Below are 440700 nucleotides of genomic sequence, written 5' to 3'. Positions count from 1 at the left end.
AGCCCGCCGCGCCGGCCGCTGCCCCTGCGACTGCGGCGGCTCCGGCCGCCCCGAAGGTCGAGGCCCCGCGCCCCGTCACCGGCCCTGTCTCCCGCCCGGGTGGTGCCGAGCCCGCCCACGCTCCGCTGCCTGCCGCGGCGAAGATGATGGCCGACAATGGCGTCTCGGCCGGGCAGATCGGCCAGGGCAGCGCCAAGGACGGCCGCATCGCCAAGGGCGACGTGCTCGACTTCCTCTCCCGCCCGGCCCCGGCCACCCCGGCACCCGCGGCCAAGGCGCCGCGCGCTCCGGGTGAGGGCGAGGAGCGGGTGAAGATGACCCGGCTCCGCATCACCATCGCGCGCCGGCTGAAGGAGGCGCAGAACACCGCCGCCATGCTGACCACCTTCAACGAGGTGGACATGACGGCGGCGATGGCGATGCGCGCCGAGTACAAGGATGCCTTCGAGAAGAAGCACGGCGTGAAGCTCGGCTTCATGTCCTTCTTCGTGAAGGCCTGCGTGGCGGCCCTACAGGAGTTCCCGGCGGTGAACGCCGAGATCGACGGCGACGAGGTCGTCTACAAGAATTTTGTGAACATGGGCATCGCGGTTGGCGGTCCCTCGGGCCTCGTCGTGCCGGTGCTGCGCAACGTGCAGGATCTGTCTTTCGCGGGCATCGAGAAGTCGATCGGTGACTTCGGCAAGCGCGTCCGTGACGGCCAGCTCAAGCTGGAGGAGATGGCGGGCGGCAGCTTCACCATCACCAATGGCGGCATCTACGGCTCGCTGATGTCCACCCCCATCCTCAACCCGCCCCAGTCCGGCATTCTCGGGATGCATGCGATCAAGGAGCGGGCGATGGTCGTCGGCGGCAAGATCGAGATCCGCCCGATGATGTACCTGGCACTCTCCTACGACCACCGCATCGTGGACGGGAAGGAGGCGGTGTCCTTCCTCGTTCGCGTGAAGGAAGGCGTCGAGGACGCGCGGCGGCTGCTGCTCGGCCTCTGATCCCCTCGCGGGATCGGGTTTCGCGGGCCGGAAGGGGAGACCCTTCCGGCCCGTTGCCGTTTCGGGCCCTGTGCTAGCTTTGGCCCACCAGAAGGGGAGGGCGGCGATGCTGACGGGCCGGTGCCATTGCGGTGCGATCCGCTACGAGATGCCCGACGAGGTTCTGCACCACGCCCTGTGCCACTGCGCGGATTGCCGCCGGCACGCCGGCGCTCCGATGGTCGGCTGGGCCATGGTGCCGGCCGGCAAGCTGAAGGTGACGGGCGAGCCGGTGACCTACGCCTCGTCCGAGCATGGCCGCCGCCAGTTCTGTGGCCGCTGCGGCACCGGCCTGTTCTACGTGAATGAGCAGATGCTGCCGGGGATGATCGACATCCAGGCCTGCACACTGGACGACCCCGACGCCCTGCCGCCCACCGCCCAGATCCAGGTGGCCGAGCGGCTACGCTGGATGGCAAAGGCCCATGAACTACCGGCGTTCGAGCGCTACCCCGGATAACCGGTAAGGGGGCAGCAAGCCCTTCCAACCCGTCGCCCTGCGGGTCGGGCAACCCTGCCAGCCCCGATTGCGCGCGCCCGCACCCTTCAATCGCGGCCCCGGGCCTGCTACCTGCCACAAAGATTCATCGCAGGACCCCTACGCCATGGCCGACTCCTTCGACCTCATCGTCATCGGCTCCGGCCCCGGCGGCTATGTCTGCGCCATCCGGGCCGCCCAGCTCGGCATGAAGGTGGCCTGCGTCGAGAAGCGGGACACGCTCGGCGGCACCTGCCTGAACATCGGCTGCATCCCGTCCAAGGCGCTGTTGCACTCCTCCGAGAACTTCGAGGAGATCGCCCATAAGTTCGCCGATCACGGTATCACGGTGGAAGGGATCAAGCTCGATCTCGCCCGGATGCAGGCCCGCAAGGGCGAGGTGGTCACCGCCAACACCAAGGGCGTCGAGTTCCTGTTCCGCAAGAACAAGGTTACCTGGCTGAAGGGCGCGGGGAAGATCACGGCCCCCGGCAAGGTCGATGTGGCCGGTACCGTCTATGAGACGAAGAACATCGTCATCGCCTCGGGCAGCGAGAGCGTGCCGCTCCGCGGCGTCGAGGTGGACGAAAAGCAGATCGTCACCTCCACCGGCGCGCTGGAGCTGTCGGCGGTGCCGAAGCACCTTGTGGTCATCGGCGGCGGCGTGATCGGGCTCGAGCTCGGCAGCGTGTGGCGCCGCCTGGGCGCCGAGGTGACGGTGATCGAGTTCCTCGACCGCATCCTGCCTGGCATGGACAACGAGGTCGCCAAGCAGTTCGAGCGCGTGCTGACCAAGCAGGGCTTCAAGTTCAAGCTCGGCCACAAGGTGACCGGCGCCGCCAAGTCCGGCACGGGCGTATCCCTGACCGTCGAGCCCGCTAAGGGTGGCGACGCCCAGACGATCGAGGCCGATGCCGTGCTCGTGGCGATCGGCCGCCGCCCCTATGTCGAGGGCCTTGGCCTGGATGCCGTCGGCGTCGCGCTGGACGAGCGCGGCCGCATCAAGACCGACCAGCACTTCGCCACCAGCGTGCCCGGCATCTACGCCATCGGTGACGTGATCGCCGGCGCCATGCTCGCCCACAAGGCCGAGGATGAGGGCGTGGCGGTGGCCGAGATCCTGGCCGGGCAGCATGGCCATGTGAACTACGGCGCCATCCCCGGCATCGTCTACACCTGGCCCGAGGTTGCCGCGGTCGGCGCTACCGAGGAGGAGTTGAAGGCCGCGGGCACCGCCTACAAGGTCGGCAAGTTCCCCTTCACCGCCAACGGCCGCGCCCGCGCGATGGGCGACATCGATGGCTTCGTGAAGATCCTGGCCGACAAGGCGACCGACCGCGTGCTGGGCGCCCATATCCTGGGCCCCGATGCCGGCCACCTGATTGCCGAGATGGTCACCGCCATCGAGTTCGGCGCCAGCGCCGAGGATGTGGCCCGCATCTGCCACGCCCACCCGACGCTGAGCGAGGCGGTGAAGGAAGCGGCGCTCGCCGTGGACGCGCGCCCGATCCACATCTGACAACACCGCGCGCCGCGCTTGTCTGGCGCGGCGCGCGGGCCATTTTGCGGGCGATGGACGCACCACGCCCCGCCCCACGCCCTGGTTATGTCTCGCTTAACCCGCGCCCCGGCCGAAAGGCGCTGGGCTGGGCCTTCATCGTCCTCGGAATTCTGGGCTGCATCCTGCCCTTCCTCCAGGGCTTCCTCTTCCTTGCGCTCGGCGTCTTCGTGCTGCGGGACCAGTATGTCTGGGCCGCGAACCGCTGGGCCTGGGTGCAGGGCCGCTGGCCGGGTGCGGTGACCAAGATCGAGTCGCTCGAAGCCTCCATGACCACGCGCTTCGAGGGGTGGGGCCGCAGCCTTCGCCGCGCCATCGGCCGGGGCTGACCGTCTGGCTTGCATTCTGCAACCGAATCGGCTTGCATTCTGCAAGCTAATGAGGCCGCAGAATGCCGCGCACTGACTTCTCCCGGATGGGCTGCCCCATCGCCCGCTCCATGGCCGTGCTCGGCGAACGCTGGGCCATCCTCGTCATGCGGGAGGCCTTCTACGGCACCACCCGCTTCGATGACTTCGCCCGGCATCTCGGCATCGCCTCCAACATCCTCAGCGCCCGCCTCGCGGAGCTGGTGGAGCACGGGATGCTCGAGCGCGTGCCCGAGGGCGCCCGCCACGCCTACCGGCTGACCGCGAAGGGCCGCGACTTCTTCCCCGCTTTCGTCGCGCTGAAAGCCTGGAGCGACCGCTGGATGGCGCCCGAGGGCCAAGTGGTCCGCCTGGTGGACCGGATCACCGGCGAGGAGGTCGGCGCACCAACCCCGCTCGCCGGCGACGGCGCCCCACTCACCCCCGAATCCGTCCGCCTCCTGCCCGGCCCGGGCGCGAGCGAGGCCATGCGCCGCCGCCTCGCCTTGGCGGAGATGGCCGATGGCTGACACGATTGCGCTCGCTCCGCCCCGCCCCGGCGTGTCCCGCCAGATCCTCGCCCTGGCCGGCCCCACCGCGGTCAGCGCCCTTCTCCAGGCCGTCGCCCAGATCGCCGAGACCTGGCTCGCCGCCCGCCAGGGCACGGCGGCGCTGGCGGGATGGTCCGTGGTGCTGCCGTTCTCTTTGCTGATGCAGCAGATGTCGGCGGGCGCCATGGGCGGCGGCGTGGCCTCGGCTATCGCCCGCGCCCTCGGTGCCGGGCGGCGGGAGGAGGCCTCGGCCCTCGTTCTGCACGCCATGCTGATCGCCATCCTGGCGGGGGGCGCCTTCGTCCTCCTCCTCGCGGTCTTCCCGCGTCCGGTGCTCACCCTCATCGGCGGCGCCACCGCGGCCGAGGCCGCCGTGCCCTATGCCGTCCTGCTTTTCGGGCTGGGCGCCGTGCCCGTCTGGCTCGCCAACACCCTTGCCTCCGTGCTGCGCGGCGGCGGGCGGCACGCGCTGGCGGCGCGGGTGCTGCTGATCACCTGGATCGCCTATCCGATCCTCGCCTGGGCCCTCGCCGAGCCCGCCGGGATGGGCCTGCCCGGGATCGGCGCCGGGCTGGGCCTCGCCTTTCTCGGCTCCACCATCGCCATGGGCTGGGTGGTACTGCGCGGCGGGGCGGGCTTCATGCCGGAGCTGCGGGCGCGGATCTCGGGCGCGATGTTCTGGCGCATCCTCTCCGTCGGGCTGGTCGCCTCGCTGCTGGCGGGTGTGGCGAACCTGACCACCATCCTAGTGACCGCCCGCATCGCCTCGCACGGGGCGGTGGCGGTGGCGGCTTATGGCATCTCGGCGCGGCTGGAATTCCTGATGATCCCGCTGGCCTTCGGCGTCGGTTCGGCGCTCACCGCGCTGGTCGGGCGCACCGTCGGGGCGGGGGATTGGCCGGCGGCCCGGCGCATCGCCTGGACGGGCGGCGCCATGTCGCTCGCGGTCACCGGCGCGGTCGGGCTGGCCGTGGCGCTCGCGCCCGCCTCCTTCGCCGGCTTCTTCAGCACTGATGCGGCGGTGGTGGCGCTCGCCGCCCGCGCGCTGTCCTATACCGGCCTCGCTTTTGGCGGCTTCGGCCTGGGAATGGCGCTGTATTTCGCCTCCCAGGGGGCAGGGCGGATGGGCTGGCCCGTGGCGGCGGGTGTTGCGCGGATCGCGGTAGCGGTCGGTGGCGGCTGGCTGCTGGGGGATGTGCTGGGGATGGGGCTGGACGGCCAGTTCCTCGCCGTCGCGCTCGGCATCACCGCCTACGGCCTGCTGACCGCAGTGGGCGTACGGCCGGGGGTGTGGTCGCGACGCTGAGGGGCGCCGTCAGCCCTCTTCGGCCGGGTCGAAGCGCAGCACTCCTGCCAACCGCGACAGGCCGGTATCCGAGGGATGGTTCACCCCATCGGCCACCGGCACCTCGGGGAAGTCGAAGGGGCTCATCCCCTCCAGGCAGGCGACGTTCACGCCGAACTGCCGCGGGTCCGACCGGCGCTGGTGGTGCGTGTAGATGCCGCAGACCGTGCAGAAATGGTGCTTCGCGGTGCGCGTGTTGAACTCGTAGGTGGCCAGCTTGTCGGCCCCGGCGGTGACGCGCACCCCGCCCAGCGCCGCCGAGACCACCACCGCCCCGCGCATCCGGCACATGGAGCAATTGCAGCGGCGCGCCGTGCGGACACCGTCCGCCAGCGTCGCCTCGAACCGCACCGCCCCGCAGTGGCAGGATCCCTTGATCGGCCCGCTGCCCGGCTGCATCGCTCATCCCTCTCGAAATCCGGCCGGGACCATGCCCGGCCGGACCGCATCCTGGCTAGGGCACCGGGGCTAGGGCGCCGGGGCTAGGGCGCCGGATGCGTGTCGTTGGACGCCTGCGGCGGCAGCTTGATCGCCAGCGCGCGGAAACGGCCGGTGGAGGCGCGCGATCCCGCATGCGGCGTGCCGCGCGGGATGACGATGAAGTCGCCCGGCTTCACCTGCACCTCGCGCTCGCCAAGCCAGAAGGACCCGGTGCCGTCGAGGATGAGCTGGATCTCGTCCGTATTGGCGTGGAAGTGCTTGAACACGTTGCCGCTCTGCACCGCGACCGTGCCGTGCTCGCTGGCCACAAGCCCGCGTGAGCGAAGATCGGTGTTGTTCACCAGGGGGCCGATCTCCTCGTCCGTCATGGTGAACAGGTTGACGATGCGCGGCGTCATCGCGGTGGGCGAGGCCGTCTGCGCCTCGGCATGCGGCAGGATGCGCGCGGCGAAAAGGCCGGCGGCGAAGGCGAGGGCGAGGCCGCCGCAGAGGACAGGAAGGCGCATGGAGGTTTCCCCGGGATCGTTTCGTGGCCGGGGATCATGGGCCCGGCCCGCGCGCTGCGTCCATGCCGGTGCGGCCCTCAATCCGCCCCCCTAGTCTGCCCGGGGATGCGCCTTCTGCCAGGTCTCCAGAAGCCCCGCCTGGTCCACCGCCGTGTAGCGCTGGGTGGTGGAAAGGCTGGCATGGCCCAGCAGCTCCTGAATGGCACGCAGATCGGCGCCGCCGCCCAGGAGATGGGTGGCGAAGGAGTGGCGCAGCGCGTGCGGCGTGGCATGCTCGGGCAGGCCGGTGGCACGGCGCAGGTCGCGCAGTGCGCGCTGAGCAACGCCGGCATCCAGTCGCCCGCCCTTGGCACCGGTGAAGAGCGGCGCATCCGGCGTGCCGGGGCCGCGATGGCGCAGCCATTCGGCGATGGCGGCTTCCACCGCCGGCAGCACGGGCACCAGCCGTTCCTTGCGGCCCTTGCCCATCACGCGCAGCCCGATGCCGGCGCGCGGGGCGTCGCGCAGGTCAAGCGACAGCGCCTCGGAAATCCGCAGCCCGCAGCCATAGAGCAGGGTGAATAGCGCCTGGTTCCGGGCGGCGAGGGCCGGGCTGCTCTCGAAGCTGTCTGACGTCGCGGTGAGGGCCTGGGATTCGGTGAGGGCGCGGGGCACGGGCGGCTTCCGGCGCGGGCCGGTCAGCCCGCCGAGTGGCAGCGGTTCCAGCCCGTGTCGGCGCACCAGAAATCGCAGGAAGGTCTTGATGGCGGAGAGTTGCCGCGCGCGGGAACTCGTGCTGATCCCGGCCGTGGCCCGATGCGCCAGGAAGGCGCGCAGGTCCGCCAGCCGCAGCGCCTGCAGGTCCGGCTCCCCACCCTGGTGCAGCGTGAGGAAGCCGAGCAGATCCGCGATGTCCCGGCCATAGGCTTCCACCGTCTCGGGGCTGGACTGGCGCTCCCCAGCCAGCCATTCGAGGAAGGCCTGGCGCGCGGCATTGGGTGCGATCACGCGCCACCATCCATTCCAGGGGCCAGCGCGCGGGCCAGGGCATGGGCCAGCAGCCGCAGCGGCGCGGTGGCCCCGCGAAGGGGCAGCCGCCCTGCATCCCGCGCGCCGAGAACCAGCATCCGCGGCCGCGTGCCCGGCAGCAGCGCCAGTGCGTCGCGCGCGATGAGCGGATGGGCTTCCCCGTGCAGCTGTTCGGCACCTTCCGGCGCATCGCGCAGCCGCACCTCGCGCCCGCCCATCAGCTGGACGATCACGCCGGCGGGCAGGTCGCGCAGGCCGGGGGAGGGGGGGCCTTCCTCGGCCAGGGCGGCGTTCTCCAGCCCCAGCAGGTCAGGCCATTCGGCCGACACCACGGCCAACGGGTCCGGCGCCCCGATCAGGGCGGTGGCGGCCATGGCCGCGCGCAGCGTCAGGTCCTGCGCGCCGCGGGCCGCATCGGCCACCGCCCCCGTTTCGGCGCGGGCGGCGAGGAGGAGCGCGGCCATATGGTCGGCCAGCGTCTCCCCGTGCACGCGGCGGGGCGGGTGCAGGGCGCGGTACAGGCCGGGCCGTTCGGCGAGAAAGCCAGGATGGGCGGCGAGATAGGCGGCCACGCGCGCCGCCTCTGCCTCGGCGTCCCGTTCCGGCTGGGCTTGGGGGCGGGTCATCGGGCGCAGTTTGCCAGCGGGGCGGGGGAGATGGCGAATCGGGCCGCACGGGCCCGGCTTTTCGTGCGGCCGGTTCGGGTCTTGTATGGCGCCTGAATCGCGAGGGCATGGTGCCGTGACCGTCGGGCTGGATTGCTTGTGCATGGTGCCGGCTATGGCGCGGCCGGCGGGTTGCACCATGCGCGAGCGAATGGACGGGGCGGCGCTGGCATGAATGGAACTTCCGGCATGGGTGCCGCACAGGACACCGCGTCGGACCGGGCCCTGGCAGAGTGGCTCTTCGCCCGGCTGGCCGAGGCCACGGGGGACGGTGTCGGCATCAACCGCGAGAGCTACAGGGCGAGTGAATCGCGGGCCTTGGACATCGTGGAGGCCGAGGCGCGCGCGCAGGGGTTGCAGACCGCGCGGGATGCAGGGGCGAACCTCGTGGTCACCATCCCGGGGCGCGATCCGTCGCTGCCGGTGATCGCCTGCGGATCGCATCTGGATTCCGTGCCGCAGGGCGGGAACTTCGACGGCGCGGCGGGGGTGGTGGCGGGCCTCATGGCCTTGGCGCGCCTGCAGGCCGAGGGCTTCCGGCCCGCGCGTGGCATCGCTCTCTATGGCCTGCGCGGAGAGGAGAGCGTCTGGTTCGGGCGGGCCTATATGGGCTCCTCCGCGCTGTTCGGGCGGCTTTCGGCGGAGGATCTGGCGACCCCGCACGTCGCCACCCGCCGCCCGCTGATCGACCACATGCGCGAAACCGGCGTGGATGTGGAGCGGGTGGCGCGCGGCGAGCGGCTGCTCGACCCCGCCAGCGTCGCGGCCTGGCTGGAGGTCCATATCGAGCAGGGACCGGTGCTGGTGGCGCGCAACCTGCCGGTCGCCATCGTCACGGGCATCCGCGGCAATGTCCGGCACCGGGTTGTCGAGTGCGTCGGCGAGGCCGGGCATTCGGGCGCCGTCCCGCGCTGGTTGCGGCGCGATGCGGTGTTTGCCACCGCCGAACTGATCACCCGTCTGGACCGCCACTGGCGCACACTGCTGGAGCGCGGGCGGGACCTCGTGGTGACCACGGGCGTGATCGGCACCGATCCGGCGGAACACGCGCTGGCCCGCATCCCCGGCCGGCTCAGCTTCTCGATCGAGGCGCGCAGCCAGAGCACCGAGGTGCTGGAGGCCTTCTACGACCTCTTCCTCTCGGAATGCGCGGGCATCTCGGAGGAGCGCGGCGTCGAGTTCCGCCTGGATCGCCGGCTGGACACGGCGCCGGCGCGCATGGATGAGGGATGGATCGAGCGACTACGCGCCGGACTGCGCGCCATGGGCCAGCCCGACGAGCCCATCCCGAGCGGCGCGGGGCATGACGCCGCGGTCTTCGCGCAGGCGGGCGTGCCGAGTGCCATGATCTTCATCCGCAACCAGAACGGCTCCCACAATCCGCACGAGGCGATGGAGATGGACGACTTCCTGATCGGCGCCGAGCTGCTGCGCCGCACCCTGCAGGATGCGGCCGCGTGAGCGCCGGGGAGGCGATGGCGCGGCTGCTGCTGGAAAGCGGTGCCGTGCAGGTGAGCGACGGGCAGCCCTTCATCCTGGCTTCCGGCTGGGCGAGCCCCGCCTATGTCGATTGCCGTCTTCTGATCGGCGATCCCGGCCTGCGCCGCGCCGCCGTGGCGCTGGCGGCGGGCGCCATCCGGGATGCCCTGCCGCAGCCCCCCGAGGCCATCGCGGGTGCGGAGACGGCAGGGATCCCCTGGGCCGCCTGGCTGGCCGAGGCGATGGACCTGCCGCTGCGCTACGTCCGCAAGCGCCCGCTCGGCATCGGCCGCAACGCCCAGGTGGAGGGCGGGTCGGTCGAAGGAAAGCGCACCCTTCTGGTGGACGACCTGATGACCGATGGCGGCAGCAAGGTCGCCTTCACCCGCGGCCTGCGCTCGGCCGGAGCGGTGGTGGGGCACGCGCTCGTGCTGTTCCAGCACGGCACCTTCCCCGGCGGGGCGGAGCGGATGGAGAAGCTCGGGCTGGAGCTGCTCGCCCTGGCGAGCTGGCGGGACCTGCTGGCCGTGAACGGGCCCGCGGCCTTGTCACCCGCCGATCGCGCGATGCTGGAGCGCTTCCTGGCGGACCCGATTGCCTGGTCAGCCGCACATGGTGGGCGGGCGACCCTGGCGAAGCCCGCCCTGTAACGGGGCCTGTCCCTCTTTTAACCCCGAGGCATGTGGCCCCAGCCGGAACGCGCGCGTTTTACAGCCGCACCCGTGACATCTCAGGCGACGCTGCATGACCTTCGCCAAGCCCCTCTCGCTCACCCTTCTGGCGCCGCTGGTCCTGGCGGCCTGCGCGGTCGTGCCACCTCCGCCGGTGCCTTACACCGCCTATCCGGGGCCAGGCCGCACGCCCGAGGCTTTCCGCCAGGACGACACCGCCTGCCGGCAGCAATCCGGGATGGCCGCACCCCAAGCTGCGGCCCAGCCAGGCAGCACCGCGCCACAGGGCGAAGCCGCGACGGCCATTGGCCCAGGGCAGGTCGTGGTCGGCGAGCCGCAGGAGGCGGCGCAGGCCGAGGCGTATCTTCAGTGCATGGCAACGCGCGGCAACACGGTGGCGCCGGTCGCCGGCGCGGCCGGGCCGCTGCCGATCCCCTATGCCGCGTACCCCTACCCCTATCCGGGGATCTGGGCCGATCCATTTCCGTACAGCTACTACGGCAGTCCCTGGGGCTGGTCCTTCGGCCCTCGCCTCGGATGGTATGGCGGGCTGGGGTGGTATGGCGGGCATGGGTGGTACGGTGGCCGCCGCTGGTATGGTGGATATCGCGGCGGATACCGGGGCGGCTGGCACGGCGGTTACCGCGGCGGCGGAGGCCGTGGCCGCCGCTGATCCAGGGTGGGAACCGGCCGCTGAGGCCGGCCCCCGATGCCCGGCTACAGGATGGACTGGCCGGTCTTCTTCCAGTCCGCCAGGAAGCTCTCCAGGCCCCGGTCAGTCAGCGGGTGCTTGTAGAGGGACTTGATGACCGACGGCGGCAGGGTGGCGACATGGGCGCCCATCTTCGCCGCCTGGATCAGGTGGATCGGGTGGCGGATGGAGGCCACCAGCACCTCGGTGCGGATCGCGTCGTAGTTGTTGTAGATCTGAACGGTGTCGGCGATCAGCTGCATGCCGTCCTGGCCGATATCATCCAGCCGCCCGACAAAGGGCGAGATGTAGGTGGCACCCGCCTTGGCCGCGAGCAGCGCCTGGGCCGCGGAGAAGCACAGGGTCACGTTGACCATGACCCCGTTGTTCACCATATGTTTGCACGCGCGCAGCCCCGCCTCGGTCAGCGGCAGCTTAATGACGACGTTGGGCGCGATGCGGCCGAGATGCTCGCCCTCGCGCATCATGCCGTCATACTCGGTGGCGGTGACCTCGGCGGAAACGGGGCCGGGGGTGATGTCGCAGATCTCCTTGATCACCTCGGCCATCGGGCGGCCGGACTTGGCGATCAGGGAGGGATTGGTGGTGACGCCGTCGAGCAGCCCGCTCTCGGCAAGCGCGCGGATCTCGGAGACCTCGGCGGTGTCCACGAAGAATTTCATGATCGGGGTCCTGGAAGGCACCATCTCGGCGGTGCGGGATCGGTCGGGGGCGGATCAATAGCGATGGCAGGGGCCGAGTCCAGCGCGAAGGCGGCATCCCGGGATGCCGTGCCTGCATCCGATGGGTCGATGGGCGTATCAGCGGCACCAGACGAGGCATTCCCGGCTGCGGATACGGCATCCCGGGATGCGCAGGCGTCCCTGGATGGCGGGTTGTTCGGGGATGGGCTCGTCTCGGCCCCGGCCTCGACCGCCAAGGGCAGACGCCGTGCGCCCGCTTCCAAGGGGCCGCCGGCCCGGCGGGTTCGTGTGCTGCTGCCCCTTCCGCTCGATACTCCTGGGGGCGGGGCTTACGATTATCGGGTGCCGGATGGCACGCCGCTTCCCGAACCCGGCAGCTTCGTCGCTGTGCCGCTGGGTGGGCGGGAGATGCTGGGCGTGGTCTGGGATGGCGAGCCTGATGCCGGGCTTGCCGAGGGCCGGCTACGCGACATCCTGGGGATCCTTCCTGCGCCTGCGATGAAGGACGCGCTGCGGCGCTTCGTGGAATGGGTGGCTGCCTACACGCTGTCCCCGCCCGGTGCGGTGCTGCGCATGGCAATGTCCGTGCCCTCCGCGCTGGAACCGGCCGGTCAGCAGGCCGGATGGAGGCTTTCCGCCGCTGGCGAGGCCGCGCAGGCAGGCCCGCCCGGCTATCGCATGACGCCCCAGCGCCGCCGCGTGCTGGACGTGATGGAGCCGGACGAGCCGCGCGCCGGGGCAGATATTGCTGATGAGGCGGAGGTCTCGACCGGCGTGCTGCGCGGCATGGCCGACCAGGGGCTGATCGAGCCCGCGCTGTTGCCCCGCCCGCGGACCTTCACGCGCCCTGATCCCGAGCATCCCGGCCCCTCCCTCGGACAGGATCAGGAAGACGCGGCGGCGGTCCTGCGCGAATCCGTGGCGAAGCGGGCCTTCGGGGTGACGTTGCTGGCCGGTGTGACAGGATCGGGCAAGACCGAGGTCTATCTGGACGCGGTGGCCGAGTGCCTGCGCCAGGGCCGGCAGGCGCTCGTGCTGCTGCCGGAGATCGCGCTCTCCTCCCAGTGGCTGGACCGGTTCAAGGAGCGCTTCGGCTGCGCCCCCGCGATCTGGCACTCGGAACTCTCCGGCCGGCTGCGCCGCGCCACCTGGCGCGCGGTGGCGGATGGCGAGGCGGCGGTGCTGGTGGGCGCCCGATCGGCCCTGTTCCTGCCCTTCCCCGATCTCGGCCTGATCATCGTGGACGAGGAGCACGAGACCGCCTTCAAGCAGGAGGACGGCGTGATCTACCACGCGCGCGACATGGCCGTGGTGCGCGCCCGCATGGCCGAGGCCACCTGCGTCCTCGTTTCCGCCACCCCCAGCCTCGAGACGCTGACCAATGCCGAGCAGGGCCGCTACTCCGCGGTGAACCTGCCCCGGCGCCACGGCAGCGCGGGCCTGCCGGAGGTGGAGGTGATGGACCTCCGCAAGGTGCCGCCCGAGCGGGGCCGCTTCATCTCCCCACCGCTGATCGAGGCCATCAACGCCACCCTGGCCCGCGGCGAGCAGGCCATGCTGTTCCTCAACCGACGCGGCTACGCGCCAATGACGCTGTGCCGGACCTGCGGGCACCGCATCCGCTGCCCGAACTGCACGGCCTGGCTTGTGGAGCATCGCGCCCAGCGCCGTCTGCAGTGCCACCACTGCGGTCATGCCGAACCCATCCCCCAGCACTGCCCAGAATGCGGCGCCGAGGGCAGCCTGACCGCGATCGGCCCGGGGGTGGAGCGGGTGCAGGAGGAGGCGGCGATCCTGTTTCCGGATGCGCGGCGGCTGGTGATGGCGAGTGACACCATCCCCGGCCCTGCGGCAGCGGCGGAGGCCGCGCGGCAGATCGCGGACCGGGAGGTGGACCTGCTGATCGGCACCCAGATCGTCGCCAAGGGCTGGCACTTCGCGCATCTCACCCTTGTCGGGGTGGTGGATGCCGATCTGGGGCTCGCGGGTGGAGACCTGCGCGCCGCCGAGCGGACGGTGCAGCTGCTGCACCAGGTTTCCGGACGCGCCGGGCGCGCGGAAAGCCCGGGCAAGGTGATGCTGCAGTCCTGGAACCCTGAGCACCCCGTGATGCAGGCCCTTCTCTCCAACGACCTGCCGGCCTTCATGGAGGCCGAGGCCGACGCGCGCCGCCCCGGCAACTGGCCGCCCTTCGGACGGCTTGCGGCGCTAATCGTGTCGTCTGAGGACGAGCGGGCGGCGGACCGGGTCGCGCGGGATCTGGGACTGGCTGCGCCGGGAGGGACGGGTGTGCAGGTGCTCGGCCCGGCGCCGGCGCCGCTGGCCATGCTGCGCGGCCGGCACCGGCGGCGGCTGCTGCTGAAGGCCAGGCGGGACGTAGCGGTGCAGCCGCTGCTACGTGAATGGCTCTCCCGCGTGGAGGTGCCTAATGCCGTGCGGGTGCAGGTGGATGTGGACCCGGTGAGCTTCCTGTAGCGCATGAAAAAGCCGCCCCGGGCTTCCCCTGGGGCGGCTTCATGGCTGGTACCGCTCTAGATCTGCCGGGGCAGGTCCTCGCGGGCATCCCGGGCCTCGGAAACGCCCGGGCCCTCGATAACTGTCTCCACCGGATCCGGCTCGGCGACGAAGGCGGGTACGGCCGAGCGCAAGGCCGGATCGTCGGAGGACGTTCCGTCCTTCAGCGCTTCGTCCAGCTCCGCGCCGCGGCCGGTCCCGGGCTGCAAGCCGGGGCGCCAGCCGCCCGTCTCGCGAAGCCGCTTTTCCTCAGCCTCGCCCTCGTAGGGCGTCGTCCCCTCGGGGGGCGTCTCGCGGGGGCGATCGCCGCTCATGGGATCAGGGCTTCCCGCCAGATACCGTACCGGCCTCGCCTTCGCCCTCGTCGCCATCCTTGCCATGGGCCTCACCATGGTCCTGGCCGTCGGGCGCGATGAAGCCGGTGGTGCCGGCGCTCGCATTGGCGGGGTCGGAGGCAGGGAAGGTGTCCTCGGCCGCCTTGTCCGCCTTCGTGTCGGTGCTCGCCCCGGGCTTGAGGTCGGAGATCCAGTCGCCGGTCTCGGGATCCTGCTTCTCGGTGAGCTTGTCGCTGGCCATCTCGGGCATCCTTCGGATCGATGGTCTGGGTCGGGCGCGGCGGCCCGCCAGTCCTCCCTAGAGCGCCGAAGATGGGGCAAGGGTTCCACGCCGTCCCGCTCCCGCTGTTCCGCCGGTTCAAAAGCTCGGGAATTCCGATCGGACCGGTTTGGAAACGGCTAGGCTCCTCTCGCTTCAGGAACGATTGTTGGGAGGGCACGCAGGATGAGTGGGACGACCGAGACCGGCGGCGCGGACTTCACGCCGCCCGGCCCACAGAACGGGATCACGGACCTCATCAACACGAGTTCCAACCTGGGGAAGGAGGTCTCCCAGACCATCGCGTCCGAGACGCTGAACCGGGGGATCGAGGCCGCTGCGGCAAATGCGGGCAAGGCGGGGCTGGGGAAGATCCTCGGCGGTGGCGCGAGCGCGCTCGTCCAACCTGCTGTTTGGATTCTCAGCGGCAAGGCGCCGCAGCCGGGCGACGTCGAGCTCTGGGGCCTGGGCACCGTGGCCGGCCTTGCGGGCGGGGCCATCGGCTCCGCGGCCGGGATCGTCACGGGTTTGGTCAAGGCGGCTGTGGAGGACCACGAGGACGGCATCATCGCCCATGCGGTGGCGCGGGAACCGGCCAAGTACCAGCGCTTCATCGTCTCGGTCCGGAACTACGGCCGTTCCGGGCGGGGCATCGTGGCCATGACCGTCGCCAACCACGGCGGCGTCGCCTGGCGCGTGGGGCCCGCCACCTGGGTCTATATCACCGACGCGCTCGGGCGGCTGGTCTGCGACTACCAGCCGGCCTACGCGATGGAGATCTACGCGCCGGTCCTGCCGCTCCGCATTGTCGGGCGGGACGGGGACGGCATGAAGTACAAGTGGGGTGCCCGGAACGGCAACATCCACGGCTGAACCAGCCCATGGGGCTGCCGCCGGCGGCGCGTCCCGCGAACCGCGCGGGCCGGCGCAGGGCGGTTGCCGCCCCGCATTGCATCATGTTAAGGGGCGCGCGCCGGTGCCTGGGGAGTTTCCCCGGGAACTCTCGCGCAGGTCCGCCGAACACTCCCTGTCACGGTGTGGAAGGCCGGGCCGACGGGTCCTCACCAACCCCTTGAACGGGATCGCAAGTGGCCTCCGAATCCGCCGCCAACGACAAGACCTCCGCCCCCCGCACGGGTGGCGTCGCGCAGCGCTATGCCCTGGCCCTGCTGGAGTTGGCAAAGGACCGGAAGTCGGTGGACGCCATCGCCGCCGATGTGGACCGCCTCGCCGCCCTGGTTCGGGACGATGCGGGCTTCCGCTCCTTCATCGAGGACCCCCGCCTGGGCGCCAAGGCCCAGACGGACGGCGCCTTCGCCGTGATGGACCGCGCCGGAATCGGCGGGGACGTGAAGAAGCTTGTCGGTGTACTCGTCAACAACCGCCGCCTGGTCGAGCTTCCCGCCGTGCTCGCCACCTTCGGTACGCTGCTCGCCGAGCAGCGCGGCCAGCAGACCGCCGAAGTCGTTACCGCGCACCCGCTCACCGCGGTGCAGCGCACCCAGATCGCCGCCCGTCTCACCGAGGCCGGCTATTCCAACGTCCGGCTCGCCGAGACGCTGGACCCGTCCATCCTGGGCGGCCTGATCATCAAGATCGGGTCCCGCCTTTACGACACATCCATCAAGTCCAGGCTGCAGCGCCTGAGCTACGCCATGAAGGGGGCCGCCTGAGCATGGACATCCGTCCCGCCGAAATTTCGGACATCCTGAAGCAGCAGATCGCTGGTTTCGACACCGAGGCCGATGTGGCCGAGGTCGGCACCGTTCTGACGGTCGGTGACGGCATTGCCCGTTGCTACGGCCTGCAGAACGTCATGGCCGGCGAGATGGTGGAGTTCCCCTCCGCCGGCGTGCGCGGCATGGCGCTGAACCTCGAGACCGACAATGTCGGCGTCGTGGTGTTCGGTGATGACAGCCGCATCCGCGAGGGCGACACCGTCTCCCGCACCGGCACCATCGTGGACGTGCCCGTGGGCCGTGGCCTGCTCGGCCGCGTGGTCGACGGCCTCGGCAACCCGATCGACGGCAAGGGCCCGCTGGTCGACGTGACGCGCTCGCGCGTCGAGGTGAAAGCGCCGGGCATCATTCCGCGCAAGTCCGTGCATGAGCCCATGCAGACCGGCATCAAGGCGATCGACAGCCTGATCCCGATCGGCCGCGGCCAGCGCGAGCTCGTCATCGGCGACCGTCAGACCGGCAAGACCGCTGTCATCATCGACACGATCCTGAACCAGAAGACGATCAACGCCGGCACCGACGAGAGCAAGAAGCTCTACTGCATCTACGTCGCCGTGGGTCAGAAGCGCTCCACCGTCGCCCAGCTCGTCCGCACCCTCGAGGAGCGCGGCGCGATGGAGTACTCCATCGTCGTGGCCGCGACCGCCTCCGACCCGGCGCCGATGCAGTTCCTTGCCCCGTACACCGGCTGCACGATGGGCGAGTTCTTCCGCGACAACGGCATGCACGCCGTCATCTTCTACGACGACCTCTCCAAGCAGGCCGTCGCCTACCGCCAGATGTCGCTGCTGCTGCGCCGTCCGCCGGGCCGCGAGGCCTATCCGGGCGACGTGTTCTACCTGCACTCCCGCCTGCTCGAGCGCGCGGCGAAGATGGGCGAGGGCGCTGGCCTTGGCTCGCTGACCGCGCTGCCGGTGATCGAGACGCAGGCGGGCGACGTCTCCGCCTACATCCCGACCAACGTGATCTCCATCACGGACGGCCAGATCTTCCTTGAGACCGAGCTGTTCTTCCGCGGCATCCGCCCGGCCGTGAATGTCGGCCTCTCGGTCTCGCGCGTCGGTTCCGCCGCGCAGATCAAGGCGATGAAGCAGGTCGCGGGCAAGATCAAGCTGGACCTCGCACAGTACCGCGAGATGGCGGCCTTCGCGCAGTTCTCCTCGGACCTCGACGCCTCCACCCAGGCCCTGCTGGCCCGTGGCGCGCGCCTGACCGAGCTGCTGAAGCAGCCCCAGTACGCTCCGGTCCCGGTCGAGGAGCAGGTGGTGGCCATCTTCGCCGGCACGCGCGGCTACCTGGACAAGGTGCCCGTGAACCAGGTCGGCGAGTTCGAGCGCCGCATGCTCGGCGAGCTGAAGGCGGCCAAGCCGGAGATTCTGGAATCGATCCGCAGCAGCGGGCAGATCACCGGCGACAACGACAAGGCGCTGGCGGGCTTCCTCGACGGCTTCGCCAAGTCCTTCGGCTGATCAGGGGGCATCGGAGAAGCCCTCATGGCCAGCCTCAAGGACCTGCGCGGTCGCATCAACAGCGTGAAGTCGACCCGCAAGATCACGCAGGCGATGAAGATGGTCGCCGCCGCCAAGCTCCGCCGCGCCCAGGCGCAGGCGGAGGCGGCGCGTCCCTATGCCCAGCGGATGGAGCGCATGCTCGCCTCCCTCGGCGCGGCGGTGGCGGACAGCCCCGATGCGCCGAAGATGCTGATCGGCACGGGGCGCGACCAGGTTCATCTACTGGTCGTCGTGACCGCCGAGCGCGGCCTCTCCGGTGCCTTCAACACGAATGCCGCCCGCTTCGCCCGCGCGCGCATCCGTGCGCTGGAGGCCGAGGGCAAGACGGTGAAGGTCCTCACCGTCGGCCGGAAGGGCACGACCTATCTGAAGCGCGAGTTCTCCAGCCGCTTCGTGGGCGACATCAGCTACCACAACATCAAGCGCATCGGCTTCGAGCAGGCCGATGAGCTGGCCACCCGCATCACCGCGATGCTGGAGGCCGGCGAGTTCGACGTGTGCACGCTGATCTACAACCGCTTCCAGAGCGTCATCAGCCAGGTTGCCAGTGAGCAGCGCCTGATCCCGGCGCCGCTTCCCGCCAATGACGCGGTGGCACCGGCGGCCGCGGACGAGCTGCCCGCGCTCTACGAGTACGAGCCGGGCGAGGAGGAGCTTCTGGCGGCGCTGCTGCCGAAGAACCTCGCCATCCAGATCTACCGCGCGCTGCTGGAGAACATGGCCGGCTTCTACGGAAGCCAGATGACCGCCATGGACAACGCCACGCGCAACGCGGGCGACATGATCAACAGGCTGACGCTCAACTACAACCGCACGCGACAGGCCAACATCACCAAGGAGCTGATCGAGATCATCTCCGGTGCTGAAGCGGTCTGACAGGAGCCATCCGATGAAGAACAATGTTGGCAAGGTCACTCAGATTCTCGGCCCGGTGGTGGACGTGCAGTTCCCCTCCGAGCTGCCGAACATCCTCAACGCGCTGATGACCCAGGTCGGCGACCGCACCCTCGTGCTCGAGGTCGCCTCGCATCTTGGCGAGCGCACCGTCCGCACCATCGCCATGGACACGACCGACGGCCTGGTCCGCGGCACCGAGGTGGTGGACACGGGCAAGGGCATCGCCGTGCCGGTGGGTGAGGGCACGCTGGGCCGCATCGTGAACGTCATCGGCGAGCCGATTGATGAGCGCGGCCCCGTCCCGCACGACAAGACCTACACCATTCACCGCGCCGCCCCGGCCTTCGAGGACCAGGCGACGAGCACCGAGATCCTGGTGACGGGCATCAAGGTGGTGGACCTGCTGGCCCCCTATTCCAAGGGCGGCAAGATCGGCCTGTTCGGCGGCGCCGGCGTCGGCAAGACCGTGACGATCCAGGAGCTGATCAACAACATCGCCAAGGGCCATGGCGGCGTGTCCGTCTTCGCCGGCGTCGGCGAGCGCACCCGCGAGGGCAACGACCTCTATCACGAGATGATCGACGCCGGCGTCATCAAGCTCGGCGAGAATGGCGGCACCGAGGGTTCCAAGGTGGCGCTCGTGTACGGCCAGATGAACGAGCCGCCGGGCGCCCGCGCGCGCGTCGCCCTCTCCGGCCTGTCCATGGCGGAATACTTCCGCGATGAGCAGGGCCAGGACGTGCTCTTCTTCATCGACAACATCTTCCGCTTCACCCAGGCGGGCGCCGAGGTTTCGGCGCTGCTGGGCCGCATCCCCTCCGCGGTGGGCTACCAGCCGACGCTGGCCACCGACATGGGCGCGCTGCAGGAGCGGATCACGTCCACGAAGAAGGGTTCGATCACCTCGGTGCAGGCCATCTACGTGCCCGCCGACGACCTGACCGACCCGGCGCCCGCCACCTCCTTCGCGCACTTGGACGCGACGACGGTGCTGAACCGCTCGATCGCCGAGCTGGGCATCTTCCCGGCCGTGGACCCGCTGGACTCCACCTCCCGCGCCCTAGACCCCCGCGTGGTGGGCGAGGAGCACTACCGCGTGGCCCGCGAGGTGCAGCGCGTTCTGCAGACCTACAAGTCGCTGCAGGACATCATTGCCATTCTGGGCATGGATGAGCTGTCCGAGGAGGACAAGCTGGTCGTGGCGCGCGCGCGCAAGATCCAGCGCTTCCTCTCCCAGCCCTTCCATGTGGCCGAGGTGTTCACCGGCTCCCCGGGCGTCTTCGTGAAGCTCGAGGACACGATCCGCTCCTTCGCGGGCATCGTGGCCGGCGAGTACGACCACCTGCCCGAGGCCGCCTTCTACATGGTCGGCACCATCGAGGACGCGGTGAAGAAGGCCGAGACGCTGAAGGTCTCCGCCTGATCATGGCGAGCTTCGACCTCGAGCTGGTCAGCCCGGAGCGCCTGCTTCTCTCGCGCCCCGTCGAGATGGCCGTCATCCCGGCGGTCGAGGGCGAGATGGGCGTGCTGCCCAATCACTCGCCGATGATCGTCGCCCTCAAGGGCGGCGTCATCCGGGTGACCGAGGGCGGGCGTGAGACCGAGCGGCTGTTCATTATGGGCGGCTTCGCGGAGATCACCCCCACCCGCATGACCATCCTGGCGGACGAGGCAACTCCGGTCGCCACCCTGTCCCGTGCCGAGGCGACCCGGCGCGTGACGGAAGCCGAGGCGGCCCTGGCTGCCGCCACCAACGACCTTCCCGAGATCCGGGAAAAGGCGATGGACCGCGTCATGGCGGCCCGTGCTATGCAGGACGCTGCCCAGGCGGCCTGAACCCGTCGGGCGGGTCTTGATCTCGCCCGCTCTGTCGCAGATGTGTCGTGCATCTGTCATCGCCAGCGGGGCGGCCTGACATCGGGCCGCCCCGTTGCGCTATGATAGGGACTTCTGGCTCACCAGGGATTACCGGCAGTCGCATGAAGCATTGGACACTCGATCAGATCGCCTGGGACCGCTTCGACGCGTCCAAGGTCGACCCCGAGATCGTGCCGCTGGTGAAGGCCGCCGCCCTCGTCGAAAAGAACGGGGTGGACTACGCGGTCTATCTCAACAACGTCTTCGTGGGCGATCCCGACTTTCGCCAGGCCGCCGACAACTGGGCGGTCGAGGAAGTCCAGCACGGCGACGCGCTCGGCCGCTGGGGCGAGCTGGCCGATCCCGGCTGGAACTTTGACGACGCCTTCGCCCGCTACCGCGCTGGCTACAAGATCGACGTGAAGGCCGATGCCTCCATCCGCGGGTCCCGCACGGGCGAGCTGATCGCCCGCTGCATGGTCGAGACCGGGACCTCCTCCTACTACACCGCGCTCGGCGACAGCACGGAGGAGCCGGTGCTGAAGCAGGTCTGCAAGCTGATCGCGGCCGACGAGTACCGCCACTTCAAGCTCTTCTACGACCACATGAAGCGCTATCTGGCGCGCGAGAAGCTGTCCTTCCCGAAGCGCCTGCGAGTTGCCGCCGGTCGTATCGGCGAATCGGAGGACGACGAGCTCGCTTTCGCCTATCATTGCGGGAACGAGTCTGAGGCGACTCCCTACAGCCACGATCGCTGCATCACCGGCTATATGGGTCGCGCCATGGGCTTCTATCAGTTCCGGCATATCGAGCGCAGCATGGGCATGATCTTCAAGTCGGTTGGGCTGGAGCCGCGCGGGCGGCTCTCCGACCTCGCGGCCAAGGGTGCCTGGAAGCTGCTGCAGTGGCGGCGGGAGAAGTACCGCCAGGCCCTATCGCGCGCAGCCAATGAGAACGCCACCCCGAGCCGGGCGGCCGCCTGACATGCTTGTTCCCCCGTCCGCATTGGCGGGGGGCCAATCCCGCCGCGCGGTGCTCGGCGCGGCACTGGCCGTCTCCGGCGTCGGCTGCGCCCGGGCACAGCCTGGCGACTCCGCGCTGAACCCACCTCCGGGCCTGTGGCAGATCGCACGCGATCGCGGCTTCAGCTTCGGCGCCGCAGTCCAGGCCGGCCTTCTCGTCTCCGATCCGCTGTATGCCGCGGCCTATGAGCGCGAGGCCGGCGTGCTGGTGCCGGAATTCGAGGCCAAGTGGTCCAGCCTCCAGCCGAAGGAGGGGGAGTTCGACTTCACTGCGCTGGACGCCATCATCGCCTGGGGGCAGGCGCGGGGCCGCCTTACCCGCGGCCACGCGCTGGTGTGGCACGAGGCCTTCCCGGACTGGGCTCTGGCGGCCCTCACCGAGACCCCGGCTCGGGCCCGGGGCGTGATGGCCGCGCATATCGCGCGCGTCCTCTCCACCACCCGGCTCCGCATCCGCGACTGGGACGTGGTGAACGAGCCGATCGCCGACCCGCCCGGTAGCGACACCCCTCAGGCGAGCGGCGAACTGCGCGATTCGCCCTTCTTCCGCGCCCTCGGCCCTTCCTACATTGAGAATGCTTTCCGCTTGGCGCGGGAACAGGACCCCACCCTCCGCCTCGTACTGAACGAGTACGGGGTGGAGGAGGACACGCCTTGGGCCCAAGAGAAGCGGCGCCGGCTGCTGTCCCTGGTGCGGGACCTGCTGCGTCGGCGCGTCCCGATCGACGCGGTGGGCATTCAGGCGCATCTGCAGATGCGGCACCCTTTCAGCCCGAGCGTCTTCGGTGACTTCATTCGCGCCCTGCGCGCTGAGGGGATCTCGGTCCTGGTGACCGAGTTGGACATCCGCGAGAACGACGGCGTGCCCGATGACTATCCCGGCCGCGATGGCCTGGTGGCCGCCCGTGCTGCCGCCTTTGTCTCCGCAGCCGCGGAGGCCGGCGTGCGGAGCATCATGACCTGGGGGCTGGTGGACCGTTATTCCTGGCTGGTGACCGAGGCCGGGGTGGCGCGGCGCGACGGCAAGCTGCACCGCGGCCTGCCGTTGGACTGGGAGTACAACCGCAAGGAGATGTGGCGGGCAATGGCGCGGGTCTTCGCGGGCTGAAGGGAGGCGGGTCGTCTACCCGCCCCAAACTTGCCTCACCCCGGCACGGCGTAGCGCGCGAACTCCTGCGCCAGCCGCTCATAGATCGGCCGCCGGAACGCCACGGCGATGTCGGGCAACTCCGCGAGCGTCGCCCAGCGCCAGGCATCGAACTCCTGGTGCTTGTCAGCATCTAACCGGATCTCGGAATCGTCACCCAGGAAGCGCAGCGCGAACCAGAGCTGCGTCTGTCCCCGGTACATCCCGCCCAGGGCCTTGCCGACCAGATGCGACGGCAAGTCGTAATCCAGCCATTCCGGCATCTGGCCCATCACGGCAGCACTGCGCGTGCCGATTTCCTCGGACAGTTCGCGCAGCACGGCGCGCTCCGGGTCCTCGCCTGCGTCTAGCCCGCCCTGGGGAAGCTGCCAGGCGCCGGAGCTGGCTTCCCCGACGGGCTGATCCGCGCGGCGTGCGATGAGGACGAGGCCGTCGCGGTTGAATAGGCAGGCGCCAACATTGGGGCGCAAAGGCAGTTGGGTCACGGCATCTGGTTCCGGGGAATGTCCTCTGGGCGGCGGATCAGGGCAGTGACGGGCGCCATCACCAGCCCGCGTTCCTCCAGCCCCGCCGCCCAGGCAGCGACGCGATCGACAAGCACGGGCGAGACATCCGCAGCAAGCCCAAGGGCGGTGCCACGCTCCCGCGCAATGCGCTCCAGCTCGGCCAGGCGGCGATCGATCTCGCCGCGTGTCGCCGGCTCGTCCACCACCAGGTCCACGCTTCGGCCCCAGGCCCGGGCGGGTGAGGCGGCGCCGGGGCGTGGGTCGATGTAGAGCAGCCCGCGTTCCCGCAGCACGTCCTGCAGCCCGTTCAGGGACTCTGGAAGCGCCGCGAAACGCTCGCCGCGCATGGGCCCCAACGCACCGATCGCGCCCACCTGCCCTCCGATGCGCGTGAGGACCCAGAGCAGCCGGTCTGCATTCTCAGCCACCGGCAGGGTCGTCAGCAGGGCGCGGTCGCCGGGATCATTGGTGGGGTAATTGGCCGGCTCCAGCGGTAGGGCGCTCAGCGCCTCCATCCCGCGGGCGCGGGCGCGGTCCAGCAGCGGCGCGGGGCGCTGGGCATAGGGGGAGAAGGCCAGGGCCGTCTCGGGCGGCAGCCGGCGGATCGCCTCCTCGGAGAGCGAGGCAGAGAGACCGAGATTGCCGACCACCAGCGCAATCCGCGGCCGCGTCTCCGACCGGTCAAAGGGCCGGCCGTAGAAGCGGATGGGGGTGCGCCCTTCCTGACCCAGGCGCGGTAGCGGGCCGTAGCGGGAGGGTTCTTGGAAAGCCGGGTCGGGCGCCGGGATGGGGCGATCAGTCGGTGCTTCCCGTCGCGTGGCCAGGGCGGGCAGCGGAGGCGGTTCCGGTGCGCTGGGCGGCGCCTCCGGAGCGGTTGGCGCGCTGGGCATGGCGGCACGGCGAGGTTCACCGGCGGGGGCGCTCGGTGCTGGAAGGGCCACGGGCGGCTCCGGCGGGCGCAGGTCCCGGGCAACGGCAGGCGGTGCCGGTGGCCGCGCGGGCGCCTCGGCGGGCAAGGGCGGCGGGGTGATGTCGTTTGCGGCAGTGGGCGGGCGTGGTGGCTCAGGCGCCACTGCCGGGCTGGGTGGCGGCGGAACTTCGACCGGGGCCGCGGGAGTTCCCGCATTGTCGTTGGCGGGCACCCTCACGCGCGCAGCCGGTTCGGCCGCGCGCCGAAGAGAGGGAGGGATGCCCTCAGCGGGCGGCCCCGCCTGGTTCAGGGCGAAGACCCCGGCGCCGAGCGCGGCCAGCACCACCAGCCAGAAGACGCCGAGGGCCCTCATCCGCGGCTTCGGCGCGCCCTGGCGATCAGCGGCTCGCGCGGCGCTGCGGCGGAACCGCGGCCATGCTCCGCAGCAGCCCGACGGCCTGCTGCAGCTGGTGGTCGGTCTCCGGCTTAGTCGGATCGAAGGCGGCAGAGCCCTCGGCCGGGAGGCGCTGCACGCGCTCCAGCGCACCGGCCGGTAGGTTCAGCGGCGGCAGCGGCGCGGGCGGGCGGGCGGCCGCCGCACCCTGGGCAGTCGAGCCACCGCTGCTGTCGTTGCGCAGCGCGCGGCGCAGGTCGGCCTCGCGGTCGCGGTCCCGGTTCTGCGCAGCGTCCTCGCGCTGGGCCAGCACCTCGATGTCCGGCTCGATGCCGGTGGCCTGGATGGAGCGGCCGGAGGGGGTGTAGTAGCGCGCCGTCGTCAGGCGGATTGCGCCGTTGCCCGGCAGCGGCATCACGGTCTGCACCGAGCCCTTGCCGAAGCTCTTCACGCCCATGACGATCGCCCGGCGATGGTCCTGCAGAGCGCCGGCGACGATCTCGCTGGCCGAGGCCGAGCCGGCATTCACCAGCACCACCACGGGCACGCCCTGGGCCAGGTCACCCGAGCGGGCATTCCAGCGCTGCGCGTCCTCGGGACGGCGGGCGCGGGTGGAGACGATCTCGCCCTGGTCCAGGAAGTCGTCCGAGACCTGGATGGCCTGGTCGAGCAGCCCGCCCGGGTTGTTCCGAAGGTCCAGCACCACGCCCTTCAGCGTGCCGCCGGCCTGGGAACGGAGGGTGGTGAGGGCGCGGCGCAGGCCGGCCTCGGTCTGCTCGTTGAAGGAGGTCAGGCGGATATAGGCGATGTCGTTCCCCTCAAGCCGGGAGCGCACCACCTGCGGGCGGATCGTCTCGCGGGTGAGGGAGAGCTCGATCGGGGTGGCCGTGCCCTCGCGCCGGATGGTCAGGCGGATCGTGCTGCCGCGCTCGCCGCGCATCTGGTCCACCGCCTCCTGCAGGGTCAGGCCCTGGGTGGTGGTGGCGTTGATATGGGTGATCAGGTCGCCGGGCTTCACCCCGGCGCGGGCGGCGGGCGTCTCGTCGATCGGCGAGATCACTTTCACATAGCCGGCCTCCTGCGACACCTCGATGCCCAGCCCGCCGAACTCGCCGCGGGTCTGCACCTGCATGTCGCGGAAGTTGCGGAGATTCATGTAGGAGGAGTGCGGGTCCAGCCCCGTCAGCATCCCGTTGATCGCGTTCTCGATCACGTCGCGGTCGTTCACGGGCTCCACGTATTCGGCGCGCACGCGCTCGAACACGTCGCCGAACAGGTTCAGCAGCCGGTAGGTCTCGGCGCGCGACCCATCCTGCGCCCAGGCGGAGACCACCGGCCCGGCGATGGCGCCGGCGGTGAAGGCGGCAGCCACGGTGGCCAGCGCCCGCAGGCGGAAGCGCGGCTTGGAAAAGACCTCACCAGGAACACGCATCCGAAACACACCCCTCTCGCCATGGCGGGCCATGGCGCTTCCATCATATTGCCGCAGGGCGTGCTGCCCGGCGGTTAACCGCGTTGGGGCCGATGGCCCCGCCCAAAATCTTTTGGGGCCGATGGCCCCGCCAAAATCCTTCGGGGCTTCAGCCCCGCGCCGTCCAGCCTGCCGGATCCACGGCTCGGCCACTTCGCCGCAGTTCAAGGTAGAGCGACGCGCGGCCCCCGCCAGACCCCTCAGCGTTACCAACTGTTCCCACGGCTTCCCCGGCCAGCACGCGCTGCCCGGGCTCCGCGTCCAGCCGGTCGAGGCCGGCAAGGACAAAATGGTATCCGCCGCCGCAGTCCACAATCAACATCCGCCCGTAACTGCGGAACGGACCGGAGAAAACCACCCGTCCGCCGCAGGGGCTGACCACCCGCGCCCCGGATGGCGCGGACCAGGTCTGGCCGGTGGCGCCGCCATCGCCGAAGGCGCGGCGGACGGCCCCGGCCACCGGCGCGCCGCGGGCCGGGGAGGGGCCGGAGGGCTGGCTTGCCGAAGCCTCCCGCCCGCGCGCGCGCGCCGCCTCCGCGCTTTCCCGCGCAACCTCCGCCTCGCGCTCGGCCTCCCGCGCGTCGCGGGCCGCCTGTTCGCGCGCGGTGCGATCGCGGGCGGCGCCCTCTCGCAGGGTTCCCTCTCGCATGGGGGTGTTGCGGGCCAGGGATTCGCGGGCGGCCTCGCGCGCCTCCGCCTCGCGGGCGCGGTTCTCGGCCTCACGCCGACGAAGCTCGGCGGCGCGCTCCCGCGCCTCGGCTTCCCGCTCGCGGGCGGCGGCCTCGGCGCGCTCGCGGGCCTCGCGCGCCTGCGCCTCGCGTTCCAGGCGCTCGACCGCGCTGCGCAGGTCCCGCGCGCCCGCGGCGGCGGCGGCGGCGCGGCGGGTGGCCGCGGTCTCGGCGTCGCGCGCATCCTCGCGGCGCTCGCGGGCCTCGGCCAGGGCGGCTTCCACGGCCGTCGCCGCCTCGCGCGCGGCGACGCGGGCGGCCACCAGCCGGGTGCGCTCGGCTTCCAGCGCGGCGGCGGCGCGGGTGGAACCCTCGCGCGCCTCCCGGTACTCTGCGGCCTCCCGCGACAGGCGGCGCGCAAGTCCGCGCAGGATCAGCGCCCCGCGCAGCGCCTCCTCCGGCGGGGCGGGAACGACAAGCAGGGTTTCGGCGGGCCACAGGCCAAGGCGGCGCATGGCGGGAATGAGGGGCGCCATCGCCTCGGCGCGGCGGGTCAGATCGGCCTCGGCGGCGTCGCGCGCGGCCTCGGCCTCCTCCAGCCGGGCCTCGGCCGCGGCCAGGGCCTCCTCGGCGGTGACGGCGCGGCGGCCGGCCTCGGCGCGCCGTTCGGCCAGGCTGCGCTCGGCGGCCTCGGCAGCGCGGGCGTCGCGGGCGATGGCGGCGGCTTCCCCGCGGGCGCTGCGGGCCTCGCGCTCGGCCTCGCCCAGGGCGCGCCGATCGGGCTGCGCGGGCGCCGGCTGGGCAAGGGCCGGCAGCAGGGCGAGCACCAGCAAACCCGCGGGCAAGGCCCGGACGAGCCATCCACTGCGCGCAACACGGGCGGCCGGAACGACCCGCGCCGGTTCGCCGGACGGGAGAGGTGGCGCGGCGCGAGCGCCGCCCCGGATCACCGCGGGGTCACCCCTTCGGCACTTCCATCAGGTTCCGCCCGGTCATGGCCGCGGGCTGGGCTAGGCCGAGCAGGGCCAGCATCGTGGGGGCGAGGTCGGCGAGGCGGCCGTCATGCAGCCGCGTCCCCGCCGGGGCACCCAGCAGCAGCACCGGCACAGGGTTCAGCGTATGGGCGGTGTGCGGACCGTGGGTGACGGGATCCCGCATCATCTCGGCATTGCCGTGATCGGCGGTGACGAGCAGGGCGCCGCCGGTGTCGCGGATGGCCGAGACGATGCGGCCGAGGCCGGCATCCACCGCTTCCACCGCCCGGGTTGCGGCCGCAAGGCTGCCGGTGTGGCCGACCATGTCCGCATTGGCGAAGTTCAGGATGATCATGTCGTAGGCGCCGGAGCGGATGGCGGCCTCCGCCTTCGCCGCCAGCTCGGGCGCGGACATCTCCGGCTGCAGGTCGTAGGTGGCGACCTTGGGGGAGGGAACCATGACCCGGTCCTCGCCGGGGAAGGGGGTCTCCTCGCCGCCGTTCAGGAAGTAGGTGACGTGAGGGTACTTCTCCGTCTCCGCCATGCGGAGCTGCGTCATGCCCGCGGCCGAGACGGTAGGGCCGAGGAGGTCCGCCATCGATTGCGGTGGGAAGACTGTGGCGAGCAGGGGATTCAGCGCCTCGGAATACTCGGTCAGCCCGGCAGCGGCGCAGAGGGCGGGGACGCGCGGCCGTTCGAAGCCCTGGAAAGCGGGATCAACCAGCGCCGCCATGATCTCCCGCACGCGGTCTGCGCGGAAGTTGAAGCAGAGCACCGCGTCTCCGTCCCTCATGCCGGCATAGCCGGGCAGGATGGTGGCGGGGATGAACTCGTCGGTCTGGCCGGCGGCATGGGCAGCGCGCACAGCCTCCGTTGCCGACGCCACGTGCCCCCCTTCGGCCAGCACCATCGCGCGCCAGGCCTGGGAGACGCGCTCCCAGCGGTTGTCGCGGTCCATGGCGAAGTAGCGGCCGGTGATGGTGCCGATGCGGGCGCCGGCAGGGAGCGCGGCCTCGAAGGCGGGCAGGGTCTCGGCGGCGGCTTCCGGCGGGGTGTCGCGCCCATCGGTCCAGGCATGGATGACGACAGGAATGCCCTTGATGGCGAAGATTCCGGCCAGCGCCACCGCATGGTCCTGATGCGCGTGGACGCCGCCGGGGGAGACCAGGCCGCACAGATGCAGAGTGCCGCCTGACGCGTGCAGCTTCTCGCCGAGTTCGACGATCTGCGGATAGCCGGCAAGGCTGCCATTTGCGATCGCGGCGCCGATGCGGGGCAGGTCCTGCATCACGATGCGTCCGGCACCGATGTTCAGGTGGCCGACCTCGGAATTGCCCATCTGCCCCATGGGCAGGCCGACATCCGGGCCGCAGGTGCGCAGGAACGCGTGCGGGGAGCCCGCCCAGAGGGTGTCGAAGACCGGAGAGTCCGCCTGGGCGACCGCGTTGTCGGCCTGATCCTCCCGCCAGCCCCAGCCATCGAGGATGGCAAGCATGACGGGTTTCGGATGGGGCATGCGAACGGGCCTCTGCGTCTTGGGCGCTGCCTGCCATAGCGCCGGCCCGGTGGATTGGCCAGACGGAGGGCGGCCAGGGGGTTAGCGAATGCCCTGACGAAAGTCGCTGGATCAAACGGTCCTGGCACCGGAAGGGTCGGGATGCCCGCGTCGATGCCGCAACTCGTCTCGGTCCAGTATCTCCGCGCCGTAGCGACGTTGATTGTGGTGGTTTGCCACGCCCGCCTGCATCTGGACCGGCTTGGTCTGCCCGCGGCAGGGACGGATTGGCTGGCCTCGGGGGTGGATGTCTTCTTTGTCATCAGCCGGCTGATCATCTGGGTTTTCACCGCTGTGCTGCCGGCAGGTACCCTGGCGTTCTGACGGCGGCGGGTGGTGCGGATGGTGCCGCTCCCCTGGCTTCTCACCAGCGTGCTGGTGGCGGTGTTCCTTCTGGCACCCAGCCTTCTCCGTATGGCGCACTTCGACATCGCGCATACGGCCGCGTCTCTCCTTTTCCTGCCCTGGACGCGTCCGGTTATGGGCGAGCCGATCCCGGTCCTCGTGCCGGGCAGCGCGTCCCTGTGCTGGAGCGCTGGCGACCTGGCACAGACGGTGCTGTTCGCCCTCGCCGGCGTGGCGGTCGCAACGGCCGTCTCGATCCTGCTGTACCGCTACGTGGAGACGCCGCTACGAGAGGTGATGCGGGCCCGCCGGGTCCCAGTGCCGCAGGCCTTCTAGGCGCGGGCAGTATAGGCCCGGAAAACCTCCAGCTCCGTCGTGCAGGCGGCCTCGGCGAAACCGGCGGTTTTCAGCGCATCGAGGATGGTCTCGGCCGGCACGCAGGCCTCGATCGTCTCCCAGTAGTAGCGCATCAGCTCGCCAGAGCGGTGCCGGGGGGCGGCGATCCAGCACAGGGCCGGGATGGCGGCGCCCATGTAGAACCGCTCGATGAGATGAGCGAGGCGGCTCGTCGGGCGACCGATCTCCAGCAGCAGCACGGTGCCGCCGGGGCGCAGCACGCGCCGGTACTCGGCGAAGGAGGCGCCGAGATCGGCGACATGACGCAGCGCATAGCCCATGGAGAGGAAGTCCACGCTGCCGTCGGGCAGCGGGATGCGCTCGGCGCGGCCCTGGATGAGAGTGACGCCCGGCAGGGTCTTCCGCGCTTCGGCCAGCATGCCCTCGCTCGGGTCCAGGCCGGTGACAAGGGCGGGGTCGCCGGTGATGGCCACCGCCTGCCGCGCGACGAGGCCGGTGCCCACCGCCACGTCCAGCACGCGCATTCCCGGACGCAGCCCGGCCTCTCGCAGGGCACGGCGGCGATAGCCCGGGCCGGTGCCGAGGGAGAAGATGCGGTCGATCCGGTCGTAATGCGGCGCCGTCGCGTCGAACAAGGCGCGGACGAAGCCCTCCCGCTCCTCGGCCTTGCTGTAGCGGTGGGCGAGGACGGGATGCGGGGCGGTTGCCGGGGCGTCGTTTGCGCTCTGAGCCATGCGGACCCCTTCCGGGCAGTGCTGGCGCCAAGGGATGGCAAGGCCGGGGCCCGCGCGCAAGGGTGACGCGCAAGGGTCAGTGGGGGAGTGGCGACACGCCAAAGATCACGGGATGCAGGTGAAGCATCGCGGCCCAGGCTAGAAGGCCTACCAGCGCCGGCCAGGCCAGTTCCCCCCAGGCCAGGCAATTGCGTCCGGCCGCCACGGCGCCGAAGGGCAGGATCGACGTCCGCGCCGCGAAGCCGGCCCAGGCCGCGGGGTCGCGCGCTGCCACCTTGGCGTCAAGGGAGGGCATGCCGAGCAGGGCGGTGACCAGGAAGGCGCCGAAGAACACCACCGAGGCGCTGTCGCCATCGCCGACAACATGCACCCCGCCCCAGATCGCAAAGGACAGCAGCATGGGATGACGGGTGATCCGCAACACGCCGCTTGGCTCGGCCGAGAGGGCAGCGTTCTGGCCCACCGAGGTGGCGTTCCGCGCCATCAGGCTGCCCGCGAAGAGGATGAAGGCCGGCAGCATGAGTGCGACCAGCACCCAGCCCAGCGCGGCCGGCACGGCCCAGAGCGGCTCGGTGGGCGCGCCGCGCCAGGCGAGCACGAGCAAGGTGATGGCGATTGCGGAGCCGAGGGAGAAGGTGGCGCTGAAGCCACCCTCGCCCAGCCGCGCCGCGAGGGCCGCGCGGGCGCGGCTGCCGGCGATCCCGACATGCAACCCGACCCAGAGGAGCGCCGCAAGGATGAGCGCGATCATCGTGCCACCCTGCTCTTATCGAGGCGATTCTGCAACAATTTGGGGGCTCAGCCCGGCCGCCAGGCGCGGTGATAGGGGTGGTTGGTGCGGATGCACTGGGCGCGGAACAGCGCCTCCGCCAGCAGCCCGCGCACCAGCATGTGCGGCCAGGTGAGCCGCCCGAGGGAGAGGCGGTGGTCGGCGCGGGCCAGCACCCCTTCGTCCAGCCCTTCGGCACCACCGATGACGAAGGCGATCGGGCGGGCGGCCTCGGCCCATTTGGCGGTGAGCGCCGCCAGCCGCTCGCTGTCGGGCATCTCGCCGCCGAGGTCGAGGGCAACGGCCAGCGCGCCGTCAGGAAGGGCGGCGAGAATGGCAGCACCCTCCCGCCGCCGGATCTCGGCGGAGGAGCCGCGGGCCTCCGCCAGTTCCCGCACCGCCAGGGGCGGGCGCAGGCGAGCGTTGTGATGCTCGAAGAGCGCCGCCTCCGGCCCGCCCCGGGCGCGGCCCACGGCGAGCAGGAGGGGCGGGGGCATTAGTCCTCTTCGTCCTCGTCCTCTTCGGCGTCCGCATCCGGATCGTCGGGCGGGCCGTCGATGTCGTCGGACATGGCGTCGCGCGGCAGCACCTCCTGCGCATCCGGGTCCAGGTCCACGACATCGTCCTCGTCGCCATCCTCGTTCCCGGCATCGCCGGCGGCCCGCGCGGGGTCCTCGGCGGCCGGGCTGTCGGGGCCCCACATCCGCTCGAGCGCGTAGTTGGCGCGCGCCTCGGGCTTGAAGAGATGGATGATCATGTCCCCAGCATCGAGCAGCACCCAGTCGGGCGATGCCTCGATGCGGATGCGGCGGATGCCGTGCTCGGCCAGCGCCTCCTCCAGGTGGCGCGCCATCGCCTCGATCTGCCGCTCGGCCAAGCCGGTGGCGACGATCATGCGGTCGGCGAAGGCGGAGCGGGTGGCGACGTCGAGCACCACCACGTTCTCAGCCCCGTCCTCCTCAAGGCTGGCGACGGCGGACTGCACCAGCGCCTCCATCCGGTCGGGGCTGGGCGCCGCACGGGTGGGGGTGCCGCCCTTGGCCCGAAGCTTCCGGGGGCCGGCCGCGGCGTCGCGCTTGCGCGGGGTGGGGGCGGAATCGGCCTCCAGCTCAGCGATGCGGGCGGCGTTCGGGTCCACCGGCGCTGCGCCACGACGGGCGGGGCGTGGGGCGGCCTCGGCCGGGCGGACGGGCGCGCGGCGCGGCGCAGCCCCACGGGAGACGGCCGCCGCGCGGTCAGTGGTGGAAACGGTCGGCGCGACGCGGCCGGTCGCGGGCGTCGCGGCACGGGACGTCCGCGCAGCGGGGGCCGCGCGCGTGGCCGCCGGCTTCGTGCGGGACGGAGCCTCGGCGCGCGCGGCGGGCGCCTTTGCGCGGGAGGCGGGGGCGCGGGGCGCCGTGTCGCGGGCGGCGGGTGCCTTGGCGCGCGAGGCCGGGGCCTTCGCGGGGGCCGTCGTCCGGGTGGTGGCGCGTGCGGCCGGAGCCTTGGCGCGGGACGCCGTGGCGGGGGCGCGGCCAGCCGAGGCAGCGGCGCGCGCGGGTGCGGCCGTGCGGGAAGCCGGGCTACGCGCCGGGGCGTCGGCCGCTGCCGTCCGGGTACCGGTGCGTGCGCCAGCCCTGGCGGCTGGCTTCGTGGTGGAACGCGACGGGGCCTTTGCAGCGCTCCGCGGCGGCGCCTTCGCGGCGCTCCGCGCGGGGGCCTTCGTGACGCTCCGCGCCGGGGCCTTCGTGGCGCCGCGGGCCGGGGCCTTCGCGGCCGGGGTCTTGCGCTCGGGCGCCTTGCGCGCAGGGGTGGCCGGCTTCCGGGCGGGCGCGGGGGCCTTCGCCCGGCTCGCGGCGGGCTTGGCCGCGGCAGCGCGGGAGGCGGGAGCGGCGGCGCGGGTGGTGCGGGCGGGCGCCGACTTCGCCGTGCTGCGGGCAGGGGCCTTCGCGGGAGGCTTGGCCGGCGCTCGGCCGGTCGGCTTGCTGGTGGTGGTGCCGCGCGCGGGGCGGGGCGGGTCTTTCGGGGTGCGGGCCATGGCTCGCTCCTGTGCTGCGTGGCGCCGGGGGGCGCGAGGGGTTCAGTGCGTCTCGGCCGGGACGCCGCGTGCGGGCGCCGCCAGGTCGGGGGAAGGAGGATCCCCGACCGCTTGGGTCTGGGGTGAATGGTCGGAAGCCTGCGCGGTTGCGCGCGCCCGTTGCGCTCGCTGTGCGCGGATGGCCGTGGCGCTGGCGGGATGCTCGCGAGCGGGCACCATGCACCAGGGGGCGTGGCGTCCGGCCTCGTTCGGCCCGGCCAGCAGCGCGCCGCAATGGCGCCTGTGCTGGCGCAGTGCCGTCGCCGCCGGGCCGTCCACCGCGCGCCGGGTGTAGCCCGGCCGCGGCAGCACCGCCATGGGGGTGCCGCGAGCCAGCCGGCGCCAGCGACGCCAGCGTGGAAGCTGCACCATGTTGTCCGCCCCCATGATCCAGACGAAGCGGGCGCGGGGGAACAACTGGCGCAGGCGGGCGAGGCTGCGCTCGGTCTGCCGCAGGCCCAGCCGGGCCTCGACATCCACCGCGATCACGCGGCGCCCGTCGGCGATGCGGCGGGCGGAATCCAGCCGCTCGGCGAAGGGGGCCATCCCGGCATTGGGCTTCAGCGGATTGCCGGGCGAGACCAGCAGCCAGACCTCGTCCAGCCGCAGCACGTGCCGCGCCATGTCGGCCACATGCCAGTGGCCGGAATGGGCGGGGTTGAAGGACCCGCCGAGCAGGCCGATCCGCACGCGGCGGCGGTCGCCCCACTTCCCGGGCTCGCGATGGGCGGCCGCGGGGCGGAGAGGCAGGGGCTTCTCGCGGCCCGCGGGGGGAACAGGGGGTGGCACGGGGGCTCAGCGTCCCCGCGCGGAGATGGATGCGTGGATCAGGGGGTGCGCACCGAGACGGTCAGGGGCCGGTCGGCCAGCCCTTCATAGGTGACGGTGAAGGTGCGGCCGGCCTCGGTGGGAAGGGCCGGGGAGAAGCCGCCGAGCGAGATGATATCGCCAGCGCGCAGGCGGCGGCCGTCGCGCTTCAGGTCTTCCACCAGCCAGGGAATGACGTTCAGGGGATGGCCGAGAAGGGCCGTGCCCGGCGCGCGGGACAGCTCCTTCTGATCGCTGGCGAGAGTGACGGTCATGCTGGCCAGGCGGGCGGCAAAATCGGGCGTGGCCTCGGCCGAGATGGCCTCCCCCAGCACGCCCAGCCGCGCACCGACATTGATGGCGACAAGGTTGGGGCCGTTCATCTGGCCGGGGGCGAGCACGAGGTCCGGCATCTCGATGAAGGGGATAACCTGGTCGAGATGGCGGAGAAGGGCGACGTGATCGGTCCCCGCCTCGTTGATGCCCTCGTCGCGCACGCGGACGAGCAGATCGCTCTCGACATTCGGGACCGCGGCGAAGCCGGCGGGGACCTCTGCCGGGCGGCCGGCAACACCCTGCGCGCGGATCGTCGCCTGGTAGATGGTGCCGCGCACGGGGTTAGGCACGCCGAAGCGTTGCTGCGCGGCGGCGTTGGTCAGGCCGACCTTGTAGCCGGCGGGCTCGCCGAACTGCCGGGCGAGCAGGGGCACGAGCTTTTCCCGCGCGCAGGCCGCATCTTCCATGGCCAGGCCCTGATAGCCCTGGGCGGGGCGGCCGGCGAGGATGTCGGCCGCCATGCGCGCGACATCGGCGTCCGCCGGGCAGGCTGCCTGCGCGGTGCCGATGCCAAAGGCCAGGGCCGTTGCGGCCAGAAGCGTGATGCAGCGCATGGTCGTGATCACTCCCCGATGCCCGGGATTCCCCGTGGCGCCCCGGATCAAGCCCGGGATTATGGACGAATCTGTCCGGTTCCGATCACATGGTAGCGCCAGGTGCAGAGCTGCTCCAACCCGACCGGCCCGCGCGCGTGCAGCCTTCCGGTGGCGATACCGATCTCGGCGCCGAAGCCAAACTCGCCTCCGTCGCAGAACTGGGTGGAGGCGTTCCAGATCCCTACCGCGGAACCGAGCCCGTCCAGGAACTGGCGGGCTGCGGCCTCGTCCCCGGTGATGATGGCGTCCGTGTGTTCGCTGCCGTGCTGGCGGATATGGTCGAGCGCACTCTCAACGCCGTCCACAACGGCGATGTTGAGGATTGCGTCCAGCCACTCGGTGGAGAAGTCGTCGGCGCCGGCGGCCGGCAGCTCCGGCAGGATGGCGCGGGAGGCGGCATCGGCGCGGAAGCTGCAGCCGAGGGCGCGCAGGTCCTCCACCAGCAGAGGCAGCAGCGCGGGGGCGATCGCGCGGTCGATCAGCAGCGTCTCGGTCGCGCCGCAGACGCCGGTGCGGCGCATCTTGGCGTTGGCGAGAATGCTGCGCGCCATCGCTGGGTCCGCGGCGGCGTGGATGTAGCTGTGGTTCAGTCCCTCGGCATGGGCGAGGACGGGGACGCGAGCATCCTGCATCACGCGGTTCACCAGCCCCTTGCCGCCGCGGGGGATGATGAGGTCGATCATCCCGGCGGCCGCCAGCATGGCGCCGACGAAGGCGCGGTCGGTGTTGGGGGCCACCTGCACGCAGGCCGCGGGCAGGCCGGCGTCGCGCAGGCCGTCCAGGATGCAGGCATGGATGGCGGCGGCGCTGCGCAGGCTTTCCCGCCCGCCGCGGAGGATCACGGGGCTGCCGGCCTTCAGGCAGAGGGCGGCGGCATCGGCGCCCACATTCGGCCGGCTCTCATAGATCATGCCCACCACGCCGATCGGCTGTGAGACCCGGCGGATCGTCAGGCCGTTGGGGCGGGTCCATTCGGCAAGGGTTCGGCCGACGGGGTCCGGCAGGGCGGCTACCTCTTCGAGCCCCACAGCCATCGCTTCCACGCGGGCGGGGTTGAGGGTGAGGCGGTCCCGATAGGCGTCGGTGAGGTCGGGCGCGGCCGCGAGGTCGGCGGCGTTGGCGGCCAGGATCTCGGTTTGACGCGCGCGCAGTGCTGCGGCGGCGGCCAGCAGCGCGCGGTCCTTCTGCGGTCGCGGGGCGCGCGCGAGCACGGTTGCGGCAGCGCGGGCGGCCGTCGCGGCCTCCACCAGCGCGGCACGGGCGATTTCGGCGGAATCCGTCGCGGGATCGGCGATCGCGTTCATGGACGTATCGGTAGCGCCGCCGGGCGGGCAGGGGAAGCGCAGGGGGGCGCAGGGCTGGGCCGCCCCGCGTGCTTGCCAGCGGCGCCGTGGCCGGGAAGGCTGCGGGCGTGACGAGACGATCCCTGCTGCCCGCACTCGGATTCCTGCTGGCCTGCGGCACCGCCGAGGCCCGCCAGCCGTTGATCCCCCCCTCCGAGCTGCCGGGGATCGGCGCCGAGGACCCGAGGCGCATGGTGGACGGCGCTGCAGCGCCCTGGCGCTCGCTCGGGCGGGTGCAGACGGAAGTGGGCGGGCGCTGCACGGGCACGCTGGTCGGGCCGCGGCGGGTGCTGACGGCGGCGCACTGTCTGGTTTCGACGCGATCGAGGCGGTTGGTGCAGCCGGGTTCCGTGCATTTCCTGCTGGGCTACCAGCGGGGGAAGTGGGCGGCGCAGGCGCGGGTGGCGGGTTTCACGGTCGGACCCGGATTCGACCCCGGGGAGAGCGGGCCGGCGGAGGCGGACTGGGCGGTGCTGGAACTGGAGCCGCCGCTGCGCGGGGCGGTGCCGCTGGCCGTGCTGCCGTCTGTGCAGGCCGGGGCGGCGATGCTCGGCGGCTACCAGCAGGACCGGCCGGAGGTGCTGATGGCCGATGCCGAATGCCGGGTACTGGGCGAGGCGCTCAGGGGCGGGCGGCCGCTGCTGACACATGATTGCGCGGGCACGCGCGGGGCCAGCGGTGCGCCGCTGTTGGCGCGCGATGCCGCGGGCGGCTGGGCGGTGGCCGGGATCGCCGTCGCGGCAGCGCGGGGCGGGGCGCTTGGGGTCGCGGTGCCGGCGTGGGTGGCGGTCTCTCCCTGACACCGCGCCGCCTCAGCGGCGGCGGGACATCCCGCCCATATTGGCGAAGACTTGGGCGTCCTTGTTCTGCTGCATGAGCATGGTGAAGCTCGGCACCTTCTCGAAGCCGAGGCCCTGGGGGATGCCCGTGTCCGGATCGGGCTGGACCTTGGCGTAGGCCTCGCCCGCGATCTTCTCCCACTTCCCCGCCGGCTTCTTCACCTCAAGGTTCACCACCGTCTCCTTGAAGACCATCCGCACGATGGCCTCCTTCGGAGCGGAAGGCTTGGTGAGACTCGGCACCCCGGCCATCACCTGCCAACCATTCTTCACGGCCCATGCGGTCAGCTCGTCCTTGTCCATGCGGCAGGGCTTTCGTTTGTTCGGGGGCTGCTATGGGCCGGCCGGCGGGATCACACCAGCACCATGTCGTCCCGGTGAATGATCACGTCCCGCCCGCGCCAGCCGAGAATCGCCTCGATCTCGGCGCTGCGGCGGCCGGCGATGCGGCGGGCGCTGTCGGAATCATAGGCCGTGAGGCCGCGGGCGAGTTCGCGACCGTCGGGGGCGCGGATGCTGACGGAATCGCCGCGGTCGAACTGCCCCTCCACCTCCCGCACGCCGGCGGGGAGGAGGGATCGGCCCTCGGCCAGGGCGCGGGCGGCGCCGTCATCCACCACAAGCCGCCCCATCGGAGCGAGGGAGCCGGCGATCCAGCTTTTCCGGGCGGAGCGGCCTTCGGGCGCGGGCAGAAACCAGGTGGCGCGGGCGCCTTCCAGCATGGCGGAGAGTGGGTTGGCCTCCTTGCCCAGCGCAATGGCCATGGCGCAGCCGGCGCCAGTGGCGATGCGCGCCGCGATGAGCTTCGTGCGCATGCCGCCGGAGGAGTAGCCGGGCGGCGGCTCGCCACCCATCGCCATGATCTCGTCCGTGATGCGCTCCACCACCGGCAGGTGGCGGGCCTCGGGGTCACGGCGGGGGTCGGCGGTGTAGAGACCGTCGATGTCGGACAGCAGGACCAGCGCATCAGCCTCGATCATCTCGGCGACGCGGGCGGCAAGGCGGTCGTTGTCGCCGAAGCGGATTTCCGCGGTGGCGACGGTGTCGTTCTCGTTGATCACGGGAACGCAGCCGAGGGCGAGCAGGGTTTTCAGCGTCTCGCGGGCGTTAAGGTAGCGACGGCGGTCCTCGCTGTCCTCGAGGGTGAGCAGGATCTGCGCGGCGGTCATGCCCTGGGTGGCAAGGGCGTGCTGCCAGGCACCGGCAAGGCGGATCTGTCCCACGGCGGCGGCAGCCTGCTTCTCTTCCAGCCGAAGGGCGCGGCGGGTAAGGCCGAGTGCGTGGCGGGCAAGGGCGACGGCGCCGGAGGAGACCAGTACCACCTCCGCCCCGCTCGCCCGGAGCCGCGCGGCGTCGGCGGCGACGGAGGCGAGCCATTCCGCGCGCGGTGCCGCCGTCTCCGGGTCCACCACAAGGGCGGAGCCGATCTTGACGACGATGCGACGCGCGGTGGCGAGGGAAGAGGTGGCCATGGGGCCGCCGTTACCACGGGCCGGGCAGGGGGGCGACCCGGCCCGTGATGGCAGCCCCAGTTCGCCCGGCGCTAGCGGTTCGGCGTCACCCGCCAGAGCGTGTTCGACAGGTCGTCTGCGACGATCAGCGCGCCACGCGGGTCCACCGAGACTCCGACCGGCCGGCCGCGAGCATTGCCCTCGCTGTTCAGGAAGCCCGACACGAAGTCGATCGGGTCTCCGGCGGGCCGGCCGTCACGGAAGGGTACGAACACCACCCGGTAGCCCACGGGGTTGCTGCGGTTCCAACTGCCGTGCTGGCCGACGAACACGCCGTCCGCAAAGGCAGGGCCCATGGTGGCAGTTGAGAAGCTGACGCCGAGCGCCGCGACATGCGCGCCGAGGGCGTAGTCGGGGCGAATGGCGGCTGCGACGCGTTCCGGGTTCTGCGGCTGCGCGCGGGTGTCCACATTCTGGCCCCAGTAACTGAAGGGCCAACCGTAGAAGCCTCCCTCGCGCACCGAGCTCAGATAGTCCGGCACGAGGTTGGGGCCGATCTCGTCGCGCTCATTCACCACCGCCCAGAGCTGGCCGGTTCCCGGTTGGATCGTCAGCGCCGTGGGATTGCGGAGGCCGGTCGCGTAGGGCCGGTGCGCGCCCGTCCGCGGGTCGATCTCCCACACCATCGCCCGATCGAGCTCGACGTCCATGCCGCGCTCGGTGATGTTGCTGTTCGATCCGATGCCGACGTACAGGAAGCGGCCGTCCGGGCTGGCCGTCATCGCCTTCGTCCAGTGATGATTGATCCTCGACGGCAGGTTCGTCACCAGCGTCGGCGGCCCGCTCGCTTCGGTCTGCCCCTCGCGGTAATCGAAGCGCACCAGCGCATCCTGGTTCGCGACGTAGAGCGCGCCATCCACCAGGGCGAGGCCGTAAGGGCCGTTCAGGTTCTCCGCGAAGACCCGGCGGACCTCATAGGTGCCGTCGCCATCGGCGTCACGCAGGAGGGTCAGCCGGTTACCGCCCGGTACCGAGGTCTTGCCCCAGCTCTTGATGATGTTTGCGATGAAAGCCTTGGGGTTGAGCCGGGGCGCGCCCTGGCCGCCCGTTCCCTCCGTCACCAGGATGTCGCCATTGGGCAGGACGAGGGATTGGCGGGGGATCCGGAGATCAGTCGCAATCGCCTGGATCGTGTAGCCCTGCGGCACCGTCGGGCGATCACTGCCCCAGGCGGCCGGGCGCGGAATCGTCATGTCCGGCAGCAGTCCGCGATGGGGCGCCGGAAGATTCGGGTTCGCACCGTGCTGCTCTGCGGCGGGTTCGCTGTCACAGGCGGACAAGGCGAGCAGGGCGGTGCCAATCAGCAAGAGCGCGCGCATCACACCATCTCCCTGGAACGGAAACCGGAGTAGCCTATCCACGTCGCAACGAGCGCGAGGAGCGTGGCGACCACCGAGAGGATCAGCGCCTCCGGCATGATCGCGAAGGCATCCTTCGAGTGGACGAGGGCGTTGATGAAGCCGACCACCCAGGCCGCGAGCAGCACCACGAAATAGAGCACTGCGCGGCCTCTTCCTGCCGGGCCGCTCCGGAAAAGATTGATCAGCGCCCAGAGCAGGGCGAAGCCGCCGACGAACAGCCCGCCGGCGAGAAGCCAGGACGAGAAGTTGGCCCACTGCATCTGGAAGCTCTCCCGATACGCGTAGTCACTGAGCAGAGCTCCGAGGAACAATGGAAATGGGAAGGCCAGCAGAATTGCATTCAGCGGGTGGAGTGGCCTCAGCAGTCTCGGCTCGGAAATGGCAGCCACAGCGTGTCCTCTCGTTCTGGGTGGGGCCGGGGGACACCCTCGGCAACTCACCCGCATCCATGGGTAACGTGTCGGAGCAACGGGAGGACCATCGGCGGGTTTCGGTTGCGCGTTCTACATGGTCGAATGTTCGCGCGGCCGCATCAGGATGGTCCGGAGACGAGTGGCCCGTCTGCTGATAGCGGGGCCAAAGACCAAAAAGTCTACTCGGCAGTCAGGCCCCGCGCGGTCCGGCGGGACCTGGGCCGGGTGCGGGCTCGGGCACGGCTTCGTCCTCGGCGGTTTCCATCTTGTCCTCGGCCTCGCCGGTGGTCTTGCGCACCTCCTCCTCGGGGGAAACGCGCTGGCGCTCGAAGCGCAGCCGCCGCTCCTCCTCGGTTTCCTCGTGCTCGCTCATCGGGATCGTCCTCTGGTGTGACGGGGCGAGAACGTGCGGGCCGGCCCGCGGTTCAGGCCGGGCGCTCCTGCGGGCGGTCGCCGCGCAGCACCTGCTCGGGCAGGCCGATGACGAGGAGAAAGGCCGCCGTCATCACCACGGCGCTGAGGGTGAAGCACCCGGTCAGGGCGTGGCGGTAGACGGTGGCGAGCGCCTGGTGCTGCTCGGGCGAGAGGGCCGCAATGGCCTCCGCGCCGCCGCGGGTCAGCCCTTCCACATCCACCGGCCCAGCCAGCCGCGCGGCGAGGATGGCACCAGAGGCGGCGACGCCCACCGCGCTGCCCAGGGAGCGCACGAAGGTCATCGCCCCCGTAGCCGCGCCGAGCTCGGCCTGGGCAACGGCGTTCTGCACGGCGGTGGTGAGGTTTGGCATGCCCATCCCCATGCCGAGGCCGAGCGCGGCGAGGGCGAAGAGGAACATCCAGGGCGGCGCGGCACTCCAGGCCAGCAGGGCAAGGCCGCAGAGGGCGACGGCTTCCAGCAGCAGGCCGGCCATCAGGAAGCCCTTGTTCTTGCCCAGCCGCGCGGCGGCGCGTCCGCCGAAGACGGAGCTGAGCACCATGCAGCCCACCTGCGGCAGCATCATCAGCCCGGCATGGGCCGGATCCATCCCGAGGACGAGTTGGAAGAACAGCGGCAGGAAGACGGTGGAGCCGAGCATCGCGAAGGTCATCATCCCGCCCACCGTTACGCCGCGGGCGAAGACGGGGTTCCGGAACAGGCCAAGGCGGATGAGCGGTGCCTCGGCGCGCGCTTCCCGCCAGAGAAAGGCGGCGATGAGAAGGACGACAAGCGCAGCCATCCCGGCGCTCGCCACCGAAGCCCAGGGGAACTCCACCCCTCCCCAGGCGAGGAGAAGGAGAAGCGCGGTGGTCCCGGCAGCCATCAGCGCGGTGCCCGCGAGGTCCAGCGGGCGGGGCTTGGCCGTGCGCGGGGTGCGAAGGCCGAAGCCGATCAGGAGGAGCGCGACCGCCCCGAGCGGCAGGTTCACGTAGAAGACCCAGCGCCAGCCCAGGGTGGAGGTGATGATGCCCCCCAGCAGCGGCCCGGCCACGCTGGCCAGGGCGAAGGTCCCGGTGAACAGCCCCTGGTAGCGCGGGCGCTCCCGCGGGGAGACGACATCGCCCACCGATGCCTGGGCCAGCACCAGCAGTCCTCCCGCACCCAGCCCTTGCAGCGCCCGGAACAGAATGAGCTGGGTCATGGTGTCGGAGGTGCCGCAGAGCAGTGAGCCGGCCAGGAAGAGCACGATGGAGACGAGGAAAAGGCGCCGCCGTCCATAGGTATCCGACAGCGTGCCGTAGACCGGGGTTGTGACGGTGGAGGACAGCATGAAGGCCGTCACCACCCAGGACAGATGGGCCATGCCGCCGAGGTCGGAGACCATGCGGGGCAGGGCGGTGTTGACGATGTTCTGGTCCAGCGCCGCCAACAGCATGCAGAGCAGGGCCCCGGCGAAGACGGTGCGGCGAGAAGCGGGCTTCTGCGCCGCCGGGTCGGCTGCCCCGCCCATGGCGGGGCCAGTGGCGATGTCCGGCGCGGTATCGGCCAGGGGCTGGTTCGCTCGGAAATGCGTATCGGGCATGCGCCTGGTCCGGGAAGCGGCGCGTCGCGCCGGGGAGGGGCCTCGGTTCCGCGCGGCCGGGCGCCTTGCGCCCGCGGCCACGGGAGGGATGATAGCCCCCGCCCCTCAACGCGGCCCGCCCTGGATCGTTCAGACCTCCGATGAGCTTCCACGCCCTCTACCGCCACGGCTTCGCCCGGCTGGCCGCCTGCACCACCCGCATCGTGCTGGCCGATCCATCGGCCAATGCCGAGGCCATCCTGGCCGCCGCGCGGGACTGCCACGCGCGGGGGGTAGCGGTGGCGGTATTCCCGGAACTCGGCCTGTCCGGCTACGCGATCGACGACCTGCTGCTGCAGGACGTGCTGCTGGATGCGGTGGAGGATGGCGTCGCACAGCTGGTGGCGGCATCGGCGGAACTGATGCCGCTGCTGCTGGTGGGCGCCCCCCTGCGCCACCAGGGGCGCATCTACAACTGCGCGCTGGCCATCCATCGCGGGCAGCTGCTCGGCGTGGTGCCGAAGATGCACCTTCCAAACTACCGCGAGTTCTACGAGCGGCGCTGGTTCGCCTCCGGCACGGGGACCGAGGGCGGGACGATCCAGGTCGGACGGATCGAGGCGCCCTTCGGGCCGGACCTGCTCTTCGAGGCCGAGGATGTCCGGGGCCTGACGGTTCATGTGGAGGTTTGCGAGGATCTGTGGGTGCCCAGCCCGCCGAGCGGCGATGGCGCGCTGGCAGGGGCGCTGGTGCTGGCCAATCTCTCGGCGAGCAACATCACCATCGGCAAGGCGGACACGCGCCGGCTGCTCTGCGCCTCGCAATCCGCGCGCTGCATCGGCGCCTACATCTATGCGGCGGCGGGCGCAGGGGAATCGACGACGGACATGGCCTGGGACGGGCAGGTCTCGATCTTCGAGAACGGCGCGACCCTGGCCGAGAGTGAACGGTTTCCCGACGGGCAGCAGATCGTCTTCGCCGACACTGATCTCGATCTGCTACGGCAGGAGCGCGCACGGCAGGGCACCTTCGACGACAACCGGCGCCTTCATGCCCGCCCGTTCCGGCGCGTGGCCTTCCGGCTCGACCCGCCGATGGAGGATCTCGGCCTCGAGCGGCGCGTGGAGCGCTTCCCCTTTGTGCCCGCGGACCCGAAGCGGTTGGACCAGGATTGCTACGAGGCCTATGCGATCCAGGTCTCCGGGCTGATGCAGCGGCTGGCCTCGATCGGGCAGCCGAAGATCGTGATCGGTGTCTCGGGCGGGCTGGATTCGACCCAGGCGCTGATCGTCGCCGCGCGCGCGATGGACCGGATGAACAGGCCGCGCACGGACATCATAGGCTACACCATGCCCGGCTTCGGCACGAGCACGGGGACGAAGAGCAGCGCGCATCGGCTGATGGCGTCCCTCGGCATCACCGCGCGAGAGCTGGATATCCGCCCGGCGGCAAAGCAGATGCTTGGCGATCTCGGACATGGCTTCGCCGAGGGCGAGGCGCTGTACGACGTGACCTTCGAGAACGTGCAGGCCGGGCTGCGAACCGACTACCTGTTCCGCGCCGCGAACAACGAGAACGGCATCGTGCTCGGCACCGGCGACCTGTCGGAACTCGCGCTGGGCTGGTGCACCTACGGCGTGGGCGACCAGATGTCGCACTACAACGTCAACGGGGGTGTGCCGAAGACGCTCATCCAGCACCTCATCCGCTGGGTGGCGCAGGAGGGGATCTTCGCGGCGGATGTGTCCGACGTGCTGGTGGACATCCTGGCGACCGAGATCTCGCCCGAGCTGGTGCCGGCTGATGCGAGCGGGGCGATCCAGAGCACCGAATCGAAGATCGGCCCCTACGGGCTACAGGACTTCAGCCTGTTCTACGTGCTGCGCTACGGCCTCCGCCCCTCCAAGATCGCCTTCCTGGCGCACCGGGCTTGGTCGGACGTCTCACGCGGGTCTTGGCCGCCGCACTTCCCCGAGGCGCGCCGTGCGGAATACGATCTGGCGGTTATCCGGCACTGGATGGAGGTGTTCCTCGGCCGGTTCTTCGGATTCGCTCAGTTCAAGCGCTCCGCCATGCCGAACGGGCCGAAGGTCTCGGGGGGCGGGTCCCTGTCGCCGCGCGGGGACTGGCGGGCGCCTTCGGACGGCACGGCGACCGCCTGGCTGGCCGAATTGCGGCGCAATGTGCCCGAGTCGTAGAAGGGCAACTGTGGCGAAGATGCCAGTTTTGCCCGGCCCCATTGAGGAGTCGTGCCCTCCCTATTGTTGACTGGCGCGCTTCGTGGTGATTTCGAGCACCAACGCGCAACAGACAGGCGGTTCACATGGCGAAGGCAGCGGCAGCACCCAAGAAGCCCGCGGCAAAGGCTCCGGCGGCGAAGGCCCCCGCGAAGGGCGCGGCGAAGGCCGCTGCCCCGGCGGTGGTGAGCCTGAAGCAGATCGCGGCTTCGATGGCCGAGAGCAACGAGATGCCGAAGCGTCAGGCTGAGGCGTTCGTGAACGAGTTCGTCCAGTCCCTGGCCGATCACCTCAAGGAAGGCGCCAAGATCCGTATCAACGGTCTCGGCATCCTCGAGGTGAAGTCGCGTCCGGCCCGCATGGGCCGCAACCCGGCCACCGGCGAGCAGATCCAGATTGCCGCCTCCAAGAAGATCGCCTTCCGCCCCGCCAAGGAGCTGAAGGAAGCCGTCTGACGGTATCGGGGGCGTCCAGCGGGACGCCTCACCGTTGATCGATGCCCGGCCCGGCCTCCCCTGGAGGCCGGGCCGTCGCATGTCCGGGCCCGGGTTTCGCTTCAGCGGTAACTTTTCCCGCCGGCTTTCCCTGCCAATCGGGGGTCCTTCCGCGTACCGGACGGCCGGCGGGCTTGCCGCGGCTGGAAGCGGCTATTATCTGCCTGACGATCAGGTCGCCCGTTTTCCGGCATTCTGCAAGCGACCCCGTCCTCATCCCAGTCGAGTTCTGACCCCTGCCGTCCATGACGACCCGTACCGATCCAGCCGTCGCGGCGGAATCCGATCGCGCGTCCGCGCCCGACTCCGTCCTGTGGCAGCACGCTGCCTTCTGCCGTCTCGGCTTGCCGCTCGCGCCCGTCACGGCCGAGAGCACCGAGGCCTGGCGGCGGGAAGGCGTGGATGCTGCCATCCGAATCACTCCTTCCGCGGCGGGCGATGTCCTGCCTGATGGACCGGGCTTGCGCCTGGTCCTCGGCTATCTCTGTGACTCCGCGCTTCGGGCCGGCAGCCCGACGGTCGCGATGGGCAGCGATCCGGCGGCGCTCGCGGCCCGGATGGGGCTGGGCGAGGGCGCTGCCCAGCCGCTCGCCGAGCAGGTGGAGCGAATGTTGGCCTGCCGGATCACCGTCTCGGTCGATGACGGGCCGGAGCTTTCGGTGCTGGATGCCCGGAGCCGTCCCCGTGGCGGTGCCTGGCCGGCCCAGGTGAAGCTGAATGCCCGCTTCCTGGCGAGCCTGGATGGCGCCGCCGTGGCGCTGGACCGCGCCATCCTGCGCGCGCTTTCCGGCTCGGCCGAGGCAATGGATGCCCATGCCTGGACACGCGAGGCTCTGGCGCGTGCCGTTGCCCGCGGCGGCGAGGAAGCCACCGTCACCACCTCCTGGCCCGAACTGCTGACGCGCTTCGGCGTGCCGGGCGCCGATGCCGCCACCTTCCGCGAGGCCTTCGAATCGGCGCTGCGGGCGGTGTTCGAGGCCGATCTGTCGATCGAGTTGGCCGTGGACGATGATGGTGTGAGCGTGCGCCACGCCCAAGCGCCGGAGCAGCCGGCGCCGGAGCCGGCTAACGTCCCGCCGTCCGTCGCTCCCCCGCCGCCCGCGCCCGAGCAGGTTGCCGAACCGGCGACACCCGCGCCGCAGCCGGCCGAGGAACCTCGCGCGCGGAACGGGCGGGAACGGGACGATCGGGTCCGCGAGGACCGGCCGCGCGATGCCCGCTCCCGAGACGAGGGGCCCCGCGACGAGCGGCCGCGCGAGGACAGGCCTCGCGAAGAGAGGCCGCGTGAGGACCGCATCCGTGAGGATCGGCCCCGTGACGACCGTCCGCGCGAGGATCGGCCCCGTGACGACCGGCCCCGTGACGACCGGCCACGCGAGGATCGCGCCCGGGACGAACGTGGCCGCGAGGACCGCAACCGCGACGATCGGCGCGGCCGCCGCGACGAGCCGGGCGAGGGTAGTCCGGTGGACCAGATCATGGACGACATGGTCCGCATCCGCTCGCATCTCACTGGTCTGCCCCAGGTGGTGTGGCTGCGGCGCGGCCATGGCGAGGAGAACATCCTCGTCGGCGTCACCCCCGGCACCCGGCTGGACACCGAGCGCCTGACCATCCTGATGGTGGAGCCCATCGTGATGCAGGTGAGCGGCGGCCTGGGCGGGAGCGACTTCGAGCGCGTCTCCGCCTGGGTGATGGCGAACCGGGACCTGATCGACGAATTTTGGGAAGGCGGGATTTCCTCGGCCGAGGAGGTCACGCGCCGCGTCCGCAAGGCCCCCGGGCCGACCTGGCGCTGAGCCGCGCGGCCGGGCCTTCGGGGGAACTCACGGTCCGGATCGCGCGCCTGACGGGGACGTGTCCGGCCCGGCCCGGGGCCTGCCCTGGCAAAACCGGTGCGCATCCCGACCTGTTCAGGCAATGAACCCCGTCTTCCTGAACCGGATTGGCACGGCCACCCCCGTGCATGAGGTGCACGGCACCTTCCGCGCCTTCGCCGAGGGGTTGATCCCGGACCTGCGGGCGCGGCGTGTCTTCGCCCGCATGGCGGACCGCGCCGGCATCGCCCGCCGCTGGAGCGTGCTGCGCCCGGATGGCCGCCCGGGGCTGGTGGATGCCGAGGGCTTCTACGAGCCCGGCCATTTCCCCTCCACCCGCGCCCGCATGCAGCGCTGGGAGGCGGAAGCACCCGCGCTGGCCTTTCGTGCCCTCGAATCCGCCGGGCCGCTGGAGGGGATCACCCATCTCGTCACGGCATCCTGCACCGGTTTCGTCGCCCCGGGGTTGGACCACGCGATCGCCGCGTATCTCGGGCTGGACGAGACAGTGGCGCGCACGAATATCGGCTTCATGGGCTGCCAGGCCGCGATCGTCGCGCTGCGCGTCGCCAATGACGCCGTCCGGGCCGATCCCGCCGCCCGCGTGCTCGTGGTGAATCTGGAGCTGTGCACGCTGCACCTCCAGGAGCGGCCGGATGTCGAGCAGCTGCTGTGCTTTCTGCTGTTCGGCGATGGCTGTTCCGCGGCGCTGGTGAGCGCAGCGCCCGAGGGGCTGCGGCTGGACGGATTTCGCAGCGCGCTGATGCCCGAGGCGAGCGAGCAGATCTCCTGGCGCGTCGGCGACAACGGCTTCGACATGGTGCTGTCGGGCGAGGTGCCGAAGAGCCTGAACCGCGCCCTGCCGCAGCGCCTGCCCGCGCTGCTGGACGGCGCGGAGGCTTCCGCCTTCGATCTGTGGGCCATCCATCCCGGCGGCCGTTCGGTGCTGGACGCGGTGGAGGAGTCCTGTCGCCCGCCACAGGGCGCGCTGGCCGATTCGCGCGCGGTGCTGGAGGCGCATGGTAATATGTCCTCGCCCACTATCATGTTCGTGCTGCGCCGGATGCTCGACGCGGCGGAGGCCGGGCAGCGCGGGGTCGCCATGGCCTTCGGGCCTGGGCTGTCGGCCGAGACCATGCGCTTCGCGACGGTGTAGCGGTGCTGCACGCGCGCTCCTCTGCGCCCGAGATCATGGACGACGCCGCGCAGGATTTCTCCGCCTTCTCTTCCGCCCTGCGTGACCTCGAACGCATCAACCGCGTGAGCCTGGCCTACCGCCCGACGCTTCGCTGGCTTGATGCGCTGGCGCGGCGCACGGGCGCGCGGCGGCTGAGCGTGCTGGATGTGGGAGCGGGTGGCGGCGACATGCTCGCGCGCGTCGCGGATTGGGGCCTGCGCCGTGGGGTTGCTGTGGAGTTGGCGGCGCTGGACCGCTCGCCCCATGCGGCGGCGCATGCGCGGGCGCGGCATCCTGGGCTGCCGGTGCGCTGGATCACCGCCGACCTCTTCGACCTCGATCCCGCCGAGCGCTACGACGCGGTGATCTGCGCGCTGTTCACGCATCACCTGGATGACGACTTGCTGTTGCGCTTCCTGCGCTGGATGGAGGCGCGCGCGCGGCTGGGCTGGCTGGTCAGCGACCTGCACCGCCATCCCATTCCCTGGGCCACGGTCTGGGCCGGTGTGCGGCTGCTGCGAATGGACCCGATGGTGGTGCATGACAGCACGGTCTCCATCGCCCGCGGCTTCTCGCGCGCTGATTGGGAGCAATTGATCTCGCAAGCTGGCGTGCGGGCGGAGCTGCGCTGGGCCTTCCCTTTCCGCTGGACCGTCGCGGGCGGCCCTGGGTGACGGACACCCTGGTAATCGGCGGCGGGCCGGCGGGGGCGGCGGCGGCCATCCTTCTGGCCCGCGGCGGGGTGCGGGTTGTTCTGGTGGAGCGCGAGGCGGCGGCGCGCGAGAAGGTGTGTGGCGAGTTCCTCGGCCCCGATGCCGATGCGCTGCTGCACGGGCTGGGGCTATCCCTGCGGGGGCTGGGCGCTGTGCCGGTCACCGGCGCAAGGCTGGCGTCTGGGGCGCGCGAGGCAGGCTGGGCGCTGCCCTTTGCCGCCTGGAGCCTGCCGAGGGCGGTGCTGGACAAGGCGCTTCTGGAGGCAGCCGCCGAGGCCGGCGCGCGCGTGCTGCGTGGGCGGGCGGTTGCGGGTGCGCTGCCCGAGGACGGGGCATGGTGCGCCCGGCTCTCGGACGGCACCGTGCTGCACGCGGCGGCGCTGGTGCTGGCGACCGGCAAGCACGAATTGCGCGGCCATGCGCGAGCCACACGCGGCGGTGCGCTCGGGTTGAAGCTGCCCCTGCAACTTGCCGCGTCACTGGATGAGGTGGTGCTTCTGCCCTTCGCGGGCGGATATGCCGGGCTGCAGCCGCGGGCAGGAGGCGGCGCGAATCTCTGCGCGGCATTGGATAGCGCCGGGACGGAGGCGCGGGATCCGGCGGCATTGCTGGCGCGGATTTCGGCCGGATCGGCTCGGGCGGCGGCACTGCTGCAGGGCGCCGTGGCGCTGGCGCCGCGCCCGATGGCCATCGCCGGCGTGCCCTATGGCTATCGTTACCGGGGCGCGGGAGAGCCCGGGCTGTACCGCGTGGGTGACCAGTTCGCGGTGGTGCCTTCGCTTGCTGGGGAGGGAGTTGCGATGGCCCTGGCCGGCGGCACGGACGCGGCGCAGGCCATCCTGGCGGGCCGCCCCACCGACGTATTCCACGATGCGCTGAACCGTCGGCTGGACCGGCCCATGCGCTGGGCGGGTGCCATCGCGCGGTTGCTGGACACCGCGCCGGGTGCGCTGGCCCTGGCGGCCCACCTGTCGCCGGCCGCTGCGCGCCTAGCGGCAGCGCGCACGAGGCTGCCCGACGCAGCCTGAAGCCGCCCGGCTTCACCCGCGCTTAACCGCACCACGTCATCCTGCAAACGCACCAATGCGGGGGCGCCAGGATGGCCGCCAATGTCATCGCCTTCGTGGGCGAGAACGAGAACGGCATCCTTGCCGATTTCAGTCGCGCCGTCATGGAGCCGCTGGCACCAATGGGGTTGCGCGGCCACGTCATCGACTTGCATGCACCGGGATGGTCGGATGCGTTGCAGCCGCTAGCTCGGGAGGGGATTGCCTTCGCATGGGGCGCGGCCGGCATTGGCGCGAGGCTGGACATCGGCGGGGACAACCTGTGGGAAATGCTGCAGGTCCCCTTTATCTCGGCCATGGCTGATACGCCGTGCCAGCTTCCGGTGAACCACCGCGTGGCCTCGTCCTGGGTGGCGAATGGCTACATGTTCCGGGACTGGCTTGAGGTGCAGCGGCGCCTGATCCGCTCTCCGCAGATTTCCGCCCTGCTGCCGCATGGCGTGTTGCCGAATCCCCATCGCGGTCTCCTGCCCTGGTCGCGGCGACCGCACCGCATGGTCTTCGTGAAGACCGGCGAGGACCCCGCCCGACGCCGCGCCGCTTGGGAGGGTTGGCCCCGTGCGCTGCGTGCCGTGCTGCTCGATGCGGCAGAGGTCGCGGCGCGGCGCCCGACCGGCGACATCACCGGGCTGGTATTGGATGCCGCGCTCGCCCGTGGCCTGCACCTGGAGGAGCGGCTGGAGATCCTGTTCGCGCTCACCCTCGAGGTGGATCTGCACACGCGGGCGCTGCGCGCGACCGCCTTTGCCCGCGCATTACTGCCGCTCGGCGCTACCATCATCGGCCGGGGCTGGGACCATCTGGACAGGACGGGCGCGCGCGCCACGCTGCGGGCGGGCGTGCCGGCAGCGGAGTTGTCGCGCATCTACGCGGAAACGCAGTTCTTGGTCAGCACTAACCCCAATTTCAGCCACGGCGTACATGAGCGCGTGCCGAACGGCTTTGCCGCGCGGGCCTGTGTGGTGTCGGACGACAACGATTTCACACGCGATCGCTTCGTTGGGCTGCCAAGTTTCTTCGGCCTGGACTGGACGTCGCCCGACCTGGGCGAACGCATCGCCGCGCTGTTCCACGATCTCACTGACTACGCCCCGCTGACCGACTCCGCGCTGGAGGTCGCTGAACGCGATTTCGGGGTGGACGGATTTCTCGGCGGCATGATCGACCTGGCCGATCTCGTGCGCGCTGGAAACCGTCTGGAAAGATTTCCCGCCTAGCCTGCTTCGTGGGTCTTCGGCCCCACGAAGCCCGAGTTGAGTGGTCAGGAGCGCGAGATGCCACTGGACGCGACCCGCCCCCACGGCCCTGCCCGCCCGGAGAGGGCGCCGGCCGTGGCCGGCGGCCCGATCATGGCGCGTGGCTTTGCGGCGCCCGTTATTCCTGTCGCGCGCCCGCGGCTGCCGGAGGCGCGAGCGATCCTGCCCTATCTGCAGGAGATCGACGCGAACCACTGGTACGCAAATCACGGGCTCCTCTGGCTGCGGCTGCAGTCACGCCTGGCCGCGCATTTCGACGTGGCGCCGGAGGGCGTGGCGCTGACCGCCAATGCGACACTGGCGCTGGCGCTAGCGCTGCGCGCGAGCGAGGTGGCGCTGGGGATGAAGTGCCTGATGCCGGCCTGGACCTTCGTCGCCACCGCCGGCGCCGTGCGTGATGCGGGGCTCGTGCCGCACTTCGCCGATGTGGATCCCGCCACCTGGGCGCTGGACCCCGATGCGGTTGAGAGGCGCGCCGACCTGCAGGAAATTGGTGCGATCATCGTTGTCGCGCCCTTCGGTCGTCCGCTGGACACAGCGCGCTGGGACGCGCTCTCCGCCCGCACAGGCATCCCCGTCATCATCGACGCGGCGGCCGCCTTTGACGCGTTGCGGGCCGGGGGGGCAATGGCAGTGGGCGCCTGCCCCGTGATCGTCAGCCTGCACGCGACCAAGGCCCTTGGTATCGGGGAGGGCGGGGTGGTGCTCTCGGGCGACGCGGAGTGGATCGAGCGTCTGCGTCGGCTCTCGAATTTCGGTTTCCTGGGCACGCGTGATGCGGTGCTGGCCGGCACGAATGCAAAGATGTCGGAATACGCGGCGGCGATCGGCCTCGCGGCGCTGGATGCCTGGCCGGAGACGCGGGCGAGCTGGCTGGCTGTCACGGGACACTACGCGGCGGCACTGGCGGGCGATGGGCCGATCGCGCCCTCTCCGGGCTTCGGCGAAGGTTGGGTGAGCGCGACGCTCTCCGTCCTCTGGCCGGGGGACCGGCTGGACGCGGTGGCTGAGCTTGGGCGGGAGGGGATCGGGACGCTGCGCTGGTGGGGGGAGGGCTGCCATCGCCAACCCGCCTATGCCAGTTGTCCGCGCGATCCGCTGCCCGTCACCGAATCCATCGCCCGTCGCGCGATCGGCTTGCCTTTCTGGCGCGACATGACCGTGACGCAGGTGGAGTATATCTGCAGCGTTGCCCGGCGGGCCGCGGCGCCGGCCCCGGGGCGCGTCCGGCGACGCTCCGCGGCTCGCATCCCGGCCTGAACTGATGACCCACCCCTATGCCGGGCTGCGCTATGCCGAGACGATGGCGCATGTGGGGCGCCCGCTCTGGGTCGAGCCCTGGGGCACCGCCATGATGCTGCGCGACGCGCCCAATGGGATGGTGGACGCGGCCGGTCCCTATCCGCTCTGCGTATTGGGGGAGGGGGCCGACCTGCCGGCAGGGATGGAGGTGCTGTGCGCGGCCGGTGCGGTCAGTGCGGTCGTTGTGGCCGATCCCTTCGCCGCTCCCGGGCCGGACCGCCTGCGCGATGCTTTCGGCACGATCAGACCGTTCAAAACACATTGGACGGTGGAACGCGCCGCCGGGCCATTCAGCCCCACGCCGCATCACCGCCAGGAAATCCGCATCGCGGGCCGCCGCTGTCGCGTGCGCAAAGCGCGGCTGCAGGATTGCCTTGAAGACTGGTGCCGCCTCTATGGCGATCTCTCCAGGCGGCACGCAATCAGCGGGCTGCATGCCTTTCCGCGCGCCTCCTTCGCCGCACTCGCGCCGACGGAGGGGCTGCACACCTTCGTCGCAGAGTCGGAGGGCGTGGTCGCCATGCACCTCTGGATTGATGACGGGCGCGTCGCCTACAGCCATCTCGCTGCCACCAGCGCCGAGGGCTACCGCGCAAGGGCGCCCTACGCGCTTCATGCAGCGGCGATCGAGTATTTCTCGAGGCGTGAGGCGGTCGACCTTGGTGGCGGGTTCGGCCTGGTGGATGCTGCCGGGGACGGGCTGACGCAGTTCAAGCGCGGCTTCGCCAACGCAAGTCGCACCGTGCATCTCTGCGGGCAGGTGCTGGACGAGGTGGCCTATGCTCGACTTTCCGCTGGGCGGCTGGCTGGCGGCTATTTCCCGGCCTATCGCGCCCCGGCCTGACCAGGGCGGCCCGCTTCATTGCCTGAAGGCTGTGCATGCCTTCGACGACTTGGGCGCCTGACGAAGAAGCCCGTCGCACCGCAGGCGGCTCTGTGACCCGTCTGTGCCCAGAAGGAGGATCTGAGGGTGAAAGGTGGGTGATGGGTTGGCTGGCAGCCGGCGTGTTTTGAAGGTTCGTAATTAGCGACTGCACGCTGAAGAACTATGCCGAGCGTAAGGGGATTGAACAGGTGAGCGCCATTGCGACGCTGCAAGACGCGTTGGCCCGGCTCACACATCTCTGCGTGGCAGGAGGTGTAACGCCACTCCTGGACTCGAAGGCTAACTAATCAGGAAGGAGGGTCCGGCGATTGGCATTTGGTGGGACGGAGAAGTCCAACCAGCGGCCGGTTAGCGAGAGTGAACAGGTGTAGATGATGATGCCTAGGCTGTCTCGAACGTCAACGATGAAGTCACGACGGTGACCATCAGGGAGATGGTGTTCAGCGATGTTGGGGAGTAGTTCCTGGGCATGGACCCGCGCCGCCTCGCGGTGAGGGAGGTCTTCCCCTTTCTCATCTCGGCACCGCTCAAGTCCATCGAACGTATCGAAATAGTACGTTGCCATACCGAGATGGCACAGCTTCCGGGCCGGGAAGTCAAGCTACGCATGCCGCTCTGCTTGGAGCAGCAATGCAAGGCGAGTGAAAATTGGTAAGCGAGTGCATGGCTGCGCCCCGATGGTCCTCGACCTTCGGGGTTTCATGTTTCTGGGCCTGTCCGAATCGGGGCTGACGCACAAAAACCCTGTACACTGAAGCAGGGAGTTCGAGCGCTCCGCCTCGCGCCGAAGATGCAAAGGTCCTCGCGATGGTGGTCAAGGATGCTCAGGCAGTGGGTTGCAGCAACAAAGCGCCTCTCTCGTTCTTCTTGGTGATCGGGTGAGCAACGGCACTGCCACTCACGGCATTTACAAAGTCAGAACTCTGGCGACTGACGAGCGAAGTTGAGTTCGAGGTCGGCAGTACAACTCTGTCTGGCAAAAAGCGCGCATGACTTTGGGCTATCGTGCCCAAGCAAATCGGTGCATCGCCAGCGGCACCGTCACACCCTGCGTCGAAATGTCAGTGGGCTGCGCGATGCGCAGCGAACCCGACTGACACGAAGCGGTGATAAACGCGCGAGCGACGGTGCTCAGAGCCAAACTTGTCGCGCCTGGACTTGAGCTTGCCTGCACTTTCGTAAACTACGAGGTCCTCGCCGCTATCGGCCGCCCGGCCTGATCGGACAGAACACACAAATGAACACGCCCTCCCGCCGCGACGTGCTGCTCGCCACCTTCGCCAGCCTCCGCGCATTTGGCGAGAGCGTCGAGGCGCTGGCCGCGGCCGAGACCGTTCCCGCTGCCGCGCCCCTGCCGAATCCCGCCCGGGCGTCTGTTCCACCCACGTCGCCGGAGAGGCGCGTTGTCGCCACCCTGCGGCTGGTCGGCACCGGGGCACCTGCCGGCACCGTACGGGAGACCACGATCTTCCTGGCGCAGGGCGACCTTCCTAACGGCGAGACCCTGACGGCCGCTACGCCCGGCTCCGTGCAGGCCGACATCTCAACCCGTTGGCCGGACGGCAGCGCCGCCCTCGTGCTGCTGGCGCTGCGCGATCCCGGCCTCGGCCGCGGCGCAACCGGCGATCTGCCGCTTGTCGCCGTGCCGCAGCGCTCCGCCGGTGGTTTCGACCTCCGCCCCTTCAACGGCGCGATGGTCTCAGTCGCGGTGGGTGAGGAAGGCAACCTCTCGCCCCACAATCTGCCACTGACTCCCGGCCAGGACCGCTGGCGCGACGGCCCGCTGGCGCTCTCCTGGCGCGTCGATTTGCCGATCCGGCCCGAGATGGTCGGGGCAAATACCATGCACCTCGCCGTCGACGTGACTCTCTTCGCGGACGGCTCGGTGCGGGTGGTGGCGAATTTCCGGAACGACATCGCCCTGCGGCCGCCCCTCCGCATGGTGGAGGGCGGCAAAGTTTCCGGCACAAACCGCAGGGATGTGGCGGTGGCTGCTCGCTACAGCGTCTCGGTGCTGGTGAACAACACGCGGGTCGCCTCTGTGGGCCCCGTGGTTCACCCGCTCGGGGCCTGGCTGCCGGTCGAGGCGCGGGCGCGGCCGGATGGGAGGGCGGCGCCGGTGCCTTGCTGGGCATTCCCGAACACTGCTCGCCTGCACCGGGCGGGGCTGGTCGGTCCCTACACGACCGGCGGCTATCTGCCGGCGGCGCGGGACGCCTATGTGGCCCAGATGACAACGCCGGGCTGGGCCGAGCCGTTTGCCCTGCGCGGGTTGATCCCGAACATGGGCAGGACCGGCGGCCGGCCCGATATCGGCATGGTCCCGGAGCCCTCCGCGATCGTCCTCATGGGCACAGACTCCGGCATGGCTGAGTACGTCCTCGGCCGCTCCGTCGCCCTCATGGGGGTACAGTGGCACTGGTGGCTGACCGAAGAACAAGCATTCCTCACGCCACTGGATCGTCCGAAGCTTTGGTTGGACGTGCGAGATCCGACCTGGTTGCCCGGTGGGCAGGAGGCAGCAAAGTTCGGCCCGGATGTGGCGCACCAGCCCAACGATCACTTGGTTGCCTATCTGCTGACGGGTGACCGGCACCGGATAGAGGCGATGGTCGCGCAGGCATGCTGGAGCATGATGGTGCAGTCGCAGGGCGCGGTGTCCGGGCGCGGGACGCCCAGGAACCTGGCGCTCACCCCCGAGGGCCGGGCCGCGCGCCTCACACAGCTCCGGGACGGCGATGGCGAGGGTTTCCTCATGACGCGCGCCGACCAGGTGCGTGCGAAGTCCTGGGGCCGGCGCGGCTTCGTGCAATGCGTCATGCTCGCGCCCGACGCGATGCAGCCGGCGCCCGGCTATTTTCGCGCCGTGCTGGCGGCGAACCTGCGCTGGCTGGCGATGAAGCGGCCCGGCTGGACGGAGGAGTGCGGTGAGGTCCACGGCCATGCTGCGCCGATCAAGGGCGATGACGCCACGACCTTTGCCCCCTGGCAGCAGGACTTCGGCGTGCCGGCGGAGGTGCAATCCGTCCTGCTGGGCCTGCCGGGCGCCATGGATCACCTGCGTTGGGAGGCCAACTGGCTCGTCGGCTCCCTGCAGCACGATCCGGCCTTCTGCAACGCGGACGGAGTCAACTACGGCATCCTCTGTGGGCGCCCGATCAAGGCGGACGGCAAGCCCAGACTGACGCAGGCTGAGCTCGACACATGGGACCAGGTGGTAGGCCGTGACGTGCCCATGGCCCGGACGTGGCAGCAGCTCGGTGACATGGCGAGGGCGTGGACCCGCTACCGCTCCTATGGCACCGACTTCGAGGCGGTGAGGGTGGACATCGGCGGGGATTACGGCCTGCAGCGGGTCATTGCCCTGGTCTGGATGCTGCACCCCGGCCTTCCCTGGGCAGCGGAGGAACGGCGCCGAATTCGCGCTGCGCTCTCGTGGCTGACCACCGTGGCGCCGGCGAAGATTTTCGCCCAGCCCCGCGCGCTGGTAAGGGTTCCGCACAAGAACCTTGCTTTGCCGCAAGGGTGAGCCGGTGCCGGAGGGCAGGAGCGCCGACCTGCTAGTGGCAGCAAGCCCGCGGCTGGAGGATCATCCGGTGACGACAGGCGGTCCAAGACAGAGGTGCGCCGGACATGAGTGTCCGAGTCGGGTTTAGGCGCCGCTGCTCCGCCCGGGGCGGTCATCGACGCACCAATCTCGTCAACGCCAATGCTGGCGGAACGTTTGTGTCCGCCACCATCGGGACCATGCTCCCTTACTTTATTCTTCCATTGAGCTTCGTCGCAGTCAGACCGCCTCCAGCAGCTTTTGCAATCTGTCTGGTGCTGGCCTTCGCGCGGGCGCCGACGTTTCACTCTCTCAGCCACGTTTGGCACTGGTTCGCATCTGACCTGGGATGGACGGTCTGGGCGTAGGTGACGTCTTTCTGTTGGTACTTCGGGACACCTCAAGCCGCCATTGCTGGCTTGGTTGCCGCTCGCTCTTGCCGTCGCTCAGGACAGATACAAGCAACCGGAGTACTCCTAACGGCTCTTGCGTCGTTCGTTGTTTTGCTTGCAGCCCGTGCAGAAGCGGCCCGAAGACCCTTATTCATCTTTGCAAGCTTCGCGGCCCACGTTGCTGCCGCGGCGACTGCCTTTGCTGTATCTAGGATCGGGGAAACAGTTGCCCGGTGATAACGTGGGACCCGGACATCTCACGTCAGACCTTTGATGCAGGCGCACAGCGTACCAGGGCGGTCGGGCATGAACGAGACAGCGGCGCGCCTCGGTTTCGCTATCGCTATTGTGCAGTCCGTCTTCGCTGGTCGGTGAAGTTCGCCAGAACAAGAACTGCCCTGCAACGGATGCTGGCGGAGCGTTCAGGTCGCACCAAGGGCGGGGATTGCTTGGTGAGGCTGCGGAGCAGCCCCAGTCGAGGCTTACTTCGGGCCGATGTTATACCTGCCGCATCGAGCAGTACGTGTGTTGCGGGTCGGGCAGCCTCGACCGCGCAGACGGTACGGGGCCTAGGCAGGAGGGTAATAGCCGACCCGCGACGCCGTACCGTCGGACGGAGTCCCGGCAGCTTTCTGAAGGCCGCCGGGGGCGGGCAAGGCCTTTACTCAGGCCGACTTGCGCCGGGTTAGCCCAAGCCCAAGGAGCCCCACGCCCAGAATGGCGAGGGAGGCGGGTTCCGGAACAGGGCTGGGGTCGATCGGCACGTTGTTGATGGACACGCCCGCAATTGCAAAGGCCGTGTCGTACGACTTGTCGAGCGCGTTCGTCACGCCAAAGCCAAGTGAGTACATGCCCGCAGTAGTGAAAGTGTATTGCATCTGGATCCAGCCAGTATAACCGCAACCCGCGCCGAAGCAGCTGCCCGAACTGTCGCCAAGCGGCGAGAAGACTGGTCCGCCCTGAATGATAGCTGTGGAGGACGGCGTCAGGACGACGCCGGCGCCCAAGCCCGGCAGGCCGTTGCCAGGGACTGTGTTGCCGGAGGGGGTGGTGCGTGCCGTGAACAGGTAGCTGTCGAAACTGCTCGTGCCCATGTACAGGCCCGCCCAAGCGTACTCCGTGTATTGCGCACCGTCGCTCGTAATGTAGTTGAAATAGAAGTTCAGCGCATCACCGGCAGCTACGGTGAAGGTTGGCGTCTGGGCGTAGGAGCCGTCCGTCTCCTGGCCGGTGGGCCCGACTGGAAGCCTTCCCGCGCCATCGACACCCTGGTCGGTGGAGATCCACTGATAGCTGGAGAAGCCGGGCGCCAGCGGTACCACTCCATCAGCCACCGTGTTCGTGCCGGCGTTGCCGATCGAAGTCCAGCCAGCGGGAAGAGGCGCCGCCTCGACGGACGTAGCGGCGAAGCCCAGGCTTGTCGCGGTTCCGGCGAGCAAGATGAGCTTCAGGAAAGTGACCTTCATGTCATGATCCTTGGTCTTAGCTACCAGGATGTTCCTGGCAAACTCGCAAGGAGAGCACGCCACGTGCCACTCCGCTTTCCTTCGTTATTTCAACGACATGAAATCGACTATTCGGAACCAGTAACGAATGTGTAAACGGGACCGACGTCTGCGGTCGGTAATGGGGTCCTCCGCGGCATCGGCGTGTAGAAAGGGGCCGTTAACAGCGCAGGAGTTAGGGCCGGGCGCCTAGAGCCTCTTAGTGCCTCGCGAGTCCGTGGGTACGGCCACATAGTGTCAGCTGCGAGGCTGAATGACCGAGAGGCGGCCAGCACCGCCCCTGCTTCCCATTGCTCGGTCCGGCTTGGCCGTTGCCTGGTCGAGTGCCCGGTCCATTCTCGCGGTGGGGTAGGAAGGGACGAGAAGATCGCGGCCCGTAATGCCCGCAGAACGCGCTCGGAACGCCTGAATCACAGGGCTTCGTGGGAACGCTTGGGGATGTAGCGGGAACAGGGAATGGCGGAGAGGGTGGGATTCGAACCCACGGTAGGGTTGCCCCTACTCCGGTTTTCGAGACCGGCCCAATCGGCCACTCTGGCACCTCTCCGGCGCGTGGACGGCCCTATAATCCGACACGCGGCCGCGCGCAACGCATCCAGAAGCGGCTGGTGTTGCCAAGGTTGACTCTCGCGCCCGGACCCCGCTACAAGCCGCCCCTCTCCCGGCGAGGCCCCCCATAAGTAACCACTTGGGGCGTGGGCTCCGCCGGCTCTTGCACGACCGACGAGCCGAGACCCAGGCCGAGACGAGGCGGACCCGCATTCCTATGACCTACGCAGTGATCCGCACCGGCGGGAAGCAGTACCGCGTGACCCCGAACGCCGTGCTGACGGTGGAGAAGCTGGACGCCGAGGCCGGCGCCACGGTCACCTTCCACGACGTGCTCGCGCTCGGCAGCGACAACGGCCTGCAGATCGGCGCCCCGACTGTTCCCGGTGCTTCCATCACCGCCACGGTCGTCGAGCAGAACCGCGGCAGCAAGATCATCATCTTCAAGAAGCGCCGCCGGCAGAACAGCCGCCGCAAGAACGGCCACCGCCAGCACCAGACGGTGCTGCGGATCGGCGAGTTCTGATCCCCGGCATAGACCAGGAGACCTGACAGATGGCTCATAAGAAGGCAGGCGGCTCCTCCCGCAACGGGCGTGACTCCGCTGGCAAGCGCCTCGGCGTCAAGCTGTTCGGCGGCCAGGCCGTGCGCGCCGGCAACATCATTGTGACCCAGCGTGGCACGAAGATGATGGCAGGTCGCAACGTGCTGGTTGGCCGCACCCACTCCCTCCACGCCCTCGTGGATGGCCGCGTGAAGTTCGAGCGCAAGGCCGATGACCGCGTGGCGGTCTCGGTGGAGCCGCTGGCGGCCGCTGCCGAGTAAGCCTTCAGCCCAAGTGCTGAGGATCACGGGGGCCCTTCGTGGCCCCCGTTTTCGTTTGGAAGTCCAACCATGAAGTTCCTCGACGAAGCGAAGGTCTATCTAAAGGCCGGTGACGGCGGGAACGGCGTGGTCGCGTTCCGGCGCGAGAAGTACATCGAGTTCGGCGGCCCGGATGGCGGCAATGGTGGCCGTGGCGGCAATGTGGTTGTCGAGGCCGTCGAGGGGCTGAACACCCTCATCGATTACCGTTACGCCCAGCACTTCAAGGCGCGGAAGGGCGGCAATGGCGCGGGCTCCGATCGCACGGGCGCCGCCTCCGACGATGTGGTCCTCAAGGTGCCGGTCGGCACCGTCATCCTGGGCGATGACAAGGAGACCGTGCTCGCCGACCTGACCGAGCCCGGCCAGACCGCCATCCTCTGCCGCGGCGGCGATGGCGGCCACGGCAACGCCCATTACAAGACCAGCACCAACCGCGCCCCCCGCCGCGCCGATCCCGGCTATTCCGGGGAGGAGCGCTGGGTCTGGCTGCGGTTGAAGCTGATTGCCGATGCCGGGCTGGTCGGGCTGCCCAATGCCGGCAAGTCCACCTTCCTCGCGGCTTCCTCCGCCGCGCGGCCGAAGATCGCGGACTATCCCTTCACCACCCTGCACCCGCAGCTCGGCGTCGTGCGCCTGAACGCGACGGAGGAGTTCGTGCTGGCGGACATCCCCGGGCTGATCGAGGGCGCCCATGAGGGGGCGGGGCTGGGTGACCGCTTCCTCGGCCATATCGAGCGTTGCGCCGTGCTGCTACACCTGATCGACGGCACCCAGGCCGATCCGGCCGAGGCCTATCGCACCGTCCGCGCGGAGCTGGAGGGCTATGGCGGTGGGCTGGTCGATAAGCCGGAGATCGTTGCGCTGAACAAGATGGACGCCATGACGCCCCAGGCCCGGACATCGCGCATGAAGGCGCTCGCCCGCGTGCTGGGCAAGGAGCCCCTGCTCATTTCTGGCGTCACCGGCGCGGGCGTTCCCGAGGTGCTGCGGCTGCTGGCCGATACGATCTATCGCGAGCGCGAGACGACTTAGCGCCGCGCCTCCGCCACGCCCTGGATGATCATATCGGTCAGGGACTCGGCGAGGCAGCGATTAAGCTTGTCCACCTCTACCACCTTCAGGTCGCGCGGGGCGCGCTCGACATCCACCGTACCGGCCTCTGCCCAGGCGCCCATCAGCGCGTAGCGGCTGAAGTAGCCGGCGCCGGTCGCGGCAGCGGCGGCACGCAGGGCATCGCGGTAGGATTCCACATCGGCATTGGCGCGCAGGAAGCGCGACCATTGCGGATCGACCAGGATCAGGTCGCCTCCCGTCTCCCGCACCCGTTCGGCGCCTTCCTGCAACGCGTCGGTCATCTCCGTCACATCGGCGGCGCGCACCGCCTCGACCGTGCCGGCCTGCCACAACACCAGCGCCCGGGGGCGCTGGCCGAGCGCGGCGCGAATTAGCGCCAGGTGATCCGCCGCGACCATGCCCCGCCCACCCTGCGCCACCACCTCCACGCGTACGCCCGGCAGGCTGCGGGCCAGCATTGTCTCGAGCTGGGCGGGATAGGCGCTGTCCGCCCCGCTGCCGCCCGGACCGGCCACGCTGGCCGACCCGACAACCAGCACGGTCAACCGGCCGGCGGTAACGGCGGCGGCTACGGCGGGGAGGGAGGAGGGCTCGAGGAGGTCATCCGGTGCGCCACACGGTGCGGCTCGGGCCGGCCCGAGCAGAAAGGTGGCCAGAATACCGGCCAGAAGGGCAGGGCGGACGAATCGGGGGGCGCTTAGCCGCATAGCGTTCAAGCCGTATCGGTCGCAGGACGAACGGGCAAGGCGGGTCGCGGCGGCCGGGTGTCGGACCACGCAACGGCCGCGGCAAGCGCCACCATGGCCCCCAGTCCAACGGCGTTGACCGCGAACTGCATCGCCCATCCCTCGCGCCACTCCACGGCCAGCCGCCCGAGGAAGGAGAGAAAGATCCCTGCGCAGAACACTGGTAACCCTTGCTGCCCGATCAGCGTGAAGGGGCGCGCGAGGGCACCATTCAGCCAAGCCGCTCCCCGCGGCACCGCATGGGCGACGAGATAGGCCAGCGCCAGGATGGAGAGCAGCCGAAAGGGATGCAGAGCCGACTTGTCCACCGCATCCACCACGCTTGCCACCGGCAGTGGCAGCAGGCCGATCAGGTCCCGCCGGAGATAGATGACCAGCGTGACGGCAAAGGAGAGCAGCAGCACGAGAGCGGCCGCCACCCCGTAGGTCCGCCGCCAGGGCACCCCGCCGGACGTCCCACCATGGCCCAGCACCGCGCCAAGGGCGAAAAGCAACTGCCAGGCGAAGGGGTTGAAAAACCAGCCGCCCCCCGTCCAGGAGGGGAGATTGAGCGGAACCACCCGGGCGGCGAGGTAGAGCAGCAGCGAGGATGCGATCAGCCAGGCCGGCCGCCGCAGCAGTGGTAGCGCGAGGGCGAACAGGCCGAGCACCACGATGTAGAGCGGCAGGATGTTGAGAAAGGCCGGCTGGTAGGTGAGCAGCAGGGCCTTCAGCAGGGCGAGATAGGGCGCCTCCGAGAAGGGATCGAGATGCATCTCGTCGAGATAGGCGCTGGCGTCGAGCGTCGCGGCCGAGTACCCGACCTGCGCCGTGAAGACCACGAAGAGGAAGATGTGGGCGACGTAGAGGTTGAAGCAGCGCCCAGCGACCCGGGCGCCGGCGCGCAGCCAGCCCTCGCGCTCCATCTGACGGCCATAGGCGATGCCCGCCGCATAGCCCGCGAGGAGGACGAAGACCTCCGTCGCGTCGCAGAGCAGCAGGTTGCGGATCGTCAGGCGTCCCAGCACATTGCCGGGGACGTGGTCCACGAAGATGAACCACAACGCGATCCCGCGCGCGAAATCCACGCGCAGGTCCCGCCCCCCACGAATCAGGGGTATGCGGATCAATCCCTCCATGCCGGCCCTTCCGGAGCACCCGATGCAGCAGCCTAGCACGCCCGCCGATAGCCGTCAGAGGGCCGCGGCCCTGGTGCGGGAGGGCGCGGCCCGCCAGGCGGTCGGCGATGACCAGGGCGCCATTGCCCTGTACCGCCGCGCCTTCGAGATCGAGCCGGACGAGCCGAACGCGATGCATCTGATGGGCATCATCGCCCGCCAGCGGGGCGACCTGGAGGCGGCGCTGACCCTTTCCGCCCGCGCCCTGGCCTCCAACCCCGAAAGCCCGATCTACCTCGCCGCCCGCGGGGCGACGCTGGCCGAGGCGGGGCGGCTGGGCGAGGCGGTCGAGATGCTGGGCAAGGCCGTCGAGTTGCGCCCCGCGGACGCCATAGCCCGCCGCAACCTCGGCCAGGCGCTGTCGGCTCTTGGCAAGGTAGGCGAGGCGGTGCCGCATCTGCGCGAGGCCGTGTCCCTGTCGCCGGATGATCCGGAGGCCATGCTGGCCCTGGCCCATGGCCTGCGCGAGGGCGGGGCGCCCGGCGCAGCCGCGGAGGCGGCCCGGCGCGTGCTGCCGGCAGGCGGCGAGGTGGCGGCCCAGGCACGTTTCCTTCTCGCCTCGCTCGGCGAGGGCGTGGCGCCGCCCCGGCCGCCCGAGGAGTATGTGCGCACCCTGTTCGACACCTACGCGCCGCGCTTCGAGGCGGAGCTGACGGGCACGCTCGGCTACCGCACGCCCGAGGCGCTGGCTGCTCTGCTGAGCGGGGCGGGGGTGGCGCCCCAGGCCGCGCTGGACGTGTTGGATGCCGGTTGCGGCACCGGGCTTTCGGGCCAGGCGCTGCGGCCCTGGGCGCGGCACATGACGGGTGTGGACCTCTCGCCGCGGATGATCGACGTGGCGCGGCAGCGCGGGATCTACGAGTTGCTGGAAGAGGGGGAGCTGGTGGCCTACCTGGCCGCGCATCGCGGCGCCTATGACCTCGTCGCGGCCTCCGACGTGCTTAACTATCTCGGCGACCTCGCGCCGGCGCTGCGCGGGATGGGTACGGCGTTGCGCCCCGGCGGACACGCCGCATTCAGCCTGGAGACGGGGCAGGGCGCGCCCTATGCGCTGGGCGAGGGCATGCGCTACCGCCACGACCCCGCACATGTGTTGTCCCTGGCCGAGGCCGCTGGCCTGCGTCCGGTCGCACGGGAGGAGGTTGTCCTGCGCGAGGAGCGAGGGGCGCCGGTGGCCGGCACGCTGCTGGTGCTCCGCCGCGACTGAGCCAGAGCGGCGGCTCCGCGCCTGCGCGGCCTCACGCCGCCGCGCGGGCCGCCAGCAGGCCGCCCGCCAGTGCCTCGATGTCCTGCGCCGCGTTGCAGCCGGGGTGGCGCGTGAGCAGCGGCGTTTGGTGGCGGATGGCGTCGCGCATCTTCGCGTCCCGCCTGATTACCCCGGCCAGCGCCGCGCCACGGCCGAGAAAGCCGCGGCAGGCGCGGTCCAACGCCGCATGGGTGCGGGCGCCCTGGGCGGCGTCAGTTGCCATGTTCACCACCACCCGCGCATCCGCCCCTGGCGCATCGCGTGCCAGCAGTTTCAGCACGGCATAGGCGTCGGTCAGGCTGGTCGGCTCATCGGTGGCGACGACCAGCAGGGTGTCGCAGCCGGCTGAAAGCCGGCGTGGCACGGGATCCAGCCCGGCGCCGATGTCCAGCACCACGTCGTCGAAGATGGCGCCTCGGAGCAGGCCGAGGAAGCGGTCGATCCAGCCGGGATCGAGCGCGGCCAGCGCGCCGGAGCCAGAGCGGCCGGGAAGCACATGGAAGCCCGCTTCCTGCGCCAACGCGGCCTTGCCCAGGGTCACCTCCCCACCGAGGACGGCCATCAGGTCGTGCCGGGCCTGCAGCCCGAGCTGCACGTCCACATTGGCAAGGCCGAGATCGCCATCGGCGAGCAGCACGCGCCGCCCGGCGCGTGCCAGGGCCTGGGAGAGCCCGATGGCGAGCGCTGTCTTGCCCACGCCCCCCTTGCCGGAGGCGATGCCGATCAGGCGCGTCATGCGGCCTCCTTCGCGGGGCGGGCGGGGCCGGACAGCCGCGCCGACAGCCAGGCGGGGGTGATGGGGGTGAGACCGTCCGCAACGCTAGGGCCGATGCCGGCCTCGGCCAGGGTGAGCGGGCCGGCACTGGCCGCGGCCAGCACGCCGCCGAGGCGCCGTGCTCCGTCCAGTCGCGTAGGCAGGAGATGGCGGGCGCCGAGGGCGGCAAAGGCACGGGCGGTCTCGCCGGCCTCCTCCGGGTCCAGCCCGGCGGGAAGCACGAGGAGGGGCACCGCGTCCGTTACGCGCAGCAGGGCTAGGAGCTGTTCGGCCTGAGCGGGATCGAAGGGGTCACAGCCGGCGGTGTCGAGCAGCATGGACTGGCCGGCGGCCCGGCGCGCCATGGCGGCGGCCAGCTGCGCGCCCGTGCCCGCCATCGCCATGGGAATGCCGAGCACCCGAGTAAAGGCCGCGATCTGTTCGGCGGCGCCCGCACGCTGCGAATCCGCGGTGACGACGAGCGGGGTCGCGCCGCCCAGCACCAGCCGCGTGGCGAGCTTGGCACAGGTGAGGGTCTTACCCGCCCCGGGCGGCCCGACAAAGGCTAGGGGACGTTGCGCGGCATTCGGCAGGGCGCCGAAGCGGAGAGCCAGAGCCAGGGTGGCGCTGCTGCCCGCGCCGATCCGGTTGCGGAGCGGGGCCGGGATGTTGTGGCGCGCGAGTGGATCCGGCGCGGCGGGGAGGGGAGGCAGCGGCGGAACCGGTTCATCCGCCGGTTCCAGCGCCGCCGTGACCTCGACCCCGGCGGCGGTGCGCCGGGTGGAGAGGATGAGCGCGTCGGGACCCAGCGCCTGGCGGCATTCCGCCATGGCGTCGGCCATCCTGGCTGCGCGGAAGACTCGAAGCCGCATTGGTTGATGCTGCCCGACCGGGGTTACGAAGCGGTGAAGGTCAGATCGCACCCACCGTGCGGATGCGCGCGCGCGGATGGATTTCCGTCTGCGACATCACGGCGGTTGTCGGGCGAAAGCGCTCGACAATGGCGCGCACATGCGAGCGCACCATCGGGCTGCATACCAAGACAGGAGACTCGCCCTGGGCGGTGGCGCGGTCGAAGGCGTCGCGCACGCGGTTCATGAAGTCGTGCAGGCGTGAGGGTGCCATGGCCAGCTGGCGCTCCTCGCCCGGGCCGACGAGCGCTTCAGCGAAGGCCTGTTCCCATTCAGCCGACAGCGCGATGAGCGGCACGTAGCCGGCCGGTCCACGGGCAGCATCGGAGATCTGCCGGGCAAGGCGCGTGCGCACGACCTGAACGAGCGACGGCATGCCGCGGACGCCAGCCGCCATGGCTTCCTGGATTCCCTCCAGGATGGTGGGAAGGTCGCGGATGGAGACGCGCTCGGCCAGCAGGGCCTGCAGCACGCGCTGCACGCCGCCCGTCGTGATCTGGTTCGGGATAAGGTCCGAGAGCAGCTTCGCGTTCTCGGGCGGCAGGTCGTCCAGCAGCTTCTGCGCTTCGGCATGGCTGAGCAGCTCAGGCATGTTCTCGCGCACGATCTCGGTGAGATGTGTCGCCAGCACGCCGGCGCCGTCCACCACCGTGCAGCCACGGGCGAGCGCCTCGCACTTGCGGTGCTCCTCGATCCAGAGAGCGGGCAGGCCGAAGGTGGGCTCCTCGCAGGGCTCCCCGGGCATGTCAGGGCGCATGCCCGAGGGATCGATCGCGAGCTGCATGGGGATGCGCAGCTCGCCGCGCCCGGCCTCAATCTCCTTCACCCGTACCACGTATTCATGAGGCCTGAGATGCAGGTTGTCTTGCAGGCGCACGCTCGGCAGGACGAAGCCCATCTCCTGCGCCACGGTCTTGCGCAGATTGCGGATCTGCTCGGTCAGGCGCGGGCCCTCGCCGGCGGCGAGCGACAGCAGGCCGTAGCCCAGTTCCACCCGGAGCAGGTCGATCCGCAGCGTCTCGGCGATCGGCGCTTCGGGCGCGATGGCTGCAGGTGCAGAGGCGGCGGCCTCGGCGGCGATCTCCGTCCCGCCCTTGCTCCAGGCGCCGCCTGCGAAGCCTCCGGCGAGTAGCAGGAAGGGGATGAGCGGCATGCCCGGCAGGAGGCCCATCAGCACTGCGGCCACAGCGGCGATCCACAGCGGCTTCGCCAAGCCGAGTTGCTTCACCATGGCCTTGTCGGCCGTGCCCTCGGTGTTGCCCTTCGTCACCACGATGCCGGCGGCAACCGAGGTGAGCAGCGCCGGGATTTGCGAGACCAGCCCGTCGCCCACCGTCAGCGAGGAAAAGGTGGTGATGGCGTCCATGAAGGGCAGACCGTGCCGCCCTGCGCCGATGGCGATGCCGCCCAGCAGGTTGATGCCGGTGATGATAAGGCCGGCGATGGCATCGCCGCGCACGAATTTCGCGGCACCATCCATGGAGCCGTAGAAGCCGCTCTCGGCCTCCAGGTCATCGCGCCGGTGGCGGGCCACCTTATCGTCAATCAGGCCGGAGGAGAGGTCGGCGTCGATCGCCATCTGCTTGCCGGGCATGGCATCGAGGCTGAAGCGCGCGGCGACCTCCGCGATGCGGCCCGAGCCCTTTGTTACCACCATGAAATTCACGACGAGCAGAATGGCGAAGACGATCATGCCCACCAGCACGTCACCGCCCATCAGGAAACCGCCGAAAGCCGAGACCACATGGCCGGCGGCGGACGGGCCCTCATGGCCGTGCGTCAGGATGGTGCGCGTGGTAGCGACGTTCAGCGCCAGGCGCAGCAGCGTGGTCAGGAGAAGAATGGTGGGGAAGGAGGTGAAATCGAGTGGCCGCTGAAGGAACAGCGCGGTCATCAGCACGAGGACCGACAGCGTGACCGAGAGGGCAAGCCCCGCATCCAGCAGCACCACCGGCAGGGGGACCACCAGCACGACGATGAGCATGGCGACGCCGATCGCCAATGCCACGTCGGTGGAACCGCCGAGCCTCTGGAGCCAGGGAGGCAGGGTCATGGATCAGCCCAGCTGTGCGTAGGGGAAGGGGGCCACCGGCATCTGCCCGGGCGCGACCGGAACGGGGGCGCCGGCGGCGCGATACTCGTGCAACTTGTTCCGCAGGGTGCGGATGGAGACGCCGAGGATCTCGGCCGCGCGCGTGCGATTGCCGAGGCAGTGGGTCAGCGTCTCCAGGATCAGATCGCGCTCGACTTCTTCCATTTTCCGGCCGACCAGGGCGGCCACGCCGCTCGGGCGGCCCGGCTGGGCCAGCGGCGGCTCGGGCACGGGCGCGCCAGCAGTGACCAGGCGCGGCGCCGGCACGTGCAACTCCACCGCCTCGGCGCCGATCTCGTCGCCCTCGGCCAGCAGCACGGCGCGGTGCACCGTGTTCTCCAGCTCGCGGACATTTCCGGGCCAGGCGTGCGAGAGCAGTGCGCCACGGGCGGCGGCGGCGAGTCGGCGGTTCGGCAGGCCGTTCGCCTCCGCGTAACGGCGGGCGAAGTGCTCGGCGATGGGCAGGATGTCGTCCGGGCGGTCGCGCAACGCGGGGATGCGGAGCGCCACCACATTGAGGCGAAAGAACAGGTCTTCACGAAAGCGGTTGGCGGCGACCTCGGCCGAAAGGTCGCGGTTGGTGGCGGCGAGAATGCGGACATCCACCTTCACCGGGCCCGCGCCGCCGAGGCGGTCGATCTCGCGCTCCTGCAGGGCGCGGAGGATCTTGGCCTGCAGGCGCGGGTCCATCTCGCCGATCTCGTCCAGCAGCAGCGTGCCCCCATCGGCCTGCTCGAACTTGCCGCGGCGGGAAGCGACAGCGCCGGAGAAGGCGCCCTTTTCATGGCCGAACAGCTCGCTTTCCAGCAGCGCCTCCGGCAGGGCGGCGCAGTTCAGCGCAACGAACGGGCCATGCGCGCGGCGCGAATGAGTGTGGATGTAGCGCGCGAGCACTTCCTTGCCCGTGCCACTCTCGCCGGTGATGAGCACGCTTGCCTCGGCCCGAGCCACGCCCTCGGCGCGCTTGAGCACGGCCGCCATGGCGGGGTCGCGATGGATGGGTCCCTGCACCTCGCCCACCGCGGCCTGCAGCATGGCGGCGATCAGCTCAGCATCGGGGGGAAGGGGTAGGAACTCCTTCGCGCCGGCCTGGATCGCGCGCACGGCGGCAGCCGCATCGGCATTGCGCCCGCAGGCCACGACAGGGCAGGCGATGCGCTCCGCTTCCAGGGAAGAGACAAGCCAGGAGACGTCGTGCAGCACGTCGCAGAGAATGAGGTCAAAGCCTTCGCTCCGTGCCATCCCGATCCCGGCCGTCACGCCATCGGCCTGGCGAAGTCTCGCCCCGCGCGAAGAGGCGATGCGCGCCGCGTGGCCAAGCTCCGCCTCCAGGCTGCCAATGATCAACAGGCGGGTCATCCGGCGCGATCCGCCTTCACGATCTCCGTCATCGTCACGCCGAGACGGTTGTCCTCCACCATCACCACCTCGCCGCGGGCGACGAGGCGGTTGTTGACGTAGATGTCGACCGCCTCGCCCAGCTTGCGATCCAGTTCCACCACCGCGCCGCGGCCGAGCTTCAGCAGCTGGCTGACCTGCAGCGTCGCGCGGCCGAGCACGGCGCTGACCTGCACGGGGATGTCGTAGACCGCGTCCAGTCCCTGGCTGGCGGCGGGCGGGCGGGGCTCGCCGGTTTCGTTCGCGCCAACAGGCTCAAAACTGTTGCTCATGCGTCATCCTCAGGGATGGGGGAAACAGGGAGTCGAAGGGAAAGCAGCGCTTCACGGATGGCGGCGCGGCGGCGGGAGAGATCAAGGTCGATGGCGCCGTGTCGCCAGGCGATGCGGGCGTCACCTTCGGGCAGGGTGGCGTCGGCCTCGATAGGCAGCCCGGTCGCGCCGAAGCGGCTCCGCGCGTGGTCGAGCAGCGCGGGCGGCACGCGCAGCACGGCGCCGGTCGGCGCGTCCTCCAGGGGACCAAGGGCCCGCATCAGTGGCTCAAGCAGGGGCGCGGCCTCGCGCGCGGCGGCACCGGGCAGGGCGTTATCCACCATCCAAATTAGCATGCCGGCCAGCGCCTCGGCATTGCGGTCCGCGGCCTCGCGTGCCGCGGCGCGGGCGCCATCGAGTTGGCTGAGCGCGATGCGCACTGCCTCCTCGGCCATGGCGTCGCGCGAGGCCCCCTCGGCGGCGCGGCCGCGGGCCTCGCCCTCCCGCAGCCCGGCGGCATGGCCCTCGCGCCGCGCCGCTTCGAGCAGCTCCTCGATGGTAGGGGGCGGGGGAAGCTCAGGAGGCGGCAGGTCGGGCGCATCGAGATCGGGAAGGGAGAGGCCGCGCAGGCCGCGCAGGCCGCGAAGAGAGGTGACCATGTCAGGAGATCATCGCCTCCTGTCCGTCCTCAAGCTGGATCTGGCCGGAAGCGGCCAGGTCCTTCGCCGTGCCCACCACCATCGCCTGCGCCTCGTCCACGTCGCGCAGGCGCACGGCGCCGAGGGCGGCGATGTCGTCCTTCAGCATCTTTGCCGCGCGATCGGACAGGTTGCTGAAGAACAGGTCCTTCAACGTGTCGCTCGCGCCCTTCAAGGCAAGGGCCAGCTTGTCCTTGTCCACGCTGCGCAGAAGCAGCTGCACGCCGGGGCTGTCCATTCGGCTCAGGTCGTCGAAGGTGAACATCAGGGCGCGGATACGCTCGGCGCTCTCGTGATTGCGCTCCTCCAGCGCTGACATGATGCGCCCTTCGGCGGCGCGGTCGAGGTTGTTGAAGATCTCCGCCATCATCTCGTGGCTGTCCTGGCGGTTGGAGCGGGCCAGGTTGCTCATGAACTCCATCTTGAGGGTGCGCTCCACGCCCTCCAGCGCCTCCTTCTGCACCGTCTCCATGCGCAGCATCCGCATCACCACTTCCATGGCGAAGCCCTCGGGCAGCAGGGCCAGCACGCGGGCGGCGTGGTCGGATTTCACCTTGGACAGCACCACGGCAACAGTCTGCGGATACTCGTTCTTCAGGTAATTCGCGAGGACGGCTTCCGAGACGTTGCCGAGCTTGTCCCACATGGTGCGTCCGGCCGGGCCGCGGATCTCTTCCATGATCTGCGCGACGCGGTCGACCGGCAGGGTCTTCAGCAGCATCCGCTCCGTCGTCTCATAGGAGCCGATGAGCTTGCCGGTGGCGCCCAGGCTGTCGGAGAACTCCCGGCAGAGTTCTTCCACCACCGCAGCGTCGACCGCGCCCAGCGTCGCCATGGCGGCCGAGACGTCTTTGATCTCGTCCTCATGCAGCCGGGAGAAGAGGCGTTGCGCGTGCACCTCGCCCAGGGTGAGCAGGAGGACCGCTGCCTTCTGCGGGCCGCTCAGCTTCATCATCGATCGTCCTCCGGGGCCAGCCAGCGCCGGACGACCGCGAGGCCCTCATCCGGATGGGCATCCAGCAGCGCGTTCACACGGGCAACCGATGAGGCGCGCAGCTGCCCCTGCACGTTGTCCAGGCTCACCATTTCATCGCCATCTGGGCCGGCGATCGCACTCACCATTCCGGCGGGCCCTGCGATCGCGCCCATCCCGCCCGGGCCGGAAAGAGCCGCAGCGCCGGCTGGGCCGCCAAGTCCGGCAACGCCGCCGGGCCCGGCCAGGGCCGCGTCCTCCGGCCCAATGCCGGCGAGCGCTGCCTGCGGTACGAGGGTTGCGCTCAGCCGCCGCGCCATGGGCCGCGCCACCAGCAGGATCGCCACCAGCGCGACCAGCGCGTAGATCGCCGACTCCGCTAGGCGCGCGACGGTAGCGGGGCCAAGCCCGAGGCCCAGCAGCCCGCCATCCAGCGGGTTGTCGCCGCTCTCGGGCAGGGCGAAGCGCATGGAGACGACCTCGACCCGGTCGCCGCGCCGCTCGTCGAAGCCGATCGCGCTGCGGACGAGGGTGGAGATGCGGGACAGTTCCTCGGCGCTACGCTCGCGGAAGGCGGGCGGCGTGCCTTCCCACACCCCATCGACCAGCACGGCGACCGAGAGTCGACGCAGGACAGGATGCTCGCGCACAGTGTTCCGGACCACCTTGCCGATCTCGTAGTTCGTCGTCTCCTCAGACTTGTTCTCGCTGCTGCCGCCGCCCCCTCCGGCCGGCTCTGCGCCCGGAAGCTGGTTGGCTACCGAGACATTGCCGCCTTCCGCACCACGGGACTGCTCCTGGCTGGTCTGGACGCTGCGGGGCACCTGGTTGTCGGGGTCGTAGCGCTCCTCGGTGGTCTGCACGCGGTCGAAATCCATCTCGGCCGTCGCCTCGGCGCGCACGCGGCCCCCGCCGAGGCTGCGCTCCAGCATCTCCTCCACCGAGCGCGCGATGCGCAGCCCCTCGGCGCGGCGCATCTCCTCCTGGGTCGCGGCGGCAGCTGGGCCAGACAGAGCCTGGCCGCCGCGGGCCAGCAGCTCACCGCGGCTGTCCACGATGGAGATGTTGCGCGCCTGCAGCCCCGGCACGGCGGTGGCCACGAGGTGCAGCACCGCCTGCACGCCCTCGCGGTCCAGGCGCTGCACGCCCTGCATGGTCAGCACCACGCTCGCCTGCGCATCGGCGGTCTGGCGGGAGAAGGCCTCGCGGCGCGGCAGCACGAGATGCACCCGCGCGCCGCGCACCCCGGCGAGGCCGCGGATGGTGCGCGACAGCTCGCCCTCCATCGCGCGCAGCCGGTTCACGTCCTGCTGGAAGGGGGTGGTGGTCAGGCTCTCGCCGCGGTCGAAGATCTCCCAGCCGACATTGCCGCCAGCGGGTAGCCCGTCGCGCGCAAGGGAGAGGCGAAGGCGTGGCACCATCTCCTCGGGCACGAGGATGGTCGTGCCGTTGGTGCCCAGGCGATAGGGTACTTTTTGGCGATCGAGCGAGGCGACCACCGCGCCCGCATCGCGCGGGTCCAGCTCGGAGTAGAGAAGCGCCATGCCGGGCTGGCCCGCGCGCATGCCGAACCAGGCGAGCAGCCCGAGCACCGCCAGAGCCATGACGCCCATCGCAGCCAGCCGGGCCATGCCGAGAGCGCGGAACTGGGCGAGGACAGCGGCCATTCAGCGCGGCCCCTCGACCTGCATGCCCCGAGGGGCGGCGGCGATCCCGTGATCCGTCTGTCGCTGGCGCATGGCCATCCCCTCGCGCCGGCCTTCTGCCGGCCCGGCAATGTTTGCCGGTCGAGGTTAATGGGCGGTTACGCCGGGCCATTCAGGCCGCCCAACCCGCGCGATCAGCTCTTGCCGGTGATCGAGCGGACCTTGTCGAAGGTGTAGATTGCCGCCCCTATGCGCAGGCGCAGCGCGCCATCCGTCCGCTCCGCGGCGGTGGCGGTGCCGATCACGCTGAAGCCGGCGGTGGCTGGCCCGCCGGCCGTGTCTGCACCCGTCACCGCGACCTTGTAGGCGCCGTCGGGAAGCGTCTTGCCAGCGGCGTCGCGCCCGTCCCAGGTCCAGTCCTGGCTCGAGGTGCCGAGGGTCACCTGGGCCTCGCGCAGGACGCGGCCGCCGTTGTCCAGCACGGCCACTCGCGCGCTGCGGGCCGCGCCGGCCGCCGGCAGCCGCACCGTCGCGCTGCCGCCCTGCAGCGGCAACTGGTCCCCCTCGACCTCCACGCGCTGGCCCAGCATCGGCGACGCGGCCGTGAGCTGGGCGGCCTGCTGAAGCGCGACCATCTGCTCCAGGTTCTTGTTCATGCCGATCTGCTGTTCGACGGAGGCGAACTGCACGAGCTGGGCAGTCATCTGGTTGGTATCGAGCGGATCGGTGGGGGACTGATTCTTCAGCTGCGTCGTCAGCAGCGACAGGAAGTTGTCGAAGCTGCCCGCGAGCTGTGTGCGGGACGCGGTGGCGGCTGAGGCCGCGTTGCCCGTGGTGTTGGTCGTGCCAGTGGTGCCGGAGACGGCCATCGGGGCCTCCTTCGAAGGGGTTTCTGGTTCAGATCGCGATGTCGAGGAGGCCGAGCAGGGCTTGGCGGCGTGGGTCAGGTTCCATCAGGGCCGACGCGGGCGTGCCGCGCCCGCGACCGCCGGACTGCCGGTTGCCATCCTGCGCGCCGCCGCCCATGGCAGCATTTCCGCCGCCGGCATCGCCGCCGAGCAGCGAGAAGCTGAGGCTGCGTCCCCCCTCCGCGCCGATCCCGGCGCCACCCAGCGCACGGTCCAGCGAGGCGCTATCCCGCGCGAGCAGGGCCAGGGTCTCTGGGCGTTCCGCGGCGACTTGCACATGCGTGGATTCGCCGACGCGCTCGAGCACCACTTCCACCCGCCCGAGCTCCACAGGATCGAGGCTCAGCGCAATCCGCCCATCCGGGCCGCCGCCGATTGCCAGCGCGATGGCTGCAGGTGCCACCTGCTGCGCGGGAGCGATGCGCGGGACAAAGCGTGCGGGAGAGTCGGCGGGCTGGACAGGCATCGGCACCACGGCGGGCGCCACGGGCGGCGCGCCAGAGTGCATCGCGCCTGGGTTGGTTGAAGGAGCAGGCGAGGAAGCAGGTAAGGGCGTGGCCCAGGAGGGTACCTGTTCCGTGAGAGAGGTTGGACGCGATGCGAGCTCCCCCCCGCTTACCTCGGGAGAAGCGGCCAATTCGGTCAGGATGGTCGCACCGGCTTCGGTCGGCGCGGCGGGCGACAACGCAGAGATCTTCTCGTCCGCGGCTGACGGGGCCAGGGCGGAAGCGGTACCCGGCTGGCGAGGTGAGGCCGCATGTCTCGGCATTGCCGGGACAGAGGAGGGCGTGGCAGCGGCCGCAGTCGCGGGTCCGTCCTCCGCAGGGAGCGTCTCTGGCGCAGGCGGCGCGGCAGCAGGCCCGTTGCCTGGCGGCCGGGTGCCGGGCTGGAGCGCCGCCTGCATCACGGCAGCATCGGTGGCCGAAGCTGAGCGCGCAGGACCCCCTGAGGGTGGCTGGGCAGCCGCCTGAACCGCGGCGTCACGTATATTCATGAGCAAGGAAATCGCGTCGGCCGAAAGGGAGACGGAGAGCGATTGCTCGGTAAGGGTGAGCGCGTCCTCCCCTTCCGTCTCGGTCCCGTCCTCAACGGGCCCGATGCTGGCAGGATCGGCGGGCGGCAGGGAGGCAGGTGGCGCGACGGGAAGGGGGGCCAGCAGCGCCTCGGCTTCGACGGGCTGACGGGCGGCTGGCATTGCCAGCATCGGGTCGGCCATGGGCGACGTCTGGATGGTGGCAGGGGAGGCTTGCGCGCCGACGGACGCTGTTGCCCCCGCCGCGGCTGCCTGGGCTGCCAGAAGCCCGTCCAGCGCCACTGTGAAACCGCCACTCATGGACGGTGCCGGCACACCCCCGCGTATCGGGGCGGAACTCGGTGAAATCTCCAGCGCGTCCATCGTCGGCTCCGCCTCCAGGGTCCAGCCTCGAAGGGGGACCGGGCGTGTCTTCCGCAAACCCCCTGCCAGCCCAGGGCCGGGCGGAGGCGGCAGGCGCGGCCGGATGGGCGGCAAGGACTGCCGCATCCCGGCAGTCCGCGGGCGGAAATCGGGCCGTCGCCCTGGCATGGCCGTTGCGCCAGGGCTGTCACGCCAGGGCTGCGGGGACGCGCCCCGCCATCCTGCTTTCAGCCCACAGCCACGGAGCCCGACATGTCGCTCTACGCCTCGATGAACACGGCCATCAGCGGCTTGGCTGCTCAGGCCCGCGCCCTGGGCAACGTTGCTGACAACGTCGCGAACAGCCAGACGGTCGGCTTCAAGCGCACCGACACCAACTTCGTGTCTTACGTCACCCGCTCCACCCTGCAGGTGAACCAGCCGGGTTCAGTCACCGCGCGGCCGGACTACACCAACACGGTGCAGGGCACGGTGCAGCAGTCCGACAACCCGCTGGCGATGGCAGTGGCCGGGCAGGGCATGTTCGCGGTGTCGATGCCGCGTGGCACCGAGGACGGGCTGCCTGTTTTCGACGCGCGCACCTATTACACCCGCGCCGGCAACTTCGAGATGGACCGGGACGGCTACCTGGTGAATGGCCAGGGCTACTACCTGCAGGGCTGGCAGGCGAACAATGCGGGCAATCCGGACCGCTCCACCATCCAGCCGCTGCGGGTGGACCAGTCCGTCTACAACCCGGTGGCGACGGAGAATGTGAACCTCTCGGCAAACCTTCCGGCGGATTCCACCACGGTGCCCGTCGCCGCGCAGATCCAGATCTATGACAGCCTCGGCCGGCTCCACTCCGTGGACATGACCTGGACGAATGTCGGCACCAACCAGTGGCAGTTGAACATGGCCATCCCGGACGACGGCACCGTGCCGGCGATCCCCACGCGCTCGGTGGTGGTGAACTTCGGCACTGGCGGCGGCGGGACCGCGCCGGCCGGTACGATCGGCTCCTTCGGTGCGACGGTGGGCGCGGGGGTCAGTGGCACAGCCGCCGTCCCAGGCCAGCCGGCCGCGGTGACCTTCACGGCCGATTTCGGCCAGGGGCCACAGACCATCGACCTCAATCTCGGCAACTTCAACGAGGCGTCCGGCGTGACCCAGTATGCCGGCCAGGAATACACGCTGCGCGACCTCTCGCAGGATGGCGTGCCGCTGGGCAGCTTCTCCGCAGTCTCGCTCAGCGACAATGGCGACCTTACGGTGAACTACGACAACGGCCAGTCCCGCACCATCGGCCGCGTGCCGCTCGTCACCTTCTCGGATGCCGACAAGCTGCAGAAGACCGACGGGCAGGCCTATCTGCGCACCAATGAGAGCGGCGAGGCGCGGGTGAACGACGCCTCGTCCAACGGCTCGGGCAAGATCGTCACCTCCTCGCTGGAGAGCTCGAACGTGGATATCGCCTCGGAGTTCTCGAAGCTGATCCTCGCGCAGCGCGCCTACACCGCAAACACAAAGATCGTGACCGCCGCGGACGAGCTGCTGCAGGACGCATTGAACATGCGGCGCTGAGCGTGGCGGCCTGTACGGCCCAGGACACGCCGGCTCGCTAACGCGGCATTAACCATGACGGCACAACCCTCCCCGGGAGGGCGGTGCCAGGGAAGCGGAGCGGATGAGCCTCGACCTTGCCCTGTCGATTGCGCGAAGCGGGCTGTCGCATGTCAACCGCCAGCTCGCGCAATCGGCCTCCAACATCGCCAATGCGGCAACGCCGGGATACACGCGCAAGGAGGTGCAGGGCTCCTCCTCGATCGCCGGCTCGCTCGCCTCAGGCGTGCGAACCGAGGAGGCGACGCGCGCGGTCGACACGGCGCTCACCAACCAGCTGAACGCCGCCCGTGCCGCCACCGCAGCGGCAACCGCCCGCGCTCACGTCCTGGAGGGAGTGGAGGTGGCGCATGGCTCAACGGGGGAATCGATCGGCGATCTGACATCGGCGCTGGGGGACGCCTTCGTCGCGCTGCGCGGCGACCCCTCGGATACCCTTGTTCAAAGCCGGGTCACGACCGCGGCCCAGGGACTGACCGAGCGCTACCACGTCGTCTCGGCCGCAATCCTGGATGCCCGACAGGGCGCGCAGGACAACATGGTGCAGGAGGTGGAGAGGCTGAACGGCGCGCTCCGCCAGGTCTCGCAACTCACCGAGAAGATCCTGCCGCTCCGGGCCCAGGGCATCAGCACGGCGGAGCTGGAGGACAAGCGCGATCTCGCCATCGCCTCGATCTCCTCGATCATGCAGGTCCGCTCGGTGGAGCAGGAGAATGGCGGTGTCCTGCTGATCACCTCCGGCGGTCTCAACCTTCCTCTCTATGCGGATAAAGGCCCATTCTCAATCCAGCCGATGACGGTTGGCGCGCAGTCCTTCCACGGCTCCGGCGGCACGCTGCCCGGCGTGATGCTGGGCGGCACGGATGTGACCAACCGGCTGGGCGAGGGTACCCTGGCGGCCCATGCTGCGCTGCGCGATGAGGAGCTGCCGCTGGCGCAGGCGGAGCTGGACATCTCGGCCGCCAGCCTGACCGCCCGCTTCGACGCCCAGGGCCTTCGACTGTTCACCGGCGACGCCGGCTCGGTGCCTGACCCCGCGGCAGCCTATTCGAGCGGTGGATGGATCGGCTTCGCCGGCGCGGTCCGGGTGAATACGGCCGTCCTCTCCGACCCCGCCGTTGCGCGGAACGGCACGCATACCGTCGTGGGCAGCATGACAGGGGCGACGGCCTTTACCCCGAACAGCCCCACCGGACCCGCGGATTTCACCACGCTGATCGATCGCGTGCTGAATCGCTCCTTCGGGACCGAGGTCTCGGCCGGCAATCCGCATCCGCCCTTCGCCACCACCGGTCTCGGGCCGAACGGGACGCTGCAATCCTCGCTACGCTCGGCGCGCAGCATCGACGACTACGCCACCCAGCTCGTTGCCACTCAATCCGCCGCCCGCGCCATGGCGGAGGAGGGTGGCAGGGCGTCGGGCGACCTCCTCGCCTCGCTCGAGAGCCGGTTCTCGGAGCGTGCGGGCGTGGACATAGATAAGGAGTTGTCCGCGATGGTGACGCTGCAGACGGCCTATGCGGCCAATGCCCGCCTCGTCTCGGTGGTGCAGGGCATGTACGACACCCTCTTCCAGGCGGTGCGCTGATGGCCATCGCAGGTATCGGGTCGGGCTCGCTCGCCCGGCTGGTCGGGCAATCCTCCCAGCTCAAGTCGCAGATCGAGACCCTTTCCGCGCAGGTGGCAAGCGGACGACGCGGCACCTATTACGGCGAGATCGCGCCGGACGCGCGGCGTGCCATCAGCCTGCGCACCGAGATCGCGCGCCGGGACTCCCATGTTACCTCGATCGACCGTGCCCTCGGCACGACGGGCGCGGCGCAGGAGGCGCTGCAGCGCTTGTCCGACATCGCGCGGCAGTTCATGACGGATGCGGGCAAGGTCAACAACTCGGACAATGTGCGGATGAGCGCGCTCGCCAGCAGTGCGCGGCAGGCGGTGGAGGAAGTAGCAGGTCTGCTGAACGAGCGGCATGCGGGCGCCTATCTCTTCGGCGGCGCCGATTCGGCGAACCCGCCCGTGCCCGACCCGGCCGGGATCATGGGCACGCAGATGGCGACCGACATCGCGACCGCTGTCGGCACGCTGGCACCGGGAAACAGCGGGGCGGTGCTGGCCGCGACCCTCGCGGCCGCCAAGAATGTGACGCCCGGCCAGACCCCATTCTCCGCTTACGCGCTCGATCCAACTCGGGGCCTGAACGAGCCGCGTCGGACGGTGCTGACCGGCGACGGGCAGGAGGTGGAGACGGGTCTCTTCGCCAGCCGCAACGCCGCGGTCGGTACCGCGGGCAGCGAGACCGAGAGCTGGTCGCGCGACTTGTTGCGCGGGTTAATGACCCTCGCCAGCCTGACGCCCGGGCAGACTGCGGCGGGGGCGGATTTCAACGCGGTGGTGCAGAGCGCAACGGCGAGCCTGAAATCAGCGATGGGCGGCCTGGGCGAGGAGGCGGGCGCGCTGGGCCTTGCGGAGGCGCAGCTGGAATCGGCACGGGACCGGCACACGAATCTGAACACCACACTCGGCTCGCAACTCGCCGACGTGGAGGAGGTGGATTTGGCCACCACACTGACCGCGCTGCAGGACACGCAGACCCGTCTTCAGGCATCCTGGCAGGCGCTCTCGATGCTCTCCGGCCTGTCGCTCACGGACTTCTTGCGCTGAACCCGGCGTTCAGCCGCCATTAACCCAGCCGCAGGCAAGATGGGGACATACCGCAAAAGGCGGAACGCAACGGGTGGTGGCCAGTCCTCGGCCTCCATCGGATATGAAAGGGGCAAGATATGGCCCTGAACTCCGTCAACACGAACATGGGCGCCGCCGTCGCCCTGCAGTCGCTCAACCGCACGAACGACGCGCTGACTGCCACGCAGAAGCGCATCTCCACGGGCTACCGCGTGGCGGACGCCAAGGATGACGGTGCGGCCTTCGCCGTCGCCCAGGCGGTTCGTTCGGACATTGCCGGCCTGACCTCCGCCAACGAGCAGATCGGTGGCGTCAAGGGCGTGCTGGACACGACGCTCTCGGGCCTCACCAAGGTCTCCGAGACGATGAGCGAGATCAAGGGCGTATTGGTGAAGCTCGCCGACGGCACGCTGTCCGACTCGCAGCGCACCCAGTACCAGGCGCAGTACAGCTCACTGCAGACGCAGGTGGAGAACTACATCTCCGACGCGACCTATAACGGCCGCACCCTGCTGAGCACGTCGACGGGCGCGGGCGGCGGCAATATCGCCACGGTCCGCAACGAGTCCGGCACCACCTACACCCTTGCGGCGGTGGATGGTGCGTCCCTGACCGTGGCCGATGCCCCGACCGATGCCGCCTCGGCAGCCTCGGCCCTGGCGTCGACCGGCGACTTCACCTCGAAGATGGCGACGATCAACACCGCGCTGAACACCTTCGGCAGCAACAACAAGTACCTGGAAGGGCAGGTCTCCTACAACAAGGAGAAGATGGACTCCCTGGAGACCGGCCTAGGTGCGCTGGTCGACGCGGACCTGGCCAAGGAGAGTGCGAAACTCCAGGCGTTGCAGATCAAGCAGCAGCTGGGCACGCAGTCCCTCGGCATTGCCAATCAGGCGCCGCAGAGCCTGCTCAGCCTCTTCCGCTGAATGGCGTGGCGCCGCGAAGGACCCGCGGCGCCACGTCCCTTTCCCTCTCATCGCGCCGGGCGGCGAGATGCCCCCGGCTGCGGTGTGCCGCCCGCACAAGGCACAGGGCGCGCGCCGCAAGCCACGAAGGAACGCGAATACCGTGTCCACGCTGGTTCTCGAACTTCGCCAGGGCGACCTCATGGTCGTGAATGGCGCGCCCATCCGGTTCCGAAATCGCACCCGGATCGAGCTGACCGCCAAGGCCCGCTTCCTATTCGGCAAGCAGATCCTTCCTCCCGAGGCAGCCGATACGCCCGCGAGGCGCATCTATTTCGCTCTCCAGACGGCCTATATCGGCAACGAGGACGAGCGCGAGCGCGGGCTCGAAGCCGCGCGCGAGCTCATCGCCGAGTTCCAGGCGGCAACCACCTCCAACCTCGCTTCGGCGATGCTCGAGCGGGCGCTGTCGGCGGCCGAGGAGGACGACTGCTACACCGCGCTGAAACTCGCGCGCCGCGTGATGCGGCACGAGGAGGCGGTGCTCGGCATCGCGCCGCCCCCCAACACCCGTCCCGTGCCGGAGGAGGTGCCCGCATGATGCTGCATGCCAACCCTGCAAACGCCTATCGCGCAACCAACGCCGCCCTGCCCATTCGCATGCAGGAGGCGGATGTGTTTCGTCGCGTCACTGGCGGCCTGCGCGCCGTACAGGCTCTGAACGGCGGCAAGGGCGCCGAAGCCGGGCTTCGCGCGATCCGTGCGTTGGCCGACAACCGCCGGCTCTGGCTTGCCGTGGAGGGCGTTCTGCTGGACCCTACCAACGCGCTTCCGCCGCCTCTCCGCGCTTCCATCATCTCCGTCGGTCGGACGGTGCTGCGGGAGATGGACCGGGACGAACCCGATATCGGCTTCCTCATCGAAGTGAACGAGAACGTGGCGGCCGGCCTGGCGATGACAGGCTGAGATGTCCGGCTCGCTCGCCCTCTCGATCCTTGGCGGCGGCATCGGCGGTGCCGGCGCGGCTGATGGGGCCGCGGCGCTGATGGCGTTTCGCCGCGCCTCCGCCAAGGGCGCCGAGGATAAAGGCGTCGCGCAGCTCTCCAAGGATGCGTCGGTGAAGCAGGCCCTCAGCCGCTTTACCGAAGGCATATCGCGCGCCAAGACGGTGGAGGCGGCGCTGCGCGATCCGCGCGTCACCGCCGTGCTCATGCCGGCGCTCGGCCTGCCGGACGGGGTGGACGTACCCGGCATGGCCGTGCGCGCGCTCATGTCGGACACGACGGATTCCAAATCCGTCGCCTCCAGGCTCGCGGCCACCGATGGTCGGTGGAAGAACGCCGCCGCCACACTCAACCTTGCCAAACGCGGGCTAGAAGGGCTGCGCGACCCGGCCGTGCAGAAGCGGCTCACCGAGGGTTACACCTCCTATCAGTGGCGCATTTCCCGGGACAGCGAGGCGAGCGGCATTTCGGACGCGCTTTATTTCGAGCAGCGTATGGCGACGGGGAAGGCGCTCACACCCTATGAGGTACTCGGAGATGCCGTGCTGCGGCGCGTGGTGACCGGCGCGCTCGGCCTGCCTCAGACCATCGCCATTCAGGAGGTGGAGACACAGGCCCGCGCCATCACCTCACGCGTAGACCTGTCGAAGCTGACCGATGCGCGGCAGGCAACCAAGTTCGCCGAGCGCTACGTCATGTCCGCGGCTGGAACGGGCGGCGGCTCCGCAACCTCCAGCCTTCTCGGCCTGTTCGCCTGACGTCTCAGGTCGCGCGCCAGCCGAGGCGCCGTTCCAGCCAGCTGCGATAAGCGAGTGTGGCGTCGGGCGGTGGCGCCAGCAGGGCGTAGGCCGTGGCCGCGGGAGCGCCGATCAGCGCCAGCCCCTCGGATGGCTGAGCCCGCTCCTCCTCCTGCCAGCGGATCGCGGCGCGGCGCCAGGCTGCCACCGTATCCGCCGGGGTGAGAGGTGGCATCACGAGCGCGGCCCGCATCTGCATTCCGGCCGCCGCGGCGATCACGCCGCGCGCTGCGGCCGAGGCCGGGAGAGGCGGGATCTCCCCGCTCTCCGTCTCGCCGGGCAGAGCGATATGGTTCCAGGGCACGGCGCCCAGCGCGGCGGCGCGCGCGACCGGATCCGGCCCAGTCACGATCAGCGCATCTGCCTCGCCAGCGGCGAAGGCGGCTTCGGGCTGGCCGGCAACGGCGCGTGCCGGCAGGCCGAGCAGGTCCAGCGCAGCGAGGGCAGCCGCCTCGGGCGCGTCGGGGGAGGGGATGGCGACCCGAAGTGGCGCTGCGTTGCGCGGCGGGACCGGCCCGCGCCCGGCCAGAACAGCGCCATGCCAGGTGACGAGCAACGGAAGCCATGTCGCGGGCTCGAAGCGGGCGCGGGTAGCGCCGGTCAGGCGCGCGTGGCAGGTCCAGCCGGGCAGGACAAGGAAGCGCGGACCGTCGGCGCCGTCGAGGGTGGCGAAGCGGTTGGCCGCGGTCACCCCATCCGGCCCGCCGACAAAGTTGAGGCGCAGGGCACCTTGCCGGTGCAGGCCGCGGGCCAGAGCCCCCGCGGCGCGGGCGGCCCAACGGGCGCAGCCGCCATCCTCGGGGCCGGGTACGAGGACAGTCCCGCCATCGGCCTGGGCTCGCGCGGCTCGCGGCTTGAGCAGTGCGGGCGCGGTCAGCGACAGCAATGCCAGCCCCGCGCCGCGTCGCCCCAGGGCGGCGGCTTGGTCCGGGCATGGCGGCAGGGCAGGGGTCATGATGGCGGAGGCTGGCCGGCCGCTGGGGCGGGAATGTGGCAATCCCGCGCCCCCTCAGTCGTCATAGGCAATCAGAGACTCGAAGCGCGTGTCGCCCAGCCGGGAGCGGCCGTTCAGGAAGGTCAACTCGATCAGGGCGGCGGCGGCGGGCACCTCGGCCCCGGCCTGGCGCAGCAGGGCGATGCAGGCGGCCAGCGTCCCTCCGGTGGCGAGCAGGTCGTCCAGGATCACGACTCGGTCGCCGGGGCGCACGGCATCGGCCTGCATCTCGATCCGGTCCGTGCCGTATTCCAGCGCGTAGTTCAGCCCGATGATGGCGCCAGGCAGCTTGCCGCGCTTGCGCAGCATCACGAAGCCAAGACCGAGCTCGAGGGCCAGGGGCGCCGCGACGAGGAAGCCGCGGCTCTCGATGCCGGCCAGGATGGTCGGGCGGTGCGGCCGGACGATCTCGGCGAGGCGGCGCATCGCCTCCTTCCAGGCCGGGCCGTGCCGCAGCAGGGTGGAGATGTCGTAGAAGAGGATGCCGGGCTTCGGGAAATCCGGAATGCCGCGGATGTGCTCCTTGAGGTCGAGGGCGGGGCCGGAGACGTCGGCGGGGCTGTCGTTCATCGCGGGGCTCCGTCTGGGCTCGGATAAGGGCTCAGGAATCGTGGGCGCTTCCATAGGACGGGGCGGGGCCGCCGGGCAAACCGGGGCCGCGGCAGGGAAGGGGGCTTGCGCGCGGCGGGGAATCCGGCAACAGCCCGCGCATGTCGCGCGTCCCTTTGGCCGTCATCGCCGGAATCCTGGGCTTCCTGCTCTATATCGGGGCGGCGGTGGCTTTGGCCGATGTCGTGCCATGGCACTGGGCCGCGCAGCTTCTTTACTTCACCGTGGCCGGCGTGGCCTGGGTCTGGCCGGCGAGCCGGCTGATGTACTGGGCGGCGCGGAAATAGGCGCACGCCGCCCGGGTTTTCAGCGCAGGATCAGAAGGTGCGGCTGAGATAGACCATGGCGCGGGCCTCGCAGATCTTCTGGCCGGCGAAGCACTCACGGCGGTTCAGGTCGGTGTCGAAGTAGCCGGCGGTCAGCACGAAGTCCGAGAACTTGTAGGACAGCGTCACGTTCCAGTTGGCGAAGTCGGGCGAGCCCCAGCGCGGGTTGTTCTGGATCCACTGGTAGCCGAGGCGGCCGGCGAGGGTGAAGTCATAGGGCAGGGTGAACTCCACGCCGCCTTCGATATAGAGGCCGGTGCCCGACTCAAGCTGGTAGTTGGGCGAGTAGTTGAAGGCCGCAAGCAGCTTCGCCGGGCCGGCCTGATAGGAGGCCTTCGCCGCCAGCTCGAAGTACTGCAGGTCGTAGAGACCCGAGCCCGGCGCGTTGTCGTAGCCCGGATAGGTGTAGGCGATCCCGCCCAGGTCGAGGCTGACGTCACCGATCGAGAAGCGATAGCCGGCGATCGCATCGACTTCCTGGCGCGCATTGGTGCCCAGGAAGGATACGTTCGAGATGAAGGCGCCGACATACACGCCGCTGGTGTGCTGGATGTCGATCGTGCCCTGCGCGGCCGGCCGGTTCTGCGTCTGGCTCACGCCGCGGAACAGGTAGTCCGAGCTGATGGTCGGCGTGACGCCGATGGTCAGGCCGGCGCTCTCCAGCTCAAAAGCGCCGGCGGTGCCGGCCGCGAGCGAGAGGCCGAGCGTGAATGCGGTGGCGGTGACCAGGTTGGTCTTCATAGGTTCATCCCCCTCACGCGACGGGCGTGGTGCCGCGGCGTATTGCGAGGGGCGTGCCAACGGATATGTGAGATGCCGTAAAAACGCCCGGAGGCAGCAGGGCTGTTGCCATTACGCCACGATCGCGTGAAGTCAGCGGGCAGGGCAGAAAAGAGAAGCCCCGCACGGCAAGGCCATGCGGGGCTTCTGAACGCCGTCTTGGTCGGAGCGAGAGGATTCGAACCTCCGGCCCCTGCGTCCCGAACACAGTGCTCTACCAGGCTGAGCTACGCTCCGTCAGACAACGTCCGGGCGGCGGCGTATAGCGCCGGGGCGGCAGCGCGGCAAGGGCACCCTGCGCGAGATGTGGGGGCACACGGTCGAGCCCTGCGAATCCAAGATGCGAAACCTTTGCCTGCATCGTTAGTCTGGCTGGCACGACAACCCAGGAAGGCCCGAATGCATCGCTCCCCCCTCATCGTCGCTGCCGTCGCGGCGTTGCTCTCGGCCGGTGCCGCTCTGGCCCAGCCCGACCCGGTTTCCACCCGCAAGGAGGGACTGCGGCGGATGCAAACCAACCTGGAGGCAATCGGGGCCGTGGCGAAGGCGGGCGGTGACACGCGGGATGCCGCGCCGCGCGCGGACGAGATGGTGGCCTTCTTCCAGACCCTGCCCACGCTCTTCCCGCCGGGCTCGGACGGCAACGGCTCCCGCGCGCTTCCGACCGTTTGGTCGGACCGGGCGGGCTTCGAGCGCGCCTCGGCCAATGCGGTATCGGCCGCCCAGGCGCTGCGCGCGGCGGCCGGGACCGGGGATGCCGCCGCCACCACCGCGTCCGTCCAGGCTATGGGCGCGGCCTGCGGCGCCTGCCACCGGAATTTCCGCGGCCGCTGACGCCGGGCGAGGCGGCCGTCAGCCCTGCCGGGCGATGGCCGCCACCACACCCGCTGCGACGGCTAGCAGAAGCAGCGCAAGCCAGGGGCTCCCCAGCCGCGGCGCCCGCGCCGCCAAGGCCGCGGGCAGGCGCTTGAAGCCCGTGACCATCGGCCGCACCAGGTCCTGCCGCTTCAGCGCCGCATAGGCGAGTACGGCCAGGAGGTGCAGCCCGACCGCGACCAGGATCAGGTCGAAGGTGAGGATATGCGTGCTGCGGGCCGCATCCGCAACATCCGGCGGCACGGCGCGCGCCAGCGGGCCGCGGGTGAGGATGCCGTCATCGGTGAACAGGCCGGATCCCGCCTGGGCCAGCAGCAGGGCGAGCAGTGCCAGCACCATCCAGCCGCCGGCCGCGTTGTGGCCCATCTCCGTGTCCGGCTCCCGCCGGTGCAAATGGCGAAGATGCCGCAGACCCTCGAGCGGCGAGCGGAGGAAGCGCGAGAAGCGGGCTGTGTCCGAGCCGACGATCCCCCAGCCTAGGCGGAACAGCAGCAACGCAAGGATAATCTCGCCGGAGAGCATGTGCAGCTCCATCCGACCGGTCTCGGCGCTCCACCAGGACAAGCCGAGCAGGGCCACCAGCCCCCAATGGACCAGCCGGATCCAGCCGTCCCACACCTTGACCCGGGCGAGGGACGCCTGATCCTGCTCCGAAGCCGGCATGCTCATCCTTTCTCTCCTTCTGGTCCGCCCTGAGCGCAGGATAGGGAGCTTGGGCCCGGGGCGCCCAGGGTGGCTGTGCCGATCGGACGGAATCGCATCGATCGGCCAATGCGCGCCCTTGTGATCAGCCGCGGTGCCGCCGTAGTTACGTGATCATGACAGACGCATCGCGGCTGCGAGTCGTCGGCGGCGTGGCGATGATGGCCGGCGTCGTGGCGCTCGCGGCATTCCTCGGCAATCGGGAATGGGTGGCAACGCCCGTGGTCGCCCCCGTGCCGCCGCATGCCGCAAGCGTGCCCCGCGGCGTGGATGGCTCGGTGGACCGCCCTGCGGCGCAGTCGCCCGACCGTATCGTGGCCCGGCCGGATCAGTCATCCGGCATCTCTGCCCAGCCTGATACCAGGCCGGCCCGTACCTCCCCGGCGGTCCGACCGGAACTTCCGCGCTTTGACGTGGTGCGGATGGGCGCGCGAGGAATGGTGGTGGTCGCCGGCCGCGCCGCGCCGGGCGCCGAGGTCGTGCTCGTCGAGGGCGGGCGGGAGATCGGGCGCGCCCGCGCCGATTCCCGCGGTGAGTGGGTGATCCTGCCGTCCGATCCGATGGGTGCCGGCGCGCGGGAGCTCTCCCTCCGCGCCCGCCTGCCGGGGGGCGACGAGATGGCTGGGCCGGATACGGTGCTGGTCGTTGGCCCTGCACCGGCCGAGCCGCAGGTCGCGGAGGCGCCGGCGCGTGAGGCGTCGCGCCGCGAGGCCTCGGCCGCGGTCACGGCACGTGAGACCGCGCCGGCCCTTGCCGATGCCGCAGTACGGGCTGCCGGGCCGCGCACCGAGGGCCCCGTTGAGGCCGGAAGCAGCATGACGGGACGCCAGCCGGCCGGGACCCAGCGCGCCGGCGGCCGCACGGCCGAAGCGCCTGTCTCCGACGCCAGCGCCATCGAGACTTCGGGCAGCGAGGCCAAGGCCGATGAAACCCGCGTGTCCGACAGCGGCGCGGCCGAGGCGGCACGGCCGGAGCAGTCCCTTGTCCTACTGCTGCCGCCCACCTCCGCCGCGGCGCCGCGCACCCTGTCCGCTCCGCCGTCCACGGCGCCTGCCCGGCTCGGGCTCGACCTGGTGGATTACGACGACAGCAACACGATGCGCTTCGCCGGGACCGCCCCGCCCGGCGCGCAGCTCCGCATCTATTCAGACGACCGCCATCTGGGAGACACCCAGGCCGACGCCGCCGGCCGCTGGTCGCTCACTCCGGCTGAGGCGCCGCCGGTAGGCCGGCATATGCTACGGGTGGACCAGCTTGGCAGCGCCTCGGGTGCCGCGCCCTCGGTCACGGGCCGCGTGGAGGTGGCCTTCCAGCGCGAATCCCTGCCCCCCGGAGCGATCCGGGACGGTCAGGTGGTCGTTCAGCCCGGTAACAACCTGTGGCGCATCGCGCGGGACGCCTATGGCCGCGGCATTCGCTACACCGTGATCTATCGCGCCAATCAGGCGCAGATCCGGAACCCCTCCCGGATCTATCCCGGGCAGGTTTTCGCGGTTCCCGAGGTTCGCTGAAGATTCACACAGGGTTGTCCAGGGGGCCTGGAGCAACCATAACCGGGCCTCCCATTCTTTCTGGATTGCCATGTCCCTCGCGCACAGCCTGCGCCTCGTCATCGCGCCCCCGCATCCGGCGGGACGTCCCTTCCTGATCGGCGGCCTCGTGGTCGCCGTGGTGGGCGGCCTGGCCTTTGGCAGCTGGGTGTTCTGGATCGGCGTCGCCTTCACCGCCTTCTGCCTCTACTTCTTCCGCGACCCCGAGCGCTACACGCCGGCCAAGCCCGGCCTGTTCATCGCACCGGCTGACGGGCACATCACCTCGGTCGAGTCCGCCGTTCCGCCGGCGGAGCTGGGGCTGGGCGACACGCCGCGCTGGCGGGTGGCGATCTTCCTCTCGGTGATGGATGTGCATGTGAACCGCATCCCGATCGACGGGACGGTGACGCGCATCGCCTATCGCCACGGCGCCTTCGTCAACGCCGCGCTGGATAAGGCGAGCGAGGACAACGAGCGCAACGCCCTGGCCATCAAGCTGGAGGACGGGCGCGAGATCGCGGTGGTGCAGATCGCGGGCCTCATCGCCCGCCGCATTCTCTGCCATGTGCGGGAAGGCCAGCGCGTGCGCGCCGGCGAGCGCTTCGGCATCATCCGCTTCGGCAGCCGCACGGACCTGTACCTGCCGGAGGGCGTGCGCCCGATCGTGCAGACCGGCCAGACCATGATCGGCGGCGAGACGGTGATCGCGGATCTGTCCCATCCGCACGCCAGCCAGCCCGCCGGAGCCTGAGGCCGATCATGGGACAGGCGCCCCGCCGCTTCCGCCTTACCCCGCGCAAGCCCGGGCCGCGGGCGCGGCTGGGCGGCCTGTCCTTCAACCGGCTGCTGCCGAACATCCTGACCATGATCGGCCTCTGCGCCGGCATGACGGCGATCCGCTTCGCCATGGATGACCGCTGGGAACAGGCGGTGACGCTGATCGTTGTTGCCACCTTCATCGACGGGCTGGATGGGCGGCTGGCGCGGCTGCTTCAGGCCACCTCCCGCTTTGGGGCGGAGTTCGACAGTCTGTCGGACTTCCTCTGCTTCGGCGTGGCGCCGGCCTTCATCCTGTATCTCTGGACGCTGCACGACGCGCGCGGCTTCGGCTTCATTCCCTGCCTGCTCTTCGCCGCCTGCATGGCGCTGCGTCTGGCGCGCTTCAACGCTGCCATTGATGCCCCGGTGGCGCCGGAGGACGTGCCCCGCCCGGCCGGCTTCTTCACCGGCGTGCCCGCGCCCGCAGGAGCCGGTCTGGCGCTATTTCCGATCTTTGCGACGCTCACCTTCCAGGGTTGGGGGTTCGATCGGTTGGCCCTCGCCTTCCGCCATCCCATTGTGTCGGCGGTTCTCTTGGTCGCCATCGCGGCGCTGCTGGTCAGCACCCTGCCGACCTGGTCCTTCAAGAAGGTGAAGATCCCCCGTCAGGTTGTGCTGCCGCTGATGCTCGGGGCCGCGGCCTATGCGGCACTGCTGGTCGCGGAACCCTGGGCCGCGCTGGCGGCTGCGGGCCTCCTCTATGCCGGGATGATCCCCTTCTCCCTCCGCTCCTACCGGCAGAAGGTCGAGGCGGCGCGGCAGGCCGCAGCGCTGGAAGCCGCCACGACCTGAAGCGGGAAGGCGCCCGGTACGGCGCCTGCCCATTTCGGCTCTCAGGCGGTCCGGATATCCGCCAGGAAGCGGCCGACGCGGCTGTTGAGGACCTCGGCCTGGCGGGAAAGCTCGCCTGACGACACCCGAAGCTGCTCGGCCGCCATCCCCGTCTTCTCGGCCCCCTCCGTCACCCCTGCGGTATGCCGGGAAACGTCCTGCGTGCCGGACGCCGCCTCGGCCACCGCCCGCCCGATCTCGCGCGTGGCCGCCGTCTGTTCCTCGGCGGCCGCCGCGACCTGCGTGGTGATCCCGCTCAGCTCCTCGATGGTGCGGACGATGTCACCGATCGCCGAGACGGCCTGACCGGTCGCGGACTGGATGGCTGTGATCTGGCTGCCGATCTCTTCCGTTGCCCTGGCAGTCTAGGCAGCCAGCGTCTTCACTTCGCTTGCCACCACGGCAAAGCCCCGGCCCGCCTCGCCGGCCCGGGCCGCTTCGATGGTGGCGTTGAGCGCCAGCAGGTTGGTCTGCCCGGCGATGTCGCTGATCAGGCGCACCACGTCGCCGATCCGGGCCGCTCCTTCCGCCAGGCTGTGCACTGCGCCATCGGTCGCGCGAGCGTCTGCCGCTGCGCGCTTGGCGACCGCCGCGCCGTTCGACACCTGGCGCGAGACCTCGGCGATGGAAGCGGCCAGCTCCTCGGCCGAGGCCGCGACGGTTTGCACATTGGCGCTGGCCTGCTCGGAAGCGGCGGCGACAGAGGTGGCTCGCGAGACCCCATCCTGCGCCGTGTCGGCCATCTCGCCGGCCGTCGCGTCCAGCCTCGTCGAGGCAGCGGCGACGCCCCGCAGCACCTCCGACGCCTCCGCCTCGAAGCCCTTCACCAGCCCATCCACCCGCGCCGCGCGCTCGGCCTTGGCCGCGTCCTCCGCCGCCTTGGACGCGGTCAGCGCATCCGCCTCGCGCAGGCCATCCCGGCAGGTGCCGACCGCGCGCGCCATCTCGCCGATCTCATCCGTGCGGGAGGCATCCGGCAACGCGAAGCCGTAATCGCGGCGAGCAAGGCGCAGCATCGAGGTGGAAAGGGTGCTTATGCCCCCGCCCACATTCCGTGCGAGCCAGAGGACGCTGGCGATGGAGAGGAGGGCCGCGAGAGCCAACGCCGCGCCCATGGTCCAGAGGGCGTTGTGGAAGGTCGCGGTGGCCCGCTCGCCGGCCTGCGCTCCGCCGGTGCTGTTGATGCTGGTCAGTGCATCCAGGCTGTCGAGCATGGCGCGGAAGCGGCGGACGGACTCGCCGTTGAAGCCCGACAGCGCCGCCGGATCGCCGCCCGCCCGGGCGACCAGCGCGTCGAGATGCTCGCTGTAGGTTCGATACAAGCCCTGGAAGTGCTCGAAGGTCGCCCGCTCCTCGGTGGAGGAGATCAGGCGTTCATAGGCCTTCGCATTTGCCTCGATGGCCGAGCCCATTTGCCGGAGATCCGCCGCAGCAGCCTCGTGCTCCGCCGGGTTCACCGTGGCGATCACCCGCGCGGCGCGGGTGCGCGCGCGGCTGATCGCGATCTTCAGGTCGCTGAGGGCGGTGACCGAGGGCATCCAGTTGTCCCGCAGATCGCTGGCGGCACCGTAGATGCCGCGCATCTGCAGGACGGAAGCGCCAGTGAGGGCAATGAACAGCAGGAACATGAGGCCGAAGCCGGCCAGCAGCTTTCCCCGGATGGAGAGGGCAGGAAGGGACATGGGAGGGCAACCTTCGAAATTGAGGCCGCCATTCTCCCGATCACAAATTAAGGAACTGCTGCCCCTCCGGAATGATGCCGGTCAGCCCCGTTGCCGTTCCACCAGGATGCCCTGCGCCTTGAGTGCCGCGATCTCCTCGGCCGAGTAGCCGGCCCCGGACAGCACCTCGTCCCCGTGCTCGTTGAACCGCGGCGGGGCCGTGCGCGCGCCGCCGGGGGTGCGGGAGAGCTTGATGGGGGTGTTCAGCGCGCGGAACTCGCCGATCTCGGCCACCATGTTGCGCGTTTCCGTGTGGGGCGCGGCCATGGCCTCGTCCACATAGAGCACGGGGCCGGCGGGAAGGCCGGCCTTCAGCATGCGGTCGCACAGGGCATGGCCGTCCTCGGTGAGGAGCCGGGCCTCGAGGATGGTGTTCAGATCGCCGCGGTTCACCACGCGGTCGCCATTGGTGGCGAAGCGAGGGTCGTCCACCAGCGAATCCAGGCCGAGGAAGGCGCAGAACTTGCGCCAGGCGGGCTCGTTCCCGCAGGCCACGAAGATCTCGCAGGTGGCGGTGCGGAACTTCGAGTAGGGGCTGATATTCGGGTGCGGGTTGCCGGTCGCGGCCGGGCGCTTGCCGTTCAGGAAGTGGTTCGCAGCCTGCGGGTGCAGCAGCGCCATGCCGCAGTCATGCAGCGTCATGTCGACATACTGGCCCTGGCCGGAGCGCTCGCGCTCCTGCAACGCCATCAGGATGGCGATGGTAGAATACAGGCCGGTGGCAAGGTCCACGACGGGCGTGCCCATGCGCAGCGGGCCGCTGCCGGGCTCGCCGTTGATGGACATGAGGCCGACCATGGCCTGCACGATGGCGTCGTAGCCCGGAAGACCGCCGAGCGGCCCCGTGGCGCCGAAGCCGGACACACGGCAATGCACTAGCCGCGGGAAGCGCTGGAAGAGGGTGTCGTAGCCGATGCCCCATTTCTCCATGCTGCCGGGTTTGTAGTTTTCCACCAGCACGTCGGCGCCATCGAGCAGGCGCAACAGCACCTCGCGGCCCTCGGGCTTGGAGAGGTCAAGCGCGATGCTACGCTTGTTGCGGTTTACGCCGAGGAAGTAGCTGGCCGTGCCGTCCAGGAAGGGCGGGCCCCAGGCGCGAACCTCGTCACCCTGGGGCGGCTCGATCTTGATCACATCCGCCCCGTGGTCCGAGAGGATCATGGTGCAGTAGGGGCCGCCGAGGACGCGGGTAAGGTCGATGACCCGGATGCCCGAAAGGGCGCCGGCGCTGACGGCGCCCGGGGCGGGGCTGGCCCCGGCCTGAGGGGCAGGGGGCGGCGCATCGGTCATCGGGTGTTCCTCCATGCCGCCGTTCTGCCCCTGCCGCGCCTCGGGCTCAAGGTCGGTCACGCCCGTTGCAGGGGTGGGAGGGGCGCTGCAGGATGGGGTCGCGATGGATCCCAAGCCCCTGAGGACCTCCCATGCGTTCTGGTTGAGCAGCATGGCTGGAGCCTATGCCGGGATCACCGTGCAAAGCCTGTTCAAGATGGGCGGTGTGCCCTTCGCCGAGTTGTGGATCATCCCGGCCCTCATCCTGGGCTATGGGACGCTCTCGATCCCCTTCGTCGCGCTCGGCCTCCTCGTCTTCGGCCTGCCCCTGACGCCGCTGCTGCGCCGGTACGCCGATCGGTGGTGGGTGGGCGTCCTCGCCCTGCTCTGGGGGGCGCTGGCGGGGCGGATCGTGTTCTACGCCATCGATCACGGGCTCTTTTCCGGACACTACCGGCTTGGCAGCCTCCGGGTCTTCGACATGGGCATCATCTACGGTGTGCCTACCGCGCTGGCTTGGTGGCTCCTCCAGTGCAGGCGTCTCCTGCGCTCGGCGTGACACGGCCGCGATGCTGCGGCCGTGTCATCGGCCATCCCGATCAGGATGCGAGGTCGCGCATCACCTTGATGAGGTCGGATTTGCCCTCGAACCCGATGCCTGGAAGGTCGGGCATGGTGATGTGCCCATCCTCCACCCGCACCCCGTCGGGGAAACCGCCATAGGGCTGGAAGAGGTCCGGATAGCTCTCATTCCCACCCAGGCCGAGGCCGGCAGCGATATTCAGTGACATCTGGTGGCCGCCATGCGGGATGCATCGGCTGGGCGACCAGCCCGCGGTCTTCAGCACCTCCAGCGTGCGCTGGTACTCGCAGAGGCCGTAGGAGAGGGCGCAGTCGAACTGCAGCCAGTCGCGGTCCGGCCGCATGCCGCCGTAGCGGATGAGGTTGCGGGCATCCTGGTGAGAGAAGAGGTTCTCTCCGGTGGCCATCGGGCCCGGGTAGAACTCGGCGAGCTGGGCCTGGAGGTTGTAGTCTAGCGGATCGCCGGCCTCCTCGTACCAGAACAGCGGGTAGTCGCGGAGCATCTTGGCGTAGGCGATGGCGTCCTCGAGGCCCAGGCGACCATTCGCATCGACCGCGAGCCGGGCCTTGCCGTCCAGCTCCTTCAACACGCCCTCGATGCGCGGGCGGTCCTCGGCGATGCCGTTGCCGATTTTCATCTTCACGACGGAGTAGCCGCGGTCGAGATAGGACCGCATCTCGGCGCGCAGCTGCTCGATGCCCTTGCCGGGGTAGTAGTAGCCGCCCGCGGCATAGACGAAGACGCGCGGATTCGCCTCCAGCCCGTGGCGCTCGGCCAGCAGCCGGAAGAGCGGCTTGCCCGCGATCTTCGCCACCGCATCCCACACCGCCATGTCGATGGTGCCGACAGCGACCGAGCGCTCGCCATGGCCGCCGGGCTTCTCGTTCCTCATCAGCGTGGCCCAGATCCGGTCGGGATCCAGATTGTCGCCCGCGTCGTTCAGCAGGCTCTCCGGCGCGGCATCCAGCAGGCGGGGGACGAAGCGCTCGCGGATCAGCCCGCCCTGGCCGTAGCGGCCGTTCGAGTTGAAGCCGTAGCCGACCACAGGCCGTCCGTCGCGGATCACGTCGGTGACGACGGCGACGAGGGACAGGGTCATCTTGCTGAAGTCGATATAGGCATTGGCGATGGAGGAGGCGATCGGCGCCGTCACCTCCCTGATGTCCACGATCCGCATGGTGTTTCCTCTCTGGCGTGCGGACCATCGCCCGGACGCGCCGGCAGGGCCAATGCCGATCCGGCCTCGCGTGATAAGGGATCGGCATGACGCTGGATCTGACGCAGATCGAGGATTTCCAGGCGCTGGTCGAAACGGGCAACTTCTCCCGCGCGGCCGCGCTGCGCCACGTCACCCAGCCGGCTTTCAGCCGCCGCATCCGTGCGCTGGAGGATTGGGCAGGCACGCCGCTCTTCGACCGGGAGGCGCATCCCATCGTCCTGACTCCGGCGGGCGAGGCGCTGCGTCCGTTGCTCACGGAAGCGCTGCGCTGTCTGGCGGAGGGGCGGGACGCGGCACGCGCGGCAGCCGGGCGCACGCGCGCCGCGCTGCGCTTCGCGGCCACCCATATTCTGTCCTTCACCTTCTTCCCGGCCTGGCTGCGTAACCTGGAGAGCGAGGGGCCGCCCGGCACAGTCGCCCTGGTGTCCGACAGCCTGCAGGCCTGCGAGGGGCTGATGCTGAACGGGCAGGCGCAGTTCCTGCTCTGCCACCACCACGATGCCGCCCCCTCGCGCCTGGACCCCTCGCGCTTCCTGTCCCATCGCGTCGGGGCGGATCGCCTCGTGCCGGTGGCTGCGCCCGACGGCGTGTCACTCGGAGAGGATGGGCGCGCGCTGCCGTTCCTGGCCTACAACCCGGAATCGGGTCTCTGCCGCATCCTGGCGGCAGCCTTGCCCGAGGCACTCGCGGCACGGCTGGACACGGTGTTCACCGCCCACCATGCTGCGACGCTGCGGACCATGGCGCGCACCGGCCGGGGCCTGGCCTGGTTGCCGGAGAGTCTGGTGGCCGATGACCTTGCCGAAGGCTCCCTCCGCCGTGCGGGGCCGGAGGAACTGGAAGTGGCGCTCGACATCCGCCTGATCCGGCCGCTGGTCCTGGGCCAGGCCGCGTCGGCCTTCTGGGCGCGTGCGACAAAGCCGGCGGTGCCGTCCTCGTAATGACTGCCGCCCTGGCATAGCCGTTGCTACCGTCGCCGGCTCCGGGCGCCGGCGCTTCCGCCCGCCGAGAGACTGCCGAAGGAACCGCTCATGCGACGCCGCTCCCTCCTCGCCATGCCCGCCCTTCTCTCCGCTCCCGCGCTGGCGCAGGACTGGCGCCCTGCCGCTCCCGTCCGCTTCGTCATTCCCTTCCCGCCGGGTTCCAGCATCGACCTCGTTGGCCGGATGGTGGCGGAGGGGGCGCAGCTCGGGCAGAACGTGGTGGTGGAGAACCGGCCCGGGGCCGGTACGCTGGTGGCCGTGCAGGCCGTGAAGGTGATGCCGCCGGACGGGCAGGCGGTGGTGATGGTGGCCAACAGCTTCACGGTGAACCCCACCCTGCACAAGCCGAAGCCTTACGACCCACTGGCCGATTTTACGCCGCTCGCGCTGCTGGTGGAGATGCCGCATGTGATGGTCTGCCATCCCGGCGTGGCCGCCAACTTCGCGGAGTTCGTCGCCAAGGCGCGGCAGCCCGGGACGGGACTTTCCTTCGGCAGCAACGGCCAGGGCACCAGCCAGCATATAGGCATGGAGCACCTGAAGCTGATGGCGGGGCTGAACGCCCAGCACATTCCCTATCGCGGCACACCGCAGATGATGACGGACCTGCTGACGGGCCGCATCGATTACACCTTCGCCAACCTGCCCGACGTTCTCTCGCCCATCCGCGAGCGCCAGGTCGTGCCGCTCGGCATCGTGGCGAAGGAGCGGCACCGGTTGTTACCAGACGTGCCGACCTTCATCGAGCTCGGCTATCCACAGGCGGTGTCGGATTCCTGGTACGGGGTGGTGATGCCCGCGGGCGCGCGGCCCGAAGTGGCGGCGGCGCTCGGCAAGGCCTGGCTCGATTCCCTTAACCGCCCCGCCACTCGCGCGCGGATGGAGGAGGTCGGGCTCGACATTCTGGCGGGCGGGCCCGACGCTCTCACCACGCGCATCCGGCGCGATACGGCGATCTATGCCGAGGTCGTGCGCGCGGCCAACCTCCAGCCAGGCTGAACCGCATGACCCCGCTCGAACACATCCAGCCCGCCGACCAGTTCAAGGTCGCCGCCCCGCTCTCGCCGGCGGTGAAATGCGGCAACCTGCTCTACATCTCCGGCATCCCCGCCTATGACGAGAACGGTAAGATCGCTGTCGGCGACTTTCCCGCGCAGATGACGCAGGTGATGAAGAGCATCACCGGCATCCTGAAGGAGGCCGGCGGCGACTGGAGCCGGGTGGTGAAGGTGAATGTACTGCTGACGCGGCGCGAGGATTTCGAGGAGATGAACCGCATCTACGCGGCGCATTTCCCGGACGGGAAGTATCCGGCGCGCACGACGGCGATCGTGTACTCGCTGCCGCGGGTGAACTTCCTGCTGGAGATCGAGTGCGTGGCGGTGCTTGGGTAGAAAAGGACGGGGGAGGTGAACTCCCCCAGGCCCCCTCCTTATTCTTCAGGTTGGTCGTCGCGCCGGTGTTGTTGGCACGCCGGCTTGGCTTACGCGGCGGCGGCGCGGCCCCACACGCGCGCGCAGAACTCGGGATAGGTCTCCACCATCTCGTCGCAGACCGGCCCGCGCAGCAGCACCAGCTCCTCCACAGTCGGATCAGGAGTGACTGGCACATTGTCCGGCGCATCGAACTCGAATCCGGTTTCCGCGCGGATGCTCTCTACGCTCTCACCGGGATGCACGCTCTCCAGCACGAAGCGCGCGCGCGGCGCGTCGAAGCGAAAGACGCAGCGTCCGGTGACAAGGGCCTGCGCGGTGCCGCGACGGAAGACCTCGGGCGGGGAAACGCCGGGAGCGGAGATGTGGTCCACGCGCGGGACCAGCACGCGCGGGGAGTGCTCCTCACGGAACAGGATAGTGCGGGGCGTCATGAAGTACATGAAGGCGCTGCCGAAGCTGCCGGGGAAGCGCACTCCGGCGCCGGGCCATTCGCCCGTGCCGATCAGGTTGATATTGGCCTGCCCGTCGATCTGCCCACCGCCGAGGAAGAAGAGGTCGATCCGCCCCTGGCCGGTCAGGTCGAACAACTCGCGCGAGCCCTCGGTGAAGGGGTTCCCCGATCGCTTGTGCAGCAGGGAGAGCCGCACGGGATGGCCGGCCTTCGCCACCAGCCAGCAGGCGGCTGCAGGGATGGGGGAGGCGGCGCCGACGGCGATGTGGCGCGCGGGCGGCGCGGCGGGATCGCGGATGAGGCGGGCCAGCGCCGCGGCCAGGCGCTCCTCGGGCTGAACATCTCTCATTCGGCGGCCACCTGCGCGGCGCGGCCGAAGACATGCTCCTCCGCCCAGGCGCGGAAGCCCTCCTCGGTTCGGGCGGCGCGGGCATAGGTGGCGACATAGGCAGCATCGACACCGTACTCGTCGAGCAGCGCGACGGGATGCGCGCCGCGCTCCGCGACCGCGAAGGCCTCGACATAGGTGGCGGAAATGGTGCCGGGGGCGAGGCGCTCATCCTCCAGCAGGTTGCCGGGCACCACGCGCTCGACCGTCACCAGCAGCTTGCGCGAGGCATGGGCGAGGGTGGCGCATTCGCGGCGCCGGCCGACCCAGACATTGCCTTCCGCATCGGCCATCACGGTGTGGACCGCGGCCACATCCGGGTGCAGCGCGGGCAGGATCAGGATGGGATCGGTGCGGTCGGAGAGGGGGTTCTGCACCACGCGCCAGTCCGGGCGATGCGCCAGGATGTCGCTGCCGATCACGCCGCGCAGCGGCATGAAGGGCACGCCTTTCTCCGCGGCCTGCAGCATGGTGTGGATGGCCGGGCAGGTAGCATCGCGCACCTTGATGGTGCCGGCACGTACAGCTGCGGAGAAGCGGGGCGCGAAGCCGGCCTCACCGAGGGAGACGGCGCTGGTCTCCACCTCGGCCACGCAGCCCGCGCCGATCAGCAGGTCCGTCGCGAAGCCCGAGACGGGCACGCCGAGCAGCCGCAGCCCCTTCGCCCCCCGCCGGATCAGCGCCTTGGCCAGCGCGACCGAAGGAAGGGAATTGTCGGGTGGCAGGGCCAGCAGCGCACCATCCGGCACGCTGGCGGCCAAGGCCTCCAGGCTCACTTGGGTCATGGTGTTTCCTCCAAGGTCAGGCTAGCTCCGGGCGCAGCGCGGTTCCAGGGCTGGGGGCTCTCAGGTGGTGAAGGAAGGGCTGGTGCTGCGGGACTGGCAGGAAGCTGACCGTGCCGCTTTCGCCGCACTGAACGGGGATCCAGTGGTGATGCGGCATTTCCCGGCGCCTCTCTCCCGCGCCGACGCCGACGCCTTCCTGGATCGGATCCGCGCGTACCGCGAGATGCGTGGCTTCGGCATCCGCGCGGTAGAGGTGGACGGCGCGCTGGCAGGTATGTGCGGCCTGGCACAGGTGACATTCGAGGCGGATTTCACGCCAGCGGTCGAGATCGCCTGGCGGTTCCTGCCGGCCTATCACGGCCGCGGACTGGCGACGGCGGCGGCGCGGCTCTGCCTTGCGCAGGGCTTCGGTGATTTGGGGCTGGAGCGCATCGTCGCTTTCACCAGCCCGGAGAACGAGCGGTCCTGGCGCTTGATGGAGCGGCTCGCCATGCGAAGGGCCGGGTTCTTCGGTCATCCACGCCTGACGCCGGAGCATCGGCTGCACCGACATGTTCTCTATCTGCTGGACCGTGCGGATTGGGAACGCACTGCTTAAGGCACCGCCACACACGGCAAGGGGAGGGTACAGGCGCTCAGTCGAAAGGGCTGGCATCCAGCGCGGCGAGAACGGCCCAGGCATTCGCCGCCAGATGGCCCCGCGCCGGATAAAGGAAATCCGCCATCCCTGGTCGCAGGCCGGTACCCAGGCCGGTGGTCAGCCAAGGAATGCTGGAGGCCGCGATCCAACCGTCGGGGCGGCGGTGCCGGGCGAGGGTGGCTCCGAAACGCGCGGCCAATGCATTCCGTCCCAGGCGGCGCAGCAGCAGCGTGGCCTGGGCTGTGCCCTCCAGCCAGATGCCGTCGCGGTCGTCGTTGAAGTCCAGCCCGTCCATTTCGTCCGCGGGAGCGCCGGCGGGCAGGCCGTGGCGGGCGAGCACCCAATCCAGCGCTGGCCCGTATTCGGCACGGGGCCAGGCGAGAGCGGGCCACAGATTCGCATCCAGCGCGCTACCGCCGTTCACCGCGCCCTCGGGCGTCAGTCCCATGGCGAAGCGGCGCTCGGGTGCCAGCCACATCGACCGCACGAAGCCCGCCGCATGGGCGGCCGCATCCGCTCGCCCGAGGCGTGCAAAGGCGATGGCGAGGTCCAGGTTCTGCTCGGTACTTACCCAGGGCAGGGCGTCCGGCGCCGGCTCATGGCCGATGGTGCCGCCGCGGAAGCCGGCCGGGGCGCGCAGGGTTGCCAGCCATTCCGCCGCATGGTCCGCGGCGCGCCGGAATGGCGGCTCACCCAGGGCGGTCCAGAGCAGCACTGCGAAGGCCGCAGGCCCGGCGGCGCTGCCGGCCTGGTAGCCATCCTCCATCCAGCGTCCGCGCGCGGCATCCCACCAGCCCGGCGGGCGGGCGCTGCGCGGGGCTTCGGGAAAGACGCGGCCGGCAGGGTAGGCATTCCGCAGGCGGCCATCCTGCCAATGGCGATCCTGCTCCTGCGCCAGGCGCAGCGCCTCGGCGATGCGGGCTGCCAGAGCGCGTTCCCCGGCGGCCAGCAGGGCCAGGCCAGCCAGGGCGTTGTCGTAGGTAAAGGCCACTTCGGCATGGATGCGGTCGAAATCCTCGCGTTCCCCGGTGGTGAAGGACTTCAGCAGCGCGGGGCCGTCCACCGCGGCAGTTGCGGCGCGGATCGGCGCCAGCGCATCGCTGGCGAGGGCCGGAAAGCCCTGGAACGCGCCCCGAAACACGCCCTGGGCCGATGCCGGCCGGGCGAGGAGAAGCGGCGCGGCCAAGGCGGCGCGGCGGGGCAGGGCAGGGGAACCGGGGCTTGCGGGCGCGCTCATGCCACCCATTCTGGGGGCAGGCCGCCCCGGGCGCATCCTGGCCGCCGGCAAATCTGCCTCCCTATGAAAACCGGGCGATCGGCGCGATACCGGGTGCTACCCCGCAGGAGTGATCTCGCCCGATGGAGCCGAGCCGCCAGGAGTTCCGCGATGCGATGGCCCGCCTCGGCGCGGCCGTGACCATCGTCACCACCGATGGCCCGGCCGGGCGCGTGGGCATCACTGCCAGTGCCGTGTGTAGTGTCACCGACACGCCGCCCACGCTTCTCGTCTGCATGAACCGCACGAGCAGCCTCAACCCCGTGGTGCAGGCGAACCGCGTGCTCTGCGTCAATGTGCTGCCGGGTGATGCGCAGGACCTCGCCAGCCTTTTCGCCGGCCTTACCGGGGCGGACCAGATGGTGCGCTTCAACGAGGGAAGTTGGACCACGCTCGCCACGGGCGCGCCCGTGCTGGAGCAGGCAGTGGCGGCGCTGGACTGCGTGGTGGAAGAGGTGGTGGAGAAGGGCACGCACAGCGTGGTTTTCGCCCGCGTCCAGGCCATCCGCCTCGGGACTGAACGGCCCGCGCTGATCTGGTTTTCGCGCAACTACCATCCGGTCGGGATGCCCGGATAAGGAAACGGCGCGCGGCTGGATGCCGCGCGCCGTCCAGTTCTGCAGGAGAGGCCCACCGGGCCCCTCCCATACGGTCTCAGACGGCGCTGCGGCGCGCGTTCAGATGGACCAGGTCCCGCGTGCCGGTGCGCGCGCCGATGATGGCGGCGAGGGCCCCGAGGACGAGGGCGGCGAACACCCAGAAGGCAGCGATGGAGGCCGCCTTGGCCGCGGCATCGGCTGCCTCGCGCGCACGGCGCTCGGCCTCCTCCGCCACGCGGCGGGCATCGGCCTCATAGGCCTGCACGCGCGCGCCGGCTTCCTGCTCGGTGATGCCGGCCTCGGCTGCTACCAGGCGGTTCAGGCGCGTGCGGTCGTCGCCCGAAAGGTCGCCGTTCGCGGCGCGCTTGGCCACCAGCGAGCCGATCTCGGCGCTGCGCTGCTCGGTCGTCATCCGCGCGGGGTCGGAGGGGCCGGACAGGGCGATGCGGGCACGATCGGCCAGCTCTTCCGGGTTCACCGACGGGGCAACGGCCTGGGCCGCGCCGCTGACTGCCTGGCCGGCACCCTGGGCGATGCCGCCGATGGCGCTGGACAGGGCGGTGGTCGCGGTGCTGGCGGCGCCGGAGGCAAGGCTGCCGAGCAGGACGGCGGAGACGAGATAGGCGGTGGCCCAGACCGCGCCACCATGCAGCGTGGCATCAGACGTGTCCGAGGTGCCGGAGAGGCGGGCGGCCGTGTAACCACCGATGGCGAGGCCGAGCAGGTTGGAGACCAGCAGCCAGATGCTGCCCGCGATGCCGAAGCTGCCGGCGGACGGGGTGTCGCGCCCCTGGGCGTCCACCATCGTCACCCCGATGGCGAAGCCGAGGACGTTGAGCGCGGTGCCGATCGCGATCGCGATGACAGCACCGGCGATGATGGCGCTCCAGGACATGCGATGGCGCAGCACCGGGGCTCCCTCGGGGGTGGCGAGAGAGGTGGTCTGGTTTTGTGATTGGGCGTAGCCGGACATGACCGTGCGTTCCTTGTTTCGGGCCTTCGTAGGCCCTGCCCGGGGAACGGAGGCATGCGCGGCAGGTTGCCGGAGCCGTGGCCAAGGGCCCTCAGCGTGGCGAAGAAGGCACGCCCCAGGTTAGCAGGCCAGTGCGCGCAGGGCTGGAAACGAAGAAGGCCCCGGCGGTTTCCCGCCAGGGCCTTCCCATCGCGTGGCCGGTTCGCGGCCCGCAATCACTTGGTGACCCGTGAGGGTTTAGGACCCCACGGTGATCCGAGCGGCGGGCGCGAAGCCCTGGTTAATGCGATGAGACACCGGATCACCTCCTTTCAGTTGTTGACGGAGAGGGAGATAGGTTCCCGTCCTGTTCGCTTCAAGACATCTCGGAATAGGTGCCGTTCTTCCAGACATAGAAGACATAGTCCGGCACGGTGACGTCGCCCTTGCGGTCGAAGCCGATGGGGCCGAGCACCGTCTGCCAGGGGCCATTCGCCTTAATCGCGTCCGCGACGCGGCGGGGCTCGACGGAGTTGATGCGCTTTGCCGCCTCGGCCCAGATCTGGGTCGCGGCATAGGAGTAGAGCACGAAGCCCTCGGGCTCGACGTTGCGGGCCTTGAAGCGGGCCACCACCTCGGCCGCGGTCGGGCGCTTGCGGGGGTCGGAGGAGAAGGTCATCAGCGTGCCCTCGCCGGCGGCGCCGCTGATCTGCCAGAACTCGTTCGTCATCAGCGCGTCACCGCCGATGAGCGTGACGTTCATGCCTTGCTCCTTGGCTTGGCGCACCATCAGCCCGGCCTCGGTGTGGTAGCCGCCGACATACATCACCTCGATGTTGCCGGCCTTGAGGCGGGAGATGACGGCGTTGTAGTCGCGCTCGCCCGGGGTGTAGGCGGCATAGATCGCCTCGGTCAGCCCGGCGGCGTTCATCGCCTTCTTCGTCTCGTCGGCCAGGCCTTTGCCGTAGGCGGAGTTGTCGTGAAGGATGGCGACGCGCTTACCCCGGTAGGTCTCGGCGATGTACTTGCCGGCCACCGCGCCCTGCTGGTCGTCGCGCCCACAGGTGCGGAAGGTGTTCCAGGCGCCCTCGTCGGTGTAGCGCGGGTTGGTGGAGGCGGGGCTGATCTGCAGCACGCCCTCCTCGGTGTAGACCTTGCTCGCGGGGATCGAGGAGCCGGAGCAGTAGTGTCCGACCACCACGCGCACCTGGCGGCCCGAGAGCTGGTTGGCGACCGAGACGGCCTGGCGGGGGTCGCAGGCATCGTCGCCGACCTCGAGCGCGAGCTGCTGGCCGAGCACGCCGCCAGCGGCGTTGATGTCGGTCATCGCCTGGGTGACGCCCTCGCGCATCTGAGCGCCGAAGCTGGCGTTGGCGCCGGTCATCGGCCCCGCCACGGCAATGCGGGTGACGCGGGCCTGCGCCATGGCACCGCCTGCGGAGAGGATGGCGGGGGAGGCGATCGTGGCACCCAGTAAGGTGCGGCGCTGGATGGTCATGTCGGAAATCTCCGCTCGAACGTTTCGGTGGCAGCCTAGGGCCGTGACGGTCTTGGCTTCAATGGTCGCTTCAGTGGGTTCCGAGATAGGCGTCGCGGACCTCGGGCCGGGCCAGCAATTCCGCCCCGGTGCCTTCGAGAGTGATGCGGCCGGTCACGAGGACATAGCCGCGATGGGCCAGGCGTAACGCCTGGTTGGCGTTCTGCTCGACCAGCAGCACGGTCAGCCCCGTCTCGGCATTCAGCGTGCGGATCGCCGAGAAGATCTGGCGCACAACGAGGGGCGCAAGGCCGAGCGAGGGTTCATCCAGCAGCAGGAGACGGGGCCTGGACATCAGCGCGCGGGCAATGGCGAGCATCTGCTGCTCGCCGCCCGACAGCGTGCCGCCGCGCTGCGCCTCGCGCTCCTTCAGCCTGGGGAAAAGGGTGAAGGCCTGTTCCAGCCCGGGGGCGGGATCCACGCCGAAGGCCTGGGCGCCCATTAGCAGGTTCTCGCGCACGCTCATCCGCGGGAAGATGCGGCGGCCTTCCGGCGATTGCGCGATGCCGGCCCGCGCGATCTCGTGCATCGGCAGGCCCGTGATGTCGCGCCCCTCGAAGGTGATGCGGCCCTGGCGTGCCCTGGGGGCGCCGAAGATGGTCATCAGCAGGGTGGACTTGCCCGCGCCATTGGCGCCGATCAGCGTCACGATTTCCCCGGGATCGACATGGACAGAGACGCCGCGAAGCGCCTCCACCGCGCCATAGGCCGCGGTCACGCTGTCCAGGCGCAGCATCGCGCCGTCCGTGCGTGCGGCGGGTGCGAGAGCGGAGGCTGCGGTGGCCTGGATCATGCTGCGCCCTCCGCAGGGGCGGGGACTTCGTCCTCGTCACCCTCGCCGAGATAGGCGGCGATCACCTTCTCATCCGCGCGGATATGGGCGGGGTTGCCGTCGGCGATTTTCTTGCCGTGGTCGAGCACGACGATGTGGTCGGAAATGCGCATCACCACGCCCATGTCGTGCTCGATCAGCAGGACGGAGCAGCCCCCGTCGCGAATGAGGCGGATCAGTTCCGCCAGTTCCTCGGATTCTCTGGGGTTGAGGCCGGCGGCGGGTTCGTCGAGGCAGAGCAGCACGGGATCGGTGCACATGGCGCGTGCGATCTCCAGGCGGCGTTGCGCGCCATAAGGCAGGCTGCCGGCTGCGTCGTCGGCGCGATCCATCAGCCGCGTCGCCTTCAGCCAGTGCTTCGCGCGCTCGATCGCCTCGCGCTCCGCGGCGCGGTAGCGGCCGAGGCCGAGCACGGCGGCGATGCCGTACCCCGTCGCGGCCTGGAGGCGATTGTGCTGCGCGACCAGCAGATTCTCCAAAACCGTCATTCCCGGGAAAAGCCGGATGTTCTGGAAGGTGCGCGCGACACCGGCCTGGGCAATGCGGTGGCCGGGTGTGCTGTGCAGCGCGCGCTGGCCGTCGCGGCCATGCAGGATGATCTCGCCCGCACTGGGCGTGTAGAAGCCTGTGATGAGGTTGAAGACGGTGGTCTTGCCGGCCCCGTTCGGCCCGATCACCGCGGTGATGTTGCCTGCCATGGCATCAAAGGAGACGTGGTTGACGGCGGTCAGCCCGCCGAAGCGCATCACGAGTTCCCGGACCTGGAGAATGGGCGCGTTCGGCGCGGGAAGGATTGGCGCGCTCATCCCTGGCCCTCCCCCACGAGGTCGCCGGATATGGTCTTCCGCTTGCCCAGCGCGATGGAGGGCGTGCGGGTGGAGACGAGGCCGCGTGGGCGCCACACCATGATCACAACCATCGCGCCGCCGAAGACGAGCATCCGCCACTCCTCGAGATCGCGGAACGCCTCGAACCCGCCGATCATCGCCGCCGCTGCCAGCGCGACGCCAAGCTGGCTGCCCAGGCCGCCAAGCACGACGATGGCGAGGATGATCGCGCTCTCGATGAAGGTGAAGCTTTCCGGGCTGACAAAGGCCTGGCGGGTGGCGAAGAAGGCCCCCGCGAAGCCGGCGAACATGGCGCCGATCGCGAAGGCGGTGAGCTTGGTCGTCGTCACGTTGATGCCCAGCGCGCGGCAGGCGATCTCATCCTCCCGCAGGGCTTCCCATGCCCTGCCCAGAGGCTGGCGACGCAGGCGGATGGTCACCCAGTTCGTCAGTAGGGCAAGAGCGAGGATGAGGTAGTACAGGAACACCACGCGATGGGTCGGTGAGGGTTCCAGCCCGAAGAAGTCGGAAAAGGAACCGGGCCCGCCGCCCGCGCTGAAGGACAGTCCGAAGAAGGACGGACGCGGGATGCCGGAGATGCCGTTCGGGCCACCTGTCAGTGATACCCAGTTGATCAGCAGCACCCGGATGATCTCGCCGAAGGCAAGCGTCACGATCGCCAGGTAGTCGCCCCGCAACCGTAGCACGGGGAAGCCCAGCAGCACGCCCCAGAAGGCGGCGAGGAGCCCCGCCAGCGGCAGGCAAACCCAGAAGGAGAGGCCGGCGGTGGTGGAGAGCAGGGCGTAGGTGTAGGCGCCGACCGCGTAGAACGCGACATAGCCCAGATCCAGCAGCCCGGCGAGGCCGACCACGATGTTCAGCCCCCAGCCCAGCATCACATAGGTCAGCACGAGGATGCCGAGATCGAGCCCGTAGCGCGTGGTGCCCGGCAGGAAGGGCAGGGCGATGGCAAAGATCAGCACCACCGGCGCAATGAAGGTGCCGGCCCGCGCCAGCTGTGCCGTGCGGCGCGCGGTTCGCGGTGCACGGGCAGGGCGTAGGCTTCCCCAGAGATTCAGCAGCAGCCGCCCCCCGAAGACGAGGGCGACGAGGATGGCCACGTCCGCCCAGCGCGTGCGGAGGGTAAGGCCGCCGCCCACCGGGCCCACATCCGTGCGGAGCCCGACCAGCGGGACGAACAGGCCGAGCGCGACAAGGGCCGCGATCCCGGCATCGCGCAGCGCATCGGCGAGCGGCGGGCGCGGAACCTCCGGGGCTGCGCCCCGCGGGATGCCGCCCATTTCGCCCGGATCGGGCACGCCATCGCTGTTATGAGGCGCGCCGCCCTCATGCGGGGTTGCGGCGGCGCTCATACCTTCTCCACCTCCGCGCGGCCGAGCAGGCCGGTTGGCATGAAGATCAGCGTCACCACGAGGATCGCGAAGGTTGCCACATCCTTGTATTGCACGGAGAAATAGGCGCTCCAGAAGGTCTCGATCAGGCCGATCAGCAGCCCGCCCAGCACCGCCCCGGGCAGGGAGCCGATGCCGCCCAGGACGGCCGCGGTGAAGGCTTTCACCCCCGCCAGGAAGCCGATGTAGAAGTCGATCACCCCGTAGCGCAGCAGGTACATGGTGCCAGCGACGGAGGCGAGCGCCGCGCCGATGACGAAGGTGATGCTGATGGTGCGGTCGGTGTCGATGCCGAGCAGCCCGGCCATCTTGCGGTCCTGCTCGGTGGCGCGCATGGCGCGGCCGAGCGATGTGCGTGTGACCAGCCAGGTGAAGATCGCAAGGATCACCAGCGTTACGACCACGATCATCGCCTGCATGGTGGAGACCGACACGGCGAAGCCGTTGCCGTGCCAGAGCTCGATGCCGCCGGTCACGATGGACTCAATCGGCTTTACGCGAGCTCCCTGGGCCACTTGCACATAGTTCTGCAGCACGATCGACATGCCAATGGCGGAGATGAGTGGCGCCAGGCGGAAGGAACCGCGGAGCGGGCGATAGGCCACGCGCTCCACCGACCAGCCATAGAGCGCGGTGACGGCCATGGAGACCACCAGCACGAGCAGGATCGCCCCCGGCCCCGCAGCCCAGCCACCCGTGCTGATCAGCACGAACGAGATGAGCGAGATGAAGGCGCCCACCATGAAGATGTCGCCATGGGCAAAGTTGATCATGCCGATGATGCCGTAGACCATGGTGTAACCCACGGCGATCAGCCCATAGATCATGCCCAGCGCGACACCGTTGATCAGCTGCTGCAGGGCATAGGCCAAGCGCGGTCTCCGTTAGTTCAGCGGACCGGTTTGCCCGATTCCGTCAGATGGCCGTGAAGCGTCCCACGTGCAGGCTAGGCCGGGAGAGCGCGCCCCGCCAAGGGGGCGTGCTCCGGCCGGCCTACCCAGGGCCTCACTGCTTGATGCGCAGCGCCCATTCCCGCAGCGCCACCACCTGCTGGGCGATGAAGCCGCGCGTGGCCTCGTCAGTCAGCCGGCCGCTGGCGTCGATCTTGGCGCCGGACTGGGCAATGAACACCTCCGGCTTGTTCAGCGGGTAGGCGTTCAAGAAGACACACATCTTGCGCAGGTCATACTGCGCGCGCGACGTGCCCAGTAGACCCTGGGAGGCACCAAGGATGGCCAGTGGCTTGTTGTCGAAGGGCTGCTCGGGCGGGCGGGAGGCCCAGTCGATCGCGTTCTTTAGCACGCCGGGGATGGAGTAGTTGTATTCCGGCGTCGCGATCATCAGAGCATCCGCCTCGCGCACCGCTTGGCGGAAGGCGTCCACGGCGGCGGGGTAGCCCGTGCCAGTGCGGAGGTCGTCGTCATAGGGCGGGATGTCGCCCAGCCCTTCGTAGATCGTGACGGTGATGCCCTCGGGCGCCAACTCCGCCGCGGCGCGCAGGGCGGCGGTGTTGTGGGACCCGCGCCGCAGGCTGCCGGAAATGCCGAGGATTTTGAAGTCGCTCATCGTCGCTGATGTCTCCTGGAAGGGTTAGGCGGAGGTCGGCGGGTCGCCCGCCAGCGCGCGGGCGAGCAGGGCGGCAACCCCCGCCTCCGTCACCGGTCGCGGATTGGCATAGGGGCTGGCGATGGCAAGCGCGACGGCCCGCGGCAGGTCGCTCGGTTGCATCCCGAGCGCGGCCAGGGAGCGCGGCGCGCCGAGCCGCCCCGCCAGCTCCCACAGCCCGGACGCCGCCTCCGCTGCCCCGAGCGCGCGGGCGATGCGGGCCATGGCGGCCGGCGCGGCAGGTGCGTTGAACGCGGTGGCGTGGGGCAGGATCACGGAATGCGTTTCGGCATGGGGCAGGTCGAAGCCGCCGCCGATCGCGTGGCAGAGCTTGTGGTGCAGCCCCATGGTCGCCTGGCCCAGCACCGTGCCGCAGAGCCAGGCTCCGTACAGCGCTTCGGCCCGCGCCTCGGCGTCATGGGGCGCGGCGAGGAGCCGGGGCAGGGCGGCGGCCAGGGCTCGGATGCCCTCCTCGGACATCAGCGCGGTCACGGGCGTGCCATCGGGCGCGTAGAGCACCTCGACGGCATGGGCGATGGCGTTCAGGCCGGAGACGACGGAGATTTCTGCAGGCAGGTCCAGGGTTATCGTGGGGTCGTAGACCACCAGCGCCGGCAGGGCCTGCGGATCACGCCCCGTGGTCTTCGCGCCGCCCTGGGTCAGGCCCCAGATCGAGGTGCATTCGGAGCCGGAATAGGTGGTGGGCAGCGCGATGATCGGCAGGCCGGTGGTCAGCGCCACCGCCTTGGCGAGCCCGATCGTGCTGCCGCCACCCGCCGCCAGCACCGCATCCGCCCCGAGATCGGTTGCGCGGGCGGAGGCGGCCTCGGCGATGGCCACGGGCACATGCATCCGTGCTTCCGCATGCAGCGCCACGCCGCGCGGCCCGATAGCGGCCAGGGCCCGTTCCCCCAGCGCGCGCTGGCCAGGGGTGGAGAGGACCAGCACGCGACGCGCGCCCATCCCATCCAGCTCCGGCGCCAGCCGATTCAGGCTGCCGGCGCCGAACACCACGCGCTGCGCGGTGGGGGCGTGGATGAAGTGCAGGGGAGGGGTCACCCCTCCTCCCAGTCCAGGCGCTGGCCGCGCAGCCAGGCGGCGCCGGCGGCGTAGAGCGCTTCCACCTTCGGCCCCTTCAGCCCGGGCATGTCGGTCTTCACCTCGTAGCCGATGCCGGTCTGCAGATAGGCGAGGTGGCGGTAGCCTTCGGGGAAGCGCGCGAGCAGGGCGGGGTCGAGCTCCAGCCTTGCGGAAGGGTCGATCGGGTCCATCCGGTCCTTCTCGTAGATCGGCTGGCGGAGGACGATCTTCCAACCGTCTTCCCGCTCCTCGATGAAATCGTAGAATCGGCCGGTGCAGACCACGTCCACCGTCACCCCATGCACGGGCGCGCGCTGGGAGATGGTCATCTTCGTTTGCGCGATGGCGCGGTTGCCGGCGAGATCCACCGAGCAGCCGCCGAGGAAGTGCAGGATGGAGACCCCCTTGGCCCATCCCTCCTGGCTCGCCTTGATGAATCCTTCGGCCGGGGCCTGGCACCAGGTCGCCATCATCCGTCCCTCGGGCGCCCAGACCGTGCGGAAGCGCTCCCAGTCGCCGGCGTCGCGCCAGACGGCCCAGTTCTGCACCAGCTCCATCACCTGAAGGCGGCGCAGCAGCGCGTCGTCCCGCATCCCCGTTTCCCCTTTGGTATCCCTTGCGGCCACAGGATAGGCGCAAGCCCCGGTGGTGGCGATATGCTGCGCTTGACGCACCCGTCCGGCCCCGATCCCATCCACCCCCATGCCGCGCCCCCGCCGCTTGCGGAGAGGCCGGCGAGGAGGATGTCCATGCCCCGTTCCAAGCCCGTGGCGCGCCGCGCCGCGCTCGGCCTGCTCGCCGCGTCCCTGTTTCCTGGGCTGCGCCCGGCACTGGCGCAGCGCGCCTGGCCGGAGCGGCCGCTGCGCTTCCTCCAGGGCTTCGGGGCGGGGGGCACCACCGACATCGTGGCGCGACTGATCGCGCCGTCCCTCGCGGCCACGCTGGGCCAGGCGGTGGTGGTGGAGAACCGGCCCGGCGCGGGCGGCACCCTCGCCGCCGAGACGCTGGCCCGCGCGCGGGACGGGCACACCATCATGCTCATCAACAACGGCTATGCGGTCTCCGCCGCGCTGTACCGGCGCCTGCCCTACGATCCCTTGGCGGATGTCGAGCCCGTGGCGATGGTCGCCTCCGTCGGCCTCGTGCTGCTCGCGGGACCCGGCCCGGAGACCCCGCGCGACATGGCCGAGCTCACGCGCCGCGCCAAGGCCGCTCCGGACCGGCTGAACGTCGCCACCGTCGGCGTGGGGAGCACACAGCATTTCGTCGCCGAGGCCATCCAGTCCGCTGCCGGATTCAACCTCACCCATGTGCCCTATCGCGGCACCCCCGCCGCACTGGTGGCGCTGCGAAACGGGGAGGTGGACCTGGTGGTGGAGCCCGCCTCCTCCGTCATCGGCCAGATCAGGGGCGGCGAGGCGCGCGCACTGGCCATCACCTCGCGCGAGCGCTCCCCCTTGCTGCCAGAGGTCCCGACGGTGGCGGAGCTGCTTGGGGCGCCGGATTTCGACATCCAGACCTGGTATGCGATCGCGGTGCCGTCAGGCACGCCACCCGAGACGATGGCCCGCCTCACCGAGGCGGCGGGCACTGCGCTGGCCGATCCCGCGCTGCGGGGGCGGCTGGGTGAGTTGGGTCTCGCCCCGCGCCCAGCCGCGCCGCCGGCCGAGGTAAAGGCCGCCGTGCACGCGGAGATCGGGCGCTGGGCAGGGGTGATCCAGCGCACGGGAATGGAGCGCCAATAAAAAAGGGCGGGCCCCTTCCGGGAGCCCGCCCTTCTCAGGACCAGTGGCGGCTCAGCGGGTGGGCTGCCAGGCGCCCGGCACGATGTCGCGCGTGATGAAGGCGGTCGGCGTCGCGCCCGGCAGCATCCAGATGCTGTAGCGGCCGCCAGCCTCGACGCCGGAGAGCGGGAAGGCCGCGCTGCGCTTCTCGCCGCAAGCGGCGACGAGGTTGGCGGCCGAGGGATTCACGCTGCGCGTCTTGGAGGCAGAGGGGCCGACATCGGCGAAGATGTTGGCGCCGCCCTCGAGCGACAGGCTGGCCGCAGGGCAATCCGCCGCGGCGTTGTAGAAGGCGAGACGCGCGCGGGACTGGTTGCCGTCCCCGCCATCCGTCAGCGCGCGGGCGGTGACGGTGTTGCCCGGGCCGGGCGCGACGAGGATCGTGACAAAGTTGCCGGCATTGGCGCTCAACGTCGCGCGCGCGGTCGCCGCGCCGGCGCGCACCTCAACCGCGAGCGGGCGGCCTGCCACGCGCTCGACCACCTTGTAGGCGGTGACGCGCTGCATCGGCTGGGTGCCCAGCGTCTCGGCCGGCAGGAAGTCCGGGCGGACGGAGAGCTCACCGCCCGTGGCATTCACGAAGCGGATGAAGGCAGAGCCCGGCGGCGGCTGCGGGCCGTATAGCTCGGGCGCCTGGGCGCGGGCGGGTGAAACCCCGGCCAGCGGCGCGACCAGCAGGGCAAGCGCCGCGAGGGCGGGGCGGAGGGCGCGAAAGTTCATCTGGGTTCAGACTCCGACGAGACGGCGGACTTCGGTGAGGAAAGTGGCGGCGGGCATGGCGTTGGCGCGCCAGACATCGTTGCGGTCTGGCATGATCTCCATGTCCATCTCGGTGAAGTCCCAGACAAGCAGGGCAGGCTTGCTCCCCTTGAAGCTTTCGCCACCGAGATAGTTCAGCATGGTCCGGTACGGGCCGTTCACATGGATCTGCCAGTGCAGCGCGACCGGGCGCTCCAGCGAGAAGGACAGCGCGCGGGAGAAGCCGTAGCGCGGGTGCATGTAGCTGTTCCCGACCGCGGCCGTATCCGTCGTGTCATCGTCCAGCAACGAGCCGGTCGGCGCCTCGGGGCGCACGGGGAATTCCTGCGCGCCGTATTTCTCGCGCTCGCCGGGCGGAAGCTGATTGGCGAGGTCGGTAACATGCAGGTCCCGCGCGGGCGGGACGAGCTGCGCGCCGGGACGGCCGGAAGCCGGCAGGCGGAAGCGACCGCGGATCGCCCTCGCCATCTCCCCGGCCGCGAGTTCCGCGCCGTAGGACATCCAGTGCGTGTCCGCCTTGAAGTAGAGCGGCGTGCCGGGCTGCGCCGCGCGGGCGCGGGTGAACGGGGTGTAGAGGTCCGGCACCAGCATGTTCAGCGTGGCGAAGTCCTGCCGCGCCTGCTCCAGCCGCGCATCGGTCGAGGCCGCGATCCGCATGCCGTCCGGCAGCATGTCCCGGTAGACCCGCGCGCGAGACGGGGTGAGGGCAAGGACGGTCTCGATCTTGGCGCCGCGCAGGATGCTGACGGTCTCCTTGATCAGCGCGGTGACGCGGCGCACGCGCTGCGGGTCCACCAGCCCCATCGCGTCGCCCTGGGCGAACAGCCAGCCATCCTTGCCGATGACCACGCCGTTGACAGCGGATCCCTGGGCGGCGGCCTGGCGGGCGGGGAGGAAGGCGGCACCGGCGCCAGCGAGCAGTAGGCGGCGGGACAGGGCGGGCAAGCTGGGCGTCATCAGCGTCCTTGCATCCCCTCGGGGAGGGCCTCGGCGGAGCACTTGCAAGAGCACCGCCCAACTCCCCTCATAGTTGAATCGCGCGCGGGCAGGCAAGCGGAAGGCGATGGTTCATCCCGGCCCGATGGGCTCCAGCCCCGCCGCAACGAGCGCGGGCGCGGCTTCCCCGGAAGAGAGGAATCGCAGAAGCCGGACGGCTGCCTCCGCCTGTGCTGCCTGGCGGAACAGGCCGGCGGAGAAGACGGCCACCGTCTCCACCTCCCGCGGCAGGCGGCCGATTACCTCGATTCCCGGCACGGCCAGCAGCTCGCTCACCTGCTGCACGGCCAGCGTCACCTCGCCGCGCACGGCAAGCTCGGCAGTGAAGCCGGCGGGGATGACCTGCGCCTTCGGGTTCACCTGGTCGGCGATACCCAGGCGATCCAAAAGCGCCGCGAAGGCGATTCCGCTGGCCCCGGTGCGTGAATAGGCGATGGAGGGCGCGGCCAGCAGCGCGCCGCGAAGCGCGTCCACCGTGCCGATATCCGGATGCGGCGTCCCGGCCCGGACAGCCAGCCCGATATGGGAACGCACGAGGTCCACCCGGCTCGCCGGATCGAGCACGCCCTCCTCCGAGAGCGCCGCGATGCCCTCCTCCGTCAGCACCGCAAGATCCGCACGCTCCCCGCCACGAATCCGCGCGAGCAGCCCGAGGGTGGGGGAGAGGTGGGTCTCGACCGGCATTCCCGCCGCCTCGTCCAACCGCGGTCCCAGGGTACGCAGCGCACCCGCTACGGCAAGGGTAGAGAGGAGGCGGAGGCTCACCCCTCCAGCCCCGACAGCTCTGCCACAAGAAGCCCGAGGGCGGCCGAGTCCATTCCCCCGCGCCCGCTGTTCACCAGCGCCTCCATCATCTGCGCGGCCATGGCCGTGGCCGGGGCAAACACGCCGTGGTCGCGCATGGCGGCGAGCGAGAGGCGCGTGTCCTTGCGCATCAGCTCGGCGCGGAAACCGGGTTGCAGCGTGCCCTCAATGATGCGCTTCGCGTGGTTCTCCATCACGAAGGATCTCGCGGAGCCGCCAAGCAGCGCCTGGCGCATCGCCGCTGGGTCGAGCCCGGCTTTGCGGCCGAGCGCCAGGGCTTCCGCCACCGCCTGCATCGTGGCCGCGACCATCAGCTGATTCGCCGACTTGCAGATCTGCCCGGCGCCGGGCGGGCCAAGATGGGTGAGGGTTTTGCCCATTGCGTCGAGAAAGGGGCGCGCGGCCTCGAAGGCCTCGGGGTTGCCGCCGATCATGCAGGTGAGGGTGCCCGCCTGTGCGCCGGCCGGACCGCCGCTCACAGGGCTGTCCAGCAGATGTGCGCCGCGCTCTTCCAACAGGCGCTGCGCGAAGCCGGCAGTGGGGGCGGCAGCGATGGTGCTGAAGTCGATCACCACCGTGCCCGGCGCCACGCCCTCGGCCACGCCATCCGGCCCGAACAGCACCGCCTCCACGTCCGGCGTGTCGGGTAGGCAGAGCCCGACGCAGGCGGCGCCGCGCGCAGCCTCCGCCGGGGTCGCGGCCCAGCTCGCGCCCGCCGCCTCCAGCGCCTCCGCCTTGCCGCGGCTGCGGTTGTGAACGGCGAGGGAGAAGCCCGCCTTGACGATGTTGGCCGCCATGGCGGCCCCCATCACCCCAAGGCCGAGAAAGGCGACGTGCGCGGGTGGCGAGATGGTGTCCAAGACAGTCAGGTCCTCTTGATGGCGGCGCGGATGGAATCGAGCAGGCGGTCCATGGATTGCTGGAAGGCCGGACCGTCGGCATAGCCGTCCGCCTCGCCCAGCCGCTCCATGAAGCGCGCCCAGGTCGGGGTCTGCATGCCCTGGCGGAAGCGATCGTGCAGGTAGGTGACCATCTCGTCGGTCATGCCGGCAGGGCCGACCCAGCCCTTCATGTTGTCCGCCACGATGTCATGGCCCAGCTCGCGCAGCGTCGGCACGTCTGGATAGACGGGGGCGCGCGCCTCGCTGGCGATGGCGAGCGCCTTCAGCGCGCCGGACTTCACCTGGTCGCCCAACTCGTCGGTCGCGTTGATGTTCAGCTGCGTCAGCCCCTGCAGCATGGCCTGCAGGGCGGGGCCGCCGCCGGTATAGGGAACGTGCAGGAACTCCACCCCGGCCGAGCGCTCGATCAGTGTGAAGATCGAGTGCGACAGCGTGCCGACGCCGGCCGAGCCATGCGCCACCCCGCCCGGATCGGCCTTGGCCGCCGCGATCGCCGCGGCGAAGTCGCGATAGGTCGGGCTCGCGCCGCCCTTGCAGGAGAGGACGTGGCCGTTCCGCGTGAGGCGGATGACGGCGCGGAAGGAGGTCTTGGAGTCGTAGGGCAGGTCGCGGAAAGCGGGGAGGGAGGTGCTCTCGCTGCCGCCATGGATGACCAGCGTGTGGCCGTCCGGCGCCGAACGCGCGACGAAATCGGCTCCCAGGGCACCACCGGCGCCGGGGCGATTCACCACCACCATCGGCACGGGAATGAGAGGGGCGCAGGCCTCGGCGATGGTGCGGGCGATGATGTCGCTGCCGCCCCCGGGCGCGTAGCCGACGATGAGCTGGATGGGCCGTGTCGGCTGCCATGCGCCGATCTGCTGCGCGAAGGCGGGGCAGGCGAGCGCGGCGCCCGCGGTCCCGAGAAGTGCCCGGCGGTTGATCCGCTCCATGTCGTTCCTCCCCTGGTTTTTCTTGGTGTCAGCCGTCACTCAGCACATAGGCCGCGCCCGACCGCGCGCAGATGTCGCGGACATGCCGTTCCAGCGTCTCCGGCACAGGAATACCCGCCGCCAGGCGACGCTCGCGCTCCATCGCCTCCGGATCGCCGCCGACGAGAACCGGCTTCGCGGGATCGGCGGGCGGGTTGGCGTGCATCTCGTCGATCATCGCGTCCATCTCGTCCTCAAATCCGCCCTCGGGCCGGAAGGCGCGCGGGTCGATGGCGAGGAAGAAGTGGCCGACATCGTCGGGGTCGCCCGGCGCGCGCGTGCGGTTGCGGATGGCGCCGAAAGCCGCGCCGGTCAGAGTGGTGGACAGAACCTGCACCATCACGCCCAGCCCGTAGCCCTTGTGCCCGCCGGTCACCTCCGCACCCCCCAGCGGCGTCACGCCGCCGGCCGGCTGCTTGAAGATGATGTCCATGGCTTCGGCAGAATCCGTGATGGCGCGCCCATCTGCATCCACCACCCAGCCCTCGGGGATCGGCTTCCCGTTCAGGTCGTAGACCTTCACCTTGTTCGCCGCGACCGTGGTGGTGGAGATGTCCAGCACGAAGGGCCGGTTGCGCAGCGCGGGCGCGGCGAAGGCGATGGGGTTGGCGCCCAGCAGCGGCAGCGTGCCGCGCGTCGGCACCATCAGCACCGTGCGCGCGGAGGAGGTGATGAAGCCGATCACCCCCGCCGCGGTCGCGATGCGCGCGTAATGCCCGGCCGCGCCGAAATGGTGCGAGTTCCGCACGCCCACCGCGCCGATGCCGGCGGACTTCGCCTTCTCCACCGCCAGCCGCATGGCGAAATCGGCATTGGGATGGCCGAGATTGGCGCCGCCATCCACCAGCGCCGTCGCCGCCGCATCCAGCACCACCTGGGGGCGCGCGGAGAGGTCGAGCTGGCCGTTGTTGCGGAAGGTCTCGTACATCATCAGCATCGAGAGCCCGTGGCTGTCGATGCCCATCAGATCCGTCTCCACCATCGCTTCCGCGGTGGTGGCGGCCAGGTCCTCCGCCATGCCCCAGGCATGGAGCACATTGAGGATCTGGCGCCGGACGCGCTCGGCCTGAACCGGCCTGATTGCAGGGCTCATCGGGTAACGAGCACGCCCTTGGCGGACAGCGTCTCTTCGACCCAGCCGCGCGGCCAGCCGGCGCCCTTGATGGCGGCCGTCACCTCGCCTTCCTTGGCGGCGTGCTTCTCGGCCGCCGCGATTACCTCCTCCGCCTCGGCGCGCGGGATCACGACCACGCCGTCCTCATCGGCCGCGATCAGGTCGCCCGGCATCACCACCTGGCCGCCGCAGGCGATGGGGTAGCCGATCTCGCCCGGGCCGTCCTTGTATGGGCCGGCCGGCGTCGCGCCGCGTGCCCAGATGCCGATATCCATGCGGCGGATGCCCTCGATGTCGCGCACAGCGCCATCGATCACCATGGCGCCGACGCCGCGCGCCTCGGCATGGCCGATCATCAGGTCACCCGACAGCGCGATGCTCAGATCGCCGCCGCCATCGCAGACGATCACCTCGCCCGGACGCGCGAGGTCGATGGCGCGGTGCATGAAAAGGTTATCGCCCGGCCGTGCTTTCACGGTGAGCGCGGCGCCCACGAAGGCCCGGCGGCCGCCATAAGCTAGAAAGCCGCCGCGCATTGCCTGCAGCCGGTTCATCACATCCCCGATATTGGCGACGGGCAGCTTCGCGGCACGGGCGATCAGCGCGGCGTCCGCGTCGGGCCGACGCTCCGAGATCCGAAGGCCGATGGTCATGCAGGTGGTCTCCTGGGCGGTCCGCCGAATGCGGCGGGTTCAACGCGGAAAGGCACAGCAGCGGAGCAGGGCGCCCCGCGCGTTTTCTCGATCCTCTCCGGGCCGTCTCGGCGGCGTGGCGGAGGATCGGCCCGAAGGGGCCGGGTTGGCAACCCGTGAGGCCCGGCCCTTGAGGCCCGGCGCGGTTCGCCCGCGCCGCAACTGCCGCTAGAAGGGGGCATGACCGCCAGCCCCGCCGACCCGCGCCCGACCCTCGCCGCCCCGGATGACGATCCCTGGATCTGGCTGGAGGAGGTGGAGGGCGAGCGGGCCGTGGCCTGGGTGGCCGAGCAGAACGCCGCGACCCTTGCCCGCTTGGCCGATGCGCGCTTCGAGGCGGACCGGGACGCGGTGCGCACGGCGCTGGACCGACCCGACAAGCTGCCCATGGTCAGCCGCCGCGGGAACTTCCTGTACAATTTCTGGCAGGACGCCGCGCATCCACGCGGGCTGTGGCGGCGCACCACTCTTGAGAGCTACCGCCAGCCCCAGCCGGAATGGGACGTCCTGCTCGACCTCGACGCGCTGGTGCAGGTTGAGGGCGCGGACTGGGTCTGGCAGGGCTCCGACATGCTGCCCGGCACGCATGACCTGGCGATGCTCCGCCTGTCCCGCGGCGGCGGCGATGCCGTGGTGATGCGTGAGTTCGACCTGGAGAAGCGGCGCTTCGTCGAGAACGGCTTTGTCACGCCCGAGGCCAAGGGCGGCACCGACTGGCTGGACCGGGACACGCTGCTGCTGTCCTCCGCGCTGGGGGAGGGGATGGCCACGCATTCGGGCTATGCGCGCACCATCCGGCTCTGGTCCCGCGGCACCGATCCCGCGACCGCACCCGTGCTCTTCAGCTGTGACGCGGCCCATATGGGAACCTGGGGCGGTGTGGACCGCGAGGGCGGGGGAAGGCTGGTCTTCATCGACCAGGTCGGCTTCTACGAAACCGCCATCCATCTCGGCGACCGCACCGGGCCGCGCATCCGCATCGACCTGCCCGGTGATGCCGAGTTCCGCTGGCAGCGGGGCTGGATGGTCGTGCGCCTCCGCAGCCCCTGGACGACGGGCGAAACGACGCACGCGGCCGACACGCTGCTCGGCATCGGGCTGGATGCTTTCCTGGCCGGCGACCGCGACTTCCAGGTCCTTGTCACCCCCGGGGAGCGGCGTGCTCTGCAGGGCATCTTCTGGTGTGACGGGCGGCTTGTCGTCTCCGCACTGGATGAGCTGCGGCCCGATTTCAACGTCTTCACCCCCGGCGCGGAGGGCTGGTCCAGCGCCCGCCTCTCGGGCCTGCCCGAAGCGGGCGTCGCTCATGTCTGGCCGCTGGACAGCATGGCCGAGGAATCCGATGGCAGCCTCCTCGCCCAGGTGGAGGACCCGATCACCCCGGCGAGCCTGCTGCTGACGGATGTCGGGCTCTCGGCACCCCTCCTCCTCCGCCGCTCCTCGCCCATCTTTGACGCTAACGGGCTCGTGGTGACGCGCCACGAGGCGGTCTCGGTTGATGGCGAGCGCATCCCCTATGTGCAGACCGGCCCGGCGGGGGAGACCGGGGATGCGCCCGTGCATCTCTCCGGCTACGGCGGCTTCCGTATCTCCCGCCTGCCCACCTACCAGGGAATGTCGGGCAAGCTGTGGCTGGAGAAGGGCGGCACGACCGTCATTGCCAACATTCGGGGCGGCGGCGAATTCGGTACGCGCTGGCACGAGGCCGGGCGGCGCGAGGGCAAGCGCCTGTCGCATGACGACTTCGCGGCGGTCGCGGCCGATCTCGTGCGGCGCGGCGTCACGCGCGCGGGGCGCATCGCGGCCGAGGGCGGATCGAATGGCGGGCTGCTGATCGCCAACATGCTCACCCGCTATCCCGAGCGCTTCGGCGCGCTGTTCTGCACCATCCCGCTGATCGACATGCGCCGCTACTCCAAGCTGCTTGCCGGCGCGAGCTGGATCGCGGAATACGGCGATCCCGACAAGCCCGAGGACTGGGCCTTCCTGCAGCACATGTCCGCCTATCACGTCGCCGAACCCGGCCGTCCCTACCCGCCCATCCTGCTGGCCACCACGCGGCGCGACGACCGCGTGCATCCCGGCCATGCCCGCAAGATGGCGGCGAAGTTGCAGGCGCTGGGGTACCCCGCCCTGTTCCATGAGCCCGCGGCGGGCGGGCACGGCTATGGCAAGGACAATGCGGAGGTGGCGAACTTCGCGGCGCTGGGCGCGGCCTTCCTGCGCCGCGCGATCGGCTGGGAGGCGGAGGGCGCCTGAGGCGCCCCCGCCGCCATCATCAGGCCTCCAGCCCAAGCTCCTCCTGCACCAGGCTCACCCAATAGGCGGAGCCGAGCGCCAGCGCGTCGTCGTTGAAGTCGTAGAGCGGCGTGTGGACGTTGTGGAAGCTGCCATCGGGGTTGCTGCCATTGCCGATACGCATGAACACGCCCGGCTTCTCCTGCAGCATGAAGGCGAAGTCCTCGCCACCCGTGCTCAGCGGGATGTCGCCGACCTTCGCTGCCCCGACCAGCGCCGCGGCGGCGGCGGTTGCGACCGGCACCTTCTCCGCCGTGTTCACCGTGGGCGGGCAGAGCGGCTCGTAGAGGCATTCCGCCGTGCAGCCATGGGCGGTGGCCAAGCTCTCCGCCAGCTCCGCCAGGCGGCGGCGGATCACCGCCTGTGCCTCGGGGCGGAAGTAGCGGGCGGTGCCGCGCACGACCATCTCGGACGGCATGACATTGGGCGAGTTGAAAGCGCCACCGGAGACGTGGCCGACGCTGACGGCGGCGCTTTCGGTCGGGTGCAGGTTGCGCGGCAGGATGGTGTGCACGGCGAGCAGGAAATGGCCGAGCACCACCGTCACATCGGTCGCCAGATGCGGCGCCGCGCCGCCATGCCCGCCCGTACCGCGGAAGGTCACGCTCCAGAAATCCGCCCCCGCCAGGATCGGCCCCGGCCGCGTGGCGAACTGGCCCACGGGGATGCCGGGCGAGTTGTGCATGCCGTAGACGGCGTCCACCGGAAAGCGCTCGAATAGCCCGTCCTTGATCATTGCCGCGGCGCCGGTCGCGGCCTCCTCGGCGGGCTGGAAGATGAACTGCACGGCGCCGCCGAAGTCGCGATGCTCAGCCAGGTAGCGCGCCGCGCCCAGCAGCATCGCCGTGTGCCCGTCATGCCCGCAGGCATGCATCTTCCCCGGCACGGTGGAGCGGTGCGCGAAGCCGTTCTTCTCCTCGATGAACAGCGCATCCATGTCGGCGCGCAGCCCGATGGCGCGCTGGCCGGGGCGGCTGCCCTGCAGGGTGCCGACCACGCCCGTCACGCCCACCTTCTCCGTGACCTCGATGCCCCATTCGCGCAGTTTCTCGGCGACGATGCCGGCGGTGCGGACCTCCTCCATGCGCGTCTCGGGATGCATGTGGATGTCGCGGCGGATCGCGATCAGCTCCTCCGCATAGGTGTTGATTTCGTCCAGGATGGCTTGGCGCGACATGTCTGCCCTTCTCGTGGATGAAGCCGGTCCCGAACTGGCTCCCGGCGCTCCGCCCGGCCGGGGGCGGATCGCCATTACTGCGAGCAATGGCGCCCGGAATCCAGGGGGGCGGGCACGCGAACGCACGGAAACATTGACCTTTCCCGGCCGCCATGCCGCAATCCGCCCGAGCGTCGCCGGAACAAGGGGACCTCCGGGGCAGAGCGCAGTCATCGAACCGTGATGGAGACGTTCATGGTCCGCATGAATGCCGTGATGCCCCGACGCGGCCTTTTCGCCCTGCCTGCCGCCGCGCTTCTCACCGGCGGCCCTGCCCGGGCCCAGGCCTCGGGAATGCTGAACCTGGCCGTCGCGGCACCGCCGACGACGCTCGATCCGCACTACCACACGCTCTCGCCCAACAACATGATGGCCGAACACTTCTTCGACCAGCTCGTCGGGCGCGATGCAAAGGCGCAGCTCCGCCCCGGCCTCGCGGAATCATGGCGGCTGGTGGACGACACGACCTGGGAGTTCAGGCTCCGCCGCGGCGTGAAGTTCAGCAACGGCCAGGACTTCACGGCCGAGGACGTGCTGTTCACCCTCAAGCGCATCCCAAACGTGGTGAACAGCCCGGGGTCCTTCTCCATCTACACCAAGGCGATCATCGCCTCCGAGGTGGTGGACCCGCACACGATCCACTTCAAAACCGCGGGCGTGTACCCCCTGCTGCCGCAGGATCTCAGCATGGTCTACATCATCTGCAAGTCCGTGGGTGACAGCGTCTCGACCGGTGACTTCAACAACGGTCGCGCCGTCATCGGTACCGGCCCCTTCCGCCTCGCCAGCTTCATCCCGGACGATCGCGTGGTGATGGCACGGAACGACGCCTATTGGGGCGAGAAGCCGGAATGGGCGCAGGTGACCTACCGCTTCGCCGCCAATGACGGCGTGCGCGTGGCCGCCCTGCTGTCCGGCGACGTGCAAATGATCGATGTCGTGCCGCCCAACGACATGCCGCGCCTGCGCAGCACCCCCGGCATCACCTTCTCCGAAATGCCGAGCCTGCGCTGCATCTACCTGAAGCTGGATACCGCGAACGAGGTCTCGCCCTACATCACCGGGCCGGACGGGCAGAAGCTGGACCGCAACCCGCTGCGCGACCTGCGCGTGCGGCAGGCACTGTCCATCGCCATCAACCGCCAGGCCATCGTGGACCGCGTGATGCAAGGCGCCGCCACTCCCACGGGCCAGATGATGCCACCGGGCTCCAACGGCTTCGTCGCCGACCTGCCTGCCCCCGCCTTCAACGCGGACCGCGCGAAGGCGCTGCTGACTGAGGCGGGTTACCCCAACGGGTTCCAGATCACCCTGATCGGCCCCAACAACCGCTATGTGAACGACGCGCAGATCATCCAGGCGATCGGGCAGATGTGGCAGCGCATCGGCGTGCGGACGCGGGTTGAGGCTGTGCCCTTCGCCGTGCTCGCGCAGCGGCAGGCGCGCAACGACATGTCGGCCATGCTGATCGGTTGGGCGACGAGCGGCGATCCCTCCTCCGCCCTGCGCGGCAACCTGACGACGCGCATCCCCGACAAGGGCTTCGGCACGGTCAACTTCAGCGGCTATTCCAACGCGGCCGTGGATGCCCTGGTGGAGGAGGGGCTCCGCACCGCTGATGACGAGAAGCGGGAGGACATCTTCAAGCAGGCCATGCGGATGGCGATGGAGGATGTGGCGCTGGTGACGCTGCACATGCAGAAGAACATCTGGGCGTTGCGCAACGGCATGACCTACGAGGCGCGCGCCGACGAGTACACGGTGGCGATGGGCGTGAAGCGGGGCTGAGCGGGCGGGAGACCCGCCGGACCAGGTCCCGCCCCGCCGCGCCCCACCGGAGCGCGGCGGCCCAGGCTAGCGGCCCGCGACCACCCGCAGCAGCGGAGCGGGAGAGGCCGCGCGTGCACCTTCAGCCGGCCGCTCCGTCCAGCGCGACACCACGCCACCCTCGCACTCCTGCACCACGGGGAAGGCGATCACGGTGCCTGCCTCGGCCGGGGTGCGGATGAGCAGGACGAATTCGTCGAACATCGCGTCGTCCAGCCGCCCGCCAGTCCAGGCGATCTCGCCGGGTGCGGCCGCTGGCGCTGCGGGCGCGCCATGCGCCGCGTGCCCGCCATGCCCGCTATGGGCGTCTGCCGCGGCGCCGGGCAGGCTCAGCGTCCAGCCGGGATGCGGCATGGGCCGCGCGCCGCGCAGCTCGGGCGGCACGGTCAGGCGGATAGCCGTGGTTGCCGCCCCGCCCGCGCAGCCATGGCCAACACGGAGGGCGACGCGAACATAGGCGTTCGCAGGCGCCTCGGTCTGATCCAGCACGACATGTGCGCCGGCCGGGGCAGCGGCCAGCACGGCCAGAATGCCGAGCGCCGCAGGGATGCGGAAGGTCATGGTCCCGCCCCCTTCAGTGGTGGTGCGCGGCGCCGGGCGCAGCGGCGCCGGCGGCCTGCACGGCGACCTGCACCTCGACCGTGCCAGCCCGCTCGAAGGTGAGCGTCAAGGGCAGGGTGGTCCCCGGCCGCAGTGCCTGGGCGAGGCCGATCAGCATCACATGCGCACCGCCCGGCCGCAGCGCGACGCTGCCGCCCGCCGGGACATCCAGGGCCGCCACGGGGCGCATCCGCATCACATCCCCCTCGCGCACGGTCTCATGCACCTCGGTCGTGCGTGCGGCGGGGCTGCTGGCGGAGAGCAGGCGGTCGGGCTGCGTGCCGGCGTTGCGGATGGTGAGGAAGGCGCCGCCGGTGCCGCCCTGGATCGCCGCGCGGGCCCAGGGCTGCTCGATGGTGATGCCGGTGGTGGCGCTCTGCTGCGCGGCGAGCGGGGAGACGAGCGCGAAGGCGCCCAGCGCGGCCAGGGCGGCCACGGTACGACGATGAATGGTCATGGTCTGATCCTTGATGGTCCGGGGGCGCGTCTCGGCGCGCCCGAATACGGCGGAGGTCGGCGGATCAGGCCTGGGGTGGGGCGCGCGGAAGCTGCGGCGGTGCGCGTGGCGGCAGCGGGGGCAGGCCGGCTCGGGCCAGCGGCGCCGTCGCCAGCACGAAGCCCACTGGCACCGGCGGCACGGCGGAGACGGGCGGCGGTACGGAAGCGGGCCCGAGGCACAGGGCGCAGCAATCCGGCGCCGCCTGCTCTTGGATCGGCTGGCCATCGCCATCGACCAGCAGGCTGCGCGCCCCGTGCGGGCTGCACAGCTCCACCAGCATGGCGTCACTGATGGCCACCAAAGCGCGCGCATGCGGCACCGTCGCCGCGCCCCATTGGAGCAGCAGCAGCAGTCCGAGAAGGCGCATGAGGCCGGGCCGGAAGCGGCGCATGGCGGCGGTGTTACGCCCGCCGCCCGCCGAAGTCACCTTGCCCGGTCAGTCCACATCCGGTCAGTCCAACCACTCCCCGCCGCGCATCACGGGGGTGCGGCCCCCGGCGGCATCCAGCCCGTCCACCTCCACTTCCGGCGAGCCGATCATCCAGTCCACATGGATCAGGCTGCGGTTGGCGCCACGCCGGACCAGCTCCTCCTCGGAGAACTCCGCGACGAAGCACTTCGAATAGGCCTGGCCGAGGGCAATGTGGCTGGCCGCGTTCTCGTCGAACAGGGTGTTCAGGAACAGGATGCCGGAGCGCGAGATCGGGTTGGAGGAGGGGACGAGCGCCACCTCGCCGAGCTGGCGCGCGCCCTCGTCGGTGGAGATCATCTGCTCCAGCACCGCCTGGCCCTTGCTGGCCTGCGCCTCCACGATCGCGCCCGCCTCGAAGCGCACGCGGATGCCGTCGATGAGCGTGCCCTGGTGGGAGAGCGGCTTGGTGGCGGACACCACGCCCTGCGTCATCGCGCGATGCGGGGTGGTGAACACCTCCTCCGTCGGGATGTTCGGGTTGCCGTAGATGCCGTTCTTGGCCTTACTCGCCCCGCCCATCCAAGCATGGCCCTCGGCCAGGCCGACGATCAGGTCCGTGCCCGGGCCGCGGAAATGCAGGGCGTGGAAGTTCTGCGCGTTCAGCCGGTCCTGCCGCGCCTTCAGCTTCGCGTTGTGCTCGGCCCAGGCGGCGATCGGGTCGGGCATGTCCACGCGCGTGGTCGAGTAGATGGCATCCCACAGCCGCCGCACCGCGTCCTTCTGCGTCGCGCCGGGGAAGACGGCCTGCGCCCAAGCGGGATGGGCGAAGGGAACCAGCGTCCAGTTGATGTGGCTGTCCACGATGAGGTCCAGCGCGGGGCGATAGGCCTTGCTCTGCGCCCGGTTGGCGCGGGCGACCTTCGCCGGGTCCTGCGCCGAGAGTAGCGAGGGGTCCGAGCCCACGATGGCCAGCCGCGCGGCATTGCCGCGGAAGGCCGCCGCCATGCCCTCGAACAGCCAAGGGGTGGAGGTGTCGAAGCTGGCATCCGGGGCGTGCTGGTAGCGCAGCAGGGCCGACTGCTCGTCCGAGAACAGCGTGGTCACCAGCGAGGCACCGGCCTTGTAGGCATGGGCGGTGATCAGCCGGGCCAGAGGCAGCGCCTCGATCGGCGCCGTCATCACCAGCTCCTGCCCCGGCACGAGGCCGAGGCCCACCTTCACGGCCAGCTCGGCAAGGCGGTCGAGGCGAGGGTCGGCGGTGCCCGTGGCGGGCGAAAGGGCGGTGGGGGTGGCGAGATCCATGGTCGGTACTCCTGTCCCGGCCAAGATCAGAGCCGGGACAGGGATGGGCAAGGGGGTGGCCTACGCCTCCCGCCTCACGTTCAGCGGCAAGGTCATTCCCCGCCGCTCCACCTTCAGCCCGCGCCGGTACGCGCTGTCGAGGAAGTACTGCCCGAGCGGCACGAAGGGCACGTCCTCGAAGAACTGCGCCTGCACGGCGCGCCCGACGCGCTTCTGCGCCTCGGCATCTGGCGCCTCCAGCCACTCGTCGCGCAGCGCCTCCAGCTTCGGGCTGTTGGGCCAGCCGAACCAGGCATCGGCGCCGTTGCCGCGCAGCAGCGGATGGCCGCCGGGATTTGTCAGGTCCTCGCCCCCGAAGGCGACATAGACGGCGTTCCACCCGCCCTGGGACGGCGGCTCCTTTTTCGCGCGGCGCGCCAGCATCGTGCCCCAGTCCGAGGTCGCCAGATCCACCTCGAAGCCCATCCGCCGCATCGCATCGGCGCAGACCAGGGTGGCGTTGCTGTTGTTCACCTGGTCTGCGGGGTTGAGGAACACGACCTTCGCGCCCGCCTTGCCCGTGGCGGCCAGCGCGGCGCGGGCAGCGGCTATGTCGCGCGGGCCCGTCACGGCCGCGAGCCCCGCATCCGAGGCCAGGAAGGCATCCGGCGGGAAGCAGCCCATCCCGTCGCGCCAGCGGCTGCGGTCGTCGCCCATGATGGCGGCCATCACATCGGCCTGGCTGATGCCGGCCAGCAGGGTGCGGCGCACGGCCGGGTCGTCAAAGGGCGCGTGCAGATGGTTGGGGCGCAGCATGGCCACCGTGCCCTGGGTCTCGATCCGGTCCACCACCACGTCCCGCCGGCGGGCGAGCAGCGGGCGCAGGTCGGGCGCGATGCGCTCCCACCAGTCGATCTCACCCGCCTGCAGCGCGGCGCCGGTCGTGGAGGGATCGGGCAGGTGGTGCCATTCCAGCCGCTCGAAATGCGCGAGCTTGGGGCCGGAGGTGACCGCCACTTCGCCGCCCGGCGCGGGCGAATACCGGCCGTAGCGGCGGTACACGGCCAGCGAGCCTGCCCGCCGCTCCTCCGCCACGAAGCGGTACGGGCCGGAGCCGACGATCTCCGTCACCGGCGCCGTTGTCGGCAGGGTGGCGAACCGCTCAGGCATGATGAAGCAGGGGTAGGAGGAGGACTTGCCCAGCGCGTCCAGCATCACGCCGAAGGGACGGCGCAGACGGATCTGGAAGCGCCGGTCGTCCAACGCACGGATTTCCTCCACCCGCGGCGCTAGCGTCTGCCCGTGCGTGTCGCGCCCCATCCAGCGGCGGATCGAGGCAACGGCATCGGCGGCGCGGATCTTCTCGCCATCGTGGAAGGTTGGGCCGTCGCGCAGGGTGAAGGTCCAGCGCAGGCCGCCATCCTCCACCACATGCCCTTCGGCGAGCTGCGGCTGCGGGCGGAAGGCCGAATCCAGCCCGTAGAGCGTGTCCCAGCACAGATGCGCGTGATTGCGGACGGCGTAGGAGGTGGTCGAGAGCGGATCGAGGGAGGTCACATCCGCCTGCGGCACGAAGCGAAGCACCTGCGCGGCCTCGCCCTGGGCGAGTGCGGGGGCGGAGACCAGGGCGGCGGCGGTGCCCAGGAAGGCGCGGCGTGTCGTCATGGTGCATCCCCTTGCAGAGGTGGGAGCAGGGGGCAGCCCGCGCCGCCCTGTCAAGCAAGGCGGCGCGGGCACGCGGGGCCTCAGGCCTCCAGCGTCGCCTCCATCGTGATCTCGGCGCGCAGCACCTTGGAAACGGGGCAGCCGGCCTTCGCCTTGGCTGCCAGCTCCTGGAACCCGGCATCATCCGTGCCCGGCACCTTGGCGCGCAGCGTCAGGTGGATCTTCGTGATCTCGAAGCCTTCTCCCACCTTGTCGAGGGTGACGTCGGCCTTGGTCTCCATCCGCTCGGCCGTCAGCCCGGCCCCGCCAAGGATGGCGGACAGCGCCATGGTGAAGCAGCCGGCATGGGCGGCGCCGATCAGCTCCTCGGGGTTGGTCCCCTTCACGCCCTCGAAGCGCATCGCATAGCCGTAGGGATGGGACTCCATGGCGCCGCTCTCGGTCGAGATCGTGCCGCGCCCGTCCTTGAAGCCACCCTGCCAGGTGGCGGAACCGCTCTTCTTCATCGCTATCTCTCCATTGTCGGGTACCGGGCCCGCGCCGAAACCGTGCGGGATGCCCGTCTCTCTGTCACGGCGGGTCGCCCGCCCTCATATCGGGGCGGATGGTCCGGACGCCATGCCAACGCGGCCAGGTCGATGGCGATGCGGCCGGCGGATGGGCGCTGCACGGAACGGAGGGCGGTATGGCGACCGGAACCCGATACGGCGTGGACCTGCGGTCCGCGCTGCCCGCTGATGCGGCCGATCTCGCGGCCCTTCTGGGCGGCACTTCGCGCAGCATGGCGCAACGGATGGAGGCGGTGCTGCGCGACCCGGCCTCGGCCGTGCTCGTCGCCACCGGCTGGAACGGCGCGGTGATCGGCGCGATCGCCCTGCACTGGCACCCCGCCCTCGACTCGGACCGCCCCGTTGCCCGGATCGGCGCGCTCGCCGTGGCGGAGGAGGAGCGACGCAACGGCATCGGTCGCCTGCTCATCAAGGCCGGGTCCCAAGCGGCCCGCACGGCCGGTTGCGACCGCCTGGATGCTGCCGTGCCGGAAGGGGAGGAGGGCGGCGCCGCCTTCCTCGGGGCGCTCGGCTTCGTGCCGACCGGGCCCGATTTCTCCCGCCCGTTGCGCAAACGTGCCCAGGAAATGCCCTGATTTCCGCGAAGCGCGGCGGCCGGTCCGGCGTTGTCCCCCCACCACAGCGGGAGAGGTCCCCCATGCGAACCGCCATGCTCCCCGTCGCCGCCCTGCTCCTGGGCCTCGCCGGCCCCGCCCTGGCCGCCCCCGGCTTCGCCACCGGCAACGTGAATCTGCGTGCCGGCCCGGGGACGAGCTATCCCCAGGTCACCGTCGTTCCCTCCGGCGCCGGTGTGGAGATCTTCGGCTGCCTCCAGGGCTACAGCTGGTGCGATGTGGGCTTCGGCCAGGTGCGCGGCTGGGTCTCCTCCAACTACCTGCAGTACCTGTACGAGGATCGGCGCGTGCCGCTGGTGCAGGACACGCCGCGGGCCGGCGTTCCGGTCGTGACCTTCAGCTTTGGCGACTACTGGGGCAGCCACTATCGCGGCCGATCCTGGTACTCCGACCGTGACCGCTGGGGTGGCGGGCCGCCGCCCCGCGCGGCCTTCCGCGAGCCGCCGCCTCCGGGCTGGCGCGACGGACCGGGCCGTGGGCCGGACCGCGGCCCGGATTGGCGGGACGGCCCGCGCGACCGCCGGGCGGATTGGCGTGAGGAGCGGCGCGAGGAACGCCGTGACGAGTGGCGCGAGCGCCGTGGGGATCGCCCGAACTGGCGTGACGATCGCGGCGGACCGGATGGGCGCGGGCCCGGCGACCGCGGCCCCGGCTTCCGTGGTGACCGGGATCCGGGCGATCGGGGTGACCGCGGCGACGATCGTGGGCGCGGCCGGCCGGAGTGATGCGAAGGTCTGGCGGTGCACTGCCGCCAGACCGCCCGGGCCGTTTTGCCGGATGGTGTTGAGCGGGACCGCTCAGCGCAGCAGTGGCCCCACCACGATCAGCACCGCGAAGCCGCCGACCGCCGCCGCCCCGACCCGCGGCACGAGCCCGGCCCGCCCGATGGCCCCGGCAGCGCGCCCGAGCGCCGCACCGATAGCAATCCAGCACAGCGCCACGCTGACCAGCAGCCCGACAAAGCCTAACAGATAGGGCCACCACACCGCCGTTCCAAAAGGAATGACACCGAGGGCAAAGACCAGCGCCTTGGGGTTGAGCAGGGTCGTCACGAAGATCTGGCGGGGCGTGACCGGCACCGCCGACAGATCCACCGCCCCCTGGCGCCACAGCTTCACCGCCAGCCAGACAAGATAGGCACCCACCGCCAGCCGCAGCCCGATGGCGACTGCCGGAGCGGAGGCGATTACCGGCCCGATCGCCAGCCCGATGGTGAGGATCGAGATGAGGTACCCCGCGGTTTCCGCCGGAACCAGCGGCAGGGAGCGGCGGAACCCGGCTGTACCACCCGAGGTGGCCAGCAGCGTGTTGGTCGGCCCCGGCGTGCCGAGGATCAGCAGTACGGTAAGGACGAAGAGCGTCGGATCCTGCATGGGCCTTCCTTGGGCGGGCATTCCCCGCCCGCACGCCGCCTTCTATCGCCCGGCCCGGGCAGGCCGCCAAGCCGGTGGGACTTTTCGCGCGGCGCCGGGCTGCCCATCTACTGAGCGTGTCCCGACGCCATGAAAAGCGCGCCGCCCGGCGGGGAGGGGAGCTTCCCGAGCCGGCCGAGGAAGCGCCTTGCCCACTTTGCCTCCGCCCAATCCCGCCGGGCGCCCGCGCCAGCCGTCACCACCTCGTGCCCCGGCTGAAGGGCGGCACCCATCGCGGAACGGTCCGGATGCATCATATCTGCCATCAGGCCATCCATGCGCGCTTCACCGAGGCCGAATTGGCCCGGGACCTGGCGGACCCGGAGGCACTGCGTGCGGAACCCCGACTCGCCGAGTTCCTCGCCTGGGTAGCCGGCAAGCCGCCCGACTTCCACGCACCCACCCGCATATCGCGGGACCGCACGCCGAAATGGCGCTGATGCCCTGAGCACGGGCCCTGCCCGATGGCGGGGCCGATCCCCCTAACCCTTGCCTTGGCGTGCAGGGGTGCCGCCGTTAGAAGGCGGCGCTGAAGCACGCCTCCGGAGCCCCGACCATGGCCGCCTACCAGTACATCTACGTCATGAAGGATCTCACCAAGTCCTATCCGGGCGGCCGTGAGGTCTTCAAGGGCATCACCCTCTCCTTCCTTCCCACCGTGAAGATCGGCGTGCTCGGCCCCAACGGCGCCGGCAAGTCCACGCTGATGCGGATCATGGCGGGGCAGGACAAGGAGTTCGGCGGCGAGGCCTGGGCCGCCGAGGGCGTGCGCGTCGGCTATCTGTCGCAGGAGCCGCATCTCGATCCCGCGAAGAATGTCGGCGAGAATGTTCGGGCTGCCTTTGCCGGGCTGAACGCCGATCTCGAGCGCTTCAACGAGATCAGCATGAAGTTCGCCGAGGAGATGTCCGAGGACGAGATGAACACCCTCCTCGCCGAGCAGGCCGAGCTGCAGGAGCGGATCGACGCCGCCGATGGCTGGGACATCGACCGCCGCGTGGACATCGCGCTCGACGCCCTGCGCTGCCCGCCCGCCGAGAGCGCGGTGACGCATCTCTCGGGCGGCGAGCGCCGGCGCGTGGCGCTGTGCAAGCTGCTGCTCGAAAAGCCCGAGCTGCTGCTACTCGACGAGCCGACGAACCATCTGGACGCCGAGAGCGTCTCCTGGCTCGAGAAGACGCTGCGCGACTACGAGGGCGCGGTGCTCATCGTCACGCACGACCGCTACTTCCTCGACAACGTGACCAATTGGATCCTCGAGGTCGATCGCGGCAGGGGCATCCCCTACGAGGGCAACTACTCCGCCTACCTCACCGCCAAGCGTAAGCGCCTGGCCCAGGAGGAGAAGGAGGAGAGCACCCGCCAGCGCCAGCTGGCCGAGGAGCAGGAGTGGATCGGCCGCAGCCCGGCCGCTCGCCAGTCCAAGAGCAAGGCGCGTATCCAGGCCTATGAGGAGCTGCTGCAGAAGAGCCTCGACAAGGCGCCGGACCCCACCGAGATCCAGATCCCGCCCGCGCCCCGCCTGGGCAACATCGTCATCACTGCGGAGAACATCCGCAAGGCCTTCGGCAACCGCCTGCTGATCGACGACCTGTCCTTCAAGTTGCCGCCCGGCGGCATCGTCGGCGTCATCGGCCCGAACGGCGCCGGCAAGACCACGCTGTTCAAGATGATCACCAAGCGCGAGGAGCCGGACTCCGGCACCATGGTGATCGGCGACAGCGTCCAGCTGGGCTATGTGGACCAGAGCCGCGACACGCTGGATGACAAGAAGACCGTCTGGCAGGAGATCTCCGACGGGCAGGAGCTCATCACTATGGGCAAGCGGCAGGTGCCCTCGCGCGCCTACGCCGCCGCCTTCAACTTCAAGGGTGGCGACCAGCAGAAGCCGGTGGGCGTGCTCTCCGGCGGCGAGCGCAATCGCGTGCACCTCGCGAAGATGCTGCGCAACCCGCACAACGTGCTGCTGCTCGACGAGCCGACCAACGACCTTGACGTGGACACGCTGCGCGCGCTCGAGGAGGCGCTGACCGATTTCGCGGGCTGCGCGGTCATCATCTCGCATGACCGCTGGTTCCTGGACCGGCTGGCCACCCACATCCTCGCCTTCGAGGGCGACAGCCATGTCGAGTGGTTCGAGGGCAACTACCAGGCCTATGAGGCCGACAAGAAGCGCCGCATGGGCGCAGCGGCGGACGAGCCGCACCGGATCAAGTACCGGCCGCTGACCCGGTGAGGGCAGGGATCACCGGGTAGGGCCGGCGGCGTGCAAACCGCCACCCGGCTCCTCGTCTCGCGCGTGGTCCGCACGCCGCGGCTGACGCTGCTCCCGGTCGGGAAGGAGAACCTTCCCGACTTGGTGCGGCTGAAATCCGCGCCGGAGGTCTTCGGCTACATGCTCCACGGCGTCCGCACTCCTGAGCGGACGGAGGAGGAGCTGGCCGACGACATGGATTTCTGGGAGGTGCGCGGCTACGGCACCTGGGCCGTCCATCGCACGGAAGATGGTGCCTTTCTTGGCATCACCGGACTGATGGAGCGGCCGGACGGGCGCGGCGTCGCGCTGCGCTATGCGCTCTGGCCGGAATGCCGGGGCAAGGGCTATGCGCGGGAAGCGGCCAGGGCGGCGCTGCAATTCGGCCACGCCGCCGGGCTGCGCCGTATCATCGCCATTGCGCGGGAGAGCAACGCCTCTTCCCGCTCCGTGATGGCCGATATCGGGATGGCGCCGGCCGGCGAGTTCACCAATGCCGGCCACCGCATGATCGTCTACGAGAGCCGCAGCCAGCCTTAACGGCGCCGAACCCAAAGGGTGATCATCATCACGGCCACCATGATGATCACCCCTGTCCGGTGCTCGGCAATCCAGGCGAGCGCCGGCTCGATCAGCATCGCGGTCGGCTAGCGCTCGCGGGCGGCGAGCTGGGCCACCTGGTTCCGCATGGCATCCAGCAGCGCAGAGACGCGCCCGCCATTGCGGCTGATCACGGCCGAGTACTCGCTGCGCGTCGTCAGGCGCAGCGAGGTGCCCTCGGCAATCACGTCCACGATCTTCGGCTGGCCGCCAACCTCGCCCACGCGCCAGTCCAGCGAGAAGGCGGGGGAGCTCGGGCGCTCGATCACCGTGTTGACGAGCGTATCGTCCTCGGTGCGCTGCTGGCTGCGGCCTAGGGAGAAGCGCACGCCCTGGTATTCGCCGAAGCGGGCCGAGAGGTTACGGATCAGCGTCTCCTCGAACAGCTGCATGTACTGCGTCTGCTCGTCCGGCGTCGCCTGGCGGTAGTAGCGGCCGAGAATGAACCGGCCCACGCCGTCCACATCCACCGCACGGCGCAGGATGCCGGCCACGCGCTGGCGGCGCTGCTCGACCGACCCACCGCCATTGATCGCGGCCACCAGTTCCTGCCCCGTGCTCTGGACGAAGGACGTGGCCCGGGCCGTGTCCACCGCCTGGGCGCGGGCCGAAGAGGCGCCGCCGAAGGTGGCGCCACCGAGGGCGACCCCGAGGGCGGTGAGGAGAGGGCGTCGGCCGATCATCGGGTGAAGCATCGATTGGGGCATCGGATGGGTCGTCTCGTTCTGTTTCTGAGGCGCCGCGGCGCGTGGGGCGTCCGGCCCCAGGTGGTGCGCCGGCATCGCCGCCTCAACGCCCCCGGGGCGGTTCCGTTCCCCCCAGGGGATGCTTTCACCGGTCTCCCGCCCCGCCAGGACGCCCTGAGGCGCCCCGACTGCCTGAGCGGGCCCGCCCTCTCAGGGCTGGCGCGCGCCGGGCGGGGTGCTGCCCAGCCCTGTGCCCAGTCCCTGGGGAGCCGCCGGGGTGGCGGCGGGGGTGTTGGCGATCTCCCGCGCCCGCTGCTGGCGATAAGCGCTGCGGAGCGTCGCATAGGGGTCGAGGCTGGTGCGCTGCACTTCGTCCAGCGGGTCGAGCAGCGATTCCCGCGTGCTGACCACCGTGACGCCGGTACGGACATAGTTGGCGATGTCCATCGCGTCCCGGTTGCCGAAGCTCACCCAGGTGAAGGGGTCGGCGGCGATACCGAGGCCGAAGCCCAGGAGGTCGCGCGGGTTGCTCGGGCCCAGGATGGGGAGGAACAGGAACGGACCTTCCTCCACCCCGGCGACCGCGAAGGTCTGGCCGAAATCCTCGGTATGCGGCGGCAGGCCGAAATCCTTGGCCACGTCCAGGATGCCGCCCACGCCCAGGGTGCTGTTCAGCAGGAAGCGGCCGAGAGTGGTGCCGAAGCGCTGCGTCTCGCCCTGCAGCGCGTCGTTCATCAGGATCACGGGGCTGCGCAGGTTGCTCAGGAAGTTCGAGACGCCCGTGCGGACCGGCGGCGGCACCACGGCGCGGTAGCCGACGGCCACCGGGCGCAGCACGGCCGTGTCGATGGCCTGATGCACGTCGTACATGGCCCGGTTGAAGGGCTCGATCGGGTCGTTGTTGGCGCGGAACTCCTCCTGCGCCTCACGGTCATCGGCGGGCGGCCGCGTGGCGCAGCCGGTCAGCGCCCCGCCGATCATTGCGGCGAGGAGGCCGGCCGTAAGCAGCCGACGGAGAGGGGAGGGGCCAGAAAGCGGGCGGATATCGCGCATCGGGGGGGATTCCAGGGTCTCTTCGCTGTTAGCACCTGCGGAAGGACGGGGAAACCGCGACCGTTCTCGCTCCCGCCGCTGGGCCTGCAACCCTCTGTGAGCGGGGCCGGGACCACTTCCCGGTTTCGGACCGGCCCCGTCATGCTCTATCACCCCGGCATGAACGAGATGTCGCCCTCCGCCCAGACCCCGGGCAAGACGCTGCAGAGCTGGCTCACCGGCCCCCGAGTGGGTGCGCTGCCCTCGCTGACGGCCATGCCGGCCCCGCTGCTCTCCTTCGAGTTTTTCCCGCCCCGCACCGAGGCGCTGGAGGCCCAGCTCTGGTCCTGCGTGAAACGGCTGGAGCCGCTGCGGCCGCGATTCGTCTCTGTCACCTATGGCGCCGGCGGCACCACCCAGGCGCGCACCCATGCCACCGTCACGCGCATCCTGCGTGAATCGAGCCTGACGCCGGCCGCCCATCTCACCTGCGTCGGCGCGACGCGGGAGGAGGTGGATGCGGTGGCCCGGGACTACTGGGAGGCCGGTGTCCGCCACATCGTCGCCCTCCGCGGCGACCAGCCCGCGGGACAGGCGACCTACGAGCCCCATCCGGGTGGCTATGCCTATGCCGCCGACCTCGTGGCCGGGCTGAAGCGGATCGGCGACTTCGAGATCTCGGTCGCGGCCTATCCGGAGGTGCACCCGACCGCCTCCTCCCCGGATGACGATCTGGACAACCTCAAGCGCAAGATCGATGCAGGCGCGACGCGGGCCATCACCCAGTACTTCTTCGACGCCCCCACCTTCCTGCGCTTCATCGACCGCGCGCACGCTGCCGGGATTACCGTGCCGATCGTGCCGGGCATCCTGCCTGTGACGAACTTCGCCCAGGTGGCCAAGTTCTCCGCCATGTGCGGCGCCAAGGTGCCGGACTGGATGGGCACCCTGTTCGACGGGCTGGACGAGGACGCCGAGACCCGCCGCATGGTTGCCGCCGTGGTGGCCGCCGAGCAGGTGAGGCTGCTTCAGGCCAACGGGGTGGACGAGTTCCACTTCTACACGCTGAACCGGCCGGACCTGACCTACGCCATCGCTCATATCCTGGGGGCGCGCCCGCAGGGTTGAGGCCCGCGCGGATGCCGGCCCGGCGGGTGCCGCCTGTCATCCAGCTCGCCGTAACGCCTGCGGCCGGCTGACGGCGGCGGGCCACCCCGCCGCTCGCCGGTTCAGCCTCCCGCGCCACCCACCCGCATCCGGCGATAGACTGGCCGCAGCAGGAAGGGGCTGAGGAAGAGCGGGAACTGGCACAGCGCGAAGAACAGCAGGATCCGCGGATCCGTCGCCGCCGGCAGCACTGCGAAATACAGCGCCATGTTTCGATTCCCCGATAGCAGCCCCGCCGACAGCGCCAGCCGCCGCCCGGCCGGCAGGAAGGCCAGGGCCGTGGTCGCGTTGAGCGCGAAGGAGCCGCCGAAGGCGAGCGCGATGCCGCCCAGCACGAAGCCCGGCGCCGCCAGCAGGCGCGCCAGCACCCCGTCCATAATTCCGAAGCCATAGAGCACCACCAGCAGCACCACCGTCCCGTCCACGGCCCGCCCCCAGCGCTCCAGCACCTCGCGCGCGACCAGCCGCCGGATGAGGAGGGACAGCGCCAACGGCAGCCCCACCACCAGCACCAGCCGCCCCATCAGGGCGGGCAAGGAGATGGAAAGGTCGATTCCCAGCAGCCCCAGCGCCAGGGGCGGCGCGGTAAAAGGCACCAGCAGCGTGGAGAGCACCGCCACGACAAGCGAGACCTCCCCATCCAGCCCCACCAGCCGGGCGAAGGCGGGGGAGGAGGTGGCGGCACAGCCCGTGGCCATGATGACCATCGCGGCCCCCAGCGGACCTTCCAACCCCCCGATCCGCACGGCCGCATAAGCCAGCATCGGGCAGATCAGCAGGAGCCAGGCCAGCAGCCCCGCAACGAGGAGCGGCCGGCGCAGATAGGAAACGACCTGCGCCGGATCGACCCGCAGCAGCACCAGCGTCATCAGGCTGGCCACCACGGGGGTGACCACGTCGCGCAGTGCGGCGGAGATGGGTGGGGAGAGCAGCCCCGCGAAGATCCCGATGGCGAGGAGCGTGCCCCCGTTCCGGGCCGACCATTCCAGAAACAGGCGCAGTCGCAAGCGGCGGGGACCCTCTTCGGGCCGCCCGGCCGGTGGCGGGTCGGCTGAATGGTTGGCGCGGGTTCGCGTCCCGTTCTATAGCCGCCCCCGTGTTCCCACCAGCCCAGACCCCCCATCCGAACCCCGGCGACCTCGCCGTTCCCGCCACGGACTACCTCGCCAAGCTCAACCCGGAGCAGCGCGAGGCAGTGGAGACGGTGGACGGCCCGCTGCTCGTCCTCGCCGGCGCCGGCACTGGCAAGACGCGGGTGCTGACCACCCGCTTTGCCCATATCCTGATGACGCGGCGCGCCTTCCCCAATCAGGTGCTGGCCGTCACCTTCACCAACAAGGCCGCGAAGGAGATGCGGGAACGCGTCTCCCACATCCTCGGGCGCCCGGCCGAGGGGCTCTGGCTCGGCACCTTCCACGCCCTCTGCGCGCGGATGCTCCGGCGCCACGCCGAATATGTCGGCCTGACCTCCTCCTTCACCATCCTCGACACGGACGACCAGATGCGCCTGCTGAAGCAGGTGATGGATGCGGCCGTGGTGGACATCAAGCGCTGGCCCGCCCAGGGCATGATGGCGGTGATCCAGCGCTGGAAGGACCGCGGCCTGACGCCGGCGCGCGTGACGCCCGCCGAGGACAGCGACTACGCCAACAACAAGGCCCGCCAGATCTACGAGGCCTACCAGTCCCGCCTCAAGGCGCTGAACACCGCCGATTTCGGCGACCTGATGCTGCACATGACGGAGATCCTGCGCAGCCAGCCCGACGTGCTGGCGCAGTATCACCGCGCCTTCCGCTACATCCTGGTGGACGAGTACCAGGACACCAACACGGTGCAGTATCTGTGGCTCCGCCTGCTGGCGCAGAGTCACCACAATATCTGCTGCGTGGGCGACGACGACCAGTCCATCTATTCCTGGCGCGGCGCGGAGGTGGAGAACATCCTGCGCTTCGAGAAGGACTTCCCGGGCGCCAGGATCGTGCGCCTGGAATCCAACTACCGCTCTACCAAGCCCATCCTCGCCGCCGCCGCACATCTGATCGCCAAGAACGAGGGGCGGCTCGGCAAGACGCTGCGGTCCGGCCGCAACGATGCGGAAGGCGAGAAGGTCCGTGTTGTCTCCTTGTGGGACTCCGAGGAGGAGGCCCGCATGGTCGGCGAACGAATCGAGCAGGCGCAACGCAAGGGCGTGTCGCTTGGCGAGATGGCCATCCTTGTCCGCGCCGGCTTCCAGACCCGCGCCTTTGAAGAACGGCTGATCACGCTGGGTGTCCCCTACCGCGTCGTCGGCGGTCTGAAGTTCTACGAGCGCGCCGAGGTGCGCGACGCCATGGCCTATATGCGCGTCCTCCATCAGCCGAGCGACGACCTCGCCTTCGAGCGCATCGTGAACACGCCCAAGCGAGGCATCGGCGACGGCGCGCTGCAGCAGATGCATGTCGGCGCGCGCGAGCAGAACATTCCGCTCGCCATTGCCGCCGAGCGCCTGGCCCGCACGGAGGTGTTGCGCGCCAAGCCCCGCGCCGCGATGCGCGAACTGTTCGACGGCTTCTCACGCTGGCGCGCGATCCTGCAGAAGGAGGGGCATGTGGTGGCCGTGGCCACCATGCTCGACGAATCCGGCTACACGGAGATGTGGAAGCAGGACAAGACGGCCGAGGCCCCGGGCCGGCTGGAGAACCTGAAGGAGCTGGTGCGCGCGATCGGCGAGTTCGCAACGTTGGAGGGCTTCCTCGAGCACGTCGCACTGGTGATGGAGAACGACGAGAACGCCGAGCAGGTCCGGGTCTCGCTGATGACGCTGCATGCCGCGAAAGGGCTGGAGTTCGACCTCGTCTTTCTGCCGGGCTGGGAGGAGGGGCTGTTCCCCCACCAGCGCGCCCTCGATGAGGGCGGCACCAAGTCGCTCGAGGAGGAGCGGCGCCTGGCCTATGTCGGCATCACCCGCGCGCGGAAGATGGCCGTGATCTCCCATGCCGCGAACCGGCGCGTGTACGGCAACTGGTCCGTCGCCATTCCTTCCCGCTTCCTGGAGGACCTGCCGCCCGACCAGATCGAGCGCGAGGGCAGCGGTGCCGCCCAGCGCGCGCGCATGCTGGACGCGCCCTCCGTCTTCGCGGGCGGCGGTATCTCCTCCCAGCGCCCGCGCGTGATCGAGGCGGGCGCCTGGGAGGTGAAGGAGCGCCCTGCCCGCGCCGACGCGATGCGCGTCGGCCAGCGGGTGTTCCACCAGAAGTTCGGCTATGGCCGCGTCACCGCGGTCGAGGACGACCGGTTAGAAGTCGATTTCGAGAAGGCGGGCCAGAAGCGCGTCCTCGACCGTTTCGTGGAAAAGGCCTGACGATGTCGCGACGCCACGCGCAGAACCTGGAAACCGTGTGGATCGAGGGACTGCCGGAGGAGGCTGTACCCTCGGTGGAGGCCGCCTTCGAGCGGGTCTGCCGCAGCGTCGCCCTCTTCCTTGATGAGGAGACCGACACCTGGCGCGTGGAAGGCGTGCGCGAGGAAGGGGCGAAGGAGGATGATCTCACCGCTGCCCTCGCCCTTGCCGGGTTGATGACCGGGTTGGACCTGCAGGCCCAGCGCGCCCCCGTGGAATCCGAGGGCTGGCTCGCCCGCACCGCCCAGGCCTTCCCGGAGCAGGAGATCGGCGGTCGCGTCCTCATCCGCCCGACCCATATGCCGGATCGCAAGGTGCATGGCCGCATCGTCCTGAAGCTGGATGCGGGCCTCGCCTTCGGGTCCGGCGAGCACGCCTCCACCCGCGGCTGCCTCATCGCCTTCGAGGGCGTGTCGCGCCGGATGCGGCCGCTGCCGAAGGACCGGCTCCGCATCCTCGATCTCGGAGCCGGCTCGGGCATCCTCGCCATGGCCGTCGCCAGCGCGCTGCATCGCCGGGCGCTGGCCACCGATATCGAGCCCTGGTCCGTGCGCGTGGCTGAGCAGAACGCCGCGATGAACGGCCTCAAGCCGCTGGTGCGCGCCGTGCTGGCCGATGGCTGGAAGGCGCCTCGGGTCTCGAAGGGCAGCTACGACCTGGTTTTTGCCAACATTCTCGCCCGCCCGCTCTGCGCCATGGCGCGGGACATGGCCCGCCACCTGCGCCCGGGCGGCACCGCCATCCTGGCCGGGTTGCTCGGCACCCAGGCGCGGGGCGTGATGGCCGCGCATCGCCGGGGTGGGCTGCGCCTGGAGCGGCGACTGAATCTCGGGCCCTGGACGACGCTGGTGCTCCGCAAGGCGGGCTGACCCGCCCGCTTCAGCCTGGCGCGAGCTCGATGGTCGTGTCCGGGCCACAGCGCGCGACCAGAGCCAGCAGCTCGGGCAGCGCGATCGAGACGCAGCCCAGGGTCGGGCTGAGGTCCGGCGCGGCGACATGCAGGAAGATGGCGCTGCCCCGGCCTGGCACCGGTGGCGCGTCGTTGTATCCGATGACGACGACGAGGTCGTAGAGGTGGTCGTCCCGCCACATCTCCTCGTGGCTTGCCGCGAAGGGCAGCGTCACCAGCCGGTTGTAGAGGGGATGGGACGGCTCGTCGCACCAGCCGTCATCCGGCCGCATCGCGCGGCAGGGCAGGGCGGTTCTCACTTCGGGAACCCGGTCGGGCCGGTAGAACACCTCGCGCAGCGGGAAGATCCCCGCCGGCGAGGCCTTGTCACCCTCCCGCTTCTCGACCCGCGCCCCAGCGGCACCGATGGCGCAGGGGATCTCGCGCCCATCCACGATCACCCGGCGGCTGTCGGGCACCAGGATGCGCCCGATTGTCTCCTGGGCCCGGGCGACTGCGGGGCCCAGGGCAAGGGCCGCGCCGAGCAGCGCCCTACGTCCCGCCGCGCCACGCGCGATCCAGTGCTGTTCTGATCGCATCGCCAATCCCCGCATCCTGTCGGACTAATCCACGGCGACAGTCTGCGCGCCTTCCCCGGCCCCGGCCAGGATCTCCGCATAACCAACATGTGCCAAAAACAGCACCGGCCCGCGTCGGCGCCCAGGGGGGTGGGGCGCTTCGCGGGCCGGGCATCAGGGCAGCGAGAGGATTGGGGGAATCTCGCTGCCCCGGTAGTCGTCGGGAGTGGCCGTCAGGCGGCCGCGCGGTCCCGGAACGTGTCGTTCGCGGCGGCGCGGGCAGGCACCGTCGCAGCACGCGGGGCGGGTGCCTCGGCCTGCGAGATGCCGCCACGCAGGGCGAAGGATATCTCACCACGGGTCAGGCCAATGTCGGCCAGCTCGCGGTCGGTAAGGGAGTGCAATTCGGCTTCGGCGCGGCGACGCTGCATCCAACCGGCAAAGCCGGAGACCAGGCGCTGCAGGCCGGAAATGGCGGCGGCGTTGCGGGCCTCGTTCGCCTGGCGCAGAAGCTCGATCTGGCTCATCCGCGGCATGTTCGCGGGGAAGGGCATCATCGGCGCGGGATTGTGCGCCTGGGAGATGCGGGGGTTCATCGTGTGCTGTCCGTCTCGGGGTAGCCTGTCGCGCGTGGACCCATATCCCCGCTGCCCGGCAACCTTCCGTGACCGCAATATGGGGCTAGGCGTGTCAGAAATGGCACGTTGTTCATGTGGCTGAGCCATGCGTGTGGCGCATAGAAATCTGGGGAAACATGTCGTGGTTGACGATCTGGTGACAATTCCTCCGCAAGACCGAATTCCGGCGCTGCGCGAAACCCTGGCTCGCGCCGGGGTGGAGGGCTTTATTATCCCGCGCGCGGATGAGTTCCTCGGCGAATACGTTCCCCCTTCCGGCGAGCGTCTGGCTTGGCTCACCGGCTTTACCGGTTCCGCAGGCCTGGCGATCGTGTTGGCGGACCGGGCCGCGGTCTTCACCGATGGCCGCTACACCACCCAGGTTGCACAGCAGACCGACCCTGCGCTGTGGGAGCGTCGCCACCTCGTCGAGGAGCCCCCGGCCGCCTGGCTGAAGGAGCACGCGGCGGGTCGGCGCATCGGCTACGATCCCTGGCTGCACCCCCAAGCCCTGCTGGATCGTCTGGCCGCCTCCGGCGCCGTCCTTGTGCCGCTGCCCGAGAACCCGCTCGACGCCATCTGGGCCAACCGCCCCGCCGCGCCCACCGCCCCCGCCGAGCCCTGGCCCGAGGAATTTGCCGGCCGCTCCAGTGCCGAGAAGCGCGAGGCGATCGCGAGCGAACTGCGCGGCGCGGGCCAGCACGCCGTCATCCTCGCCGACGCCCATTCGGCGGCCTGGCTGCTGAACATGCGCGGCGGCGACCTCGATCACACGCCTCTCGCCCTCGCCTTCGCCATCCTGCGGGACGACGCCTCTGTCACCCTCTTCATGGACCCCGCCAAGGCCGGGCCGAGCCTGCGCGAAGCGCTGGGCAATGCGGTGGCGATCGAGCCGCGGAACGCCCTACCCGCCGCCCTTTCTGCGCTGAAAGGCCGGACCGTGCGGCTGGACCCGGAGGCCACCCCGGCCTGGTTCGCCGCCACCTTGCGAGAAGCCGGCGCCGAGATCGCGCCCGCCCCCGACCCGGTGCGCCTGCCCCGCGCCTGCAAGACCGAGGCGGAACGCAACGGCGCCCGCGCCGCCCATCGCCGCGATGCCCGCGCCATGGCCCGTTTCCTGTGCTGGTTCGCCGCCGAGGCACCGCGGGGCGAACTGACGGAAATGGAAGCGGCCGCGCGGCTTCTCCAATTTCGCCGCGCCGAGGACCGGTTCCGCGCGGAATCCTTCCCCGCCATCGCCGGCGCCGGGGAGCATGGCGCCATCATCCACTACCGCGCCACCGAGGAGAGCAACCGCGCCGTCCACCCCAACGAGTCCTTCTTGCTCGATAGCGGCGCCCAGTATCTGGACGGCACCACCGACATCACCCGCACACTCTGGACCGGTCCCGACGCGCCGCCCGCCGAACTGCGCACCCGCTACACCCTCGTGCTGCGCGGCATGGTTGCCCTGGCGTCCACCCACTTCCCCGAAGGCGTCGCCGGCCCGCATCTGGACGCCATCGCCCGCCGCCCACTCTGGGAGGCCGGGCTGGATTACGATCACGGCACCGGCCACGGCGTCGGCGCCTTCCTCTCGGTGCATGAGGGGCCGGTTGCCTTCTCGCGCAATGCGGCCAGCGTGCCCCTGCGGGAGGGGATGATCCTGTCGGACGAACCCGGCTTCTACCTGCCGGGCGCCTACGGCATCCGGATCGAGAACCTCCTCCTCGTCCGTGCCGATGCAGTGGCCGGACCGAAGCGCTGGTTCCGCTTCGACACCCTTACCCTCGTCCCCTTCGAGCGAGCGCTGATCGATGCCGGGGCGCTGAGCCCGGCCGAGCGCGCCTGGATCGACGCCTATCACGGGCGCGTCCTGGTCGAGATCGCCCCCGGGCTGGACGGACCGACGGTGAACTGGCTGCGCGCGGCCTGCGCGCCGCTCTGAGAGCTGGCCGGGCGGCTGCTGCCAGACCCGTCTGTGCAGCGGCCGCAATGCGCTCTTATTCTGCCTCCGTACGGAGAGAGGGGGAACGGATGAGGCTGACGGTGGGCTATCTCGAGACCTTGCCCGACTTCCTGCTCTGGTTCCTCACCGCGGCCGCCATGGCCTGCGCCTTCATGCTGCTCTACGCGATCGTGACGCCGTGGCGGGAGTTCCGCCTTATCCGCCAGGGCAACGCAGCCGCTGCACTCAGCTTCGCCGGCACCCTCACCGGCTACGCGCTCGTCCTCTCCAGCATCATCCGCAACGCGGTCTCGCGCGGGGACATGCTGACCTGGGCCATCGTGGGGCTCGTCGTGCAGCTCCTCGCCTTCCTGGTCGCACGGCTGATCGTCGGGCCGGGCCTGCGCGCACGGGTGGAGGCGGGCGAGATCGGAGCGGGGATCGTCCTGGCCGGGCTGAGCATCGCCTTCGGGCTTCTGAACGCGGCGACCATGACGCCGGACGGGGGGCAGTGACCATGCGCCGTTCCCGCGCCATCACCCTCACCCTTGTTGCTGGCGCCAGCCTCGCGATGGCGGGCTGCGATTCCGAACCGGACACCGAGGGCGTGCTGGAAAGCCAGTCCGCCTGCATCGAGCGCCTGGGCGACGCGGCCGCGCAGGAATGCGACGGTGTCTTCCGCTCCTCCCGTGTTACCCACGCGGCCACCGCGCCGCGCTATCCCTCCCGCGAGGCCTGCCAGGCGGCGACCGGCAGCGAGTGCGCGGATCTCGCCAGCGAGCCGCGCGGCAGCGGGAACACGCCCTGGGCCAGTACCGCGGCTTCCATCTTCATCCCCGCCATGGCCGGGGTGATGATCGGGCGTGCCCTGTCGGACGGCACGCGAGGCGCCGTGCCGGTTTATGCCGGCGCTCCCCCTCCGAACACGGCCTGCCCGCCGGAAATGCAAGGCCAGCAGGGCTGCCCGCCCCGCTCCTCCTCATCCTCCTCCGGCTCAGCTTCCAGTTCGGGCGGCGGTGGCCGTCGGTACTGGTACTCGGGCACCAGCTATGCCGGCTTCTCGGAGGATGGCGGGCGGCGCGGCTTCCGCCCGGCCTCCACCTCCACCAGCGGCAGCGGGCTGCTGGCGCGGAACTCGCAGGCCGTCTCCATGGGCTCCCGGTCGGGCATCTCCGGCAGCCGAGCCGGCGGCCTGGGCTTCTCCGCCGCCGCGCATTCCGGCGGCGGGTCGTGATCCGCCGGCCCGGCCAGCCCCGGCCGGACTGGCAGGAGCGGCTGGCCGAGATTGGGCTGGACTACCACTCCGGCGGGCTGGAGCCGGAGCCGGGCGGCGAGGGCGGCCTCTGGTGGCATGAGGCCGATTACTGGGAGCTCTCCTCCGCCGAGGTGGACGAGCTGGACGACGCCACCACGGCCCTGCACGCGCTCTGCCTCGAGGCGCTGGACCACCTGGTACGGCGAGAGCCGCATCTCCTGACGACCGAGTTCGGAATGGCGGATTGGATGGCCGACCTTGTCTGCCGCAGCTGGCAGCGGGGCGATCCCGCGCTGATGGGACGGATGGACCTGGCCTGGGATGCCGCGAGCGCCGCGCCGAAGCTGCTGGAATACAACGCCGACACCCCGACCCTCGCCATCGAGACCGCCCTGGCGCAGTGGTTCTGGCTGGAGACGCTGCATCCCGGCGCAGACCAGTTCAACTCGCTCCACGAGGCGCTGCTGGAGGGCTTCCGCGCCCTGGTCCCGCGCATGGCCGGCCGGGGCATGCATTTCGCCGCATTCCGCGATGCGCCGGAGGAGTGGGCGCACTCCACCTATTTCCGGGACCTCGCCGAGCAGGCCGGCATCCCCACCCGTCCCATCGGCATCCCCGAGATCCGCTGGAACGACGCCGCAGACGAGTTCCGGGACGAGGAGGAGAACCGCATCCACTTCCTCCACAAGCTTTACCCCTGGGAATGGGCCGCCGCGGATGAGTTCGGCCCCTTCTTCGCGCGGGACACGCTTGGGGCCATCGAGCCGCCCTGGAAGGCGGTGCTCAGCCACAAGGCGATCCTGCCGCTCCTCTGGCGGCTGAACCCCGGCCATCCCAACCTGCTGGAAGCCCATCACGGTCCTGCCCCCGCCAATGGCGACTGGGTGGAGAAGCCGGCGCTCGGCCGCGAGGGCGCCAACATCCGCATGCTGCGCGATGGCGGAGTGACGGCGCAGACCGGAGGCAGCTACGGCGACGCCGCCGTGATCAGCCAACGTCGCGCGGCTCTGCCAATGCAGGACGGGTGGACCACCGTCATCGGGTCATGGGTGGCGAACGGGAGTGCCTGCGGCATCATCTTCCGCGAGGCGCGAGACGTGGTCGTGCGCGAGAACAGCCGCGTGCTGCCGCACCTGTTTCGTTAACCGCGGCTGGCGATCAGTCGCGCCCCGAGCCCAAGGAAGATCGCCCCCGCCACCCCGTTCAGCCAGCGCGTTGCCCGGCCCGATCGCGCCAGCCGCGACACTGCGCGCGCGGCGCCCGAGATCAGCACCGCGAAGACCGGTACCGAGACGACGGGCAGCACCAGCCCGAGGAGCAGCATCTGCGCCCAGGCCGGCGCGCGCCCGGGATCGGTGGAGACGAATTGCGGAAGGAAGGCGAGGAAGAACAGCGCCACCTTCGGGTTGGTCAGGTTCGTCAGCGCGCCCTGCAACAGAACCCGTCGTGCCGCGACCGCTGACGGTGCGCCGGCCGTGGAACCTGCCCAGGCCGCGCGCAGCGACTGCACTCCGAGCCAGACGAGATAGGTGCCGCCCGCGAGCCGCAGCGCCGTGAACAGCGCCGGCTCCGCCGCCAGCAGCGCGGCCACGCCAAGTGCCGCCAGCAGCACGTGCACCGCAGCCCCGCAATAAATGCCCATCGCCGCCGCCCATCCCCGGCGCGTTCCGCCCGCCAGCGTCTGGCCGAGCACGAACATCATGTCCGGCCCCGGCGTGACCGCGACCGCGAGGCTGGCCAGGATGCAGGTGAGGAGGAGGGCGGGATCGACGGGCATGGCGACCAGCTTGGCTCGCCCCGGGGCCGCCCGTCGAACGCCTTCTCCTGATGCCCGGCATCAGCCGGGATGATGCCGGTGCCCGCCCCCAGGGCATGGCTCGCCTGCCCGATGCGTGATGGTGGGCGGGGTGCTGCGACGCAATATTGCGCAGCACCCCGCCCCGACGAAAGCTTCCGCCGGGCCAGACTTCCGGACTGAAATCGATGGATCACACCCGCCCCGACGCGCCCGCGCTCACCCGCCAGGATGCCCGCACGCTCTTCCTGGCCTCTCTCGGCGGCGCACTTGAATTCTACGACTTCATCATCTTCGTCTTCTTCGCCAACGCGATCGGCCAGCTTTTCTTTCCGGCCGACATGCCGGAATGGCTGCGCCAGCTGCAGACCTTTGCGCTTTTCGCTGCCGGCTATCTGGCCCGCCCCCTCGGCGGCGTGGTGATGGCGCATTTCGGCGACCTGTTCGGCCGCAAGAAGGTCTTCACCTTCTCGGTCTTCCTCATGGCCGTCCCGACCCTGATCATGGGCCTGCTGCCCACCTACGCTTCCATCGGCGTGGCGGCCCCGATCCTGCTGCTGGTCATGCGCATGCTCCAGGGCGCGGCCATCGGCGGCGAGGCCCCGGGCGCATGGGTGTTCGTGGCCGAGCACGTGCCCGCGCGTCGCGTCGGCCTGGCCTGCGGCATGCTCACCGGCGGGCTGACGGGGGGCATCCTGCTGGGATCGCTGATGGCGACCGCCATCAACACCGCCTACACTCCCACCGAGGTCACCGACTTCGCCTGGCGCATCCCGTTCATCACCGGCGGCGTCTTCGGCCTGCTGGCCATGTATCTGCGCCGCTGGCTGCACGAGACCCCGGTCTTCGAAGCCATGCGCCAGCGAGCCGGCACCGCCCGCGAGATGCCGATCAAGGCCGTGCTGCGCGGTCAGGGCGGTTCCGTCCTCGTCTCCATGCTTGTGACTTGGATGCTGACGGCCGCGATCGTGGTGGTGATCCTGATGACCCCCGCCCTGTTCCAGCGCCTGCACGGGCTGACGCCCGCCGTGACGCTGCAGGCCAATGTCGCCGCGACGGCAGCGCTGACGGTGATGGCCGTGGTCTATGGCGCCCTGCTGGACCGCTACGGCGCCCTGCGAGTAGGAGTGCTGGGCAGCCTGCTGCTCATCGCCGCGACCTACGCCCTGTATCTTGGCGTGGAGGCCAACGCCGCGAACCTGCTACCGCTCTACGCCATCGCCGGCGCGGCGGTGGGGGTGATCACCGCGGTGCCCTTCGTGATGGTGAACGCCTTCCCGGCCGCCACGCGCTTCACCGGCGTCTCCTTCTCCTACAACCTGGCCTACGCGATCTTCGGCGGCATCACTCCGCTCGTGGTCTCGCTACTGATGGCCGGAAACCGGCACGCGGCGGCGCATTACGTGGCGGCGGTAGTGGTGATCGGGATGGGCGCGCTGGTGTGGAACGCCAGCCGCGCTGCTCGCTCGGCGGTTGATCTCCTGCCGTCCTCCGCCCAGCCGACCGGGCGCTGATCCGGGGCGGCAAGCGAACCAAGCGCCCTGGCGGGCGTTCTAAATCCAGAACCCGCCAGGACCGCACCGATGCCGACCTCCGATGGAAAAAGCGCCCACATTATGCCCGAGGAGAACGCTGTCTCCAGCGCCACGGGCTTCAGCGGCCCGGAGCCGCGCCCGCGCGACAAGTCGCCCGAGCACCAGTACAAGCCGACCCCCGGCGACAACAACAACTTCACTGGTCCTGATGCCCCCGGTGGCCCGGTGAACATCAAGGTGAAGGGTGCCGAGGGCGATGCTCCTGGGCAGCCTGATGAACTGGCCGACCCGGATAACGGCGTCTCTGAGGAGACCAAGCGCAAGACCACCGCGCAGGGCAAGCACGGGGTCTGACGCCTCGGCTGGGGTCGCTACATCCCGGCCATTTCCCGCCACTGCGCCTCGGTCAGCGTGGTCAGTTCCAGTTCGGCTGCCTTTTTGGCCTTGGATCCGGCATCCGTGCCGACAACGACGAAGTCGGTCTTCTTCGAGACCGACTTCACCACCTTCGCCCCCATGGCTTCGGCCTTCGCCTCCGCCTCCTGCCGCGTCATCGTCTCCAGGCTGCCGGTGAAGACGATGGACTTGCCGGACAGCGCGCCCTCAGCCACTGCTTCCGCCGCCTCGGGCGTGACCTCGCCCAGCAGGTCGTCCAGCGCTTCCACGTTCCGCGTCTCGGCGAAGAAGGTCACCAGCTCCTGCGCGATGGAGGGACCGATGCCCTGGATGCCGCCAAGGTCCTCCCGCGCCTCGCTGCCGATGATCCGCGCATCCAGCATCGCCTGCCGCCAGGCCTGCGCCGTGTGGTAGTGGCGCGCCAGCAGCCGCGCGTTCTGCTCGCCGATGCGTCGGATGCCCAGGGCGAAGATGAAGCGCTCCAGGCTCACGCTCCGCCGCGCCTCAATGGCGGCGAGAAGGTTGGAGACCTTCTTGGATTCCCCCTTGGCGGAACCACCCCAGCCCTTCCAGCCGCGCAGTGTGGCGGTCTGCCCCTTGAGCCGGAAGATGTCGGCGGGCGTCTTCACCAGTCCGGCCTCGTGCAGCAGCACGATGTTCTCGATCCCCAATCCCTCGATGTCCATCGCATTGCGGGACGCGAAGTGGATCAGCCGCTCCACTTGCTGGGCCGGGCAGATCAGCCCGCCAGTGCAGCGGCGCACCACCTCGCCTTCCGGCCGGATCGCCGGGCTGCCGCATTCCGGGCAGTGGGTGGGCGGCAACCAGGGCTCGCCGCGGCCGGGGCGGTCGGGATCGACCACGCGGATGATCTGCGGGATCACGTCGCCGGCGCGCTGCAGTTCCACCGTGTCGCCAACCCGCGTGTCGCGGCGGGCCACCTCGTCCTCGTTGTGGAGGGTCGCGTGCTGCACCATCACGCCGCCGACGTTCACCGGCTGCATGATGGCGCGCGGGGTGAGGGCGCCGGTGCGGCCGACCTGGATCTGGATGTCCAGCAGGAGGGTCACCGCGCGCTCGGCCGGGAACTTCCAGGCGATGGCCCAGCGCGGCGCGCGGCCGACGAAGCCCAGCCGCCCCTGCCAGTCCAGCCGGTCCAGCTTGTAGACGACGCCGTCGATATCGTAGTCGAGCCCGGCCCGACGCTCGCCCATGGCGGCCTGGAAATCCGCCGCTGCGTGCTCGTCCCGCAGCGTTTCCGACAATGGGTTCACCTGGAATCCCCAGCGCCGCAGTGTCTCCAGGTAATCCCAATGCGTCTCCGACACCGGGGCGGATGAGGCGCCCTGGGCATAGGCAAAGAGCCGCAGCGGCCGCTTCGCCGTCACCCTGGGGTCGAGTTGGCGGAGCGAGCCCGCGGCCGCGTTGCGCGGGTTCACGGGGATGCGGATGGCCTCGCCCACCTTGCCGCCCGTCTCGCGCCGGTGCTCGCGCTCCTCGAACAGCCGGGTCTGCTCGGCATGAAAGGCGAGGAAGTCGGCCTTCGTCATGAAGACCTCGCCGCGGATCTCGACGCGGTCGGGGAAGGGGGCCTTCAGCGCGCGCGGAAGCTCGTCCAGCGTCTTCAGGTTCTCGGTAATGTCCTCGCCCACGGTGCCGTCGCCGCGCGTTGCGCCGCGGACGAAGCTCCCGTTCTCGTAGGTGAGGTTGACGGAAAGCCCGTCGATCTTCGGCTCCGCCACGAAGCGCAGCACCTCCTCGGCTGATAGGCCCAGGAAGCGCCGGATGCGCGCCGCGAATTCGGTGAAGTCCTCCGGCGCGAAGGCGTTGTCGAGCGACAGCATGGGTGTGCCGTGGCGCGACTTGGCAAAGCCCGCCGCCGGCGCGTCGCCCACGCGGCGGGAAGGGCTGTCCTCCCGAACCAGTTCGGGGAAGCGCGCCTCGAGTGCCTGGTTCCGGCGGAACAGCGCGTCATACTCGGCATCCGGCATGATCGGCGCGTCATGCACATGATAGGCGGCATTCGCCTCTGAGAGCCGGGCGGCCAGCGCTTCGAGTTCCCGCGCGGCCTCCTCCTCGCTCAGCTCCTCGGGTGGCAGGGCGGGGGAGGGGGTGTTCACGGCCATAAACCGGAGATAGCAGGGCCCCGCACGACACGGAACGCGCCACCCGGCCTCGCACCGGGCGTTGTGCGGGAATGATGCCCTCTGAACCCCCCGGGGACTGGATCCGCCCCGCCGACCTGGCCGTTGCCCGCACGGCCCAGCACGAGATCGCCACCCGCGTGGAGGCGTCTGACCGGCTGGATGAACCCCGATGGGTTGCCGGGGTGGACTGCGCCGGCGCCGCCCGTGGCGCCCCGGATCGGGTGCGCGCCATGGCCGTTCTGCTGGCCGCCGAAGCCCGCTCCCGCCCCCTGGCCACCGCCCTGGCCGAGGGTGTGCCCGCCTTCCCCTACGTCCCGGGCTTCCTCGGCTTCCGGGAGATCCCCTACGTGCTGGATGCATTGGCGCAGCTGCCGCAACGCCCGGACCTCATCCTCGTGGACGGCCATGGCGTCAGCCATCCGCGCGGCTGTGGCATCGCCTCCCATCTCGGCGTGGTGCTGGACCTGCCGACGATTGGCGTCGCCAAATCCATCCTCGTCGGGCGGATGGAGCGCGAGCTGGGGACGGAGGCGGGCAGTACCGCGCCGCTGGTGTGGCGCGGCCGACAGATTGCGACGGTTCTGCGCAGCAAGCGCGGCGTGCAGCCGCTCCTGATCTACACGGGCCATCGCGTCTCGCAAGAGACCGCGGTGCGCTTGGTGATGGAATGGCTGGCCGGCTACCGCCTGCCCGAACCGACACGCCTGGCCGACCGGCTGGCGGGAGAGGCCCGCCGCGCCGCGACCGACGGGCCGACGCTCATTTAGACGGCGCCCGTCAGCAGTTCGTCCGCCGCCGCCCGCGCCGCCTCGGTCACCTTCTCGCCGGCGAGCATGCGCGCGATCTCCTCGCGCCGCGCGCCCGGCTCCAGCGGCGTCACCCGCGTCTCCGCCCGGTCGCCGCGCACGCCCTTGGCCACCTGGAAATGGCGGTTCCCCCGCGCCGCGACCTGGGGAGAGTGGGTCACTACCAGCACCTGCAGTCGCTCCGCCACGCGCGCCAGCCGCTCGCCCACGGCCGCAGCCGTCGCGCCGCCGATGCCACTATCCACCTCGTCAAAGACGAGCGTCGGGACCGGCGAACCGCGGGCCAGAACCACCTTCAGCGCCAGCATCAGGCGGGACAGCTCGCCGCCTGAGGCGATCTTCGCCAGCTGCCCAGGCTTTTGCCCGGGGTTCGTTGTGACGAGGAAGGTCACCCGGTCCTGCCCGTCCGGCCCCCAGGCACCCTCCTCGCGCGGCGCGATCTCGATGTGCAGCCGGGCGCGGTCCAACTTCAGCGGCGCCAGCTCGCGTACCACCGCCTTTTCCAGCTTGTCCGCGTGCTCGCGCCGTACCGCTGTCAGCGCTCCGGCAGCAGCCACATAGTCCGCGCGGGCCTCCTTCGCGGCGGCGTCCAGCGCAGCCACGCGACCTGTCCCGGCATCGAGATTTGCCATCCGCTCCCGCAATCCCGTCAGCGTCGCGGGAAGGTCCACCACGGCCACCGCGTATTTGCGCGCGGCGGCGCGGAGGGCGAAGAGGCGCTCTTCCACATGCTCCAGCCGGCGGGGATCGGGCTGGGCGTCGCTTGCCAGCCGTTCCAGCACGTTCTCGGCCTCGGCAAGCGCGTCCTGCGCGGCGGCGAGGGCGTTGAGTGCGGCCGTCACCTCTTCCGAGGCTGGCGTCAGCCGCTCCAGCGCCCGCGCGGCGTTGCGCAGGGCCGCGGCCGGGGCGCCACCACCGCGACGATCGCGCGGCTGCAGCTCGGAGAGGGAGGAGGCGATGGCCTCGGCACGCCGCTCGTTGCCCTGCAGCCCCTGGCGCTCGGCGGCGAGCGCGTCCTCCTCGCCCTCCACCGGAGCAAGTTCGGCGAGCTCCTCAACGGCATGGCGCAGCCATTCCTCGTCGCGCTGTGCAGCGGCGATAGCCTCCTGCGCATCACGCAACGCCCGCTCCGCCCCACGCCAGGCGCGATAGGCCTCCGCCACCTTGCCGCGGCGGGCTTCCAGGCCGCCAAAGGCGTCCAGCAAGCCGGAATGGGTGGCGGGATCGGCCAGCCCGACCTGATCGTGCTGCCCCTGGACCTCCACGAGAAGCGCGCCAAGGCGGCGCAGAAGCGCCACGCCCACGGGCTCATCATTAACGAAGGCGCGGGACCGGCCATCGACCGTGACGATGCGGCGGACCACGATCTGGTCCTCGCCCTCGATCCCCTGCTCCGCCAGCAGGGCGTGGGCGGGATGGTTAGCAGGCGGCTGGAAGACGGCGACCACCCCGGCCTGGGCCTGGCCGGAGCGCACCATCCCCGCTTCGGCGCGTTGGCCCAGAGCGAGTCCAAGGCTGTCCAGTAGAATGGACTTCCCCGCGCCGGTCTCGCCGGTCAGCACCGAGAGACCCGGACCGAAGTTGAGGTCCAGGCGCTCGATCAGCACCACGTCGCGAATGGAGAGGGAGGCGAGCACGCCTGTCCTTAGAAAACGGCATCCACGGCACGGCGGAGCAGGCCGGGTCGCGGTGCGCCCTCGGACGGCTGGGCCCCAGCCACCAGCAGTGCGTAGCTGTCCTGGTACCAGGGATTGCCGGGGTAGTTATGGCCGAGCACCGAAGCGGTCTTCCGCGCCTCCTCGGTCAGCCCGAGGGTGAGATAGATCTCGGTCAGCCGGTGCAGCGCCTCGGGCGTGTGGTTGGTGGTCTGATAGCTTTCCACCACGGTGCGGAAGCGGCCGATGGCGGCGGCGTAGAGCTTCCGCTGCTGGTAGAAGCGGCCGATGTTCATTTCCTTGCCGGCGAGGTGGTCGCGGGCGAGGTCGATCTTCAGCCGGGCGTCGCGGGCATAGGTGGAGTTCGGAAACCGGTTCACCACGTCCTGCAGTGCGGCCATCGCCGTCTCCGTGCCGGCCTGGTCACGCTCGGCATCCGCGATCTGCTCGTAGTAGCAGAGGGCGCGCAGGTAATAGGCATAGGCGATGTCGCGATGCGCCGGGTGCAGCTGGATGAAGCGATCGAGCTGACCCAGCGCCTCGGTGTAGCGGTTGCGGGAATATTCCGCGTAGCCGCTCATCAGCCGGGCATTGGTGGCCCAGGTGGAGTAGGGGTGGTCCCGCTCCACCGCGTCGAACAGCTCGATCGCCTGGGCGTACCGCTCCGCGCGCAGCGCCTCGAGCCCGGCCGCGTAGAGGGCCTCCGGCGACATGTCGGCATAGCTCGCGCCCCGCGGGCGAAGGCTGGATTCCTTGCTGTCCCAGAAGTTCAGGCTCTCGCACCCGCCCAGGGCGAGCGGAGCGAGAAGGAGGGGAAGGATCGCGAGGCGGCGGATCGTCATGGCGACGGCTCTATAGCACGCGCTCCCCAGGGTGCGACATAGCGGGGCGACAAGGCGGGCGGGAGTTACGTTCGGTTCCGGGCTGTAGGCGCCGCCTCGGGGCCGCCGACCGGATCAGGCCGGGGCGGCCGCCATCGGCAGGCGGGCAGTGGCACCGGCCATGGCCGGCATCGCCTCGGCCTCGTCCACCCGGCGCCAGGCGCGCGGATCGGCCATCAGGGCGCGGAGAAGGCGGTTGTTCAAAGCGTGGCCGGAGCGATGGCCGCGGAAGCGGGCGCGCAGCGGCGCACCGGCCAGGGCCAGATCGCCCACCGCGTCCAGCAGCTTGTGCCGCACGAACTCGTCGGCATGGCGCAGCCCGCCGGGGTTCACCACCAGCGGCCCATCCACCACCACCGCATTGGCCAGCGATCCGCCGCGGGCGAGACCGGCGGCGCGGAGCCGGGCGATGTCCTCGGCCATTGTGAAGGTGCGGGCGTCGGCCAGGACGGCGCGGAAGCTGTCCTCGGTGATGTTGAGGGAAAGGGACTGGCGGCCGATCGCTGTAGCGCCGAAATCGATGCTCAGCTCGGCTTCCAAGCCCGGGCGGCTGGTGGGGGAGAGTTCGGCCCAGGCCGCATCCGGGCCCTCGCCATCGGTCACGCGGACAGTGCGCAGTACCTCGATGGCAACGACCGGCTCCTCCAGCTCCACAACGCCGGCGCAGTCGATCAGGAAGACGAAGGGAGCGGCGGAGCCGTCCAGGATGGGGATCTCGGGACCGTCCACCTCGACCAGCACGTCAGTGATGCCCAGGCCGGCGAAGGCGGACATGACATGCTCGATCGTGCCGATGCGCACGGCGTCCTCACCGCGGCCGGTGCTGATGACGGTGCAGAGGCGGGTGTCGGTGACCTGGTCGTGCAGAGCGGGGATATCGACGCCGAGATCGGTGCGGCGGAAGACGATGCCGTGACCCGCCTCAGCCGGGTTGAGGGTCAGGGTCGTGCGGGCGCCCGAGTGCAGGCCCACGCCAACGCAGCCGATCGCGGACTTGAGGGTCCGAGCGCGTGCCGTGCCGATCGGGAAGAAGCCGTCCATCGAGAACCCCGAAGTCTGTTCCGTGCCGGTATCAACGTGCCGGCGCCATGCAACGTCGCACCGCAACACGGCCCTTGCCAGTCAAGCGTTGTTTCTCCGTGTTTCGATGTAAACCACTGATTTCAAATGGAATTCCAAAACGACGAAGGGCCTCGCCGAGGATTCGGCGAGGCCCTTCGCAACCGTTGCGGTCCCGAAGGACCGCCGGCTCAGTTACCCTGCCGGCGCAGGAAGGTGGGGATATCAAGTCCCATCCCGTCCTCCTGAGCCTGCGGCGCGCGGGGCGCCGGGGCAGGGGCCTGCTGAGCCTCTGCCTGCTCAGGCAGGGCGCGACGCATGCCGCCGATACCGGTGGCGCGGCGGAAGATCCCGCCCAGGCCGCCGGTCGGGGCCGGAGACTGCGGAGCCGGAGCGACGCGCGGGGCGGGGGCGGCGTTCAGCGGCGGGGCAGCCACGGGGGCCATCCCGACCGGGGTCATCGCCGGCATCTCCTCCGCGCCATCGGCCGGACCGTGGCCCATCTCGAGGGTCGCCGCCCGACGCACGCCCGTGGGCAGGCGCGGGCCAGCAGTCGGAGCCGGGGCAGGGACCGGCGCCATCGGCGCGGCCTGGGCCGGGGCGACGGGCGCCAACCCGACCGGGCGCGGCGCGCCGACGATCGGGGCCGGGCGGCCGGCGCCGGGCTGCACGACGGAGGGGCGCATGGTCGGCGCCTGGGGCGCGCCGGGCACGAAGCCGGCCATCGATCCATGGGGAGCGGAAACCGCCGCGCCGCCGCCGATCGCCACCACGCGGGGGGCCTCGGCCTGCACCGCCTCGGCCTGCTGCTCCTGCGCCGCGTCGATGCCGGTGGCGACGACGGAGAGCCGCAGGCGGCCGTTCAGCGTCTCGTCCACGGAGGTGCCGAAGATGATGTTCGCATCCTCGTCCACCTCGCGGCGGATGCGGTTCGCGGCCTCATCGACCTCGAACAGCGTCATGTCGTAGCCGCCGGTGATGTTGATCAGCACGCCGCGGGCGCCGCGCATGGAGGTGTCCTCCAGCAGCGGGTTGCTGATCGCGGCCTCGGCGGCCTTCACGGCGCGATCCTCGCCCTCGGCCTCGCCCGTGCCCATCATCGCCTTGCCCATCTCGGCCATGACGGTGCGGATATCGGCGAAGTCCAGGTTCACGAGGCCCGGATTCGTCATCAGGTCGGAGACGCCGCGGACGCCCATGTAGAGGACGTCGTCGGCCATCTTGAAGGCCTCGGCGAAGGTGGTCCGCTCGTTCGCCTTGCGGAAGAGATTCTGGTTGGGGACGATGATCAGCGTATCGACATACTGCTGCAGTTCCTCGAGCCCCTGCTCGGCGGAGCGGCGGCGCTTGGGGCCCTCGAAGTCGAAGGGCTTGGTCACCACACCCACGGTCAGCACGCCGCGCTCGCGCGCCATGCGGGCAATCACCGGCGCCGCCCCCGTGCCGGTGCCGCCGCCCATGCCGGCGGTGATGAAGATCATGTGCACGCCCTCGAGGTGGCGGGCGAGGTCCTCGGTGGCCTCTTCCGCCGCCGCGCGGCCGATTTCAGGCTTGGCGCCGGCGCCAAGACCCTGCGTCAGATGCGGGCCGAGCTGAACGCGGCGCTCGGCGCGGCTGTTCACCAGCTGCTGCGCATCCGTGTTCGCCACCAGGAACTCGACGCCGTCGAGCCCCATGCCGATCATGTTGTTGACCGCGTTGCAGCCGGCGCCGCCCACGCCGATCACCGTGATCCTCGGTGTGAAATCCGTATGTTGCTGCCGCGGAATAGTCAGGTTCAGCGTCATCGTTCTAGCCCCCCTCGAAGACGCGATGAATAAGAATCGCCCCCAGGACCTTATGCATCACACACGGTCCCGGAGCCAATTGACGAAACGCGCGAAAACGCCCCGCGACGCCTGCGGGCCGTGATCGAAATCGAGCACCGGGCGCCCCTCGCCGCCGCCCCAGGCCACAAGGCCCAGCGTGGTGGCGAAACCCGGTGCATGGAACGCTTCCGGAAGGCCGCGAAGCGGCGCCGGGCGGCCGAGCCGCACCTGCCGCCCGAGGATCCGCGCCGCCGCCTCGCGCGCACCGACGAGCTGGCTCGCGCCGCCCGTCAGCACCACGCGCTGGCCGGTTTCGGGCCCGAGATTTGCGGCCAGGAGCCGGTCCCGGATCAGTTCCAGCGTCTCCTCGACGCGGGGGCGGATGATCGAGAGCATCTGGGCGCGCGGCACGCGCGACAGCATCTCGCCATCCTCCCCAAGCTGGGAAAGGGAGAGCATCTCGCGCTCGTCCTCGATCGTGCCGAAGAGGCTCCCATACATGGTCTTCAGCCGCTCGGCCTGGTCGAGCGGGGTGGAAAGGCCGCGAGCGAGGTCGTTCGTCACCTGCCAGCCACCGACCGGCACCTGCGCCGTATGGATCAGATGACCTTCATGCAATACGGCCAGCGAGGTGGTGCCGCCGCCCATGTCGATCACCGTCGCGCCAAGCTCCCGCTCATCGTCCGAGAGTGCGGAAAGCGCCGCGGCGAAGGGGGCGGAGACGGGCTCTTCCACCTCAAGGTCGCAGCGGAACAGGCTGGTGCCGAGGTTCTTCAGCGAGGCGGAGGCGGCATCCACCATGTGCAAGCGCACGCCCAGGCTCTCGCCCAGCATGCCACGGGGGTCGGCGATGCCGGGAGTGGCATCCAGGGTGAAGCCAAGCGGCAGGGCGTGGATCGCTTCGCGCCCCTCCTCCGCCATGCGCTTGCGGCCCTCGGCGACCATGGCGCGCAGGTCCGCATCCGTGACCGCGCGCCCGCCGATCGTCCATTGCACATGTTGCTGCCGGCTCTCCGGCTGGCCGCAGGAGAGGTTGACGATGACGCCGGACAGCTTTGTGTCCGCCATCTCCTCAGCATGGGCGACGGCGGCGCGCACCGAGCGCTCGGCGGCGCCGAGATCGACGATGTTGCCGCCCTTCACACCATGGGCGCGCTGCCAGCCATAGCCCAGGGCGCGCGGCATCCCGTCCGGCTCGATCCGCGCAATGATGCAGACGACCTTCGTGCTGCCGATATCCAGCACGCCGAAGGTGCCGGCGCGCGCACGCGGATGGCGCGGGCGGGGCGGGGCGGCGCCAGGACCAGCGCCGGAGCCGGTGCCGTCCGCCGTGCGGGACATGGCGTTCAACCGTTCCTCCCGGCACGCGCCCGTGTCGCGGCGGGGGCGGCGGCCGGCTCGGCCGGGGCGGCAACGGGGCGCAGCACCAGCCGGTCCGGCAGGCGCAGGTCCACGGTCTGCATCGGGCGGTCCAGCAGCTGGTTCTGGCGCTGCAGCTCGGCAAGGCGCTGGATAGCGGCTTCCTCATGCCCCTCGGGCAGCAGAACGTCGGTGCCGCTGTGCAGGCGCAGATTCCAGCGGCGCTCGCCGATCCGCACCAGCGCCTGGGTCCGGGCCATCACGTCTGGTGCCTCGCGCAACCGGTCGTGCAGCGTGGCCGCGGCCTTCTCAGCGCCGGCACCGACGATGAGCGGCAGCGGGCCGAAGGCATCCAGACGATCCGTGGCCACCGTCCGCCCCTCGCGGTCCACCACGGCGAAGCGCCCGCCATTCTGCCAGATCGCGAAGGGCGCGCGCTCCTTCACCCGCACGAGCACGAGGCCGGAGAGGTGGCGCTGAACCTCGGCCTCCTCGATCCAGGCAATCGCCTCCAGCCGCTCGCGCGCCGTATTCGGGGCGAAGCCCAGCACGGAGTCGCCCGCGCGCACGCCGAGTGCCTGGCGGATCAGCGCCTGGGGCGTGTTCCGTACGCCCTCGACCCGCACCTCGCTCACCACAAGTCCACCGACCCGCGCACCGAGGGTGCTCATGGCGCCGTCCATGGCGGAGGAGATCTTGCTGGCGGGATCCAGGCTCGCCACGCCGGCAGCGGCGACGCCGAACAGCGCGAGCAGCGCGGCGATCTTCCCGGCCGGCTTCAGCATCGGCTTGCGCCGGCGCAACCACAGCCGCAATGCGCTAGGGCGGACCGGCTCGGGCAGCGCGGGGCGGGCGCGGACGCCGGCGGCGAGCTTACGCGGCATCGCGCATCCCCTTGGTGTCGCGCGCCATCCCGTCATGCCGCGCCTGGCGAACCATCCAGGCGCAGAGCTCGGGGAAGGCGATGCCGCAATAGGCCGCCTGTTCGGGCACGAGCGAGGTGGGCGTCATGCCGGGTTGGGTGTTCACCTCCAGCAGGATCAGGCCATCCGCGCCGGGAAGGGAATCATCCCAGCGGAAGTCGGAGCGGCTGACCCCGCGGCAGCCGAGCGCTGCATGGGCGCGCACCGCAACATCCATCGCGCGGTCTCGCACGGCATCCGGCACGGCGGCGGGAATGACGTGGCGGGAGCCGCCATCGGCGTATTTTGCGTCGTAGTCGTAGAATTCATGGCCGGTGGCGATCTCGGTCACTGCCAGCGCCCGGTCCTCCATTACCGCGACCGTCAGCTCGCGCCCGGGAATGAAAGGCTCGGCGATGATCTCGCCCCAGCGCCAGCCCGTTGCGATTTCCGCGCGGCGGTTGTCGCCCGTGCGCAGGATGAACACGCCGACGGAGGAGCCCTCGCGCACCGGCTTGACCACATAGGGCAGGGGGAAGGGATCGGCCGCCGCCAGCGCCTCCGCCTCCAGCAGCCGGTGGGGCGCGACGGGCAGTCCGGCCGCGGCGAAGGCCGCCTTGGCCGCCGCCTTGTCCATCGCCACCGCCGAGGCCCGCAGGCCGGAATGCGTGTAGGGGATGCCCATCCAGTCCAGCACGCCCTGGATGCAGCCATCCTCGCCGAAGCGGCCGTGCAGCGCGTTGAACACGGCATCTGGCCGTGAGGCGGTGATGGCCGAGACGAGCGCGCCGAGATCCGGGCCGGGATCGAGGGTCGTCACCTCGAAGCCGCCCTCACGGAGGGCTGCGGCGATCTCGCGGCCGGAGGAAAGCGAGACCTCCCGCTCGTTCGAGAGGCCGCCGAGAAGGACCGTGACGCGGGTCATGCGGGCTCTCCGATGCGCCTGATCTCCCATTCCAGCGTGACGCCGGAATGGGACAGCACGGCGGCGCGCACCGCCTCGCCGAGCCCCTCCAGATCCGCCGCGGTGGCGTCGCCGGTGTTCAGGAGGAAATTGCAGTGCTTCTCGCTCACCTGCGCACCGCCCAGGGTCCGGCCCCGGCAGCCCGCGGCGTCGATCAGGGCCCAGGCCTTGTGGCCCGGCGGATTGGCGAAGGTGGAGCCGCCGGTCCGCGCCCTCACGGGCTGCGTCGCCTCCCGGCTCTCACGGATTTCCGCCATGCGGGCTGCGATCACCGGAGCATCGCCCGGCACGGCCCGGAAGCGTGCCCTCACCACCACGCCGCCGGGCGGCAGCTGCGACCGGCGATAGCTGAGACGCAGATCGGCCTCGCGCACGCGCAGCAGGCCATCCGTCGTGGCGATCTCGGCCCAGTCCAGCCGGTCCGCCACCTCGGCGCCATAGGCCCCGGCATTCATGGCGACCGCACCGCCGATGCTGCCCGGAATGCCCGAAAGGAACTCCAGCCCGGAGAGCCCGGCGGCCGCAGCGTGCTCGGCCACCGTCGCATCCAGCGCCGCGGCACCCGCCACCACGCCCTCGCCATCCACCACCACGTCGCCGAAGCCGCGCGCGAGGCGCAGCACGATGCCGCGCACCCCGCCGTCGCGCACAATGAGGTTGGAGGCCGCGCCCATCACCGTGATCGGCGCCTCGGCCCGGCGTAGAAGCCGCAGCAGGTCATCCACATCCGCAGGCCGCACGAGCCAGTCGGCGGCGCCGCCCACACGGAACCAGGTCGCCGCCCCCAGCGGTGCATCGGCCTGCACGCGGCCGCGCAGGCCGGGGAGCGGGGCCTCCGTCATGTCGACGGAGGCGCTCACGCCGCGCCCTTGATCCGGCGCGGGCCGGACTTGGCCTGCAACTCGGTCAGTTGCGCCGGCAGCGCATGCGCCCAGGTCGTGATGTTGCCGGCGCCGAGGCAGACCACGTAGTCGCCCGGCCGCGCGATGGCGTGCACCATCTCCGCCAGGTGGTCGGGGCTGGGCAGCGGCACGACGCTGCGATGGCCGTGGGAGCGCAGCCCCTCGACCAGCGCGTCCTGATCGCGCCCCTCGATCGGCTGCTCCCCGGCCGCATAGACATCGGCTACGATCACCGTGCCCGCATCGTTCATGCAGGTGCAGAACTCGTCAAACAGCGCGTCCAGGCGGGAGTAGCGGTGAGGCTGCACCACGGCGACCACGTCCCTCGCGCCCGCCTGCCGCGCCGCCTTCAGCACGGCCGCGATCTCCACGGGGTGGTGGCCGTAATCGTCGATCACGGTGATGCCGCCCGCCTGGCCCGCCAGGGTGAAACGGCGCTTCACGCCCTTGAAGCCGGCCAGCGCCATGCGGATCGTCTCCTCCGGCACCTCCATCTCCACGCCGATCGCGATCGCCGCCAGCGCGTTGAGGACGTTGTGCTGGCCGAGCATCGGCAGGCGGAAGGGCTTGAAGGCGCGCGAGCGCTTCGTCACACGGTCCTGCACCACCACATCGAAGGTGGCGCCCATGCGGTCCGTGATCACGCGTTCGGCGCGCACATCGGCCTGGGGCGAGAAACCGTAGGTGATCAGGCGGCGGTCCGAGAGGCGCGGGATCATCGCCTGCACCTCGGGGTGGTCGGCGCAGAGAACCGCGAAGCCGTAGAAGGGGATGTTGCCGACGAACTGGGCGTAGCCCTCCTTCATCGCATCCGCCGTGCCCCAGTGGTCCAGATGCTCGGCATCCATGTTCGTGACCACGGCCACCACCGCTGGCAGCTTCAGGAAGGAGCCGTCGCTCTCATCCGCCTCGACCACCATCCACTCGCCGGCGCCCAGCCGGGTGTTGGTGCCGTAGGCGTTGATGATGCCGCCGTTGATAACGGTCGGGTCGATCTTCGCGGCTTCCAGCACGCAGGCGACAAGGCTGGTGGTCGTGGTCTTGCCATGGGTGCCGCCGATGGCGATGGACCATTTCAGCCGCATCAGCTCGGCCAGCATCTCCGCGCGGCGCACCACCGGCAGGAAGCGCGTGCGCGCCGCCTGGACCTCCGGATTGTCCTTCTTCACCGCCGAGGAGATGACGACGACCTGCGCCTCGCCGATATTGGCGGCGTCATGCCCGATGGCGACGGGGATGCCGGCTTCGCGCAGCCGGGTGACGTTGTAGCCCTCCGCGATGTCGCTGCCCTGCACCTGGTAGCCGAGATTGTGCAGCACCTCCGCGATGCCGGACATGCCGATGCCGCCGATGCCGACGAAGTGGATGGGACCGATATTCAGTGGCAGGGCGCGCATGGGCTAGGCTGCTTTCCCCAAAGGGTTGTGCTGCGGCATGTCCGCCACCAGAGAGAGAACCCGATCCGCAAGCCTCGCGGCCGCATCAGGTTCTCCCAGGGATGCCGCAGCACGGGCCATGTCGTCCAGGGTTTCCGGTGCCTCCAGATACTTTTTCAGCGATGTGGCAAGGCTATCGGCCGTAAACCTCGCCTGGAACATCAATTCCGCCGCTGAGAGGGCGGAGAGCGACCGCGCATTCGCGCTCTGATGGTCGTCGATCGCGTGTGGAAGGGGCACGAGGATGGAGGGCCGGCCGGCGCAGGCGATCTCCGCCACGGTCGAGGCCCCAGCGCGCGCGATCACCAGATGGGCCGCCCGGTACCGTGCCTCCACATCACGGAAGAAGGGCGCGAGCTCTGCCCTGACGCCCGCGGCGGCATAGGCCGTGCGAGTGCGGTCCATGTCCTCCTGCCGGCACTGCTGCACCACCTCGATCCGGCGCCGCGCTTCGGCCGGCAGCGCGGCAATGGCGGCGGGGACCACATCTGCGAAGATCCGCGCACCCAGCGAGCCGCCGATGACAAAGATTCGGAAGACGTCGAGCGGGCGCGTGTAACCCTGCCCGTGCAGCGCGGCGATGGCGGGCCGCACCGGGTTGCCCAGCACCTCCGCCCGCACGCTCGGTGGCACGCGCGTCGTGCCAGGAAAGCACAGCGCCAGCAGATCCGCCCCGCGCGCCAGCGCCCGGTTGGCGCGGCCAAGCACCGCGTTCTGCTCATGCAGCACCACCGCCGGTCGCCGCGAGGCGGGCAGAAGCCGCGCCGCGACCAGCGGCGGCACCGAGGGATAGCCGCCGAAGCCCACAACGGCCGAGGGGTTGAGGTCGACCAGGAGGCGGCGTGCCGCGATGGTGCCGCGCGCCAGGGCCAGCGCGCCCTTGGCCGCGCCCAGCACGCCATGCCCCGCAAGCCCCGAACCGGGCAGCACGAAACGCTCGGCATGCGCGAAAACAGGGCTGGCCAGTGCGGAGGAGCGGGCATCGGTCATCAGCGCCACGCGCTCGCCACGCCCGATCAGGGCTGCGGCCAGCGCCTCGGCCGGGAAGAAGTGCCCCCCCGTGCCACCGGCGGCGATGATGATGGGCCGCGCCCCCGGGCCCCTCACCGGATACCGCCCTGGGACAAGCCCTCCTCGGCCCGGTTCAGCCGCTTCCGCGTGAGCGCGAGGAGGAATCCCATGCCGAGCGCGATGGCGATGACCGAGGAGCCACCATAGGAGACGAAGGGCAGGGTCATGCCCTTGGTGGGAATGAGGTGCAGCGAAGAGGCCATGTTGATGAAGGCCTGCAGCCCGAACTGCGTCAGCAGCCCGGAGGCTGCGAGGATGACGTAGAGATCCGTCTCCGCCAGCAGCCGCATCATCCCGCGCACCACCACGAAGGTGAACAGGCCGAGGATGAACAGGCAGACCAGCAGCCCGAACTCCTCCCCCACCACCGCGAAGACGAAGTCGGCATGGGCGTCCGGCAGCACGGTCTTCATCCGGCCCTCGCCGGGGCCGACGCCCATCATCCCGCCGGCACCGAAGGCCTCAAGCGCCACATCCACCTGGTAGCTCGCGCCCCCCTCGCCATAGAGAAACTGGTTCACGCGCTTCTGGACGTGGGAGAACAGGAAATACGCGCCGACCAGGCCGGAGACGCCGAGCCCACCCAGCGCCGCCACGATGGCCAGGTTGATCCCGGCGACGAAGACTTGGGTGAAGAACACCGCGGAGATGACGAGCAGCATCCCGATATCCGGCTGGCGCTGGAGCAGCACCGCCACCAATCCGTAGAGCCCGAGCACCATGCACCAGGCCACCCAGCCGCGCCGCCCGGCCGCCTTGGCCTCCGCCATCAGCCAGGCCGCGACGATGGCGAAGCAGGGCTTGAGGAACTCGGAGGGCTGCAGCGACCCGAGAAGCGGCAGATTCAGCCAGCGCCGCGCGCCCTTCACCTCGGCGCCGATCACCAGGGTCGCCAGCGTCAGCACCAGCGCGCCCACGAAGCCGAGGATCGCGAGCCGCTTCACGCCCTTGGGGCTGAGCAGCGAGACACCTGCCATCAACGCGGAGGCGAGAAGGAGGAAGAAGACCTGCTTGGCAAAGAAGAGGTCGCGCGTGGAGGCATTGATGCGCTCGGCCACCGCCGGCGCCGCGGCCAGCACCATGACGTAGCCGAAGCCCACCAAAGTCAGCAGGGCCGCCAGGGTCAGGCGGTCCACGCTCCACCACCAGCGCCCGAGAGTGGATGTATCGGCGCGGGAGAGTGCCATCAGGCGGGCTCCGCTTCACGGTTGATGAGATCGGCCACAAGGGTGCGGAAGGCATCGCCCCGCGCCTCGAAGCTGCGGAACTGGTCGAAGGAGGCGCAGGCTGGGGAGAGCAGCACCGCCCCGCTTCCCGTGCGCCGCGCGGCCTCGAGCGCGGCCGGCACCGCGGCCTCCAGCGTGGATACGATGCGATGCGGCACGCGGTGGGCTGCTAGAGTCGCCGCGAAATCCTCCGCCGACTGGCCGATCAGCAGCGCTTCGGCTACGTGCGGGAACAGCGGCGCCAGCGGCTCGATCCCGCCCGCCTTGGGCACCCCGCCCGCGATCCACACCACCTTCTCATGGCAGGCGAGGGCATAGGCGGTGCTGTCCGCGTTCGTCGCCTTGCTGTCGTTCAGGAAGGCGATGCCGCCAAGCTCGCCCACACGTTCCTGCCGATGGGGAAGGCCGGGATAGGTGAGGAGGGCGGAGGCGACCACCTCCCTAGAGATACCGAGGCCGAAGGCCAACGCTGCGGCAGCGGCGGCATTCTGCGCGTTATGTGTCCCCGGCAGTGCGGCGGCGTGCGAGAGATCCGCGATCACCCCGGCATCGTCGCGCAGCAGCGTGCCCTCCGCCCAGATGCCGCCGGGCTGCGGCGCGTTGCCGGAAACAGGAATCACCCGCCCTTGATGCGCGGCGGCCAGGGCGCGGGTGTCGGCATCGTCCATGCCAAAAACGGCGGTGCCGTTGCCCTGCATCACCCGCGCCTTGGCGGCAGCGTAGCCGGTCATGTCGCCATGCCGGTCCAGATGATCGGGCGAAAGGTTCAGCAGCGCGCCGAGATCGAAGCGAGCCCTGTCCAGCCGCTCCGCCGAATAGGAGGACACCTCGAGGATATAGACGCCGTCATCGCCGAGGATCGGCATGTCGAGCGCAGGCGGACCGAGATTGCCGCCCGTTGCCACCACCATTCCCGCTGCGCGCGCCAGGTGATCCAGCAGCGCGGTGGTGGTGGATTTGCCGTTGGTGCCGGTGATGCCGACGAAGGTCGCCCGGCTGCCCGCCGCCCGCACGGCGCGGAACAGGAATTCGATATCGGCCAGGACCGGTGTGCCGATCTCCGCGGCCCGCAGCGCCAGCGGATGGGCCCGCGGCCCGCGATGCGGGATGCCCGGCGAGATCGCCAGGACATCGAACTGCTCGGGCTGCGCGACCCGGATGCCGACGGCGGCAGCCCCTTCCCGGGCAGTCTCGCCGTCGTCCCAGCCCGTGACGGAGGCACCCCATTCCCGCAGGCGCTGGGCCGCGGGCAGCCCGGCCCGCCCGAGGCCGAGCACCGCGATTTCCATGCCCGAGAACGGCCCCGCCGCGGGCATCGGCATCACCGGATCTTCAGCGTGGAGAGGCCGACAAGGGCCAGCACCATGGAGATGATCCAGAAGCGGATCACGATGGTCGGCTCTGCCCAGCCCTTCTTCTCGAAGTGATGGTGCAGCGGCGCCATCAGGAACACGCGGCGCCCCGTGCGCTTGAACCAGAACACCTGGATGACGACCGAGAGGGTCTCGACCACGAACACACCGCCGACGATGGCCAGCACCACCTCGTGCTTGGTCGCCACCGCCACCGCTCCGAGAGCGCCGCCCAGCGCCAGGCTGCCTGTGTCGCCCATGAACACCGCGGCCGGCGGCGCGTTGAACCACAGGAAGCCCAGCCCGGCCCCGATCAGCGCCGAGCAGAACACCGCCAGCTCGCCGGTGCCCGGCACGAAATGCAGCTGCAGGTAATCTGCGAAGACGCGGTTGCCGACGAGATAGGCGATCAGCGCGAAGACGCCCGCCGCGATCATCACGGGGACGATGGCCAGCCCATCAAGCCCATCCGTCAGGTTCACCGCATTGGAGGCGCCGACCATCACCAGCATGCCAACCAGGGGGAAGAAGATGCCGAAGGGAATCAGCAGCTCCTTGAACACCGGAAGGGTGAGGCTCTCATTCAGCCCGGGCGGCAGGAAGTAGAGAATGGCGAAGGCGACGAGCAGCCCCAGCCCGAACTGCACCACCAGCTTGCCGCGGGCAGAAACGCCTTTGGTGTTCCGCTTCGTCACCTTCAGCCAGTCGTCGGAGAAGCCCAGCAGACCGAAGCCGAGGGTGACGAGCAGCACCGCCCAGACCATGCCGTTCCGCAGATCCGCCCACAGCAGCGTGGAGACGGTGAGCGCGAGCAGGATAAGCACGCCGCCCATGGTGGGCGTGCCCTTCTTTTCCACCAGGTGCCGTGCCGGCCCGTCCTCGCGGATCGGCTGGCCACCGCGCTGGAATCCGCGCAGCCAACGGATCACCATGGGGCCGAACAGCATCGAGACGATCAGCGCGGTGATGCAGGCCGCACCGGCGCGAAAGGTGAGGTAGCGCAGCAGGTTGAAGACGATCAGGTCGCCCGGCCCGGCGAGAAGGGCGGGGATCATGCCGCCGCTCCCTCAATGCCCGCGCTGCGGATCGCCCGCACCACCACCGCCATCCGGCTACCGAGCGAGCCCTTCACCAGCACCGCATCGCCCGCGCGCAGCGCGCCGGCGATCACGGGTGCCAGCGCCGCGCTGTCCACCGCATGCTCGCCACGCTTCTCCGCCGTCAGCGCGGCATGCAGCGCCGCCATCTGCGGCCCGCAGGTGAAGACGATGTCGGCGCAATCGGCCGCATCCCCCGCCAGCGCGGCGTGCATCGCCACGCCCTCCTCGCCCAACTCCAGCATATCGCCCATCACAGCCACGCGGCGCATTCCCTTCTGAGCCGCCAGGACGGCGAGGGCCGCACGCATGGAGGTCGTATTCGCATTGTAGGATTCATCGAGCAGCAGCACCGTGCCGCCTTCGACGGGGATGGCCACGCGCGCCCCCCGGCCGGCCATCGCGGAAAACCCCGCCAGCCCTGCGGCGAAGCGCACCGGATCCGCCCCGAGGGCCTTCACCGCCGCAACCGCCGCAACCGCATTCATCGCCATGTGCCGCCCGGGCACGCCGAGCGAGACGGCGAACTTCTCCCCTCCCAGCGCCACGTGGAAGGATTGGCTATCCGCGCCACCTTCCCAGCCCAGCAGCCTGGCGTCGCCGCCCTCGCCGAAGGTGACGACCTGTACCCCGGCCTCCTCGGCCCGGCGCCGCAGCAGACCGGCGTGTGGACCTTCGGCGGGCAGCACCACCACGCCGCCCGGCTCCAGCCCGGCCACGATATCCGCCTTTTCCTCAGCGATGATCTCCAGCGAGCCCAGCCGCCCGAGATGCGCCGGCGCGATGGTGGTGATGATTGCCACATGCGGCCGCGCCAGCCGCGACAGCGGCGCGATCTCGCCCCGCGTGTTCATCCCAATCTCGATCACGCCGTACCTGGCCGAAACAGGCATCCGCGCAAGGGTGAGCGGCACGCCCCAATGGTTGTTGTAGCTCGCCGCCGCTGCATGAACTGTGCCGCAGGCGGAAAGCCCGGCCGCCAGCATCTCCTTGGTGCTGGTCTTGCCCACGCTGCCCGTCACCGCGACGATGCGGGCCGTGGACCGCGCGCGCCCGGCCGCACCCAGCGCCGTTAGCCCAGCAAACGTATCGCCCACCCGCAGCAGCAGCGACGCACTGGGTATGTCGCGGTCCACCATTGCGCAGGCTGCACCCCGGCCCAGCGCATCCGCCACGAAATCATGCCCATCGCGCGTATCGCGCAGGGCCACGAACAACTCGCCCTGCGCCACGCCGCGGCTGTCGATCGACACGCCGGAAACCGACACGCCATCCGGCACTGCGCCGCCGGTCGCGTCCCGCAGCGACGCCGAATCCCATAGCGGCGTGCTCACTGCGCGATTCCCGCCAGCCGCCGGACCACGGCTACGTCGTCGAAAGGATGCGTCACGCCGCCGATGGTCTGGCCGCTCTCATGCCCCTTGCCGGCCACCGCCAGCACGTCGCCCGGGCCGAGCGCCGCCATCGCCTCCGCGATCGCCGCCTCGCGTCCGCCGATCTCGACGCCGCCGGGAAGGGCGGCCAGAACTGCGGTGCGGATCGTGGCCGGGTCCTCGCTGCGAGGATTGTCGTCCGTCACCACCGCGCGGTCGGCACTCGCCGCCGCCGCACCCATCAGCGGCCGCTTGCCAGGATCACGGTCGCCGCCCGCGCCGAACACAACATGCAGCCGCGCCGCATGGGGGCGCAGCGCCGAGAGCAGCCGCTCCAGCGCATCCGGCGTGTGCGCGTAATCCACATAGACCGCCGCCCCGTTCGGCAGGCGCGCGGCCAGCTCCATCCGCCCGCGCACGCCGGCCAGCCGGGGCAGGGCGCGCAGCACGCGGTCGGCGGGAAGGCCGGTCGCCACGGCCAGCGCAGCCGCCACCATCACGTTGTCCGCCTGGTAGCGCCCGACGAGCGGCAGATGCACCGTCTCGCGCCGGCCGAAAAGGCTGATTTCCAGCTCCTGCCCATCGGCAAGCGGCGCGTGGCGCAGCAGCCGCAGATCAGCCCCGGCCTCACCAACCGTCAGCAGCCGCAGCCGGCGTGCGACGGCGATGCTGCGCAGCGCGGCCAGGGTCGCGCCGTCCATATCCGCATTGGCCACCGCCGGGCGGCCGACGTCCAGCAGCGTGTCGAACAGCCGAAGCTTGGCCGCGCGATAGGCCTCGATGCTGCCGTGATAGTCTAGATGGTCGCGCGTCAGGTTTGAGAAGCCAGCACCGGCCAGCGTCACCCCGTCCAGCCGTCGCTGCTCCAGCCCGTGGGAGGAGGCCTCCATCGCCGCATGCGTCACGCCCGCGCGCGCAACCGCGGCGAGGGTGGCGTGCAGGGAGACCGGGTCCGGCGTGGTGAGCGACGGCCCCTGCGGAAAGCCTTCTGCCACGAGCCCGAGCGTGCCCATGGAGGCTGCGCGCGCGCCGCCATCGGCCCAGATCTGGCGCAGGAAATCCGCCGTGCTCGTCTTTCCGTTGGTGCCTGTCACGGCCACCACCGTGCCGGGCTGCGTGCCGTGGAAGCGGGCGGCCATCAGGGCCAGCGCGCGGCGCGGATCGGCGGAGGTCACCAGGGGCCGGGGCGGCACGCCGGGCGGCCATTCCGTGCCCTCGGGCGCCAGGATGGCCGCGGCGCCGCGGCGCACGGCCTCCTCGATATGCGCGCGCCCATCCGTGCGCGCGCCGGGCAGCGCCGCGAAGAGCGCGCCCGGCACCACCTGCCGGCTGTCCGCCGTCAGCGCCGTCACGTCCGGCCGACCCGAGGAGCCGCCGTCGAAACGCAGCGCGATCGGGTCCAGCCGGGCCATCAGCTCATCGAGCCTCATGGCTCGTCGGCTGGAAGCCAGCCCCGTCGGGCCGCGGCAGGGTGGCGGCCTGGGCGGCCATGGAGAAACGGATCCGGCTCACCGCCTGATCCCGCATGACGTCCGCCTCCGTCACTCGCAGCGGCACGGGCGGCGCGAGGGTCGGGGTGGAGGGCACGGGCTGCGGCGTGGCCTGCCGCGGCGAGATGGCCGGCGTCGTGACCGGGCGGCCGGGCACGGCGGGCGGGGCAGCCGCCGGCGTATTGGCAGGCGCACCCGCGCGCAGGGCGGGTGTGCCGGCTGCCGGCGCGCCGGGGCGCGGCCCGGGCCGGCCGGGCTGCAGCGGAATGCTGACTGCCTGCAGGATGCCGGGCTCCTGCGGGTTCTCCGGCACCAGCCCCAGCACCGGCGCGATGCGCGCGATGACCGAGCCCGCCGCCGGCGCCGCCACCCAGCCTGCCGTCGCATAACCATGCGACCGGGCATTCGGGTTCGGCTCGTCCACCATCACATAGACCGCGTAGCGCGGCGCGTTCATCGGGAAGGCGCCCACGAAAGCGGCGATGCGCTTGTTCGGCAGGTAGCCGCCGCGCGGCCCGGTCTTCTGCGCCGTGCCTGTCTTGCCACCGACGAAGTAACCCGGGACATCGGCGCCCTTGGCCGAGCCGTCCGTCACCACCAGCCGCATCAGGCGGCGCATCGTCTCCGAGGTGCGCTCGCTGATCACGCGCGTGCCCTCGCGCACCGTGCCGGGCGCCTGCGCGAGCAGCGTCGGCTGGCGCAGGATGCCACCATTGGCGATGGCCGAAACACCGGTCACCACATGAAGGGGAGTGACGGAGATGCCGTGGCCGAAGGAGATCGTGAGCATGTTGATATCGCGCCAGCCATTGGCTGGCGGCACCAGGGGCAGGGCCGTCTCTGTGATCTCGATGCTCTGCCGGGACAGCATGCCCATGCGCTGCATGAACTCGCGCTGCCGCACCGGCCCGAAGCCCTGCGCCATATGCGCGGCGCCGAGGTTCGAGGAGTAGGCCAGCACCTCCGGGAAGGTCAGCCAGCGACCCTTGCCCTTGTAGTCGCTGATGGTGAAGCGCCCGTAGCGGATCGGCTGGGAGGCGTTGAAGCTGCTTGTGTTGGCGTTGGCGGTGCCGAATTCCAGCGCGGCCGCGGCGGTCAGCAACTTGAAGGTCGAGCCCGGCTCATAGGTACCGACGGTGACGCGGTTGAAACGCTGCTCCGGCGTCGCCGCCCCGATATCGCCCGCGTCGTAATCCGGCAGGGACACCATCGCCATCACCTCGCCGGTGTGGATGTCCAGCACCACGCCCGCGCCGCCAATGCCGGTATAGTCCTCGATCGCCTTGGCCACCGCGTCGCGCAGCGCAAGCTGCACGCGGATGTCGACGGAGGTGCGCAGCGGCTCGTTCGGCAGGGCGCGCAGGCGCTCGTCATGGTAGCGCTCCATGCCCGACAGGCCGGCGCCATCCACGTCCACATTGCCCAGCACATGCACCGCCGCCCGGCCCTGCGGGTAGTAGCGGCGCTGGGAGGTCTCGAAATGCAGCCCGGCGATGCCGAGGTTGTTCACGGCCTGCTGCTCGCGCGGGGTCAGCGCTCGCGCGAGGTAGGAGAACTGCCGCTCCCCGCTCAGGCGCCCCACGAGGCGGGAGGCGTCGAGCTGCGGCAGCACGCGCGACAGGCGTTGCGCCACCTCGGTCGGATTCTCGATCTGACGCGGATTCGCGTAGAGCGCGGTGACGGGAAGCGAGACCGCCAGGATCTCGCCGTTGCGGTCCGTGATGGAGGCACGGCGGCTGCCCGGCTCGGCGGAGGGCGCGGGCATCACCTCGCGCGCGGCCATGCGGCGCGGCTCTCGCGGGTTGATCACGGTGGCGACCGTCGCCTTCAGCGCCACCGCACCGAAGAGCAGGCCAAAGCCCGCGGCCGCCAGCACGAGTCGCCCGCGGCTCCGCTCGAGCACCGCGCGGCGGGCGAGGTCCGGCTGGCCGCTGCGGGCCGCGCGCGGATCGCCGACGCGGGAGGCGCGCACCGGCTCTCGCAGGTGATAGGCGATGGTGGCGTTCGGATCGGGGGCGGTGGGGTCGCTCACCGCAGGCTGCCCAGCGTCGCGGCGTTGGCGCTGGCCATCGGCACGGGCGGGGCGAGCATCGGCCGCGCCGCGGCGCCGAGCATCGAGCCCGTGCCGGCCGGCATGTCAGGCGCGCGCGGCGCCGGGGCGGCGACGGCGGGGGCGGTGGGCCGCATGTGCAGCGCGGTCCGCAGCAGCGCCGCCGGCAGCGGCGGGGCGGAGAGGTTCATGCCGCGATCGACCTCGCGCTCGGCCGAACGGTCCGGCAGGCGCTCGACGAGCCGCGTCTCCGCCGGGCGCGCGGTGCTCGAGCTGCCGGCAGGGACCGGGGCGGGGAAGCGGGGCAGGGCAGGGCGGGTCGCCTCGGCCAGGCGCGACGCCGGCTCGGCCGCCCGCGGCTCGGGGATGCGGGCGCCGGCCAGCTGGGGCAGATGCGGCGGCGCCACGCGCAGGGGTGCCGGGCGTTCGGTGGTGATACGCTCGGGGGCCACGCGTTCGGCGACAACCCGCTCGGGCGTCGGGCGCTCGGCCACCGGTGCGGGGCGGGCCGGCACGACGGCGGCGAGCTGCGCGGGAGCCACCGCGCGCGGCGCGGCCGGCGGCAGCGGCACGACAGAGACCGAAGCGGTGGGCGCGGGCGACGCCGGCACTGCCTGGGCGAGGCGGGCGGCAGCCGAGGCAGGCGCCGGTGCGGATGCGGCGGCGGTGACCAGGTTGTTCGCCGACGGGCTGTTGGCGGCCGGTGCGGTGGCGGACACCGCCGGCATGGCCGCGGCCACCGCCGTCCCGACGCCCGTGCCCAGCCGATCGGCCGGCGTCGGCGCAAAGAGGCTCGGAGCGCCGGCGAAGGCGACCGCAGCGGGCAGGCGGCGCTCCAGCTCGGCGGGGCGGACGAACTGCGCCGTCTGCATCACGTCGAGCGGCAGGTTGCGCGCGGCGGCAGCGCGCAGCCGTTCCGGCTCGTTCAGCAGCGCCCATTCTGCCCGCAGCACCGAGGTGCGCTCGCGCGCCGCATCTGTCTGCTTCACCGTGTCGCGCAGGGTCCGCTCGAGCTGCGAGACCTCGTGCTTCACCCCGTAGAGATGCAGTCCCGCGCCGGCCGCGGCGACGAGCGAGAGGAAGGTGAGGGGTCGGATCATGCGGCCAGCCTCTCGATAGCGCGGAGCCTTGCGGACCGCGATCGTGGATTCGTGGTGGACTCTGCCATGGAAGGCCGCAGAGCGGTGGTGGTGAGCAGGCGGAATTCCGCCTGTTTCGTGGCATTTTGCAGCGATGCCGGATCGAAGCGGGACGCGCCCGGCGACCGGCCCGAAGCATCGCGCATGAAGCGCTTCACGATCCGGTCCTCGAGCGAGTGGAAGGACACGACGACGAGGCGTCCGCCGGGCGCGAGAAGCCGCGCCGCCGCCTCGAGTCCGCGCTCCACCTCGCCCAATTCGTCGTTCACGCGCAGGCGCAGCGCCTGGAAGCTGCGCGTTGCGCTGTCCATGCCCGAGGGGTCGCGCGGCATGACCATGTGGATGGCTTCCGCGAGCTGCAGCGTCGTCTCGAAGGGCGCGTCGCCGCGGGCAGCGATGATCTTGCGCGCGATTCGGCGCGAATGCCGCTCCTCACCCAGCTGCCACAACAGGTCGGCCAGCTCGCGCTCGGGCAGGGTGTTCACGAGGTCGGCCGCGGTCGGGCCGGTCTTCCCCATGCGCATGTCGAGCGGCCCGTCGGTGCGAAGGGAGAAGCCGCGCTCCGCCTGGTCGATCTGGTAGGAGGAGACGCCGAGATCGAGCACCACGCCATCGAGCGCCGCGATCCCGCGATCGGCCATCAGGGAGAGCATGTCGCCGAAGCGCCCCTCCACGAGATGCAGCCGCCCGGGGAACCGCGCCACGAGCGACGCACCGCGGGCGATCGCATCGGGGTCGCGGTCCACGGCGTAGAGGGTGCAGTCGGCGGCGGAGAGGATGGCGCTTGCATAGCCGCCACCGCCGAAGGTGCCATCGAGAAGGGTGGCACCTTCACGCGGCGCGAGATTGGCGAGCACCTCGGCCAGCATGACGGGCACATGGCCGCCCCCGGTCGGGTCGGGCATGACGAGGGAGAGGTCGGCCTCGCTCATGCGCGGCCGCTCTGGCCGGGAACGGTGGAGGGGATGGTCAGCCCGCGCTCGCGGATTCGCTGCTGGGCATCCGCCTTGCGCCGGGCCAGCGCCTCGGGCTCCCAGATCTGGAAGGAGCGGCCGAGTCCCGCAAAGCTCACCGCTTCGACCAGACCAGCATGGGCGATGAGGTCGTCGGGCAGCACCAGTCGCCCGTCGCCGTCGGGGCGAGTCTCGAAGACGCTGGAATACATGCCGAAGGACAAGTCCTCGAGCGGGTCGGAAAACTGGTCCATCCGCTCCAGGCCACTGGTCATTTCAAGGTAGAAGGGCGCCGGCCAAACCTCGACGCTCGGGTCGCGGTGAGACGGGCGGAGAACGATATCCAGCGAGCCCAGGCCCTCGAGCTTGGCGCGGAAATGGGATGGGACGGAGACCCGCCCCTTCCTGTCCAGCTTGCCCGTAAAGGTGCCCAAGAACTGGGTCATCCGCTGGAACGTCCGCCCCCTCTCGGTCGCACCGGGGGAGCAGGATTTCCGGGTCAAGCGGCCGGCGAGGCCCCCCGACCCCGCCGGCTCACCCGACCATCCCGCCAGCCCCTCGCCCCCCTCAGGTCCGGGCCCTTGCGGGATGCCCTGGGATAACATGGGACGGAGCGGGCCAACAAGCACGATTGCGGAGAGATGGCGAAGTGTTGCTGACGGGCAACGTCCGTTAATTCCGAGGAAATCAATTGGTTATCAGCGTAGGTTCGCACGGGCGTTCGGGAAAGGACCAGACGGCCTGTAAGCCGGGTTCTGTCGGCCCTTGCGGACCGGGCGACCATTCCTCTGGAGCCACCGTCGCCGATGGCTTCTCGCGGCCAACCCGGATGGCGGGGCGGGAAAGCCCCCGACGACAGGCCCTTTCGGACCCTCGCCGGCCATCCCTATTCGGCCTTGCTCCCGGTGGGGTTTGCCGTGCCGCCCCCGTTGCCGGGGGCGCGGTGGGCTCTTACCCCACCGTTTCACCCTTACCCGCGGACCCTGGGGCGAACCCCATGGCCAAGTGGGCGGTCTGTTCTCTGTGGCACTGTCCCTGGGGTCGCCCCCGCCGGCCGTTAGCCGGCACCGTTTTCCCGTGGAGCCCGGACTTTCCTCCACCGCCTCCGAAGTTCAACCCCCGGAGACTGGCAGCGGTCGCCCGGCCGTCTGGTAGGGCAGCGTATGCGACTCGGCGCAAACAGGGTCAAGCGCGGGCCCGGTGCGGATGGTGCGGCTCTGTCAGCCCGCCTCGGCCAGCGCCGCCACAGCTTCCAGCCGTGCCAGCGTGCCGGCATCAGGCCGCCCGCCCCACTCCTCCTGCCGCCAGTGCCGCTGGAAGGCCACAAGCGCCACGTCGGGGCGCGCCGGGTCCACCTTGTACCCGATGCGGCGCATCAGCGCCGTCGCCCGGGCCATGCCGCCCTGCACCACCGAGAGGTCGCCCGGATCAATCCCGCCCGGGACGTCCTCCGGCCACAGCCCCACACCTAGCGAGGCCAAGCCCTTCCAGTCGAATAGCTCCCCCGGGTCGCGCTTGCGGTCCGGCGAGACGTCGCTATGCGCCACCACGTTGCGGGCCGGAACCGGATGGCGCGACATGATCCCCAGGCAAAGATCCGCCACCGCCGCCATCTGCAGGGCAGGGAAGGGGCGGTAGCCGCAGGAATGGCCGGGATTCACCACCTCGATCCCGATGCTGCGCCCGTTAAGCTGTTCGTTTCCCCGCCAGGAGGAGAGGCCGGCATGGAAGGCGCGCCGCTCCTCCGGCACCAGCCGGAATACCTGCCCATCCTCCTCCACCACGTAGTGGGAGGAGACCCGCGCCTCCGGGTCCCGCAGCCGGGCTATGGCCGCGGCGCCGGTCTCCATGTCCGTGTAGTGCAGGATCAGGGTGTCGACCGGGATGCCCAGCGGCCTCTCGTCCTGGTTGGGACTCGGCAGCTCGGTGATGTGGAGGCCGACCTCCTGCGGGACCAGGGCCAACCCGTCACTCGCGGGCACGCGCGCGGCCGGGCGCGCGGGCAGGCGGCCGCGCCGGGCGTTCACCGGGTGCGCTCCAGCCCAGGGCTGGCATGCAACACCCGTCGGTTCATATCCCGCGCTCCCGCTTGATCCGGTCCCAGGCGGCGTTGATGTCGGCCACCTTGCCGGTCGCCCGCCGCACCAGGTCTGCCGACAGGCCACGCGCGGTCATGCTGTCCGGGTGGTGCTCGCGCATCAGCCGCTTCCAGGTCTCGCGCACCTGCTGGTCGGTCGCATCCCGCGGCAGGCCCATCACGGCATAGGGGTCCGGCCCCTCGGGGGCGAGGGTGGCGCCGGCGGAGGCGGGGTTGGGCAGGCCCAGCCGCGCACGCTCCCAGGCCGCGGCGTCCAGCCCCAGCCGGGCATGGACGCCGCCGAGAAAGGCCAGCTCCGCCCGGTTCGGCGGTCCGTCCACCTCGGCGATGCGGAACAGCGCGCCCAGCACGTCCTCCAGCACCGGCTTTTCCTCGGCGAAGGCAGTGCCCAGGCGCTCGGCATAGGGCTCGGCTCCCTCGGCGCTGTCGCGCGCGCGGTCGAACAGCTTGGCGACCTCGCCCATGTTTTCGGGCGGGATGCGGAACATGCGCTTGAAGGCGTCGATCTCCGCCCGTTTGACCGGCCCGTCGCATTTGGCGAGCTTGGCCGAGAGAACGACGACCGCGATGGCGAACAGGCTCTCGCGCGAGCCCATCATCGCCGCGATGCGCGCGCCATCCAGCCCCGGCACGCCGAGATTGGGCAGGCCGTTCAGCGTGCCCTCATCGGCCGCATGGCCCAGCGCGCTGCCCAGCACGGCGCCCACCGGGCCGCCCATGGCGAAGCCGACCGCGCCGCCGATGATCTTGCCCCAGAAACCCAAGACCGCTCCATCCGCCGAGATTCACCAGCCTATGCCCCGAATCCCGGCGGATCGGAAGCGCGCCGCTTTCTTGCCGCCCGGGCCTGCCTCAAGCATGGTCGCGCCGAGGGAATCGCGGGATTCCAGGCGGCGCGGAGGTGACTTGTCCAGAACGGGGTCAGGAGCCGGCGCCAGCGCCGCGCGGCCGCATGGCCGGGCCGGGCCGGCCGACGCCCGGATTCTTGCCGCCCGGTACCCCGCCTGACATGCGCCGTCCTCTTCTCGCCGGCGTTGCCGTCTTCCTGATCCTGGGCGCGATCCTCGCCACCCTCTGGGCCGCTCCCCTCTTCACCGATTGGACCGCGCGTCGCGACCAACTGGCCGAGCTGGCCTCCGCCCGTATCGGCCGCCCCGTCACCCTGCATGGCCCGGTCCGCCTGCGCCTGCTGCCCTATCCCGTGGTGGAGGCCCAGGGCGTCACCTTCGGCGAGCCCGGGGACGGCCTGGCCTTTGCCGCCAGTTCGCTGCGCCTCCGCGTGGATGGCGCCGCCCTTCTTCTCGGCCGCATCGTCCCGCGGGAGGTGGCGATCGTCGGCGCCGAGTTGCGCCTGTCCTGGCCGCCGACCGATGCCGCCAACCTTCCTTCCAGCCTCTCCGCCCTCTCCGCCCGGCTGGTGGACAGCCGGCTGATCATCGGCGGCGTGCGGCTGGAGGGCGTTCAGGCCCAGCTCACCGCGGGCGACGCCAGCCAGGGCCTCCGCGCGGAGGGGCGCTTCGCCTGGATCGGGCTGGAATGGCGGTTCGAGGCGCATCTTGGCCGTCCCGGGTATGACGGCATCACCCCTGCCGACCTCTCGCTGGCCATGGGCAATGCCACGGTTGCCGCCCGCGGCGTGCTGACGCCGGACGGCACGGTGGAAGGAAGCGTCGAGGCTTCGGGCCCCGACCTGAACCTTCTCGTTCCCGGCCCGCCCGGCGCCTTCCGCGCCCGGGGCCGTCTAACCGTGGCGGCGGACCTGCTGGCAGCGGATGAGCTGGCCCTCGATATCGGAGGCAGCCCCGCCCGCGGCGCCCTAACGCTCCGCCTCAACCCCACGCCCCGGCTGGACGCTGCGCTGGTGGCCAGCAGGCTCGACCTCGATCCCTGGCTCGCGGCGCTGCGCGCCCGCCCCACCGCCCTGCCGCTCGGCCTCGATCTCTCGGCCGAGGCCGCGACCTTCCGCGGCGTGCCCCTCCGCCGCCTCCGCGCCGCCGCCTTCCGCGAGGGCGGGCCGGAGAACACCCGCCTCACCCTCTCCGATGTCTCGGCGATCCTGCCCGGGGGCACGACCGTGGAGCTGAACGGCGCCACGGCCGGTGACCGTCTGGAGGCCGCGCTGCGCTTCTCCGGCACCGACCTGCGCGGCACCGTCGATGCGCTGGGCCCAGTCATCGGCCCCACGACCGGACTCCGGGCCGACTGGCTCGCCCCTGGCCGGCTGCGGCAGGGCGAGGGGAGGGCCAGGCTAGTACTGGAACCCGGCTCCATCGCCATCCCAGAGCTCTCCGCCACCCTCGACGGCACCCGTGTCTCCGGCGCCGGCGTGCTGCGCTTCGGCGCCCGCCCCGCCCTCGGCCTCGGCCTCACCCTCGACACGCTGGATCTGGAGGGGTGGCTTCGCCCAGGCCTCGACTGGCCGGCCACCAGCCGCCTTTTTGGCGCCTTCGACGCCAACCTCCGCTTGGCCGCCGAGCGTGCCCGCTGGGGCGGCACGACGCTGGAACGCGCCTCGCTGGACGCGGCGCTGGAAAATGGCCGCCTCACACTCCGCCGCCTGGCCGGGCAGGTGGCGGGGGGCGACCTCTCCGCCTCGGGCATTGCGCTTCTCGGACTTACGCCCCGCATCTCCGACGGGGTGGTGGAGTTCTCTGCCCCCAACGCCCGCGCCCTGGCCTCCCTCCTCCCAGGCGGCTGGCCCGACAACACGCGGCTGGCTGGCGAACCTGTCATCCTTCGCGCCACCGGCGGCGGCACGCCTGAGGCCCTCGCGCTGCAGGCCGGCGCCGAGCTGGGCGAGGCAAGGGTAGAGGCCGCAGGCACGCTCGACCTTTCCGGACGGCGCGGCAGCGGCACTCTCACCCTTCGCCATCCTGGTGCGCCCCGGCTGATCACAGATGCTCTCGGCCAGCCGCCGGGCGAATGGATCGGCCAGGGCTCCCTCTCCCTCGTCACGGCGCTCGCCGCCGGGCCCCAGGGCGTGACGGCGGACCGATTCGACCTCGTGGCCGGTGCCCTGCGCGCCAATGGCCAGCTGGCCCTCGCACTGGATCCCCGCTTGCGCCTGACCGGACGCATCGCCGCCGAGACCGTCACCCTGTCTCCCATCCCCTGGCGTGGCCGGGACCCGCTGCCCCTCGCGGCCCTTCGCGTGGCGGATGCCGAGATCGCTCTCTCGATCGCCCGGTTGCAGCCCGCCGAGCTGCCGGCGCTGCGCGACCTCCGCGCCCGGCTGCGTCTCGCCGCCGGCAACCTGGCCCTTGAGGAGATCGAGGCCGGTCTTGAGGGCGGCACGCTGCGCGGCAACGCCTCGCTCGATACCGCCAGCGACACCCCGCGCCTGTCCCTCGCCAGCGCGCTGCGCGGCGCCCTGATCTCGGGCCCCCTGCTTGGCCTGCCTTTGGAGGTGGCGGCCGGAGACGCCGATGCAGACCTCCGGCTGGCTGCCACGGGCAGCAGCCCCGCCGCGCTTCTCGGCACCCTCTCCGGCGAGGCCGCACTTGCTGTACGCCGCGGGCGCCTTACCGGGATCGATGCCGCTGCGGCAGGCCGCGCCGCCACGGCCGGCGACGAGCCTGCCCTGCGCCGCGCCCTGCAGGACGGAACCACCGAGTTCGAAACCCTTGCTCTCCGAGCTGCCCTTGCCGGCGGACGCGCAACACTGTCCGAAGGCAGCGCCGCAGGAGAGGGCATCGCGCTCACCCTGCGCGGCGAGCTGGATCTTCCGCGCGCGGCGCTGGACCTGACGGCGCTGCAGAAGCCCGCCGATCCTGTGCCGGAGGTGGGGGTTCGCCTGACCGGGCCCATCGGCATCCCGCGGCGGGTGCCGGAGCTTTCGGCTTGGCTGCGGTGGCGGGCGGAGCGGTGAAAGGCCGGGGAGACGGCGTCCTCCCCGGCCCGTCTCCTATTTGTGCAGCTTGGCGAAGTTCGCGGCGATGCGCTGCTGCAGGAAGTCGCTGGCCGTGATCGGCGCGTCCTTGCCGGAGGGCGGCCGAATCAGCGCGTCCCGGTTGGCCTGGCAGAAGAAAGGCAGGGAGAAGCGCGGGCCGAGATACTCGCCCGCCCGCGGCATCCGCACCCGGTGCAGGGTGGACTGCAGCTGGTCGTCGCTCCAGCGCATCAGCATGTCGCCGATATTGCAGGTGATCACGCCGGGCAGCGGCTCCACATCCGTCCAGGCCAGCTCGCCACCCTCTTCCACGTCCTTGCCCGGGCAGAGCTGCAGCCCACCCTGGCCGGTGCGCTGGTGCAGCAGCGTCAGGCAGTCGTAATCCGTGTGCGCACCCGCACGCCAACCGGTGAAGTCCTCGGCCTTCGCGTTCTCCATGGCCATGTAGTGGATGAGGCGCAGCGTGGACTGGTACTCGGGCGAGGTCGGGTCATGCGCCTCGGTAAAGAAGTCAGGCGGAAAGCCGAGCTTCATCGCGAAGCAGGACAGCACCTTCATCCCGAGCGCCCAGTTCGCCCGCTCGAAGGCGAGCATGACGGCCTTGAAGCCCGGCAGCTCCTCGCCCGTCGGCCACAGCCCCTTCATGCGCGGCACGGTGACCTGAAAGGACTCCTTGTTGTCCACCGTGCCCGTGGAAGGACGCACCTGCTCCTTGTACTCCCAGCCCCAGTTGGTCCCCTTCACCATCGGGTACTTGGCCTTGGTTTCCCCGGGCAGGTCGAAGAAGCGGGCGGTCATGTCGAACGCCTCGTCGATCTGCTCCTGCGGGATGCCGTGATTCACCAGCTGGAAAAAGCCGGTGTCGGTCGAGGCGGCCCAGAGCTGCTCCGCGATCTCGGCCTTGCGCGCCTGGAAGTCGGACATATCGATGCGCGGCACGTTGCGGGCCTTGGTGGTGCCCATGCCACCGAAGCCCCGCTCCTTGTTCAGTTCCCTCAGCGCGTAATCCTGGCTGGCCGACATGTTCATCTCTCTCCGTGCTGGAAGGAGCAATGTCAGAGGGCCGCAGGGGCCGCTCACCGCTTCTACTCCTGGGAAGCCCGCCCGCCGGACCATCCAGGGGAGGGCAGATCGCTGGGGGTGCCCCGGCTCAGCCCTCCACCGCATCGTGCGCATGGCAAACCACGGGCAGCGGAGGGGATCCGGCCCGTTCGGCACGCGCATGACAGAAGGAGAGTGAGAGCAGGGGACACCTCGACCAGTTCGATCGTGGAGCAATGCCCTGGGACCCTCTTGGGGAACCCTGGCCGCTTCTACCCGCGCATCCCGATTAGGACGGCCGGGCATCCCGTCGCAAGAAAAAACGCGCCGGGGTCAGCGCCGTGCCAGCCCTAGCGCCAGCACGCGCAGGGCCGAGGCCAGCGGCAGTTCCGGATCGTCGCGTGAAGCGTCCGCCGCCGCCACAAGGCGCAGGAGCGGTTCCCCCCGCTGCGCCGCCGCCGCCTCCAGCACCGCCCAGAACTCAGGCTCCAGCGCAACCGAGGTGCGGTGCCCCGCCAGGGTGAAGGATCGCTTGATAAGATGCCCCGCCATCGCTCCTGGCCATCAGCCCCCGGTGAGCGTGGCGCCGGGCCGCGTCATCTCCCCCGGCCGAACCCAGCGGTCGAAATCCTCCGGGGTGACATAGCCCAGCCTCTCGGCGGCATCTCGCAGCGTCAGGTTCTCCGCCAGCGCCACCTTCCCGATTTGCACGGCCTTGTCGTAGCCGATGCGCGGGTTCAGCACGGTCACCAGCATCAGCGACTTCGCCAGGTTCTCCGCGATGCGCTCCCGGTTCGGCTCCAGCTTGTCCACCATGTTCACCGCGAAGCTTTCCGCGCAGTCGCCCAGCAGCGTGGCCGATTGCAGCACGGCCTGGATGATCACGGGCTTGAAGACGTTCAGCTCCAGATGGCCTTGCGCACCCGCGACGGTAACGGTGGTGGTGTTCCCCATGATCTGCGCGCAGACCATCGTCAGCGCCTCGGACTGCGTCGGGTTCGTCTTGCCCGGCATGATGGAGGAGGACAGCCCGTCCGCCGGGAAGATCAGCTCCCCGAAGCCGGCACGCGGTCCGGAGCCCAGCAGCCGCACGTCATTGGCGATCTTGTTCAGCGAGACGGCGACCGTGTTCATTGCGCCCTGAAGGGCGACGAAGGCGTCATGCGCCATCATGCCCTCGAAGGGGTTCACGCTGGCGGTGAACGCCAGCCCGGTCAGCTCCGCCACCCGCCCGGCAAAAACCCGGGCGAAATCGGGATGCGTGTTCAGCCCCGTGCCCGCCGCCGTTCCGCCCTGGGGAAGCCGCAGCAGGTCCGGCAGCGCTGCCTTCACCCTGGCGATGCCAAGTTCCACCTGCATCGCCCAGGCCGCGAATTCCTGGCCGAGCGTGACGGGCACCGCATCCATCAAATGCGTGCGCCCAAGTTTCACGATGGAGGACCACTCCTCCGCGCGCCGCGCGAGGCTGGCCTGCAGCAGTTCCAGCCCCGGGATCAGCCGCGCCGTCACCACCTCGGCCGCGGCCACATGCATCACCGCCGGGAAGCTGTCATTCGACGACTGGCCGCGATTCACATGGTCGTTCGGGTGAACCGGCGCCCGCGATCCCAGCGCCTGCCCGAGCATCCCGTTCGCGAGGTTCGCGATCACCTCGTTCGCGTTCATGTTGGTCTGCGTGCCCGAGCCGGTCTGCCAGACCGGCAGCGGAAAATCGGCATCGCGCTCATTGGCCGCGATCTCGCGCGCCGCGGTGATGATCGGCTCTGCGATCTCCGCCGGCAGCTCGCCTAGTGCGAGGTTCGCCTCGGCGGCCGCGACCTTCTGCAGCCCCATTGCGCGGATCAGGGCCGGGGGGAAGACCTCCGTCCCGATGCGGAACAGCCGCCGGGCCCGCTCCGTCTGCGGCCCCCAGAGGCGGTCGGCCGCGATCTCGATCGTGCCGAGGCTGTCGGTTTCGGTGCGGGTGGGCTGGTCGTGCGGCATGGGCGCAGTGTGCCAGCCCGCCCGCGCAGGGCTACCCCCCAGATTGCCAAACTCCTCAGTGCCACCCGTCCACGCGCGCCCAGCGCGCGACAGTGTTCCCGCCGGAATCCAGCACGTCATAAGCGCCGTAGCCGCCCGCGGCCGTCAGGCAGGCATGGTTGGGATAGACGCGGACGAGGCTGCCGATCGGGAACCGCTCGAACCAGCCCTCATCCGGCACGGGCACCATCCCGTGCTCCTGATAGGCATGGGTGACATGAAGAGGCAGCGCCGCGCCCGTCTCGGCCTCGCCCAGCGTGCCGTAGGCGGTGTCGGGCGCGAAGGCATTGGCCGTGACGTCCTTGGACAGTGCCAGCGCCCCCGCATCCAGCACCAGCGAGCGCGAGGCCCGGTTGTGCCCGATCACGGTGGAGAGCACCGACAGCGCCAGATCGTCCCAGCCGCACATACCGCGCGACATCTGCGCCAAGTCCCAGAACAGCGACACCCCCGCGCGCACCTCCGTCACCCCCGTCAGGTCGCGGGCGTGCAGCAGGGTGGGGGAGGAGCCGACGGAGACGATGGGGGCGGGCATCCCCGCGGCGCGGATCGCCTCGGCGGCGGAGACCGTCGCCACGCGCTCGGCCTCGGCCACATCCGCGATCGCCGCCGGGTCGGCCGAGCCGTAGGAGTGGCCGCCATGGGTCATCACCCCCGCCAGCCGGAGGTTCTTCGAGCCGTGAACGGCCCGCGCCACGGCCAGTGCCCGCTCGGGCGGCACGCCGGCCCGGTGCTCGCCGGAATCCACCTCGACCAGCACCTCATGCGGCGCCTCGGCGGCCGTATCGAGCATCCCGGCCATCTCCGGGCTGTCCAGCACCAGGATCAGCCGCACGTCGTGCCGGCGCCGGATCGCCTCGGCCCGCGGCAGCCGCGCCGGGATGGCGGTGGCGGCCAGGAGGATGTCCTTCGAGGCGCCCGATTCCGCCAGCGCCTCCGCCTCCTTCATGGTGGAGACGGTAGCAGGGCCCGGCACGCCGCCATGGGCCAGAAGCGCGACCTCGACCGACTTGGCGGTCTTGAAATGCGGGCGGAAGGTGACGTCCAGCGCAGCCGCGCGGTCCCGCAACCGGCGCGCATTCGCCTCAAGCCGCGCTTGGTCCAGCAGCAGCCGCGGCGTGTCGAGGATCGTGCTCACCGCTTGTCCCCGTAGGACGAGATCTCGATGAGGTTCCCATCGGGATCGCGGCAATAGACCGAGACGATGGCGCCCAGCGCGCCCGCCTTCTCGATCGGCCCGGCCTCGACCGTCACGCCGCAGTCGCGCAAATGCGCGACCACGTCATCGGCCATCACGGTGACGATGAAGCACAGGTCGTTGCCGCCGGGCGCCGCGCCGCGGCCGGTGAACCACTCCTCCTGCGTCGCCTCCTTCGGGCGAAGATTGATCTTCTGCCCGCCGAAGCGGATCGAGGTGCGGTGCTTCTCCCCGAAGCTCTCGCGCTCCATCCCCAGCACGCGCTGGTACCAGCTCGCCATGGTCTCCACGTCGTTGCAGGTGATGACCAGATGGTCCAGGCGGTCCACGGCGAAGCGCATCAGTGTCGTCCTCAGGCGGCTTGGATCGGAATGGGCGATCAGGGAGAAGGGGCGCGGAAACGTGGGCGGAGCCGGGCGGTGGCCTCGATCTCGATCTTCATCGCATCCGTCTGCAGCCCGGCATGGATGAGGGTGGAGGCGGGGCGGCTCTCGCCGAAATACAGGCGCAGCACGGGCCAGCATGGCTCCCAGTCCGCGCGGTTGGGCACGATGAACAGCAGGCGGACCACGTCCTCCAGCGTCGCCCCAGCCTCGGCGAGGGCGGAGGCGATGTTCTTCAGTGTCCGCTCGCACTGGACCTGCACGTCGTCCGAGATGGTCATGGTGGCGTAGTCGTAGCCCGTCGTGCCGGAGACGAAGATCATGTCCCCATCCACCACGGCCCGCGAATAGCCGATCTCGCGCTCGAAGCGGGAGCCGGAGGAGATGAGGCGGCGCATCAGGCGGCTCCGGCGCAAGCGGGAAGGGCGGAGCGACGGCGCGCCGTGCCGGCCGGCCGCGTGGCCAGCTTCCCCGCGGGCCGGATGGGGCGGGCCAGCAACTCGCCCCCGCAATTCGGGCAGACGCCGCCGGGCAGCCGGTTGGCCGCGCAATCCCGGCACCAGGTGCACTCGAAGGAGCAGATCAGCGCCTCGCGCGAATCCGGCGGCAGGTCGCGGTCGCAGCACTCGCAGTTCGGGCGGAGTTCGAGCATGGACAGCTCCCGGCGGTTCGGTGCCGCGGCCCCGGTCCATTGGGGCCGCGTGCCCGGTCGGCGTTATTCCAGCCCGTCGTAGAAGTCGTGGCCCTTGTCGTCCACCACGATGAAGGCCGGGAAGTCCTCCACCTCGATGCGCCACACGGCCTCCATGCCGAGCTCCGGATACTCCAGCACCTCGACCTTGCGGATGCAGTCCTGCGCTAGCCGTGCCGCCGGGCCGCCGACGGATCCGAGATAGAAACCGCCATTGGCCTGGCAGCTCTGCGTCACAGCCTTGGAGCGGTTGCCCTTGGCTAGCATGACAAGCGAACCCCCGGCCGCCTGGAACTCGCCGACATAGCTATCCATCCGCCCCGCCGTCGTCGGCCCGAAGGAACCCGTCGGCATGCCCTCCGGCGTCTTCGCAGGGCCCGCGTAATAGACGGGGTGGTTCTTGATGTAGTCCGGCAGGCCCTGCCCGGAATCCAGCCGCTCCTTCAGCTTCGCATGCGCGATGTCGCGCGCGACGACGATGGTGCCGTTCAGCGACACGCGGGTGGAGACGGGGTGGCGGGACAGCTCGGCGCGGATCGCACCCATCGGCTGGTTCAGGTCGATCCGCACGACCTCGCTGCTCTCGGGCACGCCATCGGTCTGGTCCGGCAGGAAGCGGGCGGGATCGTGCTCCAGCTGCTCCAGGAACACGCCCTCTGGCGTGATCTTCGCCTTGATTTGCCGGTCGGCCGAGCAGGAGACGCCGATGCCGATCGGAAGGCTCGCGCCGTGCCGCGGCAGGCGGATGACGCGGACGTCGTGGCAGAAATACTTGCCGCCGAACTGCGCGCCGATGCCGAGGTTCTGCGTGAGCTTGTGCACTTCTGCCTCCAGCTCCCGGTCGCGGAAGGCGTGCCCGGACTTGCTGCCCTTCTCCGGCAGGGTGTCCAGATAGCGGGTGGACGCCATCTTTACCGTCTTCAGCGTCGTCTCGGCCGAGGTACCGCCGATGACGATCGCTAGGTGGTAGGGCGGGCAGGCGCTGGTCCCGAGGGTGCGGATCTTCTCGTCGAGGAAGGCGAGGAGCTTGGCCTTGTTCAGCACCGCGCGGGTCTGCTGGAACAGGAAGGTCTTGTTCGCGCTGCCGCCGCCCTTGAGGACGAACATCAGGTTGAATTCGTCCGCATGGTAGTCGCCGGGGGAGGCGTAGATGTCGAACTGCACGGGAAGGTTGTTCCCGGTGTTCGCCTCCTCATACATGGTCAGCGGCGCCATCTGGGAATAGCGCAGGTTCGTCTCGGTGTAGGTGCGGTGGACGCCGTAGGAGAGCGCCTCCTCCTCGTCGCCCTCCACCCAGACGCGCTGGCCCTTCTTGCCATGCACGATCGCGGTGCCCGTGTCCTGGCACATCGGCAGCTTGCCGCCGGCCGCGATATTCGCGTTCTTCAGCAGGTCCAGCGCGACGAAGCGGTCGTTCGCGCTCGCCTCCGGGTCCTTCAGGATGTTCGAGAGCTGCTGCAGATGCCCGGGGCGCAGCAGGTGCGACACATCCTTGCAGGCCTGGAAGGCGAGCTGCTCCAGCACCTCCGGCTTGATCTTCAGCACGGTCCTGCCCTCCACCTCGATGGTGGAGACGCCGGGGATGTCGAGCTTGCGGTAGGGCGTGGTGTCCTCGGCCAGCGGGAACATCGGGCTGAACAGGAAGCCCGCGGTCCGCTGGGACACGGGCATGCCCGCATCGGCCTCGGCCCCGTCATGGGTGGCGACGGGGGTCGCGCCCACCGGAATTGGCGGCTGGATGGAATCGAGTGTCTGCTCGCCCAGAGGGCTTTCGACGGGAGAGGTCACGGACGGTGCTCCGGCTCTTGGCCCTGGCGCGCAGGGCGGCCCGGCACGGCCGCACAGAACGGCGCCAGGCCAGGCAACGAGGACTGTATCATCTGTTAGCGCGGCCCCGCCCGGCGCGCCACAGGCGGAACACGGGTGGAAACGAAACCCTGCCCTGCGCTTCCGGCCAGGAGTTCACGCAGGCGGATGCGTTGCGTCTACTCGCGGGTCGGGCGGCGGCGGAAGGCGTCCAGGCTCACCACCTGGGCCGGGGCCTCGGGCTTCTCCGACGGCGGGGACTCGTCCGGCGCACGGGGGGTGTCGTCCGAGGGCTCCGGCACCGCCTCGGCCTCGCCCTCGGGGATGCCCATGTCGCCGAAGCGCAGCCCCACCCGCACATGCGGGTCCCAGAAGGCGACGAGTGCCGCGAAGGGGATCACCAGCGTCGCCGCGGCGCCGCCGAAGGAGAGACCCACCGACACCTTCTGCTCCGCCCGGTCCACCGTCAGGTCCCAGAACTGGTGCTGCAGGACGATGGTCATCTCCTGCGGGTAGCGGGCCTTGAGGTGGCCCGGCACCTTCGTCTCAGGATGATCCGTGCGGAAGGTCAGGTAGAAATGGTGCTCCCCCGGCAACCCGTTCCTGGCCGCGAACTCGAGGGCACGCAGCGCCACGTTGCGCATCGCCTCCTCGGTCCAGCGGTCATAGGGAAGAAGGCTCTCGGGGGGCGGCGCTTGCTCGCTCATGCGCGTGTCGTATCCAAGGCTGGTCCGGTCACAGGGGGGCGTATCTGGCCGCAACATAAGCCATCCGCCCAGCGCGGCATAGAACTGCGCCCAGGACCACTCTCCAGCTGGAAAAGGTGGGGGGATTCTGTTGCCCCGTTCCCCCCGGACGGCGCTTACCTATCTCTAGGCAGCGAGCGCCATGGTCTCGCGACCATTATCGTTGGCACTTGTGAAATAGCCCGATAACGGCGGTACAATGCCGGGCAAAAGATACGTCTTTACCGCGCGCGTCGAGCCTGTTTCGCCCCCAGACGTCCCTGCAACCCCCGTTGATAAGGCGGGGAGGGATGGTGGAGGCGCCGGGTACTGCCCCCGGGTCCACAACGCTTATTCCACGTACCGTTTATCACCATAGTCACCCGAGGGTGACCCGGCTGATATAGGGCAGCCCGCCGGGGAATGCCAGGGGCGGGGAGGGCAGGTTTGCGGCTGGCGACTCCCCGCCCGCCCCGCTAAAGGCTGCTGCCGACGAGGGGGCCGCCATGGAACTGACCGAGACGCAGCGACAGGAGCTGGCCGAGGCCGAAGCCCAGCGCCACGAGACCCGCCGTCCGGTCTCCCCGGGGTTGGAGGCCATGCTGTTCCGCCCCATCCCCGTGCTCGACCACGGCTTCGTCCGCGTCGTGGACTACATGGGCGACGATTCCGCCGTGGTGCAGGCCGCCCGCGTCTCCTATGGCCGTGGCACCAAGGCGGCCAACGAGGATCGTGGCCTCATCCGCTACCTCATGCGCCACCGCCACTCGACGCCCTTCGAGATGTGCGAGATCAAGTACCATGTGAAGCTGCCGATCTTCGTCGCGCGCCAGTGGATCCGCCACCGCATGGCCAACGTGAACGAGTACTCGGCCCGCTACTCCATCCTCGACCGCGAGTTCTACCTGCCCGCGCAGGAGCAGCTTGCCGCCCAGTCCGCCGTGAACCGCCAGGGCCGCGGCAGCGTGCTGGAGGGCGAGGAGGCCGCGCGCGTGCTCGACCTGTTGCGCGACGACGCCAGCCGCAACTACGACCACTATCTGGAAATGCTGAACGAGGACGCTGAGGGCCGCGTCATCGACGAATCCCGCCACGGCCTGGCGCGCGAGCTGGCGCGGATGAACCTCACGCTCAATGCCTATACCCAGTGGTACTGGAAGGCGGATCTGCACAACCTCCTCAACTTTCTCACCCTGCGCGCCGACGCCCACGCGCAGTACGAGATCCGCGTCTATGCTGATGCCATGCTGGACACGGTGAAGGCCTGGGTCCCCCTGGTGCACGAGGCCTTCTGCGACTACCGTCAGGGCGCCGCCACTTTGTCCGCGCAGATGCTCTCGGTCGTGCGCGGCATGGTGGCCGGGGAGAACCCGCAGCAGGTGGGCAGCGGCCTGTCCAAGCGCGAGTGGCGCGAGCTGATGGGCATGCTCGGCCGCGAAGGCTGACGCCACCCCGCCCCCTGAAAGACGATGGCCAAGGCCCCCTCCGGTAAGGCCTCCCCGGGCAGGACGGGGGCCACCACCAGGAAGCCCGCTGCGGCAGGCAAGACTGCGGCAGCCCGTAAGCCATCCGCGCCGCGCACCCGATCCGCAGCACCACCCCCGCCCGCAGGCGGCTGGCTGTCGCGCTTCCGCGGGCGCGGGCCGTCCTGGCTCGCCGTCGCCGTCATCGTGCTGGCAGTGCTGGTCATCCTGCCCGTCGCGGCCGCCGTCATCGGCGATATCTGGGCGGTGATCCTGGCCGTGCTGGTCGGCGGCTTCGCACTGGGTCGCGCCACAAGCCGATAGATTGCGGCAGGCGCATCGCTTCTGCCACGCTCCCCCCTGTGCAGAGGCGCCGCAAAGGTGCCCGCCAGGGAGGATTGCCATGACACAGCACCCACGGGGCCTGCCCCGCCGCGCCCTCGTCACGCTCGGAAGCGGGGCGCTCGGCGCCGCGGCGCTCGCCAGCCCCGCCATCGCCCAGCCCGGCTTCCCGAACCGGCCCATCCGCCTCCTCGTGCCCTGGCCCCCCGGCGGCTCGGCCGATGCGCAGCTCCGCTCCCTTGCCGATGGCGCGTCCCGCCGCCTGGGCCAGACCGTGCTGGTGGAGAACCGCTCCGGCGCGCGCGGCCTGCTCGCCGCCCAGGCGCTGCTGCAGGCGGCGCCGGACGGATACACCCTCGCCCAACACCACCTCTCCGTCCTCCGCCACCCCTACATGACCCGCGCCCGCAGCTGGGACCCCGTCGCGGACTTCACCCCGGTCATCGGCCTCACCGGCTGGCTCTTCGGCGTCGTGGTGCGGACGGACAGCCCGATCCGCGATTGGGCCGGCTACGTCGCCGCTGCCCGCGCCCGGCCGGGCGAGTTGACCTATTCCACCAGCGGCATCGGCACGAGCAACCACATCGCCATGGAGGATCTCTGCGCCCGGCTGGGCATCCGCATGGTCCATGTCCCCTTCCGCGGCACGACCGAGGGTGTGACCGCGCTGCTGGGTGGGCAGATCGACAGCATCGCCGATAGCTCCGCCTGGGTGCCGCAGGTGGAGGCCGGGCAGTTCCGTCTCCTCTCCGTCTGGTCGCCTGAGCGTGCGGCACGCTTCCCCAACGTGCCCACCCTGCGCGAGCTGGGCATCGATCTCGCCGTCACGTCGCCCTACGGCATCGCGGGGCCCAAGGGGATGGACCCCGGCGTGGTGCGCGTGCTGCACGACGCCTTCCACGCTGCCCTGATGGCGCCGGAGAACACGGCCGTGCGGGACCGCTGGGACATGCCGCTCTCCTATCTCGACAGCGCCGCCTATGCCGATTTCCTCGTCCGGCGCGCCGCCTATGAGAAGGAAATGGTGGCGAAGCTGAACCTGAGCGTGGACGGCTGAATCCATCTCCGGTGAAGGACCACGCACCCGCCATGCCCTAGCCCGAGCATCGAGGACACCTGCCGCATCCCCCGGCGTTGTGCCCTCGATCAGAAGGAGGCCGGCATGGCAGGATTTGAGGGCAAGGTCGCGATCGTCACCGGCGCGGGCTCCGGCATGGGCGAGGCCACCGCGCGCCGCTTCGCGCGGGACGCCTTCGCCGTGGTCCTGGCCGGTCGCACGCGGGAGAAGCTGGACCGTGTGGCCGCCGACCTGCCCGCAGGCCGCGGCCTCGTCGTCGAGGCCGATGTCTCGGACGAGGAGGCCTGCATCTCCCTCGTCAACCGGACCATCGAGGCCTTCGGGCGCCTGGACGTGCTGGTGAACAACGCCGGCACCCACGCCACCGGTCCGCTGGCCGAGGCAAGGACCGCCGACTGGCGCCGGGTGATGGGCACCGATCTCGACGGCATCTTCTTCCTCACCCGCGCCGCCATCCCGCATCTGGTCACGACGCAGGGCAGCATCGTGAATGTCTCCTCCGTCTCCGGCCTCGGCGGTGACTGGGACATGAGCATCTACAATGCAGCCAAGGGCGCGGTGACCAACTTCACCCGCGCCCTGGCGCTCGACCTCGGCCCCAAGGGCGTGCGCGTGAACGCCGTCTGCCCCAGCCTCACGATCACCGACATGACGAAGGACATGCTGGGCGACGAGAAGCTGATGGCGAAGTTCGCTGAGCGCATTCCCCTCGGCCGCGCCGCCGAGGCCGATGAGGTGGCGGATGTCATTGCCTTCCTCGCCAGCCACGACGCGCGCTTTGTGAACGGCGTCAACCTGCCCGTCGATGGCGGCCTCTCCGCCTCCAACGGCCAGCCGCCCCAGGCGTGATGAAGGCGCGCGGCTTGCCAGGCGGGCGCGGCCTCGCCTTCATGCCGCGCGCATGCCCCTCCTCAGCAACGTCATCATCTTCGGCTCCGTGAACGCGGACCTGACCTTCCCCGTTCCCGCGCTTCCGGCCCCTGGCCATACCGTGCTGGGCGGGGCGTGGCGCGCCGCCCCTGGCGGCAAGGGCGCCAACCAGGCCGTGGCCGCGGCCCGCGACGGTGCCCCGGTGCGCTTCGTGGGCGCGGTTGGCCGAGACCCGATGGCGGCCGTCGCGCTCTCCGCCCTGCGCGGCGCCGGGGTGGATCTCTCCGCCGTCAACGAGACCGATTCCGCCACCGGCGCCGCCTGCATCTGCGTGGACAGCCAGGGCCGAAACCAGATCGCCGTCTCGCCCGGCGCCAACGCCCTGGCGCGCGCATCCCAGGTCCCGGCGCTCAGGCCCGGCGACATCCTGTTGATGCAGATGGAGGTCCCGCCCGAGGAAAACGCCGCCCTCATCCACCGGGCCCGTGCCCAGGACGCGCTCCCCATCCTCAATCTCGCCCCTGCCAGTCCCATCTCGCCCGAGGCCCTGCGCGCCCTGCACCTCCTCGTCGTGAACGAGCACGAGGCCGCCTGGCTCGCCTCTCATCTCGGCTGCGTCACCAGCGCCCGCTCCCTGCATGTCGCACTGGGCGTGGACGTCGCCGTGACGCTTGGCGAACGCGGTGCCGAGGCCGCGACAACCAGTGGAGCCTGGCGCACGGAAGTCCTGCCGCCCCGGCTGGTGCTGGACACGACCGGTGCCGGGGATTGCTGGTGCGGCGTGCTGGCCGCGGCCCTCTCGCGCGGAGCGCCGCTGGAGGCTGCGATGCAGCGGGCTGCCGCAGCGGCCTCCATCGCCGTGTCGCGGCCGGGGGCGGCGGATGCGATGCCGGCCGGCGCGGAGACGGACGCGCTGCTCGGGTGAAGAAAGGCCGGAAGAGAAGGAACTCTCTCCCGGTCCCCCTCATCTTATTCTGAAAGGCTGCCGCGGCACGCTTCGCCCCTGCGCCAACGCTGAACCCCAGAGATGGAAGGCGGTCCGGGGGGATGTCTCCCCCCGGCTTCTCTCACTCCACCACGATCCGCGGCCCCGCCGCCCGCGCCCCGCCCGCCTTGGCCCAGACGCGGTCCGCGATCGCCCGGTAGGCCTGCGCCTCGTGCGAGTCCGGCGCGGCGAGCACCACCGGCCGCCCGGCATCCGAGTGCTCGCGGATGGAGAGCGTCAGCGGCAGTTCACCCAGGAACTCCACTCCCAGCCTCTCGGCCTCCATGCGCGCGCCGCCATGGCCGAAGATCTCGCTGCGGTGGTTGCAGTTAGGGCAACAGAAATAGCTCATGTTCTCGACGAGCCCGAGCACGGGCACGTTCACCTTCTCGAACATGCGGATCCCACGCCGCGCATCCAGCAGCGCCACGTCCTGCGGCGTGGAGACCACCACCGCCCCGCGCAATGCCACACGCTGCGACATGGTGAGCTGCGTGTCGCCCGTACCGGGCGGCATATCCACCACCATCACGTCCAGCGCGCCCCATTCCACCTGGGACATCATCTGCTCCAGCGCGCCCATCACCATCGGGCCACGCCAGATCATTGGCGTTTCCTGGTCCACCAGGAAGCCGATCGACATCGCCTTCAATCCCCAGGCCTCGATGGGGATGATGCGGTTGCCATCCGTGCGAGGCCGCTCGCGCGCACCCAGCATCTGCGGCAGGGAGGGGCCGTAGATGTCGGCGTCCAACAGCCCCACCCGCAGGCCCTTCTGCGCCAACGCCACCGCCAGGTTCACGGCAGTCGTGGACTTCCCGACGCCGCCCTTGCCCGAGGCAACAGCGATCACCGCCCCCGCATCCTGCAGCAGCATCGGGCCGGGCGCCCGCCCGCCATGGCCCTGCGGCCCCGGACCCGCGCCGGGCGCGGGACCCTGGGCCGGGCCGGGGGAGGGGCCTTCTCGGTGCGCGGTCAGCACCGCGCTGGCCGAGATCACCCCGGGCACGCCCCGTGCCGCGGCCTCGGCAGCCGCCCGCAGCGGCTCCATTTCCCGCGCCCGTTCCCGTGGCACGGCGAGCTCCACCTGGACCATGCCGTCGCGCACCGAAACGCCCCCGAGCATGCCCGCCGAGACGATGTCCCGCCCCGAGGCCGGGTCGCGCAACCGGCCCAGTGCCGACCGCACCGCCGCCTCCAACCCGCTCACCATCGCTTGAAAACCCCCGCCACCCGGCCAACATGGCCACCTGCCCGGCCCCTCCTCTGATCAAGAGGATGAGGGCTGCGAACGCCATATGGGTGGCCCCCACCCCGCGCAAGCGGGCGGGGCCACCACGTTATCGAGGGAGAGTGACCGGCCCATGCCGTGGAACAATAGCGGCGGACCGAGCCCGTGGGGATCGCCCGGCGGCAGCAACCGTCCGCAAGGCCCCTGGGGCACGCCGCCGCCCGGTGGTGGTGGTGGTGGTAGCGGGCGCGGCCCGGATCTGGACGATGCCATTCGGCAGGCACAGGAGGCGGTGCGCCGCTGGTTGCCGCGGGGCATGTCGGGCGGCACGGGGGGCAAGGGCCTGGCCGTGCTGGCTCTGCTGGCCGTCGCCGCCTGGGGCGCCTCGGGCTTCTACCGCGTCCAGCCGGACGAGCAGGGCGTGGTCATGCGTTTTGGCGCCTTCTCGCGCACCACTCCGCCGGGCCTGAACTACCGCATTCCCTGGCCCGTCGAGAGCGTCACCACGCCGCGCGTCACCCGCATCAACCGCGTCGATGTCGGCTATCTCAGCGCCAACGATTCCAACACGCAGCGCCCGACCGCAAGCCGCGACGTGCTGGCCGAGAGCATGATGCTGACCGGCGACGAGAACATCATCGACATCGACTTCGCCGTGTTCTGGCGCATCCGCGATGCCGGCGAGTACCTGTTCAACACGCGCAACCCCGACATCACCGTGAAGTCGGCCGCCGAAAGCATGATGCGCGAAGTGATCGGCCGCACGCCGATCCAGCCCGCGCTGACCGAGGCGCGCGCCCAGATCGAGCAGCAGGTCCGCCAGGGCACCCAGGCCATCCTCGACCAGTACCGGGCGGGTGTGGAGATCACCCAGGTGCAGCTGCAGAAGGTGGACCCGCCCGGCGCCGTGATCGAGGCGTTCCGCGACGTGCAGCGCGCCAACGCGGACCGCGAGCGCGCCCGCAACGAGGCCGAGAGCTACCGCAACGACATCATCCCCCGCGCACGCGGTGAGGCGGAGCGGATGGTCCAGGAAGCCCAGGGCCAGAAGGACAGCCAGGTGGCCCGCGCCCGCGGTGAGGCGGCACGCTTCGTCTCGGTCCTTTCCGCCTACCAGACCGCGCAGGACGTCACGATGCGGCGCATCTATCTGGAGACGATGGAGGAGATCCTCCGCAAGACTCCGAAGATCATTGTGGACGACCGGCTGCAGGGCCTGGTGCCGTTGCTGAACCTCGACTCCAACCGGCAGGCGCCGGCGCAGTCGCGCGCCGTTCCGCCTGCGGCGGCTGCCGCAGCCACCCCGCCGCCGCCGCCCCGCGCACCCCAGGGGAACGCCCGATGAACCGCCTCACCATCGCAGCCGTGCTGGTAGTGGCCGTGATCGTCACGGCCGCCTCCTCGCTCTTCACGGTGCATCAGACGCAGCAGGTGCTGATCACGCAGTTTGGCGAGCCCCGCCGCGTGATCCAGGAGCCGGGCCTGCATGCGAAGATCCCTTTCATCCAGAGCGTCATCGCGCTGGATCGCCGCCTGCTGGACTATGAGGCATCGGGCGAGGAGCTGATCCTGGGCGACCAGCGCCGGCTGATCGTGGACAGCTTCACCCGCTTCCGCATCATCGACCCGCTGCTGTTCTTCCAGACCGCTGGCGTCGCCGAGAACGGCATCCGTGGCCGCCTCGCCTCCATCGTATCCTCGGCGCTTCGCCGCGTCCTTGGTAACGAAGCGCTTCTGAACGTGCTCTCCGCCGACCGGCTTCGGATCATGAACGAGATCCGCAACCAGGTGAACGTGGAAGCCAAGCGCTTCGGCATCGAGGTGGCGGATGTCCGCATCCGCCGCGCCGACCTGCCGGAGGAGAACACCCAGGCCGTGCTGTCGCGCATGCAGTCCGAGCGCGAGCGCGTTGCCCGCGAGGCCCGGGCCGAGGGCGCCGAGCAGGGCGCCCGCATCCGCGCGGCGGCCGACCGCGACCGCACCGTGCTGCTCGCGGAAGCGACCGCCAGCGCCGATATCCTGCGCGGCCAGGGCGAGCAGGAAGCCATCCGCCTCTCGGCCGATGCCTTCCAGCGCGACCCGGAGTTCTTCCAGTTCTGGCGCAGCATGCAGGCCTATCGCGAGGCCTTCGCGGACAGTGGCGACAGCCGCCTCCTGCTGTCTCCCGACAGCGACTTCTTCCGCTACTTCCGCGAGATCCCGGGCAGCACGCGCTAGGCCCGGCGAAACCTGCGGCGATCTAACGGCCCGCTCCCGATTGGGGGCGGGCCGTTGTTACATCCGCACCCACCCGTGATCGCCCCGGTGGTTCTTTGTAACAGCCAGGGCCTTACGCCCGGGCACGAATGGTCCAATCTGCGAGCGAGACGTCCCGCCTCCGTCCCCACATGGCCGGCGGGTCTCGCCCGATGAACGAAGGGAAACTGCCCGTGCGCTTCCGCACCCCGATCGCCACCACCCTCGCCCTGATCGGGGCGATGGCGGCGGCCCCGATGACACCCGTGCTTGCGCAGACCCCGATGCGGGACGCGCCGACCTCCTTCCGCCCCCTCGCGCAGCAGCTCCTGCCCGCCGTGGTCAGCGTGCAGGTCAGCACCGCCCCCACCGCCCGCAACGCCCAGCGCCCCGACGCGCCGGATGCTCCCCAGGCCCCGCCCGGCAGCCCGTTCGAGGAGTTCTTCCGCGACTTCCTCGAGCGCAATCGCCCGCCTGGCGGCCAGGGTGGCCCCGGCCAGGGGCGCCCCGGCCAGCCGCAGCAGCGCCGCGGCCAGTCGCTCGGCTCCGGCTTCATTATCGACTCCGCCGAGAAGCTCGTGGTCACCAACAACCACGTCGTCGATGGCGGCACCGAAATCAACGTCGTCCTGAACGACAACACCACCATCCCCGCGGAGCTGGTGGGCACCGACCCGCGCACCGACATCGCGCTGCTGCGCCTGAAGACCGATCGCCAGCTCACCGCTGTCGATTTCGGCAATTCCGACGACGCGCAGGTCGGCGACTGGGTGCTGGCTATCGGCAACCCCTTCGGCCTCGCCTCCTCGGTGTCGGCCGGCATCATCTCGGCCCGCTCGCGCGACATTCGGCAGGGCCTGTATGACGACTTCATCCAGACCGACGCCGCCATCAACCGCGGCAACTCGGGCGGCCCGCTCTTCGACATGTCCGGCAAGGTGGTGGGCATCAACACCGCCATCTACTCGCCCTCCGGCGGCTCGATCGGCATCGGCTTCGCCATCCCGTCCAACCTCGCGCGCGGCATCGTGGCCCAGCTGCGGGATGGCGGGCGCGTGCGCCGCGGCTGGCTGGGCGTGAACATCCAGCAGGTGACGGACGAGATCGCGGAGAGCCTCGGCCTCCGCGGCGGCGCCCGCGGTGCTCTGGTGGCCCGCGCGCAGGAGGACGGCCCGGCCGCCAAGGGCGGTATTCGCAATGGCGACGTGATCCTGCGCTTCAACAACCAGGATGTGCGCGAGATGCGGAACCTGCCGCGCATCGTTGCCGAGACGCGCGTGGGCACCGCTGCCCCCGTCACCGTCTGGCGCGATGGCAAGGAGGAGCAGGTGACCGTCACCATCGCCGAGCTGCCCGCCGACCAGGCGGAAGCGCAGGCCCGCGGTGGCAACACGCCCGCCCAGCCGCGCAGCGCGGTGGTTGACCTGGCCGGGCTTGGCCTGAAGGTCGGCCCGATCACCCCCGACGCGCGCGAGCGCTTCAGCATCCGCCCGGAGCAGCGCGGCGTGCTGATCGTGGAGGTGGACACCAACGGCCCCGCCTCTGAGCGCGACCTGCGCCCCGGCGACGTGATCGTGGAGGTCCAGCAGGAGCGAGTGAACACGCCGCAGGAGGTGCAGACCCGCATCGAGGCGCTGCGCCGCCAGAACCGCGCCAGCGCGCTGCTGCTGGTCGAGGGGCAGCAGGGCCAGCGCTTCGTGCCGCTGCGCATCCGCGAGGAAGGCAACCAGCGCCGCAACTGATCCCGGCGCGGGGTGATGAACGGGGCGTCGGCAGTTGCCGGCGCCCCTTTTTTGTCAGCTGCGCCAATTGCGCGCGGTGAAGTCCATCGCGAAGGAGGCCGACGGCTTCCAGCCTAGGTCGCGCCGCTTGCCCGTGAGATTTACCGTGCCGTGCAGCACGGTATAGGCGGGATCCTCCCGCTCGCAGATCTCAAGCATCCGCCGCAGCGCCACGCGGCGGCGCCCCAGCTCCGTCGAGGATTGCAGCGCCTCCAGGGCCGCCGCCGCCTCGTCATTCCGCCACTCGCCGCTCGCCCATTGCTGGCCGCTCGGCCCGAAGGCGGCCATGGCGCCCACGGGATCGTTGAAGAAGGCGGTGTTGGAGTTGTCGCGCACCGCGCGGCCGCCATCGGCCAGCAGGATCTGCGACCAGTTCTCCTTCATCTCGATCCGGATGTTCAGCCCGGCTTCGCGCCAGCCCTCCACCAGGATCTGCGCCGTCGGGACCTGGTTGGTGTAGTAGTTGTTCAACAGGCGGTAGGGGATCGGCTCGCCCCTGTACCCGGCCTCCCGCAGCAGCCGCCGCGCCTCGGCGATGTCGTACCGCGGGCTCTCCCAGTCCTCCAGCATCATCGGGCCGTAGAACTCGAACTGCATGCCCTTCGGCACCGGCGCCAGCCCCGCCCACAGTGCCTGCGAAATGGCCTGACGGTCGATGGAATGGGTGATGGCCCGCCGCACCCGCGTATCGCGCAGCACCGGATGCGTCTTGTCGAAGGCCGTCACGCGATGATTGGCGATGGCGCGCCCCACCACCTCGTGCCGCGCGCTGGCCTGCACCACCGGCATCTGGTCCGGCGGCAGATCGCAGGCGAAGTCGAACTCGCCCGTGCGCAGCCCGTTCACCCGCGCCGACACCTCCGGCACCTGCACGAAGCGGATGCTGCGAAGGGGAGGGCGCCCGGCCCAGTGGTCGTCGAAGGCCTCCAGCAGCAGATGCGATTCGGCCCGGTACTCGGCCACGCGATACGGGCCGGTGCCCACGGGCTTCCGCGCCCAGGACAGCCAGTCCGGCGCTGCCTCGAACGCCGCGCGGGAGATGATGCAGGCTGCGGGCCGCGCCAGCCGGCCCTCCAGCGTCACGTCCGGTGTGCGGTTCACCAGCCGCACCGTCCGCGCATCCACCACCTCCATGCGCTCGAAGCCCGGGAAGGCCAGGCGCGCGATCGCCGGCACCTCGGCGGGCGGCTCCTTCGTGCCCGCGCCCGATGTGGTGGAGGTGAACATGCCGCCTGCGGGCGCGGCCGCGCTTCCGCTGCCCCACATGTGCTGCGGCCCGAAGGTGAAGGCCACGTCCTCCGCGGTCAGCGCGCGCCCATCGTGGAACCGGGCCTCCCGCAGATGCAGCTCGAGCGTGCGCTCGTCGATGCGGCGCCAGGATTCCGCAAGCGCCGGCCGCAGCGACATGTCGCCGGTCCAGTCCAGGTCAATCAACGGCTCGAGAAAGCTCGCCACAACCCGCGTCATCACGTTGGATTGCTCGCGCAGCGGTTCCAGCGTGTTCGAGGTGCTGATGGATTGCACCGCCACCGTGATGGCTGGGCGGGCATTGCCCTGCCCGATCGCGAAGCGGGGCAGGGCAAAAACGCTCAACCCCGCAAGCACCACCTGCCGGCGCGAGAATGGGGAAAGTCGAAGCATGGCAGCCATCCATCAAGGGAAGGCCGCACCATTCGGGGTGAGGAACTGTTGCGCCCGCTCGCCCCGATGAACACTTCACGACAGGCGCGCGACGATGCCGCGCGCCCGGTTGCTCAGCTGCGCTCGTAAAGCAGCCGCGCCCGTACTGTGCCCGGAAGCGCGCGCAGCTCCTGCAGCACGGCCTGCGCGTCGCGCAGCTCCTCGGCATCGACGACGACGTAGCCGATCTCGGCATCCGTCTGCAGGTACTGGCCGGCGATGTTCGCACCGTGCCGCGTGAACACTTCGTTCACCGCCGCCAGCGTGCCGGGGTGGTTGCCGTGCACGTGCAGAAAGCGTGCACCGCGCGGACGCGCCGGCAGCACCGCCTCGGGGAAGTTCACGGCTCCGAGCGTCGCGCCCGTGTCGGAGTAGTCGGTAAGCTTGCGCCCCGTCTCCTCGCCAATGCGGGACTGCGCCTCGATCGTGCTGCCGCCGATATGCGGCGTCAGGATCACGTTGCGCAGCCCCTGAAGCGGCGAGACGAAGGGATCCGTGTTCTTCTCCGGCTCCTCGGGGAACACGTCCACAGCCACTCCGTGCAGATGCCCGGATTCCATCGCGGCCCGCACCGCGCCGAGGTCCAGCACGCCGCCGCGGGCATTGTTGATCAGCACCGCGCCCGGCTTCATCAGCGCGATCTCCTCCGCGCCGATCAGCCCGTGCGTCGCCGGCGTCTCCGGCACGTGCAGCGTCACCACATCGGCCGCTTCCAGCAGCGCGCGCAGCGAGGGCATGGACAGGGCATTGCCATGCGGAAGCTTGGGGATGGTGTCGTAGTAGATCACGCGCATGCCGAAGGCCTCGGCCAGCACCGAGATCTGCGCGCCAATATTGCCGTAGCCGACAATGCCCAGCGTCTTGCCGCGAACCTCATGGCTGTCCGCTGCCGACTTGTCCCACACGCCGATATGCGCGTTGTTGGAGCGGCCGGGGATACCGCGCAGCAGCATCACCACCTCTCCCATCACCAGCTCGGCAACTGAGCGCGTGTTGGAGAAGGGAGCGTTGAACACGGGGATGCCGCGCTTGCGGGCGGCCGAGAGGTCCACCTGGTCCGTCCCGATGCAGAAGCAGCCGATGGCCATCAGCCGGTCCGCCTCGTCCAGCACCGCCTGCGTCACCCGCGTGCGCGAACGGATGCCGAGCATGTGGACGCCCTTGATCGCCTCCTTCAGCGCCGCCTCGTCCAGCGCCTTCTTCTCGCGCCGGATGTTGGAGTAACCGGCTGCCTGCAGGATCGCGACCGCGCTGTCGGAAATCCCCTCCAGCAGCAGGAAGCGGATCTTGTCCTTCGAGAGCGAGATAGGGCCTTGGGAGGGGAGGGCGTCGGGCATGGGGGCAGCATTGCCGCAACCCGGCCCGCCCGCGCAACAGCGCCGCGCGCGGGGCAGGGCCGAGCGGGCCGCTGCCCCGGATCTCCAGGCCGGATGGGCTAGCCGAGATTGGCCCGGATCGTCGCCGCCATTTCCTCTGGCGTCACGCCCGGCCGGAACAGCGCCCTGAGCTGCCCGTCCCGCCCCATGAGGTAAGTGAAGGCCGAGTGGTCCATTAGGTAGTCCGAGGAGCCGGGCGGGACGACCTTGTTGTAGTACACCCGGAAGGCCCGGGCCGCGGCGGCCACTCCTTCGGGCGTGCCGGTCAGCCCCATGATGGAAGGGTGGAACAGGGCCACGTAGTCCTTCATCTTCGCCGGCGTGTCCCGCTCCGGATCCACCGTGATGAAGACGGGACGCACGCCCTCCGCCTGGGGCCCGAGCTGGTCCATGGTCTGGGCAATGGCCTGCAGCTCGGTCGGGCAGACATCCGGGCAGAAGGTGAAGCCGAAGAACACCAGCGCCAGCTTGCCGCGCAGATCGGCCTCCGTCACCCGGCGGCCCTCGCCGTCAACCAGCGAGAAGGGCCCGCCGATGGACACGCCCCCGGGCAGGGCCACACCGCCAGCGCTTGGTGCCGGCGCGCCGCCAACCAGCCGGGCAAAGGCCGCCCCGAGCCCTTCCCCAGGCTGGCGGCCGAGATAGGCCGCCCCCCACATGGCCCCGAGGGCGAGGATGAGGAGGACGGCGGCGATGCGAAGGGCGCGGGTCATGGACCGCCATATAGCGCAGCAAGGGCAACGGGGGACGGGGTACAGGCGTTCCGCTTCCTGTTGCCCGGTTCGCCGGGCCCACCAGGCTCAAGAGACCTCGATCCCACGGACCCGAAGAGGAGAGATTCGATGCCCGACCGCATCGCGCAGGACTTGCCTGCGCTCGAGACCCCCGCGCTTCAGACATTGGCCGAGATCGCCAACGACAACATTGCCCAGGCCGGCAGCGTGGGTGGCAGCAGCATCGAGAGCCAGCGCCTTGAGGCCGCGGCCCGCATCCTTCTCGCCGCCCGCCGCGTCCGTGCCCTGGTCGGCACCGTACCGGCGACCCGCGCCCAGGTCAGCGAGCCGAGCGTGGACAGCTTGGCCGCTGCCTGGGACCCGCGCGCCTTGACCGCCCTTGAGTACGCCGAGTCGCTGCCCGTGCGCTCGCTGGATGGCCTGCTTCGCGTCGCACCGCGCTGGGCCGTGGCGATGCGCGACCTGCTCGGCCCGCATACGCCTGGCGCCGCTGCGGCCTGAAGGGCGCGGTTCCCGCGCTCGGCCGGCCCGGTTAGGGCAGCCTTAACCCGGGCCGTGGAGGTTCCGCCGCGTCAAAACGACGCGAGCGAAGCCAAGCATGCCGATCGTGGCCACGGGCGCAGTGCCTGCCATCATTCTGGAAAATGGGCGGGTCGGCGACTGGTCCGCCACCCTCTCCCTCACCGGCGCGACAGGGTTCACTGACGTTGCCCTCACGGGGGCAGCCGGGAACCTTTTCCAGGCGACGCTCGGGCCTTCCGGCGTCGTTACCCTCACGCCCTGGGGCGCGCTGGACCGCGAGGCCTATGCCCCGGGCGCCGACCCCATCCTCGCCTTCGGCCTCACCGCCAGGGTCGGCAGCAGCTGGCAAGCGGTGACCGGTAGCTGGTCCGTTACCCTGCAAGGGCTGGACGACACCGCCCCCTCCGACCTCCGCTTCTCTACCGGCGGCACCGTGCTCGAGAACGATGTCGGTGCGGCGATCGGCAGCCTGGTTGCCGACGACCCCGACAGCGCCGCCGCCCGCCTCGAATACCGTGTCCTCTGGCCCGACGAGGCGATGTTCGAGATCGTCGGCACCACGCTGAAGCTGCGCGACGGCGTGGACCTTCTGCGCCTTGGCGGCACCACGCGCGAGGTGATGATCGGCGTCTCCGACGGGCTGAACGAGACGGCATTCAGCCTCGCCGTCCGCGTGGCCAATGTCACCGACCAGGACGGCACCGCCCCCTCTCCGCCGGCAGCCCCGCCCGCCTCGCCGCCGAGCTCCCCGGCATCTCCGCCCAGCTCGCCACCCGCATCCCCGCCGGCATCGCTTCCCAGTTCGCCGCCCGCATCCCCGCCCACATTCCCGCCGACATCTCCACCGGCCTCTCCGCCCAGCTCGCCGCCCCCATCCCCGCCCGCCCCGCCGCCACCGCCTCCCGCCGCCGACATTCTCATCACCCATACCGGCAACTCGACCGCAGTCGCGGAGGGCGGGGCGACGGACGTTTTCACCGTAAGCCTGTCCTACAAGCCAACCGCCACGGTGAATCTCACCCTGACCGTTGGCGCCGACCTGAATCTTTCGCGCAGTGCCAACGGCACCTTCGGTAAGACCGTCTCCTTCGCCATCGCCCCCGCCGACTGGAACCGCCCGCGAAACGTGGTCGTCGCGGCGGTGGACGACGCAGTCTATGAGCGGCGAGACTCCGCGCCGATCACCATCACGGCCGCCAGCGCCGATATGGCCTTCAACCTCTCCAATCTCGGCTTCATCGTCCCGATCACGGACAACGACCTCCCGGCCTCGCCACCGCCGCCGCCGCCCTCACCGCCGCCTTCACCCGGCCTCGTCATTCAGCAAACTGGTGGGACCACGGCGGTGGCCGAGCGGGGCGGTGGGGACAGCTTCTCGATCGCGCTGAGCGCGCGCCCGCTCTCGCCGGTCACCGTCACCTTGTCGGGCGGGCCCGACCTCCTGCTCGCCCCCAGCGGCGGCGCGCCCGCCGAATCCATCACTCTCACCTTCACCGAGGCAAACTGGGCGGCCCCGCGCGCCGTCATGGTCAGCGCCGTCAACGACCTGTTGCTGGAGGGGACGGCCTTCGAGACCATCGCTTTCAATCTCTCCAGCGGCGATCCCGGCTTCAACCGCCTTCCCCTCGCCGGCCTTGCGGTGAAGGTGCAGGACGCGCCGCCGCCCGCCTCTCCCCCTGCACCACCGCCACCCCTCATCTTGCCTACCAAGCTGACCCCCGGCGTCAGCTTCGGCCTTGGTGCGATGTCGGACCACGGCGAGGCGGTGCTGGTCCGAACCTCCGCCGAGGTGCTGAGCGTCGGTGCGGCCCAGGGCGGCCTGCTCGTCGCACTGCGCGACGGCACCAGTACGCTGCTCACGGGCGCGACGAGCGTCGCCTTCTCCGACGGCCATCTCGTCTTCGATGGTGAGTCCGCCGGCGCACGGGCATTGCGCGCATACCAGGCGATCCAGGGTACCAACCCCTCGGCCGAGGCCGTGGCCCACACGGCGCGCCTGCTGGAGCGGGGCGTCCCGATGGAGGCGGTGACGGCCTCCCTGCTCGATACGCGCGAATGGGCCATGCGCAGCGCGGCGCTCACCAACACGCAGAAGATCCAGCTGATCTACCAGGACGTGATCGGCTACGCGGCGCCGAAAGGCGCGCTCGACTGGCTGACCTCTGCGGTCGCCAACGGCGCCAGCCTGACCCAGCTCTCGGCCGTGCTGATCGACACGCCACAGGCCGCGACCTTCTCTGAACAGCAGAATCCGAAAGGCGTCTGGCTGCAGGACTCGACCCGGCTGGAGGTGGTGCGCGCTTACGACGCGGTACTCGACCAGGCGCCCGATTCGGCGGCCCTGGCCCGATGGTCCAGCCTGATTGAGACCGGCGCCGTCACCGTGCACCAGTTTTATGAATATCTCTCCTCCACCGAACTCTTCCAGGCGAGGCACGGCGCGCAATCCAATGCGGAGTTCATCGCAACGGCGTACCAGGCAGCCCTGGAGCGGCCCGCCACCTCCGCCGAACTGGCCTCGTCCACCTCGCTGCTGAACCGGGGCCTGGTCGGGCGCGTGGAGATGCTGCACGCCCTCGGGGACCTGCAGCAGGGACTCGGCAGCGCCCCTAGCAGCCCCCAGGGACCACAGCAGACGGTCTACGAGGAGCGGCAGGCCGAAGGCGACGTGCTGCGCCGCGGTCAATCCCTCGCCGACCTCGCTATCTCGAAGGCCGGCTTTGCCGTCAGCACCGGCTCCGCCGCCGACCTGTCCCGCATCGACCTGGCGCTCGACGGGCTGGTGCTGCGCTGGCGCGACGGCGCGGTGGAGCGGCTCGGCGGGGTGGAAGCCCTGTCCTTCGCCGACGGCCGCCTCGTGCTTGACGGCGGCTCGGACGAAGCACTCGTGGTGCGCCTCTATGAATCGACCATCGGCATCCGGCTGGAGCCGACCATCATCGCGCAATTCGAAGCCTATCTCGACAGGGGCGTCTCGCCCGAGGTCCTCACCCAGATGTTCCTGAACACCGACCAGGCTCATGCACGGCTGGCCGGGCTGGACCAGGGCGGTCAGATCAGCCTCATCTACACCGGGTTGTTCGGCTACAGGCCGCTTCCGGACGCGCTGGCCTATATCAAGTCAACCATGGCGAACGGCCTCAGCCTCGCCGGCGTGACGGCTTGGCTCGCCCAGCTTCCCGAGGCAGCCGCCGCCTTCGAGAGGAGCCACTCGACCGGCCTCTGGATCCCCGACCCGCTCGGCGCGGCCGTCGTGCGGGCGTTCGACACGATGCTGGATATGGCGCCCGACCCCGCCAGCCTCCTGATCTGGAAGAGCGCCGTCCCGACCCCCGGCGCGCTCCAGGTGTTGTACCAGACCTTGTCCGGCACGGACCTTCACGCCGCCCGCTATGACGGGGTCAGCGAGGAGGCCTGGGTTACCGGCCACTACAGAGCCGCGCTGGAGCGCGAGCCGCTTCCCGCTGAGGTCCGGCAATCCGCCGGCCTGTTGGAGAGCGGCGCCGTGTCCTTTCTCGACATGGCGCACGCCATTGCCGATCTGCAGCCCCTAGCGGATCCGCCGCGCTTCGCGACCGGCCTGAACCTCGACCTGCTCTGATCCGTCACGGCACCGCGGACACCTCTCGCTTGAGGCAGCGCAGCGTGAAAGCGCTGCGGGTGTGCCGAACCCCAGGCAAGCGATAGATCTTTTCCCGCAACAGCGTCTCGTATCCCGCCGTTCCGCCGACGGCGGCCTTGATGATGTAGTCGTACTCTCCGGTGACGAGGTGGCACTCCAGGATCTCGGGGATCCCGTGCACCGCTTCCTCGAAACGTCGAAGTGCGCCCTCGTCGTGCTTCTCCATCATCACCTCGAGGAAGACGGTATCCGGCATGCCCAGCGCGGCCTGATCCAGCAGCGCGGCGTAGCCCTTGATCACCCCAGCAGCCTCCAGCCGCTTCACCCGGGTCCAGCAGGGAGAAGGGGAAAGCCCCACCTCTTCCGCCAGTTCGGCATTGGAGAGCCGCCCGCGTCGGGCCAGCGCCCGCAGGATGCGTCGGTCCGTGGCGTCCATCTTTCCCCCGATCTGCAGAAGCTTCTTCTGTCCTTTCGGCGGTGCACAACGAAAAACGGGAGAGAACCGCCGGGATATCCGGTCCATCCTCTCCCATATCCAGGAAGAGAACGAGCCCCGCCAAAGGGGCCCTGGCGAGGAGCCCTCGATGGGAAGCGTGCAGCGGGCGACGATGCGGCTGGAGGATCGCTGGGAATCCAGCGCCGATCCCGTTCTGATGACCGGCATCCAGGCCCTGGTGCGTCTGCCGATGGAGCAGCGCGCCCTCGATCGGGCCGCGGGCCACGACACGGCAGGCTTTGTCACCGGCTATCGCGGCAGCCCGCTCGGCACCTATGACAAGGAACTGCAGAAGCAGTCCAAGCGCCTGCTGGAGGCCGGCGTCGTCTTCCAGCCCGGCCTGAACGAGGATCTCGCGGCCACCGCGGCCTGGGGGAGTCAGCAGTCCAACCTGTTCAACGATGGCAAGAAGGACGGCGTCTTCGCCATCTGGTACGGCAAGGGCCCGGGGGTGGACCGCAGCGGCGACGCGCTGCGCCACGCCAACATGGCCGGTACCTCCCCGCTCGGCGGCGTGCTGGCCCTCGCCGGCGACGACCCATCCGCCAAGTCATCCACGGTCGCCAACGCCTCCGACCACGCCTTCATGGATCTCGAAATCCCCTTCCTGGATCCGTCCGGCGTCGGCGAGATCCTGGAGTTCGGCCTGAAGGGCCTGGCCTTATCCCGCTTTTCCGGCCTCTGGGCCGCGATGAAATGCGTGGCCGACACCATGGATGCCAGCGCCAGCTTCCGCATCGACCCGGCCTGGACCCCCATCATCCCCGAAGGCGATTTCGAGGGCGAGGACGGCCGCCACATCCGCCTGCGCGACATCGTCCTCGCCCAGGAACGCCGCCTCCGCCTCACGCGCCTTCCCGCCGCCATCGCCTTCGCCCGCGCGAACGGGCTGGACCGGGTGGTGCTGGATTCGCCGCGCCCGCGCTTCGGCATCGCCGCCCGTGGCAAAGCCTACGCCACTCTTCGCCAGTCGATGCTCGATCTCGGCATCGACGACGCCGCGGCCCGCCTTCTCGGCCTTCGCATCTGGAAGGTCGGCCTCGCCTGGCCGCTGGATGCCGAAGCCGCCCGCGCCTTCGCGCAGGGGCTGGAGGAAGTCCTCGTCGTCGAGGACCGCCGCTCCTTCCTCGAAGCCCAGCTGCGCGACGCGCTCTACGGCACGAACAACGCCCCTCGCATCACGGGCAAGCGCGATGCCGATGGCGCCCCGCTGCTCTCCGAGCTTACGGAACTCGACGCCGCCGCGGTCGCCCGCGCCCTCGACGCCCGCCTCCCGCGGGAGGCCCGCCCCGAGAGCATGGCCACGCGCCTGGCCACGCTGAACGCCCTCACCGAGGCTGCCCGTGCACCCATTGCGCTCCGCCAGCCCTGGTTCTGCCCGGGCTGCCCGCACAACAGCTCGACAGTGGTGCCCGAAGGCTCACGCGCCATGGCGGGCATCGGCTGCCACTACATGGCCACCTGGATGGACCGCTCCACCGAGGTCTTCACCCAGATGGGCGGGGAGGGCGCTCCCTGGCTCGGCCAGATGGCCTTCGTGAATACGCCCCATGTCTTCGCCAATCTCGGCGACGGCACCTACTCGCATTCCGGCAGCCTCGCCGTGCGCGCCGCGATCGCGGCCAAGGCGAACATCACCTACAAGATCCTGGTCAACGGTGCCGTCGCCATGACCGGCGGCCAGGCGCCCGAGGCCGAGATGACCGTGCCCCGCATCGCCGCCCAGATGGCGGCCGAGGGCGTCGCCTCCATCACCGTCGTGTCGGACGATCCGGGCCGCCACCAGCACGACCCGTCGATGCCCAAGGGCACCGCCTTCCACCACCGCGACAGCCTGGATGCCGTGCAGAAGACCCTGCGCGAAACCTCGGGCGTCAGCATCCTCATCTACGACCAGGAATGCGCCACCGAGCGCCGCCGCCACCGCAAGCGCGGTACCGCGGCGGCCGCGACGAAGCGCGTGGTGATCAATCCCCGCGTCTGTGAGGATTGCGGCGATTGCGGCGTGCAGTCCAACTGCCTGGCCGTACAGCCCGTGCAGACCGAGTTTGGCCAGAAACGCGCCATCGACCAGAGCGCCTGCAACCAGGACTTCTCCTGCCTCAAGGGCTTCTGCCCCTCCTTCGTCACCCTTGAGGGCGCTGAGATCGCGGCGCATCCCGAGGCTGCCGCAACACCGACCAACCTGCCCGATCCCGTGCAGCCCGCCCTGCGCGGCGAGGCCTGGAACATCGTCCTCGCGGGCATCGGCGGGCAGGGCACCACCGCTCTCTCCGCCATCCTCGCCATGGCCGCGCATATCGACGGCCGCCCTGTCCGCACGATGGACCAGCTCGGCCTCGCCCAGAAGGGCGGTGGCGTGCAGGCCCAGCTTCGCATCGGTGCGGAAGGGGCCGCGCCCGAAACCCTGGCCGGTCCCCGTATCGGCGCCGGCCAGGCTGATCTGTTGATCGCCGCCGACGCCATCGGTGCGCACGGCGCCTCCGTTCGCCCGCTGCTCTCGGCCGACCGCACGGCGACCGTGGTGAATGCGGAACTCGCGGCCACCGCGGGCTTCCTCCTCGGCACCCCGCGCGCGGAGAGCGGCGCCATCCTCGACAACCTGCGCGCCGTCTCGCGCGACCTCGTCGCGCTGCCCGCCACGCAGCGTGTGGAGGAGACGCTGGGCGACGCCATCTTTCTCAACGTCTTCCTGCTCGGCACCGCCTTCCAGCGCGGTCTCCTGCCGCTCTCCCAGGCCGCGATCGACCGCGCGCTGGAGCTGAACGGCACCGCCATCGACCGCAACAAGCAGGCCTTCGCCCTCGGCCGCGCCGCTGCGCTGGAGGCCCCCGCCGAGCCGCGTGCCCCCGAGACCCTCGACGCGCTGATCGCCCGCCGCATCGCCGACCTCACCGCGTATCAGAGCGCTGCCTACGCGCGGAACTACGCCGATTATGTCGCCCGCATCCGTGCCCCCCCCGGTGCGGACGAGTCCCTCGCCCGCGCCGTCGCCATCCAGCTCCACCGCCTGATGGCCTATAAGGATGAATACGAGGTCGCCCGCCTCCACGCCGACACCGCCTGGCAGGCCTCGCTCGCCGGCCACTTCACCGGCACGCGCCGCGTGGTGATGCACCTCGCCCCGCCCGTCCTCAACGGCACCGATGCCAACACCGGCCGCCCGAAAAAGCGCGAGTTCGGCCCCTGGATGCTGCGCGCCATGTCGCTGCTGCGGCACGGCAAGATCCTGCGTGGCACCCTGCTCGATCCCTTCGGCCGCACGGAGGAGCGCCGCACCGAGCGCGCCCTCATCGCCGAGTTCCGCCAGGGGCTGGACGCGATGCTCCCGCGCCTCAATGCCACCACGCGCGACACCATCCGCGAGTGGGTCGAGGCCTGGGCCGGCATCCGCGGCTTCGGCCCCATCAAGCACGCCAACATCGAGAAGACGCGCCCCCGCCTGACCGCCATCGCTGCCCGTCTCGACGCCCCGGCGACGGTCCCCGCCATGGCTGCGGAATAGACCCTGCGCCAGGGATGGATGATGGCAGGGGCAGGGAACGGGCCGGTCGACCCTGCGTTCAGGGTCGACGCGGCGCGGTCGTCCCGAAGGTCAGCACGCCCTGTGTTCCTGCCGCCGGATGCGCATCCCCGGTGAAGGCCAGCGCAAAATCCGGCCGGCCCGCCGTGCCCGAGGAGATGCGGTAGGTGATCTGCCGTGCCATCCCCGCGCCGGGCACGGGCACGCTGCCATCGAAGGCGCGCGTCACCGTCAGCCCCGGCCGCCGCACGCCCTCGGCCAGCCGCACGAACAGCGCTTCGGCCGTCTCCACATCCATCCGCTGCAGCCGCATCGAGCAGGCGAGCGGCCGCGAGGTGAGCACGAGCACCAGCGCCCCCGTCGTCCCCCCGCGCGCCGCCAGCACCTGCCCCTGGGCCCCGCGCAGCAACGGCGCCGTCCGCTCGGCCGGCAGAGGCGTGAACCCCGCTTCCCGCGCCGCGGTGAGGCTGTCTCCGCCCGTCAGCACGCGCGCGCAGATCTGCAGGAAGCTGCCCATGGCCGCCGCCGTCTCCTCTGTCAGCGGCGCCGCCGCCCGGGCAGGGGGGGCAGGGAGGGCGGCCAGCAGCACGGCCGCCAGCAGAACTGGACGCCACGGCGTGGACGCGCGCCAATGAGGCAAACGAGGAAACGAGATCATGCCCCTGGATAGCGCCTTCGACCTGCCCGAGGACACCCGCGCCCTGCAGGAGACCGCCCAGGACTTCGCCCGCGACGTTCTGGCCCCGCGTGCCCTGGAATGGGACGCCACGCGTCACTTCCCTGTCGAGGAGATGCGCCAGGCCGCCGCCCTGGGCATGGCCGCCCTCTATGTCCGTGAGGAGTCCGGCGGCGCCGGCCTCACCCGCCTGGACGCCGCCGTGGTGTTCGAGGCGCTCGCCACGGGCTGCCCGACCACCTCGGCCTTCCTCTCCATCCACAACATGGTCGCCTGGATGATCGACCGCTGGGGGAACGACACCCAGCGCGCCGAGCACCTGCCGTCTCTCATCACCATGGAGCGCCTCGCCTCCTACTGCCTCACCGAGCCTGGCTCTGGCAGCGATGCGGCCGCGCTGCGGACCAAGGCGGCGCGCGACAACCAGGGCTACGTCCTGAACGGCTCCAAGCAGTTCATCTCCGGCGCCGGCGTCTCGGACCTCTACCTCACCGTGGCGCGTACCGGCGGCGACGGCCCGGACGGCATCTCCGCCCTGCTGGTCCCGAAAGACACGCCAGGCCTCTCCTTCGGCGCGAACGAGAAGAAAATGGGCTGGAACGCCCAGCCCACCCGCGCCATGGAATTCACCGATGCCCGTGTCTCCGCCGACGCCCTGCTGGGCGAGGAGGGCCAGGGCTTCCGCATGGCAATGGCGGGACTGGACGGCGGCCGCCTGAACATCGCCGCCTGCTCGATCGGCGGCGCCCAGCGCGCGCTCGACATCGCGCTCGGCTATGTCCGGGAACGGCGCGCCTTCGGCAAAGCGGTCTCCGACTTCCAGGCCACCCAGTTCCGCCTGGCCGATATGGCGACGGAACTGGAGGCTGCCCGCTCCCTCCTCTGGCGCGCCTGCGCCAAGCTGGACAGCAAGGCGCCTGATGCCGGCCCTTTCTGCGCGATGGCGAAGCGCTTCGCCTCCGACACCGGCCACCGCGTTGCGGACGAGGCGCTACAGCTCCTCGGCGGCTACGGCTACCTGCACGACTACGGGGTAGAGAAGCTCGTCCGCGATCTTCGCGTGCACCGCATCTTGGAAGGCACCAACGAGATCATGCGCGTCATCATCGCCCGCCACCTGCTCGGCCGCCGCTGAAGCCCGACGGCCGCTTCCGGCGCGTCGTTGACACGGCCGGGAGCCCTGGCTCACAGTTCCGGGAACGAAGCGTCGCGCAGAGTGCGCGACCCGTGCGGGTGCCAGGATGGCGCCACCCAAGGAGGCGGAATGCAGCGCTGGCCCCTCGCCATGCCTCCTTCGAGGGCCGCGGGAACCATCGCCCTGGCCGCCAGCCTGCTGCTCGCCGCCGTGCAGCCCGGCCTTGCCCAGGGTGAGATGCGCAGCGTCGTCGTCCCAGCCGACGGCGCGGTGGTCATTCCGCCACGCAGCGCGCCCCGCATGGCCGCCCGCCCGGCAGGTACCGGCGCCGGCATCCCCATCCCGCCCGGCGCATCCCGCGGTGGCTCGGCCCTCTTGCCAGATACCGGCCTCGGCCTTGCCGCGCCCGTCCTCGGCATGATCCTGCCGCTCGTCGCGGGCGCCGTCCTTGGCGGCACCGTCGCCGGCTCGCGTGGTGGCGGCAGCTCGGCCCCCGCCCGCACGCAATGACGGCCTAATCCTCTTCGGGACGAGGCCGCGGCGGCGCCACCGCCTCCAACCGCCGCTTCAGCACCTTCACCTGCCGCTGCAAATCCCCGTTCTCCCGCTGGCACTGCCGCAGCCGGGATTGCGCCGCCTCCAGCAGATCGGGTGGAGGCGGCGGCGCCCGGCGGGACTGCGCCGATCCCCGCCCTGTCCCGGGATCCGCCGCCAGCAGCTCCTGCCAGCTCAGCCCCAGTCGCTTCATCAGCCGATGCGCTGCCAGGGCCGCCGAGGCCCGCTCGCCCTCGAATTCCGAGCCGAGCAGCCCGAGAACCCGCGCCAGCTTCGCCGCATCGCACGCCCGCATCCCGTCCGCCCCAAACCCTGCCAGCCCAAGCCAAGCCAAGTCGCGGCGCCCCGCGCGGTTGCCTGCCGAGCTGCCGAAACCGGGCTGTGGGGGCTGCGCCCGGCCCCGATCCGCCCTATTCCCGTCCCACCACAGCAGGAAGGGGCCAACCCTCATGTCCAACGCCGAAGGCCCCACCCGCGCCGCCGCCATCGCCCGCGCCCAGGCCGAGTTCGACAGCGGCGCCTTCCGCGATCGCCTGGCCGCGCTGATCGCCATCCCCTCCACCTCGCAGGACCCGGCCGCCGCGCCCGAATGCCGCCGCTACCTCGAGGAGGGGATCACTCCCTGGCTCGCGCGGCTCGGCTTCGAGTCCAGCATCCACGCCAACCCGGACCCGTCCTGCGGCCCCATCCTCATCGCCAGCCGCATCGAGGACCCCTCCCGCCCCACCGCGCTGCTCTACGGCCATGGCGACACTGTGCGCGGCCTGGACGACCAGTGGTCCGAGGGCCTCAAGCCCTGGACGCTGACGGAGAAGGACGGCCTCTGGTACGGCCGCGGCACCGCCGACAACAAGGGCCAGCACATCATCAACCTCGCCGCGCTGGAGGCCGTGCTGGCTGAACGCGGTGGAAAGCTTGGCGCCAATGTGAAGCTGGTGCTGGAGATGTCCGAGGAGCTCGGCTCCAAGGGCCTGCGCGACTTCGTGGCCGCGAACACGGACCTCCTGGCCGCCGATGCCCTCATCGCCTCCGACGGCCCGCGCGTGGAACCCGCGCTGCCCACCATCGCCGCGGGCTCGCGCGGCAGCTTCATGTTCGACCTCGTGGTGAAGCTGCGCGGCGGCGGCGTGCATTCCGGCCACTGGGGCGGGCTGACGACGGACCCCGCGATCCTCCTCTCCCACGCCATCGCCAGCATCGCCGACAGCCATGGCAAGATCCTGGTGCGGGACTGGTTGCCCGGCGAGACCGTGCCCGCCCCCATCCGCGCCGCGCTCGAAGGCTGCCCGGTTGGGGGAGGGGAGGGCGCGGCCACCATCGACGAGGGCTGGGGCGAGCCCGGCCTCACCTCCGCCGAGAAGATCTATGGCTGGGCGAGCTTCATTGTGCTGGCCATGCTCAGTGGCCGCCCGGAAGCCCCGGTGAACGCCGTGGCGCCCGATGCCCGTGCCGTCTGCCAGATCCGCTACACCGGCGATTCCAACCCGGAGAAGTTCGTCCCCGCCCTGCGCGCGCATCTGGACGCGGCCGGGCTGCAGCAGGTCGCCATCGAGCGCACGGGCATCCGCATGCCCGCCAGCCGCACCCCGCCCGACAACCCCTGGGTGCTCTGGACGAAGGCGAGCATGGAGCGGTCGCTCAACACCCGCGTGCAGGTCACGCCGAACGCCTCGGGCGGCCTGCCCGGCGATGTCTTCGTGGACCTGCTCGGCACCCCGCTCGTCTGGGTCCCGCATTCCTACAACGGCTGCAAGCAGCACGGGCCGGACGAGCACACCATTCCCGCCATGATGCGCGAGGGCCTGACCGCCTTCGCCGGCATCTGGTGGGATCTCGGCGAGGCGGGAACCCCCGGCCGCCGCTGAAACAGCTGTGCGGGCGGCCAGGCCGCCCGCACCTCCATCGGAAGCCTTCCTTTACTTCACGGCCGCGAGCGGGCGTTTGCCGGATTGCGCACGGCGGCATTCCCGCACCTTGCTCCCGTCACGCTTCCTCACGCGCGTGCCCTCCAGGCGTTACATGCCCGCTGCCATCTTCAGCGGCATCGTCACAGGAGGACGAACCGATGACCCGGACCCGCAAACTCACCCTTTCCGCCTTCGCCGCCGCCCTCGGCCTCGGTGCCCTCGGCACCGCCGCTATGGCCCAGGGCGGCCCCATGGGCGCAGACCGCCTGTTCCAGTCCGCCGACGCCAACCATGACGGCCGCGTCACCGAGGCTGAGGCCTGGACCGCGCTCTCCGCCCGCTTCGCCGAGGTGGACGCCAACAAGGATGGCGGCGTGAGCTGGGACGAGTTCCGCAGCCATGTGCAGGCGCAGATGTCCGCCCGCCGCGGCGATCGACCCGCCCCGCCTGGCGGCCGGATGGCCCGGATGGAGGAGCGCGGCCAGGCCATGTTCCGCGGCATGGACGCCGACCGCGACGGCCGCGTGACCCTGGCGGAGCTGCGCCCCTTTGCCGAGGCGATGTTCCGCGCGCGCGACACGAACAATGACACGGCCCTGAGCGCGGACGAGCTGCGGCCCCATCGCGCCCGTGCGGAGCGGCCGGCCCGCATGCCGGTAGCGCCGACCCAAGCGCAGTAAAGCAAGACCGGGGGAAGGAATTCCCCCGGACCGATCTATGTCGATCTCAGGAAATGCGGACAACGAGAACGGCACCGGCCTGGGCCGGGCAGTCTGCTTGCGATGTGGGTGTTGTCTTCGGCGGATACCGGCCCTGAGGAGGGGCGGTGGTGGGCGCGACAGGGATTGAACCTGTGACCCTTCGCGTGTGAAGCGAATGCTCTCCCGCTGAGCTACGCGCCCGAAGTCGGCGGGGGATATCCTCGGCCCCCTGGCCTGTCAAGGCGACCCCTGGCGAAACCTGCGGACCGTTACGATCTTCTGCCCTCCCCTGACCAAGGCCCGGCATGACCCCGACCCGCCACCGCCGATTCGCTGCTCCCGCCCTGGCCCTTGGCGTCCTTCTCGCGGCCGCACCTGTGGCCCGGGCGGAGACGATCGCGGCCACCTACACCGTCCAGGCGGCCGGGCTGACGGTGATGGAGGTGACCGCCACCCTCGACATCACGGACCGCGGCTACACCATCGAATCCCGCACCCGCATGCGCGGCGTCGCCTCCGCCTTCGCCAGCGGGCAGATGACCACCCGGGTCGAGGGCGTGTGGGAGGGCAACCTGGCCCGTCCCCGGCGCTACGTCGCCGAGGGCGTCTGGCGGGGGGAGAATCGGCGCACTGTCGTCGAGTGGCCGAACAACCAGCCGGTCATCCGCACCATGATCCCGCCGAACGACCAGGAACGGCAGCCCGTGCCCGAGGCCGACCAGCGCAACACCATCGATAATCTCTCCGCCATCGCCCAGCTCATCCGCCAGGTGCGGCGGTACGGAAGCTGCAACGGCGCCGTCCGCGTCTATGACGGCCGACGGCTGAGCGAGATGGCAGCCCGCAGCCAGGGCCGGGACCAGTTCCCGGCGGCCCGGGACGAGTGGTCCGGCATCGCCACGAAATGCGCCTTCGAGGGCCGTTTCCTCGCCGGTTATCGCAAGGACGAGGACGTAGAGGCCGCCCGCCGCCCGCAATTCGGCACCGCCTGGCTCGGCGAGGCCGCCCCTGGCGAGCCGGTGCTGCCCGTGCGGATCGAGGCGGCCAGCCGCTGGTTCGGCACGATCACCGCCCGCCTCGCCAGCGTCGGCCCGCCCGGGCAGCTGCGCCCGGTGTCCGGCCGCTAGGGCAGGCAGAACGCCCCGTCAGCGGATGGCCAGGCCGGCCAGCACGCCCGGCAGTTCCGCCGGGCTGGTGGCCACCGGTGCCCCCTCAGCCATGTCAGCCGTGCCGTAGCCCCAGGCCGCGAAGATCGGCGCGATTCCCGCGGCCTTCGCCGATCGCGTGTCATTGGAGTGGTCGCCGATCAGCACGGCACGGGACGCCACGCCCCCCATCCGAGCCAACAGTCCAAGCGGGTGTCCGGGATGCGGCTTGCGCACGGGGAAGCTGTCGCCCCCGCCCACCGCCTCGAGATGAGGCGAGAGTCCCAGCCCGTCCAGGATGATTCGCGCCGCCCGCTCGGGCTTGTTGGTGCAGACCGCCAGTCGCCAGCCATCGGCCCGCAGGGCGGCCAGCGCCTCCGGGATGCCGGGAAAGGGCCGCGTCTCCTCGGCCGCATGGGCCTCGTAATCGGCCAGGAATCCCACCGTTAGTGCGGGGGAAGATTCCAGACTCCGCGCCGCGCAGGCCCGCTGCACCAGTACCGCCACCCCATCCCCGATCATCCGCCATACCTCCTCCCGGCTGAAACCCGGGCGGTCATGGGCGGCCATCAGCCGGTCCAGAGCGGAGTGGATATCGGGCGCGCTGTCGATCAGCGTGCCATCGAGGTCGAAGAGGGCGATGCGGTCCATCCGCTCCCCTTGCCACCCCGCATTACAGCCCGCAACGAAGCTTGACGCCCCATTGCTCTTGCAGTGCCGGCCTGGCTAGGGCTTATCCCCGGTTATGCAAAGGGCAGCCATCCTCCTCGCCGCCGGCCTCGGCACCCGGATGCGCTCGGCGCTGCCAAAAGCGATGCACCCCATCGCCGGCCGCCCGATGCTCAACCACCTCATCGCCTCCTGCGAGGCCGTCTTCGACCGCATCGTGGTCGTCACCGGCCCGGACATGCCGATGCTGGAGCGCGCCGCCGCCCCCCATGCGACCGTGGTGCAGCATGAACGCCTGGGCACCGGCCACGCCGCCCTCCAGGCTGCGCCAGCCCTTGAGGGCTTCGAGGGCGACGTCGCCGTCCTCTACGCCGACAACCCCCTCATCACCTCGGCCACCCTGCAGCGCCTGCTGGCCGCCCGCGAAGGTGCAGACCTCGCCCTCCTGGCCATGCGTCCCGTTGACCCCGCTCGCTACGGCCGCGTCATCCCGCATGAGGATGGCGGGATTGCCCGCGTGACGGAGTGGAAGGACGCGACCGAGGCGGAACGCGCCATCACCCTCTGCAATGTCGGCGTGATCTGCGCGGAGGCGCGGCACCTCTTCGCCTGGCTGCGCGCGCTGGGGAACGACAATGCCTCCGGCGAGTACTACCTTACCGACACCGTCGCCGCCGCCCGTGCCGAGGGGTACCGCGCCGTCGCCGTCGAGGCGGATGAGGCCGAGTGCCGCGGCATCAACTCCCGCATCGAGCTCGCCGCTGCCGAGTCCGCCGTGCAGGCCGTGCTGCGGGAGCGCGCCATGGCCAATGGTGCCACGCTGACCCGCCCCGAGAGCGTCACCCTTTCCTTCGACACGGCGATTGGCCAGGACGTCACTATTGGCCCCGACGTCGTCTTCGCGCCCGGCGTGACGATCGAGGATGGGGTGGAGATCCGCGCCTTCTCCCACCTCGAATCCTGCACGGTCCGGTCCGGGGCCGTCATCGGCCCCTTCGCCCGCCTGCGCCCAGGCACCGAGGTCGGCGCCAACGCGCATGTCGGCAATTTCGTGGAGCTGAAGGCCGCCATCCTCGGCGAGGGCGCCAAGGCCAACCACCTCTCCTATATCGGCGATGCCAGCATCGGCGCGCGCACCAACATCGGCGCCGGCACCATCACCTGCAATTACGACGGCTTCGCCAAGCACCGCACGACGGTAGGGCAGGGGGTCTTCATCGGCTCCAACGCCACCCTCGTCGCCCCTGTTTCACTCGGTGACGGCGCCTTCGTCGCGGCGGGCTCCACCATCACCGATGCCGTGGCACCCGATGCCATGGCCTTCGGCCGTGCCCGCCAGGACGTGAAGGAGGGCCGCGCGGCCGCCTTCCGCGCAGCCCGCAAGAAGGAGAAGTAGCCATGTGCGGAATCGTCGGCGTCGTCGGCCGCGAAGAGGCTGCCCCGCGTCTTCTGGAAGCGCTCCGCCGCCTGGAATACCGCGGCTATGACAGCGCGGGCATCGCCACCCTCGTGAACGGCCATGTCGAGCGCCGCCGCGCCGAGGGCAAGCTCGGCAACCTCGCGGAGGTGCTGCAGGGGGACCCGCTTCCCGGCACGACCGGCATCGGCCACACCCGCTGGGCCACGCATGGCGCCCCGACCACCCGCAACGCCCATCCCCACGGCACCGCCCGCGTCTCCGTCGTGCATAACGGCATCATCGAGAACCATGCCGAGCTTCGCGCCGAGCTGGAGGCGGAAGGCGCCGAGTTCGAGACGGATACCGACACCGAGACCTTCGCCCGCCTGGTGGACCACCACCTCGCCCGTGGTGACAGCCCGGAGGACGCATTCAGCCGTGCCCTGAAGCGCGTCCACGGCGCCTTTGCGCTGGCCGCCGTCTTCGCCGGCCACCCGAGCAAGCTCCTCGCGGCCCGCCAGGGCGCGCCGCTCGCGATCGGCTTTGGCGAGGGGGAGATGTTCATCGGCTCCGACGCCCTGGCCCTCGCCCCGCTCACCCGCCGCATCGCCTATCTCGACGAGGGCGACTGGGCCATCATCAGCGACACCGGGGCCCGCTTTTTCGATGCCGCCGACGCGCCCGTCGAGCGTGCCATCAAGACCACCGCCTTCTCCGGCGCCGCCATTGGCAAGGGCAACTACCGCCACTTCATGGAGAAGGAGCTGCACGAGCACCCTGCGGTGATCGGCGATACGCTCCACCAGTATGTGGATCCCACCACCCGCTCCGTCGCGCGCCCCGCGCTGCCCTTCGATCCTGCGGCGCTGCCCCGCCTCTGGCTCTCCGGCTGCGGCTCCGCCTTCCTCGTCTGCCAGACCGCCCGCTACTGGTTCGAAACCCTCGCGCGGCTTCCCACGGACTGCGACGTAGCGAGCGAGCTGCGCTACCGCGATCCGCCGCTCACCGAAGGCGGCGCCGCCATGTTCGTCTCCCAGTCCGGCGAGACGGCCGATAACCTGGCCGCGATGAAAATGCTGCGCGCCGGCGGCCAGTCCCTCGTCTCGGTGGTCAACGTCCCCGAGAGCACCATGTCGCGCGAGAGCGACGCCGCCCTGATGACGGTGGCGGGCCCTGAGATCAGCGTCGCCTCCACCAAAGCCTTCACCGCCCAGCTCTCGGTACTCGCCTGCCTCGCGCTAAACTTCGCCCGCGCTCGCGGCGCCATCGACGCCGCCGAGGAGGCTCGCCTCACCGCCGCGCTGCTTGAAGTGCCCGAGCACGCCGCGAAGCTGCTCGACTCGAGTGCGGAGATCGAAGCAGTCGCCGCCGACATCAAGGACGCGCGCGACGTCCTCTACCTCGCCCGCGGCAGCCTGTTCCCCATCGCGATGGAGGGGGCGCTGAAGCTCAAGGAACTTTCCTACATCCACGCCGAGGGTTACGCCGCCGGCGAGATGAAGCACGGCCCGATCGCCCTCATCGACGCCAGTGTTCCGGTGATCGCCCTCTGCCCGTCAGGCCCGCTCTTCGAGAAGACCGCGTCGAACCTGCAGGAAGCCGCGGCCCGTGGCGGCCGCATCATCGCCTTCACCGATGAGGACGGCGCCCCCGCCCTCCGCCGCTTCGCGTCCCGCGTGGTGATCGTCCCGAAGGTCGATCCCTTCGTCGCTCCCATTCTGCACGCCATCCCCGTGCAGATGCTCGCCTATCATGTGGCGGTGCTGAAGGGCACGGATGTGGACCAGCCGCGCAACCTGGCGAAGGCCGTGACGGTGGAATAGGGCGACGTCACGCGACCTCGGAACAGGGTTGAGGGGCCGCCAACGGCTGCCGGCCGCTCATCCCTCTCAGGCGGCGGCCGCTTTGCCTCGAGGGTTTCGCGACGCGTATCGCTGCGCCGGCTATGGCAGCCGGGAGAGCCTGGTCCGCCGTGACTTCTCGGCAGGAGGGGTCAACACCCTTATCCTTCCGCTAAGCTGGACCGGCCGAAGGCCCAGGCGGGAAGGAAGCGAGAGGTGGCGGACGAGCCCTCGGAGTTCAGCGCGACGCAGCGGGATTCCGGCGACGGTACGCCCGGAGCGACCGCCAGCTTCCCCTACGATCGCATGACCGTGGAGCGCTTTCGCGAGGCATTCCCGCAGGCACGGTGGCGGGATGATCTGAAGGCGTGGTTCGTGCCGGGCACGCGGGCGGAACGACGCCTGACGGCATGGATGGGCCGCGAGTGGTCGGGCGTGCTGGCCTATGCCGACCAACGCGGCCGCGACGCCTTCGCCTTCGACCCGATCACCAGCCCCTACCTCGAGGTCGCGGACAGCTTCGTGATCCGAACACCGTATTCCCGATCCGTCGTCGCTCAGCTGCGGGAGGTGCCCTGGGCCCGCTGGAACCCGGCATCCAGGGCCTGGCACGTGCCGTTCCGGTCCTTTGAGGAGTTGGGAAAGCGCTGGCCCGCCATTGAGGAGGCAGCTCGCCTGGCCGAGCCCGAGGAGCGGCGGAAGCGGGAGGAAAGCCGCAAGGCCTCTCCGGAGCACGGGGAGAGCCGAGCCGAGGCCGCTGAGCGCCGCCGAAAGCGGTATCCCGTGCCGGAAGCTGAACTGCCACCCCTCGACCGCGTGGTGATGACCCATACTGGGTGCGTGGTGTTCGAGGCGGTCACCGGCGAGCTTGTTGACCCGGCAATTGCCACTCGCTTCTACCCCGGCGTCGCGGCCGGAGCCGCCGCGCTGATCTGGGCGACCTTGCGCAGGCCCAGCCATGCCGAACTCGTCCAGGCCTGGCCCGCACGAACGCCGTCCAGCCCGGCCGATAAGGCCCGCGGCTGGTGGCAGCCGACCATCGATGTCCTGCGGGAGGAGCGCCGCAGGGCGGCATCGCTGGAGCGGGCGCGGGCGACGCGCCAGAGCAAGCGCGGCGAGTGAACGTCTTCGGTTCAGACCAAGGTCATCACGCAGCGACGCATCTGCAGGACGCGATAGCCGTGCAGGCTTTCAGCGGAAGGCACGACGTTGGAAAGCCGATCCTAGCCCTGCCGGTTGGACAGCCCATCCAGCGTCTCCGCCGCCAGCCTGCGCGTGACTTCGCCCGCAGGCATTTCTCGCCCCAGTGCCGCCGCCTGGCCCGCCCACAGGCTCATGAAGTCTCCCGAGGCCTGCGGTTCCGTGTGGGCTCGTAACGGAGCCAGCGAGCCTCCGGCCATCGGGAAGGCCGGCGCCAGAGGCGAGATCGGGCCCAGCTCCCTCATCGCGCGATTCATGAACCCGCGGGCAGGACGGCCGGTGAAGATGTTGGTCAGCGCCGTCTCGTTCTCGCCCGCATGGCGGAGCGCCGCGCGATGGGGCGCCGGAATCCTGGCCTCCGGCGTGAACAGGTAGACGGTGCCCATCTGCACGGCCGACGCCCCGAGCGCCAGGGCGGCACGGATCCCCCGCGCATCCCCGATCCCGCCCGCCGCGATCACCGGCACGCGCACCGCATCGGCCACCTGCGGCAGCAGCGCGAAGGTGCCGACCTGCGTCGCCATGCTATCGGACAGGAAGTTGCCACGATGGCCACCCGCTTCCAGGCCCATCGCGATGATGGCGTCGCAGCCGCGCTTCTCCAGCCACCGCGCCTCGGCCACCGTGGTCGCCGAGGAGATGATGCGAGCGCCTGTGCTTCTCACGCGGTCCAGCAGGGATTGCTCCGGCAGGCCGAAATGGAAGCTGCAGACGGCCGGGCGCACCTCCTCCACCACAGCGCAGAAGGCCGCATCGAAGGGCGCCCGGCCGCTGGAAGGTGGCGGGGCGTCATGGTCCAGGCCGAACTCGGCGTAGTAGCGTTTCAGCGCATCGTGCCACGCCGCCGAGCGCGCCGGATCCGGTTCCGGGGAGGCGTGACAGAAGAAGTTCATGTTGAACGGGCGCGAGATGCCGGCCCTAACTGCCTCCGCGGCCTCACGCGCCTGCTTCGGCGTGTACTGGGCACAGGCCAGGGAACCGAGGCCGCCCGCCTCGCTCACGGCAATGACCATCTCCGGCGTTGTGCTTCCGGCCATCGGTGCCTGGATGATGGGAAGATCGATACCGAACAGGTCCAGGATACGGCGATCCGTCCAAGTCATGCTGGGGTCCTCACCGAAACTGCCGAAGCCGTATGCCAATTCCGCAGAGAACGGCGTGCAGGACAAGCGTGCCTGTGCGTCCCAAGTGCCGTGGCAACGGCGCGTTTGCCGAAGCCCTTAACGTCCCGAACCGGTCCTGAGCAGCCCCTCGATCCGGGTGGCCGCGAAATGCTCCCGCAACCATGCTCCCGCGGGGCCGCAGGGCCGCTGCTTGTGCCAGACCAGCTCCAGGGCAACTGGCCAGTCCCCGTCATCGAACTGCAGGTCGGGCGTCACCAGGTCGGGCGCTGCCGGAGATGCGGCGATCACATGGTCGGACACGAAGGCCCAGCCGATCCCGTGCTTCACCATTTCCAGGATCACCCAGTGGCTCTCCACCCACCAAACCTCGGCCGCGACGCGCAGGCGTCGCTTCTCCGGCCCGTCGCTGCGCGCGGCGACAAGGATCTGGCGATGCCGCTTCAGCTCCTCCCATTCCACCCGCTCCTTCGCGAGTGGATGATCCCGGCCGCAGACGAGCTTCAGCGGCACCCAGCCGATGGTCTGGAAACCGAGCTCGCTCGGCAGCACCTCCTGGCGCCACATCACCCCGAGATCGGCCGTCCCGGCCTGCACCATGCGGCTGACATCCTCCATGAGCGGGAACAGCAGCTCCAACTCCACGAACGGAAAGCGCCGCGCAAAACCCGCGAAGAGGGCACCCAGAGCGTGCTCCGGGTAGAGTTCGTCGATTGCCACAACCAGGCGGCTCTCAACCTTCCGCTCCAGGCTGCTCGCCACACCGATCAGATGCTCGCATCTCTCGAGGACGACGCGGGCTTCCAGCAGCAGCCGTTCACCGGCCGGCGTCAGCACCGGGTTTCGGCCCGCCCGGCTGAACAGCTCCAGCCCCAGATCCATCTCAAGGTTTGCGACCTGTGTGCTGACAGCGGACTGCGCCTTCCGCAGCGTGCGGGCGGCAGCGGAGAAGGACCCCGCCTCTGCCGCCGCGACGAACGCCTGAAGCTGGTCGAGCGAGACCGCCATCTATCTAGATTCCCGATACGACATAACTTGTAGTAGGCAGTATGGCAGATAGAAGGGCGCGCATAACAGAAGCTTTCTGGGGCAGATCATGCGCAGCACACGGGACCGTATCCGCCACGCCCTCCTCTTTGAGGTGTTCGGCCTGGCGATGATCATCCCCCTCGGGACTTTGCTCTTCGGCCTGCACGCCTCCGATATGGGCGTGATCGGGGTCGGCAGCGCCTTTGCGGCTACGGCGTGGAACTTTGTCTACAACCTCGCTTTTGATCACGCGATGCAGCGGCTGGCCGGGCACACGCGCAAGGGGCTCGGCCTGCGCGTGGCGCATGCCGTGCTGTTCGAGGCCGGGCTGCTGGTGCTGCTGTTGCCGCCGATCGCCTGGTATCTCGGCATTGGACTCGTCCAGGCCTTGGTCATGGATCTCGCGATCGCGGCTTTCTACGTGGTCTACGCCTTCATCTTCAACCTGGCCTATGACCGCGCTTTCCCGCTGCAGGGCTGGCGCGCCGTGCCTGGCTGAACCGCGCAGGCACAGGCGCCAATGCCGCAACGGCGCCGTCGCCCAGCACCAAGCAACCCGTGGTGTGTTCTGCCGCTGCGCCCGACTTCACGCGGTCAGAGCATCCGCAGGACTGACGCAGGAGCACGTCATTCCTGTGTCCCTTGGGCAATTTGGCAATGCCGCAAGGCGGGCGCGTAGCGCCGGGATGTATCTGAGCAAGGTGACGAAGCCCTGCTACAGGCCCCGGTCCTCCTCACTCCGGCTGCACGCCCAACTCCCGCAGAATGCGCCCGTAGGTTGCGAACTCGTCCCGCAACATGGCGTTCAGCGCCGCCCGCGTCATGAAAGCGCCAGGCGCGCGCGTCGTCGCCAGCACCTGCTTCACCGCCGGCGTCTCCAGCCCGGTGCGGCAGGCTTCCTCAAGCCGGTCCAGAACCGCGGCCGGCGTGCCGCGCGGCGCGTAGATCCCCACCTGGCTGAGCTGCACTGCGTCGACGCCCTGCTCCACCGCCGTCGGCACGTCCGGGAAGTCCGGATGGCGGCGGTTGGAGAACACGGCGATCAGCCGCATTCGCCCGGCCTGCACCAGCTCCGCCGCCGAGGACACCACGGCCGCCGAGAAGTCCAGCCGCCCGGCCAGCGTGTCGTTCAGATGCGGCGCCTCGCCGCGATAGGGGATGTGGTTGAAATCCACCCCCGTGGCCTTCTGCACGCGCCACACGCCAAGCTGCGGCAGGGAGTTCGGCCCGGGGCTGCCGAAGCTCATCGACCGCCGCCGCCCCTCGGCCACCAGGTCCGGCAGCGTGCGGATCGGGCTTTCGGTCCGCACCACGATGCCCAGGATGTTCTCGTTTGTCCCGCACACCGCCTCGAAGTTCTCGGGGTTGGTTCCGGCGTTGCGCACCATATGCGGCTGCACGACGATCGCCGTCATCGGCGTCTGCCCGAGCGTGTAGCCATCCGGCGGGCTCGTCGCGACATAGCGCATCCCCACCACGCCCGAGGCGCCGTCCCGCGTGACCGGCACGAGCGGCTGGCCCAGCGTGCGCTGGATGTGCTCCCCCAGCGCGCGGATCAGCACATCGGCTGTGCCGGGCGAGTAGGGCATGGTCATGGTGATCGGCTTGTCCGGATACTCCGCCCGCGCAGGAAGGGCGGCAGCCAGCGCCAGTGCGGCGCCCAGCAGCATGCGACGCATCGGCGCTACTCCTCGAAGATGGCGACGGCGCGGGTCCAGCCCGCGGAGGCCCGATGGATCTTCACGGGGAAGCACGCCACGGTGAACCCATGCCCCGGCAGCGCCTCGAGGTTGGAGAGCTTCTCCATCTGGCAGTAGCCGATCTCGCGCCCGGCCCGGTGTCCCTCCCAGATCAGCGACACATCCCCGGTCTCCTGCACGCGCTTGCGCGTGAAGCTGAACGGCGCATCCCAGGACCATCCGTCGGTCCCCACCACGCGCACGCCGCGCTCGGCCAGCCAGAGCGTCGCCGCCCGGCCCATGCCGCAGCCGCTTTCGGTAAAATCGGCCTCGCCGTAGCGGCTTCCCGCGCGGGTGTTCACCAGGACGATGTCGAGGGGCTGCAGCTCGTGCCCGATGCGCCGCAGCTCCGCCTCCACTTCCTCGGGCGTCACAACATGCCCATCCGGCTTCTCGCGGAAGTCCAGCTTCACGCCGGGCCGGAAGCACCAGTCCAGCGGCACCTCATCGATCCGCATGGAGGGGCGCCCGCCCGGCACGAGCTTCTCGTCCATACGTGAGAAGAAGTGGTAGGGCGCGTCCATATGCGTACCGTTATGGGTGGAGATGTTCACCTGCTCCACTGCCGCGTACTCGCCCTCCGGCAGCGCATCCACGGGCACGCCCATGTAGTCGGCCATGCTCGGCGCGGTCTGGTGGTGATCGCGGTACTCGATCTGCGGCAGCATGTGCGGCGGATCGCTCGCGATGCCGGCCTTCAGCACCGTCGAGATGTCGATGATCTTTCTTGGCATGTCTTCTCTCGTTTCCTCCCCGCCTGTTCAGCCGGCGGGCCAGGGCGGCGCGGGCAGGATCCGTGCCCGGCACTCGCCAAATCCGATCGAGACCGCGCCCGCCGCATGGGCGCGCCCGCGGAAGATCACCTCGTCCCCATCCTCCAGGAAGCGGCGCGTCTCGCCGTTCGGAAGCTGAATCAGCCCGGTGAGGATGATCTCCGCCATGCAGGCGCGCGAGTCATCCGTGGGCCCGGAACAGGTGCCGCTGCCCAGCAGGTCGCCCGGGAGCAGGTTGCAGCCATTGCTCGCGTGGTGCGTCACCATTTGCGCGGGCGTCCAGGACATGGTGGCGAAATCGGTCGCCGTCAGCCGCGCCGGAACGCCACCCTCGGCGCGCATACGCGGCGTCAGCAGCCAGACCTCGAGTGCGATGGACAGCCCGCCGCGCGCGCGGTTCTCCTGGGAGTCGAGATGGGGCAGGGGAGGGGCCACCCCCTCCGCGCGCGCGGCAGCCGGGATAGCGAAGGGCAGGAGCGCCTCCGCCGTCACGATCCAGGGCGAGACACTTGTGGACAGGCTCTTGGACAGGAAGGGCCCGAGTGGCGGCATTTCCCAGCGCTGCACATCGCGGGCGGACCAGTCGTTCAGCAGCCCGTAGCCGAACAGCCTGTCCGGCGCGCGGGACATCGGCACCGGCTCGCCCAGCGCGTTCTCGCCCGCCAGCCAGACCGCCAGCTCCAGCTCGTAATCCAGCGCCTCCGTCGGCCCGAAATACACGCCATCCCCGCGCTTCCACTGCCCGTTCGGCCGCACCACGGGCTCGCCGCTGATCCGCACGGAGGAGGCGCGGGAGTGGTAGGCGACGGGCAGGCTGTCGAAGGCCGGCGGCAGCGGCGCAATTGCATCTTTCGTCGCGCCAAGGCGCCAGGAATGGTCGCGCGAGACCATGAAGTCGCTAAAGTTCGCGATCTGCACGGGAAGGTGCATCCGCGCCTCGCTCATCGGCACGAGAATGGCGTCGGCGTGGGATGCCGCATCGCTTCCCTCAGCCAGCAGCGCTGAGACCTGAGCCCGCAACTCGCTCGAGGCAGGCCGCCCCATCGCCATCAGTTGGTTCAGGGTCGGCTCTGCGGCCGCTTCGGCCGCCGCACCGTGGATCAGCCCGGCATCCAACGCCGCGCGCAAATCCAGCACTTGGTCACCGATCGCCACCCCACCGCGCCGCGTTTCCCCTTCGCGGGAGAACACGCCTAGCGGCAGGTTCTGGATTGGGAATTCGGCATCGGCCGCATTAGCGGAGGCGACCCAGGCCCGACGTTTCGGGTCATGGGAGAGGTCGAGGACGTTCATGCCCCCATCCTTACGTCCTTGCGCCGGGCTGGGAAGAGGAAATATATTTTATTGTGTTGATCGATAATCCGGCCTCGGACGCCTCTCCGACCCTCTCCGAAGCCGCCGCCCGGCGTCTGCGGCAGGACATCGTCGGCGGCGGCCTGCCCCCTGCCACCCGTCTCCGCTTGCGTGATCTTTCCGCCCGCTACGGCCTTGGCGCCACCCCGCTGCGCGAGGCCCTGGCGCGGCTCGCCGCCGAGGGCTTCGTGCTGTTGGAAGGCCAGAAGGGCTTCTCCGTGCCTCCGGTGACCCGGACCCACCTGCTGGACATCACGCGCTCCCGGCAGGTGGTCGAGCCCGAGGCGCTGCGCTTGGCCATGGAGCACGGCCGCGCTGCCTGGGAGGACGGGATCGTGGCCTCACTCTCCTTGCTGCGGCACGAGATCGCCCGCCGCGACCCAGCCAGCGAGGAGTGGGTGGACGCCTACGAGGCCCGCCATCACCGTTTCCACCGAGCCCTCATCGCCGCGTGCCCGCTCGCCTCCCTCCTGCGCTTCTGCGACGACCTGTACCTGCAGAAGACGCGCTACCGCCGCCTGGTGGAAACGGCCCATGAGGACTGGCCGCGGATGCTGGCCGTGCATGAGGAACTGGCTGCCGCCATCCTCGCGCGGGAGGACCGTGCGCCCGTGCTCCTCGCCTCCCATATCGGCGTCACTGCGGAACTGGTTCTGGCCCTGCTCGGCGAGGCCCCGCCCAGCCGCTGACGGGCGCGCATGCGAAAAGGGCACCGCCTTCCGGCGATGCCCTTTCGCGACCCACGATTGCCGGGTGCTTCAGTCGCCCGAGCCGGCCACGGGGCTGTCCACGGTGAAGTGGCCGCACCAGTCCTGGCGAGACACCACCGGCCAGAGGCCATGCGCCTCGGGGCTCGGCTGAGTCACGGGCGGGTTGTACCGGCAAAGCCCGTCCTGCGCGGCCGGCGCGTTTGCATGATCGTCGAAAAACTTGCAGCGGGTGCAGGCGACGTCGGGGGTGTGGGACAGGGACATGGGGCTTCTCCGGGCTGGTCTCGGCGCCGAGGCGCCATTGTCTATCGCCTAGGTAAGACGCGCGGCCACGCCTTTGGTTTACGCCGATTCCAAGTACCGCTGATCACCATTACTTGGCCATCGAGAAGCATTCTCAAATGACGTGAAGTAAATACTGAGAAGCACTCTCAATCCGCGCGCCTGGACCCGCGTACGACGCCCGACGCCGCCAATCGTGCACGGCGCAGCGGATGACAGGCCGCGAGGATCGGACCATCCTCCGGCCAAACCACCCCCGGGGAACTGCCATGCTCGACACCGCCGCCAAGCTCGTCCTGAAGGACCCCAACCTCTTCCGCCAGGCAAACCGCGTCGGTGGCGCCTGGGTCCAGGCCGCCTCCGGCAAGACCATCGAGGTCCGCAACCCTGCGACCGGCGAGGTGATCGGCAGCGTCCCCTCCCTGTCGCGGGAAGAGGTGCGCGGGGCCATCGAGGCCGCCAAGGCCGCCCAGCCCGCCTGGCGCGCCATGCTGGCGAAGGAGCGCGCGGCCATCCTGCGCCGGCTGTTCAACCTGATGATGGAGAACGCCGACGACCTCGCCGCCATCATGACGGCCGAGCAGGGCAAGCCGCTGGCCGAGAGCAAGGGCGAGATCGCCTATGCCGCCTCCTTCATCGAGTGGTTCGCGGAGGAGGGAAAGCGCGTCTACGGCGACACCATCCCCACCTTCAAGCATGGCAGCCGCATCTTGGTGATGAAGGAGCCGATCGGCGTTTTCGCCGCGATCACGCCCTGGAACTTCCCCGCCGCCATGATCACCCGCAAGGCCGGTCCCGGCTGGGCCGCGGGCTGCACCGGCGTGATCCGCCCGGCGTCGCAGACACCCTTCTCCGCCCTCGCCATCGCCGTGCTCGCCGAGCGCGCGGGCATGCCCGCCGGTGTCTGCAACATCGTCACCGGCTCGGCGCGTGAGCAGGGCGAGGAGCTCTCCACCAACCCCCATGTCGCCAAGCTGTCCTTCACCGGCAGCACCGAGGTCGGCCGCACCCTGCTGGCGCAATGCGCAGGCACCATCAAGAAGACGAGCATGGAACTCGGCGGCAACGCCGCCTTCCTGGTGTTCGACGATGCTGATCTGGACGCCGCCGTCACCGGCGCCATGGCGTCGAAGTTCCGCAACACCGGCCAGACCTGCGTCTGCGCCAACCGCATCTTCGTGCAGGAGGGCGTCTATGACGCCTTCGCCGAGAAGCTGAAGGCCGCGGTCGAGAACCTGAAGGTCGGCAACGGCATGGAAGCCGGCGTCACCCAGGGCCCGCTCATCAACGCTGATGCCGTGACGAAGGTGGAGGAGCACATCGCCGACGCCACCGCGAACGGCGCCAAGGTTCTCACGGGAGGCAAGCGCCACACTCTCGGAGGCAACTTCTTCGAACCCACCATCCTCACGGATGTGCCGATCTCGGCCAAGGTGCTGAAGGAGGAGACCTTCGGCCCAATGGCCCCTCTCATCCGCTTCAAGGACGAGGCCGAAGGCGTCCGCCTGGCCAACGACACCGAGTTCGGCCTAGCCGCCTATTTCTACGCCCGCGATGTCGGCCGCATCTTCCGCGTGGCCGAGGCGCTGGAGAGCGGCATCATCGGCATCAACGAGGGCATCATCTCCACCGAGGTCGCCCCCTTCGGCGGTGTGAAGGAGAGCGGCCTCGGCCGCGAGGGCAGCAAATACGGCATCGAGGATTATCTCGAGATCAAGTACTGCCTGATCGGCGGCCTGTAGGCCCCAGCCATGCCACCCCCGTCTTCATCCCGTGGGGCCCTTGCGCCCCCGGGATGGAGGCCCGATTTTCCAACCCATGAGCGCGCCCCACCCCTACGACCTCGATCTCTTCGTCATCGGCGGCGGCAGCGCCGGCGTGCGGCTGGCCCGCATCTCCGCCGGATACGGCGCCAAGGTCGGCATCGCCGAAGGCCGCTTCTGGGGCGGCACCTGCGTGAATGTCGGCTGCGTGCCGAAGAAGTTCATGGTCCAGGCCGCGGAATACGGCGCCTGGGCCGAGGACGCGGCCGCCTTCGGCTGGTCCCTCGGCGAGGCCAAGCATGATTGGGCCGCCCTGGCCCGCGCGCGTGACGGCGAGGTCGCCCGCCTCTCCGGCATCTACCGCCGCCTGCTCGAGGGCGTCGGCGTGCAGGTGCATGAATGCTATGCCCGCCTCACCGGCCCGCACGAGGTCCAGCTCGGCAACACCACCATCACCGCGGACCGCATCGTCATCGCCGTCGGCGGCACGCCCATCCGCCCGGAGATCCCGGGCGCCGAGCACGCTTTCATCTCCGACGACCTCTTCACCCTGAAGGAGCGTCCCCGCCGCGTCCTGATGATCGGGGGCGGCTACATCGGCTGCGAGTTCGCCAACCTCCTCCACGGCCTCGGCTCGGAGGTGACGCTCGCCTACCGTCAGGCGCTTCCCCTCCGCGGTTTCGACCACGAGATCCGCGAGGCGGCGGCCGAATCCCTGGCCGCGAACGGCATCAACGTGCTGCCGGGTGAAAGCCCCGTCTCCATTACCCTCTCGGGCGAGACCCGCATCGTGACGATGGTCTCGGGCAAGGTGATCGAAGCCGATGCGGTCTTCTTCGCCACTGGCCGCCAGCCCGCCACCAAGGGCCTCGGCCTGGACGCCGCCGGCATCAACTGCCGCGAGGGCGCGGCCATCGCGGTGGATGACGACCAGGCCACCAACATCCCCCACATCTTCGCCATCGGCGACGTGACGGACCGCGTGAACCTCACCCCCATGGCCACCGCCGTGGGCCACGCCATGGCCGACACCTTCTTCGGCAGCCGCCCCCGCAAGGCGAGCTACGACAACGTCCCCAAGGCCGTCTTCACCTCTCCCCCGATCGCCAGCGTCGGCCTGACCGAGGAAGAGGCCGCTCTCCACGGCCCTGCCGAGATCTACACCGCGCGCTTCACCCCCATGCGCCACACCCTCACCCGTCGTGAGGGCCGCCGCTGTCTGATGAAGCTGGTGGTGGAAGGCGGCACGGGCGTCCTGCTCGGCGCCCATATGCTCGGCGAGGACAGCCCGGAGATCATGCAGGGCATCGCGGTCGCCGTGGTGAACCGCCTGACCAAGGCCCAGCTGGACGCGACCATCGGCATCCACCCGACCATCGCGGAGGAGTTCGTGACCATGCGGGTGCCGACGCGCCGGGTGGGGGAGGGAGCCGCTAAGGCGGCCTGACCCCTCGGGCTAGTCGGAGAAGCCGATCCAGCGCCCGGCCACCACCGCACCCGTCCAGACCAGTATCGACACCGCAGCCGCGGCCCGCACCGGCCAGGCGATGCGTCCCCCGGCCAGGGCGCCGCGCCAACCGGCGCCGCGATGCAGCACGAGCACGTTCAGCAGCCCGAAAGCGAGCAACCCGAGCTTCACGAGGAAGGCCGTGTTCCCCGAGTATTCGACGGGCCGCACGCTGAACAGCAGGAAGCCGGTGGCCACCGCCACCGTCAGCCCGATCCCGGCCACCCGCACCAGCGGCGGCCCGAGAACCCCAAGGGGAACCCGCCCGAAAGCCCCCAGCACCCGCGCATCCAGCGTGAAGATCGACCCGACTAGAAGGCCGATCCCCAGGATGTGCGCCGCATTCACCAGCGGATACAGAACAGTAGAGCGCCGCAGCGCCGCCGCCACCGACCAGCCGGCCAGGGCCCCCAGCGGGTCCAACCCCGTCAGCCGCCCTGGATGCGCTCGGGATAGATGTCGAACCGCCGGTCGCGCACGGTGACCCGCACCGCCTTCATCCGCCGCTCGCTGCGGTCCTGGGCGCGATTGCCCAGCGCCACGATCCGGTCACCCGGTGCCGCGACGCCTTCCACGAAGCCAGCCCGGCTGGTCTGGGACGGGTTGCCCAGCTCCACCGTCCAGACGCCCTCGCTCGCCGTCTCCACCTGCAGCACGGGATGTGGAGGCGCGATCGTCACCGCCCGGATGGTGCCGGCCAGCTCGACCTGTTCCCCCTCCGCCCAACTCCAGCCGTGATGCGCCGCAGCCCCCCGCGCTACCAATGCCGAGGCCACGCCACCAAGAATTGCCCGCCTTTTCATGATCGTTCCCCGGCCAGATGAAGGAGGAGTCATCTGCCCGCAGGCCCCGGCTTGGCCAGTGACATTTGGGGGAGAAACATTCTGGCTCGCCCGCCCAGGGCCCAGTTGTCCCGATGCCGCAGGGCTGGCCCGGCCCCATCACCCTTGCCCCCCCGCTCCCCCTCACTATGCTCGCCACCCCGCCCCGCGAGAGGGCGCGCGCCACACCGGACAAGTCACACCAATGCCGACCACCTCCTGGCACCCTGCCTCCTGGCGCGACATGCCCATCCGCCAGGTCCCCACCTACCCGGATCAGGCGGCGCTCGCCTCCATGGAGGGCAAGCTCTCCCGCTTCCCGCCCCTCGTGTTTGCCGGCGAGGCGGATCGGCTGACTCGCCTCCTGGCCGAGGCCGGCGAGGGCCGCGCCTTCGTCCTCCAGGGCGGCGACTGCGCCGAGAGCTTCGCCGACTTCCACGCCAACACCATCCGCGACACCTTCCGCGTGCTGCTGCAGATGGCGGTCGTCCTCACCTTCGGCGGCGGCTTGCCCGTGGTGAAGCTCGGCCGCATGGCCGGCCAGTTCGCCAAGCCCCGCAGCAGCGATACCGAGACCCTGGACGAGCAGACTCTCCCCTCCTATCGCGGCGACATCATCAACGGCTCCGACTTCACCGAGGCCTCGCGCCTGCCTGATCCCGGCCGGATGGAATTCGCCTATCTGCAATCCGCCGCCACGCTGAACCTGCTGCGCGCCTTCGCCACGGGTGGCTTCGCCGACCTGCACGAGGTCCATCGCTGGAACCTCGGCTTCGTCGCCCGCTCGCCCCTGGCCGAACGCTATGCCGACATCGCCCAGCGCATCGACGAGACGCTGCGCTTCATGGCCGCCTGCGGCATGAACAGCCTGACCGCCCCGCAGATCCGCGAGACGGAGTTCTACACCTCCCACGAAGCGCTCCTCCTGCCCTTCGAGGAGGCAATGACCCGTGAGCCGAGCACCCATCCCGGCCGCCACTACGCCTGCTCCGCCCATTTCCTCTGGATCGGCGACCGCACCCGCCAGCCGGACGGCGCGCATGTCGAGTTCCTCTCTGGCGTCGCCAATCCCATCGGCCTGAAGGTCGGCCCGACGACGGAGATCGACGACCTCCTCCGCCTCACGGACCGCCTGAACTCGAGCAACACCCCGGGTCGTCTCACCCTCATCACCCGCATGGGCGCGGCGAAGCTGGAGGCGCATCTGCCCCCGCTCATCCGCGCCATCAAGGCCAATGGCCGCAAGGTCACCTGGCTGAGCGACCCCATGCACGGCAACACGCATTCCGCCGGCGGCTACAAGACCCGCTCCTTCGACGCCATTCTGCAGGAGGTGCGCGGCTTCTTCGACGTGCACCAGGCCGAGGGCACCAACCCCGGCGGCGTGCATGTTGAAATGACTGGCCGCGACGTCACGGAATGCCTGGGAGGCGCGCATCGCCTGACGGAGGCGAACCTGTCCGAGAACTACGCCACCTTCTGCGACCCGCGGCTGAACGCGGAGCAGTCCCTGGAACTCGCCTTCCTCGTCGCCGAGGAGCTGAAGTCCCGCCGCGCTGCCAGCATCCACCTGCAGGCCGCTCAGTAGGCATCGAGACAGTCATGGACCCGCAGCTCGAAGCCGATATCTCCGCGCGCACGGACGCCTATTTCAAGCGCACCAAGGCCATCGTGCAGCGCTTCGGCGAGGCGCGCGTCACCTATGCCATCTTCCTCCGCCGCCCGGTCGTCTCCGCGCCCGGTTTGATGCTGGACTGGCTGCAGGGGGTCGCCGCCGAGCGCGGCGCCGCGATCGAGGTGGACCTCATTCACAAGGAGGGCACCTGGGTCGGCGCGGGCGATCCGATCCTCACGGTTACCGGCCCCTTCACCCAGCTCTCGGATCTCGAGACACTGCTGCTGCAGAAGCTCGGCTCCGCCTGCGTCGCCGCCCACAACGCCTACCAAATGTGCCTTGAATTGCCCGGGGTGGACTTCCTGGCCATGGAGGCCCGCCACTGCGCCGGCGCCGAGATGCAGGAGATCATGGCCTACGCCGCCTCCGTCGGCAGCAACGCCGCCAAGGGCGAGGGCGCCAAGGGCTTCATCGGCAACGCCAACGACGCAACCGCCCACTACTACGGCGCCGCCAGCGGCTTCGGCACCATGCCCCACGCCCTCATCGGCTATGCCGGCAGCACACTGCGAGCCGCCGAGATGTTCCATGAGACCTTCCCGGACGAGAACCTCACCGTCCTCACCGACTATTTCGGCCGGGAGGTGACGGACGGGCTGGAGGTCTGCCGTCGCTTCCCCGAGCTCGCCGCCGCAGGCCGCGTCGCCGTCCGGCTGGACACCCATGGCGGCCGCTTTCTCGAAGGCCTCGACCCCGCACTCTCCTATGCGGTGATCGAGCGCCACGTCCCGAACGTGATCCGCCGCTACCGCAGCGAGAGCGAGCTGCGCTACCTCGTCGGCACCGGCGTCTCAGCGGCCGCGATCTGGCGCATGCGCGAGGCGCTCGACGAGGCCGGGTTCCCGAAGGTGCGCATCATCGCCTCCTCCGGCTTCGGCGTGTCCAAGTGCCGCGTGATGGCCGAGGCCAAGGCGCCCATCGACGTCGTCGGCACGGGCAGCTTCATCCCGGACAGCTGGGGCGAGACCTACGCCACCGCCGACATCATCGCCTATGACGGCGTGCCCCGCGTGAAGGTTGGCCGCGAGTTCCTGCTCGCCCGCGGGAAGTAGGAGCCGGGGCCACCCACCCCGGCCCCGCGCTCAGCCCAGCTCCAGCCGTCGAACCTGTCCATCCCGCAGGCGGCGGCCCTCCCCGCCGGACACGGGGGACAGGACGTAGATGAGGATGCCCTGCTGCATCCCCTCTCCTTTCACATCGTACACCCCGTCCAGCACGAAGGCGCTGTCGCGCAGCGTGTAGCCGCCGGTCAGCGAGATCTGCATCCGCTCGGGCTTCTCCGCCTGGATCAGCAGCAGCGGCGCCTGCAACGTGACGGCATGCACGCGCCCCTCGGCCGGAGGCGCCGTCACCTGCAGCGAGATGCGCCCGTCCATTGCATCGGACACTGCACGCGCGAACCGCTCCGAGCTCGCCGCCGTGAGCCGCCCGTGCAATTCCAGCAGCGGCCCGCCCTGCGCCAGGGCCGGCGTGCCCAGCAGCACCGCGCCTCCGCCCAGCATCACCCCGCGCCTCGTCGTGACCATTCTCTGCCTCCCTAGCTAGCTCGCCCATGGCGAACACTGAATGGGGCCAGGGGATGGCAGCCCGCACCCACCTCAAGCGGAGGTGAAGCGCCGTTCAGCGGAGCGAAACCCCTTGCTGCCCTGCCGCAAGGCGCTGCCGGATCAGCTCCTGCTCCTGCCGCGCGCCTTCCGCATCGGTGAAGAAGGTGAAGATCGCATAGCGCCGCCCGCGCGTGACGGGCAGTGCCTCGTGCAGCATGTCGCAGCCGAAGATGGCCGCCCCGCCTGCCGGAGGCTCGTGCTCGTCCGGCCCGAATTCCGGGAACCGCAGTGTCCCGCCCTCATACGCGCCCGTGTTGAGGTTGAGGCTCATCGCGAAGCGCCGATGCGCGGTGAAGGGCGTGCGATTATCGCGATGCGCCTCGAAGGCGCCGAGATCGGTGGCGTCGTAGCACCCAATCCGCGGCACCTCGTAGGACGCGGGCTGGAATCGGTAGGCCCGCATCATCTCCGGCACCACGCGCCGCATCAGCCGAGCATGGAAGGTCTCGTAGAGCCCTTTGTCGTCCAGGAAGACGTCGGCCCGGCGCTTGATCCGGTTCGCCCCCGCCGCCTCGGCACCGCCCGCCACCCGGTCCTTCTGCTTCTCGCCCCGTTCCCAATGGGCCAGCAGCGCCGAGACCAGCTCCGGCTCCAGGATGTCCGGCACCAGCAGCACCGGCGCCCCACTTCGCCTGACCGGCGGTGACAGGGCAGGGGAGGGCAGGGTGGCCAGCGCCGCCGCTACCCCATCCGCCACCGTCTCCGCACGGGCCGCAAAGGCCAGTCGCCCTCGTGGCGAGACCACCGCCACCCCGCCCTCGCCCAGGCCGAGCGCCCGGGCTACCTGTCCCTGGGCATCGAAGACGCGAACCGGCCCCGGCCGGCGAGCCCCGTCCGGCCCTCCCGGCTGCACCAGGACCAGCAGCGCCCCCCGCGCGCGCACCGCGGCGTCCAGCGCCTCAACCCCCTCCGGCCCGGGCCCGAGCAGCAGAACCCGTGGCTGCCCGGCGATTGCCTGCCCCATCACGTCGAAACCCTCGCCCGCCGTATCCGGCAACACGATCCCCGGCAGGTGGTCACCGACAAGGAAAGATGGACGTTCATTCATGCGGCCTTTCTGTGATGCCGCACCGCCCCGCGCAACGTCATTCCTTGGGGATCGGCCCTGCCCTAGGGTCCGCCCCTCATGCCAGACCTCCGCATTGCCCTCGCCAGCTTCAATCCCGGCATGGCCGCCATTGAAGCCAATGCCGCCCGGCTCCGCTCCCTGCGCGCAGAGGCCGCCGCCCTCGGTGCCGACCTCCTTCTCACCCCGGAGCACTCCCTTTCCGGCGCCGTCCCAGCCCGCCTGGCCGCAGACCTCGACTTCTCCGCGGCCTGCGACGCCGCGCTCACTGCACTGGCCGCTGAGACCGCCGATGGCGGCCCCGCCCTGCTCCTCGGCGCCCCGTGGCGGGACGGCCCCCGCCTGCACGATGCGCTACACCTGCTGGAAGCCGGCACGATCCGCGCCCGCCGCGCCGTCCACGAGCCTCGCCCCGGCTACGATCCCGGCCCGGCCCCGGGCCCCGTTGCCTTCGGCGCCGCCCGCCTGGGCCTTATGCCCGGCCGCGACTGGCGCTTCCCCGCCACCCCCGAGACGCTGGCCGAGACGGGGGCGGATCTCCTGATCGCCCTCGATTCCCTGCCTTTCGAGGCCGGCGGCGAGGAACGCATCCTCCAATCCGCCCTCGCCCGGGTCGTGGAGAACGGCCTGCCCCTCCTCTTCCTCAACCGCCTCGGCGCCGAGGAGGAGGACGCGCATGACGGCGCCGCCCTGGTTCTCAACGCCGACCGCAGCCCGGCCCTTCGCCTCCCACCTTTCGCCGAGGCCCTCGCCCTCACCGAATGGACGCGCGACGGCGCCACCTGGCGTTGCACTCCCCAGTCCCCGGCTCTGCCCATCCCAGACCCCGAACGGCTCTGGCGCGCCCTTCTCCTCGCCCTGCGCGACCACGCCGCCCGCCACGCCCCACCCGCCATCCTCCTTCCCCTTACGGACACCCCGGACGCCGCCCTTCTCGCCACACTGGCCACCGACGCCTTTCCTGCCGCCGGGCTCCGCCCGCTCCTGCTGGAGGACGCGGCCACACCGCTCGCCCACCGCCTCGGTCTGACCCCGCAGTCGCTCGACCTCACCGCTACGGCGCAGGCCGCCACCGCCGCCCTGGCAGCCGCCGCGCCAGGCCCGCCGAACCTGCTCCGCGCCCTGCAGCACCTGGCCTTGGACGCACTGGCCGAGGCCACGGGCGCCCTTCCGCTCACCACCGGTCCGAGCGCCTTCCCAAGCGCCTTCGCCCCGCTGCGGCATCTCTCCACCACCCAGCGCCGCGCCCTGGCGGCCTGGCGCAACTCCCATCGTCCCGCCGGCCTCCTCGGCCCCGAAAGCCCCGGCCTTTCGCCTCCGCCCGAGAGCCCCGCCGCACCCGCCGGGCAGTCCCCCCGGCTCACCCCCTGGCAAAGCCTCGCCCGCGCGGACTACAAGCGCCGCCATCTTCCGCCCGGCCTGAACACCGCCCCACGCGCCTTCGGTCCGGACCCGAGCGACCCCCTGCGCCACCCCAACCCCGACGAGGCCCCGGCGCCATGAGCGACGAAGACCCCATCTTCAGCGAATCCCCTCGGCCCGCCCCCGCCGGCCCCTTCGTCCGCATCAAGGACCTCTCGGGCGGCAATGGCGAAGAGCCGCTGGAGGAAATCCGCGGCTTCGCCACCGTCGCCGACGCTGCCACCTTCGCCCGCCGCTATGTCCGCGACAGCGTCGAGCGCTGCCGCGCGCCGGGCATGGATGCGGATGCCGTGCTCGCCGCCTGGTTCGCCTTCGGCGAGGACGCCGAGGCGCTGGACCTCGATGGTGAGCACTGGACCAGCGCGGCCGAGATCCGCAGCTTCGCGTCCAAGCCCTCCCGTTCGAAGGCCGAGCGCGACTGGCGCGCCCTGGACCCCCGGCGCGACCGTGGTGAGGCGGGGGATGATGCGGATGAGGGCGCCGATGACGATGGCGACGCGTCCGATGGTGGTGCGTCCGATGGAGGCGACGGCGAATGAAGGTCCGCTTCGCGCCCAGCCCCACCGGCTGGCTCCATGTCGGCAATGCCCGCCCCGCCCTGGCGAACTGGCTGGAGGCGCGGAAGCGCGGCGGCAGCTTCACCCTTCGCCTGGATGACACCGACGCCGAGCGTAGCAAGCCCGAATACGCCCAGGGCATCGAGGAGGACCTGCGCTGGCTCGGCCTCGACTGGGACGCCTTCTTCCGCCAGTCCGACCGGCTGGAGCGTTACGCCGCCGCCGCAGAGGTGCTGAAGAAGAAGGGCGTGCTCTATCCCTGCCTGGAGAGCGAGGAGGAGCTGAACTTCAAGCGCGATCAGCGGCGCAAGCAGGGCCGCGCGCCCATCTACGATCGCGCCGCGCTTCGGATGACGCCCGACCAGCTGGAGCGCGCTCTGGCCAATGGCAAGACGCCCTACTACCGCTTCAAGCTGAACACCCGCACGGTCTCCTGGCAGGACGGCGTGCTGGGCGAGCGCAACGTCAAGCTCCCCAGCCTTTCGGACCCCGTGCTGATCCGCGCCGACGGCTCCTTCCTCTACACCTTCACATCGGTCGTCGATGACCTGGAGACGGGCATCACCCACATCATCCGGGGCGAGGACCACGTCACCAACACCGGCATTCAGATCGACATCATCGAGGCGCTGAGCGGCCGTCCCAACCGCATCTATTTCGCCCATATGCCGCTGCTGACCGATGCGGAGGGCGGCGCGCTCTCCAAGCGTCTCGGAAGCATCTCGCTCCGCCAGTTCCGGCGGGATGGTATCGAGCCCGAGGCCATCACGGGCTACCTCGCCGCCCTCGGTTCCTCGCGTGATCCAGCGCCCGCCGCGCCCCGCGACCTTGTGCGGGACTGGGACATCACCCGCATCTCCCACTCCTCCGCGCGCTTCGACACGAAGCAGCTCCTCGCCCTCAACCGCAAGCACCTGCACGCGCTGGACTACGCCGCCGTGAAGGACCGTCTGCCGGAGGGCGCCGACGAGGCCTTCTGGCTCGCCATTCGCGGGAATCTCGACCTGCTGGCCGAGGTGCGGGACTGGTACGAGGTGGCCAGGGGCGAGATCACCGTCCCCGAGCAGCCGGAGGAGATCGAACTCCTTAGGGCCGCGCTGGCCTCCATCCCGCCCGGCCCCTGGGACGAGACGACTTGGCCCGCCTGGACCGCCACCCTCTCGGCGGCGACCGGCCGAAAGGGCAAGGCGCTGTTCCTTCCCCTCCGCCGCGCCCTGACCGGCGAGGAGCACGGCCCTGACCTCAAGGTTTTCCTGCCCCTAATCGGTCCCGATCGTGCCCGCACGCGCCTTTCCCGCAGCACGGCGTAAGTACGGGCGGGAGCTAAGATTCCGCTGGAGGATCGGCCCTTAACTCTTCAGGATACTGTGAAATGCTGCGCTGCACCCTTTTCTTCGAGGGGCAGCGTCCGCACACCAGGGCCTCCGCAAAAAAGGAGGCCTGATGAAGCGCCCAGCCATCTTCGCCACGACCCTTCTCCTCGCCAGCTGCGGCTACGAGGATTCCCGCCTGGCGCATGAGGCCCAGATCAGCCTCGTCGGCATGTCCGCCGCCGACCTGCAGGCCTGCGCCGGCGTGCCCGACCGCGCCAAGAAGCTCGAAGACGGGACCGAGGTCTTCACCTACACGCTGAAGAACGACGCCGCTGGCGGCGTGAACATCACCCTGCCCATCATCGGCGGCGGCTACACGCTCGGCGGCAGCGGCTCCAGCTGCAACGCCAATATTCGTGTCGCCGAAAGTCGCGTGCAGGACGTGTTCTACAGCGGCAACAACGACCGCCCGATCGGCACGGACGGTGTCTGCGCCCCCATTTTCCGCGGCTGCATGCGCCGCCCGCAGCCCGGCATGACGCCGATTACCGCAGAGAACCGGCCCGCCCTCTCGGCCTACGCCCAGCCCCCCGCGGCCGCCCCCTCCACCGACATGGCCGAGAACACACCGCCCGTGTCGGGCGCGCCCGACACTGCCACGCGCTGAGCCGGGCGGGGGGAGGGGACGGCACGTCCCTCGGACCGTCTTCCGCAACCAACCCTGGGCGCACCGCCGCCCGCCATGCTAGGCGGGCGCCATGCAGCTCCATTTCCACGACAGCGCGCGCCGCGAGCGGGTCGAGTTTCGCCCGATCGACCCGGACCACATCCGCCTCTATGTCTGCGGCCCGACGGTCTATGACCTCGCCCATCTCGGCAACGCCCGCCCCGTCGTCGTCTTCGACGTGCTGGCCCGCCTGCTGCGCCGCGTCTTCCCCGCCGTCACCTATGTCCGCAACATCACGGACGTGGATGACAAGATCAACGCGCGCGCCCGCGAGTCCGGCGAGCCGATCGCGGCCATCACCGCCCGCACCATCGCCGACTTCCACGCCGACACCACAGCCCTGAACTGCGAGCCGCCCGATGTGGAGCCGCGCGCGACCGCCAGCATCCCCGAGATGATCGCGCTGATCGAGCGGCTGATCGCCAATGGCAACGCCTACGAAGCCGAAGGCCATGTGCTGTTCAGCGTCGCCTCCTATCCCGACTACGGCCAGCTCTCTGGCCGCAGCACGGATGAGATGATCGCCGGCGCCCGCGTCGAGGTCGCGCCCTACAAGCGCGACCCCGGCGACTTCGTGCTGTGGAAGCCGAGCGACGCCGAAACGCCCGGCTGGGACAGCCCCTGGGGCCGCGGCCGCCCGGGCTGGCATATCGAGTGCTCCGCCATGGCCTGGCGCAACCTGGGCGAGGAGATCGACATTCACGGCGGCGGCGCCGACCTCCTCTTCCCGCACCACGAGAACGAGGCCGCGCAATCCTGCTGCGCCTTCCCCGGCACCCGCTTCGCGCATCTGTGGATGCACAACGGCATGCTGCTCGTGAACGGCGAGAAGATGTCGAAGTCCGTCGGCAACTTCATGACAGTGCGCGACATCCTCTCGCGCGGCCCCTGGGCCGGCGAGGCATTCCGCCTGCTGCTGCTGCGCACTCATTACCGCTCCGCCCTCGACTACACCGCCGAGCGGCTGGACGAGGCGCGCGCGGAGTTGGACGACCACTACGCCCTCCTCGTCCGCAACCTGCCCAAGCCCGAGGCGGATGACCCGACGGTTGCCGACATGGTCGCCTGGGCGCTGGAACCGCTGGCCGACGACCTCAACACCCCCCTCGTCATCGCCCGCCTGCGCGACCTGCGCGCGCTGGAGAACGTGATGCAGGTCGGCGGCTCCATGGCGACCGTGCTCGACCGCGCCGGACGCGGCTGGAAGCCGCGCCCCGGCCAGGCCGGCGCCGCACTGCGCGAAGCCGCTGCCGCGATCGGCTTGCTCCCCTCCCAGCCCAAGGCTTGGCGCCAGGGCCGGACGACATCCGGCGAAGCCGCGGACGATGCGGAGATCGAGACCGCAATCCAGGCCCGCCTCGCCGCACGCGCCGCGCGCGACTTCGCCGAGGCCGACCGCATCCGCGCCGATCTCGCGGCCAAGGGCATCGTGCTGGAGGACGGCAAGGGCACCACGACCTGGCGTAGGGCCTGAGGGGCGCCGCGCGTGATCACGCTCCGCCGCGCGACCCAGTCCGACATCTCCTTCGTCATGGCCGTGGAGCGCATCCCCGGCCATGACGCCTTCATCAACCAGCAGAGCGAGGCCGAGCACGCCGCTCAGCTCGCCTCCCCCGCCTTCGCGTATTTCGTCGGCGAGGCGGCCGGCACCGCCGCCGGCTTCGCCATCCTGTCGGAGCTGAACGACACGCGCGGCAACCACTGCCTCAAGCGCATCGCCATGGCCGCGCCCGGCAGCGGCCTCGGCACGCCCCTGTTCAACGCCGTCACCGACTGGGCCTTCGCGAACACCACCGTCCACCGCTTTTGGCTGAACGTGCTCGCAACCAATTCCCGCGCCCGCCATGTCTATGCGCGGGAGGGCTTCACCGAGGAGGGCTGCCTGCGCGAGGCCCGTCCGCGTCCCGATGGCAGCCGCGTGGACGTTCTCATCCTCTCCATCCTCCGCCCGGAGTGGAACGCGCGCCGCGGCCGCGGCTGACGCCTTGCTCAGCCCGGGAAGTGCCCGGGCATGTCGATGCAGAGCAGCAGCCGCGCCCGTCGTGCCGCCGGCAGAAGCGACAGGGCCGGCGAGCGGTGAAGGCAGCCACCGCCCGGCTCCCCCGGAAAGCCATTTCCCTTCAGCACCGCCGCGCAGGGCGCGCCGATGACCCCCGGCTCCTCGTCGGTGGCGTGCCCCAGCCGCCACTCCGTCCCCGGCCCGCGATAGGTGCAGAGAAGCCGCAGCGGCACCGCATCCGCGTGCCAGCGCGTGCAGGCATCATCCACCACGCCTTCGAGCCGCAGGCGCACCGTCGGTCGCACCGCCAGAACCGCGAACAGCCCGGCAAGCATGCGGATGTCCGCTGCCAGCATCTCCGGCGCGGAGGCGGGCAGGGCGGCCAGCACCCGGTCTGCGGCCAGGGCCGGCTCATCCTCCGCCACCACACGGAACGGTGCGGCCCGAAGTAGCGGACGCAGTGCTGCTGCCCAGCGCGGCATCCGGCGCTGCCAGATCGCCAAGCGCGTGCCCGGCGACATCACCCCGAACAGCACGGCCGGGTTCCCGGCCGCTGTTGCCCTGGCATCTCCGGCAAAGCTCTCGACCAGGAACCCCATCCGTCACCTTCTTGCATCGTTAAGTACGTTATAACATAACAAAGAAGAGCAACGACAAGCCGGAGCCCTGATGTCTCTCCTTGCTGGCAATGACACCACCGCCCGCGACGGCGCTTGGTACCGCTTCCAGGGCGACGACTGGACCTCCTACGACAGCCTTCCCGCCCCGATCCGCCGCCGCATGCAGGACCATGCCTACGACCCCTGGTCGGTGAACGCCCTGAAGCTCTGGCGCCTGTTCCGCCGCCGCCACGCCTGCTCCGTCCGGGCCGAGCGCACCCTTCTCAACTATCTGGAGCGCTGCGAGACCCTGGAGCGGGACGCCTTTGACGACGCCCACCGTCGCACCCATGGCGCGCCGCTTCCCCATGTCGCAGCCCGGGTGAGCGTGCTCAGGCGGGAGGGCTGAGGGGCCCCGCGCCGCTCCTCTACACTTGCTGACATCCCCTCCCGGGGGATAGGATGTTTGCCATGCACGACCATCCCGGTCATCCCGATATCCTGGCCCGCCTCCGTCGCGCCGAAGGCCATCTCCGCAGCGTCGCCGCCATGCTTGAATCCGGCTCCCCCTGCCTCGAGACCGCCCGCCAGCTCCAGGCCGTCGAGCGCGCCGTCGCCAACGCCAAGCGCGCCCTCATCCACAACCATATGGACCACTGCCTCTCCGACCCGGCCAAGCCGCCGCCGGTCGAGGAGTTCAGGGCCCTGGCGAAGCTCCTCTGATGCCCGATTTTGCTGCCGCCCTCGCCTCCGGCCATGCCTGGCTCTACCTGCCGACCGCCCTGCTGCTCGGCGCCCTGCATGCGCTGGAGCCCGGCCACGCCAAGTCCATGATGGCAGGCTTCATCGTCGCCACCCGCGGCACGCCGGGCCAGGCCGTGCTGCTCGGCACCTCCGCCGCCATCTCGCACTCCCTGGTGGTCTGGGCCCTCGTCCTCACCGCCCTCTGGCTCGGCCGCGAGATCCTGCCCGAGGCCTATGAGCCCTATCTCGGCATCGCCGCCGGCGGCATCGCCCTCGCGGTCGCCGCCTGGATGGCCTGGAACCTGATCCGCACGGGCGAGACCCATTCCCACCGGCACGGCGCCCACGGGCACGACCATGACCATGTGCATCACGACCACGCGCATGACCATGACCATGACCATGACCACCCACATCCGCACGACCACGGCCATCTGCACGGCGCTGATGCACACAACCACGCGCAGGCGGCACCCTCCGGCGGCACCGAAACGGCCCGCGCCACCAACGCCCAGGTCATCGCCTTCGGCCTCACCGGTGGGCTGATGCCCTGTCCCGCCGCCCTCGTCGTGCTGGCGCTCTGCCTGAATGTTGGCGCCGTGGGGCTCGGCGTGGCCACCGTCGCCGCCTTCAGCCTCGGTCTTGCCCTTGTCCTCGTCGGTGTCGGACTCGCCGCCTCCCTCGCGCTGAAGGCCGCCGGCAATGCCGCCCCGCGCCTCGCCAGCTGGGGCCGCCACCTGCCCTGGCTCTCGGTCGCCGTCATCCTCCTCAGCGGCCTCTGGACCATCTCTCACGCCATTCAGAAGCTGCCCGCCCACTGAACCCCGCAGACTGGGCAGGGCAGGGGCCCCGCTTCTCCCCTTGCCCAACCCGCCGCGCCCCGGCATCCCCCTGGGCATGACCGGCAAAGAGAACGGCGCCGCCCTGGAACCCGCGCCCGGCGAGAGCCCGATCGTGGTCCTCGTCCGCCCGCAGATGGCGCAAAACATCGGCACGGTCGCCCGTGCCATGGCGAATGGCGGCCTCTTTCACCTCCGCATCGTCGCCCCGCGCGACGGATGGCCGCAGGAGGTCGCCTGGCGCGCCGCCTCGGGCGCCGACCGCATCCTGGACGCCGCCACCATCCATGACACGGTTGATGATGCAGTGGCCGACTGCCACCGCGTCTTCGCCACCTGCCCGCGCCCGCGCCACATCATCATCCCCGTGCGCACCGCCCGCAGCGCCGCCGAGGACCTGCGCGCCGTCAACGCCGAGGGGAAGCGCGCCGCCATCCTCTTCGGCCCCGAGCGCGCGGGGCTGGAGAACGAGGACATGGCCCGGGCCGACACCCTCGTCCGCTACCCCCTCAACCCCGTGCATATGAGCCTGAACCTCGCCCAGGCCGTGATGATCCTCGCCTACGAGTGGTGGATGGCCGAGGAACCCACGCCCCCCCGCGCCCTCATGACCAACGAGACCCGCGTCGCCACCAAGGGCGAGCTGGAGGGCTTCCTCGGCCGCCTGACCCGCGAGCTGGACGCGTGCGGCTTCCTCGACAACCTGCCCAAGCGGCCGGGCATGGTCCGCAACATCCGCCACCTCTTCGAGCGCGGCGAGGTCACCGAGCAGGAACTGCGCAGCCTGCACGGTGTGGTAACCGAACTCTCCCGCGGCCGCGTCGCGCGCGGCGGCCCCGCGGCAGCGGAGCCGACCCCGATGCCGACCGTGGACCCGCAGATCGACGGCTAGCCCAGCGCGCCCCGGATCTCCCCCGCCAGACGCTCGAGCCAGTCCCCCTCCTGCACCGGGTAAAGCGCGTCCCTCGGCAACGGGGAAAAGGCCGAAGCGCCCCAGAAGCCGGCTGGCGCGAAGCGGAACTTGGCGACGATCCGCCGCCCGAAATCCATCTCAAATGGCTTGTAGTGCCGCCGCTGTGACAGGCCGATCATCTCGGGATACTCGCCCAGCAGGTATCCCTCCTGGAAATGCGGCCGCAGCGCCGCCGGCGGGCACATGCTCGCCAGCCGCACCACCTGGAGCCCACCCTCCGCATTCGCCGTCACCGCCCCGCTGAGATTGGGCACCGCCAGCACATAGACGAAGCCCTCATCCCCGCCCTCCAGCCCGGCGAAGGAGGCGGCAACGCGCAGCGAATGCGTCACGTCCAGCAGTGGCGTCGGGCACACCTCGTAATGCTGCAGGATAGACCACCGCAGCAGCCTCTCCCGCGCCACCCGCTGCCGCCCCAGCGCACGCAACGCCTCGAACCCGTCTGCCAGCCGCTCCTCTGCCCCGCGCAGCCGTTCGTACCGCGCCTCCACCACGCTGTCGGGCACAGAGCGGCGTGCCTGGGGCGGGCGGAAGATGGTCGGCTTGAGCGTGGTGAAGCCCTGCACGCTCCGCCAGTCGCGCGACTGTCCGCGGAACAGCAGCACATGGTTTCGGTTCCGGTACTGCAACTCCGCCACCCGCGCGGCGAGATCGGCATACCCCAACACCCGGAAGCCCGGATCCGTTCGCACCCGGCCATTCGTGACCAGCGCGGCCTCCTCCGCGCCGTCCAGAAAGGACCAGAGCTTCGCGACGCCGACCTGCTCCATCGCCCTCTCCCCGTCTAACCCGTTCCAGGCCGCGAACCCCGAACGGCCTGCCCATTGGCCCTCCCGCGCGTCGGCGTGCCAGACTGCCCCGCATGGAAACGCCCACCAAGGACGAGCCGGCCGGCAGCGGGGCAGGGGACCGCCGCCCCATCGCCGCCCGCAACACCGGCCCCGCCAACGCCCTCGCCGCCTGGCTGATCGCCCGCCGCGCCTCGCCCAACGGTATCTCCGCCGCCGGCATGGTCGCCGGCCTCCTCGCCGGCCTGGCCTTGGCCGGCACCGCCTGGGTGCCGGGGGCCGCCCGCCCCCTCTGGCTGACCGGCGCCTTCCTCATCCAGCTCCGCCTTCTGGCCAACCTGATGGACGGCATGGTCGCCATCGGCCGCGGCGTCGCTTCCCCGGTTGGCGAGCTGTGGAACGAGGTGCCCGACCGCGTCTCCGACACCGCCACCCTGCTCGGCCTCGGCATCGCCGCCGGCAGCCCCGCCTGGGGCCTGGCCGCCTCGCTGGCCGCCATGGCCACCGCTTATATCCGCACCACCGGCCGCGCCGCCGGCGCCCCCAGCGACTTCCGCGGGCCCATGGCCAAGCAACAGCGCATGGCCCTCGTCACGCTGCTCGCCGTCTTCTGCGCCGTCACTCCGCTCGCCTGGCAGGCCGACCTGCCGCGCTGGGCGCTGATCCTCATCGCGGCGCTCGCCACCGTCACCGCGCTGCGTCGCCTCCTCGCCACCGCCGCCGCGCTGAGGGCCCGCGCATGATCCCCCACCTCGAGGGCGGCGCCTTCGCCCATCCCGTGACCACCGGGATCATCATCGCTACCCTGGCCGTGCTGGCCGTCTCCGGTCTCGCCATCCTCTGGCTGTCGAAGTCCGGGCGCGCCAAGCCCGAGTTCCGGCGGGAGCTGTGGCTTCGTTGGGCCTCCTGGTGCGTGCTGCTGCCCCTAATGCTCGGCCCCGTCCTGCTCGGCCGCGAATGGACCATCGGCGCGGTCACCGTGCTCTCCATCCTCTGCTACCGCGAATACGCCCGCGCGACCGGCCTATTCCGCGAACGCGCACTCAGCCTGGTGATCGTCCTCGGCATCCTCGCCGTGAACTTCGCGGCGCTCGATCACTGGTACGGCTTCTTCGTCGCCCTCTGGCCGCTGATGGCCTGCCTGCTCGCCGTCACCACCATCCCGCTGGACCGCCCGGCCGGCTATATCCAGCGCACCGCGCTCGCCATCCTCGCCTTCATGCTGTTCGGCGCCGGCCTCGCCCATCTCGGCTACATGGCGAACGACCCGGGCTACCGCCCTCTCGTTCTGCTGCTGCTCACCGCCGTCGCGCTGAACGACGTGGCCGCCTTCACGACAGGGAAGCTGATCGGCGGCGCGAAGCTGCTGCCCGCCACCAGCCCGAACAAGACCGTCTCCGGCTCGCTCGGTGCCGTGGTGGTCACCACCACCCTCGTCGCCTTCGTCGGCGCCGCCATCTTCCGCGGCACGCCCCTCGCCAACCCCGTCTGGCTCGTTGCCATGGGCGCCCTCGTCAGCCTCGCCGGCCAGATGGGCGACCTGCTCCTTTCCTCGATCAAGCGCGACCTCGGCATCAAGGACATGGGCACCGTCCTTCCCGGCCACGGAGGCGTGCTGGACCGCTTCAACTCCCTCCTCCTCGTCGCCCCTGTCGTCTTCCACCTCGTCGGCTACTTCGTCGGCTTCGGGCTGCAGACCCCAACCCGCATCATCACGGGCCACTGATGGACAACTGGACCCTTCGCCCCGCGCGGGATCTCGGCCTCAAGCCGGTCGACCGGCTCCGCAGCCTCGGCCGCGAGCCCGGGCTGATCAGCATGGCCGCCAATGCCGCCTGGCGCCGCGCCGTCCGTGCCTATCTCCGCGCCTGCCACGGCTTCCGCATCGAGGGCGCGGAGAACCTTCCCGCCCCTCCCTTTGTGATGGTGGCCAACCACGCCAGCCATCTCGACGCCCTTGCCCTCTCCGCCGCCCTGCGCGGCCCCGCCGCCCGCCGCGCGCACGCCATGGCGGCGGGGGAGTTGTTCTTCGGCAATCCCGCCCGCTCTGTCCTCTCGGCGCTCGCCATCAACGCCCTGCCGGTCTGGCGCGGCCGCAGCCGCCGCGGGGACCTGGAGACGATGCGCGCCCGCCTGGGCGAGGATAGCCTCGTCTACATCCTCTTCCCCGAGGGGACCCGCAGCCGTACTGGCGAGATGGCGCCCTTCCAGCCCGGCCTCGGCATGCTCGTCGCCGGCACCGACATCCCCGTCGTCCCCTGCTGGCTGGAAGGCGCGCGAGAGGCCTGGCCCGCCGAATCCCGCACCCCGCGCCCCGGCCGCCCGCTGCGCCTGATCATTGGCCCGCCGCTCCGGTACCCCGAAACCGCGAACGACCGCGCTGGCTGGACGACTGTTTCCAGCGCCGCGGAGGCCGCGACACGCGGCCTCTCCCCCGCCGCCGACCGGGGTGGCAACCCGGCCCCGGGTTCCCATCTTATACCCGGTAGCGAAGCATCCCGTTGACGCGGGCCCCGCAATCCGCCGGAATGTCTCCGGCGCCCGAGAGCGACCCTTAGGAGGAGCGAGACATGGCCTGGAAGACCCCGAAGATCGTCGAGATCAGCGTTGCGATGGAGATCAACTCCTACGCCTGCGCCGAGATCTAGGCACAGCGCCTGAAGCGCCCCCCCGGCTCTTGCCGGGGGAGCAGGACCACGATGCTGCGACTGATTGTGCTTGGCGCGGCGGCGGGCGGCGGGTTTCCTCAGTGGAACTCCGCCGGTCCCGCCTGCTTGCGCGCGCGCGCTGGCGATCCTGCTGCGCGTTCCCGGACCCAGTGCTCCCTCGCCGTCAGTGCGGATGGTGAGCGGTGGGTACTCCTCAATGCCGCGCCTGAACTGACGGCCCAACTTGCCGCAACGCCCGCCTTGCACCCGCGCCCGGCTCCGGGCGCCGTTCGCCACTCCCCGATCTCTGCCGTGGTGCTGACAGGTGCGGAGGTGGACACGGTCGCCGGCCTCCTCTCGCTCCGCGAACGCCACCCCTTCGCCCTCCACGCCACCGCGCCGTCCCTCGCTGTGCTGGACGCCAACCCGATCTTCGGCGCGTTGAACCCCGCCGTGGTCCCCCGCCGCGCCCTTCCTCTTGAGGAACCTGTCGCCCTGCGTGACGCCGCGGATGCACCCCTCGGCCTGACGGTCGAGGCCTACCCCGTACCCGGCAAGGTTCCCCTCTTCCTGGAAACCCGCGACGAGGCGGAACCGGGTGAGGAGGGGGCCACCATTGGTCTGGCCATCCGCGCCGGCGACGGTTCCACCGCTCATTTCATCCCGGGCTGCGCCATGATGACCGACGCTCTGCGCGCGCGCCTCTGTGGCGCCGGCCTCGTCTTCTTCGACGGCACCCTCTGGCGCGACGACGAGATGATCCGCGCCGGCGCCGGCCCCAAGACCGGCGCCCGCATGGGCCACATGTCCATCTCCGGCGAGGCCGGCGTGATCGCCGCTTTCAAGGGGTTGGATGTCGGCCGCCGCATCCTCATCCATCTGAACAACACCAACCCCGTCCTGCTGGATGACAGCCCGGAACGCGCCGCCGTCGCGGCCGCGGGCTGGGAAGTCGCCGAGGACGGCATGGAGATCACCCTGTGAGCGCCCTTCTGTCGCCGCCGGAACTGGATGCGCAGCTCCGCGCCATCGGCGCTGAGCGCTACCACAACCTGCACCCCTTCCACCGCCTGCTGCATGACGGGAAGCTCAACAAGGGCCAGGTCCAGGCCTGGGCGCTCAACCGTTACTATTACCAGGCCAGCATCCCCGCGAAGGACGCCTCCCTCCTCGCCCGCCTGCCCACAACGGACCTCCGCCGCGAATGGCGCCGGCGCCTGGAGGACCATGACGGCGACGGCAGCAAGCCCGGCGGCGTGGAGCGCTGGCTCGTCCTCACCCGCGGCCTCGGCCTGGAAGACGACTACGTGACCTCCCTGCGCGGCCTCCTTCCCGCCACGCGTTTCGCCGTGGACGCCTATGTCCATTTCGTACGCGAGCGTAGCATCCTCGAAGCCGTCGCCTCCTCCCTGACCGAGATGTTCTCCCCCGCCATCATCTCCGAGCGCGTCAGCGGCATGCTCCGCGCCTACGACTTCGTCGACGAGGCCACGCTCGCCTACTTCACTCCGCGCCTGACCCAGGCGCCCCAGGACGTCGCCTTCGCGCTCGACTACGTCACGCGCCACGCCCACACCCACGAAGAGCAGGAGGCCGTGCTGAACGCCCTCCGCTTCAAGTGCGACCTGCTCTGGGCCCAGCTCGATGCCCTGCATCACGCCTATGTCGCGCCGGGCCTGCCGCCCCCCGGCGCCTTCGTGCCCTCATGAGCATTACGGGCCCTACCATCCCCCGCTTTGCCCGCGGTATGCGGCTTCGCGAGGACCCGGCCCGCGCCCGCTGGGTGGTGGTCGGCCCCGAGCGCCTCTTCGTTCCCGACGAGATCGCCCTCGAGATCCTCCGCCTGCTCGACGGCACCCGCAGCGTGGACGGCATCGTGGACGAGCTCGTCACTCGTTACGCCGCCCCGCGCGAGGCCATCGCTACTGATGTGCTGGCCCTCCTGAACGACCTTAACGCCAAGGGCGTCGTGACCGCATGACCCCGCCGGCTCCCCTCGGCCTGCTGGCGGAGCTGACGCATCGCTGCCCGCTGCGCTGCCCCTACTGCTCCAACCCCACCGAACTCTCCCGCGCCTCCGCCGAGCTCGACACCGAAACCTGGGGCCGCGTCTTTCGCGAAGCCGCGGCGCTCGGCGTGCTGCAGCTCCATATCTCCGGTGGCGAACCCGCCGCCCGCCGCGACCTGCCCGAGATCGTCGCCCACGCTGCCGCAGCCGGCCTCTACAGCAATCTTATTACCTCGGGTGTGCTGCTCGACGCCGAGCGCCTGAAAACCCTGGCAAGCGCTGGCCTCGACCACGTCCAACTCTCCGTCCAGGACGCCGAGGAAGGCTCCGCAGACCGCATTGGCGGCCTGCGCGGCGGCCACGCGCGCAAGCTCGCCTTCGCCCGCGCCGTCCACGAAGCCGAGCTCCCGCTCACCCTCAACGCCGTCGTCCACCGCCAGAACCTGGACCGCCTTGGCGACCTCATCGAACTCGCCCTTACCCTGGGCGCCACCCGCCTCGAAGTCGCTCATGTGCAGTACTACGGTTGGGCGCTCCGCAACCGCGACGCCCTCCTCCCCAGCCGCGCCCAGCTCGAAGCCGCGACCGAGACCGTCACCGCCGCCCGACTGGCGCTGAAGGGCCGCCTCGTCATCGACTACGTCGTGCCCGACTACTACGCGCGCCGCCCCAAGGCCTGCATGGGTGGCTGGGGTCGCTCCTTCATAGCCGTCTCCCCTGCCGGCCGCGTCCTACCCTGCCACGCCGCCGAGAGCCTCCCCGGCTTCGACTTTCCGAATGTGCGGGACGCGTCGCTCGCCGAGATCTGGGCCCATTCCGACGCCTTTCAGCGCTACCGCGGCACCGACTGGATGCCCGAGCCCTGCCGCGGCTGCGACCGGCGAGAGATCGACTGGGGCGGCTGCCGCTGCCAGGCCTTCGCCCTCACCGGAAACGCCGCCAACACCGATCCCGCCTGCGCCCTCTCCCCCGACCACCACCTGCTCGACCTCGCTGTGCAGGACGCCGCCGTAGCCGGCGCCGAGTTCACCTACCGCGAGATGCCGCGCATCGTACCGGCGGGCTGACCGCGCCATAGCGGCCAGGGCGAAGACCCGCCTTTCCGCCGCCGGGGCTGAACCTTGCCGCCCCGGGCCCGTTCTCCTGCCGCGCGGCCGCTCTGGCCCGCGAAACGGGATTGAGGATGAGTGGACATGGACACGGAGGACAGCGCGATGTCCCGGCGCGGGATCGTCGGCGTGGCGGCGGGTGCCGGCATGGCCGTTGCGGCCGCAGCAGCCCCCGCAGCAGCCCAGGCCCCCGCCGCCACCGGCCCGGCACCGAGGCCTGACCCGCGGAACCGCTACCCCCGCCCGCCCTTCCAGGAGCAGACGCAGCCCTTCCCGGGCCTGGCCGGGCGCATGGATCCCCGGCCCGATCATGGCGAGACCAGCTACCGCGGCTCGGGTCGCCTGGCCGGCCGCAAGGCGCTGATCACGGGCGGGGATTCCGGCATGGGCCGCGCTGCCGCCATCGCCTTCGCACGCGAGGGCGCCGATGTGGCCATCTCCTACCTGCCCGACGAGGAGCCGGACGCGCGCGAGGTGATCGACCTGATCAAGCGCGAGGGCCGCACCGCATTGGCCCTGCCCGGCGATATCCGGGACGAGGCGCATTGCCGCCAGATGGTTGCCTCCGCCGTGCAGGGGCTCGGGGGGCTGGACATCGTGGTCAACAACGCCAGCCGCCAGCAGCAGCGCGCCAGCCTGGAGGAGATCTCCTCCGAGGACTTCGACGCCACCATGAAAACCAACGTCTACGCGATGTTCTGGATCACGAAGGCCGCGCTGCCGCACCTGCAGCCGGGCTCCACCATCATCCAGACCACCTCCGAGCAGGCCTACGACCCCTCCGCCAACCTGGTGGATTATGCGCTGACCAAAGCGGCGGAGATGAACTTCACCAAGTCCCTGGCGAAGCAGCTCGGCCCCAAGGGCATCCGCGTCAACGGCGTGGCGCCCGGCCCCATCTGGACCCCGCTCCAGGTCTCTGGCGGCGCGACGATGGAGAAGCTGAAAAGCTTCGGCGGCGACACCCCGCTCGGCCGCCCGGGGCAGCCTGTCGAGCTCGCCTCCATCTACGTCCAGCTCGCGGCGGCGGATGCAAGCTACGCGACGGGGCAGATCTACGGCGCGGCCGGCGGCAGCGGCCAGCCTTGAGAGCGAAGTAATCAAGGCAAGGGCGCGGGCTTCCGGAAGGAGGCCCGCCCCGGCCGGCCCTACCGCTGCGACACGTAATGCGCGATCGCGTCCAGATCCGCGTCTCGCAGCCCCTGAACCGCAGCGTTCATCTGCGTGTCCGTCCCGTGCCGGACATCGTCGCGATAGGCTCGCAACGTCGCCGCCAGGAAGTCCTCGCGCTGCCCGGCGATGCGCGGCACCTGCGCCTGCCCGGTAAGCGCCGGCACATGGCATACGCCGCAGCGCAGCCGGTTCGCCAGCGCCGCACCCGTGTTGTAGAGGCCCACATTCCGACGCGCGCGATCAGGCGGCACCGCATGGGGGAGGGAGGCGAAATAGGCCCCCAGATCCTCAACCTGCTGGTCCGTCAGTCCTTCGGAGGCCGCCATCATCGGCGGCACGTCGCGCAGTCCCTCGCGGAACAGCACGAGCTGCAACGCCACGAACTCCCGCTGCTGCCCCGCCAGCGACGGGATCGACGCCGTGGCCGAAACCCCGCGCTCTCCGTGGCAGGCCCCGCAGTTGCGCTCCGCGGCCACCGCCGCGCCACGCGCCACCGCCGGGTCCTGCGCGCCCGCCTGAGCGAGCGCAGCGCCGGAGGCAAGAAAGGCTGGCGCAAGAAGCGCCAGCCCCATTATCCAGTTCCGCAAGCCGATCACCGCCCGTAGGAGATGCGGTAGATCGCGCCGTTATGCTCGTCCGAGACAAGCATCGACCCGTCAGGCATCACCATCACATCCGTCGGCCGCCCCTTGAAGGAGTTGTCGCCGCTGTCGAGCAGCCCGGTCATGAAGGGCTCCACCGTCCCCTGCGACCCGTCCTCGTTCAGCCGCACCGAGACCACGTCGAAGCCGCTCTTCGCGTCGCGGTTCCATGACCCGTGGCGCGCGACGAAGGCACGCCCGCGAAAGGCCTCAGGAAAGGCGGTGCCGTTATAGAAACGCATCCCCAGCGGCGCCGTGTGCGGGCCGAGCAGCGCGACCGGCGCCGGGAACTCCGAGCAGCGGCGCCCGGTATGGCCGGGATCCTGCCAGGCCGCGCCGGAGCAGTAGGGAAAGCCATGATGCTCACCCGCGCGGGACAGGCGGTGCAGCGTGTCCTCGGGCGTGTCGTTGTTCACCCAGTCGCGCGCGTTGTTGCTGGCGTAGAGCACATTCGTCCCCGGCCGCCAGTCGAAGCCCACGGAGTTGCGCACGCCGTGGCCGACGATCTCGCGCCCCGTGCCGTCGGGGTTGTAGCGGACGATCAGCGCGTGCCGGTTCTCATCGAAGGTGCAGGTGTTACAGGGCACGCCGATATTCATGTACAGCTTGCCGTCCGGCCCGAAGGCCGCGAACTTCCAGCCGTGATGCGCCTCGGTCGGCAGCGCGAAGGCCTGGGTCAGCTCCACCGGTTCGGCATTCGGGTTCTGCGCGATGTTGTCGTAGCGCAGCACGCGGTTGATCGCGATCACGTAGAGCGAGCCGTCGCGAACCGCGACGCCGTTCGGATTGTCCAGCCGCTGCGCCAGCACCCGCGGCGTGCGCGTGCCGCCCTCGTCCTTGATCGCGTAGACGCGCCCGATCGCGCGCGTCCCGACATAGACGGTGCCGTCCTCGCCGCGCGCCATCATCCGCGCACCCGGCATGCCCGAGGCCCAGAGCTCCGCCCGGAACCCCTCGGGCAGGCGAATGGCATCGACAGGGATGCGATCCACGGGCGTCGCCGTCAGGCGCGGTGCGTGCGGGGCAAGGGGGGAATTGGCCTGGTCCGCACTGCGGCCCTGCGCCCAGGAGGGCGGCGCGGCCGGCGCGCCCGGGGCCGCCGGCGTCTGGGCCAGGGCGGGCAGGGCGACGGAGAGGGAAATTGCGCCGGCAAGAACCGCGCGCCACGAGGGATGGAATGTCATGACGTTCTCCGCTCCGGCGCTTGGTCGCGCCGTTCGCCATGGAGGCTAGGTCATGAACCTTCCGTAAGACAATGCCCGGCTTGGAAATCCGAGGCGGGCGCGGCTCGGTTCAGCCCCGCCCCTCGGCCTCCATCCGCTTATGCGCCCGACGGCCCAACACCTTGCCGATCCACCCCGCCACCGGCGCGGCAGGCAGCACCAGCAGCCAGCCGGCATGTGCCCCCTGGGTCACCATCCCCAGCCCGATGCCGAGCATCAGCCCGCCCACCAGGCTTCCCATGACCCCGGCGGTGAGGCCGAGCAGGAGCATCTCTTCGCGCAATCCCATGCGCCGGGGGTTACGGGCCGCCAACGGCTTTGACAAGCGCCGGGTTTGACAACCACCCCACCGATCGCCTATGCGCGCCCCTCTTCCCGGGAACGTGGACGTGCCCAGGGGCTTTGGCCCCTTCAGCGGCGCGCGCCCGCCCCGGTCCCCGCAGTTCCGCGGGGGCCGACGGACTACCGGGACAACACCACGGGCACCCGCCACACCGCGAATGCGGGGGCACAGCCCGGACGAGCATTGAAGGAGCCGGCGCATGACCAAGCGCGCGGAAAGCAAGTACAAGATCAATCGCCGCCTCGGCGTGAACCTGTGGGGCCGCGCCAAGTCCCCGATCGCCAAGCGCGAGTACGGCCCCGGCCAGCACGGCCAGCGCCGCAAGAACAAGCCCACCGACTTCGGCATCCAGCTGATGGCCAAGCAGAAGCTCAAGGGCTACTACGGCAACATCGGCGAGAAGCAGTTCCGCAAGTACTATGACGAGGCCGTGCGCCGTAAGGGCGACACCTCCGAGAACCTGATCGAGCTGCTCGAGCGCCGGCTGGACTGCGTGATCTACCGCATGAAGTTCGCGGTCACCCCCTTCGCCGCGCGCCAGTTCGTCAACCACGGTCATGTCACCGTGAACGGCAAGCGCGTGAACATCCCCTCCTATCTCGTCAAGGACAACGACGTGATCGAGGTGAAGGAGAAGTCGAAGGGCCTCACCGCCGTGCTCGATGCCGCCCAGTCCGGCGAGCGCGACGTGCCCGAGTACATCCAGGTGGACCATCGCCAGATGAAGGGTGCCTTCATGCGCGCCCCGAAGCTGTCGGACGTGCCCTACCCCGTGCAGATGGAACCGAACCTGGTCGTCGAGTTCTACTCGCGCTGAACCAACGGTCTCACTGAGGCGTTGCCCGGACGGCCGGAGGGAACCACCCTCCGGCCGTTCCTGTTTCCGGGCCAAGCCAAAAAGGGGGATCCCGCCGATCATGCCGCAGGACCAGCTCCGCCGCCTCCTCTGCCTCATCCTGCCCTGGGTGCAGATCGCAACGGCCTTTCTCCCGGCGCTCGGCTTCGGCACCTCCATGGCCGCCGTCTCCGCCGCCACCCGCACCCCCGTGGTGCCCGCCGGCTACGCCTTTTCCATCTGGGGCGTGATCTTCGCCCTCAGCGCCGCCTACGGCATTTGGCAGATCCTGCCCGCCAACCGTGACAGCGCGCTCGCCCGCCGCACCGGCTGGCCGCTGGCCGGCAGCTTCGCGGCCAACACCATCTGGCAGGTCACCTCCCAGCTCACCGGTTCGGTCGGCTTCGGTCTCTTCATCATCATCATGGCCAGTCTCGCCTGCGCACTCGCGGCCCTGTTCATGGCCCGCAACACCCCTGATCCTGGCATCGGCGCCCGCTGGATCACCATCCCGCTCACGGGCCTGCTCGCGGGCTGGCTGACCGCCGCCAGCTTCGTGAACCTCTCCAGCGCTGCTCGCCAGGCCGGCATGCTGCCTGAGCACGGCCTGGGCGCCGCTCTCGCCGCCGTCGTTATCCTCTTCGCCGCGGGCGGCGCCGCCGCCGCCGTCACATGGCTGCTCCGGCGCAACGCCGCCTGGTTTGCCGTCGCCATCGCCTGGGCCTTTATCGGCGTCGTTGCCGCCAATCTCGGCATCAATCAGGTGAACATCCCCGCCGCTCTCACCGCCGCCGTGATGCTCGCCCTCGTCACTGCCGTCGCCTGGCAGCGCCGCCACCCGGAGCCGGCCGCCGTTTGAACGAGCCGGCTCCCGGGAGGCAACCCCTCCAAGGAGCCGCCCGCACACTGCCCACCGGCGCAATCCTGTGCAGGCCGGACCTCTCCTGCCTCCGCCTTGCGCGCTCGCCCGTCCCGGCGCGCCAATCCCCTGATTTCGCCGTGTTGACTTGCCGGCCCGCCGCTTCGCACGCTTCCCCAACGAATCAGGGAAGGCTTCAACAATGATGAAACGCGCAATCCTCGCGACGGTCGCCGCCGCCGCGGCGCTCCTCTCGGCCGCCGCTCCGGCCCGGGCTGGCGCGACGCTCGATGCCATCCGCGCCCGAGGCCAGCTCCACTGCGGCATCCACAACGGCATCGCCGGCTTTGCCAGCCCTGATGCGCGCGGCGTCTGGCAGGGCTTCGACGTCGATTTCTGCCGCGGCCTCGCGGTTGCTCTGTTCAACGATCCGAACAAGGTGCGCTTCACCCCGCTCAGCTCGTCCACGCGCTTCACCGCCCTCTCCTCGGGCGAGATCGATGTGCTCTTCCGCACGAGCACCGAGACGATGCTGCGCGATGTCGGCCTCGGCGTCCGCGCCATGACGCCGAACTTCTATGATGGCCACGGCTTCATGGTCCGTGCCAACGCCAACATCACCAAGGCGTCCGAGATGAGCGGCGCCACGGTCTGCCTCGTCCAGGGGACCACGAACGAGCAGGTGACGGCCGAGTACTTCCGCACCAACAACATGCGCCTGAACCCCGTGCTGTTCGAGCGCACCGATCAGGCCGCCGGCGCCCTGCAGGCCGGTCGCTGCGACGCCTTCGGCACCGACGCCTCCCAGCTCGCCGCCATCCGCTCCTCCATGCCCAACCCGAACGAGTGGAAGATCCTCGACGAGCGCTTCTCGAAGGAGCCCTACGGCCCCTATATCCGCCGCGGCGACGACGAGTGGCACGACGTGGTGCGCTGGTACGTGAACGCGGTGATCCAGGCCGAGGAGAGCGGCGTCACCTCCCAGAACGTGGACGAGGTGAAGCGCACCACCACCAACCCCGACACGCGCCGGCTTTTGGGCGTGACGCCGGAGCTCGGCCAGTCGCTCAAGCTTGATCCGAATTGGGTGGTGAACATCGTGAAGGCGATCGGCAATTACGGCGAGATCTATGAGCGCCACATGGGACCGCGCAGCCAAGTTGGGCTCGCCCGCGGTGCGAACGAATTGTGGACGCGCGGCGGCCTGCTCTACGCCCTGCCGATGCGCTGATCCGAGCGGGCGCGGAGATCGGTGATGTCCGCGCCCACCCCTTATCCGCCTCGCCGCAGCCGCGGCAGAACGAGAAGGGCGACCAGCAGCAACTGCCCGGCGGCGAGGAGCTGCGGCAGCAGCCAGCTGCCGGTGAGCGTGACCAGTGCCGCGAAGATCGCGGGCGGGATGAGATAGCCGAGGAAGCAGAGGGTAGTTGACCCCGCGGTGGCCTCGGCAATGCGGCCCGGAGGGGAAAGGCGCGCGATCTCGGCCTGGTAGATGCCGTTCCAGCTCGCCACCAGCGATCCCGAGAGCAGTCCGAGGAAAAGGGTGGGCAGGAATCCGAGCGGCGGGAGCAGCACGAAGAGCGTGACGGCCGCCGCTCCGCCCAGGCCCTGGCCGACGAGGTTCATTGCGGCGTTGTCCGTGCGGTCCGCGATCCAGCCGAGGGCGATGCGGGCGAGCACGCCACCGGCCTGCATGGCCGCAAAGACAGCGCCGGCCTGGACAAGGTCGAGGTGCCGCGTTTCCGTCAGCCAGGTGACGGCGAAGGCGAAGAAGCAGCCCTGCACGGTGGCGAGCGAGCAGGCCAGCCAGGTGAGCGGCGCCAGCAACGGGTGCAGGCGGAGTGCGGCGAAAGGGCCGGTGAGGTTACCTCGGCCGAGCAGGGCGCGGAGGTGCACCGCGCGGCCGGGCTCGCGCTCCACGTCCAACGAGCGGCGGCTGGGCTGGATGATGGCGGCGGCGAGCAGGGCGATGCCGATGGCGAGGGCCAGGGCGGCGGGCCAGCCCCAGAGGGCGCCGACGGGGGCGATGAGCAGGCCCGCGAAGACGCCGCCGAGCGGGGCGCCGGCCTGCTTGATGGAGAAGATGAGGGAGCGGTGCCGCGGCGGGGCAGTGGCGGCGAGGATGCGGCTGCCGGCAGGCGGCGTGGGGCCGTAGCCGATGCCGACGAGGAAGGCGGCCAGTCCCAGGGCGAGCACGCCGCCGAGGGAGGCGGTGGCGAGGCCGAGGGCTGCGAGCAGCGCGCCGCCCTGGAGGGTGCGGACGGGACCGAGGCGGGCGAGGATGGGGCTGCCCAGGACGAGGAAGACGAGGCTTCCCAGCGTGCCCAAGGCGGAGAGGTGGCCGGCGGCCTCGGGGGGCAGACCGGCGCTGCCGGTGAGCAGCGGAGCCAGAACGGGGACGCACTGGGTGAGGAAGGCCGCCACCGTCTGCATCAGCAGGGTGACGGAAAGGGCGACCTTCCAGGAGGCGGCCTCGAGCCCTTTCGGACCTTTGGCGGGTGGGGCGGGCCCGGGACCCTGTTCGGGGGCGGGCCCGCCGTCCCTCACGCGGCTTGCGTGTGGGGGATGCCGGCCTCGGTCAGGAGGATGCCGAGCTCACCGGACTGGAACATCTCGGTGATGATGTCGCAGCCGCCCACGAACTCGCCCTTCACGTAGAGCTGGGGGATGGTCGGCCAATTGGAGAAGGTCTTGATGCCCTCGCGGATCTCGGGATCCGCCAGCACGTTCACGCCGTGGAACGGCACGCCCATGTGGGAGAGAATCTGGACCACGCGGGCGGAGAAGCCGCACTGCGGGAAGACCGGGGTACCCTTCATGAAGAGGGTGACCGGGTTGGTCTCGATCTCGGAGCGGATCTGCTGGGTGGCGGCGGTGTCGGACATCGGTGTCGCTTCCTTCACTCGGGGGCTGAGGTTTGGAGGGCCAGCGCGTGGAGCTCGCCGCCCATGCGGCCCTGCAGGGCGGCGTAGACGAGCTGGTGCTGGCGGACGCGGGAGAGGCCCTTGAAGGCCTGGGAGATGACGGTGGCGGCGTAGTGGTCTCCGTCGCCGGCCAGGTCCTCGATCCGGACCTGGGCGTCGGGGAGGGCGGCGCGGATCAGGGCCTCGATCTCGGCGGCGGGCATCGCCATCGGCTTTGGTTCCTCTCAGGCGTCGGCCATGAGGGCGGGGAGGGTGCCCTCATGCGCGGCGCGCAGGTCTTCCAGGGATATGGCGGGGTGACCCGGCACAGCCAAGGCCCCGGTGGTGCCGGCGACGCGGGCGATGCGCATGGCGGGGATGCCGGCTTCCTTGGCCGCCGCGAGCAGGGCCGGGGCGTCGGGGGTGGCGCAGAGGTAACGGGCCTGGTCCTCGCCGAACCAGAAGGCGTGGGCGGGGGTGCCTGACGGGGCGGGCTCGATGGTCAGGCCGAGGTTGGCGGCGAGGGCCATCTCGGTCAGGGCGATCAGGAGGCCGCCATCGGCGAGGTCGTGGCAGGCGGTGATGGCGCCGGCGAGGATCTTTTCGCGGACGAAGTCGCCGTGCTTGCGCTCGGCGGCGAGGTCGATGGGCGGGGGGGCGCCTTCTTCGCGGCCGGCGATCTCGCGCAGCCAGAGGGACTGGCCGAGATGGCCTGACGTGGTGCCGAGGAGGATGATTTCCTGGCCGGGCCTGGGGGCGATGCCGGTGGCCTTGGCGGCATCCTCGATCACGCCGACGCCGCCGATGGCGGGGGTGGGGAGGATGGCCTGGGGGTGATCCACCCCGCGCGTCTCGTTGTAGAGGCTGACATTGCCTGAGACGACGGGGTAGTCGAGCGCGGTGCAGGCGGCGGCCATGCCGCGGATGCAGGCGGCGAACTGGCCCATGATCTCCGGGCGCTCGGGGTTGCCGAAGTTCATGTTGTCGGTGATCGCCAGCGGCTTTGCGCCTGTGGCGGTGATGTTGCGCCAGGTTTCCACGACGGCTTGCGCGCCGCCGGTTTCGGGGTCTGCGGCGCAGTAGCGGGGGGTGACGTCGGTGGTCATCGCCAGGGCGCGGGGGCTGTCCTCGAGCCGGACGATGGCGGCGTCGGCGGCGCCGGGGCGGCGGACGGTCTGGCCGCCGACGGTGCTGTCATACTGGTCCCAGATCCAGCGGCGGGAGCAGAGGTCCGGGCTCGCGATCAGGGTTTTCAGGGCGGCGGGGATGCCGACGGGGTCTGCGATCGTCGCTGCGTCCAGCGTGGGTTGCTTGGGGGTTTCCACCGTGGGGCGGCGGTAGAGGGGGGCCTGGGATTCGAGGGGGGCGAGGGGGATGTCGGCTTCGAGGATGCCGTGGTGGCGGAGGGTGATGTGGCCGGTATCGGTGATGTGGCCGATCACCGCGAAATCCAGTTCCCATTTGTGGAAGATGGCTTCGGCGACGTGTTCCTCACCGGGCTTGAGGACGATGAGCATGCGCTCCTGGCTTTCGCTCAGCATCATCTCATAGGCGGTCATGCCGGTTTCGCGCTGGGGGACGGCGTCCATGTTCAGCTCGATGCCGACGCCGCCCTTGCCGGCCATTTCCACGCTGGAGCTGGTGAGGCCGGCGGCGCCCATGTCCTGGATGGCGACGATGGCGTCGGTGGCCATGAGTTCCAGGCAGGCTTCGATGAGGAGCTTTTCGGCGAAGGGGTCGCCGATCTGGACGGTGGGGCGCTTTTCCTCGGCGTCCTCGGAGAATTCGGCGGAGGCCATGGTGGCGCCGTGGATGCCGTCCCGGCCGGTCTTGCTGCCGACGTACACCACCGGGTTGCCGATGCCGGCGGCGGCGCTGAGGAAGATGCGGTCCTGCCGGGCGATGCCGACCGTCATCGCGTTGACGAGGGGGTTGCCGTTGTAGGCGGGGTGGAAGTTGACCTCTCCGCCGACGGTGGGGACGCCGACGCAGTTGCCGTAGCCGCCGATGCCGCGGACGACGCCATCCACGATGGACTTCGTGCGGGGGTGGTCCACGGCGCCGAAGCGCAGCGCGTTGAGGTTGGCGATGGGGCGGGCGCCCATGGTGAAGACATCGCGCAGGATGCCGCCGACGCCGGTGGCGGCGCCCTGGTAGGGCTCGATGAAGCTCGGGTGGTTGTGGGATTCCATCTTGAAGATGGCGGCCAGGCCATCGCCGATATCGATGACGCCGGCGTTCTCGCCCGGGCCGTGGATGACCCAGGGGGCCTTGGTGGGGAGTTCCTTCAGCCAGACGCGGCTGGATTTGTAGGAGCAGTGCTCGCTCCACATCACCGAGAAGATGCCGAGTTCCGTCAGCGACGGGGTGCGGCCGAGGATGGTGAGGACGCGGTCGAACTCGTCGCCCTTCAGGCCGAAATCCTTGGCGAGGCTGCGGGCCTTCGCTTCGTCGAGGAGGGCGGCGGGGGTTTCGGCGGCAATCGGCATGGACGGGTTTTGGGCAGGGGGGGGCTGCTTGTCGAGGGGGCTTTCCGGGGTGGGGGTGGGCGGTTGTTGCATGGGTGGGGTTACGCGGGACGCGCGGGAGCGTGGGTGGGGCGGGACAACGCTGCGCGTTGCCCTGGTGGTGGTCTCGGCAGTGCGGGTGGGCGACGACGCTGCGCGTCCCGCTGGCGACGATGCGGAGCATCGCGCTTAGGGCCGTCCCAGGCGGACGGTGCGGGGGATGCGGGCGCGGCCCTCGGCGGCTTTGAAGAGGTGTTTGAGGGCGCGGAGGTAGTCGGTTCTGGCCGCGCGGGCGGCCGGGGTTGTGGGGATTTTTAAGGGGATGGGGAGGGCGGCGAGGCTTTGGGACAAATCGGGGTCCGGCAGGAGCCAGGGCGGGCCGGGGAGGGCGGAGCGGAGGCCGATTCGGCGGATGAGGACGAGGAAGGGCATGCCGAGCAGGCGGTGGGCGCGGCGGCAGGCGCGGACGATCAGGTGTTCGATGGTGTGGAGGGGGTGGTTGGGGGCGGCGTCGGCGAGGGCGATGAGAAGGCGTTCCCATAGGCCGGCGCGGGTGAGGCGGCGGTAGTGGCGGGCGATGGTGGGCCAGGTGGCGCCGTTCTGAGGGGCTTCGCGCCAGGGGGCGTGGGTGGCGGTGGTTTGGAAGATGGAGTCCATTCGGGCCCGTAGATCGGGGATTCTGCGGCCGGCCGGGGAGCGGGGGAGGATGTAGGGGAGGAGGGCGTGGAACTGGAGGTCGGTGAGGGGGGACCAGGGGCGGGAGGGGGTTAGGCAGGGGGGGTGGGGAAGGGGCATGAGTGAACTGCAGCATAGACTCACGCGATAGTCAAGTATTCCTATACGATGTGCTTTGTGGCTTCTGGTGGGGTCGGTACTGTTCCGGGCCAGAGTTTGAGGGAGCAAACTAATATGTCTTGGGGCTTGGTAAGACATCGGGCGCAAGAGTGTCTGGAGCGGGCCAAACGGCTTCTTTGCGCCGGCGATGAAGCCTCCGTCAGGTACGCCTGCTTAGAACTGAGGTTTGCGATCGAGTACGTCTGTTACCAGCACCTGTATTCTTATCTGGAAGAAATGCCGGACGACGCTGTTCGCAAATGGCCTCCTAGACAAGTTATTGCCGAGATGCTTTCGGTGGATCCCAACGCGGAAAAAACTGCTACATACACGATTTCGGAAGAAGGCGAGGCAGGAAAGGCGATACAAGAGCAGTTTTTTGTCGGCGAGGATCGAAGATTTAGCCTGAAGTGGGCGCACTCCTTCCATAATGCTTTAGGTAATTTTCTTCATGCGTCGACTATTCACCAGATTGAGAGTGGGGCAGAAGCAACGCTTGATAAGATGAAAACTAAAGCAGATGAGGTGGTGCTTGTTCTTGAGGAGGCGCTTTCCCCAGCGACCATCTCAGCTAACTTCGGGGTGTTTCACACGTTTGACTGTGATTGTGGACGCCATATCAAACGCAGAGTCGGGAGTTTCGCGGACGGGATCACTTGTCCATAGTGCCGAGCGATCTACGACCTAGTTGACGAGGCAGATGTAGAAGGTGGACAAAAAACTCTTCTAAAGAAAAGGCAAATTAAGATCGCCTGTCCAGTTTGCCGAGAGGAGAACTACGTCGGCGCTCACGTCATAGGTGCCGGCACTAAAATAAAATTTTCCTGCGGACACAGGCTTGTATTTGTTCTCGGCATCGCAGCGCAGGAAGAGCAGGTTGAGTAAGCGATGTATACACCTAAGAAGAGCCTTTCTGCTTCAGCGCAGATGAAACCGTCTGAAAGCTGGCCTTCCTGCATCAGAACAAGGCCGCGGACGGGCATGAGAGCCGGTTCTCCAAGTTTATGAAGCGCTGAGGGCCGCGCGGGCCAGCGCGGCCCGACGTTTTCGGCCGGAAAAAGATGGGGGTCCGGGGGAATTCCTTCTCCCGGGCTTTTGCTGTCCGCGCTGCCCGGGACGCCATTGGCAAAGCGGTTGCAAGGGTTGGTCGCGGGTCGGTAGCGTTGGCGGGAGGCCGGGGACGCGGCCGGGGGGCGACCGGTCGCACGCATCCAACCTTTGCGGGGTGCGGCAGCGATGACACAGGCGGTTTGGGGTGCGCTGGGGCGCGTGGTGGCCGGGGCGGTACTGGCCGCCGGGCTGGCGGGTGGCGCGGTGGCGCAGCCGGCGGCGGATACGATGGGGGCCATCCGGGCGCGCGGGGCGGTGTTGTGCGGGGTGGCCGGGTCGACGCCGGGGTTCAGCGCGCCGGACAGCCAGGGGGTGATGCGGGGGTTGGATGCGGATGGGTGCCGCATCGTGGCCGCCGCGATCCTGGGGGATGCGGGCAAGGTTCGGTTCATCAACACGACGGCGACGAACCGGTTCACGGCCTTGCAGTCCGGCGAGGTCGATATGCTGGTGCGGAACACGACCTGGACGTTAGGGCGCGAGGCGGCGCTGGGGTTGGAGTTCGCCAGCATCAATTTCTATGACGGCACCGGGTTCATGGTGAAAACGGCGTCCGGCGTGACCTCCGTGCGGGGGTTGGATGGGGCGACGGTTTGCGTGCAGCCGGGGTCCACGACGGAGTTGAACCTGACGGATTACTTCCGGGTTCATTCCATGCGGTTCACGCCGTTGGTGATCGAGAACCTGGAGGAGTTGCGGGCGGCGTTCATCGCGGGGCGGTGCGATGCCTTCACGACGGATGCGAGTTCGCTGGCGTCCTTCCGGGCGACGCAGGGGGCGAATGCGGGGCAGTACCTGCTGCTGCCGGAGATCATCTCGAAGGAGCCGTTGGGAACGATGGTGCGGAAGGGGGACTGGAAGTTCTTCGACATCGTGCGCTGGGCGCATTTCGCGCAGCTGACGGCGGAGGAGCTGGGGATCAGCAGCAAGAATCTCGAGAGTTTTCGGGCGAGTGCCAATCCGGAGGTGCAGCGGTTCATGGGAGTGACGGGGGATCTCGGGCGGTCGCTGGGGGTGCAGCCGGATTGGGCGGTGCAGATCGTTCGGCAGGTCGGGAATTTCGCGGAGATGTGGGACCGGAGCATCACGCCGCTGGGGGTGCAGCGGGGGATCAACAATCTCTGGACAAAGGGTGGGCTGCAGTACGCGCCGCCGATGCGGTGAGGGTTTTAGGGGCTGCGCCTGGGCGTGGGGGGCGGGGCTCGGGGCAACGGCTTTCCGGGCCCCTTGCTTTTGTGGAGGTGTGTTGCGGCGGCTGGAACGATTGGGGCCCTGCGGGGTTCTTCGGGGGTGGCGTCCGGTGCGGCTGGGCGTGGGTGTCGGAGGGCGTGCCGGTGTTTCCTTTCCATCTTCTTCCTGTGGTGGCGGTGGCGGCGGTCGGGGCACTGGTGAGCGGGTGTTCGGCGCCGTCCGAATTGGGCGCGCGGGACCGGTCGGTGGTGTCGGGGCGGACCTATGTGGTGACCGGGGCATCCAGCGGGTTCGGGCGCGGGGTGGCAGAGCGGCTGGGCGGGTATGGCGCGAATGTCGTGCTGGCGGCGCGGCGCGGGGCGGTGCTGGAGGAGGTGGCGGCGCAGGTGCGCGCAAATGGCGGGCAGGCGCTGGTGGTGCCCACCGATGTGAGCGATGCGGCGGCGGTGGAGCGGCTGGCGCAGGCGGCGCTGGACGGGTTCGGGGCGATCGATGTCTGGATCAACGATGCGGCGGTGGCGTCGATCGGGCGGTTCGAGGAGATCCCGATCGCCGATCATGCGCGGATGGTGGATGTGAATCTGAAGGGGGTGATTTACGGCTCCCACGTCGCGCTGCGGCAGTTCCGGCGGCAGGGGCATGGGGTGCTGGTGAACATCTCCTCGGTCGAGGGGAGTGTGCCGCTGGCCTATCACGCGACCTATGCGGCGACGAAGCACGCGCTGCTGGGGCTGGACGGGGCGATCCGCGAGGAGTTGCGGCTGGGTGGGTTGGACCGGATGATCCGGGTCGCCACGATTCAGCCCTGGGCTGTGGATACGCCGTACTGGGTGCATGCGGGGAGCTATACGGGGCGGCTGCCGCAAGCCGGGTTGCTGGACGATCCGCGCGAGGTTGTGGACGCGATCGTCTGGAATTCCGTGCATCCGGATGGGCCTTACGCCGTGGGGTGGAAGGCGCGGGCGGCGGTGCTGGGGGACCGGATCTCGCCTGCCATTGCGGAGCGGATTGCGGGGGCGTTCGTCGAGCGGACGCAGATGGAACAGGCGCCGCCTGGGCCGATCACCTCGGGCAACCTGCATCGGCCGATTGCGGAGGGGACGGGGGTGAGTGGCGGGCTGCGGGAGCGGATGCGGGCGCAGCGTGGAGAGCGGTAGGGGGCGGTTGCGGCATCTGGCTTGCGACGGGACGCCAGCAGGCTTTAGGGAGTAATGGCGCAAGCTGGTTAAGCGGGATTGCTTTGGCTTTACTGCTTTAACCCAGGTCAGTTCTCGCGCGTATTTTCATGCTGTTGGATGTTAATAAGTATCCTTGTCTTCGGCCAGGACGGACCAACCCTGTTCCGAAGCTGGGCGCACATGTGCCGAGCCGTCCCAAACGTGTTCGCGGAACACAACAAAGAACGGAGTGGCCAGGACCATGGCGAATATCTTCGGCAGTGCATTATCCGACAACCTGCCCGGAACGGACGGTGCCGATATCATCGACGCGGGTGCGGGTGACGACATCGTCTTCGGTCTGCTCGGCGACGATCAGATCTTCGGTGGAGACGGGTTCGACCGGATCGATGCCCAGGGCGGGAACGACGCGATCTCGGGGGGCGCCGGGATCGACTATGTAGCGGCCGGCCTCGGGAATGACGTGGTCCATGGTGATGCCGGCGACGACCAGCTCATCGGCGAAGCGGGCGACGATCAGATCTTCGGCGACGACGGCAACGACTATGCGGCGGGCAATCCCGGCAACGACGTGATGGCCGGCGGGGCGGGCAACGACTTCTTCGTTGGCGAGGCCGGGGCCGATACGGTGAACGGCAACGAGGGCGATGATTTCCTGACGGGCGGCGATGACGATGACCTCGTCTCCGGCGACCAGGGGCGCGACTTTGTCGACGGCGATCTTGGGAACGACAGGCTGTTCGGCGGCGAGGGGGACGACGTTCTTGTCGGCGACTTCGGCGATGATGTGATGAACGGCAATGCCGGCAACGACATCCTCGAGGGCGGGCCGGGCAGCGACACAGCGGCCTTCGACTTCGCTTTCACCGGCACGGGGATCTCCGCGCTTGGCGTGCGCGCGGTGATCGCCGGTGCGGATGGCGTGGACACGGTGACGAATGTGGAGCGGTTCCAGTTCTCCGACGTGGTGATCAACACCGGGGACGGGAACAGCCTGGTCGACGACCTGTTCTACGCGGTTCAGAGCCCCGACGTCCTCTTTGCCGGAATCGACGCGGAGCAGCACTATGGGGTGTTCGGTTGGCGCGAGGGGCGCGATCCCAACGCGCTGTTCGATACCTCGGCCTATCTGGCGACGAATGCGGATGTGGCGGCGGCGGGGATCAATCCGCTTGAGCACTACAACGCCTTCGGCTGGCGGGAAGGGCGTGATCCCTCGGCCGCGTTCGACAGCAGCGCCTATCTCGCGACCTACACGGATGTGGCTGCGGCCGGGGTGAACCCGTTGGAGCACTTCCTGCAGTTCGGCGTGGTCGAGGGGCGGTCTCCGCTCGGTTAAAGCGGCATTGCTGGCGCCGGAGCGGCCCCGGGGCGTTCGCATGGAAGGCGAGCCGGGGATGCTCCGGCGATGGCGCGGCACCGCGGATACGGTACCGCGCCGTTGCTCACCGCCGGGTGGCGTGGGCGGCTTCCAGTCCGGCCGATGCGGGCCGGGGTGAAGAGAGTCGCATCTTAGCCACCGTCAGGCGGGGAGGCGGGCGATGACCTTGATCTCGAAGTCGAAGCCGGCGAGCCAGTTGACGCCCACCGCGGTCCAGTTGGTGTAGGGGGCCGGGCCGAAGGCGCGGTTGCGGGCGGCGCTGACGGCCTCGAACTGGCTCTCCGGGTCGGTGTGGAAGGTGGTGACGTCCACCACATCCTCGAAGCCGGCGCCGGCGGCTTTCAGCACGGCGGCGAGATTGTCGAAGGCGCGCTGGACCTGGGCGGGGAAGTCCGGTTCGGGGGAGCCGTCCTCGCGGCTGCCGACCTGGCCAGAGACGAAGAGGAGGTCGCCCGAGCGGACGGCGGCCGAATAGCGGTTGATCTCGTAGAGGGCCTGGCGGCCGGGGGGAAAGATGGCGTCGCGCATGGGTATGGCTCCTGCGGGTTCCGGGCGCGGCTGAAGGCCCGGGCGGCCACTGAGCGTGTTTGCTCAGCGGTGGTGAAGGGTGATGCCCGGCTCGGGGCGGATGCCTATATACGAGCCGTATGCGAACACCTTGTCGCATACGGTTCGTATGTCAACTGCGTACGCTGTGTGTGTGAGGGGGAGGAAGTGGTGGCGAGGCGGCGAGCCGAGATGGTCGAGGAGACGCGGGCGAAGCTTATCCGGGCGGCGCGGCAGGACTTTGCGGCGCGCGGCTACGCGGCGTCCTCAATGGACGAGCTGACGGCCGGGGTCGGGCTGACGCGCGGGGCGCTCTATCACAACTTCGGCGGCAAGGAGGGGCTGCTGCGGGCCGTGATCGAGGAGATGGACGCCGAGATGGCGGCGCGGCTGGGCACCGTGCGCGATGCGGCTGGGGGCGGCTGGGAGGGATTCCTGGCGGAGAGCGTCGCCTATATCGAGATGGCCTTGGAGCCGGAGATTCAACGGGTGATGCTGCTGGACGGGCCAGCGGTGCTGGGCGACCCCTCTGGATGGCCCGGGCAGAATGTGTGCCTGGCGACGACGATGAGGACGATCGAGCAACTGATCGAGGCCGGGGTCGTGCGGCCGGTGGATGCGGAGGCGGCGGCCCGGCTTGTGAACGGCGCGGCGCTCAATGCCGCGCTCTGGATCGCGGCATCGGGGGAGCCCCGCGCCGTCCTTGAGAGGGCGGTGGGGGCGTTCCGGGTGCTTGTTCTGGGCCTGTTGCGGAAGCCGGGCTGACGGGTCAGCTCTCGCGCCAGGGGTGCTGGGCCCAGAGCTTCTCGAAATCGGTGCGGAGGGTGGTCAATTCCGTGCGGTACTCGTCGGGGCCGAGATAGCGGAGCGGCAGGGCTTGCTGGGCGGCCATGCGGCGGAACTCGGGGTTGGCGACGATGCGCTGCAAGGCCTCCGCGTAGCGGTTGAGCAGGGCGGGCGGGGTGCCGGCAGGGGCGCCGACGCCGCGCATCGAGGACTGGATGACGTCGAAGCCCTGTTCCCGGAAGGTGGGGACCTCGGGCAGGCCTTCCCAGCGGGTGGCGGACATCTGGCCGAGGGCGCGGGCGGTGCCCTGCTGCACATCGGGCAGGCCCTCGCTGACATTGATCGAGCCAAGCGTGACCTGGCGGGTGAGGAGGGCGTTCCGGGTCTGGGAGGCGCCGTTATAGGGGACATGCGTCATCCGGATGTCGGCGGCGCGTGAGAAGGCGAGGCCGGCGAGATGGTCGTCCGAGCCGATGCCGGTCGTCGCGTAGGTGACCTTCTCGGGGTTGGCGCGCGCGTAGGTGACGAGGTCGGCGAGAGTTCTGTACGGGCTGTCGTTCAGGACGAAGAAGCCGCCGGGGTCGTCCACGATGTTGGCGATCGGGGCGATATCGTCGAGCTTGTAGGAGGTGCGGCGCTCGATCGGCATGGTGACGATGTTGGGCGTGTTGAGGAAGCCGATGGTCGCGCCGTCCGGCCGCGAGCGGGCGAGTTCGCCGAAGCCGATCTCGCCGCCGGCGCCGGCGCGGTTGAGCACGACCACGGGCTGGCCCAGCTCGCGCTCCATGAACATGGCGAGGGTGCGGGCGGCGATGTCGGTGCCACCACCGGGCGGGTAGGCGACGATCATCTGGATCGGGCGGCCGGTGGGGGGCGTGGCGGGGCTGGTCTGGGCGCCGGCCCTTGCGAGCGGAAGCGCGGCGGAGAACAGGCCGGCAAGGACGGGGCGACGCTGCATCGTGTTCCTCCGAATGGGTCTTATTCTCTGCCTTGAGCGGGAGGGACACTGCCACGTGGCTTGCGGTCTTCGCCACCCGGCCCTGCCCCTGCCTCTGCGCCGTTTAGCGGGACGGGCGAGGTTCCCGGTGCGGCAGCCGGAAGGGGGAGGCGCTGGAAAGTGCCTGGATGTTCCGGGATGCGGGCTTGCGGCGGCACCTTTCCTGCCCTGGACCGGGATTACAAATTCATGTCCAAATTCTAACCTGTATGTTAACCGACCGGTCCGTGGTGACGCGGTCGGCTGCTCTGTCGGCTCGGGACCCGACCTGTGCGAGGGACCCAAATGCACGCGCGGCTTCCGTTCCGGTATACCGTCTGTGGCCTCCGGGACCTGGAGCTGCATCGTTCGGCGGGGGTGACGCATGTGGTCTCTATCCTCGATCCCGATGCACCCGTGCCGCCGGAACTGCGGGAGTACGGGCCGCACAAGCGGCTCGACCTGCGCTTCAGCGACCACATCAATCCGGCCGCCACGCGGCGCGCGCCAGCCCGGCGCGAGCATGTCGAGGCCTTGCTGGCCTTTGCCGAGGCGATGGTGAGGGAGAAGCGGAAGGACGCGCATCTTCTGGTGCATTGCCAGGGCGGGTGGTCGCGCTCGGCGGCGTCGCTGGCGCTGATCATGGCCAAGGTGGAGCCGCGGCTGTCGGCGGGCTGGGTGGTGGGGGAGGTGCTACGCGTGCGGCCGCGGGCCTGGCCGAGCCTGCTGCTGATGGAGTTGGGCGACGAGCTTCTGGGCCGCGACGGCGACTTCGTTTCCGCCCTCGGCTGCGTCTACCGCGAGCAGCTTCGCAAGATGCCGGAGATCGAGGAGCGGCGCCGCAAGTCCGGGCGGGAACGCGAGCTGGAACTGGCTTCGGCCATGATGTCGCTCGGGGTGCGGATGCGGGAGGTGGCCGGCCGAACCGGGCCCAAGGTCTCGCCGGGCTGACCTTCGGCGCGGCGCCGGGGGCGGGCCGGCCCTGCGGGGAAGCGGGATGCTGGCCCGGCGGACGATGCTGGAGCCGGAGGTGGCGCGGGTGAAGGCCCGGGGCAGGGCGTGTCCGGCGCCGGTGTCGTAGGGCGCCGGGTGCCGTTCAGGCGGAGACGAGGGTCTCAGCGAGGGATTGGAAGAGGGGGAGGCCGTCCTCGCCGCCCATCAGCGGGTCCACCAGGTCCTCGGGGTGCGGCATCAGGCCGCAGATGCGGAGGTTGGGGGAGAGGATGCCGGCGATGTCGCGGGCAGCGCCGTTGCGGTTGCGGTCGGCGTAGCGGAAGGCGACGAGGCCCTCGCCCTCCAGCCGGTCGAGCGTGGTGTCATCGGCGAAGTAGTTGCCGTCTCCGTGCGCCATGGGCGCGCGGAAAGTGGCGCCCTTCTGCCAGCGCGCGGTGAAGGGGGTGCCGGCGCGCTCGACGCGCAGCACCGTGTCCATGGAGAGGAAGCGGAGACCGGCGTTCTGGAGGAGGGCGCCGGGGAGGAGGCCCGCTTCGCAAAGGATCTGGAAGCCGTTGCAGACGCCGAGGATATGGCCGCCCTTGGCCGCGAAGTCGTGGACCGCGGGCATGATGGGGGAGCGGGCGGCCATGGCGCCGCAGCGCAGGTAGTCGCCATGGGAGAAGCCGCCCGGGAGGACGACGAGGTCGGTACCCGCGGGGAGTTCGGTTTCGCGGTGGAAGGTGAGGGTCGGCTTCTTCCCGGTCGCGCGCTCCAGGGCGATGGCCATGTCGCGCTCACGGTTGGTGCCGGGGAAGAGGAGGATGGTCGCGTTCATTGGTGGAACACCCTGATCCAATGGAGGCCGCCCAGGACGGCAATGGTGAGGACGGCCGCGATGGCGGCGGCGGTCATCCAGCGGTCGAAGCCTGCCTTGCTGCGGGCGACGAGGCCGGGCCCGCGCGGGGCGCGGCCGCGGGGCGCCGGGATGGCGGGGCGCGCGGCGGCCATGCGGCGCTCGCGCCATGACAGGAGCATCGAGATCAGGACCGTGAGGACGGTCATGATGAGGAGGCTGGCCTTGATCATGGCGTGCTAGCGCCGGTCCGGCTTCAGGCGAGTTCGACGCGAAAGGATTCGATCACCGTGTTGGCCAGGAGCTTGCGGGCCATGGCCTCGGCGGCCGCCTTCGCGGCCTCCGGGTCGGTTTCCGTCAGTTCCAGCTCGATGACTTTGCCTGTGCGGACCTCGCCGATGCCTTCGAAGCCGAGGGTACCGAGGGCGTGGCCTATGGCCTTGCCCTGGGGATCCAGCACGCCGTTCTTCGGCATGACGAAAACGCGTGCCTTCACTGCATCAGCTCCGGGCCCTTGAGGTCGCGCACGCCGGCTTCGGGGAGGATGCCGAGGCGGCGGGCCACTTCCTGGTAGCCTTCCTCGACCTTGCCGAGGTCGCGGCGGAAGCGGTCCTTGTCCATCTTCTCGCCGGTCTTGGCGTCCCACAGGCGGCAGTTGTCGGGCGAGATCTCGTCGGCGAGGACGATGCGCATCTCGTCGTTCTCGTAGAGGCGGCCGAACTCGAGCTTGAAGTCGACGAGGGAAATGCCGACGCCGAGGAAGAGGCCGGTGAGGAAGTCGTTCACGCGCAAGGCGAGGGCCACGATGTCATCGAGGTCCTGGGTGGCGGCCCAGCCGAAGCAGGTGATGTGCTCCTCGCTCACCATCGGGTCCTGCAGGGCGTCGTTCTTGTAGTAGTACTCGACGATGCTGCGGGGCAGGCGAGTGCCTTCCTGGATGCCCAGGCGCTTGGCGAGGGAGCCGGCGGCGATGTTGCGGATCACCACCTCGAGCGGGATGATCTCGACTTCGCGGATCAGCTGCTCGCGCATGTTCAGGCGGCGGATGAAGTGGGTGGGGACGCCGATCTCGCCGAGCTTCGTCATCAGGTGTTCACTGATGCGGTTGTTCAGCACGCCCTTGCCGGTGATGATTCCCTTCTTCGCGCCGTTGCCGGCGGTCGCGTCGTCCTTGAAATACTGGACGAGCGTGCCGGGCTCCGGGCCTTCGAAGAGGACCTTCGCCTTGCCTTCGTAGAGCTGTCGCCTGCGGGCCATGAGGGGTTCCGAAACCTGTGCGGCCGCCGGAGTCGGGGCGCTTCGGCCCGGCCCGCGGCGGCACTTGATGCGCGCGTATAGCAGGGGTGTGGGGGCAGGGCCACCGCCCGTGCCGCGGGACGGCCGTGCAGGGCGGGCGCGCCGGAGCCGGGCTTTTCGGGCGGAGCTGTCCAGGGACGGTTGGCCGGCACCGCTCCATGCCGGCCCGGTTCAACTCGCTGCTTGGGCACATTCCGCGGCCTGTCACCTCACGGATGCGCGATCGCGGCGACCATCTTGCCACAAGCGGCGTTAACCCACGGCAAGGCGCCCCTTTGAGCGTCTTCAGTCTCTGAGACTACGTCACCAACCGTTTGGGAGAACCGCTATGCGCACGAGTGTTGCCGCCCTGGCTCTTGCCGCCGCCCTCGCCACGCCTGCCATGGCGCAGCAGGGGAACACCGCCAACCCGGGTTCGCAGGGGACCACCGGCGGCGCCCCGGCCATGACGATGGCGCCGGCCACCCAGCCTTCCGGCTCGACCGCTGCTCCCGGCACGACGACCGGCCCCGCCGCTTCCCAGTCCCGCGCCGGCACGGCCACGCAGGGCGCCGAGCAGGGCAGCTCCGGCACGACCCGCCAGAGCGACGGCGGCCAGCCCGCGGTGCGCGGCGACAATCCCGGCACGGCCCCGGCCACGACGGCGACCCCGGCCGCCGGCGCGAACTCCTTCACCGAGGGCCAGGCGCGCAGCCGCATTGAGGCCGCTGGCTTTACCGGCGTGCAGGACCTGAAGAAGGACGAGGCCGGCGTGTGGCGCGGTCGCGCGATGCGCGGTGGCCAGACGGCCGATGTGGGCCTGGACTTCCAGGGCAATGTCGTGACGGGCGCCACCCCCGCTCGCTGAGCCCAGCTTACGAAACGCTGACCTGACCAAATCGAGGAGAGATCTCATGGCGACGCGGACCATTGCCCGTCTTTACGACACCTATGCCGACGCCAGCTCGGCGGTGAACGCGCTCGAGGCCGCCGGCTTCGCCCGCGACGACGTCAGCATCGTGGCGAATGACGGCGCCACCGGCACCACCACCGGCACGGTGGCGGATGACGATACGACCGAGACCGGCGCCGGCACCGGCGCGACGCTCGGCACTGTTCTCGGCGGCGGCGCCGGCATTCTCGCCGGCATCGGCGCGCTGGCGATTCCCGGCCTCGGCCCGATCGTGGCGGCCGGCTGGCTGGTTGCCGCGCTGACCGGCGCGGGTGCCGGTGCGGCGGCTGGCGGCCTGCTGGGCAGCCTGGTCGGCGCGGGCGTCGAGGAGCGCGACGCGCATGTGTATTCCGAGGGCCTGAGCCGCGGCGGCAGCCTGGTGACGGTGCGCACGGACGACATGCGCGCTTCCGAGGTCGAGAGCATCCTCGCCCGCTACAACCCGGTCGACCCCACCACCCGCGAGGCGGATTACCGCGCGGCTGGCTGGAACGGCTACGAGGGTGGTGCTGGCATTCTGCCGATGGCCGGCGATGCCCCGGACGGCACGCCTGCCAATCCGCGCGGCACCATGGTGTCCCGTGGCATCGACCAGGTGGCTGGCACCAACATCTCCGGCGCGCATCCGGAGAACGAGGGCAGCCGCGCCGACACGACGGTGTACCCGAAGACCGGCGTCGCCGGTTCTTCGACCAACCCGCCGGGCACCGAGGCCAGCCGCGCCGTTGACCGCGCTGCCGGGACCAACATCTCGGGCGCCTATCCCACCCAATCCGATGGCACTGCGGTGAACCCGCCGGGCACGGCGGCCGGGCGCGCGGTGGACAAGACGCTGGGCACCAACACGACCGGCGCGAACCCGACGCATAAGAGCATCTGAGCCACCGCTTCTTCTGCGGCGTGATTGGCGGGGCGGTCCTTTCGGGGGCCGCCCCGTTTTCTTTTGTTGGCGGGTGACCTGCCACCGCGGGATGGTCAGGACGGGATTGCCGGGAGTTCCCCTGTGCCGCGAGCGAGGATGCGCTTCTCCGCCGGTTCTGCTGCGAATGCTCTGGCGTGGATGGTGTTGGGCGGCCTCTTCTGCGCTGCCGTCGTGATGGTCACGGTGCTGGGGTTCTTCGGTCTGCTCGTCCTTGGCGCCGGGACGGTGCTGGTCTGCACCCTCGCCGAACTGAATCAGGACGCTCCGACCTGGGGAGTTGACGTGTTCAAGGCACGCTCCGGTGACGGCGGCTCGCCCGAGCAACGGGCAGCGATGCTTGCGGATCGTCAGACGTTCCTCTCCCCCGTCCACTTCTGCCGCAACTGCGGGGGCGTGCTGTTTGCCCTCGGGGTGGTGGGCGTCAGCTGTCAGGCCTGGGGCTCATAGGAAGACGCGGGTCCGGCGCTTTCTGTTGAGGCTGGCCCTCGGTCCAGGTCGGCTACTCTGAGTGCTGGCTGCTGCTTTGTATTGCGGGATTGGCGCGTAGTCGGCCAGCGGGAAGGCAGAGGTGCGGTCGAGCACGAGGTCGGCCAGGAGTGCGCCCGCGAAGGGGCCGATGGTGAGGCCGGAGGGGCCGAGGCCGTTGCCGATGGTCAGGCCCTGGAAGCCCGGTGCGCGGCCGAGCAGGGGCGGGAGGGCCGGGCCGAGGGGGCGGAGGCCAATGCGGATCTCGAGCAGGGTGGCGTCGGCAAGGCCTGGGGCGATGGCGAGGGCGTTGTTGAGGACCTCGGCGACACCGGATGCGGTGAGGCGGTGGTCAAAGCCGGAGCCGGTCTCTCGGGTGGCGCCGGCGACGACGCGGCCGTCCTCGAAGGCCAGGAGGTAGTGGCCGGAGAGGGGGAGGAGGACGGGCCAAGCCTCGGTTGCGGCGCCGCGGAGCTGGAAGTGGGCGATCTGGCCTCGTTGGGGTTCGATGGGAAGCGCCAGACCGAGCGGGGTGAGTAGGGGCGGGGCCCAGGCGCCGGCGCAGAAGAGGGTCTCGTCAGCTTCGATGGTACCGTCCGCGGTGGTGGTGCCGGTGACGCGGGAGCCGTTCGTCAGGAAGGCAGTGGCGGCGGCGGGAATGAGACGGGCGCCGTGACGTTCGGCGGCGCGAAGAAGGCTGGCGGCGAGACGGCGGCCGTCCACGCGGGCGCCGCCGGAGAGGTGCAGCGCGGGCAGGTCTGGATGGAGGGGCGGGACGAGGACGGTGGCCTCGCCTGGGGCAAGGCGGGTGAGCGTGCCGGCCTCGGGGGCCTGGGGCAGGCGGGTCCGAAGGCGGGCCTCGGTATCGTCGAGCTTTCCGTCGGGGCCGGGGAGGATGAGGGCGCCGACGGTGCGGTAACCGGTGTCGGTCTCGCCATCCGCGGAAAGGGCATCGATGAGGCTGGGGTAGAAGCGGGCAGCGGCGGCTGCGAGGTCGTACCAGCGCGGGTCGGTGCGGGTGGAGGGCCAGGGGCAGACGATGCCGGCGCCGGCGGCAGTGGCGCGGCCGTCCAGCATGGGGTCAAGGACCGTGACCTGCGCGCCGGCGCGGGCCAGGTGGAAGGCGGCGCTGGCGCCGAGGATACCGGCGCCGATGATGGTGACCCTGGGGTGAACGGGCATCGGGGCTGGGCGTCTCTCGTGCGGGAGGGTGGACGTCAGCGCACCGGGGACGGGCGCGCTCGGGGGGACGGGCGGGCGGCGGAGGTTTCGCCGGGGTTGCAGCGGCGCAGTGCGGCGCCGGGGGTTACACCGCGGGCGGCGAGAGCGGGCGGGATCGTGCCGGTGAGGCGGAGGGTGCCGTCGGGCAGGCCCTCGATGATGCGCGCCGTGCCACCTGGAGGGAGGAGGTAGAAGCGCTGCGGGTCGGCGTAGATCTCGTAGTTCTCGCCAGGAACGGGGCGCTCCTCGATGCGAAGGCCGGTGCCGGTCCAGGAGGCCGTGGTGGCGCAGCTGCCGAGGGCGTAGCGGGCGTTCAAGGCGGGCGGGAAGCGGGGGAGCCAGACAGCGTCCGGGGGTGCAGCGCGGAGGGCGTCGGATAGGGCGGAGGCTGGCTGGGCGGGCGCTGCTGTGCCGGGGGTGGGCACGGCTGGATTGGGGGCGGCGGTGCTGTGAGTGGCAGCGGCCTGCGCGGAGGCGGCGGGTGGTGCGGACGGCTGCGGCCCGGGTTCAGTGGCGGGCGGCACGGGGGTGGCGCTGGCCTGACCGGAAGGAGCGGTCGTGAGCGCGGCGGTGCGGGCGTCGAGGAAGCCGTGGGACGGCAAGCCGGCGCTTCGCTGGAGGGCCGCGATGGCTTCGCGGCGGGGGTCGGTGTCGGCCGGATTGGCAGTTGGCGCGACGGCAAAGGCGGCAGGGATGGCGCGGGCGGCCAGGCGGCGGTCCAGCGCGGCGGCTTCGGCAGCGGGGCGGTCCGCCTCCTCGAGGGCGGGGCCCTGAAGCCAGCGGCGGAGGTCCTCGCGCTTGGCCTCGTTGCTGCGGGCGAGGCAGGCGGGGTCGGCGGGCCGGCAGCTGGCGATGAGGAAGGCCTCAAAGCTGCGCGCGTCGGTCTCCAAGCCCTCGCGCTGGGCGGGGACGAGCTGGTGACGGAGGGCGGCATAGGCCTGGGCGCGGCGGCGGTCTGCGAGGCGGGCCGCGGGGTCGGCGCAGGTTGCCGCGGCGAGGGGGCCGGCAGGTGGGTCGCAACTGGCCGGGGCACCAGGTGGGGCAGCGGGGCGCGGGGGTGCCGGTTGGGCGAGGGCGTGCGGGACCGCAGCGAGGGCGATCAGGCCGGCCAGGGCGGAGAGTCGGTAGCGCGGCGTTCGGGCACTCACGGGGCGGAGTGTCCGGTGGGGGCCGGGCGGGGTCAAGCTTGCGCGGGCAGCGGGCTGGCGCCTGTCGGCGGGTCGCAGCCACAAGGGAGCGAGCGGGGCGGGATCTGAGACCCTGCCCCGCCGCTAACCCCAGTCGGGAGGCTAGTAGCGGTAGTAGAGGCCGACGCCGGGCGGCGCGTAGTAGCGCGGCGGCGGGGGCGGCGGGACGTAGTAGACCGGCGGCGGACGGCGCCAGCGGCGGTAGCGGTAGTAGCCCGGTGGGGGCGGCGGCGGCGGGTAATAGGCCGGCGGCGGGTAGTAGTACTGCACGGTCTGCACCGCGCCGGATGCCATGGGCAGCGGGGTGGCGGCGGTTGCGCCGGCAGGGCTGGGCATGGCGGCCGCGGCGCCGGCGAGCGCCACCACGGCGAGCGCCGCACGGGTCGGGCGCGGCAGGGACGGGGTCATCTCTGGCTCCTCCATTGGACGGCCGGCCCGGTTGGGCTCCGGCTGGGGATGCCCAGGAGACTGGGCTTCCATCTGGGCGGAACGGAGGCGGGGGGTGCCGCATTGCGGCCCGGGCCCATCAAGCTTTTGGGAGGGCGCTGCCGGCACGGGCAAGTAGGGCCGCGGCAGCGCTCGATATGGCCCGGGGTGAACCTGCCGGGAACCGGCGATGTGGGTGCGTGCGCACGGCAGCGCTTCGGACAGCGGTGCGGCGAATGTTGCGGCCGCGAGCGAGAGTGTGGGCGGGGAGGGAGCGTTTCCTTCCCCGCCCGGCGGCCTCAGTTCTGCGCGAAGACGCGGGCGAGAGTGGACCGGACATGGGTGAAGTCGCGCTGCGGGTCCATCACGCCGTCCAGCTCCTCGGGGCGGATAAGGGCCGTCACCGAAGGGTCGGAGAGGAGGTTGTCGCGGAAGGAGCGGGCGCCGGGCTGGCCGAGGTTTTCCCAGGTGGCCATCGCGTTGCGCTGGACCGTGGCATAGGCCTGTTCCCGCGACATGCCGGCCTGGGTGAGGGCCAGCAGGACCTTTTGCGAGTGGACGACGCCGCCGAGGCTTTCGAGGTTGGCGCGCATGCGGTCGGGATAGACCGTCAGCTTCTCCATCATGCCGGCGGCGCGGGTGAGGGCGAAGTCCAGCGCGATGGTGGCGTCGGGGCCGATGACGCGCTCGACAGAGGAGTGGGAGATGTCGCGCTCGTGCCAGAGGGCGACGTTCTCCAGCGCGGGCATGGCGTAGCCGCGGACGAGGCGGGCAAGGCCGGTGAGGTTCTCGGAGAGGACCGGGTTGCGCTTGTGGGGCATCGCGGACGAGCCCTTCTGGCCGGGGTGGAAGTATTCCTCGGCTTCCCGGACCTCGGAGCGCTGGAGGTGGCGGACTTCCGTCGCCAGGCGTTCGATCGCGCTGGCCGCGACGGCGAGGGCGCAGAAATAGGCGGCGTGGCGGTCCCGCGGGATGACCTGGGTGGAGACGGGTTCGGGGCGGAGGCCGAGCTTGCCGGCGACAAAGGCTTCAACGCGCGGGTCCACGCTGGCGAAGGTGCCGACGGGGCCGGAGATGGCGCAGGTGGCCACCTCGTGCCGGGCGACGACGAGGCGGGCGCGGCAGCGGGCGAATTCGGCCCAGTGGCCGGCGAGCTTGATGCCGAAGGTGGTCGGCTCGGCATGGATGCCGTGGGAGCGGCCGATGGTGGGGGTGAGGGCGTGCTCCTCGGCGCGGGTGCGGAGTGCCTTCAGCAGGGCGTCCATGTCCTCGATCAGGAGATCGGCGGCCATGACCATCTGCAGGTTGAGCGCGGTGTCCAGCACGTCGGAGCTGGTCATGCCCTGGTGCATGAAGCGGGCGTGCTCGCCCATGCCGGGGCCGTTCGCATTGGCCTCGCCGAGCCAGGTGAGGAAGGCGATGACGTCGTGGCGGGTGACGCGCTCGATCTCGTCGATGCGGTCGAGATCGGCTCCGGAGATGTTGGCGATGCGCTGGCCGCCCTCGCGCCGGATGGTCTCGGCGGATTCGCGGGGGATGGTGCCGAGATCAGCCATGGCCTCGGCGGCGAGGGCCTCGATCTCGAACCAGATGCGGTAGCGGGCCTCGGGGGCCCAGATCGCGGCCATCTGGGGGCGGGTGTAGCGCGGGACCATGGGGTGCCTCCTGTGGCGGGTGCGCATCCGGCGCCGCGTGGGCCTGGGGGCGCGGCCGGGGTGGCAGGGCGGCGGTATCCGGGGGGCGGGGCGGCGTCAACCGCGCGCGGCTGCGGCGGGGTTCTGCCCGGGGGTGTGGAAAAGCTGAAGGCGGCGCGCGCTGGGTGAGGTTGGAGCGCAGCGTCAGGCCGGGCCATCCATGCCGTGCTCGACGAAGCCGGAGCGCGTGGAGAGGCGGTCGCGATAGGCGAGGATGGCCGGCAGATCCTGGCGCTCGATCGGGGTTTTCAGCCAGCGGGTGAGGGAAAGGCCGAGGACGATGTCGGCCAGGGTGAAGTCGCCGGTCACGAAGGCTTCCGTGCGTTCGAGCTGGTCGTTCAGGATCCGCATCTTGGCGTTCCAGGCCTCCGTGCTGGCGGCGATGACCTTGGGGTCTTGGTAGTCCGGGTGCTTGCGCATGAGGCCGTGAAAGGCCTGACGGGCGGCGCCAGCCAGCTCCACGGCCTGCCAGTCCATCCATTGCTCGACCAGGGCACGGGCCCGGGGCTCGGCGGGGAGGAGGTCGGTGCGGCCGTGCTTGGCGGCGAGGTACCGGCAGATCGTGTTGGATTCCCACAGCACGCCCTCCTCGTCCTCGATGACGGGGATGAGCGCATTTGGATTGAGCCGGAGGAATTCGGGCGTGCTGGTGGGGGTGTAGCCGGTGCCCCAATCCTCGCGAGTGTAGGGAATGGCGAGCTCGGCGCAGGTCCAGAGGACCTTGCGGACATTGATGGAGGAGACGCGGCCGAGGATTCGAAGTGTGCTGGGCATGGGCGTGTCGCTCCGGCGTCGTGGGCTGGCGGAGGCGGCAGGTTAGGGCTTGTGCGGGCGGGTTGCACGCGGCGGCGGCGACGGATCCCTGGCGGGTTGTCGTTGGAGGTTGCCGTGGGATTGCCGATTGTTTATGCGCCACGAACCGCCGTGCACGCGGCAGGCCGCGACGGCGCGGCCGGCGTTCCCCCCCGTTCCGGGCCGGGGACGCGATCAATCATTGCGGCCCCTGCCGGTGTGGCAGGGGTAGCGGAAGAGGCGGATCACGGATGGGAGCGGATTGGTTTATCGCCCTGGGGCAGGTCCTGCTCATTGACCTGGTGCTTGCGGGCGACAACGCCATCGTGGTCGGCATGGCGGCGGCGGGGTTGCCGCCGGAGCAGCGGCGCAAGGCGATCCTTTGGGGGATCGGGGCGGCGACGATCATGCGGATCGGCTTTGCCGCGATCACGACGCAGCTTCTGGCCATCGTCGGGCTGACGCTGTTCGGCGGGCTTCTGCTGCTCTGGGTCTGCTGGAAGATGTATCGCGAGCTGCGGCACTCGCAGGCGCAGCACGCGGCGGCCGAGGCGGGCCTTGATGGGGCCTCGACGGCTGGTACGGGCGATGGCGCCAAGCCGAAGACGCTGACGCAGGCGATCATCCAGATCCTAGTGGCCGACGTGTCCATGTCGCTCGACAACGTGCTGGCGGTGGCCGGCGCGGCGAAGGAGCATCTGGACGTGCTCGTCATCGGGCTGGCTATCTCGGTGGTGCTGATGGGCTTGGCGGCGACCTTCATCGCGCGGCTGCTCGAGAGGCATCGCTGGATCGCCTGGGTGGGCCTGCTGGTGATCCTGTACGTGGCCGTGGACATGGTCTGGGCCGGGTCTGGCGAGGTTGGTGCCTGGTGGTCGGGCGCACCGGCGCCGCCGCGCGCCGCTCACTGAACGGGGTAAGATGGCGGCTGTATTAAGTGGCTGCCATGTAAGGGAAAAGCGCCGTCCGGGAGACCGGGCGGCGCTTTCTTGTTGAAGGAGGGGCGGTCTAGGTTCCGCGCGCGGGCGCGGTCCCGGGGCCTTGCCCGCGCCGCACCCGGATTTTCACGGGAAATCCAGGCCTTGTCCTCTCCGTTGCGGGATGGCGGCCTGAGCGGAGACGTTCATGGAATCGATCACTTCGGCATTGCCGGAACTGCTGCAGATCATGTGGCTCAACATTATCCTGTCCGGCGACAACGCGGTGGTGATCGGGCTTGCGGCGGCGGGGCTGCCGGAGAGCCAGCGGAACAAGGCGGTGATGTTCGGCATCATCGCGGCTGCGGTGCTGCGGATCATCTTCTCCGTCATCGCGCAGCAGCTTCTGGCGCTGTGGTGGATCGACATCGTGGGCGGTCTGGCCCTGCTCTACATCGCCATCAACTTCCTCATCGAGCTGCGCAAGGCCAAGCACGAGGAGGATGCCGAGGGGACGTCGCACCACGACAAGACGCTGATGGCGGCGCTCTGGCAGATCGTGATCGCCGACGTTTCCATGTCGCTCGACAACGTGCTGGCGGTGGCGGCTGTGGCCCGGGACAACCTGACGCTGCTGATCGTCGGCCTGGTGATTTCCATCGTCATGATGGGTCTTCTGGGCGGGCTGCTCGCGCGCGTGCTGGATCGGTACAAGTGGATCGCCTATCTGGGCGTGGCGCTGATCGGCTGGATCGGCGTGAAGCTGCTCTGGGAGGGGCTGATCATGGCGGACGCGACGCTGAACCTCGGGCTGGGGCTGCCGGCGCCCCATTCCACGCATTGAGGGCGCGGGCTTGAGCGCGGCCTTTCATGGGGCGACCCCCGGGGCTCTTCCCGAGGGGCGCTGCCTGCCGCAGGTGCGGCTGAAGGCCGGGCTGCTGGGGGCCGCACTGCTGGCTGCGGGCCTGCTGGCCGGCTGCGCTACCGAGCAGGCCGAGGCGCCGCAGGAGCGGCTGGCGGTTGATGCGATGCTGGCGCGGCTACCCGCGAACGCCGCGGGGTTCGACCGCGGCGTGGTGCAGGATGTGGCGCCGGGCGATGCGGGTGCCGGTAAGGTGGTGGAATACGTGACGCCGCGGCGCGTGGCCGTGGCCTATGTGTTCGTCTACGACCTGGGGCGGCCCACGATCACCCAGGCGGAACTGCCGGTTGAGGCCGAGCGGGCCTTTTCCGAGGCGACGGCGCTGCCGTCCGACCGGACGGGGCGGCAGCTCTCGATCGCATCGCGGACGCCGCTTTCGGTGCCGGGCGGGGATCTTTCCTGTGCGGCGCTGGAGGGAAGCTTCGGGCGCACGCGCGTGGAGCGGCAGGTTTGCGTGGGCGTGGTCGGTGGGCGGTTCCTGCGGGTGCAGGTGACCATGCCGGCCGGCGGCGGGCGCGCGGCGCCGGCGGATGCGCGGGCCTTCGCGGCCGAGGTGGCCGGAGCGGCGCGGCGGGGCTGAGAGGCTCCTCCTGCTGCCCGGCCTAATGAGTGGTTCGCTACTGTGCCGCTCTGAGAGTGGCCGCCAGGAAGTTTTACTTCCCGGATTTGGGGCGGCGGCGGGATTTTGCCTGCACCGGGGTGGCAGCGGCCACCCCGGACCGCTCGGCGGGTTTTCCTGACATTATGTGATTGCTGGGGTGCCTTCGGCTTTCAGCCGCGGGCACATGGCATGTCTGCTGTCACGGACGGGCGTGGACCCTCGCCGAACATCTAGGATGACAGGCGAAGGAAACTCGGCTTCCCGGTCCAGAGGAGGCAGCGCCTCCCCTGGGACCGCCCGCGCTGGCTAGCGCAGGCAGCGCAGGAAGAGCACCGAGGGATGGACCGTCTCGCCCACCTCGGCGGCGGTGCGAGCGCCGGGGGCGCTGGTGGCGGTGCGCGGGGTGACGCGCTGCTCGCGCAGGAAGGCGAGGGCTTCCTCGGTCTTCACCGCGAAGTTCACGTTCTGCGGGATGTCGCCGGTGCGCTGGGCGACGCGCTGGGCGTTCAGCTTGCTCGTGATGATACCCACCACGTTGCCGGCGAGATCCAGCAGCGGGCCGCCGGAGTTGCCGGGCTGCACCGGGGCGCTGATCTGGAAATGGGCGCGGTTGTCGGCGAGGCCGGCGAGGGCGGAAATGTCGCCCGTGGTCAGGGTAGGCCCGGAGGAGAGCATGCCCGCCAGCGGGAAGCCGTAGGTGACGACCGATTCGCCGCGGCGGATGGCGGGTTCGGCGCGGAAGGTGAGCGGGGGGCCGGCGGCCTCGCGCAGGTCGAGCAGGGCGAGGTCGCGGCGATTGTCGCGGGCGCGGACCGTGGCGGTGACCTCCCGGCCCTCGGCCGTGCGGGCGCGGACGGTCCGGCAATCCCGCACGACGTGGTCGTTGGTGAGGGCCTGGCGATCGGTGATGACGAAGCCGGTGCCGGTGGAGACCTCGCGGCCCGCGCCGGGGGGCGGGGCGTCGTTCGGGTCGAGCGGCGGCGGCTTGCCGGTGGGGGCGCCGGGGGTGGGCGGCGAGCCGGGCTGCACGCGCGATTCGGGGCGGGTTTCCGGGCGCGAGGGCGGGCCGGGGCGGCGCGGGGCCGGGTCCGGCATGTCGTGCAGCGGCGGGGGCTTGCCGGCGGGGTCGGGGGTGTCGCCGCCAGGGGCTGGCGTGGCGGGGGCTGGCGTGGCGGGGGCGGGCCTGGCCGGGGGCGCGGGCGCGGTGTTGCGTGGTGGCGGGGCAGGGACACGCGGGCGCGGCGGGGTGGGAGCGCCGGACTCGGCGGGCGGCGGCTTGTTCGGGTCGATGACCAGCTGCGCGCGGACAGATGCCGTGGGCACCAGTGCAGCGAGGGCGAGGACGGGGAGGAAGGCCGCGGAGGGGGCGCGCATAGTCGGAGGGTGGGGGTGCCGGGGCGGTCGGTCAATTGCCCGGATGCCTGTGACGCTGTCGGGACGGCAATGCAGCCGCGGCTAGAGCAGGCCTTCGCGGCGGAACGAGAGGTGGCGGCCGTTGCCGATGATGATGTGGTCATGCAGCGCGATGCCCAGCGTGTCCGCCGCACGGCGCATCTCGGTGGTCATTCCGATGTCGGCGGTGGAGGGGGTTGGATCGCCGCTCGGGTGGTTGTGGACGAGGATGATCGCGGTGGCGCCGAGCTCGAGGGCGCGCTTCACGACCTCCCGCGGGTAGACGGGGGTGTGGTTCACGGTGCCGCGGGACTGGGCTTCGTCGGCCAGGAGGCGGTTGCGGCTATCGAGGAAGAGGACACGAAATCCCTCGACCCTCTCATGGGCGAGGGCGGCGGTGAGATAGGCGAGGAGGCGTTCGCCATCGCCGAGGATGGGCTGTTCACGGGCTTCCTCGGCCAGGAGGCGGAGAGCGGCGGCGCGGGCGAGGCGGAGGGCGGCGATGGCGGCGTCGCCGATGCCCTCCACGGCGCGGAGTTCGGGCTCCGGGGCGGTGACGGTGCGGGCAAAGGTGCCGAAGCGGGCCATCAGGCGCTTCGCATGCGGCTTGGTGTCCACTCGTGGAAGGGCGAGGAAGAGGAGCATCTCCAGCAGCTCGTAATCCGCCAGAGCGTCGGGGCCGGCGCGCAGGAGCTTGTCGCGCAGGCGCTTGCGGTGGCCTTCGGGGCCGGGGGCGGGGCTCTCCGCGCCGGGCGGGGCCGGGTCGGCGGATCCGGCGGTGGCGGGCTTGCGGCGGGAGGTGGACGCGGTTTCGGGGGCGAGCAGCGCGGCGAAAAGCGGGCTTGCCTCCTGCATGCCGGGCCTCCGGGGCAAAGCTGTCCACCCTGAATCGTGAGCGGCGAGGATGGGGCGGGGCGGCGGGGTTTGTCCATCCGCCAAGGCCCCTCCGCCCGGGCAGGGTGGCCGAGCGGAGGGGCGATGCCGCTGGATCAGGCGAGCAGTGGGTCCGTGACGGGGGAGAAGGTGCCGGCCGGCTCGTCGAGCATGAGGAGGGCACCGTCGAAGACGGCGAAGTGGAGGCCGTGGAGGTGGAGCTCGCCCGCGGCCTCGCGCTCGGCGAGCCAGGGGAAGGTGCGGAGGTTGATCAGGGACTGGCGGATGGCGGCGTGCTCCATCGCTGTCTGGTCGTGGAGGGGATCCACGCCCTCGCAGGCGAGGCGCGTGGCGGGGGCAGCAATCTCCATCCACTGGGCGACGAAGTCGCCGCCGGTCGTGTCCTGGCCCTTGAGCGCGTTCTGCCGGAACACGTTGATGCCGCCGCATGAGGCATGGCCGCAGACGATGACGTGGTTGACCTTCAGCGTGCGCACCGCGAACTCGATCGCGGCGGAGGTGCCGTGATAGGCGCCGTCCGGCTGGTAGGGGGGGACGAGATTGGCGACGTTGCGCACGACAAGCATCTCGCCGGGATCTGCGTCGAAGACGACTTCGGGCGCGACACGGCTGTCGACGCAGGCGATCATCAGGATCTCGGGGTTCTGGCCCTTCTCGGCCAGGCGGGCGTAGTTCTCGCGCTCGCGCCGGAAGCGGGTATGGCGGAAGCCGCGATACCCTTCGATCAGCCGGGGCGGGAGGGTCATGCCCCGGCGGGAGCGGCGTAGGGCGGCTTGTGCAGGCCGGCGGGGGAGAGGGTGAAAACCTCGCAGCCCGTCTCGGTGACGCCGACCGTGTGCTCAAACTGGGCGGAGAGGGAGCGGTCCCGCGTGACCGCCGTCCAGCCGTCGTCGAGCACCTTCACCTCGGGGCGGCCGGCATTCACCATGGGTTCGATGGTGAAGAACATGCCGGGCTTCAGCGTCGGGCCTTCGCCGGGGCGGCCGAAATGCAGGATGTTCGGCGGCGCATGGAACTTGCGGCCGACGCCGTGGCCGCAGAAGTCCCGGACGACGGAGAAGCGGTGCTTTTCCACATAGGACTGGATGGCGTGGCCGATGTCGCCGAGCGTGTTGCCGGGCTTTGCGGCAGCGATGCCGCGCATCATGCTCTCGTAGGTCACGTCCATCAGCAGGCGCGCCTTGGTGGAGGGCGTGCCCGCCACGTACATGCGCGAGTTGTCGCCGTACCAGCCATCGAGCAGCGGGGTGACGTCGATGTTCAGTACGTCGCCCTCGACCAGCACGCGGTCGCCGGGGATGCCGTGGCAGACGACGTGGTTGATGCTGATGCAGGAGGACTTGGTGTAGCCGCGATAGCCGAGGGTGGCGGGCACCGCGCCGTTGTCCAGCATGAAGTCGTGGCAGAGCTGGTCGAGGGTGCCGGTGGTGACGCCGGGGCGGACATGGGGGGTGATCATGTCCAGGCACTCGGCGGCGAGGCGGCCGGCGCGGCGCATGCCTTCGAAGTCTTCCGGGCCGTGGAGGGGGATGCGGCGCGCTTCGCCGGCGGACTGGTCCATCTGGCGAAAATGCGCGCGCGATCCGGTCGTTGCAAGGCATGGCGGGGTTGCAGCCGGCGAAGGGCGGCGCTCGGGGAAGGCAGGCAGCTCCCGTGATTCCGTTTCGTCCGGTGTGTCGGGCGGCTCAGGGTGCAGTGTGGGCGGGGAGCTTAGGGAGCCTGGACCGCCAGCAAAGCGAGGGCGAGGGCGGGCAGCAGGGTGCCGAGGACGGGCACGGCGCGGGGTGCGTAGGGGATGAGCAGGACCAGCAGTCCGGCCGCGAGGGCCAGCAGCCCGCACCACAGCACCGGGCCGATGGCCCAGCCCTGCACCAGGATGCAGGGCACGAGCGAGAGGGGTAGCGCGCCCCAGCCGAGAAGGCGGAGCGCGCGTGTCCGGTGCGGGGGCAGCTTGCGGCCGAAGACGTCGCGCTGGTGGCGATCCATGGCAAGGCTGAGGGCGGTGAAGGCGCCGTAGGTGAGGCCGAAGGATGTGAGGATCACTCGGCCGCCTCCGGGCTGAGGGAGGCGGTGCGGCGGGGGCGGCGCGCGGGGGCGGGCTGGTGGCGGGCGAGGTACAGCGCGGCGAGGGCAAGGGCGGCGCCGAGGGCAGCGACGGTGAGGTCGAGCCCGGCGAGCACCCATTCGCCGGCCGGCAGGGTGATGCCGAGATGGGAGTGGGTGGTGAGCGCGTTCAGCACCGGCAGCGCGAGGCCGAGCACGCCCGCGAGGGCGAACTGCTCCACCCAGCCGCGACGGCTGCCCAGGCGGAGGACGGCGTGCAGGAGGCAGAGGGCCCAGATGATGAAGAAGCCATCCACCTCGGCATTGCCGCGATCGGGCGTGGTGACGGGCAGGAGGCGGTTGAGCCAAAGGAAGCCGGCCATGGCGACGGGGAGGCCGGCGACGGTGGCGAGATTCAGCACCTCGACCAGGCGCAGGCCGAAGCCGGCGCGGCCTGCCCTGGCGGCGGCCTGCCGTTCCTTGACCGCGTAGAGGACGAGGCCGGTGCCAACCATGGCGGTGCCGGCGAGGGCGAGCAGGAAGAAGATCGCGCGCAGGGCGGGGCCGGCGAAGCGGCCGAGATGCAGGCCGTACATCACGCCGCGGGTGGCCGTGGCGGCGGTGTCGCGTCCCTCCCGCCCGATGACGGCGCCGGTGGTGCCGCTGAAGGCGATGACGTCGCGCTCGACGGAAAGGCGGTCTTTCGGGCCGCGGGAGATCTCGATGCGGGCAGCGGCGTCGCCGGGATGGGTGACGGTGACGCGCTCGGGCGGGGCGCCCCAGAGGCGGGTTGCCTCACCGAGGAGGGGATCGAGCGGGACGAGGGATTCCGTGCGGCCGGCGGGGCGGCCGGGATCGGTGCGGCCGAAGAGCTCGGCGTTGAAGGCGCGGGTGTCGCCCTTGTAGGCCACCTGCGTGCCCCAGGGCATGAGCATCAGCATCAGCGTGACCAGCCCGGTATAGGTGATCATCAGGTGGTAGGGCAGGGCGAGGGTGGCGGTGACGGCATGGGCGTCTAGCCAGGAGCGCTGGCCCTTGCGCGGGCGGAAGGTGAAGAAGTCCGCGAAGATGCGGCGATGGGTGACGATGCCGCTGATGATGGCGACGAGCATCATCATCGCGCAGAAGCTGACGATCCAGCGGCCCCAGATCGGCGACATGTAGTGGAGCTGGAAATGCAGGCGGTAGAAGAACTCGCCGCCGCGTGTCTCACGCGCGGTGAGCGGCTCGCCGCTCGCGGGGTTCAGCACGGCCTGGCGGAAGCCGCGGCGGCCGGCGGTGGGATCGCGCCAGAAGGCTGACGCCGTGGGGTCGCGCTCGTCCGGAAGGGTGAGGGTGAAGCCGGTTGGGGCGATGCGGCTGAGATGGTCCACCATCGGCTGCACGGAGTGCAGGCCGGGCGGGACGGCATGCGCCTCGGGGCGCATCCAAAGGGTGATTTCCGGGCGGAAGTAGCTGGCTGTGCCGGTGAGGAAAACGGCGAAGAGGATCCAGCCGGCGAGAAGGCCCGACCAGGTGTGGAGCCAGGCCATGGACTGGCGGAAGCCGGTTTTCATCGGAGCCCTCTCGTCACGGAAGGGGGTGCCCCGTGCTGTGCCACTGGCCGAGCATGGCGATGGCGGCGAGGAGGATGGCGGTGGCGGCGATGCCGGCCCAGGCGCGGGCGGCGCTGGACGCGGCGAAGACCCAGACGACCGCGCCGGCATAGACGGCGAAGCTGACCATCATGCCAGTGAGCACCGCGTCCGCGCGATCAAGCGGCAGGGTGGTGGTGAGCGCGAGGGCCGAGAGGGCGGCGAGGGCGTAGCCGCCGCCGATGGCGGCGAGCGCGCGCAGGGCGATGCCGGCGGCCCGCGCTAGGTCGGGGCGCTTCGCCTGCCGCGTGCCCGCCGGGGTGCGCGCCGCCGTCATCCCGGCCCTTTCCCTCAGAACCTGTAGCGCAGGGTGCCGGTGACGGTGCGGCCGTTGCCGTACCAGCACCAGCTGTAGCCGAAGCAGGAGGTGAGGTAGCGCTTGTCCTCGATGTTCTGGAAGTTCACCGCGGCGCTCAGCCCTTGCAGGTTCGGCGTGAGCTGGCCGAGGTCGTAGCGGATGGCGGCGTCGAGCAGAGTGTAGCCCGCCACCTTAAGCGTGTTGGCGTTGTCGGCGTAGGTGCCGCCGACGTAGCGCACGCCGCCGCCGAGCGTCAGGCCGCGGGCGGGGGTGTTCTCCTGGAAGGCGTAGTCGAGCCAGGCGGTCGCTGTCTGGGTTGGGATGCCCTGCGGGCGCTTGCCGTCGATGGGGATGGTCGGGCCGTTGGGCACGCCCTGGATGTTGAGGTTCACCGTCTCCAGGCCGTTGTCGTTCCGGCGGCGCGGGTTGAGGAGGGCGTAGGAGGTGGTGAAGCTCAGCCCCGTCATCAGCTCGCCCTTCGCCTCGACCTCGAAGCCGCGGGAGCGCACCTGGCCTTCCTGGATGCTGAAGAGAGGATATTGCGGATCCCGCGTGGCGAGGTTTTCCTGCAGCAGGTCGAAGGCGGCGAAGGAGAGCAGGGTCTTCGTGCCGGGCGGCTGGTAGTGGAAGCCGATCTCGTACTGGCGGCCGGTGGTGGGCTCGAAGATGGTGGAGCCGCGCTGCGGAGCGGTGGTGCCGTTCAGCGGCTGGAAGGATTCGCTGTAGCTGACATACGGCGAGAAGCCGGAGTCGAACTGGTAGAGCAGGGCGGCGCGGCCGGTGAAGGCGGTGTCGTTGCGATCGGTCGTCGTCGTGCGGCGGGTGGCGAGGACGGTGGCTTCCGAGTGCGTGTCCGCCCAGTCGTGCCGGCCGCCGAGCAGGAGGTGCAGGCGGCCGAAGCGGATCTGGTCCTGCAGGTAGACGCCGTACTGGTTTTGGCTGCCCGAGGAGTAGCTGGTGAAGGGCGCGTAGGGGAGGTTCTGAAGGTAGTAGGTGGGGCGGAAGATGTTCAGCGACGGGCCGGTGCCGCTGTAGCTGTAGGTGTCCGTCAGAGTGCGCTGCAGGTCGAAGCCGGCGAGGACGGTGTGCGAGAGGGGGCCGGTGTTGAAGCGGGAGACGAGCTGGTTGTCGATCGTGAAAGCATCGACGTCGACATCGGTGCCGATGGTGGCGCGGCCTGTCGTCGTGAAATCGCGTGAGACAATGCCTGTGTTGTAGAGCGAGCGGTACTCGCCCTGGGTATGCAGGTAGCGCGCGTTCTGGCGGAAGGTGAAGGCGTCGCTGAAGCGGTGCTCGAGGGCGTAGCCGATCGAGTACTGCTCGCGGTTCGAGCGCTCGTAGTTCGGGTCGCCGTCGTAGAAGTTGCGGGGGATGCGGCCGTTCGGGTTGGGCAGCAGCGTGCCGTAGACGGGGTTGGAGCCGTAGGAGCCGCTCTCGGGATCCTTCTGGTAGGCGCCAAGGATGGTGAGAGTGGTGTTGCTCGTCGGGCGCCAGGTGAGCGAGGGCGCGATGAAGTAGTGGCGTTCCCTGACCTGATCGATCTGTGAATCCGAGGTGTAGTAGGAGCCGGTGATGCGGCCGAGGAACTCGCGGTTGGCGTCCAGTGCGCCGCTCATGTCGAAGCCGATGCGGGCCTGCTCGTAGGAGCCACCCTGGAGGAGGAACTCGCGGAAGGGCGTGTCGGTCGGGCGCTTGCTGACGAGGTTGACGAGGCCGCCGGGCGTGGACTGGCCGTAGAGGACGGAGGCGGGACCGCGGATGACCTCCACGCGCTCGAGCCGGTAAGGGTCGATGCTCGGGTTGGCGTCGCGGCCGCCCTGGAGGCGGAGGCCGTCGAGGTAGCGCTCGGGCTGGAAGCCGCGGATGGTGAACTGGTCGAGGCGGACGGCGGTGGCGCCGCGCTGATCGGCCGCGACGCCGGCGGTGTAGCGCAGCACTTGGTTGAGGTTCTGGGCGGCGCGGGCCTCGAAGTCGTCACGGGTGACGACGGAGACGGATTGCGGGGTCTCGAGGATGGGAGTGTCGGTTTTGGTGCCGGTGCCGGCGACCTCAGCGACGAAGCCGGAGACGGGATCGGTCGAGCGCTGGTGGCCGGCGGTGACGGAGACCTCGGGGACCTGGACGGCCGCCTCCTGGGCTTGGGCCTCGGCGGCGGGGAGCTGGAGGGCGACGACGCCGAGGGCCCCGAGGCTGGCAAGGCCGAGGCGCCGGCGGGCGCGCGATCGTGCACCGGCGGGCGGGAGACGGCGAGCACTCATGAGCGATGGTGTCCTTAGAGCGATAGTAAGAATCGTTCGCAGAAGGGGGATCGCTGATGTTGCGAATTTTTGCAAGTGCAGTCGGGCCGGCGATTCTGGCCGTCGCAACGTGCTGCGGTGCGGTAGCCCGGCTCGGGGCGGATCGGCAAGGCTGGTCCGGGGCTTCGCGCGGGCGGGTGGCGGGCGCATCCTGCGGGCCGGATGATGGGCGGAGGTGGCGTGTCGGGCTCGGGGTTGGATGCGGCGGAGGGGGTGGCGGGCGCGCCGGGGCCAGTGCCGACGCCGCCGGGAAATGCGCGGCTGACGGCGGTGATCGTGGCTTCCGCGCTGATCATGCAGAACCTGGATTCGAGCGTGATCGCGACGGCGCTGCCGGCGATGGCGCGGGACCTGGGGACGGAGCCGCTGCATCTCTCGGCGGCGATTACCTCCTACCTCGTGGCACTGACGGTGTTCATCCCGCTCTCCGGCTGGGTGGCGGACCGGTTCGGGGCAAAGCGGGTGTTCATGGTCGCCATTGCGGTTTTCGCCTTCGCCTCGGCGCTGTGCGGGCTGGCGGGCGGGCTGGGGTCGCTGGTGGCCGCGCGGGTGCTGCAGGGGCTGGGCGGCGCGATGATGGTGCCGGTCGCGCGGCTGCTGCTGATGCGGCAGGTGCGGCCGGAGGAGATCGTGCGGGCGACGACCTGGCTCACGATGCCGGGGTTGCTGGGGCCGATCCTCGGGCCGCCGCTGGGCGGGTTTCTGACCGACACGGTGTCGTGGCGGGCGGTGTTCTGGATCAACCTGCCGGTGGCCGCGATCGGGCTGCTGGCGGTGTGGCGCTTCATCCCGGCTTCCCGCGAGGCGCCGCCGCCGCGGCTGGACCTGGTGGGGGTGGGGCTGATCGGCGGGGCGCTGGCGATGCTGATGTTCGGGGCGGAGACGGTGGGGCGCGGGGTATTGCCGGGCTGGGTGCCGGTGCTGGCGCTGCTCGTGGGCGGCGGGTTGGGGTGGCTGGCGCTGCGCTGGGTGCGGCGGGCGCCGAACCCGGCGGTGGACCTCTCGCTGTTCTCGCTGCCTGCGTTCCGGATCGGGGTGGCGTCCGGCGCGCTGTTCCGGATCGGGGCGGGGGCGTCGCCTTTCCTGCTGCCACTGTTCCTGCAGCTGGGGTTCGGGGCGTCGGCGACGGTTTCGGGGCTGGTGACGCTGGCGACGGCGCTGGGGGCGTTTGCCATGAAGCCGATGACGAGCCTGGCGCTGCGGCGCTTCGGATTCCGGCAGGTGCTGACCTGGAACACGGTGGTGGTGTCCGCGACTTTCCTGGTCTGTGCGATGTTCAATCCGGCCTGGCCGTTATGGGCGGTGTTCCTTGTACTGGCAGTGGCGGGGCTGGCGCGGAGCCTGCAGTTCACGGCGTCCAACGCGCTGTCCTATGTGGACGTGCCGCCGACCAAGCTTTCCGCGGCCACATCCATCGCGGCGACGGCACAGCAGCTGTTCATGGCGCTCGGCGTAACCTGGGGGGCGTCATGGCTGGCGGCTTCGGCCGCGCTGGCCGGGCGGGCGCAGCCGGGCGTGGCTGATTTTGCGGTGGCGTTCCTGGGGGCTGCCATTCCGCCGTTGCTGGCGGCGCCGATCGCGGCGCGGCTGGCTGCGGATGCGGGGGCGAAGGCATCGGGGCATCGGATCCGATAGCGCCTTCCGGTCGCCGCAGGGCTGTTCGTTGCGCCCCGGGGCAGAGACGAAATGGTCGTTCTGCATCGGGCGGTGCGGGGTGCTCGGACCACGGCAATCCAGCTCTTCGTCCGGCGGTGCGGGTCAGGCTGCCGAGAGGTTCCGCAAGAACCCAGTTCCGCATCCCGCGCAGGCACTCGGAACTGGCGAGAAAGTTGGGGGGAGGACTCCTTCTCCCCCGGCCTTCAGTTGATCGTCACCTTCGCCTCGGCAATCAGCCGCCGGAGCATGTCGCGTTGGCCCTCGAGCCACGAGGCGAAATCAGCGGAGGGGCTGGCGAGGAGGACGGCGCCGGTTGGGTCGAGGCGGGCGATGACGGCCGGGTCTCGGGCGGCTTCGGCAACGGCTGATTGCATGCGGGCGATGATGGTGGCGGGGGTGCCGGTGGCGGCGAAGAGGCCGGACCAGTCGTCCATATCGAAGCCGGGGAGGCCGCTCTCGGCGAGGGTGGGGATGTCCGGATAAGCGGTGGCGCGGCGGGCGCTGGTGAGGGCAAGGATGCGGGCCTTCCCGGATTGCACGGGCGCGCGGATGGAGGAGGTGGTGATGATCACCGCGTCCAGCACGCCGGCGGTGATATCGCGGGCGGCGTCGGCGCCGCCGCGATAGGGGGTGTGGACGAGGCGGATGCCTGCCTCCCGCTGGAGCTGTTCGCCGGCGAGATGGGCCATGCCGCCGGTGGGGGGCGTACCGTAGCTGATGGTGTTGGGCTCGGCCTTCGCCTTGGCGATGAACTCCTGGATCGTGAGCGCGGGGAAGTCCTGGCGGACGGCGAGGACCTGGGGGAAAGCGTTGAGCTGGGTGACCGGCGTGAAGGATGCGCGGTATTCGAAAGGTAGTTCGCGCATCAGCAGCGGGTTGGTGATGTGGTTCGCGGCATCGACCAGGAAGGTGTAGCCGTCCCGCGGGGCACCGAGGACGGCGTTGGCGGCGATGAGGGAGTTGCCGCCCGTTCGGTTCTCGATGACGACGGTCTGGCCGAGAGGTTCGCCCACCTTGGCGCCCAGGGCGCGGGCGATGGTGTCGACGGCGCCGCCGGGAGCGTAGGGGACGATCCAACGCAGGGGGCGGTTGGGCCAGTCGGGCGCGGCCGGGCTTTGCGCGGCGGCGGCGCGGGCGAGGGCAGGTGCCGCGAGGACGCCGAGAAGCAGGCGCCGGGTGGGCTGGGGCATGGGCGTTTCCTGTTCCGGCGCGTGGTCGCGCCTGGCGGGCGCCTGGAGCGCCGCGTTCGTTTCGTGGGGAGCGTGGGACGCGCGGGGATGGCTGTCCAGGGCCGGGGCACAGGGCGATGGCCCGCCCGATGCAGGCTGGCCGGTTCGTTCAGGTGGCGTTCCGTCGCGGCGCCAACGAGCAAGCGCATGCGTGCCTGGCCGACCATGCCGAGCGGCAGCAGCCTAGCGCTGATGCCCATGCGTCGCAGCGCTTCACCGGTCGAGCCCGGGCCCGTTCGGCGCGCGCGTCAGCCGGCGTGGGATTCGGTGAGGATGGCCAGGTAGTCGGCTTCCGTGGCGGTGCGCGGGTTGGTGAGGTGGTGGTGGTCGCACATTGCCGCCTGACCGATTGCGGGAAGGATGGCGGCGGGGACGCCCATGGCGGCGAGGGTGGTGGGCAGGCCGATGCGGGCGGTGAGCGCGGCGATGGCGGCGGCGACGGAGGGACCATCTCCGGGGACGCCGAGCACGGCGCCGAGGCGGGCGATGCGGTCGGGCACCGCGGGGGCGTTGAAGCGCAGCACGGCGGGCAGCAGCACGGCGTTCAACGTGCCGTGGTGCAGCAGCGGCTCGGGCAGGCCGCCGAGCGGGTGGGAAAGGGCGTGGACGGCGCCGAGGCCCTTCTGAAAGGCGAGCGCGCCCTGCATGGAGGCGAGCATCATCTCCCGCCGCGCGGTGCGGTCGGCGCCGTCGCGGACGGCGGCTTCGAGATGGGCCCAGGCGCGGGAGAGGCCGTCGAGGGCGATGGCATCGGCGACGGGGTTGTCGCGCGGGGAAAGGAAGGTTTCGACGCAGTGGGTGAGGGCGTCCATGCCCGTGCCGGCAGTGAGGCCGGGGGGCAGGCCGAGGGTGAGGTCGGGGTCCAGGATGGCGGCGCGGGGGATAAGGTGGGGGCTGCCGATGGAGACCTTACGACCGTCATCCAGCACGATGAGGGCGCCTCGGCTGACCTCGCTGCCCGTGCCTGCGGTGGTGGGGATGGCGATGGTGGGCGCGGCTGCCGGGGTGATGCGGGCGAGGCCGCCTTCGATCACGGCGTAGGGGGCCAGCGGCCCCTCGGGATGGGTGGTGGCGACGGCGACGGCCTTGGCGAGATCGAGGGGCGAACCACCGCCGAGGCCGATGAGGCCGTCAGCCTTGTGGGCGCGGTAGGCGGCGGCGGCGGCGCGGGCATCGGCCTCCGTGGGGTTCTGGCGCGTGCCGTCGAAGATCGCGGCTTCCATCCCGGCGGGGAGGGCGGCCTGGAGGCGCGTGAGGAGGCCGGCGGCGACGATTCCGGCATCGGTGACGATCAGCGGGCGGGTGATGCCGGCGAGGGCGAGTTCCTCGGAGAGGGCGGAGAGGGCGGAGAGGGCGCCCCCTGAAAGAATGCCGGGGGCGAAGCGGGCGCGGGTGACGTAGTTGATGAGGCTCATGCGCGTGTCGCTCCCGTTTCCCGCGCACGGTTGGCCCGGCGCGGGGCGGGACCGTGCCGGAAGCGGGGCGGGAATTCGAGGGGGGCGGGCCGGAAGAGGGGATGGGTGCTGGCGCGAGCCTTGGGGTGGGGGAGGGAAGGCGATACGATCGTCGGCATGCCTGACCTTGCCCAATTCGCCCTGTTCCTTGCCGCCGCGCTCGTCCTGGCGGTCACGCCCGGGCCGGGCATCTTCTATGTCGCGGCGCGAACCCTGTCGGGCGGGCGCGGGGAGGGGATCGCATCCAGCCTCGGCACCGGACTGGGCGGGATGGTGCATGTGTTGGCGGGGAGCCTGGGTGTCTCGGCGATCGTGCTGGCGAGTGCGGAGCTGTTCACGGCGTTGAAGCTGCTGGGCGCGGCGTATCTCGTCTGGATCGGAATGCGGACGATCTGGACGGCGCGGCGGGACGCGGCGGCGGCGTTGGGCGGTGTCGGGAGCGTGCCCGTGGGGACGCGGCGGGCCTTCCGCGAAGGGGTGATGGTGGAGGCGCTGAACCCGAAGACGGCGGCCTTCTTCCTCGCCTTCGTGCCGCAGTTCGTGGATCCGGGTGCGGGGCAGGTGGCTCTGCAGTTCGTGGTGCTCGGGATTGCTTCGGTGGTTCTCAACACGCTTGTGGATGTGGGCGTGGCGATCGGGGCCGCGCGCATCCGTTCGGGTGCGGCGGCGCGCCCGCATCTGATCCGCCGGCTGCGCGAGGGGTCGGGGGCGGCGATGATCGCGCTCGGCGTCGGCCTCGCCCTCGCGCGGCGGCCGCAATCGGCGGGGTAGGTTCGGCGACTGGGCGCGCGGCGTTTCAGCTGAACGGATGATATCCGCGTGACATGACGCGGTGCGGCTGCAAGGGGCGGCGGACCCCTGTGGGACTCCCCTGCGGTTGTGCCAAGCTGGGTGCCGGGAAACGAACCGGTCCAGACATCATGCGCCTTCTCCGCCTTTCCGCGCTTGCCGCCATGTTGATGGGGGCCACGCCGCTCGGGTCCGGAGGCGCCTTGGCTCAAGGCTTCGAGCTGCCGGGGTTGTCCGCCGAGGGTGGGCGGTACGAGCAGACGCTGACGCGGCGGTTCCCGGCCGGGGGCACGCCGGCGCAGCGCACGGCAGCGGAAACGCGCGCGGCGCAGGCGGAGGGGCGGCGGGACTGGCCGGCGGCGGCGGCGGCCTGGGAGGAGCGGCTGGGAATGGGGGCCGCCCGGCCGGAGATGTGGCTCTCGCTGGCGCGTGCGCAGATGGCGAGGAGCCCGGCCGATCCGACCAAGGCACTGCAGGCGGCGCAGCGGAACTTTGACCTGGTGGCGGCGGGGGAGCCGGAGGTTCCGTCGCTGCGGCTGATGGCGGATGCGCTGCGGGCACAGGGACGCTGGCCGCAGGTGATCCAGGTGCTGGAGGCGGTAGCGGAGCGGCTGCCGAATGATGCCTCCGTTCGCGTGGCCTTGAACGATGCACGGCGCGAGGCGGGGCTGATGCTGCGGCGGGTGCGGGTGGAGCCGGAGGCAGAGCCGGCGCGGGCCTGCATGAGCTTCACCGTGGCGCCGCGTGCGGCCGGCAACTGGCAGCCCGAGGACTGGGTTCGGGCGGAACCGGCGCTGCCGGGATTGGCAGTGCAGCGCGAGGGCGAGGAGCTCTGCGTGGCCGGGCTGCCCTGGGGGCGGAAGACGCGCCTGGTGTTGCGGGCCGGGTTGCCGGGCGAGGGCGGTGCGAATCTGCGCGCCGATCTTCCCGTCGAGGTCGCGATGCCGGACCGGGCGGCGCGGCTGGCCTTCGACCAGCGGGCCTTCATCCTGCCGCGCGGGGCGCCGCCGCGGGTTTCGATCGGCTCGATGAACGTCGAGACGCTGCATCTGCGGCTGGTGCGGGTGAGCGAGCGAAACCTGGTGCCGATGACCACGACGGCCCGGCTGGGCGAGGTGATCGACGGCTATGTGGCGGAGGACATCCCGGAGAGCCGGGGGCGCGTGGTGTGGGAGGGCAAGGCTGATGTACCGCGGTACCAGCGCAATGCGATGCAGCGGACGGTGCTGCCGCTGCCGGATGCGCTGACGGGCTCCGGCCCCGGTCTGTTCGTGCTGCTGGCCCGCGACGCGGCCGACGGCGCGCGGACGCAGGACACAGCGGCGCTGCCGATCATGGCGACCGATCTGGGGTTGACCGCCTGGCGCGGGACTGAGGGCGTTGCGGTACAGGCGCGCGGGCTGGGCGATGCGCGGCCGAAGGCGGGCGTTCGCGTGGCGCTGATGGCGCGCAACAACGACGTGCTGGCGGAAGCCGTGACCGGGGATGACGGCCTGGCGCGGTTCGGTGGGCCGTTGCTGCGGGGCGAGGGGCCGGTGGCGCCGGTCGCACTACACGCGCAGCTGGACGACGATCTCGTGGCGCTGGACCTGGAAGCGGCGTCTTTTGACCTCTCCGATCGCGGGGTGACGGGGCGGGCGTTTCCGGGGCCGGTGGATGCCTTCCTATGGCTGGATCGCGGGATCTACCGGCCGGGGGAGCAGATCCGGCTCTCTGTGCTGCCGCGGAATGCCGCGGGCGGCGTGCTGGACCTGCCGATCCGGCTGCGGCTGCGCAGGCCCAACGGGCAGGTGGCGGCGGAGGCGGTGCCGAAGCGGGGGCCGGAGGGGGTGGTGCTGTGGTCGCCGCAGCTCTCGGCGGGCGCACCGGTCGGGGGATGGACGATCGAGGCGCTGATCGATCCGGCGCAGCCACCGATCGGGACGATCTCCTTCCAGGTGGATGCCTTCGTGCCGGAGCGGCTGGAGGTGACGGCCGGGCCGGCGCCGGGGCCGCTGACGGTGGGCACGCCGCTGTCGCTGCCGGTCGAGGCGCGGTTTCTTTACGGGGCGCCGGGGGCGGGGCTGACGGGTTCGGCCGAGATGCGGCTGGCGATTGACCCCGAGCCCTTCGAGGGCGCGGCGCGCGAGGCCTGGCGCGGCTGGCGCTTCGGCTTGGCGGAGGAGCCCTTCGATGGCGGGCTGCAGACGATCGACATTCCCGCCGCGGGGCCGGACGGGCGCGGAGCGGTGGAGCTGACCCTGCCGAACCTGCCCGATACCTCCCGCCCCCTGCGGGCGGATGTGGTGGTGACAATGGCGGAGCCGGGCGGACGGGGCAGCAAGGCGGTGGCGACGGTGCCGGTGCGCTCGGCCCAGCCCTTTGTCGCGCTGCGGCCGGCCTTCCGCGATGGCAGCGTGGATGACGGGGCGGAGGCGGCGATCGAGGCGGCGCTGATTTCGCCGACCGGCGAGGCGGTCTCGGGGCGGCTGCGGGCGCGGCTGGTGCGGGAGCGGGCGACCTGGAAAATGGCCGTGCTGGAGGGGCGTGCGCGCTACCAGACGGTTTGGGTGGATGAGCCCGTGGACACGGCGGAGCTGACGGTGGCGCCGGGACGGCCCGGGCGCTTCGCGCGGCGGGTCGGGTTCGGGCGCTACCGGCTGGAGGTGACGCAGGAGGGCGGGATGGGGATCGCGACGATCCGCTTCCGCTCGGGCTGGACGGGGTCCGAGGATCCGGCGGTGCCGGACAAGGTGGATGTGGCGGCCGACCGGCAGAGCTATTCGGCCGGGCAGACGGCGCGGCTGCGGGTGACGCCGCCCTTCGCCGGGCGGGCGAGCGTGGCGGTGCTGACGGACCGCGTGCTGTCGGTGCGCGAGGTGGATGTTCCGGCGGGCGGAGCCGAGGTGGAGGTGCCCGTCGATGCGGGCTGGGGGCCGGGCGCCTGGGTGGCGGTCACGGTGTTCCGGCCGGGTGAGGCGCCGGTTCCGGGTGGCACTTCCACGCCGCGGCGGGCGATCGGGCTGGGCTGGGTTGGGCTGGACCCCGCGGCGCGGCGGCTGGAGGTCGCGGTGGAGGGCGAGCCGCTGCTGCGGCCGCGGCAGCGGGTGGAGATCCCGGTGCGCGTCGGCAATGCGGGCGGGGCGGCGTATCTGACGCTGGCTGCGGTGGATGAGGGCATCCTGCGGCTGACGCGCTTCAACACGCCCGATCCGGCGGCGCATTTCCTGGGGCGGCGGAAGTTGGGGCTGGATATTCGCGACGATTACGGGCGGCTGATCGCGCCCGCCGAGGGCGAGGCGACGCTGCTGCGGCAGGGTGGCGACGACGACGCGGATACGGCAGGGGTGCAGCCGCCGCAGCGGATCGTGGCGCTGTTCTCCGGCGTGGTGAATGTCGGCGCGGATGGGCGGGCGGTGGTGCCCCTGGAGCTGCCGGAGTTCAACGGCGAGCTGCGGCTCATGGCGGTGGCCTGGTCGGGGGATCGGGTGGGCTCTGGCTCGCGCGCCGTGACGGTGCGGGACCCGGTGGTGGCGGAGGCGCTGCTGCCGCGCTTCCTGGCACCGGGCGACGAGGCGCGGCTGCCCGTGCTGCTGCACAACCTGGACCTGCCCTCGGGCGGGGTGCGGGCCGCGGTCACCGTGGAGGGGCCGCTCTCGGTGGAGGGCGGCGGGTCGCTGGGGGGCGATCTGGCGCAGGGGCAGCGCGTGCTGCCGACGGCGACCTTGCGCGTGACGGGCGCTGGCGAGGGCGTGGTGCGCGTGTCGGTGACCGGGCCCGGCGGGTACTCGGCCCAGCATGAGAGCCGGATCACGCTGCGCTCGCCGCGACCGCTGGCACGGGAGGTTGTCGTGTCCTCCCTCACGCCGGGGGCGGCGGCGCCGGTGGGGACGGATCTGCAGCGCTTCTATCCGGGAACGGTGTCGGTTCGCGGCACTTGGGGCCAGCCGGTGCGCTACGACCCGGCCGCGCTGATGCGCGTGAATGTCGATTTCCCCTTTGCCTGCGGGGAGCAGGCGGCGAGCCGGCTGCTGGCGCTGGTCGGGTTCGAGTCGGCGCCCGAGCGGGACGAGGGGATGCAGCGCTCGGTGGCGCAGCTTCTCGACAAGCAGCGCTTCGACGGGAGCCTGGGTCTGTGGTCGGCCAATGGGCCGGCGGACCGGTTCGTGACCTCTTACGGCGCCGAGGCGCTGCTGCGCGCGCGGGCGGCGGGGGTGACGGTGCCGGACGCGCCGCTGGATGCGCTGCTGAAGAGCATCCGGGAGGATGCCGACACCTCCGTTTATGAGGAACCGCTGGACAAGGCGGTGCAGGCCTACCGGATGCATGTGCTGGCCATGGCCGGGCGCGGGCTGCCCGGTGCGGCGCGTCGGCTGTTCGAGGTGCTGGAGGGGCTGCCGACGCCGCTGTCCAAGGCACAGCTCGGCGCGGCCTTCGCGCGGATGGGCGACCGGGCGCGGGCGGAGGAGGCCTTCGCGGCCGCGCTCGCGGCGCCGGCGCGGCGCGCCTGGCACGAGGATTACGGGAGCGTGGTACGCGACCAGCTGGCGGTGACGCTGCTGCTGAAGGAGAGCGGCATCCTGGCCGGGCGGTTGCCCGAGCTGGTGACGCGGCTGCCGGGGGCGGAGCTGACGCCGGAGGCGGCCTCGACGCAGGAGGCAGCCTGGGGGGTGATGCTGGCCTCCTCGCTCGGGCGCGACGGGCGGCCGGTGCGGATCGCGGTCGGCGGGCGCGAGCTGACGGCGGCGCCGGTCGTTTCCGCCGTGCTGGCGGGGCCGGGTGCGGCGGCCGGGACCGGCAATGTGGAGGTGCGGAACCGGGGTGACCGGGCCGTGCCACAAGCAGTTTCCGTCAGCGGCCTGCCGGTGCAGGCGCCGGGGGCAGGGCGTTTGGGGGTGCGGATCGTGCGCCGCTTCTTCAACACGGATGGGACGCCCGTGAATCTCGATACGATCAGGCAGAACCAGGTCTTCCTGATGCAGGTCGAGGCGCGGGCCGAGACCGGGGAGACGCATCGCGCGATGGTGCAGCAGGGACTGCCGGCGGGGTGGGAGATCGTTGGGCGGTTCGGCGAGGGCGAGGTGGCCGGGATGGCCTTCCTCGGCGAGCTGAGCGCGGCCGAGGCTTTCCCGGCGCTGGACGACCGCTTCGCTGCGGCGGTGACGCTGACGCCGGAGACGGCGGTGGTGCGCTATGCCGTGCGGGTCCGTGCGGTGACGGCAGGGCGCTTCGAGCTGCCGGGGGCGGAGGTTCGGGACATGTACCGGCCGACGGTCTTCGCCCGGCAGAATCCCGGGCGGGTGGCGGTGGCGCCCGCGCCGTGAGGCCCTTCAGGCCGGCGCGGCGCCCACCTGGGCGCCGGGTCCGGCCGGATCGGGTGGCTGTGGCGGGGCATCCGGAGCGATGCGCCACGGCCTGATCTCGCCATTCAAGCGCTCGATGCGGTGCGGGCGACCGCGGGCGAGGAAGAGCACGTCCCCGGTGGTGAATTCGAGGGTGGTTTCGGCGCAGTGGAGCAGGCCGTAGCCGATGATCACGACGTAGACGATGTCGGACAGGCCGGGATCGTCGGGCGGCTCGCCGGATTTGCCGGTCGGCCGCTTCGGTCAGGTTGATGGGGGTGGGGGCAGGAGACGGCACGGCTGCGGGCAGCTGCTCAGAGCAAGCCTTTGAGTCGCTGGCCGGCATCGCTGCCGGGCTCGGCCCTGGCGCGGTCGAAGTGCAGGTAGTTGGCTCCGAAGTTGGCGGCGGCGCGCAGGCCTGCGGGGTCGGTCACGGTCCACATCCTGCCGCGGATGGCGATCAATCCCTCTTCGCGCAGGCGCTGCAGCATGCGGTTCACATGGACGGGGGTGAGGCCGGTCGCGTCAGCAAGGTCCGACTGGGTAATCGGGAACTCGAACTCCTCCTCCTCGATCACGCCGACGGCGCGCATGCGGAGCAGGATCTCGTAGATGAGGAAGGCGATGCGGGCATAGGCGTCCCGCCGTCCCTCATCGATGACGCGTTCGCGCAGGATGCCCAGGTCTTGCAGGGTGCTCCACCAGAAGGCCAGCGCGATGCCCGGGCGGTTAAGCAGCAGGTCCTTCATGATTTCGCCGGAGATCGAGGCGATGACGCTGGGCGAGATGGCGGCGATGCTGTGGTCCATCTCCTTCAGGATGAAAATTTCAGCGTCGCAAGGGTCGCCGGGGACGAGGAAGGCCATGATCTGGCGGGTGCCGTTCTCGAGCAGCTTGTAGCGGCAGGCGAGGCCGGAGATGACGATGTGGATGTCGGGGGAGTGCTCGCCCTCGCGGATGATGTCCTCGCGCGCGGCGTAGCTGCGGCGACGGCGGCCGGTGACGTCCTCCAGGATGCGGCGGTCCTCGTCCGACAGGGGGCGGTACTGCTCCATGCGGCGGATCATCGGGTTGTTCACGTCGCTTCATCCTCGCTTTCCGTGCTGAGCTGCCGGTGGAATGGCGAAGAATCTTTGCCGCGGCCTGATCCATTATAGTTCGGTGGGCCATGCGGCGCTGCATGCATCGCCCCATGGAACCGGACGCACTGAATTCCGAGCAGGACGCGGGCCTGCCGGCGCCGGTGTCAGCCGAGTGCCTCGCGCCGCGGTTTGCGGCGGATCTGCTGGAAGGCAGGCTGCTCGCGGCCCAGAAGCGGGCGAGGTTGCGGGTGGAGCGCGCGCTTGAGTTGCTCTCGAAGAGCACGGAGCTGGTGGCGCTTTCGCTGCACGCGCTGGCGCATTCCGCCGAGATCCTTTCGCCCGCCGAGACCCCGCCGACGCGGCGCGCGCCCTTGAGGGCGCCGGGTCTCATCGTGGTGCCGGGATCCGGTTGGGGCAGGATGGAAATGCGGCCGTCGCAGGAGATGTCGGACGGCGGGTGAGCGTGCTGCGGAGGTTGCGCGCCGTGGCGCCGGGTTCGATGGTGATGGGATTGAGCCTGTCGTGGCCCGGAACTCGGCCCGGTGACGCGGGGTGTCGGCGGGGAGGGCGTGGTGACGGCGGAGTCGCACGGGCCGGGGCGAGTTGTCGCACCGGGCCTGCTTCGGGTGAGGCGCTGGGCCTGGCGGGGCGGGGCTGGGCTTGCGGGCGTGGCGGTGCTGGCGGCGGGGCTGCTGGCGCTGGACCGGGCATGTCCGCCGGATCTGTCGCGGCTGGAGACTGTGGGGCGGGTGGTGGTGGACCGGGAGGGGCGGGTTCTCTCCGCGCTTCCCGCGCCGGGCGGGGTGTGGCGGCTGCCCGTGGGTCCGGAGGCGGTGCCGCCCGAGCTGGTGGCGATGCTGCTGGCGGCGGAGGACCGTCGGTTCGGCTGGCATCCCGGGGTGGATCCGCTGGCGATCGGGCGTGCAGCCGTTCAGTGGGTGCGGGCGGGGCGGGTGGTCTCGGGCGGTTCGACGCTGTCCATGCAGGCGGCGCGGCTGCTGGAGCCGCGGCCACGCACGCTGCGGAGCAAGGCGATCGAGGCCTTCCGGGCCGTGCAGCTGGATTGGCGGCTGGGCAAGGCGGGGGTGCTGCGGGCCTGGCTGACGCTGGCGCCGATGGGCGGAAATCTGGAGGGCGTGCGGGCGGGGGCACTGGCCTGGTTCGGGCGAGGGGTGGAGCAGGTCTCGATGGCGGAGGCGGCGCTGCTTGTCGCGGTGCCGCGCCGGCCGGAGGCGCTGCGGCCGGACCGGCATCCTGAGAGGGCGCTGGCGGCAAGGGATGCGGTGCTGCGCCGGCGCGGGGCGGGAGCGTTGCCGGAGGTGGAGCGGCTGGCGGCGCTGGCCGAGCCGGGGCCAGCCGCGCGGATCGCGATGCCCGGGCTGGCGCCACATCTGTCGCGCGAGGTGGCTCGGGGCGCATCCGCCGAAGGGGGTGGGGTGCTGCGGACCACGCTGGACGCGCCCTTGCAGCGGGCCATGGAGGTCCTGGCGCGGGATGCGCTGCGGGGGCTGCCGGAGCGGGGCTCGGTGGCGGTGGTGGTGGCCGATCTCAGGCGGCGGGAGATCCGGGCGCTGGTGGGCGGCGAGTGGATGGCCGAGGGGCGGGCGGGGGCGCTGGATCTGTCGCGGGCGGTGCGGTCGCCGGGGTCGGCGCTGAAGCCACTTCTCTACGCGATGGCCTTCGATCGCGGGCTGGCAAGGCCGGACAGCGTGATGGAGGACCTGCCGCGGCTGTTCGGGGATTGGGCGCCGGAGAATTTCGCGCGCGGGTTTTCCGGGCGAGTGACGGCGGCCAGTGCCCTGCGGCAGTCGCTGAACCTGCCGGCGGTGGCGCTGATGGAGGGGGTGGGGCCGCTTCGCTTCGCGTCGGCGATGAAGGCGCTGGGGGCTCCGCCGCGGCTGCCGCCCGGTTCGAGTGCGGCTTTGCCTCTGGCGCTGGGGGGCGTGGGGGTGACGCTGCGGGAGTTGGTGGGGCTGACGGCGGCGATCGGTGATGGCGGACGGGCGGGGGTGCTGCGGGCGCTGCCTTCCCCGGCCGCGGGCGCGGGCGAGGCGGTGATGCGCGCCGAGGCGGCGGCGCAGGTGGCGGCGATCCTGACCCAGGCTTTTCCCGGTGGCGGGCCGGAGGGAGTGGCCTGGAAGACGGGGACGTCCTGGGGCGGGCGGGATGCCTGGGCCGTGGGCTTCGACGCCCGGCACGTCGCGGGGGTTTGGGTGGGGCGGCCGGATGGGACGCCGATCCCCGGGGCGACCGGGCGGCTGCTCGCGCTGCCGGTACTGGCGCGGGTGTTCGGGGCGCTGCCCTCGGCGCCCCGGGCAGTGACGGTTGCCATGGCGGGGCGGGTGCAGGGCGAGGGGGGCGGCGCGGGTTCGCCTCCGGCAGTGGTGGATGGGCTGCGGCTGCTGTTTCCGCCGGCAGGCGCGGTGGTCGAGCCCGGGGCGCTGGTGATCCGGGCTGCGGGAGGGCGGCGGCCCTTCACCTTCCTGGTGGATGGCGTTCCGGTGGCCTCCGGCGGCGCGCGGCGCGAGGCGGGCTGGGTTCCGCCGGGGCCGGGCTTCTACCGGGTGACGGTGCTGGATGCTGCGGGGGTGGCGGCGAGCGCGCCGATCCGGGTGCGGGCGGCGGAGTAGGCGCGAGGGCTGCTAGGCCGGGTCGGGGGCTTGCAAGGCCAGTGCGCGGGCGATGTTGCCTCGCGCGGTGCGATCCAGGGCTTCGTGGAAGCGGTCCGTGAGGAAGAGGCGGGGCCGGGCGAGCAGGCCGCGGAGGAAGGCGGCGCGGCCGTTGCGGTAGGCGTCCCGGCCGTGGACGGGCTCGAATTCGGCGGCGATGCCGCGCTCGTAAACGTCGTATTCGGCGGGTGGGGCGCCCAGCACCGCAAGGTCCAGGTCGAGGAACAGGGTGACGTCCTCGCGCCAGTTTTCGGGCAGGTCGGGCGGCAGGGCGTGGCCGGCGGTGAGGCGGATCATCTCGGCGGCGATGCCGATCACCTGCGGGTGGACGAGGCCGGACAGGTCGGCGCGGAGGAGGGCGGCGCTGCGCTCCTCGTTGTCGCGCGCGGCGGGGTCGTAGATGGCGTCGTGGTACCAGATGGCGAGTTCCATGGCGTCGGGGTGGGACAGGGCGGGCAGGGCCTGCATGCCGCGCAGCATGGAATCGATGTGGGACTGGCCGTGATAGACGCGGTGAGGCTCGGCAAGTCGTTCGCGGAGCGCGGCGCGACACCGGTTCAGGTGGTGGAACATCGGGCGTCCTGGAGCGTGTTGCGGAACATGACTGCCTTTGCGCAGAGGGATGACGGCAGTCCGGCTGAAACGCCGCACCTGGCCCGAAGCGACGGCTGATCATACCCCCGCGGACAACCACCGCTCAGTTCCGAAACCCCCACTAGGTGTGGCGGGGGAGCCAGGTGATGAGGAAGGTGGTGCCGGGGCCGGGGAGGCGCTCGATCCGGGCGTCGATGCCGCGGAGGAGGCTGTCCACCACCGTCATGCCGAGACCGCGGCGGCTGGAAGGCGCCATGCCGCCGCCGTCGTCGGAGATACGGAGGGTGAAGCCGGCCTGGGCCGGCGCGGGCGCAGTTCCAGGGAGTGTCCCGGGTGCGGCCGGCTGCCCGGTGGGGCGGGGCGGGGGATCGGCTTTCGCACCGGCCCCGTTGGGGGCGGCCGCGGCCGGATCGGCGGACGGATCGGCCGGGCGGAGCACGATGCGGACGGTGCCGGGCGGGAGGCCGATGAAGGCGTATTTCAGGGCATTGGTTGCCAACTCATTCACCACCAGCCCGATCTTCACGGCGATGTCGGCAGGGACCTCGAGCGGGGCGAGGTCGGTCTCGATGCAGGTGGCGTTGCCCTCGGCCATGTCGCGGGCGACCAGGGCGCGGGAGAAGCGGTGGAGCATCTGGTCGAGCGCCACGAACTGGCCGGGGCCGTCATGCAGCAGCTCATAGGTCATGCCGATCGCGACCATGCGGCCCTGGGCGGCGCGGAGTGCCTGCAGCGCGGCGTGGTCCGAGAGCTGGCGTTCCTGCAGGCGGAGGAAGGAGGTGACGAGGGTGAGGTGGTTCTTGATGCGGTGATGGGCTTCGCGCAGCAGCAGGTCGCGCAGGCGGATCGCCTCGTCCCGGGAGGCGCGGGTGGCGCCGACGCGGCGGATGAGATCGGCGACATCGGCGCCACCGCTCCCCGCGCCTTCCCCGGCCTGCACCGTGCCGTCCGGGGCTTCGAGGCGGCGGGTCGCGGCTTCCAGCGGGGCAACGACGAAGCACTGGACGGACCAGAACAGCGCGCCCATGCCGCCCAGCAGCACGAAGGCCAGGAGGATGGGCGGGAGCGCGATCTCGAGCGGGGCGCCGGCCTGCAGGACCTGGCCGGGTATGGAGGCGAGAAGGCGGAGGTCGTCTGTGGCGCGCGCCTCGATGAGGAACTGGTCGTCCTCGGCCGCGACGCCCTGGTTCTCCGGCGAGGCGAGGGCGGCGCGGAGGCTGTCCGACAGGACGGGCGGGGGTTGGTCGGGGCCGTCGAGCCGTGCGGCGGCACCGCCGGAGTCGAGCAGCCAGACGCGCAGCTCGGCGATCCCGGGCATATGGGTGGCGGTGAGCGATCCGAGATCTTCGACACCGACAACGGCGGTAACGACGCCGATATGGCGCCCGCCGCGGCGCATGGGTTGGGCGACGATGATCACTCGGCCAAGGGTCGACTGGTCGAGCGCGCCGGTGATCGGGCGCCCGGTCAGCTCGGCTGACCGGACGACGGCGGAGGTGGCACGCCGGCCGAGCGCGGGGGGGAGGGTGGTGCAGGTGATCGACCCTTCGGCGTCGACGACGAAGAGGTGGCGGACGACGGCGTCCATGGTGAGGTGGGCGGCGTTCAGCAGCGCCTCGCACTCTGCGGGTTCGCGGCTCAGCGGGTCGGCGGTGGCGAGGATCGCAACCCCCTGCCGGGCCTGGGCGAGGGAGGCGCCCACGCGGTCCGCCATGCGCCGCGTTTCGGCGACGGCGAGTTCCTGGTTGCGCGCGGTCAGGAGCGAGGCCTGCCAGGCCGTGAAGGCACCGGCACCGAGGAGGATGACCAGGGAGACTGCGCCGTAGACCAGGGCAAGGCGCTGACTGAAGGTCCAGCGCGCGGCCGTGCTGCCGGCGGGCTGGGCCGTGCCGGCCGGTGCTTCGGCCTCGGAGTCGGCCGGTGCCACGGGGCGCGTCTGTATGGTCTGAAGCCCCTCCGGCATGGTGTTGCGCCCCTTTGGACCTCGATGCGGTCCCGATCGGAGATTTGGCAGCGTGGAGGAGGGATCGTCAAACCTTCGTGACGAGGGGCGGCGGCGGTTCGGGCGGGGCGCCACAGCGGGTGAAGGCGGGGCGCATCGTGGCAGGAATAGGGGCGGTGGCGGCAAGGGCTGCGCCGATGGCGGGATCGGCTGGCAGTTCGATGGCGCGGGCGAGGAGATGCATGGGGGCGTGAGGGGCCGCCGGCGCTGGGCCGCGCGTCGGCGGTGTAGCGCTGTGTGCGGCTGGACGCGGCCTGGAACCATAAAGCGGGTCGCCCAGGATGGGGCAGCCGAGATGGGCGCAGTGGACGCGGAGCTGGTGGGTGCGGCCCGTGGCAGGGCGCAACTCAAGCCAGGCGAGCGGGCCGCCCGGGCCTTCGGCGCGGCCGAGGACGCGCCATTCCGTGCGGGCCGGCTGGCCGTCCGGGTGGGTCTCCATGCGCCAGCCGGCTTTCTGCGTGCTGATCTTGCGGAGCGGGGCGTCAAGCATGCCGCCTTCTGACGGCGGGGTGCCCGTGACGACGGCCCAATAGGTTTTCTCTGCCCGACGCGCGGCGAAGAGGGCGTTCAGGGCCGCAAGCGCCGGCTTGGTGCGGCCGAGGACCAAGCAGCCGGCCGTGTCCGTGTCCAGCCGGTGGGCGGGGTGGGGCATGTGGCGGCGGCCGAGCTGGAGAAGGGGTAGCCAGTCGGCGAGGCTGGCCCTGGCGCGATCATCCCCATGTTCGGCCTGCCGCCCGGGATCGAGCGGCAGGCCCGCGGGCTTGTCGATCACCATGGCCTCGGGCCGGATGTGCAGGATTCGCGCGGCAAGCCAGCCGGGCAGGGATGAGGGGTCGCGCATGGTTTCGGGTGAGTCGTCCGGAGAAGGGGCGCCAAAGGGGGCCCTGGTGGTGTGCGTCGGGCAGGTGGTGACGGACCATACCTTCCGCGTGGACGAGGTGGAGATGCCGCCCTCCAAGGTGACGGCGCGCGGCTATGCCCGGACGGTCGGCGGGATGGCGGCCAATGCCGCGATCGCGGTGGTGCGGCTGGGCGGGCGGGCGGCCTTCTGGGGGCGGGTCGGGCGCGACGAGGCCGGGGAGGAGCTGCGGCACGCGCTGGAATCCGAAGGGGTGGATGCCTCCGGCCTGATGATGGCGGAGGGGGCGCGGACGCCGCTCTCGGCCGTGATCGTGGACAAGATGGGGGAGCGGAGCATCGTGACCTATCGGGGGGAGCGCCTGCCCTCCGACACGGAAGGGCTGCCGCTGGAGCGGATCGCGGAGGCCGGGGCGGTGCTGTGCGACCCGCGGTGGCCGGAGGCGGCCGAGGCGGCCTTCCGGGAGGCGCGGGCGCGCGGCGTGCCGAGCGCCATGGATGCTGAGAAGAGCGAGGAGCGGGTTCTGCGCCAGCTCGTGCCGCTGGCGGACCATGTGATCTTCGCCAAGACGGGGCTGGGCATCTTCGCGCCGGGCGTGACGCCGGAAGAGGGGCTGGGACGGGCGCTGAAGGCGGGCCCGTTGGCTCTGGCGGCGGTGACCAATGGCGAGAAGGGAACGCTGTGGCAGGTGCCGGGCATGGAGCGGGCGTCGACGCGGCCGGCCTTCCCGGTGGATGCAACGAACACGACGGGCGCGGGGGATGTGTTCCACGGCGCCTATGCGCTGGCGATCGCGGAGGGGCAGACGGTGGAGGACGCGCTGCGCTTCGCCTCGGCGGCCGGGGCATTGCGCGCGCGGGACGGAAGGACGCCGGACCGGGCGACGCTGGAAGGGCTGCTGGCGGGGGGGACGGACGTGCCTTCCGTGCGGGTGCGGCGGAAGGCGTGAGCGGCGGCCCCGGCCGTTCGGGCCGGGGCCTGGCATGCTAGTCGAGAATGGTGTCGGCGAAGGTCTGACGGTGCTCGTAGTAGCCGAACTGCAGGAAGTGCTGCAGCGGGTTAAGACCCAGCGCTGCAACGTCGGTGTTCTGTGCGAGGTACTGCGAGGTGTCGAAACGGACGGAGGGGTCGCGTCCCTCGCGCCAGCCGGACTCCATGTAGTGCGCGAGGGGGTCGATGCCCGCGGCGCGGACATCGGCGTGGCGGGCGAGATAGGCGCCGGTGTCGAAATACGCGTCCGGACGGCGGCCTTCGCGCCAGCCCGTGGTGGCGTAATGGGTGAAGGCGTCGATGCCTGCACGCGCCACGTCGGGGTTGGTCATGAGGTAGTACTGCCCGTCGAAGCCGCGATCGATCCGCTCACCGATCGCCATGCCGATCGTGCGGCCCTCGGCCTGGCCGAAGAGCAGGTAGTGCTCCAACGGGTTGAGGCCGGAGGCGCGCACATCGGCGTTGTCGGTGAGGTAGAGGCGGGTGTCGAACGCCAGCGACGGGTCGCGGCCCTCGCGCCATCCGCTGGCAGCGAAGTGGTCCAGCGGGTTGAGGCCCGCGGCCGTCACGTCACGGTTCGCGGCGAGGTATTCGGACGTGGAGAAGACGGCGTTCGGATCGCGGCCCTCGCGCCAGCCGGTGGCGTCATAATGCTGGCGGGGTGTTAGGCCGGCGGCGACGACATCGCGGTTCTCGGCCGCGTAGCCGAAAGCGTCGAAGAGCGGGCCGCCGCCGAGGTTGAAGCCACCATCGGCGAAGGTCAGCCGCTCCGCATTGAGGATGGTCTCGCTGTCCCCGGGACCGGCGGTGATGCGAAGGAGGCCGCTGCGGTACTCGTGCCCGTAGGCGCCGATGCCGCGGCCGAAGAAGACGGTGTCGAAGCCGGCGCCGCCGTCCAGCGTGTCGTGGCCGGCGCCTGCGACCATGGTGTCCTGCCCATCGCCGCCGAAGAGGATGTCGTTGCCGGTCAGGCCGTCGAGCCAGTCATTGCCGTAGTGGCCGTTGAGGATGTTGCCGGCGTTGTTGCCGATGATGGTGTCGTCGCTGCCGCCGCCGATGGCGTTCTCGATCAGCGAGGCCTCGTTGTTGTTGGCGAGCATGGCGTTGAAGACCGTGCCGCGGGCGAGGACACCGTCGCCGAGCTCGGCGCGCTGTTCCTGGGAGGTGACGGACCAGCCGCCCGGGCGCAGGTCGATCTGCACGGAGTTGCCGTAGTTCGACATGTCGTAGGTGTCGACGCCGCCGCCGTCCCAGACGGTGAGGAAAAGGCGGTTGGCGCTGCCGCCGGCGCCGTTGCCCGCGGCGCCCTGCGGCACGCCGTTGACGAACATCTCGCCGGTGACATGGCTCCAGGTGTAGGTCGTGCCGCCGGCATTCGTGGAGTAATCGGCGCCGTAGAGAGTTTGCAGCGCTGCGATGTCGAGCATCATGTAGCTCTGCGGCGCGCTCCACTGCCCGAAGGTGTAGCCCGCGCCCGTGCTGCTGCCGACATGGCTGCGATAGGTCATCACCGTGAACTCGAGGCTGTCGCGCTCGAAGGTCACGGGGAAACCGCCGACGCCGCCGTACTCATGGGCGTGCTTCAGGCCGAGGGAGTGGCCGAGCTCGTGGATGGTGGTGAGATAGGCGTAGTTGCCGAGGATGGGGTTGCGATAGTCGTGGACGGTGTTGGCGTAGCGGGTGCCGAACCAGATATCGCCGCCGTTTGCCGAGACGCTGGGCAGATAGGCGTAGGCGGTGGAAGGGGAGCTGGACTGGGCGATGCGGATGTCGGCGCCGTCCGTGCCGGCTTCGGCGATGGCCAGGTTGGTGAGCTGGGAGACGCCCAGGCCGCTGAGACCGGAATTGCCGCCGGCATGGGGCACGCCGCCGAGCAGCGCGTAGCGGACGGCCTGCACCTGGGCGAGGCTGACCTGGGAGAAGCCGGAGTACTGCTCGTAGCTGGTCCAGTCGTAGTCGCTGGGTGAATCCGGGAAGCTGTAGGTGAGCTGGCCGTTCCAGCGGGCGCCCTGGATCAGCCCGTCGATGTCGGGGTTGCCGGTACGGGAGACGTAGAGAACCGAGGCGTCGGCGCGGTCGGCCGCGGCCGGGGCCACGACGACGGCCTCTTCCTCTGCGGGATGGGCGAGGCCGGGTTCGCCGAGGGTGAGTTCGTCCAGCCAGGGGTTTTCGGCCGAGGTGCCGAGGCCGACATCGCCGGTGCCAGACTGAAGACGTGATGCCGCGATGCCAGGATTCGTCAACTGAGCTGCCCTTGTTTCCGGGCGAGGGTGTTGCGCGCAGCGTACCAAAGCAAGAGCCGTAGACACAAAAATGAGAAGTGTGACCGGCGCGTCGCGCGCGTTGCCGTCAGCGCTCGGGCTGGCGACGCTCGCGGCGCTCCAGGCTCTCGGGGATAACGCCGCGGCCGTCCCAGCGGCGGATCATCTCCACATCGACCGCGTTGGGGTTCTCGGTCGCGAGCGCCGGAGAGGCGGCGATGGATGCGGCGCGGGCGCGACCGAGCTCGCGCTCGGCGACGACGGCGCGGTAGCTCTCGCCCGGGTCGAGGCGGGTGACGGCAAAGGCGGCCACCTCGAGGCGCAGCAGCTCGCGGGCGCGGTTTCGGAGCTCCTCGGTGAGGGCGGCCTGGAGGGAGGGGGTGTCGCGGATGATCTCTTCCATCGGGCGGCGGCCGAGCACGGCCTGGACGGCGGAGGCCATCAGGGGCGGCATCGGGTCCACGCCGGTGCGGATATGGGCGAAGCGCCAGCGCAGGTCGGCCTCGTTGCCCTCGTGCCAGAAGGCGGTGCCGTAGACGGTGACCGGATGGCCCTCGGCGGAGAGGGCCGCGATGCCGAGGTCGTTCGCCGAACGGTCCGTGGTGGTGAGCGCCATGTCCACGGTGGCGCGGGTATGGGTCCAGGGATTCAGGAAGCCGGACTGGCCCGGGCCGAGCACGCGCAAGAGCTCTCCGCCGCGGCTGACGAGGATCATCTGCGCCGGCCCGGGCGTTAGGGTGACCTGGCGCCAGACAATGCTGCCGAGAACCAGCAGGGCGATGGCGCCGAGGGCGAGAAGGGCGGCTCGCCCGCGCGTCGCCTCGGCACCGCGGCGGCGGGGCGCGGTGGCGGTGGGCGTGTCGTCGGTAGGGGCGGTGTCCCGGGGCATCCCTTGTAGCTCATGTTAAGTGGTCCATGAACGACGTTGGGGCGTCCGGGTTCCCTGCCGCGCGTGCGGGTCGTTTCAGGCCCGGATCTGCTGGCGCTGGATGGCCGGATGCGGGCGTGCGCCTCGCGCGAGCGCTTGGGCGAGCGTGCCTCGGTTTGCCCCGCGAGGGCTGGGCGGGCTTGGTCCGGGCCGTACAGGGCGGCCCGGACCGGCGATCAGGCGGCGCGGGGGATGATGCGGCTGCCCTCGGCCCAGTCGAAATACAGGCGGCGGGCCTCGGCCGCGACGGGGCCGGGCTGCATGTGGTTCTCGGCGTAGCGGGTGCAGGGCTGGACCTTGCCGAAATTGCCGGTGGCGAAAATCTCGTCCGCCGTGTCCAGCATTGCGGTGGTCACCACGCATTCGCGGACCTCGCGGCCGGATTTACGCAGCAGGTCGATGATGCGGTTACGGGTGATGCCGGCGAGGAAGGTGCCGTTGGCGGCGGGGGTCATCACCACACCATCCTTGACCATCATGATGTTGGCGGCGGCGAATTCGGCGACGTTACCGGCCTCGTCCAGCACCACGGCCATGTCGAAGCCCTGCTTCTTCGCCCAGGCGGTGGCGCGGGCGGAGTTGGGATAGAGGGCGCTGGCCTTGCTGTCCGTCGGCGCCATATCGGCGGCCGGGCGGCGGAAGGGGGCGGTGACGGCGGTGAAGCCGGTCGCGGGCGGCAGGGGAGCGTCGTAGATCGAGAGGATGAACTCGGTCGTGCTCGGGTCCGGCTGGGCGGCACCGAGGCCGGCGCGGACGAAGAACATCGGGCGGATGTAGAGCTCGGCGTCCGGGCCCATGCGGCGCACGCCCTCGCGGCAGAGCTCCTCGATGTCCTCCGGGGTCATGGTGGGTTCCATGAGCATGTTGCGCGCGGACTGGACGCAGCGCCGGCAGTGCAGGTCGAGGTCCGGCACGGTGCCGCGAATGGCACGGGCGCCGTCGAAGATGACGGAGCCGAGCCAGAAGGCGTGGTCCATGGGGCCGAGGATCTTGGGTTCCTCGGTGGACCATTTGCCCAGGTGCCAGAAAACGCCGGCCATTTCTTTGTTCTCCCCTACGCGAAAGGGGGCGGACCCTGCCATGGCGGGCGGGGGGCGGGAAAGGGTTCTTCGACTGCGAAATGGCCGAGTTGCCGGGGTGGGTGGATTGATGTGCTGCGCCGGCGCCGAGGGCTGCGCCGGCGCGTTATCCTGTAGGCAAAGGGATGACGTGATGACCGAAGCGGTGATTTTCGACGTGGACGGTACGCTGGTGGATTCGGTCGATCTGCACGCAAAGGCCTGGCAGGACGCGCTGCGGGATTTTGGGCACGAGGTCGGCTTCCAGGAGGTGCGCGACCAGATCGGGAAGGGGGGCGATCAGCTGATGCCGGTGTTTCTCTCGCCCGAGGAGCTGAAAGCGCGGGGCGAGGAGCTGGAGACCTATCGCAGCAAGATCATGAAGGAGCGCTACGCGCAGGATATCCGGGGTTTTCCTGGGGTGCGGGATCTTTTCCTGCGGCTGCGGGACGACGGGGTGCGGATCGCGCTCGCCTCCTCAGCCAAGGCGGAGGAACTGCAGAAGTACAAGAAGATCGCGGGGATCGAGGACCTGGTGGATGCCGAGACCTCCTCGGACGATGCGGAGAAGTCCAAGCCGTTCCCCGACATTTTCCAGGCAGCGATGGCCCGACTGGAGGGGGTGGATCCCGCCACGGTGATCGTGGTGGGGGACACGCCCTATGACGCGGAGGCGGCGGTGAAGGCGGGGCTGCGGCCGGTGGGCGTGCTGTGCGGCGGCTTCCCGGAGGAGTGGCTGCGGAAGGCGGGCTGCGTGGCGGTGTTCGACGGGCCTGCGGACATGCTGGCGCGGTACGAGGGGTCGCTACTCTCCCGCGGGGAGTGATGCGCCTGGGTTGACCCCCGGCGGGGGGCGGTGTGGATGCGGGGCCATGGAACGAACGCCTTACCGACCCGGCCGTGACGACCCGCCGCGCCCTGCCGGCGGAGGGCGCCCGCCGCGCCCGCCCGAGCCGGATCGGATCTGCGGGCTGGCCGCGGTCGCGGCGGTGTTTGCCCGGCGGCCGCGGGACGTGCTGCGGCTGTTCCATCTTCCGTCCCGCCGGCGGGAGGCAAACCCGTTCTGCGCGCAATTGGCGGGCCTGCGTCGGCCGTATCGCGAGGTGGAAGAGGAGGAGCTGGCCCGGGTTGCCGGCACCGTGCATCACGGGGGGATCGTGGCCGTGGCCGCCCGGCGGCGAGTGCCGACCCTTGTGCTGCCGCTGGCGCCCGCGCTGCGGGTGGCGCCTGTGCTGCCGGTGCTGGACGGGGTTTCGAACCCGCACAATCTGGGTGCCATCGCGCGGTCCGCCGCCTTCTTCGGCTGCATCGGGTTGGTGCTCTCGGGCGATCCGCGGCAGGCCGGGCTTTCGGATGCGGCGTGGCGGACGAGCGAGGGCGGGCTGGAGATGCTGAGCCTGTGGTCGGTGCCGGACCTTGCTGCCGCGCTGCCGGGGTTGGGGGTGGTGACGGTGGCGGCCGTGGCCTCGGGCGGGGTGGCGCCGGAGGCGATCCTGGCCGGGCTGCCGCCGCGGGCCTGCGTGGCACTGGTGTTGGGGAATGAGGAGCACGGGGTGTCCGACCGCACGGCTGCGGCCTGCGCGGCGCGGGTGACGCTGCCGGGGTCGGGGCGGGTGGAGAGCCTGAACGTCTCCGTCGCAGCGGCCGTGCTGATCCATGCGCTGTCGGGGCGGGGCTGACCCTCTGGGCTGGAGGCCAGGAGAGGCGCCTTTCCTGACCCTCGACCAGGCCGAGCGAGGCTCCCTGGACTGCATCATCTCTCTTGACAGCTGCGCGCGAACGGCCAGGGCCCTCGGCGATTGTCAGAACGCGCCTTGTGGCCTGATCGAAGCCAGTTTCGCTTTCCCAGGAGGCGCTGCGTGTCAGCCCTTACGGCGCTTCCCGTCCGCGTCAGCGCCGATGACGTAGCCTTCGGCGGCCATGGCATCGAGGCGGGCCGGGAGGGCGAGGCGGATGGCCGGGCGGTAGGCGGGGACGCGTTTCCAGGCCTTCTTTTCCGGCTTGGTCATGCCACAGCCGAGGCACCAGCCCGTGTCGTCGTCGTATTCGCAGACCTTGATGCAAGGGCGGTCCGCGGTATCGGTCGGGGTCAGCTCTTTGCTCCCTGGGTCTGTCGGGCTTCGATCTCGTCGAGCACGGCCTCCGGGGCAATGTCCTTCTGAACCTCCTGCAGTTCGGGGTCCGTGGAGGCGCGGATCTCCAGGCGTTCGGCGATCCTGACGACAAGGGTGGAGAGCTTCGTCAGTTCGTGCTCGGTGAGGAGGCTGATCTGCAGATCGAGGTCCGCGCGCTTATCGGCGGCGGCGGCCATGCGGTTCTGGCTGATGAGGACGAAGGTGGAGAGGAAGATGGCCTCCACCGAGGCTTCCATGGCGAGGATGACGAAGGACTCATCGAATTTCGGGATGAAGGGGATGAGGCCGAGGTTGATGGCGATCCAGGAGCCGTAGAGAGCGAGGTGGAGGTAGACGAAGGTCATGCTGCCGGTAAAGCGGGTCACAGCCTCGGCGATGCGCTCCTCGCGCGTCGCTTCCGCCAACTCGCGCTTACGGCGGTCCTCGAGCGCACGGATGTTGCGGGTGAGGGAGCCGGTGAGGCTGTCCGGTGTCGGGGGTGGGACGGTCGGGGTGGCGGTCGTCATGGTCGTCCTCGGGCCGGGAGCGGGGCCGCCGCAGCGTTCACCGGCCCTTAAGCCCGGGGCGGCGATTGGGTTGCCGGCCCGCCGTGCAGGGCGGGCCGGGGGAGCGGGCCGCGCAACAGGGACGCGGTCTTTTCCCTTGCTCCGGCGTTTCGCCGGGGCGACATCCCTGTCCACACGACTCCGGAGCGGATTCCACATGACCCTTCGCCGCCGCGCCCTGCTGGGTGCCGCCGCCGCCGCACCCATGGCTTCCTCCCTCATCCTTCCCGCGCAGGCGCAAGCGCCGTATCCCAACCGGACGATCCGCATCGTCGTGCCCTATGCGCCGGGCGGTGCGGTCGACATCACCGGGCGGCTGCTGGCCGAGAAGCTGCAGCCCGTGCTCGGCCAGACCATCGTCGTGGACAATCGCGGTGGCGCCGGCGGAAATATCGGCGCGGACTACGTCGCGAAGGCGGAGAAGGACGGGTACACGATCCTGCTCACTTCCGTCTCCATCATGGCGGCGAACAAGTACCTGTACCGCCGGTCCATGCCGATGGAGCCGCTGCGCGATCTCGCGCCGGTTTCGCGCGTGACGACGGGGACGGTGCTGTGCGTCGTCAACGCGCAGCGGCCCTGGCGGAATTTCGGGGAACTGGTGGCGGCGGCGAAGCGGGACCCCGGCAAGATCACCATGGGCTCCTCGGGCACCGGCACGGTGAGCCATATCACCATGTCCTCGGTGAACCGCGCGGCGGGTATCGACATCACCCATGTGCCGTATCGCGGCGGCGGGCCGGCCATCACGGACCTCGTCTCGGGCAACATCGACATGATGTTCGACGTGATTCCGGCGCTGATGCCGCATGTGCGCGAGGGGCGGTTCCGGCCGCTGGCGGTGGGAAGCGCGGAGCGCGTGACCTATGTGCCGGAACTGAAGGACGTGCCGGGGATGAAGGAGGTCCTACCGGGCTCCAACATCGACATGCAGAGCTGGTACGCGGTGAACGTACCAGCGGGGACCCCGCAGCCGGCCATTGCCCGGCTGCATGCCGCGATCCTGCAGGTGGTGAAGGCGGACGACTTCAAGGCGCGGATGGAGCCGCTGGGCTTCACCCCGATGTGGGACGACACGCCGGCGGCCTATGGGCAGTACCTGACGCAGCAGGACACGCTGTGGCGGCGCCTGGTGGAGGAATCCGGCGCCACGCTCGACTGAGCGGGGAGCCAGACTGGCGGCACCGGCTCCGGGATCAATCCCGGGCCGGGCCGCTGATGCCGCCGAGGCATTCCATCGCTGCCACCGGGGACATCCGCAATTCGCGGGCGACCTCCTCAAGGAAGTGCAACAGCGTTTTCTGTTCCCGGGCCTGGGCGAAGATGGCAAGGCCCTCGACCGCGGCCAGCACGGTGTTCAAGCCATCCTGCGCCGGGCGGCGCGGCCCAGGTTCAGTGGTCATGTCAGGCGTTCCTTCGTCGGGCCCTGCAGGCCCCCCGCTCCGGACAGTACCCGAGTATGGCAGTTGGTTTTGCCAACATGGATCAATTCCACGCCGAAAAGATAAATCACGGTCCGAGTAGCTGGCCACCATCGACGATGAGGCTCTGCCCGGTGATCCAGCTGGCGCGGGAGGAGGCGAGGAAGAGGACCGCCTCGGCAACCTCCTCGGGGCGGCCCATGCGGCCGGAGGGAATGCTGGAGAGGGTGGCCTGGTAGAGGGCCGCGTCCTCGGTGCGGCGGCGTTCCCAGGTGCCGCCGGGGAACTCGATGGAGCCGGGGGCGACGGCGTTGGCGCGGATACCGTGGGCCGCGAGGATGCGGGCTTGGCTGGAGGTGTACTGAATGACCGCGGCCTTCACGGCGGCATAGGGCGGGTTGCGCTTCGTCGCGTGCAGGGCGGAGATCGAGGCGATGTTCACGATGCTGGCGCCCAGTGGCGACTGCGCGCCGGAGCGCTCGAGCCAGGGGCGGGCGGCGTGGCTGGCGCGGACGACGGCCATGACATCCACCGAGAGGGAGGCGGCCCAGCTCTCCTCGTCGTCCCGCCGGCCGAAGCCGGAGGCGTTGTTCACGAGGATGTCGATGCCGCCAAGGGCCTCGGCGGCCTGGGGGACAAAGGCGGCGATGGCCTGGGCGTCCGAAAGGTCGCAGGGCGCGGCGAAGGTGGTGCCGCCATGGGTGGCCAGCTCAGCGCGTGTTTCCTCCAGAGTGCCGGCGCCGCGGGCGCAGATGGCGACCGCAGCGCCCTCGCGCGCGAAGGCGAGGGCGATTGAGCGGCCGATGCCGCGGCTGCCGCCCATGATGACCGCGCGCTTGCCCGAGAGTTCCATTGGACCGTCCGATTCCTGAGAGACAGGGGATCAAGGGCGATGGGGCAGGGCGTGGCAAGCCAGGGTGGCGCTTGTTGCGGGGCGGGCCGCCGTGGGTGGCCTCGGGGGAGGGCTTGAGCCGTGCTCGGGGCAGCTTGGCTGCCGGATGCCGGGAGGTGTCGAGGCCGCGCCGAGTAGGCTTGTGGGCGCGCATGTGCTGCAAATGAGCGAGGGGCATGACCGGAACTGCGCGGCATGCCCGAGGACGCGGGCCACACGGCGCACTTAAGCGCCGGGGTCCCGCAGGAGGAACGGTGATGATCTCACGGAGGCAGGCGCTGGGCTCGGTGGTCGGGCTTGGGGCGGGCGGGTTGGCGATGCCGGCCCTCGGGCAGGGCGGATGGCGGCCGACCCGGCCGATGCGCTTCGTCGTGCCCTTCGCGCCGGCGGGGTCGGCCGACATGCTGTCGCGCATGGCGGCGGAGGCGATCGCCGCGCGGCTGGGGCAGCCGGTGATCGTGGAAAACCGCGCCGGCGCGGGCGGCAACATCGGCACGGATGTGCTGGTCAAGTCCGAGGCGGACGGGCATGCGGTGGGGCTCGTCACCGTGGGCACGGGGGCGATCAACTACGCCATGTATCGCAGCATGCCCTACGGGCCGCGGGACCTGGCGGCCGTGTCGAACATCTGCACCGTGCCGAATGTGATCATGGTGGCCAACCGGGTGCCGGCGACGAGCCTGCAGGAGCTGGTGGAACTGGTGCGGCGGGAGCCCGGCAAGTTCAACTTCGGCTCCTCCGGCGTGGGGACGAGCCTGCATCTCACGGGGGAGATGCTGAAGGGCGGCAGCGGGCTGGATATGACGCATATCCCCTTCCGTGGCGCGGCGCAGATGCTGATGGAGGCGGCTGCGGGGCGCGTCGAGATCCCGATCGACAACCTTCCCTCGGGACTGCCGCAGATCAAGGACGGGCGGGTGCGGGCGCTGGCGGTGACGGGGCTGCAGCGCAGCGCATCGCTGCCGGACGTGCCGACGACGGCCGAGGCAGGGTTCCCCGACGTGTTGGCGGTGGCCTGGTTCGGGGTTGTGGCACCCGGGCGGACGCCGCGGCCGGCGGTGGAGGCGATCTCGGCGGCGCTGCAGGATGCGGTGCGGCAGCCGGCCTTCCGTGCGAAGCTGGCGGAGCAGGGCGCCGAGCCTGTGGGCGACGCGCCAGCCGCCTTCGAAGACTTCATCGCGGCCGAGATCCGGCGGTGGGGCGAGGTGGTGCGCAAGGCCGGCGTGGTGGTGGAGTAGGGCGATGATCGATCTTTCGGTGAAGCGTGCGGTAGGGCCGGCGATCCGGCTGCACCCACGGGACAATGTGGTGGTGGCGCGGGTGCCCGTGCGATCGGGCACGCCCATCCATGGCGAGGGGATCGTCGCGCAGCACGACGTGCCGGCGGGGCACAAGCTGGCGACGATGCGGATCCCGATGGGCGCCGCGATCCGGAAGTACGATGTGGTGATCGGCTTCGCGGGCGAGGACATCGCGCCGGGCAGCTATGTGCACGCGCATAACTGCCTGATGCGCGACGTGCAGTTGGACTACGCCTATGGCGAGGACTACCGCCCGGTGGCCTACGTGCCGGAGGCCGAGCGCGCGACCTTCCAGGGCATCGTGCGCGCGGACGGGCGCGTGGGGACGCGGAACTTCATCGCGATCGCCTCGACCGTGAACTGCTCGGCGACGGTGGTGCGGGGCATTGCGGATTACTTCACGGCCGAGCGGTTGGCGGAGTACCCGAACGTCGATGGCGTGGTGGCGCTGAGCCATTCGCTGGGCTGCGGCATGGAGATGACGGGTGAGCCGATGGCGCTGCTGCAGCGGACCATCGCGGGCTACATCCGCAGCGCCAATGTGGCGGGGGTGGTGATCGTGGGGCTGGGATGCGAGCGCAACCAGCTCGGCGCGTTGCTGGAGGAGCAGCGGCTGGCGGCGGGGCCGCTGCTGTATCCAATGGTGATGCAGGAGGTGGGCGGCACGCGGAAGACGATCGAGGCCGGCGTTGCCGCGGTGAAGGCGATGCTGCCGGAGGCGAATAAGGTGACGCGCCAGACGGTTTCGGCGGAGCATCTGACGGTCGGGCTGCAATGCGGCGGGTCGGACGGGTTCTCCTCCATCACGGCCAATCCCTCGCTGGGAGCGGCGATGGATCTGCTGGTGCGGCACGGAGGGACGGCGATCCTGTCGGAGACGCCGGAGATCAACGGGGTGGAGCACACGCTGACGCGGCGCGCGGTGTCTCGCGAAGTAGGCGAGAAGCTGGTCGAGCGGCTGCGCTGGTGGAAGGAAGAGTATGCGGTTGGGCGCGACACGCAGATCAACGGCAAGGTGAGCCCGGGGAACCAGGCGGGCGGGCTGGCGAATATCATCGAGAAGTCGCTGGGTTCCTCGATGAAAGGGGGCACAGGGCCGTTGATGGAGGTGTATCGCTACGCCGAGCCGGTGACGCAGAAGGGCTTCGTGTTCATGGACACGCCGGGCTACGACCCGGTTTCCGCCACGGGGCAGGTAGCGGGGGGCGCGAACCTCATTGCGTTCACCACCGGGCGCGGCTCGATGTTTGGGTGCAAGCCGGTGCCCTCGGTGAAGCTGGCGACGAACACGCCGATGTATCATCGGCTGATGGACGACATGGACATCAACTGCGGCGTGGTGCTGGACGGGGAGGCCACGATTCAGGAGATGGGCGAGCGCATCTTCCAGCTGCTGCTCGATACGGCCAGCGGGAAGCGCAGCAAGAGCGAGGAGCTGGGGGTGGGAAGCAACGAGTTCGTCCCCTGGTCGATCGGCATCACGGGGTAGCGATCGGACCGGATCGGTGCTGGTCAGCGCGGTTCATCCGGCTAACCTGCCGAAGGTGCAATGATTTCCGAAGGGCATCCATGCGTCTCCTCGTGACCGCCGCGGCCCTTGCCGCCATCGCCGGGCCGGTGGTGGCGCAGACTGCACCGCCGCTGCGCCCGACCCGCGACGTCGACGTGACCTACAGGGTCACGTCCGACTGGGAGCCGACGCACGACCTGCGGATGGCCTGGGGCGTCTCGGCGGGGAAGATGCGCATGGAGAAGCTGGGCGGCGGGGAGTGGTACCTGCTCGACGTGAACGCCCGCTCGGCAGTCACGGTGGTGGATGCGCAGCGCACGGTCACGACGATGCCCTTCTCGGCCGCGATGACCCAGCCGATACCGGCTGACGCGCGCTTCGCGCGGAGGGGCTCGGCGCAGGTGGCCGGCACGGCCTGCACGGAGTGGGAGGTGACGGTTCCGCAGGGGCGGAGCGTAATCTGCGTGACGGCGGATGGCGTGATGCTCCGCTCCGCCGCAGCCGCGGGAGAGGAGGTATCCTTCCGGATGGAGGCGATCTCGGTCCGCTACGATCCGCCGGCTGCGGTCTTCACGGTGCCGCAAGGCTATCGCCGCACGCCCTGAAGCGTCACGCCGCCGGTTCGGCTACCGACGAGGATACTCGGCCGAGGGACTGGCGCGAATGGATGCCGGCTTCCGTCCCGCGACACGGCAGGCAGTGATGAGCGGGCCGGTTCGGGTCCGTCTTTTGCATGGCATCCCTGTCATCCGCCCGTCATGCTGCACGGTGCGACCGGATCCTGACGGAGGCCATGATGCTGCGACGATCCCTGCTGAGCGCCCTTGCCCTTCCTGCCCTTCTCGCGCCCGCACTCGCCCAGCCCGTGGCGGGTGGAAGGCCGGTGCGGGTGATCGTGCCCTTTCCGCCGGGGGGCGCGATCGATCTGCTGGGGCGGCTTGTCGCGGAGCGGCTGGGGCCGGCGCTGGGGCAGAACGTGGTGGTGGAGAACCGCGGCGGGGCCGGTGGCATCCTTGGCACCGATGCGGTGGCCAAGGGGATGCCGGATGGCACGGTGATCGGGGTGATCGGGGGAGCGACGCTGACGGCCTATCCCAGCCTGTACAGCCGCTTGCCTTTCGACCCCGCGCGCGACCTGCAACCGCTGTCGCTCATCACCTCGGGCGCGCTGGTCTGCGTGGTGAATGCCGAGGAGGCGGCGAAGAAGGGGTGGACGGATTTCCGGGCGCTGGTGGCGTATGCAAAGGCGAATCCGGACCAGGTGAAAATGGGGTCCTCGGGTCCTGGCACCTCGTCGCATCTGTGCATCGAGGCGGTGAACGCGATGGCGGGAGCGCGCATCCTGCACGTGCCCTATCGCGGCGGCGCGCCCGCCATTTCGGACCTGCTGGCGGGCACGATCGACATGATGTTCGACGTCACGCCGGCGCTGATGCCGCATGTGCAGGCCGGGAAGTTCAAGGCGCTGGCGCTGTCCTCCAAGGCGCGGATGGATTTCGCACCGGATGTGCCGGCCATGGGAGATTTCGCGGATCTGGGCCTGGGCGATCTCGATATCGTTGCCTGGAACGCGCTGATGGTGCCGGCGGGGACGCCGCGGCCGGTGGTGGACCGGTTGGTGGCCGCTGTTCGGCAGGTGGCGGCCGATCCCGTCTTCGTCTCCCGGCTGAAGCCGCTGGGATATGACGTGGTGACGAGCGAGAGCCCGGAGGCGCTTTCGGCCCAGGTGGCGCGGGAAACGCCGGCCTGGAAGCGGCTGGTGGAGCTGTCCGGGGTGAAGCTGGACTGAGATGGCCGGCGCGGTGGCGCGGCGGATCGTCCTGGTTTCGGAGCAGCCCAGGCTGGCGCCCCTCGTCGCAAGTTGGCGGGTGGCGGCCTTCTTCGATCATCCGGGCGGTTACACCGTGGCGGAAATGACCGCGCTGATCCTGGCGGCGCCGGAGGGGCCGAAGGAGACCTTCGTCCTTTTCGAGGGCGACCGGCCTGTCGGAACCGCGGGAGTGGTGCGACGGGACCTGGAGACACGGCCGGACCTGACACCCTGGCTGGCCGGGCTCTTTGTTGAGCCCGAATACCGGGGCCGAGGTCATGCGACCGCGCTGGTCCGACGCGTCGAGGCCTTCGCCAGGGACGCGGGAGTTCCCGTGCTGTGGCTCTACACGGTTGCGGCTGAGGGGCTCTATTCCCGCTTGGGCTGGGAGCGAGCAGGGCTGGAATGGGAGGATGGGCAGGCGGTGGTGCTGATGCGGCGAAGGCTAGGGGAAGGCGTCGTCACGGTTTGACTCGCAACCCGTCGGCTCCGGGGTCGCTAGACCCGGGATGAGTCAGGTTGATGTGTTGGTGGTGGGCGCCGGCGCGGCGGGGATCGCGGCGGCGCGTGAGGCGTTGTCGCTCGGACTGTCGGTCCGGGTGCTGGAGGCGCGTGGGCGGGTTGGCGGGCGGGCGCTGACGGATGACTCGCTCGGGGCGCCGATGGATCTGGGGGCGACCTGGCTGCACGCGGCCCAGGCCAACCCGCTGGTGCCACTGGCCGAGGCGGCCGGGCTCTCGCTCTTCGATCATGACTCCGTCCGGTCCTCCCGCGTGTGGATGGGGGATCACTGGGCCTCGGACGCGGAGATGGCGGATTACGGGCTGGCTGAACGGGCCTGGCATGAAGCCGTGACTCTGGCGGGGTCCCACCCTGGCATCAGTCTGGCGGAGGCGGCGCCTTCGGGCGGGTTCTGGGACGCGACGCTGACCCATTGGGAAGGGCCGGTGATCGCGGCGGCGGAGGCGGCGGATATCGATCTGGCCGATTATCTGGAGACACTGTTGAGCGGGACGAACCTGCTGCCGCGGGAGGGATGCGGGCATCTGCTCTCGGTGCTGGCGGCGGGGTTGCCGATCACGCTGGGGGCACCGGTGGAGCGGCTGGACTGGGGCGGGCGGCGAGTGCGGGCGGAGGGGCCGTTCGGTGCGGTGGAGGCGAGGGCGGCGATCGTCACCGTTTCGACAGGCGTGCTGGCGGGGGGCGGGATTGCCTTCTCGCCGGAGCTGCCGGACACCACATGGGGCGCGGTGCACGACCTACCGATGGGTCTGCTGAGCAAGGTTGGCCTTCGCGCCAGCAGCGAGGACCGGCTGGACATCCCGGCCTTCGGCGGGATTGAGCGGCGTCTGGAGCCGGGGGAGCGGGCGATGACCTTTGTCTGCTGGCCCTTCGGGCGCGACCACCTGGAGGGCTTTGCCGGCGGGGCGCTGGCCTGGGAGGCGGCCCGGGCAGGGGATGCGGCGCTGGTGGACCTCGCCTTCTCCGAGCTGCGGCGGATTTATGGGGAGCGCGCGGATCGGGCGCTTCGGCGGGAGAATGCGGTGGTTTCGGGTTGGGGCACGGATCCCTATGCGCGCGGTGCCTATGCGGCGGCCCGGCCAGGGCGCGGCGGGGCGCGGGCGGCGCTTTCGGCGCCGCTGGGCGGCGGGCGGCTGATGCTGGCGGGCGAGGCCTGCCACGCGACTCTGGCGGGTACGCTGGCCGGCGCCTGGCAGAGTGGGCAGTCGGCGGTTCGGCAGGCGATCGGCGCGGTGCGCGGCGGGGCGCCGGGGTGAGCGAGGTGGATCGGCACCGGCCGGACGGCGTCTCGCCCATCGGCGAGGGCGCGGGCAACCGGCGGGCGGAGCGGGCCGAGGGGGCGCCCGAGCGCGCTTCGGAGCCCGGAAGTCCCTCCCTGCCGCCTGCGGAGGATATGGGAGAAGGGCGGGTGCCGGATGCGGCGCCGTCCCCGGGCGGGGCGGTGCAGCCGGATTCGGTGGATCGGTCCGGGGATGATGCGGCCGGGCCGCCGCCCGAGGTGGTGCGGGAGGGCGATGTCCTCCGGCTGTCGGGGCGGCTGACGAGCATGACGGCGGGCGCGGTCTGGCGCCCGGCGGTGGAGAAGGCGCGTGGGGCGGCGCGGATCGATCTTTCTGGGCTCGAGGTGCTGGATACGAGCGGGGCCGCGCTGGTGATGGCGGCGGCCGAGGCGGCGGGGGAGGGGGTGCCGGTCGAGGGCGCGTCCCGGCCCGTGGCCGCGGTGCTGGAACGGTCCCGCGGGGCGGCGAAGCCGCCGCCGGCGGTGGCTGCCCCGCCGGGCAAGCGGCTGGGGCCGATCCGGCGGCTGGGAGCCTGGGGCGTCGGGCGGGGCAAGGCCGGGTTGGACAGTGCGGCCTTTCTGGGCGAGGCCTCGGCCACGGTGGTGAATGCGGCGCGGCGGCCGCGGGACCTGCGGGCAGCCGATGTGCTGCGGCACCTGGACGAGGTGGGGACGCGGGCCTTCGGGCTGGTGGCGCTGCTCGGCGTGCTGATCGGCGTGATCCTGGCCTTCCAGTCGGCCATCCCGATGCGGCAGTACGGGGCTGATATCTTCGTGCCGCGGCTGGTTGGGATTTCCCTGCTGCGCGAATTGGGGCCGCTGCTGGCAGCGGTGATCCTGGCGGGGCGCACGGGTTCGGCCTTTGCGGCCGAGCTGGGGACAATGACGGTGAACGAGGAGGTCAGCGCGCTGCGGATCATGGGCATCGATCCCATGGTGCTGCTCGTGCTGCCCCGGCTGGTGGCGGCCACCATCGCCATGCCGGTGCTGGCACTGCTGATGGACCTGGCTGGGCTGGTGGGTATGACGCTGGTGATGCTGGGCACGGGGTTTCCGCTGCGGCTGGTGCTGAACCAGGTGCATGCGGGCGTGCAGCTCGGTGATCTGTTGGGTGGGCTTGGCAAGGCGGCCGTGTTCGGGCTGGTGATCGCCGGAATCGGTTGCCGGGCCGGGTTGCAGGCGGGCAGCGGGCCGCGGGCGGTGGGCGATGCGGCGACCTCGGCGGTGGTTGGCGGAATTGTGGCGCTGGTGCTGCTGGACGGGATTTTCGCGGTGCTGTTCTTCCGGCTGGGGTGGTGATGGACGCGGTGGTGGAGCGCGAGCGCGCGCAGGAGATCGTGTCCGAGGAGGCGCGGCCGAGGGTCATCGAGGCCGAGGGCGTGTCGATGGGCTTCGGCACGCGGGTGCTGTTCCGGGACGTGAACTTCGCGGTGGAGCGCGGCGAGGTCTTCGTCATCCTCGGCGGGTCGGGCTGCGGGAAGTCCACGCTGCTGAAGCTGATGATCGGGCTGTACCAGCCGACCGCGGGGCATGTGACGATCCTGGGCGGGGACTTGGCGACCGCCGAGGGGGAGAACAGGCGCAACCTGCTGCGGCGGCTGGGCGTCATGTGGCAGTCAGGCGCACTCTTCGGCTCGATGACGCTGCTGGAGAACGTGATGCTGCCGCTGGAGGCCCATACCGACCTGCCGCGCGAGGCGCGGGAGGATGTGGCGCGGGTGAAGCTGGGCCTGGTGGGGCTTTCGGATGCGGCCACGCGGCTGCCTGCGGAGATTTCGGGCGGCATGGCCAAGCGGGCGGGAATCGCGCGCGCGATGGCGCTGGATCCGCCCATTCTTTTTCTCGATGAGCCGAGCGCGGGGCTGGACCCCGTGACGTCGGCAGGGTTGGACGAGCTGATCAAGGACCTGGCGCGCGACCTCGGCACCACCTTCGTGGTGGTGACGCATGAGCTGCAATCGATCCTGGCGATCGGGGATCGCTGCATCATGCTGGACAAGGAGGCGCAGGGAATGATCGCCGAGGGCGACCCGCGCCATCTTCGCGATGAGCCGCCGAACGACACCGTGCGGAAGTTCTTTCGGCGGGAGACGCGCTGATGGCCGTCTCCTCCCGCGGGCTGTATCTGCGCGTCGGCATCCTCATTGTTGCCGGGCTCGTGCTCGGGGTGGGGTTCGTCCTGTTTTTTACGGCCGGCAAGCTCGGGCGGCAGACGGAGACCTTCGAGACTTATATCCGCGAAAGTGTGCAGGGGCTGGATGTGGGCGCCGCCGTGCGGTTCCGCGGTGTGCAGCTCGGGCAGATCACCGAGGTGAATCTCGTCGCCACGCGCTACCCGCCACCCCCGGGCGGCTTCTCTCCCGCCTACCAGCGCGTGCTGGTGCGCTTCGCGCTGGACCTGACGCGGCTGCGGGATCAGGCGGATGTGCCGCGGGCGGTTCAGGCGGGGCTGCGGGCACGGCTCTCCTCCACCGGCATTACCGGGGTGGGGTATCTGGAACTGGACTTCGTGGATGCAGAGCGCTTCCCCGTTGATGAGCTGCCCTGGCAACCGGAGAACCCGGTGATCCCCGCCATTCCCTCCACCGTCTCGCAGGTGACGACGGTGGCTGAGCAGCTGGCGCAGCGGATCAGCAATCTGCCGATCGAGCAGATCTTGGGCGACATGGCCGGGCTGCTGGCCGACCTTCGGCGGCAGGTGAATGATGGCGACGTGGCCCAGGCTTCCCGCGCCGCACGGGAGACGCTGGATACGCTGCAAGGAACGGTGCGCGACCTGCGGCTGCCCGAACTCTCCGCCGAGTTGCGGGGAACGGTGGCCGATGCGCGGGCGCTGATTGGTGGGCCGGAGGTTCGCGGGACGCTGCGCAATGCCAATGCCGCGATGGAGCGGCTGCAGGCCGGGCTGCAGCGCCTGCCGGGCGCGATCGCGCAGGTGGAAGGGGCGGCCCGGTCCATCAACAACACGGTTGGCGACATCAATGGTGACCTGACGCCGACGCTGCGGGATCTGCGGGCGACTTCGGGCAACCTGCGGGACACGACGGAGATGCTGCGGCGTTCACCGGGGGCAACAATCCTGGCGCCGCCGCCGCCGGCGCCGGACTGGGCGCGGAACGGAACCTCGGGGGGCAGGCGGTGATGCGGCGTCGGATGGTGCTGGCGGCGGGGCCGCTGCTCGCGGGTGCGGGACTTCTGGGTGCCTGCTCAGTGGTGAACCAAAGCTATGTGGAGCCGCGGCGCTACACGCTCTCGCCGCGCCGGCCCGAGGGGCTGCCGCGACGTGCGGGGACGAAGGCGGTGCTGATGCGGCTGACCGGTGCAGCGCCTGGGATGGATAGCCGGCTGCTTCGTTCCATTCGTCCCGATGGGACGGTGGCGCAGGAGTACTATGCGGAGTGGACGGCGCCGCCCGCCGAAGCGGCCGAGGAGGCGCTGCGGCGCTGGGTAACGGATGCGCGGATCTTCTCCGCCGTGCTGGCGCCGGGGACGCGGGGGGATGCGGATCTGCTGCTGGAGAGCGAGCTGGTGGCGCTGCATGTCGATCTCGGGCGCGGGGTGGCGGTGGCGTCCATGAGCGCGGTGCTGCTGCGCTCTTCCAGCCAGTTCGGGACGCGGGTGGTCGCTCAGTTCACCGAGAATGCCAGCGTGCCGGTGCCGCCGGAGCGGCCTTTGGGTCCGGATGCCCAGGCGGCCGGGATGGTGGCGGCTCTGGCTGCCGTTCTCGGACGGCTTGAGGGCGATCTGCTCCGCTATGCGTGATCGGCTACGGGGCCGCGTTGCGTAAGAGATTAACCTCTTGGTCAGACCTGTCCCGCAAATCTCATTAACGAGACGAGGCGCCAGAATAGCGCCGTTCCTGAGATCCAGGGGACGGATGCATGCAGGCGGACCGGCGGGCGGCGATCTGGGACGAGGTTTGGGCGGAGTACGATGCCCGCCGGGCTTCGGCGGTGCATCCGGCCCGGGTAACGCCTGTGCTCCGGCTAGCAGCGGTGGACGGCGCCCTTGCGGAGGGTGCGATCGTGTCCTCCCCGGTCGTTGCGACCGGGTCCAAGCCGGCGGTGGTGGAACCGCGGCGGGTGCGGCTTTTGACGCAAGTGCTTGTTGCCGTGATGGCAGGGGTGATGCTGCTGACGGCTTGGCTGGTGCTGCCCTGGCTGCTGGCACTGCGACTTTCTGTGCCGCTCGGAGAAGGCGATGCGCCCGGTTTATGGCAGCAGTTCCATGCGCCTGCGGCCATGGCCAGCCTTCGCGCCGGGCTGTCGGCGGAGGTGCCGGACAGCGCGGGTGAGGGGGCGACGCGGTTCCTCTCCGGCATGGCGGACCGGATGGCGGCGTCCTGGGAGACACCCGAGGGACTGTCTGCCTGGCTAACACTTCGGGTGCGAGGCGGGCGGTTTGAGGGCAGTCCGGCGCCGATCTCGGCTTTGCGCTCGGCACGGCCGACGGGGCTTGCCAGCTTCCGGCTGGATTACGGGCCGTCCCACGGCGAGGGCGGGGTGGGGTTCGACATTGCCTGGCGGGGTGACGGGTTCCGAGTGACAGGAGTGCACTTCCTGCAGGGACCACCGGCGCCGTTTGGAAGCAGGGCAGCGCTGATCGCGCTGCGGTAGTTGGGCGGGTTGCCTCTGAAGAAAGCGCTGCTTCCCTCAGGCCACTATCGCCGGTGAACGCGTTCCCTGAACCCCCCGTTTGCATGGTGGCGGGATGGCCGGTGTAGCGCCCCCAGGGGTTATTTGGCCGTGGAGATTGGTGCGTCAGTCGCCTGAGGTTGTCGACCTCGGGCGCGCGTCGTTTAGTCGGGAGGTCCAGAAATATCAGGTTCCTGGTGGAGGGAGCCAGGGGGAGGCGATGCCTCCTCCTGGCCGTATTCTCAGGCCGCGCGTGCCATCTCCAACGCTTTCCACACCACCTCGGGCGTTGCGGGCATGTCGAGATGAGTGATGCCGTCCGGAGTGAGGGCATCCACCAGGGCGTTCATCAGGGCGGGCGGTGAGCCGACCGCGCCGGCCTCGCCCGCGCCCTTCACACCGAGCGGGTTGGTGAGGCAGGGGATGGCGACGAACTCCACCTCAATCTCCGGCAGGTCTCCGGCGCGGGGCAGGGCGTAGTCCATGAAGGAGGCGGAGATGAGCTGGCCGCTCTCGGGGTCGTAGGCGGTGCGCTCGAGCATGGCCTGCCCGATTCCCTGGGCGACGCCGCCATGCACCTGGCCACGGACGATGAGCGGGTTGAGGGCGTGGCCGACATCGTCGGTGACGATGTAGCGCTGGACGGCGATCAGGCCGGTGTCGGGGTCCACCTCCACCTCGCAGACATGCGCGCCGTTGGGGAAGGTGTGGGAGGGGATGGCGGCAATCTCGGCAGCGTCCAGCAGGGTGACGGATTCGCCCCGGGCGGCGCGGGCCTGCTGGGCCTGGGCGAGCTCCAGGATGTCGATGGCGCGGTCGGTCCCAGCGATGGCGAAGCGGCCAGCCTCGAACTCGATATCGCCCGGGGAGGCTTCCAGCGCCTCGGACGCGGCCTGCTTGCCCTTGTCGATCACCGTTGCGGTGGTGGCCAGCAGCGCGGTGCCTTCCGAATAAAGGGAGCGGGCGCCGCCGGTGCCTCCGCCGGTGGGGATCTCGTCCGAGTCGCCCTGGATGATGCGGACCTTGTCGTTGGGAATGCCGAGCTCGTTGGCGGTGATCATCACATAGGCAGTCTCGTGGCCCTGGCCCGTGGACTGGGTGCCAACGAGGACCTCCACCATGCCGTCCTTGGCGAAGCGAACCTCGGCACGCTCGCTGTCACTGCCGCCAGTGGCTTCCAGGTAGTAGGCGAGGCCGATGCCGCGGCGCTTGCCTTGCGCGGCGGAGGCGGCGCGGCGGGCGGGGAAGCCGGCCCAGTCAATCATGGAGAGGGCGTGGTCCATCACCCGCTCGAACTCGCCGGAATCGTAGGTCTGGCCGACGGGGGTGGTGTGCGGCATGGCCGAGCTGGGGACCATGTTGCGGCGGCGCAGCTCGATCCGGTCGATGCCAGTCTCGCGGGCCGCGGCGTCGATCAGACGCTCGACCAGGTAGTTGGATTCGGGGCGCCCGGCACCGCGATAGGCATCAACCGGCGTGGTGTTGGTGACGACGCCGATGACGTTGGCGTGGATCGCTTGGAAGCCATAGACGCTGGCGAGGACTTTGGTGCCCGCGCCCGTGGGGATGAAGGGTCCGTAGGTGGAGAGATAGGCGCCCATATTGGCGAGGTTGCGCGTGCGCATCGCCAGGAACTTGCCATCGCGGTCCAGCGCCAGCTCGCCCGACGTGACGTTGTCACGGCCATGGGTGTCGGAGAGGAAGGCCTCGGTGCGCTCGCTGGTCCAGCGGACAGGGCGGCGCAGGCGGCGGGCGCCCATCATGCAGAGCGCATATTCGGGATAGGTGAAGATCTTCATCCCGAAGCCGCCGCCGACATCGTGGGTGACGACGCGCAGCTTTTCCTTGTCCACGCCGAAGACGCCGGCGAGCGTGTTCTTCAGCGGCCAGCTGCCCTGGGTGCCGGCGTGGAGGGTGAAGCGCTCGGTCGTTGCGTCGTATTCGGCGATGGCGGCGCGGCCTTCCATGGAGGCGACGACGACGCGGTTGTTCACGATGGTCAGGCGCGTGACATGGGCGGCCTCGGCGAAGAGGCGATCGGTCCTCTCGCGGTCGCCGGTCTCCCAGTCGAACACCGTGTTGTCCTTGATCTCCGGCCAGACCAGGGGCTGGCCGGGATCGGTCGCGGTGGCCAGGTCGGTGACGGAGGGGAGGGTCTCGTAATCCACCATGACGGCCTCGGCGGCGTCGCGCGCGGCGTCCTGCGTCTCGGCGACGATAAAGACGACGGGGTCGCCGACATGGCGGACGAATCCGTCGGCCAAGGCGCCGCGGGGGGTGTTGCCGCGCGGGGTGCCGTCCCGGTTCTTCATGGGGATGGCGCAGGGGATTTCGCCCAGGCCTTCCGCCTTCCAGTCCTCGGCCGTGAGGACGGCCAGCACGCCGGGGATGGCGCGCGCCTCCTCCGTGTCGATGGAGAGGATGCGGGCATGGGCGTGCGGCGAGCGGAGGATGTGGCCGATCGCGGCGCCGGCGGCGACGCCCTGGGCGACAAGGTCGTCGGTGTAGCGGCCGCCGCCTTTCAGCAGGCGGGGGTCTTCCACGCGACGCAGGGGCTGGCTGAGGCCGAATTTCGCCATGATGCGCTCTCCCGTGGGCTTTGGGGGCGGATCATGCGGGAAAGGGTGGGGTGGCGGGAAGGGGGGTGAATCGAACGGCCCGCATCCGGGGGGATGCGGGCCGTAACCCCGGGGGTGCGAGACGCCGCTCGGCTCAGTGGTCGGCAGTCGTGCCGGTCGAGGGTGGGCCGGGATCGGCCGGCTTCGATCCGAACCAGCTCTTCACCCGTTCGCGCACGGACTGGAACACGACGTAGAGCATCGGGATCATGAAAATGCCGATGATCGAGGCCGCCAGCATGCCGCCGAAGACCGGGGTGCCCACCGCGCGGCGGGAGACGGCAGCCGCGCCGGTCGCCGTGACCAGCGGCACGAGGCCGAGGACGAAGGCGATGGAGGTCATCATCACCGCGCGGAACCGCAGGCGGGCGCCTTCGATGGCGGCTTCCCGAATGGGCATGCCGCGTTCGCGCGCTTCCTTGGCGAACTCGATAATCAGGATGCCGTTTTTCGCCGCAAGCGCGATCAGCACGATCAACCCGATCTGGGCATAGATATCGAGGCTGAGCTTGCCGAGCACGATGGCTCCGAAGGAGCCGAGCACGCCCACCGCGATGGAGAGCAGGACCGGCACAGGGATAGTCCAGCTCTCATACAGGGCGACGAGGAACAGGTAAGCGAACAGCACGGCAAGCGCCATGATGTAGGCCGTCTGCCCGGTGGCGAGCTTCTCCTGATAGGCAGTGCCGGTCCAGGCGAAGCCGTAGCCGTTGGGCAGCACGCGGTTGGAGAGCTGCTCCATCGCGTTCAGCGCCTGACCGGAGGAGATGCCCGGGCGGGGCGCGCCGTTGATCGAGATGGCGCGGTAGTTGTTGTAGCGGAAGATGGTCTGCGGGCCGAGCACGGTGCGGACATCGGCGAAGGCGCGCAGCGGCACCATCTCGCCGCTGCTGCTGCGGACCTGGATGCGCCAGATATCGTCGATGTCGTTGCGGTCGCCGGCCTCGGCCTGGATGTTCACCTGCCAGACGCGGCCGTAGAGGTTGAAGTCGTTGACATAGATGCCGCCCAGGGCCGCCTGCAGCGTGGTGAAGATGTTGGCGATGGGCACCCCGAGCGCCTGGGCCTTGTCGCGGTCCACGTCGAGGAAGAGGGACGGATTGTTGGCGGCGAAGGTGGAGAACACCGCCGTCAGATTCGGGTCTCCATTCGCGGGAACGATCAGGCCCTGCATGGTGGAGGCGAGGGCGTTGATGTCCCGCCCCTCATAGTCCTGGAGGATGTATTCGAAGCCACCGCCCGTGCCGAGGCCCACGATGGGCGGCAGGTTGAAGGCGAAGACATTGGCCGTACGGATGCCCTGCGTCGCGCCGAAGACGCGGCCGATGGCGGCCTGGACGGAGTTGGCCGCCCCTTCGCGATCCGCGAAGGGCTTCATGCGGACGACCATGAAGGCGGAGTTGGACTGGGCGCCGCCATCGATGAGCGAGAAGCCGACGATGCCCAGCACGCCCTGCACCGCGGGGATGGGGCGGACGATCTCCTCGATCTGGCGCACCACTTCGCGTGTGCGGGCGACGCTGGCGCCAGGCGGGAGCTGGGCCTGGACGAAGAAGGCGCCCTGATCCTCCTGGGGGAGGAAGCCCGTCGGCGTCACCTTGCTGATGGTCCAGATGCCGAAGCCGAAGCCGGCGGTCAGCAGGATGGAGAGGAACGAGATGCGCACCAGGCGAGAGACGCCGCCCGCGTAGCGGTCACGGGTCCAGTCGATGCCGCGCAGCACGTAGCCGATCGGACCGCGGCGGGGGCCGTGATGCGGCTTGAGAATGATGGCGCAGAGTGCGGGGGAGAGGGTCAGCGCGTTGATGGCCGAAATGACCATGGCGGCGGAGATCGTCACCGCGAACTGGCGGAACAGCTCTCCCGAGAGGCCGGGGATGAAGGCAATGGGAACGAAGACGGAGAGCAGGACGAGGGTGATGGCGATGATCGGCGCCGTGATCTCCTGCATCGCCTTCTTGGTGGCATCGGCGGTGGAGAGCTCCGGATGGTCTTCCATCACGCGCTCGACGTTCTCGACCACCACGATGGCGTCGTCCACCACGATGCCGATAGCGAGCACCATGGCGAGCAGGGAGACGGTGTTGGCCGAGTAGCCCATTCCGAGAAGGATGATGAAGGCGCCGATGAGGGAGACGGGAACGGCGATGGTCGGGATGATCGTGGCCCGCCAGGAGCCGAGGAACAGGTAGACGACGATGACGACGAGGGCGAAGGCCTCCAGCAGGGTCTTGATGACCTCGTGGATCGTCTCGTTCACAAAGTCCGAGCTGTCGTAGAAGACCTCGGTGTCCAGGCCCTGGGGAAAGCGGACGCTGAGTTCTTGCAGGCGCTGCTTGACGGCGGTGGAGACCTGGACCGCGTTGGCGCCGGGGGCGAGATAGATGCCGAATGCGATCGCCGGCTGGCCGTTGAAGCGGTTCTCGGTATCCATGTTGGCCGCGCCGATCTCGACGCGCGCCACATCCTTCACGCGCAGCACCGAGCCGTCCTGATTGGCGCGGACGACGATGTTGCCGAATTCCTCGGGCGTCTGGAGGCGGCCGCGGGTTTCCAGGTTGATCTGGAAGGATTGGTCGTCGCTGATCGGACGCCCGCCGAGGCGGCCGACAGCGGCCTGCACGTTCTGGCCCTGGATGGCCGCGATCACGTCCTGCGCCGTCATGTTCAGCGAGGTGAGGCGGTCCACCTCGAACCAGATGCGCATGGAGTAGTCCTGCGCACCGAAGACGTTCACCTGGCCCACGCCGGGCACGCGGGCCAGGTCATCGAGCATGTTGATGGTGAAGTAGTTGGACAGGAACAGCGGTTCCAGCCCGCCCTGCTTCGCATAGAGGAAGGCGAACATCAGCACGGCGGAGGACTGCTTGCGCACGGTGACGCCGCTGCGCTGCACCTCCTGCGGCAATCGGGCGATGGCGGCCTGGACGCGGTTGTTCACGTTCACCGTCGCCAGGTCGGGGTCCGTGCCGAGCTGGAAGGAGACGTTCAGCGCATAGGTGCCGTCATTGGCGGAGTTGGAGCGCATGTAGATCATGCGGTCCACGCCATTGATCTGGCCTTCCAGCACCTGGCCGATGGTCTGCTCCACCACCGTGGCGGAGGCACCGGGATAGCGCGCGCTGACCGACACCTGCGGCGGCACGATGTCCGGGAACTGGGACACCGGGATGTTGATGAGGGAGATCGCGCCCGCGATCAGCGTGAGGATCGCGATGACGATCGCCAGGCGCGGGCGATCGACGAAGGTGCCGGAAATCATGTCGGGTTATCGCGCCGTCGTGGACTGGTTAGCGGGCGGCTGCGCGGCGCTCGGCTGGGCGGTGCCGGGGTTGCCGGTGCTGGGCGCGGCGGGCGCGCCCGGGGGAGAGGCGCCGGCGCCGCCGGGCGCGCCCTGGGCGGTGCCCTGGTTCGCCCCGCCGGTTGCGGCGCTGCCGGGAGAGTTGCCGGTGCCGGGGTTGCCCGTGGTGGCGTTGCCGGCATTGGGGGCGCTGCTGCCGCCGGGCGCCGCGCTGCCCCCAGCCGCGCTGCCACCCTGGGCGGCGTTGGGATTGGGCGTGTTGTTGCTGCCCTGGGCCGAGGTTGAGCCGGGGGCGCCCGGTGCCGCGTCGGCAGGGGCCACGGGGGCGGCATTCACCTCCTGGCCGGGGCGCACGCGCTGGATGCCCTCGACGATCACGCGGTCGCCGGGGTTAAGGCCCTCCTCCACCACCGCGACCTGCGGGGTGTTGCGGCCGAGGCGGAGATTGCGGCGTTGGGCCTTGTTCTCTCCATCCACGACGAAGGCGTAGCTGCCCTGCTGGTCCTGGAGGACGGCCGCGCGGGGAATGGTGATGGCCAGCACGGGCTCCACGCCCTCGACCGAGACGGTGACGAACTGTCCGTCGATCAGGGCGCGGTCGCCGCCGTCACGCCGCGGGTTGGGGACGCGGGCGCGGATGAGGATGCTGTCGGTGGCGCGGTTGATCTGGTTGTCGATGAACTCGATGCGGCCGGTTTCCGGGTAGTTCCTGCCATCGGCGGTGCGGAAGCGGATGCGCACGGCGTCGGCGCCGCCGCGGGAAGCGTAGCGGTCCCTCAGCTCGAGCGCCTGGCGCTGGGAGACGGGAAAGGAAACCCGCATCGGATCCTGGCTGACGATGGTGGCCAGCGTGCCGGATTGCGGGCTGACCACGTTGCCGATGGTGAGGACTGTTCGGCCGATCTTGCCGTCGATGGGGGACGCGATCTCGGTATAGCTGAGATTCACCTCCGCGCTGCGGGAAGCGGCGCGGGCGGCGAGGAGCTGGGCATTGGCCGTCCTCTCCTGTGCGACCGCGTTGTCGAGCGCGACGCGGGTGCCGGCGCCTGTGCGGGTCAGTTCCTGGGCCCGGGAGAGGGTGACGCGGGCGTTGGCGACCTCGGCCTCGGCCGAGGCGACATTGGCCTGGGCGCGGGCCAGCTCCGCCTCGAAGGTCGAGCGCTCGATCCGGTAGAGGGGTTCACCGCGCCGGACCTCCTGGCCTTCCTGGAAGAGGCGTTCCTGGAGGAAGCCGGTGATTCGGGCGACGATGTCCACCTTCTCCGGCGATTCGACGCGGCCGACGAAGTCAGTGCTCTCTGTCACCGGGCGGCGCGCGGCTTCCTGAACGCCAACGGCGGGCGGGCCCTGGGGGCCGAACTGCGCCTGGGCCGGCCCGGCCGCGGCCAGCAGGGCAAGGCCGAGCAGCGGGGCCAGCCAGATGGCGGGCGCCGCAGCGGTAGCAGGGGAGTGGCCGCGGGCGGCCTCGGCCGTGATCCGGCCCGTGTCTTGTGTGCGGCGCGTCATAGGGCGGCATGTGGCCGAAGGCCCCGCCGGCTGCAAGGGTTATGAACCGAACGGTTTAGTCCAGCCTCGCGTCCGGTTCGCTTCCTGGGAACGGAAACGGAGTTGAAAATAGTTCGCAGCTTCTCGCGGTTTCGTTCCGTCAGCCGGCATGACATCCTTCCAAAGACAACATATGATGGTCGATAGTTCCGATACGGCGTACCGTTTGATCCGGCCCTGCAACGGCGTATGTTGGCAGGAGTGAAGGAGATCGTGCCTTGGAACCGAGCGTCCTGATGACCGAGACCGCTATCCGGCCGGATGCGGGTATCGGCGCGGCGGGCCATGGAGAGGCGCAGGCGGCCATGGCTTCATCCGGCTCGACAAGCGAATCCGTGTCCCGTCCTTCCTCCACGGCCCCGGGCGCGCCCGGTCGCGCGCGACTGCTCTCGCCCCCTTCCACCGCCTCCGGCGTGGCGGCCGTCGGGCGCGCGATGACCGTTCTGGGCGCTTTCCGGCCCGGCGATACCTCGCTTCCGCTGCGCGTCCTCGCGGCGCGGACGGGTCTCTACAAGAGCACGATCCTGCGGTTGCTCGCTTCGCTTGAGCGGCATTGCTGCGTGAAGCGCAACGCCGATGGGTCCTGGTCCCCGGGGCCGATGCTTCTGCACTGGGGTTCCCTCTACACGCGCAGCCTCGGGCTCGAGGCGCTGGTGCCGCCGGTGCTGGATTCGCTGACCGAGGCGACGGGCCAGGGCGCGACCTTCTGGGTGCGGGCCGATGATGAGCGCCGGGTGTGCCTCTATCGCGCCGCGCCGCCGCGCACGTTGCGGGTTGCCGTGCAGGCCGGCGACATGATGCCGCTGGGCGCTGCCGCGACCGGGCGCGTATTCGCCATCTGGGACGCGGCGCCGGGCGAGGTGGCCGAGATGGCTCCCGAGATGCAGGGCGGGCATCCCGTGGTTGTCACCCAGGGCAGCCGGGACGTGGATGCTGCCGCGATCTCCGCGCCGGTCTTCCTGCCGGGCGGTGCGCTCTGCGGGGCGCTGACGCTGTCGGGCTCGACCGAGCGGCTCTGGCCGGAAGTCGACCGGGTGAAGCCGCTGGTCGCCGAGGCGGCGGCGGGGCTGACGCGGGCGCTTCAGGGCTAGGCTTTTCACGATACCGGAGTTGGGGGCGGAGCAGGTACGGCCTGCTTCCGCCCCTTTTCCGTTTGGGACCCCGATTGCCGGAAGGAGATCAGGCTGTCCTGGCTCGACGCCGGCTGATCAGCCGGCCGCGGCGCGCCGCGTAAGAGCCAGGTAGAGCAGAGTGCAAAGCGCGGTGGCGAGGCTGAGGAACAGCAGACCCGCGCCCAGGCCTCCCGCCGCCACCACCGGGCCCGATCCGGCCTGCAGGATCGCGGCGCCGGCGAAGAAGGACAGGTTCACCCCCGCCAATGCCTTGCCGGCCTGTTCCGGCGGCACCGCGGCTCGAGTCGCGGCGAAGGCGAGTGGCTGGACTGAGATCAGCAGGAAGAAGCCGAGCAGGGTGGCCGCATCCCAGGACGCGGGAAGGGCGCCGAATGGGCCGCCTGGGCCACCGAGGGCAGTGAGGGCAAGAAGGGCAGCGGCGCCGAGATGCCCGACCGCCAGCAGGGCGCGGCGGTGGCCGAAGCGACGGTCCGCGATGCCCCAGAGCGCGGGGCCGAGGACAAGGGCGGTGGTGGCGAGGAGGAGGACATTGCCCGCCTCCACCCGGGAGAGGGCCTTTGCCTCCATCAGCCAGGGGCCACCCCAGAGGCCGCGCACGCCAATGACGGCGGCGAAGGAGGCGAAGGAGAGGGCGACGACGCCGCGCAGCGCCGGGGAGGTGGTTAGGCGCAGCACCTCCCGCGCGTCTCCGGCAAGGCTGCGGGAGGAGTTTGGCTGCGGGTCATCCCGGACCAGAAGGGCGATCAGGGCGATGGTGAGCAGGGCGAGGGCGGCGCAGGCGATGTAGCCGGCGCGCCAGTCCGCCGCCTCGACCAGCATGGCCAGGGGGCTGGCTGAGAGAAGCATCCCGCAATTACCGAAGGCCTGGACGAGGCCGGACCAGAGGCCGAAACGGGCGGGGCTGAGGCGCTTGGCGGCATAGGTGATGGGGCACATGAGCATCCCCGCGCAGCCCAGGCCGAGCACGATCTGGGCGAGGAGATAGCCGACCGGGCCACCCGCCAGTGCCGCAATGACCGAGCCCGCCGCGACGACGGCCAGGAGGATGAGAGCGGTGCGGCGAACACCCAGCCTGTCGAGCGCGACGCCGATCGGCACCTGGGCAAGCGCGAAGGAGAGATTGTAGGCGCCCGTGAGGGAGGCGAGGCCCTGGGCTGTGACGCCGAGGTCCCGGCCGAGCACATCGGCCGCGATGGCGGGCAGGGTGCGGACGAGATTGGACAGGACGTGGCCGAGAGTGAGGGCCACGAGGGGGGCGGCGAAGGCGATCGAGGCCTCGCGCGCGTCGTCGTTCATGGGGTGGGCGTTTCCTCGGTTTTTCTTCTGCTTAGGCCTGGCGATAGCGGTGGGCGGGATCAGGCGCCCGCAACATCGCCTACTTCGGTCTGGACGAGGAGGATGGTGCCCTCGACCGCGGTGACGCGCACGGTGCTGCCCGGGGCGGGCAGGGACGGGGCAGAGGACGTGGCGGACTGAGCGGACCAGTCGCTGTCGCCGATGCGGACGCGAAGGCCCGGGCCGGCATGCGGCAGGACGGTGCCCGTGCGCCCGACGAGGCCGGAACCAGGGGCGTTAACATCGGTGTGGGCCGCGTGACGGCGCCGCCGAAGGGCGAGGGTTATGCCCGCGGCCACCAGCGCCACGAAGATGACGACCAGCGCCGGGAAGCCGGGCGCGAGGGCGAGGGCGACGAGGCCCGCGCCGATCGCGGCAAGGCCGGCCCAGAGGAGGAAGGCACCGGGAAGGACCAGCTCAGCGCCGAGCAGGGCAAGGCCGGCCAGGACCCAGATCAGCCACGGTTCCACGGGCCGACTCCGGTCTGCGGAATGCCGCCCTGGGTGGTAGCTGCCCTGGTAGTGCCGGCCTGGTGGGGCAGGCTGGCCGGCATGACGCCGGGCTGGTTGAAGCCGAGGGGCGAGGCGGGTGCCGCCGGGCCGGGGGTGCCGGGCGGAACGCCACGCATCAGCTCCAGCGCCGCGGTGACACCGCCGACGAGGCCGGTGGCCTCCATCGGCACGACGACGAGGCGGGATTGGGGGCTGGTGGCCATGGCCTGGAAAGCGGCCACGTATTTGTCGGCGATGAAGTAGCGCAGCGCCTCGCTGCCGCTGTCCGCGGCGGCGTCGGCGACCATGCGGGTGGCGGCGGCCTCAGCCTGGGCGCTGCGCTCGCGTGCCTCGGCATCGCGGAAGGCGGCCTCGCGGCGACCCTCGGCTTCCAGCACCAGGGCGGATTTCGCGCCCTCGGCGCGGACCACGGTGGCGCGGCGCTGGCGCTCGGCGGTCATCTGCAGGTTCATTGCCTCGATGAGGTTCGCGGGCGGCTCGATCTTGCGGATCTCGACGCGGCTGACCTTCACGCCCCAGGGGTCGGTCGCGCCGTCAAGCGTGACGAGGAGGGCGGAGTTGATGCGCTCGCGGGAGGAGAGGGTCTGGTCGAGATCCATCTCGCCGATGACGGAGCGGATGTTGGTCATGGCGATGGCGGTGAGCGCCGCCTGCAGGTTCTGCACCTGATAGGCCGCCTTCGCCGGGTCCATCACGCGGTAGTAGACGATGCCATCCGTGGTGACGGATGCGTTGTCGCGCGTGATGACGGCCTGCTCGGGGATGTCGAGCACCACCTCCTGCACGTTCAGCCGCCGGCCGACGGCGTCGATGAAGGGGATGATGACGTTCAGGCCGGGCTGCATCAGGCGGGTGAAGCGGCCGAAGCGCTCCACCGTCCAGACCTCGCCCTGGGGCACCGTGCGGATGCCCTTCGCCAGGGTGACGACGGCGAGGATGAGGATGACGGCGAAGACGACGACGCTGGCCGAGATGACCATGGGGGATCCTCCTGCTGATGCCGGGCTGGCGGTCTAGTTCCGGAAGATCTTACCGGGGTTGAGGATGCCCTTGGGGTCCAGCGCCTGCTTGATCCCGCGCATCACGGCCAGCGCCTCCATCCCGTGTTCCTGCTCCAGGAACTCGGCCTTGCCCATGCCCACGCCGTGCTCGCCGGAGCAGGTGCCGCCCAGCGCGAGTCCGCGGGCGACGATCTTGCGGTCCAGCGCCCAGGCGCGGTCGAGCGCGGTGGGGTCATCCTGATCGACGAGGATGACGGTGTGGAAGTTGCCGTCGCCGACATGGCCGACCATCGGGCAGGAGAGGCCGGATTCCAGGATATCCTGCTTCGCGCCGATGATGGCTTCCGCCAGGCGCGAGATGGGGACGCAGACATCGGTGGTGACGCCGCGGGAGTTCGGCTGGCTGGCGATCGCCGCGTAATAAGCGTTGTGGCGGGCGGTCCAGAGCTTGTTGCGGGTTTCCTGGTCGGCCGCCCAGGCGAAGCCGAGGCCGCCCATATCCGTGACGATCGCCTCCACGGCTTCCGCCTGTTCCTTCACCCCGGCCTCAGTGCCGTGGAACTCAAGGAAGAGGGTGGGCAGGACCTCGAGGTTGTCGAGCTTGGAATAGGCAATGCAGGCGGCGATCTGCACCTCGTCCAGCAGCTCGATACGGGCGACGGGGATGCCGAGCTGCATCACCTGGATCACGGACTCGACGCAGCCCTTAAGGTCCGGGAACTGGACGACGGCGGCGGAGGTGGCTTCGGGGATGCCGTGGAGGCGGAGGCGGATCTTGGTGATGACGGCGAGCGTGCCCTCGCTGCCGATGACGAGACGGGTGAGGTCGTAGCCGTTCGCTGCCTTGCGGGTGCGGCCGCCGGTGTTGATCACACGGCCATCGGCAAGGACGACTTCGAGGCCGAGCACGTTCTCGCGGATCGTGCCGTAACGCACGGCGTTGGTGCCCGACGCGCGCGTAGCGCACATGCCGCCGATGGTGCAGTGGCTTCCGGGATCAACGGGGAAGAACAGGCCCTGATCGCGCAGATGGTCGTTCAGCCCGTGGCGGGTGACGCCGGGCTCGATAAGGCAGTCCATGTCGTCCTGGCTGACATCCAGGATGGCGTTCATGCGGGACAGGTCGAGCGTGATGCCGCGGCGGACGGGGGTGACATGGCCCTCAAGGCTCGTGCCAGCGCCGAAGGGTACGACGGGCACCTCGTGCCGGTGGCAGAGGGCGAGGATCTGGGAAACCTCCTCCGTCGTTTCCGCGAAGGCGACGGCGTCGGGCAGGACGGGGGTTGTGGTGTCCTCGCCGCGCGAGTGCTGCTCGCGGATCGCGGTGTTGGTGGTGACGCGGTCGCCCATGAACTCGCGGAGGGCGGCGATGACGTGGTCAACGGGGCGGGTTTCGGCGGTCATGGCAGGTGTTCCGTAATCAGTCGCGCAGCAGGGGGCAGGTGAGGCAGTGGGGGCCGCCGCCGCCCGCGGTGAAGAGGGAGAGGGCGGGGTCCAGCACCTCCAGCCCCTCGGCGCGGAGGGCGGCGTTCAGGCCGGTGCTTTCGTGCGCGGATACCACGCGGCCATTGCCGAGGGCGAGGATGTTGCAGCCGAGCTGCATGGCGTCCCGGTAGGGGACGGGGATCCAGCGGATGCCGTGGTCGCGCAGCCATCCCAGGAAGGCGGGGTCCAGCACGTCCTCGCAGGCGACGGCGAGGTTCTCGGCGGCCATGCAGAACAGGACGTCGAGATGGAGGAAGTGTTCGTCGAACTCCTCGACGCGGACCTCCCATCCGTCTTCCCGCAGCCATCCCGCGAGCTGTTCGGCGCCGGCGGTATCCGTGCGGCCGCCGGAGGCGCCGATGGCAGCGAGGCCAGGGCGGATGATGTGGATGTCGCCGCCCTCCAGCGTGCCGATGCTGGATTTGCGCCAGAAGGCGCTGTCATGGGCTTCGTGCCAGTCGATGAGGGGCGCGTATTCGCCGCGGCGCTGCGGGCGTTCGAGCTGGCAGAGGACGGGGCCGCGATGCGTCACCACCACGCTGTCGCGCGTGTAGGCCATGTAGGGGAGGTGGGGTTCGGGGGCGATCAGATGGACGCGCGCGCCGCCCTGCTCGATGGCGTGCACCAGCTCGCGGTGCTGGGCCTGCAGATGGGCCGTGGCGGGGGACTGGTTCTCGCCGGCCAGCGTCCGGCGGACGATGCTGTTGGTGGGGATCCAGCGGTAGTGGTCGGGCGCGCAGAGCAGGACCTCGCGCAGCACCGCGGTTTCCGAGGAAACGCGCCAAGCGGGACCGGCAGGAGAGGCAGCGGGGGACGCGGGCATCGCCGGAGCCTAGCGGGCGCGCGCCGGGTTGCCCATCGGGCGCGGCCCGACCGGTTCGTACTTGCCCTCCCGGTCAGGCGGGGCCGGGAAGCTCGGTGATGACCAGGGAGAGGCCCAGCAGCTCGCCGCTGTCGTCGCGCGCCGGGGCGGCGGCGAGCAGGCCGGTGCGGCGGGCAGCCGGCAGAGGCAACAGGCGGGGAGGGATGGGCTCGCCTCGGCGGGCGCGATCCAGGTCCGATTGCGCGTGGGCGGCAATGGCGGGCTCGATCTCGCCGATGGGGCGGCCGAGCATCGCGCGCGCCTCCAGCCCCAGCTGGGACGCGCAGTGGCGGTTGGCGCCGAGGACGCGAAGGGTGCGATCGAGGAACAGGAGACCAGTGGGAGCGGCGGCATAGGCGGCCTCGAGCTTGCCGAGGCGTTGGTCGGCCGAGAGGTGGCGGTGGAGGGGTTCCTGGGCGGCCTCGCCGCGGGCGCGGAGAACCGCCGGGACCTCCTCGGCGGGGACGGGGCGGCCGTAAAGCCAGCCCTGGGCGAAGTCGCAGCCCAGGCGGCTGAGAGTCTCCGCTTGGCTCTCGGTCTCCACCCCTTCGGCCACCACGGCGGAGCCGAGGCTCTGGCCAAGGCTGATCACCGCGCCAACGATCTTCCGGCTGTCCCGCGATTCGCCCATGGAACGGACAAAGCTGCGATCCACCTTGATCTCGTCGAAGGGCAGGGCTTGGAGGCGGGTGAGGCTGGAATGGCCGGTGCCGAAATCGTCGAGCACGATGCGCACGCCCTTGCCGCGCAGCAGATCGGCGGTGGCGCGCGCGGCCTCAATGTCGCCGATCACGGCGGTTTCGGTGATCTCGACCTGGGTGCGCTCGAGCGGAAATCCGGTGGAGCGCACCGTCTCCTCGAACAAGCCGGGCATCGTCGCGTCCTGGAAATGCAGGGGCGAAATGTTGAAGGCCAGGCGGAAGTCGCCGCCCCATTCCAGCGCGGCCGCGCAGGCCGTGCGGATCAGGTGCTCGGTCAGGGCAGCCATATGGCCACCGTTCTCGGCGATTGGGATGAAGCGCGCGGGCGGGATCGGGCCCAGCAGCTCGTCCGTCCAGCGCGCGAGCACCTCGAAGCTGGCGATGGTGCCGTCCTTCATCTGAACGATGGGCTGGAAGGCAGGGCGGATCGCGCCGCGTCGCATGGCAGTTTCGAGGAGATCCGCGATGCGCTGATCGTCCTCGGGCGAATTGGTCTGCGGCTCCATGTGATCTCCCCCGCCCTGTCTGCCATGGCGGCGAGCAGGGGCTAAACGCAGACCCGTGCCGGTCGTTGCGGACGCGTGATAGAAGGACTGGTCTGTTGGATTTGATCGGGGCGACTGCAATCGCATCCCGGCACCGTCGCGCGCGTGTGAGCTGGCGGGCGGTCACGTTGCGCGCGAGGCGGCTTGGGAGAAGGATGCGGGACAGCGGCGCGGGGTTCCCGTGGGCGCTTGGGATGATCGGGGGAACGCCGCGTGGCGAACAAGCTGAAGGATGCGTGGAGGTCCGGGCAGAAGACGGTGAACGGGTGGCTCGCCATCCCGACCGCCTTCACGGCCGAGGTGATGGCGGGGCTGGGCTATGACAGCCTGACCGTCGATCTCCAGCATGGGCTGCAGGACTACCAATCGGCGGTGGCGTGCTTCCAGGGACTGTCGGCGCAGGAGGGTGCGTCGCGGCCCGTGGCGATGGCGCGCATTCCCTGGAACGAGCCGGGGATCATCGGCAAGTTGCTGGATGCCGGTGCGCAGGGGCTGATCTGCCCGATGGTGAACACGCGCGAGCAGGCCGAGGCCTTCGTGGGCGCCTGCCGCTACCCGCCTCTCGGCACGCGCTCCAACGGGCCGATCCGGGCAGGGCTGTATGGCGAGGTCGGGCGGTACTTCTACACCGCGAACGACGACGTGATCTGCCTGCCGATGATCGAGACGGGCGAGGCGGTGGACAACCTTGAGAGCATCCTCGACGTGCCGGGTGTGGACGGCATCTATATCGGGCCGACCGATCTGTGCATTTCACTCGGCATCCTGCCGCCGGTGATGGAGCGGGAGGAGCCGGAGGTGATGGCGATCTACGAGCGGTTGATCGCGGCCTGCAAGGCGCGCGGGAAGTTCATCGGCATCCATGCGACCACGGGCACCTATGTGCGCCGCCTGCACGGCATGGGCTTCGACTTCGCTACCATGGGCAGCGACCTGACCAACATGGTCGGCGGCGTGCGTGCCCAGATGGCGGCGCTGAAGGGCTAATCTTTACCCCGCCTGGTTCAGCTCCTGAACCAGGCGCAACTCCTCGTGGTCCGTCTCGGAGAGGAGGCTGGTGAGCAGCTCGTCCGTCATCCCGTCCTCGGACTGATGGCGGAGAAGGCGGTCGCGGGAGGCGCGCAGGGCGGCGAGGCGGATCTGCAGGCGGGCGCGCAGCTCGGCCTGCGGGCCGCCGGCCGCGACGCCGGTGAAGACGCGGGCGATGTCGCGGAATTCGCCGAGCATGTCGCGAGCCATCACGCCGTCGAGCGGGCTGTCGAGGCGGCTCTCCACCTCGGCGAGCGCGGCCTGGGACATCAGGCGGCGGGCCAGGGCTTCCGGGCGGGTCATGCCGCGGCGTGCGGGCTCGGCGACGCCGAGACGCAGGATCAACCATTCGAGGGTGGTGCCCTGCACGACGAGTGTCGCCAGGATGGCGACGAAGGCGAGGAAGATCAGCAGGTCCCGGTGCGGCACTTCGAGCGGAAGGGCCAGCGCCGTCGCGAGCGAGACCACGCCGCGCATGCCCGCCCAGCCGATGATGGCCGCGTCCCGCGGATGGGGCAGCGTCTCGCCCCGGGCAAGCACGGGGATCAGGCGCGGGAGGATGGCGAAAGGCATTACCCAGGCCAGGCGCGAGAGGATGAGAGTGACCGAGAGGGACAGGGCGGCGAGCGCGAGGAAGCCGAAGCTGTATTCGCCCAACCGTTCCACGATGCCGTTGAGCTGCAGCCCGACAAGGATGAAGACGAGACTGGTGAGGGCGAATTCCACAAAGTCCCAGGTGGCCACGGCCTCGATGCGCGTCTGGGGCGTGAGAAGCGAGCGCTGGCGCTGGGCGAGGAGGATGCCCGCCGTGACGACGGCGATGACGCCGGAGACGTGGAAGCGTTCGGCGAGAAGGAAGGCGCCGTAGGCCACGAGGAAGGTGAAGGCGATCTCGAGCGGGGTCTCCTCCAGCCGCGGCAGGATGCGGCCGGCGAGCCAGGCGACGGCCCAGCCGACGGCGAGCCCACCGAGCGCGACGCCGAGGAATGTGAGGGCGACGAGGGGCGGGGCGAGGGTGCCGGCGCCGAGTGCGCCGACCGCGAGGCGGAAGAGGACGAGGGAGGAGGCGTCGTTCACCAGGCTCTCGCCCTCCAGCACCGTCACGATGCGGCGGGGCAGGCGGAGGCGCTTGAGGACGGAGGCGGCGGCGACCGCATCGGGAGGCGCGACGACGGCGCCGAGCGCGATGGCGGCGGCCCAGGGAAGATCGGGCAGGAGGAGCTTGGCGACCACTGCCACGCAGGCGGCGGTGAAGAAGACGGCGCCGACCGCGAGCAGGAGGATCGGGCGAAGGCTGTCGCGGAACTCCTGCCAGTCCGTTCGCCAGGCGCTGGCCTGGAGGAGCGGGGGCAGGAAGGCGGCCAGCGCCACCGTCGGGTCCAGTTCCACCCGCGGCAGGCCGGGGATGAAGGCCAGCGCCATGCCGCCGAGGATGAGAACCACCGCATAGGGCAGCCGGGTGCGGCGGGCTACGATGGCGAAGCCGAGGCAGACGCCCAGCAACGCCAGCGTGATCTCGAGCATGAGCATGGGTTAAGTCTGCTGCAGGGAGCCGGCGGGCGGAAGCGCGGCCTGTCCGGCTACGCCCTGCCGTATGTATCCTCGAATCGGACGATGTCGTCCTCGCCCAGGTATGCGCCGGACTGGACCTCGATGAGGGTGAGCGGGATCATGCCCGGGTTTTCGAGGCGGTGGACGCAGCCGAGCGGCAGGTAGACGCTCTCGTTCTCGCGCAGAAGGATGCGCTCGGCGTCGCGCTCGACGACGGCGGTGCCGTTGACCACCACCCAGTGCTCGGCGCGGTGGTAGTGCTTTTGCAGGCTGAGCTTCTCGCCCGGGCGGACGAGGATCTTCTTCACCTGGAACCGGTCGCCCTGGATCAGGCCCTCGTAGTGGCCCCAGGGGCGGTACATGCGGCGATGCGCGCCGGCCTCGGGGCGCTTCTTCGCCTTGAGCTGCTCGACGAGCTTCTTGACGTCCTGGGCGCGGTCGCGGTGCAGCGCCAGCACGGCGTCCTCGGTGCTGACCAGCACAACGTCGGAAAGGCCGATGACGCTGGTGAGGATGCCTTCCGAGCGGACATAGCAGTTGCTGGCGTCCAGCAGCTCGACCGGCCCGTGGGTGGCGTTGCCGGCCGTGTCCTTCGGCGACACCTGCCACAGCGCGTCCCAGGAGCCGACATCGGACCAGCCGAGATCAGCCGGCACCACCGCGGCGTGCGCCGTGCGCTCCATCACCGCGTAGTCGATCGAGATCGACGGCGCCTCGGCAAAGGCGGCGCCGAGGCGGACGAAGTCAAGGTCGCGGGCCGCGCCGTCGACCGCCGCGCGCACGCTGGCGACCAGCTCGGGCTGCAGGCGCTCGAGCTCGGCCAGCAGCGCGCTGCTGCTGGCGACGAACATGCCGGCGTTCCAGAGGTGCCGCCCGCCCTCGAGGAAGGCCTGGGCGCGGACGAGTTCGGGCTTCTCGACGAAGGAGGCGATGGCGGAGACGCCTTCCGCGTTCACCAGCGGCGCGCCGGCCTCGATATAGCCGAAGCCGGTCTCGGGCGTGGTGGGGCGCATGCCGAAGGCGACGATATGGCCGGCCCGCGCCGCGACCGACGCCCGGGCAAGGGCGGCGTGGAGGGCGGGCAGGTCCTGGATGGCGGCATCGGCAGCCATGATCCAGAGGAGCGCGTGGGGGTCGGACTCGGCCACGAGCAGGGCGGCGGCGGCGATGGCGGGGGCCGAGTTGCGGGCCGCGGGCTCGAGCACGATGCGGGCGCCGGAGGAGAGCCCGGCCTCGCGCAGCTGCTCGGCGACAAGGAAGCGATGCGCCTCGGCGCAGATGACCATGGGCGGCGCGAAGCCCGGGCCCGTGGCGCGCCCCACCGTCTCCTGCAGCATCGACTGCGCCGAGGTCAGCGGCCAGAACTGCTTGGGATACCCCTCCCGCGACAGGGGCCACAGCCGCGTCCCAACCCCGCCCGACAAAACCACGGGAACAACACGGTCGGCTGCGCCGGCGGGCCGATTGGCGGGGACTTCCTGCGACATGACGACTCCCGCAACGGAAACGATCAGGGGCGAGCCCGGGGACGTAGCCAAGTGGGGCGCAAAAGAAAAGCCGCCCCGGCGAACCGGGGCGGCTTCCTGATCATCCGGCCTTGCGGCGGAAGGCTACTCGGCGAGTGCCTTGTCCTTGCCGGCGCGCAGGCTGGGCAGAAGCATGGCGCCGAGCACGAGGCCCGCGATACCCAGCAGCGTCGCGCTGATCGGGCGCTCGATGAACACCACAGGATCACCGCGCGAGAGCAGCATGGCGCGGCGGAGGTGCTCCTCCATCATCGGGCCGAGCACGAAGCCGATGAGCAGGGGCGCCGCCTCCATCTTCAGCTTGGAGAAGATGTAGCCAAGGATGCCAAAGAACAGGGTCTGGTACACGTCGAAGACCGAGTTGTTCAGCGAGTACACGCCGATCGCGCAGAACACGAGGATGGACGGATAGAGGTACTTGTAGGGCACCTGCAGCAGCTTCACCCACATGCCGATCAGCGGCAGGTTGATGACGAGCAGCATGAGGTTGCCAACCCACATCGAGCAGATCAGGCCCCAGAACAGGTCCGGTTGGGCCTCCACCATGCGGGGGCCGGGCTGGATGCCCTGGATGATCAGCGCGCCGACCATGAGCGCCATCACGGCGTTGGCCGGGATGCCGAGCGTGAGCAGCGGGATGAAGGAGGTCTGGGCCGCGGCGTTGTTCGCCGCCTCCGGACCGGCCACGCCCTCGATCGCGCCGCTGCCGAACTCATGGCGGTAGCGGCTCATCTTCCGCTCCATCATGTAGGAGCCGAAGGCGGCCAGCGAGGCGCCGCCGCCCGGCAGGATGCCGAGCACGGAACCCACCACCGTGCCGCGCAGCACGGAGGGGATGGAGCGGCGGAACTCGGCATTGGTCAGCATCAGGCTGCCGACCTTGCCCGAGAGGACCGAACGGGCCTCGGGGCGCTCGAGGTTCAGGATGATCTCGCCGATGCCGAAGATGCCCATGGCGATCGAGACGAAGCCGAGGCCGTCCGACAGCTCAGGCACGCCGAAGGTGAAGCGCTGCTGGCCGGTCTGCACGTCCGTGCCGACCAGGCCGAGAGCGACGCCGAGCACCACCATGGCGATCGACTTCAGGATCGAGCCCTGGGCCAGCACCGCGGAGATGATCAGGCCGAGCAGCATGAGCGAGAAGTAGTCGGCCGGGCCGAAGGAGAGCGCCACCTGGGTGAGGAGCGGGCCGGAGGCGGCGACGAGGATGGTGGCGACGGAGCCGGCGAAGAAGGAGCCGCAGGCCGCGATGGTCAGCGCGGCGCCGGCGCGGCCGTTGCGCGCCATCTTGTAGCCTTCGAGGGTAGTGACGACCGATGACACCTCGCCTGGAAGGTTGAGCAGGATGGCGGTGGTGGAGCCGCCGTACTGCGCGCCATAATAAATGCCGGCGAGCATGATGATGGCGGTGGTTGCCGGCTGGCCGAAGGTGATGGGCAGCAGCAACGAGATGGTGGCCACGGGGCCGATGCCCGGCAGAACGCCGATGGCGGTCCCGATCAGCGCGCCGAGCAGCGCGAAGAGCAGGTTGTCGAAGGTCAGCGCGACCCCGAAACCGTGCGCCAGGTTGTTGAGAAGCAGTTCCATGGTTGGTCTTGGCCTTTCCCGTCCCGGCGCTTCAGAAAATGGTCGGCCACAGGGGAACGCGGATATCGAGTTCCTTGATGAAGACGAACCAGCAGAGGATGCAGAGGAACAGCGACATCGCGGCCACGCCGAGCGGCCGGTGCTCGCGGTCCGCGACCGCGGAGACGACGCAGACGGCGGCGATGGTGATCATCAGGCCCAGCGGCTCGAGCAGCAGGCCGAAGATGGCGAAGGCGCCGAGCACCATGCCAAGCGGCCGCCATGCTGGCGACACCGCGAGGATCATCAGCGCGACGAAGCAGGCCGCGCCGACCTGGATGTAGTTTGTGTTGAGGCCCATGCCCTCCATCACCCGCCAGATAACGATGCCGACGGCGACGCTGATGGCGAGGGTGGTGAGGTCGAGCTTCGTCCAGCGCTCGATCGGGTCCGGCCCGTTACGGAACGCGAGCAGAAAGACGATGAGGCCGAGGCCGAGCTGGATCCAGAAGACCAGCATCGGCATGTAGCCGGGGCCCATGCGCCTTGCGGTGCCGAGCGTGTGCTGCTCCAGCCCGATGCCGAGGAAGCCGCCGTTGATGAAAAGGCCGATGACGGCGATGAGGATGAGGAGTCCCCCCGCGTACAGGTCTTTCACATTGATCTTCATGAAGTCTCCACCCCTAAGTCCCTCAAGGTAAGCCGATCCGACAGGGGGCTCGTCAGGAGGGGAAGGGCGGATGCGGATAAGGCCGCGGGGCCCCTTTTGGGGGCGGCGCGGCCGGCATCTGCGTGCCCTGTCCCTGGTCCCGGACGTGCTCCCCGAAAGAGAGAGGTGGCGCACCCTATGTGGCGGCGCCCGATGCCACAAGCGTGAGATTGTGGCGGCGCTTGTCATGGATGCTTCTTCACCTACGATGCAGCGCAACATCCTTGCGGGAAATCACTGCATGACGGGCGCCCAGGCAACAGGAGTGGCGGCGGGGAACGTGCCCGAATCCAGGGGAATGGCGAACGATCCCGTGCGCCGGATCGCGGAGGCGGCGGCGGCGCTGGCGCCCGCGCTCTCGGCCATACGGCGCGACCTCCACGCCCATCCCGAGCTGGCCTTCGAGGAGGTGCGGACCGCGGGAATCGTCTCGGCCGAGCTGTCCCGGCTCGGCATCCCGCACCGCACGGGGCTGGGGGGCACGGGAATCGTCGGCATGATCGAGGGCGGGCGGCCAGGGCCGACCCTTGCCATTCGCGCCGACATGGATGCGCTGCCGATCCATGAGGAGACCGGGCTGGACTATGCCAGCACCGTGGACGGGAAGATGCATGCCTGCGGGCACGACATCCACACCTCCACCCTGCTGGGAGTGGCCGCGGTGCTGCGCGACATGGCGCCGATGCTGGCCGGGCGCGTGGCACTGGTGTTCCAGCCGGCCGAGGAGGTGCTGGGCGGCGCGGCCGCGATGATCGCGGATGGCGCGGCGAACGGCTTCGACATGGCGCTGGGCTTCCACAACCACCCGGACATGCCGGTGGGCCGCACGGGCTTCGCGCGCGGCGCCTGCCTTGCGGCGTCCGATCGGTTCGATCTCGTGCTGCGCGGGCGATCCGGCCATGCGGCGCATCCCGAATCGGCGGTGGACCCGATCGTGGCCGGTGCGCATTTCGTGGCGCAGGTGCAGACGGTGGTGAGCCGCGAGGTGGACCCGCTGAAGCCCGCGGTGGTGACCATCGGGATGATGTCCGGCGGCACCACCTACAACATCATTCCCGAGCGGGTACACCTAAAGGGCACGGTGCGGACGCTGGACCCGGGGACGCGCGACATCGCCGAGGCCGCGATCCGCCGGCTCTGCGCGGGGCTGGTGGCCGGGTTCCGGGTGGAGGCGGCGCTGGACTACGTGCGCCTGGTGCCGCCGCTGGCCAATGACGACGAGGTGCTCGACCGGATGCTGGCGGCCGTTTCCGCCCAGCTCGGCGCCGCGCCGGAGGAGGGGGCGCCGAGCATGGGGAGCGAGGACTTCGCGGAGTTCGCGCAGATCGTGCCCTCCGCCCATCTGCGGATCGGCTCGGGCGCGCCGGGGCGGGCCGACAAGCTGCACAATGCCGGCTATCAGCCGGATGAGGGCTGCATCGCCATCGGCGTGCAGGCCCTGTCGCGTTCCGCGCTGGAGATGCTGTCGTGAAGGTATGCGTTTTCGGGGCCGGGGCGATCGGTGGGCACATCGCGGGGCGGTTGGCCCGCGGCGGGGCCGAGGTGAGCGTGGTGGCGCGCGGCGGGACGTTGGCCGCGATCCGTGAGCGCGGTCTGACGGTGGTAGCGAAGGACGGGACCTTTCATGCGCGCCCCGAGGCCAGCGACGACCCGGCCGTGCTCGGCCCGCAGGATGCGGTGGTGGTGACGGTGAAAGGGCACCAGCTGCCCGGCGTCGCGGCCGCCATCGCGCCGCTGCTGCGGCCGGACACGCCGGTGGCCTTCGTGATGAACGGCATCCCCTGGTGGTACTTCGACCGGCATGGCGGAGCGCTGGACGGCACGGCACTGCCCGCGCTCGATCCCGGCGGCGAAGTGCGGAGCGCGGTGGGCGTGGAGCGGACGGTGGGCGGGGTGGTCTATTCCGCCTGCACCATCACCGAGCCCGGCACGATCATCGTGGAGAACGAGCGCAGCAAGGTGGTGCTGGGCGGGCTGGACGGGCAGGTGGGCGAGGGCGTGCGCGCCCTGGCCGCTGTGCTGGAAGCGGGTGGGATGGGCGCGCCGATCGTGCCGGATATTCGGCGCGAGGTGTGGCTGAAGTTGGTGTCCAACCTGGCCTATGGGCCGCTCTGCCTGCTCTCGCGCCAGGGCATCGGGGCGACGCTGGCGGACCCGGCGGCGCGCGAGGCGGCGTTTGCCGGGCTGATGGAAGGCGCCGCGGTCGCGCGCGGGCTCGGCCTATCGCTCGACTTCGATGTGGCGGAGCGAGTGGAGGCGTCCTCGAAGAGCGCCCACAAGCCGTCCATCCTGCAGGACATGGAGTCCGGCAAGGCGATCGAGATGGAGGCGATGCTGGTGCAGCCTCTGGCCCTTGCACGGATGGCCGGGGTTGGGACGCCGGTGCTGGACCTGCTGGTCGGGCTGGCGCGGATGGCTGCGGAGGCGACCGGGCAGTATTCTCCGGCTGCGTGAGCGGTTGCGGCCTGGGGCGACGCCGCCCTAGGCCGCGGACATGAAAAGGCCGGGCAAGCACGATGCCTGCCCGGCCTGGAACGAGGCGACCGCGAGCTTACCAGCCGTAATACGGGCGGTAGGCCACCGGCGGCGGCGGCGCATAATAGGCGACCGGCGGGGGCGGCGCATAATAGGCCGGCGGCGGAGCGTAATACGCGACCGGCGGCGGCGGCGGGGCGTAGTAGCGCGGCGCAGCATAGGCCGAGCCGGCAATGGCGCCGAGCGCCAGGCCGCCGATGATCGCACCGGCAACGGCACCGCCACCCGGACCGCGGCGATGCCAGCCATTAGCCTCGGCGGGGTTGGCGGCCATCAGCGCGGCGGTGGCGGCGCCGGCGAGGACGAGGCCTCGGAACATCTTCATGAATGGGCCCTCCCAGGGCGGATGACCGTATGACCTTGGCGGTGAACCGGTGCCGGATTGTGGCATCGGCGGGGTCACATCGTGACCCTTTTCATATGGTGGTTTGGCGCAAGCGGGGGAAGAGTTTTCGCGGGCTCAGCCTGTAACGGCAGCTTTCCGTAAGCTGGGCAGGGGACTGGGCATCGCGGTCTGCCCGAGGACCCAACCCTCCCATCGGCGGATCCAGGGATCGTCCGGAACGAAGTCCGGGCGGGCGCCGTCGAGGACGGAGACGACGCAGAGAAGGCCAAGAAGACTGTCGAGCCGGTCCTCGCCTGTTGCGTCGGCGCCGAAGCCGGTCTCGATCGCGGCGGCGAGGGCAGGAGTGGGGTCGACCGCCAGGCGGTCCATGGCGGCGCGGATATGCGGGGCGGCGGCGCGACGGGCGGGCTGGGCGCGCTTGCTGCCGGGAAGTCGGATGCCGAGCTGGCGCATCGCCTCGGCTGGGTAGGTTTCGGCGAGGCTGGCGGTGCCGGGGGCGAGAAGGGTTTGGAGCGGGCCCTCGAAGGGCCAAAGGCGGTAGGCAGCGCCCGCCCCGAGGCCCGGGGCGAGCCAGTCGCGCCAGGCGGAGATGGCGGCCTTGCCGGTTTGATTGGCCCCGAGGGTCCAGAAGAGGGGGGCGCCGGCGGGGCGCTCGGCGGTTGCCCGGTCGCAGAGGCGGGAAAGATGCTCGGGGCCGGCAAAGCCCAGGGCGGCGGCGTGGGACGCCCGGGTCATGCCGCGGATGCCGCGTGAGGGGTAGAAGGGCCGATCGGGCGAAACGGTGTCCAGGGTTTCGCTGACCTGGAGGAAGGCCTCGGGCATGGCCCGGAGAAAGGTGGGAAAGTCCGGTTCCGGACGGGCGGCGGCCCATGCGCGGGGAAGGCCGAGGGGTAGATCCAGCCCCAGGGCGACCGGTGGGCCCTCGGCGATCAGGGCGGCGGTGAGGGCTGCGGGATCGCCGACGGGGGTTGCGGCCTCGGCCGTCCAGGCGCCGTTCGCGCGGCGGGCGAGAGTGACCCAGCGCTTGGCAGGATGGGCGGACCAGTCGGCATGGCCCGCCGTGAGCCTCTGGTTCAGCGCGAGCCCTTGAGGGGCTGCTGAGCCTTGTCGAGCAGGCGGCGGAAGAGGTTGGGCTTCTTCGCGGGGGCGACCTCGGCGGCGCGGGCCTTGGCGTCCTTCGCGGCAGCGCGGCGCTCCTCCTCCCGCTCCTTCTCCTTGGCGGCGAGCCACTTCTCCAGCGTCATGCCGGCCTTGGCGGCGCGGCGGGCCTCATAGGCGCGCTGGGCGTCGGTCATGCCGCCCGGCTTCGTCGTGTTGCGTGCCTCGTCGCGCGGCTTCTGGACGGCCATGTTGATGATTCCAGTGGTGATGGGGCGGCCCGTCTGGGCCGGAAGGGCACGCGAACGCGTGAGGATGGAATGGCGTGGCGGCGCCGCTTCATCAAGCCCCTCTTTCACGGACACGTCACCCCGTGGCAGGGGTGGCCTCGGCGGCGAATGGGGAGTGGGTCATGGAAGCGCGGGTGAAGGCGGGGCTATGGGTTTCCATGGCGCTCCGGGTAGCGGATTCCGCCGGCACGCCGGGGGTGGTGCTGCGGAAGGGCGATGCAGATAGTGGCGGCATCCTGTGCGTACTGCGCGGGCGCGGCGGGCTGGTGGTGCTCTCCCAGACGCGGGACGCGATGGGGCGGCCGGCCTGGATGCGCGGGACCGGGGCCGAGCCGGTCGATGATGCGACCGCGGATGGGTATGTCGGGCGGCAGGTGAAGCGCGACCCGGACCTCTGGGTGGTGGAGTTCGAGGTGCCGGACCTGCTGCCCCCCTTCGAGGCGGTGATCGTCTAGCGACGAAGACCTAGTCGGGGATCACGCTGGAAACTGCGTCGCAGACTGCGCCGACGCCCTGGCCCACGGCGCAGGTGGTGTCCCACAGGAACCCGCCAGCTTGGCCGGCGAAGTGTACGATCGTGCCAAGGGAATCCAGCTGGGTGGCGGTGTCGCCGATTTGCTGGAGGGTGCTGTCCTTCTGCGCGCCTTCGGCGAGCTGCTTTGCGCGCTCCACCTGTTCGGCGTTGGTGGCGGCGATGGCGGCGAGGTGATCCGGTTCCATGGCGTCGCTCCTCCTCCGTGATCGGCCGGAAGATCGTTCCGGCCGCCCCTAGAGCTTGAGGAGTGAGGTGGCGGAATCAAGGCAGCGGCGCGTTCGCGGCGTCACCGGTCCGTGAGGCGCAACTCGATCCGCCGATTGCGTGCCCGGGCCGCCGGCGTGTCCGCAGTGTCCAGCGGCTGGAACTCGCCGAAGGCTGTGGCGGCGACGCGGTTTGCCGGCAGGCCGTTCTGGATCATCAGCTGTGCCACCGCGATCGCGCGGGCGGAGGAGAGTTCCCAGTTGGTGGCGTAGCGCGGGCTGCGGATGGGAGAGTTGTCGGCGTGGCCATCCACGCGCAGGACCCAGTTGGTTCCCTCGGGGATGCGGCGGGCGATGTCGAGCAAGAGGCCGGTGACATTGGAGATCTGTTCGCGCCCGGCTTCCGACAGATCGGCGCTGCCGATGGGGAACAGCACCTCGGACTGGAAGACGAAGCGGTCACCCGCGATGCGGATTTCCGGGCGGTCGCCCAGCACGTCCCGCAGGCGGCCGAAGAAGTCGGAGCGGTAACGCTGCAGCTCCTCGACGCGGGCGGCAAGCGCGGCGTTCAGCCGGGTGCCGAGGGCGGCGATCTGGGTGTCCTTCTCGCGGTCCTGGGCTTCCTGCGCGTCCAGCGCGGTGGCGACGCGGCGGAGCTCGGCGCGCAATGCGTCGAGCTGCTGGGTGAGGAGGGCGGCCTGGGCGCGGGCGCTCTCGGCGAGGCGGGCGTATTCGCCCGACTGCGCTTCGGCGGCGCGGCGGGCCTCGGATTCGGTACGGGCGGTGCGGCTGGCCTCGGCGAGTAGGGCTTCGGCGGCGCCTCGGGTGCGGGTGGCGTCGGCCAGGGCGGCCTCCGCAACGCTGCGGGCGCGGGCGGCATCGACGGCGCCGGCCTGGGCGGTCTCGCGCAGGCGATTGGCCTCTGCGGTGGCGGCTTCGGCGGTGGTGCGGGCGCGGGTGGCGTCGGCCGCAGTGGACAGGGCGGCGTCGCGGGCGCGGATGGCCTCGGCGGCACGGGCCTCGGCGGCTTCCTGGGCGCGGGTGGCTTCGGTGGCCGCGGTCTGCGCGGCGGTGCGGGCGGCAAGCGCCTCGGCGGTCGCGGCCTCGGCGGTGGAGGTGGCGCCCTCGGCGGCGCGGCGGCGGCGTTCCTCGTCGCCGGCGCGGGCCAGGGCGGTTCGGGCGGCGACCTCGGCCTGGTCGCGCAGCGCGGTGAGCGCGCGGAGTTGGTCGTTGAGGCGCGCGATCTCGGTGAGACGGGTCTCGATGCTGGCCCGGTCGGTGACCGTCTGCTGGTCGAGGCGGGCGATCTCGCGGCGGAGGCCGGCGAGGTCGCGGCGTGCGGCGTCCAGCGCTGTGCGGGTTTCGGCCAGGCTGCGCTCGGCACCCTGGCGGGCGGCCTGCTCGGTGCCGAGGGCGCGACGGGTTTCGGTCAGGCCGCGGACAGTGCGGGCGGTGTCGGCGCCGGCGGCTTCGGCGCCGGACAGCGCCTCGTTCAGCCGGGCCTCGAGGCTGGTGATGCGCTGGTTGTTGCCGGAGGCTGCGAGCTCGGCATCGGAAAGGCGGGCGACGAGCCGGTCGCGCTCCTCGCGCGCCGCGTCGCGGGCGGAGGTGGTGCGGGCGGCCTCCTCCCGCAGGGCGGCGAGGTCGCGGCGGGCGGCGTCACGGTCTGCGCTGGCGGCGCGGGATTCCTCCTGGGCGCGGCCAAGGGCGGCGCGCAGCTCCTCGCCTCCGCCGCGCTCCAGCGAGAGAAGCTCGGCCAGTTCGGCGACCTGGCGGTTCAGCCGGTCCAGCGCGCGGTCGCGGGAGGAGAGGGCGACGGAAAGGAAGCCCTGGGCGAGGACGAAGACGAGCAGGACGAAAATGATGATGATGAGCAGCGTGGCCAGCGCGTCGACATAGCCGGGCCAGGCATTCAGGCCCTCGCGCTGGGTGTTGCGGCGGCCTAGGGCCACGGCACGAAAGCCGGGAGGAAGTATGCTCCCGGACCCCCTTCTGTTTCTGGGGTGTAAGCCTGGTGCGCGTGCTCAACCGGTGCACCCGGTAAACCCACCAAGAGACGATGAGCGGTCCAGGCAGAACTCTTTTTCCCCGGTCTTTTCCCCATTTTCATTGCTGCGCCGGCCCCTCGGCGAGCGCTGCGATGGTGCGGGCCAGGACCTTGATCTCGGAGCGGATCTCCTGGGTCGATTGCGCGCGGCCCTGCGCGGATTCCTCCAGCAGGCGGGCGAGGTAGAGCTCGACGTTGCGCAGATGGCCGCGAGAGGCGGCCTCGTGCTCGCCCAGGTCGGCAAGGCGGGCGAGGGTCGGGGCAATGCCTGACTGGCTTTCGGCCACGCGCTGCATCAGCACCTGGCTGGCGCGCATCTGGTCGGTCAGCACGGAGAGCCGTTCGGCGAGGGTTTCCAGGGCGCGGCCAGACCCGGCGCTACGCTCCTCCCCACGGGTGAGGATGCGTTGCAGGCCTTCCAGGTTCTCGGCGGTTTGCTCCAGCAGGGCCTGGACATAGGCGGGAACGGAGCCGCCCTCCGCGCCGCCCTCGCCGAGCACGCCGGAGGAGAGGCGGGTGAGGCCGGCGAGCCATTCCTCCAGCTCGTTGTAGAACCGGGCCTGGGCCTGCCCGGCAGTGAGGTCGAGGAAGCCGAGGACGAGGGCGCAGGCGAGGCCGAGCATGGAGGAGGAGAAGGCGACACCCATGCCGTTCAGCGGCTGGGCGAGGCCGGATTTGAGCTGGTTGAACAGTGTGGTCACGTCGCCCGTGCCGACGGACATGTTCTGGATCACGTCGGAGACGGAGCCGATGGTCAGGATCAGGCCCCAGAATGTGCCGAGCAGTCCGAGGAAGATAAGCAGGCCGGTCATGTAGCGGGAGAGTTCCCGCTGCTCGTCGAGGCGGGAGGCGATGCCATCCAGCACGGAACGCATGGCGCCGGCGGACAGTGAGAAGCGATCGCTCCGGCGGGAGGCGAGCATGGACGCCATGGGGGCCAGCAGGCGGGGCGCGGTCTTCGCCGCCTGTGCCGGATTGGGGGAGCGGAAGGCCTCGAGCCAGTCCACCTCATGCTTCAGAAGGGTGACCTGCCGGATGGTCCATCCCGTACCGAGCAGGAGGACCGCAAGGATTAGCGCGTTCAGCACGGGATTGACCGCGAAGGCGTGGCGCAGCTCGCCAAAGAGCAGGGCGCCGACAAAGGTGACGACGACGAGGAAGAGCACCATCCGGAGGAGGTAGCGGGTGGGGTTCGTCATGCGGGTCAGCCGCCTCTCGGCCTGGTCGGCGAAGGGGATGGCGCGGAGTTGGGCGCACGGGAGGATGCGGGGGCCGGGGAGGGGGCCGGCGTGGCTGCCGATGCGGCGGCGGGCGCGGGTGCCGGGCTAGGCTGCGTGGCGGGAGCCTCGCGCCGACGCGGGGCGGCGGGGGCGATGATGTCGATCGCGTCCTGCGCCTCCGCCGTTCGGCCGAGTGGGCGGATGTCGATGCGCGTGCTGGCGAGGCCACCGCGGACGAGGGAGGCCTTGATGGTCACCGCGCGGGCGAGGCTGGTGCGGCGGGCGACGGAGGGATCCTCGGCGGGGCCGGAGGCCTGAGCGAGGATGGTGACGCGGCCGGTGGTCTGGTTGGCGAGATAGCGGCCGATCGTCTCGATCGCGAGGCGGGCGTTGTGGTCGGGCTCGCCGCGGCCAGTGCGGCCGCCAAGGCGCCAGCCGCCGATGGGCAGGCGTACCATATCGGCTGGCAGGGGGAGGTTGGCGACGTCGAGCGGCAGGGCGGGGCGGGGTGCGGCGGAGAGGTCGGCGGCGCCGGGGGCATTCTCTGCCGGAGCGTCGGGCGCCGCGGGATCGTCGGCATCGCCGTCCGGCGCCGGCTGAGCCAGCGCGGCGCCAACAGGCAGGAAGCCTGGGGCCAGTGCTCCGGTGGCGAGGAGGAGGGCCAGGGCCGCAGCGGCGGCGGTTCGGCGCGTGGTGGGGGCGATCACCCCGGCAGGGTAGCCCAGGAACGAGCCCGCTAGAAGCGATGCCAAAAGAGGTCCGGGCGAGCCTGAGAGAAGGCTGCCCGGACCTGTGCCAGACTAGTTCAGCGCCGCGGCGATCTGCGCGGTGCTGTGGTTCGTCAGGTCCTTGGAGAGGGTGTGGACCACGCTGGCCTCCACCGTCTTGTGCAGGGCGCCGCGGATCTGGCCGAGGGTCTGCGGGTCGGCGATGATCACCAGGGCTTCGAAGCCATTGGCGGCGCGCATGGTCTGCAGCGACTGGGCGAGCTTTTTGGCGAAGGTGGCCTGGCCCGTCTCGTTCGGGGTCATGTCCTGCGGCGTCGAGCCGGAGGGGCCGTCATTGCTGAAATCGGAGAGGGTCATGCGCCGCTCCTCCGTCAGCGAGACCTCCGAGCCGGTGCCGCTGTTGCGGAGCAGGATGGCCTTCTCGCCGTCGGCGACGAGGACGAGGGCCTTGGTGGGAATGTCATGGGCCATGGTGGCGCCTCCTGAGGATTGCAACGCAGGTTAATGCGCCGTGGAGGTGCAACGCCGGCCGGGAGGGAAGGGACGGGGCGGGCGCGAGAAAAGCGCCTTCTCGGGTCAGCCAGCCTCGGTGGGAGAAAGGGGCATGAGGAAGGTGAAGCGGGTCTCCTCTTCGTCGGAACGGACCTCCATCCGCCCGCCATGGCGACGGGCGATCTCGCCGACAATGTAGAGGCCGAGGCCCAGGCCGCGGTTGAGGCCCTCTCGGCGCTGGCCGCGGAAGAAGGGCTGGAACAGGCTGGCGCGGGTTTCGGGCGGGATTGGCGGGCCGGAATTGGCCACCCAGAGCGCAAAGACTCCGTCCCGCGTGCTGGCGCCGACGCGGATCGGTGCCTCGGCCGCGCCATGGGCGAGGGCGTTGGCGAGGAGGTTCGACAACATCTGCGCGATGCGCGCGTGATCCAAGGCGACAGGCTGGTCGATCTCAATCAACGTTTCGATGCTGCGGTCGGGATGGATGGCGCGCAGCTCCTCGATCGCGTGCTGCAGCACCGGGAGGATGGAAGTGGCCGCGCGGTCCAGCTCCAGCCCGTCGCCCAGGCGGGCGCGGGCGAAATCCATGAGGTTTCCGATGAGGCCGCCCATGCGGACGACGCTCGTCTGCATCAGGGCGAGGATGTTGCGGCCGGGCTCGTCCTCGACGCTGCGGCGGAGCAGGCGGATGCCAGAGCCGATCGAGGCGACGGGGTTGCGCAGGTCATGGCCGAGAACGGCGATGAACTGTTCCCGCAGCTCCGAGAGGGCGCGCTGCTCGAGAAGCTGCTCGCGGGTGCTGCGCAGGTCCTCCTCGGCGGCGAGCTGGGCGGCAATCAGGTCGGCGAAGAGGCGGAACATGCCGATCGTCTCGGGGGTGTTCACGCGGATCGGGCGCGGGTCGATGGCGCAGAGCGTGCCGAAGAAGCGGCCATCCCGCAGGACGATCGGCATCGAGACGTAGCTCTGGAATCCGTAGGCCGCGGGGGTGAGGTGGTGGCAGTAGACCGCGTCCTCATCGACATGGTCGATCACCACGGGTTCGCGGCGGGCGCGGATCTCGTGACAAAGCGTGGTGTCCACGCGCAGCTCGTCGCCAGGCTTCAGGCCGAAGCCGATATGGTCGAGGGTGCGGCAGGCGATCCAGCGGGTCTCGGTAACCCGGGCTACGGCGGCGAAGCCCATGCCGGTGGCGCGGCAGACCACGTCGAGGATGGTGGGCACGGCGTCGAGCCGAAGGATGGCGTCGACGTCATCCTGCAGATCCCGGCTCGGGTCCGTTTCCAACCTACCCCTCCGGAGATCAGCGGTGAGTCCGCCGTTCCATTATGAGGGGGAGTGCCGCGGGTCGCCACCCTTGCGCTCGGGAACCCCGCGGCGGGTCAGCCGGCGGGCGGGCCGGCCTCGCTGCGGCGTTCGGCCACATAGGAGATGCCCTCCGCCACGGCCTCGCGCAGCTTGCCGTGCAGGAAGGGGTTGCCGGCCACGATGTTGCCGGTGGCATAGGGGTCTTCATCGCCGGCACCGGTGACATAGCCGCCGGCTTCCTTGACCATGATGATGCCCGCCGCGCAGTCCCAGGGCTTGAGGCCGAGTTCCCAGTAGCCCTCGTAGCGGCCGGCGGCGACCCAGGCGAGATCCAGCGCCGCTGAGCCGAAGCGGCGGATGCCAGCGACCTGGGGCATGAGCCGGGCGAGGGTGGTGGAGAACTCCGCGCGCTGCGGCACCTTGGCGAAGGGAATGCCTGTCGCGAAAAGGGCGCTGTTCATCTCGCGCCGGCCGGAGACGCGCAGGCGCTTGTCGTTCAGGAAGGCGCCGCGGCCCTTCTCGGCCCAGAACAGCTCGTCCGTGGCGGGGTTGTAAATGACGCCAGCGACGATCTCGGAGGTTTCCGGCGTCAGACGCTTCTCGATGCCGATCGAGATGCACCACTGGGGAATGCCATGCAGGAAGTTGGTGGTGCCGTCGAGCGGATCGACGACCCAACGCCACTCCCAGTCGGCCGCGCCGCTTTCGCCCGATTCCTCCATGAGGAAGGCGAAGCCCGGGCGGGCGCGGCGCAACTCCTCGCGGATCGTCTCCTCAGCGCGGAGATCGGCCTGGGAGACGAAGTCGCCAGGGCCCTTGCTGCTGACCTGGAGGTTCTCGACCTCGCCGAAGTCACGCAGCAACCGCCGCGAGGCCTTGCGGGCCGCGTTGATGACCACGGTCATCGCGGGCGAGAGCCGCGCGGAGGGCTGGGCGCCGGACATCTCTCTTAGCCCTTGGCGCGCTCGAGGTAGGAGGCGTCCTCGGTGCGGACGACGATCTTTTCGCCGGCGGTGACGAAGGGCGGCACCATCGTCTTCACGCCGTTCGACAGCATGGCGGGCTTGTAGGAGGAGGAGGCGGTCTGGCCCTTCACGACGGGGTCGGCCTCCACGACTTCCAGCACCACGGTGTCGGGAAGTTCCATCGCCACCGGCTCGCCCTCGATGAGGCGGACGTTGACGGTCATGTTCTCGACGAGGAAGGGCAGGCGGTCGCCCAGGATGTCCTTGGAGACGGTGGTCTGCTCGAAGGTCTCGGGATCCATGAGGACGATATTGTCGCCCTCGGCGTAGGAGAAGGTGAACTCCTTGTCCTCGGTCATCAGGCGCTCGACGGTGTCGGCGGTGCGCCAGCGCTGGTCCTTCTTGGACCCCGTCTTGATGTTGCGCATGTCGACCTGAATGATCGCGTTCCCCTTCCCGGGGATCATGATGTTCTGCTTCAGAATCGTGTAGCGCTGGCCCTCGAACTCGATGACCATGCCGGCGCGCATCTGGTTGGCCTGCATCTTCGCCATAGGGGGCGTCCTGTTCGTCGTCTGGGCGGCGCGGAGGGCGCGCCGGAGGGGAAGGATCAGGCGGCGGGCCTTACACGCGGGTCCCCTCATTGGCAACAACTCGGCTCCCGGGACGGGGATGTTCGGCTTTCCGCGACGTGCGGCAGCGCGAGGTCGCGATTGACACCGGTGCACCGCCGTTCATATAGCTAAATGGGAATATAGCCACTAAGCGATCCATGAACCTTGTCGCACCCGACTGCCTCGACCGCATTTTTTCTGCCCTAGCGGACCCCACGCGGCGGGCCATCCTCGCGCGGCTGGCGCAAGGAGAGGCGACGGTGAACGAACTTGTCGCGCCCTTTGCTCTCAGCCAGCCAACCATCTCCAAGCACCTGAAGGTGCTGGAAGGGGCGGGGCTCGTCGCGCGCGGGCGGTCGGCGCAGTTCCGGCCGGTGCGGCTCGACCCCGCACCGTTGGCGGCTGCGGCCCAGTGGCTGGGCAACTATCGCGGTTTCTGGGATGCGAGCCTCGATCGCCTCGATGCGTATGTCCAGGAACTCAAGTCGGAAGGGAGCGACGATGGCGGCGATGGAAACGGGGGATGAGGCCGAGCGCGGCTTCACCATCACCCGGGTGTTCGAGGCGCCGGCGCGCCTGCTGTTCGAGGCGCATAGCCGACCGGAGCATGTGAAGCGCTGGTTCGGCCCGGTGGGCTGGCCGCTAACGCTGTGCGAAATGGATTTCCGCGTGGGCGGAACATTCCGCTTCGCCATGACGGGACCGGACGGGCGGCAGAACACGCCCTTTGGCGGCACCTACCGCGAGATCGTGCCGGACCGTCGGATCGTGTTCGACAACGGGTTTCTCGTGCCCGGCGCGGGGCGGATGGTGCACAGCATCGGTTTCGAGGAGACGCCGGGCGAGTTGGGCCCACGCACGTTGCTCACGCATCACACGCTGTTCGGCTCGGTGGAGATGAAGGCCGAGCATTTGGGCCTGGGCTTCGAGGGCGGTGTCGGGTCCGGGCTTGATCAGTTGGAGACGCTGGTGGCGGGGATGGTGGCCAGCACAGGGACTTAGTTTCGCGCCTGCAGCGGTGTTCACGCCTTCGAGAGTGAGGTTAGGGGGAAAACCTGGGGAGCAAGGCGCGGCGCGCACCGTAAGTAATTGATATTTGTCTTATTGTTATGAAAGCAGGCTGTGGAAAACCCTGTGTGAAAGCTGTGTGGGACCGGTTCGCCCCTTGGGGAAAGACCGGTCCCGGCGCCCTCAGTCGGCGTAGGCGTTGGTGGCCTCGATGACCGGCTTCCACTTGGCAATATCGGCCGTCCAGAAGCGGCGATGCGCCTCGGGCGTGGCGTCGGCCTGGGAAGCGGGCGAGGTGCCGATGGCGGCAAAGCGCTCGATGATCCGGGGATCGCGCAAGGCGGCCTGGAGGGACGCAGTGAGGCGGGCGCAGATCGGTGCCGGGGTGCCCTTCGGCGCATAGAGGCCGTGCCAAACGGTCACCTCGAAGCCGGGCAGGCCGGCCTCGGCGGTGGTGGGGATGTCGGGCAGCGTTGCGATGCGCGTGCGGGACGGGGTGGCGAAGACTTTCACCTGGCCGCCGCGGATGTACTCGGTGGTCTGGGTCGTCTGATCGCAGAGCAGGTCAACGCGGCCGCCGAGAATCTCCTGCATGGCCGGACCCGTGCCGCGGAAGGGGATGACGGTGGGCCGCACGCCGATCGCGTTGGCGAGCAGCGCGCCGCAGAGCGCGGAGGAGGATCCGATGCCGGCATCGGCGAGGTTGAAGCGGTCCCCCTGGGATTTCATGAAGGCCAGCAGCTCGGCGAGATTGTTGGCGGGGATGTCGCGGCGCGTCACCAGCGTCATTGGCACCTCGGTGACGAGGCCGAGCGGTTCGAAGCCGTTCACGGGGTCATAGGCGAGGCGGCGGTACATGGTGGGGATCACCCCCATGCCGATGTGGTGCAGCAGCACCGTGTGGCCATCCGGCCGCGCCGTTGCCACGCGCTGGGCGCCGAGCGTGCCGCCGGCGCCGGTCGTGTTCTCCACCACCACGGGCTGGCCGATCTCGCGCGTCATGGTTTCGGCGATCAGGCGGCCGACGACATCCGTGGGGCCGCCGGGGGCGAAGGGGATGACCATGGTAATGGGGCGGGTCGGGAAGGCAGGCTGGGTGCCGCCCGGGTTGCTGCCCTGGGCGCGGGCCAGGCGCGGAACCGCGAGCGCAGCGAGGCCGGTCGCCGCGAAGGCGCGGCGGGTGGTCCCTGTCATGAATGTCTCCCCTGGGCGCCTCACGGGTGAGCGCCTTTCGTTGCGGGGAAGTCTGACCGGGGCGAATGGCGGGGGAAAGGGGTTTCGGGGCAGTCCAGGCGGGTGGCCGGGACTGCCCGCGGCCTCGTGCTAGCCGGCCGGGATCGGGACGCTTTCCGGCAACACCTTTTCTGCCTTCAGCTCCGCCCAGAACGCGGCGGGGATGGGCTGGTTCATCAATGCCAGGTTCTCGCGCACGCGCTGCGGGTTCTTGGTGCCGGGAATGACGGAGGCGACGACCGGGTGTGCGGCGCAGAACTGCAATGCGGCCGCGCGCAGGTCCACGCCGTGGCGGCCCGCGATGGCGGCGAGGCGGTCGCGCGCGGCAACCTTCTCGGCCGAGGCCTCCTGGTACTCGAAGGTCTTGCCGCCGGCGATGAGGCCGGAATTGTAGGGGCCGCCGACCACCACATGCACACCGCGCTCCTCGCAGCGCGGGAAGAACTCATCGAGGGCGGGCTGGTTCAGGAGGCTGTAGCGGCCAGCCAGCAGGAAGACATCCGGGTCCGCGCGCTCGAGCGCCATGATGCAGGGCTCCACGCGGTTCACCCCGAGGCCCCAGCCGCGGATGGTGCCTTCCTCCCGCAACCTGGTCAGAGCGACGGCGGCGCCCTTCATGGCGGTGTCGAACACCTCCAGCCAGTCCTTGCCGTGCGCGTCCTCGGCGCAGTCATGGATGTAGGCGACGTCGATACGGGCGAGGCCGAGGCGCTGCAGGCTGTCCTCGATGGAACGGCGGACGCCGTCGGCGCTGTAATCGTAGTCCACGCGGAAGGGCAGGCCGGCGACGAAGGGGCCGTGCTGGCCGCCCTTCGTCGCATCGGCGCGCAGAAGGCGGCCGACCTTGGTGGAGAGGACGTATTCGTCGCGCGGCTTGTTGCGGAGCACCTCGCCGAAGCGGTGCTCGGAGATGCCGGGGCCGTATTCGGGGGCGGTGTCAAAGTAGCGGATGCCGGCATCCCAGGCGGCGTCGAGCGTGGCGCGGGCGTTCTCGTCGGAGACGAGTTCGAACATGTTGCCAAGGGGAGCGCCGCCGAAGCCGATAGGGCCGGGCGGGGCGTAATGCGTGCTGCTGGCCATGAGGGCCTCTCTGTTGGTCGAGCCCTTGTAAGCGTCCGGCGGGGTCTCGCGTTCCAGGGGCCCCTTACCAAGAGAGCTGGTCAGGGCGCCTGGTCGGGCTGGAAATGCTCGCCGCCCAGCGGGCCGCGCACGCGCCAGCCACCGTCTTCCCGCGCGGCGAAGTCGGGACCGATGGGGGCCTTGCCCTGGCCTTCCGGCAGGTCGAGCGCATAGGTCGGCCAGGCGAGCCCGGTCAGGCGGCCGCGGAGGGATGCCAGCAGGGCACGGCCCTCGGCGATCGGCACCTCGTAGCGGGCGGTGCCGGGGGCGCGGTCGAGCTGGTGGAGGTAGTAGGGCTTCACCCGGTGGGCGAGCATCGTGCGGAGGAGCCCTTCCAGGCTCTCGGCCGTGTCGTTCACGCCGCGCAGCAGGACGGATTGGCCAAGGAGGGCAACGCCGGCGCGGGACAGCAGGCGCAGCGCCGTGCGGGCCTGCGGCGTGAATTCACGGGCGTGGTTCGCGTGCAGGCAGAGGAAGAGGGCGGTCTCGGTGTCGAGCGCTTCTGCCAGCGCCTGGGTGACGCGCGCGGGGTCCGCCACCGGCACCCGCGTGTGCAGGCGGATGATGGCGATATGCGGCATGGCCGAGAGGCGGGCGACGATGCGAGCCAGGCGGCGGGGCGAGAGCATCAGCGGGTCGCCGCCCGTCAGGATGGCCTCGCGGACTTCGGGATGGCTCTCGAACCAGTCCAGCGCTGCGTCCAGCTCGGCATCTGTCAGCACGCCGCCCGCGGGGCCGACCTGTTCGCGGCGGAAGCAGAAGCGGCAATAGACCGGGCAGGCCAGGAGCGGCTTGAGCAGAGCTCGGTCGGGGTAGCGGTGGACGACGCCCTTCACCGGGCTGTGCGGGCCGTCCGCGATGGGATCGGGGAGTTCCTGCGAGGTGGAGTCCAGCTCGGACGAGTGGGGCAGGTACTGGGCGGCGATCGGGTCGGCGGGGTCGGCCGGGTCGATCAGCGCGGCCATGGCCGGGGTGACGGACACGGCGTAGCGCGCCGCGACCTCGCGCAAGGCGGGAAGATCCTCGCTGGGCACAAGGCCGGCCTGGGCCAGGGCGTCGGCGTCGCGAAATGGGCGGGTGCGCAGGGAGCCGTCGGGCATGGCGGGGGCTGGTAGCCCCGATCGGGCGGTTGTGTCACGGACTGCCGCAATCCTTCGCGCATGAAGCCCCACTGGAGACCTGGCCGATGCCGCATGAGCCCACCCCGCCCTGGCATCCTGAGTCGCTGGCGGCACGCCTGCCCGCGCTGCGGCGCCGCGCTGCGCTGACCCGTGAGACGCGGGCCTTCTGGGAGGGACGGGGCTGCCTCGAGGTGGAGACGCCCTGCCTGGTGCCGGTGCCGGGGATGGAGGTGCATCTGCACGGCTTCTCGACCCGCTTCGAGCCACATCTCGGGCGCGGTGTGGGGCTGGAGCTGTGGCTGCGGACCTCGCCGGAGCTGGCCATCAAGCGGTTGCTGGTGGGTGGCGCCGGGAGTTGCTTCGAGCTGGCGCGGGTGTGGCGGAACGGGGAGGTCTCGGCCCGGCACGCGCCGGAATTCACGATGCTGGAGGTCTATCTGGCCGGGGCGGGTCTCGATGGGCTGATGGATGCCGTCGAGAGCTATCTGCGCACCGTGCTCCCCGCCCGGGTGGCGCATGCCGGGGCGCAGACGGACCTTTCCCGTCCCTTCGAGCGGGTGACGGTGGCGGAAGCCTTCGCGCGGGTCGGGGTGGATGTGCTGGCCTCGGTCGATCCTGTCACGGCGGAGGGGGACGCGGCGGTGCTGGCCGGCGCCGCGCGGGCAGCAGGGCTCTCCGTGCCTGAGGGGCTGGGCTGGGAGGACCTGTTCTTCCGGTTGATGCTCGAGCATGTGGAGCCGCTTCTAGGGCGGGAGCGGGGCACCTTCCTGACCCACTGGCCGGCGCCCCAGGCGGCGCTGGCGCGGCGCGATCCGGCAGATCCGCGCGCGGCGCTGCGCTTCGAGGTGTTCGCGGCGGGGCTGGAACTGGGCAACGCCTTCGACGAGTTGCTGGACCCGGCGGAGCAGGCCGCACGCTTCGCGCGGGACGTGGCGGAGCGGGAGGCGCTGCACGGGCCGGGCTGGGGGGTGGACCAGGACTTCCTGGATGCGCTGGCGCTGGGGATGCCGCCCACGGCGGGGATCGCGATCGGCTTCGACCGGCTGGCGATGCTGGCGGCCGGCGTGCCGGACCTACACGGGGTGCTCTGGCTGGGCGGATGGCCCTTCGCGCCGGGTCCGGGCCGCTAGCGGGCGCATCGAAGCGGGCCCGGCGGCGTTGTGACGGTCTGAACGGAGGACGCACGCATGGTTGATACGAGGTCGTTGCTGGAAGGGTTCCTGGGCGGGGGCGGGCGTCGCTCCGAAGGGGGCGGTGGGATCGGCAGCCTGGGCGGCGGTGAGAGCAGTGGCGGCGGGATCGGAAGCCTCGGCGGCGGCGGCGGATCGTTGCGCGACGTGTTGGGCGGGCTGTTCGGCGGCTCCGGCGGTGGGATCGGCAGCCTGGGCAGCGGCGGTGGCGGCGGTGGCCTGTTCGGCGGCCCGATCGGCAGCATGGGCGGGGATGACCGGCCCGGCAGCGGCGGGATCTTCGGTGGCCCGATCGGCAGCCTTGGCGATGGAAGCCGGGGCGGCGGCGGGCTGTTCGGCGGCTCCGGCGGCGGGATCGGCAGCCTGGGCGGCGACGATGCCGGCCGGGCTTATGAGGGCCGGGCGGACGAGGGACGGGGTGGCGGGATTGGCAGCCTCGGCGGGATGCTGGGCGGCGGTGGCGGCGGCATGGGCGGCATGCTCGGCGGCGCCATGGGCACGGCGGCGGCCGGCGGATTGCTCGGTTCGCTGCTGGGTGGAGGCCGGCGGCGCAGCAGCGGTGGCGGCGGGCTGCTGCGGATGGGCGGCATGGCGGTGCTTGGCACCCTGGCCTATCGCGCCTGGAAGCAGTTCCAGGAATCCCAGGGCATGCCGCAGGCAACGGAAGGGGCTCCTGCGGGGAGCCCGGCCGCGACCACGCCCGGTGCCGCGCCTGCCGGGCCTTGGACGCGCAATGCGGGGCTGGGTGGTGCCGTCGGCCATGCCGCCGCGCCCGAGCCGGCCGAGTTTGCGCGGGATGAGGTGCCCGCGGCCGATGGCCAGCCGTTCGGGCTTTCTGTGATCAAGGCGATGATCTCAGCGGCCAAGGCGGACGGGCATATGGACGCGACCGAGCGCGACCGGGTGTTCGACGAGGTGGAGCGGCTGGGGCTCGACCCGGAGGCCAAGGGCTTTGTTTTCCAGGCCCTCGATGCGCCTGCCGATCCCTCCGCCGTTGCGGCGATGGCGCGGACGGATGCGCAGAAGACCGAGATCTACATGGCTTCCCGCCTGGTGGCGGAGCCGGACACGGCGGCGGAACGGGCCTATCTGGACGCACTGGCGCATCGGCTGGGCCTCGCGCCGGGCCTTCGGCAGTCGCTGGATGCGCAGGCGATGGAGGCCGGCCAGATCGTGGCCGCGGAGGCCGCCGGCAACACGCCGAAGGTCTGATCCGGCCCGGTCGGCTAAACTGGCAGGAGCGCGTCCGCCTCGGCGGCGCGCTCTAATGGCCAGGCGAAGAAGTTGAAGATGTAGGGGTCGGACGCCTCGAAGACCGAGGGGTCGGGGCTGGCGCGCTGCATCGTCGGGCGGTGCAGGGCCGTCATGGGGTGCCAGCGGCCCTCATGAGCAAAACGGATGTCGTAGCCGAGGGCGTCCAGGAAGGCGGGGACGGACCAGGTGCAGCCCTCCGCATGGCGTTCTTCCAACTCCAGTGTCAGCACCGGGCGGCAGCGGGCCAGGGTCCCGCGGGCGCCACGCAGGATTGCGAGCTCAGCGCCTTCGGCATCCAGCTTGAGGGCGGTGACATCGGTCAGGGCCAGGCTGTCCAACGTGATGACGGGAACGGTCTCGCGCCGGATGGTGACGCGGGATGACTGGTGCTGCTCGTAGGACTTGGCGGTGCTGGCCCATTGCCACTGCGGCATACCGTCGAGCACGGGGATAGAGAGGGCGAGATGGCCGGGGGCATCGCCCAGCGCTTCCGGGCGAATGACAACGTTCCGCAGCCCTGCCACGGCACCTGCCAGGGCTGGGCGGGCATCCGGCAGGGGCTCGAAGGCCAGCACCTCAGCGCCTGGAAGGGCGGCCAGGGGCAGGGTCAGCAGGCCTTCATGCGCCCCCACGTCGACGAGGGTGCCGGGGCGGTGCAGGGCGGTGAGGAAGGTGAGTTCGTCCATCGGGCGTTCCATCCGGCAGATGGGCCCAGGCCCTTGTCGCGCAACTGCCCGCGGCCGGGCGGCGTTTCCCGGCGAGCAACAACGGGAGATTTCCCATGCGTATCCTGATTCTCGCTGCCGCCGCGCTTCTGGCCGCCGCCCCCGCCATGGCCAATACGATGGATGGCCGCAGCCGCACCGGCCGCTCGCCCGGCGCACCGCTCGACCGCGGCCCGCACTCAGCCGAGTCCGATCGCGCCTATTCGGGCGGTGGGCTCGTTCTCGAGGGCGCGCCGGGCGCCCCGGCCCCGATGCCGATGCAGACCGCGCCGGCCGGCTCCATGCAGCCGGACCGTTCGCCGATGCGCTGAAGACCCTCACCGGGGTTTTCGGGCCGCGTCTCCTCCCGGGGGCGCGGCCTTTTTGTTGGCCGGTCGCACGGCGGGTCGGTTTGGCGATTTGCTCGGCAGGTTCCCGTGTTGCCTGGGCCGGGCCATGCTGGATCCAGGACCACCGGCCCTTCGAGCCGGGACGGAGAGGGAACTGGGCATGAAGGCCATCGTCGTCACCGAGAACGGCCCCGCGCTGCGGGAGGTGCCGAAGCCGGTGCCGGGCCCGACGCAGGTGCTGGTGCGCGTGCGGGCGGCCGGGCTGAACCGGGCGGATCTCGCGGTTGCGGCAGGGCATCTGCACGGCAGCCAGGGCGGCCCCGGCACGGTGCCGGGCCTGGACTGGGCGGGCGAGGTCGAGGCGGTGGGTGCGGAGGTGAGCGGGCTGTCACCGGGGGAGCGGGTGATGTGCTCCGGCGCCGGTGGCTACGCGGAGTATGCGGTAGCCGATATGGGGCGCGTCTCGCGTCTGCCGGATAGTAACATGGGGTTCTCCGAGGCGGCGACGCTGCCCGTTGCGCTGAACACCATGCATGACGCGCTGGTGACCAACGGGCGGTTGGAGCGTGGGCAGGCAGTGCTCATCCAGGGCGCCAGCACGGGCGTGGGGCTGATGGGGCTGCAGATCGCCAAGGAGATGGGCGCGCGGCTGGTGATCGGAACCTCCACAAATCCGGAGCGGCGGGCGCGGTTGGCGGAGTTCGGCGCCGATCTGGCGGTGGACAGCAGCGACCCCGCCTGGCCGGAGCTGGTGCTGGCGGCAACATCAGGGGAGGGGGTGCAGCTGATCGTCGACCAGGTGTCGGGCGCGACGATGAACGCTAACCTGCGCGCGACCGCAATCCTCGGGCGTATCGTCAATGTCGGTCGGCTTGGCGGGCAGGAGGCGCCCTTCGACTTCGACCTGCACGCGCTGCGGCGCATCACCTATGTCGGCGTCACCTTCCGCACGCGCAGCACGGAGGAGGTGCGCGAGATCAACCGGCGGATGCGGGCCGATCTGTGGGGCGCGCTGGAAGCGGGACGGCTGCGCGTGCCTGTGGCGGCCGAGTTCCCGCTGGACCGGGCCGACGAGGCGCTGGCGCTGATGCGCGCCAACCGCCATTTCGGGAAGATCCTGCTGCTGCCGTAGCGGGCGGTCTCAGCCCCGGTCCGGGGGCGGGGCGGCGGCGATGGCGGCGTTCATCGCGCGCACGCCTTCCGCCGGGCCGTCCGGATGGTTCCACACCGCCCCGACCACGGCGAGGAAGTCGGCACCTGCGCTTACCAGCGGGGCGCAGTTGGCGGCGGTGATGCCGCCGATCGCGACGCAGGGGATCTCGAAGATCGAGGACCACCACTCCAGCAGGTCCAGCTCGGCGTGGTGGATCGCCTCTTTCGTGCTGGTGGGGAAGAAGGCACCGAAGGCGACGTAGTCGGCGCCCATCTCGCCCGCGCGCATCGCGAGGTGGCGGCTGTCATGGCAGGTGATGCCGAGGGTGGCGTCCTTCAGCAGCTTGCGGGCGGCCTCGTGGTCACCGTCCTCCTGGCCAAGATGGGCGCCGTCGCAGCCGGTCTGGGCGGCGAGTTGCGCGTCGTCGTTCAGCAGGAAGGCGACGTCGCGGGACTGGGCGATGGGGCGCAAGGCGTCGATGGCACGGCGCACCTCCTCCTTCGGCGTGTCCTTCAGGCGGAGCTGGAGGCAGGCGACGTCGCCGGCGTCGAGAGCGCGGGCGAGGGCTTCGGGGAAGGTGCCGAGGTCGATGCGCGGCGGGGTGACCAGGTAGAGGCGGCAGTCAGGCATTTGGCAGCGATCCGGTGAGCGGCAGGGGCGGGGTCATACCACGCCTTCGCGACTCACCGGACACGCGGTTTCGGCGCGGGCCTAAGCCCGCGCCGCTGTCTGTCGGACGGGCCAAGGCTCGCCCGGGTCCGGATCAGGCCGGGTTGTGCGCGACCTCGGCCTTGTAGGTCTCGATGATGTCGGACAGCAGCTTCAGCGCATCGGCCTTCGGGCGCTGGAAGGTGTTGCGGCCGATGATCGAGCCGTTGCCGCCGCCCTGATGAATGCCGCGGGCCATGTCCATCATCGCCTCGTTCGTGCCGGCCTCGCCGCCGGAGAAGACGACGAGGCGACGGCCGCCGAAGCAGGCCTGCACGACATGCTTGATCCGGCCGGCCAGCGTCGCGATGTCGGGCACTGGCGCCTTCTCGTAGGTCTTCTTCGCGGCATCGAGGAAGATGGCCTCGGTCGGCGGCTTCACCTTGATGATATGCGCGCCCATCAGCGCCGCCATGTGCGCGGCATAGGCGCAGATGTCGAGCGCAGTCTCGCCGACCTTGTCGAGCATCGGGCCGCGCGGATAGGACCACACGACAACGGCGAGGCCGGCGGCCTTCGCCTCCTCCGCCATCTCGCGCAGCTCTTCCATCAGCTCGAACTGGTACTCGGAGCCCGGATAGATCGTGAAGCCGATCGCCGAGCAGCCGAGGCGCAGCGCGTCCGACACCGAGGCGGTGACGGCCTGGTCCTTGGTGGTGGACAGGCTGTTGGAGGAGTTGACCTTCAGGATGGTCGGGATGGCGCCGGCATAGGTGGAGGCACCGGCCTCGATCATGCCGAGCGGGGCGGCATAGGCGTTCAGCCCGGCCTCGATCGCCAGCTCGAAGTGGTAGCGCGGATCATAGGCGGCGGGGTTGGGGGCAAAGGAGCGGGCGGGGCCGTGCTCGAAGCCCTGGTCCACGGGCAGGATGACCATGCGGCCGGTGCCGCCGAGGCGCCCCGCCATCATCATACGGGCGAGGTTGCCCTTCGTGCCGGGGTTGTCGCTCTCATACCAGGAGAGGATCTCCTTGACCTTCGGCGTCAGCTGCATGGGCGGATTTCCCCCTTCGGGCTTTGGAAATGGTGCGCGGGAGTTAGCGGAGGGCGCGGCTCCTGTCACCACGCGGCGGGGTGGTTCGCGGCCGGTTCGGGCGGAGAATCGGGAGCAGGGATGCCGAGATGGCGCGCCAGGATGGCGCGGCCACCCGGCCGGCGGAGATCGAGGCGGGCAAGGTCGAGCGCCGGCGGGGCCTCCCCGAGGAGGGTGGCTCCGCTCTCCGCGGCGGCCGATCGCACGGCGGGGAAGGCGGGGTGGGTGGGGTCGAGCACGAGCAGGCGCCAGCCGCGGCGGATGGCGTCCAGCGCCAGGCCCGGAGCGCTGCCGCAGTCCAGCGCTGCGCGATGCGGCGTGGCGGGATAAGCGGCGGCGGCCTGCGCGACTATGGCTGCCACCGTGTCCGGTCCGGGCCAGGCGGCGGCACCGGGGGCTGAGAGCAGGAGCACGCCCAGGGGCGGTGCCATGGCCAGGGCCGCCGTGGCGTCGGCGGCGGAACGGAATCGAATCGCGGGCTGCGTCACGGTTGACCCCCTTGCGGACGGGTGCGTAAAGCCCTCACGCTCGCGTGTGTGTTTGGGATGCTGCAGTAGCGAAGCGGCGGTGTCACGGGGTCGGCCTGTTCGTGGCTGCTGTTCCGGCAGGGTGCGCTTTGCGGATGCGTGTTGCTCGCTGCGCTGCGGCGGGCGAAGAAGGGCAGGCTGAAAGGCCGGCCCGGTGTGCCGGGCTGGCCGGCAGTGTTGGGCGGCCGGGCCGGTGGCACGGATGCGATAGGATTCGGGGGCAGCATGGCGGACAGCCTTGCAGAGGCGGCTGCGCGGTTGGAAGCGGCAGTGGAGCGTCTGGCCCGCGTGGCCGCGCGCGTGCCCGAGAGGGCCGCCGCGGCGGTGCCTGTCGGGGTGCCGGCCGAGGAGGTGGCGGCCTTATCGGCACGGCTGGAGGCGACGCTCGCCCGGTTGCGCGCGGTTCTGCCCGAGGCGGATGAGACGGGGTTGCCGGACGAGGGTGACGAGGCGGGCGATGCTCCACCCGCCCAGGGTCGCTGAGAGCAGGTTTCGGGCCGCGGCGTCGCGGGTGTTGGTGTTGCGGGACGGGTTTGCGGAGGGCTGAGCGTTGGGACAGGTCACGGTTCGCGTCGGCGGGTACAGCCATCCGGTCTCCTGCGAGGACGGGCAGGAGGCGCATCTCGTCGCCTTGGCGGCGGAGGTGGACCGGCGCGTCGCCTCCGTACGAACGATGGGCGGCTCCTATGGCGAGCCGCGGCTGCTGCTGCTGGCGGCGCTGCTGCTGGCGGATGAGGTGCACGACCTGAAGGTGGAGCTGGCCCAGGCGCGGGCGGGGATGATGCCGCCGGCGGCACCGACCGATCCGCTGTTGGCCCAGCGGCTGGCGCGGGTGGCGGAGCGGATTGAGGGCATCGCCTCCGATCTCGGCAAGGACTGAGCCACCGGGCGGTGGAACGTGACGTGTGCGGACCGGGGGGCGGATTCGCTCGGGACGGGCTGGCGCCGGGGCATCGTGATGCCTAGATTGGGTGGGCGGGGCTGCCTTTCGCGCCAGGTAAATCATCCCCAGGGCCAATAAGCATCCTCCGGGAGCTGGCTCTGTCCGGATCTTGGTCCGGGTATCTGGTGCCCACCTGCGCTAGCAGGCCTTGGGAGGACGAATCGCCAGCGGTCATGGTGGCTCCGCACTTACCGTCCCCTCCGTTCATCGGCGACGATGCGCTTCTGCGCGCGGCGAAGGTCGTCGCGCGCGAAGAGGCCCAGGCGCGCCGGGCGCGTGCTGCGGCGGCCGGCACTGGGCCGTTGCTGGCCGAGCATGTGCTGCGCGAGGCGCCGCCGCCCGAGGGCGCGGTGGTCGCGGGCTTCTGGCCCATGGGGCATGAGATCGACATCCGGCCGCTGATGCGGGCGCTGGAGGCGCGGGGGCACAGGCTGTGCCTGCCGCGGACCCCGAAGCGCGGGTTGCCGCTGGATTTCCGGGCTTTCGCTTTCGGAGACCTGCTGGTGAAGGGGCCGGTCGGGACGCAGCAGCCGGCCGAGGAGGCGGCGCGCGCTACCCCGAACTGGGTGATCGTGCCGTTGCTTGCCTTTGATCGCGCGGGGCGGCGCCTGGGTTATGGCGGTGGCTATTACGACCGGACGCTGGCCGGATTGCCGGGCGTGGGCACGCTGGGGGTGGCATTTTCATGCCAGGAGATGGATGTGGTGCCCGCCGGACCCCTGGACGCGCCGCTCGATGCGGTGGCGACGGAGACCGGGGTGATCCGATTTCGAGAGGGCGGCGGCGGTTGAGAATCCTGTTCCTGGGCGATGTGGTCGGGCGTTCGGGGCGCGACGCGGTGGTGGCGCGCCTGCCCGGGCTTCGGCGGGAGCTGGCGGCGGATCTCGTGGTGCTGAATGCCGAGAACGCGTCCCATGGCTTCGGCCTGGCGCCCGACATGGCGCGGGCCTTCCTAGAGGCCGGGGCGGATGTGCTGACACTCGGCAACCACGCCTGGGACCGCAAGGAGATCATCCCCTATATCGAGGGCGAGCCGCGGCTGATCCGGCCGATGAACTACCCGCCGGGTACGCCCGGGCGCGGGGCGACGGTGGTGGATGTTCCCGGCCGAGGACGAGCGCTGGTGATCCAGGTCATGGGCCGGCTGTTCATGGAGCCGCTGGACGATCCCTTCCGCGCCGCACAGGCGGAGCTGGCGCGGCACACGATGGGCTCGAACGGCTCGGTACAGGCCATTGTCGTGGATATCCATGCCGAGGCGACGAGCGAGAAGCTGGGCTTCGGCCATTCCTTCGACGGGCGGGTGAGCCTGGTGGCCGGTACCCACACCCATGTTCCCACCGCGGACCACCAGGTGCTGGAGGGCGGGACCGCCTTCATCAGCGATGCCGGGATGTGCGGCGACTACGACAGCGTGATCGGGATGGGGAAAGCGGGAGCCTCCATCCGCTTCTGGCGCAAGGTGCCGTCCGAGCGGCTGGCGCCGGCGGAGGGCGAGGCCACGCTCTGCGGCGTGCTGGTGGAGACGGATGACGCCACGGGGCTGGCGCGCCGGATCGGCGCGCTGCGGGTTGGTGGGCGGCTTTCGCAGGTAATGCCGGGCTTCTGACGGGGGGCTCCCGCCGAGCGTTCAGGGGCACAGGCCGACTCGGCGGCGGAACGGGGTGAAACCCCTTGGCGGCCCGGCCGCTCTCTCGGGAGTTCCGTGTCCTGACCGGCGTGATCTCGCGCGGGCAGGACGATGACGCGCCATGAGGCAGTCCGGACATAGCGGCCGGTGAGCCGCCGCGGGGGCCAGAGCCGCCCGCGGCTCCGCCCCGGCCCGGACCGCCCTGAGGCCGGGAGTTCTCCGCCGCATGCAGCATCTCATCCGTGCAACGAGCCCGCTTGGGCGCCGTCCTGCCTGGTCCTGGCGTGCCGGCGGTGGATGGTGGTGCGGGGTGCTGGCGCTGGCCGTTCTGCTTGGCCTGGCGGGGATGCCAGCCCGGGCGCAACAGGCCGTGCCGGGCGGAGTGGCGGTGCTGACGCCGGATCAGGCGCGGCAGGCTCTGGATGTGCTGCAGGACGCTTCCCGGCGGCAGCAGGTGCTGGATGTGCTCCGGGCTGTCGCATCGGCCGCACCGGCGGGAGCACCCGCGGCTGGGCCCGGTGCGGCGGCGGCTTCGGCCGTTGCTCCGGCCGCGGCTGCCACTGCCCCTGCGGCTGCTCCGGCGGCGCCCGCCACCGCGGCGGAGCATGTGTCCCTTACCTCGGACAGCCTTCTGGCACAGATCATCGCGGCACTTTCGGACTGGCTGTCCGTCCTCTCCGGGCACTTGGCGGCCGCAGGGGGCACGATCGCCGGGGTGCCATTGGTCTGGCGCTGGCTGGTGCGGGTGGCGACCAACCCCTTCGCGCAGACGGCCGTGCTGGACGTGGCCTGGCGGCTGGCGGCGGTGATGGCCCTGGCCTGGGCCGCGCGATGGCTGCTGGCGCGCGCGCTGCGGCGCCCCGCGCAGGGGCTGGAGGCACGCGCCGAAGCGCGCGTGGAGGCGCGGCGGGAGGCACGCGCGGCTGGAGACACAAAGGCCGAGCCGGTGGTGGCCAGCCGGGCGGAGCTGCACCTGTTCCGCCGCGCACCCATGGCCCTGCTCCGGCTGATGCTGGAGCTGGTGCCGATCGCGGGCTTTGCGGCGGTGGGGAACCTGCTGCTGGCAACGCCGCTGGGTGATGGCGGGCTGGTGCCGCTGATCATCCTGGCTGCGGTGAACGCCTTCGTGTTGCAGCACGTGATCATGGCGGTTGGGCGCGCGGTGGTCTCACCGGGGTCGCGGGCGCTGCGGCTGTTCCGCCTCTCGGATGAGAGCGCGGCCTATGCGGAGCTGTGGCTCGGGCGTGTCACCGGGGTTGCGATCTACGGGATGGCGGTGCTGGAGGTGGCGCGGCTGCTCGGGCTGTATCCGGCCGCCTATGCGGCGGCGGCGAAGTTGGTGATCCTGCTGAGCCATCTGCTGATGATCGTCGTCGTGCTGCAATGCCGGCGCCCGGTGGCCGTGCGGATCGACGCGCCTGCCGATTCAACCAGCGCCTTCGCACTCGCGCGGCACTGGTTCGCGCGGATCTGGCACATCGTCGCGATCTTCCTGCTGCTGGCTCTGTGGTTTGTCTGGGCGCTGCGGATCGAGAACGGCTACGGGCTGCTGCTGCGCTATCTCGGCGCGACGGCGGCGGTGCTGATCATCGCGCGGCTGGTGGCGGTGGCCGTGCTCGGGTTGCTCGACCGCGTATTCCGGATCAAGGCGGAAACGGCGCAGCGCCTGCCGCTGCTGGAGGGGCGCGCCAACCGCTACGTTCCCGTGCTGCGGCGGACGGTGACAATCGGCGTCGGTGCCATCACCGTGCTGGCGCTGCTGCAGGTCTGGGGGATCGATGTCGCCGATTCCTTTACCAGCGGCGGGCTGGGCCAGCGGGTCGCGAGTTCGGTAATCGTGCTGCTGATCGCGGGCGTGGCGGCGGTGCTGGCCTGGGAAGGCGTGAACAGCTGGATCGACAAGCGGATCGCCGACATGTCCGCGCGCGGAGAGTTCACGCGGGCCGGGCGGCTGCGGACGCTGCTGCCGCTGTTGCACACGACGCTTCTCGTCGTGATCGTGGTGGTGATCGGGTTCACGGCGCTGTCCCAGCTTGGCGTGAATGTCGCGCCGCTGCTGGCGGGGGCGGGGATCATCGGCGTGGCGGTCGGCTTCGGGTCCCAGAAGCTGGTGCAGGACGTGATCACCGGCATCTTTCTGTTGCTCGAGAACACGATGCAGGTGGGGGATTGGGTGACGGTTTCCGGCCTCTCCGGCTCGGTGGAGAATCTATCCATCCGCACGATCCGGCTGCGCGCCGGGGATGGTTCCGTGCATGTCATCCCGTTCAGCTCCGTCACGACGGTGACGAACACCAACAAGGGCATCGGCAATGCCGCCGTGTCCGTGACCGTGGCCTTCTCGGAGAACCCGAACCGGGTGGGCGAGGTGCTGAAGGAGATCGGCGCCGGGTTGCGGGCCGATCCTGCCTACAAGGACCAGATCCTGGACGATTTCGCGCTGTGGGGCGTCGACAAGGTGGATGGCGCTACCTTTACCGTGCTGGGCCAGCTGCGGTGCAAGGACACGGCGCGCTGGGGCGTGCAGCGCGAGTTCAACCGCCGCATCAAGGAGCGGTTCCAGGAGCTTGGGATCGAGATCGCGGTGCCCGCGCAATCCGTGATCATCTCTCGGCCTGGCCGCGAGGTGCGGGAGCCGGAAGAGCCGGTGCGGGAGACGGCCGGGGCAGGTGGTGCGGAGCGGCATTCGCCACCGCCCGCCGCGCTGGGGAACACGCAGTAGACGCGGCAGCGGGTGGAATCCGGGGAACCTGGGGTTCCCCGGTCGAGGGCACGGGGAGGCGGCGCCTCCCTGGGGAGACCCGCGCGCCCTGTCAGAGGTGGATCAACTCCGGCGCGAAGAAGCCGAGGCCGCTGAGCACGATCCCCAGCACCCCCAGGACCGCCCCGCCCAGGGCCAGGAGGGGCACGCCAGTGACGATGCTGGCCGAGGCAACGACGATGGCCACCTGGAAGGCGGCCGAGCCGTATTCGTGCATGTGGTAGGCGGCCATGGAACGGTCGCGCACGCGCTCGGCCGCCTTCGCACGGTCGGCGAGTTCGCGGCGGCCCTCGCCGGTCGCGGGCTCGCTCTCCCAGCGCTGAGCGGTGGCGAGCCAGGCCTGGGACTGGCGGGCAACGGCGGTGCGGCGCTCCTCTTCCGCGGCGTCGGGCTGGAGGGCAAGGGCCTCGGCGGCGGTGCGCACTGTGGTCTGGCGGATGGTGCGGGCCTGAAAGAAGGCCCAGAGATTGGACGCCTCGACGTTGCGGGACAGCGCCTCGGTCTGCGCGGATTTGGCGCCTGTCTCGGCCAGGGCGAGGCAGAGGGCCAGCACGGCGATGAGCAGCGCGATGCGCTTGTTCTCGCCGGAATGATCGACATGGGCGTGGCCGGTCATGGTGGATCCCCTATACGGGCCGCGCTGCGGGCCCTTGTTGCGAGGGTGGATGCCACTTGCTCTCTATTCTGTGAAGATAGGTGTTCAGGCCGGCACTGGAGTGCAGGCTTCGCAGATTGCCTGGACGTGGCGGTGGTCCGTACCGCAGCAGGAACCGAGGGCGCGCGTGGCTGCGGAGACGGTGGTCAGGGCGAGGTAGCGGCGCGCGAGAATGGCGGGGTCGCCGGCGTCGAGGGTTTCGGCCTCGTCCAGCTCGGCATGGCTCCTGTTGCAGGCGTTGACGCGTATGCCGCGGATGCGGGCCACCCAGGGCTCCCCGGCGGCGAGCGCGCTCTAGTCTTCCCGCACGCGGCCGCGTCCTTGCTTGACGGTGGCGCGAACGCCCTTGGCTGCCAAGCGGCGCTCCTTGCTGCCCTTGGTGGGGCGGGTCGGGCGGCGGATCGGCGGCGGCGGCGCGGCGGCGTCCTGCAGCAGGGCGAGGAGGCGCGCGCGGGCGGCCTCGCGATTGCGGTCCTGCGTGCGGTGCTCGCGGGAGATGATGAGGAGCTCGCCTTCCGCCGTCATGCGGCGGCCGGCAAGTTCCCGCAGGCGGGCCATGATGCGCTCGGGCATGTCCGGCACACGGGCAGTGACCAGCCGCAGCTGAACGGCGGTTGCGACCTTGTTGACGTTCTGTCCGCCGGGGCCGGAGGCGGTGATGAAGCTCTCCTCCATCGCCTCGGCCGGGATGGTCAGGCGGCCGGTGACGCGAAGAGGCTCCACCCTAGTACAGGTTATCGGCGCAGTAGGGCGCGACCTCGTTGTCGTAGGCCTCGCGCGGCAGGGCGCCCTTGGTGTGCTCGTCGATCATCTCACCGCCGGTGGGGGCGCCGGCGGGCTTGGCGCGGCCGGCCCAGAGCTCGGCTCGCAGCAGGGCGCGCGGGCACTGCATGAACACCTCGGTGACGGATACGAGCAGCACGGTGGCCGGAACCGAGCGGCCCATGGCGAGCTGGGCACAGAGAGAGGGATCGGTGGTGATGCGGGCGGTGCCATGGACCCGCAGCGTCTCGCCCATGCCGGGAACGAGGAAGAGAAGGGCGACGCGGGGGTCGTCCAGAACGTCCCGCAGGGCGTCCAGGCGGTTGTTGCCGCGGCGATCGGGCAGGGCGAGGGTGCGCTCGTCCAGCACGGCGACGAAACCCGCGGCATCACCACGCGGGGTGGCGTGCGGGCCGCGGTGGCCGATGGTGCTCAGGACACAGAAGGGCGAATTGGCGATGAAGGCGGCGCTGCGGCCCTCGATCCGATTGGTCGCCTTGGCGGCGACGACTGGCTTGGGTGGCGGATAGATTTCCCCCAGCGCCTCGTGCGAGGTGACGTCGAAGGGATAGGCGGCCGGGTTCGCGTCCATCGCGCACTTCTATCATCCGGGCCGCGCGCCTGTCTGCGTGGGATTGGGGTGCGCGGGGCCGCTGCGGGCTGCAATTCCGTGCGGCAGCCAAAGGCTGTGACTTGCTGTCTCAAAATTTGGAATTATGATGCTGTCCTGACGGTCCGCATCAGGAGGATGCCGGTCACCGCCGACTGGAGCACTGCCGTGACATCGGCCGGCGCCGGTTGGCGGGACGCCGGAAAGTTGCCGGGTGAGCCCTAGCGGGACGCCCTGCGCCGGCTCCTCCTCCGCAGCGGCTAGGCCTTCCAAATGTCGAACATCCAGCGCGGGCTGCCCGGGGAACTCCGGGCAGCGCGGGCCTCCTCCGCAACCCGGTCCGCGCTCGCCGGGCTCGGCAGCCTGCCGCCCGGTCTGGCGGCGCGGCTGGCCGGGGCGGTTCACCATGCCCCGGAATCGGCGGCCGCTGTTGCGCGGATGGAGGTGGACCCGCTGGCTCGGGCGACGCTTCTGGCGGGGATGGCGGAGCGTGTCCTGGCAGCCTGGCTGGCGCAGCCGCTGGCAGGAGGTGCATCCTTACCGGGTGGTATCGTGATGCTGCATCTCGCTGTTGAGATCGATACCGATGCCGCGACCATGTCCGCGCAGGCCGGGACGGCCCGCGGTATCCGCGTCATGCAGATCGGCGCCGGGTCGCCGCAGGCGACGGCCTGGCAGGCGGGCTACCTGGACGGGCGGGCGGGGCGGGTGCCGCGCTTCACCGGGCCAGGGGAGCTGGAGGGGGATTACTGGCGCGGGATGGATGCCGCCCTTTCCCACGGCGGGGCCTGAATGGCCGGCGGTTCCGCGGCGGCCGCGGGTGGCGCGCGGCCCGGGGCGCGTTTATATTCGGCCTTCCCGCCCGCCGCGCGGGCCGCCGCCCGGAACCGCCTGTCGGGACCGAGGCCCTGGCCCCGCCGGGGCGGCGCGCGGCTCCTGGATTCGCCCGGGCCGGAGCGCCGGATGCCCGAGCCCGGGAAGAGAGAGGAACAGGACGCCGACCATGGCCGGCCATTCGCACGCCAAGAACATCGCCCACCGCAAGGCCGCGCAGAGCGCCAAGCGTGCCCAGGCCTGGGGCAAGCTGATCCGCGAGGTCACCGTCTCCGCCAAGGCCGGGCTGCCGGACCCGGCCCACAACCCGCGGCTGCGGGCGGCGGTGAAGGCCGCACTCGTCAACAACATGCCGCGCGACACGGTGGAGCGCGCGATCAAGCGCGTGGCCCAGGGCACCGACACCGAGAATTACGACGAGGTGCGCTACGAGGGTTATGGCCCGAACGGGGTGGCCATCATCGTCGAGGCGTTGACGGACAACCGGAACCGCACGGCCTCCGACCTGCGCTCCATGTTCTCGAAGAACGGCGGGGCGCTGGGCGAGAGCAATTCCGTGGCCTTCCAGTTCGAGCGCGAGGGGGTTGTGCGCTATCCGACCACCGCGGGCGACGCGGACACGGTGCTGGAGGCCGCGATCGAGGCGGGTGCCAGCGATGTCGAGTCCGACGAGGACGGGCACGCGATCCGCACCGCGATCGAGGACCTATTCACGGTGCGCGACGCGTTGGAGGCCGTGTTGGGCCCGGCGGAGAGCGCGAAGCTGGAGTGGCGGCCGAACGCGACCATACCGCTAGACGAGGATTCCGCGCGCGGCGTGCTGAAGCTGGTGGATGCGCTCGACGACCATGACGACGTGCAGAACGTCTACGCGAATTTTGACGTGCCGGACGATGTGCTCGATCGGCTGACGGCTTGATCGGCACCTCCGCACTTCGTCCCGGCGGCGCTGTTCGCATTCTCGGGCTCGACCCCGGGCTGCAACATACGGGCTGGGGGATGGTGGAGAGCACGGGGTCGCGGTTGCGGCATCTGGCGGACGGGGTGGTGAGCACGAAGGCCGATCTGCCGCTGGCGGACCGACTGTGCATCATCCATCGCGCGCTGCTCGGAATCATCGAGCTGCACCGGCCGGACGAGGCGGCGGTGGAGCACACCTATGTCAACAAGAACCCGGGCGCCGCGCTGAAGCTGGGGCAGGCGCGCGGGGTGGTTCTGCTGACGCCGGCGCTGATGGGCGTGGTGATGGCCGAGTACCAGGCGATGGAGATCAAGCGCGCTGTGGTCGGCACTGGGCATGCGGACAAGATCCAGGTGCAGGACATGGTCCGGCGGCTGCTGCCCGGGGCGGTGATCAAGCGGGCCGATGCGGCGGATGCGCTGGCGATTGCGATCTGCCACGCGAATCATCGGTCCACCCGCAACGCGCTCGCGAAGGGTTACGTGCCGGCATGATCGGGAAGCTCACCGGGCGCCTGGATTTCGTGCATGAGGGCGGCTGCATCCTGGACGTGAACGGGGTCGGCTATCTCGTCGCCGCCTCCTCCCGCGCCGTCGCGGCGCTGCCGGCGGATGCGAAGGGCACGCTGTGGATCGAGACGGTGGTGCGCGAGGACGCGATCACCCTCTACGGCTTCGCGGATGCGGCGGAGCGGGACTGGTTCCGGCTTCTGACGGGCATTCAGGGCGTGGGGCCGAAGGTGGCCCTGGGGCTGCTGTCGGCGTTGTCGCCGAAGGATCTGGCGGCGGCGATCCTTGGCGGCGACCGGGGCAGCCTGACGCGGGCGCCGGGGGTGGGGCCAAAGCTGGCCGTGCGGCTGCTCTCCGAGCTGAGGGAGAAGGTGGGCGGGATGCCCACGGGCAACTCCAGCTTCGTCGTGCCCGCCGCGCCTATGCCGGAGCGCGGGGTGGCGGCGGATGCGGTTTCCGCGCTGCTCAACCTGGGCTGGCGGCGGCCCGAGGCGGCCTCGGTGGTGGCGCGGGTGCAGGAGCGGATCGGGGAGGCGGCGGATCTCAACACGCTGATCCGCGAGAGCCTGAAGGAGATGGCGCCCCGCTGACGGCGGGGTGTCGGGTCAGGCCGGCTCGGGTTCGCCGTTCTGCTGGACCTGCGCCAGGTTGTTCGCTGCTCCGGGCGCGGCGCGTGGCGTGATGCGGGGCGCGCTGCGCGGCCTTGCCTCGGCCTCGGGCGCGCTCCAGCGCGAGCGGAACAGCAGGGACAGCACGCCGAGCGCGATCATGCCCACCAGCGCGAAGATCGGCAGCAGCAGGATGTAGAGGGCGGTGTTGGTCATCTCTTGTGTCATGCGGGCCTCGGGGCAGGGGCGCCCTTCGACCGGAAATCCTTTCCGCATTCGCTTTTGGGCCTCTCCATCCTGCTTCGGGCCCGATGAATGAAGGGTTGATGCCGGGGCTTGAAGCGCAGCGCTCGGGCGCACAGGCTCGCTCCCCGTGGCCCGCAGAGGCCAGGCAGTCTGGGAAGGGAACGAGGGCATGGGCACGAGACGCGAGGCCTTGGGCGCGATCGGCGCGGGAATGCTTCTGGCGGGTGGTGCCCGCGCGCAGGGCGCGGCGGCTGACGGATGGCAGTCCGCGCGGCGCTTCCCGGATGCGTCCGTGCAGATCCTCGATCCGCGATTCGAGCGGTACCGGCTGGCGCTGGCCGCGGTGGAGCGGATCGGCACGGGGCTGAACTGGGCCGAGGGGCCGCAATGGTTCGGCGACACGCGGATGCTGCTGTTCAGCGACGTGCAGAACAACCGGATCATGAAGTGGGACGAGGAGAGCGGGCGCCTGGGGGTGTTCCGGAAGCCCGCGAACCACTCGAATGGGTTGACCCGCGACCGGCAGGGCCGGCTGGTGGTGTGCGAACACGGCTCGCGCAGCGTGACCCGCACCGAGCATGACGGCAGCATCACCGTGCTGGCCGACCGCTTCGAGGGCAAGCCGCTGAACTCACCCAACGACATTGTCTGCAAGGCCGACGGCTCGATCTGGTTCACCGACCCGGCCTTCGGCCCCAACCCCTTCGAGGGCATGGCGCGTCCGGAACTGCCGGGGAACGTCTACCGGATCGACCCGGAGACGCGTCAGGTAACAGCAGTCATCACCGATCTGCGCGGGCCGAACGGGCTGTCCTTCTCGCCCGATGAGAAAGTGCTTTACGTCGTCGAGGCACGCGCGACGCCGAACCGCCTCATCCTGGCCTACGAGGTTTCGCCGGATGGACGCAGCGTGTCGAACCGGCGCGTGCATTTCGATTGCGGGGCTGGCACGGCGGATGGGTTCAAGCTCGACGTGGACGGCAATCTCTGGTGCGGCTGGGGGATGAGCGAGGCACTGGACGGGGTGGTCGTGATCGCGCCCGACGGCAAGCAGATCGGGCATATCCGGCTGCCGGAGCGCTGCGCGAACGTCGCCTTCGGCGGCGCCAACCGGAACCGGCTGTTCATGACATCGGCGCGCTCGCTCTTCGCGCTCTATGTGAACACGCAGGGGGTCGCCGGCCGGTAGGGACGGCTGGGGGAGGGAACTCCCCCGGCCCGGAACCATCGCATGTGAAGGACCGAGTGGGGGGAGCGGGGCATCACATGCGGCTGAGACTTGGACCCGCTGGATGCCCGATGACCTTATGCTGATGCATGCGCGACGCTGCGTGCAGGATGCCTCCTCCCGCGCGAACGATGCGCTGAGGACAATCCTGCAATCCCGCGAGGTTCTCGAGACCAGCCGTCGCCTGCTGGGCACCGTCCAGGTACCGCGGTCGGCGGCGGAAGTTTTCTTCCAGCTTCGGGGCAGCAAGTCCGCCGACAGGTAGCGCGGCAGCGCCGGGTTTCGGGAGCTTGCCGGCTGCCCTGCTGCTGTCCTCGTCGCGGCAGGCCTGGGCGGGGATGCGCAGGCCGGGCGAAATCCCGCACCCCATGCCGTCGCGTCCCGGCGACACGGCCCGGTGGTCACGCTATGTTCCCGCCATGAATGATGATCGCATCACCGCCGGCAACCGGCAGGAGGAGGACGCGGCCGAGGCCACGCTGCGCCCACAGACCCTTGCCGACTTCACCGGCCAGCCGGCGTTGCGCGAGAACCTCTCCGTCTTCGTGCAGGCCGCCCGCGCCCGTGGGGACGCGCTGGACCATGTGCTGCTGTTCGGCCCGCCGGGCCTGGGCAAGACCACCCTGGCGCAAATCGTGGCGCGGGAGCTGGGGGTGGGGTTCCGCGCGACCTCCGGCCCGGTGCTGCAGCGGGCGGGGGACCTGGCCGCGATCCTGACCAACCTGCAGCCGCGGGACGTGCTGTTCGTCGACGAGATCCACCGGCTGCAGCCGGCGATCGAGGAGACGCTGTACCCGGCGATGGAGGATTTCCAGCTCGACCTCATCATCGGCGAGGGACCGGCGGCGCGCACCGTGCGGATCGACCTGCCGCCCTTTACCCTGGTGGGCGCCACGACGCGGGCAGGGCTGCTGGCGACTCCGCTGCGGGACCGGTTCGGGATCCCGCTGCGGCTGCAATTCTACTCGGCGGAGGAGCTGGAGCGGATCGTGGCGCGCGGGGCACAGAAGCTGGGCTTTGTACTGACCCCGGACGGCGCGCGGGAGATCGCGACGCGCAGCCGGGGCACGCCTCGGATCGCCGGGCGGCTTCTGCGCCGCGTGCGGGATTTCGCGGCGGTGGCGGGCCGGGATGCGGACCGCACGCTCTGCGACGCGGCGCTGGAGAGGCTGGAGGTGGACCGGCTGGGGCTGGACGCGATGGACCGGCGATACCTGCGCCGGCTGGTCGAACATCACGGCGGCGGGCCGGTGGGCGTCGAGACTCTCGCGGCAGCGCTGGCGGAGAGCCGCGACACGCTGGAGGAGGTCATCGAGCCCTTCCTGATTCAGGAGGGGCTGATCCTGCGGACGCAGCGCGGGCGGGTGCTGGGAATGCCGGGCTGGAAGCATCTCGGCATGACGCCGCCGCGCAGCGCCGCCGTTTCGCAGGGCAATCTGCTGGACGATCCAAACCTTTAGCGAGTGACCGGCAGGGGATTTCCCCTGCCAGCCTGGTCCAAAGTTGTTGGATTAGTTTTCAGCGGCCCGGTGTCAGCGAGCCGGGGTCGCCGAGTTGCCGGGCGAGGTCGGGCGGCCTGCCACCGAGGAACCGGCCGCGCCCGTGCCAATCTCGGCGTTGCTCGGGTTGGTACCGGGAGTGACGGTGGTGCCCGTGCCCATGGTGCCCGGGGTCATCGTGCTCGGGGCCATGGTGCCCGGGGCCATGGTGCCCGGAGCAGGGGCGCCCGGGGTGTTGGTGCCCATCGCTGCGCCGGGCGTGTTGCTGGTACGGGCGCCGCCGCCGCCGAGCGGGGCCGCCGCGGTGCCGCTCATGCCGCCGGTCGCGCCCGGTCCGGTGCCGCCGAAGCCGGACTGGCCGCCCGCGGTGCTGCCGCCGAGCGTTTGGCCGGAGCCCTGGTCGATACCGGCGCCGCTGGAGGAGGCGACGCCGGGGTTGTTGACCCCGGGGCTGCTGGTGGTGGGGCTGGTCTGGGCCTGGGCGGCGAGGGCCGTTCCGGCAAGGAGCGCGAGGGCGAGGGCGGCGGGCTTGATCGGCGACATGGGGGGAGTCCTCCGGGGTGCGGCGCGACGAGGTGTCGGCCGTCCGGAATGAAACGCGGCAGACCTGCATTCTTGCCGATGAAACCTGCGCGACGAAGTGGACGAAGTGCCAACCCCTGTCCCGGCCCCCTGGCTCGCGGGGGCGATCGGCGCTAGGTCCCGCGCCATGGCCGTGCACCGCTACCCCATCCGCGTCTATTTCGAGGACACCGATGCGGGCGGGGTGGCCTACCACGCCAACTATCTTCGCTGGGCGGAACGGGCCCGGACGGAATCCTTGCGCGACATGGGTTTGCCCCATCATCTTTTGATGTCACGTCACGGTTCGTTGCTTGTGGTGCGGCGCATCGAAGTGGCGTATCTGCGCCCCGCCCGGCTCGATGATCAGGTGTTCGTGGAGACGCGGGTGCTGAAGTCGGGGGCGGCCTCCGTCGAGGTCGGGCAGGATGTGGTGGCGGAGGATGGGGGTGTGCTGGCGCGGCTGAAGGTCGGGCTGGTCTGCGTCTCGCAGGAAACGCTGCGCCCGGTGCCGCTGGCCGAGCCCTGGCGCACGGCACTTCGGCCGGAGGCGGCGCCGGGCTGAGATGTCAGGCTGGGCCTCCCGGACCTGCCGCTTCGTGGCGGTGTAATGGCGGGCCTCGCCGCAAAGCCGTCCGTGGCGCGGTCCAACCTCTCGGGCGGTCAGTGCCGCGACGGGTGGGCGCCGGTCCGGGCGCGCGGGTTCTGCCCCGGCGGGGCAGGTGTTGTCGCCCCACGGGGGGGCAGGGATTGGGGGCGCCCCGCGGGGCGTTGAAGAGGGAGACCGCCCGTGGGTGGTGTGACTGCGCAGAACCTGGCCACGGCCGGGCACGATCTTTCGCTCTGGGGGCTGTTCCTCCAGGCGGACTGGGTGGTGAAGGCCGTGATGATCGGGCTGCTGCTGGCCAGCGTCTGGGTCTGGGCCATCGTGTTCGAGAAGTGGAACACCATGCGGCGCGTGAACCGCGCGGCCGATGCCTTCGAGGATAAGTTCTGGTCGGGCGGCAGCCTGGAGGATCTCTACCGCACCGAGGGTGAGCGCCCGACGCATCCCATGGCCGCCGTCTTCGGTGCGGGAATGCGGGAGTGGCAGCGGGCGGCCGATCTCGGCCTGACCGGGGCGCTGGCGCTGACCGGCATGAAGGAGCGGTCCGAGCGCGCCATGAACGTGGCGGTCGGCCGCGAGATGGACGGGCTGGAGAAGTGGATGACCTTCCTGGCCTCGGTCGGCTCGGTTGGGCCCTTCATTGGGCTGTTCGGCACGGTCTGGGGCATCATGAATTCGTTCTCGGCCATTGCGGGCATGAACAACACGAACCTCGCGGTCGTGGCGCCGGGCATCGCGGAGGCGCTGTTCGCCACCGCCATCGGCCTGGTGGCCGCCATCCCCGCCGTGCTCGCCTACAACAAGATCAACACGGATCTGTCCCGCTTCTCCGGCCGGCTCGAGGGCTTCTCGGCCGAGTTCGGCGCGATCCTGTCGCGCCAGGCTGACGAGACGCCGGCCCCGGCGCCGCGCCAGCCGGCGCAGGTCTAGCGCCGTGGCGGCATCCCTTCAGGGCGGTGGCGGGCGGGGCCGTGGGCGCCGCCGGCCGATGGCCGAGATCAATGTCACCCCACTGGTGGACGTGATGCTGGTGCTGCTCATCATCTTCATGGTGGCCGCGCCGCTGATGACGGTCGGCGTTCCGGTGGACCTGCCCAAGACCAACGCGGCCGCGCTGAACCAGGAGCAGGAGCCGCTGACCATCTCGGTGAACACCGAGGGGCGGATCTTCCTGCAGGAGACGGAGGTGCAGGCCGAGAATCTCGTGCCCCAGCTGCAGGCCATCATGCGGAACCAGCCCCAGGGCCAGCCGGAGCGGCGCATCTTCGTGCGCGGCGACCGGGCGATCGCCTATGGGCGGATCATGGAGGTGATGGGCATCGTCTCCTCTGCCGGGTTCTCGCGCGTGGCACTGCTGGCCGAGCAGCCGGCTGGCCAGCCGGCGCGCACGGCCGCCCCAGCCACCGGTCGCGCACCTGTCGCCCCTGCCACTGCGCCGGCCCGTCCGGGCGCGCCCGCGCGCTAGGGGCCGTCATGGCGAAGGCTCAGGCAGCGACGGGCTGGACGGCGTGGATGGAGCAGGACCGGCTCCGTCCCTGGATCGTCGCTTCCGTGCTGGCGCATGCGCTGGTGGGGCTGCTGCTGCTCATCGAGATGCCGGGCCGCGAGATTCCGGAACCGATGGAGACGGCGGTTCCGGTGGAGATCGTCACGCCGGACATGCCGCAGCTGGCCCAGGCGCCGGAGCCGCTGCCGCTGCCTGCCCCGCCCGCGCCCGATGCGCCGGCGGTGCCGAGCCCTAATCCTGCGCCGCCCACGCCGCCGCGCCCCGAGCCGCCGACGCCGCTGCCGCCCCCGCCGCCGCCGAACCCGGCCGCTGCCCCGATGCCGGCGCCGCCCACCCCGACTCCGCCGACCGTGACGCCGCCGCTGCCGACGCCGCCCGCGCCCACCCCAGCGCCGCCCGCGCCCACGCCGCCGCGCCCGGCGCCGCCCACGCCGCCGCAGCAGCAGGCCCAGGCGACGCCTGCGCCGCCCGCGCCGCCGCTGCCCCTGCCGCCCCCGCCCGCGCCGCCCGTGCCGGAGGGGGTGCAGCAGGCACAGCCGAGCCCGCCGACGCCGCCTCGCCCGACGCCGCCCACGCCCACCCCCACGCCGCCCTCGCCGCCCACCCCGCCGCGCCCGACGCCGACGCCCCCGCAGCAGCAGGCCGCCGCCTCTCCGCCGGCACCGCCCGCGCCGCCGCGGCCCAACCCGGTGCCGAACCAGCCGCCCGTGCCGCCGGCGCGCGACAGCAACGGCCGACCGGGCACCGGGCAGACCCCGCCTGTTCGGGATCCGGCTGAGAACAGCAATTCCGTGCAGAGCACGCTGGAGCGGCTGCGTGCGGCGCAGGCGCAGAACCAGGCGCCGACCTCCCGCGTGAACCCGGCCGCAGGTGCGCCCGCCCGGGGCGGCGGCGCCCCGACAGGCACGGCGACGCTGACCCAAGGCGAGATCCGCGGCCTGGCGGAGAAGATCAGCGAGTGCTGGTCGGTCGACGCCGGCGCCCAAGGGCTGGAGAACATCACCGTGGAGCTGAAGGTGGAGACGGACGCGACGGGCACGATCCGCGTGGTGCGCCCGGTCGGCAGCGTCCCCTCCAGCCCGGTGGCCCGGGCCGTCTATGAAGCGGCCCGGCGCGCGCTCCTCGATCCGCGCTGCGCCGCGACCGGCCTGTCGCGGGAGAAGCTCGCGGCCGTCAGCGCGTCCACCTTCCGGTTCAGTCCACGCGGGTTGTCGCGGTGATGGCGCTGCCGCGCGCGATCAACTTCCGTCCGATCGGTGCCATTTCGTGCCCTCGCGACTTGCGTCATCGGGCGGCTTCGGCTTCTTCCCCCTTCCGCGACCATTCCCACCTGATCTCCGAGGTTATGCATCCATGATGACGACCGATCGGCGTGGCCTGATCCTGGGCGGCGCTGCGCTGCTGACCGTCCCGGCCACCGCGCGCGCCCAGGGCACCACCCAAGGGGCCGTGATCGACATCACCCGCGCGCGCACGGATCCGATCCCGATCGCTGTGCCGGCGCTGGCCGGTGGCGGCCGTGGGGCCGACATCTCCCGCGTGATCCAGGCCAATCTGCGCAATTCCGGTCTGTTCCGGCCCGTGGACAATGCGGCCTTCATCCAAAGTGCCGAGGCCGCGGCCGCGACGCCGCGGTTCCAGGACTGGCGGGTGATCGGGGCGAACGCGCTGGTGACCGGCCGGGTCGAGGATCAGGGCGGGCGGCTGCGAGTGGAGTTTCGCCTGTGGGACGTGCTGCCGGAGCAGCAGATTCAGGGCACCGCCTTCACCGCGCCGGCCGCGCAGTGGCGCCGGATCGCGCATCTGATCTCCGACGTGATCTATGAGCGCCTGCTGGGCGAGAAGGGGTATTTCGACACGCGGATCGCCTATGTCGGCGAGAGCGGGCCGCGGGACCGCCGTGTGCGCCGCTTGGCGGTGATGGATCAGGACGGGGAGAACAACCGCTTCCTGACCGACGGTTCTTTTCAGGTGCTGTCGCCGCGCTACCATCCGACCAACGCGCAGCAGCTCGTCTTCATGTCCTACTTCCAGAACCAGCCGCGCGTGTACCTGTTCGACATGAACAGCGGCCGCTCCGAGGTGCTGGGGCAGTTCCCGGGCATGACGCTGTCCCCGCGCTTCTCGCCGGATGGTCGGAGCGTGGTGCTGTCCTTCGCCCAAGGCGGGGACGCGAATATCTACGCGGTCGATATCGGGTCCCGCAGCCAGCGGCAGCTCACCTCGGGCGGCGGGCTGGATGTGTCGCCCTGCTACAGCCCGGACGGCTCGCAGATCGTGTTCAACTCGGACCGCGGCGGCGACCAGCAGCTCTATGTCATGGGCGCGGGCGGCGGTGGCGCGCGGCGCATCTCCTTCGGGCGCGGCCGTTACGCCACCCCGGTCTGGTCGCCGCGCGGGGACCTTATCTCCTTCACCCGCATTTCCGGCGGGCAGTTCGGCATCGGCGTGATGCGGCCGGACGGCTCGGGCGAGCGCATCCTTACTGAAGGCTGGGGCATGGAGGCGCCGACCTTCGCGCCGAATGGCCGCGTGCTGGCCTATTACCGCGAGAGCCGCGCGAGCGGTTCGCGGGGTGAGGGATATTCCGCCCGCCTGGCCCAGATCGACATTGCTGGTTTCAACGAGCGGCAGATCGTGACGCCGACTGATGCAACCGATCCGTCCTGGTCGCCGCTTCTCGGCTGATCCCCAGACACTGAAACTCAGAAACCCTATCGAAGAGGTACCATAATGAACATGAAGATCCTGGGCGCGCTCGGCGCCATCGCGCTGCTCTCCGCCTGCTCCTCCGACGAGGCCACCAACGCCGCGGCGACGGGTGCGGGCGGCTCGGGCGGCCTGGCTGGCGCCGGCATGGGCTCCGCGCGCCCGGGCAGCCAGGAGGATCTGGTGGCCAATGTCGGCGACCGCGTGTTCTTCGACACCGACAGCACCCAGGTTCGCGGCGACGGCCGCACGACCCTGGAGCGGCAGGCCGCCTGGCTCGCCCGCTACCCGCAGGTGACGGTGTACATGGAAGGCCATGCCGACGAGCGCGGCACGCGCGAGTACAACCTCGCCCTCGGTCAGCGCCGCGCCAACTCGGCGCGCGACCTGCTCGTCGCGAACGGCGTCTCGGGCCAGCGCGTCCAGACCGTTTCCTACGGCAAGGACCGCCCGGCCGCGCTGGGCTCGGACGAGTCGTCCTGGGCGCAGAACCGCCGCGCCGTCACCACGGTTCGCTGAGCGGATCATTGACGACCTAATCCCGGCGCGGCTCCCTGACGGGCGCTGCGCCGGGTTCATGCGTTCTGGCCGTCCGTTCCGGGCGGCACCGGTGGTTTCGGCGCCGATTGCGCGGGATGGACGTGCGATGCACGCCAAGAGGGGGTGAGGATGCTGCGATCCGGGTCTCGGCGCCTGAAGGGGCGGGGCGTGGGCCTTGCGGCCGTGCTGCTGGCGGGGGTGGCCTTTGCAGGGCCGATGCTGCCCGGCCGCGCACTCGCGCAGGCGGAGAGCCGGGAGGGCCTCTACCTCCAGAACCAGATCCTCCAGCTTCGGCAGGAGCTGGAGATGATCAGACGGAGCGGCGGGTCGGTGGCCCCCCAGCTGCCGCCGCCTGGCCGCGGTGGTGTTGCCGCGGGCAGCGGGGAGATCGTCGGCCAGCTGCTCGAGCGCGTGGGTACGCTGGAGGAGGAGGTGCGTCGCCAGCGCGGCCGTGCCGAGCAGGCCGAGTACGCGAACCGCACGCTGCAGCAGCAGGTCGAGAAGCTGCAGGGCGACATGGAATACCGCTTCAACGCCTTGGAGAGCCGAGGCGGCGCTGCCCCGGCCGGGACGACACCTCCGGCGGGGCGACCCGCGGGCGGGCAGCAATCGGGCGCGCTGACGCCGCCCGCTGACGCGCCCGCCCCGCCCCCCGGCCAGCCGGCGGCGCCGGCTCCGCGCACACCCGAGATCGCGCTGCGTGAGGGACAGACCGCCCTGGGCCGCCGCGACTACGCCGGTGCCGAGGCCGCGGCGCGTGAGGTGCTCGCCGCCCGCAGTACGCCGCGTGCCCAGGACGCCGGTATTCTGCTCGGCGATTCGCTCGCCGGGCGCCGAGATTTCCAGGGTGCGGCCCTGGCCTATGACGACGCCTATCGTCGCGCCCGTACCTCCGGCCGAGCACCGGAGGCGATGATCGGGTTGGCCAACGCTTTCAACGGCTTCAATGCCAAGCGCGAGGCTTGCCAGACCCTGGACGACCTCCGCACCCAGTTCCCGCGCCTCTCGGCCGGGCTGCAGGAGCGGGCGGGGCAGTCGCGGCAGCGGGCTGGGTGCCGGTAGTGGCCGATGGGTGAGGCTTTGCCTCCCTCAGACTCCCCCCAGCGGGGAGCCTGAGGCTCCCCGGACCCCTCCAGCCGATTGTTTGCGGTTCGCTGAGGGTGCAGCAGACCTCAGGGTTCTCGCCCGGGGCTGCTTTTCGATCAGGGTATCTTCGATCGGCTCGATGCTGGGCTGCTAAGTGCCCCTTCGGCTTCGCTGGTGGCCACGTTATCACCGCGGCTCCCGTCCTGGCGGTAAAGGACCGATGATCGAGCCGGCTTTCGATGCAGCGATGGCGGAATTGGGCCCGTTCGGTACCGCGCCCGTACTCGCCATCGGCGTCTCTGGCGGGCCGCATAGCCTGGCACTGGCGGTGCTGGCGTCGAACTGGGCGAAAGCGCGCGGCGGGCGTGTGCTGGGCTTTGTGGCCGACCACGGATTGCGGGCGGGAAGCGACGGGGAAGCGGCCGGCGTCGCGGTGCGGCTGCGAGCTCTCGGAATTCCGGCTTTGGTGCTCGGCCTGGGATTGGCGCGGGGGCCTGGCATGCATGAGCGGGCGCGGGCCGCCCGGTTCGGGGCCCTTGTCCAGGCGTCAGAGGCCGCGGGGGCACCGTGGCTGCTGCTCGGGCATCATCGGGCGGACCAGGCGGAGACGGTGGTCTTTCGGGCGCTGCGAGGGTCGGGGGATGCCGGGCTGGCGGGTATGGCGGCCGCGCGCCCGGCAGGCGGGGTAATGGTGCTACGGCCGTTGCTGGGCGTGTCACCGGGAGCGATTGAGGATTTCCTGGCAGCACAGGCGCTTGCGGCGGTGCGGGACCCCTCCAACACCGACCCGCGTTTCGTCCGGGCACGGCTGCGGGCTGTGCTGGGCGATCCGCGCGGGAAGGGGGCGGGGGTAGCGGCGCTCGCAGCGGCTGGGGAGGCCTTTGCGGTGCGCCAGATGCGGTTGCGGGAGGCGGTGGCGCTTCGGCTGGCCAGGGCGGCGCGGTTCAAGGATGGGGGCTGGGCGCGGCTGGATCGGGAGACGCTGGGGACGGACGTGGTGGCAGAGGCCGCGCTTTCGGGGTTGTTGCGCGCCGTCGGGGGCGGGGTGCATCCGCCCGGGCGGGCTTCCGTGCGGGCGATGTTGCTGCGCGGAGGTGGTAGCCTGGGCGGGGCGCTGTGGCGGGGTGGATTGGTGTGCCGGGAGCCGGCGCGTTGCGCCGAGGCTGTGCCGGCATGTCCGGGGGTGCTCTGGGATGACCGGTGGCTGGTGCGGTGGGCCCCTGAGAGGAGCTGGATCGGGGCCCGCGGGCCGGGCGCAGCGCGGGGCGATGTGCCGGCGCTGGTGGCTGCTGGGATGCCGGTGTTGCGGGACGAAGGGGGGCGACCAATCGAGTCCGGTGCGACGGAAGGGGGCGACTGGGCCGAGTTCCGGCCGGTTTCAGGGCCAATCGCGTGAAAGCGGGTTCATCCAGTGGTTCCCTGATAGGGTTCGGCTCCCTATCTTGTTCTCAGGGCCGGTGTGACCGGCCAAAGATCGGGACCGTCACGTGAACAATTTCGGCCGTAACCTCGCGCTTTGGGTGATCGTCGCCCTGCTGCTCGTGGCGTTGTTCAACCTTTTCCAACCTTCCGGCACCGCGTCCAACCGGGGCATGCAGGTTGCCTATTCGGACTTCTTGAACGAGGTCCAACAGGGCCATGTGCGGGATGCCACCATCCAGGGCCGGATCGTTTCCGGCCAGCTGCAGGACGGGCGGACCTTCAGCACCTATACGCCTGAGGACCCGCAGCTCATCTCCAAGCTGACGGAGAAGGGCGTGCGCGTCGTCGCGCGGCCCGAGGAGAGCGACGTCAACCCGCTCTTCCAGATCCTCATCTCCTGGTTCCCGATGCTGCTGCTGATCGGCGTCTGGGTCTTCTTCATGCGCCAGATGCAGGGTGGCGGTGGCCGTGCCATGGGCTTCGGCAAGTCCAAGGCAAAGCTGCTGACGGAGAAGTCGGGTCGCGTGACCTTCGAGGACGTGGCCGGCATCGAGGAGGCCAAGGGCGAGCTGGAGGAGGTGGTGGACTTCCTGCGTGACCCGCAGAAGTACCAGCGCCTCGGCGGCAAGATCCCCAAGGGCGTGCTGCTGGTGGGCCCGCCGGGCACGGGCAAGACGCTGCTGGCGCGCTCCGTCGCCGGCGAGGCAAATGTGCCGTTCTTTACCATCTCGGGATCCGACTTCGTGGAGATGTTCGTGGGCGTCGGCGCCAGCCGCGTGCGCGACATGTTCGAGCAGGGCAAGAAGAACGCCCCCTGCATCATCTTCATCGACGAAATCGACGCGGTGGGCCGCCATCGTGGTGCCGGGCTCGGCGGCGGCAATGATGAGCGCGAGCAGACGCTGAATCAGATGCTCGTCGAAATGGACGGCTTCGAGAGCAATGAGGGCGTGATCCTCATCGCGGCGACCAACCGCCCGGACGTGCTTGACCCCGCGCTGCTGCGTCCCGGCCGGTTCGACCGGCAGGTCGTCGTGCCGAACCCCGACGTGAACGGGCGGGAGAAGATCCTGCGCGTGCACATGCGGAAGGTGCCGCTGGCGTCCGACGTTGATCCGAAGACGATCGCGCGCGGCACGCCGGGCTTTTCCGGCGCCGACCTCGCCAACCTCGTGAACGAGGCGGCGCTGCTGGCCGCCCGCACCGCGCGGCGCACGGTGGGCATGCACGAGTTCGAGTCGGCCAAGGACAAGGTGCTGATGGGCAGCGAGCGCCGCAGCCTTGTGATGTCCGAGGCCGAGAAAAAGATGACCGCCTATCACGAGGCCGGCCACGCGCTGATGGCGATGAGTGAGGAGGAGTGCGACCCCGTCCACAAGGCGACCATCATCCCGCGCGGCCGTGCGCTGGGCTTGGTAATGTCGCTGCCGGAGGGTGACCGCTACTCCAAGCACAAGTCCAAGATGAATGCGGAGTTGGCGATGGCCATGGGTGGCCGCGTCGCAGAGGAGATCATCTTCGGGGCCGACAAGGTGTCCAACGGCGCTTCGGGCGACATCAAGATGGCGACCGACCTGGCGCGCCGGATGGTGACGGAGTGGGGCATGTCCGAGAAGATCGGCATGGTCGCCTACGGCTCGAACGATCAGGAGGTGTTCCTGGGGCATTCGGTCACGCAGTCGAAGAACCTGTCCGAGTCCACCGCCCAGGCGATCGACGGCGAGATCCGCTCGATCATCGACACGGCCTATCAGCGGGCGAAGAAGACGCTGACGGACCGCATCGAGGACCTGCATCTGCTGGCTAAGGGCCTGCTGGAATACGAGACGCTCTCGGGCGACGAGATCCGGCAGGTGCTGCGCGGCGACCGGATCGTTCGGGACCGCCCGGACGAGCCGGTGAACCAGGGGCGGGGCAGCGTTCCCACCTCCGGCCGGCCGAATCCGCGGCCGGACACGGGTGGGATGCAGCCGGCACCGGCTGGGGACTGACCGGCAGCACCCGACCGGGGATCCCGATAATAAGGGGCTCCCTCTGGCGCGGAACACGGCGAGACGCTTGAATGGAACGGGGGCCCTCAGCGGCCCCCGTTTCCGTTCGGGGCCTGGGATAGGCCGCTGAGACCGGATTGGGAGGGGCCGATGGCGCGCTGGGTCGAACCAATGGGGCTGCTGCATGGCCGCGGCGCCTTTGCTGCTGTTGCCGCCGGTGCCGCACTGCCGCTGGAGGGCGGGTCGGCCGCCTTCACCTTGGTGCGGCTGGTCGAGGATGGGCGGATTGCTGGGCTGATGCCGGCGGTGGAGACGCCAGAAGCCTGGCAGGAGGCGGTTCTGGCGATCACCCGCCCGCCGCCGGCCTTTGCGGGCCTGCCGGATGCGGCGGGGCTTGGGCGCCCGCTGGTTATGGGGGTCCTGAATGTGACCCCCGACAGCTTTTCCGATGGAGGCCGGCATTTCGACCCGCGCGCGGCGCTGATGGCAGCGAACGCCATGCTTGAGGCCGGCGCCGACATGATCGATGTGGGCGGGGAGAGCACCCGGCCCGGCGCGACGCCCGTGGATGCCGAAACGGAGATTGCCCGCATCCTCCCGGTGATCCGGGAGATCGCCAAGGATGCGCCGGTGAGCGTGGACACGCGCCATGCCTCGACGATGCGGGCCGCACTGGAGGCCGGGGCCGAGGTGGTGAACGACATCACCGCGCTGCGGCATGACCCAGAGGCGATGGCTGTGGCGGCCGAGGCGGGCTGCCCGGTGGTGCTGATGCACATGCCCGGCACCGATCCCGCGACGATGCAGGAGCACGCGCATTACGGGGATGTGGTGCTGGAGGTTGCGGAGTTCCTTGCGGCACGGATCGCGGCCTGCGAGGCGGCCGGCATCCCGCGCCACCGGATCGCGGTCGATCCCGGGATCGGGTTCGGCAAGACAATGGAGCATAATCTCGAGCTGCTGGACCGGCTTCCGATCCTGCTCGGCCTCGGCTGCCCTGTCCTGGTCGGGGCTTCGCGGAAGCGCTTCATCGGGACCCTCTCCGGCACCTCCTCCCCGCGGGAGCGGATGGCGGGGAGCGTGGGCGTGGCGATAGCGGCGGCGGCGCGAGGGGCCGCGATGGTGCGGGTGCATGACGTGGCGGAGACGGTGGCGGCGTTGAAGCTGTGGCGGGCGAGCGTGGCCGGGCTGCCGCAAGGCGGAGTGGAAGCGGGCGTGGCGGAGCCTGCGATTGAGCTTGCCGTTGCCGGGGTGGGTGCCGGGGACAGCGCGAGGGCCTGATCTGGCCTGGGCTCGTTGCTTGGTAGCGGACCATCTGCCCTTGCGTCCCGTGCTGCGCTAGACAGGCCAAATGCTTGTTGGGAGAGGCGAGCCAGTGAGTGACGCTCAAGGTCATACCGGTGGTCCGGCTGTTCGGCGCCTCTTCGGGACGGATGGTATCCGCGGGGTGGCTAACCGTGCGCCGATGGATGCCGCCACTGCGCTGAGGCTCGGCCAGGCAGCAGGGCGCTTCTTCAACCGCGGGCAGCACCGGCACCGGGTGGTGATCGGCAAGGACACGCGGCTCTCGGGCTACATGCTGGAGCCGGCGCTGACGGCGGGCTTCGTCGGGGCGGGCATGGATGTGGTGCTGGTCGGGCCGCTGCCGACGCCGGCGATCGCGCTGCTGACGCGAAGCCTGCGGGCGGATCTCGGGGTGATGGTCAGCGCCTCGCACAATCCGTTTGAGGACAACGGGATCAAGCTGTTCGGGCCGGACGGGCTGAAGCTCTCCGACGCGCAGGAAAACGAGATCGAGGCGCTGATGGGGGGCGACCTCCTGTCCGCTCTGGCGGTGCCGCGGCGGTTGGGCCGAGCCTCGCGGCTGGAGGACGCGGCGGGGCGTTACATCGAGGCGGTAAAGGCAAGCTTCCCGCGCGGGCGGAGCCTGGAGGGGCTGCGGATCGTCGTCGATTGCGCCCATGGCGCGGCCTACAAGGTGGCGCCGACGGTGCTGTGGGAGTTGGGGGCCGAGGTGGTCTCGATCGGCGTGGCGCCCGACGGCTTCAACATCAACGAGGGTTGCGGCAGCACGGCGCCGGGCGCGCTCTCGGCACTGGTGCGGGAGCGGCGGGCCGATCTCGGCATCGCGCTCGATGGCGATGCGGACCGGGTCGTCCTGGTGGATGAGACAGGGGCGGTTGTGGATGGCGACCAGATCCTGGCGCTCATCGGTTCCTCCTGGGCGGCTGAGGGGCGGCTGCGAGGCGGGGCGGTGGTGGCGACCGTGATGTCCAACCTGGGGCTGGAACGGTTCCTTCAGGGAAAGGGCGTCAGCCTCCACCGGACGAAGGTGGGGGACCGCTATGTGGGCGAGGCCATGCGCGAGCGTGGATGCAACCTGGGCGGCGAGCAGTCGGGCCATGTGATCCAGTCGGATTACGGCACGACGGGCGACGGGCTGGTCGCGGCGCTGCAGGTGCTCTCCGTGCTGGTGGAGGAGGGGCGGCCGGCGAGCGAGATGCTGCGCCGCTTCGAGCCCTTGCCGCAGAAGCTGGTCAATGTGCGCCATGCCGGCGGCTCGCCGCTCGGGGATGCGCGTGTGGTGGAGGCGTTGGCGGCGGCCGAGGCGGAGCTGGGCGCGCGCGGGCGGGTGCTGATCCGGCCGAGCGGGACCGAGCCGCTGATCCGCGTGATGGTGGAGGCCGAGGAGCAGGCGCAGGTGGATACGCTGACCGCGCGCCTGGCTGAGGTGATCCGCGCGGCCTCCGTCGCCCCGGCAAAGGGCGCGGCCAAGGTGGCGGCGGAATGAAGGGTCGGGTCCTCATCGTCGCCGGTTCGGATTCCGGCGGCGGCGCGGGCATCCAGGCGGACATCAAGACGGTGACGGCGATGGGCGGCTATGCCGCGACGGCCATTACCGCGCTGACCGCGCAAGACACCGAGGGCGTGCGCGCCGTCCATGCCGTGCCGCTGGATTTCCTGCGGCTGCAGATTCGTATGTCGCTCGAGGATATCGGGGCGGATTGCCTGAAGACGGGAATGCTGGCCGATGCGGCGACGATTGACGCCGTGTGCGACACGCTGGCCGGCTGCGGCGTGCCCCTCGTCGCGGATCCCGTGATGGTGGCGACGAGTGGGGCGCGGCTGCTCGACCCCTCGGCCGTCGAGACGCTGAAGCGGCGGCTGCTGCCGCTGGCGACGATCCTGACGCCGAACCTCCCGGAGGCGGAGGTGCTTTCGGGCATGGCGATCCCGGATCTCGAAGCGATGCGGCATGCGGCGGAACTGCTGCTGACGCTCGGCGTGCCGGCGGTGCTGCTGAAGGGCGGGCATATGAGCGGGCCCGTGCTGCACGACGTGCTGGCCACCGAGGATGGGGTGGAGGTGTTCGAGAGCCCGCGCATCGAAACGCGCCATACCCATGGCACGGGCTGCACCCTGGCCTCGGCAATCGCCACGGGGCTGGCCCAGGGCATGGAACTGCGGGATTCGGTCGTCCGTGCCCGGGCTTATGTGGCGGCGGCGATCCGGTCCGCGCCGGGATATGGGCGCGGGCACGGGCCGCTGGATCACGCGGTGACGGTTGATCCCGGGCGGCTGGCCGCGTTCTGATTGCACTGCGAGGCGCCGCCTCCAGATCCCACTCTCGCGCGTTCCGGTCGTATGATCCTGCGAGACCCGGAGGATGGCATTCGCCTCCTCATTCCCCAGCCCTCCCACGCGCTTCTCTCGGGCCAGATGATGGCGGCCTGGGGCGCCCCAGGCTTTGCACGGCCTGACCCGGCGCCGGAGGTGATCCTCGCCGCCGGGCAGCACGACCTTGCCTGGCTGACCTGGGAGACGGCCCCGACCCTGGATCGGGAGACCGGCCTGCCGCATCCGTTCACGAGGCTCGGCGCGGCCGTTCACGCCCCCATGTGGGCGCGGGGCGTGGAAATGGCGCGGGCCGCCTGGGGCCTGTGGCCGGCCCTGCTGATCTCGCTGCATGGCAAGCGAATCTACACCGAATACATGGACCCGGACCGCCTGCCTGCCGAGGACCACGCCGCGATCGACCGCAACGTGGAAAAGGAGGACGCACTGCAGGCGGACTGGATCGCGAAGCTTGGTGCGGGGCCCGAGCAGGTGGCGCGGAACTCTGACCTGGTCGCCGTCACTGACGCGCTCTCTCTCGCCCTCTGCTTTGCCGACCCCGACAAGGCCGGAGAGGCGCCGATGGAGGATGGCAGCACCCGCAAGATGAAGCTCGTTCGGCAGGGTGCGTCCCGCTGGTCGCTCGATCCCTGGCCGTTCCGGGAGGACGAGCTGACGGTGGTGTGCGAGACGATCCGGCTCCCGGCCGAGGCCCGCTGGAGCGACGAGGAGGTGATGCGCCGGGACCTGCGCGAGGCACGGTGGAGCAAGCTGGCCGAAACGCTTGTCCCGGTCTGACGGATAGGGCGACCGCCGCTGCGGGAGATCTCTGTCCCGACCGCGGCGCAACCGCCCTTTACAGGCCCTGAGGGCCGCCAGGCTTAAGCCCTCAGAGGCGGATGAGGCGTTTCTCGTCCGCATCCGCCGGATCCTCCACCCAGCCCTCCACGTAGGAGACGCGGATCGCGGCCATGCCCGCTGCCGCGATCGGGGCGGCCAGAAGCACGCCGAGGAAGCCCAGGCCGGTCCCGAACAGCGCCTGGGCACCCAGCAGCAGGGCGGGCGGAACATCGGAGGACTGCTTCTGCACCATCGGGGTGAGGAAGTTGCCCTCGACGTTCTGCACCGCGACGAAGAGGGCGATGACCCAGGGCACGAGCGAGGGGTCTTCCGAGCCGGCGATAAGCATGGCAGGCACGCAGCCGATCACCGGGCCGATATAGGGCATGAAGCCGAAGATCGCGGTGAGGATGGAGAGGAACCCGGCCAGCGGTACGCCGAGGAACCAGAGGCCGAGGAAGGTCAGGGTGCCGCTGACCACCATGGCGAACATCTGGCCGAGCAGCCAGCCGCGCAGGGACTGCGCCATGGCGTTCAGCGTGGCCTCGCCGCGCGGGCGCATGCCGGGGGAGAGCAGGGCGAGCGCGCCGCGGCGGTAAAGGGTGGGGTCGGCGCCGATATAGAGGCCGAGCAGCAGGACGAGCAGCACGTTGCCCAGCGCGCCGAGCGTGCCCCAGGCGCCGGCCAGCGCAACATTGGCGGCGGTGCGGGCATTGGGCTGCATTGCCTCGGGCGAGGCGTGCTCCTTCAGCCAGTCGGCGCCGGGCAGGCCGTTGAGGGTCTCGGCCAGCCGGTTGAGCACCCGCGGCGCGGACTGGATGAACTGCCGGGCCTGGTCGGCGATGGTTGCGAAGCCGAACCAGATGAGGGTTCCGATCGCGATGATCATCACCAGCGCGACGATCATCACCCCCCAGTGCGGTGCCATGCCGAAGTAGCGGGCGAGCGGCACGCCGGCGGCGCGAAGCGCGACCGCGAGGAGACAGCCGGCGAAGACGATGAGCAGCACATCCGGGGCGAACCAGCCAAGGAGCGCGATCGCCGCGAGAAGGAAAAGGAGGGTTGCATTGTCATGGCGCATCCCCGGCGCAACGGGGGGCAATGTGGCGGGTTGCGGCGCGTGCGGCGGTGGGTCGGACGCTGTGACATCGCGGTCGTGCCCGGGCCGCCTGATGGAACGCGCAGCGCTGCGCGCGGTGCTCGCTTGACCGGCGGGGCGGGCGGGCGATAGCCCTCGCCGGGGCGCGCGACGGGCCGCCCGCGAAGGGGATGCCGCCCATGGCCGCTGCCACGACCGACCTGACCGCGGCCCGGCCGCCCGTGCGTCCGGCCGATCCGCGCTTCTCCTCCGGCCCCTGCGCGAAGCGGCCGGGCTGGTCGCTGGCCGCGCTGGAAGGGGCGATGCTCGGGCGCAGCCACCGGGCGCCGGCGCCGCATGCGCGCATCGCCGAGGTGATCGAGCGGTCGAAGGCGATCCTCGGCATGCCTGCGGATTGGAGGCTTGGTGTGGTGCCGGCTTCCGACACCGGGGCGGTGGAGATGGTGCTGTGGTCGGTGCTCGGCGCGCGCGGCGTGGACGTGATGGTCTGGGAGAGCTTCTCGAAAGAATGGGCGGGCGACGTCGCCTCTCAGCTTCGCCTGCCCGACATGGCGCTGCGCGAGGCGCCCTATGGCAGGCTGCCGGCGCTGGACCCGGTGGCGCCGGACCGGGACGCGGTGTTCGTGTGGAACGGAACGACCTCGGGCGTGCGGCTGCCGCATGCGGATTTCATCAGCCCCGAGCGCGAGGGTCTGGCGATCTGTGACGCGACCTCGGCGGCTTTTGCCATGCACCTGCCCTGGGATCGGCTCGATGTGGTGACCTGGTCCTGGCAGAAGGTGCTGGGGGGCGAGGCGGGGCACGGGATGCTCGCCCTTTCGCCGCGGGCGGTGGCGCGGCTGGAGGCGTTCGAGCCCGGCCGGCCGCTGCCAAAGATCTTTCGGCTGACCAAGGGCGGGAAGCTGATCGAGGGCATCTTCCGGGGCGAGACGATCAACACGCCCTCCATGCTCTGCGTCGAGGACGCGTTGGACGGGCTGCGCTGGGCGGAGAGCATTGGCGGGCTTGAGGCATTGATCGCGCGGTCCGAGGCCAACCTGGCGGCGGTGGCCGACTGGGTTTCGGGCAGCGGTTGGGCGGGCTTCCTGGCGGAGGAACCGGAGACGCGGTCCTGCACCTCCATCTGCCTGAAGATCACGGTGCCCTGGTTCCAGGCAATGGATGCGGCCGGGCAGGCAAGGGCGGCGAAGCGCCTGGCCGCGATCCTGGAAGAGGAGGGTGTGGCGCTCGACATCGCCTCCTATCGCGACGCGCCGCCGGGGCTGCGGATCTGGGGCGGGGCGACAGTAGAGACGGCCGATATCCGGGCGCTGCTGCCCTGGCTGGACTGGGCCTTCGCGGAGCTGGCGCTGGAGCTGGCGCATGAGGAGGCCGGGCCCGCCGCCTGAGGCGGCCTCTGTAACTTTCGGCCCCAATGGCGGTTCCGCTCCCGTTCAGGAACGGAGGGAACGGCCTTGGCGGCGAGCTTCAGCACCGATGTGCCGAACCGGTTGGACCGGCTTCCCTGGGCGCGCTTCCACTGGCTGGTGGTGACCGCGCTCGGCGTGACCTGGGTGCTGGACGGGCTGGAGGTGACGCTTGTCGGGTCCCTGGCGGGAGCGATTCGCGAGAGCCCGGCGCTGCGGCTGACCGAGACGCAGGTGGGCCTGACGGCCTCGGCTTATCTTCTGGGCGCAGTGTCGGGCGCGCTGTTCTTCGGCTGGCTGGCGGACCGGCTGGGGCGGAAGACGTTGTTTACCGTGACGGTGCTTGTCTATCTCGCGGCAACGATCGCCACGGCCTTCTCCTGGGATTTCTGGTCCTTCGCGGTCTTCCGCTTCCTGACGGGCGCGGGGATCGGGGGCGAGTATTCGGCGGTGAATTCGGCCATCCAGGAGCTGATCCCGGCGCGGCGGCGGGGCACGACAGACTTGGCCGTCAACGGCACCTTCTGGGGCGGGGCGGCGATGGGTGCGGCCTCCTCGCTGTTCCTGCTGAACCCGGCTGTCATCGACCCCGAGCTGGGCTGGCGTCTGGCCTTTGGGATTGGTGGGGCGCTGTCCATTTCCGTGCTGTTCCTGCGCCGCTGGATCCCGGAGAGCCCGCGCTGGCTGATGACGCATGGGCGGAAGGAGGAGGCCGAACGGATCGTTGCCGATATCGAGGCCTGGGTGGAACGGGAGAAGGGGCCCCTGCCGCCGGTGGCGGGGCGCTCGATCCGGATCGACCCGCGCAGCCACACGACGCTGGGCGAGGTGGCGACGACGTTGTTCCGCACCTACCCGCAGCGCGCGCTGCTGGGGATCGTGCTGATGGCCTGCCAGGCCTTCTGCTACAACGCCGTATTCTTCACCTATGCGCTGGTGCTGACGCGGTTCTACGGCATCGAGTCCGCGCATATCGGCTGGTTCATGCTGCCCTTCGCGCTGGGCAACCTCGCCGGGCCGCTGATCCTCGGGCACTTCTTCGACACGATCGGGCGGCGCGTGATGATTACGGCCACCTATGGGATTGCCGGCGTGCTGATGGCTGCCACCGGCTTCGCCTTCGCGCAGGGGTGGCTCTCGGCCTGGGAGCAGACGGCAGCCTGGACAGTGATCTTCTTCTTCGCCTCCGCCGCCGCTTCCGCCGCCTATCTCACGGTGGGGGAGAGCTTCCCGCTGGAGATGCGCGCGCTGGGGATCGCGCTGTTCTACGCGCTCGGCACGCTGGTCGGCGGGGTGGTCGGGCCGACATTGTTCGGCGCGCTGATCGAGGGCGGGGAGCGCACGGACATCATGTGGGGCTACCTGCTGGGCGCGGCGTTGATGCTGATCGCGGCTGGGACGGAGTGGAAACTCGGCTTCGCGGCGGAGGGCAAGTCGCTGGAGGATGTGGCGCGGCCGCTGTCGCAGTCCGCGGGTTAGCGGCCCAGCGCGGCCGCGACGCGGGAGATCACGGCATCCCAGCCCTCCTCCCGCGCGCGGCGGTGCAAGCGCATGGTGGGGTACCAGGGCGTATCGGTGCGGTGAAGCATCCAGCGCCAATCGGGCAGCGGCGGCAGCAGCAAGTGGACGGGCCGGCCGATGGTGCCGGCAAGATGGGCAACACTTGTGTCCACGCAGACCAGCGCGTCCATCGCGTGCAGCGCGGCGGCGGTTTCGGTGAAGGAAGTCAGCCGCGGGCGCAGGTCGGTCAGGCCGGGGAGGGTGTCGAGTGTCTCCGCATCGGCAGCGCGGAGCTCGGTCTGCAGCAGGAAGGCCTCGGTGCCCGCGGCAATAAGGGGCGCGAAGAGGGCTAATGGCACGGAGCGGTGCCGGTCGCCGGCATGGGCGGGGTTGCCAGAGCAGACCAGGCCGAGGCGGAAAGCATGACGCGGCAGGTTTAGCTCCCAGGCCGCGATCCGCTCGGGGCCGACTGCCGGGAAGGGGATCGGGGGCGGAATGCTGTCCAGCGTCGTGCCGAGAAAATGGGGCAGGCTGAGGCTCGGGCATTGCAGGTCGTGCGGCGGGGCGGCTTCCCCAGAGGGAATGAGGGTCGCGATCCCGGGCAGGGCCGCGAATAGGGGAAGCAGCGGGCGCTGCACCTCCAGCAGCAGCCGTCCACCGCGTGCTTCCAGCAGGGGCAGGTAGCGCATCATCTGGATGGTGTCGCCGAGACCCTGTTCGGCATGGATCAGGAGGGTTCGGCCTTCCAGCGGTTCGCCCTTCCAGGCAGGGGTACCGACGTGGCGGTGGTTCGGACGGCCCTTGCGGCCCCAGCGCCACTCGTAGCCGGCAAACCCCGCCTTAAAATCGCCAAGTGCAAGGCGGCTCAGGGACTCGTTCCAATGGGCATCGGCGTAGTCGGGGTCGATGGCGGTCGCCTCGCGGAAGGCGGCGATGGCCTCGCCGTGGCGGCCGAGGCCGCGCAGCGCGTTGCCGCAGTTATAGGGGATGCTGCGGTTGCCGGGATGCAACTCCTCGGCGCGGGCGAAGCAGTCCAGCGCCTGCTCAAAGCGGCCAAGTTCGACCAGCGCGTTGCCGCGGCCGTTCCAGGCCTCGCCGGAGGCGGGGTCGGTGTTAAGCGCGGCGCGATCGGCGGCCTCAGCATCGGCGTGGCGGCCGAGCAAGGCGAGGGCGGCCGCGCGATTGCGGTGTGCGCTGGCAGTCTCGGAGAGAGCAAGGGCGGTGTCGGCGCTCGCCAGCGCTTCCTCGTGCCGGCCGAGATCGCAGAGGGCGGCAGTGCGGCTGGCATGGGCGTCCGCGAGATGTGGCGCGAGGACGAGGGCGCGGTCGAAGCTCTCCAGCGCCTCCTCCGGCCGCTGCAGGTCGCGAAGGATGATGCCCTGGGTGGTGAGGAAGCCCGGGTCGTCGGCGCGGAACATCAGGGCGATGCCGATGCTCGCCAGCGCCTCGACATGCTGGCCCAGATCGGTCAGGGCGGTTGCGCGGTTGGAGTGCGCCGCGGCGTAGACAGGGTTGCGCGCGAGGGCGGCGTCATAGGCTGCCAGCGCCTCCTCCGGGCATTTCAGGGCGCGCAGAACGTTGCCGCGGTTGTTGTGCAGCTCCGGCATGTCGGCGCCCATCGCGCGGGCGGATTCATGGGCGGCCAGGCATTCGGTCAGGCGGCTCAGCGCAAACAGGGCATTGGCGCGGCCGACGCGGGCTTCCACCAGCTGAGGGTTGAGGGCCACGGCCATGTCGAAGGCGGCGAGGCCCTCCTCGGCATGGCCAAGCTCGACCAGGGCGTTACCGAGATTGCTGTGGACGAAGCCGTGGCGCGGATCGGCCGCGATGGCACGGCGCAGGAAGGGCACGGCCCCGGCGGGGTCGCCCGCCATGGCGCGTAGAAGGCCGAGCAGGTGCAGGGCGCCGAAATGGCCGGGCTCGGCTTCCAGCACGGCGCGATAAATCGGCTCGGCCTCGGCCAGACGGCCGGCCCGATGCATTCCGAGGGCGCGCGCCGTGGCGGATTCGGCCGATTCGGCGGGTGCCGGTGCGATGGTGGTCGGGAAACGGGCAATGACGGGACCCGCACCGGCGGCATGCGATTGGGCTCGGGCGTGCACGGCAATCCCTCCGGCCATACTGGCTGAAGGGAGAGTTTGCCGGGCAACGGTAAAGGGCGAGTGAAGCCCGGTGAGGCCCTAGCGGTCCCGGCCGGGGTGGTTCAGCTCGATTGCCACTGCCTGGGCAGCCTCCTCCACACGCGGCAGCCGCGGCAGGGTGGACAGGCGAGCAAGCGTGGCTGCGCCGCCGACCGGCGCGAGCGCAGCCTGGGCAGAGGGGGTGTCGTAGCGCTGGAGGGCCTGAGCGGCGCTGGCGAAGGCGCGCACCGCGACGGTCGACGGAACGGAGGCGGGAACGCCGAGCGCGCCCCGGAACTCCCGCCGCGCGATCTGCAAGCGGGGAAGGAGGAGCGCGTCCCGAGGATGGGTCCACAGCGGGTCGCTCTCGGTGGCCGCGGCGAAGGCCTCGATCTCGGCGGCAGCCAGGGCGGCCCGGGCAGGGTCCCCGGAGAGCTGACCGGGGCGGCCGATCTCGAAGGGAGCGGCGCGGCCGGGTTCGCGCAGAGGGTCGGCTACGGGCACCACATCCGACAGGGCGCGGTCGTCGCTGCAAGCGGTGAAGAGGAGGATGAGAACGAGGGATAGGGGTTTCATGGTGGGTTCCTGGCCTGGGCAACGTGGGGGCTGCGGGCGGGGTTGCCATAGGGAAGCGCGGCGATCATGGCCGCGCGGGCTTGCGGCGCGGGGCAGGCGCTGCCATTCACCCCGCGCAAGAGCCGCCGAGCGTCCACGCGCCCCTGATGACCGACGATCTCCTCTCTCCGGCCAACCCGGCCCTGCTGCCCGCCGGCCTGTCCGACCTGCTGCCGCCCGAAGCGGCGCGGGAGGCGGCGCTGGTCGAGGCCATGATGTCGGTCTTCGCCTCCCACGGCTACGAGCGGGTGAAGCCGCCGTTGCTGGAGTTCGAGGAGGGGCTGCTGACGGGCTCGGGCGCCGCGCTGGCGGACCAGACCTTCCGGCTGATGGACCCCGAAAGCCAGCGCATGATGGGGCTGCGCGCCGATACGACGCCGCAGGTGGCCCGCATCGCGGCGACGCGGCTGCGCGACGTGGCCCGGCCGCTGCGGCTTTCCTATGCCGGCCAGGTGCTGCGGGTGCGCGGCACGCAGATCGCGCCCGGGCGGCAGCTGCCGCAGCTGGGGGTGGAGTTGATCGGCGTGGACAGCGCCGAGGCGGATGCGGAGGCCGCCGCTCTGGGCGTGGAGGGACTGGCCGCCGTCGGCATCCTGGACGTGGCGCTGGACATCACCCTGCCGTCCATGTCGCCCGCGCTTCTCGATGCGGCGGGGCTGGAAGGTGCTGCGCGCGGTCGACTAGCGCGCGCGCTGGATCGCAAGGATGCCGCGGAGGTCGCGCGGTTGGCCGAGGCGGCCGGGCCGCCCGCCATTTTCCTGACCGAGCTGCTGGCAGCGGCGGGGCCTGCCGACGGGGCCCTGGCCGCGTTGCGCGCCGCGCCTCTGCCGGAGGGGCCGCGGCGGATCGCGGACAACGCGGCCGAGGTCGTGGCGGCGATCCGTCGGCGCCTGCCGGATCTGCGCATCATGCTCGACCCTGTGGAGTTCCGGGGCTTCCGTTACCACACCGGCGTTGCCTTCACCCTGTACGGGACGGGTCGCGTCGGGGAACTGGGGCGTGGCGGGCGCTATATGAGCGGCGAGGAGCCGGCCACGGGCCTCAGCCTCTATCCCGATGCGGCGTTGCGCGCGGCGCCGGTCGCGGCGCGGGCCGCGCGGGTGTTTCTGCCGGCGGGGCATGATCCCGCGCGCGCCGTGGCGCTGCGCTCCGAAGGCTATGTGACGGTCGCCGCGCTGTCCCCGGCCGACGATGCCCGCGCGCTGGGCTGCACGCATGAACTGCGCGGCGCCGATCTGGTCGGCGTGGCGATGATGACGGGCGGCGGGCAAGCCCCGCCGTCGAACGAGGAGTAGACCCATGGCCAATGTCGCCATCATCGGCGCCCAGTGGGGCGACGAGGGCAAGGGCAAGGTAGTGGACTGGCTTGCCAGCCGCGCCGATATTGTTGTGCGCTTCCAGGGTGGCCACAATGCCGGCCACACGCTGGTGGTGGGCAACCAGACCTACAAGCTTTCGCTGCTGCCCTCGGGCGTGGTGCGCGGGAAGCTGGGCATCATCGGCAACGGTGTGGTCCTCGACCCCGACGCGCTGCTGGGCGAGATCGCGAAGGTGACGGCGCAGGGGCTGAGCGTGACCCCCGAGAACCTGCGCATCGCCGAGAACGTGCCGCTGATCCTTCCGCTCCACCCCGCGCTGGACAAGGCGCGCGAGGCAGCACGCGGGGGCGACAAGATCGGCACGACCGGGCGCGGCATCGGCCCGGCCTATGAGGACAAGGTGGGGCGCCGCTCCATCCGTCTATGCGATCTGGCGGAGCCGGAGACGCTGTCGCGCAAGCTCGATGAGCTGCTGCTGCACCACAACTCGCTGCTGCGCGGCCTGGGCGCGCCGGAGTTCGAGAAGGCGGCGCTGCTGGAGCAGCTTCTCGGCTGGGCGCCGAAGCTGCTGCCCTTCATGGAGGCGGTATGGGAGCGGCTGGACACGGCGCGGGCCGAGGGCAAGCGCGTGCTGTTCGAGGGCGCGCAGGCCGTGATGCTCGATGTCGATCACGGCACGTTCCCCTATGTGACCAGCAGCAACACCGTGGCGGGCAATGCCGCCGCCGGCGCGGGTGTGGGGCCGCACACGATCGGCACTGTGCTCGGCATCGCCAAGGCCTACACCACGCGCGTCGGGTCCGGCCCCTTTCCGACGGAGTTGTTCGACGACACGGGCAAGCTGCTGGGCGAGCGCGGGCATGAGTTCGGCACCGTCACGGGCCGTCCTCGCCGCTGCGGCTGGTTCGATGCCTGCCTGGTGCGGCAGGCGGTGAAGGTGGGCGGCGTCCAGGGGCTGGTGCTGACGAAGCTCGACGTGCTGGACGGGCTGCCGGAGCTGAAGATCTGCACGGGCTATGACATCGACGGCACGATGATGAAGCGCCTTCCGGCCGCTATGGCGGCGCAAGCGGCCGCGAAACCGATCTACGAGACCATCGAGGGCTGGTCCGGCAGCACGCGCGGTGCCCGGAGCTGGGGCGAACTGCCTGCGCAGGCGATCAAGTATGTGCGGCGGATCGAGGAACTGGTGGAAGCGCCGGTGACGCTGCTTTCCACGAGCCCGGAGCGTGACGACACCATCACGGTCACTGACCCGTTCGCGGGGTAGAGTATCGCGGTCAGGCGGGCCCGGTCACGCCCGCCAATAGGTTTTCAGACCCGGCCGGCCGGGTGATGTGCCCGGCGGTGGTCGACCTGACCCGTGGACGGCAGCGCGCGGCCGCCGTCACCAGGGAAGCGCTGCCCCTCCGGGTGAGGCGTCTCGAGCAAGGCGGCCTGGCGCCGGGCCTCCTCGGGGCCGAGGCGCGTTGCGTCGGGGCGGAGCGGCTTGGCCTGGACGATCGACAGGATCGGCATCTCTGAAGTCTCCCCCTCGTCCATGGCCCGGTTCCCAGGGGTGCCCCGGATCGGGATCCCTGGAGTTCGGGCGGGTCATGTTCTACTTCTGGACAACGGGTGTTTCCGGTTCGGGTTGCGAGTGGACCCAGGGGCGGCAATCGGGGGCGGCAATCGGGGGAAGCGGATGAAGACGGAGTTCACCGAAGCGCAGCTGGCCGATCCCGACATCCGGGAGTCCAACCAGATCCTGCGCACCTGCGTCCATTGCGGCTTCTGCACGGCCACCTGCCCGACTTTCGTGTTGCTGGGCGACGAGCTGGATAGCCCGCGCGGGCGGATCTACTTGATCAAGGACATGCTTGAGTCCGGGCGCGCGGCTTCCGAGCTCGAGGCGCGGCATGTGGACCGGTGCCTCTCCTGCCTCTCCTGCATGACCACCTGTCCGAGCGGGGTGAACTACATGCACCTCGTCGATCACGCGCGACATCATATCGAGGAGACCTACCGCCGGCCGCCGATGGAGCGGGCGATCCGCGCGGTGCTGTCCTTCGTGCTGCCCCGGCCTGGGCTGTTCCGCGCGGCGCTGGCAGGCGCGCGGATGGCCAAGCCGCTGCGTGGGCTGATCGGCGGTACGTCGATGACGGCGAAGCGAATGCGGGCGATGCTGGACCTGGCGCCGCCCGTTGTGCCGCCGGCCGGAGATTCCGCGCGGGCGACGGTGCATCCTGCCGAGGGCGTGCGGCGCGGCCGCGTGGCCTTGCTGACGGGCTGCGCGCAGACCGTGCTCGCGCCCTCCATCAACGAGGCAACCATCCGTTTGCTGACGCGCATGGGGGTCGAGGTGGTGGTGACGGCCGGGCAGGGCTGCTGCGGCGCGCTGAACCACCATATGGGCCGGCAGGACTCATCCCACGCCATGGCCCGCCGCAACATCGAGGCCTGGGTGGCGGAAGCGGAGGGCGAGGGGCTGGACGCGATCGTCATCAATGCCTCCGGCTGCGGCACCACGGTGAAGGATTACGGCCATATGTTCCGCGAGGCGGAGCCGGGGCTGCGGGACCGGGCTGCGCGGGTCTCCGAACTGGCGAAGGACGTGTCCGAGGTGCTGACGGCCTTCCGCTACGCGCCGACGCGCGAGGCGCCAGGGATTGCGGTGGCCTATCACGCGGCTTGCTCGCTGCAGCACGGGCAGCAAATCACGGCGGTGCCGAAGACTCTGCTGGAGCGCGCGGGTTTCGAGGTGCGGGTGCCGGCGGAGGCGCATCTCTGCTGCGGCAGCGCGGGCACCTACAACATCCTGCAGCCGGAGATCGCGGGGCGTCTGCGCGAGCGCAAGCTGGGATTCCTGCACCGGACGGGGGCGGATCTTGTGGCGTCGGGCAATATCGGCTGCCTGACGCAGCTGGGTGGCGGCGGGCTGCCTGTCGCGCATACGGTGGAGCTGCTGGACTGGATGGCGGGCGGGCCCGCGCCGGCGGCCGTCATGGCGGCCCGCGCCCGGCAGGAGGCGCTGGCGGCGGTTTGAGCGGGCGCCGGCCCTGCGCCGCGCGTTAGGGCACCGGGAGGACGCGATGGCAAGACGACTGGCGGTTGTTGGGCTGATCCTCACGCTCTCGGGTGGTGCGATGGGGCAGGTGTTGCCTGTGCCGGGCGCGGGGCCCGGGCTGGGGCCGGCCATTCCGCTCCCTGTCACGCCCATGCCGCGGGCCGGGGCTGCCGAGCAGCGCCGGGCGGAGCTGGACCGGCTGCTGGATACACTGGCAACGGCACCGGACGAGGCGGCGGCAGCGCCGATGCAGGCGCGCATCCAGCAGCTCTGGGCCGAGGGCGGAACGCCGGCGGTCGGGCTGCTGCTCCGCAAGGGGCTGCGTGCGATGGAGGCCAACGAGGCGGATGGTGCGGTGGAGGACCTGGATGCCGCCATCACCCTGCAGCCGGATTTCCCGGAATCCTGGGTGCTCCGCGCCCAGGCACAGGCGGCCGCAGGGGACCGGGCGGCGGCGGCCGCCGATCTGCGGGAGGCGCTGCGGCTGGAACCCCGCCATTTCGGGGCGCTGCTGGCCCTTGCCGAGCTTCAGGAGGATGCGGGCGATCTGCCCGGGGCGCTGCGGAGCCTGGATGCAGCGCTGCGGATCAACCCGCATCTGCCGGGAGGCGCCGCGCGCCGCCGAGAGCTGACGCGGCGGGCGCTGGGCGACCAGACCTGATCCGGCCTCGGTGAACCGTTCCGGCGCAACGGGCGGATGGCCGCCCGGCCGCGCCCTGGGGAGAGTGGGGCCATGCGCGACACACCCGCCCTGATCGACGAAACCCCGGACGAGGAGGCGCTCTGGCAGGCGCTGCTGCGACGGGAGGCCTTGCCCGGCCGGTACTACGCCGTGACCAGCCAGGGGGTCGTCTGCCGCTTGGGATGCCCGGCCCGCCCGCCTCTGCGGCGGAACGTGCGCTTCTTCGGCGGCGTGGCGGAGGCGGTCGCGGAGGGGTTCCGCCCCTGCCGGCGCTGCGACCCGGACGGCGCGCGGGCCGGTATCCATGCCACGGTGGTGCGGGATGCCTGTGCTGCCATCACCACAGCAATCGAGATGGGCGAGGCGGTGCCTTCGCTGGCGGAAATGGCGAAGCGAGCCGGCTATGCGCGCCACCACTTCCTCCGGCTGTTCCGCGAAGTGGCGGGTGTGACCCCGCATGCCTTTGCCGCTGGTCTGCGAGCGCGGCGGCTGGGGGCAGCACTGGCCGCTGGCGAGCGGGTGGTGGATGCGGTGGCGGGCACAGGCTTCGGCAGCGAGAGCCGGGTCTATGAGGACCCCGCGCGGTTGCTGGGCATGACACCAGGCGCGGCGCGGCGCGGCGGGGCCGGCGAGGTGATCCGTGTCGCGTTCGGGACCAGTGCCCTCGGGCTTGTCATGGTGGGAATGACCGATCGCGGCGTCTGCGCGATCGAGTTCGGGGCTGATGAGGATGCGCTGCGCAGGGCATTGGCGGCGCGCTTCCCGCGTGCGCGTATCGAGCCGGCGGATGCACAGGCGGCGGCGGCCGTGGCGCAGGTGCTCGCCTGGGTGGAGGAGCCGCGCGGTGCGTTGGACCTGCCGCTCGACCTCCGCGGCACAGCCTTCCAGACTCGGGTCTGGGAAGCTCTGCGGGCCATCCCGGCGGGCGATACGGTGGATTACGCGGAGCTTGCGGCGCGGCTGGAGCTGCCGCGCGGGGCGCGGGCGGTGGCTCGGGCCTGTGCGGGGAACGGGGTGGCGCTGGCCGTGCCCTGCCATCGCGTGATCGGGCGGGATGGCGGGTTGCGCGGCTATCGCTGGGGGCTGGAGCGCAAGGCGGCGCTGTTGGCGCGGGAGGCGGGTTAGCGCGTCCCGCCTCCTGCCCCTGTTTCTCCGCGGCTTACTCCGGGGGCGGGTGCCGCCCGTCGTGCGCGGGCCGCGCGGGGCGGATCAGCGCCACCAGCAACCGCACTCGACTTATGACGACCCGTCCCGGAAATGCGCCGGCCAACCCCGCCGGGAGGCGGCGGTCAACCGGTTCTCTGGCCCCGACGGGGCACCGTTATGGGGCCCACGATGCCGGACCGAGGAATGGACTGAGGAGGAAAGGCGAGGAGCCGCCGCCCATCGGAAGGTCCGGATCCTGACTGAGTGACCACCGCCGATGCGGCGCTGGCCGTCCTCGTGGTGCTTTGCCAAGTGTTCCTGGGGGACTGATTACCGCCTGGGTGGCGTCGGCGCTGGCGGCGGCGGGGGCGGCGGGTTGGCCGGAGCCTGCGGGCGGGGCTGGTCGGCCCGCGGCGGCTCAGCGCGGGGCTGTTCAGCGCGGGACTGCTCGGTGCGGGGTTGTTCAGCGCGCGGCGGTTCCGCACGCGGCTGGTCGGCGCGGGGCGGGTCGAACGGGGTGAGGTTCTCCGTGCCGATGGCGCTGCTGCCCACCAGGGTCCACTGGCCGGTGAAGGTGCCGTCGGGGCCCGTCTGGTAGATAGCGATGCCCGGACGCTCGGCGAGGATAAAGCCCACTGAGAAGACCGGGCCGGCGGACATTCCGTAGCCCTCGAACCGATTGCCGCCCACCTGCCACGCGACCCGCCAGGAGGCGAGGCCGACCTGCTGGACGATCATCTGCCCGGTATAGGCGCTACCATCCGGGTTCACGCCGGCCACGTTATAGAGCCCGTTGCGCTGGGCCTGGGCGGGGCTGGCCAGAGCCAGGCCGGCCACCAGGCCCGCCGCCGCCAGGGCGGCCTTTGCGATACGCGTCATCACTGTCCTCATCCCACGCGGCACCGTTCCGCGCAGCCGCATCTTCGGCCGCGCAGGGGCGCCTGTGAATGCCCCCGCTTATTCCACGATCGCGACGCGCAGGGCGTTGGTGGTGCCCGGGGTGCCGAAGGGAACGCCGGCGACCACCACCACCTCGTCTCCCTTGACCGCGAAGCCCTCGGTGGCCGCGGCGCGGACGCCCTTGGCCACCATGTCGCTCATGCTCGCGGGCTCCTTGCTCGGCACGGGGTGCACGCCCCAGACGAGCGAGAGGCGGCGGGCCGTGTGCTCGTTCGCGGTCATGCCGATGATGGGCGCGGCCGGGCGTTCGCGGGCAACCCGCAGCACGGTGGAGCCGGTGGAGGTGAAGGCGGCGATGGCCTCGGCCTCGATCGTGCTGGCCACCTGGCGTGCGGCGGCGGCGATGGCGTCGGAGGAGGTGTGGCGGGGCTCGGGGCGGTTGTTGTCGGTGATGGCGCGCCAGCCCGGGTCCTGCTCGGTGCGGGCGACGATGCGGTCCATGATGTTCACCGCCTCGAAGGGATACTGGCCCGCGGCGGTCTCGGCAGAGAGCATCACGGCGTCGGCGCCGTCGAACACGGCGGTGGCCACATCGCTCGCTTCGGCGCGGGTCGGGGTGGGGGCGGAGATCATGCTCTCCAGCATCTGGGTGGCCACCACCACGGGAATACCGCGGGCACGGGCGCCGCGGATGATGCGCTTCTGGATCAGCGGCACCTCCTCGGGCGGGCATTCCACGCCGAGATCGCCACGGGCGACCATCACGGCATCGGCCAAGTCCAGGATGGCATCCATCTGCTCGACGGCCTGGGGCTTTTCCATCTTCACCATGATCCAGGCGCGGCCGGCGGCGATCTCCTTCGCCTCGGCCACATCCTCGGGGCGCTGGACGAAGGAGAGGCCGATGTATTCCACGCCCTGTTCCAGCACGAAGGCGAGGTCGGCGCGGTCTTTTTCCGTCAGAGCGGGGATGGGGAGGGCGACATCCGGGACATTCACGCCCTTGCGGTCGGAGAGCGGGCCGCCGACGAGAACCTCGGTTTCCAGGTGGTCGTCGCGCTGGCGGGTGACGCCGAGGCGGAGCTTGCCATCATCGAGCAGCAGACTCGTGCCGATGCGGGCAGCCTGGATGATCTCGGGATGAGGCAGCTGGACGCGGCGCACATCACCAGGGACCGGGGAGAGGTCCAGCCGGAAGGGCTGGCCGGACTGGAGCTGGACGCGGCCACCCGCAAACTTGCCGACGCGGAGCTTTGGACCCTGCACGTCGGCCAGAATGCCGATCGGCCGGCCGGTGCGGCGCTCGATCTCGCGGATGGTGGCGATGCGAGCCGCGTGGTCCTCATGGCTGCCGTGGGAGAAATTAAGGCGAAAAATATCCGCGCCGGCGCGGAACAGCCGCTCGATCACCTCCGGGCTGGAGCTGGCCGGGCCGAGGGTGGCGATCATCTTCGTGCGGCGACGGCGGCGGATCGGAATGCGGGTGGCCAAGCGGGTCGCTCCTGCTTGCGGGGGTTCCGGGCGGAGGAGGGTCTCGGCGGGCACCTCCATAATGCGCGCGACCTCATCTACCCGCTCCGGTGGGACGCGGCGCCACTGGGAGACGGCCGCGGTGGAGATCCCGAGGCCGGCGGCTATCCGGGTGACGGCGCCGCGTTGTGTGAGGAGGGTTTCGAGAGCCTTGTCGCGCATGCCATTAACTTAGTGCGCCTAAGTTAACGCTGCGAGTGGTCCAAGTCTTACTTTTGCTAAGTTACGATGATGGCACGGAAGTCATTGACGTTGGTTAGCGTCGGCCCGGTCGTGACAAGGTCGCCTATCGCCGTGAAGACGTCGTGACTGCGATGGGCGGACAGGGCGGCCAGCGGATCGATGTCAGCTGAGCGGCTCCGGGCGAGCGTGTCTGGGGTGGCAACGGCGCCGGCGTTGCTCTCGGACCCATCAATGCCATCCGTGTCGGCCATGATCGCCCAGATGCCGGGATGGCCGGCGAGGCTGGCCGCCAAGCCGAGAAGGCACTCGCCGTTCCGGCCCCCGGCACCGTTGGCACCGCCCAGGGTCACAGTGGTTTCCCCGCCGGAGAGGAGCACGGCCGGTCGGGACACGGGCTCGCCATGGGCGGCGACGCTGCGGGACATGCCGGCGAGAACGGTACCGACTTCCCGTGCCTCGCCCTCCAACGCGTCCCCAAGGATGAGAGGAGTGAGGCCGAGCGCCTCCGCTTCGCGGGCCGCAGCCTGCAGGGCCATCAGCGGGGTGGCGATCAGGCGGTACTCGGCCCGGGCCAGGCGCGGGTCGCCGGGCTTTGGCGTCTCCTCTGCGGCGGCTTCGAGATGGGCGCGGACAGGTTCGGGCAGGGCGATGCCGTACCGGGCGACGATGGCGCGGGCATCCGCGAAGGAGCTGGGATCGGGAACGGTAGGCCCGGAGGCGATAGCGGCGGGGTCGTCGCCGGGCACGTCCGAGATCGCCAGGGTCAGCAGGCGTGCTGGATAAGCGGCAGCTGCCAGGCGGCCGCCCTTGATGGCCGAGAGATGGCGGCGGACGACGTTCATCTCGTTGATGGTGGCGCCGCAGGCCAGCAGGGCGCGGTTGACGGCCTGCTTGTCGGCCAACGTCAGGCCCTGGGCGGCGAGCGGCATAAGGGCGGAACCACCGCCGGAGATGAGGGCGAGGACGAGGTCGTCCGCGGTCAGGCCCTGGACAGTGGAGAGAATGCGAGCGGCAGCGGCTTCGCCGGCGGCATCGGGGACGGGGTGGGACGCCTCGACCACCACGATGTGCCGGGTGGGGACGGCATGGCCGTACCGGGTGACGACGAGGCCGGACATCGGAACATCGGGCCAGGCATCTTCCAGCGCGGCGGCCATGACGGCGGAAGACTTTCCGGCACCGATGACGATCACGCGGCCCGCCGGCTTCTCCGGCAGGTGGCCGGCCAGGACGGCGCGGGGATCGGAGCTGCGAACCGCGGCGTCGAAAAGGCGGCGCAGGGCCGCGCGGGCGCGGCTGTCGTCCCAGTGTTCCACGTCTCGTTCCCCTCCGGCGCGGGCGCATCATCACCTTTGGCCCGGGGCGGGCAAGGCCACCGGGACACCGCACTTGTAGTATGGAAGGTGGTATGGAAGAAGGAGGCCGCAGGGAGGCGGGCTTGGTTTCAGGCGAGACCCAGGCGCAGCAAGGGCAGCTCGAGGGTGCGGAGGATCTCCGCGCTGGCGCGCTGACGGTGCGCGGCGAGCGCGGCGCGTGCGGCCTCCGGGTCCTGGCCCTCAAGCGCCGCGAGAATGCGGGCGTGCTCCTCGGCGGAGCCGGCGGGTTCCGGGCGAAGGGCGGCAGTGGCGAGGCGGGCGCGCTGGGCAAGGTCCGCGGCTTCCTGCGCCATGCGGGCCAGGCGGGCATTGCCGCAGCCCTGGATGAGGGCGCGGTGAAAGCGGTCGTCGGCGGTGGCCCAGGCGCGGCGGTCGCCAGCGGCGAGCGCGCCGCGCATCGCCTCCGTGGCCTCGGCCATAGCGCCGGTCACGGTGCGATCGGGATGGGCGGCCAGACGGGCGGCGGCGGCACCTTCGAGCGCGATCAGGATTTCATAGGTCTCGGCCATGCCGGTGGGGTCGATCGGCAGCACGCGGATGCCGCGCCGGGGCTGGACCTCCAGGAAGCCCTCGGCCTGCAGGCGAAGCACCGCCTCGTGCACGGGGGTGCGGCTCATGCCGAGCTGGGTGGCGAGCTCGCCTTCCGAGAGCTGGTGTCCGGGGGGCAGGGTCATCTCAAGCAGCCGCGCGCGCAAGGCGCGATAGGCGGATTCGCCGAGGCTCCTGGGCGCCGGCTCGCCGGGCGTCTGTTCCATCTTCTGTTCCATCGCGCCCGGCATGCCAGCCGGCGCGCGGTTTTCCAACCTTGAAGGGTATCTGACCATGCGACGCCATCGGATCGCCGCCATTCCCGCCGACGGCATCGGCAAGGAGGTCATTCCCGCCGGGCTCCGCGTGCTGGAGGCGCTGGCGCGGCGCGACGGGGGCTTCGCGCTCGATGTCGAGACGCTGCCCTGGGGAAGCGACTACTACCGCGAGACTGGCGTGATGATGCCGGAGGACGGGCTGGAGACGCTGCGTGGGTTCAACGCCATCTATTTCGGCGCGGTAGGCGATCCGGACCTGCCGGACAGCATCACCCTCTGGGGCCTGCGGCTGAAGATCTGCCAGGGCTTCGACCAGTACGCGAACATCCGCCCGACGCGGGTGCTGCCGGGGCTGACAAGCCCGCTGCGCAGCGTGGAGCCGGGCGATATCGACTGGGTGATCGTGCGCGAGAACTCCGAGGGCGAGTATGCGGGGCATGGTGGGCGCGCGCATCGCGGGCACCCGGAGGAGGTGGCGACCGAGACCTCCATCTTCACCCGCGCGGGCGTCGAGCGGATCATGCGCGTGGCCTTCGAGATCGCGCGCTCGCGGCCGCGCAAGCTGCTGACCGTCGTCACCAAGTCCAACGCGCAGAAGCATGGCATGGTGATGTGGGACGACATCGCGGCGGAAGTGGCGAAGCACTACCCGGACGTGACGGTGGAGAAGGAGCTGGTGGATGCGATGGCGGCGCGCATGGTGCGCAAGCCCGCCAGCATCGACACGGTTGTCGCGACCAACCTGCATGCGGACATCCTCTCGGATCTCGCTGGTGCCGTGGCCGGTTCGCTCGGCGTGGCACCGACGGCCAATCTCGATCCCTCCGGCCGCGCGCCATCCATGTTCGAGCCGATCCATGGCTCGGCCTTCGATATCATGGGCAAGGGCATTGCCAACCCCGTCGCTACCTTCTGGACGGGTGCGATGATGCTGGAGCAGCTGGGGGAGCCGCAGGCGGCGAAGGCGCTGATGGCGGCGGTGGAGCGGGTCTGCGCCGATGGCGTGTTCACCGCCGATCTCGGCGGCACGGCGGATACCGAAACCGTGACGCGCGCGGTGATCGCGGCCATCGAGGGCACGAACGCACCGGGCTGATTTCCGTGCCAGGGTGAAGTGGAAAGCCCGGACGAAGAGCCGGGCCAGAAAGAGGAAACGTCCATGAACAAGCTATCCCGCCGTGCGGTTCTCGCCGGCATCGTCGCGACCGCGCTTTCCGGGGCGTTCGCCGCGCCCGCGCTGGCGCAGGCCTTTCCCAGCCGGCCGCTGACCATCGTCGTGCCCTTCGCGGCCGGCGGGCCGACGGATGTGATCGCGCGGCTGGTCGCGGAGGGAATGGCCAAGGATCTCGGCCAGTCCGTGGTGGTGGAGAACGTGACGGGCGCGGGTGGCACCATCGCGGCCGGTCGCGTCGCGGCGGCGCGGCCGGACGGGCATATGCTGCTGGTCCATCATATCGGCCACGCGACGAGCGCGACGCTGTACCGCCAGCTGCCCTATAATGTGGAAACCTCCTTCGCGCCGCTCGGCCTGATCTCCGACGCGGCGATGACGATCGTCGCGCGGCCGGATTACCCGGCAACTGATCTCGCCGGCTTCATTGCCTCGCTGAAGGCGCAGGGGGACCGGCTGAACCTCGCGCATTCGGGGCTGGGCGGCGCGAACCAGCTTTGCGGCATGCTGGTGCAGCAGGCGGCGGGGACGCCGCTGACCACGGTGGTGTTCCGCGGCTCGGCGCCCGCGCTGCAGGAGATGATGGCCGGGCGCATCGACGTGTTCTGCGACCAGGCCACGAACACCGCGCCCTTCATCCGCGACAACCGCATCAAGGCCTATGCCGTGACGCTGGACCGGCGCGTTGAGGGGCTGGACCTGCCGACCACGGGCGAGGCCGGGGCGCCGGGCATCGCGATGAGCACCTGGCACGGCGTGTATGCCCCGGCCGGCACGCCGGAGGCGGTGCAGGAGCGGCTGGCGACGGCCATCCGCGCCGCCCTGCGCGAGGATCGGCTGCGGGCACGCTTCGCGGATCTGGTGACGGAGGTGGCGAGCCAGGAGCAGGCGACGCCGGCTGCACATCGCCGGCATCTGGCGGCGGAGGTTGCGCGGTGGCGGCCGATCATCCAGTCGGCGGGGCTCTACGCGGATTGACGCGGGCAGGGCCGGTGTTCCGGCCCACCCCTCCGGCCTAGCATGACCGGACAGCAGGGGAGCGCGCATGCGGCGAAGCCAGTCATCGTTTCGCCGGGTGGTGGCCGTGGCACTGTGGCTCGCGGCCGGGCTGGTGGGGGCGCAGGCCGCCGGGGATCCGGAGGCGGCGCAGAAGTCCTTGACCGAGGCCGTCGAGGCCGGTGATCCCGCGGCGGTGTCGCGGGCGCTCGGCGAGGGGGCCCAGGCCAGCCTGCCTCGGCGATTTCCTGTGGCGCTCCTTGCCGTGGAGCGGTTGAGCGAGGCGCCAGTGGGAGCCCGGGATGGGCGGCGCGCGGTGGTGGAGGTGCTCGCCGGTGCGGGCGATCCGGGCCAGGGGCTGCGGCTGGTCCCGTTCGGCGGGGAGGGCTCGATGCTCTCGCGCCTGGCGGCGGTCGAGGGGGAGGAGGCGCTGTTTCGCCGTGTCCTGTCCCGCGCTGCGCCGGAGGGCATGTGCCCCCTGCTGCGCACGCTTCTCTGGGGGAGCAACGCGCCGCCGCTCGGTCCGGTGCTGGCCGTCCTTGCCGCGCTTCCGGCGGATCAGGCCTCAGCTGCGGCCTGTGCGGAGGCCTTCGGGGCATTGGTGCGGCCCGGCGACCAGCGCGCGCCGGGCTGGGGGACCGTGGTGCAGGCGTTGCTGGCGGCCGGGATCAAGCCGCAGCCGCGCTTCCGCCCCTCGCTCATCGAGCTGGCGCCGCCGGGGGAGGAGGGTGCGGCAGCCTTCGCGCGGCTCACGGGGCTGGATCTCTCGGCGCTCGTGCCATCGACAGCGGAGTATCGATCCTGGGAAATCCCTGCGCTCCGCTTCCTGGCGTCCGACCTGTTGGAGAGCCGCGCGGCGCGCGCCGAGGGGTTGTTGCAGGACGGCCGTTGGGCGGCCCTGCTGGACGCGCAGCCGGATGGGCTGGTCTGTATGACTCTGCCCGAGGCGCTCGGACGGGGATGGTCGAGGTCGAGGACTGAGCCGGCGCGTGACGGCCCCTGGCAGGAGGTGATGCGGGCCACGCTGACCGCGCTGCTGCGGCGCTGCCCGGCGAGGGCCCTGCCGCTTCTCCTGCAGGGGCGCGAGGGGCAGGAGGTTGCGCGCGGGCTGTTGGCCGCGGGGGAGGAACAGCCGGTGTCGGCGCTCCTGCGCGCCGGGCTGCAGCCGGCGGAACCGGACGCCCTGGCCCGGGAGATTGCCTGTGCGGGGCGGGCCTCCCTGCTCGGCGAGGTGCTGGACCGCCGCTTTGGCGAGCCCACCGCCCTTCTGCCCCCGGTCCTCGCCTGCCTCGGCCCGGCCGAGGCCCCCCGGGAGAGCGATGTTGCGGTTCTGGAACTGCTGCTGCGGCGGGGTGCTGCCGCTGACACGAAGGTGGATGGGGACACCCCCATCGCGATCGCCGAGGCACTGGGCCGGGCGGATGTGGTGGAGGCGTTGCGGCGGCATGGCGCGAGGCCGGCGCGGCTGGCGCCGGCGCGCGAGGCATTCTGGCGGTATCGGCGGCTGGCCGCGCTCGCCGGCGCGCCGCGACCTCCGCTCGGCTTCGAGCCCAAGGATGAGGACGGGGATTCCCTGCCAGTTCCGCCCAAGCGGCTGCGCCTGGGCGGGCGGGATCCTGCTTGGCTCGTACGGGGCGAGTGCGCGATGGTGAATTGCGATCTGACCGTCATCCTGCAGAGCGGTGGCGGCTATCACGTCGTGCTCTCGACGAATGGGGATGACCTGTCGGTGCGGCCGGAGCGGCATCGCGGGATGGCGGATCTTCGCATCGGCGGGCGTGGCGGCGCGGGCCTCTATGCCGTGCAGAGCTGGCGCTTCGACGGTCGCGCCTACCAGCCCTTTCGCTGCGCGACGCGGGAAGTTCTGGGCGAAGGTGGCCGGGTGCGGAACAGTGCCTTTGCCGGTGCGTGCTGAATTCGGATGGAGGGATCGCGGTGAGCGATGCGGGGCTGACAGGCGGGTGCCATTGCGGCGCGGTGCGCTACGAGGCGCGCGGCGTGCCGTTCCACTCCACCCTCTGCCACTGCGGGGATTGCCGGCGCGTGGCCGGAGCGCCCGTTGTCGCCTGGTTCAGCGTGGCGCGAGAGGGCTTTCGCGTGGTGCGGGGCGCGATGCGGCTATACGCCTCCTCACCCCAGGCGGAGCGCGGTTTCTGCGGGGATTGCGGCACGACGCTGACTTATGCAGCGCATGCGCTTCCCGGCGAGATCGATGTGACGACGGCCAGCCTGGACGATCCGGCGCGCCTGCCGCCGGCCGACCACACCCAGGCGGCGTTCCGGCTGCCCTGGCTGGTGCCGGGCGACGGGTTGCCGCAATTCCCCGGCAGTCGGGATGAGGGGCTGCCGGGATGAGGGATAGCGCGGGCGGCCCCGCCATCCCATCTTCCCGGCAGAGAGGGCTTTTCATGACCGAGATCGACGACGCCACGCGCACCGAGCTGGAGGCGGCTGCCTTCCGCCGGCTGGTGCAGCACCTGCGCGAGCGCACCGACGTGCAGAACATCGACATGATGAATTTGGCGGGTTTCTGCCGGAACTGCCTGTCCCGCTGGTACCGCGAGGCTGCGGGAGAGAAGGGGATCGCGCTGCCGGATCCGGAGGCGCGGGAGATCGTCTACGGCATGCCGTACAAGGAGTGGCAGGCGCAGCATCAGCGCGAGGCCACGCCGGAGCAGAAGGCCGCCTTCGCCGCCAGCAATTCCGGGCACTGAGCGCGCGTGACCGCTGTGATCGCGAGCCTGGTCATGCCGCTGGACCAGGTGTTCGACCGCGGCTTCCGCGGGCCGCTGATCAAGGGCCTGCTCGGCGCCATCCTGGCGCTGGGCGGGCTGATCGTGCTGGCGGATTGGGCGGTGATGTTGCTCGCCGGCGGAACGGGCTGGCTGGCGACGGCGGCCGGGGTGCTGGGTGGCGTGGCCGGGCTGTTCGCGGCCTTCTGGCTGTTCGTGCCTTTCGCACTCGCCATTGCCGGGTTGTTCCTGGACGAGACGGCGGCGGCGGTGGAGCAGCGGCACTATCCCGGGCTGCCGACGCCGCGCGGGGCGTCACTGGCGGCGCAGGGCGTGTTCAACGTAACCCTCGCGTTGAAGGTGCTGGGGCTGAACCTCATCCTGCTGCCCGTCGCATTGCTGTTGCCGCTTGTGGGTGGCGCGCTGATCTGGCTGGTGGCGGCCGTCTCGCTCGGTCATGGGCTGTTCGAGGGGGTGGCACAGCGTCGGATGGGGGTGGCGGAAGCGCGCGTGCTGCGAAAGCGGCGCGAATTCTCCGTTCTGGCGGTCGGGGCGGTGCTGGGGCTGCTTGCCCTTGTTCCCTTCGCCAACCTGCTGGTTCCGGTCCTGGGAACGGCGGCGATGACGCATCTGCTGCATCGGGGGGCGGACGGTCCCGTGGCCTAGGGGCCACGTTGTTCCCGAAGGGTTCTCTTCTTGCACGTCAAGGCATTGAGGCGGGGATGGCGGAGGGGGTAAGACCCGCCGCTCTTCCCGAGGGGGCGGGAGATTGCGGTCCGCCGCATGGGTCCGCAGCCGAAGCCCCCTTCACCCGGTTCCGACCAGACGCACCGAGAGACCCATGTCCGACGTACCCTTCGACATCGACGACGAGGCCGCCGCGAGCCGCGCCCGCCAGGAAGCCGATCCGGACCCTGAGGTGGGCGGGATCGCGGTCGATCGCCTGCGCTCGATCATTGAGCGGATCGAGCGGCTGGAGGAGGAGCGCAAGGCGCTCGCCGACGACATCAAGGACATCTTCGCCGAGGGCAAGAGCGCCGGCTTCGACGTGAAGGTGATCCGCCAGATCATCCGCATCAGGAAGCAGGAGCCGGCCGAGGTGGAGGAGCAGGAGACGCTGCTCGACCTGTACCGCCGCGCGCTGGGGATGTGACCGTGCGGGCCGGCCGCGCCGCGCTGCTGCTCGTTGCCCTGGCCTTTCCGGCCGGGGCGGAGGCGGCGGAGCGCCGATGCGGCTGGCTCGCCAACCCGACCCCCGGCAATTACTGGCTGAACGACCGGGATGCCGAGTGGACTCTGTCCGAACAGGGCGGGGAGCCGGTGGCGGGCATGGATGTCATGCCCGACTTCACCACCCGCGATTGGGTGCGGACCAACGGCTATTACGGCTATGGCTGCGCGTGCCTGGTGATGGAGACGGATCGGACCACCAAGAGGGTCCTGCGGATCCTCTCGGCGGAGCAGCTGCCACTCGCGCGTTGCCGGGCAGACCGGGCGCTGCGGATCCCGGAGTAGGGGCGCCGCCCGGCCTTGCGCTTCAGTAAAGCGCCTCGATCGCCGCCTTGTGGATGTCCAGCACCACGCGCCGCTTGACCTTCATGGTGGGGGTGAGGGTGCCGCTTTCCACCGTGAAGGGCTCCACGACGGACCATTTGCGGATGCGCTCGGGGCTCGAGAGCTTGCCGTTGATCCGCTGGATCGCCTTCTCCGGCGCCGCGCCCTCGGCCGGGACGACCAGGGCGACGATGTTGGGCCGGCCTTCGCCCGCCACCACGGCCTGGGCGATCTCGGGCTCCGCCATCAGCAGGGTCTCGATCCGGGCAGGGCTGACCATGTCGCCGCCAAGGGTCTTGATGAAATCCTTTTTGCGGTCGGTGATGGTGATGCGGCCCGCCTCGTCGATCGCGCCGACATCGCCGGTGTGCAGCCAGGGGGAACTCTCCCCGGCCGGTGTTTCCAACGTGCGGGCCGTGGAATCCGGGTCGCCCCAATAGCCGTCCATTACCAAGGGGCCGCGGATCAGCAGCTCGCCATCCTCGGCGATGCGCGCCTCCACGCCCTCCACCGGACGGCCGACGCTGCGGCGGTGGTTGTCCCAGGGGAGGTTCACCGAAATCACCGGTCCGGCCTCGGTCTGGCCGTAGCCCTGCAGGATGGTGACGCCCAGCGCGAGGAAGAAGCCGGAGAGGTCGGGGTCAAGCCGGGCGCCGCCGGAGACCATGGCGACGAGGTTGGGGCCGAAGCGGGCGCGGATCTTGGCACGCACCAGCCGGTCCAGCACCGCATCCTCCAGGCGCTCGAGAGGATTCAGGCGAGGGCCGTCCATCTTTCGCAGGCCGAGGGCAAGGGCGCGCTCGAAGAGGCGCCGCTTCCAGGGCTTCTCCTTCTCCAGCCCGGCCAGGATGCGGGCGCGGAGAACCTCGAACAGTCGTGGGACGGCAGTGACAAGGGAGGGCCCGACATCTCCGAACTCCGCGGCCAGGCGTTCCGCGCCGCGCGAGAAGACGATCTCGATGCCGCAGGCCGGGAAGAGGAAGCCGCCGACCGTGTGCTCATAGGCATGCGACAGGGGTAGGAAGGAGAGGTAGCAGGCGCCGGCCCATTCCAGGCCGAGCTGCTGGATGAAGGGGCGCACCCCGGCGGTGTTCGCCAGCATGGCGCGATGGGGCAGCATCACGCCCTTGGGCAGGCCGCCGGTGCCGGAGGTGTAGATGAGGCAGGCGAGCCGCCCCTCGGGGATGTGCTGCACCTCGGCCACCAGCATGGCGAGGTCGCCGGGGATCTCGGCAATGCTGGACCAGGGTGTGGTGTTCGGCGCGTCCTCCAGGCAGACCAGAAGGTCGAGGCCGCCTCCGTCATGGGCCGGGCCCGCGGCCTCGCGCAAGCGTGCGGCGAGGGCAGCGGTGCTGGCGATCGCCGCGCGGGCGCCGCTGTCGCGCAGGATATGGGCGTGGTCGGCCACCGTGTTTGTCGTGTAGGTCGGCACGGTGACGGCGCCGATCGCCATGATCGCGGTGTCGGCGATGAGGAATTCCGGCCGGCTGTCGCTGACGAGCGCGACGCGGTCCCCGGGCGAGACGCCCTGGGCGCGGAGCCCGGCGGCGACATTGGCGACGGCCACGGCGAAGTCCCGCCAGGTCGTGCGCTGCCAGCCGCCGTTCCGCCAGTGGCGGACCATGGGCTTGTCGGGGTTGCGGGCGGCGAGGCCCAGCATCATGCCGGGCAGGCTGGTCCAGCGCGTGCTGTCCCCGGGCGTCTCGGTCGCTGCCATTTCTCTCCCTGACGCGCTGTTGTCGTCTTCCACCGGGGCCGCGGCCTTGGCTCGCCCCTTGGGGGGCTTATATCGGGATGAGGATTCCCGATACCACAAGGCGCTTCGTCCGAATGAACCTGCACAAGCCGTCGCCGTTTCGCGACACCGAGGCCCGGATCGGGAGCGCCCCGGCTGGGGAGGCGCTGCCGGAATGGGACCTGCGGGATCTCTATGCGCGCCCCGACGACCCGCGGCTGGTGGGTGACCTGACGTCGGCGGAGCGGGCGGCGCAGGCCTTCGAGGCTGGGCATTCTGGCCGGCTCGCTTCCCTCTCGGGCGAGGCGTTGGATGCGGCGCTGCGCGAGTACGAACGGATCGAGGAGGTGCTGGGGCGCGTGATGTCCTACGCGCAGCTCCTGTTCAGCGGCGACGCGCAGAATGCTGAGAACGGGCGTTTCTACCAGACGATGCAGGAGCGGGTGACGGCAATCGGCAGCCATCTGCTGTTCTTCACCCTCGAGCTGAACCGGTTGGATGATTCGGTACTGGAGGCGCGGATCGCGGCGTCTCCCGCGCTCTCGCGCTGGCGGCCCTGGCTGCGGGATCTGCGAGTGTTCCGCCCGCACCAGCTCTCCGACGAGGTGGAGAAGTTGCTGCACGAGAAGGAGGTGACGGGCCGTTCCGCCTGGAACCGCCTGTTCGACGAGACGGTCGCACATATGCGCGTGCCGGTGATGCGGGATGGGCGGACGGAGGAGATGACGGTTTCGGCCGCGCTGAACCTGCTTTCCGACCCGAACCGCTCGGTGCGGGAGGCGGCTGCGGCGGGCGTTTCGAAGGCGTTCGGCGACAATGTGCGGCTGTTCTCGCTCATCACCAACACGTTGGCGAAGGACAAGGAGATCATCGACGGGTGGCGGAACTATCCGCGCCCCGGCACCTCCCGCAACCGCGCCAATATGGTGGAGGACGAGGTGGTGGACGCCCTCGTCTCTGCCGTGGTGGAGAGCTTCCCGCGGCTGTCGCATCGCTACTACACGATGAAGGCGAAATGGCTCGGCCTCGATCGCATGAAGCATTGGGACCGCAACGCGCCGCTGCCGGGCGATGTGGACCGGACCATCCCGTGGCGCGATGCGCAGGACCAGGTGCTGTCCGCCTATGCGGCATTCAGCCCTGATCTGGCGGAGATGGGCCGCGACTTCTTCGACAAGCCCTGGATCGATGCGGCGTTGCGGCCGGGCAAGGCGAGCGGGGCGTTCGCGCACCCGACCGTGCCCTCCGCCCATCCGTATCTGCTGGTGAACTATCACGGGAAGACGCGGGACGTGATGACGCTGGCCCATGAGCTGGGCCATGGCGTGCACCAGCGGCTGGCGGCGAAGCAGGGCTACCTGATGTCCGGCACGCCGCTGACGCTGGCCGAGACCGCGAGCGTGTTCGGCGAGATGCTGACCTTCCGCGCAATGCTGGATGCCGAGACGGATCCGGCGCGGCGACGGCTGATGCTGGCCTCCAAGGTGGAGGACATGCTGAACACGGTTGTGCGGCAGATCGCCTTCTACCGCTTCGAGACGTTGCTACATGACGAGCGCCGTAAGGGCGAGCTGTCTTCCGAGCGGATCGCGGAGATCTGGATGCAGGTGCAGGTCGAGAGCCTCGGCCCGGCCTTCGACTTCACGCCGGATTACGGCGTGTACTGGTCCTACATCCCGCACTTCATCCACACGCCCTTCTATGTCTACGCCTATGCCTTTGGGGACTGCCTCGTGAACGCGCTGTACGGCGTGTACCAGGACGGGCAGGTGCCGGACTTCTCGGAGAAGTATCTGGATCTGCTGCGTGCCGGCGGCACGCTACGACATCAGGAGCTGCTCGCGCCGTTCGGGCTGAACGCTGCCGACCCGAAGTTCTGGCGCCGGGGTCTCGACGTCATCGCGGGCTTCATTGACGAGTTGGAGCGTGCGGATGGCTGAGGATCGCGAGAACACGTTGTTCGGCGAGATCCGCCGGATGGCGCGCACCTCCGGCGCGGTGGGCGGCATCGCCGCGCGCGTGGCGGGGGAGCGCTTCCTCGGTATCAAGACCGACAAGGCGGCGCATGCGGAGGACCTGAAGTCCATTCTTGGCGGGCTGAAGGGCCCGTTGATGAAGGTGGCGCAGTTCCTCTCCACCGTGCCGAACGCGCTGCCGGAGGAGTACGCGCAGCAGCTGGCCTCTCTCCAGGCGAATGCGCCGCCGATGGGTTGGGCCTTCGTGCGGCGCCGCATGGGCACGGAGCTTGGCCCGGCCTGGGAGTCCCGCTTTGCCGAATTCGGGCGCGACGCCTCCGCCGCCGCCTCGCTCGGCCAGGTGCATCGGGCGCTGCTGAAGGACGGCACGCGGGTCGCCTGCAAGCTGCAGTATCCGGACATGCCGAGCGTGGTGGAGGCCGATCTTCGCCAGCTTCGGATGGCGATGGGGCTGTACGCGCGGATGGACAACACCATCCAGCATGACGACGTCTATGACGAGTTGCGCGAGCGGCTGCGCGAGGAGCTCGACTACGAGCGCGAGGCCGCGCAGATGGCGATGTACGGCATCATGCTGCGCGACACGCCCGAGGTGCACATCCCCACCCCGGTCCGGGAGCTGACCACCAAGCGGCTGCTGACGATGACCTGGCTTGATGGGCGCTCCATCCTCACCCGGCTCGAGGAGGAACCCTCCCTTGAGGAGCGGAACGCCTATGCCAAGTCGCTGTTCCTGGCTTGGTACCTGCCGCTCTATCGCTACGGCGTGATCCATGGCGACCCGCATCTCGGCAATTTCCAGGTGCGGCCGCAGGAGGGAGGGATCAACCTTCTCGATTTCGGCGCCATTCGCGTCTTCCCCCCGCGATTCATCACGGGGACGTTGACGCTCTATGAGGCGGTGCGCGACGAGGACCGCGACAAGGCGGCGCATGCCTTCGAGCTGTGGGGTTTCAAGGACCTCAAGCGCGAGACGATGGAGGTGCTGCTGCGTTGGGCGCGCTTCCTCTATGAGCCGCTGCTGGAGGATCGCGTCCGGCCCGTTCAGGAAACGAACGATCCCCAGTACGGGCGCAAGGTGGCCGAGGAGGTCCATGCCGGGCTGAAGCGCGTTGGCGGCGTGCGCCCGCCGCGGGAGTTCGTGCTGATGGACCGCGCGGCGGTGGGCCTCGGCAGCGCCTTCCTGCGGCTGCGGGCCGAGATGAACTGGCACAACCTGTTCCACGAGCTCATCGAGGACTACCGCGAAGAGGATCTGGCCGCGCGCCAGGCCGCCGCGATCGCGGAAGCCGGCGTGCCGCCGACGGAGACGCCGGCGGTCTGACAGGGCGGTATGATCAGGCCGGGTCGGGGTAGCGGATCGCGGTGATCTCGATGGCACTCGGGCCATTGGGTGTGCGGACCGTGACCTCGTCGCCCACCTGCGCCCGTAGCATCGACAGCGCGATGGGCGAGCCGATGCTGATCTTGCCCGCGCTCATATCCGCCTCGTCCACGCCGACGATAGTGACGGTGCGCTCCTCGTCGCGGTCGTTGAGGTAGGTGACAGTGGCGCCGAAGAAGATGCGGTCCCGCTGTGCCTGGGCGGCGGGGTCCACCACCTCGGCCGCGTCCAGCCTTCGGCCGAGATAGCGCAGGCGGCGGTCGATCTCGCGCAGCCGGCGCTTGCCCTCCTTGTAGTCGGCGTTCTCGCTGCGGTCGCCGTTGCCGGCGGCCCAGGAGACGATCTCAACCACGCGGTGCCGCTCGGCCTTGCGGTCCTCGTACTCGGCCCGCATGGCGGCCTCCCCGGCGGGAGTCATGTAGTATTTGCCGCCGGGCAGGCGCGGCAGGGGCGCGTCGTCGTCCTCGTCCATTGGCCTGTTCCCTCGCTCCCGCCGTGCGGGCGGGAGTTAGGGGTTTCGGGCCGTGCAGGCGAGGGGGTGCGTCAGACCGCCATCCAGACCGTCTCGCCTTCGCCCTGAAGACGCAGATCGAGGGTCCATCCGCCATTCCCGTCCGGCTTCGCGATCATGGTGCCGCGCCGGGTCTCCGGCACGGCATTCAACACGGGATCGGTCGCGTTCAGCGCCTCGCCGTCGAAGTAGAGGCGGGTGCAGAGGTGCTGCAGCAAGCCGCGGGCGAAGACGGCGAGTGCCACATGCGGGGCCTGCATGGCGTTCGCCCCGGCATGGACGGGCACGGGGCCGGGCTTGAGGGTGACGAAGCGGAAGCGCCCTTGCTTATCCGTCGCGCAGCGGCCGTAGCCCTGGAAGGCGGTGGGGTCGCCGTTCACGTCGGGATAGCGGCCCGCGGGATCGGCGTGCCAGATCTCGACGAGCGCATCCGTCACCAGCGCGCCGGTGCCGTCGCGCAGCGTGCCCGTCAGCGTGATGCGCTCGGCGCCCTCGGGCAGGTTGTCGGCGAAATGGCGGGTGGTGTCGGCCCATTCCGGGAAGTCCACCAGGTGCCAGTAGGGGCCGGCGGTCTGGTGGGCGGTGGCGACGGAGGGCGGGAGTTCGGGGGTCGTCGCGCCGGAGGCACGCGGGAGCGCTGCTTCAGTCATGGTGGCCGTCCTCCATGGGCGTTGCCTCGCGCCCGCGCAGCACGATGTCGAAGCGGTAGCCTAGGGCGTGTTCGGGGACCGTGAGGTCGAGGTCGAAGCGGGCGACGAGGCGCTCGCGAGCAGCCTCGTCGGCGACGGTATGGAAAATGGGATCGAGCGGCAGCAGCGGGTCGCCCGGGAAGTACATCTGGGTGATCATGCGCTGCGCGAAGCCCTGGCCGAACAGGCTGTAATGGATGTGGTTCGGGCGCCAGGCGTTGCTGTGGTTGCGCCAGGGATAGGCGCCGGGGCGGATGGTGACATAGCGGTACCAGCCGTTCTCATCGGTGAAGACGCGGCCCATGCCGCGGAAGTTGGGATCGAGGGGCGCGTCATGCGTGTCGCCCTCGTGGTTGTAGCGGCCGGCGGCATTGGCCTGCCACACCTCCACCATCGCGTGGCGGACGGGGCGGCCCTCCTCGTCGGTGAGGCGGCCTCCGACGATGATGCGCTCGCCCATGGCTTGGCCCGCGCCGTTCTCCAGCACCGTGAGGTCTACGGTCTCAGGGTAGCGCGCGGGGGTGAAGAGCGGGCTGCTCGTCTCCGTCAGCGTGTGCGGCAGCTTGAGCAGAGGTTGGGTGGGGTAGCGCGCCCGGGTGCTGCCGTAGCTCGGCGAGTTCAATGGCGGCTGGGTGGCCGGGTTGGGGCGGCGATAGCCGCGGACGACCTCGCTCATCGGGGTTCCTCCTTCAAGTTCACGCGTGGCGTGCTGCGCATCAGGGCACCAGGGCGGGCGCCGCGTGCCGACCGGCAAGAGCGGCATAGGACATCGGCAGGCCGACATAGTTCTCCGCGAGCGCGGATTGGGCATGGGCGGAGGCGCGAATGAGGTTCAGTTCTGCCACCTGCATGCGGCGGCCGAAATCATCCATGTCCGGGAAGCGATGGGTGAGGCCCGTGAACCACCAGGAGAAGCGCTCGGCCATCCACACGCGGGCCAGCGCCCGGGCGGAATAGTTGTCCAGCCCGGCTTCGGATCGGTCGAGGTAGCGCTCCATCAGTGCTTCGGCGAGAAAGCTGACATCCGAGGCGGCAAGGTTCAGCCCCTTCGCGCCTGTGGGCGGCACGATATGCGCGGCGTCGCCGGCCAGGAACAGTCGGCCGTGCCGCATCGGCTCGGCCACGAAGGAGCGGAGCGGGGCGATGCTCTTCTCGATCGCCGGGCCGCGTGTCATCCGTGCCGCTGCCTCCGGGCCAAGGCGCAGCGCCAGCTCGTCCCAGAGTCGCTCGTCCGGCCAATCCTCCAGCCGCTCGGTCACCGGCACCTGCACGTAGTAGCGGCTGCGCCTGTGGGAGCGCATGGAGGCGAGGGCGAAGCCGCTGGCATGGTTGGAGTAGATCAGTTCCTCGTCACAGGGCGGCACATCGGCGAGGATGCCGAGCCAGCCGAAGGGATAGACCCGCTCGAAAACCCGCAGCACGTCGGCCGGGATGCTGGCGCGGCCGACGCCGTGATAGCCATCGCATGCCGCGATGTAGTCGCAGGCGATGCGGTGTTCCGTGCCGGCTTGGTGATAGGTGACGGAGGGATGGGCGGTGGTGATGTCGTGCAGCGCGACGTCCTCGGCTTCGAAGACGAGGGCGGCGCCGCGGGACTGGTGGGTGCGGACCAGGTCCTGAGTCACCTCGGTTTGGCCATAGACGGTGACGAAGCGGCCGCCGGTGAGTGCGTGCAGGTCGATGCGGAAGAGCTCGCCATCGAGGGCCAGCTGGATGCCGTGGTGGGGCAGCCCCTCGCGCCGCAGCCGGTCCGCCACGCCCGCGCGCTCCAGCAGGTTCACAGTGCCCTGTTCCAGCACGCCGGCGCGGATGCGGGATTCGACATGGGCCTGGGACTTCCGCTCCAGCACGATGCAGTCGATGTCTGCACGGTGGAGCAATTGCGAGAGCAGCAGCCCGGCCGGTCCGGCACCGATCACTGCCACCTGGGTTCGCTGTTCCATGGCCTCCCTCCCCACGGGATGTCTTGTATCCTTTATCGGACCGTCCGACCCTCACCGCCATGCACGATCAGGGCAACGGCTTGGACTTCTCGCGCAATCGCGCCCCCGGTCATTCGCGTGCCCGCGGGGGTGGCATTCCCCTGTTCGACCTCTACGGAGAGCCTGCTCCACGGGACCGACTGGATCCCGTGCATGTCGAGCCTCTGGTCACCCGCAGCGCCCGTCATGATTGGACGATCCGTCCGCACCGGCACCGGGATCTGCACCAGGTCTTCTGGATACGGGAGGGCAGCGGACGGTTCCAGGGAGACGGGCCGGAGCGGGAGTTTGGGGCGCCCGTGCTGCATCTTGTGCCGGCGGGGCAGGTGCACGGCTTCCGGTATAGCCCGGCGAGCGCGGGCCACGTCCTCACCCTTACCGCCGGCTTCCTCGGCGCTTGCGAGGGGATGCTGGGGGAGGCCCATGCGCCGGCCGCGATCCGCAGCCTGACCCTGCCGCGGGAGGATCCGTTGGTGACGCGCGTGAACGCGGTGTTCGAGGGCATGGAGGCAGCGTTCCGGGAGCTAGGGCCGGAGCGGAACGCGGCGCTGGCAGGCCATGCGCTGCTGCTGCTCGGCCTGCTGCGGCGGGGAATGGAGGACGCCGAGGGGCCGAGGGCGGAGCGGCTGCAGGCGGCCCTCGTCCGACGCTTCCGCGAGGGGGTTGAGCGGCACCTGCGCGAGCATGAAGGGCTGGAGGCCCATTGCCAGCGCCTGGGCGTAACGCAGACGACCCTAACCCGGGCCTGCCGCACGATTACCGGGCGCTCTCCGCTCGGGCTGATCCATGATCGGCTGATGGCGGAGGCGCGGCGGATGCTGATCCACGGGTCGCGCAGCGTTTCGGACGTGGCCTATGAGCTTGGCTTCGAGCCGGCCTATTTCTCGCGCTTCTTCACGCGGCACGAGGGCGTTCCTCCCGCTGCCTACAAACGCCGGAACACGGGATGACGGGCACGCCCTGCCGCTTGGCGCTATGGCGTGCCTGAGCCGATCAACGCCTGGGCTCGGCGGGATGCATCCTACAAAGCGAGGGTGGTCGGGTGGAACAGCGCCTCGGGCGGGATCGCGGAACCTGCCAGCCCGTCCGCGACAGCATAGTCGATCATGGTCGTAATCTCCCGGCAGTTGCGCGCGAAGCCGTAGGGCCAGGGATCGCCGCCCATGCGCGCCGTCTGCGCCGCTGCCTCGGCCGTGATCCAGGGGAGGGAGACCTTCAGCACGTTGCTCGGTGCGAGATCGGCCAGCGCCATCGCCTTGGCCTCGGCGAAGGCATGGAACAGCGCTTCGGGGAGCCAGGGATGCGCCTCGGCGATGTCCCTGCGGATGGCCACGCAGTGCATGATCGGGAAGAAGCCGGTCGCGTCGAAATAGGCCTCCTCCTCGGCGCGGGAATTTGGCCAGAGGCGCTCGACCGGTGCGCTTTGGTTCAGGAAGCATGAGGGCGCGCGGGGGCTGATGATGGCGTCCAGCGTCCCTTCGGCGAGAAGCGCGTTCAGCGTCTCGCCGGGGCCGATCGGGCCGACATCGAGGCCCGGCGGCAGGGAGAGCGGAACCCGTTCCCCCGGCCCAGGCATCTCCAGTCCACCATTGCGCCAGGCAATGCCGGCGGTGTCCACGCCGTAGCGGTCCCGCAGCATCCCGCGCACCCAGAGAGCCGCGGTCTGCTGGTATTCCGGCACACCGATGCGTCGGCCGGCGAGATCGGTGGGGCTGTGGATGCCGCGATCAGTGCGGATGTAGACAGAGTCGTGACGAAAGGCGCGGGAGGGGAAGACGGGTATGCCGATATACGGCGCATCGCCCCGCGCCGAGGTGACGATATGCGAGGACATCGACAGTTCCGTCACTGCGAAGGCGCGGTCGCGCAGCGCGCGGCGAAACAGGTCCCGCGGCTCGCCGGGTTCGCGCTCGAACCGCATGCCGGGGATGCGGACGCGGCCGTCCAGGATAGGGCGGGAGCGGTCGGTCTCGTAACAGCCCAGCGTGAGGGTCAGCTCCTCCACGCCTCAGCCCTCCATCGTGGCGGCAAGGTTTTCGGCCGTGAAGGGCATGGCGCGCGGCCGGATGCCGAGGGCGTCGTGGATGGCGTTCGCAAGGGCGGCGACAGTGGGGCCGAAGGAGGGTTCGCCGGCGCCGAGCGGCGGCTCCTCCGGCCGGCGGATCAATTGCACCTGCACCTCCGGCACCTCGGAGAAGCGCAGGATCGGGTAGCTGTCCCAACCGTCGCTTGTCACGCGGCGGCGGTCGAAGCGCACACGTTCCTTCAGGGCCTGGCTGGTGGCGTGGATGGCGCCGCCCTCCAGCTGGTTCGCGCAGCCATCGGGGTTCACCACCTCGCCGAGATCGGCCGCGATCCAGATGCGGCGGGCGCGTACCTCCTCCTCCGCCTCAACCTCCGCAAAGACCGCGCACCAGCCGCCAAGGTTCTTGTAGCGCGCGACGCCCATGCCGAGGCCGAAGCCCTCGCGCCTTGTCCTTCCGGCCCAGCCCGCCATCTCGGCCGCGGTGCGCAGTGCTGTTGCGGCGCGCGGGTCGTCCATGTGGCGCAGGCGGAAATCGAGCGGATCGTTGCCGGCCATTTCCGCCAGCTCGTCCATGGCGGATTCGATGGCCCAGACATTCACCGGCGCGCCGAGGCCGCGCATGGCGGAGACGCGAAGCGGCATCTCCGTCACTGTGCGCATCCGCACGCGGAGCGCGGGGATACGATACAGCGGCACGGCGTTGCGCTGCGCACCGCCGCCGCGCTCCACGGGCATGTTGATGGCGGGGAGGATCTCGAAAGGCTCGGCCAGATGAGCGGCGGCGAGAAGCGTGGGTTGCGTGCCGCGGCCGGGGCGGGAGGAGTGGCCGTTGCTTGTCACATCCAGCCGGAAATCGGCGATGTTGCCATCCCCATCCAGCGCGGCCTCCACATCTACCAGCATGGCGGAGGAGAAGGGCGACCAGCCCAGCTCGTCGGCGCGGGTCCACAGCACACGCACGGGGCGTCCAGGTACGGCGCGCGCGGCAAGGGCGGCGTCGAGCGCCACGTCGTCGGCGCCGTTATGGCCGTAGCAGCCCGCGCCCTCGACATGGCGGATCACGACCGCCTCCTCCGGCAGGCGGAGCGCGACGGCCATGTCCTTGCGCAGATTGTAGGGGCCCTGGGTGTGCGACCAGATCTCGACGGTCTCTTCCTCCCATCGGGCGACGGCGCAGGACGGCCCGATGGAGGCATGGGCGACGGGTGGGCGGAAGAAGCTGGCGCGGAGCGCGGGGCCGTCCGGCATCCCGGCCGCCTCGCCGCGCTCAACGACCACTGTCTCCTTTTGCGTAGCGCCTCGCAGCCATTCGGGTAGTGCGTTCTCGTCGGGGAGCGTGTCGCACTCCGCCCAGCGGGCGCGGGCGATCAGGCGTGTCGCGGCGCGGTCTGAACCGTGCTCCGTCTCGGCCAGCACGGCCAGGAAGTCGCCGTCGCGCACGATCCAGGCGCCGCCCGGCAGTGGGGCGTCCGGCACGTCGAGCAGCCGTGCCCCGCGCGAGGGCGGGCGGATCACGCGGGCGTGCAGCAATCCTTCCGGCCGCATATCGTGGACGAAGCGGG

General features: G+C 70.5%; 431 protein-coding genes, 3 tRNA genes, 3 other RNA genes and 1 pseudogene (2 of these 438 cut by a window edge). 208 read left to right on the top strand and 230 right to left on the bottom strand.

Translation table 11 applies throughout. From position 1 onward, the window contains the following. From odhB to ACVBD7_RS12665, 6 genes are all read left to right on the top strand, one after another. Positions 1-992: the 3' portion of a 2-oxoglutarate dehydrogenase complex dihydrolipoyllysine-residue succinyltransferase gene (gene odhB / locus ACVBD7_RS12690; protein WP_458093599.1), read on the top strand. It extends 265 nt beyond the left edge of the window; 992 of the gene's 1257 nt are visible here — the last part of the coding sequence; its start codon lies off the left edge, out of view; it ends in the stop codon at positions 990-992. Positions 993-1098: 106 nt separating this feature from the next. After that, positions 1099-1491, top strand: a complete 393-nt coding sequence (locus ACVBD7_RS12685) for a GFA family protein (protein WP_458093598.1) — start codon at positions 1099-1101, stop codon at positions 1489-1491. Positions 1492-1636: 145 nt separating this feature from the next. Further along, positions 1637-3028, top strand: coding sequence for a dihydrolipoyl dehydrogenase (lpdA, locus tag ACVBD7_RS12680; protein WP_458093597.1), 1392 nt, complete (start codon positions 1637-1639; stop codon positions 3026-3028). Between the two features lie 53 nt (positions 3029-3081). Continuing rightward, complete coding sequence (locus ACVBD7_RS12675; protein ID WP_458093596.1) at positions 3082-3396, top strand: PGPGW domain-containing protein; 315 nt, start codon at positions 3082-3084, stop codon at positions 3394-3396. A gap of 62 nt (positions 3397-3458) precedes the next feature. Then, the gene (locus ACVBD7_RS12670) at positions 3459-3944 is read left to right on the top strand and encodes a winged helix-turn-helix transcriptional regulator (protein WP_458093595.1); all 486 of its coding nucleotides are present in this window, start codon (positions 3459-3461) and stop codon (positions 3942-3944) included. After that, positions 3937-5271, top strand: a complete 1335-nt coding sequence (locus tag ACVBD7_RS12665) for an MATE family efflux transporter (RefSeq protein ID WP_458093594.1) — start codon at positions 3937-3939, stop codon at positions 5269-5271. The genes ACVBD7_RS12670 and ACVBD7_RS12665 overlap by 8 nt, the downstream gene beginning before the upstream one ends. A 9-nt stretch (positions 5272-5280) precedes the next feature. Here the strand turns inward: ACVBD7_RS12665 and ACVBD7_RS12660 are convergent, their stop codons facing one another. From ACVBD7_RS12660 to ACVBD7_RS12645, 4 genes are all read right to left on the bottom strand, one after another. Continuing rightward, the gene (locus tag ACVBD7_RS12660) at positions 5281-5709 is read right to left on the bottom strand and encodes a GFA family protein (RefSeq protein WP_458093593.1); all 429 of its coding nucleotides are present in this window, start codon (positions 5707-5709) and stop codon (positions 5281-5283) included. An 83-nt stretch (positions 5710-5792) separates the two neighbouring features. Next, positions 5793-6257: a cupin domain-containing protein gene (locus tag ACVBD7_RS12655; RefSeq protein ID WP_458093592.1), complete on the bottom strand. Its 465-nt coding sequence runs from the start codon at positions 6255-6257 to the stop codon at positions 5793-5795. A 90-nt stretch (positions 6258-6347) separates the two neighbouring features. Beyond that, a complete protein-coding gene (locus tag ACVBD7_RS12650) occupies positions 6348-7241 on the bottom strand; it encodes a tyrosine recombinase XerC (protein ID WP_458097694.1) in 894 nt (297 codons plus the stop codon). Continuing rightward, a complete protein-coding gene (locus ACVBD7_RS12645) occupies positions 7241-7891 on the bottom strand; it encodes a hypothetical protein (RefSeq protein ID WP_458093591.1) in 651 nt (216 codons plus the stop codon). The genes ACVBD7_RS12650 and ACVBD7_RS12645 overlap by 1 nt, the downstream gene beginning before the upstream one ends. A 228-nt stretch (positions 7892-8119) precedes the next feature. On the opposite strand from ACVBD7_RS12645, the gene ACVBD7_RS12640 reads away from it, so the two are divergent. The 3 genes from ACVBD7_RS12640 to ACVBD7_RS12630 all read left to right on the top strand — a co-directional run bounded on the left by ACVBD7_RS12640 (position 8120) and on the right by ACVBD7_RS12630 (position 10753). Then, complete coding sequence (locus ACVBD7_RS12640; protein WP_458093590.1) at positions 8120-9391, top strand: hydantoinase/carbamoylase family amidase; 1272 nt, start codon at positions 8120-8122, stop codon at positions 9389-9391. Then, positions 9388-10059 (top strand): orotate phosphoribosyltransferase, encoded by a 672-nt coding sequence (locus tag ACVBD7_RS12635; protein ID WP_458093589.1) that lies wholly within the window; start codon positions 9388-9390, stop codon positions 10057-10059. Before ACVBD7_RS12640 ends, ACVBD7_RS12635 begins: the two co-directional genes overlap by 4 nt. A 94-nt stretch (positions 10060-10153) precedes the next feature. Beyond that, a complete protein-coding gene (locus tag ACVBD7_RS12630) occupies positions 10154-10753 on the top strand; it encodes a hypothetical protein (protein ID WP_458093588.1) in 600 nt (199 codons plus the stop codon). Between the two features lie 44 nt (positions 10754-10797). Here the strand turns inward: ACVBD7_RS12630 and fsa are convergent, their stop codons facing one another. After that, positions 10798-11454, bottom strand: a complete 657-nt coding sequence (fsa, locus tag ACVBD7_RS12625; protein ID WP_458093587.1) for a fructose-6-phosphate aldolase — start codon at positions 11452-11454, stop codon at positions 10798-10800. Between the two features lie 129 nt (positions 11455-11583). Here fsa and ACVBD7_RS12620 point away from each other — a divergent pair, with 129 nt between their 5' ends. After that, positions 11584-13950: a primosomal protein N' gene (locus ACVBD7_RS12620; RefSeq protein ID WP_458093586.1), complete on the top strand. Its 2367-nt coding sequence runs from the start codon at positions 11584-11586 to the stop codon at positions 13948-13950. A 56-nt stretch (positions 13951-14006) separates the two neighbouring features. Here the strand turns inward: ACVBD7_RS12620 and ACVBD7_RS12615 are convergent, their stop codons facing one another. Continuing rightward, positions 14007-14303: a hypothetical protein gene (locus tag ACVBD7_RS12615; protein ID WP_458093585.1), complete on the bottom strand. Its 297-nt coding sequence runs from the start codon at positions 14301-14303 to the stop codon at positions 14007-14009. A gap of 4 nt (positions 14304-14307) precedes the next feature. Further along, positions 14308-14565: a hypothetical protein gene (locus tag ACVBD7_RS12610; RefSeq protein WP_458093584.1), complete on the bottom strand. Its 258-nt coding sequence runs from the start codon at positions 14563-14565 to the stop codon at positions 14308-14310. A 204-nt stretch (positions 14566-14769) separates the two neighbouring features. On the opposite strand from ACVBD7_RS12610, the gene ACVBD7_RS12605 reads away from it, so the two are divergent. The 8 genes from ACVBD7_RS12605 (at position 14770) to ACVBD7_RS12570 (ending at position 22717) form a co-directional block, all read left to right on the top strand. Next, complete coding sequence (locus ACVBD7_RS12605; protein ID WP_458093583.1) at positions 14770-15456, top strand: hypothetical protein; 687 nt, start codon at positions 14770-14772, stop codon at positions 15454-15456. 215 nt (positions 15457-15671) lie between these two features. Next, positions 15672-16256, top strand: a complete 585-nt coding sequence (locus ACVBD7_RS12600; protein ID WP_458093582.1) for a F0F1 ATP synthase subunit delta — start codon at positions 15672-15674, stop codon at positions 16254-16256. A gap of 2 nt (positions 16257-16258) precedes the next feature. Beyond that, positions 16259-17791: a F0F1 ATP synthase subunit alpha gene (gene atpA, locus ACVBD7_RS12595; RefSeq protein ID WP_458093581.1), complete on the top strand. Its 1533-nt coding sequence runs from the start codon at positions 16259-16261 to the stop codon at positions 17789-17791. A gap of 24 nt (positions 17792-17815) precedes the next feature. Next, on the top strand, positions 17816-18709 hold the full coding sequence (locus tag ACVBD7_RS12590) for a F0F1 ATP synthase subunit gamma (RefSeq protein ID WP_458093580.1): 894 nt from the start codon (positions 17816-17818) through the stop codon (positions 18707-18709). 13 nt (positions 18710-18722) lie between these two features. Further along, positions 18723-20153 (top strand): F0F1 ATP synthase subunit beta, encoded by a 1431-nt coding sequence (gene atpD, locus ACVBD7_RS12585; RefSeq protein ID WP_458093579.1) that lies wholly within the window; start codon positions 18723-18725, stop codon positions 20151-20153. Between the two features lie 2 nt (positions 20154-20155). Then, positions 20156-20566, top strand: a complete 411-nt coding sequence (atpC, locus tag ACVBD7_RS12580; RefSeq protein ID WP_458093578.1) for an ATP synthase F1 subunit epsilon — start codon at positions 20156-20158, stop codon at positions 20564-20566. A 143-nt stretch (positions 20567-20709) separates the two neighbouring features. After that, positions 20710-21570, top strand: a complete 861-nt coding sequence (locus ACVBD7_RS12575) for a ferritin-like domain-containing protein (protein ID WP_458093577.1) — start codon at positions 20710-20712, stop codon at positions 21568-21570. A 1-nt stretch (position 21571) separates the two neighbouring features. Next, positions 21572-22717 (top strand): endo-1,4-beta-xylanase, encoded by a 1146-nt coding sequence (locus tag ACVBD7_RS12570; RefSeq protein WP_458093576.1) that lies wholly within the window; start codon positions 21572-21574, stop codon positions 22715-22717. A gap of 35 nt (positions 22718-22752) precedes the next feature. Here the strand turns inward: ACVBD7_RS12570 and ACVBD7_RS12565 are convergent, their stop codons facing one another. From ACVBD7_RS12565 to gpmI, 5 genes are all read right to left on the bottom strand, one after another. Continuing rightward, complete coding sequence (locus ACVBD7_RS12565; protein WP_458093575.1) at positions 22753-23241, bottom strand: RNA pyrophosphohydrolase; 489 nt, start codon at positions 23239-23241, stop codon at positions 22753-22755. Further along, entirely contained in the window at positions 23238-24545 is a 1308-nt protein-coding gene (locus tag ACVBD7_RS12560; protein WP_458093574.1) for a divergent polysaccharide deacetylase family protein, read from the bottom strand. Before ACVBD7_RS12560 ends, ACVBD7_RS12565 begins: the two co-directional genes overlap by 4 nt. A gap of 25 nt (positions 24546-24570) precedes the next feature. Next, positions 24571-25998, bottom strand: coding sequence for a S41 family peptidase (locus ACVBD7_RS12555; protein ID WP_458093573.1), 1428 nt, complete (start codon positions 25996-25998; stop codon positions 24571-24573). A gap of 148 nt (positions 25999-26146) precedes the next feature. Next, the gene (locus ACVBD7_RS12550) at positions 26147-27550 is read right to left on the bottom strand and encodes a murein hydrolase activator EnvC family protein (RefSeq protein WP_458093572.1); all 1404 of its coding nucleotides are present in this window, start codon (positions 27548-27550) and stop codon (positions 26147-26149) included. 112 nt (positions 27551-27662) lie between these two features. After that, complete coding sequence (gene gpmI, locus ACVBD7_RS12545; RefSeq protein WP_458093571.1) at positions 27663-29195, bottom strand: 2,3-bisphosphoglycerate-independent phosphoglycerate mutase; 1533 nt, start codon at positions 29193-29195, stop codon at positions 27663-27665. Between the two features lie 141 nt (positions 29196-29336). Between gpmI and ACVBD7_RS12540 the strand changes: the two genes are divergently transcribed. Together ACVBD7_RS12540 and ACVBD7_RS12535 are read left to right on the top strand one after the other, a co-directional pair. Next, a complete protein-coding gene (locus tag ACVBD7_RS12540; RefSeq protein ID WP_458093570.1) occupies positions 29337-29558 on the top strand; it encodes a hypothetical protein in 222 nt (73 codons plus the stop codon). Positions 29559-29576: 18 nt separating this feature from the next. Further along, positions 29577-29915 carry a hypothetical protein gene (locus tag ACVBD7_RS12535; RefSeq protein ID WP_458093569.1) on the top strand — a complete coding sequence of 113 codons (339 nt, stop codon included), beginning with the start codon at positions 29577-29579 and terminating at the stop codon, positions 29913-29915. On the opposite strand, the gene ACVBD7_RS12530 is transcribed toward ACVBD7_RS12535, so the two are convergent. From ACVBD7_RS12530 to ACVBD7_RS12500, 7 genes are all read right to left on the bottom strand, one after another. Continuing rightward, positions 29912-30670, bottom strand: coding sequence for a class I SAM-dependent methyltransferase (locus ACVBD7_RS12530; protein WP_458093568.1), 759 nt, complete (start codon positions 30668-30670; stop codon positions 29912-29914). The two genes, ACVBD7_RS12535 and ACVBD7_RS12530, sit on opposite strands and share 4 nt — an antisense overlap. Before the next feature lie 76 nt (positions 30671-30746). After that, on the bottom strand, positions 30747-31421 hold the full coding sequence (locus ACVBD7_RS12525) for an NnrU family protein (RefSeq protein ID WP_458093567.1): 675 nt from the start codon (positions 31419-31421) through the stop codon (positions 30747-30749). Positions 31422-31468: 47 nt separating this feature from the next. Continuing rightward, the gene (locus ACVBD7_RS12520) at positions 31469-31936 is read right to left on the bottom strand and encodes a 23S rRNA (pseudouridine(1915)-N(3))-methyltransferase RlmH (protein WP_458093566.1); all 468 of its coding nucleotides are present in this window, start codon (positions 31934-31936) and stop codon (positions 31469-31471) included. Then, positions 31936-33456: a ribosome silencing factor gene (gene rsfS / locus ACVBD7_RS12515; protein WP_458093565.1), complete on the bottom strand. Its 1521-nt coding sequence runs from the start codon at positions 33454-33456 to the stop codon at positions 31936-31938. The genes ACVBD7_RS12520 and rsfS overlap by 1 nt, the downstream gene beginning before the upstream one ends. A 42-nt stretch (positions 33457-33498) precedes the next feature. Then, positions 33499-34284, bottom strand: coding sequence for a nicotinate-nucleotide adenylyltransferase (locus ACVBD7_RS12510; RefSeq protein WP_458093564.1), 786 nt, complete (start codon positions 34282-34284; stop codon positions 33499-33501). Positions 34285-34322: 38 nt separating this feature from the next. Beyond that, positions 34323-35204, bottom strand: coding sequence for a 2-keto-4-pentenoate hydratase (locus ACVBD7_RS12505; RefSeq protein WP_458093563.1), 882 nt, complete (start codon positions 35202-35204; stop codon positions 34323-34325). Positions 35205-35251: 47 nt separating this feature from the next. Then, on the bottom strand, positions 35252-36538 hold the full coding sequence (locus ACVBD7_RS12500; RefSeq protein WP_458093562.1) for a glutamate-5-semialdehyde dehydrogenase: 1287 nt from the start codon (positions 36536-36538) through the stop codon (positions 35252-35254). 107 nt (positions 36539-36645) lie between these two features. Between ACVBD7_RS12500 and ACVBD7_RS12495 the strand changes: the two genes are divergently transcribed. Then, positions 36646-37377: a trypsin-like serine peptidase gene (locus ACVBD7_RS12495; protein ID WP_458093561.1), complete on the top strand. Its 732-nt coding sequence runs from the start codon at positions 36646-36648 to the stop codon at positions 37375-37377. A 12-nt stretch (positions 37378-37389) separates the two neighbouring features. Here ACVBD7_RS12495 and ACVBD7_RS12490 read toward each other — a convergent pair whose 3' ends face one another. The 6 genes from ACVBD7_RS12490 to ACVBD7_RS12465 form a co-directional block, all read right to left on the bottom strand. After that, entirely contained in the window at positions 37390-37719 is a 330-nt protein-coding gene (locus ACVBD7_RS12490) for a hypothetical protein (RefSeq protein ID WP_458093560.1), read from the bottom strand. Between the two features lie 50 nt (positions 37720-37769). Beyond that, positions 37770-38888, bottom strand: a complete 1119-nt coding sequence (proB, locus tag ACVBD7_RS12485; RefSeq protein WP_458093559.1) for a glutamate 5-kinase — start codon at positions 38886-38888, stop codon at positions 37770-37772. Positions 38889-38959: 71 nt separating this feature from the next. After that, the gene (locus tag ACVBD7_RS12480) at positions 38960-40246 is read right to left on the bottom strand and encodes a PQQ-dependent sugar dehydrogenase (RefSeq protein WP_458093558.1); all 1287 of its coding nucleotides are present in this window, start codon (positions 40244-40246) and stop codon (positions 38960-38962) included. Continuing rightward, on the bottom strand, positions 40246-40734 hold the full coding sequence (locus tag ACVBD7_RS12475) for a DUF2231 domain-containing protein (RefSeq protein ID WP_458093557.1): 489 nt from the start codon (positions 40732-40734) through the stop codon (positions 40246-40248). The genes ACVBD7_RS12480 and ACVBD7_RS12475 overlap by 1 nt, the downstream gene beginning before the upstream one ends. A gap of 157 nt (positions 40735-40891) precedes the next feature. Continuing rightward, the gene (locus ACVBD7_RS12470; RefSeq protein ID WP_458093556.1) at positions 40892-41074 is read right to left on the bottom strand and encodes a hypothetical protein; all 183 of its coding nucleotides are present in this window, start codon (positions 41072-41074) and stop codon (positions 40892-40894) included. 52 nt (positions 41075-41126) lie between these two features. Next, complete coding sequence (locus tag ACVBD7_RS12465; protein ID WP_458093555.1) at positions 41127-42698, bottom strand: MDR family MFS transporter; 1572 nt, start codon at positions 42696-42698, stop codon at positions 41127-41129. Positions 42699-42838: 140 nt separating this feature from the next. On the opposite strand from ACVBD7_RS12465, the gene ACVBD7_RS12460 reads away from it, so the two are divergent. The 9 genes from ACVBD7_RS12460 to ACVBD7_RS12420 all read left to right on the top strand — a co-directional run bounded on the left by ACVBD7_RS12460 (position 42839) and on the right by ACVBD7_RS12420 (position 53584). Continuing rightward, positions 42839-44875 (top strand): NAD(+) synthase, encoded by a 2037-nt coding sequence (locus ACVBD7_RS12460; protein WP_458093554.1) that lies wholly within the window; start codon positions 42839-42841, stop codon positions 44873-44875. Positions 44876-45000: 125 nt separating this feature from the next. Then, the gene (locus tag ACVBD7_RS12455; RefSeq protein ID WP_458093553.1) at positions 45001-45369 is read left to right on the top strand and encodes an HU family DNA-binding protein; all 369 of its coding nucleotides are present in this window, start codon (positions 45001-45003) and stop codon (positions 45367-45369) included. A gap of 284 nt (positions 45370-45653) precedes the next feature. After that, the gene (locus ACVBD7_RS12450) at positions 45654-47207 is read left to right on the top strand and encodes a replication protein RepA (protein WP_458093552.1); all 1554 of its coding nucleotides are present in this window, start codon (positions 45654-45656) and stop codon (positions 47205-47207) included. A gap of 121 nt (positions 47208-47328) precedes the next feature. Then, entirely contained in the window at positions 47329-48381 is a 1053-nt protein-coding gene (locus ACVBD7_RS12445) for a type III polyketide synthase (protein ID WP_458093551.1), read from the top strand. 2 nt (positions 48382-48383) lie between these two features. Beyond that, positions 48384-49076, top strand: a complete 693-nt coding sequence (locus tag ACVBD7_RS12440; RefSeq protein ID WP_458093550.1) for a methyltransferase domain-containing protein — start codon at positions 48384-48386, stop codon at positions 49074-49076. Next, positions 49073-50143 carry an NAD(P)/FAD-dependent oxidoreductase gene (locus tag ACVBD7_RS12435; protein WP_458093549.1) on the top strand — a complete coding sequence of 357 codons (1071 nt, stop codon included), beginning with the start codon at positions 49073-49075 and terminating at the stop codon, positions 50141-50143. The genes ACVBD7_RS12440 and ACVBD7_RS12435 overlap by 4 nt, the downstream gene beginning before the upstream one ends. 71 nt (positions 50144-50214) lie before the next feature. Further along, positions 50215-51399, top strand: coding sequence for a hypothetical protein (locus tag ACVBD7_RS12430; protein WP_458093548.1), 1185 nt, complete (start codon positions 50215-50217; stop codon positions 51397-51399). Between the two features lie 57 nt (positions 51400-51456). Continuing rightward, on the top strand, positions 51457-52698 hold the full coding sequence (locus tag ACVBD7_RS12425) for a DegT/DnrJ/EryC1/StrS family aminotransferase (RefSeq protein WP_458093547.1): 1242 nt from the start codon (positions 51457-51459) through the stop codon (positions 52696-52698). A gap of 4 nt (positions 52699-52702) precedes the next feature. Then, entirely contained in the window at positions 52703-53584 is an 882-nt protein-coding gene (locus tag ACVBD7_RS12420; RefSeq protein ID WP_458093546.1) for a GNAT family N-acetyltransferase, read from the top strand. A 325-nt stretch (positions 53585-53909) separates the two neighbouring features. On the opposite strand, the gene ACVBD7_RS12415 is transcribed toward ACVBD7_RS12420, so the two are convergent. Further along, positions 53910-54191 carry a DUF6894 family protein gene (locus ACVBD7_RS12415; RefSeq protein WP_458093545.1) on the bottom strand — a complete coding sequence of 94 codons (282 nt, stop codon included), beginning with the start codon at positions 54189-54191 and terminating at the stop codon, positions 53910-53912. A 672-nt stretch (positions 54192-54863) separates the two neighbouring features. Here ACVBD7_RS12415 and ACVBD7_RS12410 point away from each other — a divergent pair. Continuing rightward, positions 54864-57155 (top strand): hypothetical protein, encoded by a 2292-nt coding sequence (locus tag ACVBD7_RS12410; RefSeq protein ID WP_458093544.1) that lies wholly within the window; start codon positions 54864-54866, stop codon positions 57153-57155. A gap of 1075 nt (positions 57156-58230) precedes the next feature. Here the strand turns inward: ACVBD7_RS12410 and ACVBD7_RS12405 are convergent. Continuing rightward, a complete protein-coding gene (locus ACVBD7_RS12405; RefSeq protein WP_458093543.1) occupies positions 58231-59031 on the bottom strand; it encodes an NF038132 family protein in 801 nt (266 codons plus the stop codon). Positions 59032-59527: 496 nt separating this feature from the next. Continuing rightward, a tRNA-Ser gene (locus tag ACVBD7_RS12400) sits at positions 59528-59617 on the bottom strand. A 219-nt stretch (positions 59618-59836) separates the two neighbouring features. Here ACVBD7_RS12400 and rplU point away from each other — a divergent pair. The 3 genes from rplU to obgE all read left to right on the top strand — a co-directional run bounded on the left by rplU (position 59837) and on the right by obgE (position 61518). Further along, positions 59837-60145: a 50S ribosomal protein L21 gene (rplU, locus tag ACVBD7_RS12395; protein ID WP_458093542.1), complete on the top strand. Its 309-nt coding sequence runs from the start codon at positions 59837-59839 to the stop codon at positions 60143-60145. 29 nt (positions 60146-60174) lie between these two features. After that, complete coding sequence (rpmA, locus tag ACVBD7_RS12390; RefSeq protein ID WP_458093541.1) at positions 60175-60444, top strand: 50S ribosomal protein L27; 270 nt, start codon at positions 60175-60177, stop codon at positions 60442-60444. A gap of 69 nt (positions 60445-60513) precedes the next feature. Then, entirely contained in the window at positions 60514-61518 is a 1005-nt protein-coding gene (obgE, locus tag ACVBD7_RS12385; RefSeq protein ID WP_458093540.1) for a GTPase ObgE, read from the top strand. Here the strand turns inward: obgE and ACVBD7_RS12380 are convergent. Together ACVBD7_RS12380 and ACVBD7_RS12375 are read right to left on the bottom strand one after the other, a co-directional pair. Continuing rightward, positions 61515-62267, bottom strand: coding sequence for an SGNH/GDSL hydrolase family protein (locus ACVBD7_RS12380; RefSeq protein WP_458093539.1), 753 nt, complete (start codon positions 62265-62267; stop codon positions 61515-61517). The two genes, obgE and ACVBD7_RS12380, sit on opposite strands and share 4 nt — an antisense overlap. Before the next feature lie 5 nt (positions 62268-62272). Then, positions 62273-63424, bottom strand: a complete 1152-nt coding sequence (locus ACVBD7_RS12375; RefSeq protein WP_458093538.1) for an OpgC family protein — start codon at positions 63422-63424, stop codon at positions 62273-62275. Positions 63425-63446: 22 nt separating this feature from the next. Between ACVBD7_RS12375 and ACVBD7_RS12370 the strand changes: the two genes are divergently transcribed. Next, entirely contained in the window at positions 63447-64670 is a 1224-nt protein-coding gene (locus ACVBD7_RS12370) for a tetratricopeptide repeat protein (protein ID WP_458093537.1), read from the top strand. 31 nt (positions 64671-64701) lie between these two features. On the opposite strand, the gene ACVBD7_RS12365 is transcribed toward ACVBD7_RS12370, so the two are convergent. The 10 genes from ACVBD7_RS12365 to fliK all read right to left on the bottom strand — a co-directional run bounded on the left by ACVBD7_RS12365 (position 64702) and on the right by fliK (position 75673). Then, positions 64702-65445, bottom strand: coding sequence for a nucleotide-binding protein (locus ACVBD7_RS12365; RefSeq protein WP_458093536.1), 744 nt, complete (start codon positions 65443-65445; stop codon positions 64702-64704). Beyond that, complete coding sequence (locus ACVBD7_RS12360) at positions 65442-66305, bottom strand: GTP-binding protein (RefSeq protein ID WP_458093535.1); 864 nt, start codon at positions 66303-66305, stop codon at positions 65442-65444. Before ACVBD7_RS12360 ends, ACVBD7_RS12365 begins: the two co-directional genes overlap by 4 nt. Before the next feature lie 70 nt (positions 66306-66375). After that, on the bottom strand, positions 66376-68427 hold the full coding sequence (gene flhA, locus ACVBD7_RS12355) for a flagellar biosynthesis protein FlhA (protein WP_458093534.1): 2052 nt from the start codon (positions 68425-68427) through the stop codon (positions 66376-66378). A gap of 3 nt (positions 68428-68430) precedes the next feature. Next, complete coding sequence (locus tag ACVBD7_RS12350; protein WP_458093533.1) at positions 68431-69825, bottom strand: sigma-54 interaction domain-containing protein; 1395 nt, start codon at positions 69823-69825, stop codon at positions 68431-68433. Next, positions 69822-70136, bottom strand: a complete 315-nt coding sequence (fliN, locus tag ACVBD7_RS12345) for a flagellar motor switch protein FliN (protein ID WP_458093532.1) — start codon at positions 70134-70136, stop codon at positions 69822-69824. The genes ACVBD7_RS12350 and fliN overlap by 4 nt, the downstream gene beginning before the upstream one ends. Continuing rightward, complete coding sequence (locus tag ACVBD7_RS12340; RefSeq protein ID WP_458093531.1) at positions 70133-70774, bottom strand: FliH/SctL family protein; 642 nt, start codon at positions 70772-70774, stop codon at positions 70133-70135. The genes fliN and ACVBD7_RS12340 overlap by 4 nt, the downstream gene beginning before the upstream one ends. A gap of 1 nt (position 70775) precedes the next feature. Then, entirely contained in the window at positions 70776-71768 is a 993-nt protein-coding gene (gene fliG / locus ACVBD7_RS12335; protein ID WP_458093530.1) for a flagellar motor switch protein FliG, read from the bottom strand. Further along, positions 71765-73453, bottom strand: a complete 1689-nt coding sequence (gene fliF, locus ACVBD7_RS12330; protein ID WP_458093529.1) for a flagellar basal-body MS-ring/collar protein FliF — start codon at positions 73451-73453, stop codon at positions 71765-71767. The genes fliG and fliF overlap by 4 nt, the downstream gene beginning before the upstream one ends. 173 nt (positions 73454-73626) lie before the next feature. After that, on the bottom strand, positions 73627-74301 hold the full coding sequence (locus ACVBD7_RS12325) for a flagellar hook assembly protein FlgD (RefSeq protein ID WP_458093528.1): 675 nt from the start codon (positions 74299-74301) through the stop codon (positions 73627-73629). A 28-nt stretch (positions 74302-74329) separates the two neighbouring features. Continuing rightward, on the bottom strand, positions 74330-75673 hold the full coding sequence (gene fliK, locus ACVBD7_RS12320; RefSeq protein WP_458093527.1) for a flagellar hook-length control protein FliK: 1344 nt from the start codon (positions 75671-75673) through the stop codon (positions 74330-74332). Positions 75674-75988: 315 nt separating this feature from the next. Between fliK and flgE the strand changes: the two genes are divergently transcribed. The 7 genes from flgE (at position 75989) to ACVBD7_RS12285 (ending at position 82693) form a co-directional block, all read left to right on the top strand. After that, complete coding sequence (gene flgE, locus ACVBD7_RS12315) at positions 75989-77299, top strand: flagellar hook protein FlgE (RefSeq protein WP_458093526.1); 1311 nt, start codon at positions 75989-75991, stop codon at positions 77297-77299. A gap of 103 nt (positions 77300-77402) precedes the next feature. After that, positions 77403-78926 (top strand): flagellar hook-associated protein FlgK, encoded by a 1524-nt coding sequence (locus tag ACVBD7_RS12310; protein ID WP_458093525.1) that lies wholly within the window; start codon positions 77403-77405, stop codon positions 78924-78926. Beyond that, a complete protein-coding gene (locus ACVBD7_RS12305; protein ID WP_458093524.1) occupies positions 78926-80002 on the top strand; it encodes a flagellin in 1077 nt (358 codons plus the stop codon). Before ACVBD7_RS12310 ends, ACVBD7_RS12305 begins: the two co-directional genes overlap by 1 nt. A gap of 119 nt (positions 80003-80121) precedes the next feature. Next, positions 80122-80952, top strand: a complete 831-nt coding sequence (locus ACVBD7_RS12300; RefSeq protein ID WP_458093523.1) for a flagellin — start codon at positions 80122-80124, stop codon at positions 80950-80952. 142 nt (positions 80953-81094) lie between these two features. Beyond that, a complete protein-coding gene (locus ACVBD7_RS12295; RefSeq protein WP_458093522.1) occupies positions 81095-81532 on the top strand; it encodes a flagellar biosynthesis repressor FlbT in 438 nt (145 codons plus the stop codon). Next, complete coding sequence (locus ACVBD7_RS12290; protein ID WP_458093521.1) at positions 81529-81897, top strand: flagellar biosynthesis regulator FlaF; 369 nt, start codon at positions 81529-81531, stop codon at positions 81895-81897. Before ACVBD7_RS12295 ends, ACVBD7_RS12290 begins: the two co-directional genes overlap by 4 nt. A 1-nt stretch (position 81898) precedes the next feature. Then, complete coding sequence (locus ACVBD7_RS12285; RefSeq protein WP_458093520.1) at positions 81899-82693, top strand: DUF1217 domain-containing protein; 795 nt, start codon at positions 81899-81901, stop codon at positions 82691-82693. Positions 82694-82697: 4 nt separating this feature from the next. Here the strand turns inward: ACVBD7_RS12285 and ACVBD7_RS12280 are convergent, their stop codons facing one another. Beyond that, positions 82698-83687 carry a hypothetical protein gene (locus ACVBD7_RS12280; protein ID WP_458093519.1) on the bottom strand — a complete coding sequence of 330 codons (990 nt, stop codon included), beginning with the start codon at positions 83685-83687 and terminating at the stop codon, positions 82698-82700. Between the two features lie 54 nt (positions 83688-83741). Beyond that, on the bottom strand, positions 83742-84296 hold the full coding sequence (locus ACVBD7_RS12275) for an adenine phosphoribosyltransferase (RefSeq protein ID WP_458093518.1): 555 nt from the start codon (positions 84294-84296) through the stop codon (positions 83742-83744). A gap of 140 nt (positions 84297-84436) precedes the next feature. On the opposite strand from ACVBD7_RS12275, the gene ACVBD7_RS12270 reads away from it, so the two are divergent. Next, positions 84437-84622, top strand: coding sequence for a DUF2842 domain-containing protein (locus tag ACVBD7_RS12270; protein WP_458093517.1), 186 nt, complete (start codon positions 84437-84439; stop codon positions 84620-84622). A 30-nt stretch (positions 84623-84652) separates the two neighbouring features. Here the strand turns inward: ACVBD7_RS12270 and ACVBD7_RS12265 are convergent, their stop codons facing one another. Both ACVBD7_RS12265 and ACVBD7_RS12260 read right to left on the bottom strand, forming a co-directional pair. Next, positions 84653-85402: a TorF family putative porin gene (locus tag ACVBD7_RS12265; RefSeq protein ID WP_458093516.1), complete on the bottom strand. Its 750-nt coding sequence runs from the start codon at positions 85400-85402 to the stop codon at positions 84653-84655. 199 nt (positions 85403-85601) lie between these two features. Beyond that, positions 85602-85678, bottom strand: a tRNA-Pro gene (locus tag ACVBD7_RS12260). A 162-nt stretch (positions 85679-85840) separates the two neighbouring features. Here ACVBD7_RS12260 and ACVBD7_RS12255 point away from each other — a divergent pair. Continuing rightward, a complete protein-coding gene (locus tag ACVBD7_RS12255) occupies positions 85841-86275 on the top strand; it encodes a c-type cytochrome (protein WP_458093515.1) in 435 nt (144 codons plus the stop codon). An 18-nt stretch (positions 86276-86293) separates the two neighbouring features. Here ACVBD7_RS12255 and ACVBD7_RS12250 read toward each other — a convergent pair whose 3' ends face one another. Further along, entirely contained in the window at positions 86294-86986 is a 693-nt protein-coding gene (locus ACVBD7_RS12250; protein ID WP_458093514.1) for a cytochrome b/b6 domain-containing protein, read from the bottom strand. A 149-nt stretch (positions 86987-87135) separates the two neighbouring features. On the opposite strand from ACVBD7_RS12250, the gene ACVBD7_RS12245 reads away from it, so the two are divergent. The 3 genes from ACVBD7_RS12245 (at position 87136) to ACVBD7_RS12235 (ending at position 90162) form a co-directional block, all read left to right on the top strand. Continuing rightward, positions 87136-88530 (top strand): LysM peptidoglycan-binding domain-containing protein, encoded by a 1395-nt coding sequence (locus ACVBD7_RS12245; protein ID WP_458093513.1) that lies wholly within the window; start codon positions 87136-87138, stop codon positions 88528-88530. A gap of 70 nt (positions 88531-88600) precedes the next feature. Beyond that, positions 88601-89302: a phosphatidylserine decarboxylase gene (locus tag ACVBD7_RS12240; RefSeq protein WP_458093512.1), complete on the top strand. Its 702-nt coding sequence runs from the start codon at positions 88601-88603 to the stop codon at positions 89300-89302. 8 nt (positions 89303-89310) lie between these two features. Continuing rightward, entirely contained in the window at positions 89311-90162 is an 852-nt protein-coding gene (locus ACVBD7_RS12235) for a CDP-alcohol phosphatidyltransferase family protein (protein ID WP_458093511.1), read from the top strand. 41 nt (positions 90163-90203) lie between these two features. Here ACVBD7_RS12235 and ACVBD7_RS12230 read toward each other — a convergent pair whose 3' ends face one another. Further along, positions 90204-90335, bottom strand: a complete 132-nt coding sequence (locus ACVBD7_RS12230; RefSeq protein WP_458093510.1) for a hypothetical protein — start codon at positions 90333-90335, stop codon at positions 90204-90206. Positions 90336-90363: 28 nt separating this feature from the next. On the opposite strand from ACVBD7_RS12230, the gene ACVBD7_RS12225 reads away from it, so the two are divergent. After that, positions 90364-90507, top strand: coding sequence for a hypothetical protein (locus ACVBD7_RS12225; RefSeq protein WP_458093509.1), 144 nt, complete (start codon positions 90364-90366; stop codon positions 90505-90507). Positions 90508-90566: 59 nt separating this feature from the next. On the opposite strand, the gene ACVBD7_RS12220 is transcribed toward ACVBD7_RS12225, so the two are convergent. After that, positions 90567-91883, bottom strand: a complete 1317-nt coding sequence (locus tag ACVBD7_RS12220; RefSeq protein WP_458093508.1) for a methyl-accepting chemotaxis protein — start codon at positions 91881-91883, stop codon at positions 90567-90569. A gap of 81 nt (positions 91884-91964) precedes the next feature. Then, positions 91965-93272 carry a CaiB/BaiF CoA transferase family protein gene (locus tag ACVBD7_RS12215; protein ID WP_458093507.1) on the bottom strand — a complete coding sequence of 436 codons (1308 nt, stop codon included), beginning with the start codon at positions 93270-93272 and terminating at the stop codon, positions 91965-91967. Positions 93273-93315: 43 nt separating this feature from the next. On the opposite strand from ACVBD7_RS12215, the gene ACVBD7_RS12210 reads away from it, so the two are divergent. Then, positions 93316-93750 (top strand): hypothetical protein, encoded by a 435-nt coding sequence (locus ACVBD7_RS12210; protein WP_458093506.1) that lies wholly within the window; start codon positions 93316-93318, stop codon positions 93748-93750. A gap of 40 nt (positions 93751-93790) precedes the next feature. Here ACVBD7_RS12210 and ACVBD7_RS12205 read toward each other — a convergent pair whose 3' ends face one another. Beyond that, a complete protein-coding gene (locus ACVBD7_RS12205; RefSeq protein WP_458093505.1) occupies positions 93791-94951 on the bottom strand; it encodes a mandelate racemase/muconate lactonizing enzyme family protein in 1161 nt (386 codons plus the stop codon). Between the two features lie 86 nt (positions 94952-95037). Between ACVBD7_RS12205 and ACVBD7_RS12200 the strand changes: the two genes are divergently transcribed. The 3 genes from ACVBD7_RS12200 (at position 95038) to ACVBD7_RS12190 (ending at position 97370) form a co-directional block, all read left to right on the top strand. After that, positions 95038-95934 carry a LysR family transcriptional regulator gene (locus tag ACVBD7_RS12200; RefSeq protein ID WP_458093504.1) on the top strand — a complete coding sequence of 299 codons (897 nt, stop codon included), beginning with the start codon at positions 95038-95040 and terminating at the stop codon, positions 95932-95934. Between the two features lie 90 nt (positions 95935-96024). Next, positions 96025-96975 carry a Bug family tripartite tricarboxylate transporter substrate binding protein gene (locus ACVBD7_RS12195; protein ID WP_458093503.1) on the top strand — a complete coding sequence of 317 codons (951 nt, stop codon included), beginning with the start codon at positions 96025-96027 and terminating at the stop codon, positions 96973-96975. Positions 96976-96980: 5 nt separating this feature from the next. Further along, entirely contained in the window at positions 96981-97370 is a 390-nt protein-coding gene (locus ACVBD7_RS12190; protein ID WP_458093502.1) for a RidA family protein, read from the top strand. 89 nt (positions 97371-97459) lie between these two features. Here ACVBD7_RS12190 and ACVBD7_RS12185 read toward each other — a convergent pair whose 3' ends face one another. Together ACVBD7_RS12185 and ACVBD7_RS12180 are read right to left on the bottom strand one after the other, a co-directional pair. After that, positions 97460-98212, bottom strand: coding sequence for a CoA-transferase (locus tag ACVBD7_RS12185; RefSeq protein ID WP_458093501.1), 753 nt, complete (start codon positions 98210-98212; stop codon positions 97460-97462). After that, entirely contained in the window at positions 98209-99036 is an 828-nt protein-coding gene (locus tag ACVBD7_RS12180; RefSeq protein WP_458093500.1) for a CoA transferase subunit A, read from the bottom strand. The genes ACVBD7_RS12185 and ACVBD7_RS12180 overlap by 4 nt, the downstream gene beginning before the upstream one ends. Before the next feature lie 64 nt (positions 99037-99100). On the opposite strand from ACVBD7_RS12180, the gene ACVBD7_RS12175 reads away from it, so the two are divergent. Then, positions 99101-99634 (top strand): GNAT family N-acetyltransferase, encoded by a 534-nt coding sequence (locus tag ACVBD7_RS12175; protein WP_458093499.1) that lies wholly within the window; start codon positions 99101-99103, stop codon positions 99632-99634. A 37-nt stretch (positions 99635-99671) separates the two neighbouring features. On the opposite strand, the gene ACVBD7_RS12170 is transcribed toward ACVBD7_RS12175, so the two are convergent. Further along, positions 99672-100913 carry a hypothetical protein gene (locus ACVBD7_RS12170; protein WP_458093498.1) on the bottom strand — a complete coding sequence of 414 codons (1242 nt, stop codon included), beginning with the start codon at positions 100911-100913 and terminating at the stop codon, positions 99672-99674. A 122-nt stretch (positions 100914-101035) separates the two neighbouring features. Here ACVBD7_RS12170 and ACVBD7_RS12165 point away from each other — a divergent pair, with 122 nt between their 5' ends. Then, positions 101036-101530, top strand: a complete 495-nt coding sequence (locus ACVBD7_RS12165; protein ID WP_458093497.1) for a flavin reductase — start codon at positions 101036-101038, stop codon at positions 101528-101530. A gap of 76 nt (positions 101531-101606) precedes the next feature. On the opposite strand, the gene ACVBD7_RS12160 is transcribed toward ACVBD7_RS12165, so the two are convergent. From ACVBD7_RS12160 to ACVBD7_RS12120, 9 genes are all read right to left on the bottom strand, one after another. Continuing rightward, complete coding sequence (locus tag ACVBD7_RS12160; protein ID WP_458093496.1) at positions 101607-102524, bottom strand: hypothetical protein; 918 nt, start codon at positions 102522-102524, stop codon at positions 101607-101609. Positions 102525-102879: 355 nt separating this feature from the next. Continuing rightward, positions 102880-104001: a branched-chain amino acid ABC transporter substrate-binding protein gene (locus ACVBD7_RS12155; RefSeq protein WP_458093495.1), complete on the bottom strand. Its 1122-nt coding sequence runs from the start codon at positions 103999-104001 to the stop codon at positions 102880-102882. Positions 104002-104071: 70 nt separating this feature from the next. Continuing rightward, complete coding sequence (locus tag ACVBD7_RS12150) at positions 104072-104833, bottom strand: ABC transporter ATP-binding protein (protein WP_458093494.1); 762 nt, start codon at positions 104831-104833, stop codon at positions 104072-104074. Then, positions 104830-105678 carry an ABC transporter ATP-binding protein gene (locus tag ACVBD7_RS12145; RefSeq protein WP_458093493.1) on the bottom strand — a complete coding sequence of 283 codons (849 nt, stop codon included), beginning with the start codon at positions 105676-105678 and terminating at the stop codon, positions 104830-104832. The genes ACVBD7_RS12150 and ACVBD7_RS12145 overlap by 4 nt, the downstream gene beginning before the upstream one ends. Beyond that, a complete protein-coding gene (gene livM, locus ACVBD7_RS12140; RefSeq protein ID WP_458093492.1) occupies positions 105675-107072 on the bottom strand; it encodes a high-affinity branched-chain amino acid ABC transporter permease LivM in 1398 nt (465 codons plus the stop codon). Before livM ends, ACVBD7_RS12145 begins: the two co-directional genes overlap by 4 nt. Then, on the bottom strand, positions 107069-107983 hold the full coding sequence (locus tag ACVBD7_RS12135) for an ABC transporter permease subunit (protein WP_458093491.1): 915 nt from the start codon (positions 107981-107983) through the stop codon (positions 107069-107071). The genes livM and ACVBD7_RS12135 overlap by 4 nt, the downstream gene beginning before the upstream one ends. A gap of 133 nt (positions 107984-108116) precedes the next feature. Next, positions 108117-108677: an NADPH-dependent FMN reductase gene (locus ACVBD7_RS12130; protein ID WP_458093490.1), complete on the bottom strand. Its 561-nt coding sequence runs from the start codon at positions 108675-108677 to the stop codon at positions 108117-108119. Positions 108678-108701: 24 nt separating this feature from the next. Further along, entirely contained in the window at positions 108702-109775 is a 1074-nt protein-coding gene (locus tag ACVBD7_RS12125; RefSeq protein ID WP_458093489.1) for a maleylacetate reductase, read from the bottom strand. Continuing rightward, entirely contained in the window at positions 109772-110389 is a 618-nt protein-coding gene (locus ACVBD7_RS12120; RefSeq protein ID WP_458093488.1) for a nuclear transport factor 2 family protein, read from the bottom strand. Before ACVBD7_RS12120 ends, ACVBD7_RS12125 begins: the two co-directional genes overlap by 4 nt. Before the next feature lie 156 nt (positions 110390-110545). Here ACVBD7_RS12120 and ACVBD7_RS12115 point away from each other — a divergent pair, with 156 nt between their 5' ends. Beyond that, positions 110546-111541, top strand: a complete 996-nt coding sequence (locus tag ACVBD7_RS12115; RefSeq protein WP_458093487.1) for a Bug family tripartite tricarboxylate transporter substrate binding protein — start codon at positions 110546-110548, stop codon at positions 111539-111541. A 51-nt stretch (positions 111542-111592) separates the two neighbouring features. On the opposite strand, the gene ACVBD7_RS12110 is transcribed toward ACVBD7_RS12115, so the two are convergent. The 7 genes from ACVBD7_RS12110 to ACVBD7_RS12080 form a co-directional block, all read right to left on the bottom strand. Beyond that, entirely contained in the window at positions 111593-112300 is a 708-nt protein-coding gene (locus tag ACVBD7_RS12110) for an ABC transporter permease (protein WP_458093486.1), read from the bottom strand. Positions 112301-112306: 6 nt separating this feature from the next. Then, on the bottom strand, positions 112307-113296 hold the full coding sequence (locus ACVBD7_RS12105) for an alginate O-acetyltransferase AlgX-related protein (protein WP_458093485.1): 990 nt from the start codon (positions 113294-113296) through the stop codon (positions 112307-112309). Positions 113297-113407: 111 nt separating this feature from the next. Then, positions 113408-114100, bottom strand: a complete 693-nt coding sequence (locus ACVBD7_RS12100; RefSeq protein WP_458093484.1) for a substrate-binding domain-containing protein — start codon at positions 114098-114100, stop codon at positions 113408-113410. Beyond that, a complete protein-coding gene (locus ACVBD7_RS12095; RefSeq protein WP_458093483.1) occupies positions 114097-114999 on the bottom strand; it encodes an NAD(P)-dependent oxidoreductase in 903 nt (300 codons plus the stop codon). Before ACVBD7_RS12095 ends, ACVBD7_RS12100 begins: the two co-directional genes overlap by 4 nt. A 5-nt stretch (positions 115000-115004) precedes the next feature. Further along, a complete protein-coding gene (locus tag ACVBD7_RS12090) occupies positions 115005-115973 on the bottom strand; it encodes a Bug family tripartite tricarboxylate transporter substrate binding protein (protein WP_458093482.1) in 969 nt (322 codons plus the stop codon). A 28-nt stretch (positions 115974-116001) separates the two neighbouring features. Beyond that, a complete protein-coding gene (locus ACVBD7_RS12085) occupies positions 116002-117105 on the bottom strand; it encodes an Ldh family oxidoreductase (RefSeq protein WP_458093481.1) in 1104 nt (367 codons plus the stop codon). Next, entirely contained in the window at positions 117102-117779 is a 678-nt protein-coding gene (locus ACVBD7_RS12080; RefSeq protein ID WP_458093480.1) for an RraA family protein, read from the bottom strand. The genes ACVBD7_RS12085 and ACVBD7_RS12080 overlap by 4 nt, the downstream gene beginning before the upstream one ends. Positions 117780-117998: 219 nt before the next feature. On the opposite strand from ACVBD7_RS12080, the gene ACVBD7_RS12075 reads away from it, so the two are divergent. Then, positions 117999-120077, top strand: coding sequence for a prolyl oligopeptidase family serine peptidase (locus tag ACVBD7_RS12075; protein WP_458093479.1), 2079 nt, complete (start codon positions 117999-118001; stop codon positions 120075-120077). A gap of 19 nt (positions 120078-120096) precedes the next feature. Here the strand turns inward: ACVBD7_RS12075 and ACVBD7_RS12070 are convergent, their stop codons facing one another. Continuing rightward, positions 120097-121293, bottom strand: coding sequence for an amidohydrolase (locus ACVBD7_RS12070; RefSeq protein WP_458093478.1), 1197 nt, complete (start codon positions 121291-121293; stop codon positions 120097-120099). A 243-nt stretch (positions 121294-121536) separates the two neighbouring features. Here ACVBD7_RS12070 and ACVBD7_RS12065 point away from each other — a divergent pair, with 243 nt between their 5' ends. Continuing rightward, positions 121537-123120 carry an ABC transporter substrate-binding protein gene (locus ACVBD7_RS12065; RefSeq protein ID WP_458097693.1) on the top strand — a complete coding sequence of 528 codons (1584 nt, stop codon included), beginning with the start codon at positions 121537-121539 and terminating at the stop codon, positions 123118-123120. A 66-nt stretch (positions 123121-123186) separates the two neighbouring features. On the opposite strand, the gene ACVBD7_RS12060 is transcribed toward ACVBD7_RS12065, so the two are convergent. The 6 genes from ACVBD7_RS12060 to ACVBD7_RS12035 form a co-directional block, all read right to left on the bottom strand. Further along, complete coding sequence (locus ACVBD7_RS12060) at positions 123187-123720, bottom strand: YcnI family protein (protein ID WP_458093477.1); 534 nt, start codon at positions 123718-123720, stop codon at positions 123187-123189. A 13-nt stretch (positions 123721-123733) separates the two neighbouring features. Then, positions 123734-124216 (bottom strand): copper chaperone PCu(A)C, encoded by a 483-nt coding sequence (locus ACVBD7_RS12055; RefSeq protein WP_458093476.1) that lies wholly within the window; start codon positions 124214-124216, stop codon positions 123734-123736. Between the two features lie 64 nt (positions 124217-124280). Then, positions 124281-124685, bottom strand: a complete 405-nt coding sequence (locus tag ACVBD7_RS12050) for a DUF2946 family protein (RefSeq protein WP_458093475.1) — start codon at positions 124683-124685, stop codon at positions 124281-124283. A 24-nt stretch (positions 124686-124709) separates the two neighbouring features. Next, positions 124710-125972, bottom strand: coding sequence for an aminopeptidase (locus tag ACVBD7_RS12045; RefSeq protein ID WP_458093474.1), 1263 nt, complete (start codon positions 125970-125972; stop codon positions 124710-124712). 60 nt (positions 125973-126032) lie between these two features. Continuing rightward, positions 126033-127616 (bottom strand): ABC transporter substrate-binding protein, encoded by a 1584-nt coding sequence (locus tag ACVBD7_RS12040; protein WP_458093473.1) that lies wholly within the window; start codon positions 127614-127616, stop codon positions 126033-126035. Positions 127617-127696: 80 nt separating this feature from the next. Further along, on the bottom strand, positions 127697-128128 hold the full coding sequence (locus tag ACVBD7_RS12035) for an OsmC family protein (protein ID WP_458097692.1): 432 nt from the start codon (positions 128126-128128) through the stop codon (positions 127697-127699). 173 nt (positions 128129-128301) lie between these two features. Between ACVBD7_RS12035 and ACVBD7_RS12030 the strand changes: the two genes are divergently transcribed. Both ACVBD7_RS12030 and ACVBD7_RS12025 read left to right on the top strand, forming a co-directional pair. Then, positions 128302-128760 carry a GNAT family N-acetyltransferase gene (locus ACVBD7_RS12030; RefSeq protein WP_458093471.1) on the top strand — a complete coding sequence of 153 codons (459 nt, stop codon included), beginning with the start codon at positions 128302-128304 and terminating at the stop codon, positions 128758-128760. Between the two features lie 62 nt (positions 128761-128822). Beyond that, positions 128823-129524 (top strand): SH3 domain-containing protein, encoded by a 702-nt coding sequence (locus ACVBD7_RS12025; RefSeq protein ID WP_458093470.1) that lies wholly within the window; start codon positions 128823-128825, stop codon positions 129522-129524. Positions 129525-129596: 72 nt separating this feature from the next. Here ACVBD7_RS12025 and ACVBD7_RS12020 read toward each other — a convergent pair whose 3' ends face one another. After that, positions 129597-130172 carry a LysE family translocator gene (locus ACVBD7_RS12020; protein ID WP_458093468.1) on the bottom strand — a complete coding sequence of 192 codons (576 nt, stop codon included), beginning with the start codon at positions 130170-130172 and terminating at the stop codon, positions 129597-129599. 287 nt (positions 130173-130459) lie between these two features. Here ACVBD7_RS12020 and ACVBD7_RS12015 point away from each other — a divergent pair, with 287 nt between their 5' ends. The 3 genes from ACVBD7_RS12015 (at position 130460) to ACVBD7_RS12005 (ending at position 133005) form a co-directional block, all read left to right on the top strand. Continuing rightward, positions 130460-130651, top strand: coding sequence for a hypothetical protein (locus ACVBD7_RS12015; protein ID WP_458093466.1), 192 nt, complete (start codon positions 130460-130462; stop codon positions 130649-130651). 116 nt (positions 130652-130767) lie between these two features. Next, positions 130768-132447 carry an energy-dependent translational throttle protein EttA gene (gene ettA / locus ACVBD7_RS12010; RefSeq protein WP_458093464.1) on the top strand — a complete coding sequence of 560 codons (1680 nt, stop codon included), beginning with the start codon at positions 130768-130770 and terminating at the stop codon, positions 132445-132447. Positions 132448-132477: 30 nt separating this feature from the next. Continuing rightward, positions 132478-133005 (top strand): GNAT family N-acetyltransferase, encoded by a 528-nt coding sequence (locus tag ACVBD7_RS12005; protein WP_458093462.1) that lies wholly within the window; start codon positions 132478-132480, stop codon positions 133003-133005. Between the two features lie 107 nt (positions 133006-133112). Here the strand turns inward: ACVBD7_RS12005 and ACVBD7_RS12000 are convergent, their stop codons facing one another. Further along, positions 133113-133772 carry an MlaC/ttg2D family ABC transporter substrate-binding protein gene (locus ACVBD7_RS12000; RefSeq protein ID WP_458093460.1) on the bottom strand — a complete coding sequence of 220 codons (660 nt, stop codon included), beginning with the start codon at positions 133770-133772 and terminating at the stop codon, positions 133113-133115. A 189-nt stretch (positions 133773-133961) separates the two neighbouring features. Then, positions 133962-134804 (bottom strand): MlaA family lipoprotein, encoded by an 843-nt coding sequence (locus ACVBD7_RS11995; RefSeq protein ID WP_458093458.1) that lies wholly within the window; start codon positions 134802-134804, stop codon positions 133962-133964. A gap of 141 nt (positions 134805-134945) precedes the next feature. On the opposite strand from ACVBD7_RS11995, the gene metF reads away from it, so the two are divergent. Further along, positions 134946-135911, top strand: a complete 966-nt coding sequence (metF, locus tag ACVBD7_RS11990) for a methylenetetrahydrofolate reductase [NAD(P)H] (RefSeq protein WP_458093456.1) — start codon at positions 134946-134948, stop codon at positions 135909-135911. 101 nt (positions 135912-136012) lie between these two features. Here metF and ACVBD7_RS11985 read toward each other — a convergent pair whose 3' ends face one another. After that, positions 136013-136957 carry a hypothetical protein gene (locus ACVBD7_RS11985; RefSeq protein ID WP_458093454.1) on the bottom strand — a complete coding sequence of 315 codons (945 nt, stop codon included), beginning with the start codon at positions 136955-136957 and terminating at the stop codon, positions 136013-136015. An 89-nt stretch (positions 136958-137046) separates the two neighbouring features. Between ACVBD7_RS11985 and ACVBD7_RS11980 the strand changes: the two genes are divergently transcribed. Both ACVBD7_RS11980 and ACVBD7_RS11975 read left to right on the top strand, forming a co-directional pair. Then, positions 137047-139290, top strand: a complete 2244-nt coding sequence (locus ACVBD7_RS11980) for an ATP-dependent helicase (RefSeq protein WP_458093452.1) — start codon at positions 137047-137049, stop codon at positions 139288-139290. Between the two features lie 2 nt (positions 139291-139292). Further along, a complete protein-coding gene (locus ACVBD7_RS11975) occupies positions 139293-140198 on the top strand; it encodes a 50S ribosomal protein L11 methyltransferase (RefSeq protein WP_458093450.1) in 906 nt (301 codons plus the stop codon). A gap of 10 nt (positions 140199-140208) precedes the next feature. Here the strand turns inward: ACVBD7_RS11975 and ACVBD7_RS11970 are convergent, their stop codons facing one another. Further along, positions 140209-140817 carry a L,D-transpeptidase family protein gene (locus ACVBD7_RS11970; protein WP_458097691.1) on the bottom strand — a complete coding sequence of 203 codons (609 nt, stop codon included), beginning with the start codon at positions 140815-140817 and terminating at the stop codon, positions 140209-140211. Positions 140818-141029: 212 nt separating this feature from the next. Next, positions 141030-141392: a DUF1127 domain-containing protein gene (locus tag ACVBD7_RS11965; protein WP_458093449.1), complete on the bottom strand. Its 363-nt coding sequence runs from the start codon at positions 141390-141392 to the stop codon at positions 141030-141032. A gap of 163 nt (positions 141393-141555) precedes the next feature. Here ACVBD7_RS11965 and ACVBD7_RS11960 point away from each other — a divergent pair, with 163 nt between their 5' ends. The 4 genes from ACVBD7_RS11960 to ACVBD7_RS11945 all read left to right on the top strand — a co-directional run bounded on the left by ACVBD7_RS11960 (position 141556) and on the right by ACVBD7_RS11945 (position 145740). Next, positions 141556-143340: an aminopeptidase P family protein gene (locus ACVBD7_RS11960; RefSeq protein WP_458093447.1), complete on the top strand. Its 1785-nt coding sequence runs from the start codon at positions 141556-141558 to the stop codon at positions 143338-143340. A gap of 89 nt (positions 143341-143429) precedes the next feature. Then, complete coding sequence (locus ACVBD7_RS11955; RefSeq protein WP_458093445.1) at positions 143430-143855, top strand: DUF350 domain-containing protein; 426 nt, start codon at positions 143430-143432, stop codon at positions 143853-143855. 2 nt (positions 143856-143857) lie between these two features. Next, complete coding sequence (locus tag ACVBD7_RS11950) at positions 143858-144574, top strand: DUF1190 domain-containing protein (protein WP_458093443.1); 717 nt, start codon at positions 143858-143860, stop codon at positions 144572-144574. Continuing rightward, positions 144571-145740, top strand: a complete 1170-nt coding sequence (locus ACVBD7_RS11945) for a glutathionylspermidine synthase family protein (protein WP_458093441.1) — start codon at positions 144571-144573, stop codon at positions 145738-145740. The genes ACVBD7_RS11950 and ACVBD7_RS11945 overlap by 4 nt, the downstream gene beginning before the upstream one ends. Here the strand turns inward: ACVBD7_RS11945 and ACVBD7_RS11940 are convergent. Next, entirely contained in the window at positions 145737-146372 is a 636-nt protein-coding gene (locus ACVBD7_RS11940) for a LysE family translocator (RefSeq protein WP_458093439.1), read from the bottom strand. The genes ACVBD7_RS11945 and ACVBD7_RS11940 overlap by 4 nt on opposite strands. A 206-nt stretch (positions 146373-146578) precedes the next feature. Between ACVBD7_RS11940 and ACVBD7_RS11935 the strand changes: the two genes are divergently transcribed. Further along, a complete protein-coding gene (locus ACVBD7_RS11935; RefSeq protein WP_458093437.1) occupies positions 146579-147904 on the top strand; it encodes an MFS transporter in 1326 nt (441 codons plus the stop codon). Positions 147905-147973: 69 nt separating this feature from the next. After that, the gene (locus ACVBD7_RS11930; protein ID WP_458093435.1) at positions 147974-148279 is read left to right on the top strand and encodes a hypothetical protein; all 306 of its coding nucleotides are present in this window, start codon (positions 147974-147976) and stop codon (positions 148277-148279) included. 17 nt (positions 148280-148296) lie between these two features. Here the strand turns inward: ACVBD7_RS11930 and ligA are convergent, their stop codons facing one another. After that, on the bottom strand, positions 148297-150447 hold the full coding sequence (ligA, locus tag ACVBD7_RS11925; RefSeq protein ID WP_458093433.1) for an NAD-dependent DNA ligase LigA: 2151 nt from the start codon (positions 150445-150447) through the stop codon (positions 148297-148299). A 74-nt stretch (positions 150448-150521) separates the two neighbouring features. Between ligA and nfi the strand changes: the two genes are divergently transcribed. Beyond that, entirely contained in the window at positions 150522-151235 is a 714-nt protein-coding gene (nfi, locus tag ACVBD7_RS11920; protein WP_458093431.1) for a deoxyribonuclease V, read from the top strand. Here the strand turns inward: nfi and recN are convergent. From recN to ACVBD7_RS11810, 22 genes are all read right to left on the bottom strand, one after another. Then, the gene (gene recN, locus ACVBD7_RS11915) at positions 151232-152911 is read right to left on the bottom strand and encodes a DNA repair protein RecN (protein ID WP_458093429.1); all 1680 of its coding nucleotides are present in this window, start codon (positions 152909-152911) and stop codon (positions 151232-151234) included. The two genes, nfi and recN, sit on opposite strands and share 4 nt — an antisense overlap. Before the next feature lie 8 nt (positions 152912-152919). Continuing rightward, the gene (locus ACVBD7_RS11910) at positions 152920-153771 is read right to left on the bottom strand and encodes an outer membrane protein assembly factor BamD (protein ID WP_458093427.1); all 852 of its coding nucleotides are present in this window, start codon (positions 153769-153771) and stop codon (positions 152920-152922) included. Positions 153772-153885: 114 nt separating this feature from the next. Continuing rightward, positions 153886-154851 carry a UDP-3-O-acyl-N-acetylglucosamine deacetylase gene (gene lpxC / locus ACVBD7_RS11905; RefSeq protein ID WP_458093425.1) on the bottom strand — a complete coding sequence of 322 codons (966 nt, stop codon included), beginning with the start codon at positions 154849-154851 and terminating at the stop codon, positions 153886-153888. A 209-nt stretch (positions 154852-155060) separates the two neighbouring features. Further along, positions 155061-156656: a cell division protein FtsZ gene (ftsZ, locus tag ACVBD7_RS11900; protein WP_458093423.1), complete on the bottom strand. Its 1596-nt coding sequence runs from the start codon at positions 156654-156656 to the stop codon at positions 155061-155063. 57 nt (positions 156657-156713) lie between these two features. Further along, the gene (gene ftsA / locus ACVBD7_RS11895) at positions 156714-158018 is read right to left on the bottom strand and encodes a cell division protein FtsA (protein ID WP_458093421.1); all 1305 of its coding nucleotides are present in this window, start codon (positions 158016-158018) and stop codon (positions 156714-156716) included. 5 nt (positions 158019-158023) lie between these two features. Next, entirely contained in the window at positions 158024-158920 is an 897-nt protein-coding gene (locus tag ACVBD7_RS11890; RefSeq protein WP_458093419.1) for a cell division protein FtsQ/DivIB, read from the bottom strand. After that, entirely contained in the window at positions 158910-159863 is a 954-nt protein-coding gene (locus ACVBD7_RS11885) for a D-alanine--D-alanine ligase (protein ID WP_458093417.1), read from the bottom strand. Before ACVBD7_RS11885 ends, ACVBD7_RS11890 begins: the two co-directional genes overlap by 11 nt. Beyond that, on the bottom strand, positions 159860-160744 hold the full coding sequence (gene murB / locus ACVBD7_RS11880; RefSeq protein ID WP_458097690.1) for a UDP-N-acetylmuramate dehydrogenase: 885 nt from the start codon (positions 160742-160744) through the stop codon (positions 159860-159862). The genes ACVBD7_RS11885 and murB overlap by 4 nt, the downstream gene beginning before the upstream one ends. Before the next feature lie 14 nt (positions 160745-160758). Beyond that, positions 160759-162201: a UDP-N-acetylmuramate--L-alanine ligase gene (murC, locus tag ACVBD7_RS11875; protein WP_458093415.1), complete on the bottom strand. Its 1443-nt coding sequence runs from the start codon at positions 162199-162201 to the stop codon at positions 160759-160761. A 3-nt stretch (positions 162202-162204) separates the two neighbouring features. After that, positions 162205-163347 carry an undecaprenyldiphospho-muramoylpentapeptide beta-N-acetylglucosaminyltransferase gene (gene murG / locus ACVBD7_RS11870; protein ID WP_458093413.1) on the bottom strand — a complete coding sequence of 381 codons (1143 nt, stop codon included), beginning with the start codon at positions 163345-163347 and terminating at the stop codon, positions 162205-162207. After that, positions 163344-164501, bottom strand: coding sequence for an FtsW/RodA/SpoVE family cell cycle protein (locus ACVBD7_RS11865; RefSeq protein WP_458097689.1), 1158 nt, complete (start codon positions 164499-164501; stop codon positions 163344-163346). Before ACVBD7_RS11865 ends, murG begins: the two co-directional genes overlap by 4 nt. Next, a complete protein-coding gene (gene murD / locus ACVBD7_RS11860; protein ID WP_458097688.1) occupies positions 164498-165853 on the bottom strand; it encodes a UDP-N-acetylmuramoyl-L-alanine--D-glutamate ligase in 1356 nt (451 codons plus the stop codon). Before murD ends, ACVBD7_RS11865 begins: the two co-directional genes overlap by 4 nt. A 5-nt stretch (positions 165854-165858) precedes the next feature. Next, complete coding sequence (mraY, locus tag ACVBD7_RS11855) at positions 165859-166944, bottom strand: phospho-N-acetylmuramoyl-pentapeptide-transferase (RefSeq protein WP_458093411.1); 1086 nt, start codon at positions 166942-166944, stop codon at positions 165859-165861. Then, positions 166941-168320, bottom strand: coding sequence for a UDP-N-acetylmuramoyl-tripeptide--D-alanyl-D-alanine ligase (locus ACVBD7_RS11850; protein ID WP_458093409.1), 1380 nt, complete (start codon positions 168318-168320; stop codon positions 166941-166943). The genes mraY and ACVBD7_RS11850 overlap by 4 nt, the downstream gene beginning before the upstream one ends. Next, complete coding sequence (locus ACVBD7_RS11845; protein WP_458097687.1) at positions 168317-169771, bottom strand: UDP-N-acetylmuramoyl-L-alanyl-D-glutamate--2,6-diaminopimelate ligase; 1455 nt, start codon at positions 169769-169771, stop codon at positions 168317-168319. The genes ACVBD7_RS11850 and ACVBD7_RS11845 overlap by 4 nt, the downstream gene beginning before the upstream one ends. A gap of 4 nt (positions 169772-169775) precedes the next feature. Beyond that, complete coding sequence (locus ACVBD7_RS11840) at positions 169776-171881, bottom strand: penicillin-binding transpeptidase domain-containing protein (RefSeq protein WP_458093407.1); 2106 nt, start codon at positions 171879-171881, stop codon at positions 169776-169778. Continuing rightward, positions 171878-172999, bottom strand: a complete 1122-nt coding sequence (ftsL, locus tag ACVBD7_RS11835; RefSeq protein ID WP_458093405.1) for a cell division protein FtsL — start codon at positions 172997-172999, stop codon at positions 171878-171880. The genes ACVBD7_RS11840 and ftsL overlap by 4 nt, the downstream gene beginning before the upstream one ends. Beyond that, positions 172996-173943: a 16S rRNA (cytosine(1402)-N(4))-methyltransferase RsmH gene (rsmH, locus tag ACVBD7_RS11830; protein ID WP_458097686.1), complete on the bottom strand. Its 948-nt coding sequence runs from the start codon at positions 173941-173943 to the stop codon at positions 172996-172998. The genes ftsL and rsmH overlap by 4 nt, the downstream gene beginning before the upstream one ends. 23 nt (positions 173944-173966) lie before the next feature. Then, positions 173967-174437, bottom strand: coding sequence for a division/cell wall cluster transcriptional repressor MraZ (locus ACVBD7_RS11825; RefSeq protein WP_458093403.1), 471 nt, complete (start codon positions 174435-174437; stop codon positions 173967-173969). A 282-nt stretch (positions 174438-174719) separates the two neighbouring features. Further along, positions 174720-175143, bottom strand: an RNA gene (rnpB, locus tag ACVBD7_RS11820) — RNase P RNA component class A. A 68-nt stretch (positions 175144-175211) separates the two neighbouring features. Further along, a complete protein-coding gene (locus ACVBD7_RS11815; protein ID WP_458097685.1) occupies positions 175212-175913 on the bottom strand; it encodes an N-acetylmuramoyl-L-alanine amidase in 702 nt (233 codons plus the stop codon). Positions 175914-176061: 148 nt separating this feature from the next. After that, the gene (locus ACVBD7_RS11810; protein ID WP_458093401.1) at positions 176062-176853 is read right to left on the bottom strand and encodes a TerB family tellurite resistance protein; all 792 of its coding nucleotides are present in this window, start codon (positions 176851-176853) and stop codon (positions 176062-176064) included. Between the two features lie 245 nt (positions 176854-177098). Here ACVBD7_RS11810 and ACVBD7_RS11805 point away from each other — a divergent pair, with 245 nt between their 5' ends. Further along, positions 177099-179957, top strand: coding sequence for an AsmA family protein (locus ACVBD7_RS11805; protein ID WP_458093399.1), 2859 nt, complete (start codon positions 177099-177101; stop codon positions 179955-179957). A 36-nt stretch (positions 179958-179993) separates the two neighbouring features. On the opposite strand, the gene ACVBD7_RS11800 is transcribed toward ACVBD7_RS11805, so the two are convergent. The 10 genes from ACVBD7_RS11800 to ssrA all read right to left on the bottom strand — a co-directional run bounded on the left by ACVBD7_RS11800 (position 179994) and on the right by ssrA (position 188277). After that, entirely contained in the window at positions 179994-181001 is a 1008-nt protein-coding gene (locus tag ACVBD7_RS11800) for an isopenicillin N synthase family dioxygenase (protein WP_458093397.1), read from the bottom strand. Between the two features lie 351 nt (positions 181002-181352). Continuing rightward, a complete protein-coding gene (locus tag ACVBD7_RS11795; protein WP_458093395.1) occupies positions 181353-181571 on the bottom strand; it encodes a ribbon-helix-helix domain-containing protein in 219 nt (72 codons plus the stop codon). 12 nt (positions 181572-181583) lie between these two features. Continuing rightward, positions 181584-183002: a class II fumarate hydratase gene (locus tag ACVBD7_RS11790; RefSeq protein ID WP_458093393.1), complete on the bottom strand. Its 1419-nt coding sequence runs from the start codon at positions 183000-183002 to the stop codon at positions 181584-181586. A gap of 55 nt (positions 183003-183057) precedes the next feature. Further along, entirely contained in the window at positions 183058-184179 is a 1122-nt protein-coding gene (locus ACVBD7_RS11785) for an alanine racemase (protein WP_458093391.1), read from the bottom strand. After that, complete coding sequence (locus ACVBD7_RS11780; protein ID WP_458093389.1) at positions 184176-184580, bottom strand: VOC family protein; 405 nt, start codon at positions 184578-184580, stop codon at positions 184176-184178. The genes ACVBD7_RS11785 and ACVBD7_RS11780 overlap by 4 nt, the downstream gene beginning before the upstream one ends. A 38-nt stretch (positions 184581-184618) precedes the next feature. Next, positions 184619-185020 carry a RidA family protein gene (locus ACVBD7_RS11775; protein ID WP_458093387.1) on the bottom strand — a complete coding sequence of 134 codons (402 nt, stop codon included), beginning with the start codon at positions 185018-185020 and terminating at the stop codon, positions 184619-184621. Next, positions 185020-185274, bottom strand: a complete 255-nt coding sequence (locus ACVBD7_RS11770; protein WP_458093385.1) for a DUF1272 domain-containing protein — start codon at positions 185272-185274, stop codon at positions 185020-185022. The genes ACVBD7_RS11775 and ACVBD7_RS11770 overlap by 1 nt, the downstream gene beginning before the upstream one ends. 63 nt (positions 185275-185337) lie before the next feature. Beyond that, positions 185338-186984: a fumarate hydratase gene (locus tag ACVBD7_RS11765; protein ID WP_458097684.1), complete on the bottom strand. Its 1647-nt coding sequence runs from the start codon at positions 186982-186984 to the stop codon at positions 185338-185340. Positions 186985-187298: 314 nt separating this feature from the next. Continuing rightward, positions 187299-187826 carry an SspB family protein gene (locus ACVBD7_RS11760; protein WP_458093383.1) on the bottom strand — a complete coding sequence of 176 codons (528 nt, stop codon included), beginning with the start codon at positions 187824-187826 and terminating at the stop codon, positions 187299-187301. Positions 187827-187941: 115 nt separating this feature from the next. Beyond that, positions 187942-188277: a transfer-messenger RNA gene (gene ssrA, locus ACVBD7_RS11755) on the bottom strand. 73 nt (positions 188278-188350) lie between these two features. Between ssrA and thyX the strand changes: the two genes are divergently transcribed. The 5 genes from thyX to ACVBD7_RS11730 all read left to right on the top strand — a co-directional run bounded on the left by thyX (position 188351) and on the right by ACVBD7_RS11730 (position 192522). Then, complete coding sequence (gene thyX, locus ACVBD7_RS11750; RefSeq protein WP_458093381.1) at positions 188351-189289, top strand: FAD-dependent thymidylate synthase; 939 nt, start codon at positions 188351-188353, stop codon at positions 189287-189289. Between the two features lie 24 nt (positions 189290-189313). Beyond that, on the top strand, positions 189314-189631 hold the full coding sequence (locus ACVBD7_RS11745; RefSeq protein ID WP_458093379.1) for a hypothetical protein: 318 nt from the start codon (positions 189314-189316) through the stop codon (positions 189629-189631). A 79-nt stretch (positions 189632-189710) separates the two neighbouring features. Then, positions 189711-190706: a tripartite tricarboxylate transporter substrate binding protein gene (locus ACVBD7_RS11740; protein ID WP_458093378.1), complete on the top strand. Its 996-nt coding sequence runs from the start codon at positions 189711-189713 to the stop codon at positions 190704-190706. A gap of 105 nt (positions 190707-190811) precedes the next feature. After that, a complete protein-coding gene (locus ACVBD7_RS11735) occupies positions 190812-191576 on the top strand; it encodes an SDR family NAD(P)-dependent oxidoreductase (protein ID WP_458093376.1) in 765 nt (254 codons plus the stop codon). A 52-nt stretch (positions 191577-191628) separates the two neighbouring features. After that, positions 191629-192522, top strand: coding sequence for a ribokinase (locus tag ACVBD7_RS11730; protein WP_458093375.1), 894 nt, complete (start codon positions 191629-191631; stop codon positions 192520-192522). 142 nt (positions 192523-192664) lie between these two features. Here ACVBD7_RS11730 and ACVBD7_RS11725 read toward each other — a convergent pair whose 3' ends face one another. Beyond that, positions 192665-193795 (bottom strand): Mrp/NBP35 family ATP-binding protein, encoded by a 1131-nt coding sequence (locus ACVBD7_RS11725; RefSeq protein WP_458093373.1) that lies wholly within the window; start codon positions 193793-193795, stop codon positions 192665-192667. Between the two features lie 151 nt (positions 193796-193946). On the opposite strand from ACVBD7_RS11725, the gene hflK reads away from it, so the two are divergent. The 3 genes from hflK to ACVBD7_RS11710 all read left to right on the top strand — a co-directional run bounded on the left by hflK (position 193947) and on the right by ACVBD7_RS11710 (position 197790). Further along, positions 193947-195158, top strand: coding sequence for an FtsH protease activity modulator HflK (gene hflK, locus ACVBD7_RS11720; RefSeq protein ID WP_458093372.1), 1212 nt, complete (start codon positions 193947-193949; stop codon positions 195156-195158). Then, a complete protein-coding gene (gene hflC / locus ACVBD7_RS11715; RefSeq protein WP_458093370.1) occupies positions 195155-196030 on the top strand; it encodes a protease modulator HflC in 876 nt (291 codons plus the stop codon). Before hflK ends, hflC begins: the two co-directional genes overlap by 4 nt. A gap of 191 nt (positions 196031-196221) precedes the next feature. Further along, positions 196222-197790, top strand: coding sequence for a Do family serine endopeptidase (locus ACVBD7_RS11710; protein WP_458093368.1), 1569 nt, complete (start codon positions 196222-196224; stop codon positions 197788-197790). Positions 197791-197844: 54 nt separating this feature from the next. On the opposite strand, the gene ACVBD7_RS11705 is transcribed toward ACVBD7_RS11710, so the two are convergent. The 3 genes from ACVBD7_RS11705 to ACVBD7_RS11695 all read right to left on the bottom strand — a co-directional run bounded on the left by ACVBD7_RS11705 (position 197845) and on the right by ACVBD7_RS11695 (position 201598). Continuing rightward, a complete protein-coding gene (locus ACVBD7_RS11705; protein WP_458093366.1) occupies positions 197845-199470 on the bottom strand; it encodes an ABC transporter substrate-binding protein in 1626 nt (541 codons plus the stop codon). A 113-nt stretch (positions 199471-199583) separates the two neighbouring features. Then, positions 199584-200846 (bottom strand): phosphoglycerate dehydrogenase, encoded by a 1263-nt coding sequence (gene serA / locus ACVBD7_RS11700; RefSeq protein ID WP_458093365.1) that lies wholly within the window; start codon positions 200844-200846, stop codon positions 199584-199586. 98 nt (positions 200847-200944) lie between these two features. Beyond that, positions 200945-201598 carry an SCO family protein gene (locus ACVBD7_RS11695; protein ID WP_458093364.1) on the bottom strand — a complete coding sequence of 218 codons (654 nt, stop codon included), beginning with the start codon at positions 201596-201598 and terminating at the stop codon, positions 200945-200947. Positions 201599-201727: 129 nt separating this feature from the next. On the opposite strand from ACVBD7_RS11695, the gene ACVBD7_RS11690 reads away from it, so the two are divergent. Further along, positions 201728-202120, top strand: a complete 393-nt coding sequence (locus tag ACVBD7_RS11690; protein ID WP_458093363.1) for a hypothetical protein — start codon at positions 201728-201730, stop codon at positions 202118-202120. 97 nt (positions 202121-202217) lie between these two features. After that, positions 202218-205742, top strand: a complete 3525-nt coding sequence (locus ACVBD7_RS11685; RefSeq protein ID WP_458093362.1) for a DUF4214 domain-containing protein — start codon at positions 202218-202220, stop codon at positions 205740-205742. A gap of 4 nt (positions 205743-205746) precedes the next feature. Here the strand turns inward: ACVBD7_RS11685 and ACVBD7_RS11680 are convergent, their stop codons facing one another. Beyond that, entirely contained in the window at positions 205747-206199 is a 453-nt protein-coding gene (locus ACVBD7_RS11680; RefSeq protein ID WP_458093361.1) for an Lrp/AsnC family transcriptional regulator, read from the bottom strand. 148 nt (positions 206200-206347) lie between these two features. Between ACVBD7_RS11680 and ACVBD7_RS11675 the strand changes: the two genes are divergently transcribed. Next, positions 206348-209764, top strand: a complete 3417-nt coding sequence (locus tag ACVBD7_RS11675) for an indolepyruvate ferredoxin oxidoreductase family protein (RefSeq protein ID WP_458093359.1) — start codon at positions 206348-206350, stop codon at positions 209762-209764. 58 nt (positions 209765-209822) lie between these two features. On the opposite strand, the gene ACVBD7_RS11670 is transcribed toward ACVBD7_RS11675, so the two are convergent. Beyond that, the gene (locus ACVBD7_RS11670; RefSeq protein WP_458093358.1) at positions 209823-210440 is read right to left on the bottom strand and encodes an NMCC_0638 family (lipo)protein; all 618 of its coding nucleotides are present in this window, start codon (positions 210438-210440) and stop codon (positions 209823-209825) included. Between ACVBD7_RS11670 and ACVBD7_RS11665 the strand changes: the two genes are divergently transcribed. Then, complete coding sequence (locus tag ACVBD7_RS11665; protein ID WP_458093356.1) at positions 210439-211593, top strand: acyl-CoA dehydrogenase family protein; 1155 nt, start codon at positions 210439-210441, stop codon at positions 211591-211593. The two genes, ACVBD7_RS11670 and ACVBD7_RS11665, sit on opposite strands and share 2 nt — an antisense overlap. Positions 211594-211722: 129 nt before the next feature. Beyond that, entirely contained in the window at positions 211723-212103 is a 381-nt protein-coding gene (locus ACVBD7_RS11660) for a hypothetical protein (protein WP_458093355.1), read from the top strand. A gap of 4 nt (positions 212104-212107) precedes the next feature. On the opposite strand, the gene ACVBD7_RS11655 is transcribed toward ACVBD7_RS11660, so the two are convergent. After that, the gene (locus tag ACVBD7_RS11655) at positions 212108-212599 is read right to left on the bottom strand and encodes a DUF2786 domain-containing protein (protein WP_458093353.1); all 492 of its coding nucleotides are present in this window, start codon (positions 212597-212599) and stop codon (positions 212108-212110) included. On the opposite strand from ACVBD7_RS11655, the gene ACVBD7_RS11650 reads away from it, so the two are divergent. Next, positions 212598-214013 (top strand): M20/M25/M40 family metallo-hydrolase, encoded by a 1416-nt coding sequence (locus ACVBD7_RS11650; RefSeq protein WP_458093352.1) that lies wholly within the window; start codon positions 212598-212600, stop codon positions 214011-214013. The two genes, ACVBD7_RS11655 and ACVBD7_RS11650, sit on opposite strands and share 2 nt — an antisense overlap. A 200-nt stretch (positions 214014-214213) precedes the next feature. After that, positions 214214-214735 (top strand): EF-hand domain-containing protein, encoded by a 522-nt coding sequence (locus ACVBD7_RS11645; protein ID WP_458093351.1) that lies wholly within the window; start codon positions 214214-214216, stop codon positions 214733-214735. A 147-nt stretch (positions 214736-214882) separates the two neighbouring features. Here ACVBD7_RS11645 and ACVBD7_RS11640 read toward each other — a convergent pair. After that, a tRNA-Val gene (locus ACVBD7_RS11640) sits at positions 214883-214957 on the bottom strand. 104 nt (positions 214958-215061) lie between these two features. Here ACVBD7_RS11640 and ACVBD7_RS11635 point away from each other — a divergent pair. Next, positions 215062-215883 carry a DUF3108 domain-containing protein gene (locus tag ACVBD7_RS11635; protein ID WP_458093350.1) on the top strand — a complete coding sequence of 274 codons (822 nt, stop codon included), beginning with the start codon at positions 215062-215064 and terminating at the stop codon, positions 215881-215883. Between the two features lie 18 nt (positions 215884-215901). On the opposite strand, the gene ACVBD7_RS11630 is transcribed toward ACVBD7_RS11635, so the two are convergent. Beyond that, on the bottom strand, positions 215902-216552 hold the full coding sequence (locus tag ACVBD7_RS11630; RefSeq protein ID WP_458093349.1) for an HAD family hydrolase: 651 nt from the start codon (positions 216550-216552) through the stop codon (positions 215902-215904). Positions 216553-216646: 94 nt separating this feature from the next. Between ACVBD7_RS11630 and glmU the strand changes: the two genes are divergently transcribed. The 3 genes from glmU to ACVBD7_RS11615 all read left to right on the top strand — a co-directional run bounded on the left by glmU (position 216647) and on the right by ACVBD7_RS11615 (position 220932). Next, positions 216647-217966: a bifunctional UDP-N-acetylglucosamine diphosphorylase/glucosamine-1-phosphate N-acetyltransferase GlmU gene (gene glmU, locus ACVBD7_RS11625; RefSeq protein ID WP_458093348.1), complete on the top strand. Its 1320-nt coding sequence runs from the start codon at positions 216647-216649 to the stop codon at positions 217964-217966. A 2-nt stretch (positions 217967-217968) separates the two neighbouring features. Next, on the top strand, positions 217969-219792 hold the full coding sequence (glmS, locus tag ACVBD7_RS11620; protein WP_458093346.1) for a glutamine--fructose-6-phosphate transaminase (isomerizing): 1824 nt from the start codon (positions 217969-217971) through the stop codon (positions 219790-219792). Between the two features lie 234 nt (positions 219793-220026). Further along, complete coding sequence (locus tag ACVBD7_RS11615) at positions 220027-220932, top strand: hypothetical protein (RefSeq protein WP_458093345.1); 906 nt, start codon at positions 220027-220029, stop codon at positions 220930-220932. 101 nt (positions 220933-221033) lie between these two features. On the opposite strand, the gene ACVBD7_RS11610 is transcribed toward ACVBD7_RS11615, so the two are convergent. Both ACVBD7_RS11610 and ACVBD7_RS11605 read right to left on the bottom strand, forming a co-directional pair. Continuing rightward, entirely contained in the window at positions 221034-222113 is a 1080-nt protein-coding gene (locus ACVBD7_RS11610) for an NAD(P)H-dependent flavin oxidoreductase (protein WP_458093343.1), read from the bottom strand. Positions 222114-222230: 117 nt separating this feature from the next. Next, positions 222231-223139, bottom strand: coding sequence for a LysR family transcriptional regulator (locus tag ACVBD7_RS11605; RefSeq protein ID WP_458093342.1), 909 nt, complete (start codon positions 223137-223139; stop codon positions 222231-222233). Positions 223140-223227: 88 nt separating this feature from the next. On the opposite strand from ACVBD7_RS11605, the gene ACVBD7_RS11600 reads away from it, so the two are divergent. Continuing rightward, entirely contained in the window at positions 223228-223659 is a 432-nt protein-coding gene (locus tag ACVBD7_RS11600; protein WP_458093341.1) for a PACE efflux transporter, read from the top strand. A gap of 235 nt (positions 223660-223894) precedes the next feature. On the opposite strand, the gene ACVBD7_RS11595 is transcribed toward ACVBD7_RS11600, so the two are convergent. Genes ACVBD7_RS11595 through fahA form a run of 3 tightly spaced genes read right to left on the bottom strand, consistent with a single transcriptional unit; the run spans position 223895 to position 226965 of the window. Beyond that, entirely contained in the window at positions 223895-224839 is a 945-nt protein-coding gene (locus ACVBD7_RS11595) for a Bug family tripartite tricarboxylate transporter substrate binding protein (protein ID WP_458093339.1), read from the bottom strand. Between the two features lie 5 nt (positions 224840-224844). Continuing rightward, entirely contained in the window at positions 224845-225633 is a 789-nt protein-coding gene (locus ACVBD7_RS11590) for a cyclase family protein (RefSeq protein WP_458093337.1), read from the bottom strand. Positions 225634-225660: 27 nt separating this feature from the next. Beyond that, positions 225661-226965 carry a fumarylacetoacetase gene (gene fahA / locus ACVBD7_RS11585; RefSeq protein WP_458093336.1) on the bottom strand — a complete coding sequence of 435 codons (1305 nt, stop codon included), beginning with the start codon at positions 226963-226965 and terminating at the stop codon, positions 225661-225663. A gap of 56 nt (positions 226966-227021) precedes the next feature. Here fahA and ACVBD7_RS11580 point away from each other — a divergent pair, with 56 nt between their 5' ends. After that, entirely contained in the window at positions 227022-227714 is a 693-nt protein-coding gene (locus tag ACVBD7_RS11580; protein WP_458093334.1) for a GntR family transcriptional regulator, read from the top strand. Positions 227715-227783: 69 nt separating this feature from the next. Here ACVBD7_RS11580 and ACVBD7_RS11575 read toward each other — a convergent pair whose 3' ends face one another. Next, positions 227784-227999, bottom strand: a complete 216-nt coding sequence (locus ACVBD7_RS11575; protein WP_458093333.1) for a hypothetical protein — start codon at positions 227997-227999, stop codon at positions 227784-227786. Between the two features lie 287 nt (positions 228000-228286). Between ACVBD7_RS11575 and gabD the strand changes: the two genes are divergently transcribed. Continuing rightward, positions 228287-229759, top strand: a complete 1473-nt coding sequence (gene gabD, locus ACVBD7_RS11570; protein WP_458093332.1) for an NADP-dependent succinate-semialdehyde dehydrogenase — start codon at positions 228287-228289, stop codon at positions 229757-229759. Between the two features lie 76 nt (positions 229760-229835). Continuing rightward, the gene (gene gorA, locus ACVBD7_RS11565) at positions 229836-231227 is read left to right on the top strand and encodes a glutathione-disulfide reductase (protein ID WP_458093330.1); all 1392 of its coding nucleotides are present in this window, start codon (positions 229836-229838) and stop codon (positions 231225-231227) included. A gap of 9 nt (positions 231228-231236) precedes the next feature. Here gorA and ACVBD7_RS11560 read toward each other — a convergent pair whose 3' ends face one another. Both ACVBD7_RS11560 and ACVBD7_RS11555 read right to left on the bottom strand, forming a co-directional pair. Then, on the bottom strand, positions 231237-231710 hold the full coding sequence (locus ACVBD7_RS11560) for a DUF6644 family protein (RefSeq protein WP_458093328.1): 474 nt from the start codon (positions 231708-231710) through the stop codon (positions 231237-231239). A 5-nt stretch (positions 231711-231715) separates the two neighbouring features. Continuing rightward, complete coding sequence (locus ACVBD7_RS11555; RefSeq protein ID WP_458093326.1) at positions 231716-232090, bottom strand: DUF6152 family protein; 375 nt, start codon at positions 232088-232090, stop codon at positions 231716-231718. Positions 232091-232313: 223 nt separating this feature from the next. On the opposite strand from ACVBD7_RS11555, the gene ACVBD7_RS11550 reads away from it, so the two are divergent. Together ACVBD7_RS11550 and ACVBD7_RS11545 are read left to right on the top strand one after the other, a co-directional pair. Next, positions 232314-233696 (top strand): class II 3-deoxy-7-phosphoheptulonate synthase, encoded by a 1383-nt coding sequence (locus tag ACVBD7_RS11550; RefSeq protein WP_458093324.1) that lies wholly within the window; start codon positions 232314-232316, stop codon positions 233694-233696. A 14-nt stretch (positions 233697-233710) separates the two neighbouring features. Beyond that, positions 233711-234835: a nicotinate phosphoribosyltransferase gene (locus ACVBD7_RS11545; protein WP_458093322.1), complete on the top strand. Its 1125-nt coding sequence runs from the start codon at positions 233711-233713 to the stop codon at positions 234833-234835. 30 nt (positions 234836-234865) lie between these two features. Here ACVBD7_RS11545 and ACVBD7_RS11540 read toward each other — a convergent pair whose 3' ends face one another. After that, entirely contained in the window at positions 234866-235309 is a 444-nt protein-coding gene (locus tag ACVBD7_RS11540; protein ID WP_458093321.1) for a hypothetical protein, read from the bottom strand. A 94-nt stretch (positions 235310-235403) separates the two neighbouring features. Beyond that, positions 235404-236438, bottom strand: coding sequence for a 2OG-Fe(II) oxygenase family protein (locus ACVBD7_RS11535; protein WP_458093319.1), 1035 nt, complete (start codon positions 236436-236438; stop codon positions 235404-235406). 78 nt (positions 236439-236516) lie between these two features. Between ACVBD7_RS11535 and ACVBD7_RS11530 the strand changes: the two genes are divergently transcribed. From ACVBD7_RS11530 to ACVBD7_RS11505, 6 genes are all read left to right on the top strand, one after another. Continuing rightward, positions 236517-237959, top strand: a complete 1443-nt coding sequence (locus tag ACVBD7_RS11530; RefSeq protein ID WP_458093318.1) for a nitrilase-related carbon-nitrogen hydrolase — start codon at positions 236517-236519, stop codon at positions 237957-237959. Next, the gene (locus ACVBD7_RS11525) at positions 237956-238417 is read left to right on the top strand and encodes a hypothetical protein (protein WP_458093317.1); all 462 of its coding nucleotides are present in this window, start codon (positions 237956-237958) and stop codon (positions 238415-238417) included. The genes ACVBD7_RS11530 and ACVBD7_RS11525 overlap by 4 nt, the downstream gene beginning before the upstream one ends. Next, a complete protein-coding gene (gene gltX, locus ACVBD7_RS11520; protein WP_458093316.1) occupies positions 238414-239745 on the top strand; it encodes a glutamate--tRNA ligase in 1332 nt (443 codons plus the stop codon). Before ACVBD7_RS11525 ends, gltX begins: the two co-directional genes overlap by 4 nt. Positions 239746-239878: 133 nt before the next feature. Beyond that, entirely contained in the window at positions 239879-240415 is a 537-nt protein-coding gene (locus ACVBD7_RS11515; RefSeq protein ID WP_458093315.1) for a hypothetical protein, read from the top strand. Positions 240416-240506: 91 nt separating this feature from the next. Then, the gene (cysS, locus tag ACVBD7_RS11510; protein ID WP_458093313.1) at positions 240507-241949 is read left to right on the top strand and encodes a cysteine--tRNA ligase; all 1443 of its coding nucleotides are present in this window, start codon (positions 240507-240509) and stop codon (positions 241947-241949) included. Between the two features lie 12 nt (positions 241950-241961). Beyond that, positions 241962-242456 (top strand): GNAT family N-acetyltransferase, encoded by a 495-nt coding sequence (locus ACVBD7_RS11505; protein ID WP_458093311.1) that lies wholly within the window; start codon positions 241962-241964, stop codon positions 242454-242456. Positions 242457-242464: 8 nt separating this feature from the next. On the opposite strand, the gene ACVBD7_RS11500 is transcribed toward ACVBD7_RS11505, so the two are convergent. Next, complete coding sequence (locus ACVBD7_RS11500; RefSeq protein WP_458093309.1) at positions 242465-243073, bottom strand: DUF1826 domain-containing protein; 609 nt, start codon at positions 243071-243073, stop codon at positions 242465-242467. Between the two features lie 70 nt (positions 243074-243143). Here ACVBD7_RS11500 and ACVBD7_RS11495 point away from each other — a divergent pair, with 70 nt between their 5' ends. The 4 genes from ACVBD7_RS11495 (at position 243144) to ACVBD7_RS11480 (ending at position 245548) form a co-directional block, all read left to right on the top strand. Continuing rightward, positions 243144-243482 carry a DUF6525 family protein gene (locus ACVBD7_RS11495; protein WP_458093307.1) on the top strand — a complete coding sequence of 113 codons (339 nt, stop codon included), beginning with the start codon at positions 243144-243146 and terminating at the stop codon, positions 243480-243482. Positions 243483-243544: 62 nt separating this feature from the next. Further along, a complete protein-coding gene (locus tag ACVBD7_RS11490) occupies positions 243545-243796 on the top strand; it encodes a metal-sensing transcriptional repressor (protein ID WP_458093306.1) in 252 nt (83 codons plus the stop codon). Next, on the top strand, positions 243796-244638 hold the full coding sequence (locus ACVBD7_RS11485) for a nickel/cobalt efflux transporter (RefSeq protein ID WP_458093304.1): 843 nt from the start codon (positions 243796-243798) through the stop codon (positions 244636-244638). Before ACVBD7_RS11490 ends, ACVBD7_RS11485 begins: the two co-directional genes overlap by 1 nt. Before the next feature lie 76 nt (positions 244639-244714). After that, on the top strand, positions 244715-245548 hold the full coding sequence (locus ACVBD7_RS11480) for an RNA methyltransferase (RefSeq protein WP_458093302.1): 834 nt from the start codon (positions 244715-244717) through the stop codon (positions 245546-245548). Here ACVBD7_RS11480 and ACVBD7_RS11475 read toward each other — a convergent pair. Next, on the bottom strand, positions 245545-246399 hold the full coding sequence (locus tag ACVBD7_RS11475) for an FRG domain-containing protein (protein WP_458093300.1): 855 nt from the start codon (positions 246397-246399) through the stop codon (positions 245545-245547). The genes ACVBD7_RS11480 and ACVBD7_RS11475 overlap by 4 nt on opposite strands. 92 nt (positions 246400-246491) lie before the next feature. On the opposite strand from ACVBD7_RS11475, the gene ACVBD7_RS11470 reads away from it, so the two are divergent. The 9 genes from ACVBD7_RS11470 to ACVBD7_RS11430 all read left to right on the top strand — a co-directional run bounded on the left by ACVBD7_RS11470 (position 246492) and on the right by ACVBD7_RS11430 (position 253271). Beyond that, the gene (locus tag ACVBD7_RS11470; RefSeq protein ID WP_458093298.1) at positions 246492-247160 is read left to right on the top strand and encodes a CDP-alcohol phosphatidyltransferase family protein; all 669 of its coding nucleotides are present in this window, start codon (positions 246492-246494) and stop codon (positions 247158-247160) included. Continuing rightward, positions 247157-248143, top strand: coding sequence for a phosphatidate cytidylyltransferase (locus ACVBD7_RS11465; RefSeq protein ID WP_458093297.1), 987 nt, complete (start codon positions 247157-247159; stop codon positions 248141-248143). The genes ACVBD7_RS11470 and ACVBD7_RS11465 overlap by 4 nt, the downstream gene beginning before the upstream one ends. After that, positions 248143-248922 carry a lysophospholipid acyltransferase family protein gene (locus ACVBD7_RS11460; RefSeq protein ID WP_458093295.1) on the top strand — a complete coding sequence of 260 codons (780 nt, stop codon included), beginning with the start codon at positions 248143-248145 and terminating at the stop codon, positions 248920-248922. Before ACVBD7_RS11465 ends, ACVBD7_RS11460 begins: the two co-directional genes overlap by 1 nt. A gap of 65 nt (positions 248923-248987) precedes the next feature. Then, complete coding sequence (gene pqqA / locus ACVBD7_RS11455; RefSeq protein ID WP_139281418.1) at positions 248988-249065, top strand: pyrroloquinoline quinone precursor peptide PqqA; 78 nt, start codon at positions 248988-248990, stop codon at positions 249063-249065. A gap of 51 nt (positions 249066-249116) precedes the next feature. After that, positions 249117-250049 carry a pyrroloquinoline quinone biosynthesis protein PqqB gene (pqqB, locus tag ACVBD7_RS11450; RefSeq protein ID WP_458093293.1) on the top strand — a complete coding sequence of 311 codons (933 nt, stop codon included), beginning with the start codon at positions 249117-249119 and terminating at the stop codon, positions 250047-250049. Next, positions 250046-250774: a pyrroloquinoline-quinone synthase PqqC gene (gene pqqC, locus ACVBD7_RS11445; protein WP_458097609.1), complete on the top strand. Its 729-nt coding sequence runs from the start codon at positions 250046-250048 to the stop codon at positions 250772-250774. The genes pqqB and pqqC overlap by 4 nt, the downstream gene beginning before the upstream one ends. Next, complete coding sequence (gene pqqD, locus ACVBD7_RS11440) at positions 250771-251046, top strand: pyrroloquinoline quinone biosynthesis peptide chaperone PqqD (RefSeq protein ID WP_458097608.1); 276 nt, start codon at positions 250771-250773, stop codon at positions 251044-251046. The genes pqqC and pqqD overlap by 4 nt, the downstream gene beginning before the upstream one ends. Continuing rightward, the gene (gene pqqE, locus ACVBD7_RS11435; protein ID WP_458097607.1) at positions 251043-252140 is read left to right on the top strand and encodes a pyrroloquinoline quinone biosynthesis protein PqqE; all 1098 of its coding nucleotides are present in this window, start codon (positions 251043-251045) and stop codon (positions 252138-252140) included. The genes pqqD and pqqE overlap by 4 nt, the downstream gene beginning before the upstream one ends. Positions 252141-252266: 126 nt before the next feature. Beyond that, positions 252267-253271, top strand: a complete 1005-nt coding sequence (locus tag ACVBD7_RS11430; protein WP_458097606.1) for an SDR family oxidoreductase — start codon at positions 252267-252269, stop codon at positions 253269-253271. Between the two features lie 59 nt (positions 253272-253330). On the opposite strand, the gene ACVBD7_RS11425 is transcribed toward ACVBD7_RS11430, so the two are convergent. From ACVBD7_RS11425 to ACVBD7_RS11415, 3 genes are all read right to left on the bottom strand, one after another. Then, complete coding sequence (locus ACVBD7_RS11425; protein WP_458097605.1) at positions 253331-253927, bottom strand: c-type cytochrome; 597 nt, start codon at positions 253925-253927, stop codon at positions 253331-253333. Positions 253928-253947: 20 nt separating this feature from the next. After that, on the bottom strand, positions 253948-255180 hold the full coding sequence (locus ACVBD7_RS11420; protein ID WP_458097604.1) for a PQQ-dependent sugar dehydrogenase: 1233 nt from the start codon (positions 255178-255180) through the stop codon (positions 253948-253950). Between the two features lie 109 nt (positions 255181-255289). Continuing rightward, positions 255290-255490, bottom strand: coding sequence for a hypothetical protein (locus ACVBD7_RS11415; RefSeq protein ID WP_458097603.1), 201 nt, complete (start codon positions 255488-255490; stop codon positions 255290-255292). Positions 255491-255761: 271 nt separating this feature from the next. Here ACVBD7_RS11415 and rpsD point away from each other — a divergent pair, with 271 nt between their 5' ends. The 3 genes from rpsD (at position 255762) to ACVBD7_RS11400 (ending at position 258487) form a co-directional block, all read left to right on the top strand. After that, entirely contained in the window at positions 255762-256379 is a 618-nt protein-coding gene (gene rpsD / locus ACVBD7_RS11410) for a 30S ribosomal protein S4 (RefSeq protein ID WP_458097602.1), read from the top strand. 100 nt (positions 256380-256479) lie between these two features. Beyond that, positions 256480-257256 carry a hypothetical protein gene (locus ACVBD7_RS11405; protein ID WP_458097601.1) on the top strand — a complete coding sequence of 259 codons (777 nt, stop codon included), beginning with the start codon at positions 256480-256482 and terminating at the stop codon, positions 257254-257256. Between the two features lie 202 nt (positions 257257-257458). After that, entirely contained in the window at positions 257459-258487 is a 1029-nt protein-coding gene (locus tag ACVBD7_RS11400) for an amino acid ABC transporter substrate-binding protein (RefSeq protein ID WP_458097600.1), read from the top strand. 41 nt (positions 258488-258528) lie between these two features. On the opposite strand, the gene ACVBD7_RS11395 is transcribed toward ACVBD7_RS11400, so the two are convergent. From ACVBD7_RS11395 to purL, 4 genes are read right to left on the bottom strand one after another with little or no spacing between them, the layout of a single operon-like run. Next, positions 258529-259803 (bottom strand): MFS transporter, encoded by a 1275-nt coding sequence (locus tag ACVBD7_RS11395; RefSeq protein WP_458097599.1) that lies wholly within the window; start codon positions 259801-259803, stop codon positions 258529-258531. After that, a complete protein-coding gene (grxD, locus tag ACVBD7_RS11390) occupies positions 259800-260141 on the bottom strand; it encodes a Grx4 family monothiol glutaredoxin (RefSeq protein ID WP_458097598.1) in 342 nt (113 codons plus the stop codon). Before grxD ends, ACVBD7_RS11395 begins: the two co-directional genes overlap by 4 nt. A gap of 14 nt (positions 260142-260155) precedes the next feature. Further along, a complete protein-coding gene (locus tag ACVBD7_RS11385) occupies positions 260156-260389 on the bottom strand; it encodes a BolA family protein (RefSeq protein ID WP_458097597.1) in 234 nt (77 codons plus the stop codon). Between the two features lie 15 nt (positions 260390-260404). Beyond that, a complete protein-coding gene (gene purL, locus ACVBD7_RS11380; protein WP_458097596.1) occupies positions 260405-262648 on the bottom strand; it encodes a phosphoribosylformylglycinamidine synthase subunit PurL in 2244 nt (747 codons plus the stop codon). Positions 262649-262718: 70 nt separating this feature from the next. On the opposite strand from purL, the gene ACVBD7_RS11375 reads away from it, so the two are divergent. Beyond that, the gene (locus ACVBD7_RS11375) at positions 262719-262859 is read left to right on the top strand and encodes a hypothetical protein (protein ID WP_458097595.1); all 141 of its coding nucleotides are present in this window, start codon (positions 262719-262721) and stop codon (positions 262857-262859) included. Here the strand turns inward: ACVBD7_RS11375 and ACVBD7_RS11370 are convergent. Beyond that, positions 262856-263461 carry a transposase gene (locus ACVBD7_RS11370; RefSeq protein WP_458097594.1) on the bottom strand — a complete coding sequence of 202 codons (606 nt, stop codon included), beginning with the start codon at positions 263459-263461 and terminating at the stop codon, positions 262856-262858. The genes ACVBD7_RS11375 and ACVBD7_RS11370 overlap by 4 nt on opposite strands. A 114-nt stretch (positions 263462-263575) precedes the next feature. Here ACVBD7_RS11370 and ACVBD7_RS11365 point away from each other — a divergent pair, with 114 nt between their 5' ends. From ACVBD7_RS11365 to ACVBD7_RS11350, 4 genes are all read left to right on the top strand, one after another. Then, positions 263576-264166 carry a hypothetical protein gene (locus ACVBD7_RS11365; protein ID WP_458097593.1) on the top strand — a complete coding sequence of 197 codons (591 nt, stop codon included), beginning with the start codon at positions 263576-263578 and terminating at the stop codon, positions 264164-264166. A gap of 570 nt (positions 264167-264736) precedes the next feature. Then, positions 264737-265774: an amino acid ABC transporter substrate-binding protein gene (locus ACVBD7_RS11360; RefSeq protein ID WP_458097592.1), complete on the top strand. Its 1038-nt coding sequence runs from the start codon at positions 264737-264739 to the stop codon at positions 265772-265774. Positions 265775-265944: 170 nt separating this feature from the next. Further along, positions 265945-266958 carry an SDR family NAD(P)-dependent oxidoreductase gene (locus ACVBD7_RS11355; RefSeq protein WP_458097591.1) on the top strand — a complete coding sequence of 338 codons (1014 nt, stop codon included), beginning with the start codon at positions 265945-265947 and terminating at the stop codon, positions 266956-266958. Positions 266959-267220: 262 nt separating this feature from the next. Next, complete coding sequence (locus ACVBD7_RS11350; protein WP_458097590.1) at positions 267221-268318, top strand: calcium-binding protein; 1098 nt, start codon at positions 267221-267223, stop codon at positions 268316-268318. A 183-nt stretch (positions 268319-268501) separates the two neighbouring features. Here the strand turns inward: ACVBD7_RS11350 and ACVBD7_RS11345 are convergent, their stop codons facing one another. After that, positions 268502-268888, bottom strand: coding sequence for a RidA family protein (locus tag ACVBD7_RS11345; RefSeq protein WP_458097589.1), 387 nt, complete (start codon positions 268886-268888; stop codon positions 268502-268504). A gap of 189 nt (positions 268889-269077) precedes the next feature. On the opposite strand from ACVBD7_RS11345, the gene ACVBD7_RS11340 reads away from it, so the two are divergent. Continuing rightward, positions 269078-269671 (top strand): TetR/AcrR family transcriptional regulator, encoded by a 594-nt coding sequence (locus ACVBD7_RS11340; protein ID WP_458097588.1) that lies wholly within the window; start codon positions 269078-269080, stop codon positions 269669-269671. 4 nt (positions 269672-269675) lie between these two features. On the opposite strand, the gene ACVBD7_RS11335 is transcribed toward ACVBD7_RS11340, so the two are convergent. Further along, positions 269676-270650, bottom strand: coding sequence for a tripartite tricarboxylate transporter substrate binding protein (locus tag ACVBD7_RS11335; RefSeq protein WP_458097587.1), 975 nt, complete (start codon positions 270648-270650; stop codon positions 269676-269678). A 324-nt stretch (positions 270651-270974) separates the two neighbouring features. On the opposite strand from ACVBD7_RS11335, the gene ACVBD7_RS11330 reads away from it, so the two are divergent. Further along, positions 270975-271619 (top strand): tyrosine phosphatase family protein, encoded by a 645-nt coding sequence (locus tag ACVBD7_RS11330; protein WP_458097586.1) that lies wholly within the window; start codon positions 270975-270977, stop codon positions 271617-271619. A 145-nt stretch (positions 271620-271764) separates the two neighbouring features. Here the strand turns inward: ACVBD7_RS11330 and purQ are convergent, their stop codons facing one another. Genes purQ through purC form a run of 4 tightly spaced genes read right to left on the bottom strand, consistent with a single transcriptional unit; the run spans position 271765 to position 273714 of the window. After that, on the bottom strand, positions 271765-272439 hold the full coding sequence (purQ, locus tag ACVBD7_RS11325; RefSeq protein WP_458097585.1) for a phosphoribosylformylglycinamidine synthase subunit PurQ: 675 nt from the start codon (positions 272437-272439) through the stop codon (positions 271765-271767). After that, entirely contained in the window at positions 272436-272690 is a 255-nt protein-coding gene (locus ACVBD7_RS11320) for a hypothetical protein (protein WP_458097584.1), read from the bottom strand. The genes purQ and ACVBD7_RS11320 overlap by 4 nt, the downstream gene beginning before the upstream one ends. Before the next feature lie 23 nt (positions 272691-272713). Then, the gene (gene purS, locus ACVBD7_RS11315; RefSeq protein WP_458097583.1) at positions 272714-272953 is read right to left on the bottom strand and encodes a phosphoribosylformylglycinamidine synthase subunit PurS; all 240 of its coding nucleotides are present in this window, start codon (positions 272951-272953) and stop codon (positions 272714-272716) included. Then, the gene (purC, locus tag ACVBD7_RS11310; protein WP_458097582.1) at positions 272950-273714 is read right to left on the bottom strand and encodes a phosphoribosylaminoimidazolesuccinocarboxamide synthase; all 765 of its coding nucleotides are present in this window, start codon (positions 273712-273714) and stop codon (positions 272950-272952) included. The genes purS and purC overlap by 4 nt, the downstream gene beginning before the upstream one ends. Positions 273715-274081: 367 nt before the next feature. On the opposite strand from purC, the gene ACVBD7_RS11305 reads away from it, so the two are divergent. From ACVBD7_RS11305 to ACVBD7_RS11295, 3 genes are all read left to right on the top strand, one after another. Then, the gene (locus tag ACVBD7_RS11305) at positions 274082-274600 is read left to right on the top strand and encodes a hypothetical protein (protein ID WP_458097581.1); all 519 of its coding nucleotides are present in this window, start codon (positions 274082-274084) and stop codon (positions 274598-274600) included. A gap of 46 nt (positions 274601-274646) precedes the next feature. Next, positions 274647-275564 (top strand): general stress protein, encoded by a 918-nt coding sequence (locus ACVBD7_RS11300; protein ID WP_458097580.1) that lies wholly within the window; start codon positions 274647-274649, stop codon positions 275562-275564. A 138-nt stretch (positions 275565-275702) separates the two neighbouring features. Further along, on the top strand, positions 275703-276053 hold the full coding sequence (locus tag ACVBD7_RS11295) for a hypothetical protein (RefSeq protein ID WP_458097579.1): 351 nt from the start codon (positions 275703-275705) through the stop codon (positions 276051-276053). Here ACVBD7_RS11295 and ACVBD7_RS11290 read toward each other — a convergent pair. From ACVBD7_RS11290 to ACVBD7_RS11270, 5 genes are all read right to left on the bottom strand, one after another. Beyond that, complete coding sequence (locus ACVBD7_RS11290; protein WP_458097578.1) at positions 276048-277253, bottom strand: NAD(P)/FAD-dependent oxidoreductase; 1206 nt, start codon at positions 277251-277253, stop codon at positions 276048-276050. The genes ACVBD7_RS11295 and ACVBD7_RS11290 overlap by 6 nt on opposite strands. Positions 277254-277288: 35 nt before the next feature. Continuing rightward, positions 277289-278440, bottom strand: a complete 1152-nt coding sequence (locus ACVBD7_RS11285) for a hypothetical protein (protein ID WP_458097577.1) — start codon at positions 278438-278440, stop codon at positions 277289-277291. A gap of 141 nt (positions 278441-278581) precedes the next feature. Continuing rightward, positions 278582-278887 (bottom strand): hypothetical protein, encoded by a 306-nt coding sequence (locus tag ACVBD7_RS11280; RefSeq protein ID WP_458097576.1) that lies wholly within the window; start codon positions 278885-278887, stop codon positions 278582-278584. Positions 278888-279204: 317 nt separating this feature from the next. Beyond that, positions 279205-280560, bottom strand: coding sequence for an adenylosuccinate lyase (gene purB / locus ACVBD7_RS11275; protein ID WP_458097575.1), 1356 nt, complete (start codon positions 280558-280560; stop codon positions 279205-279207). Positions 280561-280743: 183 nt separating this feature from the next. Further along, entirely contained in the window at positions 280744-281373 is a 630-nt protein-coding gene (locus ACVBD7_RS11270; protein ID WP_458097574.1) for a glutathione S-transferase family protein, read from the bottom strand. A 269-nt stretch (positions 281374-281642) separates the two neighbouring features. Between ACVBD7_RS11270 and ACVBD7_RS11265 the strand changes: the two genes are divergently transcribed. The 3 genes from ACVBD7_RS11265 to ACVBD7_RS11255 all read left to right on the top strand — a co-directional run bounded on the left by ACVBD7_RS11265 (position 281643) and on the right by ACVBD7_RS11255 (position 283810). After that, positions 281643-282302 carry a TerC family protein gene (locus ACVBD7_RS11265; protein ID WP_458097573.1) on the top strand — a complete coding sequence of 220 codons (660 nt, stop codon included), beginning with the start codon at positions 281643-281645 and terminating at the stop codon, positions 282300-282302. 214 nt (positions 282303-282516) lie between these two features. Further along, positions 282517-283152, top strand: coding sequence for a TerC family protein (locus tag ACVBD7_RS11260; RefSeq protein WP_458097572.1), 636 nt, complete (start codon positions 282517-282519; stop codon positions 283150-283152). Positions 283153-283162: 10 nt separating this feature from the next. After that, complete coding sequence (locus tag ACVBD7_RS11255) at positions 283163-283810, top strand: hypothetical protein (protein ID WP_458097571.1); 648 nt, start codon at positions 283163-283165, stop codon at positions 283808-283810. 327 nt (positions 283811-284137) lie between these two features. Here ACVBD7_RS11255 and ACVBD7_RS11250 read toward each other — a convergent pair whose 3' ends face one another. The 8 genes from ACVBD7_RS11250 to ACVBD7_RS11215 all read right to left on the bottom strand — a co-directional run bounded on the left by ACVBD7_RS11250 (position 284138) and on the right by ACVBD7_RS11215 (position 292350). After that, the gene (locus tag ACVBD7_RS11250) at positions 284138-285205 is read right to left on the bottom strand and encodes a S1C family serine protease (protein WP_458097570.1); all 1068 of its coding nucleotides are present in this window, start codon (positions 285203-285205) and stop codon (positions 284138-284140) included. An 81-nt stretch (positions 285206-285286) separates the two neighbouring features. Continuing rightward, complete coding sequence (gene radC, locus ACVBD7_RS11245; protein WP_458097569.1) at positions 285287-286078, bottom strand: RadC family protein; 792 nt, start codon at positions 286076-286078, stop codon at positions 285287-285289. Positions 286079-286212: 134 nt separating this feature from the next. Continuing rightward, positions 286213-286863, bottom strand: a complete 651-nt coding sequence (locus ACVBD7_RS11240; RefSeq protein ID WP_458097568.1) for a carbonic anhydrase — start codon at positions 286861-286863, stop codon at positions 286213-286215. Then, positions 286860-287678, bottom strand: a complete 819-nt coding sequence (map, locus tag ACVBD7_RS11235) for a type I methionyl aminopeptidase (protein ID WP_458097567.1) — start codon at positions 287676-287678, stop codon at positions 286860-286862. The genes ACVBD7_RS11240 and map overlap by 4 nt, the downstream gene beginning before the upstream one ends. Before the next feature lie 149 nt (positions 287679-287827). Further along, the gene (locus tag ACVBD7_RS11230) at positions 287828-288160 is read right to left on the bottom strand and encodes a DUF3325 domain-containing protein (RefSeq protein WP_458097566.1); all 333 of its coding nucleotides are present in this window, start codon (positions 288158-288160) and stop codon (positions 287828-287830) included. Beyond that, the gene (locus ACVBD7_RS11225) at positions 288157-289716 is read right to left on the bottom strand and encodes a PepSY-associated TM helix domain-containing protein (RefSeq protein WP_458097565.1); all 1560 of its coding nucleotides are present in this window, start codon (positions 289714-289716) and stop codon (positions 288157-288159) included. Before ACVBD7_RS11225 ends, ACVBD7_RS11230 begins: the two co-directional genes overlap by 4 nt. Positions 289717-289729: 13 nt before the next feature. Further along, a complete protein-coding gene (locus tag ACVBD7_RS11220; RefSeq protein ID WP_458097564.1) occupies positions 289730-290071 on the bottom strand; it encodes a DUF3649 domain-containing protein in 342 nt (113 codons plus the stop codon). 14 nt (positions 290072-290085) lie between these two features. Next, positions 290086-292350, bottom strand: a complete 2265-nt coding sequence (locus tag ACVBD7_RS11215) for a TonB-dependent siderophore receptor (RefSeq protein WP_458097563.1) — start codon at positions 292348-292350, stop codon at positions 290086-290088. Between the two features lie 219 nt (positions 292351-292569). Between ACVBD7_RS11215 and ACVBD7_RS11210 the strand changes: the two genes are divergently transcribed. Then, on the top strand, positions 292570-294024 hold the full coding sequence (locus tag ACVBD7_RS11210) for an MFS transporter (RefSeq protein WP_458097562.1): 1455 nt from the start codon (positions 292570-292572) through the stop codon (positions 294022-294024). 224 nt (positions 294025-294248) lie between these two features. Here the strand turns inward: ACVBD7_RS11210 and ACVBD7_RS11205 are convergent, their stop codons facing one another. Both ACVBD7_RS11205 and ACVBD7_RS11200 read right to left on the bottom strand, forming a co-directional pair. Beyond that, a complete protein-coding gene (locus tag ACVBD7_RS11205) occupies positions 294249-295235 on the bottom strand; it encodes a Bug family tripartite tricarboxylate transporter substrate binding protein (protein ID WP_458097561.1) in 987 nt (328 codons plus the stop codon). A 287-nt stretch (positions 295236-295522) separates the two neighbouring features. After that, positions 295523-296689 (bottom strand): iron-containing alcohol dehydrogenase, encoded by a 1167-nt coding sequence (locus tag ACVBD7_RS11200; RefSeq protein WP_458097560.1) that lies wholly within the window; start codon positions 296687-296689, stop codon positions 295523-295525. 156 nt (positions 296690-296845) lie between these two features. On the opposite strand from ACVBD7_RS11200, the gene ACVBD7_RS11195 reads away from it, so the two are divergent. Together ACVBD7_RS11195 and ACVBD7_RS11190 are read left to right on the top strand one after the other, a co-directional pair. Continuing rightward, a complete protein-coding gene (locus ACVBD7_RS11195; protein ID WP_458097559.1) occupies positions 296846-297499 on the top strand; it encodes a LysE family translocator in 654 nt (217 codons plus the stop codon). Positions 297500-297720: 221 nt separating this feature from the next. Further along, the gene (locus ACVBD7_RS11190; protein ID WP_458097558.1) at positions 297721-302820 is read left to right on the top strand and encodes an MG2 domain-containing protein; all 5100 of its coding nucleotides are present in this window, start codon (positions 297721-297723) and stop codon (positions 302818-302820) included. Between the two features lie 6 nt (positions 302821-302826). Here the strand turns inward: ACVBD7_RS11190 and ACVBD7_RS11185 are convergent, their stop codons facing one another. Next, positions 302827-303033: a hypothetical protein gene (locus tag ACVBD7_RS11185; RefSeq protein WP_458097557.1), complete on the bottom strand. Its 207-nt coding sequence runs from the start codon at positions 303031-303033 to the stop codon at positions 302827-302829. A 119-nt stretch (positions 303034-303152) separates the two neighbouring features. Further along, complete coding sequence (locus tag ACVBD7_RS11180; protein WP_458097556.1) at positions 303153-303917, bottom strand: Crp/Fnr family transcriptional regulator; 765 nt, start codon at positions 303915-303917, stop codon at positions 303153-303155. Positions 303918-304030: 113 nt separating this feature from the next. Here ACVBD7_RS11180 and ACVBD7_RS11175 point away from each other — a divergent pair, with 113 nt between their 5' ends. Together ACVBD7_RS11175 and pbpC are read left to right on the top strand one after the other, a co-directional pair. Further along, entirely contained in the window at positions 304031-304381 is a 351-nt protein-coding gene (locus ACVBD7_RS11175) for a hypothetical protein (protein WP_458097555.1), read from the top strand. Positions 304382-304462: 81 nt separating this feature from the next. Then, positions 304463-306550 carry a penicillin-binding protein 1C gene (pbpC, locus tag ACVBD7_RS11170; protein WP_458097554.1) on the top strand — a complete coding sequence of 696 codons (2088 nt, stop codon included), beginning with the start codon at positions 304463-304465 and terminating at the stop codon, positions 306548-306550. A 12-nt stretch (positions 306551-306562) separates the two neighbouring features. Here pbpC and ACVBD7_RS11165 read toward each other — a convergent pair whose 3' ends face one another. The 3 genes from ACVBD7_RS11165 to ACVBD7_RS11155 all read right to left on the bottom strand — a co-directional run bounded on the left by ACVBD7_RS11165 (position 306563) and on the right by ACVBD7_RS11155 (position 310026). Next, positions 306563-307162 carry an HD domain-containing protein gene (locus ACVBD7_RS11165; protein ID WP_458097553.1) on the bottom strand — a complete coding sequence of 200 codons (600 nt, stop codon included), beginning with the start codon at positions 307160-307162 and terminating at the stop codon, positions 306563-306565. Positions 307163-307304: 142 nt separating this feature from the next. Next, on the bottom strand, positions 307305-309146 hold the full coding sequence (locus tag ACVBD7_RS11160; protein WP_458097552.1) for a sensor histidine kinase: 1842 nt from the start codon (positions 309144-309146) through the stop codon (positions 307305-307307). A gap of 67 nt (positions 309147-309213) precedes the next feature. Continuing rightward, positions 309214-310026 carry an RluA family pseudouridine synthase gene (locus ACVBD7_RS11155; protein WP_458097551.1) on the bottom strand — a complete coding sequence of 271 codons (813 nt, stop codon included), beginning with the start codon at positions 310024-310026 and terminating at the stop codon, positions 309214-309216. 46 nt (positions 310027-310072) lie between these two features. Here ACVBD7_RS11155 and ACVBD7_RS11150 point away from each other — a divergent pair, with 46 nt between their 5' ends. Beyond that, positions 310073-310993, top strand: a complete 921-nt coding sequence (locus ACVBD7_RS11150; protein WP_458097550.1) for a PfkB family carbohydrate kinase — start codon at positions 310073-310075, stop codon at positions 310991-310993. A 37-nt stretch (positions 310994-311030) separates the two neighbouring features. Here the strand turns inward: ACVBD7_RS11150 and ACVBD7_RS11145 are convergent, their stop codons facing one another. The 3 genes from ACVBD7_RS11145 to ACVBD7_RS11135 all read right to left on the bottom strand — a co-directional run bounded on the left by ACVBD7_RS11145 (position 311031) and on the right by ACVBD7_RS11135 (position 315263). Beyond that, the gene (locus tag ACVBD7_RS11145; protein ID WP_458097549.1) at positions 311031-313277 is read right to left on the bottom strand and encodes a M10 family metallopeptidase; all 2247 of its coding nucleotides are present in this window, start codon (positions 313275-313277) and stop codon (positions 311031-311033) included. Between the two features lie 106 nt (positions 313278-313383). Next, positions 313384-314184 carry an SPFH domain-containing protein gene (locus ACVBD7_RS11140; RefSeq protein WP_458097548.1) on the bottom strand — a complete coding sequence of 267 codons (801 nt, stop codon included), beginning with the start codon at positions 314182-314184 and terminating at the stop codon, positions 313384-313386. 215 nt (positions 314185-314399) lie between these two features. Next, positions 314400-315263 (bottom strand): branched-chain amino acid aminotransferase, encoded by an 864-nt coding sequence (locus ACVBD7_RS11135; RefSeq protein ID WP_458097547.1) that lies wholly within the window; start codon positions 315261-315263, stop codon positions 314400-314402. Positions 315264-315435: 172 nt separating this feature from the next. On the opposite strand from ACVBD7_RS11135, the gene ACVBD7_RS11130 reads away from it, so the two are divergent. Next, positions 315436-316107, top strand: a complete 672-nt coding sequence (locus ACVBD7_RS11130) for an HAD family hydrolase (protein WP_458097546.1) — start codon at positions 315436-315438, stop codon at positions 316105-316107. Positions 316108-316153: 46 nt separating this feature from the next. Beyond that, the gene (locus ACVBD7_RS11125; protein WP_458097545.1) at positions 316154-316960 is read left to right on the top strand and encodes a TrmH family RNA methyltransferase; all 807 of its coding nucleotides are present in this window, start codon (positions 316154-316156) and stop codon (positions 316958-316960) included. Between the two features lie 183 nt (positions 316961-317143). Here ACVBD7_RS11125 and ACVBD7_RS11120 read toward each other — a convergent pair whose 3' ends face one another. The 3 genes and pseudogenes from ACVBD7_RS11120 to ACVBD7_RS11110 form a co-directional block, all read right to left on the bottom strand. Next, a complete protein-coding gene (locus tag ACVBD7_RS11120; protein WP_458097544.1) occupies positions 317144-317290 on the bottom strand; it encodes a hypothetical protein in 147 nt (48 codons plus the stop codon). Positions 317291-317296: 6 nt separating this feature from the next. Beyond that, positions 317297-317341: pseudogene (locus tag ACVBD7_RS11115) on the bottom strand (hypothetical protein); the annotation flags it as partial. A gap of 29 nt (positions 317342-317370) precedes the next feature. Further along, positions 317371-317922: a DUF1003 domain-containing protein gene (locus ACVBD7_RS11110; RefSeq protein WP_458097543.1), complete on the bottom strand. Its 552-nt coding sequence runs from the start codon at positions 317920-317922 to the stop codon at positions 317371-317373. Between the two features lie 196 nt (positions 317923-318118). On the opposite strand from ACVBD7_RS11110, the gene ACVBD7_RS11105 reads away from it, so the two are divergent. Next, positions 318119-319123 (top strand): Bug family tripartite tricarboxylate transporter substrate binding protein, encoded by a 1005-nt coding sequence (locus ACVBD7_RS11105; RefSeq protein WP_458097542.1) that lies wholly within the window; start codon positions 318119-318121, stop codon positions 319121-319123. Positions 319124-319157: 34 nt separating this feature from the next. Here ACVBD7_RS11105 and ACVBD7_RS11100 read toward each other — a convergent pair whose 3' ends face one another. Both ACVBD7_RS11100 and ACVBD7_RS11095 read right to left on the bottom strand, forming a co-directional pair. Continuing rightward, positions 319158-319364 (bottom strand): hypothetical protein, encoded by a 207-nt coding sequence (locus tag ACVBD7_RS11100; RefSeq protein ID WP_458097541.1) that lies wholly within the window; start codon positions 319362-319364, stop codon positions 319158-319160. Between the two features lie 106 nt (positions 319365-319470). Beyond that, positions 319471-320235, bottom strand: coding sequence for an SDR family NAD(P)-dependent oxidoreductase (locus tag ACVBD7_RS11095; protein WP_458097540.1), 765 nt, complete (start codon positions 320233-320235; stop codon positions 319471-319473). A 296-nt stretch (positions 320236-320531) separates the two neighbouring features. Between ACVBD7_RS11095 and ACVBD7_RS11090 the strand changes: the two genes are divergently transcribed. The 11 genes from ACVBD7_RS11090 to ACVBD7_RS11040 all read left to right on the top strand — a co-directional run bounded on the left by ACVBD7_RS11090 (position 320532) and on the right by ACVBD7_RS11040 (position 331312). Next, positions 320532-321512, top strand: coding sequence for a Bug family tripartite tricarboxylate transporter substrate binding protein (locus tag ACVBD7_RS11090; protein WP_458097539.1), 981 nt, complete (start codon positions 320532-320534; stop codon positions 321510-321512). Positions 321513-321516: 4 nt separating this feature from the next. Then, positions 321517-323064, top strand: coding sequence for a UxaA family hydrolase (locus ACVBD7_RS11085; protein WP_458097538.1), 1548 nt, complete (start codon positions 321517-321519; stop codon positions 323062-323064). An 80-nt stretch (positions 323065-323144) separates the two neighbouring features. Continuing rightward, on the top strand, positions 323145-323690 hold the full coding sequence (locus tag ACVBD7_RS11080; protein WP_458097537.1) for a hypothetical protein: 546 nt from the start codon (positions 323145-323147) through the stop codon (positions 323688-323690). Positions 323691-323881: 191 nt separating this feature from the next. After that, complete coding sequence (locus tag ACVBD7_RS11075; RefSeq protein WP_458097536.1) at positions 323882-324874, top strand: Bug family tripartite tricarboxylate transporter substrate binding protein; 993 nt, start codon at positions 323882-323884, stop codon at positions 324872-324874. Between the two features lies 1 nt (position 324875). Beyond that, positions 324876-325367, top strand: coding sequence for a GNAT family N-acetyltransferase (locus ACVBD7_RS11070; protein WP_458097535.1), 492 nt, complete (start codon positions 324876-324878; stop codon positions 325365-325367). 37 nt (positions 325368-325404) lie between these two features. After that, positions 325405-326673, top strand: a complete 1269-nt coding sequence (locus tag ACVBD7_RS11065) for a flavin monoamine oxidase family protein (protein WP_458097534.1) — start codon at positions 325405-325407, stop codon at positions 326671-326673. Next, positions 326670-327995 carry an ABC transporter permease gene (locus tag ACVBD7_RS11060; protein ID WP_458097533.1) on the top strand — a complete coding sequence of 442 codons (1326 nt, stop codon included), beginning with the start codon at positions 326670-326672 and terminating at the stop codon, positions 327993-327995. The genes ACVBD7_RS11065 and ACVBD7_RS11060 overlap by 4 nt, the downstream gene beginning before the upstream one ends. 86 nt (positions 327996-328081) lie before the next feature. Further along, a complete protein-coding gene (locus tag ACVBD7_RS11055; protein ID WP_458097683.1) occupies positions 328082-328795 on the top strand; it encodes an ABC transporter ATP-binding protein in 714 nt (237 codons plus the stop codon). After that, the gene (locus ACVBD7_RS11050) at positions 328795-329838 is read left to right on the top strand and encodes an MlaD family protein (protein ID WP_458097532.1); all 1044 of its coding nucleotides are present in this window, start codon (positions 328795-328797) and stop codon (positions 329836-329838) included. The genes ACVBD7_RS11055 and ACVBD7_RS11050 overlap by 1 nt, the downstream gene beginning before the upstream one ends. Continuing rightward, positions 329838-330458 (top strand): hypothetical protein, encoded by a 621-nt coding sequence (locus ACVBD7_RS11045; protein ID WP_458097531.1) that lies wholly within the window; start codon positions 329838-329840, stop codon positions 330456-330458. The genes ACVBD7_RS11050 and ACVBD7_RS11045 overlap by 1 nt, the downstream gene beginning before the upstream one ends. Before the next feature lie 119 nt (positions 330459-330577). Further along, positions 330578-331312, top strand: a complete 735-nt coding sequence (locus tag ACVBD7_RS11040; protein WP_458097530.1) for a hypothetical protein — start codon at positions 330578-330580, stop codon at positions 331310-331312. Positions 331313-331572: 260 nt separating this feature from the next. On the opposite strand, the gene ACVBD7_RS11035 is transcribed toward ACVBD7_RS11040, so the two are convergent. The 3 genes from ACVBD7_RS11035 to ACVBD7_RS11025 form a co-directional block, all read right to left on the bottom strand. Further along, the gene (locus ACVBD7_RS11035; protein ID WP_458097529.1) at positions 331573-333909 is read right to left on the bottom strand and encodes a xanthine dehydrogenase family protein molybdopterin-binding subunit; all 2337 of its coding nucleotides are present in this window, start codon (positions 333907-333909) and stop codon (positions 331573-331575) included. A 133-nt stretch (positions 333910-334042) separates the two neighbouring features. Continuing rightward, positions 334043-337210 (bottom strand): efflux RND transporter permease subunit, encoded by a 3168-nt coding sequence (locus ACVBD7_RS11030; RefSeq protein WP_458097528.1) that lies wholly within the window; start codon positions 337208-337210, stop codon positions 334043-334045. A gap of 6 nt (positions 337211-337216) precedes the next feature. Beyond that, positions 337217-338755, bottom strand: a complete 1539-nt coding sequence (locus ACVBD7_RS11025; protein ID WP_458097527.1) for an efflux RND transporter periplasmic adaptor subunit — start codon at positions 338753-338755, stop codon at positions 337217-337219. Between the two features lie 257 nt (positions 338756-339012). Between ACVBD7_RS11025 and ACVBD7_RS11020 the strand changes: the two genes are divergently transcribed. Then, positions 339013-339885 carry an IclR family transcriptional regulator gene (locus tag ACVBD7_RS11020; protein ID WP_458097526.1) on the top strand — a complete coding sequence of 291 codons (873 nt, stop codon included), beginning with the start codon at positions 339013-339015 and terminating at the stop codon, positions 339883-339885. Between the two features lie 117 nt (positions 339886-340002). Here ACVBD7_RS11020 and ACVBD7_RS11015 read toward each other — a convergent pair whose 3' ends face one another. The 6 genes from ACVBD7_RS11015 to ACVBD7_RS10990 all read right to left on the bottom strand — a co-directional run bounded on the left by ACVBD7_RS11015 (position 340003) and on the right by ACVBD7_RS10990 (position 346329). Further along, complete coding sequence (locus tag ACVBD7_RS11015; protein ID WP_458097525.1) at positions 340003-341223, bottom strand: MFS transporter; 1221 nt, start codon at positions 341221-341223, stop codon at positions 340003-340005. 59 nt (positions 341224-341282) lie between these two features. Next, a complete protein-coding gene (locus ACVBD7_RS11010) occupies positions 341283-341732 on the bottom strand; it encodes an NfeD family protein (RefSeq protein ID WP_458097524.1) in 450 nt (149 codons plus the stop codon). After that, a complete protein-coding gene (locus tag ACVBD7_RS11005) occupies positions 341717-342754 on the bottom strand; it encodes an SPFH domain-containing protein (protein ID WP_458097523.1) in 1038 nt (345 codons plus the stop codon). Before ACVBD7_RS11005 ends, ACVBD7_RS11010 begins: the two co-directional genes overlap by 16 nt. A 33-nt stretch (positions 342755-342787) precedes the next feature. Next, positions 342788-344179: an FAD-binding oxidoreductase gene (locus tag ACVBD7_RS11000; protein WP_458097522.1), complete on the bottom strand. Its 1392-nt coding sequence runs from the start codon at positions 344177-344179 to the stop codon at positions 342788-342790. A 16-nt stretch (positions 344180-344195) separates the two neighbouring features. Next, a complete protein-coding gene (locus tag ACVBD7_RS10995; RefSeq protein WP_458097521.1) occupies positions 344196-345020 on the bottom strand; it encodes a dimethylarginine dimethylaminohydrolase family protein in 825 nt (274 codons plus the stop codon). 136 nt (positions 345021-345156) lie between these two features. Further along, a complete protein-coding gene (locus ACVBD7_RS10990; RefSeq protein ID WP_458097520.1) occupies positions 345157-346329 on the bottom strand; it encodes an EAL domain-containing protein in 1173 nt (390 codons plus the stop codon). Between the two features lie 252 nt (positions 346330-346581). Between ACVBD7_RS10990 and ACVBD7_RS10985 the strand changes: the two genes are divergently transcribed. Beyond that, positions 346582-347355, top strand: coding sequence for an HpcH/HpaI aldolase family protein (locus tag ACVBD7_RS10985; RefSeq protein ID WP_458097519.1), 774 nt, complete (start codon positions 346582-346584; stop codon positions 347353-347355). Positions 347356-347358: 3 nt separating this feature from the next. On the opposite strand, the gene ACVBD7_RS10980 is transcribed toward ACVBD7_RS10985, so the two are convergent. The 4 genes from ACVBD7_RS10980 to ACVBD7_RS10965 form a co-directional block, all read right to left on the bottom strand. After that, positions 347359-348927: a Na+/H+ antiporter gene (locus ACVBD7_RS10980; protein ID WP_458097518.1), complete on the bottom strand. Its 1569-nt coding sequence runs from the start codon at positions 348925-348927 to the stop codon at positions 347359-347361. A gap of 50 nt (positions 348928-348977) precedes the next feature. Then, positions 348978-350435, bottom strand: coding sequence for a mannose-1-phosphate guanylyltransferase/mannose-6-phosphate isomerase (locus ACVBD7_RS10975; RefSeq protein WP_458097517.1), 1458 nt, complete (start codon positions 350433-350435; stop codon positions 348978-348980). 123 nt (positions 350436-350558) lie between these two features. Beyond that, positions 350559-352061 carry a tripartite tricarboxylate transporter permease gene (locus ACVBD7_RS10970; protein WP_458097516.1) on the bottom strand — a complete coding sequence of 501 codons (1503 nt, stop codon included), beginning with the start codon at positions 352059-352061 and terminating at the stop codon, positions 350559-350561. 31 nt (positions 352062-352092) lie between these two features. Further along, positions 352093-352710 carry a tripartite tricarboxylate transporter TctB family protein gene (locus tag ACVBD7_RS10965; RefSeq protein WP_458097515.1) on the bottom strand — a complete coding sequence of 206 codons (618 nt, stop codon included), beginning with the start codon at positions 352708-352710 and terminating at the stop codon, positions 352093-352095. 280 nt (positions 352711-352990) lie between these two features. Here ACVBD7_RS10965 and ACVBD7_RS10960 point away from each other — a divergent pair, with 280 nt between their 5' ends. Both ACVBD7_RS10960 and ACVBD7_RS10955 read left to right on the top strand, forming a co-directional pair. Next, entirely contained in the window at positions 352991-354220 is a 1230-nt protein-coding gene (locus ACVBD7_RS10960) for a M20 metallopeptidase family protein (RefSeq protein WP_458097514.1), read from the top strand. Beyond that, the gene (locus ACVBD7_RS10955; protein ID WP_458097513.1) at positions 354217-355203 is read left to right on the top strand and encodes a ketopantoate reductase family protein; all 987 of its coding nucleotides are present in this window, start codon (positions 354217-354219) and stop codon (positions 355201-355203) included. Before ACVBD7_RS10960 ends, ACVBD7_RS10955 begins: the two co-directional genes overlap by 4 nt. A gap of 97 nt (positions 355204-355300) precedes the next feature. Here ACVBD7_RS10955 and ACVBD7_RS10950 read toward each other — a convergent pair whose 3' ends face one another. From ACVBD7_RS10950 to ACVBD7_RS10940, 3 genes are all read right to left on the bottom strand, one after another. Then, positions 355301-355609 (bottom strand): hypothetical protein, encoded by a 309-nt coding sequence (locus tag ACVBD7_RS10950; RefSeq protein ID WP_458097512.1) that lies wholly within the window; start codon positions 355607-355609, stop codon positions 355301-355303. Between the two features lie 135 nt (positions 355610-355744). After that, positions 355745-356452: a hypothetical protein gene (locus tag ACVBD7_RS10945; RefSeq protein ID WP_458097511.1), complete on the bottom strand. Its 708-nt coding sequence runs from the start codon at positions 356450-356452 to the stop codon at positions 355745-355747. A 251-nt stretch (positions 356453-356703) separates the two neighbouring features. Next, positions 356704-356979, bottom strand: coding sequence for a hypothetical protein (locus tag ACVBD7_RS10940; RefSeq protein WP_458097510.1), 276 nt, complete (start codon positions 356977-356979; stop codon positions 356704-356706). A gap of 161 nt (positions 356980-357140) precedes the next feature. On the opposite strand from ACVBD7_RS10940, the gene ACVBD7_RS10935 reads away from it, so the two are divergent. After that, positions 357141-357473, top strand: coding sequence for a DUF1491 family protein (locus ACVBD7_RS10935; protein ID WP_458097509.1), 333 nt, complete (start codon positions 357141-357143; stop codon positions 357471-357473). Positions 357474-357483: 10 nt separating this feature from the next. Here ACVBD7_RS10935 and ACVBD7_RS10930 read toward each other — a convergent pair whose 3' ends face one another. From ACVBD7_RS10930 to efp, 8 genes are all read right to left on the bottom strand, one after another. After that, positions 357484-357738, bottom strand: a complete 255-nt coding sequence (locus ACVBD7_RS10930) for a hypothetical protein (protein ID WP_458097508.1) — start codon at positions 357736-357738, stop codon at positions 357484-357486. Between the two features lie 101 nt (positions 357739-357839). Beyond that, entirely contained in the window at positions 357840-359708 is a 1869-nt protein-coding gene (locus tag ACVBD7_RS10925) for a peptidoglycan -binding protein (RefSeq protein WP_458097507.1), read from the bottom strand. Between the two features lie 154 nt (positions 359709-359862). Next, positions 359863-361002: a flagellar motor protein MotA gene (locus ACVBD7_RS10920; RefSeq protein WP_458097506.1), complete on the bottom strand. Its 1140-nt coding sequence runs from the start codon at positions 361000-361002 to the stop codon at positions 359863-359865. Between the two features lie 5 nt (positions 361003-361007). Next, positions 361008-361730 (bottom strand): hypothetical protein, encoded by a 723-nt coding sequence (locus ACVBD7_RS10915; RefSeq protein WP_458097505.1) that lies wholly within the window; start codon positions 361728-361730, stop codon positions 361008-361010. A gap of 93 nt (positions 361731-361823) precedes the next feature. Further along, positions 361824-362222 (bottom strand): host attachment family protein, encoded by a 399-nt coding sequence (locus ACVBD7_RS10910; RefSeq protein ID WP_458097504.1) that lies wholly within the window; start codon positions 362220-362222, stop codon positions 361824-361826. A 105-nt stretch (positions 362223-362327) separates the two neighbouring features. After that, positions 362328-363530 carry a GAF domain-containing sensor histidine kinase gene (locus ACVBD7_RS10905; protein WP_458097503.1) on the bottom strand — a complete coding sequence of 401 codons (1203 nt, stop codon included), beginning with the start codon at positions 363528-363530 and terminating at the stop codon, positions 362328-362330. A 95-nt stretch (positions 363531-363625) separates the two neighbouring features. Further along, a complete protein-coding gene (locus tag ACVBD7_RS10900) occupies positions 363626-364456 on the bottom strand; it encodes an inositol monophosphatase family protein (RefSeq protein ID WP_458097682.1) in 831 nt (276 codons plus the stop codon). A 44-nt stretch (positions 364457-364500) separates the two neighbouring features. Beyond that, positions 364501-365070 (bottom strand): elongation factor P, encoded by a 570-nt coding sequence (efp, locus tag ACVBD7_RS10895; RefSeq protein ID WP_458097502.1) that lies wholly within the window; start codon positions 365068-365070, stop codon positions 364501-364503. A 218-nt stretch (positions 365071-365288) separates the two neighbouring features. Here efp and ACVBD7_RS10890 point away from each other — a divergent pair, with 218 nt between their 5' ends. Both ACVBD7_RS10890 and ACVBD7_RS10885 read left to right on the top strand, forming a co-directional pair. After that, complete coding sequence (locus ACVBD7_RS10890; protein WP_458097501.1) at positions 365289-365657, top strand: ArsR/SmtB family transcription factor; 369 nt, start codon at positions 365289-365291, stop codon at positions 365655-365657. Then, entirely contained in the window at positions 365632-366132 is a 501-nt protein-coding gene (locus tag ACVBD7_RS10885; RefSeq protein ID WP_458097500.1) for an SRPBCC domain-containing protein, read from the top strand. The genes ACVBD7_RS10890 and ACVBD7_RS10885 overlap by 26 nt, the downstream gene beginning before the upstream one ends. 189 nt (positions 366133-366321) lie before the next feature. Here ACVBD7_RS10885 and ACVBD7_RS10880 read toward each other — a convergent pair whose 3' ends face one another. The 3 genes from ACVBD7_RS10880 to ACVBD7_RS10870 form a co-directional block, all read right to left on the bottom strand. Next, positions 366322-367332, bottom strand: a complete 1011-nt coding sequence (locus ACVBD7_RS10880; protein ID WP_458097499.1) for a tripartite tricarboxylate transporter substrate-binding protein — start codon at positions 367330-367332, stop codon at positions 366322-366324. A 129-nt stretch (positions 367333-367461) separates the two neighbouring features. Beyond that, positions 367462-368451: an aldo/keto reductase gene (locus tag ACVBD7_RS10875; protein ID WP_458097498.1), complete on the bottom strand. Its 990-nt coding sequence runs from the start codon at positions 368449-368451 to the stop codon at positions 367462-367464. Between the two features lie 80 nt (positions 368452-368531). After that, on the bottom strand, positions 368532-369590 hold the full coding sequence (locus ACVBD7_RS10870) for a lysine-2,3-aminomutase-like protein (RefSeq protein WP_458097497.1): 1059 nt from the start codon (positions 369588-369590) through the stop codon (positions 368532-368534). A gap of 86 nt (positions 369591-369676) precedes the next feature. Here ACVBD7_RS10870 and epmA point away from each other — a divergent pair, with 86 nt between their 5' ends. Both epmA and ACVBD7_RS10860 read left to right on the top strand, forming a co-directional pair. Then, positions 369677-370741, top strand: a complete 1065-nt coding sequence (gene epmA, locus ACVBD7_RS10865; RefSeq protein ID WP_458097496.1) for an EF-P lysine aminoacylase EpmA — start codon at positions 369677-369679, stop codon at positions 370739-370741. A gap of 57 nt (positions 370742-370798) precedes the next feature. Beyond that, positions 370799-372013 (top strand): tellurite resistance TerB family protein, encoded by a 1215-nt coding sequence (locus tag ACVBD7_RS10860; RefSeq protein WP_458097495.1) that lies wholly within the window; start codon positions 370799-370801, stop codon positions 372011-372013. 14 nt (positions 372014-372027) lie between these two features. Here ACVBD7_RS10860 and ACVBD7_RS10855 read toward each other — a convergent pair whose 3' ends face one another. Beyond that, a complete protein-coding gene (locus ACVBD7_RS10855) occupies positions 372028-372741 on the bottom strand; it encodes an FkbM family methyltransferase (RefSeq protein WP_458097494.1) in 714 nt (237 codons plus the stop codon). 95 nt (positions 372742-372836) lie between these two features. Between ACVBD7_RS10855 and ACVBD7_RS10850 the strand changes: the two genes are divergently transcribed. Both ACVBD7_RS10850 and ACVBD7_RS10845 read left to right on the top strand, forming a co-directional pair. Then, positions 372837-373091 (top strand): hypothetical protein, encoded by a 255-nt coding sequence (locus tag ACVBD7_RS10850; RefSeq protein ID WP_458097493.1) that lies wholly within the window; start codon positions 372837-372839, stop codon positions 373089-373091. Positions 373092-373269: 178 nt separating this feature from the next. Then, positions 373270-374241: a quinone oxidoreductase family protein gene (locus ACVBD7_RS10845; protein WP_458097492.1), complete on the top strand. Its 972-nt coding sequence runs from the start codon at positions 373270-373272 to the stop codon at positions 374239-374241. Between the two features lie 9 nt (positions 374242-374250). On the opposite strand, the gene thiE is transcribed toward ACVBD7_RS10845, so the two are convergent. The 3 genes from thiE to ACVBD7_RS10830 all read right to left on the bottom strand — a co-directional run bounded on the left by thiE (position 374251) and on the right by ACVBD7_RS10830 (position 376491). Further along, positions 374251-374892: a thiamine phosphate synthase gene (thiE, locus tag ACVBD7_RS10840; protein WP_458097491.1), complete on the bottom strand. Its 642-nt coding sequence runs from the start codon at positions 374890-374892 to the stop codon at positions 374251-374253. A gap of 133 nt (positions 374893-375025) precedes the next feature. Then, positions 375026-375964 (bottom strand): class I fructose-bisphosphate aldolase, encoded by a 939-nt coding sequence (locus ACVBD7_RS10835; protein WP_458097490.1) that lies wholly within the window; start codon positions 375962-375964, stop codon positions 375026-375028. Positions 375965-376029: 65 nt separating this feature from the next. Further along, positions 376030-376491, bottom strand: coding sequence for a hypothetical protein (locus ACVBD7_RS10830; RefSeq protein WP_458097489.1), 462 nt, complete (start codon positions 376489-376491; stop codon positions 376030-376032). 264 nt (positions 376492-376755) lie between these two features. Here ACVBD7_RS10830 and ACVBD7_RS10825 point away from each other — a divergent pair, with 264 nt between their 5' ends. The 6 genes from ACVBD7_RS10825 to ACVBD7_RS10800 all read left to right on the top strand — a co-directional run bounded on the left by ACVBD7_RS10825 (position 376756) and on the right by ACVBD7_RS10800 (position 381825). Beyond that, the gene (locus tag ACVBD7_RS10825; protein WP_458097488.1) at positions 376756-377013 is read left to right on the top strand and encodes a hypothetical protein; all 258 of its coding nucleotides are present in this window, start codon (positions 376756-376758) and stop codon (positions 377011-377013) included. 67 nt (positions 377014-377080) lie between these two features. Beyond that, positions 377081-377410 carry a cell division protein ZapA gene (locus tag ACVBD7_RS10820; protein ID WP_458097487.1) on the top strand — a complete coding sequence of 110 codons (330 nt, stop codon included), beginning with the start codon at positions 377081-377083 and terminating at the stop codon, positions 377408-377410. 95 nt (positions 377411-377505) lie between these two features. Further along, a non-coding RNA gene (gene ssrS, locus ACVBD7_RS10815) (6S RNA) lies at positions 377506-377660 on the top strand. Continuing rightward, the gene (locus ACVBD7_RS10810; protein ID WP_458097486.1) at positions 377647-378264 is read left to right on the top strand and encodes a 5-formyltetrahydrofolate cyclo-ligase; all 618 of its coding nucleotides are present in this window, start codon (positions 377647-377649) and stop codon (positions 378262-378264) included. The genes ssrS and ACVBD7_RS10810 overlap by 14 nt, the downstream gene beginning before the upstream one ends. Then, the gene (locus tag ACVBD7_RS10805; RefSeq protein WP_458097485.1) at positions 378261-379082 is read left to right on the top strand and encodes a TIGR00282 family metallophosphoesterase; all 822 of its coding nucleotides are present in this window, start codon (positions 378261-378263) and stop codon (positions 379080-379082) included. Before ACVBD7_RS10810 ends, ACVBD7_RS10805 begins: the two co-directional genes overlap by 4 nt. Before the next feature lie 247 nt (positions 379083-379329). Next, positions 379330-381825, top strand: coding sequence for a mechanosensitive ion channel domain-containing protein (locus ACVBD7_RS10800; RefSeq protein ID WP_458097484.1), 2496 nt, complete (start codon positions 379330-379332; stop codon positions 381823-381825). A gap of 91 nt (positions 381826-381916) precedes the next feature. On the opposite strand, the gene ACVBD7_RS10795 is transcribed toward ACVBD7_RS10800, so the two are convergent. From ACVBD7_RS10795 to ACVBD7_RS10780, 4 genes are all read right to left on the bottom strand, one after another. Next, positions 381917-382480, bottom strand: coding sequence for a DUF4337 domain-containing protein (locus ACVBD7_RS10795; protein WP_458097483.1), 564 nt, complete (start codon positions 382478-382480; stop codon positions 381917-381919). An 84-nt stretch (positions 382481-382564) separates the two neighbouring features. Further along, on the bottom strand, positions 382565-382786 hold the full coding sequence (locus ACVBD7_RS10790) for a hypothetical protein (RefSeq protein WP_458097482.1): 222 nt from the start codon (positions 382784-382786) through the stop codon (positions 382565-382567). Positions 382787-382813: 27 nt separating this feature from the next. Continuing rightward, complete coding sequence (arfB, locus tag ACVBD7_RS10785) at positions 382814-383242, bottom strand: alternative ribosome rescue aminoacyl-tRNA hydrolase ArfB (protein ID WP_458097481.1); 429 nt, start codon at positions 383240-383242, stop codon at positions 382814-382816. A gap of 1 nt (position 383243) precedes the next feature. Beyond that, positions 383244-383873, bottom strand: coding sequence for an MSMEG_1061 family FMN-dependent PPOX-type flavoprotein (locus tag ACVBD7_RS10780; RefSeq protein ID WP_458097480.1), 630 nt, complete (start codon positions 383871-383873; stop codon positions 383244-383246). A gap of 291 nt (positions 383874-384164) precedes the next feature. On the opposite strand from ACVBD7_RS10780, the gene ACVBD7_RS10775 reads away from it, so the two are divergent. The 4 genes from ACVBD7_RS10775 (at position 384165) to ruvA (ending at position 386785) form a co-directional block, all read left to right on the top strand. Then, the gene (locus tag ACVBD7_RS10775; protein WP_458097479.1) at positions 384165-384683 is read left to right on the top strand and encodes a hypothetical protein; all 519 of its coding nucleotides are present in this window, start codon (positions 384165-384167) and stop codon (positions 384681-384683) included. 211 nt (positions 384684-384894) lie between these two features. Next, a complete protein-coding gene (locus ACVBD7_RS10770; RefSeq protein ID WP_458097478.1) occupies positions 384895-385644 on the top strand; it encodes a YebC/PmpR family DNA-binding transcriptional regulator in 750 nt (249 codons plus the stop codon). A gap of 80 nt (positions 385645-385724) precedes the next feature. After that, positions 385725-386180 (top strand): crossover junction endodeoxyribonuclease RuvC, encoded by a 456-nt coding sequence (ruvC, locus tag ACVBD7_RS10765; protein WP_458097681.1) that lies wholly within the window; start codon positions 385725-385727, stop codon positions 386178-386180. Next, entirely contained in the window at positions 386177-386785 is a 609-nt protein-coding gene (ruvA, locus tag ACVBD7_RS10760; RefSeq protein WP_458097477.1) for a Holliday junction branch migration protein RuvA, read from the top strand. The genes ruvC and ruvA overlap by 4 nt, the downstream gene beginning before the upstream one ends. A 15-nt stretch (positions 386786-386800) precedes the next feature. Here ruvA and ACVBD7_RS10755 read toward each other — a convergent pair whose 3' ends face one another. Continuing rightward, on the bottom strand, positions 386801-387019 hold the full coding sequence (locus tag ACVBD7_RS10755) for a hypothetical protein (protein WP_458097476.1): 219 nt from the start codon (positions 387017-387019) through the stop codon (positions 386801-386803). Between the two features lie 199 nt (positions 387020-387218). Here ACVBD7_RS10755 and ACVBD7_RS10750 point away from each other — a divergent pair, with 199 nt between their 5' ends. From ACVBD7_RS10750 to ruvB, 3 genes are all read left to right on the top strand, one after another. Next, the gene (locus ACVBD7_RS10750; RefSeq protein WP_458097475.1) at positions 387219-388238 is read left to right on the top strand and encodes an SMP-30/gluconolactonase/LRE family protein; all 1020 of its coding nucleotides are present in this window, start codon (positions 387219-387221) and stop codon (positions 388236-388238) included. Between the two features lie 103 nt (positions 388239-388341). Next, a complete protein-coding gene (locus ACVBD7_RS10745; RefSeq protein ID WP_458097474.1) occupies positions 388342-388542 on the top strand; it encodes a hypothetical protein in 201 nt (66 codons plus the stop codon). 154 nt (positions 388543-388696) lie between these two features. After that, a complete protein-coding gene (ruvB, locus tag ACVBD7_RS10740) occupies positions 388697-389737 on the top strand; it encodes a Holliday junction branch migration DNA helicase RuvB (RefSeq protein WP_458097473.1) in 1041 nt (346 codons plus the stop codon). Positions 389738-389809: 72 nt separating this feature from the next. Here ruvB and ACVBD7_RS10735 read toward each other — a convergent pair whose 3' ends face one another. Further along, positions 389810-390319 carry a hypothetical protein gene (locus tag ACVBD7_RS10735; RefSeq protein ID WP_458097472.1) on the bottom strand — a complete coding sequence of 170 codons (510 nt, stop codon included), beginning with the start codon at positions 390317-390319 and terminating at the stop codon, positions 389810-389812. A 106-nt stretch (positions 390320-390425) separates the two neighbouring features. On the opposite strand from ACVBD7_RS10735, the gene ACVBD7_RS10730 reads away from it, so the two are divergent. From ACVBD7_RS10730 to ACVBD7_RS10670, 13 genes are all read left to right on the top strand, one after another. After that, entirely contained in the window at positions 390426-390902 is a 477-nt protein-coding gene (locus ACVBD7_RS10730) for a YbgC/FadM family acyl-CoA thioesterase (RefSeq protein WP_458097471.1), read from the top strand. A 225-nt stretch (positions 390903-391127) separates the two neighbouring features. Beyond that, positions 391128-391874, top strand: a complete 747-nt coding sequence (gene tolQ, locus ACVBD7_RS10725) for a protein TolQ (protein ID WP_458097470.1) — start codon at positions 391128-391130, stop codon at positions 391872-391874. A 58-nt stretch (positions 391875-391932) separates the two neighbouring features. Further along, positions 391933-392409, top strand: coding sequence for a protein TolR (gene tolR, locus ACVBD7_RS10720; RefSeq protein ID WP_458097680.1), 477 nt, complete (start codon positions 391933-391935; stop codon positions 392407-392409). Between the two features lie 8 nt (positions 392410-392417). Further along, positions 392418-393671 carry a hypothetical protein gene (locus ACVBD7_RS10715; protein ID WP_458097469.1) on the top strand — a complete coding sequence of 418 codons (1254 nt, stop codon included), beginning with the start codon at positions 392418-392420 and terminating at the stop codon, positions 393669-393671. Positions 393672-393804: 133 nt separating this feature from the next. Then, entirely contained in the window at positions 393805-395139 is a 1335-nt protein-coding gene (tolB, locus tag ACVBD7_RS10710) for a Tol-Pal system beta propeller repeat protein TolB (protein WP_458097468.1), read from the top strand. Between the two features lie 45 nt (positions 395140-395184). Further along, positions 395185-395679 (top strand): peptidoglycan-associated lipoprotein Pal, encoded by a 495-nt coding sequence (pal, locus tag ACVBD7_RS10705; RefSeq protein WP_458097467.1) that lies wholly within the window; start codon positions 395185-395187, stop codon positions 395677-395679. 150 nt (positions 395680-395829) lie between these two features. Further along, complete coding sequence (locus ACVBD7_RS10700) at positions 395830-396762, top strand: tetratricopeptide repeat protein (protein WP_458097466.1); 933 nt, start codon at positions 395830-395832, stop codon at positions 396760-396762. A gap of 244 nt (positions 396763-397006) precedes the next feature. Then, positions 397007-398182 (top strand): tRNA lysidine(34) synthetase TilS, encoded by a 1176-nt coding sequence (gene tilS / locus ACVBD7_RS10695; protein ID WP_458097465.1) that lies wholly within the window; start codon positions 397007-397009, stop codon positions 398180-398182. Between the two features lie 91 nt (positions 398183-398273). Continuing rightward, on the top strand, positions 398274-400199 hold the full coding sequence (ftsH, locus tag ACVBD7_RS10690) for an ATP-dependent zinc metalloprotease FtsH (RefSeq protein ID WP_458097464.1): 1926 nt from the start codon (positions 398274-398276) through the stop codon (positions 400197-400199). Between the two features lie 150 nt (positions 400200-400349). Then, entirely contained in the window at positions 400350-401480 is a 1131-nt protein-coding gene (gene folP, locus ACVBD7_RS10685) for a dihydropteroate synthase (RefSeq protein ID WP_458097463.1), read from the top strand. Positions 401481-401664: 184 nt separating this feature from the next. Further along, on the top strand, positions 401665-402990 hold the full coding sequence (glmM, locus tag ACVBD7_RS10680; RefSeq protein WP_458097679.1) for a phosphoglucosamine mutase: 1326 nt from the start codon (positions 401665-401667) through the stop codon (positions 402988-402990). Continuing rightward, entirely contained in the window at positions 402987-403793 is an 807-nt protein-coding gene (gene thiD, locus ACVBD7_RS10675; protein WP_458097462.1) for a bifunctional hydroxymethylpyrimidine kinase/phosphomethylpyrimidine kinase, read from the top strand. The genes glmM and thiD overlap by 4 nt, the downstream gene beginning before the upstream one ends. Before the next feature lie 51 nt (positions 403794-403844). Beyond that, positions 403845-404612 carry a DUF3891 family protein gene (locus ACVBD7_RS10670; protein ID WP_458097461.1) on the top strand — a complete coding sequence of 256 codons (768 nt, stop codon included), beginning with the start codon at positions 403845-403847 and terminating at the stop codon, positions 404610-404612. 91 nt (positions 404613-404703) lie between these two features. On the opposite strand, the gene ACVBD7_RS10665 is transcribed toward ACVBD7_RS10670, so the two are convergent. Beyond that, positions 404704-405735 (bottom strand): AI-2E family transporter, encoded by a 1032-nt coding sequence (locus tag ACVBD7_RS10665; RefSeq protein ID WP_458097460.1) that lies wholly within the window; start codon positions 405733-405735, stop codon positions 404704-404706. A 197-nt stretch (positions 405736-405932) separates the two neighbouring features. Here ACVBD7_RS10665 and ACVBD7_RS10660 point away from each other — a divergent pair, with 197 nt between their 5' ends. Both ACVBD7_RS10660 and ACVBD7_RS10655 read left to right on the top strand, forming a co-directional pair. Continuing rightward, positions 405933-407141, top strand: a complete 1209-nt coding sequence (locus ACVBD7_RS10660; protein WP_458097459.1) for a phosphoserine transaminase — start codon at positions 405933-405935, stop codon at positions 407139-407141. Between the two features lie 66 nt (positions 407142-407207). Further along, entirely contained in the window at positions 407208-408638 is a 1431-nt protein-coding gene (locus ACVBD7_RS10655) for an MFS transporter (RefSeq protein WP_458097458.1), read from the top strand. On the opposite strand, the gene ACVBD7_RS10650 is transcribed toward ACVBD7_RS10655, so the two are convergent. Beyond that, entirely contained in the window at positions 408635-410761 is a 2127-nt protein-coding gene (locus tag ACVBD7_RS10650) for a tetratricopeptide repeat protein (protein WP_458097457.1), read from the bottom strand. The genes ACVBD7_RS10655 and ACVBD7_RS10650 overlap by 4 nt on opposite strands. 78 nt (positions 410762-410839) lie before the next feature. Further along, a complete protein-coding gene (locus tag ACVBD7_RS10645) occupies positions 410840-411355 on the bottom strand; it encodes a hypothetical protein (protein WP_458097456.1) in 516 nt (171 codons plus the stop codon). Positions 411356-411501: 146 nt separating this feature from the next. Between ACVBD7_RS10645 and ACVBD7_RS10640 the strand changes: the two genes are divergently transcribed. After that, on the top strand, positions 411502-412689 hold the full coding sequence (locus ACVBD7_RS10640) for an ATP phosphoribosyltransferase regulatory subunit (RefSeq protein ID WP_458097455.1): 1188 nt from the start codon (positions 411502-411504) through the stop codon (positions 412687-412689). A gap of 4 nt (positions 412690-412693) precedes the next feature. After that, positions 412694-413983 carry an adenylosuccinate synthase gene (locus ACVBD7_RS10635; protein ID WP_458097454.1) on the top strand — a complete coding sequence of 430 codons (1290 nt, stop codon included), beginning with the start codon at positions 412694-412696 and terminating at the stop codon, positions 413981-413983. Positions 413984-414027: 44 nt separating this feature from the next. Here ACVBD7_RS10635 and ACVBD7_RS10630 read toward each other — a convergent pair whose 3' ends face one another. Further along, a complete protein-coding gene (locus ACVBD7_RS10630) occupies positions 414028-414231 on the bottom strand; it encodes a hypothetical protein (protein WP_458097453.1) in 204 nt (67 codons plus the stop codon). Positions 414232-414397: 166 nt separating this feature from the next. On the opposite strand from ACVBD7_RS10630, the gene glcF reads away from it, so the two are divergent. From glcF to ACVBD7_RS10615, 3 genes are all read left to right on the top strand, one after another. Further along, positions 414398-415738, top strand: coding sequence for a glycolate oxidase subunit GlcF (gene glcF, locus ACVBD7_RS10625; protein WP_458097452.1), 1341 nt, complete (start codon positions 414398-414400; stop codon positions 415736-415738). A gap of 46 nt (positions 415739-415784) precedes the next feature. Continuing rightward, positions 415785-416420, top strand: a complete 636-nt coding sequence (locus ACVBD7_RS10620; protein WP_458097451.1) for a tetratricopeptide repeat protein — start codon at positions 415785-415787, stop codon at positions 416418-416420. Between the two features lie 72 nt (positions 416421-416492). After that, a complete protein-coding gene (locus tag ACVBD7_RS10615) occupies positions 416493-417566 on the top strand; it encodes a methylated-DNA--[protein]-cysteine S-methyltransferase (protein ID WP_458097450.1) in 1074 nt (357 codons plus the stop codon). Positions 417567-417917: 351 nt separating this feature from the next. Here ACVBD7_RS10615 and ACVBD7_RS10610 read toward each other — a convergent pair whose 3' ends face one another. From ACVBD7_RS10610 to ACVBD7_RS10595, 4 genes are all read right to left on the bottom strand, one after another. Beyond that, positions 417918-418466 carry a hypothetical protein gene (locus ACVBD7_RS10610; RefSeq protein ID WP_458097449.1) on the bottom strand — a complete coding sequence of 183 codons (549 nt, stop codon included), beginning with the start codon at positions 418464-418466 and terminating at the stop codon, positions 417918-417920. A 78-nt stretch (positions 418467-418544) separates the two neighbouring features. Next, on the bottom strand, positions 418545-419936 hold the full coding sequence (pyk, locus tag ACVBD7_RS10605) for a pyruvate kinase (RefSeq protein ID WP_458097678.1): 1392 nt from the start codon (positions 419934-419936) through the stop codon (positions 418545-418547). Between the two features lie 299 nt (positions 419937-420235). Next, positions 420236-421516: a glycerate kinase type-2 family protein gene (locus ACVBD7_RS10600; RefSeq protein ID WP_458097448.1), complete on the bottom strand. Its 1281-nt coding sequence runs from the start codon at positions 421514-421516 to the stop codon at positions 420236-420238. Between the two features lie 128 nt (positions 421517-421644). Then, a complete protein-coding gene (locus ACVBD7_RS10595; protein WP_458097447.1) occupies positions 421645-422331 on the bottom strand; it encodes a GntR family transcriptional regulator in 687 nt (228 codons plus the stop codon). Between the two features lie 67 nt (positions 422332-422398). Here ACVBD7_RS10595 and ACVBD7_RS10590 point away from each other — a divergent pair, with 67 nt between their 5' ends. The 8 genes from ACVBD7_RS10590 to ACVBD7_RS10555 all read left to right on the top strand — a co-directional run bounded on the left by ACVBD7_RS10590 (position 422399) and on the right by ACVBD7_RS10555 (position 428796). Further along, positions 422399-423478, top strand: a complete 1080-nt coding sequence (locus tag ACVBD7_RS10590) for a tartrate dehydrogenase (protein ID WP_458097446.1) — start codon at positions 422399-422401, stop codon at positions 423476-423478. A gap of 63 nt (positions 423479-423541) precedes the next feature. Continuing rightward, positions 423542-424531 (top strand): tripartite tricarboxylate transporter substrate-binding protein, encoded by a 990-nt coding sequence (locus tag ACVBD7_RS10585; protein WP_458097445.1) that lies wholly within the window; start codon positions 423542-423544, stop codon positions 424529-424531. 67 nt (positions 424532-424598) lie between these two features. Then, positions 424599-426464, top strand: coding sequence for a hypothetical protein (locus ACVBD7_RS10580; RefSeq protein WP_458097444.1), 1866 nt, complete (start codon positions 424599-424601; stop codon positions 426462-426464). A 20-nt stretch (positions 426465-426484) separates the two neighbouring features. Further along, complete coding sequence (locus ACVBD7_RS10575) at positions 426485-426904, top strand: GFA family protein (RefSeq protein WP_458097443.1); 420 nt, start codon at positions 426485-426487, stop codon at positions 426902-426904. Between the two features lie 53 nt (positions 426905-426957). Beyond that, positions 426958-427263 (top strand): DUF1244 domain-containing protein, encoded by a 306-nt coding sequence (locus ACVBD7_RS10570; protein WP_458097442.1) that lies wholly within the window; start codon positions 426958-426960, stop codon positions 427261-427263. Between the two features lie 6 nt (positions 427264-427269). Further along, complete coding sequence (locus ACVBD7_RS10565; RefSeq protein WP_458097441.1) at positions 427270-427947, top strand: EI24 domain-containing protein; 678 nt, start codon at positions 427270-427272, stop codon at positions 427945-427947. A gap of 175 nt (positions 427948-428122) precedes the next feature. Beyond that, entirely contained in the window at positions 428123-428434 is a 312-nt protein-coding gene (locus ACVBD7_RS10560; RefSeq protein ID WP_458097440.1) for a DUF2312 domain-containing protein, read from the top strand. A 2-nt stretch (positions 428435-428436) separates the two neighbouring features. After that, positions 428437-428796 (top strand): DUF4087 domain-containing protein, encoded by a 360-nt coding sequence (locus ACVBD7_RS10555; protein WP_458097439.1) that lies wholly within the window; start codon positions 428437-428439, stop codon positions 428794-428796. A gap of 22 nt (positions 428797-428818) precedes the next feature. Here the strand turns inward: ACVBD7_RS10555 and ACVBD7_RS10550 are convergent, their stop codons facing one another. Continuing rightward, positions 428819-430552 carry an AMP-dependent synthetase/ligase gene (locus ACVBD7_RS10550; RefSeq protein ID WP_458097438.1) on the bottom strand — a complete coding sequence of 578 codons (1734 nt, stop codon included), beginning with the start codon at positions 430550-430552 and terminating at the stop codon, positions 428819-428821. A 113-nt stretch (positions 430553-430665) separates the two neighbouring features. Here ACVBD7_RS10550 and ACVBD7_RS10545 point away from each other — a divergent pair, with 113 nt between their 5' ends. Continuing rightward, positions 430666-432510 (top strand): M3 family oligoendopeptidase, encoded by a 1845-nt coding sequence (locus tag ACVBD7_RS10545; protein WP_458097437.1) that lies wholly within the window; start codon positions 430666-430668, stop codon positions 432508-432510. Then, entirely contained in the window at positions 432503-433870 is a 1368-nt protein-coding gene (locus ACVBD7_RS10540; RefSeq protein WP_458097436.1) for an ABC1 kinase family protein, read from the top strand. Before ACVBD7_RS10545 ends, ACVBD7_RS10540 begins: the two co-directional genes overlap by 8 nt. Before the next feature lie 13 nt (positions 433871-433883). Here the strand turns inward: ACVBD7_RS10540 and greB are convergent, their stop codons facing one another. The 4 genes from greB to pobA all read right to left on the bottom strand — a co-directional run bounded on the left by greB (position 433884) and on the right by pobA (position 437073). Further along, entirely contained in the window at positions 433884-434402 is a 519-nt protein-coding gene (gene greB, locus ACVBD7_RS10535) for a transcription elongation factor GreB (protein WP_458097435.1), read from the bottom strand. Positions 434403-434473: 71 nt separating this feature from the next. Next, on the bottom strand, positions 434474-435091 hold the full coding sequence (gene pcaG, locus ACVBD7_RS10530) for a protocatechuate 3,4-dioxygenase subunit alpha (protein WP_458097434.1): 618 nt from the start codon (positions 435089-435091) through the stop codon (positions 434474-434476). Beyond that, a complete protein-coding gene (pcaH, locus tag ACVBD7_RS10525) occupies positions 435084-435806 on the bottom strand; it encodes a protocatechuate 3,4-dioxygenase subunit beta (protein ID WP_458097433.1) in 723 nt (240 codons plus the stop codon). Before pcaH ends, pcaG begins: the two co-directional genes overlap by 8 nt. A gap of 40 nt (positions 435807-435846) precedes the next feature. Next, positions 435847-437073, bottom strand: coding sequence for a 4-hydroxybenzoate 3-monooxygenase (gene pobA, locus ACVBD7_RS10520; RefSeq protein WP_458097432.1), 1227 nt, complete (start codon positions 437071-437073; stop codon positions 435847-435849). Between the two features lie 80 nt (positions 437074-437153). Here pobA and ACVBD7_RS10515 point away from each other — a divergent pair, with 80 nt between their 5' ends. Further along, positions 437154-438062, top strand: a complete 909-nt coding sequence (locus ACVBD7_RS10515; protein ID WP_458097431.1) for a helix-turn-helix domain-containing protein — start codon at positions 437154-437156, stop codon at positions 438060-438062. Positions 438063-438133: 71 nt separating this feature from the next. Here ACVBD7_RS10515 and ACVBD7_RS10510 read toward each other — a convergent pair whose 3' ends face one another. Further along, positions 438134-439117 (bottom strand): ABC transporter substrate-binding protein, encoded by a 984-nt coding sequence (locus ACVBD7_RS10510; protein ID WP_458097430.1) that lies wholly within the window; start codon positions 439115-439117, stop codon positions 438134-438136. A gap of 3 nt (positions 439118-439120) precedes the next feature. Next, positions 439121-440700 carry the 3' portion of a molybdopterin cofactor-binding domain-containing protein gene (locus ACVBD7_RS10505; RefSeq protein WP_458097429.1) on the bottom strand. It continues 541 nt past the right edge of the window, so 1580 of the gene's 2121 nt are visible here — the last part of the coding sequence; its start codon lies beyond the right edge, outside the window; the stop codon is at positions 439121-439123.

Source organism: Roseomonas sp. WA12, from assembly GCF_054165765.1.
This window is presented reverse-complemented; position numbering and strand designations above follow the sequence as displayed.

What these genes read in the sequence shown, in the direction of transcription:
- ACVBD7_RS12685 (WP_458093598.1), top strand. Translation starts at nt 1,099, where the DNA reads ATGCTGACGGGCCGGTGCCATTGCGGTGCGATCCGCTACGAGATGCCC.
- lpdA (WP_458093597.1), top strand. Translation starts at nt 1,637, where the DNA reads ATGGCCGACTCCTTCGACCTCATCGTCATCGGCTCCGGCCCCGGCGGC.
- ACVBD7_RS12675 (WP_458093596.1), top strand. Translation starts at nt 3,082, where the DNA reads ATGGACGCACCACGCCCCGCCCCACGCCCTGGTTATGTCTCGCTTAAC.
- ACVBD7_RS12670 (WP_458093595.1), top strand. Translation starts at nt 3,459, where the DNA reads ATGCCGCGCACTGACTTCTCCCGGATGGGCTGCCCCATCGCCCGCTCC.
- ACVBD7_RS12665 (WP_458093594.1), top strand. Translation starts at nt 3,937, where the DNA reads ATGGCTGACACGATTGCGCTCGCTCCGCCCCGCCCCGGCGTGTCCCGC.
- ACVBD7_RS12660 (WP_458093593.1), bottom strand. Translation starts at nt 5,709, where the DNA reads ATGCAGCCGGGCAGCGGGCCGATCAAGGGATCCTGCCACTGCGGGGCG.
- ACVBD7_RS12655 (WP_458093592.1), bottom strand. Translation starts at nt 6,257, where the DNA reads ATGCGCCTTCCTGTCCTCTGCGGCGGCCTCGCCCTCGCCTTCGCCGCC.
- ACVBD7_RS12645 (WP_458093591.1), bottom strand. Translation starts at nt 7,891, where the DNA reads ATGACCCGCCCCCAAGCCCAGCCGGAACGGGACGCCGAGGCAGAGGCG.
- ACVBD7_RS12640 (WP_458093590.1), top strand. Translation starts at nt 8,120, where the DNA reads ATGGGTGCCGCACAGGACACCGCGTCGGACCGGGCCCTGGCAGAGTGG.
- ACVBD7_RS12630 (WP_458093588.1), top strand. Translation starts at nt 10,154, where the DNA reads ATGACCTTCGCCAAGCCCCTCTCGCTCACCCTTCTGGCGCCGCTGGTC.
- fsa (WP_458093587.1), bottom strand. Translation starts at nt 11,454, where the DNA reads ATGAAATTCTTCGTGGACACCGCCGAGGTCTCCGAGATCCGCGCGCTT.
- ACVBD7_RS12620 (WP_458093586.1), top strand. Translation starts at nt 11,584, where the DNA reads ATGGGCGTATCAGCGGCACCAGACGAGGCATTCCCGGCTGCGGATACG.
- ACVBD7_RS12615 (WP_458093585.1), bottom strand. Translation starts at nt 14,303, where the DNA reads ATGAGCGGCGATCGCCCCCGCGAGACGCCCCCCGAGGGGACGACGCCC.
- ACVBD7_RS12610 (WP_458093584.1), bottom strand. Translation starts at nt 14,565, where the DNA reads ATGGCCAGCGACAAGCTCACCGAGAAGCAGGATCCCGAGACCGGCGAC.
- ACVBD7_RS12605 (WP_458093583.1), top strand. Translation starts at nt 14,770, where the DNA reads ATGAGTGGGACGACCGAGACCGGCGGCGCGGACTTCACGCCGCCCGGC.
- atpA (WP_458093581.1), top strand. Translation starts at nt 16,259, where the DNA reads ATGGACATCCGTCCCGCCGAAATTTCGGACATCCTGAAGCAGCAGATC.
- ACVBD7_RS12590 (WP_458093580.1), top strand. Translation starts at nt 17,816, where the DNA reads ATGGCCAGCCTCAAGGACCTGCGCGGTCGCATCAACAGCGTGAAGTCG.
- atpD (WP_458093579.1), top strand. Translation starts at nt 18,723, where the DNA reads ATGAAGAACAATGTTGGCAAGGTCACTCAGATTCTCGGCCCGGTGGTG.
- atpC (WP_458093578.1), top strand. Translation starts at nt 20,156, where the DNA reads ATGGCGAGCTTCGACCTCGAGCTGGTCAGCCCGGAGCGCCTGCTTCTC.
- ACVBD7_RS12575 (WP_458093577.1), top strand. Translation starts at nt 20,710, where the DNA reads ATGAAGCATTGGACACTCGATCAGATCGCCTGGGACCGCTTCGACGCG.
- ACVBD7_RS12570 (WP_458093576.1), top strand. Translation starts at nt 21,572, where the DNA reads ATGCTTGTTCCCCCGTCCGCATTGGCGGGGGGCCAATCCCGCCGCGCG.
- ACVBD7_RS12560 (WP_458093574.1), bottom strand. Translation starts at nt 24,545, where the DNA reads ATGAGGGCCCTCGGCGTCTTCTGGCTGGTGGTGCTGGCCGCGCTCGGC.
- ACVBD7_RS12555 (WP_458093573.1), bottom strand. Translation starts at nt 25,998, where the DNA reads ATGCGTGTTCCTGGTGAGGTCTTTTCCAAGCCGCGCTTCCGCCTGCGG.
- gpmI (WP_458093571.1), bottom strand. Translation starts at nt 29,195, where the DNA reads ATGCCCCATCCGAAACCCGTCATGCTTGCCATCCTCGATGGCTGGGGC.
- ACVBD7_RS12540 (WP_458093570.1), top strand. Translation starts at nt 29,337, where the DNA reads ATGCCCGCGTCGATGCCGCAACTCGTCTCGGTCCAGTATCTCCGCGCC.
- ACVBD7_RS12535 (WP_458093569.1), top strand. Translation starts at nt 29,577, where the DNA reads ATGGTGCCGCTCCCCTGGCTTCTCACCAGCGTGCTGGTGGCGGTGTTC.
- ACVBD7_RS12530 (WP_458093568.1), bottom strand. Translation starts at nt 30,670, where the DNA reads ATGGCTCAGAGCGCAAACGACGCCCCGGCAACCGCCCCGCATCCCGTC.
- ACVBD7_RS12525 (WP_458093567.1), bottom strand. Translation starts at nt 31,421, where the DNA reads ATGATCGCGCTCATCCTTGCGGCGCTCCTCTGGGTCGGGTTGCATGTC.
- ACVBD7_RS12520 (WP_458093566.1), bottom strand. Translation starts at nt 31,936, where the DNA reads ATGCCCCCGCCCCTCCTGCTCGCCGTGGGCCGCGCCCGGGGCGGGCCG.
- rsfS (WP_458093565.1), bottom strand. Translation starts at nt 33,456, where the DNA reads ATGGCCCGCACCCCGAAAGACCCGCCCCGCCCCGCGCGCGGCACCACC.
- ACVBD7_RS12500 (WP_458093562.1), bottom strand. Translation starts at nt 36,538, where the DNA reads ATGAACGCGATCGCCGATCCCGCGACGGATTCCGCCGAAATCGCCCGT.
- ACVBD7_RS12490 (WP_458093560.1), bottom strand. Translation starts at nt 37,719, where the DNA reads ATGGACAAGGACGAGCTGACCGCATGGGCCGTGAAGAATGGTTGGCAG.
- proB (WP_458093559.1), bottom strand. Translation starts at nt 38,888, where the DNA reads ATGGCCACCTCTTCCCTCGCCACCGCGCGTCGCATCGTCGTCAAGATC.
- ACVBD7_RS12480 (WP_458093558.1), bottom strand. Translation starts at nt 40,246, where the DNA reads ATGCGCGCGCTCTTGCTGATTGGCACCGCCCTGCTCGCCTTGTCCGCC.
- ACVBD7_RS12475 (WP_458093557.1), bottom strand. Translation starts at nt 40,734, where the DNA reads ATGCGGGTGAGTTGCCGAGGGTGTCCCCCGGCCCCACCCAGAACGAGA.
- ACVBD7_RS12470 (WP_458093556.1), bottom strand. Translation starts at nt 41,074, where the DNA reads ATGAGCGAGCACGAGGAAACCGAGGAGGAGCGGCGGCTGCGCTTCGAG.
- ACVBD7_RS12465 (WP_458093555.1), bottom strand. Translation starts at nt 42,698, where the DNA reads ATGCCCGATACGCATTTCCGAGCGAACCAGCCCCTGGCCGATACCGCG.
- ACVBD7_RS12460 (WP_458093554.1), top strand. Translation starts at nt 42,839, where the DNA reads ATGAGCTTCCACGCCCTCTACCGCCACGGCTTCGCCCGGCTGGCCGCC.
- ACVBD7_RS12455 (WP_458093553.1), top strand. Translation starts at nt 45,001, where the DNA reads ATGGCGAAGGCAGCGGCAGCACCCAAGAAGCCCGCGGCAAAGGCTCCG.
- ACVBD7_RS12450 (WP_458093552.1), top strand. Translation starts at nt 45,654, where the DNA reads ATGACGACCCGTACCGATCCAGCCGTCGCGGCGGAATCCGATCGCGCG.
- ACVBD7_RS12445 (WP_458093551.1), top strand. Translation starts at nt 47,329, where the DNA reads ATGAACCCCGTCTTCCTGAACCGGATTGGCACGGCCACCCCCGTGCAT.
- ACVBD7_RS12430 (WP_458093548.1), top strand. Translation starts at nt 50,215, where the DNA reads ATGGCCGCCAATGTCATCGCCTTCGTGGGCGAGAACGAGAACGGCATC.
- ACVBD7_RS12425 (WP_458093547.1), top strand. Translation starts at nt 51,457, where the DNA reads ATGCCACTGGACGCGACCCGCCCCCACGGCCCTGCCCGCCCGGAGAGG.
- ACVBD7_RS12420 (WP_458093546.1), top strand. Translation starts at nt 52,703, where the DNA reads ATGACCCACCCCTATGCCGGGCTGCGCTATGCCGAGACGATGGCGCAT.
- ACVBD7_RS12415 (WP_458093545.1), bottom strand. Translation starts at nt 54,191, where the DNA reads ATGGCAACGTACTATTTCGATACGTTCGATGGACTTGAGCGGTGCCGA.
- ACVBD7_RS12410 (WP_458093544.1), top strand. Translation starts at nt 54,864, where the DNA reads ATGAACACGCCCTCCCGCCGCGACGTGCTGCTCGCCACCTTCGCCAGC.
- ACVBD7_RS12405 (WP_458093543.1), bottom strand. Translation starts at nt 59,031, where the DNA reads ATGAAGGTCACTTTCCTGAAGCTCATCTTGCTCGCCGGAACCGCGACA.
- rplU (WP_458093542.1), top strand. Translation starts at nt 59,837, where the DNA reads ATGACCTACGCAGTGATCCGCACCGGCGGGAAGCAGTACCGCGTGACC.
- rpmA (WP_458093541.1), top strand. Translation starts at nt 60,175, where the DNA reads ATGGCTCATAAGAAGGCAGGCGGCTCCTCCCGCAACGGGCGTGACTCC.
- obgE (WP_458093540.1), top strand. Translation starts at nt 60,514, where the DNA reads ATGAAGTTCCTCGACGAAGCGAAGGTCTATCTAAAGGCCGGTGACGGC.
- ACVBD7_RS12380 (WP_458093539.1), bottom strand. Translation starts at nt 62,267, where the DNA reads ATGCGGCTAAGCGCCCCCCGATTCGTCCGCCCTGCCCTTCTGGCCGGT.
- ACVBD7_RS12375 (WP_458093538.1), bottom strand. Translation starts at nt 63,424, where the DNA reads ATGGAGGGATTGATCCGCATACCCCTGATTCGTGGGGGGCGGGACCTG.
- ACVBD7_RS12370 (WP_458093537.1), top strand. Translation starts at nt 63,447, where the DNA reads ATGCAGCAGCCTAGCACGCCCGCCGATAGCCGTCAGAGGGCCGCGGCC.
- ACVBD7_RS12365 (WP_458093536.1), bottom strand. Translation starts at nt 65,445, where the DNA reads ATGACGCGCCTGATCGGCATCGCCTCCGGCAAGGGGGGCGTGGGCAAG.
- ACVBD7_RS12360 (WP_458093535.1), bottom strand. Translation starts at nt 66,305, where the DNA reads ATGGCCGACGCCATGGCGGAATGCCGCCAGGCGCTGGGTCCCGACGCG.
- flhA (WP_458093534.1), bottom strand. Translation starts at nt 68,427, where the DNA reads ATGACCCTGCCTCCCTGGCTCCAGAGGCTCGGCGGTTCCACCGACGTG.
- ACVBD7_RS12350 (WP_458093533.1), bottom strand. Translation starts at nt 69,825, where the DNA reads ATGACCCGCCTGTTGATCATTGGCAGCCTGGAGGCGGAGCTTGGCCAC.
- fliN (WP_458093532.1), bottom strand. Translation starts at nt 70,136, where the DNA reads ATGAGCAACAGTTTTGAGCCTGTTGGCGCGAACGAAACCGGCGAGCCC.
- ACVBD7_RS12340 (WP_458093531.1), bottom strand. Translation starts at nt 70,774, where the DNA reads ATGGTCACCTCTCTTCGCGGCCTGCGCGGCCTGCGCGGCCTCTCCCTT.
- fliG (WP_458093530.1), bottom strand. Translation starts at nt 71,768, where the DNA reads ATGATGAAGCTGAGCGGCCCGCAGAAGGCAGCGGTCCTCCTGCTCACC.
- fliF (WP_458093529.1), bottom strand. Translation starts at nt 73,453, where the DNA reads ATGGCCGCTGTCCTCGCCCAGTTCCGCGCTCTCGGCATGGCCCGGCTG.
- ACVBD7_RS12325 (WP_458093528.1), bottom strand. Translation starts at nt 74,301, where the DNA reads ATGGCCGTCTCCGGCACCACTGGCACGACCAACACCACGGGCAACGCG.
- fliK (WP_458093527.1), bottom strand. Translation starts at nt 75,673, where the DNA reads ATGAGTGGCGGTTTCACAGTGGCGCTGGACGGGCTTCTGGCAGCCCAG.
- flgE (WP_458093526.1), top strand. Translation starts at nt 75,989, where the DNA reads ATGTCGCTCTACGCCTCGATGAACACGGCCATCAGCGGCTTGGCTGCT.
- ACVBD7_RS12310 (WP_458093525.1), top strand. Translation starts at nt 77,403, where the DNA reads ATGAGCCTCGACCTTGCCCTGTCGATTGCGCGAAGCGGGCTGTCGCAT.
- ACVBD7_RS12305 (WP_458093524.1), top strand. Translation starts at nt 78,926, where the DNA reads ATGGCCATCGCAGGTATCGGGTCGGGCTCGCTCGCCCGGCTGGTCGGG.
- ACVBD7_RS12300 (WP_458093523.1), top strand. Translation starts at nt 80,122, where the DNA reads ATGGCCCTGAACTCCGTCAACACGAACATGGGCGCCGCCGTCGCCCTG.
- ACVBD7_RS12290 (WP_458093521.1), top strand. Translation starts at nt 81,529, where the DNA reads ATGATGCTGCATGCCAACCCTGCAAACGCCTATCGCGCAACCAACGCC.
- ACVBD7_RS12285 (WP_458093520.1), top strand. Translation starts at nt 81,899, where the DNA reads ATGTCCGGCTCGCTCGCCCTCTCGATCCTTGGCGGCGGCATCGGCGGT.
- ACVBD7_RS12280 (WP_458093519.1), bottom strand. Translation starts at nt 83,687, where the DNA reads ATGACCCCTGCCCTGCCGCCATGCCCGGACCAAGCCGCCGCCCTGGGG.
- ACVBD7_RS12275 (WP_458093518.1), bottom strand. Translation starts at nt 84,296, where the DNA reads ATGAACGACAGCCCCGCCGACGTCTCCGGCCCCGCCCTCGACCTCAAG.
- ACVBD7_RS12270 (WP_458093517.1), top strand. Translation starts at nt 84,437, where the DNA reads ATGTCGCGCGTCCCTTTGGCCGTCATCGCCGGAATCCTGGGCTTCCTG.
- ACVBD7_RS12265 (WP_458093516.1), bottom strand. Translation starts at nt 85,402, where the DNA reads ATGAAGACCAACCTGGTCACCGCCACCGCATTCACGCTCGGCCTCTCG.
- ACVBD7_RS12255 (WP_458093515.1), top strand. Translation starts at nt 85,841, where the DNA reads ATGCATCGCTCCCCCCTCATCGTCGCTGCCGTCGCGGCGTTGCTCTCG.
- ACVBD7_RS12250 (WP_458093514.1), bottom strand. Translation starts at nt 86,986, where the DNA reads ATGAGCATGCCGGCTTCGGAGCAGGATCAGGCGTCCCTCGCCCGGGTC.
- ACVBD7_RS12245 (WP_458093513.1), top strand. Translation starts at nt 87,136, where the DNA reads ATGACAGACGCATCGCGGCTGCGAGTCGTCGGCGGCGTGGCGATGATG.
- ACVBD7_RS12240 (WP_458093512.1), top strand. Translation starts at nt 88,601, where the DNA reads ATGTCCCTCGCGCACAGCCTGCGCCTCGTCATCGCGCCCCCGCATCCG.
- ACVBD7_RS12235 (WP_458093511.1), top strand. Translation starts at nt 89,311, where the DNA reads ATGGGACAGGCGCCCCGCCGCTTCCGCCTTACCCCGCGCAAGCCCGGG.
- ACVBD7_RS12220 (WP_458093508.1), bottom strand. Translation starts at nt 91,883, where the DNA reads ATGTCCCTTCCTGCCCTCTCCATCCGGGGAAAGCTGCTGGCCGGCTTC.
- ACVBD7_RS12210 (WP_458093506.1), top strand. Translation starts at nt 93,316, where the DNA reads ATGGATCCCAAGCCCCTGAGGACCTCCCATGCGTTCTGGTTGAGCAGC.
- ACVBD7_RS12205 (WP_458093505.1), bottom strand. Translation starts at nt 94,951, where the DNA reads ATGCGGATCGTGGACATCAGGGAGGTGACGGCGCCGATCGCCTCCTCC.
- ACVBD7_RS12200 (WP_458093504.1), top strand. Translation starts at nt 95,038, where the DNA reads ATGACGCTGGATCTGACGCAGATCGAGGATTTCCAGGCGCTGGTCGAA.
- ACVBD7_RS12195 (WP_458093503.1), top strand. Translation starts at nt 96,025, where the DNA reads ATGCGACGCCGCTCCCTCCTCGCCATGCCCGCCCTTCTCTCCGCTCCC.
- ACVBD7_RS12190 (WP_458093502.1), top strand. Translation starts at nt 96,981, where the DNA reads ATGACCCCGCTCGAACACATCCAGCCCGCCGACCAGTTCAAGGTCGCC.
- ACVBD7_RS12185 (WP_458093501.1), bottom strand. Translation starts at nt 98,212, where the DNA reads ATGAGAGATGTTCAGCCCGAGGAGCGCCTGGCCGCGGCGCTGGCCCGC.
- ACVBD7_RS12180 (WP_458093500.1), bottom strand. Translation starts at nt 99,036, where the DNA reads ATGACCCAAGTGAGCCTGGAGGCCTTGGCCGCCAGCGTGCCGGATGGT.
- ACVBD7_RS12170 (WP_458093498.1), bottom strand. Translation starts at nt 100,913, where the DNA reads ATGAGCGCGCCCGCAAGCCCCGGTTCCCCTGCCCTGCCCCGCCGCGCC.
- ACVBD7_RS12165 (WP_458093497.1), top strand. Translation starts at nt 101,036, where the DNA reads ATGGAGCCGAGCCGCCAGGAGTTCCGCGATGCGATGGCCCGCCTCGGC.
- ACVBD7_RS12160 (WP_458093496.1), bottom strand. Translation starts at nt 102,524, where the DNA reads ATGTCCGGCTACGCCCAATCACAAAACCAGACCACCTCTCTCGCCACC.
- ACVBD7_RS12155 (WP_458093495.1), bottom strand. Translation starts at nt 104,001, where the DNA reads ATGACCATCCAGCGCCGCACCTTACTGGGTGCCACGATCGCCTCCCCC.
- ACVBD7_RS12150 (WP_458093494.1), bottom strand. Translation starts at nt 104,833, where the DNA reads ATGATCCAGGCCACCGCAGCCTCCGCTCTCGCACCCGCCGCACGCACG.
- ACVBD7_RS12145 (WP_458093493.1), bottom strand. Translation starts at nt 105,678, where the DNA reads ATGAGCGCGCCAATCCTTCCCGCGCCGAACGCGCCCATTCTCCAGGTC.
- livM (WP_458093492.1), bottom strand. Translation starts at nt 107,072, where the DNA reads ATGAGCGCCGCCGCAACCCCGCATGAGGGCGGCGCGCCTCATAACAGC.
- ACVBD7_RS12130 (WP_458093490.1), bottom strand. Translation starts at nt 108,677, where the DNA reads ATGAGCGACTTCAAAATCCTCGGCATTTCCGGCAGCCTGCGGCGCGGG.
- ACVBD7_RS12120 (WP_458093488.1), bottom strand. Translation starts at nt 110,389, where the DNA reads ATGCGGGACGACGCGCTGCTGCGCCGCCTTCAGGTGATGGAGCTGGTG.
- ACVBD7_RS12115 (WP_458093487.1), top strand. Translation starts at nt 110,546, where the DNA reads ATGCCCCGTTCCAAGCCCGTGGCGCGCCGCGCCGCGCTCGGCCTGCTC.
- ACVBD7_RS12110 (WP_458093486.1), bottom strand. Translation starts at nt 112,300, where the DNA reads ATGAACTTTCGCGCCCTCCGCCCCGCCCTCGCGGCGCTTGCCCTGCTG.
- ACVBD7_RS12105 (WP_458093485.1), bottom strand. Translation starts at nt 113,296, where the DNA reads ATGACGCCCAGCTTGCCCGCCCTGTCCCGCCGCCTACTGCTCGCTGGC.
- ACVBD7_RS12090 (WP_458093482.1), bottom strand. Translation starts at nt 115,973, where the DNA reads ATGGAGCGGATCAACCGCCGGGCACTTCTCGGGACCGCGGGCGCCGCG.
- ACVBD7_RS12085 (WP_458093481.1), bottom strand. Translation starts at nt 117,105, where the DNA reads ATGAGCCCTGCAATCAGGCCGGTTCAGGCCGAGCGCGTCCGGCGCCAG.
- ACVBD7_RS12080 (WP_458093480.1), bottom strand. Translation starts at nt 117,779, where the DNA reads ATGACCATCGGCCTTCGGATCTCGGAGCGTCGGCCCGACGCGGACGCC.
- ACVBD7_RS12075 (WP_458093479.1), top strand. Translation starts at nt 117,999, where the DNA reads ATGACCGCCAGCCCCGCCGACCCGCGCCCGACCCTCGCCGCCCCGGAT.
- ACVBD7_RS12070 (WP_458093478.1), bottom strand. Translation starts at nt 121,293, where the DNA reads ATGTCGCGCCAAGCCATCCTGGACGAAATCAACACCTATGCGGAGGAG.
- ACVBD7_RS12065 (WP_458097693.1), top strand. Translation starts at nt 121,537, where the DNA reads ATGAATGCCGTGATGCCCCGACGCGGCCTTTTCGCCCTGCCTGCCGCC.
- ACVBD7_RS12060 (WP_458093477.1), bottom strand. Translation starts at nt 123,720, where the DNA reads ATGACCTTCCGCATCCCTGCGGCGCTCGGCATTCTGGCCGTGCTGGCC.
- ACVBD7_RS12055 (WP_458093476.1), bottom strand. Translation starts at nt 124,216, where the DNA reads ATGACCATTCATCGTCGTACCGTGGCCGCCCTGGCCGCGCTGGGCGCC.
- ACVBD7_RS12045 (WP_458093474.1), bottom strand. Translation starts at nt 125,972, where the DNA reads ATGGATCTCGCCACCCCCACCGCCCTTTCGCCCGCCACGGGCACCGCC.
- ACVBD7_RS12040 (WP_458093473.1), bottom strand. Translation starts at nt 127,616, where the DNA reads ATGACGACACGCCGCGCCTTCCTGGGCACCGCCGCCGCCCTGGTCTCC.
- ACVBD7_RS12030 (WP_458093471.1), top strand. Translation starts at nt 128,302, where the DNA reads ATGGCGACCGGAACCCGATACGGCGTGGACCTGCGGTCCGCGCTGCCC.
- ACVBD7_RS12025 (WP_458093470.1), top strand. Translation starts at nt 128,823, where the DNA reads ATGCGAACCGCCATGCTCCCCGTCGCCGCCCTGCTCCTGGGCCTCGCC.
- ACVBD7_RS12020 (WP_458093468.1), bottom strand. Translation starts at nt 130,172, where the DNA reads ATGCAGGATCCGACGCTCTTCGTCCTTACCGTACTGCTGATCCTCGGC.
- ACVBD7_RS12015 (WP_458093466.1), top strand. Translation starts at nt 130,460, where the DNA reads ATGCATCATATCTGCCATCAGGCCATCCATGCGCGCTTCACCGAGGCC.
- ettA (WP_458093464.1), top strand. Translation starts at nt 130,768, where the DNA reads ATGGCCGCCTACCAGTACATCTACGTCATGAAGGATCTCACCAAGTCC.
- ACVBD7_RS12000 (WP_458093460.1), bottom strand. Translation starts at nt 133,772, where the DNA reads ATGCCCCAATCGATGCTTCACCCGATGATCGGCCGACGCCCTCTCCTC.
- ACVBD7_RS11995 (WP_458093458.1), bottom strand. Translation starts at nt 134,804, where the DNA reads ATGCGCGATATCCGCCCGCTTTCTGGCCCCTCCCCTCTCCGTCGGCTG.
- metF (WP_458093456.1), top strand. Translation starts at nt 134,946, where the DNA reads ATGCTCTATCACCCCGGCATGAACGAGATGTCGCCCTCCGCCCAGACC.
- ACVBD7_RS11975 (WP_458093450.1), top strand. Translation starts at nt 139,293, where the DNA reads ATGTCGCGACGCCACGCGCAGAACCTGGAAACCGTGTGGATCGAGGGA.
- ACVBD7_RS11970 (WP_458097691.1), bottom strand. Translation starts at nt 140,817, where the DNA reads ATGCGATCAGAACAGCACTGGATCGCGCGTGGCGCGGCGGGACGTAGG.
- ACVBD7_RS11965 (WP_458093449.1), bottom strand. Translation starts at nt 141,392, where the DNA reads ATGAACCCCCGCATCTCCCAGGCGCACAATCCCGCGCCGATGATGCCC.
- ACVBD7_RS11955 (WP_458093445.1), top strand. Translation starts at nt 143,430, where the DNA reads ATGAGGCTGACGGTGGGCTATCTCGAGACCTTGCCCGACTTCCTGCTC.
- ACVBD7_RS11950 (WP_458093443.1), top strand. Translation starts at nt 143,858, where the DNA reads ATGCGCCGTTCCCGCGCCATCACCCTCACCCTTGTTGCTGGCGCCAGC.
- ACVBD7_RS11940 (WP_458093439.1), bottom strand. Translation starts at nt 146,372, where the DNA reads ATGCCCGTCGATCCCGCCCTCCTCCTCACCTGCATCCTGGCCAGCCTC.
- ACVBD7_RS11935 (WP_458093437.1), top strand. Translation starts at nt 146,579, where the DNA reads ATGGATCACACCCGCCCCGACGCGCCCGCGCTCACCCGCCAGGATGCC.
- ACVBD7_RS11930 (WP_458093435.1), top strand. Translation starts at nt 147,974, where the DNA reads ATGCCGACCTCCGATGGAAAAAGCGCCCACATTATGCCCGAGGAGAAC.
- ligA (WP_458093433.1), bottom strand. Translation starts at nt 150,447, where the DNA reads ATGGCCGTGAACACCCCCTCCCCCGCCCTGCCACCCGAGGAGCTGAGC.
- nfi (WP_458093431.1), top strand. Translation starts at nt 150,522, where the DNA reads ATGCCCTCTGAACCCCCCGGGGACTGGATCCGCCCCGCCGACCTGGCC.
- ACVBD7_RS11910 (WP_458093427.1), bottom strand. Translation starts at nt 153,771, where the DNA reads ATGACGATCCGCCGCCTCGCGATCCTTCCCCTCCTTCTCGCTCCGCTC.
- lpxC (WP_458093425.1), bottom strand. Translation starts at nt 154,851, where the DNA reads ATGGACGGCTTCTTCCCGATCGGCACGGCACGCGCTCGGACCCTCAAG.
- ftsZ (WP_458093423.1), bottom strand. Translation starts at nt 156,656, where the DNA reads ATGACGCTGAACCTGACTATTCCGCGGCAGCAACATACGGATTTCACA.
- ftsA (WP_458093421.1), bottom strand. Translation starts at nt 158,018, where the DNA reads ATGTCCCGCACGGCGGACGGCACCGGCTCCGGCGCTGGTCCTGGCGCC.
- ACVBD7_RS11890 (WP_458093419.1), bottom strand. Translation starts at nt 158,920, where the DNA reads ATGCCGCGTAAGCTCGCCGCCGGCGTCCGCGCCCGCCCCGCGCTGCCC.
- ACVBD7_RS11885 (WP_458093417.1), bottom strand. Translation starts at nt 159,863, where the DNA reads ATGACCCGCGTCACGGTCCTTCTCGGCGGCCTCTCGAACGAGCGGGAG.
- murB (WP_458097690.1), bottom strand. Translation starts at nt 160,744, where the DNA reads ATGACGGAGGCCCCGCTCCCCGGCCTGCGCGGCCGCGTGCAGGCCGAT.
- murC (WP_458093415.1), bottom strand. Translation starts at nt 162,201, where the DNA reads ATGCGCGCCCTGCCACTGAATATCGGTCCCATCCACTTCGTCGGCATC.
- murD (WP_458097688.1), bottom strand. Translation starts at nt 165,853, where the DNA reads ATGCCCGCGGCGGGGCCGTTCTCGGGCATGGAAATCGCGGTGCTCGGC.
- mraY (WP_458093411.1), bottom strand. Translation starts at nt 166,944, where the DNA reads ATGATCCCCGCCCTTCTCGCCGGGCCGGGCGACCTGATCGTCTTCAAC.
- ACVBD7_RS11845 (WP_458097687.1), bottom strand. Translation starts at nt 169,771, where the DNA reads ATGGCCCGGCTGGACCCGATCGCGCTGCGTTTCGACGGCGGCTCCTCG.
- ftsL (WP_458093405.1), bottom strand. Translation starts at nt 172,999, where the DNA reads ATGATCCGACCCCTCACCTTCCTCTCGCTCGTCGCCGCGGCCGGCGCG.
- rsmH (WP_458097686.1), bottom strand. Translation starts at nt 173,943, where the DNA reads ATGCCCGACCCGACCGGGGGCGGCCATGTGCCCGTCATGCTGGCCGAG.
- ACVBD7_RS11825 (WP_458093403.1), bottom strand. Translation starts at nt 174,437, where the DNA reads ATGACCCAGTTCTTGGGCACCTTTACGGGCAAGCTGGACAGGAAGGGG.
- ACVBD7_RS11805 (WP_458093399.1), top strand. Translation starts at nt 177,099, where the DNA reads ATGCGCCGTCCTCTTCTCGCCGGCGTTGCCGTCTTCCTGATCCTGGGC.
- ACVBD7_RS11800 (WP_458093397.1), bottom strand. Translation starts at nt 181,001, where the DNA reads ATGTCGGCCAGCCAGGATTACGCGCTGAGGGAACTGAACAAGGAGCGG.
- ACVBD7_RS11795 (WP_458093395.1), bottom strand. Translation starts at nt 181,571, where the DNA reads ATGGCGGGGCATCTTATCAAGCGATCCTTCACCCTGGCGGGGCACCGC.
- ACVBD7_RS11790 (WP_458093393.1), bottom strand. Translation starts at nt 183,002, where the DNA reads ATGCCGCACGACCAGCCCACCCGCACCGAAACCGACAGCCTCGGCACG.
- ACVBD7_RS11780 (WP_458093389.1), bottom strand. Translation starts at nt 184,580, where the DNA reads ATGCGCTTCGCCGTGGACCGCCTGGACCATCTGGTCATCACCTGCAAC.
- ACVBD7_RS11775 (WP_458093387.1), bottom strand. Translation starts at nt 185,020, where the DNA reads ATGCGCCGCCTCATCTCCTCCGGCTCCCGCTTCGAGCGCGAGATCGGC.
- ACVBD7_RS11770 (WP_458093385.1), bottom strand. Translation starts at nt 185,274, where the DNA reads ATGCTCGAACTCCGCCCGAACTGCGAGTGCTGCGACCGCGACCTGCCG.
- ACVBD7_RS11765 (WP_458097684.1), bottom strand. Translation starts at nt 186,984, where the DNA reads ATGCCCGTGTCCCAGCGGACCGCGGGCTTCCTGTTCAGCCCGATGTTC.
- ACVBD7_RS11760 (WP_458093383.1), bottom strand. Translation starts at nt 187,826, where the DNA reads ATGAGCGAGCAAGCGCCGCCCCCCGAGAGCCTTCTTCCCTATGACCGC.
- thyX (WP_458093381.1), top strand. Translation starts at nt 188,351, where the DNA reads ATGGAACTGACCGAGACGCAGCGACAGGAGCTGGCCGAGGCCGAAGCC.
- ACVBD7_RS11745 (WP_458093379.1), top strand. Translation starts at nt 189,314, where the DNA reads ATGGCCAAGGCCCCCTCCGGTAAGGCCTCCCCGGGCAGGACGGGGGCC.
- ACVBD7_RS11740 (WP_458093378.1), top strand. Translation starts at nt 189,711, where the DNA reads ATGACACAGCACCCACGGGGCCTGCCCCGCCGCGCCCTCGTCACGCTC.
- ACVBD7_RS11735 (WP_458093376.1), top strand. Translation starts at nt 190,812, where the DNA reads ATGGCAGGATTTGAGGGCAAGGTCGCGATCGTCACCGGCGCGGGCTCC.
- ACVBD7_RS11730 (WP_458093375.1), top strand. Translation starts at nt 191,629, where the DNA reads ATGCCCCTCCTCAGCAACGTCATCATCTTCGGCTCCGTGAACGCGGAC.
- ACVBD7_RS11725 (WP_458093373.1), bottom strand. Translation starts at nt 193,795, where the DNA reads ATGGTGAGCGGGTTGGAGGCGGCGGTGCGGTCGGCACTGGGCCGGTTG.
- hflK (WP_458093372.1), top strand. Translation starts at nt 193,947, where the DNA reads ATGCCGTGGAACAATAGCGGCGGACCGAGCCCGTGGGGATCGCCCGGC.
- hflC (WP_458093370.1), top strand. Translation starts at nt 195,155, where the DNA reads ATGAACCGCCTCACCATCGCAGCCGTGCTGGTAGTGGCCGTGATCGTC.
- ACVBD7_RS11710 (WP_458093368.1), top strand. Translation starts at nt 196,222, where the DNA reads ATGAACGAAGGGAAACTGCCCGTGCGCTTCCGCACCCCGATCGCCACC.
- ACVBD7_RS11705 (WP_458093366.1), bottom strand. Translation starts at nt 199,470, where the DNA reads ATGCTTCGACTTTCCCCATTCTCGCGCCGGCAGGTGGTGCTTGCGGGG.
- serA (WP_458093365.1), bottom strand. Translation starts at nt 200,846, where the DNA reads ATGCCCGACGCCCTCCCCTCCCAAGGCCCTATCTCGCTCTCGAAGGAC.
- ACVBD7_RS11695 (WP_458093364.1), bottom strand. Translation starts at nt 201,598, where the DNA reads ATGACCCGCGCCCTTCGCATCGCCGCCGTCCTCCTCATCCTCGCCCTC.
- ACVBD7_RS11690 (WP_458093363.1), top strand. Translation starts at nt 201,728, where the DNA reads ATGCCCGACCGCATCGCGCAGGACTTGCCTGCGCTCGAGACCCCCGCG.
- ACVBD7_RS11685 (WP_458093362.1), top strand. Translation starts at nt 202,218, where the DNA reads ATGCCGATCGTGGCCACGGGCGCAGTGCCTGCCATCATTCTGGAAAAT.
- ACVBD7_RS11680 (WP_458093361.1), bottom strand. Translation starts at nt 206,199, where the DNA reads ATGGACGCCACGGACCGACGCATCCTGCGGGCGCTGGCCCGACGCGGG.
- ACVBD7_RS11675 (WP_458093359.1), top strand. Translation starts at nt 206,348, where the DNA reads ATGGGAAGCGTGCAGCGGGCGACGATGCGGCTGGAGGATCGCTGGGAA.
- ACVBD7_RS11665 (WP_458093356.1), top strand. Translation starts at nt 210,439, where the DNA reads ATGCCCCTGGATAGCGCCTTCGACCTGCCCGAGGACACCCGCGCCCTG.
- ACVBD7_RS11670 (WP_458093358.1), bottom strand. Translation starts at nt 210,440, where the DNA reads ATGATCTCGTTTCCTCGTTTGCCTCATTGGCGCGCGTCCACGCCGTGG.
- ACVBD7_RS11660 (WP_458093355.1), top strand. Translation starts at nt 211,723, where the DNA reads ATGCAGCGCTGGCCCCTCGCCATGCCTCCTTCGAGGGCCGCGGGAACC.
- ACVBD7_RS11650 (WP_458093352.1), top strand. Translation starts at nt 212,598, where the DNA reads ATGTCCAACGCCGAAGGCCCCACCCGCGCCGCCGCCATCGCCCGCGCC.
- ACVBD7_RS11655 (WP_458093353.1), bottom strand. Translation starts at nt 212,599, where the DNA reads ATGAGGGTTGGCCCCTTCCTGCTGTGGTGGGACGGGAATAGGGCGGAT.
- ACVBD7_RS11645 (WP_458093351.1), top strand. Translation starts at nt 214,214, where the DNA reads ATGACCCGGACCCGCAAACTCACCCTTTCCGCCTTCGCCGCCGCCCTC.
- ACVBD7_RS11635 (WP_458093350.1), top strand. Translation starts at nt 215,062, where the DNA reads ATGACCCCGACCCGCCACCGCCGATTCGCTGCTCCCGCCCTGGCCCTT.
- ACVBD7_RS11630 (WP_458093349.1), bottom strand. Translation starts at nt 216,552, where the DNA reads ATGGACCGCATCGCCCTCTTCGACCTCGATGGCACGCTGATCGACAGC.
- glmU (WP_458093348.1), top strand. Translation starts at nt 216,647, where the DNA reads ATGCAAAGGGCAGCCATCCTCCTCGCCGCCGGCCTCGGCACCCGGATG.
- glmS (WP_458093346.1), top strand. Translation starts at nt 217,969, where the DNA reads ATGTGCGGAATCGTCGGCGTCGTCGGCCGCGAAGAGGCTGCCCCGCGT.
- ACVBD7_RS11610 (WP_458093343.1), bottom strand. Translation starts at nt 222,113, where the DNA reads ATGACTTGGACGGATCGCCGTATCCTGGACCTGTTCGGTATCGATCTT.
- ACVBD7_RS11605 (WP_458093342.1), bottom strand. Translation starts at nt 223,139, where the DNA reads ATGGCGGTCTCGCTCGACCAGCTTCAGGCGTTCGTCGCGGCGGCAGAG.
- ACVBD7_RS11600 (WP_458093341.1), top strand. Translation starts at nt 223,228, where the DNA reads ATGCGCAGCACACGGGACCGTATCCGCCACGCCCTCCTCTTTGAGGTG.
- ACVBD7_RS11595 (WP_458093339.1), bottom strand. Translation starts at nt 224,839, where the DNA reads ATGCGTCGCATGCTGCTGGGCGCCGCACTGGCGCTGGCTGCCGCCCTT.
- ACVBD7_RS11590 (WP_458093337.1), bottom strand. Translation starts at nt 225,633, where the DNA reads ATGCCAAGAAAGATCATCGACATCTCGACGGTGCTGAAGGCCGGCATC.
- fahA (WP_458093336.1), bottom strand. Translation starts at nt 226,965, where the DNA reads ATGAACGTCCTCGACCTCTCCCATGACCCGAAACGTCGGGCCTGGGTC.
- ACVBD7_RS11575 (WP_458093333.1), bottom strand. Translation starts at nt 227,999, where the DNA reads ATGTCCCTGTCCCACACCCCCGACGTCGCCTGCACCCGCTGCAAGTTT.
- gabD (WP_458093332.1), top strand. Translation starts at nt 228,287, where the DNA reads ATGCTCGACACCGCCGCCAAGCTCGTCCTGAAGGACCCCAACCTCTTC.
- gorA (WP_458093330.1), top strand. Translation starts at nt 229,836, where the DNA reads ATGAGCGCGCCCCACCCCTACGACCTCGATCTCTTCGTCATCGGCGGC.
- ACVBD7_RS11555 (WP_458093326.1), bottom strand. Translation starts at nt 232,090, where the DNA reads ATGAAAAGGCGGGCAATTCTTGGTGGCGTGGCCTCGGCATTGGTAGCG.
- ACVBD7_RS11550 (WP_458093324.1), top strand. Translation starts at nt 232,314, where the DNA reads ATGCCGACCACCTCCTGGCACCCTGCCTCCTGGCGCGACATGCCCATC.
- ACVBD7_RS11545 (WP_458093322.1), top strand. Translation starts at nt 233,711, where the DNA reads ATGGACCCGCAGCTCGAAGCCGATATCTCCGCGCGCACGGACGCCTAT.
- ACVBD7_RS11540 (WP_458093321.1), bottom strand. Translation starts at nt 235,309, where the DNA reads ATGGTCACGACGAGGCGCGGGGTGATGCTGGGCGGAGGCGCGGTGCTG.
- ACVBD7_RS11535 (WP_458093319.1), bottom strand. Translation starts at nt 236,438, where the DNA reads ATGAATGAACGTCCATCTTTCCTTGTCGGTGACCACCTGCCGGGGATC.
- ACVBD7_RS11530 (WP_458093318.1), top strand. Translation starts at nt 236,517, where the DNA reads ATGCCAGACCTCCGCATTGCCCTCGCCAGCTTCAATCCCGGCATGGCC.
- ACVBD7_RS11525 (WP_458093317.1), top strand. Translation starts at nt 237,956, where the DNA reads ATGAGCGACGAAGACCCCATCTTCAGCGAATCCCCTCGGCCCGCCCCC.
- gltX (WP_458093316.1), top strand. Translation starts at nt 238,414, where the DNA reads ATGAAGGTCCGCTTCGCGCCCAGCCCCACCGGCTGGCTCCATGTCGGC.
- ACVBD7_RS11515 (WP_458093315.1), top strand. Translation starts at nt 239,879, where the DNA reads ATGAAGCGCCCAGCCATCTTCGCCACGACCCTTCTCCTCGCCAGCTGC.
- cysS (WP_458093313.1), top strand. Translation starts at nt 240,507, where the DNA reads ATGCAGCTCCATTTCCACGACAGCGCGCGCCGCGAGCGGGTCGAGTTT.
- ACVBD7_RS11500 (WP_458093309.1), bottom strand. Translation starts at nt 243,073, where the DNA reads ATGGGGTTCCTGGTCGAGAGCTTTGCCGGAGATGCCAGGGCAACAGCG.
- ACVBD7_RS11495 (WP_458093307.1), top strand. Translation starts at nt 243,144, where the DNA reads ATGTCTCTCCTTGCTGGCAATGACACCACCGCCCGCGACGGCGCTTGG.
- ACVBD7_RS11490 (WP_458093306.1), top strand. Translation starts at nt 243,545, where the DNA reads ATGCACGACCATCCCGGTCATCCCGATATCCTGGCCCGCCTCCGTCGC.
- ACVBD7_RS11485 (WP_458093304.1), top strand. Translation starts at nt 243,796, where the DNA reads ATGCCCGATTTTGCTGCCGCCCTCGCCTCCGGCCATGCCTGGCTCTAC.
- ACVBD7_RS11480 (WP_458093302.1), top strand. Translation starts at nt 244,715, where the DNA reads ATGACCGGCAAAGAGAACGGCGCCGCCCTGGAACCCGCGCCCGGCGAG.
- ACVBD7_RS11475 (WP_458093300.1), bottom strand. Translation starts at nt 246,399, where the DNA reads ATGGAGCAGGTCGGCGTCGCGAAGCTCTGGTCCTTTCTGGACGGCGCG.
- ACVBD7_RS11470 (WP_458093298.1), top strand. Translation starts at nt 246,492, where the DNA reads ATGGAAACGCCCACCAAGGACGAGCCGGCCGGCAGCGGGGCAGGGGAC.
- ACVBD7_RS11465 (WP_458093297.1), top strand. Translation starts at nt 247,157, where the DNA reads ATGATCCCCCACCTCGAGGGCGGCGCCTTCGCCCATCCCGTGACCACC.
- ACVBD7_RS11460 (WP_458093295.1), top strand. Translation starts at nt 248,143, where the DNA reads ATGGACAACTGGACCCTTCGCCCCGCGCGGGATCTCGGCCTCAAGCCG.
- pqqA (WP_139281418.1), top strand. Translation starts at nt 248,988, where the DNA reads ATGGCCTGGAAGACCCCGAAGATCGTCGAGATCAGCGTTGCGATGGAG.
- pqqB (WP_458093293.1), top strand. Translation starts at nt 249,117, where the DNA reads ATGCTGCGACTGATTGTGCTTGGCGCGGCGGCGGGCGGCGGGTTTCCT.
- pqqD (WP_458097608.1), top strand. Translation starts at nt 250,771, where the DNA reads ATGAGCATTACGGGCCCTACCATCCCCCGCTTTGCCCGCGGTATGCGG.
- pqqE (WP_458097607.1), top strand. Translation starts at nt 251,043, where the DNA reads ATGACCCCGCCGGCTCCCCTCGGCCTGCTGGCGGAGCTGACGCATCGC.
- ACVBD7_RS11430 (WP_458097606.1), top strand. Translation starts at nt 252,267, where the DNA reads ATGGACACGGAGGACAGCGCGATGTCCCGGCGCGGGATCGTCGGCGTG.
- ACVBD7_RS11425 (WP_458097605.1), bottom strand. Translation starts at nt 253,927, where the DNA reads ATGGGGCTGGCGCTTCTTGCGCCAGCCTTTCTTGCCTCCGGCGCTGCG.
- ACVBD7_RS11420 (WP_458097604.1), bottom strand. Translation starts at nt 255,180, where the DNA reads ATGACATTCCATCCCTCGTGGCGCGCGGTTCTTGCCGGCGCAATTTCC.
- ACVBD7_RS11415 (WP_458097603.1), bottom strand. Translation starts at nt 255,490, where the DNA reads ATGCTCCTGCTCGGCCTCACCGCCGGGGTCATGGGAAGCCTGGTGGGC.
- rpsD (WP_458097602.1), top strand. Translation starts at nt 255,762, where the DNA reads ATGACCAAGCGCGCGGAAAGCAAGTACAAGATCAATCGCCGCCTCGGC.
- ACVBD7_RS11405 (WP_458097601.1), top strand. Translation starts at nt 256,480, where the DNA reads ATGCCGCAGGACCAGCTCCGCCGCCTCCTCTGCCTCATCCTGCCCTGG.
- ACVBD7_RS11400 (WP_458097600.1), top strand. Translation starts at nt 257,459, where the DNA reads ATGATGAAACGCGCAATCCTCGCGACGGTCGCCGCCGCCGCGGCGCTC.
- grxD (WP_458097598.1), bottom strand. Translation starts at nt 260,141, where the DNA reads ATGTCCGACACCGCCGCCACCCAGCAGATCCGCTCCGAGATCGAGACC.
- ACVBD7_RS11385 (WP_458097597.1), bottom strand. Translation starts at nt 260,389, where the DNA reads ATGGCGATGCCCGCCGCCGAGATCGAGGCCCTGATCCGCGCCGCCCTC.
- purL (WP_458097596.1), bottom strand. Translation starts at nt 262,648, where the DNA reads ATGCCGATTGCCGCCGAAACCCCCGCCGCCCTCCTCGACGAAGCGAAG.
- ACVBD7_RS11375 (WP_458097595.1), top strand. Translation starts at nt 262,719, where the DNA reads ATGGGTGGGGTTACGCGGGACGCGCGGGAGCGTGGGTGGGGCGGGACA.
- ACVBD7_RS11370 (WP_458097594.1), bottom strand. Translation starts at nt 263,461, where the DNA reads ATGCCCCTTCCCCACCCCCCCTGCCTAACCCCCTCCCGCCCCTGGTCC.
- ACVBD7_RS11365 (WP_458097593.1), top strand. Translation starts at nt 263,576, where the DNA reads ATGTCTTGGGGCTTGGTAAGACATCGGGCGCAAGAGTGTCTGGAGCGG.
- ACVBD7_RS11360 (WP_458097592.1), top strand. Translation starts at nt 264,737, where the DNA reads ATGACACAGGCGGTTTGGGGTGCGCTGGGGCGCGTGGTGGCCGGGGCG.
- ACVBD7_RS11350 (WP_458097590.1), top strand. Translation starts at nt 267,221, where the DNA reads ATGGCGAATATCTTCGGCAGTGCATTATCCGACAACCTGCCCGGAACG.
- ACVBD7_RS11345 (WP_458097589.1), bottom strand. Translation starts at nt 268,888, where the DNA reads ATGCGCGACGCCATCTTTCCCCCCGGCCGCCAGGCCCTCTACGAGATC.
- ACVBD7_RS11335 (WP_458097587.1), bottom strand. Translation starts at nt 270,650, where the DNA reads ATGCAGCGTCGCCCCGTCCTTGCCGGCCTGTTCTCCGCCGCGCTTCCG.
- ACVBD7_RS11330 (WP_458097586.1), top strand. Translation starts at nt 270,975, where the DNA reads ATGCACGCGCGGCTTCCGTTCCGGTATACCGTCTGTGGCCTCCGGGAC.
- purQ (WP_458097585.1), bottom strand. Translation starts at nt 272,439, where the DNA reads ATGAACGCGACCATCCTCCTCTTCCCCGGCACCAACCGTGAGCGCGAC.
- ACVBD7_RS11320 (WP_458097584.1), bottom strand. Translation starts at nt 272,690, where the DNA reads ATGATCAAGGCCAGCCTCCTCATCATGACCGTCCTCACGGTCCTGATC.
- purC (WP_458097582.1), bottom strand. Translation starts at nt 273,714, where the DNA reads ATGGCCCGCAGGCGACAGCTCTACGAAGGCAAGGCGAAGGTCCTCTTC.
- ACVBD7_RS11305 (WP_458097581.1), top strand. Translation starts at nt 274,082, where the DNA reads ATGCGCACGAGTGTTGCCGCCCTGGCTCTTGCCGCCGCCCTCGCCACG.
- ACVBD7_RS11300 (WP_458097580.1), top strand. Translation starts at nt 274,647, where the DNA reads ATGGCGACGCGGACCATTGCCCGTCTTTACGACACCTATGCCGACGCC.
- ACVBD7_RS11295 (WP_458097579.1), top strand. Translation starts at nt 275,703, where the DNA reads ATGCGCTTCTCCGCCGGTTCTGCTGCGAATGCTCTGGCGTGGATGGTG.
- ACVBD7_RS11290 (WP_458097578.1), bottom strand. Translation starts at nt 277,253, where the DNA reads ATGCCCGTTCACCCCAGGGTCACCATCATCGGCGCCGGTATCCTCGGC.
- ACVBD7_RS11280 (WP_458097576.1), bottom strand. Translation starts at nt 278,887, where the DNA reads ATGACCCCGTCCCTGCCGCGCCCGACCCGTGCGGCGCTCGCCGTGGTG.
- purB (WP_458097575.1), bottom strand. Translation starts at nt 280,560, where the DNA reads ATGGTCCCGCGCTACACCCGCCCCCAGATGGCCGCGATCTGGGCCCCC.
- ACVBD7_RS11270 (WP_458097574.1), bottom strand. Translation starts at nt 281,373, where the DNA reads ATGCCCAGCACACTTCGAATCCTCGGCCGCGTCTCCTCCATCAATGTC.
- ACVBD7_RS11265 (WP_458097573.1), top strand. Translation starts at nt 281,643, where the DNA reads ATGGGAGCGGATTGGTTTATCGCCCTGGGGCAGGTCCTGCTCATTGAC.
- ACVBD7_RS11260 (WP_458097572.1), top strand. Translation starts at nt 282,517, where the DNA reads ATGGAATCGATCACTTCGGCATTGCCGGAACTGCTGCAGATCATGTGG.
- ACVBD7_RS11250 (WP_458097570.1), bottom strand. Translation starts at nt 285,205, where the DNA reads ATGCGCGCCCCCTCCGCGGCCTTCCTCCCCGTCCTCGCCCTCGCTGCA.
- radC (WP_458097569.1), bottom strand. Translation starts at nt 286,078, where the DNA reads ATGCAGGAGGCAAGCCCGCTTTTCGCCGCGCTGCTCGCCCCCGAAACC.
- ACVBD7_RS11240 (WP_458097568.1), bottom strand. Translation starts at nt 286,863, where the DNA reads ATGACCCTCCCGCCCCGGCTGATCGAAGGGTATCGCGGCTTCCGCCAT.
- map (WP_458097567.1), bottom strand. Translation starts at nt 287,678, where the DNA reads ATGGACCAGTCCGCCGGCGAAGCGCGCCGCATCCCCCTCCACGGCCCG.
- ACVBD7_RS11225 (WP_458097565.1), bottom strand. Translation starts at nt 289,716, where the DNA reads ATGAAAACCGGCTTCCGCCAGTCCATGGCCTGGCTCCACACCTGGTCG.
- ACVBD7_RS11220 (WP_458097564.1), bottom strand. Translation starts at nt 290,071, where the DNA reads ATGACGGCGGCGCGCACCCCGGCGGGCACGCGGCAGGCGAAGCGCCCC.
- ACVBD7_RS11215 (WP_458097563.1), bottom strand. Translation starts at nt 292,350, where the DNA reads ATGAGTGCTCGCCGTCTCCCGCCCGCCGGTGCACGATCGCGCGCCCGC.
- ACVBD7_RS11205 (WP_458097561.1), bottom strand. Translation starts at nt 295,235, where the DNA reads ATGCCCCAGCCCACCCGGCGCCTGCTTCTCGGCGTCCTCGCGGCACCT.
- ACVBD7_RS11200 (WP_458097560.1), bottom strand. Translation starts at nt 296,689, where the DNA reads ATGAGCCTCATCAACTACGTCACCCGCGCCCGCTTCGCCCCCGGCATT.
- ACVBD7_RS11195 (WP_458097559.1), top strand. Translation starts at nt 296,846, where the DNA reads ATGCCTGACCTTGCCCAATTCGCCCTGTTCCTTGCCGCCGCGCTCGTC.
- ACVBD7_RS11175 (WP_458097555.1), top strand. Translation starts at nt 304,031, where the DNA reads ATGGAACCGGACGCACTGAATTCCGAGCAGGACGCGGGCCTGCCGGCG.
- ACVBD7_RS11165 (WP_458097553.1), bottom strand. Translation starts at nt 307,162, where the DNA reads ATGTTCCACCACCTGAACCGGTGTCGCGCCGCGCTCCGCGAACGACTT.
- ACVBD7_RS11160 (WP_458097552.1), bottom strand. Translation starts at nt 309,146, where the DNA reads ATGCCGGAGGGGCTTCAGACCATACAGACGCGCCCCGTGGCACCGGCC.
- ACVBD7_RS11155 (WP_458097551.1), bottom strand. Translation starts at nt 310,026, where the DNA reads ATGCGCGACCCCTCATCCCTGCCCGGCTGGCTTGCCGCGCGAATCCTG.
- ACVBD7_RS11140 (WP_458097548.1), bottom strand. Translation starts at nt 314,184, where the DNA reads ATGCCCCGGGACACCGCCCCTACCGACGACACGCCCACCGCCACCGCG.
- ACVBD7_RS11135 (WP_458097547.1), bottom strand. Translation starts at nt 315,263, where the DNA reads ATGGCCGGCGTTTTCTGGCACCTGGGCAAATGGTCCACCGAGGAACCC.
- ACVBD7_RS11130 (WP_458097546.1), top strand. Translation starts at nt 315,436, where the DNA reads ATGACCGAAGCGGTGATTTTCGACGTGGACGGTACGCTGGTGGATTCG.
- ACVBD7_RS11125 (WP_458097545.1), top strand. Translation starts at nt 316,154, where the DNA reads ATGGAACGAACGCCTTACCGACCCGGCCGTGACGACCCGCCGCGCCCT.
- ACVBD7_RS11120 (WP_458097544.1), bottom strand. Translation starts at nt 317,290, where the DNA reads ATGACCAAGCCGGAAAAGAAGGCCTGGAAACGCGTCCCCGCCTACCGC.
- ACVBD7_RS11110 (WP_458097543.1), bottom strand. Translation starts at nt 317,922, where the DNA reads ATGACGACCGCCACCCCGACCGTCCCACCCCCGACACCGGACAGCCTC.
- ACVBD7_RS11105 (WP_458097542.1), top strand. Translation starts at nt 318,119, where the DNA reads ATGACCCTTCGCCGCCGCGCCCTGCTGGGTGCCGCCGCCGCCGCACCC.
- ACVBD7_RS11100 (WP_458097541.1), bottom strand. Translation starts at nt 319,364, where the DNA reads ATGACCACTGAACCTGGGCCGCGCCGCCCGGCGCAGGATGGCTTGAAC.
- ACVBD7_RS11095 (WP_458097540.1), bottom strand. Translation starts at nt 320,235, where the DNA reads ATGGAACTCTCGGGCAAGCGCGCGGTCATCATGGGCGGCAGCCGCGGC.
- ACVBD7_RS11090 (WP_458097539.1), top strand. Translation starts at nt 320,532, where the DNA reads ATGATCTCACGGAGGCAGGCGCTGGGCTCGGTGGTCGGGCTTGGGGCG.
- ACVBD7_RS11085 (WP_458097538.1), top strand. Translation starts at nt 321,517, where the DNA reads ATGATCGATCTTTCGGTGAAGCGTGCGGTAGGGCCGGCGATCCGGCTG.
- ACVBD7_RS11080 (WP_458097537.1), top strand. Translation starts at nt 323,145, where the DNA reads ATGCGTCTCCTCGTGACCGCCGCGGCCCTTGCCGCCATCGCCGGGCCG.
- ACVBD7_RS11075 (WP_458097536.1), top strand. Translation starts at nt 323,882, where the DNA reads ATGCTGCGACGATCCCTGCTGAGCGCCCTTGCCCTTCCTGCCCTTCTC.
- ACVBD7_RS11070 (WP_458097535.1), top strand. Translation starts at nt 324,876, where the DNA reads ATGGCCGGCGCGGTGGCGCGGCGGATCGTCCTGGTTTCGGAGCAGCCC.
- ACVBD7_RS11065 (WP_458097534.1), top strand. Translation starts at nt 325,405, where the DNA reads ATGAGTCAGGTTGATGTGTTGGTGGTGGGCGCCGGCGCGGCGGGGATC.
- ACVBD7_RS11055 (WP_458097683.1), top strand. Translation starts at nt 328,082, where the DNA reads ATGGGCTTCGGCACGCGGGTGCTGTTCCGGGACGTGAACTTCGCGGTG.
- ACVBD7_RS11050 (WP_458097532.1), top strand. Translation starts at nt 328,795, where the DNA reads ATGGCCGTCTCCTCCCGCGGGCTGTATCTGCGCGTCGGCATCCTCATT.
- ACVBD7_RS11045 (WP_458097531.1), top strand. Translation starts at nt 329,838, where the DNA reads ATGCGGCGTCGGATGGTGCTGGCGGCGGGGCCGCTGCTCGCGGGTGCG.
- ACVBD7_RS11040 (WP_458097530.1), top strand. Translation starts at nt 330,578, where the DNA reads ATGCAGGCGGACCGGCGGGCGGCGATCTGGGACGAGGTTTGGGCGGAG.
- ACVBD7_RS11035 (WP_458097529.1), bottom strand. Translation starts at nt 333,909, where the DNA reads ATGGCGAAATTCGGCCTCAGCCAGCCCCTGCGTCGCGTGGAAGACCCC.
- ACVBD7_RS11030 (WP_458097528.1), bottom strand. Translation starts at nt 337,210, where the DNA reads ATGATTTCCGGCACCTTCGTCGATCGCCCGCGCCTGGCGATCGTCATC.
- ACVBD7_RS11025 (WP_458097527.1), bottom strand. Translation starts at nt 338,755, where the DNA reads ATGACGCGCCGCACACAAGACACGGGCCGGATCACGGCCGAGGCCGCC.
- ACVBD7_RS11015 (WP_458097525.1), bottom strand. Translation starts at nt 341,223, where the DNA reads ATGAACGACGACGCGCGCGAGGCCTCGATCGCCTTCGCCGCCCCCCTC.
- ACVBD7_RS11005 (WP_458097523.1), bottom strand. Translation starts at nt 342,754, where the DNA reads ATGGTCATCTCGGCCAGCGTCGTCGTCTTCGCCGTCATCCTCATCCTC.
- ACVBD7_RS11000 (WP_458097522.1), bottom strand. Translation starts at nt 344,179, where the DNA reads ATGACCGCCGAAACCCGCCCCGTTGACCACGTCATCGCCGCCCTCCGC.
- ACVBD7_RS10990 (WP_458097520.1), bottom strand. Translation starts at nt 346,329, where the DNA reads ATGGAGCCGCAGACCAATTCGCCCGAGGACGATCAGCGCATCGCGGAT.
- ACVBD7_RS10980 (WP_458097518.1), bottom strand. Translation starts at nt 348,927, where the DNA reads ATGCTCATGCTCGAGATCACGCTGGCGTTGCTGGGCGTCTGCCTCGGC.
- ACVBD7_RS10975 (WP_458097517.1), bottom strand. Translation starts at nt 350,435, where the DNA reads ATGTCGCAGGAAGTCCCCGCCAATCGGCCCGCCGGCGCAGCCGACCGT.
- ACVBD7_RS10970 (WP_458097516.1), bottom strand. Translation starts at nt 352,061, where the DNA reads ATGGAACTGCTTCTCAACAACCTGGCGCACGGTTTCGGGGTCGCGCTG.
- ACVBD7_RS10965 (WP_458097515.1), bottom strand. Translation starts at nt 352,710, where the DNA reads ATGAAGATCAATGTGAAAGACCTGTACGCGGGGGGACTCCTCATCCTC.
- ACVBD7_RS10960 (WP_458097514.1), top strand. Translation starts at nt 352,991, where the DNA reads ATGACGGGCGCCCAGGCAACAGGAGTGGCGGCGGGGAACGTGCCCGAA.
- ACVBD7_RS10950 (WP_458097512.1), bottom strand. Translation starts at nt 355,609, where the DNA reads ATGAAGATGTTCCGAGGCCTCGTCCTCGCCGGCGCCGCCACCGCCGCG.
- ACVBD7_RS10945 (WP_458097511.1), bottom strand. Translation starts at nt 356,452, where the DNA reads ATGCCCGAGGCCTTCCTCCAGGTCAGCGAAACCCTGGACACCGTTTCG.
- ACVBD7_RS10940 (WP_458097510.1), bottom strand. Translation starts at nt 356,979, where the DNA reads ATGGCCGTCCAGAAGCCGCGCGACGAGGCACGCAACACGACGAAGCCG.
- ACVBD7_RS10935 (WP_458097509.1), top strand. Translation starts at nt 357,141, where the DNA reads ATGGAAGCGCGGGTGAAGGCGGGGCTATGGGTTTCCATGGCGCTCCGG.
- ACVBD7_RS10930 (WP_458097508.1), bottom strand. Translation starts at nt 357,738, where the DNA reads ATGGAACCGGATCACCTCGCCGCCATCGCCGCCACCAACGCCGAACAG.
- ACVBD7_RS10920 (WP_458097506.1), bottom strand. Translation starts at nt 361,002, where the DNA reads ATGACGAACCCCACCCGCTACCTCCTCCGGATGGTGCTCTTCCTCGTC.
- ACVBD7_RS10910 (WP_458097504.1), bottom strand. Translation starts at nt 362,222, where the DNA reads ATGGCCCATGACATTCCCACCAAGGCCCTCGTCCTCGTCGCCGACGGC.
- ACVBD7_RS10900 (WP_458097682.1), bottom strand. Translation starts at nt 364,456, where the DNA reads ATGACCGTGGTCATCAACGCGGCCCGCAAGGCCTCGCGGCGGTTGCTG.
- efp (WP_458097502.1), bottom strand. Translation starts at nt 365,070, where the DNA reads ATGGCGAAGATGCAGGCCAACCAGATGCGCGCCGGCATGGTCATCGAG.
- ACVBD7_RS10890 (WP_458097501.1), top strand. Translation starts at nt 365,289, where the DNA reads ATGAACCTTGTCGCACCCGACTGCCTCGACCGCATTTTTTCTGCCCTA.
- ACVBD7_RS10885 (WP_458097500.1), top strand. Translation starts at nt 365,632, where the DNA reads ATGGCGGCGATGGAAACGGGGGATGAGGCCGAGCGCGGCTTCACCATC.
- ACVBD7_RS10880 (WP_458097499.1), bottom strand. Translation starts at nt 367,332, where the DNA reads ATGACAGGGACCACCCGCCGCGCCTTCGCGGCGACCGGCCTCGCTGCG.
- ACVBD7_RS10875 (WP_458097498.1), bottom strand. Translation starts at nt 368,451, where the DNA reads ATGGCCAGCAGCACGCATTACGCCCCGCCCGGCCCTATCGGCTTCGGC.
- ACVBD7_RS10870 (WP_458097497.1), bottom strand. Translation starts at nt 369,590, where the DNA reads ATGCCCGACGGCTCCCTGCGCACCCGCCCATTTCGCGACGCCGACGCC.
- epmA (WP_458097496.1), top strand. Translation starts at nt 369,677, where the DNA reads ATGCCGCATGAGCCCACCCCGCCCTGGCATCCTGAGTCGCTGGCGGCA.
- ACVBD7_RS10860 (WP_458097495.1), top strand. Translation starts at nt 370,799, where the DNA reads ATGGTTGATACGAGGTCGTTGCTGGAAGGGTTCCTGGGCGGGGGCGGG.
- ACVBD7_RS10855 (WP_458097494.1), bottom strand. Translation starts at nt 372,741, where the DNA reads ATGGACGAACTCACCTTCCTCACCGCCCTGCACCGCCCCGGCACCCTC.
- ACVBD7_RS10850 (WP_458097493.1), top strand. Translation starts at nt 372,837, where the DNA reads ATGCGTATCCTGATTCTCGCTGCCGCCGCGCTTCTGGCCGCCGCCCCC.
- ACVBD7_RS10845 (WP_458097492.1), top strand. Translation starts at nt 373,270, where the DNA reads ATGAAGGCCATCGTCGTCACCGAGAACGGCCCCGCGCTGCGGGAGGTG.
- thiE (WP_458097491.1), bottom strand. Translation starts at nt 374,892, where the DNA reads ATGCCTGACTGCCGCCTCTACCTGGTCACCCCGCCGCGCATCGACCTC.
- ACVBD7_RS10835 (WP_458097490.1), bottom strand. Translation starts at nt 375,964, where the DNA reads ATGCAGCTGACGCCGAAGGTCAAGGAGATCCTCTCCTGGTATGAGAGC.
- ACVBD7_RS10825 (WP_458097488.1), top strand. Translation starts at nt 376,756, where the DNA reads ATGGCGGACAGCCTTGCAGAGGCGGCTGCGCGGTTGGAAGCGGCAGTG.
- ACVBD7_RS10810 (WP_458097486.1), top strand. Translation starts at nt 377,647, where the DNA reads ATGGTGGCTCCGCACTTACCGTCCCCTCCGTTCATCGGCGACGATGCG.
- ACVBD7_RS10800 (WP_458097484.1), top strand. Translation starts at nt 379,330, where the DNA reads ATGCAGCATCTCATCCGTGCAACGAGCCCGCTTGGGCGCCGTCCTGCC.
- ACVBD7_RS10795 (WP_458097483.1), bottom strand. Translation starts at nt 382,480, where the DNA reads ATGACCGGCCACGCCCATGTCGATCATTCCGGCGAGAACAAGCGCATC.
- ACVBD7_RS10780 (WP_458097480.1), bottom strand. Translation starts at nt 383,873, where the DNA reads ATGGACGCGAACCCGGCCGCCTATCCCTTCGACGTCACCTCGCACGAG.
- ACVBD7_RS10775 (WP_458097479.1), top strand. Translation starts at nt 384,165, where the DNA reads ATGTCGAACATCCAGCGCGGGCTGCCCGGGGAACTCCGGGCAGCGCGG.
- ACVBD7_RS10770 (WP_458097478.1), top strand. Translation starts at nt 384,895, where the DNA reads ATGGCCGGCCATTCGCACGCCAAGAACATCGCCCACCGCAAGGCCGCG.
- ruvC (WP_458097681.1), top strand. Translation starts at nt 385,725, where the DNA reads ATGGTGGAGAGCACGGGGTCGCGGTTGCGGCATCTGGCGGACGGGGTG.
- ruvA (WP_458097477.1), top strand. Translation starts at nt 386,177, where the DNA reads ATGATCGGGAAGCTCACCGGGCGCCTGGATTTCGTGCATGAGGGCGGC.
- ACVBD7_RS10755 (WP_458097476.1), bottom strand. Translation starts at nt 387,019, where the DNA reads ATGACCAACACCGCCCTCTACATCCTGCTGCTGCCGATCTTCGCGCTG.
- ACVBD7_RS10750 (WP_458097475.1), top strand. Translation starts at nt 387,219, where the DNA reads ATGGGCACGAGACGCGAGGCCTTGGGCGCGATCGGCGCGGGAATGCTT.
- ACVBD7_RS10745 (WP_458097474.1), top strand. Translation starts at nt 388,342, where the DNA reads ATGCCCGATGACCTTATGCTGATGCATGCGCGACGCTGCGTGCAGGAT.
- ruvB (WP_458097473.1), top strand. Translation starts at nt 388,697, where the DNA reads ATGAATGATGATCGCATCACCGCCGGCAACCGGCAGGAGGAGGACGCG.
- ACVBD7_RS10735 (WP_458097472.1), bottom strand. Translation starts at nt 390,319, where the DNA reads ATGTCGCCGATCAAGCCCGCCGCCCTCGCCCTCGCGCTCCTTGCCGGA.
- tolR (WP_458097680.1), top strand. Translation starts at nt 391,933, where the DNA reads ATGGCCGAGATCAATGTCACCCCACTGGTGGACGTGATGCTGGTGCTG.
- ACVBD7_RS10715 (WP_458097469.1), top strand. Translation starts at nt 392,418, where the DNA reads ATGGCGAAGGCTCAGGCAGCGACGGGCTGGACGGCGTGGATGGAGCAG.
- tolB (WP_458097468.1), top strand. Translation starts at nt 393,805, where the DNA reads ATGATGACGACCGATCGGCGTGGCCTGATCCTGGGCGGCGCTGCGCTG.
- pal (WP_458097467.1), top strand. Translation starts at nt 395,185, where the DNA reads ATGAACATGAAGATCCTGGGCGCGCTCGGCGCCATCGCGCTGCTCTCC.
- ACVBD7_RS10700 (WP_458097466.1), top strand. Translation starts at nt 395,830, where the DNA reads ATGCTGCGATCCGGGTCTCGGCGCCTGAAGGGGCGGGGCGTGGGCCTT.
- tilS (WP_458097465.1), top strand. Translation starts at nt 397,007, where the DNA reads ATGATCGAGCCGGCTTTCGATGCAGCGATGGCGGAATTGGGCCCGTTC.
- folP (WP_458097463.1), top strand. Translation starts at nt 400,350, where the DNA reads ATGGCGCGCTGGGTCGAACCAATGGGGCTGCTGCATGGCCGCGGCGCC.
- glmM (WP_458097679.1), top strand. Translation starts at nt 401,665, where the DNA reads ATGGATGCCGCCACTGCGCTGAGGCTCGGCCAGGCAGCAGGGCGCTTC.
- thiD (WP_458097462.1), top strand. Translation starts at nt 402,987, where the DNA reads ATGAAGGGTCGGGTCCTCATCGTCGCCGGTTCGGATTCCGGCGGCGGC.
- ACVBD7_RS10670 (WP_458097461.1), top strand. Translation starts at nt 403,845, where the DNA reads ATGATCCTGCGAGACCCGGAGGATGGCATTCGCCTCCTCATTCCCCAG.
- ACVBD7_RS10665 (WP_458097460.1), bottom strand. Translation starts at nt 405,735, where the DNA reads ATGCGCCATGACAATGCAACCCTCCTTTTCCTTCTCGCGGCGATCGCG.
- ACVBD7_RS10660 (WP_458097459.1), top strand. Translation starts at nt 405,933, where the DNA reads ATGGCCGCTGCCACGACCGACCTGACCGCGGCCCGGCCGCCCGTGCGT.
- ACVBD7_RS10645 (WP_458097456.1), bottom strand. Translation starts at nt 411,355, where the DNA reads ATGAAACCCCTATCCCTCGTTCTCATCCTCCTCTTCACCGCTTGCAGC.
- ACVBD7_RS10640 (WP_458097455.1), top strand. Translation starts at nt 411,502, where the DNA reads ATGACCGACGATCTCCTCTCTCCGGCCAACCCGGCCCTGCTGCCCGCC.
- ACVBD7_RS10635 (WP_458097454.1), top strand. Translation starts at nt 412,694, where the DNA reads ATGGCCAATGTCGCCATCATCGGCGCCCAGTGGGGCGACGAGGGCAAG.
- ACVBD7_RS10630 (WP_458097453.1), bottom strand. Translation starts at nt 414,231, where the DNA reads ATGCCGATCCTGTCGATCGTCCAGGCCAAGCCGCTCCGCCCCGACGCA.
- glcF (WP_458097452.1), top strand. Translation starts at nt 414,398, where the DNA reads ATGAAGACGGAGTTCACCGAAGCGCAGCTGGCCGATCCCGACATCCGG.
- ACVBD7_RS10620 (WP_458097451.1), top strand. Translation starts at nt 415,785, where the DNA reads ATGGCAAGACGACTGGCGGTTGTTGGGCTGATCCTCACGCTCTCGGGT.
- ACVBD7_RS10615 (WP_458097450.1), top strand. Translation starts at nt 416,493, where the DNA reads ATGCGCGACACACCCGCCCTGATCGACGAAACCCCGGACGAGGAGGCG.
- ACVBD7_RS10610 (WP_458097449.1), bottom strand. Translation starts at nt 418,466, where the DNA reads ATGACGCGTATCGCAAAGGCCGCCCTGGCGGCGGCGGGCCTGGTGGCC.
- pyk (WP_458097678.1), bottom strand. Translation starts at nt 419,936, where the DNA reads ATGATCGCCACCCTCGGCCCGGCCAGCTCCAGCCCGGAGGTGATCGAG.
- ACVBD7_RS10595 (WP_458097447.1), bottom strand. Translation starts at nt 422,331, where the DNA reads ATGGAACAGACGCCCGGCGAGCCGGCGCCCAGGAGCCTCGGCGAATCC.
- ACVBD7_RS10590 (WP_458097446.1), top strand. Translation starts at nt 422,399, where the DNA reads ATGCGACGCCATCGGATCGCCGCCATTCCCGCCGACGGCATCGGCAAG.
- ACVBD7_RS10585 (WP_458097445.1), top strand. Translation starts at nt 423,542, where the DNA reads ATGAACAAGCTATCCCGCCGTGCGGTTCTCGCCGGCATCGTCGCGACC.
- ACVBD7_RS10580 (WP_458097444.1), top strand. Translation starts at nt 424,599, where the DNA reads ATGCGGCGAAGCCAGTCATCGTTTCGCCGGGTGGTGGCCGTGGCACTG.
- ACVBD7_RS10570 (WP_458097442.1), top strand. Translation starts at nt 426,958, where the DNA reads ATGACCGAGATCGACGACGCCACGCGCACCGAGCTGGAGGCGGCTGCC.
- ACVBD7_RS10560 (WP_458097440.1), top strand. Translation starts at nt 428,123, where the DNA reads ATGTCCGACGTACCCTTCGACATCGACGACGAGGCCGCCGCGAGCCGC.
- ACVBD7_RS10550 (WP_458097438.1), bottom strand. Translation starts at nt 430,552, where the DNA reads ATGGCAGCGACCGAGACGCCCGGGGACAGCACGCGCTGGACCAGCCTG.
- ACVBD7_RS10545 (WP_458097437.1), top strand. Translation starts at nt 430,666, where the DNA reads ATGAACCTGCACAAGCCGTCGCCGTTTCGCGACACCGAGGCCCGGATC.
- ACVBD7_RS10540 (WP_458097436.1), top strand. Translation starts at nt 432,503, where the DNA reads ATGGCTGAGGATCGCGAGAACACGTTGTTCGGCGAGATCCGCCGGATG.
- greB (WP_458097435.1), bottom strand. Translation starts at nt 434,402, where the DNA reads ATGGACGAGGACGACGACGCGCCCCTGCCGCGCCTGCCCGGCGGCAAA.
- pcaG (WP_458097434.1), bottom strand. Translation starts at nt 435,091, where the DNA reads ATGACTGAAGCAGCGCTCCCGCGTGCCTCCGGCGCGACGACCCCCGAA.
- pcaH (WP_458097433.1), bottom strand. Translation starts at nt 435,806, where the DNA reads ATGAGCGAGGTCGTCCGCGGCTATCGCCGCCCCAACCCGGCCACCCAG.
- pobA (WP_458097432.1), bottom strand. Translation starts at nt 437,073, where the DNA reads ATGGAACAGCGAACCCAGGTGGCAGTGATCGGTGCCGGACCGGCCGGG.